The sequence below is a fragment of the Brevundimonas sp. Marseille-Q4549 genome, assembly GCF_976940555.1.
The window spans coordinates 2,120,506-2,560,562 of the sequence record NZ_CDRHXG010000001.1 but is presented as its reverse complement, the minus strand read 5'-3'; the positions used below and the strand labels follow the sequence as shown (position 1 = coordinate 2,560,562).

Annotated in this window: 455 protein-coding genes, 18 tRNA genes, 1 other RNA gene, 1 pseudogene and 1 riboswitch (2 of these 476 only partly in view); of the genes and pseudogenes, 269 read left to right on the top strand and 206 right to left on the bottom strand. The window is 66.8% G+C overall.

Translation table 11 applies throughout. The features are described from left to right. Both ACWPV3_RS12755 and ACWPV3_RS12750 read right to left on the bottom strand, forming a co-directional pair. Positions 1–2,534, bottom strand: partial view of a tipN gene (locus ACWPV3_RS12755; RefSeq protein WP_453978092.1) — the 5' portion only. Its footprint begins 25 nt before the window's first position; 2,534 of the gene's 2,559 nt are visible here — the first part of the coding sequence; its start codon is at positions 2,532–2,534; the stop codon falls past the left edge of the window. Between the two features lie 160 nt (positions 2,535–2,694). Beyond that, a complete protein-coding gene (locus ACWPV3_RS12750) occupies positions 2,695–2,871 on the bottom strand; it encodes a hypothetical protein (protein ID WP_313453437.1) in 177 nt (58 codons plus the stop codon). A 167-nt stretch (positions 2,872–3,038) separates the two neighbouring features. On the opposite strand from ACWPV3_RS12750, the gene ACWPV3_RS12745 reads away from it, so the two are divergent. Further along, positions 3,039–4,514: a phospholipase D-like domain-containing protein gene (locus tag ACWPV3_RS12745; protein WP_313453434.1), complete on the top strand. Its 1,476-nt coding sequence runs from the start codon at positions 3,039–3,041 to the stop codon at positions 4,512–4,514. 22 nt (positions 4,515–4,536) lie between these two features. Here the strand turns inward: ACWPV3_RS12745 and ACWPV3_RS12740 are convergent, their stop codons facing one another. The 5 genes from ACWPV3_RS12740 to ACWPV3_RS12720 form a co-directional block, all read right to left on the bottom strand. Then, positions 4,537–5,268, bottom strand: coding sequence for an endonuclease/exonuclease/phosphatase family protein (locus ACWPV3_RS12740; RefSeq protein WP_313453432.1), 732 nt, complete (start codon positions 5,266–5,268; stop codon positions 4,537–4,539). 61 nt (positions 5,269–5,329) lie between these two features. Further along, on the bottom strand, positions 5,330–6,010 hold the full coding sequence (locus ACWPV3_RS12735) for a TPM domain-containing protein (RefSeq protein ID WP_313453430.1): 681 nt from the start codon (positions 6,008–6,010) through the stop codon (positions 5,330–5,332). After that, positions 6,010–6,861: a TPM domain-containing protein gene (locus tag ACWPV3_RS12730; protein WP_313453428.1), complete on the bottom strand. Its 852-nt coding sequence runs from the start codon at positions 6,859–6,861 to the stop codon at positions 6,010–6,012. The genes ACWPV3_RS12735 and ACWPV3_RS12730 overlap by 1 nt, the downstream gene beginning before the upstream one ends. Before the next feature lie 9 nt (positions 6,862–6,870). Beyond that, on the bottom strand, positions 6,871–7,548 hold the full coding sequence (locus ACWPV3_RS12725; protein WP_292088227.1) for a LemA family protein: 678 nt from the start codon (positions 7,546–7,548) through the stop codon (positions 6,871–6,873). 60 nt (positions 7,549–7,608) lie between these two features. Next, the gene (locus tag ACWPV3_RS12720; protein WP_313453425.1) at positions 7,609–8,544 is read right to left on the bottom strand and encodes a bifunctional methylenetetrahydrofolate dehydrogenase/methenyltetrahydrofolate cyclohydrolase; all 936 of its coding nucleotides are present in this window, start codon (positions 8,542–8,544) and stop codon (positions 7,609–7,611) included. Between the two features lie 93 nt (positions 8,545–8,637). Here ACWPV3_RS12720 and ACWPV3_RS12715 point away from each other — a divergent pair, with 93 nt between their 5' ends. Then, a complete protein-coding gene (locus ACWPV3_RS12715) occupies positions 8,638–10,515 on the top strand; it encodes a PPC domain-containing protein (protein WP_453978091.1) in 1,878 nt (625 codons plus the stop codon). A 92-nt stretch (positions 10,516–10,607) separates the two neighbouring features. On the opposite strand, the gene ACWPV3_RS12710 is transcribed toward ACWPV3_RS12715, so the two are convergent. Continuing rightward, a complete protein-coding gene (locus tag ACWPV3_RS12710) occupies positions 10,608–11,957 on the bottom strand; it encodes an MFS transporter (protein ID WP_453978090.1) in 1,350 nt (449 codons plus the stop codon). Positions 11,958–12,164: 207 nt separating this feature from the next. Between ACWPV3_RS12710 and cyoA the strand changes: the two genes are divergently transcribed. From cyoA to ACWPV3_RS12675, 7 genes are all read left to right on the top strand, one after another. Next, positions 12,165–13,379 carry a ubiquinol oxidase subunit II gene (gene cyoA, locus ACWPV3_RS12705; RefSeq protein WP_453978089.1) on the top strand — a complete coding sequence of 405 codons (1,215 nt, stop codon included), beginning with the start codon at positions 12,165–12,167 and terminating at the stop codon, positions 13,377–13,379. A 15-nt stretch (positions 13,380–13,394) separates the two neighbouring features. After that, complete coding sequence (cyoB, locus tag ACWPV3_RS12700) at positions 13,395–15,395, top strand: cytochrome o ubiquinol oxidase subunit I (RefSeq protein ID WP_453978088.1); 2,001 nt, start codon at positions 13,395–13,397, stop codon at positions 15,393–15,395. A gap of 3 nt (positions 15,396–15,398) precedes the next feature. Continuing rightward, positions 15,399–16,025, top strand: coding sequence for a cytochrome o ubiquinol oxidase subunit III (cyoC, locus tag ACWPV3_RS12695; protein ID WP_453978087.1), 627 nt, complete (start codon positions 15,399–15,401; stop codon positions 16,023–16,025). Next, a complete protein-coding gene (gene cyoD, locus ACWPV3_RS12690) occupies positions 16,022–16,411 on the top strand; it encodes a cytochrome o ubiquinol oxidase subunit IV (RefSeq protein ID WP_292088215.1) in 390 nt (129 codons plus the stop codon). Before cyoC ends, cyoD begins: the two co-directional genes overlap by 4 nt. An 82-nt stretch (positions 16,412–16,493) precedes the next feature. Further along, positions 16,494–17,168 (top strand): SURF1 family protein, encoded by a 675-nt coding sequence (locus ACWPV3_RS12685; protein WP_453978086.1) that lies wholly within the window; start codon positions 16,494–16,496, stop codon positions 17,166–17,168. After that, positions 17,165–18,490 (top strand): ATP-binding protein, encoded by a 1,326-nt coding sequence (locus ACWPV3_RS12680; protein ID WP_312733563.1) that lies wholly within the window; start codon positions 17,165–17,167, stop codon positions 18,488–18,490. Before ACWPV3_RS12685 ends, ACWPV3_RS12680 begins: the two co-directional genes overlap by 4 nt. Continuing rightward, entirely contained in the window at positions 18,487–19,023 is a 537-nt protein-coding gene (locus ACWPV3_RS12675) for a response regulator transcription factor (protein WP_292088209.1), read from the top strand. The genes ACWPV3_RS12680 and ACWPV3_RS12675 overlap by 4 nt, the downstream gene beginning before the upstream one ends. A gap of 3 nt (positions 19,024–19,026) precedes the next feature. On the opposite strand, the gene ACWPV3_RS12670 is transcribed toward ACWPV3_RS12675, so the two are convergent. Next, positions 19,027–19,464, bottom strand: a complete 438-nt coding sequence (locus tag ACWPV3_RS12670; RefSeq protein WP_312733564.1) for an HIT family protein — start codon at positions 19,462–19,464, stop codon at positions 19,027–19,029. A 109-nt stretch (positions 19,465–19,573) separates the two neighbouring features. On the opposite strand from ACWPV3_RS12670, the gene ACWPV3_RS12665 reads away from it, so the two are divergent. Next, a complete protein-coding gene (locus ACWPV3_RS12665; protein ID WP_453978085.1) occupies positions 19,574–19,936 on the top strand; it encodes a phage holin family protein in 363 nt (120 codons plus the stop codon). Between the two features lie 6 nt (positions 19,937–19,942). Here ACWPV3_RS12665 and ACWPV3_RS12660 read toward each other — a convergent pair whose 3' ends face one another. After that, positions 19,943–21,448 carry a serine hydrolase gene (locus ACWPV3_RS12660; protein WP_453978084.1) on the bottom strand — a complete coding sequence of 502 codons (1,506 nt, stop codon included), beginning with the start codon at positions 21,446–21,448 and terminating at the stop codon, positions 19,943–19,945. A gap of 266 nt (positions 21,449–21,714) precedes the next feature. On the opposite strand from ACWPV3_RS12660, the gene ACWPV3_RS12655 reads away from it, so the two are divergent. Then, the gene (locus ACWPV3_RS12655; protein ID WP_453978083.1) at positions 21,715–22,185 is read left to right on the top strand and encodes a phasin family protein; all 471 of its coding nucleotides are present in this window, start codon (positions 21,715–21,717) and stop codon (positions 22,183–22,185) included. Positions 22,186–22,245: 60 nt separating this feature from the next. On the opposite strand, the gene ACWPV3_RS12650 is transcribed toward ACWPV3_RS12655, so the two are convergent. Beyond that, on the bottom strand, positions 22,246–22,719 hold the full coding sequence (locus tag ACWPV3_RS12650) for a nuclear transport factor 2 family protein (protein ID WP_453978082.1): 474 nt from the start codon (positions 22,717–22,719) through the stop codon (positions 22,246–22,248). 171 nt (positions 22,720–22,890) lie between these two features. Between ACWPV3_RS12650 and clpS the strand changes: the two genes are divergently transcribed. Continuing rightward, positions 22,891–23,220: an ATP-dependent Clp protease adapter ClpS gene (gene clpS, locus ACWPV3_RS12645; protein WP_307365064.1), complete on the top strand. Its 330-nt coding sequence runs from the start codon at positions 22,891–22,893 to the stop codon at positions 23,218–23,220. Positions 23,221–23,233: 13 nt separating this feature from the next. Next, complete coding sequence (gene clpA, locus ACWPV3_RS12640; RefSeq protein ID WP_453978081.1) at positions 23,234–25,537, top strand: ATP-dependent Clp protease ATP-binding subunit ClpA; 2,304 nt, start codon at positions 23,234–23,236, stop codon at positions 25,535–25,537. A 134-nt stretch (positions 25,538–25,671) separates the two neighbouring features. On the opposite strand, the gene ACWPV3_RS12635 is transcribed toward clpA, so the two are convergent. After that, positions 25,672–26,835, bottom strand: coding sequence for a GNAT family N-acetyltransferase (locus tag ACWPV3_RS12635; RefSeq protein WP_453978534.1), 1,164 nt, complete (start codon positions 26,833–26,835; stop codon positions 25,672–25,674). After that, complete coding sequence (locus ACWPV3_RS12630; protein WP_313452744.1) at positions 26,832–27,290, bottom strand: RidA family protein; 459 nt, start codon at positions 27,288–27,290, stop codon at positions 26,832–26,834. The genes ACWPV3_RS12635 and ACWPV3_RS12630 overlap by 4 nt, the downstream gene beginning before the upstream one ends. 105 nt (positions 27,291–27,395) lie before the next feature. Between ACWPV3_RS12630 and ACWPV3_RS12625 the strand changes: the two genes are divergently transcribed. Continuing rightward, positions 27,396–28,295 carry a hypothetical protein gene (locus ACWPV3_RS12625; protein ID WP_453978080.1) on the top strand — a complete coding sequence of 300 codons (900 nt, stop codon included), beginning with the start codon at positions 27,396–27,398 and terminating at the stop codon, positions 28,293–28,295. Positions 28,296–28,338: 43 nt separating this feature from the next. Here the strand turns inward: ACWPV3_RS12625 and ACWPV3_RS12620 are convergent, their stop codons facing one another. The 3 genes from ACWPV3_RS12620 to ACWPV3_RS12610 are packed head-to-tail and all read right to left on the bottom strand — an operon-like array spanning position 28,339 to position 31,688. Then, positions 28,339–29,079, bottom strand: a complete 741-nt coding sequence (locus tag ACWPV3_RS12620) for a polysaccharide deacetylase family protein (RefSeq protein ID WP_453978079.1) — start codon at positions 29,077–29,079, stop codon at positions 28,339–28,341. Between the two features lie 36 nt (positions 29,080–29,115). Next, entirely contained in the window at positions 29,116–30,411 is a 1,296-nt protein-coding gene (pncB, locus tag ACWPV3_RS12615) for a nicotinate phosphoribosyltransferase (RefSeq protein WP_453978078.1), read from the bottom strand. Positions 30,412–30,419: 8 nt separating this feature from the next. Next, positions 30,420–31,688, bottom strand: a complete 1,269-nt coding sequence (locus ACWPV3_RS12610; protein WP_453978077.1) for a DNA polymerase IV — start codon at positions 31,686–31,688, stop codon at positions 30,420–30,422. A 106-nt stretch (positions 31,689–31,794) separates the two neighbouring features. Here ACWPV3_RS12610 and ACWPV3_RS12605 point away from each other — a divergent pair, with 106 nt between their 5' ends. After that, a complete protein-coding gene (locus ACWPV3_RS12605; RefSeq protein ID WP_166622562.1) occupies positions 31,795–32,160 on the top strand; it encodes a response regulator in 366 nt (121 codons plus the stop codon). Further along, positions 32,157–33,518: a PleD family two-component system response regulator gene (locus ACWPV3_RS12600; protein ID WP_453978076.1), complete on the top strand. Its 1,362-nt coding sequence runs from the start codon at positions 32,157–32,159 to the stop codon at positions 33,516–33,518. Before ACWPV3_RS12605 ends, ACWPV3_RS12600 begins: the two co-directional genes overlap by 4 nt. Positions 33,519–33,602: 84 nt before the next feature. Here ACWPV3_RS12600 and rpmG read toward each other — a convergent pair whose 3' ends face one another. Further along, a complete protein-coding gene (gene rpmG, locus ACWPV3_RS12595) occupies positions 33,603–33,770 on the bottom strand; it encodes a 50S ribosomal protein L33 (RefSeq protein ID WP_003164451.1) in 168 nt (55 codons plus the stop codon). A 126-nt stretch (positions 33,771–33,896) separates the two neighbouring features. Between rpmG and ACWPV3_RS12590 the strand changes: the two genes are divergently transcribed. Continuing rightward, positions 33,897–34,463 carry a hypothetical protein gene (locus tag ACWPV3_RS12590; protein WP_453978075.1) on the top strand — a complete coding sequence of 189 codons (567 nt, stop codon included), beginning with the start codon at positions 33,897–33,899 and terminating at the stop codon, positions 34,461–34,463. Between the two features lie 341 nt (positions 34,464–34,804). Here the strand turns inward: ACWPV3_RS12590 and ACWPV3_RS12585 are convergent, their stop codons facing one another. Then, a complete protein-coding gene (locus ACWPV3_RS12585) occupies positions 34,805–35,497 on the bottom strand; it encodes a TetR/AcrR family transcriptional regulator (protein WP_453978074.1) in 693 nt (230 codons plus the stop codon). 158 nt (positions 35,498–35,655) lie between these two features. Here ACWPV3_RS12585 and ACWPV3_RS12580 point away from each other — a divergent pair, with 158 nt between their 5' ends. Further along, positions 35,656–37,947: a TonB-dependent receptor gene (locus ACWPV3_RS12580; protein ID WP_453978073.1), complete on the top strand. Its 2,292-nt coding sequence runs from the start codon at positions 35,656–35,658 to the stop codon at positions 37,945–37,947. A gap of 10 nt (positions 37,948–37,957) precedes the next feature. After that, positions 37,958–38,866, top strand: coding sequence for an alpha/beta fold hydrolase (locus ACWPV3_RS12575; protein WP_453978072.1), 909 nt, complete (start codon positions 37,958–37,960; stop codon positions 38,864–38,866). A 200-nt stretch (positions 38,867–39,066) separates the two neighbouring features. Here ACWPV3_RS12575 and ACWPV3_RS12570 read toward each other — a convergent pair whose 3' ends face one another. The 9 genes from ACWPV3_RS12570 to ACWPV3_RS12530 form a co-directional block, all read right to left on the bottom strand. After that, a complete protein-coding gene (locus tag ACWPV3_RS12570) occupies positions 39,067–39,219 on the bottom strand; it encodes a hypothetical protein (RefSeq protein ID WP_453978071.1) in 153 nt (50 codons plus the stop codon). A 517-nt stretch (positions 39,220–39,736) separates the two neighbouring features. Further along, complete coding sequence (locus ACWPV3_RS12565) at positions 39,737–40,576, bottom strand: aldo/keto reductase (RefSeq protein WP_453978070.1); 840 nt, start codon at positions 40,574–40,576, stop codon at positions 39,737–39,739. Positions 40,577–40,634: 58 nt separating this feature from the next. Beyond that, positions 40,635–40,979 carry a UBP-type zinc finger domain-containing protein gene (locus ACWPV3_RS12560; RefSeq protein WP_312733581.1) on the bottom strand — a complete coding sequence of 115 codons (345 nt, stop codon included), beginning with the start codon at positions 40,977–40,979 and terminating at the stop codon, positions 40,635–40,637. A gap of 40 nt (positions 40,980–41,019) precedes the next feature. Beyond that, positions 41,020–42,846, bottom strand: a complete 1,827-nt coding sequence (locus ACWPV3_RS12555) for a GMC family oxidoreductase (RefSeq protein WP_453978069.1) — start codon at positions 42,844–42,846, stop codon at positions 41,020–41,022. Next, positions 42,846–43,580 (bottom strand): SDR family oxidoreductase, encoded by a 735-nt coding sequence (locus ACWPV3_RS12550; protein WP_453978533.1) that lies wholly within the window; start codon positions 43,578–43,580, stop codon positions 42,846–42,848. Before ACWPV3_RS12550 ends, ACWPV3_RS12555 begins: the two co-directional genes overlap by 1 nt. Before the next feature lie 53 nt (positions 43,581–43,633). Further along, the gene (locus ACWPV3_RS12545) at positions 43,634–44,350 is read right to left on the bottom strand and encodes a PA1136 family autoinducer-binding transcriptional regulator (RefSeq protein ID WP_453978068.1); all 717 of its coding nucleotides are present in this window, start codon (positions 44,348–44,350) and stop codon (positions 43,634–43,636) included. Between the two features lie 11 nt (positions 44,351–44,361). Next, positions 44,362–45,231, bottom strand: coding sequence for a glyoxalase III HchA (gene hchA / locus ACWPV3_RS12540; protein WP_453978067.1), 870 nt, complete (start codon positions 45,229–45,231; stop codon positions 44,362–44,364). 171 nt (positions 45,232–45,402) lie between these two features. Continuing rightward, positions 45,403–45,531, bottom strand: coding sequence for a hypothetical protein (locus tag ACWPV3_RS12535; RefSeq protein ID WP_292088154.1), 129 nt, complete (start codon positions 45,529–45,531; stop codon positions 45,403–45,405). Between the two features lie 68 nt (positions 45,532–45,599). After that, positions 45,600–47,072: a phospholipase D-like domain-containing protein gene (locus ACWPV3_RS12530; protein ID WP_453978066.1), complete on the bottom strand. Its 1,473-nt coding sequence runs from the start codon at positions 47,070–47,072 to the stop codon at positions 45,600–45,602. Between the two features lie 279 nt (positions 47,073–47,351). Here ACWPV3_RS12530 and ACWPV3_RS12525 point away from each other — a divergent pair, with 279 nt between their 5' ends. Beyond that, on the top strand, positions 47,352–48,710 hold the full coding sequence (locus ACWPV3_RS12525) for a dicarboxylate/amino acid:cation symporter (protein WP_453977479.1): 1,359 nt from the start codon (positions 47,352–47,354) through the stop codon (positions 48,708–48,710). A gap of 31 nt (positions 48,711–48,741) precedes the next feature. On the opposite strand, the gene ACWPV3_RS12520 is transcribed toward ACWPV3_RS12525, so the two are convergent. The 9 genes from ACWPV3_RS12520 to ACWPV3_RS12480 all read right to left on the bottom strand — a co-directional run bounded on the left by ACWPV3_RS12520 (position 48,742) and on the right by ACWPV3_RS12480 (position 54,453). Then, positions 48,742–48,817 (bottom strand) — tRNA-Thr (locus ACWPV3_RS12520). 80 nt (positions 48,818–48,897) lie between these two features. Continuing rightward, positions 48,898–49,470 (bottom strand): manganese efflux pump MntP, encoded by a 573-nt coding sequence (locus ACWPV3_RS12515; protein WP_312733249.1) that lies wholly within the window; start codon positions 49,468–49,470, stop codon positions 48,898–48,900. A gap of 3 nt (positions 49,471–49,473) precedes the next feature. Then, a riboswitch (yybP-ykoY riboswitch) is annotated at positions 49,474–49,639 on the bottom strand. Positions 49,640–49,860: 221 nt separating this feature from the next. Continuing rightward, positions 49,861–49,950 (bottom strand) — tRNA-Ser (locus ACWPV3_RS12510). A gap of 87 nt (positions 49,951–50,037) precedes the next feature. Continuing rightward, a complete protein-coding gene (locus tag ACWPV3_RS12505; RefSeq protein WP_453978065.1) occupies positions 50,038–50,982 on the bottom strand; it encodes an NUDIX hydrolase in 945 nt (314 codons plus the stop codon). A 2-nt stretch (positions 50,983–50,984) separates the two neighbouring features. Next, positions 50,985–51,578 (bottom strand): HD family hydrolase, encoded by a 594-nt coding sequence (locus ACWPV3_RS12500; RefSeq protein WP_292088682.1) that lies wholly within the window; start codon positions 51,576–51,578, stop codon positions 50,985–50,987. A gap of 413 nt (positions 51,579–51,991) precedes the next feature. Further along, positions 51,992–52,792: a methyltransferase type 11 gene (locus tag ACWPV3_RS12495; protein WP_453978064.1), complete on the bottom strand. Its 801-nt coding sequence runs from the start codon at positions 52,790–52,792 to the stop codon at positions 51,992–51,994. Between the two features lie 79 nt (positions 52,793–52,871). Continuing rightward, complete coding sequence (locus ACWPV3_RS12490; protein WP_292182552.1) at positions 52,872–53,732, bottom strand: AAA family ATPase; 861 nt, start codon at positions 53,730–53,732, stop codon at positions 52,872–52,874. Between the two features lie 67 nt (positions 53,733–53,799). Then, positions 53,800–53,991: a hypothetical protein gene (locus ACWPV3_RS12485; RefSeq protein ID WP_312733241.1), complete on the bottom strand. Its 192-nt coding sequence runs from the start codon at positions 53,989–53,991 to the stop codon at positions 53,800–53,802. A 21-nt stretch (positions 53,992–54,012) separates the two neighbouring features. Continuing rightward, entirely contained in the window at positions 54,013–54,453 is a 441-nt protein-coding gene (locus tag ACWPV3_RS12480; protein ID WP_292088669.1) for a hypothetical protein, read from the bottom strand. 156 nt (positions 54,454–54,609) lie between these two features. Between ACWPV3_RS12480 and flbT the strand changes: the two genes are divergently transcribed. Both flbT and flaF read left to right on the top strand, forming a co-directional pair. Continuing rightward, a complete protein-coding gene (flbT, locus tag ACWPV3_RS12475; RefSeq protein WP_313454726.1) occupies positions 54,610–55,032 on the top strand; it encodes a flagellar biosynthesis repressor FlbT in 423 nt (140 codons plus the stop codon). After that, entirely contained in the window at positions 54,992–55,357 is a 366-nt protein-coding gene (gene flaF, locus ACWPV3_RS12470; protein ID WP_292182541.1) for a flagellar biosynthesis regulator FlaF, read from the top strand. Before flbT ends, flaF begins: the two co-directional genes overlap by 41 nt. On the opposite strand, the gene ACWPV3_RS12465 is transcribed toward flaF, so the two are convergent. From ACWPV3_RS12465 to ACWPV3_RS12435, 7 genes are all read right to left on the bottom strand, one after another. Further along, a complete protein-coding gene (locus tag ACWPV3_RS12465; RefSeq protein WP_453978063.1) occupies positions 55,354–56,118 on the bottom strand; it encodes an exopolysaccharide biosynthesis protein in 765 nt (254 codons plus the stop codon). The two genes, flaF and ACWPV3_RS12465, sit on opposite strands and share 4 nt — an antisense overlap. Before the next feature lie 98 nt (positions 56,119–56,216). Beyond that, entirely contained in the window at positions 56,217–56,402 is a 186-nt protein-coding gene (locus ACWPV3_RS12460) for a DUF3008 family protein (RefSeq protein ID WP_292088663.1), read from the bottom strand. A gap of 33 nt (positions 56,403–56,435) precedes the next feature. Continuing rightward, positions 56,436–57,599, bottom strand: coding sequence for an isovaleryl-CoA dehydrogenase (locus ACWPV3_RS12455; RefSeq protein ID WP_453978062.1), 1,164 nt, complete (start codon positions 57,597–57,599; stop codon positions 56,436–56,438). Between the two features lie 43 nt (positions 57,600–57,642). Continuing rightward, entirely contained in the window at positions 57,643–58,596 is a 954-nt protein-coding gene (locus ACWPV3_RS12450) for a lysozyme (RefSeq protein ID WP_453978061.1), read from the bottom strand. 79 nt (positions 58,597–58,675) lie between these two features. Further along, positions 58,676–60,094: a magnesium transporter gene (mgtE, locus tag ACWPV3_RS12445; protein ID WP_453978060.1), complete on the bottom strand. Its 1,419-nt coding sequence runs from the start codon at positions 60,092–60,094 to the stop codon at positions 58,676–58,678. 65 nt (positions 60,095–60,159) lie between these two features. Beyond that, positions 60,160–60,244: transfer RNA gene (locus ACWPV3_RS12440), tRNA-Leu, on the bottom strand. A 97-nt stretch (positions 60,245–60,341) separates the two neighbouring features. Further along, positions 60,342–60,647 (bottom strand): FliM/FliN family flagellar motor switch protein, encoded by a 306-nt coding sequence (locus ACWPV3_RS12435; protein ID WP_292088659.1) that lies wholly within the window; start codon positions 60,645–60,647, stop codon positions 60,342–60,344. Between the two features lie 9 nt (positions 60,648–60,656). Between ACWPV3_RS12435 and lipB the strand changes: the two genes are divergently transcribed. From lipB to ACWPV3_RS12410, 5 genes are all read left to right on the top strand, one after another. Beyond that, the gene (gene lipB / locus ACWPV3_RS12430; RefSeq protein WP_453978059.1) at positions 60,657–61,391 is read left to right on the top strand and encodes a lipoyl(octanoyl) transferase LipB; all 735 of its coding nucleotides are present in this window, start codon (positions 60,657–60,659) and stop codon (positions 61,389–61,391) included. Between the two features lie 88 nt (positions 61,392–61,479). Beyond that, entirely contained in the window at positions 61,480–62,964 is a 1,485-nt protein-coding gene (locus ACWPV3_RS12425; RefSeq protein ID WP_453978058.1) for a hypothetical protein, read from the top strand. Between the two features lie 77 nt (positions 62,965–63,041). After that, positions 63,042–63,530 (top strand): peptide-methionine (R)-S-oxide reductase MsrB, encoded by a 489-nt coding sequence (msrB, locus tag ACWPV3_RS12420; RefSeq protein ID WP_453978057.1) that lies wholly within the window; start codon positions 63,042–63,044, stop codon positions 63,528–63,530. A gap of 48 nt (positions 63,531–63,578) precedes the next feature. After that, positions 63,579–64,085, top strand: coding sequence for a hypothetical protein (locus ACWPV3_RS12415; protein WP_453978056.1), 507 nt, complete (start codon positions 63,579–63,581; stop codon positions 64,083–64,085). Positions 64,086–64,161: 76 nt separating this feature from the next. After that, on the top strand, positions 64,162–64,320 hold the full coding sequence (locus tag ACWPV3_RS12410; RefSeq protein ID WP_453978055.1) for a hypothetical protein: 159 nt from the start codon (positions 64,162–64,164) through the stop codon (positions 64,318–64,320). A 90-nt stretch (positions 64,321–64,410) separates the two neighbouring features. Here the strand turns inward: ACWPV3_RS12410 and ACWPV3_RS12405 are convergent. Beyond that, positions 64,411–64,485, bottom strand: a tRNA-Thr gene (locus ACWPV3_RS12405). A gap of 110 nt (positions 64,486–64,595) precedes the next feature. On the opposite strand from ACWPV3_RS12405, the gene ACWPV3_RS12400 reads away from it, so the two are divergent. From ACWPV3_RS12400 to ACWPV3_RS12335, 14 genes are all read left to right on the top strand, one after another. Next, complete coding sequence (locus tag ACWPV3_RS12400) at positions 64,596–64,787, top strand: hypothetical protein (RefSeq protein ID WP_292182510.1); 192 nt, start codon at positions 64,596–64,598, stop codon at positions 64,785–64,787. Positions 64,788–64,890: 103 nt separating this feature from the next. Then, complete coding sequence (murA, locus tag ACWPV3_RS12395) at positions 64,891–66,180, top strand: UDP-N-acetylglucosamine 1-carboxyvinyltransferase (protein ID WP_312733216.1); 1,290 nt, start codon at positions 64,891–64,893, stop codon at positions 66,178–66,180. Beyond that, positions 66,170–66,655, top strand: coding sequence for a DUF2948 family protein (locus tag ACWPV3_RS12390; RefSeq protein WP_292088645.1), 486 nt, complete (start codon positions 66,170–66,172; stop codon positions 66,653–66,655). The genes murA and ACWPV3_RS12390 overlap by 11 nt, the downstream gene beginning before the upstream one ends. Next, positions 66,652–67,119: a UPF0262 family protein gene (locus tag ACWPV3_RS12385; protein ID WP_312733214.1), complete on the top strand. Its 468-nt coding sequence runs from the start codon at positions 66,652–66,654 to the stop codon at positions 67,117–67,119. The genes ACWPV3_RS12390 and ACWPV3_RS12385 overlap by 4 nt, the downstream gene beginning before the upstream one ends. 103 nt (positions 67,120–67,222) lie before the next feature. Beyond that, complete coding sequence (gene infA, locus ACWPV3_RS12380) at positions 67,223–67,441, top strand: translation initiation factor IF-1 (protein WP_008261544.1); 219 nt, start codon at positions 67,223–67,225, stop codon at positions 67,439–67,441. A gap of 12 nt (positions 67,442–67,453) precedes the next feature. Beyond that, the gene (locus tag ACWPV3_RS12375; RefSeq protein WP_453978054.1) at positions 67,454–68,029 is read left to right on the top strand and encodes a Maf family protein; all 576 of its coding nucleotides are present in this window, start codon (positions 67,454–67,456) and stop codon (positions 68,027–68,029) included. Further along, entirely contained in the window at positions 68,026–69,057 is a 1,032-nt protein-coding gene (locus ACWPV3_RS12370) for a ribonuclease E/G (RefSeq protein WP_453978053.1), read from the top strand. Before ACWPV3_RS12375 ends, ACWPV3_RS12370 begins: the two co-directional genes overlap by 4 nt. Positions 69,058–69,060: 3 nt before the next feature. Further along, positions 69,061–69,225, top strand: coding sequence for a DNA gyrase inhibitor YacG (locus ACWPV3_RS12365; protein ID WP_292182494.1), 165 nt, complete (start codon positions 69,061–69,063; stop codon positions 69,223–69,225). Positions 69,226–69,288: 63 nt separating this feature from the next. Continuing rightward, positions 69,289–69,364 (top strand) — tRNA-Phe (locus ACWPV3_RS12360). A gap of 510 nt (positions 69,365–69,874) precedes the next feature. After that, positions 69,875–70,750: a tonB-system energizer ExbB gene (gene exbB, locus ACWPV3_RS12355; protein WP_292088638.1), complete on the top strand. Its 876-nt coding sequence runs from the start codon at positions 69,875–69,877 to the stop codon at positions 70,748–70,750. A gap of 5 nt (positions 70,751–70,755) precedes the next feature. Beyond that, positions 70,756–71,190 (top strand): biopolymer transporter ExbD, encoded by a 435-nt coding sequence (locus ACWPV3_RS12350; protein ID WP_292088636.1) that lies wholly within the window; start codon positions 70,756–70,758, stop codon positions 71,188–71,190. A gap of 14 nt (positions 71,191–71,204) precedes the next feature. Next, complete coding sequence (locus ACWPV3_RS12345; protein WP_292088634.1) at positions 71,205–71,924, top strand: energy transducer TonB; 720 nt, start codon at positions 71,205–71,207, stop codon at positions 71,922–71,924. A 135-nt stretch (positions 71,925–72,059) separates the two neighbouring features. Beyond that, a tRNA-His gene (locus tag ACWPV3_RS12340) sits at positions 72,060–72,136 on the top strand. 98 nt (positions 72,137–72,234) lie between these two features. Further along, a complete protein-coding gene (locus tag ACWPV3_RS12335) occupies positions 72,235–73,218 on the top strand; it encodes an aldo/keto reductase (protein WP_453978052.1) in 984 nt (327 codons plus the stop codon). Positions 73,219–73,293: 75 nt separating this feature from the next. On the opposite strand, the gene ACWPV3_RS12330 is transcribed toward ACWPV3_RS12335, so the two are convergent. Both ACWPV3_RS12330 and ligA read right to left on the bottom strand, forming a co-directional pair. After that, entirely contained in the window at positions 73,294–73,716 is a 423-nt protein-coding gene (locus tag ACWPV3_RS12330; RefSeq protein ID WP_292182484.1) for a DUF2147 domain-containing protein, read from the bottom strand. Positions 73,717–73,863: 147 nt separating this feature from the next. Then, positions 73,864–76,197, bottom strand: coding sequence for an NAD-dependent DNA ligase LigA (ligA, locus tag ACWPV3_RS12325; protein ID WP_453978051.1), 2,334 nt, complete (start codon positions 76,195–76,197; stop codon positions 73,864–73,866). A gap of 89 nt (positions 76,198–76,286) precedes the next feature. Here ligA and ACWPV3_RS12320 point away from each other — a divergent pair, with 89 nt between their 5' ends. Continuing rightward, on the top strand, positions 76,287–77,249 hold the full coding sequence (locus ACWPV3_RS12320) for a M28 family peptidase (RefSeq protein ID WP_312733202.1): 963 nt from the start codon (positions 76,287–76,289) through the stop codon (positions 77,247–77,249). Beyond that, complete coding sequence (locus tag ACWPV3_RS12315) at positions 77,246–77,737, top strand: hypothetical protein (protein WP_453978050.1); 492 nt, start codon at positions 77,246–77,248, stop codon at positions 77,735–77,737. Before ACWPV3_RS12320 ends, ACWPV3_RS12315 begins: the two co-directional genes overlap by 4 nt. Here ACWPV3_RS12315 and ACWPV3_RS12310 read toward each other — a convergent pair whose 3' ends face one another. The 3 genes from ACWPV3_RS12310 to glmU form a co-directional block, all read right to left on the bottom strand. Further along, positions 77,738–77,881 (bottom strand): hypothetical protein, encoded by a 144-nt coding sequence (locus ACWPV3_RS12310; protein ID WP_292088626.1) that lies wholly within the window; start codon positions 77,879–77,881, stop codon positions 77,738–77,740. It abuts the gene before it with no gap. Positions 77,882–77,945: 64 nt separating this feature from the next. Next, positions 77,946–78,629, bottom strand: a complete 684-nt coding sequence (rpiA, locus tag ACWPV3_RS12305; RefSeq protein WP_453978049.1) for a ribose-5-phosphate isomerase RpiA — start codon at positions 78,627–78,629, stop codon at positions 77,946–77,948. Beyond that, entirely contained in the window at positions 78,626–79,990 is a 1,365-nt protein-coding gene (glmU, locus tag ACWPV3_RS12300) for a bifunctional UDP-N-acetylglucosamine diphosphorylase/glucosamine-1-phosphate N-acetyltransferase GlmU (RefSeq protein ID WP_453978048.1), read from the bottom strand. The genes rpiA and glmU overlap by 4 nt, the downstream gene beginning before the upstream one ends. 58 nt (positions 79,991–80,048) lie before the next feature. On the opposite strand from glmU, the gene ACWPV3_RS12295 reads away from it, so the two are divergent. The 3 genes from ACWPV3_RS12295 (at position 80,049) to ACWPV3_RS12285 (ending at position 82,288) form a co-directional block, all read left to right on the top strand. Next, positions 80,049–80,768, top strand: coding sequence for an HAD-IA family hydrolase (locus ACWPV3_RS12295; RefSeq protein WP_453978047.1), 720 nt, complete (start codon positions 80,049–80,051; stop codon positions 80,766–80,768). Positions 80,769–80,867: 99 nt separating this feature from the next. Further along, the gene (locus ACWPV3_RS12290) at positions 80,868–82,157 is read left to right on the top strand and encodes a dicarboxylate/amino acid:cation symporter (RefSeq protein WP_453978046.1); all 1,290 of its coding nucleotides are present in this window, start codon (positions 80,868–80,870) and stop codon (positions 82,155–82,157) included. A gap of 56 nt (positions 82,158–82,213) precedes the next feature. Further along, positions 82,214–82,288: transfer RNA gene (locus tag ACWPV3_RS12285), tRNA-Val, on the top strand. A gap of 448 nt (positions 82,289–82,736) precedes the next feature. Here ACWPV3_RS12285 and ACWPV3_RS12280 read toward each other — a convergent pair. Continuing rightward, on the bottom strand, positions 82,737–83,954 hold the full coding sequence (locus ACWPV3_RS12280) for an LL-diaminopimelate aminotransferase (RefSeq protein WP_453978045.1): 1,218 nt from the start codon (positions 83,952–83,954) through the stop codon (positions 82,737–82,739). Positions 83,955–84,140: 186 nt separating this feature from the next. Here ACWPV3_RS12280 and ACWPV3_RS12275 point away from each other — a divergent pair, with 186 nt between their 5' ends. The 8 genes from ACWPV3_RS12275 to ACWPV3_RS12240 all read left to right on the top strand — a co-directional run bounded on the left by ACWPV3_RS12275 (position 84,141) and on the right by ACWPV3_RS12240 (position 90,296). Then, positions 84,141–84,263 carry a hypothetical protein gene (locus ACWPV3_RS12275; RefSeq protein WP_453978044.1) on the top strand — a complete coding sequence of 41 codons (123 nt, stop codon included), beginning with the start codon at positions 84,141–84,143 and terminating at the stop codon, positions 84,261–84,263. 107 nt (positions 84,264–84,370) lie between these two features. After that, positions 84,371–85,741 (top strand): class II 3-deoxy-7-phosphoheptulonate synthase, encoded by a 1,371-nt coding sequence (locus tag ACWPV3_RS12270; RefSeq protein WP_453978043.1) that lies wholly within the window; start codon positions 84,371–84,373, stop codon positions 85,739–85,741. Positions 85,742–85,859: 118 nt separating this feature from the next. Further along, positions 85,860–86,435: a prephenate dehydratase domain-containing protein gene (locus tag ACWPV3_RS12265; RefSeq protein ID WP_453978042.1), complete on the top strand. Its 576-nt coding sequence runs from the start codon at positions 85,860–85,862 to the stop codon at positions 86,433–86,435. Between the two features lie 280 nt (positions 86,436–86,715). Next, positions 86,716–87,474 carry a chorismate mutase gene (locus ACWPV3_RS12260; protein WP_453978041.1) on the top strand — a complete coding sequence of 253 codons (759 nt, stop codon included), beginning with the start codon at positions 86,716–86,718 and terminating at the stop codon, positions 87,472–87,474. A 145-nt stretch (positions 87,475–87,619) separates the two neighbouring features. Then, positions 87,620–88,276 (top strand): SPOR domain-containing protein, encoded by a 657-nt coding sequence (locus tag ACWPV3_RS12255; protein ID WP_453978040.1) that lies wholly within the window; start codon positions 87,620–87,622, stop codon positions 88,274–88,276. Positions 88,277–88,393: 117 nt separating this feature from the next. After that, positions 88,394–89,230: a division plane positioning ATPase MipZ gene (locus tag ACWPV3_RS12250; protein WP_292088613.1), complete on the top strand. Its 837-nt coding sequence runs from the start codon at positions 88,394–88,396 to the stop codon at positions 89,228–89,230. Between the two features lie 26 nt (positions 89,231–89,256). Beyond that, the gene (locus ACWPV3_RS12245) at positions 89,257–89,676 is read left to right on the top strand and encodes a molecular chaperone DnaJ (protein ID WP_453978039.1); all 420 of its coding nucleotides are present in this window, start codon (positions 89,257–89,259) and stop codon (positions 89,674–89,676) included. A 59-nt stretch (positions 89,677–89,735) separates the two neighbouring features. Beyond that, positions 89,736–90,296 carry a DUF2239 family protein gene (locus ACWPV3_RS12240; protein WP_453978038.1) on the top strand — a complete coding sequence of 187 codons (561 nt, stop codon included), beginning with the start codon at positions 89,736–89,738 and terminating at the stop codon, positions 90,294–90,296. 21 nt (positions 90,297–90,317) lie between these two features. Here the strand turns inward: ACWPV3_RS12240 and ACWPV3_RS12235 are convergent, their stop codons facing one another. The 3 genes from ACWPV3_RS12235 to ACWPV3_RS12225 are packed head-to-tail and all read right to left on the bottom strand — an operon-like array spanning position 90,318 to position 92,442. Continuing rightward, entirely contained in the window at positions 90,318–90,944 is a 627-nt protein-coding gene (locus ACWPV3_RS12235; RefSeq protein ID WP_453978037.1) for a hypothetical protein, read from the bottom strand. 6 nt (positions 90,945–90,950) lie between these two features. Beyond that, positions 90,951–91,955 carry a cobaltochelatase subunit CobS gene (gene cobS, locus ACWPV3_RS12230; protein WP_453978036.1) on the bottom strand — a complete coding sequence of 335 codons (1,005 nt, stop codon included), beginning with the start codon at positions 91,953–91,955 and terminating at the stop codon, positions 90,951–90,953. Between the two features lie 58 nt (positions 91,956–92,013). Further along, on the bottom strand, positions 92,014–92,442 hold the full coding sequence (locus ACWPV3_RS12225) for an organic hydroperoxide resistance protein (RefSeq protein ID WP_453978035.1): 429 nt from the start codon (positions 92,440–92,442) through the stop codon (positions 92,014–92,016). 135 nt (positions 92,443–92,577) lie between these two features. Between ACWPV3_RS12225 and ACWPV3_RS12220 the strand changes: the two genes are divergently transcribed. Both ACWPV3_RS12220 and prfB read left to right on the top strand, forming a co-directional pair. Continuing rightward, positions 92,578–94,989: a penicillin-binding protein 1A gene (locus ACWPV3_RS12220; protein ID WP_453978034.1), complete on the top strand. Its 2,412-nt coding sequence runs from the start codon at positions 92,578–92,580 to the stop codon at positions 94,987–94,989. Positions 94,990–95,110: 121 nt separating this feature from the next. Beyond that, a protein-coding gene (prfB, locus tag ACWPV3_RS12215; protein ID WP_292088605.1) for a peptide chain release factor 2 occupies positions 95,111–96,233 on the top strand; the annotation gives its coding sequence in 2 pieces (ribosomal slippage) (positions 95,111–95,179 and positions 95,181–96,233; 1,122 coding nt in all). Positions 96,234–96,366: 133 nt separating this feature from the next. Here prfB and ACWPV3_RS12210 read toward each other — a convergent pair. The 4 genes from ACWPV3_RS12210 to tyrS all read right to left on the bottom strand — a co-directional run bounded on the left by ACWPV3_RS12210 (position 96,367) and on the right by tyrS (position 99,119). Next, positions 96,367–96,891, bottom strand: a complete 525-nt coding sequence (locus tag ACWPV3_RS12210) for a bactofilin family protein (protein ID WP_453978033.1) — start codon at positions 96,889–96,891, stop codon at positions 96,367–96,369. Between the two features lie 113 nt (positions 96,892–97,004). Further along, positions 97,005–97,466 (bottom strand): peroxiredoxin, encoded by a 462-nt coding sequence (locus ACWPV3_RS12205; protein ID WP_292088602.1) that lies wholly within the window; start codon positions 97,464–97,466, stop codon positions 97,005–97,007. After that, positions 97,456–97,821, bottom strand: coding sequence for a GIY-YIG nuclease family protein (locus tag ACWPV3_RS12200; protein ID WP_292088601.1), 366 nt, complete (start codon positions 97,819–97,821; stop codon positions 97,456–97,458). The genes ACWPV3_RS12205 and ACWPV3_RS12200 overlap by 11 nt, the downstream gene beginning before the upstream one ends. A gap of 44 nt (positions 97,822–97,865) precedes the next feature. Continuing rightward, positions 97,866–99,119, bottom strand: coding sequence for a tyrosine--tRNA ligase (gene tyrS, locus ACWPV3_RS12195; RefSeq protein ID WP_453978032.1), 1,254 nt, complete (start codon positions 99,117–99,119; stop codon positions 97,866–97,868). 200 nt (positions 99,120–99,319) lie between these two features. On the opposite strand from tyrS, the gene ACWPV3_RS12190 reads away from it, so the two are divergent. The 5 genes from ACWPV3_RS12190 to ahpF all read left to right on the top strand — a co-directional run bounded on the left by ACWPV3_RS12190 (position 99,320) and on the right by ahpF (position 103,813). Continuing rightward, a complete protein-coding gene (locus ACWPV3_RS12190; protein WP_453978031.1) occupies positions 99,320–99,826 on the top strand; it encodes a DOMON-like domain-containing protein in 507 nt (168 codons plus the stop codon). After that, on the top strand, positions 99,823–101,025 hold the full coding sequence (locus tag ACWPV3_RS12185) for an exo-beta-N-acetylmuramidase NamZ family protein (RefSeq protein ID WP_453978030.1): 1,203 nt from the start codon (positions 99,823–99,825) through the stop codon (positions 101,023–101,025). Before ACWPV3_RS12190 ends, ACWPV3_RS12185 begins: the two co-directional genes overlap by 4 nt. A gap of 39 nt (positions 101,026–101,064) precedes the next feature. Continuing rightward, positions 101,065–101,409 carry a hypothetical protein gene (locus ACWPV3_RS12180; RefSeq protein WP_292088597.1) on the top strand — a complete coding sequence of 115 codons (345 nt, stop codon included), beginning with the start codon at positions 101,065–101,067 and terminating at the stop codon, positions 101,407–101,409. Between the two features lie 119 nt (positions 101,410–101,528). Beyond that, positions 101,529–102,092, top strand: coding sequence for an alkyl hydroperoxide reductase subunit C (gene ahpC, locus ACWPV3_RS12175; RefSeq protein ID WP_313454162.1), 564 nt, complete (start codon positions 101,529–101,531; stop codon positions 102,090–102,092). Positions 102,093–102,226: 134 nt separating this feature from the next. After that, complete coding sequence (gene ahpF / locus ACWPV3_RS12170; protein ID WP_453978029.1) at positions 102,227–103,813, top strand: alkyl hydroperoxide reductase subunit F; 1,587 nt, start codon at positions 102,227–102,229, stop codon at positions 103,811–103,813. On the opposite strand, the gene ACWPV3_RS12165 is transcribed toward ahpF, so the two are convergent. After that, positions 103,810–104,616, bottom strand: a complete 807-nt coding sequence (locus tag ACWPV3_RS12165) for a transporter (protein WP_453978028.1) — start codon at positions 104,614–104,616, stop codon at positions 103,810–103,812. The genes ahpF and ACWPV3_RS12165 overlap by 4 nt on opposite strands. A 113-nt stretch (positions 104,617–104,729) precedes the next feature. Here ACWPV3_RS12165 and ACWPV3_RS12160 point away from each other — a divergent pair, with 113 nt between their 5' ends. Beyond that, positions 104,730–105,686, top strand: coding sequence for a DMT family transporter (locus ACWPV3_RS12160; RefSeq protein WP_453978027.1), 957 nt, complete (start codon positions 104,730–104,732; stop codon positions 105,684–105,686). A gap of 63 nt (positions 105,687–105,749) precedes the next feature. On the opposite strand, the gene ACWPV3_RS12155 is transcribed toward ACWPV3_RS12160, so the two are convergent. Continuing rightward, positions 105,750–106,400, bottom strand: a complete 651-nt coding sequence (locus ACWPV3_RS12155) for an alpha/beta hydrolase (protein WP_248116858.1) — start codon at positions 106,398–106,400, stop codon at positions 105,750–105,752. Between the two features lie 158 nt (positions 106,401–106,558). On the opposite strand from ACWPV3_RS12155, the gene ACWPV3_RS12150 reads away from it, so the two are divergent. Genes ACWPV3_RS12150 through ACWPV3_RS12105 form a run of 10 tightly spaced genes read left to right on the top strand, consistent with a single transcriptional unit; the run spans position 106,559 to position 114,011 of the window. Then, positions 106,559–107,038, top strand: a complete 480-nt coding sequence (locus tag ACWPV3_RS12150) for an Rrf2 family transcriptional regulator (RefSeq protein ID WP_453978026.1) — start codon at positions 106,559–106,561, stop codon at positions 107,036–107,038. Beyond that, complete coding sequence (locus ACWPV3_RS12145; RefSeq protein ID WP_453978025.1) at positions 107,035–108,174, top strand: cysteine desulfurase family protein; 1,140 nt, start codon at positions 107,035–107,037, stop codon at positions 108,172–108,174. Before ACWPV3_RS12150 ends, ACWPV3_RS12145 begins: the two co-directional genes overlap by 4 nt. Beyond that, the gene (sufB, locus tag ACWPV3_RS12140) at positions 108,174–109,640 is read left to right on the top strand and encodes a Fe-S cluster assembly protein SufB (RefSeq protein WP_453978024.1); all 1,467 of its coding nucleotides are present in this window, start codon (positions 108,174–108,176) and stop codon (positions 109,638–109,640) included. Before ACWPV3_RS12145 ends, sufB begins: the two co-directional genes overlap by 1 nt. Then, a complete protein-coding gene (locus tag ACWPV3_RS12135; RefSeq protein ID WP_453978023.1) occupies positions 109,637–109,870 on the top strand; it encodes a hypothetical protein in 234 nt (77 codons plus the stop codon). Before sufB ends, ACWPV3_RS12135 begins: the two co-directional genes overlap by 4 nt. A 5-nt stretch (positions 109,871–109,875) precedes the next feature. After that, positions 109,876–110,625, top strand: coding sequence for a Fe-S cluster assembly ATPase SufC (gene sufC, locus ACWPV3_RS12130; RefSeq protein WP_292088582.1), 750 nt, complete (start codon positions 109,876–109,878; stop codon positions 110,623–110,625). Continuing rightward, on the top strand, positions 110,622–111,644 hold the full coding sequence (gene sufD / locus ACWPV3_RS12125; RefSeq protein ID WP_453978022.1) for a Fe-S cluster assembly protein SufD: 1,023 nt from the start codon (positions 110,622–110,624) through the stop codon (positions 111,642–111,644). The genes sufC and sufD overlap by 4 nt, the downstream gene beginning before the upstream one ends. Next, the gene (locus tag ACWPV3_RS12120) at positions 111,623–112,861 is read left to right on the top strand and encodes an aminotransferase class V-fold PLP-dependent enzyme (RefSeq protein WP_453978021.1); all 1,239 of its coding nucleotides are present in this window, start codon (positions 111,623–111,625) and stop codon (positions 112,859–112,861) included. Before sufD ends, ACWPV3_RS12120 begins: the two co-directional genes overlap by 22 nt. 4 nt (positions 112,862–112,865) lie before the next feature. Further along, positions 112,866–113,255 carry an SUF system Fe-S cluster assembly protein gene (locus ACWPV3_RS12115; protein ID WP_087120127.1) on the top strand — a complete coding sequence of 130 codons (390 nt, stop codon included), beginning with the start codon at positions 112,866–112,868 and terminating at the stop codon, positions 113,253–113,255. Beyond that, the gene (locus ACWPV3_RS12110; protein ID WP_313453088.1) at positions 113,255–113,644 is read left to right on the top strand and encodes a HesB/IscA family protein; all 390 of its coding nucleotides are present in this window, start codon (positions 113,255–113,257) and stop codon (positions 113,642–113,644) included. Before ACWPV3_RS12115 ends, ACWPV3_RS12110 begins: the two co-directional genes overlap by 1 nt. Position 113,645: 1 nt before the next feature. Beyond that, entirely contained in the window at positions 113,646–114,011 is a 366-nt protein-coding gene (locus ACWPV3_RS12105) for a TfoX/Sxy family protein (RefSeq protein ID WP_453978020.1), read from the top strand. On the opposite strand, the gene ACWPV3_RS12100 is transcribed toward ACWPV3_RS12105, so the two are convergent. Next, complete coding sequence (locus ACWPV3_RS12100; protein ID WP_313453086.1) at positions 114,008–115,096, bottom strand: ABC transporter ATP-binding protein; 1,089 nt, start codon at positions 115,094–115,096, stop codon at positions 114,008–114,010. The genes ACWPV3_RS12105 and ACWPV3_RS12100 overlap by 4 nt on opposite strands. A gap of 193 nt (positions 115,097–115,289) precedes the next feature. Between ACWPV3_RS12100 and ACWPV3_RS12095 the strand changes: the two genes are divergently transcribed. Beyond that, complete coding sequence (locus tag ACWPV3_RS12095; protein WP_453978019.1) at positions 115,290–117,929, top strand: TonB-dependent receptor plug domain-containing protein; 2,640 nt, start codon at positions 115,290–115,292, stop codon at positions 117,927–117,929. A 17-nt stretch (positions 117,930–117,946) separates the two neighbouring features. Continuing rightward, positions 117,947–118,291, top strand: a complete 345-nt coding sequence (locus ACWPV3_RS12090; RefSeq protein ID WP_292088570.1) for an ArsC family reductase — start codon at positions 117,947–117,949, stop codon at positions 118,289–118,291. On the opposite strand, the gene ACWPV3_RS12085 is transcribed toward ACWPV3_RS12090, so the two are convergent. Beyond that, positions 118,284–119,093, bottom strand: a complete 810-nt coding sequence (locus tag ACWPV3_RS12085) for an endonuclease/exonuclease/phosphatase family protein (RefSeq protein ID WP_313453083.1) — start codon at positions 119,091–119,093, stop codon at positions 118,284–118,286. The genes ACWPV3_RS12090 and ACWPV3_RS12085 overlap by 8 nt on opposite strands. A gap of 10 nt (positions 119,094–119,103) precedes the next feature. Further along, entirely contained in the window at positions 119,104–119,343 is a 240-nt protein-coding gene (locus ACWPV3_RS12080) for a hypothetical protein (protein ID WP_292088567.1), read from the bottom strand. A gap of 192 nt (positions 119,344–119,535) precedes the next feature. Between ACWPV3_RS12080 and ACWPV3_RS12075 the strand changes: the two genes are divergently transcribed. The 11 genes from ACWPV3_RS12075 to ACWPV3_RS12025 all read left to right on the top strand — a co-directional run bounded on the left by ACWPV3_RS12075 (position 119,536) and on the right by ACWPV3_RS12025 (position 127,529). Continuing rightward, the gene (locus tag ACWPV3_RS12075) at positions 119,536–119,943 is read left to right on the top strand and encodes a hypothetical protein (RefSeq protein WP_313453081.1); all 408 of its coding nucleotides are present in this window, start codon (positions 119,536–119,538) and stop codon (positions 119,941–119,943) included. 16 nt (positions 119,944–119,959) lie between these two features. Next, the gene (locus ACWPV3_RS12070) at positions 119,960–120,487 is read left to right on the top strand and encodes an RNA polymerase sigma factor (RefSeq protein WP_313453080.1); all 528 of its coding nucleotides are present in this window, start codon (positions 119,960–119,962) and stop codon (positions 120,485–120,487) included. Then, positions 120,477–120,767, top strand: a complete 291-nt coding sequence (locus ACWPV3_RS12065) for a hypothetical protein (protein WP_292088564.1) — start codon at positions 120,477–120,479, stop codon at positions 120,765–120,767. The genes ACWPV3_RS12070 and ACWPV3_RS12065 overlap by 11 nt, the downstream gene beginning before the upstream one ends. A 117-nt stretch (positions 120,768–120,884) precedes the next feature. Next, positions 120,885–121,283, top strand: a complete 399-nt coding sequence (locus ACWPV3_RS12060) for a DUF6249 domain-containing protein (protein WP_313453079.1) — start codon at positions 120,885–120,887, stop codon at positions 121,281–121,283. Between the two features lie 22 nt (positions 121,284–121,305). Then, complete coding sequence (locus tag ACWPV3_RS12055; RefSeq protein ID WP_313453078.1) at positions 121,306–121,863, top strand: RNA polymerase sigma factor; 558 nt, start codon at positions 121,306–121,308, stop codon at positions 121,861–121,863. Continuing rightward, complete coding sequence (locus tag ACWPV3_RS12050) at positions 121,853–122,254, top strand: hypothetical protein (protein WP_313453077.1); 402 nt, start codon at positions 121,853–121,855, stop codon at positions 122,252–122,254. Before ACWPV3_RS12055 ends, ACWPV3_RS12050 begins: the two co-directional genes overlap by 11 nt. 226 nt (positions 122,255–122,480) lie before the next feature. Continuing rightward, positions 122,481–123,257 carry a tetratricopeptide repeat protein gene (locus ACWPV3_RS12045; RefSeq protein ID WP_453978018.1) on the top strand — a complete coding sequence of 259 codons (777 nt, stop codon included), beginning with the start codon at positions 122,481–122,483 and terminating at the stop codon, positions 123,255–123,257. A gap of 23 nt (positions 123,258–123,280) precedes the next feature. Continuing rightward, positions 123,281–124,657, top strand: a complete 1,377-nt coding sequence (locus tag ACWPV3_RS12040) for an outer membrane protein assembly factor BamB family protein (RefSeq protein ID WP_453978017.1) — start codon at positions 123,281–123,283, stop codon at positions 124,655–124,657. Positions 124,658–124,688: 31 nt separating this feature from the next. Then, complete coding sequence (gene der / locus ACWPV3_RS12035; protein ID WP_292088555.1) at positions 124,689–126,317, top strand: ribosome biogenesis GTPase Der; 1,629 nt, start codon at positions 124,689–124,691, stop codon at positions 126,315–126,317. Positions 126,318–126,335: 18 nt separating this feature from the next. After that, positions 126,336–126,800: an NUDIX hydrolase gene (locus ACWPV3_RS12030; protein ID WP_453978016.1), complete on the top strand. Its 465-nt coding sequence runs from the start codon at positions 126,336–126,338 to the stop codon at positions 126,798–126,800. A gap of 102 nt (positions 126,801–126,902) precedes the next feature. Then, the gene (locus ACWPV3_RS12025; protein ID WP_312733117.1) at positions 126,903–127,529 is read left to right on the top strand and encodes a methyltransferase family protein; all 627 of its coding nucleotides are present in this window, start codon (positions 126,903–126,905) and stop codon (positions 127,527–127,529) included. Here ACWPV3_RS12025 and ACWPV3_RS12020 read toward each other — a convergent pair. From ACWPV3_RS12020 to ACWPV3_RS12000, 5 genes are all read right to left on the bottom strand, one after another. Then, a complete protein-coding gene (locus ACWPV3_RS12020) occupies positions 127,517–127,942 on the bottom strand; it encodes a LytR/AlgR family response regulator transcription factor (protein WP_453978015.1) in 426 nt (141 codons plus the stop codon). The two genes, ACWPV3_RS12025 and ACWPV3_RS12020, sit on opposite strands and share 13 nt — an antisense overlap. Beyond that, positions 127,900–128,235, bottom strand: coding sequence for a hypothetical protein (locus ACWPV3_RS12015; protein ID WP_453978014.1), 336 nt, complete (start codon positions 128,233–128,235; stop codon positions 127,900–127,902). Before ACWPV3_RS12015 ends, ACWPV3_RS12020 begins: the two co-directional genes overlap by 43 nt. Positions 128,236–128,343: 108 nt before the next feature. Continuing rightward, positions 128,344–128,775, bottom strand: a complete 432-nt coding sequence (locus ACWPV3_RS12010) for a hypothetical protein (protein WP_453978013.1) — start codon at positions 128,773–128,775, stop codon at positions 128,344–128,346. Then, positions 128,741–129,019, bottom strand: a complete 279-nt coding sequence (locus ACWPV3_RS12005; RefSeq protein ID WP_453978012.1) for a hypothetical protein — start codon at positions 129,017–129,019, stop codon at positions 128,741–128,743. The genes ACWPV3_RS12010 and ACWPV3_RS12005 overlap by 35 nt, the downstream gene beginning before the upstream one ends. 75 nt (positions 129,020–129,094) lie before the next feature. Beyond that, the gene (locus tag ACWPV3_RS12000) at positions 129,095–129,853 is read right to left on the bottom strand and encodes an SDR family NAD(P)-dependent oxidoreductase (protein ID WP_453978011.1); all 759 of its coding nucleotides are present in this window, start codon (positions 129,851–129,853) and stop codon (positions 129,095–129,097) included. Positions 129,854–129,957: 104 nt separating this feature from the next. Between ACWPV3_RS12000 and ACWPV3_RS11995 the strand changes: the two genes are divergently transcribed. Further along, on the top strand, positions 129,958–130,728 hold the full coding sequence (locus ACWPV3_RS11995) for an MFS transporter (protein ID WP_453978010.1): 771 nt from the start codon (positions 129,958–129,960) through the stop codon (positions 130,726–130,728). A gap of 138 nt (positions 130,729–130,866) precedes the next feature. Beyond that, the gene (locus ACWPV3_RS11990) at positions 130,867–131,106 is read left to right on the top strand and encodes a hypothetical protein (protein ID WP_453978009.1); all 240 of its coding nucleotides are present in this window, start codon (positions 130,867–130,869) and stop codon (positions 131,104–131,106) included. A gap of 12 nt (positions 131,107–131,118) precedes the next feature. Here ACWPV3_RS11990 and purF read toward each other — a convergent pair whose 3' ends face one another. From purF to radA, 3 genes are read right to left on the bottom strand one after another with little or no spacing between them, the layout of a single operon-like run. Then, positions 131,119–132,624 carry an amidophosphoribosyltransferase gene (gene purF, locus ACWPV3_RS11985; RefSeq protein ID WP_453978008.1) on the bottom strand — a complete coding sequence of 502 codons (1,506 nt, stop codon included), beginning with the start codon at positions 132,622–132,624 and terminating at the stop codon, positions 131,119–131,121. A 26-nt stretch (positions 132,625–132,650) separates the two neighbouring features. Beyond that, on the bottom strand, positions 132,651–133,244 hold the full coding sequence (locus ACWPV3_RS11980; protein WP_453978007.1) for a CvpA family protein: 594 nt from the start codon (positions 133,242–133,244) through the stop codon (positions 132,651–132,653). A gap of 28 nt (positions 133,245–133,272) precedes the next feature. Then, positions 133,273–134,655 carry a DNA repair protein RadA gene (gene radA, locus ACWPV3_RS11975; protein WP_453978006.1) on the bottom strand — a complete coding sequence of 461 codons (1,383 nt, stop codon included), beginning with the start codon at positions 134,653–134,655 and terminating at the stop codon, positions 133,273–133,275. A 209-nt stretch (positions 134,656–134,864) separates the two neighbouring features. On the opposite strand from radA, the gene ACWPV3_RS11970 reads away from it, so the two are divergent. Then, a complete protein-coding gene (locus ACWPV3_RS11970) occupies positions 134,865–135,497 on the top strand; it encodes a Yip1 family protein (protein WP_292088538.1) in 633 nt (210 codons plus the stop codon). Here ACWPV3_RS11970 and alr read toward each other — a convergent pair. From alr to rpsF, 7 genes are all read right to left on the bottom strand, one after another. Next, the gene (alr, locus tag ACWPV3_RS11965) at positions 135,491–136,528 is read right to left on the bottom strand and encodes an alanine racemase (RefSeq protein ID WP_453978005.1); all 1,038 of its coding nucleotides are present in this window, start codon (positions 136,526–136,528) and stop codon (positions 135,491–135,493) included. The genes ACWPV3_RS11970 and alr overlap by 7 nt on opposite strands. A 454-nt stretch (positions 136,529–136,982) precedes the next feature. Beyond that, positions 136,983–138,473: a replicative DNA helicase gene (locus tag ACWPV3_RS11960; protein WP_292088536.1), complete on the bottom strand. Its 1,491-nt coding sequence runs from the start codon at positions 138,471–138,473 to the stop codon at positions 136,983–136,985. Between the two features lie 107 nt (positions 138,474–138,580). Then, entirely contained in the window at positions 138,581–138,952 is a 372-nt protein-coding gene (locus ACWPV3_RS11955; protein ID WP_453978004.1) for a hypothetical protein, read from the bottom strand. Positions 138,953–139,109: 157 nt separating this feature from the next. Continuing rightward, complete coding sequence (locus ACWPV3_RS11950) at positions 139,110–141,545, bottom strand: TonB-dependent receptor plug domain-containing protein (RefSeq protein WP_453978003.1); 2,436 nt, start codon at positions 141,543–141,545, stop codon at positions 139,110–139,112. A gap of 637 nt (positions 141,546–142,182) precedes the next feature. Then, complete coding sequence (rplI, locus tag ACWPV3_RS11945; protein WP_453978002.1) at positions 142,183–142,767, bottom strand: 50S ribosomal protein L9; 585 nt, start codon at positions 142,765–142,767, stop codon at positions 142,183–142,185. Between the two features lies 1 nt (position 142,768). Next, positions 142,769–143,047: a 30S ribosomal protein S18 gene (rpsR, locus tag ACWPV3_RS11940; RefSeq protein ID WP_054766014.1), complete on the bottom strand. Its 279-nt coding sequence runs from the start codon at positions 143,045–143,047 to the stop codon at positions 142,769–142,771. A gap of 12 nt (positions 143,048–143,059) precedes the next feature. Further along, entirely contained in the window at positions 143,060–143,446 is a 387-nt protein-coding gene (gene rpsF, locus ACWPV3_RS11935) for a 30S ribosomal protein S6 (protein WP_292088679.1), read from the bottom strand. A 239-nt stretch (positions 143,447–143,685) separates the two neighbouring features. Between rpsF and ACWPV3_RS11930 the strand changes: the two genes are divergently transcribed. Together ACWPV3_RS11930 and ACWPV3_RS11925 are read left to right on the top strand one after the other, a co-directional pair. Beyond that, positions 143,686–145,278, top strand: a complete 1,593-nt coding sequence (locus ACWPV3_RS11930) for a carboxyl transferase domain-containing protein (protein ID WP_453978001.1) — start codon at positions 143,686–143,688, stop codon at positions 145,276–145,278. Positions 145,279–145,335: 57 nt separating this feature from the next. Continuing rightward, positions 145,336–146,235, top strand: coding sequence for an enoyl-CoA hydratase-related protein (locus ACWPV3_RS11925; protein ID WP_312733092.1), 900 nt, complete (start codon positions 145,336–145,338; stop codon positions 146,233–146,235). A 9-nt stretch (positions 146,236–146,244) separates the two neighbouring features. Here the strand turns inward: ACWPV3_RS11925 and topA are convergent, their stop codons facing one another. After that, a complete protein-coding gene (gene topA / locus ACWPV3_RS11920; protein ID WP_453978000.1) occupies positions 146,245–148,875 on the bottom strand; it encodes a type I DNA topoisomerase in 2,631 nt (876 codons plus the stop codon). Positions 148,876–149,028: 153 nt separating this feature from the next. On the opposite strand from topA, the gene ACWPV3_RS11915 reads away from it, so the two are divergent. Beyond that, the gene (locus ACWPV3_RS11915) at positions 149,029–149,205 is read left to right on the top strand and encodes a hypothetical protein (RefSeq protein ID WP_292088530.1); all 177 of its coding nucleotides are present in this window, start codon (positions 149,029–149,031) and stop codon (positions 149,203–149,205) included. On the opposite strand, the gene dprA is transcribed toward ACWPV3_RS11915, so the two are convergent. Together dprA and plsY are read right to left on the bottom strand one after the other, a co-directional pair. Next, positions 149,202–150,278: a DNA-processing protein DprA gene (gene dprA / locus ACWPV3_RS11910; RefSeq protein WP_453977998.1), complete on the bottom strand. Its 1,077-nt coding sequence runs from the start codon at positions 150,276–150,278 to the stop codon at positions 149,202–149,204. The two genes, ACWPV3_RS11915 and dprA, sit on opposite strands and share 4 nt — an antisense overlap. Beyond that, a complete protein-coding gene (gene plsY, locus ACWPV3_RS11905) occupies positions 150,275–150,913 on the bottom strand; it encodes a glycerol-3-phosphate 1-O-acyltransferase PlsY (RefSeq protein WP_312733086.1) in 639 nt (212 codons plus the stop codon). The genes dprA and plsY overlap by 4 nt, the downstream gene beginning before the upstream one ends. A gap of 128 nt (positions 150,914–151,041) precedes the next feature. Between plsY and ACWPV3_RS11900 the strand changes: the two genes are divergently transcribed. Further along, positions 151,042–151,986, top strand: coding sequence for a glycerophosphodiester phosphodiesterase family protein (locus ACWPV3_RS11900; RefSeq protein ID WP_453977997.1), 945 nt, complete (start codon positions 151,042–151,044; stop codon positions 151,984–151,986). 149 nt (positions 151,987–152,135) lie between these two features. Here ACWPV3_RS11900 and pyrC read toward each other — a convergent pair whose 3' ends face one another. From pyrC to ruvX, 4 genes are read right to left on the bottom strand one after another with little or no spacing between them, the layout of a single operon-like run. Further along, entirely contained in the window at positions 152,136–153,425 is a 1,290-nt protein-coding gene (gene pyrC, locus ACWPV3_RS11895; protein WP_453977996.1) for a dihydroorotase, read from the bottom strand. Beyond that, positions 153,422–154,405, bottom strand: coding sequence for an aspartate carbamoyltransferase catalytic subunit (locus tag ACWPV3_RS11890; RefSeq protein ID WP_453977995.1), 984 nt, complete (start codon positions 154,403–154,405; stop codon positions 153,422–153,424). The genes pyrC and ACWPV3_RS11890 overlap by 4 nt, the downstream gene beginning before the upstream one ends. A 52-nt stretch (positions 154,406–154,457) precedes the next feature. Next, entirely contained in the window at positions 154,458–155,381 is a 924-nt protein-coding gene (locus ACWPV3_RS11885; protein WP_453977994.1) for an AEC family transporter, read from the bottom strand. After that, positions 155,378–155,857 (bottom strand): Holliday junction resolvase RuvX, encoded by a 480-nt coding sequence (ruvX, locus tag ACWPV3_RS11880; RefSeq protein ID WP_292182299.1) that lies wholly within the window; start codon positions 155,855–155,857, stop codon positions 155,378–155,380. Before ruvX ends, ACWPV3_RS11885 begins: the two co-directional genes overlap by 4 nt. A gap of 51 nt (positions 155,858–155,908) precedes the next feature. On the opposite strand from ruvX, the gene ACWPV3_RS11875 reads away from it, so the two are divergent. The 6 genes from ACWPV3_RS11875 to adhP all read left to right on the top strand — a co-directional run bounded on the left by ACWPV3_RS11875 (position 155,909) and on the right by adhP (position 162,152). Then, positions 155,909–156,418, top strand: coding sequence for a hypothetical protein (locus ACWPV3_RS11875; RefSeq protein ID WP_312733076.1), 510 nt, complete (start codon positions 155,909–155,911; stop codon positions 156,416–156,418). A 69-nt stretch (positions 156,419–156,487) separates the two neighbouring features. After that, positions 156,488–156,775: an Asp-tRNA(Asn)/Glu-tRNA(Gln) amidotransferase subunit GatC gene (gene gatC, locus ACWPV3_RS11870; RefSeq protein ID WP_292088519.1), complete on the top strand. Its 288-nt coding sequence runs from the start codon at positions 156,488–156,490 to the stop codon at positions 156,773–156,775. Position 156,776: 1 nt separating this feature from the next. Next, positions 156,777–158,255, top strand: a complete 1,479-nt coding sequence (gene gatA / locus ACWPV3_RS11865; protein ID WP_453977993.1) for an Asp-tRNA(Asn)/Glu-tRNA(Gln) amidotransferase subunit GatA — start codon at positions 156,777–156,779, stop codon at positions 158,253–158,255. 86 nt (positions 158,256–158,341) lie between these two features. Then, positions 158,342–159,316, top strand: a complete 975-nt coding sequence (locus ACWPV3_RS11860) for a GAF domain-containing protein (protein WP_313454462.1) — start codon at positions 158,342–158,344, stop codon at positions 159,314–159,316. 137 nt (positions 159,317–159,453) lie between these two features. Next, on the top strand, positions 159,454–160,971 hold the full coding sequence (gene exaC, locus ACWPV3_RS11855; RefSeq protein WP_453977991.1) for an acetaldehyde dehydrogenase ExaC: 1,518 nt from the start codon (positions 159,454–159,456) through the stop codon (positions 160,969–160,971). Between the two features lie 149 nt (positions 160,972–161,120). Then, positions 161,121–162,152, top strand: coding sequence for an alcohol dehydrogenase AdhP (gene adhP / locus ACWPV3_RS11850; RefSeq protein ID WP_453977989.1), 1,032 nt, complete (start codon positions 161,121–161,123; stop codon positions 162,150–162,152). A 75-nt stretch (positions 162,153–162,227) separates the two neighbouring features. Here the strand turns inward: adhP and ACWPV3_RS11845 are convergent, their stop codons facing one another. Then, the gene (locus tag ACWPV3_RS11845) at positions 162,228–162,563 is read right to left on the bottom strand and encodes a hypothetical protein (RefSeq protein ID WP_453977988.1); all 336 of its coding nucleotides are present in this window, start codon (positions 162,561–162,563) and stop codon (positions 162,228–162,230) included. A gap of 96 nt (positions 162,564–162,659) precedes the next feature. Here ACWPV3_RS11845 and gatB point away from each other — a divergent pair, with 96 nt between their 5' ends. After that, a complete protein-coding gene (gatB, locus tag ACWPV3_RS11840; protein ID WP_453977987.1) occupies positions 162,660–164,162 on the top strand; it encodes an Asp-tRNA(Asn)/Glu-tRNA(Gln) amidotransferase subunit GatB in 1,503 nt (500 codons plus the stop codon). A 75-nt stretch (positions 164,163–164,237) separates the two neighbouring features. On the opposite strand, the gene ACWPV3_RS11835 is transcribed toward gatB, so the two are convergent. Together ACWPV3_RS11835 and ACWPV3_RS11830 are read right to left on the bottom strand one after the other, a co-directional pair. Then, positions 164,238–165,215, bottom strand: a complete 978-nt coding sequence (locus tag ACWPV3_RS11835) for an RcnB family protein (protein WP_453977986.1) — start codon at positions 165,213–165,215, stop codon at positions 164,238–164,240. 155 nt (positions 165,216–165,370) lie between these two features. After that, on the bottom strand, positions 165,371–165,895 hold the full coding sequence (locus ACWPV3_RS11830) for an RcnB family protein (RefSeq protein ID WP_453977985.1): 525 nt from the start codon (positions 165,893–165,895) through the stop codon (positions 165,371–165,373). A gap of 318 nt (positions 165,896–166,213) precedes the next feature. Here ACWPV3_RS11830 and ACWPV3_RS11825 point away from each other — a divergent pair, with 318 nt between their 5' ends. Continuing rightward, positions 166,214–166,513, top strand: coding sequence for a sel1 repeat family protein (locus tag ACWPV3_RS11825; protein WP_292088510.1), 300 nt, complete (start codon positions 166,214–166,216; stop codon positions 166,511–166,513). Positions 166,514–166,519: 6 nt separating this feature from the next. Here the strand turns inward: ACWPV3_RS11825 and ACWPV3_RS11820 are convergent, their stop codons facing one another. Then, a complete protein-coding gene (locus tag ACWPV3_RS11820; protein ID WP_453977983.1) occupies positions 166,520–167,287 on the bottom strand; it encodes a polysaccharide biosynthesis/export family protein in 768 nt (255 codons plus the stop codon). 123 nt (positions 167,288–167,410) lie between these two features. On the opposite strand from ACWPV3_RS11820, the gene ACWPV3_RS11815 reads away from it, so the two are divergent. Both ACWPV3_RS11815 and ACWPV3_RS11810 read left to right on the top strand, forming a co-directional pair. Then, on the top strand, positions 167,411–168,850 hold the full coding sequence (locus ACWPV3_RS11815) for a GumC family protein (protein WP_453977982.1): 1,440 nt from the start codon (positions 167,411–167,413) through the stop codon (positions 168,848–168,850). Between the two features lie 40 nt (positions 168,851–168,890). Next, positions 168,891–169,592, top strand: coding sequence for a P-loop NTPase family protein (locus ACWPV3_RS11810; RefSeq protein ID WP_313454231.1), 702 nt, complete (start codon positions 168,891–168,893; stop codon positions 169,590–169,592). Here the strand turns inward: ACWPV3_RS11810 and ACWPV3_RS11805 are convergent. The 4 genes from ACWPV3_RS11805 to ACWPV3_RS11790 are packed head-to-tail and all read right to left on the bottom strand — an operon-like array spanning position 169,589 to position 174,427. Continuing rightward, entirely contained in the window at positions 169,589–170,527 is a 939-nt protein-coding gene (locus ACWPV3_RS11805; RefSeq protein WP_453977980.1) for a glycosyltransferase family 2 protein, read from the bottom strand. The genes ACWPV3_RS11810 and ACWPV3_RS11805 overlap by 4 nt on opposite strands. Before the next feature lie 2 nt (positions 170,528–170,529). Further along, positions 170,530–171,462, bottom strand: a complete 933-nt coding sequence (locus tag ACWPV3_RS11800; protein ID WP_453977979.1) for a glycosyltransferase family 2 protein — start codon at positions 171,460–171,462, stop codon at positions 170,530–170,532. Beyond that, complete coding sequence (locus ACWPV3_RS11795) at positions 171,459–172,904, bottom strand: lipopolysaccharide biosynthesis protein (RefSeq protein ID WP_453978532.1); 1,446 nt, start codon at positions 172,902–172,904, stop codon at positions 171,459–171,461. The genes ACWPV3_RS11800 and ACWPV3_RS11795 overlap by 4 nt, the downstream gene beginning before the upstream one ends. Before the next feature lie 11 nt (positions 172,905–172,915). Continuing rightward, the gene (locus ACWPV3_RS11790; RefSeq protein ID WP_453977978.1) at positions 172,916–174,427 is read right to left on the bottom strand and encodes an exopolysaccharide biosynthesis polyprenyl glycosylphosphotransferase; all 1,512 of its coding nucleotides are present in this window, start codon (positions 174,425–174,427) and stop codon (positions 172,916–172,918) included. Positions 174,428–174,544: 117 nt separating this feature from the next. Here ACWPV3_RS11790 and ACWPV3_RS11785 point away from each other — a divergent pair. Both ACWPV3_RS11785 and ACWPV3_RS11780 read left to right on the top strand, forming a co-directional pair. Continuing rightward, a tRNA-Ser gene (locus ACWPV3_RS11785) sits at positions 174,545–174,636 on the top strand. A 164-nt stretch (positions 174,637–174,800) separates the two neighbouring features. Continuing rightward, positions 174,801–175,583, top strand: a complete 783-nt coding sequence (locus tag ACWPV3_RS11780) for a hypothetical protein (RefSeq protein WP_453977977.1) — start codon at positions 174,801–174,803, stop codon at positions 175,581–175,583. A gap of 289 nt (positions 175,584–175,872) precedes the next feature. Here the strand turns inward: ACWPV3_RS11780 and ACWPV3_RS11775 are convergent. Both ACWPV3_RS11775 and ACWPV3_RS11770 read right to left on the bottom strand, forming a co-directional pair. After that, positions 175,873–176,013: pseudogene (locus ACWPV3_RS11775) on the bottom strand (IS6 family transposase); the annotation flags it as partial. An 82-nt stretch (positions 176,014–176,095) separates the two neighbouring features. Beyond that, a tRNA-Ser gene (locus tag ACWPV3_RS11770) sits at positions 176,096–176,182 on the bottom strand. A 282-nt stretch (positions 176,183–176,464) separates the two neighbouring features. Between ACWPV3_RS11770 and ACWPV3_RS11765 the strand changes: the two genes are divergently transcribed. From ACWPV3_RS11765 to ACWPV3_RS11745, 5 genes are read left to right on the top strand one after another with little or no spacing between them, the layout of a single operon-like run. Next, positions 176,465–177,286: a septal ring lytic transglycosylase RlpA family protein gene (locus tag ACWPV3_RS11765; RefSeq protein ID WP_453977976.1), complete on the top strand. Its 822-nt coding sequence runs from the start codon at positions 176,465–176,467 to the stop codon at positions 177,284–177,286. Positions 177,287–177,335: 49 nt separating this feature from the next. Then, a complete protein-coding gene (tmk, locus tag ACWPV3_RS11760) occupies positions 177,336–177,968 on the top strand; it encodes a dTMP kinase (RefSeq protein WP_453977975.1) in 633 nt (210 codons plus the stop codon). Next, a complete protein-coding gene (locus tag ACWPV3_RS11755; RefSeq protein WP_453977974.1) occupies positions 177,965–178,957 on the top strand; it encodes a DNA polymerase III subunit delta' in 993 nt (330 codons plus the stop codon). Before tmk ends, ACWPV3_RS11755 begins: the two co-directional genes overlap by 4 nt. Further along, entirely contained in the window at positions 178,957–179,739 is a 783-nt protein-coding gene (locus tag ACWPV3_RS11750) for a TatD family hydrolase (RefSeq protein ID WP_453977973.1), read from the top strand. Before ACWPV3_RS11755 ends, ACWPV3_RS11750 begins: the two co-directional genes overlap by 1 nt. After that, entirely contained in the window at positions 179,736–180,530 is a 795-nt protein-coding gene (locus tag ACWPV3_RS11745) for an MBL fold metallo-hydrolase (RefSeq protein WP_453977971.1), read from the top strand. Before ACWPV3_RS11750 ends, ACWPV3_RS11745 begins: the two co-directional genes overlap by 4 nt. Before the next feature lie 144 nt (positions 180,531–180,674). Here ACWPV3_RS11745 and recG read toward each other — a convergent pair whose 3' ends face one another. Next, positions 180,675–182,762: an ATP-dependent DNA helicase RecG gene (gene recG, locus ACWPV3_RS11740; RefSeq protein ID WP_453977970.1), complete on the bottom strand. Its 2,088-nt coding sequence runs from the start codon at positions 182,760–182,762 to the stop codon at positions 180,675–180,677. 130 nt (positions 182,763–182,892) lie between these two features. On the opposite strand from recG, the gene ACWPV3_RS11735 reads away from it, so the two are divergent. After that, positions 182,893–183,186, top strand: coding sequence for an FAD assembly factor SdhE (locus ACWPV3_RS11735; protein ID WP_453977969.1), 294 nt, complete (start codon positions 182,893–182,895; stop codon positions 183,184–183,186). Then, positions 183,186–186,632, top strand: a complete 3,447-nt coding sequence (gene mfd, locus ACWPV3_RS11730; RefSeq protein WP_453977968.1) for a transcription-repair coupling factor — start codon at positions 183,186–183,188, stop codon at positions 186,630–186,632. The genes ACWPV3_RS11735 and mfd overlap by 1 nt, the downstream gene beginning before the upstream one ends. Before the next feature lie 154 nt (positions 186,633–186,786). Here mfd and ACWPV3_RS11725 read toward each other — a convergent pair whose 3' ends face one another. Beyond that, complete coding sequence (locus tag ACWPV3_RS11725) at positions 186,787–188,094, bottom strand: diguanylate cyclase domain-containing protein (protein WP_453977966.1); 1,308 nt, start codon at positions 188,092–188,094, stop codon at positions 186,787–186,789. Between the two features lie 284 nt (positions 188,095–188,378). On the opposite strand from ACWPV3_RS11725, the gene ACWPV3_RS11720 reads away from it, so the two are divergent. After that, the gene (locus tag ACWPV3_RS11720) at positions 188,379–189,218 is read left to right on the top strand and encodes a YihY/virulence factor BrkB family protein (RefSeq protein ID WP_409516205.1); all 840 of its coding nucleotides are present in this window, start codon (positions 188,379–188,381) and stop codon (positions 189,216–189,218) included. Here ACWPV3_RS11720 and ACWPV3_RS11715 read toward each other — a convergent pair. Both ACWPV3_RS11715 and ACWPV3_RS11710 read right to left on the bottom strand, forming a co-directional pair. Further along, complete coding sequence (locus ACWPV3_RS11715; protein WP_313452939.1) at positions 189,178–189,426, bottom strand: sulfurtransferase TusA family protein; 249 nt, start codon at positions 189,424–189,426, stop codon at positions 189,178–189,180. The genes ACWPV3_RS11720 and ACWPV3_RS11715 overlap by 41 nt on opposite strands. Then, a complete protein-coding gene (locus ACWPV3_RS11710) occupies positions 189,423–189,911 on the bottom strand; it encodes a CinA family protein (RefSeq protein WP_312733255.1) in 489 nt (162 codons plus the stop codon). Before ACWPV3_RS11710 ends, ACWPV3_RS11715 begins: the two co-directional genes overlap by 4 nt. 40 nt (positions 189,912–189,951) lie before the next feature. Here ACWPV3_RS11710 and ACWPV3_RS11705 point away from each other — a divergent pair, with 40 nt between their 5' ends. Continuing rightward, positions 189,952–192,237 carry a spermidine synthase gene (locus ACWPV3_RS11705; RefSeq protein ID WP_313452938.1) on the top strand — a complete coding sequence of 762 codons (2,286 nt, stop codon included), beginning with the start codon at positions 189,952–189,954 and terminating at the stop codon, positions 192,235–192,237. Between the two features lie 9 nt (positions 192,238–192,246). Here the strand turns inward: ACWPV3_RS11705 and ACWPV3_RS11700 are convergent, their stop codons facing one another. Next, positions 192,247–193,389 carry a bifunctional 2-C-methyl-D-erythritol 4-phosphate cytidylyltransferase/2-C-methyl-D-erythritol 2,4-cyclodiphosphate synthase gene (locus tag ACWPV3_RS11700; protein ID WP_453977965.1) on the bottom strand — a complete coding sequence of 381 codons (1,143 nt, stop codon included), beginning with the start codon at positions 193,387–193,389 and terminating at the stop codon, positions 192,247–192,249. Between the two features lie 64 nt (positions 193,390–193,453). Here ACWPV3_RS11700 and dusB point away from each other — a divergent pair, with 64 nt between their 5' ends. The 7 genes from dusB to ACWPV3_RS11665 all read left to right on the top strand — a co-directional run bounded on the left by dusB (position 193,454) and on the right by ACWPV3_RS11665 (position 202,522). Continuing rightward, a complete protein-coding gene (dusB, locus tag ACWPV3_RS11695) occupies positions 193,454–194,509 on the top strand; it encodes a tRNA dihydrouridine synthase DusB (protein ID WP_313452936.1) in 1,056 nt (351 codons plus the stop codon). Next, a complete protein-coding gene (locus ACWPV3_RS11690) occupies positions 194,506–196,770 on the top strand; it encodes an ATP-binding protein (protein WP_453977964.1) in 2,265 nt (754 codons plus the stop codon). The genes dusB and ACWPV3_RS11690 overlap by 4 nt, the downstream gene beginning before the upstream one ends. Positions 196,771–196,780: 10 nt before the next feature. After that, on the top strand, positions 196,781–198,187 hold the full coding sequence (gene ntrX / locus ACWPV3_RS11685) for a nitrogen assimilation response regulator NtrX (RefSeq protein ID WP_292087050.1): 1,407 nt from the start codon (positions 196,781–196,783) through the stop codon (positions 198,185–198,187). Beyond that, entirely contained in the window at positions 198,187–199,047 is an 861-nt protein-coding gene (locus ACWPV3_RS11680) for a D-amino-acid transaminase (protein ID WP_453977963.1), read from the top strand. The genes ntrX and ACWPV3_RS11680 overlap by 1 nt, the downstream gene beginning before the upstream one ends. A 103-nt stretch (positions 199,048–199,150) precedes the next feature. Then, positions 199,151–199,396, top strand: coding sequence for an RNA chaperone Hfq (gene hfq, locus ACWPV3_RS11675; RefSeq protein ID WP_003164861.1), 246 nt, complete (start codon positions 199,151–199,153; stop codon positions 199,394–199,396). A 171-nt stretch (positions 199,397–199,567) separates the two neighbouring features. Beyond that, complete coding sequence (hflX, locus tag ACWPV3_RS11670; protein ID WP_453977960.1) at positions 199,568–200,878, top strand: GTPase HflX; 1,311 nt, start codon at positions 199,568–199,570, stop codon at positions 200,876–200,878. Positions 200,879–200,881: 3 nt separating this feature from the next. Next, a complete protein-coding gene (locus tag ACWPV3_RS11665) occupies positions 200,882–202,522 on the top strand; it encodes a Na+/H+ antiporter (protein WP_453977959.1) in 1,641 nt (546 codons plus the stop codon). Positions 202,523–202,526: 4 nt separating this feature from the next. Here ACWPV3_RS11665 and ACWPV3_RS11660 read toward each other — a convergent pair whose 3' ends face one another. From ACWPV3_RS11660 to ACWPV3_RS11650, 3 genes are read right to left on the bottom strand one after another with little or no spacing between them, the layout of a single operon-like run. Then, positions 202,527–203,183, bottom strand: a complete 657-nt coding sequence (locus ACWPV3_RS11660; protein WP_453977958.1) for an HAD family hydrolase — start codon at positions 203,181–203,183, stop codon at positions 202,527–202,529. Next, the gene (mazG, locus tag ACWPV3_RS11655) at positions 203,180–203,968 is read right to left on the bottom strand and encodes a nucleoside triphosphate pyrophosphohydrolase (protein ID WP_453977957.1); all 789 of its coding nucleotides are present in this window, start codon (positions 203,966–203,968) and stop codon (positions 203,180–203,182) included. The genes ACWPV3_RS11660 and mazG overlap by 4 nt, the downstream gene beginning before the upstream one ends. Next, positions 203,965–205,332, bottom strand: coding sequence for an MFS transporter (locus ACWPV3_RS11650; protein WP_453977956.1), 1,368 nt, complete (start codon positions 205,330–205,332; stop codon positions 203,965–203,967). Before ACWPV3_RS11650 ends, mazG begins: the two co-directional genes overlap by 4 nt. 126 nt (positions 205,333–205,458) lie before the next feature. On the opposite strand from ACWPV3_RS11650, the gene ACWPV3_RS11645 reads away from it, so the two are divergent. From ACWPV3_RS11645 to ygiD, 4 genes are all read left to right on the top strand, one after another. Next, positions 205,459–206,316, top strand: coding sequence for a M15 family metallopeptidase (locus ACWPV3_RS11645; protein ID WP_453977955.1), 858 nt, complete (start codon positions 205,459–205,461; stop codon positions 206,314–206,316). Beyond that, entirely contained in the window at positions 206,292–206,771 is a 480-nt protein-coding gene (locus ACWPV3_RS11640; RefSeq protein WP_453977954.1) for a hypothetical protein, read from the top strand. The genes ACWPV3_RS11645 and ACWPV3_RS11640 overlap by 25 nt, the downstream gene beginning before the upstream one ends. Positions 206,772–206,848: 77 nt before the next feature. Further along, the gene (wrbA, locus tag ACWPV3_RS11635; RefSeq protein ID WP_312732993.1) at positions 206,849–207,451 is read left to right on the top strand and encodes an NAD(P)H:quinone oxidoreductase; all 603 of its coding nucleotides are present in this window, start codon (positions 206,849–206,851) and stop codon (positions 207,449–207,451) included. 4 nt (positions 207,452–207,455) lie between these two features. Then, a complete protein-coding gene (gene ygiD, locus ACWPV3_RS11630) occupies positions 207,456–208,214 on the top strand; it encodes a 4,5-DOPA-extradiol-dioxygenase (RefSeq protein ID WP_453977953.1) in 759 nt (252 codons plus the stop codon). Here ygiD and ACWPV3_RS11625 read toward each other — a convergent pair whose 3' ends face one another. Next, positions 208,215–209,759 (bottom strand): AMP-binding protein, encoded by a 1,545-nt coding sequence (locus ACWPV3_RS11625; protein WP_453977952.1) that lies wholly within the window; start codon positions 209,757–209,759, stop codon positions 208,215–208,217. A gap of 182 nt (positions 209,760–209,941) precedes the next feature. Between ACWPV3_RS11625 and lipA the strand changes: the two genes are divergently transcribed. The 15 genes from lipA (at position 209,942) to ACWPV3_RS11550 (ending at position 223,114) form a co-directional block, all read left to right on the top strand. Further along, on the top strand, positions 209,942–210,904 hold the full coding sequence (gene lipA / locus ACWPV3_RS11620) for a lipoyl synthase (RefSeq protein WP_292176699.1): 963 nt from the start codon (positions 209,942–209,944) through the stop codon (positions 210,902–210,904). Positions 210,905–210,911: 7 nt separating this feature from the next. Beyond that, positions 210,912–211,364, top strand: a complete 453-nt coding sequence (locus tag ACWPV3_RS11615; protein WP_453977951.1) for a type II toxin-antitoxin system RatA family toxin — start codon at positions 210,912–210,914, stop codon at positions 211,362–211,364. Then, the gene (locus ACWPV3_RS11610; RefSeq protein WP_453978530.1) at positions 211,358–212,476 is read left to right on the top strand and encodes an NAD(P)/FAD-dependent oxidoreductase; all 1,119 of its coding nucleotides are present in this window, start codon (positions 211,358–211,360) and stop codon (positions 212,474–212,476) included. Before ACWPV3_RS11615 ends, ACWPV3_RS11610 begins: the two co-directional genes overlap by 7 nt. Next, on the top strand, positions 212,473–213,024 hold the full coding sequence (locus ACWPV3_RS11605; protein WP_453977950.1) for a sugar O-acetyltransferase: 552 nt from the start codon (positions 212,473–212,475) through the stop codon (positions 213,022–213,024). The genes ACWPV3_RS11610 and ACWPV3_RS11605 overlap by 4 nt, the downstream gene beginning before the upstream one ends. Positions 213,025–213,158: 134 nt before the next feature. Then, the gene (gene rpmF / locus ACWPV3_RS11600; protein ID WP_054765894.1) at positions 213,159–213,341 is read left to right on the top strand and encodes a 50S ribosomal protein L32; all 183 of its coding nucleotides are present in this window, start codon (positions 213,159–213,161) and stop codon (positions 213,339–213,341) included. Between the two features lie 111 nt (positions 213,342–213,452). Continuing rightward, entirely contained in the window at positions 213,453–214,061 is a 609-nt protein-coding gene (locus ACWPV3_RS11595) for a hypothetical protein (RefSeq protein WP_453977949.1), read from the top strand. An 88-nt stretch (positions 214,062–214,149) separates the two neighbouring features. Beyond that, complete coding sequence (gene eno / locus ACWPV3_RS11590) at positions 214,150–215,427, top strand: phosphopyruvate hydratase (protein WP_292087069.1); 1,278 nt, start codon at positions 214,150–214,152, stop codon at positions 215,425–215,427. 136 nt (positions 215,428–215,563) lie between these two features. Continuing rightward, a complete protein-coding gene (locus tag ACWPV3_RS11585) occupies positions 215,564–215,863 on the top strand; it encodes an FtsB family cell division protein (RefSeq protein WP_453978528.1) in 300 nt (99 codons plus the stop codon). A gap of 133 nt (positions 215,864–215,996) precedes the next feature. After that, positions 215,997–217,025, top strand: a complete 1,029-nt coding sequence (gene pdhA, locus ACWPV3_RS11580; RefSeq protein ID WP_312732975.1) for a pyruvate dehydrogenase (acetyl-transferring) E1 component subunit alpha — start codon at positions 215,997–215,999, stop codon at positions 217,023–217,025. Positions 217,026–217,305: 280 nt separating this feature from the next. Beyond that, positions 217,306–218,685: a pyruvate dehydrogenase complex E1 component subunit beta gene (locus ACWPV3_RS11575; RefSeq protein ID WP_453977948.1), complete on the top strand. Its 1,380-nt coding sequence runs from the start codon at positions 217,306–217,308 to the stop codon at positions 218,683–218,685. Continuing rightward, positions 218,682–219,974 (top strand): pyruvate dehydrogenase complex dihydrolipoamide acetyltransferase, encoded by a 1,293-nt coding sequence (locus tag ACWPV3_RS11570; RefSeq protein WP_453977947.1) that lies wholly within the window; start codon positions 218,682–218,684, stop codon positions 219,972–219,974. The genes ACWPV3_RS11575 and ACWPV3_RS11570 overlap by 4 nt, the downstream gene beginning before the upstream one ends. 15 nt (positions 219,975–219,989) lie before the next feature. Then, positions 219,990–220,469, top strand: coding sequence for a glutathione peroxidase (locus ACWPV3_RS11565; protein WP_312732969.1), 480 nt, complete (start codon positions 219,990–219,992; stop codon positions 220,467–220,469). Positions 220,470–220,471: 2 nt separating this feature from the next. Further along, positions 220,472–221,878 (top strand): dihydrolipoyl dehydrogenase, encoded by a 1,407-nt coding sequence (lpdA, locus tag ACWPV3_RS11560; protein WP_453977946.1) that lies wholly within the window; start codon positions 220,472–220,474, stop codon positions 221,876–221,878. 76 nt (positions 221,879–221,954) lie between these two features. After that, positions 221,955–222,800 (top strand): low temperature requirement protein A, encoded by an 846-nt coding sequence (locus tag ACWPV3_RS11555; RefSeq protein WP_453977945.1) that lies wholly within the window; start codon positions 221,955–221,957, stop codon positions 222,798–222,800. Further along, on the top strand, positions 222,737–223,114 hold the full coding sequence (locus ACWPV3_RS11550) for a low temperature requirement protein A (protein ID WP_453977944.1): 378 nt from the start codon (positions 222,737–222,739) through the stop codon (positions 223,112–223,114). The genes ACWPV3_RS11555 and ACWPV3_RS11550 overlap by 64 nt, the downstream gene beginning before the upstream one ends. A gap of 7 nt (positions 223,115–223,121) precedes the next feature. Here ACWPV3_RS11550 and ACWPV3_RS11545 read toward each other — a convergent pair whose 3' ends face one another. Beyond that, on the bottom strand, positions 223,122–225,476 hold the full coding sequence (locus tag ACWPV3_RS11545; RefSeq protein ID WP_453977943.1) for an ATP-dependent helicase: 2,355 nt from the start codon (positions 225,474–225,476) through the stop codon (positions 223,122–223,124). Positions 225,477–225,646: 170 nt separating this feature from the next. On the opposite strand from ACWPV3_RS11545, the gene ACWPV3_RS11540 reads away from it, so the two are divergent. Continuing rightward, positions 225,647–226,006, top strand: a complete 360-nt coding sequence (locus tag ACWPV3_RS11540; protein ID WP_453977942.1) for a DUF488 domain-containing protein — start codon at positions 225,647–225,649, stop codon at positions 226,004–226,006. Here the strand turns inward: ACWPV3_RS11540 and ACWPV3_RS11535 are convergent. Genes ACWPV3_RS11535 through ACWPV3_RS11525 form a run of 3 tightly spaced genes read right to left on the bottom strand, consistent with a single transcriptional unit; the run spans position 225,987 to position 227,373 of the window. Further along, on the bottom strand, positions 225,987–226,703 hold the full coding sequence (locus tag ACWPV3_RS11535) for an SIMPL domain-containing protein (protein ID WP_292087080.1): 717 nt from the start codon (positions 226,701–226,703) through the stop codon (positions 225,987–225,989). The genes ACWPV3_RS11540 and ACWPV3_RS11535 overlap by 20 nt on opposite strands. A 23-nt stretch (positions 226,704–226,726) precedes the next feature. Further along, positions 226,727–226,951, bottom strand: a complete 225-nt coding sequence (locus tag ACWPV3_RS11530) for a ribbon-helix-helix domain-containing protein (protein WP_292087082.1) — start codon at positions 226,949–226,951, stop codon at positions 226,727–226,729. Next, the gene (locus ACWPV3_RS11525; protein ID WP_453977941.1) at positions 226,948–227,373 is read right to left on the bottom strand and encodes a YbaY family lipoprotein; all 426 of its coding nucleotides are present in this window, start codon (positions 227,371–227,373) and stop codon (positions 226,948–226,950) included. The genes ACWPV3_RS11530 and ACWPV3_RS11525 overlap by 4 nt, the downstream gene beginning before the upstream one ends. A 105-nt stretch (positions 227,374–227,478) precedes the next feature. On the opposite strand from ACWPV3_RS11525, the gene ACWPV3_RS11520 reads away from it, so the two are divergent. Continuing rightward, on the top strand, positions 227,479–228,363 hold the full coding sequence (locus tag ACWPV3_RS11520; RefSeq protein ID WP_453977940.1) for a DMT family transporter: 885 nt from the start codon (positions 227,479–227,481) through the stop codon (positions 228,361–228,363). Between the two features lie 9 nt (positions 228,364–228,372). Here the strand turns inward: ACWPV3_RS11520 and ACWPV3_RS11515 are convergent, their stop codons facing one another. Together ACWPV3_RS11515 and ACWPV3_RS11510 are read right to left on the bottom strand one after the other, a co-directional pair. Continuing rightward, positions 228,373–228,549: a DUF4169 family protein gene (locus ACWPV3_RS11515; RefSeq protein WP_453977939.1), complete on the bottom strand. Its 177-nt coding sequence runs from the start codon at positions 228,547–228,549 to the stop codon at positions 228,373–228,375. Positions 228,550–228,551: 2 nt separating this feature from the next. Further along, on the bottom strand, positions 228,552–229,772 hold the full coding sequence (locus ACWPV3_RS11510; RefSeq protein ID WP_453977938.1) for a patatin-like phospholipase family protein: 1,221 nt from the start codon (positions 229,770–229,772) through the stop codon (positions 228,552–228,554). Positions 229,773–230,064: 292 nt separating this feature from the next. Between ACWPV3_RS11510 and ACWPV3_RS11505 the strand changes: the two genes are divergently transcribed. The 3 genes from ACWPV3_RS11505 to ACWPV3_RS11495 all read left to right on the top strand — a co-directional run bounded on the left by ACWPV3_RS11505 (position 230,065) and on the right by ACWPV3_RS11495 (position 231,374). Then, positions 230,065–230,361 carry a hypothetical protein gene (locus ACWPV3_RS11505; RefSeq protein ID WP_453977937.1) on the top strand — a complete coding sequence of 99 codons (297 nt, stop codon included), beginning with the start codon at positions 230,065–230,067 and terminating at the stop codon, positions 230,359–230,361. A gap of 15 nt (positions 230,362–230,376) precedes the next feature. Further along, positions 230,377–230,747: a transfer-messenger RNA gene (ssrA, locus tag ACWPV3_RS11500) on the top strand. A gap of 153 nt (positions 230,748–230,900) precedes the next feature. Next, positions 230,901–231,374: an SspB family protein gene (locus ACWPV3_RS11495; protein ID WP_453977936.1), complete on the top strand. Its 474-nt coding sequence runs from the start codon at positions 230,901–230,903 to the stop codon at positions 231,372–231,374. A 3-nt stretch (positions 231,375–231,377) separates the two neighbouring features. Here the strand turns inward: ACWPV3_RS11495 and ACWPV3_RS11490 are convergent, their stop codons facing one another. After that, entirely contained in the window at positions 231,378–231,749 is a 372-nt protein-coding gene (locus tag ACWPV3_RS11490) for a RusA family crossover junction endodeoxyribonuclease (RefSeq protein ID WP_292087173.1), read from the bottom strand. 60 nt (positions 231,750–231,809) lie between these two features. Between ACWPV3_RS11490 and fumC the strand changes: the two genes are divergently transcribed. Next, positions 231,810–233,201, top strand: a complete 1,392-nt coding sequence (gene fumC / locus ACWPV3_RS11485) for a class II fumarate hydratase (RefSeq protein ID WP_453977935.1) — start codon at positions 231,810–231,812, stop codon at positions 233,199–233,201. 63 nt (positions 233,202–233,264) lie between these two features. On the opposite strand, the gene ACWPV3_RS11480 is transcribed toward fumC, so the two are convergent. The 3 genes from ACWPV3_RS11480 to miaA form a co-directional block, all read right to left on the bottom strand. Continuing rightward, a complete protein-coding gene (locus ACWPV3_RS11480; RefSeq protein ID WP_313454040.1) occupies positions 233,265–233,651 on the bottom strand; it encodes a YccF domain-containing protein in 387 nt (128 codons plus the stop codon). Positions 233,652–233,746: 95 nt separating this feature from the next. Next, the gene (locus ACWPV3_RS11475) at positions 233,747–233,986 is read right to left on the bottom strand and encodes a DUF2171 domain-containing protein (protein WP_453977934.1); all 240 of its coding nucleotides are present in this window, start codon (positions 233,984–233,986) and stop codon (positions 233,747–233,749) included. Between the two features lie 152 nt (positions 233,987–234,138). Continuing rightward, a complete protein-coding gene (miaA, locus tag ACWPV3_RS11470; RefSeq protein WP_453977933.1) occupies positions 234,139–235,014 on the bottom strand; it encodes a tRNA (adenosine(37)-N6)-dimethylallyltransferase MiaA in 876 nt (291 codons plus the stop codon). A 74-nt stretch (positions 235,015–235,088) separates the two neighbouring features. Here miaA and ACWPV3_RS11465 point away from each other — a divergent pair, with 74 nt between their 5' ends. Next, positions 235,089–236,150 (top strand): Mrp/NBP35 family ATP-binding protein, encoded by a 1,062-nt coding sequence (locus ACWPV3_RS11465; RefSeq protein WP_453977932.1) that lies wholly within the window; start codon positions 235,089–235,091, stop codon positions 236,148–236,150. On the opposite strand, the gene ACWPV3_RS11460 is transcribed toward ACWPV3_RS11465, so the two are convergent. Continuing rightward, positions 236,147–236,467, bottom strand: a complete 321-nt coding sequence (locus ACWPV3_RS11460; protein WP_312732937.1) for a YbjQ family protein — start codon at positions 236,465–236,467, stop codon at positions 236,147–236,149. The two genes, ACWPV3_RS11465 and ACWPV3_RS11460, sit on opposite strands and share 4 nt — an antisense overlap. Positions 236,468–236,491: 24 nt before the next feature. Continuing rightward, entirely contained in the window at positions 236,492–237,019 is a 528-nt protein-coding gene (locus tag ACWPV3_RS11455) for a dihydrofolate reductase (RefSeq protein WP_453977931.1), read from the bottom strand. 57 nt (positions 237,020–237,076) lie between these two features. Here ACWPV3_RS11455 and ACWPV3_RS11450 point away from each other — a divergent pair, with 57 nt between their 5' ends. Continuing rightward, positions 237,077–237,661 (top strand): hypothetical protein, encoded by a 585-nt coding sequence (locus ACWPV3_RS11450; protein ID WP_453977930.1) that lies wholly within the window; start codon positions 237,077–237,079, stop codon positions 237,659–237,661. Here ACWPV3_RS11450 and ACWPV3_RS11445 read toward each other — a convergent pair. From ACWPV3_RS11445 to ACWPV3_RS11430, 4 genes are all read right to left on the bottom strand, one after another. After that, complete coding sequence (locus tag ACWPV3_RS11445; RefSeq protein WP_292087101.1) at positions 237,658–237,957, bottom strand: nucleoside triphosphate pyrophosphohydrolase family protein; 300 nt, start codon at positions 237,955–237,957, stop codon at positions 237,658–237,660. The genes ACWPV3_RS11450 and ACWPV3_RS11445 overlap by 4 nt on opposite strands. A 4-nt stretch (positions 237,958–237,961) precedes the next feature. Beyond that, a complete protein-coding gene (locus ACWPV3_RS11440) occupies positions 237,962–238,822 on the bottom strand; it encodes an alpha/beta hydrolase family protein (protein ID WP_453977929.1) in 861 nt (286 codons plus the stop codon). Positions 238,823–238,850: 28 nt separating this feature from the next. Continuing rightward, positions 238,851–239,696 carry a thymidylate synthase gene (locus ACWPV3_RS11435; RefSeq protein ID WP_453977928.1) on the bottom strand — a complete coding sequence of 282 codons (846 nt, stop codon included), beginning with the start codon at positions 239,694–239,696 and terminating at the stop codon, positions 238,851–238,853. Positions 239,697–239,785: 89 nt separating this feature from the next. Beyond that, the gene (locus ACWPV3_RS11430; protein ID WP_313454048.1) at positions 239,786–240,328 is read right to left on the bottom strand and encodes a DUF924 family protein; all 543 of its coding nucleotides are present in this window, start codon (positions 240,326–240,328) and stop codon (positions 239,786–239,788) included. Positions 240,329–240,658: 330 nt separating this feature from the next. Here ACWPV3_RS11430 and ACWPV3_RS11425 point away from each other — a divergent pair, with 330 nt between their 5' ends. The 4 genes from ACWPV3_RS11425 (at position 240,659) to ACWPV3_RS11410 (ending at position 242,494) form a co-directional block, all read left to right on the top strand. Beyond that, the gene (locus tag ACWPV3_RS11425) at positions 240,659–241,405 is read left to right on the top strand and encodes a 3'-5' exonuclease (RefSeq protein ID WP_453977927.1); all 747 of its coding nucleotides are present in this window, start codon (positions 240,659–240,661) and stop codon (positions 241,403–241,405) included. A gap of 146 nt (positions 241,406–241,551) precedes the next feature. Next, on the top strand, positions 241,552–241,908 hold the full coding sequence (locus ACWPV3_RS11420; RefSeq protein ID WP_453977926.1) for a hypothetical protein: 357 nt from the start codon (positions 241,552–241,554) through the stop codon (positions 241,906–241,908). A gap of 32 nt (positions 241,909–241,940) precedes the next feature. Beyond that, a complete protein-coding gene (locus ACWPV3_RS11415; protein ID WP_453977925.1) occupies positions 241,941–242,279 on the top strand; it encodes a helix-turn-helix domain-containing protein in 339 nt (112 codons plus the stop codon). Then, complete coding sequence (locus tag ACWPV3_RS11410) at positions 242,276–242,494, top strand: hypothetical protein (RefSeq protein WP_453977924.1); 219 nt, start codon at positions 242,276–242,278, stop codon at positions 242,492–242,494. Before ACWPV3_RS11415 ends, ACWPV3_RS11410 begins: the two co-directional genes overlap by 4 nt. A gap of 20 nt (positions 242,495–242,514) precedes the next feature. Here ACWPV3_RS11410 and ACWPV3_RS11405 read toward each other — a convergent pair whose 3' ends face one another. After that, positions 242,515–243,099, bottom strand: coding sequence for a hypothetical protein (locus ACWPV3_RS11405; protein WP_453977923.1), 585 nt, complete (start codon positions 243,097–243,099; stop codon positions 242,515–242,517). 101 nt (positions 243,100–243,200) lie between these two features. After that, on the bottom strand, positions 243,201–243,560 hold the full coding sequence (locus ACWPV3_RS11400; protein WP_453977922.1) for a hypothetical protein: 360 nt from the start codon (positions 243,558–243,560) through the stop codon (positions 243,201–243,203). Between the two features lie 147 nt (positions 243,561–243,707). Between ACWPV3_RS11400 and ACWPV3_RS11395 the strand changes: the two genes are divergently transcribed. Further along, positions 243,708–244,667: an AAA family ATPase gene (locus tag ACWPV3_RS11395; protein ID WP_453977921.1), complete on the top strand. Its 960-nt coding sequence runs from the start codon at positions 243,708–243,710 to the stop codon at positions 244,665–244,667. A gap of 55 nt (positions 244,668–244,722) precedes the next feature. On the opposite strand, the gene istB is transcribed toward ACWPV3_RS11395, so the two are convergent. From istB to ACWPV3_RS11375, 4 genes are all read right to left on the bottom strand, one after another. Further along, entirely contained in the window at positions 244,723–245,451 is a 729-nt protein-coding gene (gene istB, locus ACWPV3_RS11390) for an IS21-like element helper ATPase IstB (RefSeq protein ID WP_003170613.1), read from the bottom strand. After that, the gene (gene istA / locus ACWPV3_RS11385; RefSeq protein WP_164952576.1) at positions 245,438–246,949 is read right to left on the bottom strand and encodes an IS21 family transposase; all 1,512 of its coding nucleotides are present in this window, start codon (positions 246,947–246,949) and stop codon (positions 245,438–245,440) included. The genes istB and istA overlap by 14 nt, the downstream gene beginning before the upstream one ends. 76 nt (positions 246,950–247,025) lie before the next feature. Beyond that, the gene (locus tag ACWPV3_RS11380) at positions 247,026–247,466 is read right to left on the bottom strand and encodes a DUF6538 domain-containing protein (RefSeq protein WP_453977920.1); all 441 of its coding nucleotides are present in this window, start codon (positions 247,464–247,466) and stop codon (positions 247,026–247,028) included. 82 nt (positions 247,467–247,548) lie between these two features. Continuing rightward, positions 247,549–247,622: transfer RNA gene (locus tag ACWPV3_RS11375), tRNA-Gln, on the bottom strand. 202 nt (positions 247,623–247,824) lie between these two features. Between ACWPV3_RS11375 and ACWPV3_RS11370 the strand changes: the two genes are divergently transcribed. The 4 genes from ACWPV3_RS11370 to ACWPV3_RS11355 all read left to right on the top strand — a co-directional run bounded on the left by ACWPV3_RS11370 (position 247,825) and on the right by ACWPV3_RS11355 (position 249,149). Beyond that, positions 247,825–247,901 (top strand) — tRNA-Pro (locus ACWPV3_RS11370). A 150-nt stretch (positions 247,902–248,051) separates the two neighbouring features. Next, complete coding sequence (locus ACWPV3_RS11365; protein WP_292087106.1) at positions 248,052–248,567, top strand: Dps family protein; 516 nt, start codon at positions 248,052–248,054, stop codon at positions 248,565–248,567. Positions 248,568–248,635: 68 nt separating this feature from the next. Continuing rightward, positions 248,636–249,004, top strand: coding sequence for a hypothetical protein (locus ACWPV3_RS11360; protein WP_453977919.1), 369 nt, complete (start codon positions 248,636–248,638; stop codon positions 249,002–249,004). A gap of 60 nt (positions 249,005–249,064) precedes the next feature. Beyond that, a tRNA-Leu gene (locus ACWPV3_RS11355) sits at positions 249,065–249,149 on the top strand. A gap of 113 nt (positions 249,150–249,262) precedes the next feature. Here the strand turns inward: ACWPV3_RS11355 and ACWPV3_RS11350 are convergent. After that, complete coding sequence (locus ACWPV3_RS11350) at positions 249,263–250,837, bottom strand: amino acid permease (protein ID WP_453977918.1); 1,575 nt, start codon at positions 250,835–250,837, stop codon at positions 249,263–249,265. Positions 250,838–250,981: 144 nt separating this feature from the next. On the opposite strand from ACWPV3_RS11350, the gene hrpB reads away from it, so the two are divergent. Together hrpB and ACWPV3_RS11340 are read left to right on the top strand one after the other, a co-directional pair. Further along, positions 250,982–253,432, top strand: coding sequence for an ATP-dependent helicase HrpB (hrpB, locus tag ACWPV3_RS11345; protein WP_453977917.1), 2,451 nt, complete (start codon positions 250,982–250,984; stop codon positions 253,430–253,432). 60 nt (positions 253,433–253,492) lie between these two features. Then, positions 253,493–254,791 (top strand): MFS transporter, encoded by a 1,299-nt coding sequence (locus ACWPV3_RS11340; protein ID WP_453977916.1) that lies wholly within the window; start codon positions 253,493–253,495, stop codon positions 254,789–254,791. On the opposite strand, the gene ACWPV3_RS11335 is transcribed toward ACWPV3_RS11340, so the two are convergent. From ACWPV3_RS11335 to ACWPV3_RS11325, 3 genes are read right to left on the bottom strand one after another with little or no spacing between them, the layout of a single operon-like run. Further along, complete coding sequence (locus tag ACWPV3_RS11335; RefSeq protein WP_453977915.1) at positions 254,788–255,597, bottom strand: TrmH family RNA methyltransferase; 810 nt, start codon at positions 255,595–255,597, stop codon at positions 254,788–254,790. The genes ACWPV3_RS11340 and ACWPV3_RS11335 overlap by 4 nt on opposite strands. Continuing rightward, positions 255,594–256,505, bottom strand: a complete 912-nt coding sequence (locus ACWPV3_RS11330; protein ID WP_453977914.1) for a class I SAM-dependent methyltransferase — start codon at positions 256,503–256,505, stop codon at positions 255,594–255,596. Before ACWPV3_RS11330 ends, ACWPV3_RS11335 begins: the two co-directional genes overlap by 4 nt. An 18-nt stretch (positions 256,506–256,523) precedes the next feature. Beyond that, entirely contained in the window at positions 256,524–257,924 is a 1,401-nt protein-coding gene (locus ACWPV3_RS11325; protein ID WP_453977913.1) for a glycosyltransferase family 2 protein, read from the bottom strand. A gap of 121 nt (positions 257,925–258,045) precedes the next feature. On the opposite strand from ACWPV3_RS11325, the gene ACWPV3_RS11320 reads away from it, so the two are divergent. The 4 genes from ACWPV3_RS11320 to ACWPV3_RS11305 are packed head-to-tail and all read left to right on the top strand — an operon-like array spanning position 258,046 to position 261,219. After that, entirely contained in the window at positions 258,046–258,675 is a 630-nt protein-coding gene (locus ACWPV3_RS11320) for a TetR/AcrR family transcriptional regulator (protein WP_453977912.1), read from the top strand. Continuing rightward, positions 258,675–259,481: an ABC transporter substrate-binding protein gene (locus ACWPV3_RS11315; protein ID WP_453978527.1), complete on the top strand. Its 807-nt coding sequence runs from the start codon at positions 258,675–258,677 to the stop codon at positions 259,479–259,481. The genes ACWPV3_RS11320 and ACWPV3_RS11315 overlap by 1 nt, the downstream gene beginning before the upstream one ends. Then, positions 259,478–260,467, top strand: a complete 990-nt coding sequence (locus ACWPV3_RS11310; protein ID WP_453977911.1) for a FecCD family ABC transporter permease — start codon at positions 259,478–259,480, stop codon at positions 260,465–260,467. Before ACWPV3_RS11315 ends, ACWPV3_RS11310 begins: the two co-directional genes overlap by 4 nt. Then, entirely contained in the window at positions 260,464–261,219 is a 756-nt protein-coding gene (locus ACWPV3_RS11305; RefSeq protein WP_453977910.1) for an ABC transporter ATP-binding protein, read from the top strand. Before ACWPV3_RS11310 ends, ACWPV3_RS11305 begins: the two co-directional genes overlap by 4 nt. Here ACWPV3_RS11305 and ACWPV3_RS11300 read toward each other — a convergent pair. Further along, on the bottom strand, positions 261,213–263,270 hold the full coding sequence (locus ACWPV3_RS11300; RefSeq protein ID WP_453977909.1) for a lytic transglycosylase domain-containing protein: 2,058 nt from the start codon (positions 263,268–263,270) through the stop codon (positions 261,213–261,215). The genes ACWPV3_RS11305 and ACWPV3_RS11300 overlap by 7 nt on opposite strands. A 123-nt stretch (positions 263,271–263,393) precedes the next feature. Here ACWPV3_RS11300 and dapA point away from each other — a divergent pair, with 123 nt between their 5' ends. Next, entirely contained in the window at positions 263,394–264,278 is an 885-nt protein-coding gene (dapA, locus tag ACWPV3_RS11295) for a 4-hydroxy-tetrahydrodipicolinate synthase (RefSeq protein WP_453977908.1), read from the top strand. Continuing rightward, positions 264,278–264,748 (top strand): SsrA-binding protein SmpB, encoded by a 471-nt coding sequence (smpB, locus tag ACWPV3_RS11290; protein WP_292087121.1) that lies wholly within the window; start codon positions 264,278–264,280, stop codon positions 264,746–264,748. Before dapA ends, smpB begins: the two co-directional genes overlap by 1 nt. 15 nt (positions 264,749–264,763) lie before the next feature. On the opposite strand, the gene ACWPV3_RS11285 is transcribed toward smpB, so the two are convergent. Together ACWPV3_RS11285 and ACWPV3_RS11280 are read right to left on the bottom strand one after the other, a co-directional pair. After that, positions 264,764–265,402 carry a uracil-DNA glycosylase gene (locus ACWPV3_RS11285; protein ID WP_313453025.1) on the bottom strand — a complete coding sequence of 213 codons (639 nt, stop codon included), beginning with the start codon at positions 265,400–265,402 and terminating at the stop codon, positions 264,764–264,766. Continuing rightward, entirely contained in the window at positions 265,399–265,935 is a 537-nt protein-coding gene (locus ACWPV3_RS11280) for a LabA-like NYN domain-containing protein (protein WP_292176654.1), read from the bottom strand. Before ACWPV3_RS11280 ends, ACWPV3_RS11285 begins: the two co-directional genes overlap by 4 nt. On the opposite strand from ACWPV3_RS11280, the gene folK reads away from it, so the two are divergent. From folK to ACWPV3_RS11225, 11 genes are all read left to right on the top strand, one after another. Beyond that, positions 265,934–266,512, top strand: coding sequence for a 2-amino-4-hydroxy-6-hydroxymethyldihydropteridine diphosphokinase (gene folK, locus ACWPV3_RS11275; RefSeq protein ID WP_453977907.1), 579 nt, complete (start codon positions 265,934–265,936; stop codon positions 266,510–266,512). The genes ACWPV3_RS11280 and folK overlap by 2 nt on opposite strands. A gap of 361 nt (positions 266,513–266,873) precedes the next feature. Continuing rightward, positions 266,874–267,233 (top strand): DNA-directed RNA polymerase subunit omega, encoded by a 360-nt coding sequence (gene rpoZ / locus ACWPV3_RS11270; RefSeq protein WP_292087126.1) that lies wholly within the window; start codon positions 266,874–266,876, stop codon positions 267,231–267,233. A 92-nt stretch (positions 267,234–267,325) separates the two neighbouring features. Then, positions 267,326–269,527 (top strand): RelA/SpoT family protein, encoded by a 2,202-nt coding sequence (locus ACWPV3_RS11265; RefSeq protein WP_453977906.1) that lies wholly within the window; start codon positions 267,326–267,328, stop codon positions 269,525–269,527. Continuing rightward, entirely contained in the window at positions 269,524–270,282 is a 759-nt protein-coding gene (locus ACWPV3_RS11260; protein ID WP_313453029.1) for an LOG family protein, read from the top strand. Before ACWPV3_RS11265 ends, ACWPV3_RS11260 begins: the two co-directional genes overlap by 4 nt. Positions 270,283–270,333: 51 nt before the next feature. After that, positions 270,334–270,918, top strand: coding sequence for an orotate phosphoribosyltransferase (gene pyrE, locus ACWPV3_RS11255; protein ID WP_313453031.1), 585 nt, complete (start codon positions 270,334–270,336; stop codon positions 270,916–270,918). Positions 270,919–270,932: 14 nt separating this feature from the next. Then, a complete protein-coding gene (locus ACWPV3_RS11250; protein ID WP_292087130.1) occupies positions 270,933–271,676 on the top strand; it encodes a pyridoxine 5'-phosphate synthase in 744 nt (247 codons plus the stop codon). Further along, complete coding sequence (gene acpS, locus ACWPV3_RS11245) at positions 271,673–272,074, top strand: holo-ACP synthase (RefSeq protein ID WP_292087131.1); 402 nt, start codon at positions 271,673–271,675, stop codon at positions 272,072–272,074. The genes ACWPV3_RS11250 and acpS overlap by 4 nt, the downstream gene beginning before the upstream one ends. A 56-nt stretch (positions 272,075–272,130) precedes the next feature. Next, the gene (gene lepB, locus ACWPV3_RS11240; RefSeq protein ID WP_292087132.1) at positions 272,131–273,030 is read left to right on the top strand and encodes a signal peptidase I; all 900 of its coding nucleotides are present in this window, start codon (positions 272,131–272,133) and stop codon (positions 273,028–273,030) included. Then, on the top strand, positions 273,030–273,740 hold the full coding sequence (rnc, locus tag ACWPV3_RS11235) for a ribonuclease III (protein ID WP_292087133.1): 711 nt from the start codon (positions 273,030–273,032) through the stop codon (positions 273,738–273,740). Before lepB ends, rnc begins: the two co-directional genes overlap by 1 nt. Next, positions 273,737–274,684 carry a GTPase Era gene (gene era / locus ACWPV3_RS11230; protein WP_453977905.1) on the top strand — a complete coding sequence of 316 codons (948 nt, stop codon included), beginning with the start codon at positions 273,737–273,739 and terminating at the stop codon, positions 274,682–274,684. Before rnc ends, era begins: the two co-directional genes overlap by 4 nt. A gap of 6 nt (positions 274,685–274,690) precedes the next feature. Continuing rightward, positions 274,691–275,935, top strand: a complete 1,245-nt coding sequence (locus tag ACWPV3_RS11225) for a serine hydrolase domain-containing protein (protein ID WP_453977904.1) — start codon at positions 274,691–274,693, stop codon at positions 275,933–275,935. Between the two features lie 4 nt (positions 275,936–275,939). Here ACWPV3_RS11225 and ACWPV3_RS11220 read toward each other — a convergent pair whose 3' ends face one another. After that, the gene (locus tag ACWPV3_RS11220) at positions 275,940–277,451 is read right to left on the bottom strand and encodes an acetyl-CoA hydrolase/transferase family protein (protein ID WP_453977903.1); all 1,512 of its coding nucleotides are present in this window, start codon (positions 277,449–277,451) and stop codon (positions 275,940–275,942) included. A 124-nt stretch (positions 277,452–277,575) separates the two neighbouring features. On the opposite strand from ACWPV3_RS11220, the gene ACWPV3_RS11215 reads away from it, so the two are divergent. The 4 genes from ACWPV3_RS11215 (at position 277,576) to parC (ending at position 281,482) form a co-directional block, all read left to right on the top strand. Next, positions 277,576–278,073: a nuclear transport factor 2 family protein gene (locus tag ACWPV3_RS11215; protein WP_292087138.1), complete on the top strand. Its 498-nt coding sequence runs from the start codon at positions 277,576–277,578 to the stop codon at positions 278,071–278,073. A 12-nt stretch (positions 278,074–278,085) separates the two neighbouring features. Then, the gene (recO, locus tag ACWPV3_RS11210; protein ID WP_453977902.1) at positions 278,086–278,817 is read left to right on the top strand and encodes a DNA repair protein RecO; all 732 of its coding nucleotides are present in this window, start codon (positions 278,086–278,088) and stop codon (positions 278,815–278,817) included. A gap of 77 nt (positions 278,818–278,894) precedes the next feature. Further along, positions 278,895–279,230, top strand: coding sequence for a hypothetical protein (locus ACWPV3_RS11205; RefSeq protein WP_453977901.1), 336 nt, complete (start codon positions 278,895–278,897; stop codon positions 279,228–279,230). Positions 279,231–279,280: 50 nt separating this feature from the next. Next, complete coding sequence (gene parC, locus ACWPV3_RS11200; RefSeq protein ID WP_453977900.1) at positions 279,281–281,482, top strand: DNA topoisomerase IV subunit A; 2,202 nt, start codon at positions 279,281–279,283, stop codon at positions 281,480–281,482. Positions 281,483–281,498: 16 nt separating this feature from the next. Here parC and ACWPV3_RS11195 read toward each other — a convergent pair whose 3' ends face one another. Together ACWPV3_RS11195 and ACWPV3_RS11190 are read right to left on the bottom strand one after the other, a co-directional pair. Next, entirely contained in the window at positions 281,499–282,236 is a 738-nt protein-coding gene (locus ACWPV3_RS11195; RefSeq protein ID WP_292087141.1) for an arginyltransferase, read from the bottom strand. 105 nt (positions 282,237–282,341) lie between these two features. Beyond that, a complete protein-coding gene (locus tag ACWPV3_RS11190) occupies positions 282,342–283,241 on the bottom strand; it encodes a flagellar motor protein MotB (RefSeq protein WP_292087142.1) in 900 nt (299 codons plus the stop codon). A gap of 116 nt (positions 283,242–283,357) precedes the next feature. Between ACWPV3_RS11190 and ACWPV3_RS11185 the strand changes: the two genes are divergently transcribed. Further along, positions 283,358–284,212 (top strand): NAD(P)-dependent oxidoreductase, encoded by an 855-nt coding sequence (locus tag ACWPV3_RS11185; protein WP_453977899.1) that lies wholly within the window; start codon positions 283,358–283,360, stop codon positions 284,210–284,212. A 19-nt stretch (positions 284,213–284,231) separates the two neighbouring features. On the opposite strand, the gene ACWPV3_RS11180 is transcribed toward ACWPV3_RS11185, so the two are convergent. The 3 genes from ACWPV3_RS11180 to hemB form a co-directional block, all read right to left on the bottom strand. Then, the gene (locus ACWPV3_RS11180; protein WP_366925726.1) at positions 284,232–284,504 is read right to left on the bottom strand and encodes a DUF2442 domain-containing protein; all 273 of its coding nucleotides are present in this window, start codon (positions 284,502–284,504) and stop codon (positions 284,232–284,234) included. Beyond that, positions 284,485–284,643, bottom strand: a complete 159-nt coding sequence (locus ACWPV3_RS11175; RefSeq protein ID WP_453977898.1) for a DUF4160 domain-containing protein — start codon at positions 284,641–284,643, stop codon at positions 284,485–284,487. Before ACWPV3_RS11175 ends, ACWPV3_RS11180 begins: the two co-directional genes overlap by 20 nt. 78 nt (positions 284,644–284,721) lie before the next feature. After that, the gene (gene hemB / locus ACWPV3_RS11170) at positions 284,722–285,723 is read right to left on the bottom strand and encodes a porphobilinogen synthase (protein WP_453977897.1); all 1,002 of its coding nucleotides are present in this window, start codon (positions 285,721–285,723) and stop codon (positions 284,722–284,724) included. A 151-nt stretch (positions 285,724–285,874) separates the two neighbouring features. Here hemB and ACWPV3_RS11165 point away from each other — a divergent pair, with 151 nt between their 5' ends. The 14 genes from ACWPV3_RS11165 (at position 285,875) to ACWPV3_RS11100 (ending at position 298,130) form a co-directional block, all read left to right on the top strand. Next, positions 285,875–286,684, top strand: coding sequence for a class I SAM-dependent methyltransferase (locus tag ACWPV3_RS11165; RefSeq protein ID WP_453977896.1), 810 nt, complete (start codon positions 285,875–285,877; stop codon positions 286,682–286,684). Positions 286,685–286,817: 133 nt separating this feature from the next. Continuing rightward, a complete protein-coding gene (hemA, locus tag ACWPV3_RS11160) occupies positions 286,818–288,053 on the top strand; it encodes a 5-aminolevulinate synthase (RefSeq protein WP_453977895.1) in 1,236 nt (411 codons plus the stop codon). Then, on the top strand, positions 288,050–288,250 hold the full coding sequence (locus tag ACWPV3_RS11155) for a DUF6898 family protein (protein WP_453977894.1): 201 nt from the start codon (positions 288,050–288,052) through the stop codon (positions 288,248–288,250). The genes hemA and ACWPV3_RS11155 overlap by 4 nt, the downstream gene beginning before the upstream one ends. A 48-nt stretch (positions 288,251–288,298) precedes the next feature. After that, the gene (locus tag ACWPV3_RS11150) at positions 288,299–288,679 is read left to right on the top strand and encodes a hypothetical protein (protein WP_453977893.1); all 381 of its coding nucleotides are present in this window, start codon (positions 288,299–288,301) and stop codon (positions 288,677–288,679) included. Positions 288,680–288,763: 84 nt separating this feature from the next. Next, entirely contained in the window at positions 288,764–290,047 is a 1,284-nt protein-coding gene (gene glyA, locus ACWPV3_RS11145; protein ID WP_312732853.1) for a serine hydroxymethyltransferase, read from the top strand. 7 nt (positions 290,048–290,054) lie between these two features. Continuing rightward, entirely contained in the window at positions 290,055–290,525 is a 471-nt protein-coding gene (gene nrdR, locus ACWPV3_RS11140) for a transcriptional regulator NrdR (RefSeq protein WP_039245113.1), read from the top strand. Beyond that, on the top strand, positions 290,525–291,148 hold the full coding sequence (locus ACWPV3_RS11135) for a RibD family protein (protein ID WP_453977892.1): 624 nt from the start codon (positions 290,525–290,527) through the stop codon (positions 291,146–291,148). Before nrdR ends, ACWPV3_RS11135 begins: the two co-directional genes overlap by 1 nt. Positions 291,149–291,266: 118 nt before the next feature. After that, positions 291,267–291,857 (top strand): riboflavin synthase, encoded by a 591-nt coding sequence (locus ACWPV3_RS11130; protein ID WP_453977891.1) that lies wholly within the window; start codon positions 291,267–291,269, stop codon positions 291,855–291,857. Further along, positions 291,857–292,993, top strand: a complete 1,137-nt coding sequence (gene ribB / locus ACWPV3_RS11125) for a 3,4-dihydroxy-2-butanone-4-phosphate synthase (RefSeq protein WP_453978526.1) — start codon at positions 291,857–291,859, stop codon at positions 292,991–292,993. Before ACWPV3_RS11130 ends, ribB begins: the two co-directional genes overlap by 1 nt. Continuing rightward, positions 292,990–293,451 carry a 6,7-dimethyl-8-ribityllumazine synthase gene (gene ribH, locus ACWPV3_RS11120; protein ID WP_453977890.1) on the top strand — a complete coding sequence of 154 codons (462 nt, stop codon included), beginning with the start codon at positions 292,990–292,992 and terminating at the stop codon, positions 293,449–293,451. Before ribB ends, ribH begins: the two co-directional genes overlap by 4 nt. After that, entirely contained in the window at positions 293,448–293,972 is a 525-nt protein-coding gene (gene nusB, locus ACWPV3_RS11115) for a transcription antitermination factor NusB (protein ID WP_292176628.1), read from the top strand. The genes ribH and nusB overlap by 4 nt, the downstream gene beginning before the upstream one ends. Next, a complete protein-coding gene (thiL, locus tag ACWPV3_RS11110) occupies positions 293,972–294,961 on the top strand; it encodes a thiamine-phosphate kinase (protein WP_292087155.1) in 990 nt (329 codons plus the stop codon). The genes nusB and thiL overlap by 1 nt, the downstream gene beginning before the upstream one ends. Positions 294,962–295,004: 43 nt before the next feature. Then, positions 295,005–295,433: a hypothetical protein gene (locus ACWPV3_RS11105; RefSeq protein ID WP_292087157.1), complete on the top strand. Its 429-nt coding sequence runs from the start codon at positions 295,005–295,007 to the stop codon at positions 295,431–295,433. Positions 295,434–295,982: 549 nt separating this feature from the next. After that, positions 295,983–298,130: a sodium-translocating pyrophosphatase gene (locus ACWPV3_RS11100; RefSeq protein ID WP_453977889.1), complete on the top strand. Its 2,148-nt coding sequence runs from the start codon at positions 295,983–295,985 to the stop codon at positions 298,128–298,130. Positions 298,131–298,206: 76 nt separating this feature from the next. Here the strand turns inward: ACWPV3_RS11100 and ACWPV3_RS11095 are convergent, their stop codons facing one another. Further along, the gene (locus ACWPV3_RS11095; RefSeq protein WP_292087159.1) at positions 298,207–298,686 is read right to left on the bottom strand and encodes an outer membrane protein assembly factor BamE; all 480 of its coding nucleotides are present in this window, start codon (positions 298,684–298,686) and stop codon (positions 298,207–298,209) included. A gap of 90 nt (positions 298,687–298,776) precedes the next feature. Between ACWPV3_RS11095 and ACWPV3_RS11090 the strand changes: the two genes are divergently transcribed. The 7 genes from ACWPV3_RS11090 to ACWPV3_RS11060 all read left to right on the top strand — a co-directional run bounded on the left by ACWPV3_RS11090 (position 298,777) and on the right by ACWPV3_RS11060 (position 302,929). Further along, entirely contained in the window at positions 298,777–299,313 is a 537-nt protein-coding gene (locus ACWPV3_RS11090; RefSeq protein WP_453977888.1) for a ubiquinol-cytochrome C chaperone family protein, read from the top strand. A 5-nt stretch (positions 299,314–299,318) separates the two neighbouring features. Continuing rightward, entirely contained in the window at positions 299,319–299,846 is a 528-nt protein-coding gene (locus ACWPV3_RS11085; protein WP_453977887.1) for a YceD family protein, read from the top strand. 99 nt (positions 299,847–299,945) lie between these two features. Next, on the top strand, positions 299,946–301,019 hold the full coding sequence (gene plsX, locus ACWPV3_RS11080; RefSeq protein ID WP_453977886.1) for a phosphate acyltransferase PlsX: 1,074 nt from the start codon (positions 299,946–299,948) through the stop codon (positions 301,017–301,019). Then, positions 301,016–301,993, top strand: a complete 978-nt coding sequence (locus ACWPV3_RS11075) for a beta-ketoacyl-ACP synthase III (RefSeq protein WP_453977885.1) — start codon at positions 301,016–301,018, stop codon at positions 301,991–301,993. Before plsX ends, ACWPV3_RS11075 begins: the two co-directional genes overlap by 4 nt. 77 nt (positions 301,994–302,070) lie before the next feature. Next, on the top strand, positions 302,071–302,379 hold the full coding sequence (locus ACWPV3_RS11070) for an integration host factor subunit alpha (RefSeq protein WP_292176619.1): 309 nt from the start codon (positions 302,071–302,073) through the stop codon (positions 302,377–302,379). Between the two features lie 5 nt (positions 302,380–302,384). Then, positions 302,385–302,792 carry a MerR family transcriptional regulator gene (locus ACWPV3_RS11065; RefSeq protein ID WP_453977884.1) on the top strand — a complete coding sequence of 136 codons (408 nt, stop codon included), beginning with the start codon at positions 302,385–302,387 and terminating at the stop codon, positions 302,790–302,792. A 60-nt stretch (positions 302,793–302,852) separates the two neighbouring features. After that, a tRNA-Pro gene (locus ACWPV3_RS11060) sits at positions 302,853–302,929 on the top strand. 373 nt (positions 302,930–303,302) lie between these two features. Here the strand turns inward: ACWPV3_RS11060 and ACWPV3_RS11055 are convergent. Then, positions 303,303–303,377: transfer RNA gene (locus tag ACWPV3_RS11055), tRNA-Asn, on the bottom strand. A gap of 62 nt (positions 303,378–303,439) precedes the next feature. Between ACWPV3_RS11055 and ACWPV3_RS11050 the strand changes: the two genes are divergently transcribed. Further along, positions 303,440–304,255, top strand: coding sequence for a TrmH family RNA methyltransferase (locus tag ACWPV3_RS11050; RefSeq protein ID WP_453977883.1), 816 nt, complete (start codon positions 303,440–303,442; stop codon positions 304,253–304,255). A 51-nt stretch (positions 304,256–304,306) separates the two neighbouring features. Here ACWPV3_RS11050 and ACWPV3_RS11045 read toward each other — a convergent pair. After that, positions 304,307–304,380: transfer RNA gene (locus ACWPV3_RS11045), tRNA-Cys, on the bottom strand. 134 nt (positions 304,381–304,514) lie between these two features. Here ACWPV3_RS11045 and ACWPV3_RS11040 point away from each other — a divergent pair. The 5 genes from ACWPV3_RS11040 to ACWPV3_RS11020 all read left to right on the top strand — a co-directional run bounded on the left by ACWPV3_RS11040 (position 304,515) and on the right by ACWPV3_RS11020 (position 311,172). Next, complete coding sequence (locus ACWPV3_RS11040) at positions 304,515–305,144, top strand: protein-L-isoaspartate O-methyltransferase family protein (protein WP_453977882.1); 630 nt, start codon at positions 304,515–304,517, stop codon at positions 305,142–305,144. Positions 305,145–305,280: 136 nt separating this feature from the next. After that, entirely contained in the window at positions 305,281–306,816 is a 1,536-nt protein-coding gene (locus ACWPV3_RS11035; protein WP_453977881.1) for a TolC family outer membrane protein, read from the top strand. Positions 306,817–306,950: 134 nt separating this feature from the next. Further along, entirely contained in the window at positions 306,951–307,568 is a 618-nt protein-coding gene (locus ACWPV3_RS11030; protein WP_453977880.1) for a DUF2497 domain-containing protein, read from the top strand. Between the two features lie 122 nt (positions 307,569–307,690). Further along, entirely contained in the window at positions 307,691–310,423 is a 2,733-nt protein-coding gene (locus ACWPV3_RS11025) for a valine--tRNA ligase (protein ID WP_453977879.1), read from the top strand. After that, on the top strand, positions 310,420–311,172 hold the full coding sequence (locus ACWPV3_RS11020; protein ID WP_453977878.1) for a TlyA family RNA methyltransferase: 753 nt from the start codon (positions 310,420–310,422) through the stop codon (positions 311,170–311,172). Before ACWPV3_RS11025 ends, ACWPV3_RS11020 begins: the two co-directional genes overlap by 4 nt. Before the next feature lie 122 nt (positions 311,173–311,294). Here the strand turns inward: ACWPV3_RS11020 and ACWPV3_RS11015 are convergent, their stop codons facing one another. Further along, positions 311,295–311,969, bottom strand: a complete 675-nt coding sequence (locus ACWPV3_RS11015; RefSeq protein ID WP_453977877.1) for a glycine zipper 2TM domain-containing protein — start codon at positions 311,967–311,969, stop codon at positions 311,295–311,297. A 238-nt stretch (positions 311,970–312,207) separates the two neighbouring features. Here ACWPV3_RS11015 and ACWPV3_RS11010 point away from each other — a divergent pair, with 238 nt between their 5' ends. Further along, positions 312,208–313,452, top strand: coding sequence for a class I SAM-dependent RNA methyltransferase (locus tag ACWPV3_RS11010; protein WP_453977876.1), 1,245 nt, complete (start codon positions 312,208–312,210; stop codon positions 313,450–313,452). 9 nt (positions 313,453–313,461) lie between these two features. Then, on the top strand, positions 313,462–313,854 hold the full coding sequence (locus ACWPV3_RS11005) for a hypothetical protein (protein ID WP_453977875.1): 393 nt from the start codon (positions 313,462–313,464) through the stop codon (positions 313,852–313,854). On the opposite strand, the gene ACWPV3_RS11000 is transcribed toward ACWPV3_RS11005, so the two are convergent. From ACWPV3_RS11000 to metC, 5 genes are all read right to left on the bottom strand, one after another. Next, on the bottom strand, positions 313,851–314,915 hold the full coding sequence (locus ACWPV3_RS11000) for a PA0069 family radical SAM protein (protein ID WP_453977874.1): 1,065 nt from the start codon (positions 314,913–314,915) through the stop codon (positions 313,851–313,853). The genes ACWPV3_RS11005 and ACWPV3_RS11000 overlap by 4 nt on opposite strands. Before the next feature lie 943 nt (positions 314,916–315,858). Continuing rightward, positions 315,859–317,271, bottom strand: a complete 1,413-nt coding sequence (locus ACWPV3_RS10995; protein ID WP_453977873.1) for an FAD-binding oxidoreductase — start codon at positions 317,269–317,271, stop codon at positions 315,859–315,861. A gap of 49 nt (positions 317,272–317,320) precedes the next feature. Next, positions 317,321–319,405: a DNA topoisomerase IV subunit B gene (parE, locus tag ACWPV3_RS10990; RefSeq protein WP_453977872.1), complete on the bottom strand. Its 2,085-nt coding sequence runs from the start codon at positions 319,403–319,405 to the stop codon at positions 317,321–317,323. Continuing rightward, positions 319,380–320,729, bottom strand: a complete 1,350-nt coding sequence (locus ACWPV3_RS10985; RefSeq protein WP_453977871.1) for an O-antigen ligase family protein — start codon at positions 320,727–320,729, stop codon at positions 319,380–319,382. Before ACWPV3_RS10985 ends, parE begins: the two co-directional genes overlap by 26 nt. 23 nt (positions 320,730–320,752) lie before the next feature. Continuing rightward, positions 320,753–321,931: a cystathionine beta-lyase gene (metC, locus tag ACWPV3_RS10980; RefSeq protein ID WP_453977870.1), complete on the bottom strand. Its 1,179-nt coding sequence runs from the start codon at positions 321,929–321,931 to the stop codon at positions 320,753–320,755. A gap of 83 nt (positions 321,932–322,014) precedes the next feature. Between metC and ACWPV3_RS10975 the strand changes: the two genes are divergently transcribed. Beyond that, a complete protein-coding gene (locus ACWPV3_RS10975) occupies positions 322,015–323,106 on the top strand; it encodes an amino acid ABC transporter substrate-binding protein (RefSeq protein ID WP_453977869.1) in 1,092 nt (363 codons plus the stop codon). Positions 323,107–323,111: 5 nt separating this feature from the next. Here ACWPV3_RS10975 and sseA read toward each other — a convergent pair whose 3' ends face one another. Continuing rightward, positions 323,112–323,951: a 3-mercaptopyruvate sulfurtransferase gene (gene sseA, locus ACWPV3_RS10970; protein WP_453977868.1), complete on the bottom strand. Its 840-nt coding sequence runs from the start codon at positions 323,949–323,951 to the stop codon at positions 323,112–323,114. A gap of 10 nt (positions 323,952–323,961) precedes the next feature. Next, on the bottom strand, positions 323,962–325,182 hold the full coding sequence (locus tag ACWPV3_RS10965; RefSeq protein WP_453977867.1) for a class I SAM-dependent methyltransferase: 1,221 nt from the start codon (positions 325,180–325,182) through the stop codon (positions 323,962–323,964). Between the two features lie 123 nt (positions 325,183–325,305). On the opposite strand from ACWPV3_RS10965, the gene kdsA reads away from it, so the two are divergent. The 7 genes from kdsA (at position 325,306) to ACWPV3_RS10930 (ending at position 332,704) form a co-directional block, all read left to right on the top strand. Then, positions 325,306–326,184 (top strand): 3-deoxy-8-phosphooctulonate synthase, encoded by an 879-nt coding sequence (kdsA, locus tag ACWPV3_RS10960; protein WP_453977866.1) that lies wholly within the window; start codon positions 325,306–325,308, stop codon positions 326,182–326,184. A gap of 18 nt (positions 326,185–326,202) precedes the next feature. Beyond that, the gene (rfaE2, locus tag ACWPV3_RS10955; RefSeq protein ID WP_453977865.1) at positions 326,203–327,657 is read left to right on the top strand and encodes a D-glycero-beta-D-manno-heptose 1-phosphate adenylyltransferase; all 1,455 of its coding nucleotides are present in this window, start codon (positions 326,203–326,205) and stop codon (positions 327,655–327,657) included. Beyond that, positions 327,654–328,655, top strand: a complete 1,002-nt coding sequence (rfaD, locus tag ACWPV3_RS10950) for an ADP-glyceromanno-heptose 6-epimerase (protein WP_313453299.1) — start codon at positions 327,654–327,656, stop codon at positions 328,653–328,655. The genes rfaE2 and rfaD overlap by 4 nt, the downstream gene beginning before the upstream one ends. Beyond that, positions 328,652–329,752 (top strand): DUF3089 domain-containing protein, encoded by a 1,101-nt coding sequence (locus tag ACWPV3_RS10945; RefSeq protein ID WP_313453301.1) that lies wholly within the window; start codon positions 328,652–328,654, stop codon positions 329,750–329,752. Before rfaD ends, ACWPV3_RS10945 begins: the two co-directional genes overlap by 4 nt. 76 nt (positions 329,753–329,828) lie before the next feature. After that, positions 329,829–330,803 carry an SPFH domain-containing protein gene (locus tag ACWPV3_RS10940; protein WP_453977864.1) on the top strand — a complete coding sequence of 325 codons (975 nt, stop codon included), beginning with the start codon at positions 329,829–329,831 and terminating at the stop codon, positions 330,801–330,803. 13 nt (positions 330,804–330,816) lie between these two features. Further along, positions 330,817–331,275 carry an NfeD family protein gene (locus ACWPV3_RS10935; protein WP_313453807.1) on the top strand — a complete coding sequence of 153 codons (459 nt, stop codon included), beginning with the start codon at positions 330,817–330,819 and terminating at the stop codon, positions 331,273–331,275. A gap of 31 nt (positions 331,276–331,306) precedes the next feature. Further along, positions 331,307–332,704, top strand: coding sequence for an MFS transporter (locus ACWPV3_RS10930; RefSeq protein WP_453977863.1), 1,398 nt, complete (start codon positions 331,307–331,309; stop codon positions 332,702–332,704). Here the strand turns inward: ACWPV3_RS10930 and rnhA are convergent. Continuing rightward, positions 332,701–333,153, bottom strand: a complete 453-nt coding sequence (gene rnhA / locus ACWPV3_RS10925; RefSeq protein WP_312732774.1) for a ribonuclease HI — start codon at positions 333,151–333,153, stop codon at positions 332,701–332,703. The genes ACWPV3_RS10930 and rnhA overlap by 4 nt on opposite strands. Before the next feature lie 111 nt (positions 333,154–333,264). Between rnhA and ACWPV3_RS10920 the strand changes: the two genes are divergently transcribed. Genes ACWPV3_RS10920 through tatC form a run of 3 tightly spaced genes read left to right on the top strand, consistent with a single transcriptional unit; the run spans position 333,265 to position 334,951 of the window. Then, complete coding sequence (locus ACWPV3_RS10920; RefSeq protein WP_292087877.1) at positions 333,265–333,483, top strand: twin-arginine translocase TatA/TatE family subunit; 219 nt, start codon at positions 333,265–333,267, stop codon at positions 333,481–333,483. 23 nt (positions 333,484–333,506) lie between these two features. After that, positions 333,507–334,067 (top strand): Sec-independent protein translocase protein TatB, encoded by a 561-nt coding sequence (gene tatB / locus ACWPV3_RS10915; protein WP_453977862.1) that lies wholly within the window; start codon positions 333,507–333,509, stop codon positions 334,065–334,067. Next, the gene (gene tatC / locus ACWPV3_RS10910; protein WP_292087875.1) at positions 334,064–334,951 is read left to right on the top strand and encodes a twin-arginine translocase subunit TatC; all 888 of its coding nucleotides are present in this window, start codon (positions 334,064–334,066) and stop codon (positions 334,949–334,951) included. Before tatB ends, tatC begins: the two co-directional genes overlap by 4 nt. A gap of 106 nt (positions 334,952–335,057) precedes the next feature. Here tatC and glnA read toward each other — a convergent pair whose 3' ends face one another. Then, on the bottom strand, positions 335,058–336,464 hold the full coding sequence (gene glnA / locus ACWPV3_RS10905) for a type I glutamate--ammonia ligase (RefSeq protein WP_292087874.1): 1,407 nt from the start codon (positions 336,462–336,464) through the stop codon (positions 335,058–335,060). Between the two features lie 85 nt (positions 336,465–336,549). After that, entirely contained in the window at positions 336,550–336,888 is a 339-nt protein-coding gene (locus ACWPV3_RS10900; RefSeq protein ID WP_292087873.1) for a P-II family nitrogen regulator, read from the bottom strand. Between the two features lie 114 nt (positions 336,889–337,002). Here ACWPV3_RS10900 and ACWPV3_RS10895 point away from each other — a divergent pair, with 114 nt between their 5' ends. Then, the gene (locus ACWPV3_RS10895) at positions 337,003–337,836 is read left to right on the top strand and encodes an NAD(P)H-hydrate dehydratase (RefSeq protein ID WP_453977861.1); all 834 of its coding nucleotides are present in this window, start codon (positions 337,003–337,005) and stop codon (positions 337,834–337,836) included. Positions 337,837–338,047: 211 nt separating this feature from the next. Here ACWPV3_RS10895 and ACWPV3_RS10890 read toward each other — a convergent pair whose 3' ends face one another. From ACWPV3_RS10890 to ACWPV3_RS10870, 5 genes are all read right to left on the bottom strand, one after another. Then, positions 338,048–338,350 (bottom strand): hypothetical protein, encoded by a 303-nt coding sequence (locus ACWPV3_RS10890; protein ID WP_201097265.1) that lies wholly within the window; start codon positions 338,348–338,350, stop codon positions 338,048–338,050. 344 nt (positions 338,351–338,694) lie between these two features. Further along, positions 338,695–339,726, bottom strand: coding sequence for a TniQ family protein (locus tag ACWPV3_RS10885; protein WP_201097273.1), 1,032 nt, complete (start codon positions 339,724–339,726; stop codon positions 338,695–338,697). Further along, positions 339,716–340,606, bottom strand: coding sequence for a TniB family NTP-binding protein (locus ACWPV3_RS10880; protein ID WP_201097276.1), 891 nt, complete (start codon positions 340,604–340,606; stop codon positions 339,716–339,718). Before ACWPV3_RS10880 ends, ACWPV3_RS10885 begins: the two co-directional genes overlap by 11 nt. Beyond that, positions 340,603–342,219 carry a DNA-binding domain-containing protein gene (locus ACWPV3_RS10875; RefSeq protein ID WP_201097278.1) on the bottom strand — a complete coding sequence of 539 codons (1,617 nt, stop codon included), beginning with the start codon at positions 342,217–342,219 and terminating at the stop codon, positions 340,603–340,605. The genes ACWPV3_RS10880 and ACWPV3_RS10875 overlap by 4 nt, the downstream gene beginning before the upstream one ends. After that, positions 342,216–342,509, bottom strand: coding sequence for a hypothetical protein (locus ACWPV3_RS10870; protein ID WP_201097280.1), 294 nt, complete (start codon positions 342,507–342,509; stop codon positions 342,216–342,218). Before ACWPV3_RS10870 ends, ACWPV3_RS10875 begins: the two co-directional genes overlap by 4 nt. 365 nt (positions 342,510–342,874) lie before the next feature. On the opposite strand from ACWPV3_RS10870, the gene ACWPV3_RS10865 reads away from it, so the two are divergent. Continuing rightward, positions 342,875–343,444 carry a recombinase family protein gene (locus tag ACWPV3_RS10865; protein WP_201097282.1) on the top strand — a complete coding sequence of 190 codons (570 nt, stop codon included), beginning with the start codon at positions 342,875–342,877 and terminating at the stop codon, positions 343,442–343,444. Here ACWPV3_RS10865 and ACWPV3_RS10860 read toward each other — a convergent pair. Beyond that, positions 343,441–344,697, bottom strand: coding sequence for a hypothetical protein (locus ACWPV3_RS10860; RefSeq protein WP_201097284.1), 1,257 nt, complete (start codon positions 344,695–344,697; stop codon positions 343,441–343,443). The genes ACWPV3_RS10865 and ACWPV3_RS10860 overlap by 4 nt on opposite strands. A gap of 131 nt (positions 344,698–344,828) precedes the next feature. Here ACWPV3_RS10860 and ACWPV3_RS10855 point away from each other — a divergent pair, with 131 nt between their 5' ends. Both ACWPV3_RS10855 and ACWPV3_RS10850 read left to right on the top strand, forming a co-directional pair. Continuing rightward, on the top strand, positions 344,829–345,107 hold the full coding sequence (locus ACWPV3_RS10855; protein WP_201097286.1) for a hypothetical protein: 279 nt from the start codon (positions 344,829–344,831) through the stop codon (positions 345,105–345,107). Positions 345,108–345,136: 29 nt separating this feature from the next. Then, positions 345,137–345,565, top strand: coding sequence for an EamA family transporter (locus ACWPV3_RS10850; protein WP_453977860.1), 429 nt, complete (start codon positions 345,137–345,139; stop codon positions 345,563–345,565). A 14-nt stretch (positions 345,566–345,579) separates the two neighbouring features. Here the strand turns inward: ACWPV3_RS10850 and ACWPV3_RS10845 are convergent, their stop codons facing one another. Beyond that, positions 345,580–346,008 carry a Fur family transcriptional regulator gene (locus ACWPV3_RS10845; protein WP_275945222.1) on the bottom strand — a complete coding sequence of 143 codons (429 nt, stop codon included), beginning with the start codon at positions 346,006–346,008 and terminating at the stop codon, positions 345,580–345,582. 156 nt (positions 346,009–346,164) lie between these two features. Between ACWPV3_RS10845 and ACWPV3_RS10840 the strand changes: the two genes are divergently transcribed. Beyond that, on the top strand, positions 346,165–348,327 hold the full coding sequence (locus tag ACWPV3_RS10840) for a TonB-dependent receptor (protein WP_453977859.1): 2,163 nt from the start codon (positions 346,165–346,167) through the stop codon (positions 348,325–348,327). A gap of 88 nt (positions 348,328–348,415) precedes the next feature. On the opposite strand, the gene ACWPV3_RS10835 is transcribed toward ACWPV3_RS10840, so the two are convergent. After that, complete coding sequence (locus ACWPV3_RS10835) at positions 348,416–348,553, bottom strand: hypothetical protein (protein ID WP_201097294.1); 138 nt, start codon at positions 348,551–348,553, stop codon at positions 348,416–348,418. 279 nt (positions 348,554–348,832) lie between these two features. Between ACWPV3_RS10835 and ACWPV3_RS10830 the strand changes: the two genes are divergently transcribed. After that, positions 348,833–349,090 (top strand): TonB family protein, encoded by a 258-nt coding sequence (locus ACWPV3_RS10830; RefSeq protein WP_201097296.1) that lies wholly within the window; start codon positions 348,833–348,835, stop codon positions 349,088–349,090. A 10-nt stretch (positions 349,091–349,100) separates the two neighbouring features. Here the strand turns inward: ACWPV3_RS10830 and ACWPV3_RS10825 are convergent, their stop codons facing one another. After that, positions 349,101–350,381: a HAMP domain-containing sensor histidine kinase gene (locus ACWPV3_RS10825; protein WP_453977858.1), complete on the bottom strand. Its 1,281-nt coding sequence runs from the start codon at positions 350,379–350,381 to the stop codon at positions 349,101–349,103. A gap of 82 nt (positions 350,382–350,463) precedes the next feature. Next, positions 350,464–351,141, bottom strand: coding sequence for a winged helix-turn-helix domain-containing protein (locus ACWPV3_RS10820; protein ID WP_201097300.1), 678 nt, complete (start codon positions 351,139–351,141; stop codon positions 350,464–350,466). Between the two features lie 156 nt (positions 351,142–351,297). On the opposite strand from ACWPV3_RS10820, the gene ACWPV3_RS10815 reads away from it, so the two are divergent. Genes ACWPV3_RS10815 through ACWPV3_RS10800 form a run of 4 tightly spaced genes read left to right on the top strand, consistent with a single transcriptional unit; the run spans position 351,298 to position 357,334 of the window. Then, positions 351,298–352,683: a TolC family protein gene (locus tag ACWPV3_RS10815; RefSeq protein ID WP_201097302.1), complete on the top strand. Its 1,386-nt coding sequence runs from the start codon at positions 351,298–351,300 to the stop codon at positions 352,681–352,683. Then, complete coding sequence (locus ACWPV3_RS10810) at positions 352,680–353,603, top strand: efflux RND transporter periplasmic adaptor subunit (protein ID WP_201097304.1); 924 nt, start codon at positions 352,680–352,682, stop codon at positions 353,601–353,603. The genes ACWPV3_RS10815 and ACWPV3_RS10810 overlap by 4 nt, the downstream gene beginning before the upstream one ends. Positions 353,604–353,606: 3 nt before the next feature. After that, positions 353,607–356,720 (top strand): efflux RND transporter permease subunit, encoded by a 3,114-nt coding sequence (locus ACWPV3_RS10805; RefSeq protein ID WP_201097306.1) that lies wholly within the window; start codon positions 353,607–353,609, stop codon positions 356,718–356,720. Beyond that, positions 356,720–357,334 carry a DedA family protein gene (locus ACWPV3_RS10800; RefSeq protein ID WP_201097308.1) on the top strand — a complete coding sequence of 205 codons (615 nt, stop codon included), beginning with the start codon at positions 356,720–356,722 and terminating at the stop codon, positions 357,332–357,334. Before ACWPV3_RS10805 ends, ACWPV3_RS10800 begins: the two co-directional genes overlap by 1 nt. 75 nt (positions 357,335–357,409) lie before the next feature. Here ACWPV3_RS10800 and ACWPV3_RS10795 read toward each other — a convergent pair whose 3' ends face one another. Then, positions 357,410–357,778: a PepSY domain-containing protein gene (locus ACWPV3_RS10795; RefSeq protein ID WP_453977857.1), complete on the bottom strand. Its 369-nt coding sequence runs from the start codon at positions 357,776–357,778 to the stop codon at positions 357,410–357,412. Between the two features lie 134 nt (positions 357,779–357,912). Here ACWPV3_RS10795 and ACWPV3_RS10790 point away from each other — a divergent pair, with 134 nt between their 5' ends. From ACWPV3_RS10790 to ACWPV3_RS10780, 3 genes are all read left to right on the top strand, one after another. Further along, entirely contained in the window at positions 357,913–358,539 is a 627-nt protein-coding gene (locus ACWPV3_RS10790) for a methyltransferase family protein (protein WP_201097312.1), read from the top strand. Further along, the gene (locus ACWPV3_RS10785; RefSeq protein ID WP_453977856.1) at positions 358,536–359,273 is read left to right on the top strand and encodes a phosphatase PAP2 family protein; all 738 of its coding nucleotides are present in this window, start codon (positions 358,536–358,538) and stop codon (positions 359,271–359,273) included. The genes ACWPV3_RS10790 and ACWPV3_RS10785 overlap by 4 nt, the downstream gene beginning before the upstream one ends. 75 nt (positions 359,274–359,348) lie before the next feature. After that, positions 359,349–359,555: a hypothetical protein gene (locus tag ACWPV3_RS10780; protein ID WP_201097316.1), complete on the top strand. Its 207-nt coding sequence runs from the start codon at positions 359,349–359,351 to the stop codon at positions 359,553–359,555. Between the two features lie 3 nt (positions 359,556–359,558). Here the strand turns inward: ACWPV3_RS10780 and ACWPV3_RS10775 are convergent, their stop codons facing one another. Genes ACWPV3_RS10775 through ACWPV3_RS10765 form a run of 3 tightly spaced genes read right to left on the bottom strand, consistent with a single transcriptional unit; the run spans position 359,559 to position 361,539 of the window. Beyond that, the gene (locus ACWPV3_RS10775) at positions 359,559–360,473 is read right to left on the bottom strand and encodes a DUF4238 domain-containing protein (protein WP_453977855.1); all 915 of its coding nucleotides are present in this window, start codon (positions 360,471–360,473) and stop codon (positions 359,559–359,561) included. After that, positions 360,470–361,354 (bottom strand): hypothetical protein, encoded by an 885-nt coding sequence (locus ACWPV3_RS10770; protein ID WP_453977854.1) that lies wholly within the window; start codon positions 361,352–361,354, stop codon positions 360,470–360,472. Before ACWPV3_RS10770 ends, ACWPV3_RS10775 begins: the two co-directional genes overlap by 4 nt. Beyond that, positions 361,351–361,539 carry a hypothetical protein gene (locus ACWPV3_RS10765; protein ID WP_201097322.1) on the bottom strand — a complete coding sequence of 63 codons (189 nt, stop codon included), beginning with the start codon at positions 361,537–361,539 and terminating at the stop codon, positions 361,351–361,353. Before ACWPV3_RS10765 ends, ACWPV3_RS10770 begins: the two co-directional genes overlap by 4 nt. 346 nt (positions 361,540–361,885) lie before the next feature. Between ACWPV3_RS10765 and ACWPV3_RS10760 the strand changes: the two genes are divergently transcribed. The 6 genes from ACWPV3_RS10760 to ACWPV3_RS10735 all read left to right on the top strand — a co-directional run bounded on the left by ACWPV3_RS10760 (position 361,886) and on the right by ACWPV3_RS10735 (position 369,110). Continuing rightward, positions 361,886–362,611 carry a hypothetical protein gene (locus tag ACWPV3_RS10760; protein WP_201097324.1) on the top strand — a complete coding sequence of 242 codons (726 nt, stop codon included), beginning with the start codon at positions 361,886–361,888 and terminating at the stop codon, positions 362,609–362,611. Continuing rightward, a complete protein-coding gene (locus ACWPV3_RS10755; RefSeq protein WP_201097326.1) occupies positions 362,608–363,180 on the top strand; it encodes a hypothetical protein in 573 nt (190 codons plus the stop codon). The genes ACWPV3_RS10760 and ACWPV3_RS10755 overlap by 4 nt, the downstream gene beginning before the upstream one ends. Next, positions 363,181–366,570: a UvrD-helicase domain-containing protein gene (locus ACWPV3_RS10750; RefSeq protein WP_453977853.1), complete on the top strand. Its 3,390-nt coding sequence runs from the start codon at positions 363,181–363,183 to the stop codon at positions 366,568–366,570. 86 nt (positions 366,571–366,656) lie between these two features. Next, on the top strand, positions 366,657–367,373 hold the full coding sequence (locus ACWPV3_RS10745) for a multiubiquitin domain-containing protein (RefSeq protein ID WP_201097330.1): 717 nt from the start codon (positions 366,657–366,659) through the stop codon (positions 367,371–367,373). 1 nt (position 367,374) lies between these two features. Further along, positions 367,375–367,815, top strand: coding sequence for a Mov34/MPN/PAD-1 family protein (locus ACWPV3_RS10740; protein ID WP_201097332.1), 441 nt, complete (start codon positions 367,375–367,377; stop codon positions 367,813–367,815). Then, positions 367,815–369,110: a ThiF family adenylyltransferase gene (locus ACWPV3_RS10735; protein ID WP_201097334.1), complete on the top strand. Its 1,296-nt coding sequence runs from the start codon at positions 367,815–367,817 to the stop codon at positions 369,108–369,110. Before ACWPV3_RS10740 ends, ACWPV3_RS10735 begins: the two co-directional genes overlap by 1 nt. A gap of 142 nt (positions 369,111–369,252) precedes the next feature. On the opposite strand, the gene ACWPV3_RS10730 is transcribed toward ACWPV3_RS10735, so the two are convergent. The 7 genes from ACWPV3_RS10730 to ACWPV3_RS10700 all read right to left on the bottom strand — a co-directional run bounded on the left by ACWPV3_RS10730 (position 369,253) and on the right by ACWPV3_RS10700 (position 381,162). Then, positions 369,253–370,266 carry a hypothetical protein gene (locus ACWPV3_RS10730; protein ID WP_236261098.1) on the bottom strand — a complete coding sequence of 338 codons (1,014 nt, stop codon included), beginning with the start codon at positions 370,264–370,266 and terminating at the stop codon, positions 369,253–369,255. Between the two features lie 19 nt (positions 370,267–370,285). Beyond that, entirely contained in the window at positions 370,286–373,441 is a 3,156-nt protein-coding gene (locus ACWPV3_RS10725; RefSeq protein ID WP_453977852.1) for a UvrD-helicase domain-containing protein, read from the bottom strand. Continuing rightward, entirely contained in the window at positions 373,441–376,107 is a 2,667-nt protein-coding gene (locus ACWPV3_RS10720; protein ID WP_453977851.1) for a PD-(D/E)XK nuclease family protein, read from the bottom strand. Before ACWPV3_RS10720 ends, ACWPV3_RS10725 begins: the two co-directional genes overlap by 1 nt. A gap of 333 nt (positions 376,108–376,440) precedes the next feature. Next, positions 376,441–377,370, bottom strand: coding sequence for a hypothetical protein (locus ACWPV3_RS10715; RefSeq protein WP_201097341.1), 930 nt, complete (start codon positions 377,368–377,370; stop codon positions 376,441–376,443). A gap of 363 nt (positions 377,371–377,733) precedes the next feature. Next, positions 377,734–379,107 carry a transposase gene (locus tag ACWPV3_RS10710; protein ID WP_207823814.1) on the bottom strand — a complete coding sequence of 458 codons (1,374 nt, stop codon included), beginning with the start codon at positions 379,105–379,107 and terminating at the stop codon, positions 377,734–377,736. 256 nt (positions 379,108–379,363) lie between these two features. Further along, positions 379,364–379,951 carry a response regulator FixJ gene (fixJ, locus tag ACWPV3_RS10705; RefSeq protein WP_312063163.1) on the bottom strand — a complete coding sequence of 196 codons (588 nt, stop codon included), beginning with the start codon at positions 379,949–379,951 and terminating at the stop codon, positions 379,364–379,366. Positions 379,952–379,965: 14 nt separating this feature from the next. Continuing rightward, positions 379,966–381,162, bottom strand: coding sequence for a PAS domain-containing sensor histidine kinase (locus ACWPV3_RS10700; RefSeq protein ID WP_453977850.1), 1,197 nt, complete (start codon positions 381,160–381,162; stop codon positions 379,966–379,968). A 418-nt stretch (positions 381,163–381,580) separates the two neighbouring features. Between ACWPV3_RS10700 and ACWPV3_RS10695 the strand changes: the two genes are divergently transcribed. The 3 genes from ACWPV3_RS10695 to ACWPV3_RS10685 all read left to right on the top strand — a co-directional run bounded on the left by ACWPV3_RS10695 (position 381,581) and on the right by ACWPV3_RS10685 (position 385,377). Then, positions 381,581–382,270: an alternative oxidase gene (locus ACWPV3_RS10695; RefSeq protein WP_178827013.1), complete on the top strand. Its 690-nt coding sequence runs from the start codon at positions 381,581–381,583 to the stop codon at positions 382,268–382,270. Between the two features lie 165 nt (positions 382,271–382,435). Next, positions 382,436–383,644 (top strand): NO-inducible flavohemoprotein, encoded by a 1,209-nt coding sequence (gene hmpA, locus ACWPV3_RS10690; protein WP_184273611.1) that lies wholly within the window; start codon positions 382,436–382,438, stop codon positions 383,642–383,644. A gap of 359 nt (positions 383,645–384,003) precedes the next feature. Then, positions 384,004–385,377 (top strand): transposase, encoded by a 1,374-nt coding sequence (locus tag ACWPV3_RS10685; RefSeq protein ID WP_207823814.1) that lies wholly within the window; start codon positions 384,004–384,006, stop codon positions 385,375–385,377. A gap of 484 nt (positions 385,378–385,861) precedes the next feature. Here ACWPV3_RS10685 and trhO read toward each other — a convergent pair whose 3' ends face one another. The 9 genes from trhO to ACWPV3_RS10640 form a co-directional block, all read right to left on the bottom strand. After that, entirely contained in the window at positions 385,862–386,809 is a 948-nt protein-coding gene (trhO, locus tag ACWPV3_RS10680; RefSeq protein WP_453977849.1) for an oxygen-dependent tRNA uridine(34) hydroxylase TrhO, read from the bottom strand. Positions 386,810–386,839: 30 nt separating this feature from the next. After that, positions 386,840–386,916, bottom strand: a tRNA-Arg gene (locus tag ACWPV3_RS10675). 12 nt (positions 386,917–386,928) lie between these two features. Continuing rightward, positions 386,929–387,234, bottom strand: a complete 306-nt coding sequence (locus ACWPV3_RS10670) for an ETC complex I subunit (RefSeq protein WP_292087870.1) — start codon at positions 387,232–387,234, stop codon at positions 386,929–386,931. Positions 387,235–387,311: 77 nt separating this feature from the next. Then, positions 387,312–387,388 (bottom strand) — tRNA-Pro (locus ACWPV3_RS10665). A gap of 45 nt (positions 387,389–387,433) precedes the next feature. Continuing rightward, positions 387,434–387,913, bottom strand: coding sequence for a DUF192 domain-containing protein (locus ACWPV3_RS10660; RefSeq protein ID WP_453977848.1), 480 nt, complete (start codon positions 387,911–387,913; stop codon positions 387,434–387,436). Positions 387,914–387,937: 24 nt separating this feature from the next. Further along, a complete protein-coding gene (locus ACWPV3_RS10655; protein WP_313453810.1) occupies positions 387,938–388,471 on the bottom strand; it encodes a cold-shock protein in 534 nt (177 codons plus the stop codon). Between the two features lie 197 nt (positions 388,472–388,668). Beyond that, a tRNA-Glu gene (locus ACWPV3_RS10650) sits at positions 388,669–388,743 on the bottom strand. Between the two features lie 97 nt (positions 388,744–388,840). After that, the gene (gene recJ / locus ACWPV3_RS10645) at positions 388,841–390,652 is read right to left on the bottom strand and encodes a single-stranded-DNA-specific exonuclease RecJ (protein ID WP_453977847.1); all 1,812 of its coding nucleotides are present in this window, start codon (positions 390,650–390,652) and stop codon (positions 388,841–388,843) included. A gap of 38 nt (positions 390,653–390,690) precedes the next feature. Continuing rightward, positions 390,691–391,140 (bottom strand): hypothetical protein, encoded by a 450-nt coding sequence (locus tag ACWPV3_RS10640; protein WP_453977846.1) that lies wholly within the window; start codon positions 391,138–391,140, stop codon positions 390,691–390,693. 79 nt (positions 391,141–391,219) lie between these two features. Between ACWPV3_RS10640 and phaC the strand changes: the two genes are divergently transcribed. Both phaC and ACWPV3_RS10630 read left to right on the top strand, forming a co-directional pair. Then, a complete protein-coding gene (phaC, locus tag ACWPV3_RS10635; protein WP_453977845.1) occupies positions 391,220–393,157 on the top strand; it encodes a class I poly(R)-hydroxyalkanoic acid synthase in 1,938 nt (645 codons plus the stop codon). Then, a complete protein-coding gene (locus tag ACWPV3_RS10630) occupies positions 393,154–393,531 on the top strand; it encodes a hypothetical protein (protein WP_292087865.1) in 378 nt (125 codons plus the stop codon). The genes phaC and ACWPV3_RS10630 overlap by 4 nt, the downstream gene beginning before the upstream one ends. A gap of 22 nt (positions 393,532–393,553) precedes the next feature. On the opposite strand, the gene argC is transcribed toward ACWPV3_RS10630, so the two are convergent. The 4 genes from argC to ACWPV3_RS10610 form a co-directional block, all read right to left on the bottom strand. Next, a complete protein-coding gene (gene argC / locus ACWPV3_RS10625; protein WP_453977844.1) occupies positions 393,554–394,489 on the bottom strand; it encodes an N-acetyl-gamma-glutamyl-phosphate reductase in 936 nt (311 codons plus the stop codon). Between the two features lie 86 nt (positions 394,490–394,575). Next, positions 394,576–395,067 carry a 30S ribosomal protein S9 gene (gene rpsI / locus ACWPV3_RS10620; protein ID WP_292176579.1) on the bottom strand — a complete coding sequence of 164 codons (492 nt, stop codon included), beginning with the start codon at positions 395,065–395,067 and terminating at the stop codon, positions 394,576–394,578. Positions 395,068–395,069: 2 nt separating this feature from the next. Further along, positions 395,070–395,543, bottom strand: coding sequence for a 50S ribosomal protein L13 (gene rplM / locus ACWPV3_RS10615; protein WP_453978525.1), 474 nt, complete (start codon positions 395,541–395,543; stop codon positions 395,070–395,072). Between the two features lie 202 nt (positions 395,544–395,745). After that, a complete protein-coding gene (locus tag ACWPV3_RS10610; RefSeq protein ID WP_453977843.1) occupies positions 395,746–396,846 on the bottom strand; it encodes a COX15/CtaA family protein in 1,101 nt (366 codons plus the stop codon). 148 nt (positions 396,847–396,994) lie between these two features. Between ACWPV3_RS10610 and ACWPV3_RS10605 the strand changes: the two genes are divergently transcribed. Both ACWPV3_RS10605 and ACWPV3_RS10600 read left to right on the top strand, forming a co-directional pair. Continuing rightward, positions 396,995–397,246, top strand: a complete 252-nt coding sequence (locus ACWPV3_RS10605) for a transglycosylase (RefSeq protein ID WP_292176577.1) — start codon at positions 396,995–396,997, stop codon at positions 397,244–397,246. Next, positions 397,246–397,440: a DUF2842 domain-containing protein gene (locus tag ACWPV3_RS10600; protein WP_453977842.1), complete on the top strand. Its 195-nt coding sequence runs from the start codon at positions 397,246–397,248 to the stop codon at positions 397,438–397,440. Before ACWPV3_RS10605 ends, ACWPV3_RS10600 begins: the two co-directional genes overlap by 1 nt. Before the next feature lie 31 nt (positions 397,441–397,471). On the opposite strand, the gene ACWPV3_RS10595 is transcribed toward ACWPV3_RS10600, so the two are convergent. Continuing rightward, positions 397,472–398,203, bottom strand: a complete 732-nt coding sequence (locus tag ACWPV3_RS10595) for a hypothetical protein (RefSeq protein ID WP_453977841.1) — start codon at positions 398,201–398,203, stop codon at positions 397,472–397,474. Positions 398,204–398,313: 110 nt separating this feature from the next. On the opposite strand from ACWPV3_RS10595, the gene ACWPV3_RS10590 reads away from it, so the two are divergent. Together ACWPV3_RS10590 and ACWPV3_RS10585 are read left to right on the top strand one after the other, a co-directional pair. Continuing rightward, positions 398,314–398,919, top strand: coding sequence for an LOG family protein (locus ACWPV3_RS10590; protein ID WP_453977840.1), 606 nt, complete (start codon positions 398,314–398,316; stop codon positions 398,917–398,919). A gap of 104 nt (positions 398,920–399,023) precedes the next feature. After that, positions 399,024–399,317 (top strand): CC_3452 family protein, encoded by a 294-nt coding sequence (locus ACWPV3_RS10585; RefSeq protein WP_312735484.1) that lies wholly within the window; start codon positions 399,024–399,026, stop codon positions 399,315–399,317. 28 nt (positions 399,318–399,345) lie between these two features. Here ACWPV3_RS10585 and gltX read toward each other — a convergent pair whose 3' ends face one another. From gltX to ACWPV3_RS10570, 3 genes are all read right to left on the bottom strand, one after another. Beyond that, positions 399,346–400,680: a glutamate--tRNA ligase gene (gene gltX, locus ACWPV3_RS10580; protein ID WP_453977839.1), complete on the bottom strand. Its 1,335-nt coding sequence runs from the start codon at positions 400,678–400,680 to the stop codon at positions 399,346–399,348. A 77-nt stretch (positions 400,681–400,757) separates the two neighbouring features. After that, positions 400,758–401,192, bottom strand: coding sequence for an RNA polymerase-binding protein DksA (gene dksA, locus ACWPV3_RS10575; protein ID WP_292087855.1), 435 nt, complete (start codon positions 401,190–401,192; stop codon positions 400,758–400,760). Positions 401,193–401,370: 178 nt separating this feature from the next. Next, positions 401,371–401,796, bottom strand: coding sequence for a flagellar assembly protein FliX (locus ACWPV3_RS10570; RefSeq protein WP_453977838.1), 426 nt, complete (start codon positions 401,794–401,796; stop codon positions 401,371–401,373). Positions 401,797–402,019: 223 nt separating this feature from the next. Between ACWPV3_RS10570 and ACWPV3_RS10565 the strand changes: the two genes are divergently transcribed. The 4 genes from ACWPV3_RS10565 to ACWPV3_RS10550 are packed head-to-tail and all read left to right on the top strand — an operon-like array spanning position 402,020 to position 405,464. Further along, positions 402,020–403,096 carry a flagellar basal body P-ring protein FlgI gene (locus ACWPV3_RS10565; protein WP_453978524.1) on the top strand — a complete coding sequence of 359 codons (1,077 nt, stop codon included), beginning with the start codon at positions 402,020–402,022 and terminating at the stop codon, positions 403,094–403,096. A 2-nt stretch (positions 403,097–403,098) separates the two neighbouring features. Continuing rightward, positions 403,099–403,410 carry a rod-binding protein gene (locus tag ACWPV3_RS10560; RefSeq protein WP_453977837.1) on the top strand — a complete coding sequence of 104 codons (312 nt, stop codon included), beginning with the start codon at positions 403,099–403,101 and terminating at the stop codon, positions 403,408–403,410. Further along, entirely contained in the window at positions 403,407–403,844 is a 438-nt protein-coding gene (locus ACWPV3_RS10555; RefSeq protein WP_292087850.1) for a flagellar basal-body protein FlbY, read from the top strand. Before ACWPV3_RS10560 ends, ACWPV3_RS10555 begins: the two co-directional genes overlap by 4 nt. A 42-nt stretch (positions 403,845–403,886) precedes the next feature. Then, positions 403,887–405,464, top strand: a complete 1,578-nt coding sequence (locus tag ACWPV3_RS10550) for an EAL domain-containing protein (protein ID WP_453977836.1) — start codon at positions 403,887–403,889, stop codon at positions 405,462–405,464. Positions 405,465–405,469: 5 nt separating this feature from the next. Here the strand turns inward: ACWPV3_RS10550 and ACWPV3_RS10545 are convergent, their stop codons facing one another. Next, complete coding sequence (locus tag ACWPV3_RS10545; protein ID WP_453977835.1) at positions 405,470–407,080, bottom strand: ABC-F family ATP-binding cassette domain-containing protein; 1,611 nt, start codon at positions 407,078–407,080, stop codon at positions 405,470–405,472. Positions 407,081–407,296: 216 nt separating this feature from the next. On the opposite strand from ACWPV3_RS10545, the gene ACWPV3_RS10540 reads away from it, so the two are divergent. Beyond that, positions 407,297–407,812: a group III truncated hemoglobin gene (locus ACWPV3_RS10540; protein ID WP_453977834.1), complete on the top strand. Its 516-nt coding sequence runs from the start codon at positions 407,297–407,299 to the stop codon at positions 407,810–407,812. Here ACWPV3_RS10540 and ACWPV3_RS10535 read toward each other — a convergent pair. After that, a complete protein-coding gene (locus ACWPV3_RS10535) occupies positions 407,755–408,219 on the bottom strand; it encodes a hypothetical protein (protein ID WP_292087842.1) in 465 nt (154 codons plus the stop codon). The genes ACWPV3_RS10540 and ACWPV3_RS10535 overlap by 58 nt on opposite strands. 189 nt (positions 408,220–408,408) lie before the next feature. Here ACWPV3_RS10535 and uvrA point away from each other — a divergent pair, with 189 nt between their 5' ends. Continuing rightward, complete coding sequence (uvrA, locus tag ACWPV3_RS10530) at positions 408,409–411,354, top strand: excinuclease ABC subunit UvrA (protein WP_453977833.1); 2,946 nt, start codon at positions 408,409–408,411, stop codon at positions 411,352–411,354. Here the strand turns inward: uvrA and ACWPV3_RS10525 are convergent. The 4 genes from ACWPV3_RS10525 to ACWPV3_RS10510 are packed head-to-tail and all read right to left on the bottom strand — an operon-like array spanning position 411,351 to position 414,871. Beyond that, a complete protein-coding gene (locus ACWPV3_RS10525) occupies positions 411,351–412,298 on the bottom strand; it encodes a CPBP family intramembrane glutamic endopeptidase (protein ID WP_453977832.1) in 948 nt (315 codons plus the stop codon). The two genes, uvrA and ACWPV3_RS10525, sit on opposite strands and share 4 nt — an antisense overlap. Positions 412,299–412,320: 22 nt before the next feature. Then, positions 412,321–413,133 (bottom strand): hypothetical protein, encoded by an 813-nt coding sequence (locus ACWPV3_RS10520; RefSeq protein WP_453977831.1) that lies wholly within the window; start codon positions 413,131–413,133, stop codon positions 412,321–412,323. Positions 413,134–413,163: 30 nt separating this feature from the next. Continuing rightward, complete coding sequence (locus ACWPV3_RS10515) at positions 413,164–414,078, bottom strand: hypothetical protein (RefSeq protein WP_453977830.1); 915 nt, start codon at positions 414,076–414,078, stop codon at positions 413,164–413,166. Next, the gene (locus ACWPV3_RS10510) at positions 414,071–414,871 is read right to left on the bottom strand and encodes a hypothetical protein (RefSeq protein ID WP_453977829.1); all 801 of its coding nucleotides are present in this window, start codon (positions 414,869–414,871) and stop codon (positions 414,071–414,073) included. The genes ACWPV3_RS10515 and ACWPV3_RS10510 overlap by 8 nt, the downstream gene beginning before the upstream one ends. A 77-nt stretch (positions 414,872–414,948) precedes the next feature. On the opposite strand from ACWPV3_RS10510, the gene trmFO reads away from it, so the two are divergent. Further along, on the top strand, positions 414,949–416,367 hold the full coding sequence (gene trmFO / locus ACWPV3_RS10505; protein WP_453977828.1) for a methylenetetrahydrofolate--tRNA-(uracil(54)-C(5))-methyltransferase (FADH(2)-oxidizing) TrmFO: 1,419 nt from the start codon (positions 414,949–414,951) through the stop codon (positions 416,365–416,367). Here trmFO and ACWPV3_RS10500 read toward each other — a convergent pair. From ACWPV3_RS10500 to ACWPV3_RS10490, 3 genes are all read right to left on the bottom strand, one after another. After that, the gene (locus ACWPV3_RS10500) at positions 416,364–417,059 is read right to left on the bottom strand and encodes a VIT1/CCC1 transporter family protein (protein WP_453977827.1); all 696 of its coding nucleotides are present in this window, start codon (positions 417,057–417,059) and stop codon (positions 416,364–416,366) included. The genes trmFO and ACWPV3_RS10500 overlap by 4 nt on opposite strands. An 82-nt stretch (positions 417,060–417,141) precedes the next feature. After that, on the bottom strand, positions 417,142–417,774 hold the full coding sequence (locus ACWPV3_RS10495; RefSeq protein WP_453977826.1) for a squalene/phytoene synthase family protein: 633 nt from the start codon (positions 417,772–417,774) through the stop codon (positions 417,142–417,144). Beyond that, the gene (locus tag ACWPV3_RS10490; protein ID WP_453977825.1) at positions 417,774–418,790 is read right to left on the bottom strand and encodes a polyprenyl synthetase family protein; all 1,017 of its coding nucleotides are present in this window, start codon (positions 418,788–418,790) and stop codon (positions 417,774–417,776) included. The genes ACWPV3_RS10495 and ACWPV3_RS10490 overlap by 1 nt, the downstream gene beginning before the upstream one ends. Positions 418,791–418,922: 132 nt before the next feature. Here ACWPV3_RS10490 and ACWPV3_RS10485 point away from each other — a divergent pair, with 132 nt between their 5' ends. From ACWPV3_RS10485 to ACWPV3_RS10470, 4 genes are all read left to right on the top strand, one after another. After that, positions 418,923–419,681 (top strand): tRNA1(Val) (adenine(37)-N6)-methyltransferase, encoded by a 759-nt coding sequence (locus ACWPV3_RS10485; RefSeq protein WP_453977824.1) that lies wholly within the window; start codon positions 418,923–418,925, stop codon positions 419,679–419,681. A gap of 65 nt (positions 419,682–419,746) precedes the next feature. Further along, positions 419,747–420,517, top strand: a complete 771-nt coding sequence (yaaA, locus tag ACWPV3_RS10480) for a peroxide stress protein YaaA (protein WP_312735514.1) — start codon at positions 419,747–419,749, stop codon at positions 420,515–420,517. A 58-nt stretch (positions 420,518–420,575) separates the two neighbouring features. Then, positions 420,576–421,409, top strand: a complete 834-nt coding sequence (locus ACWPV3_RS10475) for a 3-hydroxybutyrate dehydrogenase (RefSeq protein ID WP_292176553.1) — start codon at positions 420,576–420,578, stop codon at positions 421,407–421,409. A gap of 22 nt (positions 421,410–421,431) precedes the next feature. Beyond that, a complete protein-coding gene (locus ACWPV3_RS10470) occupies positions 421,432–422,502 on the top strand; it encodes a patatin-like phospholipase family protein (protein ID WP_453977823.1) in 1,071 nt (356 codons plus the stop codon). Here ACWPV3_RS10470 and ACWPV3_RS10465 read toward each other — a convergent pair. Both ACWPV3_RS10465 and ACWPV3_RS10460 read right to left on the bottom strand, forming a co-directional pair. Next, complete coding sequence (locus ACWPV3_RS10465; RefSeq protein WP_453977822.1) at positions 422,490–423,407, bottom strand: L-threonylcarbamoyladenylate synthase; 918 nt, start codon at positions 423,405–423,407, stop codon at positions 422,490–422,492. The genes ACWPV3_RS10470 and ACWPV3_RS10465 overlap by 13 nt on opposite strands. Then, positions 423,404–423,955, bottom strand: a complete 552-nt coding sequence (locus ACWPV3_RS10460; RefSeq protein WP_453977821.1) for a cytochrome b — start codon at positions 423,953–423,955, stop codon at positions 423,404–423,406. The genes ACWPV3_RS10465 and ACWPV3_RS10460 overlap by 4 nt, the downstream gene beginning before the upstream one ends. Before the next feature lie 120 nt (positions 423,956–424,075). On the opposite strand from ACWPV3_RS10460, the gene ACWPV3_RS10455 reads away from it, so the two are divergent. From ACWPV3_RS10455 to ACWPV3_RS10435, 5 genes are all read left to right on the top strand, one after another. After that, complete coding sequence (locus ACWPV3_RS10455) at positions 424,076–425,860, top strand: acyl-CoA dehydrogenase (RefSeq protein ID WP_453977820.1); 1,785 nt, start codon at positions 424,076–424,078, stop codon at positions 425,858–425,860. 80 nt (positions 425,861–425,940) lie between these two features. After that, positions 425,941–428,160, top strand: coding sequence for a S9 family peptidase (locus ACWPV3_RS10450; RefSeq protein WP_453977819.1), 2,220 nt, complete (start codon positions 425,941–425,943; stop codon positions 428,158–428,160). Then, positions 428,157–428,723 (top strand): N-acetyltransferase family protein, encoded by a 567-nt coding sequence (locus ACWPV3_RS10445; RefSeq protein ID WP_453977818.1) that lies wholly within the window; start codon positions 428,157–428,159, stop codon positions 428,721–428,723. The genes ACWPV3_RS10450 and ACWPV3_RS10445 overlap by 4 nt, the downstream gene beginning before the upstream one ends. Positions 428,724–428,762: 39 nt before the next feature. Then, complete coding sequence (locus ACWPV3_RS10440) at positions 428,763–429,104, top strand: hypothetical protein (protein ID WP_453977817.1); 342 nt, start codon at positions 428,763–428,765, stop codon at positions 429,102–429,104. Between the two features lie 54 nt (positions 429,105–429,158). Continuing rightward, complete coding sequence (locus ACWPV3_RS10435; RefSeq protein WP_453977816.1) at positions 429,159–430,502, top strand: hypothetical protein; 1,344 nt, start codon at positions 429,159–429,161, stop codon at positions 430,500–430,502. Positions 430,503–430,506: 4 nt separating this feature from the next. Here ACWPV3_RS10435 and ACWPV3_RS10430 read toward each other — a convergent pair whose 3' ends face one another. The 4 genes from ACWPV3_RS10430 to tpiA form a co-directional block, all read right to left on the bottom strand. Beyond that, positions 430,507–430,665: a hypothetical protein gene (locus ACWPV3_RS10430; RefSeq protein ID WP_292087815.1), complete on the bottom strand. Its 159-nt coding sequence runs from the start codon at positions 430,663–430,665 to the stop codon at positions 430,507–430,509. A gap of 103 nt (positions 430,666–430,768) precedes the next feature. Next, positions 430,769–432,421 (bottom strand): CTP synthase, encoded by a 1,653-nt coding sequence (locus tag ACWPV3_RS10425; protein ID WP_292087814.1) that lies wholly within the window; start codon positions 432,419–432,421, stop codon positions 430,769–430,771. A gap of 123 nt (positions 432,422–432,544) precedes the next feature. Further along, a complete protein-coding gene (secG, locus tag ACWPV3_RS10420; RefSeq protein WP_453977815.1) occupies positions 432,545–432,976 on the bottom strand; it encodes a preprotein translocase subunit SecG in 432 nt (143 codons plus the stop codon). Positions 432,977–433,040: 64 nt separating this feature from the next. Further along, entirely contained in the window at positions 433,041–433,790 is a 750-nt protein-coding gene (gene tpiA, locus ACWPV3_RS10415) for a triose-phosphate isomerase (protein ID WP_453977814.1), read from the bottom strand. Between the two features lie 140 nt (positions 433,791–433,930). Between tpiA and ACWPV3_RS10410 the strand changes: the two genes are divergently transcribed. Further along, positions 433,931–435,832, top strand: a complete 1,902-nt coding sequence (locus tag ACWPV3_RS10410) for a peptidyl-prolyl cis-trans isomerase (protein ID WP_453977813.1) — start codon at positions 433,931–433,933, stop codon at positions 435,830–435,832. Next, complete coding sequence (gene trpE / locus ACWPV3_RS10405; protein WP_453977812.1) at positions 435,829–437,346, top strand: anthranilate synthase component I; 1,518 nt, start codon at positions 435,829–435,831, stop codon at positions 437,344–437,346. Before ACWPV3_RS10410 ends, trpE begins: the two co-directional genes overlap by 4 nt. 18 nt (positions 437,347–437,364) lie before the next feature. Here the strand turns inward: trpE and ACWPV3_RS10400 are convergent, their stop codons facing one another. Next, positions 437,365–437,568, bottom strand: coding sequence for a peptidoglycan-binding protein (locus ACWPV3_RS10400; protein WP_453977811.1), 204 nt, complete (start codon positions 437,566–437,568; stop codon positions 437,365–437,367). Positions 437,569–437,656: 88 nt separating this feature from the next. Between ACWPV3_RS10400 and ACWPV3_RS10395 the strand changes: the two genes are divergently transcribed. The 3 genes in view from ACWPV3_RS10395 to trpC are tightly spaced (at most 2 nt apart) and all read left to right on the top strand, a layout consistent with a single transcriptional unit that may run on beyond the window. Beyond that, positions 437,657–438,247 carry an anthranilate synthase component II gene (locus ACWPV3_RS10395; protein ID WP_292087808.1) on the top strand — a complete coding sequence of 197 codons (591 nt, stop codon included), beginning with the start codon at positions 437,657–437,659 and terminating at the stop codon, positions 438,245–438,247. Positions 438,248–438,249: 2 nt separating this feature from the next. After that, entirely contained in the window at positions 438,250–439,287 is a 1,038-nt protein-coding gene (gene trpD / locus ACWPV3_RS10390) for an anthranilate phosphoribosyltransferase (protein WP_453977810.1), read from the top strand. Then, positions 439,284–440,057, top strand: partial view of an indole-3-glycerol phosphate synthase TrpC gene (trpC, locus tag ACWPV3_RS10385; RefSeq protein ID WP_453977809.1) — the 5' portion only. Its footprint extends 21 nt past the window's final position; 774 of the gene's 795 nt are visible here — the first part of the coding sequence; the start codon lies at positions 439,284–439,286; its stop codon lies off the right edge, out of view. Before trpD ends, trpC begins: the two co-directional genes overlap by 4 nt.

The window sequence follows — 440,057 nt, the reverse complement described above, 5'->3', positions numbered from 1 at the left end:
TCCAGCAGCATGAAGGCGCGGCCGGCGTCTGACGCCAGACGTCCCTGAACGCCCGCCGCATCGCCCGCCCGCGCCGAGGCGGCCAGCTCCTGGGCGAAGAGGCGGACATAGCGCTCGGCGTCCTTGCGCAGTTCCGCGTCGCCCAGCACACGGCGCGAGACGCTGCGGACCGCGGCCGGAGCCACGCGGCGCACGATGGCGCGCGCGCCGTCGGTGTCGCCGCTGCCGATCGCCCGGGCGGCCTCCTCGACGCGGGAACGAGGCAGAAGGGCGTTGGGATCGACGCCCATCCGACGGATGGCGGCCGTCACCCGGTCGGACAAGGCCTCTGCCTCTGCCGCCGGAACAGACGGGGTGTTCAGTTCCAGCGGCGCTTCGGCAGGATCGTCGCCGATTACCAGGTCGCTCCAGTCCAGCCCTTTCTCGGGCTCGGCGGCGGGCGCGTCCGTCGGCTCCAGGCGCAGGCGGCCGCGCAGGCCGAAACGGCGATCCTCCACGGGCGCGGGGGCGCGCATGGAACGCGGCTCGGGGTCGGGCGCGATCTCGCGGCGGCGGGCGGGCTGGGCGTCGCCCGATACAACGCCCATCAGCCGGACCGCTTCGGTCAGCATGTCGTAGTTGCGGCGCACCCGTTCCTGGAAGCCGACGTCCAGAGCCTCGGTGTCCTCCGCCGCCTTGCGCGAGGCGGCGGCGAGAGAGGCCAGGCCTTCCTCGACGGTGGCGCGCACCGCATCGGCGCGGGCCTGGGCTTCCTGAGGCAGGCGCGCGGCGCGCTCGTCGACATCGGCTACGGCGGCGTCGATCTCGGACAGGGCGGCGTTCAGCCGGTCGATCATCGTCTCCAACCGGTTGACCATGCGCTCGCCCGTCTGATCGACCAGATGGGAGGTTTCGGCGACGATGCGACGGGCGTCCTCGATGCGGGCGTCGGCGGCCTGGTCGGCCTTCTGGGCGGCCTCGAACAGGGTTTCGCCCAAGCGGTCGGCGCGCAGGCGGGCCTGCTCGGCCGCATCGGCGGCGGCGGCGCGGGAATCCTCGGCCGTGGCGCGCATCTGCTCCAGGGCGCGGCGCGTCTCCTCCATCAATACGTCGCGGGATTCGGCGGCCAGGGCCTCGAACCGATCCAGGGCCAGCTTGGTGGCGGCGTCGAAACCGTCGGCCTCGCGCTGGGACATGTCGACCAGGGCGCGGAACTGGTCCGCCGCCGCCTCGACCAGATCGCGCATCGATTCCACCGAGGTCTGGGAGGCCTGGCCCAGGTCGGCGGCGGCGGCGCGGCTGGCCGACAGTTGTTCTATCAACTGGGCGCGCTGGCTTTCGACCTGGGCGGAGAAGTCCTCCTGGTCTGTGCGCAGGGCGTAGGCGGCGGTGACGAGGGCCGCGCGCTGCTGGCTGAGGCCTTCCTCGACCGACTGAATCTGTTCGGAGACGCCGGAGCCGGCGTTCTCCAGTCGAATGGTCTGGCGGGCCAGGTCTTCGGCGGCGACGCGGGCGGCGTCCTGGGCTTCGCCGGCGGCGGCGGCCAGGTCGGCGGCGCGGGCGGCCAGCGCCGCCTCGGCCTCGCGCAACTGGGCCTGAGCCAGGTCGGAGGCGTCGGCCACCATGCGGGATTGGCGTTCCACCGCATCCACGACGCCGGTCGCCTGTGAATCCAGGTGGACGCCCAGGGTCTGCATCTGGTCGCGCTCGCGGCCCAGACTTTCGGTCAGGCGGCGGGCGGTGCGACTGGCGGTCTCGGCCGCCTCGTTCAGGCGCGCCGTCTCCTGGGCCAGGGCTTCGCGCAACAGGGCCATGTCGTTGCGGGCGCGCTCGGCGGCCAGGGCCGCGTGGTCAATGTCGGAGCGCAGCGATTGCAGCACCTCGCCGGTTTGTTGGGCGGCGAGGGCGGTGGGGGCGACCAGAGCCTCGGCCAACTGGCGCGCGCGCGTGGTCTCGGCGGCCAGGCCCGCGCCCTGGCGCACGGCGTGGGCCAGGAGAATGGCCAGGCCTGCGGGCGCCAGGGCGATCAGAGCGTAGATGGCCAGCCGCAGCGCGTCCAGATCGGCCCCGCCGGCCCCGACCTCATAGGCGGCCCAGGAGGCGACGCCGCCGATCCACAGGGCCGAGGCGACGCCGGCGATCAGATAGGCGTGACGGCCGGACGGTTGGGCGCGCGTGGCGGCGATGGTCTTGACGGCGGGCGGGGACGACCGTTCGAACGGGGCGAGGGGCTTGCCAGCGGCGACGCCCAGTTCGACGGCGGCGGTCGATTCAGGCGCGGGTTCGCTGGGCAGGTCGAAGGCTTCAGCCAGGACGCGCTGCTGACGCGCCGCCTCGACCTCCCGTTCTTCGGCCAGGCGCTGTTCTTCCAGCAGGCGGCGACGACGACGTTCGGACATGGGGCGTTCGGGGACGACTTCAGGCGTCGGCTCGATCTCGGGCAGGGCGGCCTCTTCGTCGGCCGCGTCCAGACCGTCGACGACGGGCGGTGCGTCCTCGACGGCGCCCGCTTCCTCATTGGTCAACTTCAGCGGCGGTCGCTTGGGAGATTTCATCGCCGACAACTCGATCCCTACACTCGCGTGCCGCGCGACACGCCCGGTCGAACCCTAGAGGCTGAACCGCGCGAGTTGAAGCGCGCGACGACAGGAATCCGCCAGTCGGCTCATTTCCGTAACGATTCGGCGCGAGACAGGCGGTTCGAACCGAGCGAGATCAGCAGCTGCGCGAGGATGGTCGGTCCGAGGGCGACGATGCGGCGGAACAGTCCGCCACGCGGTGCACTTCACGGTCAGCCTGCGACGGTGCGTGGGTGTCGACGCCGAACTGCGACAGGACGGCGGCGGCCAGAAGCGCGATGAAGCCGGCGATGAATTCGACCAGCACCTGCATCGAGCCCTCCCTGTCGCGCCGTCCAGGTGCGGCGGCGGATGACGAAACTATGCCTGAGATGAGCGAACGTCACAATCCCGCCCTATGACGATTGACCGGAGGGGGCGCGCGTGGAACGGGTGATCGACTTCCAAGCCATTGATCGAGAAGCGAACAGAACGACGCGAATGACTGACGGCGCTTCCTACGAAGGCAGCTTGCTGGCGCCGGGGCCGGGCCTGTGGCGCACCGCCGTGGCGGATCGGTTCGCGATATTGATGGAGAACGAAGCCTATTTCGACGCCCTGGCCTCGGCGATCCATAAGGCTGAACGGTCGATCGTCGTTCTGGGCTGGCAGTTCGATCCCCGCACCCATCTGGACCCCGAGGCGCGGCCCGGCGACCGGCACGCCGAGATCGGTCGGCAACTGCGGATGCTGGTCAAGCGCAAGCCGGATCTGGACGTGCGGCTGCTGATCTGGAAGTCGCCGCTGCTGATCGCGGCGTCCCAGGGCTTTTATCCGCACAAGGCGCAGCGGTGGTTCCGGAAACGGATGGTGGAATTCCGACTGGATTCGCCCGGCCCCATCGGCGCCTGCCATCATCAGAAGGTCGTGGTCATCGACGATCGGATCGCCTTCTGCGGCGGCGGGGACATTTCGACCGACCGCTGGGATTCGGCCGAGCATCTGGATCACGATCCCCGTCGCGCCCTGCCCAGCGGCCTGATCTGCAAGGCGCGGCACGAGGTCATGTGCGTCATGGACGGGGAGGCGGCGCGCGCCCTGGGCGATCTGGCGCGCGAACGCTGGTTCCGCGCGACCTGGGAGCGCACCGTGCCCGATCAAGCCGACACTGACCCCTGGCCTGACGGCGTGCCGGTTCAGATCACCGACGTGCCGGTGGGTATCGCCCGCACCGAGCCGAAATGGGGCGGGCGGCATGAGGTGCGCGAGAACGAAACCTTGCACCTGGAAGCCATCAGGCGCGCCAGAAAGCTGATTTATCTGGAGAACCAGTATTTCACCTCGCCCATCATCGCCGCCGCCCTGGCCGAGCGGCTGGCCGAGGCGGACGGACCTGAGGTCATACTGGTCTCCACCGGCAAGAGCCCCAGCTGGTTCGACAGCCTGACCATGGATACGGCGCGGGCCGAGGTTCTGTATCGGCTGGAGCAGGCGGACAAATACAACCGCTTCTTCGCCTTCGCCCCGCGCACGGCCGAGGGCGACCGGATCATCGTGCACGCCAAGCTGTCGATCATCGACGACCGTCTGCTGCGGATCGGATCGACCAATCTGAACAACCGTTCCATGGGATTGGACACCGAATGCGACGTGGCCATGGAGCCCACGGACGCCGCCGGGCGCCAGGTCATCGTCGATCACCGCCACCGCACCATCGCTCACTGGATCGGGGTTAAGACGGAAGAGTTCGCCGCCGTCGAGGCCGTCATGGGCGCGACGGGCAAGACGATCTGCAGCTTCGAGACCGACCGGCTGGTTCCTCTGGGCTCCGAGCCGCCCACGCGCATCCAGCGGATGTTCGCCGAATGGCAGCTGGGCGATCCCATGTCGTCGTCCGACGCCTGGCGGCCGTGGAAGCGGCTGAACAGATCGCACCGCACCCGTCCACGCTCCGAGGGCGGCCAGGCCCCAGGCTGACCGCCGCCGGCTTATGGCGCGGTCAGGCCGCGACCATGTCGAAGTCGATGATCAGCGGCAGGTGGTCGGAGGCGACGCGGGCCAGGGGCGAATAGTCCGATCGCACCGCGCGGATGCGGATTTCTGGGCTGACGAAACAATGGTCGATGCGGATGGCGGGGAAGGCCGAGGGGAAGGTCTTGACGCTGGGTTTCAGGGCCAACTGACGCTGGCAGTCCTGAAGGCGGCGGCACAGGGTCTGATAGGGGCGGGTGATTGAGGTGGCGTTGAAATCGCCCGCCAGCAGGGTAGGGCCGGTGCAGCCGCCCAGCCAGCCCGCGCCGGCCAGGGCTGCTGCCTGGAGCCGTTGTTCGCGCGGAACGAGACCCAGGTGGGTGTTAAGGACATTGATGCGGACGCCGGCGATCTCGATCTCAGACCAGATGGCGCCGCGCGGCTCCAGCCCCGGCACGCCGCGCACGGACGGCAGGGAATCGGCGCGGATCAACCGTTCAGGGTGCGGGGTCAGGATGGCGTCGCCGTACAGTTCGGCCTCGACCCGCATGGCGGGGTGAAAGCGCGAGGTCATGGCCAGACCCGCGGCGATGGCCTGGGCCTGATCGACCCCGCCGGTGCGGGCGCGGCCGACATCCAGTTCCTGCAGGCAGACGATGTCCGGCTCATGCTCGCCGATCACGGCGACGATGCGGTCCACATCCAGGCGGCGGTCGGTCCCGACGCAGCGGTGGACATTGTAGGTGAGAAGGCGGGGCATGGCAGGGCGTGAGGTGGGCGGGCCGGCCTTATGAACGGTCAATAAGACCCTGGTGCGACGCTTACAGCAGGATCAGGTGATCGGGCAGTTCGTTGGGATTGTCGGCGCGCGGCGGGAAATGCTCGGCCAGGACCTGGCCGCTCAGGGCAATGGCCTTTTCGAAGCCATCGACAGGCCGGTTCGCGCGCAGACCCGCCGTCAAGGCCGCGACGGCCTCGGCCCAGACGCCTTCGTCGACCAGGGTGTGGATGCCTTCGTCGGCGATCAGTTCGACCTGATGTTCGTCCAAGGCGGCGAACAGAAGAACGCCGGTCCGTTCGCGCGTGACATGGACGCCGTGGGCGAAGAACTGCTGAAGCGCCGCCTTGCGCACCCTGGCGCGACGCAGGCCGCGCGGCGTGGCCCAGCGCAGGACGGTCGGGATGCGGGTCAGAAGAAACACGCCCACGAAAACCGCCGCCTGAACCAAGGCGTAGACGCCTAGGGCCTGAACCACGGTGGCGGACCGGGCCGCCTCGTGCGCCGCCTGCCAGCCGCCTTGGCCGGGCCAGTCGACATCGAGACCCAGGGGCAGGAGCAGCAGGGGTAGAATCAGGGCCGCGCCCGCCGCCCAGGCCAGGCTGACGTCGGCGTAGGTCGAGGCGTTGCGCGCCACCACGCAGAAGATTTCGCCCGAGGTCCGCTGTTCGGCGCTGGCGATGGCCGTGGCGATGCGTGCGCGGTCGTCGTCGGTCAGTCGCATCACCATCCTCCCGAAGCCCCGCCGCCGCCGAAGCTGCCCCCGCCGCCGCCGAATCCGCCCCCGCCGAAACCGCCGCCGCCCCAGCCGCCCCGGTCGTCGTCGTCGCGATTCTTCATCATCTCGGACGCAGCCCAGACCAGGATCGGCCCCAGCCCGCCGCCGCCGCCATGACGACGTCCGCGCCCGGCCGCCCCGACCGCCCGGACGAACAGGAACAGGAAGATCACGGCGATGAAGACGATCGTGCCGATCGGAATCTTGGCGCCGGACGCCTGGTGCTCGGTTTCGGCGGCCGCCGCGCGGGCCTGGGCCTCGGCAGGGTCCAGCTCCAGCTGGGCGATCAGGGCGTCCACGCCTTTGACCACCCCGGCTTGATAGTCGCCCTGGCGGAAGGACGGCAGGATGTCGTTCTGGATCACGAGCGACGAGAAGGCGTCCGTCAGAATGGGCTCCAGACCATAGCCGACCTCGATCCGCACCTTCTTCTCGTTGGGCGCGACGATCAGCAGGGCGCCGTTGTCGCCCTCTTTCTGGCCGATGCCCCAGGCGCGGCCCAGCTGATAGCCGTAATCCTCGATCGGCTGATCGTGCAGACTGTCGACCGTGACTACGACCAGCTGATCGCTGGATTTCGCCTCCAGCGCGGCCAGCTTTTCAGTCAGCGCCTGCTCGGTCGCCGCATCCAGCAGGTTCGCCTGGTCCACGACCCGGCCGGTCAGGGGCGGGAAGGTCGGCTTGTTCTGGGCGGCGACCGGCAGCGCGAAAAGCAGCGCCGCCAGCAGGCCCAACAGCAGAACCGTGGACAGGCCGCCGCCGGCGGATCGGCGGACGGCGGCGAGGGGCGCGTTCAAGGCCGGAACTTACTGGGCCGGCGGGGTGGCGCCGGGCGTCACGGGCGCGGCGTTTCCGCCCGGGGCGGCGGAGGGCGAATTGCCGAGGTTGAAGTTCACCTGAGGCGCGGACTGGGCCTCAGCCGTGGCGGTGAACAGCTGCATCGGCTTGGATCCCGACTGGATCGTCTTGGCCCAGATCACGCTGGGGAAGGTGCGCAGGGTGGTGTTGTAGTCGCGGACCGCCTCGTTGTAGTCGCGCCGTGCGATCTGGATGCGGTTTTCGGTGCCTTCCAACTGCGACTGCAGGGTCAGGAAATTCTGATTGGCCTGAAGCTGGGGATAGGCCTCGACCGTCACCAGCAGGCGCGACAGGGCGCCGGACAGCTGGCCCTGAGCCTGCTGGTATTGCTGGAAGGCCTGCGGATCGCTGAGGCTGTCGGCCGACACGTTGACCGACGTGGCGCGCGCGCGGGCGTTGATCACGTCCGTCAGGGTTGTGCGTTCCTGAATGGCGGCGCCCTGAACCGTGGCGACCAAGTTCGGCACCAGGTCGGCGCGGCGCTGATACTGACTTTGCACGTCGGCCCAGGCGGCTTCGGCCCGCTCCTGCTTGGTCGGAATGGTGTTGTAGCCGCAGCCGGCGACGGCCGGCGTGACCAGGAGCGCCGTGGTGAGCGCGATAGAGCGAGCGTTGAGGCGGACCATGACATCTCCCTGTCGGCGCTATCGCCGTTGGACCGACTATCGGCCCGCCGCCTCAATGCATCAAGCGTCCAATGGCTCCGGTTGCAGATTGTTGGCGCGGCAGGCGGCCGAATAGGTGTTGGCCAGAAGGCAGGCGATCGTCATCGGCCCGACGCCGCCGGGGACGGGGGTGATGCGGCCCGCGACCTGAACGGCCTCGGCGAAGGCCACGTCGCCGACCACGCGGGTCTTGCCCTCGGCCGCCTTGACCGGATCGGAGGACGGCACGCGGTTGATGCCGACGTCGATCACCGTCGCGCCCGGCTTGATCCAGTCGCCGCGGATCATCTCGGGCCGGCCGACGGCGGCGACCAGGATGTCGGCGGTGCGGCACAGGGCGGGCAGGTCGCGCGTCCTGGAGTGGGCGATGGTTACGGTGCAGCTCTCGCCCAGCAGCAACTGGGCCATCGGCTTGCCGACGATGTTGGAGCGGCCGACGATCACGGCGTTCAGCCCCGTCAGATCGCCCAGTTGATCCTTCAGCAGCATCAGCGACCCCAGGGGGGTGCAGGGGACCAGGCCCGGCAGGCCGACGGCCAGGCGTCCGGCGTTGACGACGTGGAAGCCGTCCACGTCCTTGTCCGGGTCGATGGCGTCCAGCACGGCCGAGGAGTCGATGGCCTTGGGCAGGGGCAGTTGAACGAGGACGCCATGGATGCCCGGATCGGCGTTCAGATCGGCGATCAAGGCCAGAAGCTCGGCCTGGGTGGTCGTGTCCGGCAGGCGGTGAGTGTCGGAGCGCATCCCGGCTTTCAGCGTCGTCTCGCCCTTGTTGCGGACATAGAGTTGGCTGGCCGGATCCTCGCCGACGATGACCACGGCGAGGCCCGGCTTGACGCCATGTCGCGCTTCCAGACGGGCCGAGGCGGCGGCGACGCGCTCCACCAGGCCGGCGGCGAAGGCCTTGCCGTCGATCAGGACGGCGGACGTGGGCGGGCTGGGAGGCTGAGCCGACATGGACGGATTCCGGAGGGGAGAAATCGGGATGGCGGCGATTTACAGTCGGGCGGGTTCGGCGTCTATGATCGCGGCGAATCTGCGGAGGATTTCATGAAGCGTCCCACCCTCGTCGCCGCCGCCAGCGTGGCGGTCCTGTTGTGGGCCGCCGGGCCGGCGATCGCCCAGGACGCGGCCTCGATCCGTATCGGCGGCTCGGTGCGCGGAGCCCTGACGGCGGACGACGCCAAGGTGACGGGCGAGGACGGCGACTATGTCTATGACGACTATCGCTTCCAGGCCCGCAACGGTCAGCGGTTGGAGGCCACCCTGCGGTCCGACGCCTTCGACGCCTATCTGGCGCTCTACGCCGAGGGCGACGACACGCCTGTGGCCGAGGACGACGACGGTTTGAATGACGGGACCAACGCGCGCCTGCGCTATACGGTCGGCACGGGCGGCGTCTATGTGTTGCGCGCCCGCACGCTGAGCGGGACGGACGGCGGCGCCTACGATCTGTCGCTGACCGAACGGCCGCCGGCGCCGCGCGGGCCGCGCCCGACGGGCATCCGCCTGGGACAGACCCTGCAGGGCGATCTCAACGCGCGCGATCCCGAGGACGACGACGGCCACCGCTATGACGCCTATGTCTTTCGGGCGACCCAGGGGCAGCGGTTCGTCATCACCCAGAATTCCGACGACTTCGATTCCGTGGTTCAAGTGGGGCGAATGACCGGCGGCGACTTCTTCAAACTGGCCGAAAACGACGATGGCGCCGATACGGGCCTGAATTCTCGCCTGATCTTCGCCGCGCCGGCGACTGGCGACTATATCATCCGCGCCACGGGCTTTTCGGACGGGCAGGGGCGTTATTCGTTGGGGCTGGCCGAGGCGCCGCCCGCGCCGGCGGCCAAGCCGATCACCTTGGGCGAAAAGGTCGAGGGCGCGCTGAGCACGACCAGCCCGACCGACGACGACGGACACCGGGCCGAATTCTATCGCTTCCGCGGCACGGACGGTCAGCGGATATCCATCGAGCTGAAGGCCAGCGGCTTCGACACCTATCTGACCCTGCGGCGCGCCTCGGACAATTCGGTGGTGGCGGAGAACGATGACGGGGGCGACGGCACAAACTCGCGCCTGACCCACACCCTGCCGGCCGACGACGACTATGTAATCGAGGCGCGGGCCTTCAGCGGCGACGGCGAAGGCCGCTTCACCCTGGTCGTGACCGAGACCGCGCCGCCCCCACCGCCCACGCCGGTCGCCCTGGGCCAGACGATCGAGGGCGAGATCACCGAGGATGCGCCGCGCGAAGACGATGGCAAGCGTTATGTCGACTATGTCGTCTCGGGCAAGGAAGGGCAGCGCATCCAGGTCATCCTGCGGTCGGGCGACTTCGATTCCTTCCTGCAGATCGGATCGGCCTCGGGCGACTTCAGCGCCGACGTCAGCGACGACGACGGCCTGGGCGAAGGCACCGACGCCCGCATCACCTACACCCTGCCGGCCGACGGCGACTATATCGTTCGGGTGACGCCCTACGCCGCCGACGGCAAGGGCCTGTATTCGCTGGAACTGAGCGACCGGGGCCCCGAGCCCAAGCCCGGCAGTCTGCTGGTCGGCGCCACCGTGCGCGGCGAACTGTCCGACAAGGACGCCATGACCGACGAGGGCGCCTATTTCGACGCCTACCGCTTTCAGGCGAAGAAGGACGAGAAGCTGCGGATCACCATGGTCTCCAACGCCTTCGACGCCTTCATCGACCTGGGGTCGGACGGGGACACGTTCGAAAGCCTGGCCACCGACGACGACGGCCTGTCGGACAAGCACGCCCGGCTGGACTGGACCGCGCCGGACGACGGCTGGTACGTCATTCGCGCCAGGGCCTATGCGCCGAACCAGACCGGGCCCTACGCCCTGACGGTGGAGCGCCAGCCGGCGGGGGCAGCCCGTGACGCCCAGGCCGCGTCGCCCGCGCGGCAGCCCTGAGGCGCGATAGGGCGCCGCTTTTCCTGTTCGTGGCTGAAAAGGCGACGCTCAGGCGCGCGGCCCTTCGGCCGTCCGCCTGAGGTCTTTGCGGCTCAGCGCGCGGGGCGCGCCTTGTCGGACGAACTGCGCGCCAGTTCGCGGTTCAGCCACAGGGCCAGAAGGGTGCAGATGGCGCCCGACAGCAGATAGGCGCCGGCGGCGATCAGGCCGAACTGGCTGGAAATCCAAAGGGCCGCCAGGGGCGCGAAACCCGCGCCGAACAGCCACGCCAGGTCCGACGTCAGGGCCGAGGAGGTGTAGCGGTTCGTCAGGCTGAAGCTGGACGCCACGGGGCCCGAGGCCTGGCCGAACGACAGGCCCAGAAGGATGAAGCCCGAGATCATGAAGATCAACTCGCCCACGGGGCCGCCGTTCAGAAGCTGGGGCGCGAAGCCCGAGAAGGCGGCGATGCCGGCGGCGGTGATCGCCAGCAGGGTGCGGCGGCCGTAGCGGTCGGCCAGCAGGCCCGAGGCGAGGATGGCGACCAGGCCGAAGGCGGCCCCCACCATCTCGATCAGCAGGAAGCGGACCGGCGTCTCCTTGGTGAACAGGAAGACCCACGACAGGGGGAAGACCGTGACCATGTGGAACATGGCGAAGCTGGCCAGGGGGGCGAAGGCGCCGATGGCGATCTTGGGGCCCTCTTCACGCAGGGCCTGGGACACCGGCGTGGGCTGAAGCTCGCGCGTTTCGAACAGTTTCTGGAACGCCGGCGTCACAACGATGCGCAGACGCGCGAACAGGGCGACGACATTGATGGCGAAGGCCACGAAGAAGGGATAGCGCCAGCCCCAGTCCAGGAAGTCGGGCGCCGACAGAGTGTTCAGGAAGAAGGCGAACAGGGCCGAGGCGACCAGCAGGCCGATGGGCGCGCCGAGCTGGGGGATCATGGCGTACCAGCCGCGCTTCTTCTCAGGCGCATTCAACGCCAGCAGCGAGGCCATTCCGTCCCAGGCGCCGCCCAGAGCCACGCCCTGGCCGATACGCGTCAGGGCCAGCAGCACCGGCGCCCACATCCCAACGGTTTCGTAGCCGGGGATGAAGGCCACTGACACGGTGGAGGTGCCCAGCAGCAGCAGGGCGGTGGTCAGCTTCGCCCCGCGACCGAACTTGCGGTCGATGGCGATGAACAGAACCGTGCCCAACGGGCGGAACAGGAAGGCCAGGGCGAAGACGGCGAAGGAGAGCAGGGTGCCGCCCACCGCGCCCGCATAGGGGAAGATCAACTGCGGGAAAACGACCACCGAGGCGATGGCGTAAACAAAGAAGTCGAAAAACTCGGACGTTCGGCCGATAATGACGCCGATGGCGATCTCGCCGGCGTCAACCTTGCCATGGCCCGTATGAAGGGCGGCGGCGTCGCGTTCCAGCGACTCTGACGAAGGGGTCGTCGAGGCGGACATGGGCTTGATCGCTCCGTAGGACTTGATTTGGGCGGCACGGCGGATCGCCGCATTATGACCGGGCGCCCTTTGCGATGAAAGCGGCTACAAGAGGATAGGACAGATTGTCCAATGTCGTTCCAGATCGAAGCTGACTATCCGGCGCGGTTCAAACGCCAACCGTCGCGGCGCCCCCCCCTTGCCCGACGCTTTCCGATTGGAGCCGCCTTGCGCCGTCTGCGCCTTCTTTTGCTCGCGCCTGTCGTGGCTATGCTGTCGGCCTGCGACCTGGTCGTCCTGAAGCCGGCGGGCGATGTGGCCGCCCAGCAGGGCGACCTCCTGATGATCTCCACCCTGCTGATGCTGCTGATCATCGTGCCGGTGATGGCGCTGATCGTTTTCTTCGCCTGGAAGTACCGGTCGTCGAACAAGGACGCCGACTATCGCCCGGACTGGGATCACTCGACCTCGCTGGAACTGGTGATCTGGGCCGCGCCGCTTCTGATCATCATCTGTCTGGGCGCCCTGACCTGGGCCGGCACCCACCTGCTGGATCCCTATCGGCCCATCGACCGGATCAAGCCGGGGCACGCCGTCGCCGAGAATGTCGAGCCGCTGCAGGTCAATGTCGTGGCCTTGGACTGGAAGTGGATGTTCATCTATCCGCAGTACGGCGTTGCGACGGTCAACGAACTGGCCGCGCCGGTGGATCGTCCGATCCGTTTCCACATCACCTCGTCCTCGGTGATGAACAGCTTCTACATTCCCGCCCTGGCCGGCCAGATCTACGCCATGCCGGGCATGGAGACGAAGCTGCACGCCGTCATCAATCGCCCCGGCGAATATCAGGGCTTTTCGGCCAACTATTCCGGCGACGGCTTCTCGCACATGCGGTTCGCCTTCCACGGTCTGGACCAGGCCGGGTTCGACCAATGGATCGCCGGCGTGCGTCAGGGAGGCCAGACGTTGGACCGCGACCGCTATCTGGAGCTGGAGAAGCCCAGCGAGAAGGTCCCGGTGATGCATTTCGGCCAGGTGGACGGCGCACTGTGGGACGCGATCCTCAACATGTGCGTCGAGCCGGGCAAGATGTGCATGGGCGAGATGATGCAGATCGACCGCAAGGGCGGCCTCAGCCTGGCCTCGGTGCGCAACACCATGCCGCTGATCTACGACAAATACGCCGGGCGCGGGAAATCGCCGGCCTATTTCGGATCGAACGAAAGCTACGTCATGACCATCTGCACCCCGCTGCAGGCCGAGGCGGCCGCCGCCGACCGCATGCGCCGAGCCGAGGTTCAGGCCGTCGCCACGCCTGTTAGCCTGGATCGGCTGACGGGACAGGGACTGTCGCCCAAGGGCACGCCCATGGCGGCGCTGACATCCAATCCCTTCGCCGCGGGGCCGGTCTCGACCGACATCCGTTCCGCCCCCAACGCCTGAGCGAATGCCTAGCCGATGAACGCCGACACTCTCATTCCAATGCTGTTCGGGCGCCTCACGCTCGAGGCCCTGCCGCACGAACCGATCGTGCTGGCCACCATGGTGGTGGTCGTATTGGGCGGCGTCGCCCTGCTGGGCGCCGTGACCTATTTCAAACTGTGGGGCTATCTCTGGAAGGAGTGGTTCACCACCGTGGACCACAAGAAGATCGGGATCATGTACATGATCCTGGGGCTGATCATGTTCGTGCGCGGCTTCGCCGACGCCATCATGATGCGCCTGCAGCAGGCCATGGCCTTCGGCGGGTCCGAAGGCTATCTGAACGCGCACCACTATGACCAGATCTTCACCGCCCACGGCGTGATCATGATCTTCTTCGTGGCCATGCCGCTGGTGACGGGCATCATGAACTATGTCGTGCCGCTGCAGATCGGCGCGCGCGACGTGTCCTTTCCGTTCCTGAACAACTTCAGCTTCTGGATGACGACGGCCGGGGCCATCATTGTCATGGCCTCTCTGTTCGTGGGCGAGTTCGCCCGCACCGGCTGGCTGGCCTATCCGCCGCTGTCGGGCATCGGCTACAGTCCGGGCGTCGGGGTCGACTACTACATTTGGGCGCTTCAGATCGCGGGGGTAGGGACCACCCTGTCCGGCATCAACCTGATCGCGACCATCGTGAAGATGCGCGCGCCGGGCATGGGCATGATGAAGATGCCCGTCTTCACCTGGACCTCGCTGTGCACCAACGTGCTGATCGTGGCGTCCTTCCCCGTCCTGACCGCCGTTCTGGCCCTGCTGACGCTGGACCGTTACGTCGGCACCAACTTCTTCACGAACGACTTCGGGGGCAACCCGATGATGTATGTGAACCTGATCTGGATCTGGGGGCACCCCGAGGTCTACATCCTGATCCTGCCGCTGTTCGGCGTCTTTTCGGAGATCGCCTCGACCTTCTCGGGCAAGAAGTTGTTCGGCTATACCTCCATGGTCTACGCCACGGTCGTCATCACCATCCTGTCCTATCTGGTGTGGCTGCACCACTTCTTCACCATGGGCTCGGGCGCCTCGGTGAACAGCTTCTTCGGCATCACGACGATGATCATCTCGATCCCCACGGGCGCGAAGATCTTCAACTGGCTATTCACGATGTATCGCGGGCGCATTCGGTTCGAACTGCCGATGATGTGGCTGATCGCCTTCATGCTGACCTTCGTTATCGGCGGCATGACGGGGGTTCTGCTGGCAGTGCCCCCGGCCGACTTCGTGCTGCACAACTCGCTGTTCCTGATCGCCCACTTCCACAACGTCATCATCGGCGGCGTGCTGTTCGGTCTGTTCGCGGCCATCAACTTCTGGTGGCCCAAGGCCTTCGGCTTCAAGCTGGACAGGAAGTGGGGACTGATCAGCTTCTGGTGCTGGATCCCCGGCTTCTGGCTGGCCTTCGCGCCGCTGTACGTCCTGGGCCTGATGGGGGTGACGCGCCGGATGCGGGTGTTCGACGATCCGTCGCTGCACATCTGGTTCATCATCGCCGCCATCGGGGCGGGCGTGATCGCCCTGGGCATCGCGGCCATGTTCATCCAGTTCGCCGTGTCGATCATCAACCGCGACAAGCTGCGCGATGTCACCGGCGACCCGTGGGGCGGCCGCACGCTGGAGTGGGCGACGTCCTCGCCGCCGCCGGCCTACAACTTCGCCTTCACGCCGGTCGTGCATGACGCCGACGCCTGGTGGGACATGAAGAAGAAGAAGTATCAGCGCCCGCTGAGCTGCTACAAGGCCATCCACATGCCGTCCAACACGGGGGCGGGGGTCATCATCTCGGGCCTGTGCCTGGTGATGGGTCTGGCGCTGGTCTGGTACATCTGGTGGCTGGCCGCCCTGTGCTTCGTCGGCGTGCTGGCGGTCTCGATCGGCCATACCTTCAACTACAAGCGCGACTACTACATCCCGGCGGATGAGGTGCGCGAAACCGAGGAGGCGCGGACCCGCCTCCTGGCCGGAACGGAGGCCTGATCCATGAGCGCGACCGCGATCAAGCTGGACGACCCGACCGTCTTCCACCTGGAAGAGGAGCCGCACCACGAGGAAGGCTCCAGCACCATGCTGGGCTTCTGGCTCTATCTGATGAGCGACTGTCTCATCTTTGCGATGCTGTTCGCCGCGTTCGGCGTGCTGGGCGGCAACTACGCCGCCGGGCCGGGGCCGAAAGAGCTGTTCGACCTGGAGCTGGTGGCGGTCAACACCGCCATGCTGCTGTTCTCGTCGATCACCTACGGCTTCGCCATGCTGGCCATGGACAAGAACAACACCCGGCTGACGCTGATCTGGCTGGCCATCACCGGCCTGTTCGGCCTGGCCTTCCTGGGGATCGAACTCTACGAGTTCGGCCACCTGATCCATGAGGGCGCCACGCCGCAGCGCAGCGCCTTCCTGTCGGCCTTCTTCACCCTGGTGGGCACCCACGGCCTGCACGTCACCTTCGGCATCATCTGGCTGGTGACGCTGATGGTGCAGGTGGGCATGAAGGGTCTTATCCCCGCCAACAAGCGCCGGCTGATGTGCCTGTCGATGTTCTGGCACTTCCTGGACGTCATCTGGATCGGCGTCTTCACCTTCGTCTATCTGCTGGGCATGCTGCGATGAGCGCCGAAAACCACTCGCCCGAGTCCCACGAGACCGATCATCTGGGCCACGAGGCCCACAATCACGGCTCCTTCAAGAGCTACATGATCGGGTTCGTCCTGTCGGTGATCCTGACGGCGATCCCCTTCGCCCTGGTCATGACCGGCGTCCTGCCGAAACAGGCGACCGCGCTTCTGGTGATGGGCTTCGCCGTGGTGCAGATCGTGGTCCACATGGTCTATTTCCTGCACATGAACTCCAAGTCGGAGGGCGGCTGGACCATGCTGGCGCTGATCTTCACCGTCATCGTGGTGGTCATCGCCCTGTCCGGTTCGCTGTGGGTCATGTACCACCTGAACACCAACATGATGCCGGCGACGCACGACATGTCGCAGATGATGGGCTGACGAGGGCGCGATCACCGACCATTCACCCGTCCCCGCGCCGCGATCACGGTCGACGCGCATCGTCGCCTCGGTCGCGGCGCTGGTGTTGTTCATCGGCTTCCTGGCGCTGGGCGGGTGGCAGGTGCAGCGTCTGGCCTGGAAGACGGCCCTGATCGCCCAGGTGGACGCCCGCGTCCACGCCGCGCCCGTTCCCGCGCCGGGTCCAGACCGCTGGTCCGCCATCACGCGCGAAGGGGATCAGTATCGGCGCGTCGTCCTTCATGGCGTCTTTCGCCACGATCAGGAGACCATGGTTCAGGCGGTGACGGATCTGGGCGCGGGTTTCTGGGTCATGACGCCTTTGGCGGAGGATCGCGGCTTCACCGTTCTGGTCAATCGCGGCTTCGTCACGCCTGACCGGCGCGATCCGGCGATGCGCGCAGACGGCCAGGTCGAGGGACCGCGCACCGTGGTCGGTCTGTTGCGCATCAGCGAGCCCAAGGGCGGCTTCCTGCGGGCCAACGATCCGGCCGGCGACCGCTGGCGGTCACGCGACGTCGCCGCCATCGCCGCGCGGCGGGGCCTGACGCACACGGCGCCCTATTTCGTCGATGCGGACGGGCAGGCCAATCCAGGCGGCTGGCCGCGCGGCGGACTGACGGTCATCCGCTTTCCCAACAGCCATCTGATCTACGCCCTGACCTGGTTCGGCATGGCCATGCTGACCCTGGTAGGATACGGGCTGTTCTGGCGCGAGGAACGGCGGCGACGGCCATGAACGCGTCGCTGCGTCATCTTCTGGGGCTGGGCGGCTGGAACGAGGGCGTTCTGTCGCACGACGGGGCCAACCGTCGGAACATGCTGCTGCTGATCCAGCTGCGTTGGCTGGCGGTGGCGGGGCAGGTGGCGACGATCCTGCTGGTCCACTACGCCATGCGCATTCCGCTGCCGGTCGGACTGCTGTTGATGGCGCCGGCGGGCCTGGTGGCGGTCAATCTGCTGTCGGCGGCCATTTCGGCGCGGGCCGGCGGGGTGACGGATCAGGGGCTGATGTTCGCCCTTCTGGCGGATGTGACGGCCCTGACTTGGCTGCTGTATCTGACCGGAGGCGCGGCCAATCCGTTCGTTGCGCTTTATCTGCTTCAGGTGGTGCTGGGCGCGGTGCTGCTGGCGCCGGTCTACGCCTGGGCGCTGATTGCCCTGACCAGCCTGTGTTTCGCGGGCCTGGGCCTTCGCAACCGACCCCTGGCCCTGCCGCCGACGCGCGAAGACGCGCTTTTGAGCCTCTATCTTCAGGGCAGTTTGATCTGTTTCGTGCTGATGGCGGTTCTGCTGGTGCTGTTCGTGACGCGGATCAGCCAGAACCTCAGGGAGCGGGACGCCTCCATGGCCGACATGCGCCAGCGGGCGGTGGAACACGATCATATCGTGCGGATGGGGCTTCTGGCCTCGGGCGCCGCGCACGAACTGGGCACGCCCCTGGCGTCTCTGTCGGTGATCCTGAGCGACTGGAAGCGGATGCCGCGCCTGGCCGACGATCCTGATCTGGCCCAGGACATGACCACGATGCGGGCCGAGGTCGAGCGGTGCAAGGCCATCGTCACCGGCATCCTGATGTCGGCGGGCGAGGCGAGGGGACAGGCGCCCGAGCGCACCACGGTGCGCGCCTTCATCCGGGCCGTTGTCGAGGCCAGCAGCGCCGAGGGCGTGGCGGTGGAGATCCGCGACCAACTGAGCCAGGACCCGGCCATCATCGCCGATCCGGCCCTGCGCCAGGTGCTGGGTGTCCTGTTCGACAACGCCGCCGAGGCGGGGGCGCGTCGTATCGTCGTCACCCTGGGCCAGGCGGGCGAACTGCTGGAGATCACGGTCCGTGACGACGGCCCCGGCTTCGCGCCCGAAATCCTGGATCGACTGGGCAAGCCCTATACTTCCACCAAGACGCGGCCGGGGGCGGGACTGGGCCTGTTCCTGTTGATGAACGTGATACGTTCCCTGGGCGGAACGGTCGAAGCGGCCAATCCGCCGGCGGGTGGCGGCGAGGTGCGGCTGCGACTGCCGTTGTCGGCCCTGGCGCCGGAGGAAGGAGACCGGCGATGACCGAAGACGCGCGACTGCTGCTGATCGTGGAGGACGACGCCTCCTTTTCGGCGACGCTGAAACGCTCTTTCGAGCGACGCGGCTACAGGGTCGTGACCGCCGCCGGGCCCGAGGCCATGGCCGAGGTGTTGAAGACGCATCGGCCGGGATACGCCGTGGTCGATCTGAAGCTGGGCGGCGCGTCGGGCCTGAGCTGCGTGGAGACGCTGCACGCCTTCGATCCGCAGATGGACATCGTCGTCCTGACCGGTTTCGCCAGCATCGCCACGGCGGTCGAGGCGATCAAGCTGGGCGCGCGGCACTATCTGGCCAAGCCGGCCAGCACCGACGACATCGAGGCCGCCTTCGGCCGGGCGGGCGGCGACGCGGACACGCCGCTGGGCACGCGCCCGACCTCGATCAAGACCTTGGAGTGGGAGCGGATCCACGAGACCCTGGTCGAGACGGACTTCAACATCTCCGAGGCGGCGCGGCGTCTGGGCATGCACCGGCGCACCCTGGCCCGAAAGTTGGAAAAACGGCGCGTGACCTGAGGGTCAGTCCAGTTCGGCGGCGATCCGGTCGGCCAGGCCCTTCAGGGTGGCGGCGTCGGCCATGGGGGCATGGCCGTGACCCTTCAGGTCGCGGTCGCGCCAGCGCGGAATGATGTGGAAATGCAGGTGGAAGACGGTCTGCCCGCCTGCGTCGCCGTTGAACTGCATGATCGCCAGACCTTCGGGCTTCAGCGCCTTTTCGACCGCCCTGGCCGTGCGTTGCAGGGCCGCGGTCAGGCGTTGCAGCACCTCGGGCTCCACCTCCAGCAGATTGCGCGCCTGGGACTGTTTGGCGATGATCAGCACATGGCCTTCGGACTGTGGAAAGACGTCCATGAAGGCCAGGACGTTGTCGTCCTCCCACACCTTCACCGACGGAATCTCGCCGCGCAGAATCTTGGCGAAGATGTTGTCGGGGTCATAGGCGCCGTGCAGGCTCATGGGCGGTCTCCGTATCGATCCGGCCTCCTGGATAGCAGTCGTGCGCGGACGAGGGGAGCCTTCGTCGCCATGGTGCGTTATGGTGAAGCTTTAATCCTAGGAGGACGCCATGATCCGTTTCATCGTTCAGGCGCTCGTCACCATGGCGGGCCTTTGGCTGTCGGCCCAGGTGGTGCCGGGCGTCGATTTCACCAATACCGGCTCTCTGATCGCGGCGGCGATCATTCTGGGCGTCGTCAATGCGATCGTGCGGCCGATCATGGTCGTGCTGACCTTCCCGATCACGGTCGTGACCCTGGGCCTGTTCCTGCTGGTGGTGAACGCCGCCATGATCGGCCTGACCGCCATGTTCCTGGGCGGATTCGTCGTCGACGGTCTTTGGGCCGGGATCGGTGCGGCCATCGTGACAGGCGTGGTCAGCTGGCTGGCCGGCGCCTTCATCGGCGGCGGCGACGATCGGCGCGCGGCCTGAGACGGATCAGCCGGGACGGATGACCATGCAGGTGACGCGACGCTCGGCCAGGGCGTCGCAGGCCGCCTTGGCCCCGTCTTCCGTCAGGCCGGTGAAGCGTGAGCGATACCAGTCGCCGGCGGTCTGCACATCGCGCTGTGCGCTGGCGAACTGGGCGCGGAATCGACGGCTGACCTCTCCAAGCCAGTCGTTGGCGACCTTTTCGTCGCGGAAGGCGCCGACCTGCACGGCCCAGCGGCCGGCCGGCGTGCGCGCCGTTTCGCGTGGAGGCTGAGGCGTCGTGCGACGCGGCGTGGTCGAGGGCGCGGCGGCCGCGCCGCGCGGGGCGCCGTTCAGAGAAGCGGTGACGTTGTGAGGCGCGCGGGAGGATGCGGTGGTCGCAGGGGCGCCGGCCGACTGACTGGCGGCCACTTGACCAGCAGTCTGGGCCGTGGCGGCCGCGCGCTGGCTGGCGGCGCGTTCGGACGGCGCGGGCGTGATGCGCGTCGGCAGGGCCGCAGGCGCCGGGGCGGCCGTATAGGCCACGGCGGTGGAGGATTCGGCGCCGGTCTCCTCGTCGTCGCTGGCGTTCAGGGAGGCGTAGGCGATGGGCGCGCCGACCGACTGGCTTTCGCCGCCCAGGCCGAAGCCGCGCTGCTCGAAGAAGGTCTGGGCGATCTGGATGTTCTCGCCCTGGGCGCGGCGGCGTTCGACCTCGAAGCCGGTGTCCATCAATTCCGCGACATGGGCGTTGCGGCTGGCGCTGGAGCGGCCGCCCAGAACCACGGTGATCAGGCGCCGGCCGTCGCGCACGGCAGAGGCCGCCAGATTGTAGCCCGAGGCGTTGGTGTAGCCCGTCTTCATGCCGTCATAGCCGCGACCCGTCGGCAACAGGCCGTTGGTGTTGCGATAGCTGCGGCCGTTGTAGGCCCAGTCGTGCAGGCCGAAGTAGCTGTAGTACTGCGGGAAATCGCGCATGATGGCGCGCGCCAGCGTCGCCTGATCGCGGGCCGTCGTGACCTGGCGGGCGTCGGGCAGACCGTTGGCCGTGTAGTAGCGGGTGTGGGTCATGCCCAGTTGATGCGCCTTGCGCGTCATCATGGCGGTGAAATTGGCTTCGGACCCCCCGATGTGTTCGCCGATGGCCAGGGCCATGTCGTTGGCCGAGCGAACGGCGGTGGCGCGCATGGCGTCGTCCAGGGTGATGGTCTGACCCGCCGGCAGGCCCAGTTTCGAGGGCGGTTGGGACGCGGCGCGGGGCGAGACGGTCAATACGTCGTCCAGATGCGCCTTGCCCTGAGAAAGGGCTTCGAACGTCAGATAGAGCGTCATCATCTTGGTCAGCGACGCCGGGAATCGGCTGCTGTCGGCATGACGCGAAAACAGGACTTCGCCGGTGGCGGCGTCCACCACGACGGCGGCGTAGCGGCTGTTTTCCTGCGACTGGGCCTCGATCGGCCTGACGTTCGTCCCCAGGGTGATCAGGGAGAAGGCGAGGAGGGCGAAAAGGCCGCGGCGGAGCAGGGACATCATGGGCGGTTACGAACCCTCGGTGAGCAGGGTGCGACAGGCCCCCCGGCCGCCGCGACTGAGCCCTACCATAGGAAGCGGGGGTTTCATGGTGGTTAACCGCTCGTCAACGCGAATTTGAAGCGTCGAGCGCGGTTATGCGATCGTCATGTTGCGTTGCACAAAATGTCTTGAAGTCTTTTCGCACATGCAATATATGACGTCTAAGAGCAGAGTGCTTCCCCCAACCCCGCGTCCCGCCAAGCCGGGGCGTCTTTGGAGACAAGATCATGGCCGACGCCGCCGAAACCGTGAAGAAGACCGTCGAACAGACCGCCGCCAAGGCCAAGGAGCAGATCGAGACCGCCCAGGCCGCCGGCGCCAAGGCTTTCCGCGAAGGCATGGACAAGTCCGTCGCCTCGCTGGCCGAGCTGAACGCCCATGGCAAGAAGAACCTGGAAGCCCTGGTCGAGTCGGCCAGCGTCGCCCAGAAGGGCGCCGAGGCTCTGTCGCAACAAGCCCTGGGCTTCGCCAAATCCTCGTGGGAAGAAGGCGTCGCCGCTTCCAAGGAACTGACGACCGCCCGTTCGGTGCAGGAGTTCTTCGAACTGCAGACCTCCTGGGCCAAGAAGTCGATGGAGCGCTATGTCGCCGAACTGACCAAGACCAACGAGATCGTCACCGCGACGGTCAAGGACAGCCTGAAGCCGATCAACGAGCGCGTCACCGCCTCGGTCGAGACCTTCCAGGCCGCTCGCTAACCCAGCGAACTCCTGAAGAATCGAGAAGGCCCCGGAGTACGCTTCGGGGCCTTTTTGCCGTCAGGGCAGGGGGGAATGGTCGTAGCTGAAGACACGCGCCAGCTTCCACTCGGTCCCTTCCTGTTTCCACATCTGCGTGAAGCGGGCGCGTCCGACGCGCTGTTCGGGTCCATTGCCCTGGCGTTCGTAGAAGATGTGCTCGCCCGTTTCGACGGCGCCGTAGTTGTTGATGGGGTAGACAGCCAAGCCGTCCGACAGGGCCTCGCGCCGGGTCCGCCAGGCGTCGGGCGCGCTGCGGTCGTGACAACGCGCGGCGTATTGCGCCACGAAGCTATCAGCGTCGGTCGCCACACGTCCGCCTCGGTCGTCGAAAAACTCGAAATCGTCAGTCAGCATGGCCCGAAGTCCGGCCGGATCGCAGCCTTCGAAGAAGACAGAGAAGAGTTTCGCGTCAGCCGCCATGACGGCGGTTTCGAGCGGGGTAGGCTGGGCGAAGGCGGCGAGCGAAAGGGCGGCGACGAGGGCGGCGGGCATGGCGATCGGGAGCTGTTCAACTGAGGCGTTCAACCTGAGCCGTTGACCGCCTTGGATCACGTGAAATCTTTGTCAGACGCTCTTCACGAAAGCCGTGACTGGACGCCGCTTCAATTCAGGCCATCATTCCCTATCTGAGAGCCAAGACGACTCCCCGACTACGGAACACGAATGCCCATTCAAAGGCCCGGTGAAAAAGGCGGCGGACAAGGAACCGCCGTCGTCACCGAAACCAAGCCGAAGCTTCAGAAGCCCTCGCTCTATCGGGTGCTGATCCTGAACGACGACTACACGCCGATGGAATTCGTCGTCTATGTGCTGGAGCGGTTCTTCCAGAAGAGCCGCGAGGAGGCCACCCGCGTCATGCTGCATGTGCATCAGCATGGCGTCGGCGTCTGCGGCGTCTTCACCTACGAGGTCGCCGAGACCAAGGTCGCGCAGGTCATCGAGACGGCGCGCCGCCACCAGCACCCTTTGCAATGCACGATGGAAAAGGACTGAGAGGAGCCTCCCGATGCCTTCGTTTTCCCGTCCTCTCGAAGAAACCCTGCACCGCGCCGTGGCCTACGCCAATGCGCGCAGGCACGAGTACGCCACGCTGGAGCATCTGCTCCTGGCCCTGATCGACGATCCGGATGCGTCCGGCGTCATGCAGGCCTGCAACGTGGATCTGAACGCGCTGAAGACGGCGTTGACGCTTTATGTCGACAACGACCTGGCCGCCCTGGCCACCGCCGACGGCGAGGACGCCAAGCCGACCGCCGGCTTCCAGCGCGTGATCCAGCGCGCGGTGATCCATGTCCAGTCGTCCGGCCGCGAGGAAGTGTCCGGCGCCAACGTGCTGGTCGCCATCTTCTCCGAGCGCGAAAGCCACGCCGCCTATTTCCTGCAGGAGCAGGACATGACGCGCTACGACGCGGTCAACTTCATCGCTCACGGCATCGCCAAGAAGGCGGGCGCCAACGAGGCGCGTCCGGCCAGGGGCGCGTCGCCTGAGGAAGCCGAGGATGCTTCCGCCGTCAAACAGGGCGGCGAGGCGCTGGAGGCCTATTGCGTCGACCTCAACGAGAAGTCGCGCCAGGGCAAGGTCGATCCGCTGATCGGTCGTCAGGCCGAGGTGGATCGCTCGATCCAGATCCTGTGCCGTCGGACCAAGAACAACCCGCTGCTGGTCGGCGATCCGGGCGTCGGCAAGACCGCCATCGCCGAGGGGCTGGCCCGCAAGATCGTCAATGGCGAGGTGCCCGACGTCCTGAAAGACGCCACCATCTATTCGCTGGACATGGGCGCATTGCTGGCCGGCACCCGCTATCGCGGCGACTTCGAGGAACGCCTGAAGCAGGTGGTCAAGGAGTTGGAGAACCACGACAACGCCGTGCTCTTCATCGACGAGATTCACACGGTGATCGGCGCGGGCGCGACCTCGGGCGGGGCGATGGATGCGTCGAACCTGCTGAAGCCCGCTTTGGCTTCCGGCACCCTGCGCTGCATGGGATCGACGACCTACAAGGAGTATCGCCAGCACTTCGAGAAGGACCGCGCCCTGGTGCGTCGCTTCCAGAAGATCGACGTCAACGAGCCGACGGTCGAGGATACGGTCAAGATCCTGAAGGGGCTCAAGACCTACTACGAGCAGCACCACAAGGTCCGCTACACCGACAGCGCCATCCGCACCGCGGTCGAACTGTCGGCCCGCTACATGACCGACCGCAAACTGCCGGACAAGGCGATCGACGTGATCGACGAGGCCGGGGCGTCGCAGATGCTGCTGACCGAGTCCAAGCGCAAGAAGGTCATCGGCCAGAAGGAGGTCGAGGCCGTCATCGCCAAGATGGCCCGCATCCCGGCCAAGTCGGTGTCCAAGTCCGACACCGAAAGCCTTCGCGAACTGGAAACCGATCTGAAGCGCGTCGTCTTCGGTCAGGAACAGGCCATCGAACAGGTATCGGCGGCCATGAAGCTGGCGCGTGCGGGTCTGCGCGATCCGAACAAGCCCATCGGCAGTTTCCTGTTCAGCGGCCCGACCGGCGTGGGCAAGACCGAGGTGGCCAAGCAACTCGCCGCCACCCTGGGCATCGAGATGCAGCGCTTCGACATGTCCGAATATATGGAGCGGCACACGGTCAGCCGTCTGATTGGCGCGCCTCCGGGCTATGTCGGCCATGACCAGGGCGGCCTGCTGACCGACGCCGTGGACCAGCATCCGCACGCCGTCATCCTGCTGGACGAGATCGAGAAGGCGCACCCGGACGTCTACAACATCCTGCTGCAGGTGATGGACAACGGCATGCTGACCGATGCGGTCGGCAAGAAGGTCGACTTCAGGAACGTCATCCTGATCATGACCACCAACGCCGGTGCCGCCGACAACGCCCGCGCCTCCATCGGCTTCGGCCGGGGCAAGGTCGAGGGCGAGGACGACAAGGCCATCCAGCGTCTGTTCGCGCCGGAGTTCCGCAATCGCCTGGACGCCATCGTGGCCTTCAAGCCGCTGGGCGCCGAGACGATCCGTTCGGTCGTGACCAAGTTCGTGCTGCAGCTGGAAGCCCAGCTGGCGGACCGCAACATCACCATCGAACTGACCGACGAAGCCGCCGACTGGCTGGCCAAGAACGGCTTCGACGAACTGTATGGCGCGCGTCCCCTGGCGCGGGTCATTCAGGACTCGATCAAGAAGCCGCTGGCCGACGACATCCTGTTCGGTCGCCTGACGCGCGGCGGACACGTCAAGGTCCAGCTCAAGGACGGCAAGATCGACTTCGACATCGCCGGCCCCTCGGGCGCCCCGGCGAAGGCCGAGGAAGAAGAGACGGCCTGATCGTCGGTAGGCCAGACATCAGAAGGCCCGGCTGGAAACAGCCGGGCCTTTTCTTTTGTCGTAATCGTCGAACGCTTGGTTCATCACAACGAACACGACGCTGTGCGCGTTGTGATGAACCCATCCGTCCCCCGCTATCGCGGGATCAGGCCGTCACCCTGTTTGAACGGCGACAGTTCGGCGGTCATTGCGGCCCGCTGTTCCTCCACCGCCGGGCCTTCGTCCTCCAGATAGCGGGCGACGGGATCACGCAGAGCCGGGTCGGCGATGAAGTGGGCGGAATAGACGGGGGAGGGCAGGTAGCCGCGCGCGATCTTGTGTTCGCCCTGCGCCCCGGCCTCGACGCGGGACAGGCCGCGCGCGATGGCGAAGTCGATGGCCTGATAATAGCACAGTTCGAAATGCAGGAATGGCACATCGTCCAGCGTGCCCCACTGGCGGCCATACAGGGCGTCACGGCCGATGAAGTTCAGGGCGCCGGCGATGGGTGTCTGATCGCGAAACGCCATGACCAGGGCGATGCGGTCGGCCATGGTCGCCCCGACGCGGGTGAAGAAGTCGCGCGTCAGATAGGGCCGGCCCCATTTGCGCGAGCCGGTGTCCATGTAGAAGGCGAAGAAGGCGTTCCAATGCGCCTCGGTGATGTCGGCGCCGGTCAGGATGCGGATGTCCAGGCCCGCCTGGGCGTCGCGCCGCTCGCGCCGGATCGACTTGCGGCGGTTGGCCGACAGGGCGGCAAGGAAGTCGTCGAAGGTCTTATAACCGTCGTTGCGCCAGATGAACTGGATATCCTGACGCGGCAGCAGACCCGCCTCGGTCATGGCTGCCCATTCCGCCTGCGTCGGGAAGTTGACGTGCAGGGACGAGACGCCCAGCCGCTCCACCAGGGTCAGGGCGCCCTGCAACAGGGCCTGACGCACCGTCGCGGTGTCCGCATCGGGATGGCTCAGGAAGCGCGGCCCGGTCGCGGGCGTGAAGGGCACGGCGCCCAGCAGCTTGGGATAATAGCGCCCGCCGGCCCGCTCATAGGCGTCGGCCCAGCTGTGGTCGAAGACATATTCGCCCTGGCTGTTTCCCTTCAGATACAAGGGCATGACGCCGAGGACGGCATTGTCCTCGTCGCGCAGTGCCAGATGACGCGGCGCCCATCCCTGACGCGGGGCGGCGCTCTCGGACGCCTCGCAGGCGTACAGGAAGTCGTAGCAGACGAAGGGATCGCCGGTGCAACGCGCGCAGGCGTCCCAGGCCTCACGGCCGATGTCGGCGATCCCGTCGTGAACCGAGATCTGAAAGATCAGCGGATCTCCACGATCGCGTCGATCTCGACGGCGAAGCCCAGCGGCAGCTTATAGACGCCGACGGCCGAACGAGCGTGCTTGCCCGCGTCGCCGAAGACCTGGACCATCAGGTCAGAGCAGCCGTTGATGACGGCGGGAATGGCCTCGAAGTCCGGTCCGGCCTGGACGAAGCCGCCCAGCTTGACGATGCGGACCACCCGGTCCAGGTCGCCGTCGCAGGCGGCCTTGATCTGGGCGATCAGGTTCAGGCCGCACAGGCGGGCGGCGTCGGCGGCCTGCTCCGGCGTCACATCGACGCCAACCGTGCCCTTGACCCCGCCGTTGGCGTCGTTCGACAGCTGGCCTGAGATCGTCAGCTGGTCGCCCGAACGGACGTAGGACACATAGCTGGCCACCGGCTTGGCGGGTTCCGGCAGGGTGAGGCCGAGTTCGGCGATGCGGGCTTCGATGCTCATGGCGGCTCCTGTTGATCTGGGCGGGGTTTAGCGCGGGGCGGGGGCGGCGTCACCCGTCTGACCGGCTTTAAAGGTTCGCCAACCGCATCGTGTCAGGGTGCGACCATGGATATGCACCTGACCCCCGACGTCGCCGCCTTCCATGCCGCCCTGGCGCGCTTGTCGCCTGACGACCGGGCGCGGGTCGACGCCGCCGCCGGCCCGGCCGCGCAGAAGGCCGCCGAGGCCGCGCCCCACTGGGATTTCGAAATGCCGGCCAAGGCGGTCGACGCCCTGCTGGGGCCGGACGCCTCGGACGACGTGCGACGCGGCCTGATCGCCGCTTGGGCGCTGCAACTGCCCGACCGCGCGGCGGCGATGCGCCTTCCGCCGCAGGTCATGGACCTCTATCCCTACTGGATCGACCAACTGGCGGCGTTTCTGGACAAGGCCGAGGGCGACTATGTCTTCGACCACTGGTCCAAGGATGTGCGCTTCACCCTGGCGCTCAGCGTGCCGGGGGCAAAGAGCCAGGTCATCGACCTGTCCTCGCCGGTCGGGCCGGGGCAGATCGTCAAACACGTCCGCGACGGCTGGGGCCTCAAGCCGCTGTTCCGCTATCTGGCGGCGGGCGCGAAACGCGAGCCGTGGCTGGAGGTGCATACCGAAAGCCGCTGGCTGCGCGGCTTCAACGAGGACGGCTGGAACGAGGCCTGGGCGACGGCGGCCGAGCTGTGCCGGGCGCGGCCGGAACTGGCGGGCATGATCGGCTCCAGTTGGTTCTACGACCCGCCCCTGACCGAGATCAGCCCGCGCCTGGCCCACCTGCGCCTGAACCCTCTGAACGGCGGCGCCTTCATGGTGCATCAGGGCCCTGCCCCGATCCACACCGAACGGGCCGGCACAGCCTCGCCGTCGCGGAAGGCGTTGATCGACAGCGGCGAATACACCGCCCGCTCATGGCTGATGATCTGGCCTCGCAAGGAGCTGATCGCGTGGGCGGACCGGCGAAAGGCGACCGCTTGACCTGCCTCCGCCATCCTCGGGGCAAGCCCGAGGGTGACGACTTCTATTGGGTCGCCAACCGCCACGCCGCCGCGACCGGCCGGATGTCCAGATCGGCCGCCTTGGCCAGACGGATCAGCCGGTCGATGTCCTCGGGACGGCAGCCGTAGGGCGTCGGCGCGTCGCTGACGTCGTGGCCATAGGCGATCAGCCAGCCTTTCGACGCCGCCGTGTCCTCGACCAGCGCCTCCAGATCGTAGCCTGGCAGGCGGCGGCTCTCCAGACCCACGGCCTGCAGCAGGTTGCGGTCGGCCCTGGCGCGGTTCACGCCGTCACGCACGCCGCGCCCGCACAGGAACCGTCCGTCGATGATCGGCTTGGCCCCCAGGGCGCAGTCGCCGAACGGATAGGCGAAGGTCTGCATCTGATAGCCGTCCAGCCGCTCGGCGACCCAGGCGGCGTTGCGCGCCAGGCTGGCGTCCAGTTCGGCGGGCGTCAGCGTCAGGGTCGAGACGTGTTCATAGGTATGGCAGCCGACCTCGTGCCCAGCCTCGTGCAGTGTCTGCAGATGTTCGACCTCGAACTGCGGCAGGTCCATGTTGCGCCCGCCCGACAGGCCGCCGCAGACATAATAGGTCGCCTTGACGTCGTGCTGGGCCAGGATCGGCCCCGCCTCGGTCCAGGCCGAGACGGGGATGTCGTCGAACGACAGGCTCAGGATGCCGCGCGTCGGGCGTACGGCGACGGGGCGGACGTCCAGATAGCGGCCGGCGCGGCGGCGCATCTTGTCGATGAAGGCGTTCATACCCTCCTTATGACACGCCGGGCTTAAGGCCGGGTTTCACACCGTGACGGGCTGGGCCGTCAGGCCGCGCACGCCGAACACGCGGCGATAGCGTTCGATCTCGGCGGGATCGCCCACGGCCTTGGCGGGGTTGTCCGACAGTTTGACGGCGGGGCGTCCGCCGGCCTCGACCACCTTGCAGACCAGGGAGATCGGCTCCAGCTCGGGCGCGAAGGCGGGCGAGCAGTCGCGGAAGTCGTTGGTCAGATTGGTGCCCCAGCCGAAGCTGAGACGGGCGCGGCCGTGGAAATGGGCGTGGGTCGCCTCGATGCCGTCGATGTCCATGCCGTCCGAGAAGATCAGCAGTTTCTCCCTCGGATCGCGGCCCTTGGCCTTCCACCAGTCGATCAGACGCTCGCCCGCCGGGATGGGCGGGGCGGAATCGGGACGGAAGCCGGTCCAGTCGGCGACCCAGTCCGGCGCCTGTTCCAGAAACGCCTCGGTGCCGAAGGCGTCGGGCAGGACGATCAGCAGATTGCCCGCATAATGCCTGCGCCATTCGTCCAGCACGGCATAGGGCGTCTGAGCCAGCGCCGCGTCGTCAGGCGCCAGGGCCGCCAGAACCATCGGCAGTTCGTGGCCGTTGGTGCCGATGGCCTCCAGATCGTTCTCCATCGCGTGCAGCACGTTGGAGGTGCCGATGAAGGCCGATCCCAGCCCCTCCTTCAGCGCCTGGATGCACCAGCGTTGCCACAGGAAACCGTGGCGACGCCGCGTGCCGAAGTCCGACAGGGCCAGGTCGGGCAGGGCGCGCAACCGCTCCACCTTGGACCACAGACGGGTCTTGGCGCGCGAATACAGGATGTCCAGTTCGAACCGGCCCAGCCGCCGCATCCCGACCCTGCAACGCAACTCGTTCAGTATGGCCAGCGCCGGGATTTCCCACAGGGTCACATCGGCCCAACCGCCGGAAAAGGTCAGGACGTACTGACCATCCTCGACCGACAGGTCATAGTCCGGCAGCCGATAATCGGTCAGCCAGGCGATGAAGTCGGGCGAGAAGATCTGCTTCACCCCATAGAAGCTGTTGCCCGCCAGCCAGACCAGTTCCTTGTTGGTGAAGCGCAGGGTCCGGGCGTGATCCAGCTGTTCGCGCAGGGCGTCGATGTCGACCTCTTCGGCCAGACGGACCCGTTTCGTCCGGTTGATGACCTGGAACACGACCGGCACGTCGCGATGCTCGCGCCAGATCATCTGCAGCATCAGCAGTTTGTAGAAGTCCGTGTCCAGCAGGCTGCGGACGATCGGGTCCAGGCGGAAACCGTGGTCATAGGCGCGTTTGGCGAGGTCCATGCCTTGTCCTACGGCTTCAACGCCCGCCCCGCCACCACCGCGTCCTTGCCGAACTTCTCGCGCAGGGCGTCGATGGCCCGTTCGGTCTTCAGGGCGCGGGTCTCGGTGGTCTGGAACAGGCCGGCGGGGGCGTCCTCGGCGTCCTGGACGTCGGCCATGCCGATGCCGATCAGGCGATAGGGGCGGCCCAGTTCGGGTTTCAGCAGGTCGCGTCCGGCCGCGAACAGGGCGCGCGCCGTCTGCACCGGATCGGGCAGGGTGATGCGGCGGGTCACGATCTTGAAGTCCGCGCGCCGCAGCTTCAGCACCAGGACGCGGCTGGCCACCCCGTCGCGACGCGCCTTGGACGCCAGCTTCTCGCACAGGGGCCACAGCTCGGCCTCCAGCGCCTCGGCCGCGGTCAGGTGCTCGTTGAAGGTGGTCTCGGCGCTCATCCCCTTGCGGTCCCGCTCGGGGTTTACGGCGCGGGCGTCGCGGGCGTGGGCCAGATCGTGCAGGCGCAGACCGGATTCGCCGTAACGTCTGACCAGGTCGCGCACGTCGGCCTGCGCCAGATCGCCGATGGTCGAATAGCCGTCGCTGCGCAACGCCTTGCCGAACACCGGCCCGACGCCGGGCAGGGCGGTGACGGGGCGCGGCGCCAAGAGGCTTTGCGCGTTCGCCGCCCCCACGACGGAAAAGCCGCGCGGCTTGTCCATCTCGGACGCCATCTTGGCCAGGAAGCGGTTGGGGGCTAGGCCGATGGAGACGGTCAGGCCGGTTTCCTCCTCGATCCGCTTCTGGAACCGGATCAGCTGCAGCGCCGGCGGCCCGCCGTTCAGCCGCTCGGTCCCTGACAGATCGACCCAGGCCTCGTCCAGCGACAGCGGCTGGATCAGCGGCGTCAGCCGGCCCAGGGCGCCCAGGATGCGTTGGGATTCGAAGACGTATTTGGCGAAGTCGGGCTTGATGACCACGGCCTTGGGACAGGCTTTCAGCGCCTTGAACATCGGCATGGCCGAGCCGACGCCATACTGCCGCGCGATATAGCAGGCGGTGGAGACCACGCCGCGCTTGCCGCCGCCGACAATGACCGGCCTGTCGCGAAGTTCGGGCCGGTCGCGCTTCTCCACCGAGGCGTAGAAGGCGTCGCAATCCATATGGGCGATCGACAACTGGTCCAGTTCGGCGTCTGCGACCACCCGCCGCGATCCGCACGCCGGACAGCGGTTCTCGCGCGGCCCGGCGGGGTCATCGCCGGTCCACAGACAGTCGCGACAGACGGCCTTGATGGCCACGTTTAAGGTCTCCGTAAGATTGGCTTCACCCCAACTTAAGACTGCGCCGCCACTATCGCCCCCCATGAGGCGTCCCGCGTTCCTGGGCCGCACAGGTCAGGTGACGATGTCCAAGAAAGTCCTCATCGTCGAGGATAACGAGCTGAACATGAAGCTTTTTCATGATCTGCTCGATTCCCAGGGCTATGAGACGCTGCAAACCCGCGAGGGATTGCAGGCGTTGGCCCTAGCGCGTGCGCATCATCCCGACCTGATCCTGATGGACATCCAACTGCCCGAGATCTCGGGCCTGGAAGTCACCAAATGGCTGAAGGACGACGAGGAGTTGAACCACATCCCCGTCATCGCCGTGACCGCCTTCGCCATGAAGGGCGACGAGGAACGAATCCGTCAGGGCGGCTGCGAGGCCTATATCTCCAAGCCCATCTCGGTCATGCATTTCCTCGACACCATCCGGCAGCATCTGGGATGAGCGCGCGCATCCTCGTGGTCGACGACGTGGACGTGAACGTCCGCCTGCTCGAGGCCAAGCTGACGCTCGAATATTACGACGTCCTGACCTGCAACGACGGTTCGACAGCCCTGGCCATGGCGGCGGAGGCGCAGCCCGACCTGGTGCTGCTGGACGTCATGATGCCGGGCATGGACGGGTTCGAGACCTGCCGCAGGCTGAAGGCTCAGGTCGAGACGCGCCACATCCCGGTGGTGCTGGTGACGGCGCTGGACGGGCGCGAGGATCGGATTCGCGGTCTGGAGGCCGGCGCCGACGACTTCCTGACCAAGCCGATCGACGACGTGGTCCTTTTCGCGCGCGTGCGGTCTCTGACGCGGTTGAAGCAGATCATGGACGAGCTGCGCGAGCGGGAGGAGAGCAGCCGCCGCCTGGGCGTGGACGCCGACGGCGTAGCCCGGATGCGCAGCGAAGGCGGACGCATCCTGATCGTCGACGACGACGCCCTGCAGGCCGACAAGATCGCCTCGGAACTGAGCGGCGAGCACCGCATCACCATCGAATCCAACCCCGAGGCGGCCCTGGCTGTGGCCAAGGGGCCGCTGGACCTGATCATCGTCAATGTGGCGGCCCAGTCGTTCGACGGCCTGCGGATCGTGGCCCAGGCGAAGTCGGGCGACGCAAGGCGGGCGCCGGTGCTGGCTGTGGTCGATCCCAGCGAGCGGTCGCGCATGATCAAGGCGCTGGAACTGGGCGCAGCCGACGTCTTGGCTCGCCCGGTCGATTCGGAAGAACTGGCCGCCCGCGCCCGCACCCAGATTCGCCGCAAACGCTATACCGACTTCCTGCGGCACAAGCTGGACAGCAGCCTGGAGATGGCCGTCACCGACGCCCTGACCGGCCTTCACAATCGCCGCTACATGACCAGCCAGCTCCAGGCCCTGGTCGGTCGCGCCAGCCATGGCGGCGCCTCGGTGGCCGTGCTGGTCATGGACATCGACCACTTCAAGGCGGTCAATGACGGCTTCGGCCATGACGCCGGGGACGAGGTGTTGGTGGAGTTCGCCGTGCGTCTGGCGACCAACGTCCGCGCCGTGGACCTGCCGTGCCGCATGGGCGGGGAGGAGTTCGTGGTGGTGATGCCGGGCGCCAGCCTGGAGGCGGCCGAGAGCGTGGCCGAACGGATTCGCCGCGATGTCGCCGCCGCCCCCTTCCGCGTGCTGGGCGGCAGGGAGCAACTGACCGTCACCATCTCCATAGGAGTTGCGGCCACGACCGGTGAGGGCGACACGCCCGAAAGCCTGCTGAAGCGGGCCGACGAGGGCGTCTACGAGGCCAAGGCCAAGGGCCGCAACCTGGTCATCGCCAAGGCGGCCTGACCGCGACCGTTGCAGTCACGACAAAAGAAAACGCCCGGCTGGGAGGTCCAGCCGGGCGTTTTCGATTTTCAACGGATCAAGTGCTTACTTGATCTTGCCTTCCTTGAACTCGACATGCTTGCGCACGACCGGGTCGTACTTCTTGACGACCATTTTCTCGGTCATGGTGCGGGCGTTCTTCTTGGTGACGTAGAAGAAGCCGGTGTCGGCCGTGGAGTTCAGGCGGATCTTGATGGAAGCCGGTTTGGCCATCGGAATTACCTCTGCGACGGCGAAAGCCGCTTAAAATAAGAGGCGCGGAACATACTCAGGATCGCCCCAAAGTCAACGGGCGCGATGCCGCGTTGATGCAGGCGTCCGCACAGTTAGGGTGACGCCATGAAAATCGCACCCCTGCTGGCCGCTGCGGCCCTGGCTTCCCTATCGTTCACCGGCGCTGCGGCCGCGTCTCCCGCTCCGGCGCAGGACGATTTCATGGCGCGCTTGAACGCCCTGTGCGGCCAGCGATTCGAGGGTCGGGTCGTCACCACCGACGCCGCCGACGCCCGGTTCGCCAGCGAACGTCTGATCATGCATGTGCGCGACTGTTCGGCGGATGAGGTGCGCATTCCCTTCGCCGTAGGGGCGGATCGGTCGCGCACCTGGGTCGTCACCCGCACCGATGCGGGCCTGCGGCTGAAACACGATCACAGGCACGAAGATGGAACGACCGACGTGCTGCATTGGTATGGCGGCGACACGGTCAACGCCGGCACGGCCGAGCGGCAGGCGTTCCCGGTCGACGCCGAATCTATCGCCCTGTTCAACGCCAATGACGCGGCGGTCTCGACAACCAACGTCTGGGCGATGGAGGTCCATCCCGCAGGGATGTTCGCCTATGAATTGCGCCGTCCCAACCGGCATTTCCGCGTCGAGTTCGACCTGACCCGGCCACTTGCGGATTAAGGGTCAGGACTCGGACAGGCGGGCGAACCAGATCCCCTCATGCTCGACCCCTGCCGCACGCCCGCGTCCTCATCGGCGACAGGGGATACGACAGCCTTGCCTGCCACGACGCCCAGGCCGCTTGTGGGAACCGACGCCTGTACTCCTTCAAGCCGCAGCCGCAAGATCCCCATACCCCACGATCAGACCTTTTATCGCCGTCGTCACCGCACCGAGAACCTCTTCGCCAGGCTCAAGGACTGGCGGCGTATCGCAACCCGAGATGATCGATGCGCCCAAACCGTCAGGGCCGCTATCACCATCGCAGCCATCATGATCTTTTGGATCAATGAGTTCTGGGCCTAGGCGAGGCTAGCTGCGTCGGAGGCTTCGGGGGCTTCCCTGACATCGAGGCCCCTGGCGAAGACGGCGATCATTTCCCGACAGGCGGTGTCGAAATCATCCGATCTGCAAAGCCCGTCGGACAAGGTGTCCAGCCTGCCGGTCCTTGCCCAGGTCAGCGAGATCGCCCCGGACAGCATATGGTAGAACCAGTGAACCTCCGCCGCCGTGCGGTGGGGCGCGGCGCGTTGGAGGAGGGCGATGAATTCACGCACCGCCGGGTCGAAGGGCGACCCGTTCAACCCCGGTACGGCATTGGCCTGGGTGCTGTTCAACTGAGCGATGATCGCCAAATAGTGCCGCAGACTCTCTCCGCCTCGGCGAACATAGGCGAAGGTCGGTTCCAGATAGGCCCTAAGGAGGCCTTCAACTGTTATCCGGTCGCCGGCCTCGTCGGCGTAGCGCTTGAGTGCCGTCAAGCGCACCTCGTTGACTGCATCCGCGCGCCGCGCTGCGACGGCGCCGAAAAGGCCCTCCTTGGTGCTGAAGTAGTAGTGCATGAGGCTGGTATCGACCTTCGCGGCATCGGCGATCTGCTTCATGCTGACGCCGTTATATCCGCCCGTCGCGAACAACTCCTCCGCGGCTGTCAGAATCCGGTCGCGCGAGGCTTGACGACGCTCCGTGTTCGTTCGTTTGCGCGATGCGGTCACTGAATTCTCCACCCTGGTCATAAGGCACTAGCCGCACCGCCGCGCCAACCCAACCGAAAGATTGAATTTTATTGATCGATCAGTAAAATTGTTGACGACTTTCGGACTCGATGTCAGCCTTGTCTCAAAGCGGGGATACGCCCGCGAGGGAGGTTGAAATGCAGGGGATGAAGGTCTGGCTGGGGGCTGGCGCGTCGTCGTTGGCGATCGGTCTGGGAATGCCGGCGTGGGCTCAGACGCCGCCGGCGCAAGAACAGCAGGTGTCGCAGATCGACGACATCGTGGTGACGGCGAGACGGCGCGAGGAGACGCTCGTCGACGTGCCGATTTCGATCACGGTGCAAACCGGCGAACAACTCGAGAACCGCGGCGCGACGGACATCACCGCCCTGCAACGGGTGACGCCCAACCTCACCCTCCAGGTCTCGCGCGGGACCAATTCGACCTTGACCGCCTTCATCCGCGGCGTCGGTCAGCAGGATCCCCTGTGGGGATTCGAACCCGGCGTGGGGCTTTACGTCGACGACGTCTATGTGGCGCGCCCGCAGGGCGCCGTGCTGGACATCTTCGACATCGAGCGCATCGAGGTGCTGCGCGGTCCGCAGGGCACGCTCTATGGGCGGAACACGATCGGCGGCGCCATCAAATATGTGACGCGCGACCTCGACATGAAAGAACCCGTTTTTCGGGTGCGAGCTGCGATCGGGACGAAGAACCAGCGTGACCTGGTCCTTTCCGGTTCGACGCCGCTGGGCGACCGGGTGGCGGTCGGAGGCGCGTTCGCCACCTATAACCGCGACGGTTTCGGCACCAACCATTTCACCGGCGCGGACACCTACAACAAGGATGTGATCGCCGGCCGAGCGACGATCGAGTTCCATCCGTCCGACAACCTGTTCTTCCGGCTGAGCGGCGACTACACGGAAGACAATTCAAACGCCAATCACGGACATCGCGAGCGTCCCGTCCCTGCGCCGTTGCTGGCGCTTGTCCCGCAGACCGAGTGCCGCTCCGTATTCGCCAATGTCTACGACACCTGCGCAGGGCTTGGCGACGGCAATCAGGTCATCAACAAGGGCGTGTCGCTTCTGGGGGAATGGCGGGCCAGCGACAGCCTGACGTTCAAGTCGATCACGGCCTATCGCGAAGGGGTCACGCACAGCAACGGCATCGACTTCGACAATCTGCCCGGGCCGATCCTCGACATCGCCGCAGGGGGTACGGTCTATGAGGACAATCAGTTCTCGCAGGAATTCCAGCTTCAGTATTCCTCCGACCGTCTCCAGGGCGTCGCCGGCGTCTACTATCTCGACGCCACGGCGGGAGGCCAATACGACACGATCCTGCAGGCGGCGAACCTCACGCTGGGAACCTCGGGAAGCGTCGATACGCGCAGCTTCGCGATCTTCGGCGACTTCTCGTATGATCTGACCGACCGCCTTGCGATCTCCGTGGGCGGGCGCTGGACCCGGGACACCAAGGACGCCGTGGTGTTCAAGGCCAACTATGCCGGCCTCGGCAGCCCGATCGTCGGCCGCAATGTCGCGCCGGCCCAGATCCTGAGCGACTACACGGCTTCGGACACCTATGAGGAGTTCACGCCGCGTGTGAGCGCCAGCTACGAGTTGACCCCCGAGTTCAATTTTTACGCCGCCTATGGCCGAGGCTTCAAATCGGGCGGCTTCGACATGCGCGGCGATGCGACGGCGACGCCCGCGACCAAGAACGGCTATGCGCCAGAGATCGTCGATTCCTACGAAATCGGGCTGAAGGGCGCGGCCTTCGATCGGCGTCTGCGTCTGTCGACGGCGCTCTTCTACAGCGACTATCAAGGTCAGCAGATCACGACCCAGCAGGTCAATCCGGCCGGCACCGGGGTGGTGAGTTTCGTCGACAATGTGGGCTCGTCCACGATCTGGGGCTGGGGATTCGAGGGTCAGGCGCGCCTGACCAATCGTCTGACGGCGAACCTGGCCCTGGGCTACACCAACGCCAGTTTCGACCAGTATCTCGCCTATGTGCCGAATCCTGCGGCGCCGCCGGCCTATATCCAGACGGACGTGTCGGCTTCGCGGCAGTTCCAGAACACCCCCGAGTGGACGGGTAACTTCAGCCTCGCCTATGCCGTTCCGCTCAGCAACGGCGGCGACGTCTCTATCCTGGGGTCGATGTCGTTCCGGTCGGACACCTCGATGTTCGAGACGCCGTTCCCCGAGGTCGATCAGCCCGCCTATCAACTGTACGATCTGAACATCACCTACACCTCGCCGGATTCGCGCTGGAAGGTCGGCCTTCATGGCCGCAACCTGACCGACGAACGCTATCGCACCGGCGCCTATACCTTCGCCTACACGCCGGCCGCCCCTGCGACCGTGATCTATGGCGACTCCGTCATCGGTTTCTACGGACCTCCTCGGACCGTGTCTCTGACCGTCGGTTATACCTTCTGAGGGCGTAAGAATGACGGTAGCTCGGATCAGCGAAATCGGTGGAGAGGCTTTCGTCTTTCCAGCCATCGACAACCTGATGCTCTCGGCCCGGATCTATCCGGGTCGAGAATCCGGTGCGGCGACGGTGCTGTGCCTTCATGGCCTGACCCGCAATGGAAAGGACTTCGATACGCTCGCCAGGCGCCTGTCGGACCGTTTCCAGGTCGTGGCGCCCGATCAGCGTGGGCGAGGGCGTTCGGCCTACGATTCCGATCCGGCCAACTACAATCTCTTCACGCAAAGTCGCGATATGTGGACCTTGCTGGATATGCTCGAGATCCAGCGGGCCGCCATTGTCGGAACCTCGATGGGCGCCCTGATGGGCGTGGTCATGGCCAATCAGCAACCTGACCGCATCGCAGGACTGGTGCTGAACGATGCGGGTCCGGAGGTTGATCCGGAGGGACTGGCGCGAATTCGGGGATACGTTGGAAAGACGTCCGCGGTCGGCGATTGGGACGCGGCCGCCGACGCCGTATCCAGCCTTCACTCGACCTCCTATCCCACCTATGGCCCTGAGGATTGGGCGAGAATGGCGCGGGCGACCTTTGTCGAGACCGGTGACGAACTGCGTCTGGACTATGATCCCAACCTGACAGCGGCGCTCGACCCGAACGCCGTCCCGCCCGACATGTGGCCGGCGTTCGCGGTTCTGAAGACAATCCCGACCTTGGTGATCCGCGGCGCCCTATCGGACATTCTGTCGGCTGCGACGGTCGATCGGTTGGTGGAGCAGACAGGCGCCAGGACCGTGACCGTGCCTGATCGCGGCCATGCGCCGGACCTCAGCGAAGCCGAATCCATCGCGGTGATCGACGCGTTCCTCGCTTCATCCGAGGTCCGAGCTCGTTTCGGCCAGGCCGTCGTCGCTTCGGATTGATCGATCCGAGCCTGGTTCGTGGTCCGTCATCAAGCCTAAAGCGAACTGGAATACTCTTCGTCATCGCAAATCAGACAGGCATGTGCCGGGATGGACTGTGCTTGCGCGACGAAACCGGGACGCGATAGTTTGGTGTTTTCCGGGGTATTGCGCCCTACGACGACACCGCCTTGATCATCGACCACGGCGCTGGATCGCCATCAACGATGGCTGAACTTTTTGAGGGGCTGGACGCCAGCCGCATCGGGGCGATGCCCGACGGTTTCCGTTACATTCCCGATCTTATCGGCGTGGAGGAAGAGGCGCGGCTGATCGAAGCCTTCGCTGACTACGACCTCCAGTCGTTCGTTCACATGGGCAATCCGTCGCGGCGGCAGGTCCGTAATTTCGGGGTCGATTTCGACTATGAGCGCAAGGTCGCGGTCGCCGCGCCGCCGATCCCCGGAATCTTCGATCCTGTGCTGGACGCCGTGGCGGCGCGCACGGGCACGCCTCGATCAGAACTGGTCGAACTGCTGGTGACCTATTATCCGGCGGGTGCCGAGATCACCTGGCACCGCGATTCACGGGCCTTCGAGTCGGTGTTCGGCGTGTCCCTGCTCGCCGATGCGGAACTGAGATTGCGCCCGGTGTCGCGCAAGGGGCGACATCGTGGCGACGTTCTGAAATTCGTCGCGGCGCGCCGCTCGCTCTATGCGTTGAGCGGTCCCCCCGCACCGACTGGATGCACCATGTTCCCCCGGTCAAGACGCCCCGATACTCTGATCTCTCCAGGGTTCAGCGCGCGAAGCGCAACATCGCGAAGGGCGAAATTGCTCAGGTCAGGAAGCCCATCAGGGCGCGAGACCAGTGTCCAAGCCTTTGACATGATCAAATCCGAACCTCCGCCGGATCCGGCCCGACCCGATTGTCGGGATCGTCCAGGATGTCGATCCGCGCGAGGTCTTCTTCGTCCAGCGCAAAATCGAAGATCTCGCTGTTCTCGCGGATGCGGGCGGCATGGACCGATTTCGGGATCACGATATGGCCGGCCTGGATGTGCCAGCGCAGGATGGCCTGGGCCGGCGATTTGCCGTGCTTGCGAGCGATGGCGCCGATGATCGGGTTTTCCAGCAGCGACTTGTCCGACCGACTGCTGCCGCCCAACGGGCTCCAGGCTTCGACCGCGATGCCCTTCCGGTTGCAGTACGCCACCAGCTCACGCTGCTGCATGTCGGGGTGAATCTCGACCTGATTGACAGCTGGAAGCACGTCAAAGTTATCGGCCAGAAGCTCCAGATGCGGGATCGCGAAATTGCTCACGCCGATCGACTTGACCCGGCCCGTGCCCAGAAGCTCGATATAGGCCCGCCAGGTCTCCAGGAACGCTTCGCGTGGTTCCGGCGGCCAGTGGATCAGGAACAGGTCGACATAGTCAATGTCCAGCAGCGCAAGGCTCTGCTCGAAAAACTGGATCGCCTGCGCATAGCCGCCCTGGGGCCAGTATTTGGTGGTCACGAAGATGTCTTCCCGAGGAAGACCGCTCTCGCGCACGCCGCGACCGACGCCGCGCTCGTTCCGATAGACCTCGGCGGTGTCGATCATGCGATAGCCGTCCTGCAAGGCGGCCAAGACCGCAGCGGTGGCTTCCTGGTCGCTGGTCTGCCAGACGCCCAGGCCGAATTGCGGCATCTGATGTCCGCTGTTGAGCTTGATATTCGGCACGTTCATGTCGTGGCCTTCCGGCCGTCTGTCGGCCGCTGACGTCAAAGAGATGTGGGCGGACGCCCTACTGGTTGATCAGGTCCATCCAGTCGTCCGGCACGGCGCCTTCCGGGCCAGGCACGGGCTGATCGATCGGATGGGAGAGGGGCGGGGCGAGGGCAGGGCCGACGAATGCGGCCCCGGAGCGGTAATCGAAAAACCAGTCCTCGCCAGGCTCGAAGCTGCGGATCACCGGATGTCCACTGGCGTGATAATGATGCGTGGCGTGCTGTGAAGGCGAGGTGTCGCAGCAGCCGATGTGGCCGCACTGGGCGCAGCGGCGCAGATGCACCCACCAGCCCCCGGTTTCCAGACATTCCTTGCACCCGGTCCCGCTGGGGCGCGCCTGTGGATCTATCGCTTCATGCATCGGGTCTCTCCTGGTTTGGGGCGGTGCGCGACGACAGCGGTCATGCGGATCGCTGGGTCTGCGCTATGATCACGTCGCTGGCGCGCTCGCTGATCATGTAGACGGCGCTGGCGATGAAGAGACCGGGAATTCTGGGAAAGACGCCGGCGTCCACCACTCGCAACCCTTCCACGCCTCGCACCCGGAAATCGCCGTCGAGCACCGCCATTTCGTCATCCTGCGCCCCGATAGGGCAGGTGCACGAGGCGTGATGGCCCCAGGCATTGTCGCGGATCCACTGTTTGACTTGTTCCGGTTTGGTGATCTCCGTCCCCGGAAGCACCTCCTCGGCGACGATGCCGTCCAGCCGGGCCGCGACCCGGCGCGCGATGGCGACGCCGTCGGCGACGCCCTGAAGATCGCGTCCCTCGGCGTCGCTGCCCTCCTCGAAATAGGCGAAGTTGATCGCCGGGGGATCGCGCGGGTCTGTCGTCGTCAACCGCACGGTTCCGGCGCGATTGCGGGTATGGCCCTTCAGCACGACCATGGTGAACTGATCGTGCTTGGCGGCGCTCTCGGCGGCATAGCCGGGGTAGTAGCCATGGAAATCCACCGGCAAGGCGAACACGAACAGGTCGGGTTCTTCCTCCGCGACGGAAGACTTGGCGATGAAGGCCGCCAGCGAACCGTTGGTGCTGTACGGGCCGTTCTTGTCCTTTTCCCATTCCTGGAAATGCCGGTCGCCTTTTCCGTCGCGTCCCGGAACGTCCAGATCGGCATTTTCGAACACCGGATAGTCGTGGATCAGCCGATGAACGACGCCGACCTCGTAGCGGTCCTGAAGGTTGGACCCGACGCCGGGGCGATCCAGCTTCACCTCGACGCCGAGGCGCTCCAGATGTTCGCGCGGGCCGATGCCCGACAGCATCAGGATCTGCGGCGTGTTGAAGGCCCCGGCGGCCAGGATGACTTCGCGGCGAGCGCGGAATTCCACCGGCTGACCGGGGCCGTGCGCATGCGCCATGTCCGGGTCCGCGCCATACAGGTGCGCGCCGTCCAGGCAGGCCACGCCGACCGCCCGGTCGCCTTCAAAGATCACGCGACTGACCAGGGTGTCGTAGCGGATGGTCAGTCTGTCCGAATGCGCTGCCTGGGCCGCCAGGACACGTTCACGGGCGCCGTTGCGCCGGCCATGGTCGATGGCCACCGGAATGAAGCTCATGCCCTCGCGGCGTTTGGAAACGAACCGCCAGTCGTTCGGGTCGTTCGGCAGCAACACGTTTTCGGGCGTGCCATAGGTGGCCCGGCTTTCCGCCTCCACAGCCCCGATGATGTCCAGGAACCACGGCTCGCGTCCAGCCAGCTTGGGGTCCGCGCGCGTGGTCTTCAGCCAGCCGTCGAATCCGTGACGGCGGGCGTCGCCAGGCTTTGCGGGGTCTTCCGGATCAGGGTCCTTTCCGCGCCAGGCTTCGAGGCGTTGAAACCTGTTGCGCATAGCGTCCGCCGACCAGTCGGGATCGCCCGTCAGTTCGGCCAAGTGATCCCAGTCCGAATTGTGCGGATAGACGGTGACGAGCGCGCTGATCGCCGTCGATCCGCCCAGTGTCGCGCCACGTGGGTACAGAACCCCGTTACGAGCCGACACGAACTTGTCGTCGCGCTTCTGTTGCGTGTCGTCGGCGTAGTGGCGGACGAAGTAGTCCCAGCGCATCTCGGCGTCTTCGCTGGCCCGCGCCTGCATGATCGGCACGTCGTAGTAAGGACACCGATGGTCGCCGCCCGCTTCGATCATCAGGACCGAAAAACCTGCTTCGACCAGGCTGGCCGCCAGCGGGCCGCCGCCGGCGCCCGAGCCCACGACGATGAAGTCGTGCAGGGCTTCGACCATTACAGACCTCTCTTCCAGACTTCGTCCTGTTCGCGCTTGACCATGGCCTCCGCGCTCTCTGGTCGAACAGTGCGGTAAGGCGGGTGTTCCGCCTCGATCACCCCGATGATGGCCTCGATCATCTCGGCGGGGTCGTGCTGCTTGTCCAGTTCGCGCACGGGCCAGTGTTCGACGACCCGTTCGCCGTGCCCCCACCACTGATCCATGCTCTCCATGCCGGTGTCGTTGAAGCCCGTGCGATAGGCGCCCGGATTGACGGTGACGACCTCGACCCCATAGGGCTTCAGTTCCTCGTGCATGGCCGAACAGATGCCTTCAACCGCATGTTTCGACGCCGCATAGGCCCCGTCGAACGGAACCTTCACCAGTCCCGCGACCGACGACGTCCACACGATCCGCCCCGAGCCGCGCCGCACCATTTTCCGGGCGAAACCCTGCGCCAGTTCCAGGGCTGCGAAGACATTGGTCTCGAACACCGAGCGGAACACCGGCATGGGGATCTCGACCATCGGCCCGGATTCCATGATGCCCGCGTTGTTGAACAGGGTGTCGATCTCCAGCGTCAGGGCGTTGGCGCGATCGAGTTCGTTCAAGACATCCAGCTTGATGACCCGCAAGGACAGGTCTTCGGCTTTGGCCGCCTGCCGTAGCTCCCAGACTTGGGGCCAAATCTGGCAACCGGCGATGACGTCATGTCCCTTTCGGGCCAGCCCAAGGGCAACGCCCCGGCCGATCCCGAGGCCGCTCCGGTGACAAGCACGCGTTTGGACATCTGACCCTCTATCCTTCAGTTTTCCAGTTGGCCCGACCGAACCAGAACCTGCACGGCCTGGGCGGTGTTGCTGACGCCCAGGCGACGTCGAATGCGCCTGAGGTGGTTTTCGACGGTCCGTTCCGACAGCCCCAGCCGCAGGGCGATGTCGCTGTGCTGGCGGCCGGACGCGATCCATCGCATCACCTCCAGCTCGCGTGCAGACAGGGTGCGGGTCTGGGCGGAGCGATCACTCGCCGCCGTCAGACGTCGGCCGGTCCCGACCGCCGCTATCGCGACGGACTCCAGATCGAGCCGGGCGTCGAGGGAGCTGTCGATGTCGGCGCCGCCGAAGCTCATGGCTCCGACCAGCCCCACCTGCCCGAAGACGGGCACCTGAAGACCGTGCACGCCGTCCCCCGTCGGGCGGGCGACGACCCGGTAGGCTTCCTGCCCCTCTGCGCCGCTTTTGGTCCAGAAGAAGGGGCGTTCCGTTTCCAGAACGTGGCGGTTCATCGGACATCGCGCGAGGTAGGTTTCGGCGTCGACATCGGCGCCGACGCCAAACCAGTCGCCTTCCACCCACAGAAGTCGGTCGATGACGCCTTCTCCCGCGGGGGGCGCGGTGTAGAGCACGAACCTGTCGTAACCCAGCGGTCGAGCGAATGTTCGAACCACCGTGCAAAGCGCGTCGATATCGGCGCTTCGCTCGATGGAGGCGACGGTCGATGCCAGGGGGGAAGGCGCCGACATGGGCATTGGTTTCAGCCTGCGCCGACCTCGGCCAGCAGCGCTTCGGCCGCCAGCTTGCCCAGCGCATTGCCGGCGAAAGGGCTGTCCCCGGTCAGAAGCTTGCGGTCGGCATGGACCGCGCCGGTAGGCTCGGTGTTCAGGATCGTCACGCCCAGCGCCTTGAGCTTTTCACCGAAATGCCAGCTCAGGTGGCCGGGCATATAGCCGATGTCGGGGGTCATGCGGTCGGTGGCGTCTGGGAAGGCCATGATCGAATAGCCCTTGAACGGAAAGTCCTTGTCGCTCCCGTCCTGGGCGCAGGCGAGGAAGGCGCCCGGGCCGTGGCAGATCGAGATGATGTGCCGGTCGTTGGCGAACGCCCAGCGAAGGACGGCGTCGACCTCGTCGCTGAACGGCAGGCCCGCCAGGGGGCCGTGTCCGCCCGGGATGAAGACAGCCAGATAATCCGAATCAGGCCCGAGGGTATCGACGACCTCTCGAAGGTTCAGCGGGTTCCGGAACTGCTGGAGATAGGCCAGATGAAGCCCCGTGATCTCCTTGTCTTCCTTGGGCATGGCCCAGAACTCGAACTTCACCGGATTGCCCGACACCGTGGCGATGTCGAACTCAAATCCCGCCTTGTGCAGGTGATACATCGGCAGCAGCGTCTCGACCGGATGGTTGCCGGTGGAGAACAGCTTGCCGTTCGCCATCTCCAGATAGCGCTCGTCCGTCCCGATCACGAGAATCCGGCGGTTGCCGGTGTAGGGGACGGGATAGTCGGCGCCCGACAGATCGCTCTTGGCGCTGGTGAACTGGCTCAGTGAGTAGGGCGACGGAAACCACGCATTGAACTCGGCCTCGTCGAGTTGCGGTTCCTTGCTGGCGGAGGTGGTGTCCATGGGGCTTTCCTGTCTGATGTTCAGAAACATTAAAGCTGGCTGGGCCTCATGAAAATGAGGGTTATCCCTCAATGAATCGTGCCGCCTTACGTCAGTTAATGACTTTGCTTCGCGCACCGTTCCCAGACGTGGATCAGCCGCTGGCGGGACAGCGCGCCCTCTGATCGAGGGTCAGTTGGGCGCTTCGGTCTTGGCGGCTGTGTGCGATGCCGATGTCGCAAGGGGCATCCGGATCAAGGTCTGCTGGGTCATTGTGCCGTTGGCGATAATCAGCGAACGGCCGTCGTCGGTGCGCAGCATGGTGAAGCCCGGAGAAATGTCCTCCGCCGCGCCGTTTCGATGATGATGAAAAGGCGTGTCTCCTGGATCTAGAGCGACGAGAGCGCGCGGCGGCGTTCGGCCAGCGCGCGGCGACGTCGCCACGGCCACCAGGCGTCGTATTGGCCGATCGGATCGCCCAGATGGTTGTCGGCGACGAAGCGTTCCAGCGGATTGAGTCGCTCGATCGGGATCGGCCTTAGCCGGCAATAGCCGGACAGACGCAGAGCCTCCAGCGCGCGCCCGACCCCGCCGAATTCCGCAACCGCCTGCTGGACCGACGGTTTCGGGCATCCCAGCCAATGGGTGAGCAGCGTGTCGCGCAGGCGGGTGATCTCTGCGCGGTTCGCCTCGGCGGCTGGACCAAACGCCTCGAAGGACATGTCGCATTCCGTGTCGTAGCCCATGGAGCGATTGTTGATGTTGCAAGATCCGATGCGCATCAGGGTGTCGTCGATGATCGTCAGCTTGGCGTGGACGATGATGGTGCGCCCCAGCGTCGTCACCGGGCTGTAGGCGACGAACCGGTTATGAAGATCGGCGTCCTTCAGCATCTTCAGGAAGACCAGACGCGTCCGGTCCATCGTCATCTGGTCGAAATAGCTGGGCGAATGCTGGGTGGTGATCAGCACCACCTCCGGACCGTCGGGCTCACGCAACCGCGCCGCCAACTCCTCGGCGATCAGAGGAGCGGTGAAATATTGGTTCTCCATATAGATGCAGGTCGTCGCCGCGCGGATGGCGGCGACGTGCAGGGCCTCGTTCTCGCGCAGTTCGTTCCGGCTGGCCCAAGGCGAGCGTGTGCGCGACAGGCCCACGGTGATGTCGTGAAAGGCGGGCGGAATGTCGCTGGGCCAGGCGGGTACCGGCACAGGCGGGGCGGGGTGCAGCGTCTCGCCCGTCGCGGCTTGCCAGCGGTCGCGGAAGACGGCGCCCAGGGCGCGCGCAGCGTCGCCGTCGACCAGACCCATCACCTCGTGACGGCTGTCGAAATCCTTGTTGTCGCGGCGAGTCTTCACGCGACGGGGATCGTCGTCCAGGTGCTGGGGCGTGTCCCAGCGGTCGGGCCCGATATCGCCGCCGCCGCAGAAGCCGATGGCGTCGTCGATCACGATCATCTTCTGATGATGGCAGGCGCCCAGCGGCAGATGGCCGTCCAGGACGAACTTCACCTTGGAGCCGTGAAAGGCCAGCCGATCCATGAAGGGAAAGAATCGCTGTGTGGCGGCGACCGGCATCACCGAATACCAGCACAGCACGCGCACCTCGAGGCCGGGCCGTTCGGCCAGCGCCTTCAGAAAATCGCCGATGCGGTCGCTGCGTGGACCGTCGCCGCCAGGCTGGGGATGAAAATGGGTGTCGGCCTCGAACGCCCAGTTCAGCAGGTGAACGGTGTGCCGGGCGGCTTTCATCGCCTCCATGGCGGCGTCGAAATAGGCCTCCATGTCGACCAAGAGGGCAGCGCGCGGCGCCCGCGCGATATAGCCGGTCGTCGCCGTATCCAGCACCGGGGCTTTAGTCATCGCGGTCTCCCAAAGGCGCCTCGCCAGACGGCCAAGCTTGTCAGCAAGAACGACGATCAGGCTTCGCCGTTCCGCGCGGACGGCCTCGGCGTCGGCGCCCGGCAATTGCGGGGGCGCAGGTCATGCGCCGCCGATCACGACCTGAGCTCCGTGGTTTTGCAAGTGCTGACAAGGTTCTGGTGGAAGCAGCGATCCTGATTGTATGGATTGCTCCATGGCTGTGCGACGCAGATTGCGCGGAGGAAGTGGCGAGCGTGGCTTGCTGTCTGGAGTATCGAAATGATCCCTGCCGCGTCCGCAGCGCCGGCGACGACCGTGCGTCGTCCCTTCTATCGGCATCTGTATTTCCAGGTGCTGATCGCCATCGCCCTGGGGGCCTTCATCGGTCATTTCTGGCCCACGTTCGGCGAGAGCCTGAAACCGCTGGGCGACGCCTTCATCAAGCTGGTGAAGATGGTCATCGCCCCGGTGATCTTCCTGACCATAGTGACGGGCATAGCGGGCATGCGCGACATCGGCCGGGTCGGGCGGGTGGCGGCCAAGGCCTTCGCCTATTTTCTGGTCTTCTCGACCCTGGCGCTGATCGTCGGCCTGATCATCGCCAATCTGGTCCGGCCCGGTCACGGGCTGAACATCGACCCGGCCAGCCTGGATACGGGCGCGGTCGCCCAGTACGCCCAGGCGGCGCATGAGAGCACCATCGTCGGCTTCCTGACCGGCATCATCCCGGACACGGTCGTCAGCGCCTTTTCGACCGGCAACATCCTGCAGGTGCTGTTCGTCTCGATCCTGTTCGGCATCGCCCTGGCCCTGGTCGGCGACCTGGGCAAGCCGGTTCTGACCTTCCTGGACTCCGCCAGCGCAGCCTTCTTCAAGCTGGTCGCCATCCTGATGAAGGCCGCCCCCATCGGCGCCTTCGGGGCCTTCGCCTTCACCATCGGCGCCTATGGCATCGCCTCGGTGGCCAATCTGTTCGCCCTGATCGCCACCTTCTATCTGACCGCGATCATCTTCGTGGTCGGGGTGCTGGGCCTGGTCGCCCTCGCCAACGGCTTCAACATCCTGAAGCTGATCCGCTATCTGAAGGAAGAACTGCTGCTGGTGCTGGGCACCTCCAGCTCCGAGGCGGCCCTGCCCAGCCTGATCTCCAAGATGGAGCGGGCGGGGGCGGCCAAGTCGGTCGTCGGCCTGGTCGTGCCGACCGGCTATTCGTTCAATCTGGACGGCACCAACATCTATATGACGATGGCGGCCCTGTTCATCGCCCAGGCGCTGAACATCGATCTGAGCCTGCAGGACCAGATCCTGCTGCTGCTGGTGGCCATGCTGTCGTCCAAGGGGGCGGCGGGCATCACGGGCGCGGGCTTCATCACCCTGGCGGCGACGCTGTCGGTGGTGCCCAGCGTGCCGGTGGCGGGCATGGCCCTGATCCTGGGCATCGACCGCTTCATGAGCGAGTGCCGCGCCCTGACCAACTTCATCGGCAACGCCGTGGCCACCATCGTGGTGGCCCGCTGGGAGGGCGAACTGGATCGCGACGCCCTGAAGGCCGCCCTGGACGGCGCGCCCGAACCCCTGGCCGCCGCACCCGATCCGGCCGCTGGACCCGGCGACGACCTCGTCATCGCAGACGACTGAACGGTTGCGGAGTTTGCAAGGGCAGGGGCGGTGGTGCCGGCTGCAGGGATCGAACCCGCGACATCCAGTTTACAAAACTGGCGCTCTACCAACTGAGCTAAGCCGGCCCGCGCATGCGGAAGGCGGTCCTTATGACCAGCGGCCGTCGACGATGCAAGATGTGGCGACGGATGGAGGGGGCTTCGCGTCAGGCGGCGAAGACGCCCAGGTGTTCCAGCAGGATGCCCACGCCCAGGCAGATCAGCGCGATCCCGCCCAGCAGTTCCGCAGTCTTGCCGAAGCGGGCGCCCACCGACTTGCCGATCAACATGCCGACGGTGGTCAGGACGAAGGTGGTGCAGCCGATGGAGGCGGCGATCACCCAGATATCGGCGCCGATGAAGGCCAGGCCCACGCCCACGGCGGCGGCGTCGATGCTGGTGCCGATCGCGGTGGCGATCAAGGCCCAAGGGCCGGAGCGGCGCGGGCCGGCGTCTTCGTCCGCGTCGCGGGGCTTGGAGGCTTCCCAGATCATCTTGCCGCCGACGACGGCGAGCAGGCCGAAGGCGATCCAATGGTCTATCTGCTCCACCAGTCCGGCTGCAACTATGCCGAGGCCCCAGCCGATCAAGGGTGTGATGGCCTCGATAACGCCAAATACGAGACCCGCCTTGATTGCGCCGACCAGACTGGGACGATGCGAGGCGCCCCGCCCCACGGCGGCCGCGAAGGCGTCGGTCGACATGCTGAGGGAAAGAACGGCGATGGCCCCTGGGGTCATGACGAAATCCACCGGTCGAGCACGCAACGCATTCCATGCCTGCCGGTGCGACAGTGGAACGCGCTGGTCTCGCTAGGCGGTCATCCGCTGGCCGGGCCACGCGCCTGAGCGCGAGTGTGTTGACCCGGCCCCGGCTGATACGCGCCGGAAGCTACTCCCCAACAGGAAGCGGCGACTTACACGGCGTCGCCGAGCTATGGCAAGGCCGATGCTGAAAAATGGGCGCGCGCTGTCACGGCGCCTGGACGGGATCGAATCTTTCAGCGGGCCGCGCTTCCTGCGGGGGCGGGCGATCTTTCCGGCGCGCGCGGCAGGCAAGGCGATTCAGTGAATGATGACGCCGAGCCGAAGGCAGGATCAAAGATCATCCTGATCCGGTTCAAAAACCGGTGGCGGAGAGGGTGGGATTCGAACCCACGGTACCCTTCCAGGCACGCCGCATTTCGAGTGCGGTACATTCGACCACTCTGCCACCTCTCCGCGGCGCCGATATCGCTTGGTCGAGCGAGCGGCTTCTCTAATGGGAGCCGTCACGGTTCGCAAGCGGTCTGTGAAAGAAATCCGACCCTAGCGTTGCGCGGGCAGGGACAGGCCGGGGGCGGCCCCGGTCTGAGGATCCACGCCCTTGAAACGAAACAGCTCTGCGGGGCGGCCGCCGGTGGCCGAGGAGGTCTGGCCGGTGGGTTCGACAAGGCCAGTGCGCTCCACCCCCCGGCGGAAGTTCTGCTTGTGCAGGGTCAGGCCCGAGACGGCCTCGGCGGCGGCCTGGAGGGTGGACAGGGTGAAGAGGCCGGGCATGAGGTCGAACAAGACGGGACGGTACTTCAGCTTGCTGCGCAGGCGGCCCAGGCCCGTGGCCAGGATGCGGCGGTGATCCGAGCCCATGACCAGGCCGGGCGCCAGGACGGCGGGCGGGGGCAGGCCGGCGTCGCGCCAGGCCTCGGCCACCAGGCGAGCCTCGTAGAGCAGTTCGTAGCGTTCCAGCACCCGCTCCTCGTTCCAGCGATGCTCGGGCGTCAGGGCGAACAGGGCGCGGATGCGGGCCAGGCGGCGGTCGTCGTCCCCGGCCCAGGCGGTCAGCCCGTCGGTCACGAGGGCGGTCAGGTGAGCGTTCTCGCGGCGGCGATCTTCCCATGGGAAGACGTCGAAGACGGCGCGCCAGCGGGCGTCGTGGGTCTGACCCTCGGCCGAATCAGGGGTCAGGGCCAGATAGCCGATGGAGACGTCGCGGGGGCGGTCGCCCTCGGGCGCGGCGCGCGGCACGGCGCGGCCGGCGTCGCCAAAGGTGTAGAGTTGTTCGACGAAGCCCAGACGAAAGCCGGTCTGGGCCGTGACGAAGTCGCGCAGGGCGCGTTCGAATGTGCGGTCGCGCACCGGGTCGAACGGGCCGAAGGGCAGAAGGGTGTCGCCGTTCTCGGCCTGGGTGGTGAGGACCACCGCCTGTCGGTCCTTCAGCGTCATGACGACGACCGACAGGCCGATAAGGACACCCTGACCGCCCGACTGCGCCATGGCTATTCGGTGTGCCAGGCGTCGTCGGACGGCAGCAGGCCCACCGCCTTGGCCAGGACCTGATAGCGTTCCAGATAACGGGCCTGGGCGATGGAGGCGGGCTGAGGCTCGATCGTCAGGCTGTAGCCCTCGGGCGGGGAGCCGAAGAAGCCGAGCGATTCCTTCTCGGTGAAGCCGGCCAACTGGGTGGCTTCGAAGAAGGCGCAGGCCTTGTCGGCCTTCTTGATCAGGGTCTTGATCGTTTGCGGCGTCTTGGGCGGCAGGCCGTAGCGGACGTGGATCGCCGCCTCCAGCCGGGCCTCGAAATCCTTGTAGCCCGAGCCGAGCGCGGCCTTGAACGGGGAGATCATGTCGCCGATGACATATTCCGAGGCGTCGTGCAGCAGGGCCGCCAGGCGCCATTTGGGATCCAGGCCCGGCTTGATGTGGGCGGCGATCTCCTCGACCACCACGCTGTGCTGGGCGACCGAAAAGGCGTGTTCGCCGATGGTCTGGCCGTTCCAGCGCGCCACGCGGGCCAGGCCGTGGGCGATGTCCTCGATCTCGATGTCGAAGGGAGAGGGATCGAGCAGGTCCAGGCGGCGGCCGGACAGCATGCGCTGCCAGGCGCGGACTTCGGTCTTCTTCTTGGGGCGCTCGGCCAAGGCGTTCGCATCCTGATCGCTTACGGGCTGGTCAGGTGACGCAAAGACGCGCCGGGATCAAGCGGCGCGGGTCGGAGGAGAAACGGAAAAACGGAGTCCGAATGGTCCGACTAGTCCGAAATCTCTCTGGATCGTCATCCCAGGGGCAAGCCCGATGATGGCCAGCGGGACGGAAAGACGGAAAACAGAGTCCGAACAGTCCGATCCGTCCGAAATCGGAAGGCGCCGGCCTGGGGCGGACCGGGGTGGCGTGGCGATGGCAAAGACCAGGCGGCCATTGTACGCCAGTTTCGTGAAGCGGGCGCAGAAAGGCGAAAATTCGAGCCAAGTCCTTGGAAAGTCCAGGGACGACCCGCGCCCTGGCGTCAGTCGCCGACGTTCAGGGAGACCAGATCCTTGGCCGAGTCGAAGACGCGGTCGCCATTCCGGTCCTTGGAGCGGATGGTGGCGACGACCAGGGGGCCGCCTTCCGGACCGCGCGCTTCGAAACCGACGCGACGCCAGCCGGCGGGGGAGGGCTGATCGTCGGCGACGACATAGGTCATGCGGGTGGCCGCACCCGGCGCGCGGGCGCGCACACGGGTCGAGGGGCCGCTGCTGTCCACGCTGACGGTGCTGGTTTCGGTGCGCACGCCCTGGCCGTCCTTGGCCTGGATGTTGATGCCGCCGATGCGGACATTGGCGTTGTCGCCGCGCGTGTCGATGCTGAGGCCCGGCAGGCGGACGGAGGCGTCGTCGCCCTTGGTGCGGATGTCCACGCCCGGGGCCTGAACCGTAGCCTCGTCGCCGCCGTTCGTTGCGGCGGGCAGCGGGGCAGGGGGCTGATCGGCCTTCAGGCGTGCGTCGGCCTGGGGCAGGCTGGCGGCCATCTGGGCCTCGAAATCCTTAAGCACGGCGTCGGGGCTGCGGCCGTCCAGCTTGACCAGGTGCAGGATCACCTCGGCGCCCTTCGGCCCGCCATAGACGCAGCTGGCGCCGCCGTTGGCGGCCAGGCCCTTGCGGGTCAGAACGCCGACGGCGTCGGGGCATTGCAGGGCGTCGATGACCCGCAGCACCCCCTTGCCCGCCCCGTCGTCCGAGGTGGAGGCGGTGATACGGAACGAGTTTTCGCCGTCGCAGGCGCCAAGACCCGCGATCAGCAGCAGCGGCAGCAGAAACGGACGCATGATCTGACCTCTCATTGTCGCCATGATGCGCCCTGGCCGGAGAGATTCCAGTGAAATCGCGGTAAGGGACTGCCGCAATTCAACCGCCGGGCCGCGCTCCCTCGCGCCGGTTCAGGAAGGCCAGACGTTCGAACAGATGCACGTCCTGCTCGTTCTTGAGCAGGGCGCCGTGCAGCGGCGGGATCAGCTTGTTCGGCGTCTTTTCACGCAGGGTCTCGGCGTCGATGTCCTCGACCAGCAGCAGTTTCAGCCAGTCCAGCAGTTCGGAGGTGGAGGGCTTCTTCTTCAGGCCCGGCGTGTCGCGGATCTCATAGAAGGTCTTCAGCGCCTCGGACACGAGGCGCGGCTTGATGCCGGGGAAGTGGACCTCGACGATGGCCGACAGGGTGTCGGCGTCCGGGAAGCGGATGTAGTGGAAGAAGCAGCGCCGCAGGAAGGCGTCCGGCAGCTCCTTTTCATTGTTGGAAGTGATGATGACGATGGGCCGCACCTCGGCGCGGATCGTCTCGTCCGTCTCCTGGACGTAGAACTCCATCCGATCCAGTTCCTGAAGCAGGTCGTTCGGAAACTCGATATCGGCCTTGTCGATCTCGTCGATCAGAAGGACAGGGCGCACGGGGGCGGTGAAGGCCTCCCACAGCTTGCCCTTCTTCAGGTAGTTGCGGACGTCGTGGACGCGTTCCTCGCCCAGCTGGCTGTCGCGCAGGCGGCTGACGGCGTCGTATTCATAGAGGCCGTTATGGGCCTTGGTGGTCGATTTGACGTGCCAGGTGATCAGGGGGGCGTCGAAGGCCTTGGCGATCTCATAGGCGAGGACGGTCTTGCCGGTGCCGGGTTCGCCCTTGATCAGCAGGGGCCGTTCAAGGGCGACCGCGGCGTTGACCGCCACCTTCAGGTCGGCGGTGGCGATATAGTTGTCGGTGCCCTCGAACCGGCTCATGGCGTACCCGCTCCCGCGTGACTGTGTCGATCAGCGCGTAGCGGATTGAAACGGTCCTGAACAGCGATCAGGTGATGCGCTTGACCGAGACGGGGTCGCTGGCGGGGAAGGTTTCCTCGAGGCCTTCGTCCACGAGCGCCTGTTGTCGGTCTTCAGCCTCTTCCAGCTTGTGAAGCTGATCCGGCTTGCCCTCTTCGGGCGGGCAGCGGACGGCGTGGGGATCGTCGGGCGTCTGGTCGCGGCGGCGGTCGTCGGTCATGGCGTTCGCTCCTTCAAGAGTTCAGTGAGAGGGGTGGTCAGCGTCGTCGTCGGGGCCATAGCCCAGGTCGGCGATATCGTCGTCCGACAGGCGCTTGGCCTCCCAGTGGGCGGCGCTGGCCTGGGCGCCGCGGACGTTGCGCATCAGGCCGGTGTAGACCAGTTCGACCTCGTCGGGCGCTTCCTGGGGCGCGCCGTCGACGTCCGACTGGCTGACGCGAGCGGCGTCGGCGCCCAGGAGGGCGTCGGCCTCGCGCTCTATGCCGTCCAGGGCCATCTGGTCGTCTAGGTCGATGTCGTCCTCATCGAAGTCGTCCTCGTCGGCGTCGCCGTCCGCCTGGGTCACGTCCAGGACCTGATCCGCCTCGTCCAGCAGCAGGTCGCCGTCGCCATCGTCGTCGATGTGGGTTTCGTCGAAGGTTTCGGACTGGGCCTGGTCGTCCTGATAGTCGTTGTCCGGCATGGGGCGTCTCCTCCTGGGAGAAGGAACGCCGCCTATCCGGGGGTGTTCCGTCGGCCGGTCGGGACAAGGTATGATTAACCCCTGACGCGTAGGTTGGTCTCTAATCGGCGACGGATCGGCAACGACCCGCGCGCCCCCCTTGGAGTGCGGTCGTCCATGGCCCTGAAGCTGTCCCTCAAACCCGGCGAGAAGTTCGTCCTGAACGGGGCGGTGGTCCAGAACGGCGATCGGCGCGGCGTGCTGATCCTGCAGAACCGCGCCAGCGTCCTGCGCGAAAAGGACATCATGCAGGCCGAGGACGTCACCACGCCCGCTCGACGCATCTATTTCCCGATCATGATGATGTATCTGGACGAGAGCGCCGCCTCGAAATTCTACGACGAACTGGCCCTGCGCCTGTCCGAGTTCATGGGCGCGACGAAAAATCCGGAAATCCTGGCCGAGTGCGTGGCGGCGTCGCGCCATGTGCTGGCGCGCGAATATTACAAGGCGCTGATGTCTGCGCGTAAGATTGTCGAATACGAAGAGAGAGTTCTGAATGTCGCTTCAGGCGTACAAGGCGGCGACGGCGCGGGCTGAAACCCCGCGCGACCTGGAGTACCGACTGTTCGGTCAGGTCACGCGCGCGCTGGTTCAGGCCTCCGAAGTCCCCGAAACCGACCTGACCACGCGCATCGACGCGCTGGACTGGAACCGTCGGCTGTGGTCGACGCTGGCCGGCGCGTGCGCCGACCCGGCCAACGCCCTGGGCGGGCCGATGCGCGCGCAGATCATCTCGCTGAGCCTGTTCGTCAATCGCCATTCCTCGGCGGTGATGCGCGGCGAGGAGAGCTTTCAGGATCTGATCGACATCAACCGGATGATCATGCAGGGGCTGTCGAGCGGCGCGCAGCAGGCGGCCTAGCCGAACAGCCGGGCGAACCAGGCCGCGACGTGGTGGGCGACATCGACCACCGTCGCCCAGATCAGAAACAGATACAGCGCGCAGGCGGCGGTCGCGACCACGCCCAGCAGGATGGCCACGCCGTCCCGCTGCATCATGCCCAGCGAAAACAGCAGGAGCGCAATCCCCGGCAGGGCGTCGCCGAAGGGGATGGGCAGGGCCATGGTCAGGGCCAGAAAGACGCAGACCAGGCCGGTGAAGGTGTCGGCCACGTCGCCGGTCAAATAGGGCAGGCGCGGACGGCTGAGCCGTTCGATGGCGCGCACCAGGCTGAGGACGCTGGTTCCCCTCCGACGGCGCCGCACGGCGCGCCGAACCGCATTGGTGAAGCCATAGGTGCGGCCGGCTATCCGGAACTTCGTGCCCTGCACCCACTGCCGCAGCCAGTTGGGGGCGGCGATGGGCGACAGGATCAGAGCCGTGTAGGCGTCGCGCGACACGGCGGTGTTCAGCATCCAACGGGGCAGCCAGACGCTGGTGCGCTGAAACGCCAGTTCCAGCGCCATCAGTATGATGGGAACGGCGAAGACCGCCTTGCCGCCCGGCGGCCAGGGCAGCAGCGCCAGGAGCGACAGGATCAGGATCATGGCCCCGAAGCCGCGCTCTCCGAAGGCGGCGACCAGTTCTTCCAGGCTCAGCTTCTCGCCGGGGGCGTCGCCCAGGTCTTCCAGGACGTCGGAAAACCGCCTCAGGTCGTCGTTCGGGGAGGAAAGGGCGGTCATCAGGCGGGGCGCTCGGCAGGACGTGGGGTCCATCTAGTCGGTCGCCGCCCGCGCCGCCACTTACAGATCGGCAACAGATTCAGATAATTCGCGGCGTCTCAGTCCGACACATGCTCGGGCTTGCCCTTGCGGCTGGTGTGGGCGAATTCCTCGAGCTGTTTCTCCGTCATGGACTCGGCCATCGATCTGGCGGCGCCCTTGAGCCTGGACTTGGGGGTGTCGCCGCGCTTGGCCGACAGGGCGGCGCCGGCGGCCTTCTGCTGGGCTGCGGATTTGGCGGGCATCGGAGATCTCCTTTCCTGTGGGAAAGGAAGCCGTCAGCTTCCCAGCAGTTCCCGCCCGATCAGGAAGCGGCGGATTTCGTTGGTGCCGGCGCCGATGTCGTAGAGTTTGGCGTCGCGGACCAGGCGTTCGACGGGCCATTCCCTGGTGTAGCCGGCGCCGCCCAGGGCCTGGACGGCCTCCAGCGTGACCTTCACCGCGTTCTCGGAGGCCAGCAGGATGGCGCCGGCCGCGTCGTAACGGGTGGTCAGGCCGGCGTCGCAGGCGCGGGCGACCGAATAGACATAGGCCCGGGCCGAGTTCAGGGCGACGTACATGTCCGCCACCTTGCCTTGCATCAGCTGGAAGGAGCCGATGGCCTTGCCGAACTGCTTGCGGTCGCGGACGTAGGGCAGGACCACGTCCAGGGCCGCCTGCATGATGCCCAGCGGACCGGCCGACAGGACCGCGCGTTCATAGTCCAGGCCGCTCATCAGTACGGCGGCGCCGCGCCCTTCGCCGCCCATGATGTTCTCCTCGGGGACTTCGCAGTCCTCGAACACCAGTTCGGCGGTGTCGGAGCCGCGCATGCCCATCTTGTCCAGCTTCTTCGAAACGCTGAAGCCCTTCATGCCTTTTTCGATCAGGAAGGCGGTGACGCCGCCGGTGCCGTCGCCGGTGCGGGCGTAGACCACCAGGGTCTCGGCGTGGGGAGCGTTGGTGATCCAGAACTTGGTTCCGTTCAGGACGTAGCGGTCGCCCTTCTTCTCGGCGCGGGTGCGCATGGACATCACGTCCGAACCCGAACCGGCCTCCGACATGGCCAGGGAGCCGACATGTTCGCCCGAGATCAGCCTGGGAAGATATTTCGCCTTCTGCTCGGGCGTGCCCCAGCGGCGGATCTGATTGACGCACAGGTTGGAGTGGGCGCCGTAGCTGAGGCCGATGGAGGCGGAGGCTCTGGAGACCTCTTCCATCGCCACGACGTGTTCCAGATAGCCGAGGCCCAGGCCGCCGAACTCTTCCTCCACCGTGATTCCATGCAGGCCCAGCTCGCCCATCTCGGGCCAAAGATCGCGGGCGAAGGTATTGGTCGCGTCGATCCCGGCGGCGCGAGGGGCCAGGCGCTCGGCGGCCCAGCGGGCGGTCGTGTCGCGAATGGCGTCGGCGGTCTCGCCGAGGCCGAATTCCATGGATTGGGGCGCGAAGGGAATGCTCATGCACGATGGCGTAGCATCGCGCACGGCGTTTCGCAAAGCGTGGCTAGGGGCGGTCGGCCCGTCCCCAGCGTTGATACAGATTGTAGCCCGAGACGCCGATGCAGGCGATCGCCAGGACGATCAGCACCCAGGCGATCATGGCCGCGTCGCCGCCGCGTGCGGTGGAGGCCCGCACGAACGCGGCCATGGCCGTTCCGAAGGCCAGCATCCCCAGGGCGCCCAACGCCAGGATGACGATCAGGTCGACCCCGGCGCCCTTCTTCTTGCGACGCCTCGGCAGGACCGGGCGGGGTTCGTCGGTCGGTTGGGCGTCCGTCGTGGGGGCGATACCGTTGGCCGCCAAGGTCTGAACCGGCTCGGCGGTCGCCTCTGTGGCGGGGGTCGGAGCGACGGCGGCGGGGGCGTCGTCGGAGGCTTCGGGGAAGGGGGCGACGTCCTGACCCAGCAGGGCGGCGACGACGGTTTCGTCGGCCGCCGGTTCGGGCGCGGCTTCGACGAAGGGCGAGGGCAGGGGGGCGGCCAGAAGATCGGCCAGGGCGACGGGCGCGCCGGGCGCGGCGTTGAACAGGGCGTATTCGGCCGAGCGGCGACGGGTCGGCTTGCGGGCCGCGCCTTCGTCGTCCCAGTCGGCCATGGCGGCGACGGCCCGGGCCGGGGCGCCGGCGTTCAGATGCTCAACCACGTCGGAGGTGCGGAACCGCGCGACCCCGATGGAGTAGGCGAAGCTGGCCAGGGCGTCGAACTGATGCTGATTCAGCGAGACGCGCGTGGCCTCGGCCACGGCCTTCACGACCGGGATCAGGTCGTATTGCAGCAGAAGCTCTGCCTCGGCTTCCGAAACGGTCGCGCCCTCGCGCGCGGACAGGGTGTGGCCGTAGCCGATGACCCAGCCGCCGTCTTCGCGCTGAACGGCCCGCGGGCGAAAACCCTCGAAGCTCTTGATCAGCACGACCCCCTCGCGGGAGACCTTCGCAGGCTTATGCACGTCGTCGGACACGTTTGACCCAATTCGAAACAGGCGAGGCGCCCTTACGCGAGTCCGAGCAAGGGCCGAGCCGTATCGTTGGCCGGTGTGGCTAGAGCAAGACCAGGGTGGCCAGGCCGAGGAAAATCAGGAAGCCGAAGAAGTCGGTGGTGGCCGTGACGAAGACGGCGGACGACACGGCAGGGTCGAACTTCAGCTTCGACAGGGTCAGAGGCGTCAGAACCCCGATGCTGGCGGCGACCAGCAGGTTCAGGATCATGGCCGCGCCGATGACCAGGCCGATGCGCCAGTCCTCGTCGCGGAACCAGACGGCGGCGGCGATGCCGATCAGGGGCGCCAGGATCAGACCGTTGGCCAGGCCCACGACCAGTTCGCGCAGGAAGGTGCGCGTGGCGTTGGCCGAGTTCAGCTCACGCGTCGCCAGCGCCCGCACGGTGACGGTCAGGGCCTGGGTGCCGGCGTTGCCGCCGATGGCCGAGACGATGGGCATCAGGACGGCCAGGGCCACGATCTGCTGGATGGTGGTCTCGAACAGGCCGATGACGCTGGCTCCCAGCGCCGCCGTGGCCAGGTTGATGGCCAGCCAGGGCACGCGACCGCGCACGATCTCGGTCACGGACGAACCCCGGTCCTCGTCGGCGACGCCGGCCAGGCGCAGGATGTCCTCGCGGTTCTCTTCCTGAATGATGTTGACGATGTCGTCGACGGTGATCTGGCCGACCAGCCGGCCGGCCGCGTCCACGACGGGCGCCGAGATCAGGTGGTATTTCTCGAAGATGTAGGCGACCTCTTCCTGGTCCTGATCGACGGCGATCTCGTTGATCGGCTCCATCAGGTCCGAGAGGGCGGCGGTGCGCGGCGCGCGCAGCAGGCCGCTGACCGACAGACCGCCGACAGGCCTGTTCAGGGGATCGACCACATAGATGTCGAAGAACAGTTCGGGCAGGTCGTCGCCCTGTTTGCGGATGTGGTCGATGGTGTCGCCCACGCTCCAGAACTGGGGCGCGGCCATCACCTCGCGCTGCATCAGGCGGCCGGCGGATTCTTCTTCGTAACCCAGACTGCTTTCGATGGCCGCACGGTCCACCTCGGGCATGGCGGCCAGGACGCGCTCGCGCTGATCGTCCTCCAGGTCCTCGACCACGGCGGCGGCGTCGTCGGAATCCAGCTCCTGCAGCGCTTCGGCCAGGGTGCCGTGCGGCACGCGCTCCAGCACCTCCTCGCGGATGTTGTCGTCCAGCTCGGGCAGGGTTTCCGCCAGAAGCTCCGGCGGCAGCCACAGCACCACGACCGCGCGATGCTCGGCCGTCAGGAAGCCCATCAGGTCGGCGACGTCGGCGGGGTGCAGGTCTTCCAGCAGGGAGCGCAGCCGCATGCCGTCGCCGTCGTCGGCGGCGTCCACGACTTTCTCGACGAAGGCGGGGGTGAGGACATAGTCCTCGTCCAGGGCGGCGTGGTCTTCGTTATCGGGCGCTTCGGCCGGGACGAAGGCGTGGTCCGTGGTGCTCACGTTGTCGCCTCCCTTGGTAGAATGTCCAGCCGCAGTTAGCCGATGAATCGCCCTGTTTAACCAGATGGTGCGGTCGAGAAGACTCGAACTTCCACGGGTTGCCCCACAGCGACCTCAACGCTGCGCGTCTACCAATTCCGCCACGACCGCTCGCATCGGAGCGGCGGCGAATAGCGGAGTGCGTCGGAAAAGGAAAGCGGGAATTGAGCGGGTTGCGACGGGCGCGCGAGGATGGCCGTCCTCAACCTCAGGCCGAACCCGCCATGAAGTCGTAGACGTCGGCGGGACGGGTCACGGTGATGGCGATGCGGTCGTCGCGAATCTCGATCTCGCCGCGCGCGACCGGGTGGTTGTTGGCCAGAATCCAGACTTCCTCGCCCTCGGCGGCGTCCAGCGGAATCACGGCGCCGCGGCCCATGCGCAGCAGCTGCGACATCGGCAGCACCGACCGGCCCAGAACCACGGAAATTTCGACGTCGACTGCGTTGATCTGCGTCACGGAGACTCTCTTCACCTCAGGCCGTCTCTTGCGGAAACGCCTCGGGCTGCACATTGAAGCCTCATGCTTGCTGAGCCGTTAAGCCCCGCCCTTCAGAAACTGCGTCTCGACGACGGGCGGCCGGTCGAATGGGCCGTGTCGTCCGGATATGTCGATTACGCCGCCGCCGAAGCCTTCATGGAGGCGCGCGTGGCCGCCATCGCGGCGGGCGAGGCGGCCGAGATGGTGTGGCTGCTGGAACACCCGCCCCTTTACACCGCCGGAGTGTCGGCCAAGGACGAAGACCTGCTGGACGCCGGTCGGTTCCCGGTTCACCGCACCGGACGGGGCGGGCAGTTCACCTATCATGGGCCAGGACAGCGGGTGGCCTATGTGATGCTGGACCTGAACCGGCGGGGGCGGGACGTGCGCTGCTTCGTGCGCGGGTTGGAGCTGTGGCTGATCGGGGCGCTGGATCGGTTCGGCGTCCAGGCCGACGTGCGGCCGGGAAGGGTCGGCGTCTGGGTCGAACGCAAGGGCCCCGGCTGGTCGCGCGAGGACAAGATCGCCGCCATCGGCGTGAAGGTGCGCAAATGGGTCAGCTTCCATGGAATCAGCCTGAACGTGGAGCCGGACCTGGACCATTTCGGCGGCATCGTGCCGTGCGGCATTCAGGACCACGGCGTCACCAGCCTGGTCGATCTGGGCGTGCTGGCGACGATGGATGAGGCCGACGCCGCCCTGCACGCCAGCTTCGGGCGCATCTTCGGGGCCGCCGTCGCGGTCGATCCGCCCTTCGCCAGTGCGACAAAGGGGTGAAATCGCCGTCGCGGGCTTGGCAAGACGAGGACGCATAAGGTTTAACGGCCTCGACCAAGCTTGAAAGCAGGCCCAGGAGACTTCGCCCATGAACCGCACGATCGCCGCCGCCTCGGCCGCCGTCCTGTCGCTGACGCTCGCGGCCGGCGCCGCCGTCGCCCAGGATTTCCGCGCCCTGGCGCAACAGGACCTCCAGGCCGCGCATGACGCCCTGGCCGCCAACCATCCGGCCGCCGTCGTCCCCGGCGCGGCGGGCGACGGCTTCCGCGCCTGGATCGACGCGGGCCTGCAGGACGCGCAAGGCCGCGCCGGGCGCGTCAACAGCGGCGACAGCCACGCCTATCTGATGCGCTACTACGCCAACGGCTTTCGCGATTCGAACATCGCGATCCGCCCGACCTACGAAGGACTGGGACCGTATTTCGCCATCGGCTGGCCGGGTCTGACGACCGCCTGGCGCAACGGCGAATATGTGGTGTCCTATGTGAAGCCGGGTGTGCGCAACCTGCCGCCGGTGGGGGCGACCCTGGTCAGATGCGGCGACAAGAGCGCCGCCGACCTGGCGTCGGACCGGCTGGACCGCTGGGAAGGCGACCTGACGACCGAGGCGGGCAAGGTGCGGACAGCGCCCTATCTGCTGTGGAACCGCAACAATCCCTTCGCCGGCGGCGTGCCGTCGATGTGCACCTTCAAGGTCGGCCGTCGCGACCGCGAATTCCAGATGCAGCCCCAGCCGGTGGACGCCGCCAGCCTGGAGGCCGCCTATCGCGCCACGGTCTATATGCCGCCGGCCAATCCGCTGTCGGTCGAGACCGTCGATGGTCGTCCGTGGATTCACGTCCACAGCTTCGCCGACAGCGCCGGCTGGGACGCCTTCAACGCCGCCATCGAAGCGCAGGCCCCCGCCATCCGCGCGGCGCAAGGGGTGGTGATCGACCTGCGCGGCGCCAACGGCGCTGCGACGAACGCGACGGCGCGCGGCTATGGCCTGGCCAACCGCATCTGGACGCCTGAGTTCACGGTCAGCCGTCAGCCCGAGGCCGGCTCCATCACCTATCGCGCCACGCCGGGCAATCGTCAGTGGTACGCCGAGGCCCTGGGCCGGATGCAGGCCGATCCGCGCTTCGTGCAGGAATCGGGTGCGGTGATCGAACAGACGCAGGCCCTGATCGCCGCCTTCGATTCGGCCATCGCGGCCGGTCAGCAGACCTTCACCATGCCGGGCCGTCCGTCCGTCCCGGACACCGGGGCGGCCAATCCAGTCGCGGGCAAGGTCGTGGTGCTGGTGGATGGCGGCTGCAGCGGCGGCTGCCTGGATACGCTGGACCTGCTGACGCGCCTGCCGAACGTGCGTCTGGCCGGCTCGACCACGGCCGAGGATTCGATCTTCATCGAGCCCACCGTGATGCGCCTGCCGTCCAACTACGCCGAACTGAGCTATGGCCATAAGGCCTGGACCACGCGGACGCGCGGCAACGACGCCCCCTATGTCCCCGCGCAGGGCCTGGCCTATACGGGCAATCCGACGGACGAGACGGCCGTGCGCGCCTGGGTCGGAACCCTGTTCCAGTAAGACGCGGTTTTCGCCTGAAACAGGAGGGCCGGGCAGGGGGGCTGGAACCCCGGCCCGGCCCTTCCCATTTGCAGGTCATGACAGACTCTGCTTCCGACGCCCTGCGCTCTCCCTCCGGTTTCGACCTGACGCCGCCGGACCCGGAGGCGCGCGCCCGACTGGAGGCCGCCCTGGACCCGGAAGAGAAGCGCGTCCTGCTGTCGCACGGGACCGAGGCGCCGTTCTGCGGGACCTTGCTGGGCGAAAAGCGCGAGGGCGTCTTCTGCTGCCGCGAATGCGGCCTGCCGCTGTTCAGGAGCGCGACCAAGTTCGAGAGCGGTACGGGTTGGCCCAGCTTCACCCAGCCGGTGGACGCGGCCCATGTGCGCCAGGTGCGCGACACCAGCTATGGCATGGTGCGGGTCGAGACGCTGTGCGCGCGCTGCGGCAGCCACCAGGGACACGTCTTTCCCGACGGGCCGCCGCCGACCGGCGATCGCTACTGCATCAACTCCATCGCCCTGAGTTTCGTCCCGAAGGGCGAGCCGCTGCCCGACCCTCTGGGTCGGGGCGACGGTTTGGCCTGACCTTGGCCGCATTCGCCGTGCTAGGGTGCGGCTGAAGGGAGATCGTCAATGTCTATCGCCGTTCTGCTCAGCCTGATGGCGCTGGCCGATCCCGAAGGCGTGGTGACGACGGCGCCGGCCAATTCGTCGGGCGTCGCGGCCGCCATGGCCGCGCCCCAGCCAGCAGTCGAAGCCCCCGCGCCTACGGCACAGGACGCCGCTCCGCACGGCATGACCACCGAACAGCAGATCCAGAACTGGATCGCCTCGCGCGCGCCTGGCGAATCGTTCGAGCAGGCGGTGGCGTCCGCGCCGGCCGACGATCGACAGATGCACGGCATGGTCGAGGCGGGGATCGGCACTGGCGGCTATCGCAGCTATGGCGCGGCGGTGTCCTTGCCGATCGGCGAGAACGGGCGGCTGGACCTGTCCTATCGCGAAGGCAAGAACGACTACTGGCTGACGCCCGGCTATTTCTACCCGCGCTATGGCTCCGGCGGCTATCGCGGCGTCGATTCGCTGAGCCGTTCGATGTCCGTGGGTTTGAACTGGAGCAAGGACGCCGCGCGCGACTGACCTCTTGCGTTCCGCCTTGAGGCGGCCCTACGTCGTTAACGTCATAAAGATGTAATGATCGTCGGGGGACGAGAAGATGTTGATGGCCGTCGCCATCGGAGAAGCCGTCTATTGGGCCCACAGGTTCCGTCGGGCTTTAATTCTATCGCCGTTGGCCACGATGGGGTTGGGCGCAGTGATCATGCTGGTCCGCAACTGGCCGCATCTGTTCGCCATGGCGGCGCACCACGCTTGACGCCAGACGGGCGGAGACGATCAGATCGGCGCGCGGTCATGCGCGGTCCCCGGTTGGGGAATAAATCATTGCGATTTCGGGGATCTCAGATGGTGCCGCCGGGGGGAATCGAACCCACGACCTCAGCCTTACCAAGGATGCGCTCTACCACTGAGCTACGGCGGCCCCGACTGAGGAAGCGGCCGTATAGCCAAACCCTTCCGGCGTGGGAAGCCCGATTTTGATTGCGGGAAAGAAAGTTTGGACATGGCCGCCGATCACGCCATGATCCCGGCATGACTCGCGCTCCGCACGACGCCGATACGCCGCCCGCCGCAGCGGCCCCCACGCCCCAGGCGGCTGCTCCGACAGAGGCTGCGCGCGCCAAGGCCGAGAAGGCGATGCGGCTGGCCTCGGCCCTCAGGGCGAATCTGCGACGACGCAAGGCGCCCGCGCGCACGCCGGCCGCGCCGAAAGACAGCAACTGAAGTTCATCGCCGCCATGCCGTTCCGCCCTTTGGCAAGCGGCGGACGGCTTGCTAGAGAACGATCCCCCCGAGGCGTTTCCTTCGGGCGCGCTTAAGGACGTCTATGGACAGTATCGTCATTCAGGGCGGCGCTCAGCTGCACGGGGACATTCCCGTCAGCGGCGCCAAGAATTCCGCCATCAAGCTGATGGCCGCTTCGATTCTGACGGATCAGCCGTTGCGGCTGACCAATATGCCGCGCCTGGCCGACACGCGCTTCCTGGGGCAACTGCTGCGTCAGTTCGGAATCGAGGTGACGGAAAGCGACGGGCCGGACGGGCAGGAGAGTCTGTTCGACGCCAAGACCCTGACCTCGACGTTCGCGCCCTATGATCTGGTGCGTCAGATGCGGGCCTCGTTCAACGTGCTGGGGCCGCTGCTGGCCCGCACCGGCGAGGCCAAGGTCTCTCTGCCCGGCGGCTGCACCATCGGGGCTCGACCGGTCGATCTTCACCTGCAGGCGCTGACGGCGCTGGGCGCGGAGATCGAACTGGACGAGGGCTATGTCACCGCGCGCGCGCCCAAGGGGCTGCGCGGGGCCGAGATCGAGTTTCCCTTCGTCTCGGTCGGCGCCACCGAACACGCCTTGTTGGCGGCCGTTCTGGCCCAGGGGACGACGGTGCTGCGCCGCGCCGCGCGCGAGCCGGAAATCGGCGATCTGGCGCATTGCCTGACCGCAATGGGGGCGAAGATCGAAGGCATCGACACCGACGTCCTGACCATTACGGGGGTGTCCTCGCTGAACGGGACGACCTGGTCGGTGATTCCCGATCGGATCGAGATGGGCTCCTACGCCGTCGCGGCCGCCATGGCGGGCGGCGACGTGCGGCTGACCAGGGCGCGGGCCGAACTGATCGATTCTCTGACCGAAAAGATGATCGAGGCCGGCGTCGAGGTGACGCCAACGGCGGACGGCGTCCGGATCCGGCGCGATCCCAAGCAGCGGCTGAAGGCCGTGGACGTGGAGACGGCCATCTATCCCGGCTTCGCCACCGATCTGCAGGCGCAGTTCATGGCTCTGATGACGACCGCCGAGGGCGTCAGCACGGTGCGCGAGACGATCTTCGAAAACCGCTTCATGCATGTGCCCGAACTGGCGCGACTGGGAGCCGAGATTTCCGTCCATGCGGGCGAGGCCCATGTAACGGGCGTGCCGATGCTGCACGGCGCTCAGGTGATGGCGACCGATCTGCGCGCCTCCATGTGCCTGGTCATCGCCGGCCTGGTCGCGGAGGGCGAAACGACGGTCGGCCGCGTCTATCATCTGGATCGCGGGTTCGAGCGTTTGGAAGAGAAGCTGGGCGCGTGCGGAGCGTCCATCCGACGCATAAGGGGAACAGGCGATGAGCACTGAGATCGAAGGCGTCGGTTCCGAAGCCAGGTCGCCGGTCGAACCGCTGCGCCTGCTGGCCGAGGACGCCGACGATCTTCAGATCATCTCGGCCGCGCTGCAGGACGCCATCCTGCGGCCGGTCGACATCGTCTGGGCCAAACAGGCCCGGACCCTGACCATCGCCTTCAGCCGCTTCTGCTGGGAATGCGGCGGGACGCGGGTGATGTGCGCCATGCAGTTCGGCGACGTGCTGGCGGTCAAGAGCCGCCGCCTGCCGCGCAATCCGGACGCCTCGCTGGAACTGCTGGCTCTGGATTTCATGCCGACCGAGGCGCCGAGCGGGCGCGTCATCCTGATGTTCGCCGGCGGCGGGGACCTGCGGGTCGATGTCGAATGCCTGGACGCCGTGGTGACGGACATCTCCGAGCGGTGGCCCGCGCGGGTCGCCCCGACCCATCTGGACGAAGTGGCGGCGGACGCCGGAGACGCGGCATGAGCGGGCCCCACAGGCTGGCCTCGGTCGAGCTGGACGCCGCGACCCTGCCGGCGGCGACCGCCGAGATCGAGCACGAGCGCCGGGTCGCCATCTTCGACCTGATCGAGAAGAACAGCTTCCAGCCCGCGGGCGCCGACGGCGGACCGTATCAGCTGAAGCTGTCGTTGCAGGACAATCGCCTGGTGTTCGACCTGACGGGGACGGACTTCGCGCGCACCTACGCCATCAGCCTGACGCCGCTGAAGCGGGTGGTGAAGGACTATCTGCTGATCTGCGACAGCTATTACGAGGCGCTGCGCGGCTCTTCGGCCAGTCAGATCGAGTCGGTCGATATGGGGCGGCGCGGTCTGCACAACGAAGGCGCCGAACAGCTGGCGGCCCGACTGGACGGCAAGATCGTGGTCGATCACGAGACGGCGCGGAGGCTGTTCACCCTGCTGTGCGCCCTCTACCGTCGCGGCTGACCTCGACTATCTCTGCGTTTTCGGGCATTAGGCCCGTCCATTCCGCTCTACGCAGCCGCCCGGCGTGGAGCCGAACGCATTTCAGACGGGCGCGAGAGGCCGCATGGCTAAGGAAGAACTGCTCGAGTTTCCCGGCACCGTCAGCGAACTGCTGCCGAACGCCACCTTCCGCGTGACGCTCGAGAACGACCACGAGATCATCGCCCATACCGCCGGCAAGATGCGCAAGAACCGCATCCGCGTGCTGGCCGGTGACAAGGTGCTGGTCGAGATGACGCCCTATGATCTGACCAAGGGCCGCATCACTTATCGCTTTAAGTAAGGAGCGGCCGGCTTGGCCTCTCCGGACCTGGTGCTGGCTTCGGCCAGTCCGCGCCGCATCGAATTGCTGGCGCAGGTCGGGATCGTTCCCGACCATATCGATCCCGCCGATATCGACGAGACGCCGCTGAAGGGCGAGACGCCGCCGCGCCTGGCCGCCCGGCTGGCGACGTCAAAGGCCCAGGTCGTGGCCGCGCGCCGGCCCGAAGCGGTGGTCATCGCCGCCGACACGGTGGTGGCCATGGGCCGACGCTTTCTGGAAAAGGCGGGGGACGAGGCCGAGGCGAGGCGGTTCCTGAAACTGCTGTCCGGGCGCAATCATCGCGTCTTCACCGGCGTGGCCGTGGTGAGGGACGGCCAGGTGTCGTCGCGCGTCAACGAGACCCGCGTGACCTTCAAGCCGCTGTCCCAGGCCGAGATCGCCGCCTATGTCGCCGGGGGCGACTGGCGCGGCAAGGCAGGGGGGTACGGCATCCAGGGACCGGCGGCCGCCTTTATCCAGAGGATCGTCGGCAGCCATTCCTCGGTGATGGGCCTGCCGCTCTATGAAGCCGTCCAACTGTTGCACGGCGTCGGCTGGCGCGCATGAGCGCGGTCGAGGTCTTCCTCGACGAGACGCCGGGCGAGACGCGGGGGGTCGTCCTGCGCGACGGGCGCTTCACGCATCTTTTGATCCAACGCGAGGACGATCCGGCCGAGACGCGGCTAGGCGCTCGGTCGATTGGGCGGGTGGTCGAGATCAATCCGGGCCTGCGCGGCGCCTTCGTCGATCTGGGCGGGGCGGCGCCCGGCTTTTTGCCTCTGAGGCGGCAAGACCGTCCGACCCAGGGCGAACGGCTGGAGGTGACGGTCGTCGCCGAGCCGCGCCGGGGCAAGGGCGCGACCCTGCGCCGTCTTGGACCAGGGGAGGGGGCGCCGCGCCTGCTGGAGGCGGCCCCCAGCGTCGCGGAGCAGTTGCAGCGTCTCGCGCCTGGCGTGGAATCAGTGACGGGGCTGCCGGCTATCGACGCCGCGATCGAGGCCGAGGAGGAGGCTCTGAGCGCCACGCACGTCTTTATGTCGCACGGAATCGATCTGGAACTGGAGCGGACGCGCGCCCTGACCGCCGTGGACATCGACTACGCCGCCTCGGCCGGGCGCGATCCGAAACAGGGCCGGGCGGCGGCGAATCGCGAGGGGCTGCGTCAGACGGCGCGGCTGATCGGTCTGAAGAACTCGGGCGGGCTGGTGGTCATCGACCTGGTCGGCGACGGTCAGGAGGCCGAGGCGCAGATGAAGGCCGCCCGGGCGGCCTTTGCGCATGAGCCCCAGGCGGTGTTCGCCCCGGTCAGCCGGTTCGGCTTGATTCAGGTGGCGCTGCCCTGGCGACGCACGCCGATAGAAGAGGTGTTGGCGGGGGCCGACGGTCAGGCGACAGTGCGGACGCGCGCCCTGGCCCTGGTGCGGGCGTTGCGGCGTCAGATTCTGGCCGACACCGTGACCCCTCGGTTCGTCGCGCGTTGCCATCCCGAAGAAGCTCGTATCGCCGCGCCGCTGGCGGCCCGCCTCGGCCCGCGCGCTGTCGTCCAGGCCGATCCCGACGCGTCCGCCGGGCACGGCCGTATCCAGGAGATCTGAGCCGTGAGCCTTTGCCCCATCTGCCGCAAGGCCGAGCCCGATCCGCGCTACAAACCCTTCTGCTCGCGCCGCTGCTCGGACGTCGACCTGCAACGGTGGTTCGCCGGCGCCTACGCCATTCCCGCAGCCCTGGACGAGACGGCCGACGAAGACGACGAAAAGGACTGAAACGACGCTGGACAGGCGGAAACGGCTCGCCTATAGACCCGCCTCTCGCGACGCCGCGTCGGCGCCTGGATAGCTCAGCTGGTAGAGCAGCGGATTGAAAATCCGCGTGTCGGTGGTTCGAATCCGCCTCCAGGCACCATTCCCCGACAATCTTTCCGGCGACCTTCTTTCCAGCGACATTTCGACCCCGATACGGACGCCGCCCGCAACGCGTTTGCACGTATCCGAGGCTGGGCGAAGGAATTCGCCCCTCAGCGCCGCTTTCGAACAAGCTTGCGCTAATCGCTGGATAAGCATCATGAAAATGTCGCGTTTGGCGGCCCAAATGCCCTTGTCAGGCAAGACTTCCCTTTAACCGGTCTTGGTTGGGTGAAATCGGGCCTTACGCCCTTGACGCTCCGGTAAGGGTTCGTCAAAGGGTTTGGGACGCCCTCTCCCGAGGGAGTTAACGCGAGCGGCGGAGGACCTTCCTTCGACCGTTCCACCATCGGAGGCGGTTCGGGCGACCGGGCTCGTCTCCAGAATTCGACGGGGCGTGATCCTGAACGGACGCGGCGTGTCGAAGGAAACATTTCAGGTTGGGGGGCGGCCCTTTGACACGGTCGCACCTTTGGTTCCACGAGTCAGACCAAGCAGGAACTGGCGAACTATGCTGAACAGCAAAAAGACGAACATCCTTCTCGCCATGGCCGGCGCCGCCGTCCTGATGGCGAGCTCGCCGGTTCTGGCGCAGGCGCCGGCCGAGCCTACCCCGGCTTCGGCTCCGGCTGCTGCTGCTCCGGCCACGCCGGACGCCAAGCCCGAAAGCGTCAACGAAGCCGTTGGCGGCCACCACAGCAACGGCATCACGCCGATCTCCATGTTCATGGAAGCGACCGTGGTCGTTAAGGTCGTCATGGCCGGCCTGCTGCTCGCCTCAATCTTCTCCTGGACCCTGCTGCTCATCAAGCTGTTCGAGTTCGGCTCGCTGAACCGCAAGACCGACAACTTCCTGGAAAACTTCCGCGGCGCCCGCACCATCGCCGACATGCGCGCCGTGGCGACGCAGGAAGAGTTCGACGGCAACCCGCTGGCCGACATGGCCGCCGCCGCCACCGAAGAAATCGAACTGTCGCGTCAATCGGGCCTGTCGGTCACGGGCGACCACCTGGACTCGGCCATGGGCCGCGCCACCGCCGCCGTCGCCGCCGTTCAATCCGGCCTGGCCAAGCGCCTGTCGGGCGGCCAGCAGTTCCTCGCCTCGGTCGGTTCGATCGGCCCGTTCGTCGGTCTGTTCGGCACCGTGTACGGCATCATGAACTCCTTCATCGGCATCGCGGAATCGAACACGACCAACCTGGCCGTCGTCGCCCCGGGTATCGCCGAAGCCCTGCTGGCCACCGGTATCGGCCTGTTCGCCGCTATCCCTGCCGTTGTCTTCTATAACTACTTCAACACCCGCATCGCCGGTTACGGCACCCGCGCCGACGGCTTCGCCGCCGAACTGCTGAACGGCATCTCGCGTCAGCTCGACAAGGGGGCGTAAGACGGATGGCCGCCAAGATCAAAACAGGCGGCGCTGGCAACGTGGTCGAAGCGAACAGTGACATCAACGTCACCCCGTTCGTGGATATCATGCTCGTCCTCCTCATCATCTTCATGGTGGCGGCGCCGCTCGCCTCCGTGTCGGTGCCGGTGGAGTTGCCAATCGCCGTCGCCAAGGCGGCCCCGAACCCGCCCAAGCCGGTCTATATCTCGATCCAGAACGACGGTTCCGTCTATGTGGGCGATTTCCAGACCAGCGTCGGAGGACTGGGCGAAGATCTGACCAAACAGATCGGAACCCGGAACCCGGCCGATGAGCGGATTTTCATTCGGGCCGACCAAAACACCCGCTACGGTGACTTCATGCAGGTCATGAACGCCCTGCAGGATAGCGGCTTCTACAGCGTTGCACTGGTCGGCGAAGACCAGGCTACGCAATAGAACGCGGAGATAGTATGACAGACGTCGCATATCATCGCAGTCGTTACGACGTACCTAAGGCCAAGGGCTTCATGGGGGTTTCGTACCCCGTGCTGATCGTGTGTCTTCTGGTTGTTTCGATCCTGTTCGCCCTGCTGCTGTTCTTCCTCCAGCAATCGAAGTTCAAGCTGAAGGAATTCAACTACGTCGACGACAAGGTCGATGTGGAGTTGGTCGAGCCGGTTCCGCCGCCTCCGCCGCCTCCGCCTCCGCCTCCGCCGCCGACGGACCAGCCTCCGCCGCCGAAGCTCCAGGTGCGGGTACCGGCTCCGGTTCCGAACATCGTTCCGCCTCCGCCGGTGAACATCACGCCGACGAAGAAGGAAGATCGGGTCGAGTATACGGGTCCGCCCGTCGTCGTCCCCGGACCGCCGCCGCCGCCAGCGCCTCCGGCGCCGCCTCGGCCTTCGGTGATCACCAACGTGCAATGGGCGCGCCAGCCGCGTCCGACCGCCGACGACTTCCCCGCCCGCGCTCTGGAACGGGAAATCAGCGGCTCCGCCACAGTGGAGTGTACGGCTCAGGCCAGCGGTCGTCCGACGCGTTGCCGGGTGATCGAAGAGTCGCCTTCGGGCATGGGCTTCGGTAACGCCGCCATTCGCGTGGTTCAGCGTGGACAACTGTCTCCGCGGACCGTCGATGGCGCAGCAGAGGACGCCACTTTCCGCGTCCGGGTGCCCTTCACCCTCGGGTAAGGACCGCCTGATCGAGACCAACACCCCGGAGAGCGATCTCCGGGGTGTTTTTCTTTGGGCGGCGGTCGCAAAGTCGACAATCCCGCTTGATCGGACTCGTCAGGCTGGGTAGAGAACGCGCCTCGCGATGCGCGGGCCGCCTTAGCTCAGTTGGTTAGAGCGCCGGTTTGTGGAACCGGAGGTCCTCAGTTCAAGCCTGAGAGGCGGTACCATCGCAAAGCGTGGCGGCACTTGCAGTCCCCCGCGTCAGCGACCATCTCCTGACTGTCGGCATGAACGCCGATCCCCCACATCGACAGGAGAGCGCCTCATGAAGACGCGCAAGCTGGGCCGCGACGGTCCCGAGGTTTCGGCCATTGGCCTGGGCTGCATGGGCATGAGCGCCTTTTACGGCGGGGCCGACGAGGCCCAGTCCATCGCCGTCATCCACCGCGCCCTGGACCTGGGCGTCACCCTGTTCGACACGGCCGAGATGTACGGCCCCCACACAAACGAGATTCTGGTCGGCAAGGCGCTGAAGGATCGGCGCGATCAGGCCTTCATCGCCACCAAGTTCGGCATCAATCGCCAACCGGACGGTTCGGCTGTCACCGACGGTTCGCCGGCCAATGTGCGTCGTGCGGTGGAGGGCAGCCTGAGCCGCCTGGGGGTCGATCACATCGATCTCTATTACCAGCACCGTATCGACCCCAATACGCCGATCGAAGAGACGGTCGGGGCCATGGCCGAACTGGTGAAGGAGGGCAAGGTTCGCTTCCTGGGCCTTTCCGAGGCGGCGCCCGAAACGCTGCGCCGGGCCCAGGCGACCCACCCGATCACCGCGTTGCAGACGGAATATTCGCTGTGGAGCCGCGATCCCGAGGACGGACTGCTGGACGTGGTGCGTGAACTGGGGATCGGCTTCGTGCCTTACAGTCCGCTGGGCCGGGGCTTCCTGTCCGGCGAGATCAAGTCGATCGACGACCTGGCGCCCGACGATTTCCGGCGCACCAATCCGCGCTTCGCCGGCGACAATTTCCAGAAGAACCTGGACCTGGTCGGCGCGGTCGGCGCCATCGCGGCGGACAAGGGCGTGACAGGGGCGCAACTGGCCCTGGCCTGGGTGCTGGCCCAGGGCGATGATCTGGTCCCCATCCCCGGCACGCGCCGCATCTCCACCCTGGAGCAGAACGTGGCGGCGGCCGACATCGTTCTGACGCCAGAGGACCTGGCGCGGATCGAGGCGGTCTTCCCGCGCGGCGCGGCGGCGGGCGAACGCTATGCGCCCGGCGGCATGAGTTCGCTGAACCGTTGATCATCCCGCCTGAACGACAAAAGGCCCGGTCGGAGCGATCCGACCGGGCCTTTCTGTTTCGACGCCGAAGACAACCTACTGGATGCGGGTCCAGGTCTGGGTCTTGCACAGGGGCGCGACGATGCAGCCACGCAGACGCAGGCTGTTGTCGTTGGTCATGGTGATGGTGCCGCGATAGGTGCCGCCGTCCGCCGGATTATAGACCGAGCCATTGCGCCATTCGGTCGGGCCGCCGGTGAAGCCGGTCAGCATGGGCAGGTTGCGAAGGGTCCGGCCGCGCAGTTCGGCGTTGCGGTTGTGCTCGTCGCGGGCGTTGGCGTCGGCGCGGATATGATCCGACGTCACCAGCACGCCGCAGAGGGCCTGGCCGCAGCGGCTGATGCGCACCTGGCCGCCGTTGGTCGGGGTCTGCCACAGGCCGGTCGGGTCGCCCGCCAGGGCGGGGGAGGCCAGTCCGGCCGCCAGGGCCGCCGCCGCCAGCATGATCTTGATCTTCATGGTCGCTTCCTTTGTTCGAACGCGTCCGGGCGTTCGTTGATCGGCAAGTTGATCCGGCTTTCGGTTGAAAACAAGGCCGACACGATCACCTTATCGCAAGGAAAACCGGACCTTAGGGAAGCTTTGGCCTCTGCGTCGGGGCGCCGTTCAGCCTTCGATCAAGGCCAGCCATTCGTCTTCGGTCAGCACCTGGACGCCGTGCTTTTCGGCCTCCTTCAGCTTGGACCCCGCGCCGGGCCCGGCGACGACATAGTCGGTCTTTTTCGAGACGGAGCCCGAGACCTTGGCCCCCAGACCCTCGGCGCGGGCCTTGGCCTCGTCGCGGGTGAAGCGTTCCAAGGCGCCGGTGAAGACGACGGTCTTTCCGGCCACGGGGGTGTCGGACTTGGGTCGTTCGGCGTCTAGGATTTCGGTCAGTTCGGCCTCCAGGGCGGCGACGACCTGAAGGTTGTGCGGCTCGTGGAAGAAGTGGGCCAGGGCTTCGGCGGCGACGGGGCCGACGCCGGTGACGCCCGCGATCTGGTTCAGCATCTCGGACGGACCTTCCTCGCGCGCCACCCGGGCCAGTTCGACCAGGCCGGACCAGTCGTCCGCCATCGTCGCCAGGGAGCGGCGGGCCGGCGCGGCCATGCCGGGGAAGGCCTGGCCGATCTTCATGTCCATCGTCGCCTCGGGCCAGGGATCGACGGCGGGGGGCGTCGCCTCGGCCATCAGGGCCAGGACGCGGGGCGAAATGGCGTGGGCGCCGGCCAGCTGGGTCCAGGCGTCGGACGGAATTCCTGCGGCGGCCTGGAGACAGGCGGCCTTCAGCGCGGCCCAGCTTTCGAAGGCGCGGGCCAGGACGATCGAGGTCTGTTCGCCGATGTCGCGTATGCCCAGGCCGAACAGGAAGCGGTCCAGGGCGATGGTCCGCCGCGCATCGATGCCGGCGACCAGGTTGCGGATGCTGGTTTCGCCATAGCCGTCCTCCGCCGCCAGTTCGGCCAGGCGCGCCTCGTCTCGCGCCAGGCGGAAGATGTCCGCCGGCTCCTTGATCCAGCCGCGCGCGTGGAAGGCGATCAGCTGTTTCTCGCCCAGACCCTCGATATCGAAAGCGCGGCGGCCGACGAAGTGTTTGAGCCGTTCGACGATCTGGGCGTCGCAGATCAGGCCGCCGGTGCAGCGGCGCTTGACCTCGTCGCCCTCGCGCACAGCTTCGGAGCCGCAGACGGGACAGTGGTCGGGGAAGACGTAGCGTTTCGAATCGGCGGGGCGCAGGTCGGGGACGATCCCGAGAATCTGGGGGATGACGTCGCCGGCGCGTTGCAGGCGTACGGTGTCGCCGATGCGGACATCCAGACGCTCGATCTCGTCTTCATTGTGCAGGGTGGCGTTGCGGACGACCACGCCGCCGACGGTGACGGGATGCAGGCGGGCGACGGGGGTCAGGGAGCCCGTGCGACCGACCTGGATGTCGATGCCTTCCAGGAGGGTGGTCGCCTGTTGCGCGGGGAATTTGTGGGCGATGGCCCAGCGCGGGCTGCGGGCGACGAAGCCCAGGCGGCGCTGCCAGTCGATGCGGTCGACCTTATAGACCACCCCGTCGATGTCGTAGCCCAGGGTGGCGCGGTCGCGTTCCAGTTCGCGATAGACAGTGATCAGGCCGTCCGCCCCTTCGACCCGGCGGGAACGGTCGTTGACGGGGAAGCCCCAGGTTTTCAGCTTCTGCAGGGCCTCCCACTGGGTCTCGGCGAAGTCGCTGGAATGTTCGCCCCAGGCATAGGCGAAGAAGTTCAGCGGACGCTGGGCGGTGATCTTGGCGTCCTTCTGGCGCAGGGAGCCGGCGGCGAAATTCCTGGGATTGGCGTAGGTGCGCCGCCCCTCCGCCTCGGCCGCCGCGTTGAAGGCGGCGAAGGCGGCGTTGGGGGCATAGACTTCGCCCCGGATCTCGATCCGGTCGGGCCAGCCGTCGCCGGCCAGGGTCTGTCGCACATCGGCGATGGTGTTCAGATTGGCGGTCACGTCCTCGCCCGCCCGGCCGTCGCCGCGCGTGGCGCCGATGGCCAGGACGCCGTCCACATACAGGAGGTTGGCGGACAGGCCGTCGATCTTGGGTTCGGCGACGAAGACGATGGGCTCGTAGGCCGGCAGCTTCAGGAAACGGGCGATGCGGGCGACGAAGTCGCGCACCTCCCCCTCGTCGAAGGCGTTGTCCAGCGACAGCATGGGCACGCCGTGACGCACCTCGGCGAACTGGCTAGAGGCGGCGGCGCCGACCTTGTTGGATGGGGAGTCGGGGCGGATCAGGTCGGGGAAGGCGGTTTCGACCGCCAGGTTCCGGGCGCGCAGGGCGTCGTAGTCGGCATCGGAAATCTCGGGCGCCGCCTCGTTGTAGAGGGCGTCGTGACGGGCCATTTCGGCGGCCAGCCAGGCCAGTTCCTGGGCCGCCGCCTCGGCGGTCAGGGCTTCGACGGGCGGGAAGGGGGGAATCGCGCTGGACATGACGGCTCCTGTTTATCACCGCCGAAGACGTAGCGCAGGCTGACGTGGGCGCGGCGGGACGATAGGCTGGGGAGATAACAGGAGCGCCCATGATCCGATCCGCCTTTCGCCTGACGTTGAGCAGTTGCGCCGTCGCCCTGGCCCTTTCGGCCTGTTCGACGCCCGCGCCCAGGCAGGAGACCCCGGCCGCGCCGGCACCGGCGGCCGATCCGCAGCTGCTGGAGGATGTTCGCATCCTGTCGGCGGACGACATGGAAGGGCGCGACACCGGCTCGGCCGGCGGACAGAAGGCGCGGGATTATATCGTCGCGCGCCTGGAGGCGATGGGCGTGGCGCCGGCGCCGTTCGGGCGGCTGCAACGGTTCGAGAGCCGGGGGAGGACGCGCGAAGGCGTCAAGACGTTCGAGGGCTACAACATCGTGGGTCTGATCCCCGGCCGGCGGGTGGCGGACCGCTATATCGTCGTGACGGCCCATTACGACCATGTCGGGGTCAATGACGGCCAGGTCTACAATGGGGCGGACGACAACGCCTCGGGCGTGGCGACGCTGCTGGCGCTGGCGGCGAAGCTGAAGGCCGAACCACCCGAACACAGCGTGCTGCTGGTGGCCCTGGACGGGGAGGAGCGGGGTCTTCTGGGGGCGCGCGAGTTCGTTCGGGCGCCGCCCGTCCCGCTGAGCGCCATCGCGCTGAACCTGAACTTCGACATGATCGCGCGGGCCGAGACGGACAACCGTTTGTGGGTGACGGGGACCTATCAGCACCCGACCCTGAGACCGATTCTGGAGACGGTGACGGCGCCGGGGCCGGTCAGTTTCGCCTTCGGCAAGGACACGCCGCAGGATACGGGAGACGACAACTGGGTCGATTCCTCCGATCACGCGGCCTTCCACGAGGCGGGCGTGCCGTTCCTGTATTTCGGCGTGGACTACCATCCCGACTATCACCGGCCGACCGACGATTTCGAGCGGATCAAGCCCGGTGTGTTCGCCAGCGCGGCGGACTTGGCGCTGGCGGGCTTTCGCGCGCTGGACAAGGCGCTGGATCGATGAGGCGGGCGATTGTGGCTGTCGTAGCCGGCCTTCTGGTTCTGACCGGCTGCGACCGGAGCGAGGGGCCGGGGAAGACGCCGGCCTCGGCCTTCCATCATCAGCTAAGCGCCGACGTGTCGGGCGAATATCGGCCGGTCGGCGAAGGCGCGGGCGTCTGGCGTGTGGACTCGCTGTTCATCGGCCAGACGGAGGCGTTTCAAGCCTGGGAGGCGGGCGGCCGGTCGGCCCCCCCCCTGATCCTGATGCTGACAGGACCCAGCGGGACGTCGCGGGTCACGCCTGACGCCTATGATGTGGCAGCCGACAGCCTGAGGTTCAGCGGGCGCGCCGCGAACGGGGACAAGGTCACGGTGCAGGCGCGGCTGGATCAGGGCGCGCTGGCTACGGCCCGGCGCAATCTGGGTGATCAGACGCCGGTGATCACGGGGTCGGCGTCGGTGGCGGGACAGCGGATTCCGCTCAGCCTGGGCCGCTGGGGCGGTGATTGATCAGACGACGGCGCGGGCCAGGAAGTAGGCGGCCAGGGCGACGGCGACCCACAGCGCAAGACCCAGGCCGATCAGCAGGGCGGTCGAAGGCCGTCGGCCGCGCCCGTGGGCGTCATCGGATCGGGGATCTTCGGGACTGGCCATGTTGCAACTTTAGATAGTAATCCGATCTCAAGGCAAGACCGGCTCTGGATCAGGGGCGTTCAAATCAGGGCCGGCGTTCCTGGACCCCTTCGTCCGTGCCGATCAGGGCCAGGTCGGCCAGATCCAGGAACAGGCCATGCTCGACCACGCCGGTGATCAGTTTCAGGTCGTCGGCCAGGCGCGACGGGTCGTGGATGGCCTTGCAGGCTGCGTCGTAGATCAGATTGCCGCCATCGGTGCGGATCAGCCCGCGATCCGCATGACGCACGCGGGCGGGGTTGGCGATGTCGTGATCGACCAGGACGTCGGCGATGCGGTTGGCGGTGGTCTTGTGCCCGAAGGCGACGACCTCGATCGGCAGGGGAAAGGTCCCCAGCACCGGCACCACCTTGGCCGCGTCGGCGATGACGACGCAGCGGGACGAGGCCTCCCACACCAGTTTCTCGCGCAGCAGGGCCGCGCCGCCGCCCTTGATCAGGGCGAGGCCCGGTCCGACCTCGTCGGCGCCGTCCACGGTCAGGTCGATGCGCGGCGTGTCTTCCAGGGTCGACAGGACCAGGCCCAGGTCGCGGGCCAGATCGGCCGTCTTCTCCGAGGTGGGGACGCAACGCAGGTCGGGCAGGCCGCGCGCCGCCAGGGCTTTGACGAACCAGGCGGCGGTGGAGCCGGTGCCCAGCCCCACGGCCATTCCGGCCTCGACCAGGGCGGCGGCGGCTTCGCCGGCGATCTTCTTCAGATGGTCGCTCATTGCGATTTGGCGACTTTCGCCGCCTCCTTCCTGGCCTTGGCTTCCGTGCGGAAGGCGGCGGCGGCTTCGGGTTTGACGGTCTGGCGGGCGCGGCCGAAGGCCAGGGCGTCGGCCGGCACGTCCTCGGTGACGACCGAGCCCGAGGCGATCAGGGCGCCGTCGCCGATGCGAACCGGCGCCACCAGGCTGGAGTTCGAACCGACGAAGGCACCGGCGCCGATCTCCGTCCGGGCCTTGTTGAAGCCGTCGTAGTTGCAGAAGATGGTCCCGGCGCCGATGTTGGCGCCCGCGCCGACATCCCCGTCGCCCAGATAGGCCAGGTGGTTGGCCTTGGCGCCCTTGGCCATGGCGACATTCTTCACCTCGACGAAGTTGCCGATCTTGACCCCTTCGGCCAGGTCCGCGCCGGGGCGCAGGCGGGCGTAGGGGCCGACCTCGGCGCCCGAGGCGACGCGCGCGCCCTCGATATGGCTGAAACTGCGGATGCGGGCGCCGCCCTCGATCACGGCGCCAGGGCCGAAGACGACGAAGGGTTCGATGACGGTTCCGCCGCCGACCTGGGTGTCCCAGGCGAAGTGGACGGTGTCGGGCGCGGTCATGGTCACGCCGTCGGTCAGGAAGGTTTCGCGCTGGACCTTCTGGAACAGGGCCTCGGCCTGGGCCAGCTCGTCCTGGGCGTTGACGCCCATGACCGAATCCTCGGGCGCGAAGACGGCGCGGGTCGGATGGCCGGCCTGGCGGGCCAGAGCGACCACGTCGGTCAGATAGTATTCGCCCTTGGCGTTGTCGTTGCGAACCTGGCTCAACAGGGAGAACAGCAGGGCGGCAGGCGCGGCCATGACGCCGGAGTTGCAGGCGGTGATCGACAGAACCTCGGGAGAAGCCTCCTTGGCCTCGGTGATGGCCACAAGAGAGTCGCCCTCCAGAATCAGCCGGCCGTAGGCGCCGGGGTCGCGGGCCTCGAACCCGATCACGGTGACGCCGTCGGCGTTGAAGACGGGTTCGATATCGGCGGCCTTTAGCAACGGGACGTCGCCATAGGTGACGACCACCTCGCCGTCGAAGCCGGCCAGGGCCTGTTCGGCGGCGCGAACGGCGTGGCCGGTGCCCAGCGGCGGATCCTGAACCGCGACAGCCTCTTCGCCCAGGCGCGCCACGACATGGGCGCGGACCTGGGGCGAATGGACGCCCACGACGACCACGATACGCTGGCAGCCCAGGGCCTGGGCCGCGTCGATGGCGTGGTCCAGCATGGTCCGGCCGCCGACGAGGTGAAGCACCTTGGGCAGGGGGGATTTCATCCGCGTGCCCTGACCGGCGGCGAGAATGATGGCGGCGCGGGCGCGTGTCTGGCTGGTCATGAATCGTCCCGGAGGCTAGTCGTCTCGCGATCTAGCCCATTCGGCGGGCCAACGGGAGATGGGGATGACGGATCGCGACCTGGAAGGCTGGACCATCGCCTTCGATCTGGACGGCACGCTGGTGGACTCCGCGCCCGACCTGGTCGGCACGCTGAACCGTCTGCTGGTCGAGGAGGGATTGCCGATGGTGGCGCCCGCCTCGGCCTCGACCCTGATCGGGTCGGGCGCGCGGGCGCTGCTGGTCCATGGCTTCGAGGCGGCGGGGGCCGACGTGGAACGGGCGCGTTCCGATGCGTTGTTCGAGCGGTTCCTGGCCGACTACGCCGCCCATATCGCCGACGGCAGCCGGCCTTTCGAAGGCGTGGCCGAGACGCTGGATCGGCTGAAGGCGCGGGGCGCCCGTCTGGTGGTGGCGACCAACAAGCGCTCGGACCTGTCGGAACTGCTGCTGCGAAGGCTGGATCTGATCGACCGGTTCGAGGCCGTGGTCGGTCCCGACCGGGTCAGCGCGCGCAAACCCTCGGGCGCGCATCTGAAGGAGGCGGTGATCAAGGCCGGGGGCGATCCCGAACAGGCGATCATGGTCGGCGACGCCGCACCGGACGCAGAGGCGGCGCGCGACGCGGGCATGGCCTGCATCCTGACCACCTTCGGCTACACCCCGACGCCGGTGGAAAGCCTGGGCGGCGACGTGCTGATCGACCATTTCGAGGATGTGGAAGAGGCGATCGACGGTCTGCTGTCGGACTTCTACGTGCTCAGGGCGCTGAAATTCTAACAGGCGTCGACAGAAAAACTCGCGCCTGAACGGTCGCTGCGGCGATTGCGGATCATGACGGCGGGAGACACATAGACCCGCCTAGCCGGAGGTCCGCCCATGTTCGCCCTATTCTTCAAGATTCCTCTCTGGCAACGCACCGCCGCAGGCTTCGCCCTGGGCATTCTGGCGGGCCTGATCCTGCGGGAGAAGGCGGCTGTCTGGCTGCAACCGATCGGCGACGTCTATCTGAACCTGATCCGCATGGTGGTCGCGCCGCTGGTGCTGTTCACCATCGCCAGCTCCATCGCCAAACTTGGCGAGGGGGCCGGGGCGGTGCGGCTGGGCGTCCGCACCATCGTCTGGTTCGCGATCACCTCCCTGCTGGCCGTGCTGGTCGGCTTCGCCTTCGGTCACATCATCAACCCGGGCGTCGGCCTGTCGAACCTGCCGCTGGGCGAGGTGAAGGAGCGGGTCATACCGACGCCGCTGGAGGTGCTAATCGGCATCGTCCCGGTCAATCCCTTCGCCTCCCTGGCCGAAGGCAAGGTGCTGCAGATCATCTTCTTCTCGGCCCTGGTCGGAGTGGCGCTGGTGGCGCTGGGCGACCGGGCGCAGGGCGTGCGGCGGATGGTGGACGAGGGGGCGGCCGTCGTCTTCCGCATCACCCGCTGGGTGATCCAGCTGACGCCCATCGGGGTGTTTGGCCTGATCGGCTCGGTCGTCGGCGGCTATGGGTGGGAGGCGCTGCTGCCGCTGCTGAAGTTCATCCTGGCCATCTATGCGGCCTGCCTGTTCCACATCCTGATCGTCTATTCGGGCCTGCTGAAGCTGCACGGACTGAAGGTGGTCAGCTTCTTCCGCGGCGCCTTCGCGGCCCAGCAGACGGCCTTCGCGACCTCTTCGTCTTTAGGGACCTTGCCGATCACCCTGCGCCAGACGGTCGAGCGGCTGGGCGTGCCCCAGGCCTACGCCGCCTTCGCCGTGCCGCTGGGGGCCAATGTGAAGATGGACGGCTGCGGCGCCATCTATCCGGCCATCGCCTCGATCTTCATCGCCCAGTATTTCAAGATCGACCTGACGCTGACCCAATACATCCTGATCGGCCTGACGGCGGTGCTGGGCTCGTTGGGAACGGCGGGCGTGCCGGGAACCAGCATCGTCATGCTGACCCTGACCCTGTCCACGGCGGGCCTGCCGCTGGAGGGCATCGGCTATATCGTCGCCATCGACCGGATCATCGACATGATGCGCACGGCGACCAATGTCACGGGCCAGATGGTGGTGCCGGTCCTGGTGGCCAAGGAGGAGGGCATCCTGAACCAGGACGTCTATGACGGCCACGTCGCCTGGCTGCCGGGCGATCCGGAGGCGGAAACGCCCGACGCGGTCCGCGCCGCCGGAATCTGAAACGGACGCTTGCGCGACGCGGACGGTCGGGCTATGTCGCCGCCTCCGCAAGGCATGGATGCGTAGCTCAGCGGGAGAGCACCTCGTTCACACCGAGGGGGTCACAGGTTCAATCCCTGTCGCATCCACCATCTTCCTTTGACAGACTGCGAAAAAGCCCGCCCCTAAAAGAGTGGGCTCTCAGAAATCAATCCGGCTTTGTCGCGACCGGCCGCCAGTCTATCGTGTTGCAGTACTCACCTTCTTGCTGTGCGATTGCGTACTGGAGGCAGCGGCCGTGGGCCCCGGGCCCTGTCCCGAAGAGCATCGCGCCGTACATTGAGCAAAAATCATCGGGCGGCATGATGCAGACGGGATCGGTCGGATCCGCAGATGCGCCGTCTACCGTTAACAATGACATTGTGGCAGCCAAAACTGTCGCTGCCGCCAAGCGTACGCCATTTGAGCGCAGAGTTTTCATTTGAAGCCTCCAGAGGACCAATCTCCTCGCAAAAGATTGGGCATCGAACGGGCGCGCTTGCAACTATCTGTATTTATCAATGATCCGTGATGCGAGAATTTTCGTGACCGGTCTCGATTTCAAATCCCCGCGTCTTCCCGGCCCGGCGGCACGTTGACGCCCATGGATTTCAGATAGGTCTTGATGTTGCGGGCGGCCTGGCGAATGCGCTGTTCGTTCTCGACCAGGGCGATGCGGACGAAGCCTTCGCCGTTCTCGCCATAGCCGACGCCCGCCGCGACCGCGACCTTGGCGTGGGTCAGGAGCTGTTTGGAGAACTCCAGGCTGCCCAGATGCGCCAGCGCCGGGGGCAGGGGCGCCCAGGCGAACATCGAGGCGGCGGGTTTGGGCACCTCCCACCCCGCGCGGGCGAAACTGTCCACCAGCACGTCGCGACGGCGGTGATAGAGTTCGCGGTTCTGGTCCACGATCTCCTGCGGCCCGTTCAGCGCCGCGCAGGCCGCCGCCTGAATGGGGGTGAAGGCGCCGTAGTCGAGATAGGACTTCACCCGCGCCATGGCCGCGATCAGCGTCTTGTTGCCGACGGCGAAGCCGATGCGCCAGCCGGCCATGCTGTAGGTCTTGCTGAGGGAGGTGAACTCCACCGCCACGTCCTTGGCGCCCGGCACCTGCAGGATCGAGACGGTCGGCTTGCCGTCGTAATAGAGTTCCGAATAGGCCAGGTCGCTGATGATCCACAGGTCGTTGGCCTTGGCGAAGGCGACGACGCGTTCGTAGAAGGCCAGGTCCACCGTCTCCGCCGTTGGATTGGACGGATAGTTCATGACCAGGATCTTCGGGCGCGGCACGGTGTAGGCCATGGCCCGCTCCAGCGCCTCGAAATAGCGTTCGTCCGGCGTGGTGGGCACGCTGCGGATGGCCGCGCCCGCGATGATGAAGCCGAAGGTGTGGATCGGATAGGACGGATTGGGCGCCAAGACCACGTCGCCCGGCTCGGTGATGGCGGTGGCCAGGCTGGCCAGACCTTCCTTGGAGCCCATGGTGACGATCACCTCGGTCTCGGGATCCAGATCGACGCCGAAACGGCGGCCGTAATAGTTGGCCTGGGCGCGACGCAGGCCGGGAATGCCCTTGGACTGCGAATAGCCGTGGGCGTCCGGCTTCTGCGCCACCTCGACCAGTTTGGCGATGACGTGCGGCGGCGGCGGCAGGTCGGGATTGCCCATGCCCAGGTCGATGACGTCCTCGCCGGCCGCACGGGCTGCGGCGCGCATGGCGTTGACCTCCGCGATCACATACGGGGGCAGGCGCTTCATGCGGTAGAATTCTTCGGACATCGGCTTTGCAAACGGCGGGGGAGGGAGAGGGCGGCGCCAGCGAGGGTGGACGAACCCACCTTACGATACAAAAACCTGGCGCGGATCAAGCGCGATGCGGCCGAAACGTGTGGGCGGGGCGCAGAATGGCGTCCAGCTTGCAAGAATATGGCGTCGAAGGCCGCGATGCGAATGGACTGCGACGCGTTGTCCCCGATACGAACGGTCGGGCCGCCGGGGCGTTATGCGTCCATGTCTCTGTTCGCCAACATCCTGATCGGCCTCCATCGCCTGACCAAATATCTGACCCGCAAGGAGCGGTTGCTCTGATCCGCCTGCGGCAGGAAAGGCGCCGTTTATCGAAGAAGCGTGGCGTCGTGGCGAAATCTGTCCGTCCTTGCGTTGTTTGAAGGGGCTGGACGCTCTATTCTTGCCGGATGACACGCTGGACCCCCGAAAGCTGGAGAACCAAGACCGCCCTGCATATGCCGGCGGACTATCCCGACGCGCAGGCCCTGACCGCCGTCGAGGACGAACTGCGCGCCCTGCCGCCGCTCGTCTTCGCAGGCGAGGCGCGGCGCCTGACGTCGAAACTGGCGCAGGTTGAGCGGGGCGAGGCCTTCCTGCTCCAGGGCGGCGACTGCGCCGAGAGCTTCAAGGAGTTCTCGACCGACAACATCCGCGACACCTTCCGTCTGATCCTGCAGATGGCGGTGGTCCTGACCTTCGCCGGCCGCAAGCCGGTGGTGAAGGTGGGCCGCATCGCCGGACAGTTCGCCAAGCCGCGCTCCTCGCCGCTGGAAGAGATCGACGGCGTGGAACTGCCCAGCTATCGCGGCGACATCATCAACGGCATGGGCTTCACGCCCGAGGAACGCGCGCCCGATCCGCAGCGTCTGATCCGGGCCTATAATCAGTCGGCCTCGACGCTGAACCTGCTGCGGGCCTTCGCTGGCGGCGGCTATGCCGATCTGTACAACATCCATCGCTGGACCCTGGGCTTCGCCGGAGACAACGCCGCCGGCGCCCAGTACCGCGAACTGGCCGACAAGATCACCGAGGCCCTGGCCTTCATGGAGGCGGTCGGCGTCACGCCCGAGACCCACCCGGACCTGAGCCGGGTCGAGGTCTTCACCAGCCACGAAGCCCTGCTGCTCAACGTCGAAAGCGCCCTGACGCGGCTGGACGGCTCCACTGGAGAATGGTTCGACACCTCGGCCCATATGCTGTGGATCGGCGAGCGCACGCGCCAGCTGGACGGCGCCCACGTCGAGTTCATGAAGGGGATCAAGAACCCCATCGGCGTCAAGTGCGGCCCGACCATGACGGCCGACGATCTGCTGCCGCTGATCGACGCGCTGAACCCGGACAATGTGTCGGGCCGTCTGACGCTGATCGGCCGCTTCGGTCACGACAAGGTGGGCGAGCGCCTGCCCAAGCTGATGCGCGAGGTGAAGGCGTCGGGTCGCAAGGTGATCTGGTCCATCGACCCGATGCACGGCAATACGCTGAAGGCCGGCAACGGCTACAAGACCCGGCCGTTCGACCGGATCCTGGGCGAGGTTCGCACCTTCATCGACGTGGCGGAGGCGGAAGGGGTGCACCCCGGCGGCGTCCACCTGGAGATGACCGGCCAGAACGTCACCGAATGCATCGGCGGCGCCCAGGCCGTGACCGAGGACGACCTGTCCAACCGCTATCACACCCACTGCGACCCGCGCCTGAACGCCGACCAGGCGCTGGAGCTGGCCTTCCTGGTGGCCGAGCGGCTGAAGGCGGGGCGGATCAGCCGGTCGGAAGCGGCCTAGTTCAGGTCTGGAAAGACGGGCGGGCGCGATCCCGCCCGGACGCCTAAAATGGGACCAATCCCGCCACGGTGACGCCATGGACGCATCGCCATCTGGGCTGAGGTCTCGAGAGAGCATTATGACGGCAACGGCCCCCATCGACGAACAGCCCGGCCGGGTGGCCTATCAGGGCGCGCCCGGTTCGTTCAGCCATGAGGCCTGTGTGGCCTTGCGGCCCTGGGACATTCCGGTCGCCTTCGAGACCTTCGCCCAGGCGCTGGAATCGATCCGGAGCGGCGACTGCGGCTGCGCCTTGATCCCGGTCGAGAACTCCACCATCGGCGTGGTCGAACCCGCCGCAAGCCTGGTGCGTGAAATGGGTTTGACGCCGGCCGCAGAGGTGTGGCGTCCGATCCGCCACGCTCTGATGGCCGTCGACGGCGCCCGTCTTTCGGATATCCGCACGGTCGAGAGCCACCCCATCGCCCTGGCTCAGTGTCGGGCCAATCTGGCGAGCCTGCCCGTCGAGGTGGTTGAACATTACGACACCGCCGGCGCGGCGCGCGACGTGGCCGAGGCCGGCGACCCGACGCGGGCCGCCATCGCCCCTACCGGCGCGGCCGAGGTGTATGGTCTGTCGATCCTGCGCAACGATTTGCAGGATTCCAGCGATAATCAGACGCGTTTCGTTCTTTTGACGGCTGTCGAGGGTTGACGGCGCAAGGTCTTTGCGTCCTTAACAACCTCACGGATCGCCGACGATCCGCATAACCGGACCAGGACCCATGTCCCGCCAGCGCGTTCTTTCTGTTTCCATCGACCGTTCGCGCGCGGTTTCCGGCTATTATTTCGGCTACGGCTTTTACGGCTTTCGATACGCCGGCTGAGGCGTCGGGCGCACTCTGTCCCTGACCGTCTCGCCGGCGACCGCCCTGGACCAGGGCGGCTGTCCGCATTCGCACATCGAAATTCCCCCATGCCGAAAGACCGAACCCATGTCCAAATCCAACCTGCAGCAAGTATGGCCCGACGTGGCTGAGCCGACCCCGGAACAGCAAGCCCTGGCGGCGCTGCGCGCCGAGATCGACAGCCTGGATGACCAGATCCTGGAGCTGTTCGAGCAGCGCTTGGCCGTCGCCGCCACGGTCGGCCGCGCCAAGGATGCGCCCAGCGGCCCCCACACCAAGCTGCGCCCCGACCGCGAACAGACCGTGCTGTCGCGGATGCTGTCCAAATGCCAACCCGAGAACGCAGAAGCGGTCGAGCATCTGTGGCGCGAGATCGTCGGCTGGGGCCTGGCGCGCCAGGGCCGGCTTCAGGTCCAGGTGTGGGCCCCGATCGAGCCGACCCGCGCCTATGACGGCGCCCGCCTGCGGTTCGGCGCCGCCGCCGACATCAAGATGGTGCGCGATCCGCAAAAGGCGCTGGCCTTCGCCGCCGAGGGTCATGGCGTCGCCGTCCTGGCCGTCAATACCGAGGACGCCTGGTGGATGGGCCTTCGTCGCGAATGGTCGATGCTGAGCGTCTTCGACGGTTACGGCGGCGAGACGCCGACGTCTCTGGCCGTGGGCAAGATCGATCCGCCGGCTCTGCCCAAGGGCCGCCGCGTGGTCGTCACCGCCGGCGGCGACGCGGGCGACGGCGGCGGCCCGCGGCGCTGGGGTCTGAACACCCACCACGGCTGGACCATCGCCTTGACCGACGCGGAACTGGCGCCGGGCGACGCCGAGGGCTGCGTCGGCGCCATCGGCTGATCCCTTCGTTTGACACGATCAGGGGCCGCATCCGGGAACGGGTGCGGCCCTTCGACTGTTCAGGGCGCAGGGTGAAGCAATTAACCCTGCGGCTTAAGCCTGTTGGTGAACCAGACTTCAAAGTCTGACCCTTAAGGACAAGGACATGACGCCCGCAGAAGCGACCCGTCCTTTCCTGATCCTCGTCGCCCTCAGCCTGGTTGGTTGCGGGGCGGTGGACGCCGATCCGCATCGATTCCGCGCCCTGGGCGATCAGGTCGCGGCCCTTGACGTGCCCCTGGAGGCGCCTGGGCGTGGCGACGCCGTGCCCGACAGACCGGCCAGGGCGCATGACGCTGGGCTGCGGCCGGCGACGTTCTCGCCCGTGAAGGTCTCGGTCATGAGCCCTGTGGAGATGTGGGACGCGCGGGACGCCCAGGCCCAGGGGCTGCGCGACGCGCTGAAGCCCATGGCGACGGCGATGCGGTCGCATAACACGTCGGCGCCTGAGCCTGAGCCCACGCCCGCCGCCGAGACCACGACTGTCGAACGCCCCAAGCCCGCCCTGCGTCCCGCCGTCATCCACGCCGAGGGTCGCACGGTGCAACTGGGCGCCTATTCCAGCGAGGCGGGCGCCCGCGAGGCGTGGCGCCGCCTCAAGGTCCGCGCCGACCTGGGCCAGTTGTCCCCCGTCTATGAAACCGTGCAGGTCGAGGGTCGGGTGCTGACGCGGCTGAAGGTCGGGCCGATCGCGGCGGAACAGGCCGCCGACCTGTGCCGCGCCGCCCAGGTGTCCGATCCCTGGTGCCGACGCGCGGGATGAAGTCCACAGGCATCCGTTAACGCCGCGTTGACGTTTGGCGCGATCCGCCCGACTCTGGGGATCGAAGGCCGCGCATGAGTTCCTGAGTCGCGTCGGCCGCCTTTAGAGGTCGCCTCAATGACGCAGCCGCATGTGATCGTCCTCGGCAACGAAAAGGGCGGGGCGGGCAAGTCCACCCTGGCCATCCACATAGTCACGGGCCTGCTGCACGCAGGCCGCAGCGTGGCGATCATCGACCTGGACCTGCGCCAGCGGTCGATGCAGCGCTTCTTCCTGAACCGGCAGGCTTGGCTGGCGGCGAACGCCGCCGACCTGCCGCAGCCGATGATCCCGGACATGGGCGACGGCAAGGCCCTGGCCAAGCTGGCGGCCGCAGATCAGATCGCCGCCTTCGAGCGTGCCTTCGACGAGGCCGTGACGGCCGGGGTGGATTGCATCCTGATCGACACCCCCGGCGGGGACACGGCGGTGTCCAACGCGGCCCACGCCCGCGCCGACCAGATCGTGACGCCGATGAACGACAGTTTCGTCGATTTCGACCTGCTGGGCGAGGTGGATCCGGTGTCGCTGGAGCTGTTGAAGCCCTCCATCTATTCCGAGAGCGTCTGGGAGGCGCGCAAGCAGCGCGCCATCAGCCAGGGCCGCCACGCCACGATCGATTGGCTGGTCGTGACCAACCGTCTGGCCGTCGCCGAGGCCCGCAACCGCAAGCGGCTGGAAGAGCGGATGAGCAAGCTGGCCAAGCGGGTTGGTTTCCGCGTCGGGCCGGGCCTGCGCGACCGGGTCATCTATCGCGAGCTGTTTCCGTTCGGCCTGACCGTCGCGGACCTGTCCAACGAGGTGCGGCCGGTGGCGGTGTCCCTGGCCCACGTCGCCGCGCGCCAGGAAATGCGCAATCTGATGATGGCCATGGGGCTGGAGCAGGTGCTGAACCCTTTGGACGTGGCGGCCTGACGGCCGACTGACGACAGGCTGACCCCGTGGGATTGATCGGCCTGGCCCTGGCGGCGATCGCCGTCTGGGCCCTGGTTCGGCTCGGTCGCCAGACTGAGAGGCGCGGGCGCGGCCATTGGCGGGTGACGGCGACGCTGTTGGGGTCGGTCATGCTGGCCGGCGGCGCCCTGGCGGCTTTTCGCGGGGCGTGGCTGCTGGCTGCGGGACTGGCGGGAGCGGGGCTCTATGTCGCCTGGGCCTCGCGCACGCGCATCCTGCCCCGAACCGAGCCGATCAGCGAGGCCGAGGCGCGCGCCGTCCTGGGCGTCGGCCCCAGGGCCACGGAGGCCGAAATCCGCGCCGCCTGGAAACGCGCCATGGCCCGCGCCCATCCCGATCAGGGCGGCACCGAAGGTCTGGCGACCCGCGTCAACGCTGCGCGCGACCGATTGCTAGGCCGTCGCTGAGGCTTCTATAAAATCCGGGTAATATTGACGGGCGGAGCAGGCGGCGTTAGTTCGGCGACATGATCCCGAACCCCGACCTGGACTGCGCCATCTTCGCCGGCGACCGACTGATCGCCCGAGGCGCGCCGCGCGCCGTTCTGCCGGCCATGAAGGCGGCCAGCGAGGCGGGAGAGACCGTCCTGGCCTTCGATCTGGCGACCGGCCGCACGGTTGAGTTCGACCTGCGCGGCGACCTGGAGACGGCGCTGGGGCGGCTGCCCGAAGCGGAGATCGAACCGAAGAAGGGGCCGGGCCGTCCGAAGCTGGGGGTGACGGCGCGCGAGGTGACGCTGCTGCCCCGGCACTGGGATTGGCTATCCGGCCAGTCGGGCGGCGCCTCGGCCACGCTGCGCAAGATGGTCGAAACGGCCATGCGCGAAGCCGAAGGCCCCGACCGCCGCCGCCGCGCGCGCGAGGCGACCTATCGGTTCATGACAGCCATGGCCGGCGATCTGCCGAACTATGAGGAGGCGACGCGCATGCTGTTCGCCGGCGACCGGACGGCGTTCGAGGCGGCGGTGGAAGGCTGGCCCGAGGGGGGAAGGGACACCGCCCTGGCGATGGCCGCGCCTAGCTGGTGAAAAGGCACAGGGATTCTCTGATCAACTGGCCGGCGGACTGAACTTGTCTGTCGTTTCAAGGATCAGGATCAGCGCCAGCATATCCTTCGCGGTCAGGCGAGCGCCACGATAACCTGCACAGCAGGGCGGTGGGATAGGAGTGTTCACCGCTCGAACTGTCCAGGCGTCGTATTCGATGGCCGCCACAGAATAGACGATGATCGCCGGTGTGAATGGCGGTCGGCCCAGCAAGCATGTGACCGGAGCAAGCGGTTCGCCGAGGACGGTCGGAGACGGCAGGCCTTGAGGCCAGGCTTGCACATCTTCGTATTTGGCGATGCCGGGCAGTCGCGGACCCATTTGAAGATGCAGCTTGGAAGGCAGACTCCGGCACCATCCATTCGTCAGCGGTGCGTCCTGCTTCGGCGAAAAGGACAGATAGGCCACGGGCTGACCGTCTTCCTGGTACTCGCAAAACGTCCCGGCAGCGGTGGAATCCTCAGGCGAGCCATTGCGTGAACCGACCAAGACCGCGTCGGGAAGAGACTTTGGGCAAAGAAAGCCGGACTGATGCCGCAGCCCCTCGGCCTCGACTGTGAAAGCCTGGGTCGCCTGGTTGTCGAGGGCGGGCTGTAGCGCGAGGAACGCCGCCGCAATCCATGCCGCCATTGGCCCTTACCCCACCTTCACCCGCGTCGCCGCTTCGGGCAGGTCTTCACCGAAGGCGCGCTGGTAGAACTCGGCGATGGTGGGGCGTTCCAGTTCGTCGCACTTGTTCAGGAAGGTCAGGCGGAAGCTGAGGGCCACATCGCCGCCGAAGATGATGGCGTTCTGGGCCCAGGTGATGACCGTGCGCGGCGACATGACGGTGGAGATGTCGCCGTTCATGAAGGCGTTACGGGTCATGTCGGCGACGCGGACCATGGCGGCGATGCGGCGACGGCCCTCGGCGTCGGCCCATTCCGGCACCTTGGCGGCGACGATCTCGGCTTCCACGTCGTGATCAAGGTAGTTCAGCGTGGTGACGATGTTCCAGCGGTCCAACTGGGCCTGATTGATCTGTTGCGCGCCGTGATAGAGGCCCGTGGTGTCGCCCAGGCCGATGGTGTTGGTCGTGGCGAACAGGCGGAAATAGCGGTTGGGCCGGATGACGCGGTTCTGGTCCAGCAGGGTCAGGCGGCCTTGCGCCTCCAGCACGCGCTGGATCACGAACATCACGTCCGGGCGGCCTGCGTCATATTCGTCGAAGACCAGGGCCACGGGGCGTTGCAGCGACCAGGGCAGGATACCCTCGCGGAACTCGGTGATCTGTTTGCCGTCCTTCAGGACGATGGCGTCCTTGCCGATCAGATCGATGCGGCTGACGTGGCTGTCCAGGTTCACGCGCACCAGCGGCCAGTTCAGGCGTGCGGCGACCTGTTCGATATGGGTCGACTTGCCGGTGCCGTGATAGCCCTGGACCATGACGCGGCGGTCGAAGGCGAAGCCCGCGCAGATGGCGATCGTCGTCTGGGGATCGAAGCGATAGGCCTCGTCGATCTCGGGCACATGGCTGTCGCGCTCGGCGAAGGCGGGCACGGTCATGTCGCTGTCGATCCCGAACGCCTCGCGCAGCGTCACGCGACGGGCGGGTTCCAGGGTGATCAGCGGATCGGGGGAGGCGTCGAGCGGGGAGGTCATGGCCTTCCTCTAGAGGCGCCGCGCGCGCGGCTCAACACGCGCGCGGGCCTTGATCGCCTTATTTCGCGCTGAGGCGCACGTCCACATTGCCCCGCGTGGCGTTGGAGTAGGGGCAGACCTGGTGAGCCTTTTCGATCAGGTCGTCGATCACCGCCTGGTCCAGGCCATGGTCGGTGACGGTCAGGTCGACGTCCAGGTTGAAGCCTTCGCCCCGGGTGTTCTTGCCGAAGCCGACGCCGGCCGTGACCTTGGTGTCGGGGCTGACGGGCGTGCCGGCCTTGCCGCTGACCAGACGCAGGGCGCCCAGATAGCAGGCCGCATAACCGGTGGCGAAAAGCTGTTCGGGGTTGGTGCCGTCGCCGCCCTTGCCGCCCATCTCCCTGGGCGTGGACAGTCTTACGTCGATTTTTCCGTCGTCGGTGGTGGAACGGCCGTCTTCGCGGCCTCCGCCGGAGGCGGTGGCCTGGGCGCGATACAGAACTTCCATGGTGACTCCTTGGGCTGGAAGACCAGAGATGGGCGTTCAACGGCGAAGGCCAAGGGGGCGTTGCATCGTCGCTCTAGCCATCGACGGGCGACGCGGGCTAAAGCACCCTTTCGGGGCGCGTCGTCGGAGAACGCAGTGAAGATTGCCGAACGCTGGTTCGTGTGGGCGGGCATGGTTCTGCTGGGCGCCATCGCCCTGGCGGGGCTTGTGGTCGCCGTCTATGCGGCGTGGCTGTTCCACGACCTGCCGGACGCTTCGGAGCTGGCCGACTATCGCCCGCCGACCGCGACGCGCGTCTATGCCGGGGACGGCACCCTGATAGGCGAGTTTTCGGACGAACGCCGCATCTATGTCTCCTACGACCAGATTCCGACGACGGTGATCCACGCCTTCCTGGCGGCCGAGGATCGCAACTTCTTCCAGCACGGCGGCATCGACGTGGGTGGACTGGGGCGGGCTTCGTTGAAGAACGTCTTCAACTTCGCCGCCGGCCGGCGGCTGGAGGGCGGATCGACCATCACCCAGCAGGTGGCCAAGAACGTCCTGCTGACCAATGAATCCAGCCTGAACCGCAAGCTGAAGGAAGCCATCCTGGCCAACCGGCTGGAGGCGACCCTGTCCAAGCGGCAGATCCTGGAACTGTATCTGAACGAAATCTTCCTGGGCTATCGGTCGTTCGGCATCGCCTCGGCGGCCTACAACTATTTCGGCAAGTCGCTGGCCCAGCTGACGCCGGACGAGGCGGCCTTCCTGGCGTCCCTGCCCAAGGGGCCGAACAACTATCATCCCAAACGCCACCCCGGCGCGGCCAAGGGCCGGCGCGACTGGGTGCTGGGCGAAATGGAACAGAGCGGCTGGCTGACGCCGGAGCAACTGGTCGAGGCCCGCGCGAAGCCTCTGGTCACGCGTAATGCGCCGCAACGCGCCGACTACAAGGACGCCGACTTCTTCGTGGAGGAGGCGCGTCGTCAGGCCGCCGCCAATCCGCAGTTCGGCGAACAGTTGCGCGCTGGCGGCTTCTATATGCGCACCACCCTTGATCCGACGCTGCAGACGGCGGCCCGCGAGGCGTTGATGCAGGGGCTGGAAAACTATGACCGCCGTCACGGCTGGCGCGGCGGATGGGGCACGACCGATTTCGCCGAGGGCTGGCAGGCCCAGGCCCTGAAGGAACAGGCGCCGCCGGAACGCCGCACCTGGGAAGCCGCCGCCATCGAGAGCGTCAGCGGAAACACCGTGCGCATCCGCACGGCCAAGAGCGACAAGAGCGGCACCCTGCTGGCCGCCGACGCCGCCTGGGCCAACGCCAACCGTCAACTGCGACGCGGCGAGCTGATCTTCGTGGAGCCGCGCGGAGGGCAATACGCGCTGAAGCAGGTGCCGCGCGTCAACGGCGCCCTGGTGGCGGTGGAGCCGCAGTCGGGCCGGGTGCTGGCGATGGTCGGGGGCTATTCCTACGCCCTGTCCAGCTTCAACCGCGCGACCCAGGCCAGGCGTCAGCCGGGTTCGGCGTTCAAGCCCTTCGTCTATGCGACGGCGCTGGAGGGCGACTTCACTCCGGCCTCCATCGTGCTGGATGCGCCGATCAGCTTCGCCGGCGGACCGAACGGCCAACGCTGGACGCCCGAGAACTATAGTCGGCAATATTATGGTCCGCAGACCCTGCGGCGCGGGCTGGAGCTGTCGCGCAACGTCATGACGGTGCGGCTGGCCTCATCGGTCGGCATGCCCAAGATCGTCGATCTGTCGGCCAAGATGGGTATTCCGGGCCTATCGCCGAACCTGTCGGTGTCTCTGGGCGCCGGTGAGGTGACGCCGCTGGAGATCACGGCCGCCTACGCCGCCTTCGCCAACGGCGGCCGCCGGATAAACCCCTACCTGATCGACTACGTCCAGGACCGGGATGGAGAGACCATCTTCCGCGCCGACAACCGCAGCTGCCGCGAATGCGGGCGGGGGTTCTCGGGCCAGGAATCGCCTCGGCTGCAGCCACGCGGCACGCAGGTCATCGACCCGATCACCGCCTATCAGATCAGCTCCATGCTGGAAGGCGTGGTCCAGCGCGGCACCGCCGCCAGCGCGCGCGGCCTGGGGCCGTGGGTCGCGGGCAAGACGGGCACGACCAACGAATACCGCTCGGCCTGGTTCGTGGGCTTCACCACCGACATCGTGGTCGGCGTCTTCATCGGCTTCGACGACAACCGCTCCTTGGGATCGGGGGAGGCGGGGGCTTCGGCGGCCGTGCCGGTCTTCACCCAGTTCATGCAGTCGGCCCTGAAGGAACGGCCCGCGCGGCCCTTCGTGCGGCCAAAGAACGCCGTGTTCCGCATGGTCAACGGCATCGAGGAAGCCTTCCGCCCCGGCACCGAACGTCAGGCACCGCCGCCGGTCCAGGCCCCGGCCGCGCCGGTCGGACCGCAGAACTATTATGACGTGATCCGCCGCGAGCAGGAGGCCGCGTCCAGTGCGCCGGCCGCCGGCCCGGCCCCGACCGCGCCGCCGCCGCCGAAGAAGGCGCCGGCCGAGGACTTGAGCGGGCTCTACTGACGCTCTAGTTAGGGCTATCGAACGGCGTGTCCTCGTGACGCGCCGTTCTTTCATTATCCTTGCCCTATCGCGCGGCCTGCGGGCCTTGCTACTTGAGGGCTAACTGTCGCTGGAGATTGCGATGAGACCGGATGTCGAGGCCATGAAGGCCGACATCGAGCAGAGCGTCGCTCTGCTCAGGAGGCGTCTTTGACTGGGACGCCGCTGTCAGAAAGCTCGATGAGCTGAACGCCCGGGTCGAGGACCCGACTTTATGGGACAGGCCTGACGAGGCCCAGGCCGTCAGCCGCGACCGATCACGGCTGGAAGGCCAGATCAACACCGTCAAACAGATGGAGCAGGATCTCGAGGACGGGGTCATGCTGGCTGAAATGGCCGACGAGGAAGGCGACGAGGGCGCGCTGGAAGACGCCCGCGAGTCGCTGCGCGGCATCAAGGACCGCGCCGCCCGTGCCGAGCTGGAGGCCCTGCTGTCAGGCGAGGCCGACGGCAACGACGCCTATCTGGAAGTGAACTCGGGCGCCGGAGGCACGGAGTCGAACGACTGGGCCGGCATGCTGCTGCGGATGTACACCCGCTGGGCCAAGGCCCACGGCTACGAGGTGACGATCGAGGCCGAGGAAGAGGGCGAGCAGGCGGGGGTCAAGTCGGCCACGGTCCTGATCAGCGGCCCCAACGCCTATGGATGGCTGAAGTCGGAATCGGGCGTGCACCGCCTGGTCCGCATCAGCCCTTATGATGCGGCGGCCAAGCGCCACACCAGCTTCGCCTCCATCGGGGTTTCGCCGGTGGTGGATGACACGATCGAGATCGACATCAACCCCTCGGACGTGCGGACCGACACCTATCGCGCGTCCGGCGCGGGCGGTCAGCACATCAACAAGACGGACTCGGCGGTTCGCCTGACGCACATTCCGACCAATACGGTCGTGTCGTGCCAGACGGGCCGTTCGCAGCACCAGAACCGCGACCAGGCATGGAAGATGTTGCGCGCGCGCCTCTATGAGCTGGAACTGCAGAAGCGCGAGGCGGCGGCTCAGGCCCTGAACGACGCCAAGACCGACATCGGCTGGGGCCACCAGATCCGATCCTACGTCCTGCAGCCCTATCAGATGGTCAAGGACCTGCGGACCGAGGTGGAGACATCGGACACCCAAGGCGTGCTGGACGGCGACCTGGACCCGTTCATGGGCGCAGCCCTGGCGGCTCGCGTCGGCCAGACCCGCGGTTCGACGGTCGAATAGGCGAAAGGGGCGGTCCCATGGACCGCCCCTTTCTTTTTGGGCTATCGGCCTTCGGCCTGCTTGAGCCCGTGTTGGCCGTCGTTCCGAGGCTGAGCGCAGCGAAGAAGCCGGAATGACGATTGTCCTGAATGTTTCAGACCGGAGACTTGGCTTCGGTCTTTTCGGGTTTGGGGACGGGGGTTTCCAGCATGGCGGCGCCGGGGGTGTCGCGCTTGGCCTGATTGCAGCGGCCCTGGAACCAGGCGCCCTGGTCGATGGCTAGCTGCTCCTGGGTGATGTCGCCCTCGACGCGGGCGGTGGCGTAGAGCTTGACCTGTTTGGCCACGATGGCGCCGGTGACACGGCCGCGCACCTCCAGGACGTCGGCATGAACCGTGCCCTCGACCGCGCCGCCTTCGCCAATGGTGACGCGGGCCACGCGGACGTCGCCCTTCAACGAGCCGTCGATCTGGAGCTCGCCCGCGCCGGAGATGTTGCCTTCGTACTTCACCCCGGCGGCGAGGGTGGACAGGTTGCTGGAGCGGACGGCGGGACGGGCCGGTTCCGGCGGCCGCGGCGCGGGCGCAGCGGCGAGGGGTTGAGCCGGCGTCGGCTCGGGCGCTGGCGGAATGCCGAGGCCCTGAGAGCCGGTGTCGTGGGATTTGCTCTTGGTGAACATGGTGCGCTCCGCATCTGCCAGCCAAGGCCGGCCAAGCCCCTAATAGCCCGAGGCGACACTAGGCTTGGGCTGGAGGCGCAGGTCAAGCACGGCTTGCGAACCGCGCTCGCCGATCACAGGCTCCTGACCGCCTCCAGCACGGCGGCGGCGTGGTCGGCGACCTTGACGTTGCGCCAGATGCGGGCGATCCGGCCCTCGGCGTCGATCAGGAAGGTGGCGCGCTCGATGCCCATATATTCGCGGCCATACAGCTTCTTCTGGACCCAGACGCCCCAGGCCTCGCAGGCGGCGCCGTCCTCGTCCGAGGCCAGGATGACGGCGAGATCGTATTTGGCCTTGAAGCGGTCGTGCTTCTTCACCGTGTCCCTGGATACGCCGATGACGGTCGCGTCCAGGGCGGCGAAGTCGGGGGCCAGGGCGGTGAAGTCCTGAGCCTCGCGCGTGCAGCCGGTCGTGTCGTCCTTGGGGTAGAAATAGACCACGGCAGGCTTGCCGCGCAGGGCGGCGAGCGAGACGCGGCCGCCGTTGTCGGCGGGCAGGTCCAGGGCGGGGGCGGGTTGGCCTTCATTGGTCATCGTGCGTCTCCTGTCCTCCGCTCATCCCCGCGAAGGCGGGGACCCAGTCCTTTGCATCCTTCAGTCCGCCAAGGCGAACAGGGTCGAAAAGGTCGCGCCAGTCCGGGTTCTGTTCCTCGATCAGTCGGAGCTTCCAACTCCGGTTCCACTTCTTGATCTGACGCTCGCGACGGAAGGCGCCTTCGCGCGTGTCATGCCGCTCGAACCAGACCAGCATATGAACGTCGTACCTGGCCGTGAATCCGGCGAAGGTCTTGTTCCTGTGCTGGGCCACGCGCTGAAGCAGATCGTCGGTGGAGCCCGTGTAGAGGGTTCCGTTTCGACGACTGGCCACGATGTAGGTGAAGAAGGCCACGCTTTGACACCTTCTGGGTCCCCGCCTTCGCGGGGATGAGCGGATTAGAGGGGTTTGACGAGCACGATCTTCTTCTTGCCGGCGGCCAGTTTGATCACGCCGTCCCTGGCGTCGGCCTCGGTCAGAAGCTGGGCGCCGTCGGAGATTGCGGCGTCGTTCAGGCGCAGGCCGCCGCCCTGAGCCAGGCGACGGGCCTCGCCGTTGGAGGCGGTCAACCCGGCCTTTGTCACGACGGCGGCGATCATGGCGCCGTAAACCTCGGCCGCCGGCAGTTCGACGGTCGGCAGGTCGGCCGAGACCTGTCCCTTTTCAAAGGCGGTTTCGGCGGCGGCGCGGGCGGTGGCGGCGGCCTCGGCGCCATGCAGGAGCGTGGTCGCGGCGTCGGCCAGGGCCTTCTTGGCGTCGTTGATGGCGGCGCCTTCCAGAGCCTCGTATTCCGCGATCTGCTCCAGCGACAGGTCGGTGAACAGACGCATGAAGCGGCCGACGTCGGCGTCCTCCGCGTTGCGCCAGAACTGCCAGTAGTCATAGGGACTGAGCTGTTCGGCGTTCAGCCAGACGGCGCCCTGGGCGGTCTTGCCCATCTTGCCGCCCGAGGCGGTGGTCAGCAGCGGGGTGGTCAGGCCGAAGGCGGCCTTCTGATCCACGCGCCGCACCAGATCGACGCCGGAAGTGATGTTGCCCCACTGGTCCGAGCCGCCCATTTGCAACGTGACCTTCAGGCTGCGGTTCAGTTCCAGGAAGTCCACAGACTGCATCAGCATGTAGTTGAATTCGAGGAAGGTCATCGGCTGCTCGCGCTCAAGCCGCAGCTTGACCGAGTCGAAGCTCAGCATCCGGTTGACGGTGAAATGGGTGCCGAAATCGCGCAGGAACTGGATGTAGCCATAGCCCGACAGCCAATCGTCGTTATTGACCATGACCGCATCGGTCGGGCCGTCGCCGAAGGTCAGGAATTTGGCGAAGACCGTCTGGATCGAGTCGATGTTGGCCTGGATCGTGTCCTGCGTCAGTTGCGGGCGCGAGGCGTCCTTGCCGGTCGGGTCGCCGACCTTGGTGGTGCCGCCGCCCATCAGGACGATGGGCTTTCCGCCCGCCTGCTGAAGGCGGCGCAGCATCATGATCTGGATCAGGCTGCCGACGTGCAGAGACGGCGCCGTAGCGTCGAACCCGATATAGGCGGAAACAACGCCCGCCGCCGCCGCCTCGTCCAGTTCGACGGGGTGGGTGATCTGGTGGATGTAGCCGCGCGCCTGAAGGGTGCGGAGGAAGTCGGACTTGAAGGCTGGTTCGGTCATGGCGGAGGCTCCGTTAGCAGGGATGCCGGCGGTCGTCTTCCATTTCCGAAGAGCGCGTCGCCAGCGAAGGCGGCGCGTGTTCGCGGGCCGCTCGCTTACAGCGGGCGGTAATACAGGCCGGCGATGGCGCGGGCGGCGAACATGGGGTCTCGGATAGAGCCCGACGTTGACCGGCGTCAAGCCTTCGCTACGAAGGCGGGATGCGGCTGCCCCTTATCCCCCATCCGACATCGCGCCACGACGGCCTGACTCTGGAGGCGGAGGCGCGGCGGCAGGGCGGTCGGCTCAGTCTGGACTATGCGTTGTCGGGGCCGGTGGAGGCGGTGCTGTGGCCGCAACAGGCGGCGCGGGTGCGGGCCGACGATCTGTGGCGTGCGACCTGTTTTGAGGCGTTCGCGGCGACGCCGGACGGCTATGTCGAATACAATCTGTCGCCGTCGGGGGCGTGGGCGGCCTATCGGTTCGCGGGGTATCGGCAGGGGATGCGGGTCTTCGACATGGCGGCGCCCTTCATCGTGACGCGCCGGGCGCCGGGACAGTTCGCGCTGACGGCCGACGTGACCCTGCCGGACCAGGCGACGGGGGCGCTGGGCCTGACCGCCGTGATCCAGGGAATGAACGGTTCGGTCGGATACTGGGCGCTGAGGCATTCCTCGGATAAGCCGGACTTTCATCACCCCGACTCCTTCGCGCTGGAACTGCCATGAACTTCGGTCTCGACCGCCTGCTGTCCGATGCTGCGCTTAGGGCGCCGTTGAAGGGGCGGCGCGTGGCGTTGCTGGCGCATCCGGCCTCGGTGACGCGCGACCTGACCCATGCGGTGGATGCGCTGGCCGCCTGTCCCGAGATCACCCTCAGCGCCGCCTTCGGGCCGCAGCACGGGATGAAGGGCGACCTGCAGGACAATATGATGGAGAGCCCGGATTATCGCGATCCGGTGTATGGCATCCCGGTCTTCAGCCTGTACGGCGAGGTGCGGCGGCCCAGGGACGAATGGATGGAGACGTTCGACGTCATCCTGATCGACCTGCAGGACCTGGGGTGCCGCATCTACACCTATGTCACGACCCTGCTCTATGTGCTGGAGGCGGCGGCGAAACACGGCAAGGCGGTCTGGGTGCTGGACCGGCCCAATCCGGCCGGGCGGCCGATCGAGGGGATGACGCTGAAGCCCGGATACGAGAGCTTCGTCGGGGCCGGGCCGATGCCGATGCGCCACGGCATGACGATGGGCGAACTGGGCCTGTGGTTCATCGACCACTTCAGGCTGGACGTCGAATACCGGGTGGTGGAGATGCAGGGCTGGGCGCCCGAGGCGGGGCCGGGCTTCGGCTGGCCGCTGGGCGAACGGTCGTGGGTCAACCCCAGCCCCAATGCGCCGAACCTGTCGATGGCGCGGGCCTATGCGGGCACGGTGATGCTGGAGGGGGCGACCCTGTCGGAAGGGCGGGGCACGACCCGGCCGCTGGAACTGTTCGGAGCGCCCGACATCGACGCGAGGGCGGTGATAGCGGAGATGCAGGCGCTGGCCCCGGAATGGCTGGGCGGCTGCGTCTTGCGCGACATGTGGTTCGAGCCGACCTTCCACAAGCACGTCGGAAAGCTGTGCAGCGGGGTGCAGATCCATGTCGATCCCCCCGCCTACGACCATGCCGCCTTCAAGCCGTGGCGGGTTCAGGCCCTGGGTTTCAAGGCGATCCGGCGGCTGTATCCCGATTACGACCTGTGGCGGGATTTTCCGTATGAGTATGCGTTCGGCAAACTGCCCATCGACGTGATCAACGGCGGGCCGGGCCTGCGAGAATGGGTGGACGACGCGGCGGCGACGCCAGGCGATCTGGATGCGGCGACGCAGCCCGACGAGGCGGCGTGGGACGAGACGCGCAGGCCGTTCTTGGTGTATTGATCGCGTGGGGCCGGGGGAGAGGCCGAGGGGGAGAATGAGATGACGATCGTTTCGATGCTGGCGGCGACGGCGCTTCAGGTCGCGGGAGCGCAGGCGGCGACGCCCTATCCGACGGATATGCAGCGGGCCGAGATTTGCTATGCCCACGTCACGATCCTGATCGAGGACGCCGCGCGCGAGACCGGTCGGGTGGCGGGGCCGAGCTGGTTCATTAGCGAGTGGTGGGACGCCAGGCTGAATGACGCGCAATCCACGGACGATCGGGAAGCGACGGTCAAAACGGCGGTGGAGCAGCGCAGGGTGCGGGACGCCGATGGGTTCGAGGCGGAACGCAGCGGCTGTATGCAGGAAGCGATCAAGGCCGGGGCCGTGCCGGGGATGTAACCCCTGATTACCGTCCTATAACTAAAATCTATTGTGCGTCTGCAAATAAGTGATTGGGCTTATGTGTTGCGGTGCGGTAGGAGTGAGTCCTCCTAACCACCCCAGCCGATGGATTTCACATGGCCCTCATCAACACGACGATCAAACCCTTCTCGGCGACCGCCTACAAGGAAGGCAAGTTCGTCGACATCACCGACGCCGACGTAAAGGGCAAATGGGCCATCTTCTTCTTCTATCCGGCCGACTTCACCTTCGTCTGCCCGACCGAGCTGGAAGACCTGGCTGACTCCTATTCGACGCTGCAGGGCCTGGGCGTCGAGGTGTTCTCGGTCTCGACCGACACCCACTTCAGCCACAAGGCCTGGCACGACACCTCGCCCGCCATCGGCAAGATCAACTACTATATGGTCGGCGACCAGTCGGGCGTGATCACCAACAACTTCGACGTCATGCGTCCGGGCGTCGGCCTGGCCGACCGCGCGACCTTCCTGGTCGACCCGGAAGGCGTGATCCAGTTCATGGAGATCACGTCGGAAGGCGTGGGCCGCAACGCCGCCGAACTGCTGCGCAAGGTCAAGGCCGCGCAATATGTCGCCGCCCACCCCGGCGAAGTCTGCCCGGCCAAGTGGGAAGAAGGCGAGGCCACCCTGGCGCCGTCGCTCGACCTCGTCGGCAAGATCTAAGCACTACGCCTATCTGGGTCCGGCCTTGCGTCGGACCCAACCGGCCCGCGATCCGGGCCGTATGATCCCGTGACCGCCTCGCCGTAATGGCTCGAAGGCGTCGCATCCTTCCCAGTCGAATTTGAGGAGCCGCCATGCTGGACGCCAATCTGAAAACTCAGCTCGAGGGCTATCTCAAGAACATCGTCCATCCGGTCGAACTGGTCGCCTCGCTGGGCGCCGGACCCAAGTCGCAGGAGTTGAAGGCCCTGCTGGAGGACATCGTTTCGGTCTCGCACGGCAAGGTCGAGATGGGCGGGGACTATGACGACGAACGTCAACCCAGCTTCCTGATCCGCAGGAAGGGCACGGACATCGGCGTGCGGTTCGCGGGCATTCCGCTGGGGCACGAGTTCACGTCCCTGGTGCTGGCCCTGCTGCACGTCGGCGGCCATCCGTCCAAGGCGGCTCAGGATGTGATCCAGCAGGTCAAGGATCTGGACGGCGACTATCTGTTCGAGACCTATTTCTCGCTGTCCTGCCAGAACTGCCCCGACGTGGTGCAGGCGCTGAACCTGATGAGCGTGATCAATCCGCGCATCAAACACGTCGCCATCGAAGGCGGCCTGTTCAAGGACGAGGTGGACGCGCGCAAGATCATGGCCGTGCCGACCGTCTTCCTGAACGGCGAACTGTTCGGTCAGGGCCGGATGGAGCTGGAACAGATCGTCGCCAAGATCGACACCGGCGCCGAGGCCAAGGCCGCCGAGAAGATCAAGGCCAAGGCGCCGTTCGACGTGCTGGTCGTCGGCGGCGGCCCGGCCGGCGCGGCGGCGGCCATCTACACCGCCCGCAAGGGCATCCGCACCGGCGTCGTCGCCGAACGCTTCGGCGGTCAGGTGCTGGACACCATGGCCATCGAGAACTTCATCTCGGTGCCCCATACCGAAGGGCCGAAACTGGCTGCTCATCTGGAGCAGCACGTCCGCGAATACGAAGTGGACATCATGAATCTGAACAAGGCGGCGAAACTGATCCCGGCCAAGGTTCCGGGCGGCCTGCATGAGGTGGTGCTGGAGAACGGCGCCTCGCTGAAGTCGCGCACGGTGATCCTGTCGACCGGCGCCCGCTGGCGTCAGATGAACGTGCCGGGCGAGGACCAGTATCGCAACAAGGGCGTGGCCTATTGCCCGCACTGCGACGGGCCGCTGTTCAAGGGCAAGCGGGTGGCGGTGATCGGCGGCGGCAACTCGGGCGTCGAGGCGGCCATCGATCTGGCGGGCATCGTCGCCCATGTGACCCTGATCGAATACGACAGCGAACTGCGGGCCGATGCGGTGCTGCAGAGGAAGTTGGCGACCCTGCCGAACGTTCGGATCGTCACCTCGGCCCTGACGACCCAGGTTCACGGCGACGGCGAGAAGGTGACGGGCCTGTCCTACAAGGACCGCAACTCTGATGCCCAGCACGATGTCGATCTGGAAGGTATCTTCGTGCAGATCGGCCTGGTGCCCAACACCGAATGGCTGCACGGGGCGGTCGCCCTGACCCCGCGCGGGGAGATCGAGGTCGATCATCGCGGCGAGACCAGCCAGCCGGGCGTGTTCGCGGCGGGCGACGTGACGACCGTGCCCTACAAGCAGATCGTCATCGCCATGGGCGAAGGCTCCAAGGCGGGGCTGTCGGCTTTCGACTACATGATCCGCACGGTTCCGGCTGAAGAGGCGGTCCAGGCGGCCTAGAACCGACGCGCGAGGCCGATGCCGAAGGCCACGTCGGGGCTGTCGTCGTTCAGGCCCAGGTTCACGCCGAAGTCCAGCTGGGCGTCGGGCAGGGACGGGGGCGACCAGACGGCGGTCAGGTCGAGGGTGGACTGGGTCGTCGCCTGATCGGGATCGTCGTCGCGGCTGATCCAGATTTCGGCGCCCAGGTTCCACTGGCCGATGTCGCGCCCGAGACCGGCGACCATCGAATAGGCGGCGTGGCGGCCTTCGCCGTCGGCGTCGGACACCCATTCGACGCGGGGCGTCAGGCTGAGGCTCCAGTCCGGGTTCAGGGGAACCGAGACGGGCAGGAGGACGCCGCCCTCGAACCCGTCGGCACGGATGCCACGCGCGCCGGTCGGGGCGGCGACGAAGCCCGCGAGGGCGACCGACAGGCCCGAGCCGTCGGGATTGGCCAGGGAGCGACGCAGGCCGAGCGTCAGGTCGCCGACACCCTGAGCCGTGTCGCGGGCGCCGGTCGTGCGATCCGTGACCTGCTGCCGGTTCCAGACGGGCAGGCCCAGCTGCACTTCCGTCAGCCCGTCCAGACCATAGCGGACCAGAAGATCGCCGGCGTCCCAGGTTTGGGTGCGCGTGTCGCCTTGGGTCTGGCGCGAGACGTCGAACAGACCCAACTCCATCTGCAACCGGCCCTGGTCGAGGACGCAGGGCGGCGTACCCTTGCCCGGACGGTCGGCGCAGAAGTCGCGGCCGTCCCGGGCCACGGCGGGGACGGCGACGGCCGAGAGCAAGAGGGCGAGGGTGCAGGCGGCGATACGCATGGAATATCCTGACGCAGGTTCGGCGCCATGATGGGCGCGTCGGCTTAACCGGCGGTGTTCGCCGGGTGACGAACGGTGTAAGCGCCGATCGGGTTTCGAACGATGGAGCGAGCATGGCGGCGGCATCCCGCGAACGTCTGTGGGGCGTGGCGGCCGGACTGGGCGCGGGCGCGCTGTGGGGGCTGGTCTTCTTGGCGCCCAAGCTGTCGCCCGAGGCGTCGCCCTTGTTGCTGACCGCCGGGCGGTATCTGGCATACGGGATGATCGCGGCGGTTCTGATCGCGCCGCGCTGGCGACGGTTGGCGCCCTTGATTGACGCGCGGGCGTGGAGGGCCTTGGTCTGGCTGAGCCTGGCGGGGAATCTGGTCTATTTCGCCTTTCTGGTCGTGGCGGTGCATCTTGCGGGCGTGGCCGCCTCGGCGCTGATCGTCGGCATGGTGCCCGTGGCCGTGGCCCTGTGGGGGTTGAGGGATCGGAACGGGCCGCCGTTATCGCGGACGGCGCCGCCCATCGCTCTGGCGGCGCTGGCGGTCGGGCTGATCGGCTGGCGCGCGCTTGGGCAGGGGACGGCGGGCGGTTCGACGGGGACGCAGGCCCTGGTCGGCCTGGCCTGCGCCTTCGGCGCCCTGGCGTCCTGGACGGCCTATGCGGTGGGCAACAGCCGGTGGATGGCGCGGCTGACGCAGGTGTCGCCGCACGACTGGTCGCTGCTGACCGGGGTGGTCACGGGCGGTCTGGCCCTGGTGCTGGCGGTTCCGGCCGTCATGACGTCGCCCGCGCTGGACGCAGAGGCGTGGGCAAGGCTGGCGGGCGTGTGCCTGGGCGTGGCCCTGCTGGCTTCCATCATCGGCAACGCCCTGTGGAATCAGGCCAGCCGGCGTCTGCCGCTGACCATGCTGGGCCAGATGATCGTGTTCGAGACGGTGTTCGCCTTCCTCTACGGCTATGTTCTGGAACGGCGCGCGCCGGCGGCGGTGGAGATCGTCGCCATCGTCCTGATGATCGTCAGCGTCGTCTGGTGCGTGCGCGCGCACCGCGTGGCCCACGCCGTCGAGGAAACGCCTCACTGAAACGACGAACGCCGCCTCGGCGGGGCTGAAGCGGCGTCGGGAAACGGGGCGGAAGAGGCGGCGTCAGGCCGGCTTTTCTTCCAGCCGCTTGTCCAGATAGGCGCCGACGCGGGTTTCGACCGCGCTCATATGGTCCTGCCAGAAGTGGCTGGCGCCTTCTTCCAGTTCGTAGTCGATGACGATGCCCTTCTGGGTCCGCAGCTTGTTGACCACGCGCTCGACCTCGACCGGCGGGACGATGGTGTCGGCCGTGCCGTGCAGGAACAGGCCGGACGCCGGGCAGGGGGCCAGGAAGCTGAAGTCATACATGTTCGACGGCGGGGACACCGAGATGAAGCCGTCCGTCTCGGGCCGGCGCATCAGAAGTTGCATGCCGATATAGGCGCCGAACTGATAGCCGGCGACCCAGGTCTGGCTGGCGCCGGGATTGTTGGACTGAAGCCAGTCCAGGGCGGTGGCGGCGTCCGCCAGCTCGCCGATGCCCGAATCGAACTCGCCCTGCGACTTGCCCACGCCGCGCGAATTGTAGCGCAGGGTCGCAAAGCCCCGCTGCTGGAACAGCTGGTGCAGGGTGACGGCGACCGGGTTGTTCATATGCCCGCCCGCCTTGGGGTGCGGGTGCAGGATCAGGGCGATCGGGGCGTTCGGGCGCTTGCCCGGGGAATAGCGGCCTTCGATGCGACCGGAGGCGCCGGGCAGGATGACTTCAGGCATAGGGGCTCTGGAATCCGTTCAACTGTCATTTCGCGAGTGCGTAATACTTGACCGCAGAGGTGGGACTTTATAAGTCCCTCCGCAAGCGCGCCGCCTTTGCGAAGGCGCGGGTTCTAGCACAGGAGCCCCGAAAAGCGCGCAATTTTTGAAGGTGCGAAATGCGTCTGTCGACCAAGGGACGATACGCCGTGATGGCGATGGCCGATCTGGCCAAGAACGGGCTCGGCGAGGGCGGCGAGATCCGGGCCGTGTCGCTGGCCGAAATCGCCGCGCGACAGGAGATTTCGCTGAGCTATCTGGAGCAGCTGTTCGCCCGTCTGAGAAAGAGCGAACTGGTCAGGAGCGTGCGCGGCCCCGGCGGCGGATACCGTCTGGCCAAGGGCGCGCACGAGACGGTGGTGGCGGAGATCGTGCTGGCGGTGGACGAGCCGATCCGGGCGACGCGCTGCGTGGCGCATGGCTCGCCCAAGGGCTGCATGCTGGCCGGGGAACGCTGTATCACCCATAATCTGTGGGAAGACCTGGGCGACGAGATCCATCGCTATCTGGCGGGCGTGTCGCTGGAGGACGTGGTGATGAACCGCACGGCCCAGCGTCGTCGCAATGTCGATGGCGCAGCCGTGGGGGTGGCGGCATGAGCGGCGTCTATCTGGATTACAACGCCTCGGGTCTGGTGCGGCCGGAAGTGCTGGACGTCGTGGCGCGGGCGCTGGCCGACAACGGCAATCCGTCGGCGGTCCATGCGGCCGGCCGTCGGGCGCGGGCGCGGGTCGAGACGGCGCGGGCCCAGGTCGGCGAACTGGTCGGGGCGGACCCGACGGCGGTGGTGTTCAACTCGGGCGGCACGGAGGCGAACGCCCAGGGGATCGCCAGCGCCCTGGCGGCCGGTTGCGAACGGTTGATCGTGTCGGCGACCGAACATCCTTGCGTGGCCGAGGCGGCGGCGAACGCGGGTGCGCCGGTCGAGGTTTTGCCGGTCGATGCGAACGGGGTGGTCGATCTGGATTGGCTGGCCGGGGCGCTGAGCGGTCCGGGTCGGGCGGTCGTGGCCATCCATCACGCCAACAACGAAAGCGGCGTCATCCAGCCGATCGCCGAGGCGGCGACGCTGGTGCGGGCGGCGGGCGGCTGGCTGCACGTCGACGCCATCCAGTCGGCGGGCAAGATCGCCGTCGATATGCGGGCGCTGGACGCCGACAGCCTGACGCTCTCGGCGCACAAGCTGGGCGGATCGCAGGGCGTCGGCGCCCTGATCCTGAAGGAAGGGGTGTCGGGCGTCCGCATCCTGCATGGGGCGGGGCAGGAGCGGGGCCTGCGCGCCGGGACCGAGAATGTGCCGGGCATCGCGGGCTTCGGCGTCGCCGCCGACTGCGCCGCGCGCGATCTGGAGACGATGGGATCGCACGTCGCCTGGCGCGATGCGGCCGAGGCCAGGGTCAAGGCGGCGGGCGCCGTCATCATCGGCGGGTCGGTCGCCCGTCTGCCCAACACCCTGTTCATGGCGGTCGAGGGCTGGGACAGCCCGCAGCAGCTGATCACCCTGGACCTCACGGGTGTCATGGTGTCGGCGGGTTCGGCCTGTTCGTCCGGCAAGGTCAAGCCGTCCAAGACCATCAGCGCCATGGGCCTGACCGCCCTGGCGACCGGGGGCGTGCGCGTGTCCGGCGGTTGGGGGACCACTGAGAACGACTGGGTCCGGTTCGCCGACGCCTGGGTCGCCGCCTATGACAAGCACAAGACGCGCGCCGCCGAGCGCGTGAGAGAGGTCGCCTGATGGCCGCCGTCAAGGAAACCATCGACGCCGTCGCCGCGCTGGAGAAATACGCGCACGGCTTCACCTCGGACATCGAACAGGAGTTCGCGCCCAAGGGGCTGAACGCCGACATCGTGCGCTTCATCTCCGAGAAGAAGGGCGAGCCGGACTGGATGCTGGAATGGCGTCTCGCCGCCTATGAGCGTTGGCTGGCTATGGAGGAGCCGACCTGGGCGGCGGTGAAATACGAGCCGGTCGATTACCAGGACCTGTTCTACTATGCGGCCCCCAAGCAGAAGGAGGGGCCCAGGTCTCTGGACGAGGTCGATCCCGAGATCCTGGAGGTCTACAAGAAGCTGGGCATCCCGCTGAAGGAGCAGGAGGTGCTGGCGGGGGTGCAGGGCGCGCCGCGCGTGGCCGTGGACGCCGTGTTCGACAGCGTCTCGGTTGTGACGACCTTCAAGGAGGAACTGGCCAAGGTCGGCGTGATCTTCATGCCGATTTCTGAGGCTTTACGCGAATATCCTGATTTGGTGCGGCAATATCTAGGGTCGGTGGTGCCGGTCTCTGACAACTATTTCGCGGCCCTGAACAGCGCGGTGTTTTCGGACGGGTCGTTCGTCTACATCCCGCCGGGCGTGCGCTGCCCGATGGAGCTGTCGACCTATTTCCGCATCAATGCGTCGCAGACGGGCCAGTTCGAACGGACCCTGATCATCGCCGACAAGGGCAGCTATGTTTCCTATCTGGAAGGCTGCACGGCGCCGATGCGCGACGAGAACCAGCTTCACGCGGCGGTGGTCGAGATCGTGGCGCTGGACGACGCCGAGGTGAAATATTCGACGGTCCAGAACTGGTATCCGGGCGACGCCGAGGGCAAGGGCGGCATCTACAACTTCGTCACCAAGCGCGCTGACTGCCGGGGCGACCGGTCGAAGGTGTCGTGGACCCAGGTGGAGACGGGTTCGGCCGTGACCTGGAAATATCCATCCTGCATCCTGAAGGGCGAGGAGTCGTCGGGCGAATTCTATTCCATCGCCATCACCAACGGACATCAGCAGGCCGACACCGGCACCAAGATGATCCACCTGGGCAAGAACTCGAAGTCGCGGATCATCGCCAAGGCGGTGTCGGCGGGGCGGTCGGACTCGACCTATCGCGGCCTGGTCTCGGTACATCCGAAGGCGACGGGCGTGCGCAACTTCACCCAGTGCGACAGCCTGCTCATCGGCAAGGACTGCGGCTCGCACACCATCCCCTATATCGAGGCCCGCAACGGCTCGGCCCAGCTTGAGCATGAGGCGACGACGACGCGCCTGTCCGACGACCAGCTGTTCTACGCCCAGCAGCGCGGGTTGTCGGAAGAGGAGGCGGTGGCCCTTCTGGTCAACGGCTTCGTCCGCGACGTGCTGCAGGAACTGCCGATGGAGTTCGCCGTCGAGGCGCAGAAGCTGGTGGCGATCAGTCTCGAGGGGAGCGTGGGGTGACGAGCTTTCACCAGCGTTTCTTCAATCGTCGTCTGACCGGCTTTTACTCCAAGGGACCAAAAGCCCGTCGTTTTGGTCTGATCGGTTTGGCCGTCTCTCTTGCTGTTGGCGCAACCGGCCTCGCTTTGCTTTTCAATGGGCAGAAGACCTTCGGCCAGATCGTCCTCGGCGCATTGATCATTTTGATCATCGCTTACAACGGCTTTGTGTCCACTCGTTCGGACCTGTGAGAACTATGCTTTCTATCAACAACCTCCACGTCTCCGTCGGCGACAAGCCGATCCTCAAGGGGCTGACGCTCGATGTGCCGTCGGGCGAGGTGCACGCCGTCATGGGGCCGAACGGGGCCGGCAAGTCGACGCTGGGCTACAGCCTGTCGGGGCGGCCCGGCTATGAGGTGACGGAAGGCTCGGCGTCGTGGAATGGCGTCGATCTGCTGGACCTCGATCCGGCCGAGCGGGCTGCGGCGGGGGTCTTCCTGTCCTTCCAGTATCCGATCGAGATTCCGGGCGTGCCCGCCTTGACCTTCGTGCGGACGGCGTTGAACGCGCAGCGGCGCGCGCGGGGCGAGGAAGAGGTGTCCGCGCCGGCCTTCCTGAAGCTGGTCCGGGAGGCGTCCAAGGCGCTGAAGATGGACTTCGACATGCTGAAGCGGCCGCTGAACGTCGGCTTCTCCGGCGGTGAGAAGAAGCGGATGGAAATCCTGCAGATGGCGCTGCTGGAGCCGTCGCTGCTGATCCTGGACGAGACGGATTCCGGCCTGGACATCGATGCCCTGCGCATCGTGTCGGAGGGGGTGAACGCCCTGCGCAGCCCCGAGCGGTCGATGCTGGTGATCACCCACTATCAGCGCCTGCTGGACTACATCAAACCCGACCGGGTGCATGTGCTGGCGGGCGGCCGGATCGTGGCCTCGGGCGGGCCGGAACTGGCGTTGCAGTTGGAGGCGGAAGGGTACGACAAATACCTGCCGACAGCGGCTTGAGCACGGCCTTCGCCATCGATCTGACGGACGCCGAGACCTTTCCGTCTCGGCGAGACGAGGCGTGGAAATACAGCGATCTGAAGCGGTATCTTCGTGCCGCGCCCGAGCCGTCTCCGACAGCCGAGGTCGGGGCGCCCGGGCCGTTCGACGCCCTGGGCGGCGAGGCCGTGGTCTTCGCCAACGGGCGGGCGCTGGGCGTGACCGACTTCATCGCCTCGGGCGAGCGGACCCTGAGGCTGCGCTATGTGTCGGATGCGGTCGGCACGGGCCATACCGCCAGCGCGCGGGTGTCGGCGCGAGCGGGGGCGCGGCTGCTGCTGCTGGAGACGCATGAGGGCGCGGGCTCGGCCTATGTGGCGCACAACCGGCTGGAGCTGGATGTGGCGGCGGGCGCGGACGTGACGCGCGTGGTCCTGGTCGAGGAGCCCGAGGACGCCATTTCCATCGCCGAGGCCCATGTGAAGGTCGAGGCGGGCGGGGTCTATCGCCAGACGATCATCGCCACCGGCGCCAGGCTGCAACGGATCGAGACGCGGATCACCCACTATGCCCAGGGCGCGTACGTTCAGGCGGATGGGCTCTATCTGCTGAACGGATCGCGTCATGCCGACCTGACCAGCGTGGTGCGCCACGTCGAGCATGACGGAACGACCAGCCAACTGATCAAGGGCGTGGCGCGCGACACTGCGCGCGGCGTCTTCCAGGGCAAGATCGTGGTCGAGCGCGGGGCCGACGGCACGGATGCGCGCATGGGCCACCATGCCCTGATCGCTTCGGAACGGGCCGAGATCGACGCCAAGCCGGAACTGATCATCTATGCGGACGACGTGCAGTGCGCGCACGGCAATACGGTGGGGGCGCTGGACGAAAGCGCCCTGTTCTACATGCAGCAGCGGGGCATTCCGGCCGAAGAGGCGCGGGCATTGCTGACACAGGCCTTTCTGATCGAGGTCGTCGACCGGATCGAACACGAAGGCGCGAGAGAGGTGGCGCGGGAATGGCTGACGGCGCGGTTGTGAACACCTTCGACCCCCATGCCGTGCGGGCGCAGGTTCCGATCCTGTCGCGGACGGTGAACGGCAGGCCGCTGGTCTATCTGGACAATGCGGCCTCGGCACAAAAGCCGCGCACGGTGATCGACGCCCTGGTCGCGACGATGGAGGGCGGCTATGCCAACGTCCATCGCGGCCTGCATACCCTGTCGAACGAGGCGACCGAGGCGTTCGAAAAGGCGCGCGAGATCGTGGCCCGGTTCCTGAACGCCGAGACGCCGGAACAGGTCGTCTGGACCAAGGGCGGGACCGAGGCGATCAATCTGGTGGCCCATGGCCTTGGCCTGTCGATCCAGCCCGGCGACGAGATCATCGTCACCGAGATGGAGCATCACTCCAACATCGTGCCGTGGCATTTCCTGCGCGAGCGGCATGGGGCGGTGCTGAAATGGGCGCCGATCCGGGACGACGGGTCGCTGGACATGGCGGCCTATGCCGAGCTGCTTGGGCCGCGCACACGGATGGTCGCCGCCACCCACATGTCGAACGTGCTGGGGACGGTGAACCCGGTCGCGGAGATCACGCGGCTGGCGCATGCGGCGGGGGCGCAGGTGCTGATCGACGGGTGTCAGGGGGCGGTTCACGCCACGCCGGATGTCCAAGCTATCGGCTGCGACTTCTATATGCTCACGGGCCACAAGCTTTTCGGCCCCACCGGCATCGGCGCCCTGTACGGCAAGGCCGAGGCGCTGGAGGCTCTGCCGCCCTATCAGGGCGGGGGCGAGATGATCGAGACTGTCACGCTGGACCGTGTCACCTACGCCCGGCCGCCGCATCGGTTCGAAGCGGGGACGCCGCCGATCCTGGAGGCCATCGGCCTGGGCGCGGCGCTGGACTGGCTGGCGCAATACGACCGCGCGGCGGTGCAGGCGCACGAACACGCCCTGTATCGCCACGCCGTGGAGCGCTTGCAGGGGCAGGACTGGCTGCGGATCCTGGGGCAAGCCGAGGGCAAGGGCGCCATCCTGACCTTTGCCGTCGAGGGGGCGCACGCCCATGACGTAGCCCAGATCATGGACCGTTACGGCGTCGCCGTTCGGGCCGGGACGCATTGCGCCGAACCGCTGGCGAAAAGATTGGGCGTGACGTCGAGCACACGCGCCTCCTTCGCCCTATATAACACCCTGGAGGATGCAGACGCCTTCGTGGACGCGCTGATCAAGGCGCGAAACTTCTTCGTGTAAGCCGATGACAGAGAACACCATTCAGGACAGCGACGCCTTCCAGGCCGCCTGGGACGAGCCGCAGAAAAGCGCCTTGTCGCAAGGGGAGCTGGACAAGCTGACCGAGGACCTGATCGAGGCGCTGAAGACCGTCTATGACCCGGAAATCCCGGTCGACATCTATGAGCTGGGCCTGATCTATCGCGTGGACGTCAACGACGACCGCGACGTGGTGGTGGACATGACCCTGACGGCGCCCGGCTGTCCGGTGGCGGGCGAGATGCCCGGCTGGGTCGAGACGGCGGTGGAGAAGGTCGAGGGGGTCCGCAGCGCCAAGGCCAATCTGGTGTTCGACCCGCCGTGGGATTCCTCGAAGATGAGCGACGAGGCCAAGCTGGCCTTGAATATGTTCTGATGACCGAGCTTCAAGCCACATCCCGGCCGCGCCGCCCACGACCCAAGGCCGTCACCCTGACCGACGCGGCGGCGGAGCGGGTCCGCGAGATTCTGGACAATGCCGAGAACGCCCATATCGGCCTGCGCATCGGGGTCAAGAACGGCGGCTGCGCGGGGCAGGAATACACCTTCGCCTATGCCGACGAGATCGGGCCGCTGGACGAGGTGGTCGAAGACAAGGGCGTGACCATCCTGATCGAGCCCAAGGCCGTACTGTTCCTGATCGGCACCGAGATCGATTACGAGACGACGCGGCTGGCCTCCAAGTTCGTGTTCAACAATCCCAACCAGACCGACGCCTGCGGCTGCGGCGAGAGCGTGACCATCGTTCCGGCCGCCAGCGCCTGAGATGGCTTACGACGCCGAGTTCGGCGAATGGGTGCGCGAGCATTTCCATGCGCTGGGCCGACTGGAGATCAAGCGGATGTTCGGCGGGGCCGGGGTCTATGCCGCGGGCGTCATGTTCGCCGTGCTGGATGACGGCGTGATCTGGCTGAAGGCCGATGAGGTTCTTGCGGCCGCTCTGGAAGCGGAGGGTGCGCATCCCTTCACCTATTCGACCAAGGCGGGCGCGTCGGTCAGCCTGGGTTTCTGGTCCCTGCCGGGGGCGGCGCTGGACGACGCGGAGACGGCGACGGCCTGGGCGCGGCGGTCGCTGGACGTGGCGCTGAAAAAGGCCGCCGAGAAGAAACTGCGCAAGCCCAGGAGCCGCTAGAGCCGGCGGAAAGCCTGGCCGGCTGCATCGAACAGATGGGCCTGGGCGGCGGGCACATGCAGCGTCAGCGGCTGGCCTGGCCGGGCCTTCAGGTCGGCCGGGGCCTGGACCGTCAGGGTGTCCGAGGCGGCAGGGTGGGTCAGGTGGGCCAGGGCGGCGGCGCCCAGGGTCTCCACGAACATGACCTGCGCCTGCAGCGTATCGCCGTCGCCCGACAGGGCCAGGTGTTCAGGCCGCACGCCCAGTGTCGCCTTGTCGCCAGGGCGGGCCGAGGCGGCGTCCACGGCGACCCGCAAGGTTTGGCCCCCGTCGATCTGCACCACCGCGCCGGTCGCCGACGCTTCCACGATGGTGACGTCCAGCAGGTTCATCTTGGGGCTGCCGATGAAGCCGGCGACGAACAGGTTGGCCGGGTGTTCGTACAGGTCCATCGGCGCCCCGACCTGTTCGATCCGCCCGCCGTTCAGCACCACGATCCGGTCGGCCAGGGTCATGGCCTCGACCTGGTCGTGGGTGACGTAGATCATGGTGGTCTTCAGTTCGGCGTGCAGCCGTGCGAATTCGTAGCGCATCCGCACCCGCAGGGCGGCGTCCAGATTGGACAGGGGCTCGTCGAACAGGAAGACATCGGGCTCGCGCACGATGGCGCGGCCGATGGCGACGCGCTGGCGCTGACCGCCCGACATGGCCTTGGGCTTGCGGTCCAGATAGTCGGTGATGCTGAGCGCCTCGGCGGCGGCCCGGACGCGGCGGTCGATCTCGGCCTTGTCGGTCTTGGCCAGGCTCAGGCCGAACGCCATGTTTTGATAGGCCGTCATGTGCGGATAGAGCGCATAGGACTGGAACACCATGGCGATGCCCCGATCCGCCGGGGACAGGTCGTTGACCATGCGGTCGCCGATCCAGACCTGACCCGTCGTGGCCTCTTCCAGACCGGCGATGGTGCGCAGCAGGGTGGACTTGCCGCAGCCCGAAGGGCCGACGAAGACGATGAACTCGCCGTCGGCGATCTCCAGATCGACGCCCTTCAGCACCGGGACGGCGCCGAACGCCTTCTTCACGTCGACCAGACGAACGTTCGCCATGCTTCCTGTTTCCTGAACCCGTTTTGTATTTTGGGCCACCGTAACCGGTTACATCGTTGGATCAAGGACGCGCGACGATCCTCTGCCGCTCTCGGACGCCCGTTCGGTTGAATTTTGCGAAGTTGTAAAATTGATCTTTCGCAAAATGGCGACGCTGGCTAGAAGCCGCGCTCTACCGGCGGGGAGCAGTTCGATGGCGCAGCGAAATATCCTGATGAGCACGGCGGCCGTGGCGTGGTTGACGGGCGCCGTCGCCGCTCAGGCGCAGGATGGCGGCGCGGCTAAGCCGATGGAGCGGTTGGACGATGTCGTGGTGACGGGGTCGCGAATCGCGGGCGGCGACCGTATCGCGCCGGTGGAAATCATCGGCGCAGACGTCCTGACGGCGGCCGGCGTGTCCGACCTGTCGCAAGCTCCGCGCCTGGTGACGGCCAATTCGGGCTCGGAGACTCAGGTCGATCAACTGAATCAGCCGCAAAGCTCGGGCACGGCCCAGTTCAATCTGCGCAACCTCGGCCTGGGATCGACCCTGGTGCTGGTGGACGGACAACGCTGGACCAGCAGCGCCGTGGTGGCGACCGACGGCTCCGCCTTCGTGGACGTCAATTCACTGGTTCCGACCATCGCCATCCAGCGGATCGAAGTGGTCAAGGACGGCGCCTCGGCGGTCTATGGGTCGGACGCGGTGGCCGGCGTCGTGAACTTCATCACGCGGCGCGGCGTGACGGCGCCGGAGGCGCGCGCCAAATACGCCCTGGCGGACGGGTCCGAGGAGACGGTGGTCGAGGCTCTGGGCGGCTTCGGCCTGCTGGGCGGCGACCTGACGCTGGCGGCGTCGCATTTCCACCGTTCGGCCCTGGGGTCGGACGAGCGCGACTTCACCCAGGCCCGGCGTTACGGCCGTGCGGCCTGGACGGCCGTGACCAGCTATGGGCAGCCGGGATCCTATTTCCGGCCCAGTCGTGGGGCCTATTCGCCCGATCCGGCGTGCGGCGATCCGGCCTTCGCCGACGCCTATCTCAATTCGCCGACCGACAGTTTCTGTCGGCTGGACTATTCCGACTTCTTCGATCTGGTCCCGCAGGAGACGCGGACCCAGCTGTTCGCCGACTATCGACGGCCGATGGGCGGAGAGACGACCTTTTCGATTCAAGGCGCCTGGTCCTCGACCTGGAGCGAGGCGCGGCTGACGCCGTCCCTGCCGATCCTGGCGCGGGCGCTGACCGTGCCGGCGTCGCACCCCGACAATCCGTTCGGCGAGGACGTGCTGTTTCGCGGGCGCCTGCTGGGGGCGGAGGCGGGAGCCATGCGGTCCCAGTTCGACTATCGCACCTGGCGTCTGGCCGCGGGTCTGGACGGGCGATTCGACGGGGGCTGGACCTGGACCCTGGCGGCGACCGCCAGCCGCCAGCACGTCGCCTATGACAAGCCGGACGTGATCGGCGGCGCGCTTCAGAACGCCCTGCGGGGTCTGGGCGGGGCCGGCTGCGACGCCGCGACGGGCGCGCCCGGCGTGGGGCCGTGCCGTTACTTCAATCCGTTCGGCAGCGCCTATCTGGGCACGGGCACGGCGAACGGCGCCGCCCTGATCGACAGCCTGACCGGTAATGTGGGACTGAGGGGCGCCGCCAGCCTGATCGCCGCCGAAGCCTCGACAGGCGGCCAGGCCCTGGCCTGGAGCGGCGGATCGGTCGATGTCGCCCTGGGCGCCCAGTATCGCCGCAGCGCCTTCCGTCATGACTGGAGCGATCTGGTCAATGCGGGGGAAATGCTGACCGCCGGCTATTCGCCCGATTTCGACGGCGACCAGCAGGCGCTGGCGGCCTTCGCCGAGGCGCGACTGCATCTGGGCGAACGGATCGAGGCGCAACTGGCCGGACGCTATGAAACCTATGACGGCGATCAGGGCCGATTCAGCCCCAAGGCCGCCGTGCGTTGGGATGTCACTGACGCCCTGGCCCTGCGCGCGTCCTGGGGGCAGGGGTTCCGTGCGCCGTCCGTCTATGCCCTGTCTGGCGCCCAGGCGTCGCAGCCGTCGGTGTTCGACCGGGGCGCCTTCGTCTTCGTCAACACCCTCACCTCGGGCGATCCGGGGCTGAAGCCCGAGAAGTCCGAAAGCCTGACCTTCGGCGCCCAGTGGCGACCGACCGAGGGGCTGGAACTGGGCTTGGACGCCTGGCGGTTCGACTACGCCGACCTGGTGGTCAAGGAAGCGGCACAGGCGGGCATCGACCGGGCCAGCGCCGATACGACGGCGGGCCTGACCGGAACGGAGGCCCAGCGCAAGGTGACACGCGCGCAGAACGGCGCCCTGACCTTCGTGCAACTGGCCTTCGTCAACGCCTCGTCGATCCAGACGCAGGGGATCGACCTGTCGGCCCGGTATGGACGCGATCTGTGGGGCGGGCGGGCTACGGCGTCGGCGACCTGGACCTATGTGGACCGCTACGACATCCGGTTGGACGCCGGATCGGCTGCGGTGTCGGGCGTCGGCTCGACCAATCTGAACAACATCGGCCGGTCGCTGCCGCGCGACCGTGGGGAGTTCGCCGTGGGCTGGAGCGGCGGGGCGCAGGCCGTGACCGCCCTGGTTCACTACACCAGCGGTTATCGCAACGACCGCAGCGGCATCACCGACCCGCACATCGCCAGCCAGACGACGCTGGACCTGCTCTACACCCGCCAGATCGGAACGGAGGTGGACCTGTCGCTGGGCGTGGTCAATCTTATGGACAAGGCGCCGCCCCTGGCCCAGTTCGCCCTGGGCTATGATCCCGTCGTCGCCGATCCGCGTGGGCGGGTGATCAGCGTGGGGCTGACGAAGCGGTTCTGAGCGGCTAGGAGGCGTTCATGATCACGATGTACGGTATCCCCAACTGCGACACGGTGAAGAAGGCGCGCGTCTGGCTGGACCAGCATGGCGTGGCCTATGATTTCCACGACTACAAGAAGGCCGGGATCGACGCGACGCGGCTGGGCCTGTGGGTCGATGAACACGGTTGGGAGACGGTGCTGAACCGCGCCGGCACGACGTTCAGGAAACTGCCCGAGACTGACAAGGCGAACCTGGACCGGGATAAGGCCATCGCCCTGATGATCGCCCAGCCGTCGATGATCAAGCGGCCGGTGCTGGACCTGGGCGACCGGCGCCTGGTCGGCTTCAGACCGGACGCCTACGCCGCCGCCTTCACCTGAGTTCGACCGTCGCCGCCACGCCGAAGTGGTCGGACGGGTATTCGCCGCCGGTCGCAACGTCCCCGAAGACGTGCGCCTCAACCGGGTCGAAGAATTCCCTCTCGGCGAAGATATGGTCGATGACGCGGTTCGGATGACCCTTGGCCGGGTTCAGGGTGGTGGCGACCGAGTTGCGGGGCAGGGTGCTGAAAAAGCGAGCGCCGGTCAGGGTCGCCAGGCCGGAATCGTCCTGGGTGGCGTTGAAGTCCCCCATGACGATCAGGGGCGCGCCGTCCTGCGGCAGCCAGCGCAACAGATGCTCGATCTGACGCGCCCGCACCGGGCCGGCGTCCTCCTGCCAGGCCAGATGGGTGACGACCACATCGACGGGCCGGCCTGCGACCGACACCCGGACACGCAGGGCGGTGCGGAAGTCGTCCAGCGGCTCCAGCTTGACCGTGTCCTCGGCCAAGACCGGCAGACGGGTCAGGATGGCGTTGCCGTAACGGCGCGGCGCCCCTGCCGGATCGGTCGAGACGAAGGCGACGGAATAGCCGCCCAGTTCACGGGCCAGCATCCGCGCCTGATTCTCCAGACCGACATTGGCGTCTTCCAGCACCTCTTCCAGGGCGATGACGTCTGCGTCTTGGGCCTTCAGCGCCGCGACCAGCAGCGGACGCCGCGCGGCCCAGTCGCCCTGATTGTGCCAGATGTTGAACGTGACCAGCTTCAGCCGCGCGGGCCGTGGGGCCGCAGATGTCGTCGCGCAGGCGGCCAGCGGCAGGGCGGCCGCCGCGCATAGCAGGGCGCGTCTGGCGATCATGCGCCGGACCTCAACCCTCGACCTCGGTTTCCGGGCGGTCATGACCGTCGGCGCTTTCGGTGATCCAGCGTCCGTCGGCGGTTTCGTATTCGATGGCGGCCGTCTGGTCCGGCACCCGCTGCTCGCGCGCGGCGCGCACCGCCGCCGCCTTGGCCGCGTCGTGACTGGAGAAGGTTTCTGAGAAGGTCTCGCCCGCCTTGTAGGCCCAGCCTCCGTCATGTTCGACGATACGATAGACGACGTGGGCCATGGGGTGTTCCTTGCAATGTTCGAGGCACACTAGACCGCCGACGCGCGGTTGGAAACGGCGTCCGACCTCGATGTCATGCGGGGCCCGTCCTCTCCACGAAATAAATGTTCGGCTTCCGCATCCATTGGATCGGGTCGCGACGACTGAACCATGAGAGGCGGAGCGACGGTCGCGCCGCAGGGGAAAAGAACGATGGCTGACCTCTTTCGTGAATTCTGGTGGATTCTCTTCCCGATGGCGGCCTTCGCCTACACGGGGTGGGTGCAGTGGCTTCAGTATCGCCGTCAGAAGGCGCTGCTCGACGTGCTCAAGGTCTATGCCGAAAAAGGACAAGAGCCGCCGCCAGGCGTGACCGACGCCTTGAGCCGCACGGAGAACAACGGCGAGTGGAGCCATAGCGCTTCCGGCGTGGCTGGGCGCTATTGGTTGTTGGCGGGCCTGTTCGGAACCTTGTGCGCCGGTTTCATATGGGGGGGGCTGGACGGGCGTATGGATGGCGGATCAGGTGCGTTCATGATCGTCGGCTTCGTGATGGGGGCGGTCGCCTTGTGGTCGTTGATTTGCGCCATTGTGATTCAGTGGCGCAAACCGACGCCTTGACGACGGGGCGCAGGACATGACCGACGCCGAACTGGCGCGCGCCGCGCGGGACGGTTCGGATGCGGCCTTCGCCAGAATCGTTGCGCGACATCAGGGCGCGGTGCGGTCTTTCCTCAGGCGAATGTGGGCCGGGGGCTGGGAGGATGCGGACGATCTGGCGCAGGAGGTTTTCCTGGCGGCGTGGGCTAACCTGGGCCGGCTGAGAGAGCTTTCCGGCTTGCGCGCCTGGCTGTTGGGCATCGCCTGGCGCAAGACCCAGGACCGCATTCGCCGTGGCGTGAGGACGGCGGCGCGCGAGACCGCATGGTCGCAACAGGTTGTTTCGCCGCTCGGAATAAGCGCGGAAGATCGCATCGCGCTGGCGCAGGCGATGGCGGGTCTGTCGCCGGTTGTTCGCGCCTGTGTCGCCCTATGCGTTGCAGACGGCTGGTCTCATGCCGAGGCGGCCCAGGCGTTGAACCTGCCGATCGGAACGGTAAAGTCGCACGTCGCCAGGGGACGTGCGCGTCTGCTGGCGACGTTGGGAGGTCCGGATGACACCTGAAGAAAAGCTGCAGCATCTGTTCGCCGCCGCCGCCGCTCCCGCGCGCGATCCTGTTTTCGAGGCCGAGACAGCATTGCGCGTCGCGCGGCGTCGAGCGGTTGCTTCTGCGGCGGCGTCCATTCCGCTGGTCGTGGCGGGCGCGGCCCTTCTCTGGTTGTTGCGCCCGATGATCGCGGATCTGGATCTGTCGGTTTTGAACGGTGCGGAGGTTACGGCGGCGGCGGGAGTCCTGGCGACAGGCGCTGCTCTCGTCGTCGCCAGGCAGGTTCTGCGCGGATGAATTCGGACCTTACGAAGATTTCACGTCCGGGCGCGCATCCATAGGGGCGGGCCGCAGCCTCTTGTGGTCATAAGGGCGCTGCAACGGCGGCCCGATACGGATCACAAGGCATACGCCATGGAAGACTTCATTCCGCTTTTCGCCATCTTCGCCGTCTTCGGCACCATCACGGCCATCGTCTTCGGGCCCACCTTCCTGAAGTATCGCGAGAAGCGGGACATCCAGGAGACGGTGCGGCATGCGGTGGACAAGGGCCAGGCCCTGCCGCCCGAACTGATCGACGCCCTGACCAAGGATGTGCAGAAGTCGCTGCCGTCGCGCACCAAGGACATCCGGCGCGGAATCATCTGGCTGGCGACCGGCATCGGCCTGGCGGCCTTTGGTCTGGTCAGCCAGTTCAGCGGCCGTCACTGGGAGGGCGATATCGGCAACGGACTGCTGGGCGTGGCCTGCATCCCGGCCACCATCGGCCTGGCCTATATCGTTCTGAGCTTCTTCAATCCGCACAAGGACTGACGGCGTCCCGGGGGAAACCGTCATGACCAAGTCACTTCGAGAGCTTCACGATGTCGAACTGGCCGTCCAGGCGGCGGCCGGGGGGCGGCGCGAGTATGGCGAACTGGTGCGGCGACACGGCTCTGCGGTGCGGGGTCTGCTGCGCCGGATGGGCGCCGCGCCCTCTTTGGCCGACGACGTGGCGCAGGACGCCTTCCTGCAGGGCTTCCAGCGCTGCGCCGAGTTCAGGGGGCAGGGGACCTTCGCCGGCTGGATCAAGAAGATCGCCGCGCGCCTGTATCTCAAGCGCGTGGCGCACGAGGCCCGCTATGTCGCCGAAAGCGAGGTCGATGAGGCGGCGACGCCCGTCGATCACGCCAGGGCCCTGGACCTGGACGAGGCGATGAAGGCGTTGAACGAAACCGAGCGGGTGTGCGTGTCCCTGTGCCACGGCGCGGGCATGTCCCACCCCGAGATCGCGGCGGCCATGAATTTGCCGCTCGGAACGGTGAAATCCCATGTCAAACGTGGTCTGGATAAACTCCGCGCCCGGCTTCAGCCGGCGACGGACGCAGGCGGGAGGTCGAGCCATGTCGGCTGACGAATTCGATCCGATGATCGAGCGGCTGTTCGCCCGCACGACCCCATTGGCCGACGAGGCCCTGTTCCTGGCGGTGTTTCAGGCCAGGCTGGAAAAACGCTCGCGCTGGCGCAGTCTGATCCTGACGGCAGCCGCTGTGATCGGCGGCGGTCTGGCTCTGCGCGAGGGGGTCAAGGTGAACTTTTCCGACGAGGGCGGGGCGCCTGTGGTCCAGGGCCTGAGATCGGCGAGCGCCGCCGCCCAGGGCGTGGTCCAGACGGGGCTGGATGGCCTGGGCCTGGGGGCGCTGGACCTGATGAGCGGGTCGGGGATGGTGATGTTCTGGGCTGTGGCCGGCGCTCTGGTCGCCATGCTGGCGGCGGGCGCGGTGAAGCTGTCGCAGGACGTCTGAAGACAGGATTTGTCGAATCGTGGATGCGCGATCGACCGTGCACGGAAAAGCGGCGCCGCCGGCCTGGCTTTCGGTCTTCGGAAGACAGGCCGCCGTTTTCCTGCCGAAGTCGGGACCTACTGCTCGAAAAAGCCGGCTAGGCCGTAACGGATCACGTTGCGGGCGAAGCGCCGACCTTCTAGGGTCCGCGCCGGTTTGCTTTTAGCGATTTTGGGGCGACGTTTCCGTGGTTGATGTCTTCGAGCAGGTCGAGGAGGAGCTTCGCTCCGAGCGCTACAAGCGTCTGGCCCGCACCTGGTTGCCTGTCGTGGGCGTCGTTCTGGTGGTCGCGTTGATCGGCGCCCTGGGCTGGTGGGGTTGGGATTCCTACAACTCCAACCAGGCGGCCAAGGGGGCGGCGGCCTATGATCGCGGCATGGAGGCCCTGCGCGCCGAAAAGCCGATGGACGCCCGCGCCGCCTTCGAAGAAGCCGTGAAGGCCGGCGGCGCCTACAAGGTCCTGGCCCTGCAGCAACAGGCCGGCCTGGCCGTGACCGCCAACAAGATTCCCGACGCCGTGCGCCTGTTCGACGAGGCGTCCAAGGCCGCGAATGATCCCATCCTCGGTGATCCGGCCGCCCTGAAGGCCGCCTTCCTGATCATGGACACCGCCCCGCTGGATGAGATCGAAAAGCGGCTGCAGCCGCTGGCTGACGACAAGCGGCCGCTGCATGCCTTCGCCCAGGAGGCCCTGGCCCTGGCGCGGCTGCAACACGGCAAGACCAAGGAAGCGCGCGAGGCCTTCGTGCTGCTGCAACTGGGGCAGGACGTGCCGGATTCGGTGCGTCAACGCGCCCAGATCGCCATCGAATCGATCGACGCCGGGACGTCGGCGGCCCTGCCGGCCATCGTCAAGGCCGCCGCCGACGCTCCGCCGCCCGCCGCCCGGGCCGGCAACGCGCCGACGCCTTCGACACCGGCTCCGGCTTCGGCTTCGGCCGCCGCTGCGACCGCCCAACAGTGACGCCTCCCAACAGGACGCCCCCGATGACTCGAGTTCTGAAAGTCGCGCTGATCTGCGGCGTCGCGGCCACCATGGCCTCCTGCGGCACCCTGACGCGCAACCTGCCGTTCATCGGCAAGAAGGATCAACCGGGGGCCACCGCCTCGGCCGGCCAGCGGATTTCGGTGCTGGAGTTCGAACAGCAGCTGGCGCCGTCCGCCGCCCTGTCGGGCCGCGACTTCTTCCTGCCGGGGCCTCAGGCCGCGACGGCCTGGGCCCAGCCGGGCGGCACGACCGAGAATCTGGTCGAACACGTCATCGCCGCCCCGAACTTCCAGATCGCCTGGAAGCGCAACATCGGCGCTGGTTCGGCCCGTGTCGGCAACGTCATGGCGCCGGTGGTGGCCGACAACGGCAAGATCTTCGTGCTGGACGGCGATTCGACGGTGTCCGCCGTCTCGGCCGACACGGGCGAGATTCTGTGGAAGACCAGCGTCAAGAACCCCGAGCGCGACCGTAGCGGCGGGTTTGGCGGCGGCGTGGCCGTCGGCGGCGGCAAGGTCTTCGTCTCGTCGGGCTATCGCTCCATGTCCGCGCTGGACGCCAACACGGGCGCCGTGGTCTGGACCCAGGCGGTCGATTCGCCGATCCACGGCGCGCCGACCGTGGCGGGCAACCACGTCTTCGTCGTGGACGTGGACAGCCAGCTGTTCGCCTTCGACACCACGACCGGGGCCCAGGACTGGACCTATCGCGGCATCGCGGAACCGGCGCGCGTGATGCGGGCCTCCAGTCCGGCGGTGTCGGGCAATACGGTGGTCGCGCCCTTCGCCTCGGGCCAGTTGGTCGCCTTGTCGGCCGTCAACGGCCAGGCGGTGTGGGAAGAGACCCTGTCGCGCACCAGCCGCACCAGCGCCCTGTCGGAAGTTCGCGACGTCGCCGGCCGCCCCGTCATCAGCCGCGGCATGGTCTATGGCGTCAGCCATTCGGGCGTGTTGGGGGCGCTGGACCTGCGGTCGGGCCAGCCCAAGTGGCAACTGCCGGTCACGGGCGTCAACGCGCCGCTGCCGGTGGGCGACGTGGTCTATGCCGTGTCCAAGTCCGGCCAGCTGATCACCGTCAACCGGGATACGGGCCAGGTCTATTGGACGCGCGAACTGAATGAGGGTCGCGCGCGCAAGGAAGGGGGCTTCCTGACCTTCGGTCGTCGCACCATCACGCCGCAATGGTCGGGGCCGCTTCTGGCGTCGAACCGTCTGGTGATGGTCAACTCCTTCGGCGAAGCGGTGGCGTTCGATCCGAAGACCGGCGCGCAGCAAACCACGCTGAAGCTGGGCGCGCCCGCCTATATCGCCCCGGCGGCCTATAACGGCGCGCTTTACGTGCTGACCGACAATGGTCAGCTGATCTGCATCCGCTGACGTTTCAGCCAAATTGCGTTAGAAGGCCGATATGGCTCTGAAGGTCGCCATCGTCGGCCGCCCCAATGTGGGCAAATCGACACTGTTCAACCGCCTTGTCGGCAAGCGTCTGGCGCTGGTCGACGACCGCCCCGGCGTGACCCGTGACCGTCGCTACGCCGACGGCAATATCGGCGATCTGGACCTGACGCTGATCGACACGGCGGGTTATGAGGACGTCACCGACGAAAGCCTGGAAGCCCGGATGCGCGAGCAGACCGAGGCGGCCATCGAGGACGCCGAGCTGATCCTGTTCATGATGGACGCCCGCGAAGGCGTGACGTCGCTGGACCGCATCTTCGCCGACCGCCTGCGCAAGGTGCACAAGCCGGTCATCCTGCTGGCCAACAAGTCCGAAAGCCGCGAGAGCGGCGGCGGGGTGGGCGAGGCGCACGCCTTGGGGTTCGGAGAGCCCGTCGCCATTTCGGCCGAACACGGCGAGGGAATGGCCGATCTGTACGCCGCCCTGGTCGCCGGCTCTCAGGATATCTTTGTCGAGGAGATCGACGAGCCGGACAAGCCGATCCGCATCGCCGTCATCGGCCGGCCGAACGCGGGCAAGTCGACCCTGATCAACCGGTTGATCGGCGACGATCGGCTACTGACCGGGCCGGAGGCGGGGATCACGCGCGATTCCATCTCGGTCGATTGGGTCTGGGAAGGCAAGAATATCCGCCTGGTGGACACCGCCGGCATGCGCCGCAAGGCCCGTGTGCAGGAGAAGCTGGAGAAGCTGTCGGTCGCCGACACAATCCGCGCCATCACCTTCGCCGAGGTGGTGATCCTGGTGATGGACAAAGACGACGCCTTCGACACCCAGGACCTGCAACTGGCCGATCTGGTCGAGCGCGAAGGCCGGGCCCTGGTCTATGTGGCGTCCAAGTGGGACCTGGAGGAAGAGCCCCAGTCGCGCCTGGCCAAGCTGAAGGCCATGGCCGAGGACAAGCTGCCCCAGCTGAAGGGCACGCCCTTCGTCGCCCTGTCGGCGCATTCGGGCCGGGGCGTGGACCGGTTGATGCCCGCCGTGCTTCAGGCCTATGACAACTGGTCGGTCAAGGTGAAGACCAAGGACCTGAACACCTGGCTGTCGATGGCGACCCAGCGGCACCCGCCGCCCGCCGTGGACGGCAAGCGCATCAAGCCGAAATACATGGCCCAGACCAAGGCCCGCCCGCCCACCTTCGTGCTGATGGCCAGCCGCGCCGAGGCGATGCCGGACCACTACAAGCGCTATCTGATCAACTCCCTGCGCGAGAGCTTCGATCTGCCGGGCACGCCGATCCGTCTGATCGTCAAGACCAGCGGAACCAACCCCTATGTCGATGGCGGCGCCAAGTCCGGCCCCGAACGGTTCAAGGGCGCGGCCAAGACCGCCCCGCGCCGGGTGCAGAAGGCCGAAAAGGCCGAGGAACGGTTGTCGAACCTGCCCGGCAAGGCGCTGGAGCAGAAGGCCAAGGCGGGGATCAAGCCCAAGGTCAAACCCCTGGGCGGGTTGAAAGCCAGCGCGTCCAAGAAGTCCGGCACCAACGCCTTCGTCGGCAAGGGCGCGCGGGGCGGGGCCCGCCAGGTCTCGCGCTCTGGCCGCGTCCGCACCGGCCAGAAGGGCGGCGCAAAGCGTTGAGGTCGAGGCGTTGATCGCATGAGCGACGCCGATCCCTCCATCCTGCCTGATCGGCCCACGTCACGATGGCTGATTGTTGACGGGCAGGGGCGGGTTCTGCTGTTCCGCTTCGACTATGCGGACGGACCGTTGGCTGGGACCGCCTTCTGGGCGACGCCTGGCGGCGGCTGCGATCCTGGCGAGACCTATGCTGACGCCGCGCGTCGCGAACTGTTTGAGGAAACCGGCCTGGTCGTCGAGGATCCCGGGCTGGAGGTCGCGCAGGTCATCGAATGTTTCCGCCTGCCCGACGGGCGAATGGCGAGGGTCGATCAGCGGTTCTTCCTGCTGCGAACCGAGGATTTCGATCTGTCGAACGTGGCCTGGACGGAAGAGGAGCAGCGGGTGCTGACGGCGCATCGCTGGTGGAGCGCCGACGACATCCGCGCCTCGACCGAGACGATCTGGCCGGCGGAACTGGCGGACCTGCTGGCGACCCTCTGAACCGTCGCAGGCGGCTTTCGAGACCGATTTTCGCTCGCAAACATACCACTTGCGCGTCGTCGTAAAGCGGCGCTTGGATTCAGGCCTAATACGGAGCGAATAATGACCCCGATCCAAGCGTTCGACCTTCAGGCCGTTCAGAAGATCCGCAAGGGCGCCGTGCTTGTCGCCCTGCTGGCGCTGGTCGGGCTGACCATGGTGTCGCAATCCGCCAGCGGCCTGGACAGTCCGCTGCACGAAGGCGTCGAAGCTGTGGGCCTGGCCGCCATCGTCTTCGCCATCGTGGGGCGCGCCTGGTGTTCGCTCTATATCGGCGGGCGCAAGAAGGCCGAGATCGTGTCGCGCGGTCCCTATTCGATCAGCCGCAACCCGCTCTATATCTTCAGCTTCTTCGGCGCGTTCGGCGTCGGTGCCCAGAGCGGCAGCCTGACCCTGGCGGTGCTGTTCACCTTGGCGTCGGTGGCGGTCTTCTATCTGACGGTTCGCCGCGAGGAGGCCTGGCTGGGCGCGACCTTCGGCGCCGACTATGCGGCGTACAAGGCCCGGACGCCGCGCTTCTGGCCCAACTTCGCCCTCTGGCGGGACGAGGAGGACCTGTCGGTGCGGCCGTCCTTCTTCCTGACCACGATCCGCGACGGCCTGGTCTTCCTGCTGGCCATCCCCCTGTTCGAAGCCATCGACCTGGCCCAAGCCGAGGGTTGGCTGAAGGTGTTTGCCTATCTGCCCTGAGGTGACCGCCCCAGCTTTTCCAGCACAGCGTCGCGATAGGTGCGGCTGACCACCAATTCGGCGCCGCTGGCCATCGTCAGCCGCCAGGCCCCGTCCGACAGCGGCTGGACCTGACCGACGCGGGCCAGGTTGATCAGGCTGGAGCGGTGGCTGCGGGTGAAGAGGCGCGGATCCAGACGCGCTTCCAGCGCCTGTAGCGTGTCGCGGATCAGGCCCTCCTTGCCGTCCCAGTTGACCACCACATAGTTGCCGGCCGAGGCGAACCATTCGATGTCGCCGACAGGGATCGAGGCGCGCGTCCGGCCCGTGGAGACGAGAATGCGCTGGTTCTGGTCCGGCTCCAGCGTGCGGGCCTGGGACAGGGCGGCGGTCAGGACAGCGATCGGTCGCGGGCGTCGCGGGCGCTGCGCCAATAGGCGGCGGCTAAACCCACGGCGACGACGGCGGTGTAGAGCGGAAGGACGACCGGCAGCCGGTCGATGGTCCGCGCCGCCCATTCGCTTCCGTCGCCGGCATGATTGAGGAAACCCATGTCGGTGTGGGCGTTCAGGGTGGCGATCACGGGAACGACGTCCGGCATGACAGCGACCAGAACACCTGTCGCCCGCCACCCGGCGCCGAACCGGCGGATCACGGCCCATGTCAGCCCCGCGACCCCCAGCCACGGTGTGTACGACAGGGCCGCCCAAAGCAGGGACGCGCCCACGGACAACTCTGCCAACCCGCGCCGCAGATACCAGGCGACGGGCCAGCACGGTGGCGACATAGCTGTAGGCCGTAAACAGGCCGACGGCCGCTACGACGGGCGCGCGCTTCAACCGGCGCACAAGGGAAGACGGCGTTTGCGGACCAGGAGGGTCGCGATCCAGGCGACCATCAGACATTGGAACAGGACGGTCGGCCAGAGCTGGCTCCAGGGCGCGGGCAGGGCAGTCAGGAAGTTGCCCGAGAAGGCGCTCAATACCGCAGAATAGGCTCTGAGCATCTTCGCCAGATGCTCGTAGGTCCAGAGGTTTGGCGAAAGGGGCCAGGATGTCGGGGCGACGAACCGCCACAGATCCCAGACGCCCATCGTCAGGGCGCTGGCGGCCAGGGCGGCGGAGACGGTTGCGGGACCGTCTGAACGGCCGCTCGCCAGCAGGACGAGAACCCACAGGCCGACGCCGATCACGCCCAGCGTCGCGGCCCAGTCCAGAGGGCGAGCGCGGTCCTCAGCGTTCAGATCGGGCCGTTTGCGCCCCAACACCCGCGCGCCCGAAAACAGGTTGAGCGTCGCGGTCGCCGACAGGGCCAAGGAAATAGGTGTTGAACCTAAGCGCCGTCATTGCCCAGGCGCAGACCAGAAGGACGGCCATCAGGCCGGCGAACAGCCGTCTCCAGAGCCGATGGGCGCGGCTGCCCTTTCGCGTGACGACGGGAAGGACGCCGACCAGAACGGCGCAAAGCCCGGTCGAGACGTGGATGATCAGAAAGGACGAGAACAGGGTCATGGACCCCGCCTTGCCGCCGCCCGCCACACATCGCCATCGTCCTGGGACGAACGGCGGCCGGCAGGGACGAAAGCCTCAGATCAGGGCTTCGGTTGACGGGCCGGACTTCCAATCCCGAAACCGGATAGTCAGGGGCGGGATCGCGTCCGGGCGGGCCAGGTCCACGACCAGGGGGCCGATCTCGGACGGATGGGGCAGGACCGACGGGTCTTCGCCCGGATAGGCCTGGGCGCGCATGGCGGTGCGCATCCGGCCCGGATCGACGATGCTGACGCGGACGGGCGTGCTTTCGATCTCGTCGGCCCAGGCCTTCACCAGGGCCTCGGCGCCCGCCTTGGTGGCGGCGTACATGCCCCAGAAGGCGCGCGGGTTGGTGGCGACGCTGGTGGTGAAATGGATAGCCCGACCGGCGTCGGATGCACGCAGCAGCGGCTCCAGCGACCGGATCAGGCGATAGACGGCGGTGAAGTTGGTCTTCTCGACCTTGGCGAACTCGCGCGGGTCGGCGTGGGACACCGGCGTCAGGCCGGAGGGCCCCATGGTCGCCGCCGCATGGACCCAGACGTCCAGCTTCTTGAAGCGTTCGAAGATGGCGCCGCCCAGACGGTCGATGGCCCCGCCGTCCACCAGATCGAACGGCACCAGGGTCGCGTGCTTGCCGGTGGCGGCGAAGACGGCGTCGTCCAGCTCTTCCAGACCGCCCTGGGTGCGGGCCGTGGCGACGACGTGCGCTCCCGCCTTGGCCAGCGCCAGGGCGCTTTCATAGCCGATGCCGCGCGAGGCGCCGACGACAAGGGCGATGCGGTCGGCGAGAGGGGCGGGGGCGGTCGACATCCCTGTCTGATAGGCTGCATCGCCCGGAACGCCAAGGGAGGCTCGACGCTGAAAGTGGATGCATGATATGCGAACGACTCTCATTATTATGTTGAGCCGATGCCATGACCCGTATCGCGATCTTCCTGTCCGTCTTCGCCTCGACCCTGGCAGTCATGATCATCATGCCGATGCTCGCGCCCCTGATCCGGGCGATGGGATTGAGCGAAAGCCAGGGCGGCTGGATGATTTCCATCGGTTCGATCGTCATGGCGGTCACAGGAGCCTGGTGGGGCGCCAAGAGCGATCATTGGGGGCGCAAGGCCGTGATCCTGGCGGGGTTCGCCGGCTTGTGCGTCAGCTATGCCGTCTATGCCGTGGTGATCGACTTGGGCCTGAAGGGCGTCCTCGTCGGCGTCCCGCTTCTGGCGGCCTTGTTCGCTGGCAGGGCGTTTGTCGGAGCCTTTTTGCCCGCCGCCCCGGCCGCCGCCCAGGCCTATATGGCCGACACCACCACGGCCGAGACCCGCAGCGCGGGGATGGCCTTGATCGGCGCGGCCAGCGGCCTGGGCATGATCGCGGGACCGGCCCAGGGCGGCGCCTTGGCGTTGCGGGGGTTGATCTGGCCGATGGTCCTGGCGTCGGTCCTGCCGGTTCTGGCCTTCGTCATGGTCGCCCTGGTGGTGCAGCGATCGACCACTCATCGGCTTAGCCCGTTCGCTCCCGCCGTGCGCGGCTGGCTCTTGATCGGCCTGCTGTTGATGCTGACCATCGTGACGCTTCAGGTCAGCGCGGGCTTCTATTTTCAGGACCGCCTGAATCTGAGCGGGTCGGAGACGGCGCGGTTCCTGGCCCTGTCGCTGAGCGTGGTCTGGCGACCCAGACGATGCAGATGAAGCTGTTGAAATGGGCGCCGCGCCGGCTGGTGCGAGCGGGCGCTCCGTTCCTGCTGATTTCTCTGCTGGTACTGTTGTTCACGGCCTCGCGCGCGACCTATGCGGGGGCCTACGCCCTGTTCGGCGTGGGGGCGGGACTTGGTCATTCCGGGGTATATGTCGGGCGTCTCACTGGCCGTGGATCAGGACCGTCAGGGTGCGGCGGCCGGTCTGGTCACACTGATGCAGGGTGTGGCCGCCATCATCGCGCCCCTGGGCAGCGCCCTGTTGTACGAACGCGCGCCGGGCCTGCCGTTCGCGGTGGCGGCTGTGCTGTGCGCCGGTGTTATCTTGGTCGGGTTGCTGGTCGCGCCCGCCGGTCGAGTGGGCGAAACCTGAACCGAACGCGCTTCAGGCGCTGACCAGCAACGAAAGTTGTCGGGCGCCGAACTCGCGGCCGCCTTCCTCGATCTCACGGTCTAAAAGGCGCGTGGGATAGTCGCCGGTGAAATAGTGGTCGGTGAACTGGGGGTTCGTATTGTCGCGGCCGGTCTCGCCCATGGCGCGATACAGGCCGTCGATGGACAGGAAGCCGAGGGAATCGACCTCCAGCATTTCGCGCATCTCTTCCAGCGTCTTGTTGGCGGCCAGCAGTTGGGCGCGTTCGGGCATGTCGATGCCGTAGAAGTCGGGGAAGAGGATCTGCGGGCTGGCCGAGCGCAGGTGGACCTCCTTGGCGCCCGCCGCGCGGACGGCGCGGACCAGTTTGACGGAGGTGGTGCCGCGCACGATGGAATCGTCGATCAGCACGACGCGCTTTCCTTCCAGCGCCGCCTTGTTGGGGCTGTGCTTCATGCGCACGCCCTTCTGACGGGCGCCCTGGCTGGGCTGGATGAAGGTGCGCCCCAGATAGTGGCTGCGGATGATGCCCATTTCGTAGGGGATGCCGCTTTCCTGGGCGTAGCCCAGGGCGGCGGGAACGCCGGAATCGGGCACAGGCACGACGATGTCGGCTTCGACGCCGTGTTCCTGGGCCAGGCCGCGACCCATCTCCTTGCGCACCTCGTAGACCGAGCGGCCGTTCACGACCGAGTCCGGGCGCGAGAAATAGACGTATTCGAACAGGCACGGGCGGGCGGCGCGGGCGGGGAAGGGCTTCATCGACCGCAGGCCGTTCTTGTCGATGACCACGACCTCGCCATGCTCGACGTCGCGCACGAAGGTCGCGCCCATCATGTCCAGGGCGCAGGTCTCGGACGCCAGCACCCAGGCCTCGCCGATCTGACCCAGCACCAGCGGGCGTATGCCCAGCGGGTCGCGGGCGCCGATCATCTTGAACCGGGTCTGGGCGACCAGCGCATAGCCGCCTTCGATGCGGGCCAGGGCGTCGATGAAGCGGTCGACGATCTTGGCTTTGCGGCTGCGGGCGATCAGGTGAAGGATGACTTCCGAATCCGAAGTCGACTGGAAGATGGCCCCTTCGCTGACCAGCTGGCTGTGCAGGAACTTGAAGTTCGTCAGGTTGCCGTTGTGGGCGATGGCGATGCCGCCCTGGTCCAGATCGGCGAACATCGGCTGGATGTTGCGCAGGAAGGAACCGCCGGCGGTGGAATAGCGGGTGTGCCCCACGGCTGCCCGGCCGGGCATCCGCTGCGACAGGTCGGCGGCGCCGAAGGCCTCGCCCACCAGGCCCTGATGGCGTTCGGTGTAGAAGCGTTCGTCCTTGACGCTGGCGATGCCGCAGGCTTCCTGACCGCGATGCTGCAGGGCGTGCAGGCCCAGGGCCACGACCGCCGAACCCTCGTCCTCGTCGGCGCCCCATACGCCGCAGACGCCGCATTCCAGACGCAACTGATCGTCCTCGGGCTCTCGCCAGTGGGGGCGGTGAACGACGGGATCGGCGATATGATGGCGCATCGTCGGGCTCCGATGACCGGGGGATTTCAAGGGGCGGCGTCGCGCGGCGAGTTAGGCCCGGATTGCGTCCGGGGCAAGGCTTCGTCGTTCGAAAACCCGCTGCGCACGGAGGAATCGATCACCGGCGTGAGGGCGTCGGCCCCCCTGGCCACGCCGGGCAGGATGATCTGGATGGCGCGGGCGCCCACGGCGCTGACGGTGTAGAGGCGCGCTTCGGCCAGCCAGCGCGGCATACGCTGCCCCGGCAGGGCGGCGACGATGACCAGATGGATCGCCCCGATCAGGATCAGCGCCCGGCCGAGCCCGACCAGAAGGCCCAGGACACGGTCCACGACCCCCAAGGGGCTTGCGTGGGCCGACTTGGAGATCAGCGACCCGACCAGGCGCAGGCCGAAATAGACCACGAAGAAGGTAAGGACGGCGGCCAGGATCGTTCCGGCCCAGTCGGGATCGACCACGGCGCGCGCCGGAACCGCCGTCCACGGCAGGGCGATCAGGGCGACCAGGGCCGCCAGCACGGCGCTGAGCAGGGCGACGATCTCGCGCACGCCCCCGCGCAGCCAGCCGGCGGCGACCGAGAAGAGCAGGACGATGATGATGAAGACGTCGTAGCCGGTCACGAAGGGCCCAGGCGGTTGCTGCGCGACCCTAATACCGGTTCTGGGAGATTCGTTCGACAACATCCGTCAGACGCGCGGCCGATGTGACCTTCACGCCCTTGGTCCGGCCTTCTTTCTGGGCGAGCAGGGCGGGGGACAGGACCTGGTCGAAGCCCAGCTTCTGCGCCTCGCGCATCCGGGCCTCGGCGCGGCCGACGCTGCGAACCTCGCCCGATAGGCCGATCTCACCGAAAACGACGCAGCCCTGGGGCAGGGGCATGTCCAGGGCCGAACTGATCAGGGCAGCCGCCGCCGCCAGGTCCGCCGCCGGCTCGTTGATGCGCAGGCCGCCCGCCACGTTGAGATAGACGTCCTTGTCACCGAACCCCAGGCCGCAGCGCGCCTCCAAGACCGCCAGCAGCATGGCCAGACGCCCGGAATCCCAGCCGACCACGGCCCGGCGCGGCGTGCCATAGGCGGATGGGGCGACCAGGGCCTGCATCTCGACCAGAACGGGCCGGGAGCCCTCGATCCCGGCGAAGACGGCGGCGCCGGGCGCGCGCTCCTTGCCCTCGCCCAAGAAGAGCGCGGACGGATTGGCGACCTCACGCAGGCCGCTGTCGCCCATTTCGAACACGCCGATCTCGTCGGTGGCGCCGAAACGGTTCTTGCCGGCGCGCAGGATTCGGAACGGATAGCCGCGCTCGCCCTCGAAGGTCATGACAGCGTCGACCAGGTGTTCGACCACACGAGGTCCGGCGACCTGGCCGTCCTTGGTGACATGGCCGACCAGGACGATGGCGGGGCCGTCGTTCTTGGCCAGGCGCACCAGTTCGCCGGCGCAGGCGCGGACCTGTGTGATGGAGCCGGGTCCGCTGTCGTGCACGTCGGACCACAGGGTCTGGACCGAGTCGACGATGACGATGTCGAACTTCTCCCGTTTCAACGTGCCCAGTATGTCGCGCAGCGCCGTCGCGGCGGCCAGATTGACCGGTGCATCGGCCAGACCCATCCGTTTGGCCCGGGCGCGGATCTGTTCAACCGCCTCTTCGCCCGAGATATAGGCCACCCGCGCACCACGCAGCGCCGCCTTTGCCGCCACCTCCAGCAACAGGGTGGATTTGCCCACGCCGGGATCGCCGCTGAGCAGAATGGCCGAGCCGGGCACCACGCCGCCGCCGCAGACCCGGTCGAACTCCGCCACGCCCGTCGTGATGCGAGGCGGCTCCGGTGTGTCGGACTGAAGCGTCTCGAACTGGACGCCGCGCCCGCGCGCCGAGGCGGCGGTCGCTGGCTTGATGGCGCCGGGCGGGGCCGAGCGGCTTTCCTCGCTGAGCGTGTTCCACTGGCCGCACGCGCTGCACTGGCCGGACCACTTGCCGTGCACCGTGCCGCAGGACTGACAGACATAGAGGGCGGTTTCGCGGGCCATGAGCTTCCTTAGCAGGCCCGGCGATTCGGCTGGGCGTTCGTAGGCGGTTACTTACGATCTACGACAGTCCCGGTCGTGGAGCCGCCGGGACGCAACCTTCGCCATTGTGAAGGATTTGAGATCGTGTCGCATCAGGCTTGCCTACAGACGCGACGTACCGTCAGTATCCGTTCATGATGCAGCCCGCATCGCACAGACAAGGCCTCTCGATGACCGATCCCGCTCCCCCCTCGCAGCCCGCCGTCGATCCGGCCCTGATCGCCCGCGTGCGCGGAATCTTGATGCAGCCCAAGGCCGAGTGGCAGGTCATCGACCGCGAGTTCGCCACCACGAACAGCCTTTATACGCGTTACGCCCTTATCCTAGCCGCCATCGGCCCGATCGCGACCCTGATCGCAAGCGTCGCCTTCGGTCATGCGTCGATCGTCAGCGCTCTGATCCTGGCGGTGTTGTCCTATGTGCTGGGCCTGGTGGGCGTGTTCATTCTGGGCCTGATCATCAACGCCCTAGCGTCGAGCTTCGGCGGCCAGCCGAATCCGGTGCAGGCGCAGAAGCTGGCTGTCTATTCCTACACCGCCGCCTGGGTGGCGGGGATCGCCAATCTGATTCCGGTTCTGGGCGGCCTGATCGCCCTGGTCGGCGCGATCTACAGCCTGGTCCTGCTGTTCCTCGGCCTGCCGATCCTGATGAAGGTCCCGGAAGACAAGAAGGTCGTCTATTATATCGTGATCCTGGTGGCCGGCCTGGTGCTGGGCATCATCGCATCGGCCATCGTCGGTGCGGTGGCCGTCGCCTTTGTGGCCTCGACCGCCGGTATGGCTGCGCTTACGGGCGGCTACTGACGATAGACGCGCGGTACGCGTGCGGTGATCGAGGTCAGAAGCTCGTAGCTGATGGTCCCGGCCGCCGCCGCCGCCGCGTCGAGGGGGCGGTTCGGGCCGAACAGTTCGACCTTGTCGCCGACCGCGACATCCAGTCCCGTCACATCCACGGCGCAGACGTCCATGGAGACCCGTCCCAGCAGGGGACGGGTCTGGCCCGCCACCCAGACTTCGCCGCGCGGGCTGTAGGACCGCAGCAGACCATCGGCGTACCCTGTCGCCACGGTAGCGACCCGCACCGGTCGTTCGGCGATGAAACCCCGAGAATAGCCGACGCTTTCGCCCGCCGGGACCTCGCGAACCTGAAGCACATCGGCCAGCAGGGTGGCGACAGGCGCGATGCGGTCGTCGGGCCGGCCTTCGGGTCCCCCGCCGAACAGGGCCACGCCCGGCCGCGCCGCGTCGAAGGCGAAATCGGCCCCGAGGAAACAGCCGCTGGAGTTGGCGAAGGACCGGATCGCGCCCGGATACCGATGGGTCACGGCGTCGAAAAGGTCGCGCTGGCGCCGGTTCATCGGATTGGCGGGCTCGTCCGCGCAGGCCAGGTGGGTCAGGACCAGAGCCAGGCCCTCGAACGCCTCGGGCGCGTCTTCGGGGCGGAAACCGATGCGGTTCATGCCGGTGTCGATTTGAAGCCCGCAGGCGCCGCCGCCCGCCGCCGCCCAGGCCGCCATCTGCGCGGGCTGGTTCAGCACCGGTCGCACGGCTGCGGCCCTGAAGTCGTTCACGACCGCACCGTGGCAGCCGTCCAGAACATAGATGATCGGCTCCGGCCCTAGGGCCGTCCGCAAGGCCACGCCCTCGGCCGCGCGCGCAACGAAGAAGGTTCGCGCGCCTTCATCCATCAGACGTTGGGCGCAGGGGCCCGCGCCCAGACCATAGCCATCGGCCTTCACCACCGGATGCACCGGCGCGCCGATCTGGGCGCCAAGGGTGTGATAGTTGCGCGCCAGGGCGTTCAGATCGACGGAGAGGACGGCGGGAGTCTGCATGGGGCCCGTTATGACCCAAGTCGGTCGCGATGGAAGAGGCCGAAGGCTAATTGGGTCTGTCGGTCGACGCGTGTCGGTGCGCCGTCGTCGATCCGCCTTGTCTGTCAGATGTTCTGGCGCGGGCGGCGTTCGGGACGTGGGTTGCGCGGGGCGGCGGTGGCGCGACGACGCGGCGAGGACCGCCGCGCGGCGTGCCAGGTTCATCGCCCTGGCTCATCGGGATTTGCCCGCCCCCGCTGGTCGCCGGGCTGGACGGAAGCGAGGGGTTGGGGCCTTGGCCGGTCGTGGGACCGACGACGGGCGTCGGTATCGGCACGGTCCGGCTGGCGGGATTGTCCTGAAAGAACAGGGTGAGGGCGAGCAGTAAGGGCGCGATCATGGCGGTCATCTCGCATCGGCGGATCGATGGCTGATGCTGCGCCGAAGATCGATGTTCGGCAAGCCGGGCGTCGCCCTATTCGTAGCTGACCTCTTCGTAGCCGTGCGCCAGGTTGCCGAAGCGGACGGTGTCGGCGTCGAAGGCCAGTTTGACGATGCCGATGGGGCCGTGACGCTGCTTGCCGATGACGACCTCGGCCTGGCCTTGCAGGCGGTCCATGTCCTGCTGCCATTGCAGGTGTTCCTCGGTGCCCTCGCGCGGTTCGGCGCGGCCCAGGTAGTAGCTTTCACGGTAGACGAACATGACGCAGTCGGCGTCCTGCTCGATGGAGCCGGATTCCCGCAGGTCAGACAGCTGGGGCCGCTTGTCGTCGCGTTGTTCGACCTGACGCGACAGCTGCGACAGGGCGATGATGGGGACGTTCAGTTCCTTGGCCAGGGCTTTCAGGCCGCCGGTGATCTCGGACACTTCCTGGACCCTGTTCTTCTGGCTGGCGCCTTCACCGGTGGTCACGAGTTGGAGATAGTCGACGATGATCAGGTCCAGCCCATGTTCCATCCGTTTCAGGCGGCGGGCGCGCGCTGCCAGTTTGGAGATGGACAGGCCGCCGGTGGCGTCGATGTAGAGGGGGCTTTCGCCGATCTCGACCGCCGCGTCGCGCAGCTTGCCGAAGTCCGAGGCGTCAATCTCGCCCTTGCGCAGCTTGTCCGACGACACGCCCGAGGCGTCGGCCAGAATACGCATGGCCAGTTGTTCGGCGCTCATTTCCAGCGAATAGAAGGCGACGACCCCGCCGTTGACGGTCTTGCGCCCCTCGGGCGTCGGCTCCCACTGATAGGCGCGGGCCACGTTGAAGGCCATGTTGGTCGCCAGCGCCGTCTTGCCCATCGAGGGACGACCCGCCAGGATCAGAAGGTCAGACGGGTGCAGGCCGCCCAGCTTGCGGTCCAGGTCGTTCAGGCCGGTGGCCAGACCGGCCAGCTTGCCCTCGCGCTGATAGGCCTCTGCCGCCATCTGCACGGCGCCGGACAGGGCGTGCGAGAAGCTGACGAAGCCCGACGACGGCTTGCCCGTCTCGGCCAGCGAATACAGGGTCTGTTCGGCCTGTTCGATCTGTTCGTCGGCGGGCGTCTCGGGGTTGGGCGCCTCCTTGATGATCTCGCCGCCGATGCGGATCAGGTCGCGGCGCAGGGCGAGGTCATAGACGACGCGGGCATAGTCGGGTGCGTTGGCCGCCGGCGGCGCACGGTCAACCAGATCGGCGAGATAGCGCAGGCCGCCGAACTCCTGAAAGGCCGGGTCCTGCTTGAACCGCTCCATCAATATGGTCGGCTCGGCCAGCATGCCCTGACGGATGTGGTCTTCGATGGCGTCGAACAGGCGCTGGTGAAACGGTTCGTAGAAATGGCTGCCGCGCAGGCGGTCGCTCAGCCGCTCGAACACGCCGTTGTCGAACATCAGCGAGCCCAGGAGCGCCTGTTCGGCCTCCAGATTGTGCGGCATGGCGCTGACGCTGACCGGATCCATCGGGGATGACGAGAAGGGCATGGGGGCGAAGGCGTTCATCGATTAACGCTTTACCCCTGACAGTCTCCTGCGTCAGACGGGGACGCCGCATGGGCCGTGGACAGTTCGCCCCACCTGTGGGCGAACCGAAATTCCTCAATCAATCGCTATGACGCGCAGGGATAGCGTTCCGCCATCCATTCCCGCACAGCTTGGGTCACGCTGATGTTGCGCCGCGACTGAGGGATTGTGTTGAAGCGGGCCAGGACGTTTTCGGGGGACAGACTGATGCGTGTTCCTTCGGGCACGCAGGTCGCGGGATGGCGGCCCGCCGCCTGAGCGGCCTTCTGTTCGTCCCCGACGGTCTTGAAGGCTGTCTTCATCTCATTCATCAGGCGCCGTGTGTCCGATCGCAGCAAGGCGGTCGGATTGCGTGGAATATGGTCGGCCGTGGTCAGAAATTCCTGCACTGTCATGGCGTTGGCCGCCGATGCGGAAAGGCTCACGACGAGAGCCAAGATGCCTGTGACGGTTCTCATGTGCATCTCCAGGGAAGAATGGCCCAGCTTGTAGTCGGGACCATGAATGCTGGATAAACGCTGTCATGCAGGAGCTTCGCGCCCGTTGCGTCCTTCGAACGAGAAAGGGCGCTCCGAAGAGCGCCCTTTGCCGTCTGATCCGTACGGTGTCGCGCGCTTACCACTTCAGCGCGATGCGACCGTAAACGAAGCGGCCGTTGAAGCCGTAAGGCGAGAAGTTGGAGAAGGGGAAGGCCCCCGAGGTGTTGTTGGCGCGCAGGCTCTGGCGGGGATATTCGTCCAACACATTGTCCGCGCCGACCGCGAAGGTCAGACGGTCGCTGAGCTGATAGCGCGCCTCAACATCCACCACCACGCCGACGCCCAACTTCAGGTCGGTGGCTTCTGTCGCGCCGGGCGCGAGCACGTCGCCATAACCGGTGACGCGGAAGGTGCCGCCCAACTTGTCGCGCGTGAAGTCCGTCTGGAACACCGTCTTCCAGGGCGGCGTGCCTTCTTCGAAGCGCAGGGTGGCCTGGCGCGCGAACAAGGAGACCGGCGTGGGCAGGATGCCAGAGCGGGTTTCCGGCGTCTTGGTTACGTCGAAATCGTTGACGTTGGCGGCTAAGGTGAAGTCCAGCGAACCGACATCCGACAGCACCCGATAGCGCGCCACCACGTCCAGGCCGGTCGTCTCCGTGTTCACGCCGTTGATGAAGAACCTGGCGGCGGTCGCGCCATAGGGTTGCAGAAGATCGAAGATGGTGCGGGCGTTGGTGCCCACAGCGGCCGTGGCGCTGCCGGTCAGGGTTTCGGACAGGATGATCCGATCCTTGATGTCGATGCGGTAGGCGTCGGCGGTCAGCTCGAAGGCGCCCTTCCGATAGACCAGGCCCAGCGAATAGTTGGTCGAGGTTTCGGCTTCCAGCGGCGTGCCGCCCAAGGCGACGCCGACCGGGCTGACCGACGGGAAGGTGCCGGTCTCATACGGCACGTTGTTGATGTAGAGAATGGCCGTCTGGGTGAAATACTGCTGTTGCAGGCTGGGCGCGCGGAAGCCAGTCGAGATCGCGCCACGCACGGCGAACGATGGGGTGAAGTCGTAGCGGGCGGCCAGCTTGCCGGACAGGTTGTCGCCGAAGTCGGAATAGTTTTCGTAGCGCAGGGCGGCCGATGCGGTGAAGTTCTCGACCAGTTCGCCTTCCAGGTCGACATAGACGCCGACGTTGTTGCGATCCTTGTCCACCTCGTTCGCCGGGGTGAAGCCGGTGAAGCCGCGCGAGCCCCAGTTCAGGTCCGTGCCGCCGATGTTGAGGAAGGTCCCGCGCTGGTAAGAGCCAGGTTCGCCGGCGCCGATCTGATAGGACTCGCGGCGCGCCTCCAGGCCGAAGGCGACGTTCAATGGCCCATAGAAGCCGACCTCGTAGCCGCGGCTGGCGTCGATGCCGAACACCAGCTGATCATAGGCCAGAGAGCCGGCGTAGAATTTCGTCGGAGAGGTCGGACCCAAGGATGGGTTCAAGGTGTTCTCGACGCTGAAATCGATCTTGTTCTTGCCGTAGCCCAGGTTGATGTCGATGTCGAAGCCAGCGGCCTGGCCCTTCAGACCGCCCGTCGCGGTCCAGTCGGTGGTGTCGGTCAGGATGTAGGGCAGATAGCCGTTTGGATAGACGCGGCCCGACGTATAGGCGGGGTTCTGGGCGTTGTCGGTCGGCGTGCGATAGAAGGCGGCGGCCGAGGCGTCGCGCGTCTGATAGCCGACCCAACCATAGGCCTCCCAGCCGGCGCCCAGCGGCTTGCCGGCGTTCAGATAGATGGCGAGATCCTCAGATTTCGGGTCGCCCTGGGCGCCGCGCACCTCGGCGGGGCTAAAGCGTGGATCGATGTCGCTGCGATTGGTGCGGGCGCGGTCGCGGTATTCGACCGACGCCGTCAGGAAGCCGTCTGAACCCAGGCCGAAGCCCTGCCAACCCGCGACGGTCAGGGCCTCTCCATCCTTCAGGTCCTTTCCGCCGCCGTAGAAGCCGGTGTAGTCGGTGCGATAGCCGCCATAGGTGACGCTGGCGCCGCCGCCGCTGGCGGCCTTGCGCAGGCGCAGGTTCAATACGCCGGCGATCGCATCCGAACCGTACTGCGCCGCCGCCCCGTCGCGCAGGACCTCGATCCGTTCGATGGCGGTGGAGGGGATGGCGTTCAGATCGACGGCGGCCGAACCGCGCCCGACCGAGCCGTTGGTGTTCACCAGGGCGGTAGCGTGACGGCGCACGCCGTTGACCAGGACCAGCGTCTGGTCCGGCCCTTGACCGCGCAGGGTGGCGGGGCGGATCGAATCCGTGCCGTCGGTCGCCGACGGGCGGGGGAAGTTCAGGGCGGGGACGGTCGCGGCCAACTGGGTGGCGAGCTCGGTCGAACCCCGTTGTTGCAGGGTTTCGGCGGTCACGACATCGACAGGCGCGACGGAGTCGAGGCGCGAGCGGTTCTGAACGCGGGTGCCGGTGACGACGATGTCATCGACGCTGTCGGCCTGAGTCTGGTCTTGGGCGAGGGCGGGGGTGGCGGCGATCAGCGCGAAGGCGGAAGCCGTGATCAGCAGGGCGGAGGTGGATTGGCGCATGGAGAGAGAGTCCTGTTCTTGGTCTTGGCGCGTGTGCGGCGTGGTCGCCGTCTTGAGTCTTGATGAAGTCGTTCAAAGGACGTGAGCTATCGCGGACATCGCCGGAGCAGATGAAGAAATACTGCAGAGTTCATCGGTTCGGTCATCGAGGGCTCCCACTGTCGGGGGACGACAGCGTCAAGGTTCATGGCCATATCAGGGCCTGAAAGCGGCGGGTCAATCGGTAGGCTTGGCCATGTTTGTTCGCCGTCATCCTTAGAAAAACTACACGCTCGGTCATCTAGGCCGCGCGTTCGGCATCATCAGCCTCCAAGGTTCGGCCGGCGAGAGCGCGGCGTTGGGACCTGCAGTGCATCGCCAGAAGCCTGCCTGCGGCTAGCGCAAAAGTTTTGCAGGATGTGCAGCCTCCGTCGATTTATGTGATCGTGTTCTTCGTTGCTGCGCGCCGTCAAGGTTAGATCGTGCGTGGGTTCCGCCTGGGGCGTGGTTCCCGGCGGGTGTGTTGTAAACTTGTCATGAACGAGGCTCGTCAAGCCGATCTCTTGGCTGTCAGGCGACGCGGCAGCAAAAAGGGCGCGTCCCTTGCGGAACGCGCCCTTGATGTCTTCACCGATCCGGTCCGAAGACCGGACAGGAATCAAGCTTCGTCGCCGAAGCCTTCCTGTTGACCGGCGCCGCCTTCGATCAACTCCTGGGCCGATTGCTCGGCGGCCTGGCGCTCATTGTCGAACTGACTGCGGATCACGTCTTCGCCCTTGGCTTGACGCTCGGCCTCATCCATCGAACGGGCGATGTTGATCTTGACCGTGGCGCGGACCTCGGCGTGCAGGCGAACCGGCACTTCGTGGACGCCCAGGGTCTTGATCGCCGTGTTCAGGACGACCTGCGAACGCTCGACCTTGCCGCCTTCAGCCTGGATGGCTTCGGCGACGTCGCGGCCGGCGACCGATCCGTACAGCTGGCCGGTTTCGCCAGCCTGACGGATCATGACGTAGGTCTGGCCGTCGATCTTGTCGGCGACCTTCTGAGCATCGGACTTGTTCTTCTCGTTGCGCTGCTCGATGGCGGCGCGGTCGAGTTCGAACGCCTTCAGGTTGGCGGCGGTAGCCCGGCGGGCCTTGTCGCGCGGCAGAAGGAAGTTGCGGGCGAAGCCGTCCTTGACAGTGACGACGTCGCCGATGGCGCCGAGATTATCGACGCGTTCCAGCAGAACGACCTTCATCTTACTTCACCACGTACGGCAGGAGGGCCAGATAGCGGGCGCGCTTGATGGCCTTGGCCAGTTCGCGCTGCTTCTTCTGGGAGACGGCGGTGATGCGCGAAGGCACGATCTTGCCGCGTTCGGAGACGTAACGCTGCAGCAGCTTGACGTCCTTGTAGTCGATCTTCGGCGCATTGGCGCCCGAGAACGGGCAGACCTTGCGGCGGCGATAGAAGGGGCGGCGGCCGGCAGAGCCGGAGCCGGCCGGGGCGCCCGGGGTCGGGGCGGTTGTATCGGTCATGATCCGGGTTCCTTATTCGGCGTCGGCGGGGGCGTCTTCGCGCGGGGCGCGCTCACGCTCACGCTCGCGTTCACGCTCGCGGCGGGCCAGCAGAGGCGACAGCTCCAGGTCGAGTTCCTCGACGCGGACGGTCAGCCAGCGCAGCACGTCTTCGTTGATGCCCAGCTGACGCTCGACTTCGGCCATGGCGGCCGGAGGTGCGTCGACGGCCAGCAGCGAATAGTGAGCCTTGCGGTTCTTCTTCACGCGGTACGTCAGGTTGCGCAGACCCCAGTATTCGATCTTGGCGACCGAGCCGCCGCCGGCGACGATCAGATCCTTGATGGTGTCATTCAGCGCTTCGGCCTGTTGCGCCGAGATGTCCTGGCGCGTCATGACCGTGTGCTCGTAAAGAGCCATGCGGTAGTCTCCCTTGTGGGCGTCGGCGCGGAAACGACCGGGTAAGTCGGTCTCCACGATGGCTCCTGGCGCGGCGGCCGGACCGAACGTCCAACCCTTTGGTGCTCCGCGACAGGACCGAAGCCCTGGAAAGGCGGGGCCTATAGGCGAAAAGGGCGCGCGGCGCAACGCTTCTCCCTTTCCGCGCCGGGTAGGGCGAGGTGCTTGTGAGGTTGGACCAGCCCGCCTAAACCAATCCCATGCCGAAGCTGACATCAGCGGTCGATCCGCAAAGCCCGCAATTCAAGTCCCTGCACGCGCACAACAGCGCCCTGGTCGCGGAGTTGCGCGACCATGTGGCCAAGGCGGCGCGCGGCGGGTCCGACAAGTCGCGTGAGCGGCATGTGGCGCGGGGCAAGCTGCTGCCGCGCGACAGGGTCGAACGGCTGCTGGACCCCGGTTCGCCCTTCCTTGAGGTCGGGCAACTGGCGGCGGGCCGGATGTATGGCGGCGAAGCGCCGGGCGCGGGCGTCATCGCGGGCGTGGGCCGGGTCTCTGGCCGCGAGGTGATGATCGTCGCCAATGACCCGACGGTGAAGGGCGGCGCCTATTTCCCGATGACGGTGAAGAAGCACCTGCGCGCCCAGGAGATCGCCGAGCAGAACCATTTGCCCTGTGTGTATCTGGTGGATTCCGGCGGCGCGAACCTGCCGCACCAGGCCGAGGTGTTTCCCGACCGCGACCATTTCGGCCGCATCTTCTTCAATCAGGCGCGGATGAGCGCACGCGGCATCGCCCAGATCGCCTGTGTGATGGGAAGCTGCACGGCGGGCGGCGCCTATGTGCCGGCCATGTCGGACGAGACGGTTATCGTGCGCAATCAGGGCACTATCTTCCTGGCCGGGCCGCCGCTGGTGAAGGCGGCGACGGGCGAGGTCATTTCGGCCGAGGAGCTGGGCGGGGCCGAGACCCACGGCCGCAAGTCGGGCGTCGTCGATCACGTGGCCGAGAACGACGAGCACGCGCTGGAGATCGTGCGCGCCATCGTCGCCAATCTGAACACCACCAAGCCGATGCCGCTGGACGTGCGCGAGCCAAAGGCGCCCGCCTTCGACGCCGATGAACTGTACGGCCTGATCCCCGACGACGTGCGCGCCCCCTATGATGTGCGCGAGGTCATCGCCCGCGTGGTGGACGGGTCCGAGTTCGATGAGTTCAAGGCCCTGTACGGCACGACCCTGGTGTGCGGTTTCGCCCGCATCTGGGGCTACCCGGTCGCCATTCTGGCCAACAACGGCGTACTGTTCTCAGAAAGCGCCCAGAAGGGCGCGCACTTCATCGAACTGGCCTGCAAGCGCAAGATTCCGCTGGTCTTCCTGCAGAACATCTCGGGCTTCATGGTCGGCGGCAAATATGAGGCGGGCGGCATCGCCAAGGACGGCGCCAAGCTGGTGACGGCGGTGGCCTCGGCCGAGGTTCCCAAGTTCACCGTCCTGATCGGCGGCAGCTTCGGCGCCGGGAACTATGGCATGTGCGGACGGGCCTATTCGCCGCGCTTCCTGTTCACCTGGCCGAACAGCCGGATCAGCGTGATGGGCGGCGAACAGGCGGCAAGCGTCCTGGCCACCGTCCACCGCGATGCGGATACCTGGAGCCCGGAAGAGGCCGAGGCCTTCAAGGCGCCGATCCGCCAGAAGTATGAGGACGAGGGCAATCCCTATTACGCCACCGCCCGCCTGTGGGACGACGGCGTCATCGATCCGGCCCAGACCCGCGACGTGCTGGGCCTGGCCATCAGCGCCAGCCTGAACGCCCCGATCCCGGACACCACCTTCGGCGTGTTCCGGATGTAGCGGAACGGCTGAAGCTTTCTTTTCCTCCAGACGTTGAGCCCTCGAAAGGACCCGCCGATGACCGACACCCCGACCGAGGCCGAATTGAACGCCCTGGACATCACCGACGCCGAGGCGGCGGAGATCAACCGCATCGCCCATCCGCTGGTCGCCGATCCGGCACCGGATGCGAACGACGATCTGGTGCGGATCGATTCGACCGTGGACGGGGTGGTCTTCGTCACCATCAACCGGCCCCAGAAGAAGAACGCCTTCGACGCGGCGACCATCGGCGCCCTGCATGAGGCGTTCGAGACCCTGCACGGCGCCGACAAGGTGCGAGCAGTCTTCGTGCGGGGCGCGGGCGGCATGTTCAGCGCCGGCGCCGACCTGGGCTGGATGCGCGACGCCGCCGACTGGTCGGAGGCCGACAATCGCGATGACGCCCTGGGCCTGGCGCGGATGCTGAAGGCCTTGCACGACGTGCCGGCCCTGACGGTCGCCTTGGTCGAGGGCGCGGCCATGGGGGGAGGGGTCGGCATCGTCGCCGCCTGTGACATGGCCGTGGCGGTCGAGGGCGCGCGCTTCGCCTTCTCCGAGGTCAAGCTGGGTCTGATTCCGGCGACCATCGCCCCCTATGTGATCGAGGCGATCGGCGCGCGGCGCGCGCGGCAGCTGTTCCTGACCGGCAACGCCTTCGACGCCGACTATGCGGCGCGCATCGGGCTGATCGACCTGATCCTGCCGGAAGGATCGGTTGACGACTTTATCGGCATGCTGACCGACAGTCTGGTGGCCAATGCGCCGGGCGCCATGGGCGACGCCAAACGCCTGGTCAACGACATAGCCCAGCACAAGATCGACAGCGGTCTGCTGGACGACACCGCCCGCCGCATCGCCCGCGCCCGGGTCTCGCCCGAGGGCCAGGAAGGCGTGCGGGCCTTCCTGGACAAGCGCAAACCGAACTGGGCCGGCTGAGCCTACGGACTATTCGGCGGCCGTCTTCTTGGCGGTCGCCTTCTTCGCAGCGGGCTTCTTGGTCGTCGATTTGGCGGCGGCCTTCTTGGGCGCAGCCGCTTTTTTGGCCGGGGCCTTCTTCTTGGGCGCGGCGCCAGCCTTGGCGGCCAGCAGCGGCAGGGCGACTTCCAGCGTCAGGTCTTCCGGCGTCGTTCCCTTGGGCAGGGTGGCGTTGATCTTGCCCGACTTCACATAGGGGCCGAAGCGGCCGGCCATGACGTGGATCGGTTCGCCCGTCTCCGGATGGGCGCCCAGGTCCTTCAGCGGAGTCGTCGCCGCGCCGCGTCCACGACCGCCGCCGGCGCGCTTTTCAGCCAGCAGGGCGACGGCGCGGTTCAGGCCGATGTCGAACACCTCTTCGATATCCGACACATTGGCGTAGGTTCCGTCGTGCAGGATGAAGGGACCGTAGCGTCCGAGACCCGCGCTGATCGTTTTGCCGTCCTCGGGGTGGACGCCCACCTGGCGCGGCAGGGACAGCAGCTTCAGCGCACGGTCCAGGTCCAGGGACGCTGGCGACCAGCCCTTGGGCAGGGAAGAGCGTTTCGGCTTCTCTCCGTCCGGCGGCGCGATTTCGACATAGGGGCCAAAACGGCCGATCTTCAACTGCACCGGCTGGCCGGTCGCCGGGTCGCTTCCCAGTTCGCGGTCGCCGCTTTCCGCCGATCCGTCCTCGGCCGAGGGGCTGGCGACGGGGCGCGTGTATTTGCAGTCGGGATAGCGCGAGCAGCCGATGAAGGCGCCGAAACGGCTGGTCTTCAGGCTAAGCTGGCCCTGATGGCACAGGGGGCATTCGCGCGGGTCGGAGCCGTCGCCCTTGTCCGGGAAGATGTGGGCGCCCAGGCTTTCGTTCAGGGCGTCCAGAATGGCGGTGGTGCGAAGCTCGCCGGCGGCCTGGGTCGCGGCGTGGAAGTCCTGCCAGAACTGGCGCAGCAGCACCTTCCAGTTCAGTTCGCCGGCCGAGACCTCGTCCAACTGGGTCTCAAGGGCCGCGGTGAAATCATACTCGACCCACTTCCGGAAGAACTGCTCCAGGAAGGCCGTGACCAGCCGTCCCTTGTCCTCGGGATAGAAGCGGTTTTTGTCGACGCGGACGTATTCGCGGTCGCGCAGGGTCGACAGGGTCGAGGCGTAGGTCGACGGGCGGCCGATGCCCAGTTCTTCCAGCTTCTTGACCAGGGTGGCTTCCGAATAGCGCGGGGGCGGTTCGGTGAAATGCTGGTCGGTGCGGATGGCGTCGACCTTGGCCTTGGCGCCTTCCTTCAGGGCGGGCAGGCGGCTGGTGTCGTCCTCGCCCTCGTCGCCTTCCGCGCCCTTCTGCTTCTCGTCGCGGCCTTCCTCATAGACGGCCAAAAAGCCGTCGAAGGTGACGACCTGGCCGGTGGCGCGCAGGCCGGTTAAGCCGTCGGAGGTTTCGATCTCGACCGTGGTGCGGTCCAGACGCGCGGCCTCCATCTGCGAGGCGACCATCCGCTTCCAGATCAGTTCGTACAGACGCTGAAGATCCGAATCGAGGCGCACGGAATCGGGATGGCGCGCGATGTTGGTCGGGCGGATCGCTTCGTGCGCTTCCTGGGCGTTCTTGGCCTTGACCTTGTAGAAGCGCGGCTCGGAGGGGACATAGGCGGGGCCGTATTCCTTGCCGATCACCTCGCGCGCCTGGGCCAGGCCCTCGGGGCTGACCGAAACGCCGTCGGTCCGCATATAGGTGATCAGGCCGCCGGTCTCGTCGACGCCTTCATACAGTTTCTGCGCCGCCTGCATGGTGCGCTGGGCGGTGAAGCCCAGCTTGCGCGAGGCTTCCTGCTGCAGGGTCGAGGTGGTGAAGGGCGGCGCCGGATTGCGCCGAACCGGCTTCTTCTCGACCGAGTTGATGGTGAAATCGCCGGCCTTGATCGCGGCGCGGGCGGCGTCGGCGGTCGCCTCGTCCTTGATGTCCAGACGCTGCACGCGCTTTCCGGCATGCTTGACCAGACGGGCGGTGAAGGGCGGGCTGTCGGCGTTCAGGTCGGCCTCGATGGACCAGTATTCCTGAGGCTTGAACTTCTCGATCTCCATTTCGCGATCGACGACGATGCGAAGGGCGACCGACTGCACACGCCCGGCCGAACGCGCGCCCGGCAGCTTGCGCCACAGCACCGGCGACAGGGTGAAGCCCACCAGATAGTCCAGCGCGCGACGGGCCAGATAGGCGTCGACCAGCTCCATATCCAACTGGCGCGGATTGGCCATGGCCTCCAGCACGGCGGATTTGGTGATGGCGTTGAAGGTGACGCGTTCGACGGGCGTGTCCTTCAGCGCACGCTTCTTCTTGAGCACCTCGAGGACGTGCCAGCTGATCGCTTCCCCTTCGCGGTCGGGGTCGGTGGCCAGGATGACGCGGTCGGCGCGCTTGGCGGCCTCGGCGATTTCCGACAGACGTTTGGCGCCCTTGGCGTCGGCCTCCCAGTGCATGGCGAAGTCGTCGTCGGGCAGGACCGAACCATCCTTGGACGGCAGGTCGCGGACGTGGCCGTACGAGGCCAGGACCTCATAGTCCGAGCCCAGGTACTTGTTGATGGTCTTGGCCTTTGCGGGGCTCTCGACGATGACGAGGTTCATGTCAGTCCGGTCTCGGGAAGGGGCGCGAACGTGGTTGGAGCAGGGGCGCGTGTCAATCGTCGGCTGCAAAGGACCCGGAAAGGTAGTTGAATTTCCCTGCTATGCCCGCATAGATTGTGGTGTGTAGGGAGAGTCTCAGCGATGCGATCGGCCATGCCAGGGTCCAAACAACCGCCCCCGTCGGACCGGGGCGCGTTTCTGACACGCGAATATATCGGCGCCATGGCGCTGGAGCTGGCGCGAATGGCGCGAGGCGACGGCGACGAGGACCTGGCGGGCAAGCTGGACCAGGCCGCCGAAATCGCCGCAAGGCCGCAGGAGCGGAGCTAGGACGACGCCAGACCGCCAGGCAGCAGTTCGGCGCGTCCGGTGAGACTGAGCTCGAGCAGGGCGGCGGCGACGCGTCCCACCGGGGCGTCCAGGGCGCGCGCGATCTCGTCGCGCGGCGTCGGCGTGGGCGACAACAGGGCGGCCACGCGGTCCAGGAAGGCGGGGTCGGCGGCGCCCTCGTCGAAGATCAATGGCGGCGGTGCAGGCGCGCGGAGCGTGCGCAAGGTGTCGAAGGCCCGTTCGATGTCCTCGATCCCCTCGCACAGGACGGCGCCTTGTCGCAGCAGTTCGTTCGGCCCGCGCGCACGGGGATCCAGCGGCGAGCCCGGCACGGCGAAGACGTCGCGTCCCTGTTCGGCCGCCAGCCGGGCGGTGATCAGCGATCCGGACCGGATTTCGGCCTCCACCACCACCACGCCGCGCGACAGGCCTGAGATGATGCGGTTCCGGCGAGGAAAGTCGCGCGCCTGGGCGCGGGCGCCGACGGGGCTTTCGGACACCACGCAGCCCAGGTCGGCGATGCGGGCGTAGAGATCGGCGTGGTCAGCCGGATAGATGTCGTCCACCCCGCCGCCCAGGACCGCGACCGTCCCCGTCGCCAGGGCGCCCTCGTGGGCGGCGGCGTCGATGCCGCGCGCCAGGCCCGAGACCACCACGTGGCCCGCCTGTCCCAACTGCTGGGCCAGACCGCGGGCGATGCGCTGACCGCCGGCCGAGGCGATGCGGGCGCCGACGACGGCGACGGACGGCCGGTTCAGCAGTTCGGTCCGTCCCCGCGTCCACAGGATCGGGGGCGGCGGGTCCAGCGCTTCCAGCATCGCGGGGTAATCGGGGTCGCCCAGAACAACCAGGCGCGCGCCGATCTGCTGGCCGGTCGCCAGTTCGCGTTCGACGGCCTCGGGCGGGGGAGGAACCGAGGCGGCGCCGGACTTGCGGACCAGATCGGGCAGGGCGGCCAGGGCGCGTTCGGCCGATCCATAGCGGGTCAGAAGCTGAGTGAAGGCGACGGGGCCTATTCGGTCGGTGCGGGCCAGCCGCAGACGGGCGAACCGCTCGGCCGGGGGCAGGGTCACGCCTTCTTGGCCCCGATGCGCGGCTCCTCGCCCTTCAACAGACGGGCGATGTTCTGATGGTGCCGCACCCAGATCAGAACGGCCGCGAAGACCGTCAGGAACAGGATCGGCCGCCCCACTGGCAGACCGGCGGCGGCCACGGGCGCAAGGGCCAGCAGCGGCGCGGCGGCCGCCGAGATCAGGGCCGCCAGCGACGAATAGCGGAAGACGAAGGCGCAGATCAGCCAGACTGCTCCGGCCATCAGGCCCAGCGGCCAAGCCGCCGCCAGCAGAAGGCCGTAGAAGGTGGCCACGCCCTTGCCACCCTTGAAGCCCAGCCAGATCGGAAACAGATGTCCCAGGAAGGCGGCGCCGCCCGCGATGGCCCCGGCCAGTTCGCTGTGGAACAGATGCCGCGCGATCAGCAGGGCGACAGCGCCCTTGCCGGCGTCCAGCAGCAGAGTGGCCAGGGCCAGGTCCTTGCGTCCGGTCCTCAGCACATTGGTCGCGCCGATGTTGCCCGAACCGATGTTGCGCACGTCGCCGGCGCCCGCTGCGCGGGTGATGACGACGCCGAAAGGAATGGAGCCGAGCAGGTAGCCGCCAAGCGCGACCAGCGCCAAGGTCCCGATCGCGGGGCCGACAAGATCCTGCACTTTGATTCGCTCCCCGCGTAGTGTCGGGGCAAAATGCGTCGGTGCGCGCCCGCGAGCAAGGGCGATCCGACCTCTTGACCCGCTGCGGCCGCTCGCCGCATGTCCCCCTTCGAACCCGGAGACCGTCCATGCGCGCCCCTTCCCGTCCTGTCGCTCTCCTGTCCGTCGTGACGGCCCTGGTCGCCACCGCAGGCTGTGTTGCGGCGCCCGCAAATCTGCCGACGCCCGCTGTGCCACCGGCGCTGGCGGCCTATTTCGACTGCGTGCGCGAGGGCGGCGTGGCTATTTCGGCGCACCGGGCGGTATCGGCCCCGGATCAGCCCGAGAACTCCATCGCCGCCATCGAGGCCACGGGGCGCGCCATTCCGGGCGCGATTCTGGAACTGGATGCCGTTCTGACGCGCGACGGTCGCTTGGTCCTGATGCACGACGAGACGATGGACCGGACCACCACCGGCCATGGCCGCGTGGGCGATCTGACGCTGGCGCAGATCAAACGGACGCGCCTGAAGGCCTCGAACGGCGCCGTGACGCAGGCCGCGCCGCCCACCCTGGCCGAGGCGCTCGACGCCGCCGGCCGGGTCGGCGCCATCGCCGCCATCGACCTGAAGCCCGCGGAGGGTGGCAGCACGATCGATCTGGCGCGGGCGGTGATCGATGAGGTTCGGCGCTCTGGAGCCGGCGGACGGGTCATCCTGATCACCTATAACGACGCCGACGCCCAGGCGGTGGCGGCCTTGGCGCCGGAGATGATGATCTCGGCCGGAGTCAATCGAATGGACGACCTGACCGGCCTGAACCCCGCACAGATTCTGGCCTGGACCGGCACGCGCGAGGAACGGCCGAGGCTGTGGCGCGCCCTGCGGGATCGGGGCGTCGAGGTTCAGTTCGGAACGTTGGGGCCGGATGGAACGCGGCGCGACGACCGTTATGCGGCCGACGGCGACGTATCGGAATATCGCGATCTGGTGCGCCAGGGGGTGACGGTGATCGCCACGGACACGCCCCTGGCGGTCAAGTCGGTGCTGGGCGCCGAGGTGGCCAGGGCGGCGACGTGCGCGCGGTCGGGCTAGGTTGCGCTGAGCCGCCCAGGTGAAGCCGACAGAGGCGGTGGTCAGGCAGGCTTCGTCGGCCACGACGATGGGGCGGACCGCCAAGCCCGGTAGCGGCGCGATTTCAATGCGTGCTCCATCGCTCGGACATCGGCGAAAAGTCGGAGCGTTCAGTGAACCTTTCGGCCCGCGACCCATGTCCCGACGACCTTGCCCTGAAGCCTGCGGCCGTCGAACGGGGAGTTCTTGGATTTGGAGTGAAGGGCGTCGGCATCGACGATGATCGGGGCGCCAGGATCGAACAGGACGAGGTCGGCGGGCGCGCCTTCGGCCAGGACGCCGGCGTCCAGGCCCAAGAGGGCGGCCGGGCCCTGGGTCAGGGGACGCAGCACGTCCAGCAGGTCCAGACCATCTTCATGGTGCAGGGTCAGGGCGGCGGGCAGCAGGGTTTCCAGACCGATGGCGCCGGGCGCGGCCTCGGCGAACGGGCGGCGCTTGTCTTCGGCGGGGGCGGGGGCGTGGGCCGAGGTGATGACGTCGATCAGGCCGTCGCGCACGGCCTCGATCAGGGCCTGACGGTCGGCCTCTGAACGCAGCGGCGGGTCCAGCCTGTAGAAGGTGCGATAGTCGCCGATGTCCACCTCGTTAAAACACAGGTGGTTGATCGAGACGCTGACGGCGACCTCCAGCCCCTTGGCGCGGGCACGGGCCAGGGTCTCCAGCGCGCCTTCGGTCGAGATCTGGTCGACCAGGAAACGGGCGCCGGTCTGTTCGACCAGGGCCAGGTCGCGCTCCAGCCCGATCCGCTCGGCGATGGCGGGGCTGCCGGAAAGGCCCAGGCGCGTGGCCAGTTCGCCGGAGGCGGCGACCGCGCCTTCCGTCAGCCAGGGGTCGGCCGGGCGGCAGGCGATCAGGGCGTTGAAGGCGGCGGCGTAGCTCATCACCCGTTGCAGGGTGCGGCTGTTGACGATGACCTTGTCGCCGTCGGTGAAATACAGGGCACCCGCCTCGTCCATCAAGCCGATCTCAGCCATGCGCTGGCCGTCCAGGGCCTTGGTCGCCGCGCCGGCGGCGCGGACATTGACGAGGTTTAGGGCCGCGCCGCGTCGCTGTATGAAGTCGATCATGGCCGGGTCGTCGACGGCGGGGTCGGTGTCGGGCTGGACCACGATGGTGGTCACGCCCCCGGCGGCGGCGGCCAGGCTGGCGGACTTCAACGTCTCCTTGGGCTCGGCGCCGGGTTCGCCGGTCTTGACCCGGATGTCGATCAGGCCCGGCGCGAGGCAGTGGCCGTCGCAGTCGATGATCTCGAAGTCTGTGCCGAGCTCAGTATGAAACTGCCGCTCGAACGCGACTTCTATGATCTTGCCGTGCTGGACGATGAGTGTCGCGGGCCCGTCCCTGCCTGTCGCGGGATCGAGAAGGCGGGCATCCGAAAAAACGATGATGGTGTCGCTCATGCGGCGTCTCCCCAACGGGCGGAGAGGGAGGCCAGGACGGCCATGCGGGCGGCGACGCCCATCTCGACCTGATCCTGGATCAGGGAGACATCCAGGTCGTCGGCGACGTCGGAATCGATTTCGACGCCCCGGTTCATCGGACCGGGGTGCATGACCTTGGCGCCGGGTTTGGCCCAGGCCAGTTTCTCGCGGTCCAGACCCCAGAAACGGAAGTATTCGCGCGTGGAGGGGACCAGGGCGCCGGCCATTCGCTCAAGCTGAAGCCGCAGCATCATGACCACGTCGCAGCCTTGCAGCCCCTCGCGCATGTCGTGAAACACCTCGCAGCCCCAGCGGTCGGCGTCGCCCGGCACCAGGGTCGGCGGGCCGATCAGGCGCACCCGCGCGCCCATCATCTGAAGCAGGGCGACGTTGGAGCGGGCCACGCGGCTGTGGGTGATGTCGCCGCAGATGGCGACGGTCAAACTGGTCACATCGCCGAAGGCGCGGTGCAGGGACAAAAGGTCCAGCAGGGCCTGGGTCGGGTGTTCGTGGCGGCCGTCGCCCGCATTGACCACGGCGCAACCGACCTTCTGACTCAGCAGTTCCGCCGCGCCCGACGCCGAATGGCGGATGACAAGAATGTCCGGCTTCATGGCGTTCAGCGTGACCGCCGTGTCGATCAGGGTCTCGCCCTTCTTCACCGAGGACGAGGCGACCGGCATGGTGACGACGTCGGCCCCCAGACGCTTGGCCGCGATCTCGAACGAGGAACTGGTGCGGGTGGAGTTCTCGAAGAACAGGTTCACGACAGTGCGGCCGTGGAGCAGATCCAGCGCCTTGGACGACTGGCGATTGAAATCCACGAAAGCGTCGCCCAGGTCCAGCAGTTGCGGCGTGACGAAAGGGTTCAGGTCCGAGGCGGCCAGGAAATGGGCCTTGGGAAACGGAACCAGCCGCTCGCGGATGGTCTGATCGGTGACGGGGGCGGCCTGGGTCATCGAGACGCGGCTATAGGCGGGAGTCGTCCGAAACGCCAGTCGTCGCGGTTCTTCAGGCGAAGTGGAACAGGGCCAGAAGCAGCGGGATGACAAAGGCGCTGGCGACTGTGGTCAGGGCGATGACGCCCGCGATCAAGGGCGCATCGCCCCCCATCTGGCGCGCCAGGACATAGGAGGCCGCCGACCCCGGCGCCGCCCCGCAGATCAGCGCGATGCCCTGCGCCAGGCTGTCGCCGCCCAGCGCCCAGGCGATGAACCACATCAGGGGCGGCATGACGCCCAGCTTGACCACCGTGACTGCGGCGATGGCGACGCGGCGGCGCTTGACCTCCGCGAAGGACAGACCCGCGCCGGCGACGATCAGACCCAGGGGCAGGGCGGCGGCGCCCAGCAGGCTCATGGTGTCGGACAGGCCCGGGATCGAAGGTGCGTGCAGGAAATTCAGCGCCAGACCCATCAGGCAGGCCAACAGGATCGGATTGGCCAGCATCGACTTGATCAGGCCGACGACGGACGGCTCGCGGTGCAGCGCCCCCCATTTGGCCAGGACGGCGACGCAGGCGATGTTGGTCACGGGAATGATGAAGGCGATGGCGACCGCCGCCAGGGCCGTGCCTTCCGAACCGTAGATCGACTGGATCACCGGCACGAAGACGAAGCTGTTCCAGCGGATCACGCCTTGAAACACGCTGGTGTAGGCCGGGCCGTCCAGGGTGATCAGAGGCTTGGCCGCCAGGGTCGCCGCCGCCACCATCAGGGTGGCGCCCACCGCCGCCGCGCCCGCGACCGTCGCGCCGCCGCCCGCCAGATCGGCGTGCCAGATCGCGGGGATCAGGAAGCTGGGATAGAAGATGTTGATCGACAGCTTCTCGATCGGTCGCCAGGCCTCGTCGGGCAGGAAGCCGGACTTTCTGAGGCCGTAGCCCAGGGCGATCATCAGAAAGACCGGCACGACGCCGGCGAGAAGCCCGCTCAAATCCAGCTCGCCTGATCCCGAACCCGATCCAGCGCGCCCTGCAGAATCCAGGCGGCGGCGGTGCGGTCCACGACCTGGGCGCGGCGCTTGCGGTTCAGGTCCAGGTCCTCGATCAGGAAGCGTTCGACCGCACTCGTCGACAGCCGCTCGTCCCAGAAGGCGACGTTGACGGGCCGCAGCCGTTCCAGATTGCGGGCGAAGGCGCGACAGGATTGGGCGCGCGGGCCTTCGGTCCCGTCCATATTGACCGGCAGGCCGATGACCAGGGCCGAGACCTTGCGATGGGCCATCAGCTTGAACAGCTGTTCGGCCTCTTGCGTGAACTTGGACTTGCGGATCAGTTCCAGCGGCGAGGCGATCAGACGCGTGGCGTCCGACACCGCCACCCCGATGGTTTTTTCACCTAGGTCCAGACCCATCCACGGCGTGTCGGGCGGGCAGGCGGCGGGCATGTCTAGGAGGTCGAGAACGGGCACGGCCTGCGGTTAGGACTGGCGCGCCGGGAAGTCAAAGGCGATGGTGGCGTCATGACGCGCGGCATCCTGATCCTGACCGCCCTCCTGGGGGTTTCGGCCTGTAGCGAACACAAGGCGCCGGCGAGCCGACCGAAGGCGAGCGCACCCACGCCGATGACCGTGACCCGCGCGCCCACGCGACCCACCGCGCCGGGCCTTCCCGTGTCCGCCGTCGCGCCCGATGATTTGCAGGAGGCGGCCAGCGTCTCGCAGTTCCACGCCATGCCGCGTTTGAACGCCAAGGTGTTCAGCGTTTCCGGCGGCGATCCGGCGGTGAACGGCCTTGTCACCTACCTGGGTCTGTTCGCCGGTCCGGCGGACGGCTGGCGCGTCTATCCGCTGGGTGATTTCGCCGCCTGGAAGGTCGTCGAAGCCAGACAGGGCCGGATCGTGATCGAGACGCGCGAGGAGGTTGCGGGCGCGGGCGACGAGATCGTCAGACGCACGGGTCATGTCCATGTCGACTACGGCTGGAGCGGCGGGGCGCCGCCGAATACGGTCTCCGTGGCGCGGACCGACTGAGCAAACCTTGTGAATCCGGACACGGACCGCTAGTCACCGCCTCCTGATCTCGCATGACTGGAGGGCCGCATGGCCATCGACGCCGCGACGGTGCGCAAGGTTGCGTATCTCGCCCGCATCAAGACCCCCGAGGACCGGCTGGAGCCGCTGGCGCAGGAGCTGAACGGCATCCTGAACTGGATCGAACAACTGGATCAGGTGGACGTCGAAGGCGTGGAGCCGATGACCTCGAACGTGGCGCAACCTCTGCGCCTGCGCGACGATGTCGTCACCGACGGCGACAAGCGCGACGCCGTCCTGTCCAACGCTCCGAAGTCGGCCGACGGCTTCTTCGTCGTGCCCAAGGTGGTCGAATAAGATGAGCGACCTGACCAAACTGACCCTGAAGGGCGCCGTCGACGGGCTGAAGGCCAAGGAATTCACCTCGGCCGAAATCACCCAGGCCTTCCTGACCAATATCGAGGCCGCCAATCCGACGCTGAACGCCTATGTCGCCGTGGCGGCGGACAAGGCGCTGGAGATGGCCAAGGCCTCCGACGCCCGTCTGGCGGCGGGCGAGGGCGGCGTGCTGGAAGGCGCGCCCCTGGGGATCAAGGACCTGTTCTGCACCGAGGGCGTGCAGACGACGGCAGGGTCCAACATGCTGCGTGGCTTCGTGCCGCCCTATGAATCGACCGTGACCGCCAATCTGTGGCGCGACGGGGCCGTCATGCTGGGCAAGCTGAACATGGACGAGTTCGCCATGGGCTCGTCCAACGAGACCTCGGCCTTCGGTCCGGTGAAGAACCCGTGGAAGTCGAACGGCTCCAACGCCGATCTGACGCCGGGCGGTTCGTCGGGCGGTTCGGCCTGCGCCGTCGCAGCGGACCTATGCTTGGCCGCAACCGCGTCGGACACCGGCGGCTCGATCCGCCAGCCCGCCGCCTTCACCGGCACCGTCGGGATCAAGCCCACCTATGGCCGCGCCAGCCGCTTCGGCATGGTGGCCTTCGCCTCGTCTCTGGATCAGGCGGGGCCGATCACCAAGACGGTCGAGGACGCGGCCCTGCTGCTGCAATCCATGTGCTCGTTCGACGCCAGGGATTCGACCAGCCTGGACATCGCCACGCCCGACTGGACGAAGTCGGTCGGCCAGTCGGTCAAGGGCCTGCGCATCGGCGTGCCGCGCGAATATGTCGTGGATGGGATGCCGGCCGAGATTCAAGCCCTTTGGGATCAGGGCGTGGCCTGGCTGAAGGACGCCGGTTGCGAGATCGTCGAGATCAGCCTGCCGCACACCAAATACGCCCTGCCGACCTATTATATCGTGGCGCCGGCCGAGGCTTCGTCGAACCTGGCCCGTTATGACGGCATGCGGTTCGGACACCGCGCGGACGACTTCAAGTCGCTGGACGACCTGTACGCCACTTCGCGCGCGGAAGGCTTCGGCAAGGAGGTTCAACGCCGCCTGACCATCGGCGCCTATGTGCTGTCGGCCGGGTTCTACGACGCCTATTACGTCAAGGCGCTGAAGGTGCGTCGCCGCATCGCCGAGGACTTCGACAACGTCTGGGGGCAGGTGGATGCGATCCTGACGCCGTCGACGCCGTCGGCCGCCTTTGCGCTGGGCGACAAACAGATCGACCCGCTGACCATGTATCTGAACGACGTCTTTACGGTGACGACCAATCTGGCCGGTCTGCCGGGCATTTCGGTACCGGCGGGGGTTGATTCCGGCGGTCTGCCGCTGGGGCTTCAGGTCATCGGCAAGGCGTTGGACGAGGCCACGGTCTTCCAGGTCGGGGCGGCGCTGGAACGCGCGGCGGGCTTCACGGCCAAGCCGGGCCGCTGGTGGTAGGCCGCCCAGCGTAGGAAGGTCGCATTGACGCCCGCATCCAGCGGGCGTCTGATGGCTCCCAACGACGAGGCCTTTGGGAGCCGAGCATGGGCGAGCGCGCAGGAAACGACCACCGCAGCCTGATCAAACAGGTGCTGGACGACGGGGCCGGGCCGGCCCGGTCGGCGCTGGCGGCGTCGTGGCGACGGTCGATGACCCTGTACGGCCTGGACCCTGAAAGCCAGGGGCAGGTCGCCACCCTGACGGAGGGCCAGCTTCGCGCCGCCCGCGAGGCGATGGAGCCGGTGACGCAGGCGGCGCAGGGCGTGCTGGACCGGTTGTTCCTGGCCGTGGGCGACGCCGGATGCTGCGTCCTGCTATGCGACGCCTCGGGCGTGCCGGTCGAGCGCCGGGGCATGGCCAGCGACGACGACACCTTCCATCGCTGGGGGCTGTGGCCCGGGGCCGTCTGGTCCGAGGCGGTCGAGGGCACCAACGGCATCGGCACGGCCCTGGCCGAAAAGCGGCCTGTGACCATCCACCGCGACCAGCATTTCCATGCGCGCAACATCGGCCTGAGTTGTTCCAGCCATCCGATCTACGACCATCTGGGACGGCTGGCCGGGGCGTTGGACGTGTCGTCGTGCCGGGCGGACCAGACCGAGGCCATGCTGGGCCTGATCACCGCCGCCGTAGCCGATGCGGCGCGCGCCATCGAGGCCCAGGCCTTCCGCAAGGCCTTTTCCGAAGCCCGGATCGTGCTGGCCGGGGATGCGGCCGAGCGCAACACGGCGGCCCTGCTGGCGGTGGACCGCGACGACCTAGTGGTCGGGGCGACGCGAGCGGCGCGCCTCGCGCTGTCGATCACGGACGAACGGATCGCGGGCCAGTTGGCGGCGTCGGAGGTTCTGGGCGGCGGCTCCATCGAGGCGGACCTGCTGGAGGCCGAGCGCGGGGCGGTCCGGCGGGCGCTTGCGCTGAACAACGGCAATGTGTCGGCGGCGGCGCGGGGCCTGGGCGTCAGCCGCGCGACCCTGCATCGCAAACTGCACCGGCTGGGCTTGGTGGGCGCCGCTCACTGAACCGACCTGTCGCAAACCTGCGACAGGTTTGCAGCGCACCATGAAGCGCCGGTCTGGCGCGCGCGCCCTGCGAGGCCGAGCTTCCGGTCCCAACGACGTCGACAAGCGACGCCCGAGGAACACGTCAGGAAGCCATCATGACCAAGCCCGAATTCACCCGCGCCGCCACCCCCAAATACAAGGCGCGCTATGACAACTTCATCGGCGGCCAATGGGTCGCCCCAGTCAACGGTCGCTATTTCGAGAACACCTCCCCGGTGAACGGCCGCGTCCTGTGCGAAGTCGCACGTTCGGACGCGGCCGACGTCGAGTTGGCGTTGGACGCCGCCCACGCTGCAAAGGACGCCTGGGGCAAGACCAGCCCCGCCCAGCGCGCCCTGATCCTGAACAAGATCGCCGACCGGATCGAAGCCAATCTTCAGGCGGTCGCCGAGGCCGAGACCTGGGACAACGGCAAGCCCGTGCGTGAGACCCTGGCCGCCGACATCCCCTTGGCCATCGACCACTTCCGCTATTTCGCCGGATGCATCCGTGCGCAGGAAGGCGGGATTTCCGAGCTGGATAACGACACCGTCGCCTATCACTTCCACGAGCCGCTGGGCGTGGTGGGTCAGATCATTCCCTGGAACTTCCCGATCCTGATGGCGGCGTGGAAGATCGCCCCGGCCCTGGCGGCGGGCAACTGCATCGTGCTGAAGCCGGCCGAACAGACCCCGGCCTCCATCCTTATGGTGGTCGAGCTGATCCAGGACCTGCTGCCGCCCGGCGTGCTGAACATCGTGTCGGGCACCGGCGTCGAGGTTGGCGAGCCGCTGGCCACCAACCCGCGCATCGCCAAGATCGCCTTCACCGGCTCGACCGCCGTCGGTCAGAAGATCATGGAATACGCCACTCAGAACATCATTCCGGTCACGCTGGAACTGGGCGGCAAGTCGCCGAACATCTTCTTCAAGGATGTGATGGATCACGACGACGCCTTCCTGGACAAGGCGCTGGAAGGCTTCGCCATGTTCGCCCTGAACCAGGGCGAGGTCTGCACCTGCCCCAGCCGGGCCCTGGTGCATGAGGACATCTATGAAGCCTTCATCGAGAAGGCGATCGCGCGGGTTAAGGCGATCAAGCAGGGCGACCCGCTAGACCCCGAAACCCAGGTCGGCGCCCAGGCGTCGGACCAGCAACTCAAGAAAATCCTGGGCTATCTGGACATCGGCAAGGCCGAGGGCGCCGAAGTCCTGACCGGCGGCGAACAGGCGGTGCTGAAGGACGATCTGTCCGGCGGCTTCTATGTGGAGCCGACGGTGTTCAAGGGCACGAACAACATGCGGATTTTCCAGGAGGAGATTTTCGGCCCGGTCCTGGCCGTGACCACCTTCAAGACGCTGGAAGAAGCCATCGAAATCGCCAACGACACCGAATACGGCCTGGGCGCCGGGGTGTGGTCGCGCGACATGAACACCGCCTATCGCGCGGGCCGCGCCATTCAGGCCGGACGGGTCTGGACCAACTGCTATCACCAGTATCCGGCCCACGCGGCCTTCGGCGGCTACAAGAAGTCGGGCATCGGGCGTGAGAACCACCGGATGATGCTGGACCACTATCAGCAGACCAAGAACCTGCTGGTCAGCTACAGCCCCGACAAACTGGGCTTCTTCTGATCTGAATCAAGGATGGCCGGTTTCGGATCGTTCATCTTTCGCCCTGCGCGCTGAACCACTCCCACGGCGTGCGAAACTCCCCGGCGGACGGGCCGATCTCCTGCTTTCGGCCCGTCCGTCGCCTTCCCATGAAATCGAGGAGACGTTCCATGACCAAGACCATGAAGGCCGCAGTCGTGCGCGAGTTCGGCAAGCCGTTGACCATAGAGGAAGTCGCCGTGCCCCAGCCGGGCCCAGGCCAGATCCAGGTCAAGATCGAAGCCTCCGGCGTCTGCCACACCGACCTGCACGCCGCCGAGGGCGACTGGCCCGTCAAGCCGAACCCGCCCTTCATTCCCGGCCATGAAGGCGTCGGCTACGTCTCGGCCGTGGGCGCGGGGGTCAAGCTGGTCAAGGAAGGCGACCGGGTGGGCGTGCCGTGGCTTTATTCGGCCTGCGGCCACTGCAAACATTGTCTCGGCGGCTGGGAGACCCTGTGCCACGAGCAGGAAAACACCGGCTATTCCGTCAATGGCGGGTTCGCCGAATACGCCATCGCCGATCCGAACTACGTCGGACACCTGCCGGCCAACGTCAGCTTCACCGACATCGCCCCGATCCTGTGCGCGGGGGTAACGGTCTATAAGGGGCTGAAGATGACGGACACCAAGCCGGGCGACTGGGTGGTCATTTCGGGCATCGGCGGTCTGGGCCACGTCGCGGTGCAGTACGCCAAGGCCATGGGCATGAATGTCGCGGCCGTGGACGTGGACGACGCCAAGCTGGACCTGGCGCGACGCCTGGGCGCGACCGTGACGGTCAACGCCAAGACCTCCAACGATCCCGCCGCCGACATCAAGGCCCAGACGGACGGCGGCGCGCAGGGTGTGCTGGTCACGGCCGTCTCGCCCAAGGCGTTCGAACAGGCGGTCAACATGACCTCGCGCGGGGCGACCATCGCCCTGAACGGCCTGCCGCCCGGCGACTTCCCGCTGTCGATCTTCGACATGGTGCTGAACGGAACGACGGTGCGCGGCTCCATCGTGGGCACGCGGCTGGACCTGCAGGAGGCGCTTCAGTTCGCCGCCGACGAAAAGGTCAAGGCGACGGTTGCGGTCGAGCCGCTGGAGACCATCAACGACATCTTCCAGCGGATGCACAAGGGTCAGATCGAGGGCCGAGTAGTGATGACCATCAACTGATCCGACATCGATCAGGCATGAAAAGGGGGCGGCCGGACGATCCGGCCGCCCCTTAACTTTGCGCCGGAACCGCGATCAGGCGACCGGGATGGCCTTCAGGTCGGCGTCGATGGCCGCGATCTTGGCGTCGGTGATGTTGCCCTGAGAGAAGGGCGCGACCTGACGCAGGGTCATGCCCTTGAACTGGGCGTAGGCGGGGTGGCGGTCGATGCCGGGAAGGTGCTTGTCCAGCACGGCCTTGGTCGCCGGGTCGGCCACCAGCGCCTCGATGGTGCTGTCGATGGTGGGACGGGCGGCATGTTGATCGGCGTGATGCTCGTGCCCGGTCGCGGGGGCGGGCGTCGTCTGGGCCGAGGCGGCGCCGACGGCCAGAAGAGAGGCCGCGGCGGCTGCGAACAGGGTCTTGGTCATGGAAATCTCCGTTGAGAGACGGAAGTTGAGCGCCTTTCGCGACATCATCAAGACAGCCCCCTTTCTCGTCGCCGACGAGGGCGCTAGGACGGGCGCATGACCGACACTGTTTCGAACGCGAAAACCATCAAGGGCCGCACCGGCGATTGGGAAATCGTCATGGGGCTGGAAATCCACGCTCAGGTGGCGTCCAAGGCCAAGCTGTTCTCCGGGGCCGCCGTCGGCTTTGGCGCAGGGCCGAACGAGCAGGTGTCGCTGGTGGACGCGGGTTTCCCCGGCATGTTGCCGACGTTGAACAAACACTGTGTCGAGCAGGCGGTGAAAACGGGCCTGGGCCTGCGCGCGCAGATCAACAGGCGCAGCCAGTTCGACCGCAAGAACTACTTCTATCCCGACCTGCCGACCGGCTATCAGATCAGCCAGCTCTACTACCCCATCGTGGGCGAGGGCGTGGTGGAGGTTGAGGCCGAGGACGGCAGCTTCTTCAACGTCGGCATCGAACGGCTGCACCTGGAGCAGGACGCGGGCAAGCTGATCCACGACCTGTCCCCGACCGAGAGCTATGTCGACCTGAACCGGGCGGGTACGGCGCTGATGGAGATCGTGTCTCGTCCCGACCTGCGCACGCCGGAAGAGGCGGTGGCCTACGTCAAGAAGATCAGGACCATCCTGATCTATCTGGGCACCTGCGACGGCGACATGGAGAAGGGCAATCTGCGCGCCGATGTGAACGTGTCCGTCTGCCGTGCCGGAAACTACGACAAGTTCAAGCAGACGGGCGACTTCAGCTATCTGGGCACGCGCTGCGAGATCAAGAACGTCAACAGCTTCCGCTTTATTTCTCAAGCCATTCAGTATGAGGCGCGCCGCCAGATCGAGATCTTGGAGGACGGCGGTTCGATCACGCAAGAGACGCGTCTGTACGATCCGACGGCCGGCGAAACGCGCTCCATGCGGTCCAAGGAAGAGGCGCAGGATTATCGCTACTTCCCCGATCCCGACCTGCTGCCCTTGGACCTGGAAGAGGCCTGGATCGCCGAGATCAAGGCGTCGCTGCCCGAACTGCCGGACGACAAGCGCAAGCGGTTGATGGCCGATTACGGCCTGTCGCAGTACGACGCCATCGTGCTGATCTCGGAGCAGGCCAAGGCGGACTATTTCGAGGCGGCGGCGAAGGGCCGGGACGCCAAGCTGGTGTCGAACTGGGTCACGAACGAGGTGTCGGCGCGCTTGGCCGCCGAGGGCAAGGACTTCAGCGAGAATCCGCTGCCGGCGGCGCATGTCGCGCAGCTGGTGGAGTTGATCGAGACGAACGTCATCTCGTCCAAGATCGCCAAGGAAGTCTTCGACCACGTCTGGAACGGCGAAGGTTCGCCAGCCGAGGTGGTCGAGAAGCACGGCCTGAAACAGGTCACGGACACCGGGGCCATCGAAAAGGCCGTGGACGAGATCATCGCCGCCAACCCGGACAAGGCGGCGGCGGTGGCCGAAAAGCCCCAGGCCATCGGCTGGTTCGTCGGTCAGGTGATGAAGGCGACCGGCGGCAAGGCCAATCCGGCCGCCGTCAACGACATTCTGAAGACCAAGCTGGGGCTTTAGGACCCGCTCCCGCGACGCTGGAATTCCATCGGAAAAAAGGCCCGGAGAGCGATCTCCGGGCCTCTGTCGTCTAGGCTACCAGCTCCAGGCGTTGCGCACGACCTCGATGATATAGCCGTCGAAATCGTCGATCAGATAGATCGAGTTGTCGACCAGAACCCATCGCGTGCCGGGGGGCGGATAACCCAGGCCATAGGTGCGCCAGTCGTTCAGCTGATAGCGCCAGAAGACATCCGGCAGATACTGGCCGACCGACCACGACCGTCCCCAATACGAGCGCGGGACGCTGTAGTAGCCCCACCCCGGCGCGAAGTAGAAGCCCACCCGAACGCCGGTGTAGCCGCGGAACCGGCGATCGTTGCGCCACCAGTCGGAGCGATGGTTGCGATAAAAGTCACGCCGCCACTGATCGCTGTCGAAGCGACGGCGAAACTCCTCATGACGGCGATCACGATCCGGACCGCGGTCCCAGCCGGGACGGCCGGGCTGGCCGGGGCGGGTCGAAGGTCGGTCGGGCCGATCCGGCCGGTTCCAGCCGCTGCCGGGCCGACCAGGGCGGTCTGGTCGGTTCCACTCCTGATCCGGCCGGTCGGGGCGCGAGGCGCCTGGTCTATCCGGCCTGTTGGGACCGGGCTGTTCGGGGCGTGGCCGATCAGGTCTGTTCCAGCCGCCTGGGCGGTCGGGTCGATCAGGCCGGTTCCATCCCTCCGGCCGCTCGGGACGGGGCTGTTCGGGACGGTTCCAGCCTTCGGGTCGCTCAGGCCGTTCAGGGCGTGGTTGGTCAGGGCGGTTCCAGCCGCCCTGCGGCCGCTCGGGTCGATTACGGCGAGGGGTTTCGGCGTCCGTTCGTTCTGGACGAGGGCGGGCGCGTTCGATCATCGTCGGCGCATCGGCGTCGCGGGTGATTTCGGGGCGTGGACCGCGCTCACGCTCGCGCATCGGGCGTTCGCGCGAGGGCGGGGTCGGCTCTTCTTGCGCGAGGGCGGGCAGCGCCGCAGCCAAGGGGGCGGCGACGGCGGCGATAGCGGTGAAGGCCATCAGTAGGCGTTTCATGGTCGTTCGTTCCTGCACGCCGGAAACCGGCGGCTTGAGGCAAGGATCGCGCCGTCTCGATGAACCCTGGCTGAACACCGTTTCGGATCGAAATGCGCAAGAAAAAGCCCCCGCGAGGGGATCGCGGGGGCCGGGATTCCAGGCGCCGACGCGCCTTAGTAGACGTTCGACAGGACGCTGGCGATCAGGCCCGTGGCCACGGCGATCAGCAGGATGTCGTTGCCTGCGTGCACGTAGCGATAGCCGCGCGGGGCCTCTCTCAGCCCATAGAAATACGGGTCGCGCACATAGTAGGTGCGGTACTGGGCCGGCAGGTAGCCGCCGGTGCGCCAGCGATAGTTGGAGTAGCGTGGCTCGACCCGATAGTAGCCGTAGCTGGGCGCGTACCAGTAGCCCGAGCGCGGGCCGTTGTAGCTGCGGAAGTCCGAGCGTCCGCGCCACCAGTTGGGATCATTGCGATCCCAGCGATCGCGAGGCGGCGCAGGGCGATAGTCGGGCCGCGGGCCGCGATGACGATCCCAGCCGGGGCCGCGATGGTCGGGACCGGGGCCGGGGCCCCAGCGCGGATCGTGCCGTTCGTGGCGGGGTTCGGGCGGTCGCGGCTGCGCCTGGGCGAGTAACGGGACCGCCGAGGTCGAAAGGGCGAGGGCGACGACAGCGGCCTTGGTCAGGCGGTTCATCTTCGATCTCCGTTCTGGACCGGACGTCGGAGGACGCCTTGGGTCGGGTGATGATCGAGGATCGATTTCCGCGGCTGAACGCCTCCTGAACGGTCATGTCAGGTTGAAGGAAGGCGATCTCAGGTGCCTGAACGAAGCGTTCGTGAACGAAAGATTTCCAAGAGATTTCAGACTTCTGAACGCTTCTGGAAGGGTTCACCTTCTGCTTACGGAAAAGTCCCGCAACAGGCTTGCGTCGTTAACATTAACTTCAAACCGCCGGTATTTGATGCGTGTCAGAGGCGGGACCAGAACGGCCCCGATCGGGAGATAACGGTGATGAACGCGCAAGAACTGGCGCAAGAGCCGCAGGCCGAGAGCCTGCCCCTGCCCACGCCGGACATGTCCGGCGACGATCTGTTCAAACTGGGCATGATGTATTCGGCCGGTTCGGGCGGTTGCCCGATGGACCGGGTCTCGGCCCACATGATCTTCAATCTGGCGGCCATGAAGGGCTCGATCGAGGCGCGCGTCTATCGCCGCGAGATGAGCCTGGAGATGGAGCGCGAAGAGATCGCCGAGGCCCAGAAGGCCGCGCGCCGCTACATCGACCAGGGCGTCGTCAAGCTGGTCGCCTGATCGCCCCTAGAACTGGGCGTAGCCGTTGCCGCGCGTGCCGTTGATCGAATAGCTGAAGCCGATCGGCAGAGCCGCGCGCACCTGGGTGAAGAAAGCCGCCAGTTCGCCCAGGGTCGAGCGCGGCACGAAGAGGATGTCGCCTCGCCGTAGGGCGACGACCTCGCCGCGACGAGGCCGAAGGTCCACCACCCGCATCATCCGGGTTCCGCCCGGACCCCGCCGGATCAACGCCACGCGATCCGGCCGCGAGGTCGGCGAGAAGCCGCCCGCCTGGATCACCGCCTGATAGGCGTCCAGATCGCCAGTCATTTCAAACACCCCCGGGGTGCGCACCTCGCCGTCGACCCAGACGCGGATCGGTCCGGCCTGGCGCAGCGTCACCTCGACCACGGGCCGCACCAGTTGCGGGGCGTAGGCGGCCGACACGGCCTGCTGCAGTTCCAGCAAGGTCCGATCGGCGGCCATCACCTGGCCGATCAGGGGCAGGGCGATGCGGCCGTCCGGGCCGATCTTCATCGTGCGGGTCAGTTCGGCCGCCGTCGGCGTCGCCACCTCGATCTCGTCGCCGGGATAGAGCAGATATTCGGGTTCTTCGTCGGTCCATGCGGCGAAGGGAATGGTCGGAAAATCGGCCTGAGCAGTCTGTTCGACGCGCCGCACCGCGCCGGCCGGGCGAGGCATTCGCGCGGCGTTTCCGGCGCCGCACGCCGAAAGCGAGGCGGCGAGGGACGCCGAACCCAGGGCCAGCAGGAACAGGCGTCGTTCTGAATGCATGAGAATCGGTCGGCCCGCACAAGGATCGCTGAAACCGACCCTCGCTATTTATAGGTAACGACTGGTTAACGTGGCTGAGCGAAGGGTTGGTCAGGACAGCCTTCAGCGGATTCGGCCCACCTCATGCGTTCAGCGGCCTATGTATCGACCCGACCCCGCTACGGCGTGCTGGACGTCGTCGGTTTGTTGCTGCGCGAACTGCTGCTGATGATCGTCGTCTTCGTGGTGATCCTGGCGCTGGGCGTGGCCGCCGCCATGACGTTGAAGAAGAGTTATACGGCCACAGGGGCGGTGTTCGCCGGCGTGGGGCAGGAATATGTCTATCAGCCGCGCGTCGGCACCGCCGAACGGGGCCAGGCCCCCCAGGGTGACGAGGTCGCCAACTCCGAAGCCGCCATATTGGGCTCGGCCGCAGTGGCGCAACGCGTCGTGGAGTCTCTGGGGTCGGCCGCCATTTTGGGCGAACAGCCCAAGGGATCGCCCGACGCCGCCAAGCTGGCGGCGCGCAAGGTGATCGGCTCCAGCCTGGGGATCGGGACCGCGCCGGGCAGCGCGGTGATTCATCTGACCTACAAGGCCAACGATCCGGAACGGGCGGCGCGGGTGCTGAACGCCGTGATCGAGCAGTATCTGGCCTATCGCCGCGAGGTCTTTCAGGACAAGACGCCCGCCATCGCCAGCCAGCGCGTGGCCTTCGAGGACGAGCTGGGCGCGGCGGACCGCGCCTATGAAAACTTTCTGACCTCGAACAACATCGGCGATTTCACCGCCGCCAAGACCACGCTGGCGGCCACCTATCAGACCGTCTTCGCCGACCGCATGTCGACCCAGAGCCAGTTGAACCAGACCAGCCAGCGCCTGCGGACGCTGGAGGCGCAGCAGGCCGCCACCCCGCCGGAAGTGGCCTTGCAGCAGGATCTGAACATCTCAGCCCAGGACCAGGTGCTGCAACTGCGCACCGAGCGTGAGCAACTGCTGTCGCGCTACCAGCCCGACTCCCAGCCGGTGAGGGATATCGAAGCCCGTATCGCCCAGCTTCAGACCTATGTCTCGACCGGAACCGCCGTTGGACCCAAGGAGGTCCGTACCGGCCCCAATCCTGTCTGGACCGAGTTGGAGACCACGCGCATCAACACCCGGGCCGAGCGAGATTCGCTGGCCGCGCGCCTGGCCGTCCTGGATCGTCAACTCGCCGACATCCGCGCACGGCAGGGACGCCTGACCGCTCTGGAGTCGGAAAACAGCACCCTGGCCGGCAATCGCGAGGTGCTGAGCGCCTCGATCCGCGAGTTCCAGCAGCGCGAGACCCAGAGCCGCGCCGACAATGCCTTGGTCGCGGCCGGCGCAGACAACGTGACGGTGATCGAGCGGGCTCAGCCGCCCGTGGCGGGCAAGAGCCTGAAGATTCCTTTGATGGCGGCGGTCTTCCTGTTCGCAGCCTTCACGGCCCTGTGCGTCGGCCTTCTGCGGGTCTTCACCCGCAAGGGCTTCACCACCCCGGCATCGGTCAGTCGGACCCTGGACATGCCGGTTCTGGCGGTTGCGCCCGTCAAGGCGCGATAGGTGATAAGCTGAGGCGTTAGGGAGCGCGCTTAGCGATTCGATGGTCGATCTGACGTCTGAAATGGCCGGCCTGTGGGCGGCGCTGGGACCGGCGCCGGCCCATCGCGCGCGCGTGATCCAGTTCGCCTCGGCCGCGACGGGTGAAGGCGTCTCGACCGTGGCGCGGGAGTTTGCGCGTCTGGCCGCCGTGCGGGCGCGCAAACCCGTCTGGCTGATCGACGGCGATCTGGCCCAGCAGGGCCAGCTGGAGGCCATTTCGTCGGAACCGGATCGGTTCGGCCAGTTGGGCAAGCCGGCCCAGGCCTCGCCCGACGGTTCGGCCTTCTACGCCGTCACGCCACGTGTGACGGGCCGGGACGGCAAGCCCGTGCCCTCGGCCCGGCTGACGACGGCGCGGTCGTGTCTGGGCGGGCGGCTGTGGGTCACGCATTTTCACATGGAGGCCCTGCGCTCCGGCCACAGGGTCGAGGCGGTCGGGGACCCGCGCTATTGGGATGCGCTGAGGCCGCACGCGGACACCATCGTGGTGGATTGCCCGGCTGCGGATCGCAACGACATGGCGATCATCCTGGCGCCCTTCGTCGACATGACTGTTCTGGTCGTGGCGGCGGGCAGCACCGCGGCGAACGAGCCTGTCATCCTGCGCGACGAGATCGAGGCCGTGGGCGGGCGGATCGCCGGGGTGGTGATGAATCGTTCCACCTACAGGACGCCGGCACTGCTGAAACGATTGGCGGGCTAGGGATCAGCGCGGGGCGCGTGAGAGCATCGCCGTCCCATAGAGTTTCGGCTCGAACCCCCGGGTCCAAGAACCTTGCCTAGCCCCCGAGCCGCACGATCCAGGGCCTCGGCCCGCGATGGACGGCGCAGGATCGTCAGACCCAGGGCGATCACCCCCCAGACGGCTGTCTGGACCAGGCCGACCAGCATCCATTTGACGACGCCAAAGACGTCGCCGCGATCCGCCGCCATCTGGCTGGGGCTCTGGCCATAGGCGAAGGCGCGCGTCAGGGCGTATCGCAAGGTCGCCCGGTCAGCAGGCGCGAATTCGTCCACCCAGGCGTCTGCCGCCCAGCCGAAGCGGCCGCCGCGAAGCTGCAGGGCGGTGAACAGCTTGTCGTCCTCGCCGCCCGTCTCGTTCATCGCAGTGTCGAAGGGCGCGTCGCCCGGCAAGGCCGTCGCGCGGACCATCAGGCTGTTGCCGCAGCCGTGGGTGACGTGGGTCAGGCCCGTTTCAGCCGGACCGGCACGGCCGAAGAACCGTTCCAGATAGTCGGTCGTCCAACCCGTGTCGGGCGGCACGCGTCCGCGAATGGGGCCGAAGACGACGTCGGCGCCGGTGGATTCCTGGGCGTTCAGAAGGCCGGACAGCCATTGGGGCGAGGCGGCCTCGTCGTCGTCCAGAAAGGCGACAAGGGCGGCGTCGGTGTGGGTCAGGCCAATGTTGCGGGCCGTGGCCACGCCCGGCGTGGGGGCAGGGGCGTAGATCAGGGGCAGGGCGGTCTCGGCGCGTAGTTGCGCGACCAAGTCGGCGGCGGACCCTTGCGGGTCGTTGTCGGCGACAACGACAGCCGCGACCCGGTCCAGCGCGCCGGTCTGGGCGAAAACTGACCGCAACGCGCGCGCCAGACTGCCGGGGCGACGCAGGGTGGGGATGACGACGGCGACGTTGCGCATTGTCAGACGGCCTGGGCGTAGACGGCGGCGCGATAGAGGCGCAGGGCGAAGGCGCGTACCCGCACCGGCAGGATGTCCGCCTGGGCCGCCTGACGTATCAACGGGCGAACCAGCGGCAGGCCGGGCAGGCGTTTCAACGCGCGGGCGGCCCGATAGCTGGGATAGGTGCGGACGATGTCGGGGTGCAGGGCGACGACACGGGCGAAGTTGCCGGCGCCCTGGTCGAACTTGCGCGCCAGGTCCTTCACCGTGTCCAGGCCCATGTGGGTCGCGGGATTGTCGATGTGCCGCACGGGAAATCGGCGCGAGACCCGCATGGCCCACTCCACATCCTCCCAGCCCCAGCCGGCGAAGGCGGGATCGAAAGCCTCGGCCTCGAAGACGTCGCGCCGGATCAGAAGGTTGGACGTATAGACGTATTTCTCGGGCGTCAGGGCGCGGGTCGTCGCCGGCACGCATTCGGATGCGCCGGACAGGGCCCGGTGCACGGCGAACCGCGCGTCGATCGGCGCCTGGTCCAGGGAGAAGCCGCCGAAGACCACGGGCGGGTCGTCGGTCATGACCAGATCGGCCCAGGTCCGCAGGAAATGCGGCGTGTCGGGTTTCATGTCGCTGTCGAGAAACAGATAGGCCCGCCCGCGCGCGGCCTGGGTCAGACGATTGCGACCCCTGGCGCGACCCTCGTTGGCGGCCAGGGTGATCAGTCGGGCGGGCAGGGCCAGGCCGTCCAGCACGGCCCGAAGCCGGTCGGTCAGGGCGGCGTCGCTCGTGCCGTCGTCCAGCAGGATCAGCTCCACGCGTCCGGCCAGGGCTGTCTGCTCCTGGTCCAACTGACGGATCAGCGCCTCCGGATCGTCCCGAAGGAAGGGGATCAGCACCGACAGGACGGGTTCGGCCGTCACCCAGGCCGGATTGTCGTGAAGATGCGCGCTCACGCCGGCGCTCCTCGGCGCGTTCGGATCAGGCGCATCAGCACATCGCGGACCCCGGCGGCGTTCAACGTCAAGGCCGCGGCGGCATAGACCAGGCCGCCGACGGAGGCGTCCATTATCAGTTCGACCAGCCCGCCCAGAGGCGGCAGCACCGTCACCACCCCGGCCATGATCGCCGAGGCCAGGCCGCAGCGGATCAGGCTGTCCCACGGCACGGGCAGGGGGATGGCCCGGCGGCTGAGCATCAGGCAGGCGATCAGGCCGATCGCAAAGCTCAGCGCCGTGGCCATGGCCGCGCCCATGACGCCTAGCCGGGGGATCAGGACCAGGTTCAGCACGACGTTGGTCGCGGCGGGGATGGCCATCGTCACCAGAAGAAGCCCCGTCTTCTTGCCCAGGGTGAAACCGAAGCCGAAATAGTAGGCGATCATGCCGGACAGGAAGGCTGAGGCGGCGATCCAGGGCGTGACCAGGGTTGCGGCGACGCGCAAAGGTTCGCCGATCATCAGTTCCGCCATGGGCCGCGCCACCAGGGCCAGGCCGACCGCCGCCGGCAGGCCAATCAGGATCAGGGTCGATCCTTGCTCCAAGGCCGTCTGGCGCAGCGCTTCGCGTCCGCCGCGCTCGAGCGCCATCACCATGGCCGGCGCGCCCGCCGCGCCCAGCCAGATGAACATCACGTCCAGGGTCCGGTTCGCCAGGCTGTAGCTGGCGTGATAGGCCCCGACCGCCGCCGCATCCATGAAGGCCGCCAGCAGGAACCGGTCGGTGGAGGCCAGCACCAGCGCCAGGGTCAACGAGGCGGCGATGGGATAGCCATAGGCCGCATAGGCCTTCAACCGGGCCCGATCCACGGCGCCGCCGACCGACCGGCGCAATTCTCCGGGCAGGATGAAGGGCAGGGCGAACAGGGGCGCGATCATCAGGCCCAGCATGGGCGAAGACGCGCCGGCGCCGGCGAGGGCGAAGCCGGCCCCGACCAGAAAGCCGAGAACCGCAACGGTCATGTCCACGGCGGCGGCCTTGGACACCTCGCCCGCCGCGCGATAGCGCTCCTGCGCCAGCTTGGCCAGGTTGCGGATCGGCGCCCCCGCAAGCCCGAAGCCGACCGCCAGCTTGAACGACGGCGTCAGCGGCAGCAGCCACACCGTCAGCGCCGCGACCGGCACGAAGACCGCGATGATGGCGAAGGACGTCCGGTAGAGGCTGGCGAAATGGGCCGCTAAACCTTCCGGCGTGCGCTCGGCGGCCCAGAAGCGCGCCATCGACGCCTCCAGCCAGCTGAAGGTCGCAGTGTGGGCCAGTGTCGTGACCGAAAAGGCCAGGGCGTAGTGGCCGAAGTCCGCCGGGCTGAGCAGGCGGGTGAAGACGACGATGGTCAGGAAACCGACGACGCCCTGGACGATCTGAGCCGGCAGATAGCCCCACACGCCGCGCCAGAACATGTGTTTCTCGCTCACCTGACGGCCGCCCGGTCGCCCAGAAGCACGGGGATGGTGATCAACATGATCCACAGGTCCAACCACAGGGACTGGCGCTCGATATAGTCGATGTCCCACTGGACCCGTTCGCGCACCTGGGCCTCTGTGTCGACCGGTCCGCGCGAGCCCTTGATCGCCGCCCAGCCGGTCATGCCCGGCTTGATGCGGTGGCGGTGGGCGTATTCGGCGACCAGGCGCGCCGATTCCGTCTCGCCGGTCTTCATGCCGATGGCATGGGGACGCGGGCCGACCAGGGACATCTCGCCCGACAGGACGTTGAAGATCTGCGGCAACTCGTCCAGGCTGGTGGCGCGGATGAAGCGGCCGACGCGGGTGATCCGGTCGTCGTCGGCCGAGACCTGCCGACTGGCGGTGGCGTCGGCGGCTTCGTGACGCATCGAGCGGAACTTCCACACCACGATGACTTCCTGATTGAAGCCGTGACGGCGCTGGCGGAAGAAGACCGGCCCGGGGCTGTCCAATCGCACCGCCAGCGCGACCAGGGCCATGATCGGGGCGGCGGCGATCAGGGCGATTCCACCGACCAACAGATCCTGCAGCCGCTTGTTGAACGCGCGCCGGTCCTTGTTCACCCCGTTCGACAGGGGCGCCAGCGGCATATCGGCCAGGCGGTCCAGCATCCGCTCGCCGCCCGCCTCGGTGTCGACCAGAACCGCCAGCGGATTGGGCAGAGCCTCCAGCCGCTGGGTCAGTTCACGGATGCGCGGCGTCGGGGCGGCGTCGATAGCCAGGACGATCCGGTCGATGAAGGGCGTCATCCGATGCGTCAACAGGGCCTCGGCGTCGCCCAGGACCGGCACTCCCGTCACGGCCTTGGGCGATCGGGCCAGGCGGTCGTCGAACACGCCCAGCACGTTCAGGTCGCGGCGCTCCAGCGCGCGCGCGATGAGGACTTCGGCGTTCCGGGTGGCCCCGACGACGACGACGTTGGGCGTCAACACGCCCTTGCGCCGCCAATGGCCGACGACAGCCGTCCAGATCAGGTGCATGGCCGCCAGTGCGGCGGTCACGCCGGCGCCCCAGGCCACGATGCGTTCCAGCCCGCCGCCGGCGCCGCCGCACAGCCAGTCCAGGGCCGCTGCCGCGCCTGTCGCCGCCAGCCCGGCCCACAGGACCAGAGCCAGCTGCCGCGCCGTCGTCGTATCCCGGCCAAAACGATAGAGGTCCAGCGCGCGGGTCAGGGCCAGAAGCAGCACGGCCCCGAACATAACCGGCAGGACCGTCGCCATCGTCAGATTCAGCAGCGTCGCCGCTCCGTCGGCCGACAGGGCCAGAAGGGAGGCGCCCAGGACGCACAGCACGTCGATGGTGCGGAAATAGTGCGGCGCCAGTCGGACGGCCGAGCGCTCTCGCGTATTCAACCAGACCTCGGGCCGAAACGGTCCACGCGCCACGTCGCCAGGCGCGGTGCGACCTGGGCCGGCGGCGGTCGCAGCCAGGGGTGAGGCGTAATCGAGCATCGGCATCCGTAGTGTCGGTCGCCGCTCATGGAGCACGGTTCGCCTCTATGGCGCGTTAACGTCGCCACTTTCTCTCGAACCGGATTGCACGCGCCGCCGACCTCCGCTATCGACGCCTTCGCTGGAGACGTGGCCGAGTGGCTGAAGGCAACGGTTTGCTAAATCGTCGTACCCTGTAAGGGGTACCGAGGGTTCGAATCCCTCCGTCTCCGCCATTCCCCTAAAAATCCATATAAAACAACTTGTTACAGGCCTACTTGGCCGACGTGTGTGACGGATTGTGTGACGCGGGGGCGGAACACCGGTCGGCTTGATTGTGGACGTTTAACAGCTATCAAACCCGCCCTTTCGTCGAACAATGACGTGATAGATTTCCGTCATGACCGACTCGCCATGCCATCCTTCGTTTCCACAACCCGAATCGCCGAGCGTTTCGCTCTGGCGCTACATGGATTTTCCGCGCTTCGAATGGATGGCTGAAAACGAGCGGCTGTTCATTCCCACCGCCGATAACCTTGGCGATCCGCTGGAAGGCACTACGCCGCAGGCAGAAATAGATTGGTGGGATCGAGAACTTGCCAATGCAGATACCGAGGAACGCCGGAAGACCATTCTTCACAACCGCAGCTTCTTTGCTCATTTCGCTGAGGCGTTCAGAAAGAACTACTACGTCACGTGCTGGCACATGAACGAGTTCGAGAACAACGTCATGTGGGGGGCTTACACACGGACGAAAGAGGCCGTTGCAATCCGGACGACCTATGGCGACCTCCAACGCAATCTTCCGGCATTCGCCCTTCTGGGGGTGGTCCGCTATCTCGATTATAGCTCTCAACCCCTGCCTGATCGGACGAATATGTTCGAGTGGATCATGCACAAGGAAGCACTATACGCGGGCGAGTGTGAGGTTCGTGCAGTCATCTTCCCGCCCCACGATGAGGCGTACGGATTGGCCGATTTCAATGCTCATCATTTCACGAAGATAGACGACCCTAACTTTAGGCTCTTTGCCCCACCGATTAATCTGTCGGAGATCGTTCAACAGGTCATCATACATCCGGAGGCAGCGCCGGAGTTTCGGGAAAAAGTAGAAGCGTTGTGTAGGAGCAAGGGCCTCCCTAGCCCTACCCAAAGTCGCCGCCATCGGACGCCAGTCTTCTAGTTTCTAGTAGGGATGATATTCGGCGTCGGTCACGTGATAGACGAGCGTGGCTTCTATAGCGAAGCCGTTGGCCCGGCGAAGATTGGATGGGTGAACAAGGTGGGAATGCCCGTCCAAGCTCAAATAGGTTGAGTTGCGTTTGCGATAGACGCTGATAACGACGGGAGTGCCGTCGTGGCGCTTCGCCCGGACTTCGCCACGCGGGCCGCTGGTGGATGGCAATGGATGCTCCTGCTTTCTATGGCGTCAGGCCGGTGTTGAAGATGACATACCGGATCAGGCTGTAGCAGCGCACCGTTTCGCGGCTGGCCTCGATCCCGCGCTCCGCCATCAACTCCTCGACGTCGCGGATGCTCAGCGTGAACCGGAAATACCAGCGTACCGCCAGCAGGATCACCGCTGGAGGGAACCGGTGACGCTTGAAATCGATTGGGGATTCACCCTGCCTCCAGCCTTAACCACCTGACTGGAGAGAAGTTAGCGTTAGACTGCCAGCACCAACTCGTAATCGGCGGAAGCGGTGGGATTCGAACCCACGGACGGCTTGCACCGTCGCCGGTTTTCAAGACCGGTTCCTTAAACCACTCGGACACACTTCCTTACCGGCTCGGCGCTGTCGCTTACGGTGGGCTTATGGGTGACTTTTCGTCGTCCTGGGCCTTGCCGAAGACCGCCAGCTAAGCGGCTGTAACCACACTCCTATTCAGCCGCGCTCCTCGGTTCAAGGTCCAAGCCCGCATAAGCTTTCAAGACCGCTGCCTTAAACCGCTCGGCCACCTGTCCTCCGTGCGGACGAACGCCATAGCAGGGGAAGGGAGCGTTAACCAAAGCGGAAATGTCTTGGGCCATCCTGTTTTCGACTTTTCAGCCGAGGCGGACGGATGACGGCGAGACGGTGGATCGGCAGGGCGGCTATTCTGGGCCTGTTCGCCTTTCTGGCGGCCTGTTCGACGGTGGGCGGCGGGCGAGGCGGTTCTTCGGCCTATCCCGTGGTGAAGAATCCGGCGCCGGTCGTCACCGGGACCATGCGGCCGTATCAGGTGCGCGGGCGCTGGTACACGCCCAAGGATCAGCCGGATTACGAGGAGGTCGGCCTGGCGTCCTGGTACGGCGACGCCTTCAACGGGCGGCCCACCTCCAGCGGCGAGCGGTTCGACATGAACGCCCTGACGGCCGCGCACAAGACGCTGCCGCTGCCGGGGTTGGTCGAGGTCACGAACCTCGAGAACGGCCGTCGGCTGGTGGTGCGGATCAATGATCGCGGGCCGTTCGTGGACAGCCGCATCATCGATCTGTCGCGCGAGGCGGCCAAGGAATTGGACCTGCTGTCACAGGGCGTGGGCCGGGTGAGGGTGCGCTATCTGGGGCCGGCGCCGCAGCAGGGCGGCGGCGCCCTCTTGAGAGCTTCAGCCCCAGCGCCCGCGCCGCGAACGCCACCCCCTGTCGCGCCGCCTGCGCCGGTCGCAACATCCGTGGCGGCGGCCGAGACATCGAGCTTCTGGGTTCAGGCGGGCCTCTTCGCCGATGCGGGCGAGGCCGGGCGAATCGCCGACAGCCTGAGCGGCTGGGTCCGCGCCGATGGCGAGGGCGGACGCTATCGCGTCGTCGTCGGGCCATGGGACAGCGCCAACGCCGCCGAGGCCGCGCGATTATCGGTCATGGCGCGCGGTTATTCGGGCGCCCTGTTGATATCCGGCCGCTGAAAGGTCCGGCGGGGTTGCGTCAGGCGCGGTGGGCGCGCCATGAAGGCGCGTGACGCGCGGCAACTTCATTACATTCGAGGGCGGCGAGGGCGCCGGCAAGTCGACCCAGGTCGGGCGGCTGGTCGAGCGGCTGAAACCTGTGCTGGGCGACCGGCAGGTGGTGCGCACGCGCGAGCCGGGTGGGTCGAAGGGCGCCGAGGTGATCCGCAATCTGGTGGTGGCCAACGAGGCCGAGCCCTGGTCGGCCATGACCGAGACCCTGCTGATGTATGCGGCGCGCTCGGACCATCTGGAACATACGGTGCGGCCGGCCCTGGCGGCGGGCGACTGGGTGGTGTGCGATCGGTTCGCCGATTCCAGCCGCGCCTATCAGGGGGCGGGCGGCGGCGTGGCCCAGAGCTTCATCGAACAGATCGATGCGGGCGTGGTCGGGACCGATCAGCCGGACCTGACCCTGGTGTTCGACCTGCCCGTCGAGGTGGGTCTGGAGCGGGCCTTCGGGCGCGGGCTGTTCGAGACGCGGTTCGAATCCAAGGGGCTGGCGTTTCACCAGCGGCTTCGCGAGGGGTTTCTGAGGATCGTCGAGGCCCATCCCGAACGGTGCGTGCTGATCGACGCGGTCGGATCGCTGGATGAGGTCGAGGCGCGGGTCTGGCGGGCGGTTCAGGATCGGCTGCTGTGAGCGACGATCATCCCCGCGACCGTTTCGACCTGGTCCCCGATGCGGCGGCCGAGGCCGCGTTTCTGGATGCGTGGGAGCGGGGGCGGCTGCACCACGCCTGGCTGCTGTGCGGGGTGGAAGGCGTGGGCAAGGCGACCTTCGCCTATCGCGCAGCGCGGCGGTTGTTGGGGGCGGCGGCCGATCCGGGGCGCGGACCGTTGGGCGCGCGTCGTGACGATCCGGTCAGCCGGCTGATCTCAGCCCAGGCCCATCCCGATCTGCTGGTGCTGGAACGGCTGGTCGAGGGCGGCAAGACCAAGAAGTCGATCTCGGTCGATCAATCGCGCGAACTGCCCGAGTTCTTCTCCAAAAGTCCGTCTCAGGCGCAGCATCGGGTCGCGATCATCGACGCCGCCGACGACCTGAATGTCAACGCCGCCAATGCCTTGCTGAAGGTTCTTGAGGAGCCGCCCGAGCGTGGCGTGTTGTTCCTCGTGACCCATGCGCCGGGGCGGTTGCTGGCCACCATCCGCTCGCGCTGTCGACGGTTGAGCTTTCCGATCTGGACGCCCGACCGACTGGAGACGCTGGTGCGCAACCGGACGGGCGTGGAGCGCGAGGATGCCGAACATGCGGCCGTCATGGCGGGGGGATCGCCGGGGGCGGCCCTGGCGCTGGCGTCGGGGGCGACCTTCGAAATGGATCAGCTGGCGCGGCGCTGGGTCGACGGCGACATCGACCGGGCCGAGGCCCTGGCGGTCGCCGACAAGTTCCGGGGCGCGGAAGGGCAGGAGCGGTTCGAGGTGTTGATGGATCGACTGATTTCGGCGGTGAAGATGCGCGCGTTGGACGGGGCGCCGGCCGGCGGTCATCGCTGGGCCGATCTGTGGGAACGGCTGCAGCCCCTGCCGGAACGGACGGCGGGCCTGAACCTGGATCGCGGCGACGTGCTGGCGGGCGCCCTGGCCGATATCCGGCGGGTCCAGGCGCAGCAGGGACGGATGGGCTGATGCTGATCGACAGCCATGTGAACCTGCACGCGCCGCAGTTCGACGAAGACCGGGACGCGGTGATCGCGCGGGCGCGCGCGGCGGGCGTCGCCCTGATGGTCGAAATCTCCGACAGGCTGACGACCTTCGAGGCGACGCACGGGATCGCCATGGTCCACGACGACATCTGGTGCACGGTCGGGGTCCATCCACACGAGGCGAAGGATGCGGCGGACCTGACGGCGGCGACGCTTGTCGAACTGGCGCAGCGGCCGAAGGTGGTCGGGATCGGCGAATGCGGGCTGGATTTCCACTATGATCTCAGCCCGCGCGAGGTTCAGGCGGCGGTGTTTCGCCAGCATGTCGCGGCGGCGCGGGAAACCAGCCTGCCGCTGGTGATCCACACGCGCGAGGCGGACGATGTGATGGGGGATATCCTGCGCGAGGAATACGCCGCCGGGCCGTTCAAGATGTTGATGCACTGCTACACAAGCGGGGCGGAACTGGCGAAGATCGCTGCGGAAATGGGGGCGTGGTTCTCGGTGTCCGGCATCGCCACCTTCAAGGCGGCCGAGGATGTGCGGGCCGTGATCCGCGATATGCCGGGCGACCGGATCATCGTGGAGACCGACTGCCCCTATCTGGCGCCCATCCCGCACCGCGGACGGCGCAACGAGCCGGCCTATGTCGGCCATGTGCTGGACAAGCTGGCTGAAATCCGGGGCTGGAGCGCCGAGGAGGCGGACAGGCGGACGACCGAGGCCTTCTTCGGCCTGTTCGACCGGATACCGAGGCCGGCTTGAGTTTCGAGGCCGTCATCCTGGGCAGCGGGTCGTCGGGCGGGGTGCCGCGCGGCGACGGCGACTGGGGCGCCTGCGATCCGTCGGAGCCTAAGAACCGACGCACCCGCTGTTCGATGCTGGCGCGAAAAACGGGGGCTGAGGGCATCACCAATGTCCTGATCGACACCTCGCCGGACCTGCGCGAGCAGATGCTGGCCAGCGGGACCAGACACGTCGACGCCGTGCTCTATACCCATGACCACGCCGACCAAACCCACGGGATCGACGATCTGCGGACCTTCGCCGCGCGCGCGCGAAAGCGGATTCCGGCCTGGATGGACGAGGCGACGCGGGCGTCGCTGACGCATCGGTTCGACTACATCTTCGAGACCAAGCTGGGCTATCCGCCGCTGCTGGAGGCGCGGACCATTCCGCCGCATGGCGTGGATTGGTCGGTCGAGGGCGCGGGCGGGGCGATCCCGGTCACGACCTTCGATCAGGCGCACGGGCCGATCCGTTCGGTTGGATACCGGCTGGGCGACATGGCCTATTCCAGCGACGTATCCGATCTGGACGAGGCGGCCCTGAAGGCTGTGGCGGGTTGCCAGGTGTGGATCGTGGACGCCCTGCGTTATGCGCCGCATCCCACCCATGCCCATCTGGACCGCGCGCTGGAATGGATCGCCGCCGCCGATGTGGAGCGAGCGGTACTGACGAACCTGCATATCGACATGGATTACAAGGCGTTGTCGGCGCTTGTTCCGGCGAATGTCGAGGTCGGGTTCGATGGCTGGAGCGCGGTGATCGGCTGACGGTTTGTCTCTACAGCCGTCATCCTCGGGCTTGACCCGAGGATCGGGTGTCGCTGGTGCTGTGCCTCTCCGGATACGCAAGGGTGCGGATCATTCGATCCTCGGGTCAAGCCCGAGGATGACGGAGGATGGGGTGGGGCGGGTTCAGTCGCTTCCCGCCTTGTGGCCCTTCCAGTCGAACAGCTCTTCCAAAACCTGAACCGCCTGGCCGCGTTCGGAGGTCAAGTCGGGGTCGCGGTTCAGGATCAGGCGGGCGTCGTCGGCGGCGGCCAGCATCAGGCTGCGGTGGCGAATGGGGTCGGCGAAGCGGTAGGCGGGAAAGCCGCTCTGTTTCAGGCCCAGCGGGTCGCCGCCGCCGCGCAGGCGGAAATCCTCTTCCGCGATGACGAAGCCATCCTCCGTGCGGCGCAGGGTTTCCAGCCGCTCCTTGGCGGTTTCTCCAAGAGCGCCGTCCTGACCGCCGTACAGCAGGATGCAGGAACTGGCCTTCGATCCGCGACCGACGCGGCCCCGGAGTTGGTGCAACTGGGCCAGGCCGAAACGGTCGGCGTGTTCGATGACCATGATCGAGGCGTTGGGCACATCGACCCCGACCTCGACGACCGTGGTGGCGACCAGGACCGGCAGGCAGCCGTCGGCGAAATCGGCCATGACGGCCTCACGCTCGGCGGCGGGCATCTGGCCGTGGGCCAGGCCGACCTCGACGCCCAGCAGACGGCGCAGGTCGTCGGCGCGGTCGACGGCGGCGGCCAGGTCGATGGCCTCGGATTCCTCGACCAGGGGGCAGATCCAATAGGCCTGGGCGCCGCCTTCGATGGCGGTCTTCAGTCGAGCGGCGACCTCGCCTATGCGGGCCAAGGGCAGGACGGCGGTGGTGACAGGGGTGCGGCCGGGCGGTTTTTGCATCAGGCGGCTGACCTCCAGCTCCCCGTACTGGGTCAGCTCCAGCGTGCGGGGGATGGGGGTGGCCGACATGGTCAGCAGGTGGACGGCGCCAAGACGCGGATCGCCCTTGGCCTGAAGCCGCTGGCGTTCGTTGACGCCGAAACGGTGCTGCTCGTCGATGACGGCCAGGGCCAGCTTGTCGAAGCGGACGGCGTCCTGGAACAGGGCGTGGGTGCCGATGGCGACCTGGGCCTGGCCCGCAGCGAGGGCGGCCAGTTTCTCGCGCCGCTGGCCGTTGGTGTCGCGGCCGGTCAGAAGCACCGAGGTGACGCCTGCGGCCTCCAGAAGCGGGCCGAGTTTCTCATAATGCTGGCGGGCCAGGATTTCAGTCGGGGCCATCAGGGCGGACTGGAAGCCGCTGGAGGCCGCGTCGGCCAGGGCCAGGGCGGCGACGGCGGTCTTGCCCGAGCCCACATCGCCCTGCAGCAGGCGGCCCATCTGTTTGCCGCCCGCCAGATCGCGACGGATTTCGGCAACGGCCTGGGCCTGGGCGTTGGTCAGTTCGAAGGGCAGGGCCTGAAGCAGACGGTCGGACGCCGCGCCGGGGGCGATGACGGGCGCGGGCTTGATCTCGCGCGCGCGACGACGGCGGGCGAGGGCCAGTTGATGGGCCAGGAATTCGTCATAGGCCAGACGCTGTCGGGCGGGCGCATCGGGCGACAGATCGGGCTCGCCGGCGGGGGCGTGCAGCGCATCCAGCGCGGCGCGCCAGGATAGCCAGCCCTGTTTCTTCAGCCAGGCGGCGTCCTGCCATTCCGCCAGGTCGGGGGCGGCGGGCAGGGCGGCCTGAACCAGCTTTCGCAACTGGCGCGAGGTCAGCCCCTGCGTCGCCGGATAGACGGGCTCGGAGGCGGGGATGTCGGCCGCCTTGTCCAGCGTGACGATGTCCGGGTGGACGATCTGGACCTCGCCGTTGAACCGCTCGACCTTGCCGGACACCAGCCGCGTCTCGCCGCGGGGCAGGAGGCGATCGATGTGCTGAGGCGAGCCGCCGAACCAGACCAGATGGACGAAGCCGGTCGGGTCGCTGGCGCGGACCTTCAGGGGCGCGCCCGGGCGGCTGGGTGCGAAGAGGCGGTCGATGATCACCTCGAAGATCCCGACCTCGCCGTCGACGGCGGTCGCTGCCTGCATCGGGCGCCGGACGACGACGCCGGATGGCGGGAGGAACACTAGGTCGCGCACCAGCCGGCCTGCGACCTTCTGCACCAGCGGCAGGACGCGTGGGCCCACCCCCTTCAGGGTCGAGACCTCGGCGAACAGGGGAAAGAGACTCGGCGGACGCATCGCCGTGAACATAGCGTGACCATGACGGGTGGCGAAACGGTCTCAGGAACGCTATTTCCCCCGTCCTGTTTTAAGTCTGGACCGGGCAAGGATTCTTGTGGCCGAAATCGACGCGCGTCTTGAGAGTGAAATGACCCCGGAGCGCAAGCTGCGCCTAGGCCGAATCCAGTTCCGGGCCTGGCGGCGGGGTTTCCGCGAAGCCGACATGGTTCTGGGACCGTTCGCGGACCAGGTGGCGCCGGGGTTGGATGACAGCGAACTGGACCAGTTCGAGGCCCTGCTGAACGAGGAAGATCAGTGGCTCTACGGCTGGATCATCGAACGTGATCCGACCCCGTCCGAGTTCGAGACGCCGGTGATGGCCAAGGTGCGGGCCTTCATGCGCGCCCATGTCGCCGCCGAAGTCGGCAAGGGGATCGGCTGATGGACGCGCGCGTGCAGCGGACGGACGCCGAACTGGGCGGGGCGCCGGAGGGTCTGGACGCCCTGATCGTCGCCGAGCGGATCATGGAGCAGGGCGGAGTCGGCCTGTTCGTCGCGCGCGACTATCAGCGTGCGGGATCCTTTACGCAGGCGTTTCAGTTTTTCGCGCAGGACATTGAAGTTCTGGATTATCCGGCCTGGGATTGTCTGCCCTATGACCGGCTGAGCCCGACGGCGGCGATCGCGGCGCAGCGGATGGCGACCCTGACGCGGCTGGCCCAGCGCAAGCCGGACGACGCCCCCGTGCTGGTCGTCACCACCATTTCGGCGGCCATGCAGCGGACGCCGCCCCGGTCGGTGACCTTGCAGGCCGGGTTCGAAACCAAGGTCGGGCGCGACCTCGATATTCAGGCGCTGGAACGGTATTTCGCCGCCAACGGCTATGTTCGCGCCTCGACGGTTTCGGAACGCGGAGAGTTTGCGGTGCGCGGCGGGGTGGTGGACGTCTATCCCCCGGGATTCGCCGAGCCGGTGCGGCTGGACATGTTCGGCTCGGAACTGGAATCGATCCGCACCTTCGATCCCGAAACGCAGCGTTCGACGGGGCAGATGAAGGCGGTGTCGCTGGCGCCGGTGTCGGAGGCCCTGCTGGACGCCGAGGCTATTTCGCGGTTTCGCACAGGCTATCTGAACCTGTTCGGGGCGCCGGGCGACGATCCGCTGTATGCGACGATCAGCGAGGGCGCGCGGCGTCAGGGCATGGAGCAGTGGTTGCCGCTGTTTTACGAGACGCTGGACACCCTGTTCGACTATCTGCCGGATCAGGCGCAGGTCTTCCTGGACAATCAGGTCGAGACGGCGCGCGGAGAGCGGTGGGACCTGATCGCCGACGCCTATGAGGCGCGGGCCGAGGCGGCGCGGGCGAAGGGCGGGGCGGTGGCCAATCGGGCCTTGCCGCCAAAACAGCTCTATATGGATGCGGGCGACTGGAACCAAGCGCTGGCATGCCGCGCGGTGCGACGGTTCACGCCCTTTTCGAACGGCGGCGAGGACGCGGGCGGACGGCTGGGGCGGACGTTCGCCGCCGAGCGGGCGCATGACAGCGTCAATCTGTTCCAGGCCGTCGCCGATCACGCCCAGGCGTTGAAGGCGGATGGCCGTCGCGTGCTGTTCGCCAGCTGGACCGAAGGCTCGTCCGAGCGGCTGGCGACCATGCTGGCCGACCACGGGCTGGATCATATCGTCGCCGTGCGAGACTGGGCCGACGTTCAGACCGCGCCCAAGGACCTTTATCTACGCGGCGTGCTGCCAGTCGAGCATGGCTTCGTCACCGACGACGTGGCGGTGATCTGCGAGACCGACATTCTGGGCGACCGGCTGGCGCGGCCGCGCAAGAAGCGTCGCGCCTCGAACTTCCTGGCCGAGGCCTCGGCCCTGACGACCGGCGACCTGGTGGTCCACCTGGATCATGGCATCGGCCGTTACGAAGGGCTGAAGACCCTGGATATCCAGCAGGCGCCCCACGACTGTCTGGAGCTGATGTACGCCGGGGAGAGCAAACTCTATCTGCCGGTCGAGAACATCGATCTTCTGACCCGCTACGGCTCCGATTCCGAAGGGGCGCAGCTGGACCGGCTGGGCGGCGCGGGCTGGCAGGCGCGCAAGGCCAAGGCCAAGGAGCGGCTGCGCGCCATGGCCGAGGGGCTGATCGCCCTGGCCGCCAAACGGGCGCTGCGCGAGACGGAGGCCGTGACCCCGCCCCCGGGCCTGTTCGCCGAATTCTGCGCGCGCTTCCCCTATGAAGAGACCGACGACCAGCTGAACGCCATCGGCGACGTGCTGGAGGACCTGGGCAAGGGCGTGCCGATGGATCGCCTGATCTGCGGCGACGTCGGCTTCGGCAAGACCGAGGTGGCGCTGCGGGCCGCCTTCGTCGTAGCGATGACCGGTCAGCAGGTGGCGGTGGTCGCGCCCACGACGCTATTGGCGCGCCAGCACTACAAGACCTTCACCGAACGGTTCGCCGGTTGGCCGGTCAAGGTGCGGCAACTGTCGCGGATGGTGACGGGCAAGGAGGCGACGGAGACGCGCGCGGGCCTGAAGGACGGCTCGGTCGAGATCGTGGTCGGCACCCATGCGGTGCTGGCCGAACAGGTGGGCTTCCGCGATCTGGGCCTGGTGATCGTGGACGAGGAGCAGCATTTCGGCGTCAAGCACAAGGAGAAGCTGAAGACGCTGCGGGCTGACGTGCATCTGCTGACCCTGACGGCCACGCCGATCCCGCGCACGCTGCAGATGGCCCTGACCGGCATCCGCGAAATGTCGATCATCGCCACCCCGCCGGTCGACCGTCTGGCGGTGCGGACCTATGTGACGCCGTGGGACCCGGTGCTGGTGCGCGAGGCCCTGCTGCGCGAGAAATACCGCGGGGGTCAGGCCTATTATATCGCGCCGCGCCTGAAGGATTTGCCGGACATCGAGAAGTTCCTGCGCGAGCAGGTCCCCGAGGTGAAGTTCGTCGTCGGTCACGGCCAGATGAGCGCGACCCAGCTGGAGGAGGTGATGAGCGCCTTCTACGACGGGGAATATGACGTGCTGGTCTCGACCACGATCGTCGAGAGCGGGCTGGATATTCCGACAGCCAATACGCTGATCGTGCACCGCGCCGACATGTTCGGGCTGGCGCAGCTTTATCAGATCCGGGGACGGGTCGGCCGGTCCAAGGCGCGGGCCTTCGCCTATCTGACCACCGATCCGATCAAGCCGATGACCTTGTCGGCCGAGCGACGCCTGCAGGTCTTGCAGTCGCTGGACAATCTGGGCGCCGGTTTCCAGCTGGCCAGCCACGACCTGGACCAGCGCGGCGGCGGCAATCTGCTGGGCGACGAACAGTCGGGCCATATCCGCGAGGTGGGCGTCGAACTGTATCAGCAGATGCTGGAGGACGCGGTCGCCGAACTGAAGGAGAAGGGCGAGGGCGTGGGCGTGGATCGCGGCTGGTCGCCGTCGATCAATGTCGGCGCTTCGGTCCTGATTCCAGAGGATTACGTGCCAGACCTGAACGTGCGTCTGAGCCTCTATCGCCGTCTGTCCGACGCCGAGCAGAGCGAGGATCGCGAAGCCCTGGCCGCCGAACTGATCGACCGTTTCGGGCCGTTGCCGGACGAGGCGCAGCAACTGCTGAAGATCGTCGGCATCAAGTCGAACTGTCGTCGCGCCTGTATCGAGAAGATCGACATCGGGCCGCGCGGGGCGGTGCTGACGCTGCGGGACAACAGCTTCCCCAATCCGGTCGGTCTGGTGGGACTGATCCAGAAGAACCACGCCTTCTGGAAGATCAGGCCGGATCAGAAGATCGTGGTGTCGGGCGACTGGCCCACGGCCGAGGACCGGCTGAAGGTGGCCGAGCGGATCACCGCCGATCTGGCGCGGGTGGCGGGGGCGTAGGTTTTTCGTCCCAACTTTTCGCGTCATCCTCGGGCTTGACCCGAGGATCGGGCGTGGTTCGGGCTGTGCGTCACCCGTGGCGCAATGCGGTGGATAACCCGGCCCTCGGGTCAAGCCCGAGGGTGACGGAGACGGATGATGGCGGGCTGATCCGTCAGCGCGTCTTTTCGTAGAGGTCGGTCGAGGCGCGTTCCAGAAGGACGGCCGCGCTCTCGCCCGGCCGGATCTCGGCCGAACCCACGTCGAACTCGGCCACGAAAGGCGAACGGTCGGCCCCCGCGTCGAAGGCGGTGCAGCCGATCACGGCGGCGATGCGCTCTGCGGCCAGGCGCGCCTCTTCGCCGTGGGTGGCCGGCAGAGCCAGGGCGAAGACCTCCTTGGCCAGACGCACGGGGGTGTCTTCGACCCGCACCAGACGCGACACCATGGCTCCGATCTGGGGCATGGCGCGGTCCAGCCAACCGCCCTGGCGCGCCCAGGTCACGGCCTCGGTCTCTCGCACTCGCAGGACGCAGACCGACAGGGGGCGTTTTCTGGCGCGCGAGGCCTCGGCGACGCGACCCAGGTGGGCGGCGAAGAGTTCAGGCGTGAACAGGCCCGTCGCCGGGTCCATGATCTCCAGGCTGCGCACCGAATCCAGCGCCTTGCGGATGGTCAGGTGGCGGCGGTGGGCGCGGGCTAGGCTGAGGATGCGCTCGGCCGTCTCCATCTCGGGCGTGTCGGCCGAAGCCACGTCGGCGAACCCGCGATTGAACAACTCCGACAGGCTGATCTCGTTCTTGCCGCGCAGATAGAGCATCAGCGGGATGTGATAGAGGCGCGTGTTGCGCTTCATGCCCGAGGCGATCGACAGGGCCGGGGCATGGTCGTCGGCGCCCCACAGAACCGCGGCGTCGAAGGTACTTTCGTGCAGGTAGTCGAAGGCGGTGTAGGGCGTCGGGGCGGCGATCACCTCCACGCCAGCGGCGGTCAGGGCGTTGGACAGGGCCAGGAAGCGCCGATCCGCGACGCCGGCGGCGAGAACGCGCAAGGGCGTGTCGTCGTCCTTCTCGGTGGAAAGGCCGATGCCGCGCGCGGCGAAGGTGGCCACCCGAAGGCGGAACTCTTCCTCCGCAATGGCGGCGCGGACCAACTGTTCCAGGCGCAAGGCGGCCTGGGCCGGATGCGGCGGCGTCGACATGACCAGGTCGGCCCCGCCTGCCTGATCGGGACGGCCCCCGATGACCAGCAGGGGCAGACGGCGCGGTTCCGCAGCGGCGCGCAGACGGGACAGGGTCTCCGGCGAGGCCGAATCGACAGCGACGACCGCCGCTTGCAGCGGGAAATCGTTGAGGGTCGCTTCCGCCGCAGCGATGTCGCGCGCCGTAACCGTCCGCCAGCCCAGGGCGTCGAGACCGGAGGCGAGGAGACCGATTCGATCGTCCGAGGCCGCCAGAACCAATACACGCGCGTCGAAAGCCAAGCCGGTCGTCTCCGTGGGCGTCCAGCCCGCAGCCCCTGAAGGGAGTCGACGGACCATACCGACCTGGGTGTTAAGGAAACAGCCCCCGATGCGACTTGCGCAGAGAAATCCACGCGTGAGGAAAGGACTTACACCTGTCGTGGAATCCGCTAGTTTCCGCTGCTTGTGCAACGGTTGTGGGGACCGGCTTGAGCGATCATTTGACCCGGTCCGTCCTGCGGGCGCCGCGTTTCTGGGCTGGTCTGGCGGTGCGCGCCTTTGCGCGTAGCTGGGGACGGGACGTCATGCTCTACACCGGCGGGGTGTCGTTCTTCGCCCTGCTGGCGGTGTTTCCGGCCATCGCCATCCTGATCGGCTTCTACAAACTGGGTCTGTCGATCACCGAGGTCAGCGCCCAGGCTGCGGCCTTGTCGGACCTGCTGCCCAATGCGGCCCAGGCCATATTCCAGGGCGAAATCACCCGACTGAGCAACGCCTCCGCCCGTACCGTTTCCGCCCAGAGCGCCTTCGCCCTGTTCGTTGGCGCCTATGCCGCGCACAGGGGATTCAAGGCCTTGCTGGCAGGTCTGAACCTGATCCACGACGAGACCGAGCCGCACGGCTTCTTCAAATTCAATCTCCTGGCCTTCTTCGTCGCGGTTTTTGCCTTCGCTCTGTTCACCGTGGTTTCGGGCGCGGTCGTGACCGTGCGGATTCTGGCGCACACCTCGTCCTTGGCCGGGAATGAGGCGGTCGGATGGGCGCCGCTGGACGCCCTGCTGCCAGCCGTCGGTCTGGCGGTCGGTCTGACGCTGCTCTACCGCTACGCCATGAGCCATACGTCGCCGGTGGCCTGGCTGCCCTCGGCGACAGGCGGACTGGTCGCCACCCTGATGTCGGTGGTGTCGTCCTGGCTGTGCGCCATCTATGTCGAGCAGATCGCGCCTCTGGGGGCCACCTATGGCTCGGTCGGCGCCGTGGTTGTGCTGCTGATCTGGCTGTCGTGGAACGTCAACGCCATCTTCTATGGCGGCGCCTTTGCGACCGAGATGGAACTGGCGGCAAAAGCTCAGGCTCAGGCGGCCGCTCCGCCCGCCGGCGTGGTCAATCTGTCGGAGCGACGGGCGCGCCGGTCTCGACCGTAAGGCGGATCACGCCATTGGTTTCTTCCACATCGATCAGGCGACCGCCCGTCTGCGTCATGAGGAAGGGCACGTCGATTCGGGCCATGGGATCCGTGGCCAAAAGGACCAAGCGATCGCACGGCGCGGCGGTGCGCAGGGCCTTCATCAGCCTGAGGCTGGGGATCGGACATTGATGGCCGCGCGCATCGATGACGACCGCGTCCGTCACGCCAGGCGATCCAGCAGCATTTCCAGCGCCACGCGCAGGGCGGCCAGGCGCACCGCCTCGCGGCCCAGGTCGCCGAACCGTTCTTCACGGTGCACCAGACCTGTGGGTCCGGTCGCCGCGAAATGGACCAGGCCCACGGGCTTTTCGGCCGATCCGCCGCCGGGGCCGGCGACGCCCGTTACGGCGACCGAGACGACGGCGCGCGAATGGCCCACGGCGCCGGTCGCCATGGCGCGCGCCACCGGTTCGGACACCGCGCCGTGCGTCTTCAGCAGCCCTTCATCGACCCCCAGCATCTGGGTCTTGGCCGCGTTGCTGTAGGTGACGAAGCCCCGATCCAGAGCGGCGGACGACCCGGCTATCGCCGTCAGGGCGCCGGCGACCAGGCCGCCCGTGCAGCTTTCGGCCGTGGCCAGCATCAGGCCGCGCCGGCTGGCGGCCGCGACGATCTGTTGCGCCAGGCGCTGTATGTCATCGGGGAACATGGCCTTTTCATAGGCCCCCAGACCCGCTCTAACCAGAGGCATGACCGACGCCCTGGATCGTCCACTGCCTGCCGAATCGGGGCGTGACCGCCTGACGCCGATCCTGTTCCCCGTCGCCGTCTTCACCTCGGCCTGTCTGGTCTTCGTGGTGCAGCCGATGGTGACGAAGCTGGTGCTGCCGAGCCTGGGCGGATCGCCTTCGGTGTGGAACGCGGCCATGGTCTTCTTCCAGACCGCGCTGCTAGCCGGCTACGCCTATGCCCATCTGCTGCAGAGGCTGGGTTCGATGCGGGTGCAGATGGGCGTTCATCTGGGCGCGCTGTTGCTCGCCGCGCTGTTTCTGCCGTTGAGCATCAGCGGCGTTCTGGGCGATCCAGACCCGACGCAACCGGCGCTCTGGCTTTTGGCGACGCTGGCGCTGTCGGTCGGCGCGCCGTTCGCTGTGTTGTCCGCCACCGCGCCCCTGCTTCAGGCCTGGTGGGCGCGGGCGCGCGTGGGCCAGGATGGGGGCAGGAACCCCTATGTCCTCTATGCAGCCTCCAACCTTGGCAGCTTTCTGGCGCTATTGGCCTATCCGGTGGTAATCGAACCCCTGGCCAGCCTGTCGGGGCAACGCTGGGGGTGGAGCTTCGGCTACGGGCTGTTCGTGGTCATGGTTGCAGGTCTGGCCCTGGCGGCGTGGCGACGCGGTTCGGGCCATGCGCCCCCGCCGCGCCTGGCCGTCAGTCCGCCGATCACCTGGCGCGAGAAGGGGATGCTGGTGCTGCTGGCCGCCGCGCCGTCCAGCCTGATGCTGGGGGTGACGGCGCATCTGTCGACGGACGTGGCCTCGGCGCCCTTCCTGTGGGTGATCCCGCTGGCGCTATATCTGCTCACCTTCGTCATCGCCTTCCAGGACCGACCCGCCATTGCGCCGCGCACCACGCTGGTGCTGCAGGCCGGGATGGGCGCGGCCTGCGCGGCCATGGTGGCGTTTCGCAGCGGGGAGTGGCTGGTTGTCTTCGCTGTCAATCTTCTGGCCTTCTTCTTTGCGGCCCTGATGTGCCACCAGCGGCTGGCCGCGCGACGGCCCGCGCCGGATCGACTGACCGAATTCTATCTGCTGCTGTCCCTGGGCGGCGTGGTCGGCGGTGTGTTCAACGCCCTGATCGCCCCGGCCGTTTTCGAGATGGTGTGGGAATATCCGTTGGTCCTGGTGGCGGTGGCGCTGCTTCGGCCCTGGAGCCGGCAGGACATGCGAGCCTGGCAGATCGTCTGCGCCGTCGCGGGGGTGGTGGTCGCGCTGTCGGCCCCCCTGGCGATGGAAATGGTGCGCTATGCGCCCCAGGTGCGCGCCGCCATTCCCGACGCCCAGTGGTTGCGGATCGCCCAGGCGATGCTGGGCGTGGCGGCCGTCCTGGCCTTCCTGGTGCGGGAGCGGGCCGTGCTGTTCGCCTGCATCCTGGCGGCCGTGACCTGGTCCGGATACACGCTGGCGCGTGGTTATGACTGGGACCTGACCGAACGCAGCTTCTTCGGCGTGATGCGGGTCGCGACGATCAACGAGCCGCCGCTGGGCGGACCGGTCCATGTGCTGATGCACGGCACGACCCTGCATGGAGCGCAAGGCCAGGCCCCGGCCTATCGCTGTCGTCCCACCCTCTATTACGCCACGACGACGCCGCTGGGGCAGGCGGCGCTGAAGACCCAGGAGCGACGGCCGGAGGGCGCACGCATCGGGGTGGTGGGGCAGGGCGCCGGGGCCATGGCGGCCTACAAGCGCCAGCAGGATCAACTGACCTTCTTCGAGATCGACCCGATGGTGGATCGGCTGTCGCGCGACCGGCGCTGGTTCAGCTTCATCAGCGACTGCGCCGAAGGGCCGGTACGGACGGTGATCGGCGACGCGCGCCTGACCTTGGCGAAGGAGCCGGCAGGGGGGTACGACCTTCTGATCATCGACGCCTTCAGCTCCGACGCCGTGCCGACCCATCTGCTGACGGTCGAGGCGATCCAGGGCTATCTTCGGGCGCTGGCGCCGGACGGGGTGGTGGTGCTGCACCTGTCGAACCGGAACCTGGAGATCACCCAGCCGGCCGAGGCGGCGGCCCGAACGCTGGGCGCGCCGCATCTGCATCAAGTCTATATCGAGGCCTCGAACCAGGGGGAGATGGCCGAGGCGTCGACCGAAGCCCTGGTCATCGGCAAGAACGAAGCGGCCCTGGCGCCTTTCCGGGCCGATCCGCGTTGGCGGACGCTGCGACCCAGCGCGGTGCGGCCATGGACGGACGACTATGTGAACCTGTTCGGCTCATTGCTGCGGCAATGGACCTATTCGCACCGCTGAACGCCTGATCTAGAGACTGGCGGGCAGATCGACCGTCACGACCGCCTGGGCGGCCAGGCCCTCGCCCCGTCCGGTGAAGCCCAGCCCCTCGCTGGTCGTCGCCTTGACGCTGACGGCGTCCAGCGGCAGCCCCAACAGGCCCGCGATACGTTCGCGCATGACCATACGGTGCGGCTTTACCTTGGGCTGCTCGCAGATCAGGGTGACGTCGATATTGACGATCCGGCCCCCGCGCGCCTTCACCAGATCGGCGGCGTGGATCAGGAAACGATCGGACGAGGCGCCCTTCCATTTCGGGTCCGAAGGCGGGAAATGATCGCCTATGTCGCCCTCGGCGATAGCGCCAAGGATGGCGTCCGTCAGGGCGTGCAGGCCGGCGTCGGCGTCCGAATGGCCGATCAGCGTCTGGTCGTGGGGCACCTCTATACCGCACAGCCAGACCGAGCCGCCCGGTCCCCAGCGATGGACGTCGTAGCCGGAGCCGATGCGGGTCCGTCGTGGCAGCAAGGCCTCGGCCATGGGGAAATCCTCGGGGTAGGTCAGCTTCATAAGGCGCGGGTCGCCCTCGACCAGGACGACGCGACCGCCGTGGCGATCCACGACCACGGCTTCGTCGGTCGGCGTCTCGTCCGCGGGCCAGGCGGCGTAGGCGGCCTCGATCACGCCGCGACGAAAGGCTTGGGGCGTCTGGGCGCGCCAAAGACCGTCACGCTCGACCACGCCAGCCATGCGGCCGTCCTGACCTTGGCGAAGGCTGTCGGCGACGGGCAGGGCGGGCAGGGCGCCGTCGGCGTCTTTCAGGGTCGCGACCAGCCGGTCGATGACGGCGCGGTCCAGTAGGGGGCGGGCGGCGTCGTGGATCAGGACGGGCTGATCCGCCGAACAGGTCAGGGCGGCCAGGCCGGCCTGAACGGATCGAGCGCGAGTGTCCCCGCCTGTTACGGCGCGCCAGGAGGACAGGCCGGCCAGCGCCTGGGCGGCGCGATCCTGGGCGTCCGGCGCGATCACGACGATCAATTCCTGGGCGCCGGCGTTCAACAGCGCCTCGGCGGACCAGCGCAGGACCGGCTTGCCCCCCAGGCTGCGCCACTGTTTGTCGCCGCCTGCGCGAGAGCCCGATCCGGCGGCGACGATAAGGGCGGAGAAGGTCATGGCGGCCTTCTAAACGCCATGGCCAGGCTTGACGAGAGGCTGACGGATAGGGCGAAAGGCCCCGATGACGAAGACGCTTCAGATCGGCGACGTGACCGTGCCGGGACGGGTTTTGATGGCGCCCATGACCGGCGTCACCGATCTGCCGTTCCGGATGCTGGCCTCGAAACTGGGCGCCGCCTATGTGGCGACCGAGATGGTGGCCGCAAAAGAGCTGGCCCGGGCGCGGCCCGACGTGGTGCGTCGCGCGGCCGTGGGCCAGGGGCTGCCCCTGACGGTGATCCAACTGGTCGGGCGTGATCCGGAGCAGATGGCCGAGGGCGCGCGCATGGCCGAAAAGGCGGGCGCCGACATCATCGATCTGAACTTCGGCTGTCCGGCCAAGGAGGTGACGGGCGCCGCCGCTGGTTCCGCCCTGATGCGGACGCCGGACCTGGCCTGCCGCATCATGGAGGCGGCGGTGCAGGCCGTGTCGCGTCCGGTCACGATCAAGATGCGCTTGGGTTGGGACGACGACAGCAGGAACGCCGCCGAACTGGCGGAACGCGCCGAGGCGACCGGGGTCAAGGCCGTCACCGTGCATGGCCGCACGCGAAAGCAGTTCTACACCGGCCAGGCCGATTGGGACGCCGTGGGCGCCGTCAAGGCGGCGGTCGGGATTCCCGTCATCGTCAACGGCGACATCGTCACGGCTGAAGAGGCGCGCCAGGCGCTTGCGGCGTCCGGCGCAGACGGCCTGATGCTGGGGCGGGGCGTCTATGGTCGTCCATGGCTGGCGGCGCATCTGGATCGGGCGCTGATCGACGGGGTGGCGATGGACGAGCCGGAGCCTGAGGCGCGTCTGGCCATCGTGATCGAACATCTGCGCGCCTCGGCCGCCTTCTACGGCCTGCCGCTGGGGTTGAAAATGTTTCGAAAACACCTGGGCTGGTACATCGAACAGGCGCCCTGGCCGGCGGGCGCGCAACACCGAAGAGAGGCCAAGGCAAGAATTTGCCGGTTGGACGATGTTGAGGCCGTCGAGGCGGCCATGATGGAGCTATGGAGACCGAAAACACCGCAATCGGACAACTTCGGTGTTGAAAACGCGCCACAGCTGTCGGAGAGTGCTGTGGCATGACGGATACGCCCTCAGCCGTGACTCGCCAGGCCGACCTCGCGTCGGACGAAGAGTCGTTCTGGGGGCGGATTGACGGAGAGCGGGCGCGGGCCTGGTTCGGCGTGGCCTATTTCGTCGCAGTGGCCGTCACGGCGGCCTCGATCTGGCTGGTGGCGGTGGCGCCCGATGCGGCGTCCGACGGGCTCGGCGGCTCGGCCAATCAGCTGGTTCTCTATGTCCTGCTGGCCAATCTGGTTCTTATACTGGGGCTGGCCGCCATTGTCGGGCGGCGTGTCCTGGCCCTGGCGCGTCGGACCAGCGAAGCCGGGTCCAGACTGCATCTGCGTTTTGTCACTCTGTTTTCAGCGGTGGCCCTGATCCCGTCCGTGGTCATCGCCCTGGTGTTCGGCGTTCTGGTCACGCGTGGGGTCGATCAGTGGTTCAGCCAGAACGTCCAAGCGTCCGTGGAAAACGGGGCCGTGGTGGGGCGGGCCTATATCAAGGACGTCGCGAAGACCATGGACACGGACCTGGTCACGATTTCCGAGCAACTGAACAGTGCGCGCGGCCTGTTCGGCAACAGGATTCAGTTCAACGACGCCCTGGCCCAGGTGGGGGACATTTTCGGCTATCCCGCCCTCTACATCGTTGATGGCCAGGGCGAGGTGCTGGCGCGGGCCGAGGCGCCGAACGCGCCCCCCTATCTCGCGCCGCCGCGCGCCTATCTGGAGGACGCCGCCCAAGGCGGTCAGCCGCCCACCGACGTGACCGAACATCCCGACGCCGTGCGTTCGGTCATCGCCCTGCCGGCCTATGGCGACGCCTATCTCTATTTGGTTCGTCCCCTGCAGGACGGGCTGATCGCGCGGATGAACGCCTCGGTACAGTCGATCCAGTCCTACAACGAGGCCAAGGAATCCCGAGCCCGCATCCAGTCGGCCTTCATCCTCAGCTATCTGGAGACGGCCCTGCTGGTGCTGGTGGGGGCGGTGTGGCTGGGCATGTCGGCGGCCAGCAGCATTTCCGCCCCTATCGGCCGGCTGGTGAAGGCGGCGGGGCAGGTGGCGGGCGGGGACTTCAGCGCGCGGGTGGACAGCTACGGGGCGCCGGCCGAAATCGCCACCCTGTCCGACGCCTTCAACCGCATGACCCACGATCTGCAGGCACAGCAGACCGCGTTGAAGGCCGCCAGCGACGAGGCGCATGACCGCAGCACATTCATCGAGACGGTCTTGTCGGGCGTCAGCGCCGGGGTCATCGGTCTGGATCGGCGCGGCCGCATCTCGGCGATCAACGACAGCGCCCTGCAACTGCTGCACATCAAGGAGAGCGAGGTCCTGGGTCAGGCCCTGGCCGCGCTTTCGCCCGAGTTGAGCAACCTGGTGCGCCGGGTCGAGGCCCATATCGAAGAAGACATCGACGTGAGCCGCGACGGCGAGACGCGGCGTCTGCGCGTCCGCATCGAGGGGGGGCAGGGCGGCGAAATGGTCCTGACCTTCGACGACATCACCCGCCTGGTGACGGCCCAGCGGAACGCCGCCTGGCGCGACGTGGCCCGGCGCATCGCCCACGAGATCAAGAATCCGCTGACGCCCATCCAGTTGTCGGCCGAGCGGCTGAAGCGGAAGTATCGCAACAAGGTGGACGAGGTCGAAATCTTCGACCGCTGCACCGACACCATCATCCGCCAGGTCGGCGACATCGGCCGGATGGTGGACGAATTTTCGGCCTTCGCACGCATGCCGGCGCCTCGATTCGGCGCGGCCGATCCGGCGGAGATGCTGCGCGAGGCGGTGTTCGCCCAGCGGGTGGCGGCGGCCGACATCGCGGTGGAGATCGGCGAACCCCTGGCCAAGACCACCCTGCGGTGCGACGCGCGGATGGTGGGGCAGGCCTTGCTGAATATTCTGAAGAACGCCGGCGAATCCGTCTCTGCGCGTCGTGCGGCCGAAGGCGCGACGGACGTCGCCGGCACGGGCATCATCGCCACCCTGAGCGTCGAAAACGGCGCGGCGGTCTTCATCATCGAGGACGACGGCGTGGGCCTGCCCGACAAGGACCGCGACCGTCTGACCGAACCCTATGTCACCACGCGCGAAAAGGGCACGGGCCTGGGCCTGGCGATCGTCAAACGCATCTGCGAGGACCACGGCGGCGAGCTGAGGCTGGCGGATGCCGAAACCCTGCGCGGCGCGCGCGTGTGCCTGATTTTCCCCCTGACTCCCCCCGACAAGGCCGGCGAGACTGCGGAGCGCCCGCTCCGTAGCGTTCCCGCCGAATAAGCGAGGCAAGATGCGACCCACCGGTTCCGACATTCTGGTCGTCGACGACGAAGCCGACATCCGCGACCTGGTTTCCGGCCTTCTGGAGGATGAAGGTCACGCCGTGCGCGTGGCCGCAAACTCCGACGAGGCCTTGGCGGCGATCCGGGCGCGCAAGCCCAGCCTGGCCATTCTGGACATCTGGATGCAGGGCGGCGGTCTGGATGGGCTGGAGCTGTTGGAAGTGGTCAAGGAGATCGACCCCGACCTGCCGGTGGTGATGATCTCTGGTCACGGGAATATCGAGACGGCGGTGACGGCGCTGAAACGCGGCGCCTATGACTTCATCGAAAAGCCGTTCAAGTCGGACCGGTTGGTGGTGGTGGTGGAGCGCGCCATCGAGGCGGCGACCCTGAGGCGCGAGAACCGGCGTCTGCGGGCGGCGACCATGACGCCGTCAGGCCTGATCGGCCGGTCACAGGCGGCGCAGGCGCTGCGCAGCACCATCGCCAAGGTGGCCCAGGCCAACAGCCGGGTGCTGATTTCCGGTCCGGCCGGATCCGGCAAGGAGCTGGTGGCGCGTCAGATTCACGATGGCAGTCCGCGCGCGCGGGCCGAGTTCGTCGCCATCTCGGCCGCCGGCATGACGCCCGAGCGTCTGGATCTGGAACTGTTCGGCGAGGAGGGGCAGGACGGCCGGCCCAGCAAGATCGGCGTGTTCGAACGCGCCCATAACGGCACCCTGTATCTGGACGAGATCAGCGACATGCCGCGCGAGAGCCAGAGCCGCATCCTGCGGGTTCTGGTCGATCAGCGGTTCCGCCGCGTCGCGGGCGAACAGGACGTGCAGGTGGATGTTCGCGTCGTGACCTCGACGTCCCGCGACCTGAAGACGGAGATCGCCGAGGGACGGTTCCGCGAGGACCTGTTCCACCGCCTGAACGTCGTGCCGATCCGGGTGCCGGCCCTGTCGGAACGCCGCGAGGACATCGCCGAACTGGTCGAGTATTTCGTGGAGACCATCAGCGCCGCCCAGGGCCTGCCGCGACGCGCGATCGGCGAGGACGCCGTGGCCGTGCTGCAGGTTCACCCCTGGCCGGGCAACATCCGTCAATTGCGCAACAATATCGAGCGGCTGCTGATCCTGGCCACGGGTGATCCGAACGAGCCGATCACCGCGGACATGCTGCCGCAGGAGGTGGCGACGTCCAATGGGGCGACGCCGTCCCTGGGCGCCGAGCGCACGATCGCCCTGCCGCTGCGCGAAGCGCGCGAGGTGTTCGAGCGGGAGTATCTGGCCGCCCAGATCATGCGCTTCGGCGGCAATATCTCGCGCACCGCCGCCTTCATCGGCATGGAACGGTCGGCCCTGCACCGGAAGCTGAAGTCGCTGGGCGTGTCGCCCGCGCGCGGCGGCGATGACGAAGAGTCGGCCTGATGTCCCGCGTCGCCTATGTGAACGGCGTCTATCGTCCGCACGGCGAGGCCGTGGTCCATATCGAGGATCGCGGCTTCCAGTTCGCCGACGGGGTCTATGAGGTCTGGTCCGTAATGGACGGCCGCCTGGCAGACTTCGACGGCCATATGGCGCGCCTGCACCGCAGCCTTACCGAACTGGGCATCGAGATTCCGATGAGCGCCGCCGCCCTGGCCGTAGTGCTGAAGGAGACGGTGCGGCGCAACCGCGTCCGCGACGGCTTGGTCTATCTGCAGGTCACACGCGGGACGGCGTCACGCGATCATGCCTTTCCGATCGATGTGGCGCCCACCGTGGTGATCACGGCCAAACGGCTGGACCCGGCAAAGGGACGTCGAGCGGCGGGGAATGGCGCGGCGGCCATAACCCGGCCCGACATCCGCTGGGGGCGCTGCGACATCAAGACGGTCGGCCTGCTGCCCAATGTCCTGGCCAAACAGGCGGCGCGCGAGAGCGGGGCCTATGAGTGCCTGCTGGTCGACGAGTTGGGCCTGATCACCGAAGGATCGTCGACCAACGCCTGGATCGTGGACGAGCATGGCAAGCTCCGGACCCGCGACACCCAGGCCAACATCCTGCGCGGCGTCACCCGCGCCGCCGTGCTGAAACTGATCGAGGCGGAAGGGCTGGAACTGGAGGAGCGCGCCTTCTCCGTCGAAGAGGCCAAACGGGCACGAGAGCTGTTCGTCACGGCCGCCAGCGCCTTCGTCATGCCGCTGATTTCGCTGGATGGCGCGCGGATCGGCGATGGAACGCCAGGCCCCGTCGCCACGCGTTTGCGCGAAGTCTATCTTGAACAGGCGCGTCGAGAGGCCATTTAGGGCGTTGCCCCGGCAGGGAGGCCGCGTTTAAGGTCGTTCCCGGCCGTATCGGCCCCGCGCCGATCACCCGGCGACGAACAACCAAGAACAGGAAAAACCTGCCATGTCGCAAGACAAACGTCAGAACCTTCAGGACACCTTCCTCAACTCGGTCCGCAAGACCAAGACCCCGCTGACCATCTTCCTGGTCAATGGGGTCAAGTTGCAGGGCATCGTGACCTGGTTCGACAACTTCTGTGTGCTGCTGCGCCGCGATGGCCAGTCCCAGCTGGTGTACAAGCACGCCATCTCCACCATCATGCCGTCCGCGCCCGTGCAACTGTACGAGCCCGACGCCGAAGAAGATTGACGCATCGCGTCAACCCTCGGGCTTGACCCGAGGGCCGGGTGTGGTTCGGAAAGACTGTCGAGCGCCTATATAAGGCGTAGAAACAACGATCGCCGCACCGACGACGGAAACTCCGACCCTCGGGTCAAGCCCGAGGGTGACGGCAGTGGTGATCCCAAAAGTAGAGACCATTTGAGCAAACTGATCGACCACGCCGTCCCTCTGATCCGGGCGGTCGTCATCCATCCCGACCGGCGCTCCGACAGTCCTCGGCTGGCGAGCGAACGGCTTGAGGAGGCCGTGGGTCTTGCCCGCGCGCTGGACCTCGACGTGCGCGCCGAAGAGATCGTGCGGCTGCGTGGGACCACCCCCGCCACCCTGTTCGGAAGCGGCAAGGTCGAGGAACTGGCCGCCCTGGTCCGCGCGGCGGATGCGGAGGCGGTCATCATCGACGACGCCCTGAGCCCCGTGCAGCAGCGCAATCTCGAAAAGGCGTGGGAGGTGAAGGTCATCGACCGCACCGGCCTGATCCTGGAAATCTTCGGCCGCCGCGCGCGGACCAAGGAAGGGCGTCTGCAGGTCGAACTGGCGCGGCTGGATTACGAGCGGTCCCGTCTGGTGCGGACCTGGACCCACCTTGAGCGGCAACGCGGCGGCACCGGCTCGACCGGTGGGCCGGGCGAAACCCAGATCGAGCTGGACCGGCGTTTGATCGCCGACAGGATCGTCAAGCTGAAGGCCGAGCTGGAAGAGGTGCGCCGCACGCGCGGCCTGCACCGCAAGCAGCGTCAGAAGGTGCCGTTCCCCACCATCGCCCTGGTCGGATACACCAATGCGGGCAAGTCGACGCTGTTCAACCGGCTGACGGGGTCGGAGGTCTTCGCCAAGGACCTGCTGTTCGCGACGCTGGACACGACCCAGCGCACCATCCGCCTGCCGCAGGGCCGCCCGGCCATTGTGGCGGACACAGTCGGCTTCATCTCAGACCTGCCGCACGAACTGGTCGAAAGCTTCCGGGCGACGCTGGAGGAGGTCGGAGAGGCCGATCTGATCCTGCACGTTCGCGATATCGCCTCGCCCGACAGCGACGCCCAGGCCAAGGACGTGGAGGCTGTGCTGAAGCAGATCGAGACGCCCGAGGGCAAGACGCGCCGGGTGCTGGAGGTCTGGAACAAGATCGACCTGCTGCAGGACGAGACCCGCGAGGCGGTGCTGGGTCAGGCCGAGCGTCTGGCCAAGGCCGGAGAGGCGGTGGCGGTGTCGGCCTGGACGGGCGAGGGGATCGAGCCCCTGCGCCAAACCATCGCCGACCTCATCGACGACGACCCGGAGAGCCGTCTGGTGCTGTCGCCTGATCAGGGCGAGGCTCTGGCCTGGCTTTATGAACACGGGCGGGTCACATCGCGTGAAACGGACGAGCTTGGCCGTACTGAGGTCACGGTGCGGCTGCATCCTGCGGCTCTTGGGCGATTCGAGCGCCTTTACCCCCACCTCGCCGGCTGATTCATGCATCTGATCGAAACCGTCCTGCTTCTGCTTCTGGCCGTCGTGGTGTCGGGTTCGATCGCGCGGATCACGCGGATCGCCCTGCCTCTGGTGCAGATTGCGCTGGGGGCCGCCATCGTCATGGTGACGGGCACGACGGTGGATCTGAAGCCCGACATCTTCTTCCTGCTGTTCCTGCCGCCGCTGTTGTTCCTGGACGGCTGGCGGATTCCCAAGGAAGACCTGTTTCGCGACCGGGCGGTGATCCTGGAACTGGCGCTGGGCCTGGTGCTGTTCACCGTGGTCGGCCTGGGCTTCATGATCTGGTGGATGATCCCGGAGATGCCGCTGGCGGTCGCCTTCGCCCTGGCCGCCATCCTGTCGCCGACCGATCCCATCGCGGTTCAGGCCATCGCCGCCCGCGTCCCGATCCCCAAGCGGCTGATGCACATTCTGGAAGGCGAGTCGCTGTTGAACGATGCGACAGGCCTGACCTGCATGCGGATCGCCGTCATCGCGGCGACGACGGGCGCCTTTTCCATCGGTCATGCGGTCGGCACCTTCGCCTGGCTTGCCGTGGCCGGAGTGGCGGTCGGCGTCGCGGTGACTTTGGCCATCAGCTACGCCAAGGGGTTCGTCAGCCGCCGCTGGGGCGAGGATGTCGGGGCCCAGATCTTGGTCAGCCTGTTGATCCCCTTCGCGGCCTATCTGGTAGCGGAAGAGCTTCACGCCTCGGGCATTCTGGCGGCGGTGGCCGCCGGCGTGACCATGAGTTTCACCGAGCGCGGCGGCGGTTCGAAAGGTCAGTCGCTGGCCATGACGCGTATCCGTCGCGCGGTCGTCTGGGACACGGTGCAGTTCGTCGCCAACGGCTTCATCTTCGTGATCCTGGGCGAACAGATGCCCTCTATCATGGCGCGGGCGGCCGAGGTCGTGTCGGGCACCAGCCGGCCCGAGGTCTGGTGGCTGGCGATCTATGTATTCGCCATCGTCGCGGCCCTGGCGGCGCTGCGATTCGTCTGGGTGTGGACCTCGCTGAAGCTGACACTGTTCCGCCGTCGCCATCGCGGACCGCCGCCCAAGGTGGGACTGCGTCTGACCATGGTGATGTCGCTGGCCGGGGTGCGCGGAGCCATCACCCTGGCGGGCATTCTGACGCTGCCGTTCGTTCTGGGCGACGGTTCGCCGATGCCGTCGCGTAACCTGGCGATCTTCCTGGCGGCGGGGGTGATCATCGTGTCTCTGGTGCTGGCGACTTTCGCCCTGCCGCGCCTGATGAAGCACATCGAACTGCCGCCCGAGCCGTCGCATCAGCAGGAAGAGGACCGCAGCCGGATCGCCGCAGCAAGCGCCGCCCTGCGCGCCATCGAGGACGTTTCCCACGCCATGGCGGAGGGCAAACCCAACCCCGACCTCTATTCCGAGATCGCCACGCGGCTGATGGAGATCTATCGTCACCGGATCGAGAGTCGGACGCGGCACGACGAAGACGACTTGGAGACGGCGCGCCAGATGGATCAGATCGAGCGGCACCTGCGCCTGGCGGGCCTGTCTGCGGAAAGAGCTGAGTTCACCCGCCTGGGGCGGGCGCGCCTGCTGGACGAGGAGACGGCGAAACGGCTGATCCGCGAGGTCGACCTGCAGGAACTGCGCTACCTCTGAGGGATCAGCGCGCCATGAAGGCGTCGACGGCGGCGTAGCTGTCGGCGACGTGGTGGGCGCCGCGCGCGATTAGGCGCTCCGCCTGGCCGTCGCGGACATGGCCGCCGGCGGTCAAACCCACGACCGTCATGCCTGCCGCCACGCCGGCTGTCACGCCGGCCTCGCTGTCCTCGATCACCAGGGTCCGAGCCGGATCAGCCTCCAGGCTGTGGGCGGCATGCAGGAACAGGTCGGGGTAGGGTTTGCCGCGTTCGACCGCCAGGCCGGTGAAGACCGAGCCGTCGAAATGGTCGGTCAGGCCGAACAGGTCCAGGCCGATGCCGATCCAGTCGGGGCCGCTGGATGAGGCGATGCAACGCCGCTCGCTACGGGTGTTCAGGAAGCTCAACACGCCCGGCACGGGTTTCAATTGATGAGGGGCGCGGGCGCGGCAGGTGGCGAACCAGTTGGTATGGAAGTCGTCGGGGCAGGGACCGCCCAGCGCCGCCTCGACTACAGGCCGGTTGTCGCGCCAGCGCTTGCCCGTATAGGCGGCCAGCACATCGTCCAGGCTCGTCGGCAGGCCGATGGCGGTCAACTGTTCGGCCATGACGGTGCTGTTTAGCACCTCGCTGTCGGCGACGACGCCGTCATAGTCGAAGATGATCAGATCGTAGGTCACGAAGCGCGCTTTTCGGCGGCCTTTGCGGCGTCCCAGAGTCGGTCCATCTCCTCCAGCGTCGATTGGTCGGGCGTACGGCCGTCCCTGGCCAGTTCGGCCTCGATGAAGCCGAAGCGGCGCACGAACTTGGCATTGGCGGCGCGGAGCGCATCCTCGGGCTCGACGTCCAGTTTGCGCGCCAGATTGGCGACGACGAACAGCAGGTCGCCCAGTTCCTCGCGCGCCTTGGCTTGATCGCCGGCGGCGATCTCGACGCGCAGTTCCTCGACCTCTTCGGCCAGCTTGTCGAACACCTCGTCGGTCGCGGGCCAGTCGAAGCCGACGCGGCCGGCGCGTTTGGTCAGTTTGGCGGCGCGGGTCAGGGCGGGCAGGCCCACCGGCACGTCGTCCAGAACGCCGGGCTTTTTGCGGTCCTTGCGTTCGGCGGCCTTGATGACCTCCCAGGCGACGGTCTGTTCCTTCGACGACCGCTGGGCTTCGTCGCCGAAGACGTGGGGGTGGCGGCGTTCCAGCTTGTCGGCGATGGCCGCGACGACATCGTCGAAGGCGAACAACCCCTGTTCCTCGGCCATGCGCGCGTGGAAGACGACTTGGAACAGCAGGTCGCCCAGTTCGCCCTTCAGTTCGATCAGGTCGTTGCGCTCGATGGCGTCGGCGACCTCGTAGGCTTCTTCGATGGTATAGGGGGCGATGGTGGCGAAGGTCTGTTCCACGTCCCAGGGGCAGCCGCCATCGGGGTCGCGCAGTCGCTCCATGATGGCAAGCAGGCGGTCGATGGGTCTCATGCACGAACCTCGGCGTCACGCTGGTCCAGGGCTTTGCGGATGGCGTCGTGGCGCTCGGCGGTCAGTGGATAGTTCTTCAGGGTCACGGCGGCCAAGGCCAGCAGAACGCCCGGCACGGCGATGAACAGGACCTGCAGGGTGATCAGGGCCGTCTCACTGTTGCCCGTCGCGCCCGGAACGGCGCGAAAGCCCACCCACTGCAGGATCAGATAAGGGACCAGGGCGACGACATGGCCGATCTTGGTCGTGGCCGACAGGATCGACAGCATCAGGCCGGTGCGGTCCACGCCGGTCTCGAACCTTTCCTCGTCGCCCGCGTCGGCCATCATGGCGCGGGTCAGGAACAGGCCGGCGGCGTAGGGCAGGCCGGCGATGAACATGACGACCGCCGTCAGGGCGAAGTTGCCGCCGGGAACCAGGGTCGCCCCGACATAGAGGACGGCCGAGACGATGCTGGCGACGGCCAGGCCCCTGTCCTTGCCGACCCGTGTGGCGAACCAGGCCCAGAAGGGCGCGCCGCACAGACCGGCGACGAAATAGACCAGCATGAACAGCCCCGCCTGGGTGTGGTCGTAGCCCCTGATCTGGCCGAAGAAGAAGAACAGAAGCGAGCCGGTGATGCCCGGCGCCACGCCCAGCAGCAGGTCGGCGATCAGAAGTTTGCGCACCGTCTTCTGGCCCAGCAGCGACAGATAGGCCTTCAGGCTGCCGTGCGGCTGGTCGCCCTTGGTCACGGGTTCGGGCACGGCGACCATGGCCAGGCCGATGGTGACGGGCAGGGCGATCACGATGGCCCAGCCCATGATGCGGACGCCCGCGGCATAGTCCCCGACGCCGGTCTTCACCACGATGGTCGGCAGCACCAGGATCAGCACCACCCCGATGATGTTGAACACCTGCCACCAGCCATAGACGCGGCTGCGCTGATCGTATTGCGGCGCCAGCACGGCGGCCCAGCCCAACTGGCCCAGGGTGCCGATGGAGAAGCCCAGGTAGAGGAACAGCAGCCAGCCGAACAGATACACGGCCGGGGCGCCAGGCTGGACGACCACGAACATCATGAAGGCCGCCAGCATCAGCATGGGCGTCGACAGGGCCATCCACGGCCGATATCGCCCGAACCGCGTCTTGGTCCGATCCATGCCCCAGCCGATGAAGGGGTCGAAGACGATGTCGATCAGCCGCACGGCCATGAAGACGGCCGCCACCACTCCCAGTTCCAGCCCCACGAAGGTGGCGTAGAATTCGGGCAGGGTGACGGGCAGGGCGACGCCGAAAGCCGCCAGAGGCAGGCAGGGGCCGGAAAAGGCGGCCAATACGGCGTTGGAGCGGCGAGGCGCGGTCGAGGCGGCCACGGTGGACATCGTTGGTCCTGCGAAAGACGGCGCGAGTCGGCCGCGCATGCACCATGCCAGCGATCGGCCGTGCTTGCACCGCCAAGCCGTCGATTGGCGCTTGTCGGAATCCGCGGCTTGGGGCTTGCTGTCTCCATGTTGCGGCGTCTTCTCGCGTTTCTCACCTTCTGGCTGGTGGCGGCCAGCGCCGTCGGGGCGCGCGCGGCGGGGCCGTGCCATACCAACGCCGACCTGTGGCGCGATCAGGGATTGAGCAACGCCATCTCCTACTATTCGCTGGAATGGGCGCCGTTCGGGGCGGTCGAATGGGGATGGGAAACCTATCTGCCGCTGATCCAGCAGGAAATTCACACCCGATGCGGGCCGGGCACGCCGGTCTTCGCCTCTCAGTTGGCCGGGTTTCAGCAGACGCACGGCCTGGCGCCGACAGGGTTGTTCGACAGCGCGACATTTCAGGTCTTCAAGGGCGTGTGGCAGGAACGGCGGCCGTTCGTGATGGCGCGTCTGCGCCAGGAATGCCCCGATCCGCCGCAGATCAATCAACTGGGCTATCTGGTGGTCTCGGAGGAACACGCCGACCGGCTGACCCGGCTGCTGCGCCGTGACGTGCTGGACGCCTATCGCCGGATGGCCGCCGCCGCACGCGCCGAGGTTCCGGAGATCGCATCCGATCCCGAACTGCTGCAGATATTCTCCGGCTTCCGCGACCCCGAAGCGGATGCGGCGCGATGCGCCCAGCAAGGCAATTGCGACGGCCTGCGCCGCGCGGTCTGTTCAGCGCACCGGACCGGCACGGCGGTCGATCTCTATGTCGGACGCCTGCCTGGCCTGGGCGTCGATTCGACGGTTCCAGCCAGCCGTCAGGCCATGTCGCGCGGGGCGACCTACAGGTGGTTGGCGGCCAACGCCGGGCGGTTCGGCTTCGTGCCCTACGTCTACGAACCCTGGCATTGGGAGTATGTGCGACCGTGGGATCCATCGTTCGCGCCCTGACGCCGGGCGAAGCGGCCCTGGCGCAAGAAGCGTTCGGCGACGCGCTTCGGCTGGATCACATCCGGCTGATCGGCTGGCCGTTCGCGCGGGCGTTCGTCGCCGGGCGCTGGTTCGGGCGTGATTGGATCGTCTGGCCCCGCCGAAGCCTGCGCGCCGACTTCGCCGACGCCGCACCCGGACTTCAGGGCCTGCTGGTGCATGAGTTGACCCACGTGTGGCAGGCGCAGCAGGGCGTCAACCTGCTGATCGCCAAGCTCAAGGCCGGCGACCGAGCCGCGTCCTACGCCTATGTCGCCGACGACGGCTGCCAGTGGTCCAGCCTGAATATCGAGCAGCAGGCCATGGTGATGGAACATCGCTTCCACGCGTGCAGAGGAAGCCAGACACCCGGCGACCGGGCCTTCTATGACCGCGTCTGTCCATTCAGCACGCCGGAACCGCCGGCGGGGGCTTGAAACCGATCCGATGACGCGCCAAGTTCGCAACGGTCGTTGTTGCGAATAACGATTCACATCATTTTCGGAGCCTCCCCATGCCCAAGATTCTCGTCCTCTATCATTCGACCTACGGCCATATCGAAGCCATGGCGGAAGCTGTCGCCGAGGGCGCGCGCGAGGTCGAGGGGGCCATCGTCGACATCAAGCGCGTGCCGGAAACCGTACCGGAAGAGCTGGCCAAGGCTTCGGGCTACAAGCTGGACCAGAAGGCCCCGATCGCCAAGATCGACGACCTGAAGGACTATGACGCCATCATCATCGGCGCCGGCACCCGTTTCGGCTCGGCCGCCTCGCAGATGCGGGCCTTCCTGGATCAAGCCGGCGGCCTGTGGTTCTCGGGCGCGCTGATCGGCAAGATCGGCGGGGCCTTCACCGCCACGGCGACCCAACATGGCGGTCAGGAAACGACCTTCCAGGGCCTGCACAACTTCTTCATGCACCATGGCATGCCGGTGGTTGGTCTGCCCTATGCCTATCAGCCGCAGATGACGCTGGACGCGGTTCATGGCGGCTCGCCCTATGGCGCCACGACCATCACGGGCGGCGACGGGTCGCGCATGCCCAGCGACATCGACCTGGGCGGCGCGCGCTTCCAGGGCAAGCACATCGCCGAACTGGCCAAGAAGCTGCACGGCTGATCCGATGCGCCAGCCCGCCGTCTTCTTCGGTCACGGTTCGCCCATGAACGCCCTGGGCGGTCCCTTCGCGGCCGCCTGGCGCGACCTGGGGCAGGCCATAGGCAGGCCGAAGGGCGTGCTGATGATCTCCGCCCACTGGGAGACGCGCGGGCTGGGCGTCACGGCGCAGGAACACCCCGAAACCATCCACGACTTCGGGGGCTTTCCGCCAGCGCTTCATGCGATGCAATATCCCGCGCCCGGCTCTCCAGCCCTGGCGGCGCGGGTGTCGGACCTGACCGGCGCCGTCCAGACGCAGCAATGGGGCCTGGATCATGGAACCTGGTCGGTGCTTCACCACGTCTGGCCGGAGGCCGACGTGCCGGCGGTGCAATTGTCGCTGAACCGCGAGCTGACAGCGCGCCAGCACTACGACCTAGCCAGGGCGCTGAGGCCCTTGCGGGACGAGGGGATCGTCATCGCCGGCTCGGGCGACTTCGTCCATAATCTGCGGACCTGGAAACGAGAGGACGGGGCCGAACCCTACGCCTGGGCCTCCAGCTTCAACACGGCCGTCAAGGCGGCGCTGGAGCGGGGCGATCACGACGCCCTGATCGACTGGGTCGGCCTGGCCGAGGACGCCCAACTGAGCGTGCCGACCGACGAACACTATCTGCCGCTGCTGTATGTCGCCGCCCAGCAAGCCCCGGGCGAGCCCGTATCCTTCTTCAACGACGTGATCGACGGCGGCTCGATCTCGATGACCGGGGTGCGGATCGGCTGATCAGGCCGCTTCGACCATCTTCTGGATGGCGACATAGTCGGTCTTGCCCGTGCCGAGGACCGGCACTTCGGCGACCTTGACGATCTTCTTGGGCACCACCAGTTCGGGCGCGCCGTTGGTTCGCGCCCATTCGGCCAGGGGCGCGACCTCGGCCCCGGCGTGATCCGTGACGAGCACCAGCTTCTCGCCTTTGCGGCTGTCGGGGATGGAGACGACGGCGTGGTGTTGTTCCGGCCAGACGGCGCCGGCGATGCCCTCGACGGCCGTCAGGGACACCATCTCTCCGCCGATCTTGGCGAAGCGTTTGGCGCGGCCCTTGATGGTGACATAGCCGTCGGCGTCCACGTCGACGATGTCGCCGGTGTCCAGCCAGCCGTCCTGAACGGGCTCCCACGCCAGAGGTTCGGCGGTTGTGACATAGCCGCTCATGACATTGGGGCCGCGCAAGAACAGACGGCCGCCGCCCTCGATGCCTTCGACCGGCTCCAGCTTCCAGTCCATGCCGGGCAGGATCTGGCCGACGGTGCCAGGCGCGTTGCGGTCGGGATGATTGACGGCGACGACGGGAGAGGCCTCGGTCGCGCCGTAGCCTTCCAGCAACTCGACGCCGCCGAACTTGCTGTTGAACAGGGCGCGGGTCTCCTCGCGCACCTTCTCGGCGCCGGCGACGGCGAACTCAAGCGTGGCGAAGTCGCCGGGTTCCGCCACGCGGGCGTACTGGCTCAGGAAGGTGTCGGTCGCGAACAGGATCGAGGCCTTCACCTGGGGCAACAGGTCGGTGATCTGTTTGGCGTGCAGCGGCGACGGATATTCGAACGCCTTCATCCCCTGCAACAAGGGCAGGATGACCCCGCCGGTCAGGCCGAAACAGTGGAAGGTCGGCAGCGGATTGAACATCACCCATTCCGGCCTCAGGTCGATGTGGGCGGCGACCTGACGCGCATTGGCGACCAGGTTCCTCTGGCTGAGCACCACGCCCTTGGGCGTGCCGAAACTGCCCGAGGTGAACAGGACCACGCCCGGCGCATCCGGATCGGTCTTGACGCGGAACCGCTTGGGCGCTGCGCCGGCGGCCAGACCATATAGCTTGTCGGCCAGGCCGATGGTCTTTCGCACGTCATCCAGCCAGACGACCTCGGCGACGGTCTTCAACTCGACGATCAACTCGTCCAGCTTGGCCTGGTCGATGAAGCGTTTGGCGGTCAGCACCTTCTTGACGCCCGCCGCCTTGATCGCCGCCTTCAGATTGGCCTCGCCGGCGGTGAAGTTCAGCATGACCGGCACCCGGCCGTGGGCGTGCAGACCGAAGAAGGTCACGACCACGCCCATGGAGGACGGCAGCAGGATGGCGACGCGTTCGCCCTTGTCCGTCATCTGCGCGATCTTGCGGCCCAGCACGAAGGCCGCGCGGATCAGGCCGGTGTAGGTCAGGGGATGACGGTCCTGATCCTCCAGGATTTCCTTGTCGCCGAACTTCGCCCGAGCCTCGATCAGGGCGTCGATCAGCGATACGTCGTAGAGCGAGGGGTCCAGGGCCTGGCGCAAGCGCGTCTCCTACGGAGGGCGTCTGCGGCCCTCTCTGTCATTGGGGCGTCAGTCATTAATGACGCCAGGTCATCTTGAAAAGATGTGTTACGTGCCGTGAGGTGCGGGCGCGATCACGCCTGCGGGAGGTCTGTTACCGGGTTTGCCTTGCCTAAACGGCCGCAAAGTCCGAAATACCGGCCATGGTCACACTGATCGACACCCTGCAACGCAAGCCGTCGGAGCTGCGTCACCCCGAAAAGCAGAACCGGCCGGAATCGGCGGTGCTGAAAAAGCCCGACTGGTTGCGGGTCAAGGCGCCCGGCTCGGGCCAGTACAACGCCACCAAGGACATCGTCCGCTCCAAGGGGCTGGTGACGGTCTGCGAGGAGGCGGCCTGCCCGAACATCGGCGAGTGCTGGAGCCAGAAGCACGCCACCCTGATGATCATGGGCGACACCTGCACGCGGGCCTGCGCCTTCTGCAACGTCAAGACGGGCCTGCCCCAGCCGCTGGACCCGGAAGAGCCGGGCAAGGTCGGTCTGGCGGTTCAGCAGATGGGCCTGAACCACGTCGTCATCACCTCGGTCGACCGTGACGACGTGTCGGACGGCGGCGCGGCCCACTTCGCCGAGGTGGTGCGCCAAATCCGCCTCCAGGCGCCCAACACCACCATCGAAATCCTGACGCCCGACTTCCTGCGTAAGGACGGTGCGGCCGCCGTGATGATCGACGCCAAGCCCGACGTTTTCAATCACAACCTGGAAACCGTGCCGCGCCTGTATCTGAAGATCCGGCCCGGCGCCCGCTACTTCCATTCCCTGCGTCTGCTGCAGATGGTCAAGGAGCGCGACCCCGAGCAGTTCACCAAGTCCGGCATCATGGTCGGTCTGGGCGAGACCAAGGAAGAGGTCATGCAGGTGATGGACGACATGCGCTCCGCCGGCGTCGACTTCATCACCATCGGCCAATATCTGCAGCCGACGCGCAAACACGCCGCCATCGACCGTTTCGTCACGCCGGAAGAGTTCAAGGCCTATGAGGCCATCGCGCGGGCCAAGGGCTTCCTGATGGTGTCCTCGTCGCCGCTGACGCGCTCGTCGCACCACGCCGGCGACGACTTCGCCCGGCTGAAGGCGGCGCGCGAGGCGCAGCTGAAGCGCTAAGCCTGGAATGGCGGTCCATCGCGTCACGCGCATATTGCCCTATGCGCCCGAGCAACTGGCCGATCTGGTCGCCGATGTGCGGACCTATCCCGACTTCGTGCCGTGGGTGACGTCGATGCGCGTCTGGAACGACCGCGGCGAGGCCGAGGGCGTGACCGTCGTGGACGCCGAGGCGGGCGTGGGCTTCGCGGTGCTGAAAGAGCGGTTCTCGACCTGGGTTCGACATGACCGCAATGCGCCCAAGGTCGAGGTCGGCCTGCTGCGCGGGCCGTTCAACCATCTGAAGAACCGCTGGGAGTTCTTTCCCCATCCCGAAGGGACGCGGCTGGAGTTCATGATCGACTTCGCCTTCAAGTCCCGGATGCTGGACCTGATGCTGCAGGCCAACTTCGACCGCGCGGTGGAAAAGCTGATCGGCTGTTTCGAGGCCGAGGCGAAGCGCAGGTACGGCGGATCATGAGCTTCGATTTCGACGCGGTCGTGGTGGGCGCGGGGGCCGTCGGTCTGGCCTGCGGCCGGGCGCTGTCGAAGCGGGGCCTGACGGTGCTGGTGCTGGAGAAGGAAGGCCACATCGGTCAGGGCGTCTCCTCGCGCAATTCCGAGGTCGTCCACGGCGGACTCTATTATCCGACCGGCTCGCTGAAGGCGAAGTTCTGTGTCGAGGGGCGCCGCGCCCTCTATGACTTCCTGACCAGCCACAAGATCGACCACTGGAAGTGCGGCAAGCTGGTCGTGGCGACCGAAGAGGCCGAGGTCGGGCGGATCGAAGCCATCTTTCAGCAGGCGACGGCGAACGGCGTCGAGGGGCTGGAGCATCTGACTGGCGCTCAGGCGCGCGCGCTTGAGCCGGAGTTGAACGCCCACGCCGCCATCCTGTCGCCCCAGAGCGGCCTGTTCGACAGCCACGGCTACATGCTGGCCTTGCAAGGCGAGATCGAGGACGCGGGCGGATCGGTGGTGACGTCCGCGCCGTTCGAGGGCGCGGAGCCGCTGCCGGGCGGCGGCTTTTCCGTCCGGGTCGGCGGGGAGGGGGCGATGAGCGTCACCAGCCGTCTCTTGGTCACAGCGCCCGGCCTGTCGGCCCAGGCTGTGGCGGGCGCCGTCGTCGGCTATCCGCCCAACGACATTCCGTCCGGCCATTTCGGCAAGGGGGTCTATTTCCGCCTGATCGGCAAGGCGCCGTTCGATCGGCTGATCTATCCGCCGCCCATTCCCGGCGCCCTGGGCACCCACTACCGCAAGGACTTGGGCGGTCAGGCCGTGTTCGGGCCGGACCTGGCCTATGTCGAGAGCGAGGACTATTCGGTCGATCCGGCCAAGGCCGAGGAGTTCGCGCGCTACATCCGCCGCTTCTGGCCGGGCGTTAAGGCGGATCGGCTGACGCCCGACTACGCCGGCATCCGGCCCAAGCTGCATGGACCGGGCGAACCCCAACCCGACTTCCAGCTGCATGGGCGCGAACATCACGGGATCGACGGTCTGATGGCCCTGTTCGGGATCGAAAGCCCCGGCCTGACCAGTTCCCTGGCCATCGGCGAGGCCGTGGCCGAAGCCTTGACGGAGGCGTCATGACCGAACGCGAGAAGATGCTGTCGGGCCTGCCTTACGATCCTGGCGATCCGGACCTGCGCGATGGGCGGGCGCGGGCTGTCGGCCTGACCGTCGCCATCAACGCCGAACCGGACCGCGACCGCCGCAGCGGTCTGGTCAACGAACTGGTCCACACCGCCGATGGTCGGGCGGTCGTCATGCCGGGATTCTTTTGCGATTATGGCGCCAACATCCACCTGGGGGCCCGCGCCTTCGTCAACGCCAACTGCGTCTTTCTGGACTGCGCCGAAATCCGTATCGGCGACAATTTCCAGGCCGGTCCGGGCGTCCAGCTTCTGACGCCTGAGCATCCGCTGGACGCCGTGGCGCGCCGTGGGACCGAAACGGCCCGACCGATCGTCATCGGCGACGATGTCTGGATCGGTGGGGGCGCCATCGTCTTGGCCGGCGTGACCATTGGTCATCGCTCGGTGATCGGCGCCGGCAGCGTGGTGACGAAGGACGTGCCGCCCGATGTGGTGGTGGTCGGCAATCCGGCCAGGATCGTGCGCCGTCTGACGTCTGCTTAAACGCCTTGAAATCGTCGCGCGGTTCATGCATAAGCCGCGCCTCGCGTGGCGGCTCTATCGGGCCGCCGCTATTGTTTTCGCGCCAGACAGGCTTCGGCTCTGGGCGGCGCCCGACTTAGAAGATTGAGACGGACATGGCCGTTCCGAAGCGCAAAGTATCCCCCTCGCGTCGCAACATGCGCCGCGCCCACGACGCCCTGACCTCGAACGTGTACGTCGAGGACAAGGACACCGGCGAGCTGAAGCGCCCGCACCACATCGATCTGAAGACCGGCACCTATCGCGGCCGCCAGGTCCTGACGCCCAAGGAAGACTAGGTCTTTCCCGGCCTCCGGTTTCGACCGGACGATGATTTTTACGGCGCGCGGTGCCACCGCGCGCCGTTTTCGTGCGTTCTGGACGGTGAAGCTTCCGCCTGGAGATCCTCGATGATGATTCGTTTCGCCGCTGTCGTCGCCGTCAGCCTACTGACACTGGCGGCCTGCGATCAACGCAAGGAGACGGCCCCTGCGGCCGCTGCTCCGTCGCCGGAGGCGCCGGCGCCCCAGCCGGTCGCCGCCGACGTCCTGACCGCGGACGGCCTTGGACCGGCCCGGATCGGCATGAGGCGGACCGATCTGGTTAAGGCGTGGGGCGACGACGCCCAGCCCGCAGCCGTCGGCGGACCCGACCCTGAAACCTGCGACATCTTCCATCCCGCAAAGGCGCCGCAGGGGGTGCTGGTGATGATCCAGGACGGCGTCCTGACGCGAATCACCTTGGCGCGCGGGGCGACGATCAAGACGGATCGCGGCTTCGGGCTGGGCGACACGGCCCTGGCGATAAAACAGGCCTATGGCGGCGCCGTCTTCGCTCAGCCGCACAAATATCAGGCCGCGCCGGCCGAGGATCTGTTCGCCTGGTCTATGGGCGGCTCCACCGCCTATGTCACCGATCCCGCGGCGCGCGGCGTCCGCTATGAGATCGGCGAGGACGGCAAGGTCGCCATGATCCACGCGGGTGATCCGTCGATCCAGTTGGTAGAAGGCTGTTCCTGACCCGCAAGGCCACGGCGCCATTGGCGTTTGGCGGGGAGGCGGCTAAACGATCAGACCTTCTTCCCGCCTTGAGCCAAAGAGCCGAGCCATGACCGACATCGCCGACATCGTCGCCCGCCAGATCCTCGACAGCCGGGGCAATCCGACGGTGGAAGTCGACGTGACCCTGGATGACGGTTCGTTCGGCCGCGCGGCCGTGCCGTCCGGCGCCTCGACAGGCGCGCACGAGGCGGTCGAACTGCGCGATGGCGACAAGGACGTCTGGGGCGGCAAGGGCGTTCAAAAGGCGGTCGACGCCGTCAACGGCGAAATCTTCGACGCCCTGTCCGGCATGGACGCCGAGGATCAGCGTCGCATCGACGAGGCGATGATCGCTCTGGACGGCACGCCCAACAAGGGGCGTCTGGGCGCCAACGCCATCCTGGGGGTGTCCCTGGCGGTCGCCAAGGCCAGCGCCGTTTCGGCCAACCTGCCGCTTTATCGCTACATCGGCGGCGTCTCGGCCCGCGTTCTGCCCACCCCGATGATGAACATCATCAATGGCGGCGCGCACGCCGACAATCCGATCGACATTCAGGAATTCATGATCCTGCCGACCGGAGCGGCCGACTTCTCGGAAGGTCTGCGCATGGGCACGGAAATCTTCCACGCCCTGAAGACGCAACTGAAGGACGCCGGCCATAACACCAACGTCGGCGACGAGGGCGGCTTCGCCCCGAACCTGGCCTCGGCGGAGGAGGCGCTGAGCTTCATCACCAAGGCGGGCCAGGCGGCCGGTTATCTGGCCGGTGAAGACTTCCACCTGGGCCTGGACGTCGCCTCGACCGAATTCTTCAAGGACGGCAAGTACGTCATGGCGGGCGAAGGCAAGACCGTCGACGCCGAGGGCATGGTCGCCTATCTGGCGGATCTGTGCGAACGCTTCCCGATCGTCTCGATCGAAGACGGCATGGCCGAGGACGATTTCGAGGGCTGGCGTCTGCTGACCGAACGTCTGGGTGATCGTATCCAACTGGTCGGTGACGACCTGTTCGTCACCAATCCGGCGCGCCTCGCCGCCGGCATCGGCGAAGGCCTAGCCAACTCCATCCTGATCAAGGTCAACCAGATCGGCACCCTGTCCGAAACCCTGGACGCCGTCGATATGGCCCAGCGCGCGGGCTACACCGCCGTGATGAGCCACCGTTCGGGCGAGACCGAGGATGCAACCATCGCCGACTTGGCCGTCGCCACAAACTGCGGACAGATCAAGACCGGCTCGCTGGCCCGTTCGGACCGGGTGGCCAAATACAATCAACTGCTGCGCATCGAAGAGATGCTGGGCGACCAGGGCGTCTATTTCGGCGACGGCATGCTGCTGCGCTAGGACGCTGAATTTTCGGCGGAGAATCTGGGTTCTCCGCCGATCTTCTTACGGTCAAGCTACATTTTGTTAGGCATTCTGAGGCACGGTTTCTGAACCGTGTTTTTACGCTCAGAAGGAGCGTTCAGTGCTTGAACGAATGAAGCCTTATCGTCTGTCCCTCGCCCTGTTGTTGCTGGTCGCCTATCTCGGCGTTCAAGCGCTCACGGGTGAGAGGGGGCTGCTCAGCTGCGCCTCGCGCGACAGCCTGTTGGCTCAGCGCGCGGACCAGCTGGCTCATTTGACCGAACAACGCCGCGACCTTGAAACTCGAGTCCGATACCTGCGGTCCGACAGTCTGTCGCGCGATCTGCTGGAGGAGCGCGCGCGCGCCGTCCTCGGCTTTTCCGACCCGCGCGACTATGTGATCCGCGTTCCGGCCCAGACGGCCCAGAGCTGAGCCGCTCTCAGCGGTGAACTATTGTTACAGGCGGCGACGCACCCCTTTGCGTTACCGGAAGGAAGGCTGCTAAAGCCCCCTTCCGTAACGATAAGAAGGCGTCGCTCACCGGCGCCTAGCCGGGAGATGCCGGATGGCGAAAGCCCCAGCCAAGACTGCTCAGACGACCACGCCTGACAAACTGCCCAATGCGCCGACTGCGTCCAAGGAAGACCTGCTGCGCTTCTACCGCGAGATGGTCCTCATCCGCCGCTTCGAGGAGCGCGCGGGCCAGCTGTATGGCATGGGCCTGATCGGCGGCTTCTGCCACCTGTACATCGGCCAGGAAGCCGTGGCGGTCGGCGTTCAGGAGAGCGTCAAACAGGGCCACGACAAGATCATCACCGGCTACCGCGATCACGGCCACATGCTGGCCGCCGGCATGGACCCGAAGGAAGTGATGGCCGAGCTGACCGGCCGCATCGGCGGCTCGTCAAAGGGCAAGGGCGGTTCGATGCACATGTTCGACGTGCCGACCGGCTTCTATGGCGGTCACGGCATCGTCGGCGCCCAGGTGGCGCTGGGCACCGGCCTGGCCTTCGCCGGCAAGTATCGCGGCGACGATTCGGTGGCCTTTGTCTATTTCGGCGACGGGGCCTCGAACCAGGGGCAAGTGTACGAGAGCTTCAACATGGCCCAGCTGTGGAAGCTGCCGGTCATCTACATCATTGAGAACAACCAGTACGCCATGGGTACGAGCATCGAACGCTCGTCCTCCACGACCGAACTCTACATGCGCGGCTCTAGCTTCGGCATTCCGGGCGAGCAGGTGGACGGCATGGACGTGCTGGCCGTGCGCGACGCCACGGCCAAGGCCGTCGAACGCGCCCGCGCGGGCGAAGGCCCCTATATCCTTGAAGTGAAGACCTACCGCTATCGTGGTCACTCTATGTCCGATCCGGCGAAATATCGCTCCAAGGAAGAGGTGGACGAGGTCAAGAAGACCCGCGACCCGATCGACCATCTGAAGATGCTGCTTTCGGCCGCCAAGGCGACCGACGAGGAGCTGAAGGCCATCGACGCCGAGATCAAGGCGATCGTCGCCGAAGCCGTACAATTCGCTCAAGAGAGCCCGGAGCCGGATCCGTCCGAGCTCTACACCGACGTCTACGTGGGGGCTTGAGGTTGACTTTCTTACCCGCGTTGGCCTCGGTAGCGGTTGCTGTCATGGCCTGCAGCCCTACTGTTGAACCGCCAGCCTCGACACTCGTCACCATCGAAAAGGACGGTTCATTGTCCATAGATGGAGAAGTCGTGAAACCGAGTGAGGTTAAGCGCAGAGCCGGAGACAAAACTGTCCTTTTGACAGCCTCGCCGGACATTCAATTCACGCAATTCGAGCAAGCCATGCGTGATCTCCAAGGACTGAATATCCCGATTGCGATCGTCGGGGAGGATTCTCAATGACCGACATTCTGATGCCGGCGCTCTCCCCCACGATGGAAGAGGGCACGCTGACCAAATGGCACATCAAGGCGGGCGACACCGTGTCGGCCGGCCAGGTGATCGCCGAGATAGAAACCGACAAGGCCACGATGGAAGTCGAGGCCGTGGACGAGGGCGAAGTGCTGGAAATCCTGGTTCCCGAAGGTTCGGAGAACGTGAAGGTCAATACGCCGATCGCGCGCTTGGCGGGCGAAGACGGCGCCGCTGCGCCCGCGCCGAAGTCTGAGGCCGCCAAGGCCGAGGCCGATGCGCCCAAGGCGACGGCCGAAGGCAAGACCGGCGATCCCGAAAAGGCCCCGGCTCAGACGGCGTCGCCCAAGGTCGAACTGCGCGATCCGGAAATCCCGGCTGACGCCAAGCTGGTGAAGACCACCATCCGCGACGCCCTGCGCGACGCCATGGCCGAGGAAATGCGCCGCGACGAAAACGTCTTCCTGATGGGCGAGGAAGTCGCCCAGTATCAGGGCGCCTACAAGGTCAGCCGCGAACTGCTGCAAGAATTCGGCGAGCGTCGCGTCATCGACACCCCGATCACCGAGTACGGTTTCGCCGGCGTCGGCGTCGGCGCGGCCATGGCGGGGTTGAGGCCCATCGTGGAGTTCATGACCTTCAACTTCGCCATGCAGGCGATCGATCACATCATCAACTCGGCGGCCAAGACCCTGTATATGTCGGGCGGTCAGATCCGCTGTCCGATGGTGTTCCGCGGCCCGAACGGCGCCGCCAGCCGCGTGGCCGCCCAGCATAGCCAGGACTATTCGGCCTGGTACGCCCAGGTGCCGGGCCTGAAGGTCATCGCCCCTTACGATGCGGCCGACGCCAAGGGCCTGCTGAAGGCGGCGATCCGCGACCCGAACCCCGTCGTCTTCCTCGAGCACGAGATGATGTACGGCCTGGAGTTCGACGTGCCGGAGGTCGAGGACTGGATCGTGCCGATCGGCAAGGCCAAGGTCCGCCGCGAAGGCAAGGACGTCACCATCACCGCCCACAGCCGCATGGTCGGCTTCGCCCTGCAGGCCGCCGAGAAGCTGGCCGAAGAAGGGATCGACTGCGAGGTCGTGGACCTGCGGACCCTGCGGCCGCTGGACACCGACACCATCGTTGACAGCGTCAAGAAGACCAGCCGCCTGGTCTCGGCCGAAGAGGGCTGGGGCCGGATGGGCGTCGGCGCCGAGGTGGTGGCCTGCGTCATCGCCGAAGCCTTCGACTATCTGGACGCCCCGCCGCTGCGGGTTCACCAGGAAGACGTGCCGCTGCCCTACGCCGCCAACCTGGAAGTCCTGTCGCTGCCAGGCGTGGACAAGATCATCGCAGCCGTGAAGCAGGTGATGGCATGACCGATATCCTGATGCCGGCCCTGTCTCCTACTATGGAAGAGGGCGTTCTGGCCAAGTGGCACGTCAAGGTCGGGGACGTCGTTTCCGCCGGAGACGTGATCGCCGAGATCGAGACCGACAAGGCCACGATGGAAGTCGAGGCTGTGGACGAGGGCGAAGTCACCGACATTCTGGTCGCTGAGGGCACGGAAGGCGTGCAGGTCAACACGCCCATCGCCCGCCTGAAGGACGAAGGCGGCGCCGCCGCTGCGCCCAAGGCTGCCGAGGCGCCCGCCGCCAAGCCGCAGGAGGCCGCCAAGGTCGAGGCTGCGCCTGCCGCCGAAGCTCCGAAAGCTGCTCCGGCGCCCGCCGCGCCGAAAGCCGACAGCGGCGAACGCATCTTCTCTTCGCCCCTGGCCCGTCGCATCGCCGCCCAGAACGGCGTCGATCTGAAGTCGATCAAGGGCACCGGCCCGCACGGCCGCATCGTCAAGCGCGACGTCGAGGCCGCCGGCAAGGGTTCGACCCAGCCTGCCGCGGTCGCTTCCGCGACGACGGCCTCCAGCGCCGCAGCCGAACCGCGCAAGGCCCAGTCGCTGGCGCAGATGGGCATTCCGGACGGCAGCTACGACCTGATCCCGCTGGACGGCATGAGAAAGGCCGTCGCGCGTCGCATGGTCGACAGCATCCAGAACGTGCCGCACTTCCCGCTGTTCATCGACTGCGAGATCGACCAGTTGATGGCCGTGCGCGCCAAGGTCAACAAGATGCTGGAGCCGCAGGGGATCAAGGTCTCCGTCAACGACTTCGTCATCAAGGCGGCGGCCCTGGCCCTGAAGGCCGTGCCGGAAGCGAACGCCTCTTACACCCCCGAAGGCATCGCCATGCACCACAACGCTGATGTCTCCATGGCGGTGGCCATCGACGGCGGCCTGATCACCCCGATCATCAGGAAGGCCGAGACCAAGGGCCTGGCGCAGATTGCGACTGAGTCCAAGGACCTGGCCAAACGCGCCCGCGACCGCAAGCTGAAGCCGGAAGAGTTCCAGGGCGGCACCTTCTCGGTCTCCAACCTGGGCATGTTCGGGATCAAACAGTTCACCTCGATCATCAATGAGCCGCAGGGCTGCATCATGAGCGTGGGCGCGGGCGAGCAGCGCGCGGTCGTCAAGGATGGCCAGATCGTTGCGGCCACCGTCATGACCGTGACCCTGACCTGCGATCACCGCGTGGTGGACGGCGCGACCGGCGCCCGCTTCCTGCAGGCGTTCAAGCCGCTGATCGAAGATCCCGTGGCGATGCTGGCGTAAGGGGCGGGACGGGTCATGACCTCGGTCTATGACTTCTCCGCCCGCGCCATCGACGGTGCGGACGTATCGCTGGACCGCTTTCGCGGTCAGGCGCTGCTTATCGTCAATACGGCGTCCAAATGCGGCTTCACCGGCCAATATGAGGGCCTGGAGAGGCTGCATCGGGATTTCGCGGATGCGCCGTTCGAGGTGCTGGGCTTCCCCTGCAACCAGTTCGGCAATCAGGAGCCGGGCAGGGCGGCGGAAATCGCCGCCTTCTGCGCCACCAGCTTCGACGTGACTTTCCCTCTTTTCGACAAGGTGGAGGTCAACGGGCCGAACCGGCATCCGCTCTACGCTTGGCTGACCCGTCAGAAGCGCGGCTTTCTGGGCTCCCAAGCCATCAAGTGGAACTTCACCAAGTTCCTGACCGACCGCGAAGGCCGCGTCGTTGCGCGCTATTCGCCTCAGACTGAACCCTCGGCCATCAAGGCCGACATCGAGAAGTTGATCTGATCATGGCTGCTGAATTCGATCTCGTCGTCATCGGCTCGGGCCCCGGCGGTTACGTCGCGGCCATTCGCGCCAGCCAGTTGGGCCAGAAGGTCGCCATCGTCGAGCGCGAGAATCTGGGCGGCATCTGCCTGAACTGGGGCTGCATCCCGACCAAGGCCCTGCTGAAGTCGGGCGAAAAGTTCGAGAGCTTGTCGCATCTGAAGGAATACGGCCTGTCGGCATCCGGCGCGTCGTTCGACTTGGACGCCATCATCCAGCGCTCGCGCGGCGTCGCGGCGACGATGAACAAGGGCGTCGCCTTCCTGATGAAGAAGAACAAGATCGAGGTGATCGAAGGCTCGGCCAAGCTGGAGAAGGGGGCGGCCGCGCCCAAGGTCGTCATCGCCCTGAAGGCTGGCGGCTCGCGCACGGTCGAGGCCAAGTCGGTCATGCTGGCCGTTGGCGCCCGCGCCCGCGCCCTGCCGCAGATCGGACTGGAAGCGGATGGGGACAAGATCTGGGCCTATCGCGACGCCCTGGCCCCGAAAAAACTGCCCAAGTCGTTCGTCGTCATCGGTTCGGGCGCCATCGGCATCGAGTTCGCCAGCTTCTATCGCGCCCTGGGCGCCGAGGTGACGGTTGTCGAGGCGGTCGAACGCATCATGCCGGTCGAGGATGAAGAGGTCTCCAAGGCGGCGCAGAAATCGTTCGAGAAGCGCGGCATCAAGTTCAAGGTGGGCGCCAAGGTGACGAAGGTCTCCAAGAGCGCGTCGGGCGTGAAGGTCGACGTCGAGATCGGCGGCAAGGCCGAGACGCTGGAAGCCGAGGTCTGCATCTCGGCCGTCGGCATCACCGCCAACACCGACGGCATCGGTCTGGAGGCGCTGGGCGTCGAGCTGGATCGCGGCCACATCAAGACCGACAGCCACTGCCAGACCAATGTGAAGGGTCTGTACGCCATCGGCGACTGCGCCGGGGCGCCGTGGCTTGCGCACAAGGCGTCGCACGAAGGCATCCACGCCGCCGAACACATCGCCGGCTACAAGACGCCGAACGTCCATTCGCCCATCGCCGGCTGCACCTACGCCCAGCCGCAGGTCGCCTCGGTCGGCGTGACCGAACAGGCGGCCCGCGCCGAGAAGCGCGAGGTCAAGATCGGCCGGTTCCCGTTCCGCGTGAACGGCAAGGCCGTGGCGGCGGGCGAGACCGACGGCTTCGTCAAGGTGATCTTTGACGCGGCAACCGGCGCCCTGATCGGCGCCCACATGATGGGTCACGAAGTCACCGAGATGATCCAGGGCTTCGTCACCGCCATCACGATGGAGGCGACGGAAGAGGACATTCAGGGCATCGTCTATCCGCACCCGACCATGTCAGAGGCCATGCATGAGGCGGCGCTGGACGCCTATGGCCGCGTTCTGCACCTCTAGCCTGGCTGCACGCTGATCGGACAGGACAGCGGCGGATTGTCGCGCTAGCGTCGCAGTCGAGCGAGGAGGGGCGTCGATGCGGTCGTTGTTGAGAAATCGGGTAGAGGGCGAACATGCCCGTGTCGGCTTCGTCGAACTGTTCTTCGACCTGGTTTTCGTCTTCGCCATCACCCAGGTCAGCCACGGTCTGCTGGCGCATCTGACGCCGCTGGGCGCGCTTCAGGCGGCGATGCTTCTGGCGGCGGTCTGGTGGGCGTGGATATTCACCTCATGGGCGACCAACTGGTTGGACCCCGAACGCGAGCCGGTGCAGATCGCGCTGTTCGTTCTGATGGGGATCGGCCTGGTGATGTCGGCAGCCTTGCCGCACGCCTTTCAGGAAAAGGGCCTGGTGTTCGCCCTGGCCTTCGCCGGGATTCAGGTCGGACGCACGGCCTTCATGGCCTGGGCGATGCGCGACGATCCCAGCCTGCGGCGGAACGCCCTTCGCATCCTGATCTGGCTGTCCGCCGCGGCCGTGCTGTGGATCGCGGGCGGTTTGGCGGAGCCGGACCAGCGGCTGTGGTTCTGGCTGGCGGCCCTGGCGGTGGAATATGCGTCGCCGGCGCTCTATTTCTACGTTCCGGGGCTTGGGCGGTCGCGGACCGACGACTGGAACATCGAAGGCGGGCATATGGCCGAGCGGGTGGGTCTGTTCGTCATCATCTGCCTGGGGGAGACGCTTCTGATCTCGGGCGCCACCTTCGGCGGTCTGGACTGGTCGTCGGGCGCAGTGTGGGCGGCTTGCGTCTCGGCGGTCCTGTCCACGGTCGCCATGTGTTCTTCAGCCAGGCGCACGAATCCGCGTCGCACGCCATCATGCATTCCGACGATCCGGGGCGGATGGCGCGGCGAGCCTATACCTATTCGCCGATCCTGGTGATCGCGGGGATCATCGTCGTGGCGGTCAGCGACGAGCTCGTGCTGGCGCATCCGGGCGGACACGTTGCGACGGCGACAGCCCTGACCTTGCTGGGCGGGCCGATCCTGTTCCTCCTAGGGACGGCGGTGGCCAGTTGGGCGATCTGGCGAACGGTGGCCTGGACGCGACTGGTCGGTTGCGTCGTCCTGGCCACGGGCTGGCTGGTTCTGCCGTGGATGACGCCGCTGATCCTCAGCATCGTGACGACCATGGTGCTGATGGCGGTAGGCCTGTGGGAGACCGTGCGGCTGGGCGACGCCAGAACGCCCGTCTGACCCGTCGTCAGTCCGCCTTTTCCACGAAACTGTCGATCACGCGCTTTTCACCCGCCTTTTCGAAGTCGACCAACAGCTTGTTGCCCTCGACGACCCGAACGGAGCCATAGCCGAACTTCAGGTGGAAGACCCTCTGTCCCTTCTTCCAGCCCGAGCTGGACTTGGGGTCTGCGGTGGCGATCAGGCGGCCGTCGCCCTCGATGACCGCCTTGCGGGCGGGGATGCGCGCGGGCGTCTGGGCGGCGGTGAAGCTCTGGGCGCGTTTCCAGCCGGGCGAGGAATAGCCGCTGCCGAAGGAGGGGGCGTCGTCCCAGCGGCTCTTGGCCTCCTTCATGCCGGTCGAGGCGCCGTAGTAGCCGGTGTCGGACTGCGGATCGACGTGGGCGATGGGCAGTTCATCGACGAAGCGGCTGGGCAGTTGCGAGGTCCAGCGGCCATAGACCAGACGGTTGGCCGCGAACGAAATCCGCGCGTCCTGCTTGGCCCGGGTCACGCCGACGTAGGCCAGACGGCGTTCCTCCTCCAGACCCTTTTCGCCCTTTTCGTCGATGCTGCGCTGAGAGGGAAAGACGCCTTCCTCCCAGCCGGGCAGGAAGACCAGAGGAAACTCCAGCCCCTTGGCGCCATGCAGGGTCATGATCTGCACCGCCCCGTCGCCGTTCGGGTCGTCGCCCGCGCCGCGATCCAGATCCATGACCAGAGAGACGTGTTCCAGATAGGCCTGCAGCGTCTCGAATTGCTGCATCGACTGAACCAGTTCCTTCAGGTTCTCCAGCCGGGTCTGGCCGCTGGTCCGGTCGGCCTTCTGCATGTCGGCATAACCGCTCTCTTCCAGCACCGTCTCCATGACCTGCCAGTGCGGCGTGGTCTCCGACAACTGACGCCAGCGGTCGATGTCGCGCACGAAGTTGGACAGGGCGGTACGGGTGCGGGCCTGAAGCTCGTCGGTGTTGATCAGGCCGCGCACGGCCGTCAGGGCCGACAGATCGCGCTGGCGGGCCAGTTGCAGGATCTTCTGGACGCTGGTGTCGCCGATGCCGCGCTTTGGAACATTGACGATCCGCTCGAACGCCAGATCGTCGTCTTCGGACAGGATCAGACGCAGATAGGCGTGGGCGTCGCGGATTTCAGCCCGTTCGAAGAAGCGCGGGCCGCCGATGACCGTATAGGGGATGGCCAGCATGACCAGCCGTTCCTCGAAGGCCCGCATCTGGAACGAGGCGCGGACCAGGATGGCCATGTCCTTGTATTTCAGGCCCGGTTCGCCGGCATGGGGACGACGCGCGGTCTCGATCTCGTCGGCGATCAGCCGCGCCTCGGCCTCGCCGTCCCAGACGCCGCGCACCCGCACCTTGTCGCCGCCGTCGTCCTCGGTCCACAGGGTCTTGCCCAGCCGGTCGCGATTGGCGGCGATCAGGCCGGACGCGGCCCCCAGGATATGACGGGTCGAGCGATAGTTCCGCTCCAGCTTGACGATCCTGGCGCCGGGGAAGTCCCGCTCGAAGCGCAGGATGTTGTCCACCTCGGCGCCGCGCCAGCCGTAGATCGATTGATCATCGTCGCCGACGCAGCAGACGTTGCCGGTCGAGGCCGTCAGCAGCCGCAGCCACAGATACTGGGCGACGTTGGTGTCCTGATATTCGTCCACCAGGATGTAACGGAAGCGACGGCGATATTCCTCAGCCAGGTCCGCGTGCTGCGACAGGATGGTGATGTTGTGCAGCAGCAGATCGCCGAAGTCGCAGGCGTTCAGCGACCGCAGCCGCGCCTGATAGGCGGCGTAGAGACCCTGGCCCTTGCCGTTGGCGAAGTCCTCGCCGGGCGGCAGCTTGTCCGGCGTCCAGCCCCGGTTCTTCCAGTGGTCGATCAGGCCGGACAGCGATTTCGGCGTCCAGCGTTTGGTGTCGATATTGGCCGCTTCCAGCAGCTGTTTCAGCACCCGTTCCTGATCGTCGGTGTCCAGGATGGTGAAGCTGGACTTCAATCCGACCAGTTCGGCATGGCGACGCAGAATCTGGGCGGCGATGGAGTGGAAGGTGCCCAGCCAGCGCAACCCTTCGGCCGACGGGCCGATCAGATGGGTGATCCGCTCGCGCATCTCGCGCGCGGCCTTGTTGGTGAAGGTGACGGCCAGCAGTTCCCAGGGCCTGGCGCGTCCCGTGGCCAGAATGTGGGCCAGACGGGTAGTCAGGACGCGGGTCTTGCCCGTGCCGGCCCCCGCCAGCACCAGAACCGGCCCCTCGGTCGTTTCGACAGCCAAACGCTGTTCGGGGTTCAGCCCGGCCAGATAGTCGGGTGTCGCGTCGCCGGGCGGGCGGACGCGCGCGAGGTCGGAAATACGGGGAGAGGGCAGGTCGGTCACGGGCGGAACATACTCGGGCGGACGGCCGAGGCCGTCGGAATCGGGGCCGTCGGAATCTGAAAGGAGAACATAAGCAGCACAGCGGCCAAAGTCAGGCCCTTGTGCAAATGGATGCGGAAACCCAGGCGCGGTATCATGCTGTCCTGATGTCGAACATCCGGAGAGGGACGATGCGCAAACCCGGACTGAAGCGGGTCTATGAAACGCCCTCGGCCGAGGATGGAACGCGAATCCTGGTCGATCGCCTGTGGCCGCGCGGTCTGACCAAGGCGAAGGCGCGGGTCGATCTGTGGCTCAAGGCCATCGCGCCCAGCACCGAACTGCGCCAATGGTTCGGGCATGACCCGGATCGCTGGGCCGAATTCCAGAGCCGCTATCGCGCCGAGTTGGAGGCCAATCCGGACGCCGTCGCCGAACTGATCGCGGCCCTGCGACGCGGCCCCGCCACCCTGGTGTACGGGGCAAGGGACGAAACCCGCAACGACGCCGTGGTCCTGGCCGACTGGCTGGCTACTTCAGGCGATAGCTGATCGTGGTGACGACCCGGACCTTCTTGTTGGGAGAAGAGGCTTCATCGCCGGCGCCGTCACGCGCCAGGATTTCGAAGGACCCCTGACCCGCCGACTTGATCGGCCCCAGCGGTGCGCCCGAGTCCTTGGCGAACTGTTCTGCCCCGCTGCGGGCTGCGGCCGTGGCCTCTGCGATCATGGCGGGGCGCACATCGTTCAACCGGGTGAAGATGTAGGAGGGCCCCTGAAAGTCCTGCAGCACCACGCCCTGACGCACCAGGTCGTTCAAATTGCGGGTCGTGGTCTGGACCCGATCCACGTCGTTGGTCCGAACATTGACCGTCTGGGTCAGGATGAAGCGCGGGCCGCCGGTCTGGCTGGCGTATTCGCGCGAGCGGGTGTCGGCGACGCCCAGCTGCCCCAGATCGACGGCCTCGTCCGGATAGCCCTGAGCCTTCAGGAACTGGCGCACGATGGCCAGGTCGCCGTCGATATGCGCCTGGACTTCCGACAGGACGTCGCCCGAGGCGGTGAAGCGGATCGGCAGAACGGCCAGATCCGCCTTCACGTCCTTTTCCGCCAGGCCGCGCACGGTGACGGAGCGATCGCCGGCGCGGGCGTTGACGACGCCCTGACCGATCAAGGCCCCGCCGACGATCAGGCCGATGGCCAGAAGCCCGCCAGCCGCCGCAGCCGGTATCAGTCGAGACGTGTCCATACGCATGCTCCTCTTTAGACAGACTAGCTTACGCGTCCGTGTTCCGCGACCCAGTCCAGCGCCATCAGGCGACAGGCCGAGGCCAGCGGACGTCGGCCGCGCTGAGCATCCACGTTCGCCAGAAGCTGCGCCTTGCTCAGGCTGCGAACTTCGGCGATCCGGTCCAGAACGGCCCAGAACTCGGGCTCCAGCGCAACCGACGTGGCGTGGCCCGCCAGCAGAACGGACCGTTTGCGCAGTCCGCTCAACGCACCGCCTTGAGCACGATGTCGGCGGAGGACGGCGCGCCTTGGGTCAGGACGGCGTGGCGCGTGTCGGTTACGAACACCAGGGCGCCGGACGGATCGCGGATATCGGCTCGAACCGCATAGGTGTGGCGCGGATCGACTTCGGCGCCGGAGAAGGCCAGAACGACCCGATAGGGCGGAGCGCCAGCGATGGGCTCTTGCGCCTCGACCATGACGCGCGCGGGCGCATCGGCCAGGCTGACGTCCTCGACCCGCACCGTCAGCACATGACCCGGCGGCAGCATGATCCGCTCGCGATACAGCGCCGTGACCGTGACGACCGCCGAGTCCGTATTCTCCGCCGGTTCGCTGGGCGCGGGCGCCGTCGAAGCGCAGGCGGCCAGGGTCAAGGCGATGGGTAGGGCGAACGGGGCGTAGCGCATGGCGGGTCTCCTTCATCTCCACTGTGCCACAACTCGCGCCGCGACGTGAGCGGCATGGCCCGTCGCGACGTGTTATGCGCTGCGGACCGTTCGTCGGAGTTCATCTTGAGCCGTTCCTTCGCCTTCGCCGCCATCGCCGTCTGCGCCCTGATATGGGGAACGACCTGGTTCGCCATCACCCTGCAACTGGGCCCGGTCGACCCGATCGTATCCATCGTCTGGCGTTTCGGGCTGGCTGCGCTGGTGTTGTTCGGCTTCTGCGCGGTCACGAAGCGGCCGTTGCGTCTGAATCGCGCCCAGCATCTGGCGGCTCTGGGGCAGGGGGTTTGCGCCTTCGCCGTCAGCTACGGCTTCGTCTATGCGGCCGAGGAACAGGTGACGTCGGCGGTCGTGGCGGTGATCTTCGCCGCCCTGGCCTTCGTCAATCTGATCCTTTTTCGGGTGCTGGGCGGGGTGAGGGCGTCGTTGGCCGCCTGGCTGGGTGCGGCGCTTGGCGTCGTCGGGGTCGGGGTGCTGTCGACGGGACGGCTTTTGGCGGCGGACGCGGGTCTCGATCCGGAACGAGGCGTCCTGTTCGCCGTGATCGCGGTGCTGGCGTCGGCGTTTGGCAACTGGTTCGCCTGGCGGGGACAGAGGGCAGGAGCGCCGGTCATGGGCGCGACCGCCTGGGCCATGGCCTACGGCGCGGCCATCCTGGCGGCCTATGGCGTCGCGACCGGCGTAACCTGGCGGATCGAGCCGACGCCCGCCTATGTGTTGTCGCTGATCTATCTCTCGCTGTTCGGGTCGGTGATCGCGTTTGGCCTGTATTTCAGCCTGGCGCGCAGCAGGGGCTACGCCTTGGCCAGCTATATCTCCGCACTGACGCCGCCGATCGCCATGCTGGTGTCGGTGCTGTTCGAGAACGCCCGTTTCGGCTGGAGCGCATTGGCGGGTCTGGGTCTGGTGTTGGCGGGTCAGGTTCTGCTGATCCGCGCGCCCAAGGCCTGAAGCGGGCGCTCAGTCCTCCAGCTTCTGGCCGTCCAAATGCTTTGCCGCGCGTTCCCGCGCCTTGGCCGAGGCCTGTTTTTCCGCCTTGGTGCGGCCATGCGCGACCCGGTTGGTTGCGGCGCGCGCCCTTGCCTCGGCCTTGGCGCGATCCTTCCGGGCGCGGTTGAAGTTGACGATGTCGCCCATGACTAATCCTTCGGCGTTTCCGGTTTCGGGGTCGCCGTGGCGGGCAGGGCGAGCGCGGCGGGAACCTGGGAGTCCGAGATGGTCGTCGCCGGTATCAAGGGACTGTCCGGGGCCTGCCGATCCAGCCGGGTCCACGCATCGGGGCCGCGGCCGCGCTGTCGTCCCAGATCGAACAGGGCGGTCATGGTCGCCTGGTCGAACTTGAGGCTGGACGCCGATACATTGTCCGGGATGGCCGACAACGACATGTCCAGCCCGTTGCGTCTGGCGAATGCGGCCGTTACGGCCAGGTGAATCCGCAGCGAAGCCTTGCTCATGCTATCGTAGGTTCGGCTGAGGATGCCGGACAGGCGACCCGGCGTGACCCCCTCGTTGCGGCCCGTCTGACCATTGACGATGACATAGAGCGCGCCGACGCGCCCTTCATCGTGGGGTCGCGTCCACAGCATCAGCTCTTCGGGAATGGCCAGGAACGGCGTGTTCACGCCGCCGTCCACGTGCATCTCCAGCGCGACCTGATTGTCCGTCTGCAGGCCCGCGATCAGGGCAGGGGGGAAGACGCCGGGAATGCTGGCCGAGGCGACCAGGACTTCCTTGAACAGCTCTCGGGCGTTGTCGTCGCCCTGGGTCGCCAGAAGGCCCATGTCCCAGATGACGGTTTCCTCGTCGTCCAGATTTGTTGTCGCGACCAGCAGGCGTCGTCCCTTGGCGTGTTCGCGCGCCACAGCCTGGATCAGTTCGGGCGTGACGTTCTGGTCGACCAGATCGCGCAGGACGCGCGAGGAGAACAGGCTGGGATTCAGAAAGCCGGCGAAGCTGCGCCAGCTCAGGATGCCGCTGGCGGCGCCGCTGGTGTAGGCCTCGCGCAGTTCGTCGTCCCAGTCCGGGCCGAGGAAGGCGAACGGCGCGGCCAGCGCCCCCGTGCTGACCCCGGTGACCACGTCGAATTGAGGGCGGTCCCCATGCTCGGTCCAGCCGACGAGCAACCCGGCCCCATAGGCGCCGTTCGCACCGCCGCCCGAAAGAGCCAGGATGGAGGTCGGGTGGTCGGCGCGCAGGCGCCCGCCGATCTCCTGGGTAAAGGCTTTCAGCCGCGCGCCGTCGCTGGCGCGGATACGCGGATCGGCGGCCCTGATCAGGGCGCCGTCGGCGATACGAAGAGGGCCGGTTGGACGATCCAGCGTCCCGCAGGCGGCCAGCGTGAACGCCAGGGCGACGCTCAAAAGGCTCGATCCGATCCGCCGCATCCCGTTCAGCCTCGTGTGATTGCGCGCGCTTCCTCTACCGTGCGCTGGTCGCCGCCGCCATCCTGTGTAAGCGAACGACGCCAAGATTCGTTGGATCGAGAGGCCGCACTGACTTGGCAGATGTGTTAGAAGTCTTTCTCTGGATCATGCTCGTTCCGGAGACCTCGATCGTTAATATTGATGGACGGTAGAATTCGCTTCGGATGTCAGGATTGATTGCAACCCGCCGTCAAAATTCTATGTTGCCCCCTTATTCTGGAGTTTGAAGATGATCGCACTGACTTTGGCTCTCATGTTACAGCAGGCCGCCGCCGCTCCTCGCCCGGTGGAAATCGCCCCGGGCGCGCCATCGACCGCCGCCGCCCCTGGGACGTTGCCGGAACCGGCCCGGCCTGGTGATCGCCTTATTTGCCGTAGTGAAACCGTTGTCGGATCCAATCGCCGTCAACGAGTTTGCATGACGGCTGTGCAGCGCGACACCCGCCGTCAAAATGGACTGGCTCTTCGTGACAGCATGGACCGGCCTTATAATCCGGATCTTGCGGTCAGCAGCAGCGGAAGCTGATCGCCTTCGGGACTAGAGCTTGGAAAGCGGCGAGCGTGAACCTATATTCGCTTCGTCCGGCTTTGGCCGGACTATGGCGATAAAGGCGCCTGTAATAAGCGGACCGGACCCGGGTGCGATTCCCGGCGGCTCCACCAACTTTCTCCCCGCGTTATCGGCGGAGGCAGCCATGGGGCCGACTAGCATCGACGGACGTGTAAAGAGGATTGCTTTCGCTCGTCCTGGCCCACCGTATCGGGCCATTTTCTAACTGCGAACGATAACTTCGCTGGAGAAGTCGCTCTCGCCGCGTAATGCGGTTCGAGTGATTTCGAATCTTAAGTCCTAGGGGTTCAGATCCCTGGGCGGGGCTCGTCGGGGGGCCTGGCAACAGAACCCCCGGCACTTTCGCCAAAATGATCGGTAGCCTGGCGCCGGAATCCTGGCGCTTTCCTCACGGTTGATCGACGCCCCAGCGGGGAATCCATCGCTTTCGCCTGATCATGGCTTTCGCCCGGACGGCGGCGCCGCTATCAGTCACGCTCTGTTGCGAGGTGACGATGACCGATCAGGCCCCTCCGGTCGATGAGATGCAGTATGAGCGTTTGGCTCACGAGGCCCTGCGCGGCGTCATGCGCGCGGCGCTGCAACGTGTGTTGGCCGACGGCCTGCCCGGCGCCCACCATTTCTACATCACCTTCGCCACCCGCGCCGCCGGGGTGGTGGTGCCGCCCGACATCCTGGCGAAATATCCGCAAGAGATGACGGTCGTGCTGCAGCATCAGTACGAGGATCTTCGGGTCGAGGATGAGCGTTTCTCGGTCAAGCTGCGTTTCGGCGGTCTGCCCAAGAATCTGGTCATCCCCTATGCCGCGATCACGCGGTTCTTCGACCCCAGCGTCCAGTTCATGCTGCAATTCGAGGAGCCGGCCGTGGTCGAGGCTGCCGAGGACACGCCGGTTCAACCGACGGAGCTTCCCCCGGCGTCGGACGGCCCGAAGGTCGTGTCCCTGGATCAGTTCCGCAAGAAATAGCGGCTAGTCGACGCGCGGATAGGTGCGGATGGTGATCCGCTCCTTCTCGCCTTCGTGACGCTCGACCAACAGGCGCGCGACCTGGCTGTCGTCGTGGAACAGATAGCCCTTGATGGCGTCCAGCAGGGCCTTGGCCAGATTGTCCAGGTCCATCCACGGGGGATCGCCGACATGCTCCATGCGGATTTCGACCACATGGTCGCCCCACGACGGTCGGCCGGCGCGCCACTCCTTGCGCATGAACTCATAGACCAACGGCTTGTAGTATTTGGCCTGGGTCGTCAGGCCGTCGATGACGATCTCGACAGCCGCGCCCTGCTCGCGCGCGCGGACCTTGCCCGTGCCGATCCAGCCTGCGCCGTTCTTGTCCTGCATGGCGACCGTGCTACACCGCCGCGCAATCCATCGCCACGCTGACAGACGAGATTTCCGCGCATGAGCAACGTCCGCATCGAAACCGACACCTTCGGCCCCATCGAAGTCGCCGCCGATCGCTACTGGGGCGCCCAGGCGCAGCGTTCGCTGGGAAACTTCAAGATCGGCTGGGAGAAGCAGCCCCTGCCGGTCGTGCGGGCCCTGGGCATCGTCAAGCGCGCCGCCGCCGAGACCAATCGTGAGCTGGGCAAGCTGGATCCGGCCCTGGCCGACGTCATCATCAAGGCGGCCAATGAAGTCATCGAAGGCAAGCTGAACGACCACTTCCCGCTGGTCGTGTGGCAGACGGGTTCGGGCACCCAGTCGAACATGAACGCCAACGAGGTGATATCGAACCGCGCCATCGAGATGCTGGGCGGCGAGATGGGCTCCAAGAAGCCGGTCCACCCGAACGACCACGTCAACATGAGCCAGTCGTCCAACGACACCTATCCCACGGCCATGCACGTCGCCTGCGCCGAACAGGTGGTCAATGACCTGATCCCTGCGCTGAAGCACCTGCACGGAGCCCTGGAAACCAAATCCAAGGCCTGGGCCCACATCATCAAGATCGGGCGCACCCACACCCAGGACGCCACGCCTCTGACGCTGGGCCAGGAGTTCGGCGGCTATGCGCAGCAGGTCGCCAACGGCATCGAGCGGATCGAGCAGACCCTGCCCAAGCTGATGGAGCTGGCTCAGGGCGGCACCGCCGTCGGCACCGGCCTGAACGCCCCCATCGGTTTCGCAGAGAAGGTGGCCACCCACATCGCCGAAATCACCGGCCTGCCCTTCACCACGGCGCCCAACAAGTTCGAGGCTCTGGCCGCCCACGACGCCATGGTCTTCAGCCACGGGGCCATCAACACGGTCGCGGCCTCGCTGTTCAAGATCGCCAACGACATCCGCTTCCTGGGTTCCGGTCCGCGTTCGGGCCTGGGCGAACTGGCCCTGCCGGAGAACGAGCCGGGCTCGTCCATCATGCCGGGCAAGGTCAACCCGACCCAGTGCGAGGCCCTGACCCAGGTGTGCGTCCAGGTGTTCGGCAACAACGCCGCGATCACCTTCGCCGGTTCGCAAGGCCATTTCGAGCTGAACGTCTACAACCCCGTCATGGCCTACAACTTCCTGCAGTCGGTGCGCCTGATGGCCGATGCGGCGATCAGCTTCACCGACAACTGCGTCGTGGGGATCGAGGCGCGCGAGGACAATATCGCGCGCGGCCTGAACAACTCGCTGATGCTGGTCACGGCGTTGAACGGCAAGCTGGGCTATGACATCTGCGCCAAGATCGCCAAGACCGCGCACAAGAACGGCACCACCCTGCGCGAAGAAGCGGTCGGCGGCGGCTATCTGACCGACGCCGAGTTCGACGAGGCCGTCCGTCCCGAGAAGATGATCTCGCCGGGTTGAGGCGGTGAAGCCATTCTAGACCAAGAACGCCGGCGGCCGACGACGCCGGCGTTTTTCGTCGGCTCAGGCCTTGGTGCGAATGGTGCGGCCGACGGGCGCCAAGGCGAGCTTGGCCAGTTCCAGATCCTTGAGCGCGAACGGTATGCCGATGATCGACACGAACTCGACCACCGCGATGACCAAATGCGACAAGGCGATGTACCAGCCCGCCACCACGAACCAGACGACGTTCAGCACCAGACCCAGACAGCCCGCGACAGGGTGGGCGTCCTGCCATACGATCTCACGTCCGAACGGCCAGAAGGAATAGCTGGCGATGCGCCAGGCCGCGAAGGTCCAGGGCAGGCCCACCACAGTCAGGGCCAGGAGCGCCCCGCCCAGCAACCACAGCAGGCCGGACAGCCATCCCCCGAGAACGAACCACAGGATATTGAGGATCAGTCGGATCACAGCAGTCTCCAAATCGCCTCGCTTGGCGAACCTCCAAATAGCAAAAGGCCCCGGCTGTTGCAGCGGGGCCTTCCACAATCGGCTTTGGTGAGATGTCAGTGGGTCTTTTCGGTCCAGCGAGCCTTGGCGTCGTCCTTTGTCAGGTTCAGACAAACATGGTTTTCGTTCACGCTTTCGACCCAGCTGACCGGGATCATGTGGTGTTTGAAGCCGCCGGCGAAATCGAGCTTGGCCAGTTCGATCTGGTCGCCCTTGACGTGATCGACCCGTCCGACGTGACCGCCGTCGGAACCGACGACTTCCAGATGTTCCTTGATCAGCGAAACGTCCACCATCTTGATCTCCTTGGGTTTGATTGGCTGCCTGACCCAACGGCTTCGGGTGGATGCGGTTTCAAACGGCGCCGCTTCGAGCGCGTGGTTCGATCCCACGCTCCAGTCTCAAGGCGAAGCTGGGGCATCGAAAAGGCGTCGGATCAATGCGCCCCTCAAGCCGTACGCGCCCAGTCCGGCGTCTGGTTGCGGAACCAGGTCAGTTGGCGTTTGGCGTAGTTGCGGGTGGCCTGTTTCAGCGCCGAGACGGCGTCGGCTTCGGTCATGCCGCCGTTCAGCCAGGCGGCGATCTCGCGCACGCCGACGGCCTTCATCGCCGGTAGTGACGGCGGCAGGTCGCGGGCCAGCAGGGTGCCGACCTCGTCCACCACGCCGCCCTGGATCATCAGATCGACGCGACGGTCGCAGTTGGCGTAGAGCGACGCGCGGTCCGGCTCGATGACCAGGCCGGTCCAACGGTCGGGCGATAGCAAAGGCTGGGTGTCGTTGCGCCAGGCGGACAGGGGGCGGCCGCTGGCGACCAGGACGCTCATCGCCCGAACCAGTCGTTGACGGTCGCTCTGCTCGATGGCGGCGGCGGCCTGGGGGTCATGCAACGCCAGGCTTGCCCGAAACACGGTCTCGCCCTGTTGCAGATAGTCCGCCTCGACGCGCTCCCGCACCTGCGGCGGCACGGCGGGGATGTCGGCCAGTCCCTTGGTCAAGGCCATGAAATAAAGACCCGTGCCGCCCACGAGGATCGCAGGCCGGCCTTCGCTCCGCAGATCGTCCAGAATCCTTAAGGCTTCGCGGCTCCAGCGGCCGACCGACCAGGCCTCGGCGGCGTCGGCGACGCCGTAGAGACGATGCTCGGCCAGGGCTTCATCGGTTTCGGAGGGGCGCGCGGTCAGGATGCGCAGGTCGGCATAGAGCTGCTGGCTGTCGGCGTTGATGATCGCCGCACCGTTTTCGCGCGCCATCTTCAGGGCCAGGGCCGACTTTCCAGAGGCGGTCGGGCCGGCGATCAAGGTGATGAGGGGCGGTCGGGGCAAATGCAGGCTCGCGGCGGGACTGGAACGGCGATAGAACGCGCGCCTTGTCGCCCGCAAGCCTTGTGGAGTTTCTCTTGGTCGATCGCGCCGCCGTTCTCGCCGCCCTGGAAGCTGTCATCGACCCGATTTCGGGCCAGGGTCTGGTCTCGGCCGGCCTGGTCCAAGGGCTTGTGGTGGCGGAGGATCGGGCGGGCTTTGCTCTGGAGGTCGCGCGCGACCGCGTGGCGACCTACGCCCCCGTCCGGGATGCGGCGGAGGCGGCGTTGAAGGCCTTGCCCGGCGTTACGCGCGTTTCCGTGGTGCTGACGACCGAAGCGGCCCCCCAGCCGCGCACGGCAAGCCTGTCGAGGGCCGCCGTCGATCAGGGGCGACCCAAGGCGCCGGTTGCGACCGATAGGCCGGCCCATGTGCGGCGCGTCCTGGCGGTCGCCAGCGGCAAGGGCGGGGTCGGCAAATCGACCGTCGCCGTCAATCTGGCGGCGGCCCTGGCGGCGCGGGGTCTGTCGGTGGGCGTGCTGGACGCCGATGTCTATGGTCCGTCTCTGCCGACCATGCTGGGGATCGGCGGTCAGCCGGCCTATGAGGATGGCGCCATCGTTCCCCATCTCGCTCATGGGCTGAAGGCCATGTCGGTCGGCCTTTTGACCAAGGCGGACGACGCCATGATCTGGCGTGGCCCCATGGCGTCCCAGGCGATCACCCAGATGTTGACTCAGACACGCTGGGGCACGGCCGAGGCGCCGCTGGACATTCTGGTGGTCGATCTGCCGCCTGGCACCGGCGACGTGCAACTGACCCTGATCCAGAAGACGCCGCTGGACGGGGCGGTGATCGTCTCGACGCCGCAGGAAGTCGCTCTGGCCGATGCGCGACGGGCCCATACCCTGTTCCAGCGGGTCGGCGTGCCGACCCTGGGTCTGATCGAGAATATGAGCGGTCCCATCTTCGGCCGGGGCGGCGCACAGGCCGAGGCGCAACGATTGGCTATCCCGTTCCTGGGCGATCTGCCCCTGGACGCCGCGCTGCGGGAAGGCGGGGATGCGGGCCGGCCACCGGTCGCAGTCGATCCGGCCGGCGTGATCGCCGACCGGTTCGCCGCCATCGCAGCCCTGGTCGTAGAGGGGCTGAAGCCCTAGACCGCCTCGACGATCACGGCCGTGCCATAGGCCAGGACTTCGGTCACGCCGGGCATGATCTCGGTGGCGTCGTAGCGGACGGCCAGAATGGCGTTGGCGCCGTGGTCCTGGGCGTGTTTGACCAGTTCGTCATAGGCTTCCTGACGCCCGGCCTCGGCCAGTTTGACATAGGCGCCGACACGCCCGCCCAGCATCGACTGCACCCCGCCGATGGCGTCCGAGACGACATTGCGCGAGCGCACGGTCACGCCGCGCACCAGACCGATGTGACGTGTGACGCGAAAGCCGGGCAGGTCGTTGGTGGTGGTGACGTACATCTCGGTCTCCTTGCCTGATCGAATCTAGCGGCGTTCCAACACGCGGAAGGTGAAGGCGTGATCATCCTTCTCGCCGGCTTCATGCGGTTCGCTCGACACCTCGGTCCAGTCCGCCGGGTCGAAGTCGGGAAAGCGCGCATCGCCTTCGGGGGCGGCGTCGACCTCGGTGACGTACAGGCGGCGCGCGCGGGGCAGGGCGGCTTCGAACAGGGTTGTGCCGCCGATGACGCAGATTTCGTCCACGTTATCTTCTTCGGCCGTCTCGCGGGCGATTTCGATGGCTTCGTCCAGGGTGGCGCAGACCAGGGCGCCCTTGGCCATGCCTTCGGCCTCATAGGACTGGTCACGGGTCAGCACCAGGTTCAAACGGCCGGGCAGGGGGCGCAACGGCAGGCTTTCCCAGGTCTTGCGCCCCATCAGGCACGGCTTGCCGATGGTGATGGCCTTGAAACGTTGCAGGTCGCTGCGCAGACGCCAGGGCAGATCGCCGTCGCGGCCGATCACGCCGTTACGCCCGCGCGCGACGACCAGGGAAATCACGGGCTGGGGCACGAACCTTGACCATTCCGATGCGTTGTCGAGGTCTCATCAATGAACGCGCGTGACCCCATGAGCAAGTATCTGCCCGCCATCGTCACCGGCCTCGTGGCCGCCCTCCTGTCGGGAGGCCTCATGGCCTTCATGCTCAGTTCGGCGGGCGCCGAGACGGGCCTGTTTCCGGCCTGGGTCGGCGGTTTCGTCGGCATGTTCACCGCCTATATCATGGCGAATCTGGCAGGCACGCGCCTGGGCAAGGCGGCGACGCCCGAACAGAAGCAGGCGGCGCTCGATTTCCGTCCGGAGCCGGGACAGGCCCTGTTGATCGTCTTTCGGGAAGGCTTCGTCGGCAAGGCTGCGGGTATGGAGGTCAAGCTGGACGACCGCCTCGTCGCCCAGCTGAAAAGCCCGCGCTTCACCGCGATCTCTGTCGCACCCGGCGGCCATCAACTGTCGATGGGATTTGTCGGCCTGGCGGCCAAGCAGAACAAGCCGACGGTGGAAGGCTTCATCGCCGCGCCGGGGGAGGTCGTCGCCTTTCGCGCCACCATGGCCATGGGCGCGTTGAAGAACCGCATCGAGGTGGAGCGGATCGACAGCCACGAGACCCTGTCCCTGCGGCTGAAGCCGATGGTCATGATCGCACCGGAAATCTAGCCGTCGGTCTCCAACCATTTCAGCCATTTGCGCCGCATGGCCTGGTCCAGATCGACGCCCGCCCGCGCGCAATAGATCAGCAACATGCCCAGGACATCCGCCGCTTCGTCGCCCAGCGCGCGGGCGTCCGGTTCGCCGCGCGCGCGCCCGGACAGGCGCAGATGCTCGGCCGTCAGCTCGCCCAACTCCTCCTGGAGTTTCAGCAGGGCCCAATCCCCGTCCCGGTCGATGTCGTGTTCGGCCGCATAGATGTCGGAGATGCGCAGGACCGAGGCGGTCAGGTCGTTCAGGTCCATGACGTCAGCGCCGTTCGACCGTCACGCCGTCGGCGGCGAAGGCCTGAAGCCGCGCCCGGGCGGAGGCGTCGTTCAGGGCGTAGGCGTCGAGGAAATCCTCGGTCGCCTGAACGATCTGGTCGAAGCGCGCGCCGTCCGCCGTTCCCGGCAACTGATGATCTGCACCGGCGAAGATCAGCAAGGTCTTGTCGCCAGCCGGGCTGACGTCGAACGGGATGCGGTGATCGCGCCAGTCGTCGGCGAAACCGGGAACCAGGTCCCGGTCGCCCGTGATCACCAGAAGGGGCCCGGCAAGGGTGCTATAGGTCTCGGGCGTTACGACGTTGGGAATGTTCCCGGCCGAGGAAAAGGCGATCACCCCCTTCACCGCCGGATCGCCCATGGAGCCGGCGACGGTTACGGCGCCGCCCTCGATCAACGACATCAGGGAGCCGAAGGAATGGCCCGCGACGATCAGGGGCTTGCCCGGATGTGTTCGCGCCGCCTCGGCGCGGGCGACGCTCAGGTCCTCCAGCCGGGTCAGGAAGGCGACCTGGCCTGTCGCGTCGCGATTCGGGTGTTTCTGCGAATCGACATGCAGCGGGGCGATGACGGTGAAGCCGTGCCGCGCCCAGGCCGTCAGCAACCGCCCATAGGCCTCGGGCGCGCCGCCGAAACCATGACTGAAGACGACGACGCCGCGTTCGTCGGGCGCGGCCCATACGTCCAGCAGGACGGCGCGGCCGTCGGGTGCAGGAATGGAAAGGTGCGTCGGGGCGATCGCGGCTTGTGCGACGGACGCGGCTTCAAGCGCCGCAGCCGGCGCCACGGGCGCGATCAGAAAGAACAGACCGGTCAGGGCGGCCACGGCAGGGCGAATGGACATCGGCGCCTCCAAAATCAGAATGGGAGCGTCAGACCGCGACCTGGGCCTTGATGTGCGGCCAGGCCTCGTAGCCTTCCAGCGTGAAATCCGACAGTTCGAAGCCGAACAGGTCGGTCCTCGGCGCGATTTGCATGGTCGGCAGGGGCAGGGGCTCGCGGCTCAGCTGCAGTTCGGCCTGGTCCAGATGGTTCAGATACAGGTGGGCGTCGCCGAAGCTGTGCACGAAATCGCCCGGCTCCAGACCGACCACCTGGGCCAGCATCATCGTCAGCAGGGCGTAGGAGGCGATGTTGAACGGCACCCCCAGGAAGACGTCGGCGCTGCGCTGGTAAAGCTGGCAGCTCAACTTTCCATCCGCGACGAAGAACTGGAACAGACAGTGGCAGGGCGGCAGGGCCATGTCGTCCACGTCGGCCGGGTTCCAGGCGGTGACGATGTGGCGTCGGCTGTTGGGATTGGTCTTCAGACCATGGACCAGTTTTTCGATCTGGTCGATGACGCGGCCGTCAGGCGCGGTCCACGACCGCCACTGCTTGCCATATACAGGACCCAGTTCGCCGTCGGCGTCGGCCCATTCGTCCCAGATGCGGACGCCGTTGTTCTTCAGCCAGCCGATATTGGTTTCACCGCGCAGAAACCACAGCAGTTCGACGATAATGGACCGCAGATGCAGCTTCTTGGTCGTCAGGACCGGGAAGCCCTTGGACAGGTCGAATCGCATCTGCCGGCCGAAGACCCCCAGCGTCCCGGTGCCGGTCCGGTCCTCGCGTCGTGCGCCATTGTCCAGGATGTCGCGCAGCAGGTTCAGATACTGCCATTCCGGATGGTCCGCCGGGGCGGCGCCTGCGCGCGACTGAACATCAGCGAGGATCATCTGGACGGTCATGAACCGAAGGTGCCCCAGAAAGTGATTCGTGACCCCGGAAATCGCCGTCGCAGGGCGGGCGTCCACAGAAAATCGAATCAGCCGCCGAAACCGCCCTCGTCGAGGAATAGCTGTTCCTCTGGCGTCGTCTCGCGCCCCAGGACGGCGTTGCGATGGGGGAAGCGACCAAACCGCACGATGATGTCGCGGTGGATTCGGCCCCACTTCTCCAGTTCCGCCTCGCCTTCGACCAAGGCCATGTAGCGGTCCTGGTCCTCGATCCTTTCCGAGTGCTCGAACGGCAGCAGAAGGAAGTTCTTCAGTTCCGGCGCTACGGCCTGGTGATAGTGCGCATCCACCGCCTGATTGGCGAACATCAGGGCCAGGGGGTCGGTGGCGAACTGGTGCGCCGTGCCGCGAAAGCTGTTGCGGGGGTACTGGTCCAACAGGATCACCAAGGCCAGAGCGCCCTCGGCTGTCGCCATCCAGTCGTCCAACTCCCGTCGCGCCGCCGCCCAATGAAGCGCGCGCCCGCTGTCGCGAAACAGGGTGTCAAAGGCCGCATCCTTGGCGAACCACTTCTCGGGACCGGCGTCCTTCCAGAAGGCGACGACGGAGGCGGGGGTGATAAGGACGGCCATGCGCCGAAGCCTAACCAACATCGCGCGCCATTTCCATCGGGGGCGCGTGGTCCGACTGTCGCGACCTGCGCCACTAGAGGGCGGCGAATGTGGAGTTGGGAGATCGCCTCGATCAGGCGGTGGCTGGGGAACTAGGATTGTCCCCATGAAGCCGATTTAGTTAGCAAATCCAAGTGCATACCGGCAATGCCAATACAGGCAAATCGAGCGGTTATTAGCACCACGCATTAGCGGTGATTCGGCTTCGCTGAGAAAGAGCTTAGGCTCCCTCATAATGGGTGACATGGACGCGATCTGCGAGACAATGCTGCTCCACAGCCCGGAGGCCATTTGAGCCAGCACACCATCGTCTTCGATCTCGAAACTGTGCCTTGCACTGAGACGCTCGCGCGCCTTCACAACCGCGACACCCTCACCGACGAAGAGGCTGTCGAAATCCTCGGCGAGAAGTTTCCGAAGCTTCCGCTCCACAAGGTCGCTGTTCTCGCTGCGCTGATCGCAGAGCGGATTGACGGCGTTTGGCGCGTCCAGTCGCTGGGTGCCCCCCACATTGGCGAGCGGAGTGAGGTCGATCTGATCTCGGCATTCGCAGCCCGCGTGGACAGCCTCCGACCGACGCTGGTGACCTTCAACGGCAATGGGTTTGACATGCCGGTCCTAAGATACCGGGCCATGGTCAATGGCATCGCCGCGCCGGGCCTGACCTCTCGGCCCTACTTCAAGCGATACGACCAAGCGCACATCGATCTGTGCGACGAACTGGCCAGCTTCCAGTCCAATGCGAAAGCGTCTCTCGACGACCTGTGCAAGATGATGGGTTTGCCGGGTAAGCCGGAGGGGATCGACGGCTCGAAGGTCTGGGATCACGTTCGGGGCGGTCGCATCCAAGAGTGCGCTGACTATGGCGAGACGGATGTCGTGAACACCTATCGAGTGTGGCTGCGCTACGAACTATTTCGTGGGGCGATCACCCCGGAGCAGATGGAGGCGAGCGAGGCCGATCTAACTGGCTTCATTACGGCGCGACTTCAGGAGCGCCCTCACCTAGCTTTCCTGATCTCCGAGCCTTCCACATAGCAGGGCCAGAAACCGGCACCCCCACGATGCGCCCATTCGCTGCGAGATTGTGCTGATCTTAAGCATGACCAGTGTTATATGAGCTGAAGGCAAGCCGGGGGGCTTCGATGACAATGCTATGGATTGTTCCGATCACGATAGCCGTCGTGCTGGTGATCGTCTTCTATGCCAAGCACGCGGGCGAAATAGCCGATCCTGACGACCAACGGGTGGTCTATCTCGATGAACTACCCGCCGTTACGGCGCTGTCGGCCCAAGGCGCGTTCGTCGTGAACCTGTATCGCGAGAGCGGCAAACCTTTCGATGAGGGGGCGACGTATCAGACGCGAGATGCGGCACTAGCCGCAGCCTTGGCGAGCTTCCGCCGAGCACAGATTGAAGCCGTCGCCGTCCGATTGAACACACCAAATCGGCTTGATGTGTCCAGCGCGTTCCTCGATCATCACGGGCGTGCCGGAGGCAAAAATCTCGGAGCCTTCGAGATCGTCCGCACAGCAGCATAGAACCCCATCATCACCGAACGTCGCGCGAGAACATGGCCCTCATTGCAGTCTCCGAAGACGATCAAAAGATCGGCGCCACCGTCCGCACGCGACGCGAGTCCCTCCACATCACGCAAGGCCAGCTTGCTCACGCTCTCGGCATCAGCTTCCAGCAGGTGCAGAAGTATGAGCGGGGCACGAACCGCATTTCGGCGGCCACCGCGCTAAACATGGCCGATGCGCTGGAGTGCCATGTGACCGATCTCTATGGCTTCCCAGACCCAAAGGCCAAGACGGTCTCGGAGCGAGCTATTCTCGCTCTGTGGAAGGACCTTCGTCCCGCCGAGCAGAACGCGGTCGTCGCGATGGTCCGCGAGTTCTTGAAGCCGTGAAGCTCACCTTCGACGATCTCGCCGCCGGTAGTGACATCCATATCGTTGTTTCGATGTCAGGTGCCATCCTGATCCAGCCTCGCCCGGACTGCGAGGAAGAGTTCGATACGCTGGTCACCCACCTTTATGAGGTCGGAGATCGCAAGTTCGCGATCCTCCCCAAGATGGGCCCGCACGGCTTCTATACGTCCGCCGAGGTGATGCGGCTGAACTGACTAGAAGAGCCTGTGGGGCACTACTTGCCCGTGGCGTCTCCGGCAGAGAACAGACCTTTGCGTCGTCTCGGCTGGAGCTTCCTCGGTCGGCTCACACTGATATGGTCAAGCATCATGTAAGGCTCGACCATATCAGCGATCTCGTGCCTCAACCGGGAAGCATTCTTCCAAGCACTGGAAATGTCTCGCGTAAGCGCGTCGAAGACGGAGTCGTCGAGAACCACATCGTTCACTTCGGCAAGTTTCGAGTTCGCGCGGACGAGATTGTCCAGCTTCTCGGTGGCCTCGACCATTTTTTGAAACACCGGCTCGCCAAAGAGATAGCGTGCCTCGATAATTTCGCGATCCAACTCGTCGCTCAACGGAGTGCTATAAGCGCCAAGCATCCGCGTTACGTTATCCACCCTCTCTTTAGCTCTATGCGCCATCAGATCGTTGATCCGCTTGTTGGCAACGAATCGCTTGTCGAAAAGGTCCAAGGCTAGCTTGTTCTTCGCAGTGACCCACTGCTGATAGGCGATCCAAGCGACGATGCCCGCCACAGCCAGCGGCGGCACCACCTTTAATGCTTCAACGACTAACGGCCAGTTGACCTCACACATCATCGGTCAACTATGTCGAGATTCTGGATGGTGGGCGACCATCCAGCCGACGTTCTTGCTCCATGTCTGGATGATCGGACGATACAGACTCGTCCGGTTGAAGCTCATCGCCCGCCCTTGGCCTTCCAAGCCGCCTCGGCGCGAGCCTTCGCATTGCGTTGCTTGGTCTCATGTTCGCCGTCCCAGCACGCCGGGTTGAGCGAGATCGTCAGGATGGTTTCGCCTTTGCCGCTAGTGCGGCGGCCGATCCGAAGCGAACTTGGATAGAGGCCGCACATCGAACACCTGAACCGCATTCGCTGGATCGGCGTATCAGCCAGCCGAGCACCGAGCTTCCAGATGCTGAACTCGACTATCCGCCGACAGCCCTCGCACGAGAAGTCCGCAGTGATGCTGCCATCGGCTACGAGGTCACGCGCCGTGACGTTGTAATCCTTCCATGCTGAAACCGGCCGGGAACGCATGGGGGATAGATGTTCCGGTTACGTTCCCGCTTCAAGGCGGGTGGCTGCGTCATCCACAGCCGTGACGAGTTGGCCCTTCAAGGATTGGCGTTATCGGCTATCCTTGGTTCGATGGCTCACGCTCGGAGTCGCACCGAGGGTGGCTAAATGATCCATGGTTTAGACGAGGCAGCATTCAGAGAGAAGTTGAAGGGGTTGCTGACCCCGGCTCAACCGATCTCCAAACCTGAACATCTGCATGGTCGAGAGCAAAAGCTAACGCTGATTGGACGCGCTCTCCACTCACCCGGGAAACACATTTTCATCTTCGGTGATCGAGGCGTCGGGAAGACCTCCCTCGGACGCACAGCGGCGGCAATCCACAGCGGCGACGAAGAAGGTTTCGCGTTTATCGCGTGCGATCAGGGCACCACCTTTTTTGACATGGTGGAAGATATCTATCGCCAGCTTCATCGGCTCTATTCGACGGGGAAGCTGAAGTTTGAAGGCGTAGAACTCAACGCGGGATTTCTGAAGGTCAAAGCGACCGAGGCGCTGGGACTTCCGGCGCTAAAGACGATCAACGACGCTGTTGAGATGTTGACCTCCATCGCGCCGAAGGCTGGCCCGACCCCGATCGTTGTGATCGACGAGTTTGATCAGCTAAGCAGCGACGTGGAGAAGAAGTATGTTGCCGATCTCATTAAGCAGCTTTCGGACCAGCGCATCAATCTACGGCTGATTATCTGCGGCATCGGGACTTCCCTCGACGAGCTTATCGGCGTGCACCTCTCAACAGACCGCTATCTGGCGACGATCCCCCTAGAGCCGCTCCCCCACGATGCGCGCTGGCAAATCTTGACCATAGCGGCGAATGCGCTCGGTGTTGCGATTGACCGAGACAGCCAGATTAGGATTGGCCAGCTAAGCGACGGCTTTCCCTACTACGTCCACCTTATGGGGGAGCAGATTTTCTATCAGGTTTTGGATGACGATGAGGTGGTATCGGCTGTCCGCATGTGTCAATCGGCGTCTAAAAGGGACCCCCTATCGGCGTGCAATAGGGACCCCCTTTTGAGGTTCGGGATGGACGTCACGAGCGCACCGCTTGCGAGGGTTGGGGCGTAGGGAGGGCGTAGCCCGACCGGAGGCTCAACCCTCGCCTGGCGTTCTTCGTGGAGGGTTAGCTGCGGTGTTTGAAGCGCCAGCTGTCGTTGCCGGTCTCGACGATGTCGCAGTGGTGGGTGATGCGGTCGAGCAGGGCCGTGGTCATCTTGGGATCGCCGAACACGGTCGGCCATTCGCCGAAGGCGAGGTTGGTCGTGACGATCACCGAGGTCCGCTCGTAGAGCTTGCTGATCAGGTGGAACAGCAGCTGGCCGCCCGAGCGGGCGAACGGCAGGTAGCCAAGCTCGTCGAGGACCACGACGTCGAGGCGGCAGAGGTGAGCAGCCAGCGCACCGGCCTTGCCCAGGCGGGTCTCCTCCTCGAGGCGGTTCACCAGGTCGACGGTGTTGAAGTACCGGCCACGCGCCCCGGCCCGCACGACGTTGGCGATGATGGCGGTGGCCAGGTGGGTCTTGCCCGTGCCGGTCCCGCCGACCAGCACGATGTTGCGCCGGTTCGCCAGGAAGGCGCCGCTGTGAAGCGAGCGCACCAGCCCCTCGTTGATCGGCGTGTCGTCGAACACGAAGGCGTCGAGGTCCTTCACGGCGGGCAGCCTGGCCGCCGCCATCCGGTAACGGATGGAAGCCGCATGCCGGTGGGTCGTCTCGGCGCGCAGCAGGTCGGCGAGGATCTCCATGGTCGTGCGCTTGCGCTGCAGGCCCGTGGTGACCGCCTCGTCGAAGGCTCCGGCCATGCCCTTGAGGCCCAGGCCGGTCAGGGCCGCCATCATCTCATGCCGCTGCATGCATGCCTCGCAAGCTGTCGTAGCGGTCGCAGTCCGCCAGAGGCGGATGCCGCAGCGCCAGGTCATCGGGCGTGACGATGCTCAGCGGCCGGGGCGGTTCGCGCCGGCGCGCCAGGATGTTGAGGATGACGTCGTCGCTGACGGTCCCGGCGGCGAGCGCCTCGCGCGCCGCGGCCTCGACCGGCTCCAGGCCGTCTTCCAGCACCGCCGCCAGAACCCGCACGAACCGGCGATCGGCTTCGTCGCCCGCACCCAGCTTGCGCCTCAGGCGGGCCAGCCCCGGCGGCAACTCCCAGTCCTGGAACGGCGCGCCATTGCGCAGGGCTCCGGGCTTGGTCGCCAGCACCGGGAGGTAGTGCCAGGGATCGTAGAGGGTCCGGTCACGACCGAAGAACCGGCGATGGTCGGCGACGACCTCACCCTCGCAGCGCACGACGATCCGGTCGGCATAGGCGCGGACCTGCACCGTACGGCGCCCGGCCTTCGCCATCACCGAGTAGCGGTTACGGTCGAAGCTGATCAGGCAGGTCCCCGTCACCGCGTGCTCGCTCTCGTGGAAGCCGTCGAACGGGCCCAGCATCGGCTGCAGCGCCGGCCGCTCGGCGGCCAGGGCCTGAGCAACCGTCAGCTCTTTCTGCTCGGGGTGCTGACGCAGCTCGCCCCAGCGCCGGCACTCCGCCTCCAGCCAGCCGTTCAGCTCCTCCAGGCTGGTGAAGCGCAGGCGCGGCTGGAAGAAACGTCCCCGGGCCGTCTGGACCTGGTGTTCGACCTGGCCCTTCTCCCAGCCCGCCGCCGGGGAGCAGGCCGTCGGCTCCACCATGTAGTGGCTCGCCATGACCAGGAAGCGCCGGTTGAACACCCGGTCCTTGCCCGTGAACACCGTCGTCACCGCCGTCTTCATGTTGTCGTAGATCCCGCGCGTCGGCACGCCGCCGAAGAAGGCGAACGCCCGCGCATGCGCGTCGAACAGCATCTCCTGGGTCTCGCGCGGATAGGCCCGAACATAGATCGCCCGCGAGGCGCACAGCCGCATGTGCGCCACCTTCACCCGCATCGGCTTGCCCGCGATCTCCACGTCCTCGTGGCTCCAGTCGAACTGGTAGGCCTCGCCCGGCCGGAACATCAGCGGGATGAACGATGGCGCGTCCGCCACGCCCCGGCGTCGCTTCAGCCGCCACCCCGCCGCGTAGCGCCGGACCGCGTCGTACGACCCGTCGAACCCCTCGCGCACCAGCAGGTCATGAACCCGCGTCATCCGCAGCTTCTCGCGCCGCGGCCGCGCCTCGTCCTCTTCCAGCAGCTCATCGAGCCTGGCCTGGAACGGCGCCAGCCTCGGCAACGGCTGCACCGCCCGCCGATAGGCGAACTCCGCATCCGGCTCCCGGATCGCCTTGCGCACCACCTTGCGCGACAATCGAAGGTCACGCGCGATCGCCTTGATCGCCTTCCCGGACGCAAACTCGCGCCGAATCCTCAACACCGTCTCCAACACCAACATCCCGAACTCGCCGCCTGACATCCGCCAAGCCGCCACCGTTAGACCTCAGGAATGAGGGGTCCTTATTCGACGCCGATCACACCGCTAACGGGGTCCCTTTTCCACGCCGATCCACAACCGACAGCCTGTAGCGGATGTCGGAGAGGCGTCGCCCCTCGTCAGAGAGGTTCGAGAATGGCGGTGCCGCATCGTTCCAGTGTTCATCGTAGGCCCGCTGAATGCTCGCCAAGCGCCAGCGTTCAATCGCAGCTAGGCCATGATCGCGGGGGATGATGATGCGCTGTTGAACGGCGGAGGCGGGCGCGGTTGGAGCGGCACGAGCGGATGCGGCTTTGACCTGTGCCTCAAGCGCAGCAAGAACGGGTGCCGCACGGTTCCGGGCCTCCGTCTTGTCCTTCGTGCGAAGCGATTTCCACACCTGAGCCTTGCCCGCGAACGCTGGGCGCGCGGCCAAGGGAATGTTGAGGACGACGTAAAACGTCGTGCCTCGAAGCATCACGTTTTCCATGAAGGCCATTATTAGCAGTTTTCCTTAGCACGATGCCCGGAAAGCCTTGAAGATTGGGCTAACCGGCATCGCTGCTCGGACTGCTAATGGATGGCTGGGGAACTAGGACTCGAACCTAGAATGACGGTACCAAAAACCGTAGTGTTACCATTACACCATTCCCCAGCAGGTCCGGCGTTTCCGCAGCGACGCTGTGCGGCGGAGGCGGTCAGATAGGCCAAACCGTTTTCGGATGCAACACCCTCTTACAGGACATTTTCCTCGGCTTTCCCCTACGGGCGAAATGGGTGCTTGCGGGTTCCGAAACCCGTGTTTATAAGCCGCGTCCTCACTTCGGAGCGACGCCTTTCCGGCCCGCTCCCACGGTCGGAGTGTGGCTCAGCCTGGTAGAGCACTGCGTTCGGGACGCAGGGGTCGGAGGTTCGAATCCTCTCACTCCGACCATCTTCTCCTTCAAGCGAAGATACTCTTGATCGTCCGCCACGGCGCGGCGAACAAAACGCCGCTCGACACATTCTTGGCTCCGGCCGGGCTTTCATCGGAGCGTCCGGTTTCCTAGCTAGACGGTTAGGATCGCAGCCGAGGAGAATCCCCATGGTCACCGCTCGTGAAAAGCGTCTGGCGCCGCTCAGAACCCCCACCAGCCTGTCGGAAGACGCCACGCGCGACATTTCGGCGGCCCTGACCGGCCTGCTGGCGGATGTGTTCGCCCTCTATATCAAGACCAAGAATTTCCACTGGCACGTCTCTGGACCGCATTTCCGCGACTACCATCTGATGCTGGACGAACAGTCGGCGGAGATCCTGGCCATGACCGATCCGATGGCCGAACGCGCCCGCAAGATCGGCGGGACGACCCTGCGCTCCATCGGTCAGATCGCCAAGGAAAGCCGCATCGCCGACAATGACGCCGACTTCGTCGACGCCCTGGACATGCTGGCCGAGCTTCGGGACGACAACCACGACCTGATCAATCGAATGCGCGAGGTTCACGACCTCTGCGACGAGCATAACGACATCGCCACCGCCAGCCTGCTGGAGAACTGGGTGGACGAAACCGAAAAGCGCGTCTGGTTCCTGTTCGAGGCCGGTCGTCGCGGAAACGGCTGAGCCGGAACCCGCCTCTTGTCTGCGCTTTCCTATCGGCGATATTCGATAGGAGAGCGCGGGAGCGGGGCATGAGGATTTCAACAGCGGGCGGCGTGATCGCCTTGGCCTTGGCGGCGTTTGGCGTCGTGGGGTCGGCCCAGGCCGACATGTCCCGCGCTTTCGGAAACACCATCATCTCCCACTATCCCAACGGCGAGTGGGTCAAACACTATTTCGAGCCCGGCGGTCGCTATTCGTCCCAGTTTTCCGATGGCCGGCGGCTGGAGGCGCGTTGGTCCGTCGAGAACGACAAACTGTGCCTGTCCGGCTTCCGCCCGCGTCAGTTCCTGCCCCGTTTCTGCAGCCCGATGGTGGAGGCCGATGTCGGCGATAGCTGGCGCGCCCGCGATCCCCTGGGCCGCACCATTCGCAACGAACTCGTCGCCGGCCGGCGCTGAGGCGGTCGCGCCGTCTTGCCGAGGGCCGAAAACGCCCGTAGAAGCCGCGACCTGCCCGATGCGGATGTGGCGGAACTGGTAGACGCACTGGATTTAGGTTCCAGCGCCGCAGGGCGTGGAGGTTCGAGTCCTCTCATCCGCACCAAAGCAAAAAGGCCCCGGATCGCTCCGGGGCCTTTTCTTCTTTTCTTGGCCTACCGCCCTTCGGGCTGCTCGAGGCCAGAGGTGGGCCTGGCGCACAGGCCCGGCGCTGTCGTCCTACTGAATCGGCGGGACCGGCGGCGGCGGCGCGTCACTGTCGGTCTCGTGCACCTCGACCAGGCCGCGGGCCACGTGGCTCTTGCGATAGCCGTAGGCGAAATAGATCAACAGGCCCAGACCGCCCCAGATCGGCAGCACCATCTTGGCGTCGTGCGGCAGGTTCCAGAACAGGAAGGCGCAGCCCAGCGCCGACAGGGGCGCAAAGACCCAGATCAGCGGCGTCCGGAACGGACGCTTGCGGTTCGGATCCTTCACCCGCAGCACCAGCACCGCGATCGACACCATGAAGAAGGCGAACAGGGTGCCAGAGTTGGAGATGTCGGCCAGTTTGCCGACCGGGAACAAGGCGCCGGCGATGGCGACCGCGATGCCGGTGGCCAGGGTGACGATATAGGGAGTCTTCCACTTGGAGTGGATCTTGGTCAGGCCTTCCGGCAGCAGGCCGTCGCGCGCCATGACGAAGAAGATGCGGGTCTGGCCGTAGATCATCATCAGGATGACCGAAGGCAGGGCCAGCAAGGCGGCGGTGCCCAGGGCGTTGCCGATCTGCGGATGGCCGACGACGCGCAGGACATGGGCCAGCGCCTCGTTGGAGCAGACCAGACGGTCGGCGTTGGCGGGCAGGGCGCAGGCCGCGACGAAGGCGGGCGAACCGGGCTCCACGGCCTGACCGGCGGCGCCGAGCACGGGCTGGGCGCCGATGGCGCCGGCCGCGCCCAGGGCGACCAGCAGATAGAAGATGGTGCAGATGGCCAGCGAGCCGATCAGGCCGATCGGCACGTTGCGTTGAGGGTTCTTGGTTTCTTCGGCGGCGGTCGATACGGCGTCGAAGCCGACATAGGCGAAGAAGATCGAGGCGGCGGCCCCGACAATGCCCATGCCCGAATACTGACCGAACAGACCGTTCGGCGCGAAGGGCGTCAGGTTGGCGGCTTGCACCACCGGCAGGGTGATGACGATGAAGACGGTCAGGGCGGCGACCTTGATGGCGACCAAGGCGGCGTTCACGCGCGCCGACTCCGTCGTGCCGATCATCAGCAGGGCCGTTACCAGAAGGGCCACGACGATGGCGGGGATGTTGACGATGCCGGCCGAGAAGTCGGGCACGGGAATGAGGCCGTGCATCGCCCAGGTCGGTCCGGCGGACAACAGATCAGGGAAGTCGAACCCTAGCCCCTTCTCGATCAGCCCGAGCACATAGCCGGACCAGCCCACCGACACGGCCGAGGCCGCCACGGCGTATTCCAGGATCAGGGCCCAGCCGACCGTCCAGGCCAGCAGTTCGCCCATGACGGCATAGGTGTAGGTGTAGGCCGAGCCGGACACAGGGGCCATGGCCGCCAGTTCCGAATAGCACAGCGCCGCCACGGCGCAGACCGCGCCCGCGATGACGAAGCTGATCATCATGCCGGGGCCGGCCTTCTGCGCGGCTGCGGCCGTCAGAACGAAGATGCCGGTGCCGATGATGGCCCCGATCCCCAGAAGCGTCAGCTGGATAGGACCGAGCGACCGATGAAGCGATTTCTTCTCGGCCGTGGCCAGAATCGCGTCGAGCGACTTAACGCGCCACATTGAATATCCCCACGTTTACCACAGCCCCTCGGCTGGTTTGGGCGGACGCTAGCGGGGGAAATCCCGCTGCGCAACGCGGATGACGGGCCGGTAAAGGCATGACGACGCTTTCGTGATCGCCCCTGGACAGGCTAGAGGCCGCAAATGCTGCCGATCCACGCCGTCCTGGAGCCGTTGAAGACCGTCTTGTCGCGGGGCAATACGGCGGTCCTGGCCGCGCCGCCGGGGGCCGGCAAGACGACGGTCGTGCCCCTGGCTCTGCTGGATCAGCCCTGGCTGGGGGAGGGGCGCATTCTGGTGCTGGAGCCGCGACGCCTGGCCGCGCGCGCCGCCGCCGACCGAATGGCCAGGACCCTGAACCAGGAGACGGGCGAGACCGTCGGCTATCGCACCCGTCTTCAAAGCCGTCTCGGCCCCCGCACGCGGATCGAGGTGATCACCGAAGGCGTCTTCACCCGCATGATCCTGGACGATCCGGCGCTGGAGGGCGCGGGCGCGGTCCTGTTCGACGAATTCCACGAACGCAGTCTGGACGCCGACCTGGGGCTGGCCCTGGCGCGCGAGAGCCAGTCATTGCTGCGCGAGGACCTGCGGCTGCTGGTCATGTCGGCGACCCTGGACGTGGCGGGCGTCTCGCGCCTGCTGGCCACGGACGCGGGCGAACTGGCCCCGGTCATAGAAGCCGAAGGCCGGGTCTTTCCGGTCGAGACCCGCTATCTGGGCCGCAATCCGGCCGAACGGTTCGAGGAGGCGATGGCCCGCGCCTGTCTGCTGGCGCTGGGCGAAGAGGCGGGTTCGGTCCTGGCCTTTCTGCCGGGGCAGGGCGAGATCCACCGAGTGGCGCGCCTGGTCGGTGAGCGGTTGCGTCTGCCGAACGTCGATGTCGTGCCCCTGTACGGCGGCCTGGACCGCGCCGAGCAGGATCGCGCCGTGGAGCCCGCCCAGCCGGGGCGGCGCAAGCTGGTGCTGGCGACTTCGGTGGCCGAGACCAGTCTGACCATCGAGGGGGTGCGGGTCGTGATCGACGGCGGCCTGTCGCGCGTGCCGCGGTTCGAGCCGTCCAGCGGCCTGACCCGGCTGGCGACCGTGCGGGTCAGCCGCTCCTCCGCCGAACAGCGGCGCGGACGGGCCGGGCGCACCGAGCCGGGCGTCTGCTATCGCCTGTGGGACGAGGAACAGACGCGCGGCCTGGTCCCGCATCAACGGCCGGAAATTCAGGAGGCCGATCTGACCGGTCTGGCGCTGGACCTGGCGCGTTGGGGCGCGCGCTCGACGGAAGGGCTGGCCTTCTTGGACCCGCCGCCGGCCGGGGCCATGGCCGAGGCGCGCAAGGTGCTGGGCCAACTGGGAGCGCTAGAGGCGGACGGCGCCCTGTCCCCGCACGGCCGGCGATTGACGCGCATCCCGCTGTCGCCGCGCCTGGCCCACATGGTCGCTGTCGCCTCGGACGGCGGAGACGCCCTGACCGGCGCGCGGATCGCGGCGATCCTGAGCGAGCCTGGCCTGGGCGGAAACAGCGTGGATTTGGCCGACCGCCTGACCGGTCTGGCGCGCGATCGGTCGCAGCGGGCACGCGATGCGATGAAGCTGGCCGACCGCTGGGCGCGCGCGGCAGGCGGCGGGGCGGGGCAGGCGGCCGATCCGGGCCTTCTGCTGGCCGAAGCCTTTCCCGAGCGCATCGCTCGGGCGCGCGGCAAGCCGGGAGAATTGCTGCTGGCCAGCGGACGGGGCGCGGCGCTGGAACCGTCCGATCACCTGGCGCGCGAACCTTGGCTGGCGGTGGCGGAACTAGGCGGAGGCGATGCGCGCGATCGGGTGCGTCTGGCCGCGGCCCTGGACGCGGCGAGGATCGAAACCGATTTGGCGCGGCTGATTTCGGAGGAGGACCGGCTGGCCAAGGAACCGTCTGGCAGGATGGTGATCCGGCGTGCCCGAAGGCTGGGCGCCGTGGTGCTGGACGAACGGATCACCGGCGCGCCGGACGCCGGCGCACTGTCGGCCGCCCTGCGCGCCGAGGTCCAGGCGGAGGGGCTGGGCGTGTTGAACTGGGGCGAGCAGGCGACGGCGCTGCGGGCGCGACTGGCCTTCCTGCACGCCCTCGATCCGGCCTGGCCCGACATGTCGGACGTCGCCCTGATCCAGGCCGCGGACGCTTGGCTGTGGCCCTTGCTGGAGGGCGCGCGGTCGCTGGAGGCGGTCGGCGACGGCAAATTGGCGGACGGCCTGCGCGGCCTGATTCCGTGGGACCTGCAGCGCCGCCTGGACGAACTGGCCCCCGCACGGCTGACGACTCCGCTGGGTTCGTCCGGCATCGACTACGCCGCCGAGGGCGGGCCGCGCGTGGACATCCGGGTGCAGGAGCTGTTCGGCGTGACCACCCATCCCACGGTGGGCGGCGGTCGCGTTCCCCTGACCCTGGCCCTGCTGTCGCCGGCGCGGCGTCCAGTGCAGGTGACGAAGGATCTGCCGGGCTTCTGGGCCGGCTCCTGGGCGGCGGTGCGCGCCGAGATGCGCGGCCGCTATCCCCGCCACCCCTGGCCTGAAAACCCGGCCGAGGCTCAGGCCACCAACCGCGCCAAACCCCGTGGAACCTGAGCGCCCTTGACCGGGGCGGGCGATCGCCGCATTGCCCTTGCTTAAAAACAGGATTTCGCCGTGACCGACGCTCGCAATATTTCGTCCAAAGCCAGAAACGGGCGCGTTCTGTTCGCCAGCCTGATCGGCACCACCATCGAGTTCTACGACTTCTACATCTACGCCACGGCGGCGGTCCTGGTGTTTCCGAAGCTGTTCTTTCCGGGCGGGGATCCGACCACGGCCCTGCTGTCGTCCTTCGCCACCTTCTCCATCGCCTTCTTCGCACGGCCCATCGGCGCCCTGGCGTTCGGCCATTTCGGTGATCGGGTAGGGCGCAAGGCGACTCTGGTCGCGGCCCTGGTGACCATGGGACTGTCCACCGTCGCCATCGGTCTTCTGCCGACGCATGATCAGGTCGGGCTGCTGGCGCCCCTGCTGCTGGCCCTGTGTCGGTTCGGTCAGGGACTGGGCCTGGGCGGCGAGTGGGGCGGGGCGGTGTTGCTGGCGACCGAGAACGCGCCTGCGGGCAAGAAGGCCTGGTTCGGCATGTTCCCGCAACTGGGCGCGCCCATCGGCTTCATCCTGTCCACCGCCTCCTTTATCGTCCTGACGGCGGCCATGCCCGAGACCAGCTTCGAGGCCTGGGGCTGGCGCATTCCCTTTATCGCCAGCGCGCTGCTGGTTTTCGTCGGCCTGTGGGTTCGGCTCAAGATCACCGAGACGCCCGAGTTTCAGAAAGTCGCCGACCGCCACGAACAGGAAAAGGCGCCGGCCGCCGCCCTGTTCGCCCACCACAAGGCCGCTCTGGTCCTGGGCGCGCTCAGCGGCGTGACCACCTTCACGCTGTTCTATCTGATGACCGTCTTCGCACTGGGCTGGGCCACCACCGGCATGGGGCTGGACCGCGCCGATGTCCTGCCCGTCCAACTGATCGGCGTGCTGTTCTTCGCCGCCTTCATTCCGGTGACGGCCCTTTTGGCGGATCGCTTCGGACAGATTAGGGTGATGATCTGGTCCACCGTGGGCATCGGCCTGTTCGGCGCCCTGTTCCAGCCGCTGTTCGGCCTGGGGCTGACCGGCCTGTTGATCTTCTTCGCCCTGGGGTTCGGTCTGATGGGGTGTACCTATGGCCCCATCGGCACGGCCATGGCGCGACCCTTCCCGACCACGGTGCGTTACACGGGCGCGTCGATGGCCTTCAACGTGGCGGGCATTCTGGGCGCGTCCCTGGCGCCCTTCGTGGCGATGAAGCTGGCCAAGACCTATGGCCCGGCGGCGGTGGGCGGCTATCTGGCAACTGCGGCCTTGATCAGCGTGCTGGCCTTGTGGGGCCTGGGTCGGGTCGCGCCAGAAAAGCGTCCCCAAAAACCGTCCTAGAGGTCGTCCGTCGCCGCATAGACCATAATTCCCGTGGCGATGGCCAGGTTCAGGCTGTCGGCCCGCCCGCGCATCGGAATCTTCACATTGACGTCGCAGGCGGCGGCCAGGGCGTCGGTCAGGCCGGCCTGCTCGTTGCCCATCAAGATCAGGGCGGGCTTGTGCATTTCGGCCGAGCGGTGGCTGACCTTGGCGTCCAAGCGGGTGCCGACGACGCTGCCGGGCCAGGTCTTGCGCCAGGTCAGAAAGGCCTCGGGGCTGGTCCGGCTGATGGAAACGGCGAAGACCGACCCCATTGTGGCCCGCACCGCCTCGACGGAATAGGGATCGACGCAGTCGCCGATCAGGATCACCCCGCCACAACCCGCCGCGTCGGCCGTGCGGATGATGGTGCCCAGATTGCCTGGATCACGCACCTGCTCCAGCGCGACCCAGCAGGGCGCCGAGGTCGGGTCCAGGCTGTCCAGCGGGGTATAGGCCTGGTCGAACACGCCCAGCACCGTCTGCGGATTGTCCCGGCGGCTGATCTTTTCCAGAATGGGATGGGTGACGACCACGATCTCGCCGCCCGCCCGGATCGTTTCGGCCTTGGCGCGATCCAGCAGCGGGTGGGGGCGGGCGTCTTGCCCCACCAGCAGCATGCGCGGCGCGCGGCCCTGATCCAGGGCCTCGCCGATGAATTTCAGCCCCTCGGCCAGGAAGGTCCCGGTCGCCTCGCGCTCCTTGCGCATGTGCAGGGCGCGCACCGCCTTGACCGTGTCATTGGTCAGGGAGGTGATGACGCGATGTGTATCGTGGACGCTCATCGGCTCCACCGCGCGAAAAAGGACAGGCCGATGGCCCGCGCGTCCGGCCCGTCCTCAGACAACGCCAGTTCGCCCCAGTCGATGCGCCCGCCGCGATCCTTCGTCGCCTCCGCCATCAGATGCGCCAGAGACAGGCCGGAGATCCGCGCCGCATACGCGTTCAGCAGCAGGAAGTCGGCGTCGTCCGCCAGCAAGGCGGCGCAGTCCTTCAACAGGCCGGGCATGTCCTCGAACAGCCGCCAGACCTCTCCGGTCGGGCCGCGCCCGTATTTCGGCGGGTCCAGGATGATCCCCTGATATTTCGAGCCGCGTCGCACCTCGCGCGCGACATATTTGCGGGCGTCCTCGACGATCCAGCGGATGGGGTGCTCGCCCAGGCCGGACTGTTCGGCGTTCTCTCGGGCGTAGGCGACGGACTTCTTGGAGGCGTCGACGTGGGTCACTTCGGCGCCCGCCGCCGCCGCCGCCAGGCTGGCCACGCCGGTATAGCCGAACAGGTTCAGGACACGCGGCGCGGCGCCGGTTTCCGCCACTGTCTTGCGGATGCGCGCGTCCAGCCAGTCCCAGTTGGCCGCCTGTTCGGGGAAGAAGGCCAGATGCCGGAACGGGGTGAAACGTCCCGTGAACTTCACGTCTCGCCACTTCAGTGGAAAGGCGTCGATGGGGCCGTGCTTGTCGAACCGCCAGCGGCCGGAATCCTCTTCTTCCTGCTGCGGGTCGAACAGGGCGTTGGCGGCCTCGAAGGCGGCGGGATCGCGCGGCGACCAGAAACACTGGGGCTCTGGCCGCACCACCGTGTAACGGCCATAGCGTTCCAGCTTCTTGCCGTCGCCGGAGTCCAGCAGGGCGTAGTCGGACCAGCCGCGGGTCACGAGCGTTTCGGGAGTGGGAGAGAGGACGGGCGCCATTGGCCCGCTGATAGGCGCTCAGGCGGCCTCGCGTCCAGACTTGGCCTTCGTCATGACGAGGGATGCGGTCAGGTCGGGCAAGTCCTCGTCGCGGTCATGGGGCGTCTTGTCCCAGACGTGCGGCTCCATCACCAGCCGCCACAGCGCATGGACGAAGGCCAGGCTGAGCAGAGCCCAGTAGGCCGGGGCGGCCAGCATGTCTGTCCACCGATAGCGGAGGCCCGCGCGCCGCGCGCCGATGGCGCAGGTGGTCCAGGACGCCACGATCCCCATCGTCAGAACGGCGATGGCGCCGATCGGCGCCTCGGGCCGCACCCCGGCGCTGAGACCGATCAGGATCGCCGAGGACAGCCAGGCCAGGGTCGGCGCATGGGCGGCCGCCGAAATGATCGAGGCGCCCAGCGTCATGACCAGGGCCAGCAGGCCGCGTCTGCCCAGGCCGGTCGGTCGGCGCGTGTGGACGCCCCAGGTCTGCATATAGCCCTTGATCCAGCGGGTCCGTTGCGGAAGCCAGCGGTCGATGCCGCCGGGCGGCGTCTCCGCGGTCGGCGGGGCGACGACGCCCAGGGTCCAGCCCCTGGACCACAGCCGAAAGCCCAGATCCGCGTCCTCGGTCACATTGTAGGCGTCCCATCCGCCGACGGCGCGAAGCGCCTCCATCCGCACATGGTTGCTGGTGCCGCCCAGCGGAAAGGGAAGGCCCAGCCGCGCCATGCCCGGCAGAACCACTTCGAACAGGGCGGCATATTCGAAGGCGAATTGGCGATCCAGGAAACCGACGCGACGTCTAGACGGCTTGATCCGCAGCGGCGCCTGCAGACAGCCCAGCCGGGGCTCTGCAGCGAACCGGGCTGCGGCGGCTCTCAACTGTTCCGGATCGGGTCGATCCTCGGCGTCGTAGATCGTGACCAGATCGCCGGTCGCCCGTGTCAAGGCGTGGTTCAGGGCGCGGGGCTTGGTAAGGGGATGACCCGGCGGTGCGATCAGCACCTTCAACCACGCAGGTTTCTGCGTCGCCTCGGCGGCGGCCAGGGTGGCGTGGTCGTGCGCCTCCAGGACAAGAAAACCTTCCAGACGGTGCTGCGGATAGTTCAGGCGGGTCAGGTTGGCGATCAGTTGCGGAGTTACGGCCGCTTCGTCATGCAGGGCCGCCAGCACAGTATAGCGCGGCCACTCCAAGGGGGGCGGGGCCGTTTCTGCGCGTTTCAGGCTGGCGATGGCGACGATCGCTCGCCACAGGGCGGCGATGACGAAGGCGACCTGCAACGCCAGGATCAGGACAAACACGGTGCGCGCCGCCGACAGAACGAACCCAGCGACAAGGACAGCCAGGACCAGGCACCAGCACAGAACCTGGCCGAGCGTCGGCGAACGTCGCGCCGCCCCGCGCGGGCGTTCGATCTTCGCCGTCTTGACCATTCACTCGCCCCCGCCCAACCGCACAACCAGTGATCATTATTTCCAACAACCGTGTTCTGCAAGACGATTGGCGTCTGCGCGCCGGAGCCGCTATCAGGAAGAACCAGATCCGGAGTCGCTGTTGTCCGCCGTTCCCCCATCGTCGCGTTCAGGTCGCAAGGCCAAGGGCGAAGGCCATTCCCGGCGCGGGGAAATCCTGTCCGCCGCCGAACGCATCTTTGTGGAGCGCGGCTACGAGGGCGCGACCATCCGCAAGATCGCCGACGAGGTCGGCCTGTCGTCCACGGCGCTCTACATGCATTTCGCCGACAAGGGCGAGATTCTGCAGGAAATCTGCCGCGACGCCTTCGCCCGGCTGATCGAGGCGACCAAAAGACTGGCGACCCTGGATTCCCCACCCGAACAGCGCGCACGGCGCATGGTGGAGGCCTATATCGCCTTTGGTTTCGACAACCCGAACGCTTACCGGCTGATCTACCTGACCCGACCGACCGAGGCGCGCGAGGGTGCTCAAGGCATGGCGCAGGAGTTGGGCCAAGACCTGTTCGTCGGCCTCCAGGCCACGGTGGCCGAGGCGGTGGCGGCCGGCCGGATGCGTGGCGACCCGGCGACGGTCGCCCAACTGATCTGGGCCAGTGCGCATGGCCTCGTCTCGCTGATGATCACCAAACCCTATTTCCCGTGGGCCGAGCGGCAGGCGTTGGTCGACGCCTCGCTGGACGCCCTGTTCCGAGGGTTGCGGACCTCGTGATCCGCGCGACCGTTCTTGGCCTCGTCGTCGCGGTCCTGGCGGGAGAGGCTTCGCAGGCCGCGCCGCTGCGCGTGATGAGCCTGGACCAGTGCGCGGATCAATATGTGCTGGCCCTGGCGCCCGACGCCGACCTGGCTTTGTCTCCGCGCGCCGACGATTCGGATTCCTGGATGCGGCATGAGGCTGCGGGTCGGCGTCGCGTCCGCCCGACGCTGGAGGCGGCGGTCGGCGCCAGGCCTCAGGTCGTGGTGCGATACTGGGGCGGCGATCCGCGCTTGCTGGAGGCGCTGAAGCAGCGCGGCGCGCGGGTCGTGACGATCGAGGACGCCGTCGATCTGGACGGGGTGCGCGCCAATATCCGCACCGTGGCGCAGGGCCTGGGCCAGATCGAGCGCGGGCGGCGCCTGATCGCGCAGATGGACGCGCGCCTGGACGCGGTGAAGCCGCCTTCGCGTCCTGCCCCTCAAGCGGTCTATCTGACGGCGGGCGGCTTCACGGCCGGGCCGGGGACATTGGTGGACGCCATGCTGAGGGCGGCCGGGTTCCGGAACCAGACCACGGCGCCGGGCTTCGGCGCCGTCAGCGTGGAGCGGATCGCCCTTCAGTCGCCGATGCGGTTCGTGCTGGGCTTCTTCGACCAGATCCGGTCCGATTGGCGCGGGCCAGGTCGTCATCCGGTGGTGCGCCGCGCCGCGCAGGGTCGGACGGCCGCTCGACTGCCGGCGGCGGTCCTGACCTGTCCGGCCTGGTTCGCCGCCGACGGCGTGGCGCTGATCGCGGACGGTCGCAAAGAAGGTGGGCGATGAGCCGTGAACTCCAGCTTTGGCTGATCCTGACCCTGGCCATCGTTGTGGCCCTGACGGCGGCGGTGCTGATCGGCGAGACGGCTTTCGATCCCGGCCAGTACGCCGCCGCCTTCCACGATCCGACCTCCGGTCCCGCCGAGGTGCTGTGGCAGGTGCGGGCTCCGCGCGCCGTCTGCGCCCTGGTCGTCGGGGCGGCGCTGGGCCTGGTCGGGGCGGTGATGCAGGGTCTGTTGCGCAATCCCTTGGCCGATCCCGGCGTTCTGGGCGTATCGGCGACGGCGGCTTTGGGGGCGGCCCTCGCCATCATCCTGGGCGGGGCGGGAACGCCGGGCGTGGTCGAGGTTTCGGCCCTGATCGGCGCAGGGCTGGCCGGCGCGTTGCTGATTGTCGCCTCCAGCCTGGTGCGGGCGCCCGAGGCGCTGGTACTGTTCGGCGTGGCCCTGTCCAGCTTTGCGGGCGCGGCGACGGCCCTGATCTTCAACCTGTCGCCATCCCCCATCGCCCAGGCCGAGGTGATGGCCTGGCTGTTGGGATCGGTGCAGAACCGCAGCTGGATCGATGTGGCCTGGGTGGCGCCGGCCGTGGGGATCGCCGCCGGATTCGCCGCCCTGTCGGCCCGGGGTCTGCGCATGCTGACTCTGGGCGAGGAGAGCGCGGCGACCTCGGGCCTGTCCATGGGGCGGCTGCGCGCCCTGGCCCTGATCGCCGCCGCCGTGGCCACCGGAGCGGCCGTGGCGGTCGCGGGCGTGATCGGCTTCGTCGGTCTGGCCGCACCGCATCTTGTTCGTGCGGCGGTGCGCGGCGATCCGGGGCGCATCCTGGCGCCCTCGGCCCTGGCCGGCGGACTGATGCTGGTCGTGGCCGATCTGCTGGCGCGGGTCATGGCCACGGATCAGGAGTTGAAGTTGGGCGTTGTCACCGCCCTGATCGGCGCGCCCCTGTTCGCCCTGATCGCCTGGCGCGCGGCGCGGGAGTGGCGGATATGAGCCTGCTGTCGCTGGAAGCTGTCCATGCTCGGCTCGGGGCGAACTCCGTACTGGAATCCGCCGATCTGTCGGTGGCCTCGGGTCAGGTTGTGGTCCTTTGCGGGCCGAACGGCGCGGGCAAGAGCAGCGCCATCCGTGTGGCGGCGGGTCTCCTGCCCATTCACGCCGGCGAGGTGCGTCTAGGCGACGAACGGCTGGATCGGCTGTCGCATCGTGAACGGGCCATGCGGTTCGCCTATCTGCCCCAGGAACGCCGCATCGCCTGGAACCTGCCGGCGGTGGAGGTGGCGGCCTTGGGTGCGCCCTTCCTGTCGGGATCGGCGGCGCTGATCAAGGCGCGGGCTGCCTTGGAGGAGGTCGGCGTCGGTCATCTGGCGGATCGGGGCGTGGCGGAGATGTCCGGCGGCGAGCGGGCGCGCGTGCTGCTGGCGCGGGCGCTGACCGCGGATGCGCCTCTGTTGCTGGCGGACGAACCCATCGCGGGCCTGGATCCCGACGCGCAGCGGCTGGTGCTGGAGCGGCTGCGCGCGCGCGCCGACGCGGGGGCGGGGGTGCTGGTCAGCCTGCACGACCTGACGCTGGCGGCCTCGGTCGCCGACCGGGTCGTGGTCCTGCACCAAGGACGGGTGATCGCGGACGCCCCGCCCATGCAGGCCCTGGCGCCCGAAGTGCTGCATCAGGTCTTCGGCCTGGACGGCGTCTGGATCAAGGGACGCGACGGGCCGTTGCTGGCGGCCCGTCGCGCTCAGTAGGCCGCGTAGGGCCGCGCGCCCGTCGGTGTTCCGCGCGCGATGTCGGCCGAGGGCGTCAGGGGCGCCGACCCACCGTTCAGCCGCGCCTTGTAGACCGCCATGTTCTCCATCACCCGCATCATATAGTTGCGCGTCTCGGTGAAGGGCGCGCATTCGATGAAGTCGATAGCGGCGTTGGCGTCGCCGCGCGGGTCGCCGCAGCGGGCGATCCACTGGGACGGCCGCGCCGGGCCGGCGTTATAGCCCACCGTCGTCAGCAGCATTGATCCGTTGTTGGCCGCCATCAGCTCGCCCAGGTGATAGCTGCCCAGGGTCATGTTGTAGTCGGGATCCCACAGTTGCTCGGCGGAGAAACTCATGCCCAAGCGGCGCGCGACGCCCGAGGCGGTGGACGGCAGGAACTGCATCATGCCGCGTGCGTCGGCGCCGGAGCGGGCGCGCGGATCGAAGCTGGATTCCTGGCGCGTGATCGCCTGGGTGAACTCCAGCGGCGCGGCGCCGGCCACCTGGGGCGGCACGCGAACAGGATACATGCGCTCGGGCATGACGAAGCCGCGTTGGCTGGCGGCGCGACCGACCATCATGGCGGTGAAGCCTTCGCCATAGCCGCGCGACAGATCCATCAACAGAGCCAGATCCTCGATGCCCGGCAAGTCGTTGTCCAACTGATAGGCGAAGACGCGCAGCAGGGTCATCTCGCCGGTCTCGCCCAGGATGCGGGTGGCGCGGACCATCTCATTGGCCTCGAACCGGGCCACGTCCTGCGGTGTCGGGGCCGGATCGCCGGGCAGCTGCAGGGTCGTCATGCCCGCCTTCTCGGCCGCCAGCTGACCATAGAAGGTCTGCCAGTGACGTGCCCCGCTGCGGTAGTAGTTCAACGCCGCCTCGCGCTCGCCCCGCGCCTCCGCCGCGCGGCCCAGCCAGTAAAAGGCGCGACCCTGGGTGATCGGGGTGGAGGAGGCGGTGCGCAACGCCTCGAAATGGCGGGCCGCGACCTCGGGCTGGTTCAGCTTGGTCAGGGCGACCCAGCCGGCGAAGAATTCGGCGTCCACCATCCGGTCGCCCGAGGCGAAGCCGTGGCCGTTCATGGCGTCATAGGCCGCGCGCCAGTTGCCCTGCTGAAGCGCGTCCAGATAGTAGTTGCGACGCTCGCTCCACAGGGTGTTGTCGCCGACAGTATGCGCCGGGGCGGCGGGCAGGGCGGCCAGCAGGGGGAAGGCCTCCGATTGGCGATTCTGCGAGCGCAGGATGCGGACGCGTTCCAGCACCACGGCCGGATCGTTGGCCTGGGCCGGGGTCAGGCCGGCGACCACGGCGTCGGGGCTGTAGGCCGTTCGCAGAGCCATCACGGCGTTGGCGACGGCTGCGCGCTCGGGCGAGACCAGGCCGATCATGGCGCGGGTCGCCGGGCCGTGCTGGCCCAGCAGCAGCATGTTCAGCCGCGCCTCGTGGTCGGCCGGGCTCAACCAGCCGCCCCAGCGGGCCAGTATGCGCGATTGCGGCGCTTCGTCGAACGAGCGGGTGCGCCACCAGTCGCGGACGAGGGCGCGGGCCTCGTCACGCCGTCCGCGCTGCTCCAGCGCCGAGGCGTAGGCGATCGCTCCCTCGACCGTGGCGGGTTTGGCGTCGGCGAACAGGACCAGAACGGCGTCCGGCGCGGCGCCCGAACGATCCAGCACCTTCTCGGTCGCCGCCTGACGCGAATCGGCGCGAGGCCATCCGGCCAGATCGCGATGGGCGCGGGCCAGGTCGGCATAGGACAACTGCTCGCCCGAGGTGTCGATCAGGGCCCATTCCACCAGCTTGCGCGCCGCCGGATCGCCGATCTGGGCCATGGCCGACTGGGCCGCGCCGACGTTGCGTGCGCGGGCGGCGGCCAGTCCCTGACGAAACAGCGCCGTGTCCTGATCGTTCAGCACGCGCGGCTGCGGCGTCGCGCCATAGCCGGGAACAGACGCGACCGAAGTGTAGGGAACAGGTTGGCCGGGAACCACGTCCTGCGGATTGGGCGCAAGGACGGCGAGGGCCGCCGCCAAACTGGTCGCTATCATGATCTGTCCTGTTCCCATTCAATCCAGTTGCGGCGGAGCCGTCGGCGACCTAACGTCCCGCGCTCATTGCAAAGGCGATGGACATTCGTCCTTCGTCCCTCCCACGCAGGCCAAGTTAGTCTCATGACCGCCCCCTTGTTCAAGGGCGTGATCACCGCCCTGATCACACCACTTCGTGACGGAAACGTGGACGAAGCCGCATTCGCCAAATTGCTCGAGCGTCAGATCGCCGCAGGGATTCACGGCGTCGTGCCGATGGGCACGACGGGCGAAGGCGCCAGCATGGATCTGGACGAGCACAAGCATGTGATCGAGCTGTGCGTTCGCCTGACGGCCGGCCGCACCCGCGTCATCGCCGGCACGGGTTCGCCCTACACCAAGGAAGCCATCGACCTGACGCGCCACGCCAAGGCGGTGGGGGCGGACGGGGCGCTGATCGTGACGCCCTATTACATCCGTCCGTCGCAGGCGGGCATGGCCGCGCATTTCGAGGCCGTGGCCGACGCCGTCCAGCTGCCGATCGTGCTCTACAACGTGCCGGGCCGCACCGGCGCCGACCTGGCGAACGAGACTGTGGCCCGCCTGGCCGCCCATCCCAACATCGTCGGGATCAAGGACGCGACCGGCGACATGAGCCGGGTCGCCTGGATGCGGGCCAATATCGGCGGCCAGTTCGACCTGATCTCGGGCGATGATTCCAGCTATCTGGGCTATCATGCCTGTGGCGGCGTGGGCCTGATCTCTGTGGCGTCGAACGTGGCGCCTGAGGCGATGGTGGCCCTGCACAATGCGGCCCAGGCCGGCGACTACGCCGCCGCCCGCGACTGGCAGGATCGGCTGATCGGCCTGTGCAAGGCGCTGTTCCTGGATAATTCGCCGGCGCCGACCAAATACGCCCTGGCCCGCCTGGGTCTGTGCGAGGAAGAGGCCCGCCTGCCTCTGTCGCCGACGTCGGACGCGGTCAAGCCGCTGATCGACCGCGCCATGGCGGACGCGGGCGTCGGCTGATGGCGTCCGAACAGCCCAAGACCAAGGTGATCGCGGAAAACCGGCGGGCCCGATTCGACTATTTCCTGGAAGACTTCGTCGAGGCCGGCATCCAGTTGCTGGGCACCGAGATCAAGGCCCTGCGCGACGGCCGGGCCAATATCGCCGAAAGCTATGTCTCGCCCGAGGGGCGCGATCTGGTCCTGATCAACGCCGACATCCCGCCCTACAAACAGGCCAACCGCTTCAACCACGAACCGCGCCGCCCGCGCCGCCTGCTGCTGCACCGCAAACAGATCGACCGCATGATCGGGGCGGTCCAGCGCGACGGCCAGACCATCATTCCCGTGCGCCTCTATCTGAACGAGGCAGGCAAGGCGAAGATCGAGATCGCCATGGCCAAGGGCAAGAAGCTTCACGACAAGCGCGAAGCCTCGGCCGAGCGCGACTGGCAGCGCGACAAGGCCCGCCTGCTGCGCGACAAGGGCTGACGCCGGTCTGGCGCCTCAGGCGTCGATCAGCGTCCGCACCCGCGCGAACACCGCCTCGAACATCTCGGGCGTCAACCGCCCGGTGTTCGTGTTCAGCCGCGAGCAGTGATAGCTGTTCAGGATGACATAGCCCCCGGCTTCGCCTTCCGCCCCATGACCCGCCGGCATGGCGGACGCCGGCCTTCCGAACGCCTTCAGGATGTTGCGGCGGGACACGTCGCCCAGGGTCACGATCACCTTCAGATTCGGCAACAGTTTCAGCCGGTCGATCAGAAAGGGGCGGCAGGTCGTCTCCTCGACCGGCAGGGGTTTGTTGCCGGGCGGGGCGCACCGCACGGCGTTGGTGATCATGCAGTCCTTCAGCGTCAGGTCGTCGTCGCCGTTAGGATCATAGGTCCCATGGGCGAATCCGGCCTTCTTCAGCGTGTAATAGAGCAGCCAGCCCGCATGGTCGCCGGTGAAGGGGCGGCCGGTGCGATTGGCCCCGGTGCGTCCCGGCGCCAGGCCGGCGATCAGCAGCCGGGCGTTCGGATCGCCGAAGGAGGGGGCGGGGCCGTTCCACCAGTCGGGGTTCTGGCGCGCGTTCTCCTGGCGATAGGCGACCAGACGCGGGCACAGCGGGCAGTCGCGGGGCGGTTCGGGCGTCAGGCTCATTGCGCGGCCTTCGGGCGGCCAAACTCGGCCATCAGGTCGTTCAGATCCAGGAAGGCGTCGGCCTGGCGGCGCAGTTCGTCGGCGATGTGCGGCGGCTGGGTTTTTTGCGTCGAGATCACCGTGACCCGCACCCCCTTGGCCTGAACCGCCTGGACCACGCGGCGGAAATCGCCGTCGCCGGAAAACAGGACGGCGTGGTCGATGTGCGGGGCCAGTTCCAGCATGTCCACCGCGATCTCGATGTCCATATTGCCCTTGATCCGGCTGTGGCCGGCCCCGTCAGTGAACCGCTTGACCGGCTTGGTCACGACCGAAAAGCCGTTGTAGTCCAGCCAATCCACCAGCGGCTTCACCGGCGAGAATTCTTCGCCCTCGACGATGGCCGTGTAATAATAGGCCCGCGTCAGAACGGATCGGCTGCGGAACCAGTCCAGCATGCGCCGGAAGTCCATGTCGTGCTGCAAGGCGCGGGCGGCGGAATAGAGGTTGGAGCCGTCGATAAAGATCGCCAGCCGGTCGGTGGGATGAAACATGGTCGAGACCGCAAAAAGGGATGATCGAAATGGCGTCCGGACGGCCGACGCCCCCGAACCGGGAATCGATGCGCCTGTCGATCTGGACCAGGCTGTCATCGTGGCCCTGGGCTGCAATGACAAGGGGGTCTGGTCATCCTGTCGCGAGGCGCTGGAGGCGGCGGCCGCACGTTTCCGCAGCGAAGGGATCGACATCCTGGCCAGGTCGTCCTGGTGGTCGTCCCTGGCCTGGCCGGACCCGCAGGATCCGCCCTTTCTTAACGGCGTCGCCCTGGTCCGCACCGATCACAATCCTCACGCCCTGATGGCGGCCCTGGGCCGGATCGAGGACGCCTTCGGCCGTCAGCGGTCAGTTCGCAACGCCCCGCGCACCCTGGACCTGGACTTGGTCGCCTTTGGTCGGCTGAGCGGCGATCTGGACGGGCTGATCCTGCCGCACCCGCGCGCGGCCGAGCGGAAGTTCGTGATGGGGCCGATCGCCGAAATCGCGCCCGACTGGGTGCATCCGAAGAATGGACGAACGGCCTTGGATTTGGCGGCGTCGACCTCCGTTGGGAGAGACGCTCATGCGATCTAAACAACGGCGGCTGGAGATTGCGCTTTTTCAGGCCGGGTTGGTGGGGCCTTTGGGGCTCGCGGTCGCGGTCGGCGCAATATCCATCCTGATCGGCGTTTTCATAATCGTAGCGAGGCCCGATCCTGCACGCTTCGATCCCTGGCGCAGCGCCCATGCGGCTGATCAAGGAGTCTATTGTAGGACATATGGAAAGGGCGGGACGGTCTGTTCGGAGGTTCCGGAACGAGTGCGTGAGTTCAGGGAACGGCGGGAGGCGATACCACGAAAGGCGAACTGACGCCCAACTTCCGCCCCTGTGGCGTTGCAAAAAGCCGTCCTCATCTGTATTTGACGCGGTTCTCCCCCGCGTTCGAGGATTTCCATGGCCCGCGTCACCGTCGAAGATTGCATCGAGAAGGTTCCGAACCGCTTCGGCCTGGTTCTGCTGGCCGGGCACCGCGCCCGCAGCATCGCCAACGGCGCCGCCCTGACGCTCGACCGCGACAACGACAAGAACCCGGTCGTCGCCCTGCGCGAAATCGCCGAGGACACGGTCGTTCCGGACGAACTGCGCGAGACCATCATCACCACCCTGCAGCGCGTCGACGAGCGCACCGAGGCCGAGGACGAAGCCGAGGTCGTGGCCCTGCTGGCCGAACCGCAGCATATGAACATGGCCGAGGCCGAGCTGATCCGCGCGCTGCAAAGCGACCGCGACGGCGGGCAGGAGGAGCGCTACTGACTCCCGAGGGAGCCACAGGCGTCACTATCCTGCCGGCGCGGACCGACGCGGTTCCGCCGGCCCCCCGAACTGCACCAAAGTCAGATCTGACGGTGACGGCGGCCGATGACGCGGCCGCCCCCAAACGCGCGCCTATCCTGCGTCAGTTCGAACTGATCGAGGCGGTCAAGGCCTACGATCCCACCGCGGACGAGGCGATGCTGAACCGCGCCTATGTCTATGCGATGAAGATGCACGGCTCGCAGTTGCGGGCCTCGGGCGATCCCTATTTCGCCCACCCGATCCAGGTCGCGGGCATACTGACCGACTACAAGCTCGACACCGCCACCATCGTCACGGCTCTGTTGCACGACGTGGTCGAGGACACCTCGGCCACCAGGGACGACATCGCCGGGATGTTCGGCGAGGAGATCGCCGTCCTGGTCGAGGGCGTCACCAAGCTGTCGCGGCTGGAACTTCAGGCCGAACATACGCGCCAGGCCGAGAACCTGCGCAAATTCATCCTGGCCATCAGCCGGGACGTCCGGGTGCTTCTGGTCAAGCTGGCCGACCGTCTGCACAACATGCGCACGCTGCAGTTCGTGAAGCCGGAGAAGCGCGAGCGGATCAGCCGCGAGACGCTGGAGGTCTATGCGCCGCTGGGGCGTTCCATCGGCATCCATTCCATCGCGTCCGAGCTGGAAGAACTGGCCTTCACCCACCTGAATCCCACGGCCAAGACCGCCATAGAGCGGCGGTTGGAGGCGCTGAAGCTGGAGCATGGTCAGGCCATCGAAGGCGTGGCCGCCGAGATCGAACGGGTTCTCTCGGAAGCCGGCGTGCGCGCCCGCGTCTTCGGCCGGCAGAAGACCCCGTACTCCATCTGGCGCAAGCTGCAGCGGAAGTCGGTCGGTTTCTCCTCGCTGTCGGACATCTATGGGTTCCGCGTGATTGTCGAGGCCGAGGACGACTGCTATCGCGCCCTGGGCGTGATCCACCGCGAATGGCCGATGGTGCCGGAGCGGTTCAAGGACTTCATCTCGACGCCCAAATCGAACAACTACCGCTCGCTGCACACCACGGTCGTCGGCCCCCGCGGCCTGCGCATCGAGATGCAGATCCGCACCGAGGCGATGGACCGGGTGGCCGAGGACGGCGTGGCCGCCCACTGGCGCTACAAGAACAAGTCCTATGGTTTCGACCGCGAGGCGATGGAGAAGGGCGGGGGACGCGACCCGCTGCAGAACCTGCGGCACCTGGTGCAGGTCATCGAGCACGGCGAGGGCGGCGAGGACTGGGTCGAACACGCCAAGCTGGAGATGTACCTGGATCAGGTCTTCGTCTTCACGCCCAAGGGCAAGCTCGTGACCCTGCCGCGCGGGGGAATGCCGCTGGACTTCGCCTACGCCGTCCATACCGAGGTCGGGGACACGGCTGTCGGCGTCAAGATCAATGGTGAACTGAAGCCGATGCGCACGCCCTTGCAGAACGGGGACGTGGTCGAGGTCATCCGCGGCGCCAAGCGCGAGGTGCCCGCCGACTGGCGCAGTCTGACCGTCACGGGTCGCGCCCGCTCGGCCATCCGCCGCCACATCCGCACGTCCGAGCGGGAGGAGTTCGTCAAACTGGGCCGCGCCGCCCTGCAGCAGACCCTGACGCGGGTGGAAAAGACCCTGTCGGAGGTGTCGCTGAAGCCTGTTCTGGAAACCCTGGCCGTCGCCAGCGACGATGATGTGTTCGAAGAACTGGGGCGGGGGCGTCTGTCGCCGACAACCGTCGCCGAAACCCTGTTTCCCGCGCTGAAAGGACGCCTGAAGGCCGGGCCGGAGAAACAGCGCATCGAAGGGGGCACCGCGCGTCTGTTCGTGCGCGGCGGCGGCCTGACGCCCGGCGTTTCGGTCCACTTTGGCCAGTGCTGCACGCCCGTGCCGGGTGATCGCATCGTCGGCATCCTGGAGCCGGAAACGGGACTGACCGTCCACACCATCGACTGCCAGACCCTGGCCGACTTCGCCGACGACGACTCGGTCTGGCACGATCTGCAATGGACGCCCCAGGCAGAGACGGACGCCGTAGCCGCCGCGCGCATCCGCGCCACCATCCGCAATGCGCCGGGCGTCCTGGGTCAGGTCACGACGCTGATCGGCGAGGCCGGGGGCAACATCATCAACATGACCATGGCCCATCGCCAGCAGGACTTCTTCGACGTGGACGTGGACGTGGAGGTCGAGGACGCCAAACACGCGACCAGCATCATCGCCGCCCTCAGGGCCAATCCGTCGGTCGATTCGGTGGAGCGCGCGCGCGGCGGATGAGGGACGAGACGAAGCGAAACGCGGCCCAGATGGCCTCGCCCTCCTATCGCATGGCGGCGATGGATCAGGACTTCCTCCTGGGCGATTCCATGCGCGGCGTCCGGTTTCTGATGGAGTACGCCAAGCCGGAGGAGGCTCTGCGGGCCTGGGGCGTCCGGTCCACGATCGTGGTGTTCGGCAGCGCCCGCATCCGGGAAGGCCAGCCCTGGTACGATCAGGCCCGTGCCTTCGGTCGTCTTGCGTCCGAACGGGGCGGGGCGCTGCGGGGGCGCGTCGGCGAACCGCGCGACAATGTCATCGCCACAGGCGGCGGCCCCGGAATCATGGAGGCTGCGAATCGTGGCGCCACCGACATCGGCGCTCCCTCGATCGGTTTCAACATCACCCTGCCGCACGAGCAGGAGCCCAACGCCTATTCGACGCCTGAGCTGACCTTCCGTTTCCACTACTTCGCCATGCGCAAGATGCATCTGGCGATGCGGGCCAACGCCCTGGTGGTCTTTCCGGGCGGCTTCGGCACCTTCGACGAGATGTTCGAAATGCTGACCCTGCGCCAGACGGGCAAGGCGCCGCCGGTGCCCATCGTCCTGGTGGACAAGGCCTATTGGACCTCGGTCATCGGCTTCGACGCCCTGGTCGAACACGGCATGATCGCGCGTTCGGACCTGGACCTGATCGGCTTCGCCGAAGACGCCGAGGGCGTCTGGGCTGAATTGCTGGCCCGTGGTCTGCGTCCCCACGAAAACATCGAATAAGGCCGCGCCCAGGGTTCATTCCCGCGCAGCCAGGGTCTAAGGACGGCCTTCATGAACACCGAAGACGTCCTCAACGAGTTCCGTGACGCCGGCGCCCTGCGCGAAGGTCACTTCGTCCTGTCCTCGGGCCTGCACAGTCCGATCTTCCTGCAGAAGAACCTTGTCTTCATGGACGGCGCGCGATGCGAACGTCTTTGCAAGGCGCTGGCCGAGAAGATCGTGGCCACGGTCGGTCCGGTCGATGTCGCCATCTCGCCGGCCGTGGGCGGCATCATTCCCGGCTATGAGACCGCCAAACACCTGAAGGTCCGTTCGATGTACGTCGAACGCGAAGGCGGTCAGTTCAAGCTGCGTCGCGGCTTCTCGGTCGAGCCGGGCGAGAAGGTCGTGATGGTCGAGGATATCGTCACCACCGGCCTGTCCTCGCGCGAATGCATTGCGGCCATTCAGGCGGCGGGCGGAGAGGTGGTCGCGGCGGCCTGTATCGTGGATCGGTCGGGCGGCAAGGCGGACGTCGGCGTCCCGCTGATCGCCCTGGCGTCCCTGTCGGTGCCGGCCTATCCGGCCGACGCCCTGCCGCCCGAACTGGCGGCCCTGCCGGTCGAGGACCCCGGCAGCCGGCGGTTGGCGAAGTAGCGAAGGGGGCAGGGATGAAGCGTCAGCGCGTCCGTCTGGGGGTCAATATCGACCACGTCGCCACGGTTCGGAACGCGCGCGGCGGAACCCATCCCGACCCGGCCCGCGCGGCCGAGGCGGCGCTGGCTGCGGGGGCGGACGGCATCACCGCCCACCTGCGCGAGGATCGCCGCCACATCACCGACGCCGATATCGACGTGCTGACGGCCCTGTGCCGCCGCGCCGGCAAGCCGCTGAACCTGGAGATGGCCGTCACCGACGAGATGCTGGCCATCGCCCTGCGCCATCGTCCTCACGCCGCCTGCCTGGTTCCGGAACGCCGCGAGGAGGTGACGACCGAAGGCGGTCTGGCCGTCGCCGGGCATGAGGTCCGCGTCGCTCCGGTCGTCAGAGCTCTGTCGGACGCAGGCGTCCGGGTCAGCCTGTTCATCGAACCCTCCGAAGCCCAGGTGGAGGCCGCCGCCGCTGTCGGCGCCCAGGTGGTGGAGCTCCATACCGGCCGCTACTGCCACCTGACCGATCCGGCCGAACGGGAGGTCGAGTTCGAACGTCTGGCCGCAGCCGCAGCCCAGGCCGACATCCTGGGGCTGGAGGTCCATGCCGGCCACGGTCTGGACTACGACACCGCGCCGAGGATGCTGACCATTCCGGAAATCCGCGAACTGAACATCGGTCATTTCCTGATCGGCGAATCGATCTTCATCGGCCTGGACGCCGCCATCCGTCGGATGCGCGCGGCGATGGATCAGGCGAAATGATCGTCGGGGTCGGCGCGGACCTGTCCGACATCCGGCGCATCCAGATGTCGCTGGATCGGTTCGGCGAACGGTTCAAGCAGCGTTGCTTCACCGATCTGGAACGCGCGCGATCGGATCGCAAACCGGATCCGGCCTGGAGCTACGCCAAACGGTTCGCGGCCAAGGAGGCCTGCGCCAAGGCCTTGGGCACGGGGATGCGGGCCGATGTCTATTGGCGCGACATGGGGGTGGTGAACCTGCCGTCCGGTCAACCCACCCTGAAGCTGACGGGCCATGCGGCCGAACATCTGGCGCGTCTGACGCCGCCCGGCCATGAGGCCAGAATTCACCTGACGCTGAGCGACGAACATCCTTATGCGCTCGCCTTCGTGGTGATCGAAGCCTTGCCGGTGTCGTAATCAGGTTATAGGCGTGCGCGTTGGCCGCGCACATGCGGCAAGGGATTCCTGATCGCATGAGCGAAGACCACAAGTCCGACGACGCCCAGCCCGCCGGCCGGCGCGACGCCACCCCCGAGGAAGTTTTCGCGGCGTCCGAAGCCGACGCGCCGGTCTCGGCGGTGCGTGAGCCGACCACGGCCGATCAGACAGTCTACGCCAAGACGCCCAAGAGCGCCGCCAAGTCGGCCGCCAGCGAGACGGGCGAAATCTTCAAGACCATCGTCTTCGCCCTGCTGATCGCCATGGTGCTGCGGATCTTCCTGTTCCAGCCCTTCACCATTCCGTCGGCTTCGATGGAGCCCAACCTCTATGAGGGCGACTATATCGTCGTGACCAAATGGTCCTACGGCTTCTCGAAACACTCCATCCCGTTCAGCCCGCCCCTGTTCGACGGCCGCATCCTGGGATCGGCGCCCAAGCGGGGCGACATCGTCGTGTTCAAACTGCCGCGCGACAACAAGACCGACTTCATCAAGCGCGTGATCGGCCTGCCCGGCGACCGTATCCAGATGATCGCCAACAAGCTGTATATCAACGACAAGCCCGTTCAGGACGTGCTGGTCACTCGCCGCGAGATCGAGGACATCTTCGGCCCGCGCATGGTGTCCGAGGTCCGCGAGACCCTGCCCGAGGGCAAGAGCTTCATGACCCAGGACTTCGGCCCCGGAAACGATCTGGACGACACGCCCGTCTATGAGGTGCCGGCCGGCCATTACTTCATGATGGGCGACAACCGCGACAACTCCATCGACAGCCGCGTCGAACAGTCCAGCGGCGTGGGCATGGTCCCGGCCGAGAACCTGGTCGGCAAGGCGCAGATCATCCTGTTCTCGTGGAAGCCCGGCTCGTCGCTGTGGAACCCGGCCAGCTGGTTCAACGTGCGTCTGGACCGGTTCTTCAACGTCCTGCACTGATGGCCAATCTGCGCGCCGAAGCGGTCGCTGCGCTTGAGGCGCGCCTGGGCCATGCCTTCCGCGACAAGGCGCTGCTGGAACGGGCCCTGACCCACGCCAGCGTGGGGGAGGGGGCGCCCGTCGGCGTCCACGGCCCGCGCGACAACGAGCGGCTGGAATTCCTGGGCGACCGGGTGCTGGGCCTGCTGGTGGCCGAACGCCTGTCGCGCCAATATCCGACCGCCGACGAGGGCGAGCTGTCGTCCAGCCTGCATGCTCTGGTCGACAAGGGCGCCTGCGCTCGCGTGGGCGACGCCCTGGGCGTCGGGGCTGCCCTGAGGCTGTCGCCCGGAGAGACCAAGACCGGCGGGCGACGCAAGGCAGGCGTCATCGCCGATGCGGTCGAGGCGATCCTGGCGGCCGTCTATCTGGACGGCGGGCTGGAGGCGGCGCGCGCTGTCTTCGACCGCGCATGGGCCGACGAACTGAAGGCGCCGCCGTCGCGGGCCGTGACCAATCCCAAATCCGCCCTGCAGGAATGGGCGCAAGGGCAGGGGCGTCCCCTGCCGACCTATCGCGTGTCGGATCGGACGGGTTCGGATCATGCGCCCACCTTCACCGTCGAGGTCAGCGTCCAGGGCGTCGAACCCTTGACCGCACAGGGCCGTTCGCGTCAGGAGGCTGAGAAATCCGCCGCCACGGCGCTGCTGAAAAGAGAAGGCGTCATTTGACCGATATCGAAAACCAGCGCGCGGGATTCGCCGCCATCATCGGCGCGCCGAACGCCGGCAAGTCCACGCTGGTCAACCGGCTGACCGGGTCCAAGGTCTCCATCGTCACCCAGAAGGTGCAGACGACGCGCTTTCCGGTGCGCGGCATCGCCATGGAGGGCGACGCCCAGATCGTTTTGGTGGACACGCCCGGCATCTTCACCCCGCGTCGCCGTCTGGACCGCGCCATGGTCGCCTCGGCCTGGGGCGGGGCCGAGGACGCCGACGTGGTGGTCCACCTGATCGACGCCCAGTCGCACATCGATTCCGAAGGGCGGGACGGCACGGCCGCCGACCGCCGCTCGGCCGAGGACACCGAGACCATCATCGCCAATCTTCAGGCGACCGGAACCAAGGTCATCCTGGCGCTGAACAAGATCGACGGCATGCGCCGCGACACCCTGTTGGCCCTGTCGCAGAAGCTGTTCGAAACCGGCGTCTATGACGAGGTCTATATGATCTCGGCCGCCAACGGCGACGGGGTGGAGGATCTGAAACAGCGACTGGCGCGCTCGATGCCCAAGGGGCCGTGGCTTTACCCAGAGGATCAGGCCGCCGACGTGCCGGTGCGGGTTCTGGCCGCCGAGATCACGCGAGAAAAGGTCTATCTGCGCGTCCACGAGGAACTGCCCTATTCGGCGGCGGTCGAGACCACCAGCTTCGAGGATCGCCCCGACGGTTCCGCCCGTATCGAACAGACCATCTATGTCGAACGCGAAAGCCAGCGCCCCATCGTTCTGGGCAAGGGCGGTCAGACGCTGAAATGGATCGGCCAGAAGGCGCGCGAGGAGTTGAATGAGATTCTGGGCCGCCCGGTCCATCTGTTCCTGACCGTCAAGGTCGATCCGAAATGGCAGGACAGCCGCGCCCTCTATGCCCAGTTCGGCCTCGACTACGACGTCTGAGTTTCCGTGTTCGAAGTACCGCGTACCGCCGGGGGTGTTCCCCGGCTTCTTCTGACCCTTCTGGGCGGTCTGATCCTGGCGATCATCGTCGGCGTCGGCGTCGCGCGCTGGAAGTCGCCGGCTCACGGTTTGACGGCCGCACTTCATGCGCCGACCGCGCCGCGCCCGCCCGTACAGGTGGTTCAGGACCTGCCCCTTCTGGCCGCACGCCTGGATCGGGAGGCCGCCGCTGGGCGATTCATGGGCGCCGTCCTTGTGGCCAAGGGCGACAAGGTCCTGTTCCGCCAGGTCTATGGCAAGGCCGACTATGAGCAGAACCAGCCGCTGACGCTGAAGTCTCGGTTCCGCCTGGCCTCCATCTCCAAACAGTTCACGGCCGCCGCCATCCTTCACCTGCAGGACGAGGGCAGGCTCAGCGTCGGTGATCCGGTGTGCAAATGGATCCAGCCGTGCCCGCCCGCTTGGGCGCAGATCCGCATCCATCACCTGTTGTCGCACACCTCGGGCATCCCCGACCTGATGGCGCGCCCCGGCTGGGGGACGCGGCGCACGACGCCGGCGACCCTGGCCGAACTGACGGAGGATACGAAGCGTTTCGGCCTGCAATTCGCGCCGGGAACCAAGGTCAGCTACGACAACGCCGCCTTCAACCTGGCCGCCGCCATCGTCGAAAAAGCCAGCGGCCAGCCGTTCCAGACCTATATGCGGCAGACCTTCTTCACGCCCCTGGGCATGACGAACAGCGGTCTGGACCTGGACGGCGCCGATCACGGCGTCGTCATGGGCTACGCCAACTATCCGGGCGGGCTGGCGGCCCAGCCGAACGCCAACACCTCCATCGTGGCCGGCGCGGGCGCCGTCTATTCCACCCTGGACGACCTCCTGGTCTGGCAGCGGGCGTTGCACCACGGGGGGCTGCTGAAACCCGACACCTATCGCCAGATGTTGGCCGATCACGCCCCCGCCGACACGAAGCCGAACGAGCGCGGGCACAGGCGGCGCGACTGGGGTTACGGCGTCTTCGTCAACAGCCTGGGCGAACAGGTCGAACCGGCCTTCGACGACCGCCAGATCTATCACACTGGCAGTTGGGGCGGGTTCCGCAACCTGATGCTCTATCAGCCCGACGCCGACGTGACGGTGATCGTCCTGTCCAACAACTATCACCTGCGCGACCAGGTCTTCCTGATCAGCCAGCAGGCGATGGCCGAGGCTCTGGGCCGCCCCTTCCCGACGACCCTGAACCGCTAAGGGTTCAGTTAGGCGCCATCGATCCCGTTTCGATGAACCGCTGGTGCCACGACAGCGCCTCGTTCAGCAGATGCGGCGTCTGTAGCCCATAGGTGCCGGCCAGCGCCCTTTGGTGATAGTCGGACAGGGCGTCGCGGTATGTCGGGTGGGCGCAGTTGGCGATGATGACCTTGGCCCGCTGCTTGGGCGACAGGCCGCGCAGATCCGCCAGCCCCTGTTCGGTGACGATGACCTGAACGTCCTGGGTGATGTGGTCCACATGACTGGCCATGGGCACGATGGCCGATATGGCTCCGCCCTTGGCCGTCGACGGCGTCACGAAGCACGAGATGTAGGCGTTGCGCGCAAAGTCGCCCGAGCCGCCTATGCCGTTCTGGATGCGCGATCCCATGACGTGGGTCGAGTTGACGTTGCCGTAGATATCGGCCTCGATCAGGCCGTTCATGGCGATGCAGCCCAGGCGGCGGATGATCTCGGGGTGGTTCGAGATTTCCTGCGGGCGCAGGATGATCTTGCCTCGGAACTGGTCCATGCGACGGTTCAGGTCGGCCGCCGCCTCGGGGCTCAGCGAAAAGGCGGTGGCGGAAGCGACGGTCAGCTTGCCGGAATCCAGCAGGTCCAGCATCCCGTCCTGCAATACCTCCGTATAGGCGGCCATCCGTTCGAACGGACTGTCCTGCAGCCCGGCCAGCACGGCGTTGGCCACATTGCCGACCCCCGACTGCAACGGCAGCAGACCGGCCGGCAGCCGACCCTGTTTCACCTCGTGCTTCAGGAACTCGATCAGATGGCCGGCGATGGCCTGGGCGTTCTGGTCCGGCGCGGCGAAGGGCAGGTTGCGGTCCGGCGCGTCGGTTTCGACGATGGCGACGATCTTGGCCGGATCGCAGCGGAACACGGGCTGGCCGATCAGCTGATCGGGCCGCGTCAGGGGAATCGGCACGCGCGAGGGCGGCAGGGCCGTGCCGTAATAGACGTCGTGCATCCCCTCCAGCGCCGGATTCTGCCAGCGGTTGACCTCCAGGATGATCCGCTCCGCCCGATCCAGCCAGGTCTTGTTGTTGCCGATGGACGAGGACGGGACCAACGAGCCGTCGGCGTTGACGGCCGACACTTCGATCAGGGCGGTGTCCAGCGGCCCCAGGAAACCCTGCCACGCCATCGGCGCGACCTGGCTCAGGTGCATGTCCAGATATTCCATCTGGCCCTTGTTGATCTTGTCGCGGGCGATCGGGTCGGAGTTGTAGGGCAGGCGGAACTCGATCCCGTCGGCCTTGGCCAGGGCTCCGTCCAGTTCCGGCCCCGTAGAGGCGCCGGTCCAGACCTTCAGACGGAAGGGATCGCCCGCCTGGTGCGCCGCCTCGATTCGCGCCGCCAGCGCCTGCGGCGCCGCCTTGGGATAGCCCGAGCCGGTGAAACCGCTCATGCCCACGGTCGATCCGGCGGGAATCAGCGCGGCCGCATCCTCGGCAGACATGATCTTGGAGCGCAGGGCTTCGCTTTTCACGCGGGACATTGGAACGCCGGGTCAGCGGCCGGGGAGGGCCAAAATGATGCCGCAGGCTTAGCCTTCGGGGCTGCGATGATCCACCCTGCCGACACCCGTTCCCCCGAACGCGGAACAGGATTAGAACATCGCCATGATCCTCGCTCTTCTGGCCACCCTGGCCCTTCAGTCCTCCTCGCCGCCCGGCGCACCGCCCGACCCGGCTTCCATCCAGGCCGACCTGGCGGCGCAGGATGCGGCGACGACGCTGGATCGGATGCACGCCGCGGCTTCGCGCGCGGACGGGGTCGTCTATTTCGACCAGTTCGCGCCCGACGCCCGTTTCATCGGCACCGACAACACCGAGCGGTGGAGCCTGGCGCAGTTCCGCGCCTATGCCGAGCCCTTCTTCGCCCAAGGCAAGGGCTGGACCTATCGCCCGCGTGAGCGGTCATTGACCGTTTCGGGCGACATGGCCTGGTTCGACGAGGTGCTGGACAACGACGCCTACGGCGCGCTGCGCGGTTCGGGCGTCCTGTCGCGACGGGGGGCGGGCGGCGCCTGGAAGATCGAACAATATGTCCTCAGCTTCGCCGTGCCGAACGACAAGGCGCGCGCCGTCGTAGGCCTGATCGCCGCCCCGGCCCCCTGACGGTTCGGCCCGATGGATTTCCAGGAAGAGGCGTTCGTCCTGTCGGCGCGGGCGCATGGCGACACGGGCGCCGTGGTCGATCTGCTGACCGAAGGCCACGGCCGTCGCGCGGCCTATGTGGCGGGCGGCGCCTCACGCAAGATGCGGCCTTTCCTCCAGCCCGGCGCGCGTGTCGTGGCCGACTATCGCGCCCGCACGTCCGATCATCTGGGCGCCGCGCGGCTGGAGCCGATGGGCGAGGGCCCTAGCGCCCTGTTCGACGACGCCGTGGCCCTGACCGGTCTCGCCGCCGCCGCCGCCGTGGCCCAGGGCGCATTGCCGGAGCGGGAGCCGCATCCGGGCGTCTTCCTGGCGTTCGAGGCGCTGATGGCCGCCTTCGCCCTGCCGTCGGTCTGGCCCGCCATCTTCGTGCGGTTCGAGGCGGGCCTGCTGGACGATCTGGGCTTTGGCCTCGACCTGACCAGATGCGCCGCGACGGGCGGGGTCGATGATTTGATCTATGTCAGCCCCCGCACCGGCCGCGCCGTCAGCCGCCAGGCCGGCGCCCCCTATGCCGACAAGATGCTGACCCTTCCGCCCTTCATGCTGGGCGCACAGGCGGGACTGGTGGAGGGGGACGTGAAGGCCGGTTTCGACCTGACCGGTCATTTCCTCGAACAGTTCGTCTTCCATCCCCTGAACAAGCCTCTGCCGCCCGCCAGGGTCTGGATGCTGGACAAGTTGGGCGAGACGGGGCGGCTCTAACGCCCCTACGCCGGCGTCGCCTGTCCGTGAGGTCCAGGCCGCTTGCTTCAAAAGAAGGCGGCCGATACCGTTGGGCCATGATCCTGGCTGATATCCTCTCCGGCCTTGCCTGGTGCGCCATCCTGACCCTCGCATTGACGTATCGTCGTCGCAGCGACGGGCGGGCGCTCTGGCCCATGCAGTGGGGGCTGGATGGCAAGCCGACCTGGCGCGCCCGGCGCGACGTGGCGGTGTTTTTCCACCCGGTCTTTTTCGGACTTCTGCTCGGCGTGTTCGCCTTCCGATGGGGCGCGCCGGCCAATATGGCGTGGCCGCAGGAATGGGTTTCCATCCGCATCGCGTTCGCCGGCGCGGCGGTTCTGGCCTGCTGGTTGCATCTTCGCTACGCCGTGCGCCAACTATCCCCGACTTAGACGGCGCTTCGGGCTAGACTTCCGGCCTTCGATCCTCGATTCGCTGGCCCATGACGATCCACGCCCCGCCGCCGGAAGGCGGCCGCATCATCGACGAGCCGATGGAGACGGCGCTCAGCCGCCGCTATCTGGCCTACGCCCTGTCGACCATCACCAACCGCGCCCTGCCGGACGTGCGCGACGGCTTTAAGCCGGTGCACCGCCGCATCCTGTACGCCATGCACCAGATGCGGCTGAACCCGCAGGCGGCGGCGCGCAAATGCGCCAAGGTCGTCGGCGAGGTCATGGGCGGATACCACCCGCACGGCGACGCCTCGATCTATGAGGCGCTGGTGCGTCTGGCCCAGGATTTCGCCCAGCGCTATCCGCTGGTCGACGGCCAGGGCAACTTCGGCAATATCGACGGCGATAGCGCGGCGGCCATGCGCTATACCGAGTGCAAGCTGACGCCCGCCGCCGTCCTGCTGCTGGACGGCATCGACCAGGACGCCGTCGATTTTCGGCCTACCTACGACGATCAGGACGAGGAGCCGGTCGTCCTGCCGGCCGGTTTCCCGAACCTGTTGGCCAATGGCTCGTCCGGCATCGCGGTCGGCATGGCCACCTCGATCCCGCCGCACAATGTCGGCGAACTGATCGACGCCTGCCAGCTGTTGCTGGAGCGGCCCGAGGCGACGACGACCGAACTGGTTCAACTGGTTCCCGGCCCGGACTTCCCCACTGGCGGCGTGTCGGTGGAAGGCCAAGCCTCGATCCTGGACGCCTATGAGACGGGTCGGGGCGGGGTGCGTCTGCGGGCGCGCTGGGAGACCGAGGACCTGGGGCGCGGCGTGTGGCGGATCATCGTCACCGAGATGCCGTATCAGGTGCAGAAGTCGCGTCTGATCGAGGCCCTGGCCGATCTGATCGAACACAAGAAGGCGCCGCTGCTGGGCGATGTGCGCGACGAGTCGGCCGAAGACATCCGTCTGATCCTGGAGCCCAAGAACCGCACCATCGAGCCTGAAATGCTGATGGAAAGCCTGTTCAAGCTTTCCGATCTGGAGGTGCGCTTCCCGATCAACATGAACGTGTTGGACGCCAGCGGCACGCCGCGCGTCATGGGGCTGAAGGACTGTCTGCGCGCCTTCCTGGATCACCGCCGCGAGGTGTTGAACCGCCGGTCGGAATGGCGGATCGCGCGGGTCGAGAAGCGGCTGCACCTGTTGGAAGGCCTGCGGATCGTCTTCCTGAACCTGGACGAGGTCATCCGCATCGTCCGCGAGGAGGAGCAGCCCAAGGCGGTCCTGATCGCCCGGTTCGGCCTGACCGAGGTTCAGGCCGACTTCATCCTCGACACCCGGCTGCGTCAGTTGGCGCGTCTGGAAGAGATGACGATCGAGAAGGAGTTCAACGAACTTTCGGAAGAACTGGCCCAGCTGAAGGCGCTGACCTCGTCGGAAGCCAAGCAGTGGAAGGCGATTTCGAAGGAACTGGAGGCCGTTCGCAAGGCCCTGATCTCGCCGCGCCGGACCACGATCGCCGACGCCGTGGACACCTCGGCCTTCGTCGCGCCCGAGGCCTTCATCCCGCGCGAAGCGATCACCGTCATCCTGTCGGAACGCGGCTGGATTCGCGCCGCCAAGGGCAAGGTCGAGGATCCGTCGGAGCTGAAGTTCAAGGAAGGCGACCAGCTGGCCTATCTGGTCCCGGCCTATACGACCGACAAACTGCTGGTGGGGGCGTCGGACGGCCGCATCTTCACCATCGGGGCCGACAAGCTGGCGTCCGGGCGCGGGCACGGCGAGCCGCTGCGTCTGATGATCGATCTGGACGAAAAGGCCGAGATCATCGCGGTTCTGGCGCACCAGCCGGGCGGAAAACTGCTTATCGCGTCCAAGGCTGGCTACGGCTTCATCGCGCCGGAAGACGACACCCTGGCCCAGAAGCGCGGTGGCAAACAGGTGTTGAACGGCGAGATGCTGGCCATGCTGCGGGTCAACGGCGACCACATCGCCACCATCGGGGAGAACATCAAGACCCTGATCTTCCCCCTGGCCGAACTGCCCGAAATGGGACGCGGCAAGGGCGTCAAACTGCAGAACTACAAGCAGGGCGGTCTGGCCGATGTGACCGTGTTCAACGCCGAACAGGGACCGGAATGGGCCGACGGCGGCGGACGTCGCCGCAACTGGCCCGACTGGAAGGACTGGCTGGGCAAACGCGCCGGCGCCGGCCGCCAGGGTCCGCGCGGTATGAGAAAGTTCCGGTAAGGGAGAAGGCTGGAGGTCAGTCCTCCAGCCGCATCCATCCCAGGGGCCTCAGCGCCTCCATGGGCCTGAACTCGGCCTTGTAGTCCATCTTGGCCGATCCCTGGATCCAGTAGCCCAGATAGACATAGGGCAGGCCCACCTGCGCGGCCTGGCGCACATGGTCCAGAATGGCGAAACGGCCCAGGCTGCGGCGCTCCATCGTCGGCTCATAGAAGCTGTAGACCATGGACAGCCCGTCCCTGAGCAGGTCCGTCAGGGTCACGGCGACCAGATCGCCCGGCCCGCCGTCGGTCGAGGGCAGCCGGTATTCGATCAGATGGGTGCGGACGGCCGTGTCCTCGACCATCGCCACATAGTCCAGCCAGCCCATGTCGCTCATGCCGCCGGTCGGGTGGCGCGTCGTCAGATAGCGGCGCAGCAGCTGAAACTGCTCGGTCGTCGCCTCGGCCTCGACCAGGCTGCGCGACAGGTCGGCGTTACGGTTCAACAGCTTGCGCTGCGACCGGCTGAAGTCGAATTCGGGGACGGGCAGGCGCACGGAAACACAGGCGTCGCACGCCTCGCAGGCGGGGCGATAGGCGATGTTCTGGCTGCGGCGGAAGCCGGCGTTGGTCAGTTCGTCATTGACATGCGCCCCGTCCGAGAAGGGCAGGTTGGCGAACACCTTCCGCTCGGTCTTGCCGGGCAGATAGGGACAGGGCGCCACCGACGTCATGTAGAATCGCAACTGGCGGGTAGGGACGTGCTGTGTCACCGCCTCAGCTCCGCGTCCGATCTGAACGATTTTGCGATGATCCGCTCATCGCATGATTTGGCGTCATTCGCGCCCGGGCTGCAAGCGTCGTCGCAGCCCGGCGCGTCACAGCGAGGTGTCCATCGGCAGCACCGGCGCCTCGCGCAACAGGACGATGGCGATGCGGCGGTTGCCGGCCAGGCTCGGGTCGTCGGGATACAGCGGATCGGACCCCGCCTTGCCGGCAACCGAATAGACCCGGTCCGGATCGACGCCTGCGCCCTGCAGGACCAGGCGCGAGGCGTTGGCGCGTTCGGACGAAAGGCTCCAGTCCGCCGGCAGGCTGGCGCGGCTGGAACCGGCCTGGGCACTGGTGTGGCCGGTGATGGAGATGCGGTTGGGCAGCCGGTTGATCACCTTGGCGACGGCGCGCAGCAACACCTGGGCGCGGGCGTTGGGTCGGGCCGAGTTGCTCTCGAACATCGAGCGGCCTTCCTGATCGACCAGTTGGATGCGCAGCCCCTCGGGCGTCTGATCCACGATCAACTGTTTCGACAGCTCGGCCAGTTCCGGCATCGACTGCATGGCCTGACGCAGCGATTCGGCCGCGCTGGCGAACTCGGCCGCCTCGCGCCGCTGCATTTCCGCCTGGAGGGCGGCGTCGCTGGCCGACGACAGGTTGGAACTGGGGCCGGGGTTGGTGGCGTCGGGCGGCGCCTCGGGGGCCAACTGTTCTATCACCGACTGCGAGCCCGAACTTTTGGGACCGTCGTCGCCCAGGGCCGTGCCGCCCAGAATGCCGCCGGAGCCGGAGGTCGTTTCGGACACGCTGGCCGGGGCGAAATACTCGGCGATGCCTTTCTTCTGCTCGGGATCGGTCGTGTTGATCAGCCACATCAGCAGGAAGAAGGCCATCATGGCGGTCACGAAGTCCGCATAGGCCACCTTCCACGCGCCGCCGTGATGCCCCCCGCCGGAGACCTTCTTGACCTTCTTGATGAGGATCGGACGATCGCTCACGGACATGGATACGTATCCCGAGGAGTGGTGTCCCATTCTGGTCCGACCAAGGTTAACCGCGCGTTGACCTTGAACGGGGCGCTGCGGGGGCCTAGTCCGGCGGCCGAACCAAGGAGCCTGTCATGAAGATCGCTTTCGCCGGCCTGGGCGTCATGGGCGCCCCGATGGCGCGTCACCTGGTCCAGGCGGGCCACGACGTGATCGGCTTCAACCGCACGACGGCTAAGGCCGAGGCCTGGGCCGCCGCGAACGGCGGTCGGGCGGCGGCGACCGTCGCCGAGGCCGCTCAAGGCGTTGAACTGTTCATCCTGTGCGTCGGCAACGACGACGACGTGCGCGCGGTCGTAACCGAGGCCCTGCCGCATCTCGCCGCCGGCGCCGTCGTGGTCGATCACACGACGACCTCGGCCAGGCTGGCGCGCGAGATGGCCGAACTGGCGACGGGACGGGGGCGCCATTTCATCGACGCCCCCGTGTCGGGCGGACAGGCCGGCGCCGAGAATGGGCAACTCAGCGTCATGGCGGGCGGCGATGTGGAGGCTCTGGCCCGGGCGAAGCCCGCGCTGAACGCCTATTCCAAGGCGATCCAGCACATGGGACCGGCGGGCTCGGGCCAACTGACCAAGATGGTCAATCAGATCGCCATCGCCGGCGTGGTTCAGGGCCTGGCCGAGGCTGTCCATTTCGCCCAGGTCGCGGGCCTGGACACCGACGCCGTCTATGAGGCCGTGTCGAAGGGCGCGGCGCAAAGCTGGCAGATGGACAATCGCTGGAAGACGGCGGCGAAGGGCGAGTTCAACTTCGGCTTCGCCGTCGACTGGATGCGCAAGGATCTGGGGCTGGTGCTGGACGAGGCGCGCTCGAACGGCGCCAAACTGGCCCTGACCGCCCTGGTCGATCAGTTCTACGCCGAGGTCCAGGCCATGGGCGGAAACCGCTGGGACACCTCCAGCCTGACGGCGCGGCTGCAGCGCTGAAAGACTCGGCGCTGCCTGGTCAGGCGGCCGTTCGCCGCGGCGCCGGAGCGCCTCTGAGCAAACCCTCGGTGCTCAGGTCTTCGTCGATGTCCGGCCAGTGGATTCCCAGCCCCGCGCCAGCCAGAAGCCAATTGGCGCGCTGTTCGGGCGTCGCGTTCGCCAATCGGGGATACCAGGCGACCGGCGCGGCGATCGCACGACCGTCCATCAGTTCGACAACTATGCGTTCATCGTCGACCTGCACCGACTTCACGCGAATATCGGCCGTGTCCCTATGCGCCAAAGAAGTCATGCCAAGCCTGCGACAATGCGGCCGCGTGGGTCGCGACGTGAGATTGTAGCACGCGAAGCTCGCGTGCGGAAAAGCCGATATTCTGTGCGACTGCGGTATAGGCCAACCAAAACTTTGCGGTGCAGTCGTCCCGGTCCACATGGACATGCGGCGGCTCGTTCGGCTCATGACTTTAAAAGTAGAAGCGATACGGGCCGATCCGCAAAACCGTGGGCATTCAGGCCCCCAGCAACCGTGCGGCCTGAGGCGCAAAATAGGTCAGGACGCCTGCGCATCCGGCGCGCTTGAACCCGTGCAGGGTCTCCAGGATGGCGCGGTCCTGGTCCAGCCAGCCATTGGCGATGGAGGCTTGCATCATCGCGTATTCGCCCGACACCTGATAGGCGAAGGTCGGCACGCGGAAGGTTTCCGAAACCCGCTGCACGATGTCCAGATAGGGCATGCCCGGCTTGACCATGACGGCGTCCGCGCCTTCCGACAGGTCCATGGCCACCTCTTTCAGCGCTTCGTCGGAGTTGGCGTAGTCCATCTGATAGGTCTTCTTGTCGCCCCGCAGCATGGTCGAGGAGCCGACGGCGTCGCGATAGGGGCCGTAGAAGGCCGAGGCGAACTTGGCCGCATAGGACAGGATCAGCGTGTCCTGAAATCCGTTGGCCTCCAGCGCCTCGCGCACCGCCTGGATGCGGCCGTCCATCATGTCAGAGGGCGCCACGACGTCGGCCCCGGCATGGGCATGGATGAAGGCCTGTTCGGCCAGCCGCTCCAGCGAGGCGTCGTTGACGACCCGGTCGCCCTCCATCACCCCGTCGTGGCCGTGGTCGGTGTAGCAGTCCAGCGCCACGTCGGTCATGACGCCGATCTCGGGCGCGGCGTCCTTGATGGCCCGGATCGCCTCGGGGATCAGGCCGTCCGGGTCGGTCGCGCCCGTGCCGACCGCATCCTTGATCGCGCCGTCGACATTGGGGAACAGGGCGATCATCGGAATACCCAGTTCGCGGGCCTCGACGGCCGCCGCCGCTGCGGCCTTGGGCGACAGGCGGAACACGCCAGGCATGGAGGCGACGGGGACGCGATCCTCGGCCCCGTCATGCACGATCAGCGGCCAGATCAGATCGGCGGGCGTCAGGGTCGTTTCGGCGACCAGGCGGCGCACCCACGGGCTGGCGCGCAGGCGGCGCGGCCGGGCGAGCGGGAAGGGGGCGGGCTGATACGGAAGCATGGCGTGACCTTGGGAAATCTGGCGTGGGACTAGCGCCGCAGGCCGGACGGCGCAAATCGCGAGATGCGTCGGATCGTTTCGGTCGTGATCAACGCTTGCGCGACGCCATGAAATGCGGACCTATCACCGCCGAATTCAAGGGAGAGGCGAAATGATCGGACGTTTGGCGGCGGGCGCGGCGGTTCTGGCCCTGATGGCGGGGCTGTCGGGCTGTATCATAATCTCGTCGGAGGGCGGTTCGCGCACCGTGGTCGCCTCAGCCGGGGCCGACGGCGCCATGGGCGTTCCGTCCTACGCCGGCCTCTACGCCGACGCCGTGGCCGATCCGAAACGTCCGGCCGAGGAGGTCGCGCGCGACCCCTTGCGTCATCCTGCCGAGATTCTGGCCTTCGCCCAGGTCGCGCCGGGCGACAAGGTCGCCGACATCCGGCCGGGCGCAGGGTATTTCACCCGCCTGTTCTCCGATGTGGTCGGACCGAACGGCCGCGTCTACGCCTTCGTGCCGAACCGGACCATGGCGCGTGAGAACCCGACCGCTGATCTCCTGGTCGCCGCCTATCCCAACGTCACGCGGGTCAACGGCCTTCTGGACGCCATGACCTATCCCGAGCCGCTGGACATGGTCTTCATGAGCCAGGAATACCACGACTTCCACATTCCCGGCTTCGACACCGACGTCGCCAGGATGAATGCGGCGGTCTTCGCGGCCCTGAAGCCGGGCGGCCGCTATGTCGTCATCGACCACCAGGCCGCGCCGGGGACGGGGATTTCCGCCGTCCAGACCCTGCACCGGATCGAGGGCGACTATCTGAAGCGCGAGGTGGAGGCCGCTGGATTCGTCTTCGAGGGTGAAAGCGCCGTTGTCGCCAACCCGGCTGACGACCACAGCCTGAATGTCTTCGACGAGAAGATCCGCGGCCGTACGGACCAGTTCGTCTATCGCTTCCGCAAGCCGGGCTGACGACGACGTCGCTGCAAGTCGTTCTGAGAACTGTTATCAATTAAGGGTTTGGGCGTTTTGTCCACGTCGCGGACATGGACAAGGCGTTCCGTCCGGCGCAAACAATCCCGCATAAATCGCCATAAGCGAAAGAATGCGTCTCTTGTTCGACTATAAGGCCGCCTTTCAAAACTCGGTGGAACAGGTCCGCAGCGAAGGGCGATATCGCGTCTTCGCCGACCTGAAACGCGTGCGCGGCCAGTTTCCGCAGGCGCTGCGCCGCCGCGCGGACGGCTCCGAGCAGGACGTCGTGATCTGGTGTTCCAACGACTATCTCGGCATGGGCCAGCACCCGGTCGTGGTCTCGGCCATGCAGGAAGAGATCGAGCGCACGGGCGCCGGCGCCGGCGGCACGCGCAATATCTCGGGCACCACCCGCTCGGCCGTGGACCTGGAGGCCGAACTGGCCGCCTGGCACGGCAAGGAAGCCGCCCTTCTGTTCACCTCGGGCTATGTCGGCAACGAGGCGACCCTGTCGACCCTGCAGAAGATCCTGCCGGGCCTGATCATCTTCTCGGACGCCCTGAACCACGCCTCGATGATCGAGGGCATCCGTCACGGCGGCGGCGAACGCCACATCTTCCGTCACAACGATCTGGCGCATCTTGAGGCCCTGCTGGCCGCGGCGCCCGCCGACGCGCCCAAGCTGATCGCCTTCGAGAGCGTCTATTCGATGGACGGCGACATCGCCGATCTGGCCGGCACCATCGCCCTGGCCAAGAAGTACGGCGCGATGACCTATCTGGACGAGGTTCATGCCGTAGGCCTTTACGGCGAAACCGGCGCCGGTGTCGCCGAACGCGACGGCGTCCTGGATCAGATCGACATCGTCGAATGCACCCTGGGCAAGGCCATCGGCGTCATGGGCGGCTATATCGCCGCCGACGCCGTGATCGTGGATGCGGTGCGCAGCTGGGCCTCGGGCTTCATCTTCACCACCAGCCTGCCGCCCGCCTTGACCGCCGGCGCCCTGGCCTCGGTGCGTCACCTGAAGACCCACCCCGAACTGCGCGACCAGCATCAGGAGCGCGCGGCATCTCTGAAGTCCCGGTTCGAGGCCGCCGGCCTGCCGGTCATGCCGTCCGAAAGCCATATCGTCCCGGTCCTGGTCGGCGATCCGATCCACTGCAAGATGATCTCGGACATGCTGCTGGAAGACTTCGGCGTCTATGTGCAGCCGATCAACTATCCGACCGTGCCCAAGGGGACCGAGCGCCTGCGCTTCACCCCTTCGCCGAACCACACGGATGCGATGATGGACCATCTGGTCGCGGCGATGGATCAGCTCTTCTCCCACTGCAACGTGGCGCGCCGGCCCGTCGCCGCATGACGACCGGCGACGACCTCGGCGAAGTCATCGTCGAGTTCGTCCGCAACGGCCCCTACGTCAAATGCTCGGCCATCCACGTCGCCACCGGCCGTGAAGTCAGCGCGATGGGGCCGGCGAACGAACCTAAGTCCGTCGAGCGGATCGCGATCGCCAAGCTACGGCGGGTTTTAGAGTCCACTTCATCGCGCGGGTGGTGATCGACATATCTGTGAAACGATGATCTCCTCTGCATAGGGGAGGCGGACATGTTGCAACCCGGCGGGCCAGCGATGCTGGGATTTGGAGCGTTCTCGATTTTCGCGGTTCTGGGCGGCCTTGTCCTGTTGGCTGGTGCGGACCATTCGGCTCCCGGCTGCACAGGTCCCCAGGTTCAGCGTTGCGACTTTGTCGAAGTCGCCACTCGCGCCTTGGCCAGCGATCCGGGTGGTCGCCGTTTCGAAACGGCTCTGGGCTTCGAGTTCATCGACAAAGGCTCGTCCGTTCAGGTGCAGCAGTATTTGAAGGATCACCCCTCGAGCCTGTTTGAAGGCCCCGCAGTCCTGATCGACAAGAGAAGTTGTCGGCCCTGCTCAATCGGCGTGCGGGAAGCGTTGGACGAAAAACCGATGTTCAACGCATCACCCTGACCGTGCCTTGCCAGACCACAAGATGTTGTGGTCGGTCGCTACGGAGGATAGATAGGCCAGCTTCTGATTTGCGGGGATTTCAGCGTGACGGCCTTCACCCACGACGCCTATTTCACCAAGACGCTCGCCGACGCCGATCCGGACGTCTTCAAGGGCATCCAGGGCGAACTGGGCCGTCAGCGCGAACAGATCGAACTGATCGCTTCCGAGAATATCGTCTCCCAGGCGGTGCTGGACGCGCAGGGCTCGGTCCTGACCAACAAATACGCCGAAGGCTATCCCGGCCGTCGCTATTATGGCGGCTGCGAGTTCGTCGACATCACCGAGGATCTGGCGCGCGAGCGGGCCAAGACGCTGTTCGGGGCGGCCTTCGCCAACGTCCAGCCCCACTCGGGCGCCCAGGCCAACCAAGCGGTCTTCTTCACGCTGCTTCAGCCCGGCGACACCTTCCTGGGCATGGACCTGGCCTGCGGCGGGCACCTGACGCACGGCTCGCCGGCGAACCAGTCGGGCAAGTGGTTCCGTCCCGTGACCTACAAGGTGCGCGAAGACACCCATCTGATCGACTACGACCACGTCGCCGAAATGGCCGAGCGCGAGAAGCCCAAGCTGATCCTGGCTGGCGCCTCGGCCTACAGCCGCCACATCGACTTCAAACGCTTCCGCGAGATCGCCGACAGCGTGGGCGCCTATCTGATGGTGGACATGGCCCACTATGCCGGCCTGATCGCCGGCGGCGTCTATCCCGACCCGATCCCGCACGCCCACGTCGTCACGACCACGACGCACAAGACGCTGCGCGGCCCGCGTGGCGGCATGATCCTGTCCAACGACGTGGACCTGGGCAAGAAGATCAACTCGGCGGTCTTCCCAGGCCTGCAGGGCGGCCCGCTGGAACACGTCATCGCCGGCAAGGCCGTGGCCTTCGGCGAGGCGCTGAAGCCCGAGTTCAAACTGTACGCCCAACAGGTCGTCAAGAACGCCCAGGCCCTGGCCGCCGTTCTGGTCGAGCGCGGTCTTGCCATCGTCTCGGGCGGCACCGACAGCCACCTGATGCTGGTCGATCTGCGACCCAAGGGCGTGACCGGCAAGGCGACCGAGCATGAGCTCGAAAAGGCGCTGATGACCTGCAACAAGAACGGCGTGCCGTTCGACACCGCGCCCTTCACCGTCACCTCGGGCGTCCGCCTGGGCACCCCGGCCGGCACCACGCGCGGCTTCGGCGAGGACGAGTTCAAACAGATCGGTCACTGGATCGCCGACGTCGTCTCGTCGATGAACGGCGGCGACGAAGCCGATCCGGCTGTGGTGGCAGGCGTGGCGGCCCAGGTGCGAGAGTTGACGCACCGCTTCCCGATCTACGGATAACCGCCTGATGAAGTGCCCTTTTTGCGGTCATCAGGATACGCAGGTCAAGGATAGCCGGCCGTCGGACGACGGCTCGGCCATTCGCCGCCGCCGGTCCTGCCCCAACTGCAACGGGCGCTTCACCACCTTCGAGCGCGTCCAACTGCGCGAACTGGTCATCCTGAAGCGCAACGGCCGTCGCACCCCGTTCGACCGCGACAAGCTGGAACGGTCGCTGGGCGTGGCCCTGCGCAAACGCCCGGTCCAGGCCGATCAGGTGGAGCAGATGGTCAACCGCATCGTGCGTCAGCTGGAGAGCCTGGGCGAGACGGAAATCCCGTCCAGCACGGTCGGCGACTTCATCATGAAGGCGCTGAAGGGCGTGGATGAGGTCGCCTATGTGCGCTACGCCTCGGTCTACAAAGACTTCCGCCACACCGGCGACTTCGCCAAATTCCTGGGCGACGAAGGGTTCGACGAACCGTCCGGCAAGGCCTGATGCGGGTCACGCTGAAACTGGCGACCTCCCTGGACGGGCGCATCGCCACCGCCTCGGGCGAGAGCCGGTGGATCACCGGCGAGGCGGCCCGACTTGAGGGGCACCGCCTGCGCGCCGCCCACGACGCCATCCTGGTCGGCGTCGAAACCGTGCTGCACGACGACCCGGAACTGACCGCCCGCCTGCCGGGCCGCCAGGTCGATCAGCCATTGCGCGTCGTGCTGGACAGCCGCCTGCGCACACCGCCGTCGGCCAGGGTGGCGACCGGCGCCTCGGCCCTGATCCTGACGACGTCCGAGCCCCGACCGCTGGGCGCCGCCCGTATCGTCCGGGTCGAATCCGAGAACGGCCGCCCCGCCGTCTCCGCCGTATTGAAGGGGCTGACGGCTGCCGGGGTCGGATCCCTGCTGATCGAGGGCGGGGGGCAGGTCGCGGCCGCCTTCCTGCGCGCTGGGGCGGTGGACCGGCTGGAGTGGTTCCGCGCGCCCATCCTGCTGGGCGGGGAGGGGCGGCCCTGCGTGGCGGCTCTGGCCCTTGCAAACCTGGCCGACGCCCCCACTTTCCGTCGCCTGGAGGTCCGGCCTGTCGGGGACGATCTGTGGGAACGCTACGCCCGCGCCTGACGGATTTCGGACTATTCGGACAGTCTGGACTCCGTTTTTTGAGTCCAGGTCGGACATTTCGGACAGTCTGGACTCTTCGGACTGTATTTTTCGGGTCCGAAGGGGGACCAGTCTTTCCATGTTCACCGGCATCGTCACAGACATCGGCCGCGTCCGCGACGTTCGGGCTACCGAACGCGACCGCCGCTATGAGATCGAGACGGCCTGGGACACCGCCGGCATCGACCTGGGCGCCTCCATCAGCCACGCGGGCTGCTGCCTGACGGTCACGGAGAAGGGCGACGGCTGGTTCGCGGTCGAGGTGTCGAACGAGACCCTGTCCAAAACGACCCTGGGCGCCTGGAGCGCCGGCGACGGCGTCAATCTGGAACGCGCGGCCCGGCTGGGCGATGAGATGGGCGGCCATGTCGTTTCGGGCCATGTCGACGGGCTGGGGCGCATCGTCTCCATCACACCCGAAGGCGGATCGCACCGGATCGCGGTCGAGGCGCCGGCCCCGCTGCATCGCTATATCGCCGCCAAGGGTTCGATCGCCGTCGATGGCGTATCCCTGACCGTGAATGCAGTCGAGGGGCAGGTCTTCTGGCTGAACATCATCCCCCACACCTGGCAGGTGACGACGCTGGGCGGGCTGAAAGTCGGCGATCCGGTCAATCTGGAGATCGACATGCTGGCGCGTTACCTCGCGCGGTGGCAGGAGACAGCATGATGCAAGCCTTGGCCGCCAATATGAACGATAGCCCGATCAGTCCCATCGAGGACATTCTGGAAGACGCCCGCAACGGTCGTCCCTACATCCTGGTGGACGCCGAGGATCGCGAGAACGAGGGGGACCTCATCATCCCCGCCCAGTTCGCCACCCCGGACCAGATCAACTTCATGATCCGCCAGGCGCGCGGCCTGGTCTGTCTGGCCCTGACGGCCGAGCGGGCGCAGCAGCTGCGTCTGCCGCCGATGGCCGCCGACAATCGCGAGAGCATGAAGACCGCCTTCACCGTCTCCATCGAGGCGAAGGACGGCGTCACCACCGGCATCTCCGCCGCCGACCGTTCGCGCACCATCCAGGTCGCCACCGATGCGTCCAAGGGCATGGACGACATCGTCACGCCGGGTCACGTCTTCCCCCTGGTGGCCCGCGACGGCGGCGTTCTGGTCCGCGCCGGCCACACTGAGGCTGCCGTGGACATCAGCCGCATGGCCGGCCTGACGCCGGCCGGGGTGATCTGCGAGATCATCAAGGACGACGGCGAGATGGCGCGGATGCCCGATCTGGTCGCCTTCGCCCAACTTCATGGTCTCAAAATCGGCACCATCGCCGACCTGATCGCCTATCGCCGCCGCACCGAACGCTTCGTCGAGCGGATCCTGGACACCCCGTTCGAGAGCGTCCACGGCGGCCCGTTCCGCCTGATGCTGTACAAGAACACCATCGAGGGCGCGGAACACGTCGCCCTGGTCAAGGGCCGCATCGATCCGGCCAAACCGACCCTGGTGCGGATGCATCAGGTGGACTTCGCTTGCGATCTGCTTGGCCACGTCGAGGCGCGCCAGGACTATGTGCCCAGCGCCCTGAAGCAGATCACCGACCATGACGGGCCGGGCGTCGTCGTCTTCCTGCGCGATCCGTCCCTGACGTCGCTGGCCGAGCGGCTGTCGGGCGCGGATCGGCCGGCGGCGGTGGATCGATCGCTGCGCGCCTATGGCGTCGGGGCGCAGATCCTGCTGGACCTGGGCGTCAGGGACATGATCGTGATGAGTTCGACGCGGCCCGAGCCGACGGCGCTGGAAGGCTACGGCCTGCGCATCGTCGGCTGGCGCGACATGGATGGAGAAACCAAGGCGTGAGCGAAGCCCCCCATATTCTGATCGTCGAGGCGCGCTTCTACGACGCCCTGGCCGACGCCCTGCTGGAAGGGGCCAAGGAAACGCTGAAGGCGCGCGGCGCCGACTTCGACGTCGTCACCGTGCCCGGCGCGCTGGAAATCCCGCCCGCCATCGCCATGGCCGAGGAGGCCGGCCGCTTCCCGACCGCCCCCCGGTATGACGGCTATGTCGCCTTGGGCACGGTCATCCGGGGCGAGACCTATCATTTCGAGATCGTGTCGGACCAGTCGGCGGCGGGCATCATGGCGCTGGGCGTCAAGGGTCTGGCCATCGGCAACGGCGTCCTGACGACCGAGGACGAGGACCAGGCCTGGTATCGGGCCCGGCTTTCACAAGGGGATAAGGGGGGCGGGGCGGCGAAAGCCTGTCTGGACCTCATTGCCTTGAAGAAGCGATTGCGCGTAGGCGTCGGCGCATGACTGAACCGAACAGCGTAAAAGCCGTCCTCGAACAACTCGCCGAAGTCGAAAGGCAGCGCGCCGAGCCCAATCTGACGTCCAAACAACGTCGCGCCCGCACCGTGTCGCGCCTCGCCGCCGTTCAGGCTCTGTATCAGATGGAGCTGGCGGGCGAGGGCGTGGAGACGGTGATCACCGAATTCTCCAACTTCCGTTTCGACGGCGACATCGAAGGCGAGGCCCTGGCTGAGGCCGACGAAGCCTATTTCGCCGACATCGTGCGCGGCGTGATCGAAAGCCAGCGCGACATCGACGCGGCCATCAAGGCCCGGCTGGCGTCGAACTGGAAGCTGGAGCGGATCGACGCCACCCTGCGCGCCCTGCTGCGTTCGGGCGCCTGGGAGCTGATCAAACACCCCGAGACGCCGCGCGAAGTGGTGATCGACGAATATGTCGAACTGGCCAAGGCCTTCTTCGACGACGCCGAGGCGCGCTTCGTCAACGCCGCGCTGGACGGCGTGGCCAAAGACACGCGCAAATAATGCCGGCGCTCGACGTCGCGGGCGAGTTCGAGACGATCGAGAGGCTGCTGAGGCCCCTGGCCCATCCCGAGTGGGCGAGGGGGCTCATGGACGATGTGGCGGTGCTGCCGTCGCGACCCGGCCACGACCTGATCCTGACCAAGGACGCCATGGTCGAGGGGGTGCATTTCCTGCCCGACGACCCGCTGGATACGGTCGCCAAAAAGCTGTTGCGGGTGAACCTATCGGACCTGGCTGCCAAGGGCGCCGAGCCGTTCGGCTATCTGCTGTCCTGCTTCTGGTCCGAACGGTGCGGCTGGCCCGAACGCGAGGCCTTCGCGGCAGGGTTGGCCGAGGATCAGGCGCGGTTCGTCGTCCATCTGCTGGGCGGCGATACGGTCAAGACGCCGGGGCCGGCGTCCTTCTCCCTCACCGCCCTGGGCTGGACGCCGGCGGGTCGGGCCGTGTCCCGCGCGGGCGCCCAGCCCGGCGATCTGGTGTTCGTCACCGGTGCGATCGGCGATGGTCTGCTGGGTCTCAGAGCCGCGCGGGGGGAACTGACGTTGGAGCCCGAGCGTCTCGACGCCCTGACCGCTCATTACCGCACGCCCACGCCGCGTCTGGATTTCGCCGAGGTCGTGCGCGATTTCGCGAGCGCGTCGGTCGATGTGTCGGACGGCCTCTTCGCCGATCTTACGCACGTCGCCCGCACCAGCGGCGTCGGCGTGGTGCTGAATCTGAATGTCTTGCCTCTGTCGACCGCAGCCCAGGCCTGGTTCGCGGATCGAGTCGATCCTCAGCTGTCGCTGGAGGATCTGGCGAGCGGCGGCGACGACTATGAGATCGCCTTCACCGCCCATCCCCGTCACGAGGAAACCCTGCGGCACGAGGCGGAACGACGCCTGCTCCGTTTGACCAGGATCGGCGAAGTGGTTGTCGGCGACGGTTTGACCGTGACCTACGACGGGCGCTCAGTCGCCCCGGTGCGCCAAGGCTGGACACACGACTGACGGCGGCAAGGGAATCCTAACCGGCGTGGGGCACCATGGCGGCATGGATCGCAGAACTCTGATCTCGGCGGGCGCTGTCGCCCTGGCGAGCACCGCAACCTCGGCCGCCGCGTCGTCCAGCGAATCGTCCGCTGCGCCGCCGGCCCTGAGCATCGCCGGTCTGGGCCTGCCGGTGATCGAGGACGGCCGCCTGCGGAACTATGTCTTCGTGTCGCTGCGCTTGGTGCTGGGCGGCGGCAAGACCGTCGAGCAGATGCGGCCCAAGGAGGCTTTCTTCCGTGACGCCCTGGTCAAGGCGGCCCACCGCACCCCCTTCACCGTGCCGGGCGACTGGACCCGCCTGGACGAACGCGCCCTGTCTGCCGCCGTCATGTCGGCGGCGAACGCCATTTCCGGCCGGGGCTCTGTCGCTCGCGTCGAAGTCGTCGCCCAGAACCCCCGCCGTCGTACCGGAATGCCGACGCGACGCTAACGGGGTATGCCGCCTTCGGCCCGTCGGTCATCCTGGATGATGCCGCGAGAGACGATTTCTTCGGCTTGTTTCCGATGTATCGCGACCATCTCGGCATACTGTTCAGGCGTATAACAAACGCGCTGCTCTATCCTTCTTCCCGTTAAAGCGCGTTGCTCGCAAATGCGCCGGGGGCGAGCGGCAGGAGCTTGGGGAGCGCTGGCCGCAGCAGGGGCTTGGATGGTTGCCGGAGTCGGCGCCGAACCCACAGGTGCGGCATCTTGGAACCCGAGCAGTCCTGAAAACATCATTATCGCAGCCAGCATGATCGTCCTCCGCAAAGTACTAATGCTCTCATGAGGGGGATGGATAAGCAATCGCTACGTGTGCGTCACCTAAACCTTTCCAAGCGTTGCATAACGCGCGAGGCCGTGACACCGTCCATCCTGCAAATCCCAAGGGACGTAATGACGCGTCCGCCGCGTGCGGGGGGACCGGAAGGCGGATAGAGGCGACAATGCCCGCCGCGCCAAGGCCTGTGCGCCTGTTTGCAAGGGCATGGAAACGCCAATGACGAATTCACTGACGCTGGTCTTCGCGGCCGGTGTTCTGGCGGTGCTTTACGGCGCCGTTCAGACCGCCGCGCTGATGAAGGCGAGCACCGGCAACGACAAGATGCGAGAGATCGCATCCGCCATCCAGGAAGGTGCCTCCGCCTATCTGAAGCGGCAATACATGACCATCGGCATGGTCGGGATCGTGATCCTGATCGCCGCCTATTTCCTGATCGGTCCCTATGCGGCCATCGGCTTCCTGATCGGCGCCGTCCTGTCCGGCGCGGCGGGCTATGCGGGAATGCTGATCTCTGTGCGGGCCAACGTTCGCACGGCCCAGGCGGCCTCCGAAGGTCTGGCCAAGGGGCTGAACCTGGCGTTCCGCTCGGGCGCCATCACCGGCATGTTCGTGGCGGGCGGGGCCCTGATCGGGGTGTCGGGCTACTATATCGTGCTGACGCACCATCTGGGACTGGCCTCAACCAGCCGAGAAGTGATCGACGGGCTGGTCGCCCTGGGCTTCGGCGCCTCGCTGATCTCCATCTTCGCGCGCCTGGGCGGCGGCATCTTCACCAAGGGCGCCGACGTGGGCGGCGACATGGTGGGCAAGGTCGAGGCAGGCATTCCGGAGGATGATCCCAGAAACGCCGCGACCATCGCGGATAATGTGGGCGACAACGTCGGCGATTGCGCCGGGATGGCCGCCGATCTGTTCGAGACCTATGCGGTGACGACGGTGGCGACCATGGTTCTGGCGGCCATCTTCTTCCGTGGTCAGCCTTACGTCGATCTGATGATGGTCCTGCCGCTGGCGATCTGCGCGGTCTGCATCGTCACCTCCATTATCGGCAGCTTCTTCGTCCGGCTGGGCAAATCCAACAACATCATGGGGGCGTTGTATCAGGGGCTGATCGTCACCGGCGTCCTGTCGATCGGCGCAGTCTGGTGGGTGATCAACACCATGATCACCGGGCCGGTCGTGACCGTCGGCGGGCTGGAGATCCAGCCCATGGCCCTGTTCTGGTCCGGCATGGTCGGTCTGGCGGTGACGGCGGCCATCGTGGTCGTGACCGAATACTACACCGGCTCGGGCTTCCGTCCGGTGCGATCGGTGGCCAATGCATCCGTTTCTGGCCACGGCACGAATGTGATCCAGGGTCTGGCGGTTTCCCTTGAGGCCACGGCCTTGCCGGCCCTGACCATCATCGTCGGCATCGTGGTCAGCTTCCAACTGGCTGGTCTGTTCGGCATCGCCATCGCCACCACCACCATGCTGGGCGTGGCGGGGATGATCGTGGCGCTGGACGCCTTCGGACCCGTGACGGACAACGCCGGCGGCATCGCCGAAATGGCGGGTCTGCCCAGCGAGGTGCGTCATTCGACCGACGCCCTGGATGCGGTCGGCAACACCACCAAGGCTGTGACCAAGGGCTACGCCATCGGCTCGGCCGGTCTGGGCGCGCTGGTGCTGTTCGCCGCCTATACGTCGGATCTGCAGTACTTCTCGGCCAATCCGGCGGACTATCCCTTCTTCGCCGGGATGGGGCCGATCACCTTCGATCTGACCAACCCCTACGTCGTCGTCGGCCTGCTGTTCGGAGGGCTGCTGCCCTTCCTGTTCGGTGGCATGTCCATGATGGCGGTTGGACGTGCGGCCGAATCGGTCGTGGCGGAAGTGCGTCGCCAGTTCCGCGAGAATCCCGGCATCATGACCTACCAAGCCAAGCCGGAATACGGTCGGGCGGTCGATATTCTGACCCAAGCGGCGATTCGCGAGATGATCGTGCCGTCGCTGCTGCCCGTGCTGTCGCCCATCGTCCTGTTCGTCGCCGTCATGGCGATCTCGGACAAGGCCAACGCCTTTGCGGCCCTGGGCGCCATGCTGATGGGCGTGATCGTGACCGGCCTGTTCGTCGCCATCTCGATGACCTCGGGCGGCGGCGCATGGGACAACGCCAAGAAGGTGATCGAGGAAGGATTCACCGACAAGAACGGCGTGGTCCACGGCAAGGGATCGGAGGCCCACAAGGCCGCCGTCACCGGCGACACGGTGGGAGACCCCTACAAGGATACGTCCGGCCCGGCGGTGAACCCGATGATCAAGATCACCAACATCGTGGCCCTGTTGTTGCTGGCGGTGCTGGCCAGCGGAAGCGTCGGCTAGATCGACACGGCATCCTGGAATGAAGACGCCCCGGAGAGCGATCTCCGGGGCGTTTTTCTTTGCGCGGGTTGGATGTTCAGTCCGGGCGGCGCTGGCCCGGCGCATCCTCGTCGGTGCGCGGCAGCTGACCGCGGCCGACGTTGCCCAGCAACTGCTCGAGCACCGTCAGGGCGCGGCCGCGCGTCGGGGTCTCGTTTCGATTCATCGCGATCTGCTCGCCGTCGGCGAGGCCCAGGGTGCGGACGCCCGCCACCTTGTCGCCTGTGGGTTCGAAGGTGATTTCCGTCACCGTTCGGCTGGAGACCTTGGGCAGGTTGTAGGTGTATTTCTCGGTCGTCTGGCTGATGTAGTACCAGACCTGATTGGGCTCGAAGGTCGAGGTCGTGGACGGCGTGCCCAGCTTGGCCAGGACCGTTTCCTTGGTGTCGGTTCCAGCCACAACGTCCTGCGGCTTGGCGTCGATGGCCTGGAAGCCGTTGGAACCAATCACTGGCGCGCAAGCGGCGCTCAGTCCGGCCAGGGAGACGGCGGCGAAGATCGGTGCGAAACGGGACATGTCGGGCGCCTGCGAGAGAACAAGGTCTTTGACCTAGACGGACCTGCGTCCTAGTTCAACGGCGCGGCGGAAAAGGGGCCGCTGAAATCCATGTTGAAAAACCTGTTCAAACCTCGGTTGCGCGCCCGTATCGGCGACGACCTGTACGCCAAGGCCGTAGCCCAGGCGCGCAATGTCGCCTTCTACACCCGTCTGGGCGTGGCGGATCGGATCGATGCACGGTTCGAACTCTACACCCTGCACGTCCTGCTGCTGGTGCTGCGCCTGCGCGACGAAAACACGGCCCAGGGGCAGGAGGCGGCGCAGGATCTGTTCGACATCTATGTCTCCGCCCTGGACCATGTCCTGCGCGAGGAAGGCGTCGGCGACGTCGCGGTCGGCAAGAAGATGCGCAAGCTGGGCGAGGCGCTGTACGGCCGCATGGCCGCCTATGAGCCGCCGCTGCGCGCCGATGATCCAGCCGCCTTGACCCAAGCCCTGGCGCGCAACGTCTATGCGCAGGATGGGGCGCAAGACGGTGCAGAACACGCGGCGGCCCTGGCGGCCTATGCATTGACGGCGCGCGCCGCTCTGGCGGTGCAGACATTCAAGGCGCTGCAGGCCGCGCCGGCCTGGCCCGAGGTTTGAGATACATGAGCACGCCCCCCCTTCCTTTCAGCGATCCGGTGCGAATCAACCAGATCGGCGCCGGTCTGGAACGCACCCTGACGCCTGACCCAGAGGCGATCCGCCGAATCGCCCGCGCGCTGGATTTGCAGGCGCTGGACGGTTTCACTGCGGAACTGAGCCTGGCGCCGACGCCCTCGACCCGCGAATGGACGCTGAAGGGGCGGGTGCGCGCCCATGCGGTCCAGACCTGCGGAATCACCCTGGAGCCGCTGCCGGTCGATGTGGATCGACGCTTCTCGATCCAGCTGGCCGAGGCCGCGCCCGAACAGACCGATGAAATCGAGGTCTCGCTGGACGAGGACGACGCCGACCTGATCGAAGACGGCAAGATCGACCTTGGCCAATATGCGGTCGAGCAACTGGCGCTGGCGCTGGACCCGTTCCCGCGCAAGCCCGGCGCGACCTTTGTCCAGCCGGAGGAGCCTGCGGAAATCTCACCCTTTGCAGCCCTGAAGGCGCTGAAGCCACGCGACGGCGAAGGCCGAGGTTGACGTAAGGTCCGGGTGGTTGCATCCCCCGCCGTCGGCGCTATCGTGCCGCGCCCCTATCGAGCGTCGCGCGACAAGACGACGCGGCCAAACGAGGTCCATTTGCCCACCCCAGTTACGATCTCGCTTGACGCCATGGGCGGCGATCACGGGCCGTCCGTCGTCGTTCCCGGCGTGAAGAGCTACGTTCAGACCCATGGCGGCGAGGGTGTCCGCTTCCTGCTGCATGGTGACGAAGTTCGGATCGCGACCGAACTGGCGCGCTGCGGCCTGTCGCGGGACGGGATCGAAATCCGCCACACCGACAAGATGGTGGCCATGGACGAAAAGCCGGCCCAGGCCATGCGGCGGGGCAAGGGCTCCAGCCTTTGGAACGCCATCGAGGCGGTGAAGACAGGGGAGGCGGGCGGCGTCGTCTCGGCCGGCAACACCGGCGCCCTGATGGCGATCGCCAAGCTGATCCTGCGGATGTCGGCGCCGGGGTTGGAGCGTCCGGCCATCGTCGCCAGCTGGCCGACCTTCAAGGGCCACACGGCGGTTCTGGACGTCGGCGCCAATATTGGCAGCGACGCCGAACAGCTGGTCGAATTCGCCATCATGGGCGAGGCCTTCCAGACGGCGGTGCACGGCGTAAAGCGACCTGCCATCGGCCTGCTCAATGTCGGATCCGAGGACATGAAGGGCAACGAACAGGTCAAGGAGGCCCACGCCATTCTGCGCGACGGCCCGTTCGATCTGAACTATCACGGCTTCGTCGAAGGCGACGACATCGCAAAGGGCACGGTGGATGTGGTCGTCACCGACGGTTTCACCGGCAACATCGCCCTGAAGACCGCCGAGGGCACGGCCCGCTATATCTCGGGCCTGCTGAAGGAGGCCCTGAGCTCCAACCTCCAGGCCAAGCTGGGCGCGGTCATCGCCATGCCCGCCCTGAAGAAGATGCGCCAGAAGATCGACCCCAGCGCGATCAACGGCGGCCCTCTGCTCGGCTTGAACGGCATCGTGGTGAAAAGCCACGGCGGCGCCGACGCCAAGGGTTTCGGCAACGCCATCCGCATCGCGGTCGATCTGGCGCGCAGCGACTACATGATCAAGGTGGGCGCCAACCTGGGCAAGCTGGACGCCCTGTTCGACCATTCCACGCCGTCCGCCACCGCCGGAGAATCCCCTCAGTGAGCGTCACCCGCAGCGTCGTCACCGGCGTCGGCTCCTATCTTCCGGAGTTGATCGTCACCAACGCCGACCTGGCCAAGGTCGTCGATACCTCCGACGAATGGATCCAGGAGCGCACCGGCATCAAGCAGCGCCACAAGGCGCGCGACGACCAGCCGACCAGCGACCTGGCCGTCGAGGCCGCCAGGAAGGCTCTGGCCGACGCGGGCAAGGCCGCGGCGGACGTCGATCTGATCATCGTCGCCACGACGACGCCGGACATGACCTTTCCGGCGGTCGCCGCCATCGTCCAGGCCAAGCTGGGGGCGCCCGTGGGGGTGGCCTTCGATGTGCAAGCCGTCTGCTCGGGCTTTGTCTATGCGCTGAGCGTCGCCGACGGCTTCGTCGCGCGCGGTCTGTCGAAGTGCGCCCTGGTGATCGGGGCCGAGGAAATGACCCGCTTGATGGACTGGACCGATCGGACGACGTGCGTCCTGTTCGGCGACGGGGCCGGCGCCGTGGTCCTGGAGCCGCGCGAAGGGCAGGGGACCGCCGAGGATCAGGGCATGCTGGGCTTCGCTCTGCGCGCCGACGGGTCAAAGACCGATCTGCTCTACGTCGATGGCGGCCCGGCGACGACCGGCACGGTCGGCCACCTGCGAATGGCGGGCAATCAGGTTTTCCGTCATGCCGTGGTCAACATCGCCGAAGGCATCACCGCCGCCTGCGCCGCAGCCGGCATCCAGATCGCCGATGTCGACTGGTTCGTACCGCACCAGGCCAATCAACGCATCATCAAGGGCGTCGGCGACCGGTTGGGCCTGGACGAGAACAAGGTGATCTCGACCGTGGCCGTGCACGCCAACACCTCGGCCGCCTCCATCCCGTTGGCGCTGGATGCGGCGATCAAGGACGGCCGGATCAGGAAGGGCGACATGGTCCTTCTGGAGGCCATGGGCGGCGGCCTGACCTGGGGCGCCTGCGCCCTGCGGCTTTAAGACCCCTTGGGGCATTGATTTTCCGGGCTCTTTGCGGCCCTATGATTTCGAGCAGGTCTCACCACAGCGGGGATAGGATGGCAGGCCAACAGACGGTGACGCGCGCGGACCTCTGCGAGGCCGTGCATGAAGAGGTCGGTCTGTCGCGTCAGGAGTGTTCGGCCCTGGTCGAGCGCACGCTGGAGTTGATCGTGGAATCCCTGGAACGCGGGGATACGGTCAAGCTGTCGGGCTTCGGCGTCTTTCAGGTGCGAGAGAAGCGCGCCCGTATGGGCCGCAACCCCAAGACCGGCGAACCGGCGGCGATCAATCCACGTCGGGTCATCAGCTTCCGGGCCTCCCAGATCATGAAGAGCCGGGTTCACGACGCCGTCGTCGAGGGCTGAGGTCGGTGGCCAAGAGCGCCGGGGCCTTTCGCACGATTTCGGAAGCGGCCGACGAGGTCGGCGTCCCTCAGCACGTCCTGCGGTTCTGGGAAACCAAGTTCACCTTCATTTCACCGGTGAAGCGAGCCGGCGGCCGACGATTCTATCGCCCGCAGGACATCGCCGTTCTCCAGTCGATCAAACGGTTGCTGCACGACGACGGCCTGACGATTCGCGGTGTGCAGCGCCTGCACAAGGATCAGGGTCTGAAGAAGCTGATCGGCGCAGAGGCCGTCGCCCTGATCGAGGACGGCGAAGTGACGCCACCGGCTGCGATTCATGAAAATTCCGCCGTCCATCCGGCGCGTCTTGGGCTGATCCTGACCGATCTGGAGGCCGCGAAGGCCCGATTGGACGCCGTTCTCGATCGGTAGGTGGAAAACCTGCTTTTAGCGTTTGCGGCGCGCGAAACCCCCGTCTATAGGGAGCGCCTTCGGAGCGTGGCGCAGCCTGGTAGCGCACTTGACTGGGGGTCAAGGGGTCGCAGGTTCGAATCCTGTCGCTCCGACCATCTGGATCCTTGATTTGGAATGGTCTCAAGGGGTCGCCTGTTGGCGACCCCTTTGCAATTGGGGCCGTGTGTAGGCCCTTCCTGGAGCAGGCGCTCTCTCGGGCGCTCGTTGCGTCCGGCCCATCTGAGGCCGCTCCGTGTTTCTCTTCAGGTCCAAACGGAGCGAGAGAGACGTTTCACGCTCAATCGAAAGCCGGCGAACTGGATGACCAGCCTGGGAATCAAGCTTCATCGACCGCGTGGCGCACGCCTTTCAGACGGTCGACGCCTGAGAGCCGTGCGGCTGATGCCGATCTCATGTCACGAGGGGAAGTCGGGGTGATTTTCATGGGCTGCCGAGTGTTTGAAACTTCAGCGCCAGAAATACCCCGAGTGGCTCCGCGGGTAGGATTCGAACCTACGACCAGCCGATTAACAGTCGGCTGCTCTACCACTGAGCTACCGCGGAACTGCTCGGGAGGCGGGCCTATAGCAGCGGCTCTTGGATTCGTGCAACGGGAAAAACGCGTCATGAATCAGATAATCGTCTCCGACCCCGCCGACCCCCGTATCGCCGCCTTTCGCGATATCCGAGAGCGCGACCTGACGGGCCGCGAAGGTCTGTTCATCGCCGAGGGCGAGGTGGTGGTGCGGGTGCTGACCTCGCATGCGTCACGCTGCAGGGTGCGCGCCCTGTTGCTGGCCGAGAAGCGGGCGCAGGGCCTTGCGGATGTGATCGCCGGCCTCTCGGATCAGACGCCGGTCTATATCGCGAGCCAAGCCGTGCTGGACCGGATTGCGGGCTTCCCCCTCCATCGCGGCATCCTGGCGCTGGGTGAAAAGCCGGAGGTTTTGACGTTGGACGCCAGTATCCGTGATCCACAGCGGAAGGATGTCTTCGTCGTCGCGGCCGGCATCGGCAATCACGACAACATGGGCGGCCTGTTCCGCAACGCCGCCGCATTCGGGGCGCGGGCAGTGCTGCTGGATCAGACCTGCTGCGACCCGTTCTACCGCAAGGCCATTCGCGTCTCGGCTGGCGCAGTGTTGCGCACGCCTTTCGCCATGGGCGATTCAGCGCTGACCCTGGTCGAGACGTTGAAAGCGGCCGGCGTCGAGGTTCTGGCCCTGACGCCGTCGGCGACGACCCGCCTGGCCGACTATCGCCGAAATGGACCCGTCGCCGTGGTGTTGGGCTCCGAAGGGCCCGGGTTGCCGCCTGAGGTCATAGGGCGCTGCACCGCCGTCGGCATTCCGATGGCGGGTGGATTCGATTCGCTGAACGTGGCTGCGACCAGCGCTGTGGCCCTGCATCACCTGACCACGCCCGTCCTGTCCGGCGGCTGAAGCGAAAAGGGCGCGAACCCTGCGGTCCGCGCCCTTTGCCGTAGTCTGCGATGGAGGCCTGACCGGGAATCGAACCCGGGTGCAAGGATTTGCAGTCCTCTGCGTCACCACTCCGCCATCAGGCCGCTTTCGACCCGGAAATCTCCGGGGGCGGTCATCGCGAGGGGCGTTCGCTATCAGATCGGATTGTCCGCTGCAACGCACGGACCTATAAGCGCGCCAGAATTCCTCCCGGATCATCGTCAAAGGCTGTTTACAGATGGATTTCACCGCCGAGCGCAAGGCCATGGTCGACTCGCAGGTGCGGGTGAACGACGTCACCAACCACGAAATCCATCTGGCCATGATGGAGGTTGCGCGTGAAACGTTCTGCGCACCGGACCGCGCCTTCGCCGCCTATTCCGAAGAGGCGGTGAAGATCGCCGGCGATCGTCGGCTCATGCCCGCGCGCGATGTCGCCAAGCTGTTGCAGGCCGCCGCGCCGCGGGCAGGGGAGACCGCCCTGGCCATCGCCGCCCCCTACGCGGCCGCCGTCTTGGCCCGCATCGGCTTGAAGGTCACGGCCCAGGAATCGGACGCGGCCGTGTTCGAGGTGATCGGAGCGGCGCTGGAGGCGGAAGGCGTCCAGACGGTCGTCGCCCCCCTGGCTCAGCCCAGCGGTCAAGGCCTGGACCTGATCGTCAGCGAAGGCGGGATCGCCGATCTGCCCAAGACCTGGGGCGAGGCCCTGCGGACCGGCGGCCGGATGGTTCTGGTCGAACGTCGCGGCCCGATCGGCAAGGCGGCGCTGTTCATCAAGGGCGAGCAAGGCCTGTCGCGTCGTGAATTGTTCGATTCCTCGCCTGCGGTCCTTGCCGAGTTGACGCCGGCGCCCACTTTCTCGCTCTAGTGCGACGCCGAATCGCGCGACGGGCTTCTTGGCCCGCTGCGTGAAAAAAACTTAACTGGCGTGTGGTGAGATCAAGCCGCAGTTACGCTGGTGAACATTCAGGCGTCCCGTCGGGGGCGTCGGTCAAGGACGAACGATGTTGAAACGCTCGCGTGTGCTGGCTTCGGCCGCAGTGGTCGCTCTTGTGACGGGGCTGGGCGCGCCCGCCTGGGCCGAAACGTTGAAGGACGCCATCGCCCTGGCCTATCAGACCAATCCCAACCTGTTGGCTCAGCGCGCCAGCCAGCGGGCGTTGGACGAAACGGTCGTCCAGGCGCGTTCGGGCCTGCGCCCCACGCTCGGCGCCTCGGCCGGCGTCAGTTATACGCGCAGCGATTTTCCGCCGGTGACGCAGTTCGTCGACACCAACAACGACGGCATACCGGACACCCAGATCACCACCCGTTCGTCCGACAGCAATTCAGGCAACGTGGGCGTCAGCCTGTCGCAGAACATCTGGACCGCCGGGCGCGTCGCCCGCGCCATCGACCAGGCCCAGGCCGGCGTCCTGGCCGGACGTGAGAACCTGCGCAGCGTCGAACAATCGGTGATGTTGTCGGTCATCCAGGCCTATGTGAGCGTCAACCGCGACATGCAGATTCTGGCCATCCGCCAGGAGAACCTGCGCGTCCTTCAGCGTCAGTTGGAAGAGACCAGCGCCCGATTCGAGGTCGGCGAGATCACCCGTACCGACGTGGCCCAGGCGGAAGCGTCCCTGGCCCAGTCGCAGTCGGATCTGGCCAACGCCCAGGCCCAGCTTTCGACCTCGCGCGCGACCTACGCCGCCGTGGTGGGGCAGTCGCCAACCGAACTGGAGGCGGCCCCAGTCTTGCCAGCCGTTCCGACCGACTTCGACGCCGCGATGGAGACCGCCCTTCAACGCAACCCGGGCGTCCTGGCCGCCACCTACCGTCAGCAGGGCGCCGAGGCCGCCGTGGCGGCGGCGCGGGCTGAATATCTGCCCTCCATCCGGGCCACGGCCTCTTACGGCGGGGCGACGAACGACCTGCGCGACCTGGGCGAATTGGCCGATCGTCGCAGCTTCACGGCCGGCGCGACGCTTTCGGTGCCGCTGTTCACCGGCGGGCTGAACCGTTCGCGCGTCGCCCAGGCGCTGGAACAGGCCAACGCCGCCCAGATCAATGTCGAAGCTCAACGCCGCGAAGTCCTGCAAAGCGTCAGCGCCGCCTACGCCCAGGTCCTGTCGGCCCGCGCCGGCGTCGCGGCGGGCGAAGAGGCGGTGCGCGCCGCTTCGGTCGCGGCCGAGGGCGTCCGCCAGGAAGCCCAGGTGGGCCTGCGCACCACCCTGGACGTGCTGAACCAGGAAGTGACGCTGCGCGCCTCGCAGACGGGTTTGGCCACCGCACGCGCCGCCGAATATGTGGCGCGCGCCTCGTTGCTGGCCGCCATGGGGCAGTTGGAAGGGCCGGCGCTGAATCCTGCGGTCGAGACTTACGATCCGAAGGCGAATTACGACCGTGTTCAGGGACGCGGCGGCTTGCCGTGGGACGGGGTGGTCGAGACGCTGGACCGCGTGGCGTCGCCGCCGATCGTCGGCGCCGTGGACGCGCCGGACGCACCGATCGACGCCCAGCTCAAGAGCGAGGTCGTGCGCACCGCGCCCCGGAACTGACCGACGTCCGTCGGCGGCGGCGGAAATCGCCGTTGATTCCGGCGAGCGTTGATGCGACGACAAGAATCCGGCATCGGTCGCGCGTGCGTGTTCCGACGTCGATCTTTCCCGAAGGTCTCGCCCAAGGCTAACCCATGACCGACCAATCCGCTCAGGAACCGACCATGGAAGAGATCCTGGCGTCGATTCGCCGGATCATCTCCGAAGACGAGGCCCCTGCGGAAACGGCGGCTGCGCCCGCAGCGCCGTCGGAACCAGAGGCCACGCCTGTCGTGGAGACGTCTTCGGCGGAAGCCGTGGTCAAAGCGCCGGTCGAGGTCGCCGCGCCCGCCGAAGCGGCGGTTGAAGAAGACGTCCTGGAACTGACGGACCGTTACGAGACGACCGCGCCCGCCAGCATAGGCGATCTGGATGTGCTCGAGACGGCGGACGAGCCCTTTCCGGAGGACCCGTATCAACCTCAAGTCGAGCAACCCGCCGCGCCCGCTCCTGCCTATGATTCCCTGGTCGGCGACAGCGCCGCCGCCAGCGCCGCCTCGGCCTTCGCCGGCCTGGCCGCCAGCTTCAAAAAGCCAGAGCCGATGGCTGCCGCCCCAACCAACGAAATGCCCTTCGTCAGCGGCAACACCGTCGAGGCCATGGTCGCCGAGATGCTGCGCCCCATGTTGAAGGACTGGCTGGACGCCAATCTGCCCGGCATCGTTCAGGCGGCGGTACAGAAGGAAGTCGAACGCATCGCGCGCAGCGCCTAGCCCTTCGCCTCAGCCCAGACTAGTCCGAGGGGCGGCTCCTGAAGGGGCCGCCTTTCTGCATTTTCGATATGCTCAAGGAGCGACGCGCCGCGCGCGGAGCGTTAGCAACAAAGAAGTCCCCGATGCTTGAGAAGACTTTCGAACCCCAGGCCGCCGAGCCTCGTCTCTACGCCCAGTGGGAGGAGAGCGGCCTGTTCGCGCCCCGCACCGACGGCGCGGCCGAGGCCTATTCGATCGTCATTCCGCCGCCGAACGTGACCGGCAGCCTGCATATCGGCCATGCGCTGAACAACACCCTGCAGGACATCCTGGCCCGCTATCACCGGATGAAGGGCAAGGCGGTGCTCTGGCTGCCGGGCACGGACCACGCCGGCATCGCCACACAGATGGTGGTCGAGCGTCAGCTGGCCGCCGCCGGCAACGTCGGCCGCCGCGACATGGGCCGCGACGCCTTCATCGAGAAAATCTGGGAATGGAAGGCCGAAAGCGGCGGGACCATCGTGCGCCAGCTGCGCCGTCTGGGCGCGTCATGCGACTGGTCGCGTGAGCGGTTCACTCTGGACGAGGGGCTGAACGCCGCCGTCCGCAAGGTCTTCGTGCAACTGCACAAGGAAGGTCTGATCTACCGCGACAAGCGGCTGGTGAACTGGGACCCGCATTTCCAGACCGCGATTTCCGATCTGGAGGTCGAGCAGCGCGAGGTGGACGGCGCCTATTGGCACTTCGCCTATCCGCTGGCGGACGGCGTGACCTATGAACACCCCGTCGCTTTCGACGAGGACGGCAAGGCGACGGAGTGGGAAACACGCGACTTCATCGTCGTCGCCACGACCCGGCCCGAGACCATGCTGGGCGACACCGGCGTGGCCGTTCATCCGGAGGACGAGCGGTATGCGGGTCTGGTCGGCAAGTTCGTGACCCTGCCGATCACCGGCCGTCGCATCCCCATCGTCGCCGACGACTATGCCGATCCGACCAAGGGGTCTGGCGCGGTCAAAATCACCCCTGCGCACGACTTCAACGACTTCGGCGTCGGCAAGCGGGCAGGGCTGGCGGCCTTGAACATTCTGGACGCCTTTGCGCGCATCGTCGCCGACGAGGCGCCTGAAATCCCGGCTGAAGTGATCGGCCTCGACCGCTTCGCCGCGCGCAAGGCCATCGTCGCCCGCGCCGAGGAAGAAGGCTGGCTGCGCGAGATCGAGAAGACCAAACACGTCGCCCCGCACGGCGACCGTTCGGGCGTGGTCATCGAGCCGTGGCTGACGGACCAGTGGTACGTCGACGCCAAGGTTCTGGCCCAGCCCGCGCTGAGGGCGGTGGAGCAGGGCGAGACGGTGTTCGAGCCCAAGTCGTACGAGAAAATCTACTTCGAATGGCTGCGCAATATCGAGCCGTGGTGCATTTCGCGCCAGCTGTGGTGGGGCCACCGCATCCCGGCCTGGTACGGCCCGAACGGCGAAATCTATGTCGCCGAAACGGAAGCCGACGCGCGCGAACAGGCGATGGCGGACTATGATTCCGAGGTCGCCCTGACCCAGGACGAGGACGTTCTGGACACCTGGTTCTCCTCGGCCCTGTGGCCGTTCTCGACCATGGGTTGGCCCGAGAAGACCGAGGATCTGGAGCGGTTCTATCCGACCAGCGACCTGGTCACGGCGGCGGACATCATCTTCTTCTGGGTCGCCCGGATGATGATGATGGGCCTGCACTTCATGGACGGCGAGGTCCCGTTCAAGCGGGTCATCATCAACGGTCTGGTCCGCGACGAGAAGGGCCAGAAGATGAGTAAATCCAAGGGGAACGTCATCGACCCCCTGGGCATCATCGACGAACTGGGCGCCGATCCGTTGCGCTTCACCATGGCCATCCTGTCGGGCACGCGCGACATCAAACTGTCGAAACAGCGGATCGAGGGTTATCGCAACTTCGGCACCAAGCTGTGGAACGCCGCCCGCTTCAGCCAGATGAACGAGGCGCGCCGCGTCGAGGGCTTCGATCCGGCGACCGTCGAACAGACGATCAACCGCTGGATCAGAGGCGAACTGACCAAGGCCGAACGCGCCGTGTCCGACGCCATCGAGGGCGGGCGGTTCGACGATGCGGCGGGCGCCCTGTACCGCTTTGTCTGGAACGTCTTCTGCGACTGGTATCTGGAACTGGCCAAGCCCGTCTTCCAGGGATCGGACGAGGCCGCCAAGGCCGAAACGCGCGCCATGACCGCCTGGACGCTGGACCAGACGCTGAAGCTGCTGCACCCGGTCATGCCCTTCATCACCGAGGAGCTGTGGGCCGAACTGGGCAAGGAAGGCCCGGCCCGTGAAGGTCTGCTGATCGGCGCCGAGTGGCCCGTGCTGCCGGATGCCTTCATCGACGCCTCGGCCGAGGCCGAGATCGGCTGGCTGGTCGATCTGGTCAGTGAAATCCGGGGCCTGCGCGCCGAGATGAACGTGCCGCCGTCGGCCAAGCCGCCGCTGGCCTTCGTCGCGCCCGACACCGTGACCGCCGAACGCATCGCCCGTCACCGCGACCTGATCCTGACCCTGGGCCGGGTGTCCGAGGTCGGCTCGGCGGACGCGCCCCCGACGGGCGCCGTGACCTTCGTCTCCGGCGGTTCGACCGTCGCCCTGTCGCTGGCGGGCATCATCGACCTGACCGCCGAACGGGCGCGTCTGGAAAAGGAGATCGCCGCCTTCGACAGCGACATCGGCCATGTGAACAAGAAGCTGGGCAACCCCAACTTCGTCGCCCGCGCCGCGGCGGAAGTGGTGGACGAACAGCGCGCCAAACTGGCCGAGGCCGAGGCCGGCAAGGTCAAGCTGCAGGCGGCGCTGGCCCGGCTCAGCGAGATCGGGTGAAGTCCCGCATCGATCAGCTTCTGGTCGCGCGCGGTCTGTTCGACAGCCGCGCGCGGGCCAGGGCGGCGATCGAGGCCGGTCTGGTCCTCGCCGACGGCGTGGCGGTGCAGAAGCCGTCCGAGCAGGTGGACGAGGACGCCGTGCTGGAGGCCCAGCCCGCGCACCGCTGGGTCGGACGCGGCGCGCTGAAACTGGATCATGCGCTGGACCTGTGGCCGATTGCGGTCGAGGGACGGGTGGCGCTGGACGTCGGCGCCTCGACCGGCGGCTTCACCGAAGTCTGTCTGGATCGCGGCGCGGCGCGGGTCTTCGCCGTGGATGTCGGTTTCGGCCAGATGCACGACCGGGTCGCGGACGATCCGCGCGTGGTCAATCTGGAGCGGACGGACGCCCGCGACCTGAACCCTGACCTGATCCCGCAGGCGCCCTCCCTGATCGTCTGCGACGCCAGCTTCATCAGCCTGTCGAAGGTGCTGCCCGCCGCTTTGGCGCTGGCGGCGGGCGACGCCGATCTGGTGACGCTGGTGAAGCCCCAGTTCGAGGCGGACGGCCCCGGCGGCGGCGGCAAGAAGGGGGTGGTCAAGGACCCCCAGGCCCATGTGGCGGCGGTTCAGCGGGTTTCCGACTGGCTGGAAAGCGTCGGCTGGACCGTGCAGGCCACGACCGAAAGCCCGATCACGGGCGGCGACGGCAATGTCGAATTCCTGCTCTGGGCCAAGAGGGCCTCAAGCAGCGCGACCGCGCGATAGGCCCCCAACAACGGCCTCAAGTAGCGCGACTGCGCGATAGGCCCCTCAACAAAGAGAAACCACCGGAGGATTGATCCTCCGGCGGCTCCCGTCACATCGTCGATCGACAGGGGGGCTGAAAATTAATCGACGACGCGATAGCGGCCGTACTGGTCGGGGCAGGTGCGGACATAGCGGGTGTCCGTGCGACCATCGGGCAGACGGATGCGGCTTTCAGCCAGGCGGCATCCGTCGGTATTCTGATAGTTTCCGACCGGGCGATCATTGTAATAGCCGCCACGGTCGTAGGCGTAGTCTTCACGGCGGTCGTAATCGCTGTAGCCGTAGCCATAGCCTTGATCGCCGGTATAGCGGTTGTCGTAGTAGCTGTAGGTCGGCTCGCTGTAACCGTAGCCTTGAGAATAGCCGTTGTAGCCGTTGTAGCCGTTGCTCTGATAGCTGCGGCAGGCGTCGGAGCTGGAGCGGCCGACCTGGGATCCCACCACGGCGCCGAGCACGCCGCCCAGGATGCTGCCTTCGGTGCGACGACCGCGCGCGGCCAGCTGCGAACCGATGACGGCGCCCGCGCCGCCGCCGATCACCGCGCCGGCGCCGGTCCGGCCCTGACGCTCACGCGCGCACGGATCGTAGCCATAGCCGCGGTTTGAATAGTCGTAGGAGGGGCCATAGGCGCCGGTGCCGTAATTTCGCGCCTGACCGTAGCTGTAGTAGGTCTGGGCAGAGGCGGCGAGCGGCGCGACAGTAACGCCCAGCGCCAGGGCGGCGACAGCGGCCAGCGATGTTTTCGAGATACGCATATTCCAACCCCTTCGAGGACCGGACCAATTCCGTAACCGCATAACGGCGAAGCCTCGCGTCTGTTGCAAGAATGATTAATCGCCCGAAGCTGAACGGTGTTTGAGCGACCCGTTCATCTTCGTTCATCTTTTTGCCTGCCGCGCTTGGCGCTACTTGAGGCCATGGCTGGCCCCGTCGTGTTTGCGTCGCTGAGGTCGTGGCTTGGCGCACCGGGGAGGCGGGGCTAGAAGCGCGGCGATGGAGACCTTCAGGATCGACCGCATCGGCGGACAGGGCGACGGGATCGCCGAGACGCCGAACGGGCCGGTCTTCGCCAGCCTGACGCTGCCGGGTGAAACCGTGCGGGGCGAGGTGCGCGATGGGCGGATGGAAACAGTCGAGATCGTCACGCCCAGCGCCGACCGGATCGCGCCGGTTTCGCCGCAATATGGCGACTGCGGCGGCTGCGCGCTGCAGCACTGGGCCCACACGCCTTATCTGGACTGGAAGCGAGAGCAGGTGCGGCTGGCCCTGGCGCGCGAACGGATCGAAACCGAGATCGAGCCGACGGTGGCCGTGCCGGCCGGCACTAGGCGGCGGGTGGCGCTGCATGCGCGGCGCGCCGAGGACGGGCAGGCGATCCTGGGGTTCAAGGCGCGTCGGTCGTGGCGGCTGGTCGAGGTCGTCGCCTGTCCCGTCGCCGATCCCCGCATCGTTCAGGCGATACCGGCCCTGCGCCGTTTGGCCGAGGCTTTTCTGGAACACCCCAAGTCGGCCCCGACCCTGCATGTGACCTGGACCCTGACGGGGCTGGACGTCGATGTGACGGGGGTGGAGCGGCGATCTGGCGGCGGCCTGTCGGGCGATGCGCGCAGCCGGGCGATCGCGGCGGCCCAGGCGGCCGATCTGGCGCGGCTGAGCCTGGCCGGCGAGACCCTGGTCATGGCGCGCCAGCCGAAGGTGGCCTTTGGTCCGGCGACCGTGGCCTTGCCCGCCGGCGGCTTCCTTCAGGCCGTGCCGCAGGCGGAGGACGCCATGGTTTCACGGGCCGTCGCTGCGGTGAAGGGCGCCAGAAGGGTCGCCGACCTGTTCTGCGGAGCCGGGACCTTCACCTTTCCGCTGGCGACGGTCGCGCCCGTGATCGCCGCCGACGCTTCGAAGGCCGGGATCGACGCCCTGAAGGCCGGGATCAACACGGCCAAGGGGATGAAGGCCATCGTTGCCGAGGCGCGCGACCTGTTTCGCCGACCTCTGACGCCTTTCGATCTGAAGGGTTGCGAGGCCATTGTCTTCGATCCGCCGCGCGCCGGCGCCGTCGAACAGACGGCCCAGATCGCCGGGACCAAGGCCGGCGTCGTGGTCGGGGTGTCGTGCAATCCCCAGACCTTTGCGCGGGATGCGCGGGTTCTGATCGACGCCGGGTTCCGGCTGGAGCGGGTGACGCCCGTGGATCAATTTCTCTGGTCGGCTCATGTGGAGCTGGTCGGCGTGTTCAGGCGATAGGCGAGGACGATGGCGGACGAGGATGAGGACGGCGGCGGCTTCGACGCCGAGGACTGGACCCGGCTGAAGCCGTTCGTCGGGGCCGTGGCGACGCTGGACGACGTGCAGGCGCGGCGCGCGGTCTTCGCCCTGGGCGATACGGACGATCCGCGCGCCATCGCCATGGACCTGCCGCAGCCGGTCATTTGGTGGGATGACGCTGGGGAACAGGCGGCGGTCGTGGTCCAGGCCGAGAGCCATCTGAACGCCGAGGGCGAGGCGATGGAGATTCTGGGCCTGATCCTGCCTGACGGCGACGCCGTTGTGGCCCTGATGGACGATGTCGACCTGGTCGACGACACCGATCCGACGTGGCGCGAGCTGGTGACGAACGCCATCGATCCGTCGGCGGCCGACGACTAGCCGAACAGATCCAGCTGGGGGCGGGCGTCGGCCGGGACACGGAAACGGCTTTCGTCCAGCAGGGGCCGGGGCGCGTCCAGCCCATAACGTTTCAGCGCGGCCTTGAAGCGGACGGCGATCAGGTCGGCGACCGGGCCGCGCCCCTTCATCCGCTGGGAAAAGTCGGGATCGTAGTCGCGACCGCCGCGCGTCTGGCGGATCAGGGACATGACGCGGGCGGCGCGGTCGGGCCGGGCGTCGGCCAGCCATTCGCGGAACAGATCCTTGATCTCCAGCGGCAGACGCAGGGCGACGTACATGGCCGTGGTCGCCCCGGCCTTGGCGGCGGCCTCCAGCACCGATTCCAGTTCGTGATCGTTGAGGCCGGGAATGACGGGGGCGAAGCCGACCCCGACCGGACAGCCCGCATCCGCCAGGCGGCTGACCGCCTCAAGCCGTTTGGCGGGGGTGGAGGCGCGCGGCTCCATCGCGCGGGCCAGCTTGCGGTCCAGGGTGGTGATGGAGACGAAGGCCGAGGCCAGGCCCGCCTGTCCCATGGGCCCCAGGATATCGGCGTCGCGGGCGATCAGGACCGACTTGGTGATGATGCTGAACGGGTGGTTGAACCGCTGCATCACCTGAAGGATCGCGCGGGTGGACTGCATATCCCGCTCCACTGGCTGATAGGGGTCGGTGTTGCCGCCTATGTGGATGCGCTTGCACCGATATCGGGGGGCGAGGAAGGCCTGTTCCAGCAGACGTGCGCCCTCGGGCTTGAAGAAGAGCCGGCTCTCGAAATCCAGGCCCGGGGATAGGCCCATCCAGGCATGGGCCGGACGGGCGTAGCAGTAGATGCAGCCATGTTCGCAACCTTTGTAGGGATTGATGGAGCGGTCGAAGCCGACGTCCGGACTGTCGTTCCGGGCGATGATGGTGCGGGCGTGTTCGGGCGTGAGGGTGGTGCGCAGCGGCGCGACCTGGGCGTCATCGTGCGTCCAGCCGTCGTCGAACGCTTCATGCTGCTGGGGCTCGTAGCGGCCGGTGACATTCGAACGCGCGCCTCTTCCCTTGGCGGTTTCCATAGAGAGAGGATGGAACGAAAAACAGAACAAATCAAGAACATTGTCGACCTGATTCAATCGATATTCCGCCTGATGACGTCATTCCGGGGCGTCCGAAGGGCGAACCCGGAACCCAGGAGAGGCGCATCGAACGTTGAATGAGCCAGCAGAGCGCATGTGGCCCTGGGTTCCGGGGTCTTCGCTCCGCTCAGACCCGGAATGACGAACTGAGAGACCTAGCTTCTCGACTGTCGATTGAACCTGGGCAGCTCACCGGGCAGGCCGAGGCGCCCGTCGCCGTCGCGCGGGGAATAAGGGAGGGCAGGCGGAGCGCCGGGCCGTCGCCCGGAGTTCTGAGATGAAATACCGTTTCGACGAAGGCCGACGCTCCGCGCGCATGGTTTTCGACGAGCCTCGGACCGACGCAATGTTTTCACGCCGACCCGAACGCCCCCCGCGGCTGGGCGTGACGCCTGCACGTCCGCCCCGTTGGCTCTCCTCCGAGCCGCCACGTAAGGCGGCCGGACCCTGCCGGCCGCCGCTCGCCCGCGCGAGGTCTTTGGAACCCCGACATCGGGCGGACACCGCTCCATACGCTCCCGCCGCCGCAAGGTCGCAGGCCTTACGAGCCCTCCGGTGCGACGGGACGGATCAAGGATGGGCGCGATCCGATCTAAGGCGCGCAGATCGGCGCGAGAATTCGACAAGTCCATGAAAAGACGGGAGTCCGACCAGCGGCATTGCGCGCGCAAGCCGCCGGTTGGGCGCGTAACGCTAGGTTCAGTCGCCAGTCATCGACACTCGACAAGCGACGTCATTCCGGGGCGTCCGAAGGACGAACCCGGAACCCAGGAGGCGTGCATCGGACGTTTAGTGGGTTCAACAGAGCGTCTGCGGCCCTAGGTTCCGGGTTCTTCGCTGCGCTCAGCCCCGGAATGACGTTATCGGGCGTTGTCGATCAAACCTAGAACAGGACGGCGGGGTTCATGATCCGTCGGGGATCCAGCGCCTGGCGGATGGCGGCCATGGTCTCGATCTCCAGCGGCGACTTGTAGCGCCGGGCCTCGTCGGTCTTCAGCCGGCCCAGGCCGTGTTCGGCCGAGATCGAGCCGTCGTAGCGGGCGACCACGTCGTGAACGACCTGCGACCCTTCCTTCCAGCGGCCGATGAAGGCGGGCACGTCCTGACCGACGCCGGGCAGGATGTCGTAGTGCAGATTGCCGTCGCCGACGTGGCCGAAGACCGAGATGCGGGCGCCCGGATGGAAGCGTTCGACGGCGGCGGAGGCCTCGTCGATGAAATGGGCGATCCGGCTGATCGGCACGGAGACGTCGTGCTTCCAGCCCCCCCCCTCGGGCTTGAGGGCCGCCGAATGCTCCTCGCGCAGACGCCAGAAGGCGGCGCGCTGGGCGTCGTTCTGGGCGATGGCGGCGTCGGTGATCAGGCCCTCTTCGAAGGCGACCTCCAGCAGGGCCTGCATCTGGGCCTCGGCGCCGCCGGGCGTGCCCGAGGCGATCTCGATCAGGACGTACCAGTCGGGCGTCGTGTCCAGCGGTTCGCGGGTGTCGGGGATGTTCTTGAGCACCAGTTCCATGCCGAGGCGTTTCATCAGCTCGAAGGCCTCGACGCCGCCGCCGGTTTCAGCCTTGGCGCGGGCCAGAAGCTCGATCGAGGCGGCGGCCGTCTCCAGCCCGACGATGGCCACGGCGCGCGAGCGCATGATGGGGAACAGCTTCAGGGTGGCGGCGGTGACGACGCCCAGGGTGCCCTCGGCGCCGATCAGCAACTGCTTCAGGTCATAGCCGGTGTTGTCCTTGCGCAGCCGCTTCAGGCCGTTGAACACTTGGCCATTCGGCATGACAGCCTCTATGCCCAGCACCAGATCGCGCATCATGCCGTAGCGCAGAACCTGGGTGCCGCCGGCGTTGGTCGAGATGACGCCGCCGATGGTCGCGGAGCCTTCGGCCGCCAGGCTGAGCGGGAAATAGCGGCCCGCCGCCGTCGCCGCCTGTTGCGCTTCCAGCAGGGTCAGGCCGGCCTCGACCGTCATGGCGTCGTCCAGGGGGGTGACGTCGCGCACGGCGCGCATCTTCTTCATCGACAGCAGGACTTCGCCGAAGGGAATCTGGCCGCCGACCAGGCCGGTGCCGCCGCCCTGGGGGGTGACGGCCACGCCGTCGCGCGCGCACAGGATCACGATGCGGGCGACCGCCTCGGTCGAGCGCGGGGTCAGCAGGATGGGCGTATCCCCCGTCCAGCGGTTGCGCCACTCGGTCAGGAAGGGGGCGACGACCTCCGGGTCCTGCGTCCAGCCGCCAGGGCCGAGGGCGGCTTTCAGTTCATCCAGAAAGGCGGGCGAGGGGGCGGTCGTGCTCATGGGCCCCTTGTGTCAGGCGTCGCCGTTCGTTGGAAGGGCCGCGATGGCGTCAGACGTCCAGTTCCTCCTTCACGAACTGGGCGTTTTCCTGAATGAACTGGAAACGGGCCTCGGCGCGTTTGCCCATCAGGCGCTCGACCAAGTCCTCGATGCTGGCCTCGGCGTCGGGCACCGTGATGCGGGCCAGGGTGCGCTTCTTGGGATCCATGGTGGTCTCCTTCAACTGGGAGGCCATCATTTCGCCCAGGCCCTTGAACCGCCCGATCTCGGTCTTCTTGCCCTTGAAGACGGTGGCCAGAAGCTCGTCGCGGTGGGCGTCGTCGCGGGCGTATTCGCTCAAGGGGCCGGCGCTGATGCGATACAGCGGCGGAAGGGCCATGAAGACCCGACCCTGACGGATCGTCTCGGGCATGACGCGATAGAAGAAGGTGATCAGCAGCGCCGCGATGTGGGCGCCGTCCACGTCGGCGTCGGTCATGATGATGATCCGCTCGTAGCGCAGGTCGTCGATGTTGAAGCGATTGCCGGGCTGGACGCCCAGGGCCAGGGCCAGGTCGGACAGTTCGACGTTGGCGCGCAGCTTGTCCGCCGTGGCGGAGGCGACGTTCAGAATCTTGCCGCGCAGGGGCAGGATGGCCTGGGTCGTGCGGTCGCGCGCCTGTTTGGCAGAGCCACCGGCCGAATCGCCCTCGACGATGAACAGTTCGGTGCCCTCGGCGGCCTGACGGCTGCAGTCCGACAGCTTGCCGGGCAGACGCAGCTTGCGGGTGGCGGCGGCGCGCTGGACCTCCTTGTCCTTGCGACGGCGCAGCCGCTCCTCCGCCCGGTCGATGACGAAGCCGAGCAGGGCGTTGGCCTGTTTGGGGCTCTCGGTCAGCCAGTGGTCCAGAGGGTCGCGCAGCAGTTGCTCGACCAGGCGCGCGCCCTCGGGCGAGGACAGGCGGTCCTTGGTCTGGCCCTGGAACTCGGGATTGCGGATGAAGACGCTGATCAGGGCGCCGGCGTTGGCGATGACGTCCTCGGCCGTGATGACGCTCGCGCGCTTCTCATTGGTCAGTTCGCCGTAGGCCTTCAGCCCCTTGACCAGGGCCGCGCGGAAGCCGGCTTCGTGCGTGCCGCCGTCAGGGGTCGAGACAGTGTTGCAGTAGGACTGGATGAAGCCGTCCGCCTCGCCGAAACCGGCGGGCGACCAGGTCACGGCCCATTCGAAGGCGCCCGCCTCGCCCTGACGCTCGGCGCGACCGGCGAAGGTGGGGGTGACGGTGTCCAGCTGGCCGATGCGGTCGGCCAGGGCGTCGGCCAGGCCGCCAGGGAAGTGCAGGGTGGCCTGGGCCGGGGTCGTGTCGGTGATCCGTTCCGGCGCGCAGGTCCATTTGATCTCGACGCCGCGGAACAGATAGGCCTTGGACCGCGCCATGCGGAACAGGCGGGCGGGCTTGAAGGCCGCGCCCATGCCGAAGATTTCGTCGTCCGGCTTGAACCGGATCAGGGTGCCGCGCTTCTTGGACGGCTGGACCTGCTGGATGGGGCCGAGGACATGGCCGCGCGAGAAGGACTGTTTCCACTCGAACCCGTCGCGCCAGACCGTGACATCCAGATGCTCGGACAGGGCATTGACGACCGAGACGCCCACGCCGTGCAGACCGCCAGAGGTTTCATAGGCTTTTCCCGAAAACTTTCCGCCCGAGTGGAGGACGGTCATGACCACCTCCAGCGCCGACTTGCCGGGGTGTTTCGGGTGCGGATCGACCGGAATGCCGCGCCCGTCGTCGCGAACGGACAGATAGCCCTCGGCGTCCAGATCGACGGTGATCAGCTTGGCATGGCGGGCCACGGCCTCGTCCATCGCATTGTCGAGGACTTCGGCGAACAGATGGTGCAGGGCGCGCTCGTCGGTGCCGCCGATATACATGCCGGGGCGTTTGCGGACGGGCTCCAGCCCCTCCAGCACCTCGATGGACGAGGCGGAATAGCCGGTGGCGGCGGCCGTGGTCGCGGCGGCCTGGGCGGGTTTGGGCGCAGCCGGTTGCGCGACAGGAGGCACGACCTGGGGCGGGATCACCGCGGCGGGTTTGGGCGACTCGGGTTTGCGAGCTTCGGGTTCGTCGTCAAAAGCGAAGAGGTCGGCGGCCATTCACATAGTCTGAGGCGATTCGGGGCCGGTTCTGGTAGGCCCGTGCGGCCGGTCGGGCAAGCGGCGCGCGCACGGGAGCCGGATCGAAGGTCACGGCGCGCGTCAGAATGGCCAGCATCAGCGACCAGGGCAGGCTGGCGTGGTTCAGCAGCACGCTCTCGGACAGGCTGAGCGCGACGAAGACCGACAGATAGCCGATGCTCCAATAGCCTTCGCGCGCGCCCAGGCCGTTGGTGCGGGCCAGGATCATGATGGCGGCGATGGCGATCAGGGCGCCGACCGCGACCGCGCCGGGCCAGCCCAGCTGGACCAGAAGGTCGATCCAGCCGTTGTGGGCCGAGGGCACCGGCCATTGGGTCTGGATGCGGATCTCGCGCGCCGGGATCGAGTCCACGCCCCAGAAGGCGCTGAAGCCGTAGCCGGTCCACGGACGCTCGGCCACCTTTCGCATCAGGGCTTCCCAGATCAGGGTGCGGCCGGTCAGCGACGGGTCCTTGCCCAAGGCCTGGAGGATGGAGGCCGAGGCGATGTGCCAGGTCCAGGCGCCCCCGACAATCCCGACCACGGCCGCCCAGATGGCCACGATGGTCACGGCCGCGCCGCCCTGTTTCAACGTCCACCAGCCGCCCACCATGCCGACGCCGATCATCAGACACAGCAGAGAGGTCTTGGACTGGGTGGCCAGGATCAGCACGGTCGTCAGGATCAGGGTCAAGAGGGCGGCCCAGGGTTTCCTGCTGGCGCCGGCGATCTGATCCGCCGCCAGACAGGCCGCCGCCGAGACGGCGCCCACCACCATGACCAGACCCATCTGGTTCTTCTCGTACCACAGACCGCGCCACAGGCCGGCGTTGTCGAACTGATGCACCCCGACCTTGGGATAGGCGAACACCATGATCAGACTGCCCACCGCCATGACCAGGCAGGTGTGCATCAGCACGCGCGGCAGGGCGGCGCCGCGAAACACCGCGCCCAGATAGACGGCGAAGGCGCTGTTGATCGCCATGGCGATGACACGACGGTCCGTCACCTCGGGGTCGATAGACCAGTATTGGGACACATAGGCCAGGGCGATCAGGGCACCGACCATCAGCCAGGCGGGCCAGGCGCGGATCACCTTGTCGAAACGGAAGACCAGAAGACCGGCAGTCACGGCGTAGACCGGCAGCCAGATCAGCCGCAGGATCGGAGTCTCGACCTGGGTCGGGGCGATGACGGGCGCGATCAGGGCGCCCGTCAGCATGAAGACGACAAAACCGGCCGCCCACTGCTCCCACAGCGGCGGGCTCTCCGAATCAAGGATTTGTCCGGGCGAGACGTGCACGACGGAACAGTCGCCGTCGCCGCTTAAGGAAGGGTGAGCGCGGCGGAGAAGGCGGCAAGGCCCCGCTCCAGGTCCGCAATCAGGTCGGCGGGGTCTTCCAGGCCGACATGCAGGCGGATCAGTTCGCCTTCCAGCGACGGCGGATGGCTGCGATAGGCCATCTGGTGCGTCTCATGGGTGATCAGGCTTTCGAAGCCGCCCCAGGAATAGCCCATGCCAAACAGACTCAGAGCGTCCAAGAAGGCGCGCCCGGCGGCGGTGTCGCCTCCCTTCATGACGACACCCATCAGCGACGCGGCGCCGTTGAAGTCGCGGGCCCAGAGGTCATGCCCGACCGCGCCGGGCAGGGGCGGATAGAGCACGCGGGAAACCTCGGGCCGACCTTGCAGCCATTCGGCCACGCGCAGGCCCGAACGCCCCTGTTCGGCGTAACGCAACGGCAGGGTGCGAAGGCCGCGCAGGGCCAGCCAGGCGTCGTCCGGCGAAACGTGCCAGCCCAGATCCTCGATCACGTCGTGGACAGCGCGCAGGCAGGCGGGATCATTGGCGGCGATGCCGCCCATCAGCACGTCGGAATGACCGCCGACATATTTGGTCAGGGCCTGGACGCTGACGTCCACGCCCTGCGTAAGGGGCTTGAAGGCCAGGCCGGCGGCCCAGGTGTTGTCCATGACGGTGCGCACGCCCCGCGCCCGGCAGGCGGCGGCGACGGCGGCGACGTCGATCATCTGGAATGTCAGAGAGGCCGGGGATTCCAGCAGCACGACGCGCGTCCGCTCGCCTATGGCCGCGATCAGGCTCTCGGCGTCCGTTTCGGCCGGCAGAAAACGGGTCGCGACGCCGCGCGACGCCTGATAGCGGCTGAGGAAGCGCCGGGTCGGGCCGTATACCCCGTCAAGCGTCAGCACCTCGTCGCCGGGTCGTGTCAAGGCCAGCAGAGGAACCGTCACAGCCGCGAGGCCAGAGGGAACCAGCACGGCGTCGGTCGCCTTTTCCAGACCGGCCAGAGCGGCGCGCAACTGTCGCGCGGCGCTGCCTCCTTCCAGCCCGTAGGTAGGCCCATCCGCGTCGTCGTGCATCGCCTCGGCGCGGTCGCTGAGCATGGTGGAGGCGCGCTCGACAGGCGGATTGACCGGTCGGCGGCCATGTCCGCGCCGTGTGGCCGAAGCGATCAGTCGGGTGCGGTCGGAGTAGGCGGTCATGACGGCTCCGATGGGTTGCAGATCATGGCCTAAAGGCCTCTAAAGTCCCACGGGGCGCAAGCGGCGGAGAGGATACGAACGCGATGCGGGTCTTGACTATCGGAGCGATGACGGCGGCCCTATGGGTCGCAGCCTGCGGCGACCGACCCGCCGCGCCGCCGCCCGAGAAGGCCGAGACCCCGACCGGACCCGTGGCGACGACCAATCGACCGGACAGCCCGACCCTGGCCGCCGTCAAACGGCGCGGACGCCTGAATTGCGGCGTGCATCAGGGCCTGGTCGGCTTCGCCTATACGGACAATCGCGGTCAGTGGCGGGGATTCGACGCCGACTTCTGCCGCGCCATGGCGGCGGCGATCCTGGGCGACGGCGACGCGGTGCGCTTCGTACCTCTGTCGGCGGCGGACAGGTTCACCGCGCTGAACGACGGTCGGATCGACGTGCTGTGGCGTAACTCGTCCTGGACGATGACGCGCGATGCGGGCGAGGGTCTGGTCTTCGCCGGGGTCAACTACTACGACGGCCAGGGTTTTCTGGTGCGGCGGTCGCTGAACCTGAGCAGCGCGGCCGAACTGAACGGCGCACGGGTCTGCGTCCAGGCCGGATCGACGGCCCAGGTCAACGCCGACGACTTCTTCCGCTCGCGCGGCGTAGCCTATCGGCCCGTCGTCCTGCCGACCGAAGAAGCGGCCCGCGACGCCTATGGCCGCGAGGACTGCGACGCCTTCAGCGCCGACATCTCGGCCCTGGCGGCGGCGCGGACGGTTCTGGCCGACCCCAACGCCCACACCATCCTGTCCGACGTGGTGTCCAAGGAGCCGCTGGGCCCCATCGTCCGCTCCGGCGACGACCGATGGGCCGATCTGACGCGCTGGATCCTGAATGCGCTGATCCTGGCCGAGGAACTGGGCGTGACGAAGGAGAACGTCGGCGACCTGTCCAAGACCGCGACGGAGCCGCGCGTCCGGCGGTTGGTCGGGCTGGAGGGCGACTACGGCGCCATGCTGGGCCTGTCCAAGACCTGGGCGGCGGACGCCGTCGGGGCGGTCGGCAACTATGGCCAGATTTTCGACCGCAACCTGGGCGGCAAGTCGGCCCTGAACCTGGAGCGCGGGCTGAACGCCCAATGGAACGCGCGGCCGGCAGGGCTGATGTACGGCTTGCCGATTCGCTAAAGTTGTCAGGGGCCGACGACGACGGGCGTGTCGCTGCGGCCGCCCCATTCGGCCCAAGAACCGTCATAGAGCCGCGACGAACGCCCCAGCACGGCAAGGCCCAGGCCGAGGATGGCCGCCGTCACGCCGGAGCCGCAGGTGGTGACGATCGGCCTGTCCAGATCGATTCCGGCGTCAAGGAAGGCGGATTCCAGCCTTTCGTCCCGTTTCATCGTTCCGTCCGGATTGAGCAGGGCGGAATAGGGCAGGTTGATCGCCCCCGGCATATGGCCGGGCCGCACGCCGGGACGGGGCTCCGCCGCCTCGCCGCGAAAGCGGGCCGGGCCGCGTGCATCGACGACCTGGACGCCTTCGGCCAAGGCCCGACGCACGGCCTCCATATCGGCCACCGCCGCCGCATCGAAGCGGGAGGCGAAATCGGCCAGGGCCGGCGACGGACGGAGACCGTGCTCCAGCGGGCGACCTTCGGCGCGCCATTTCGGCAAACCGCCGTCCAGCACCTGAACCGAGGTCGCGCCCATGGTCTTCAACATCCACCAGGCCCGGGCGGCCGAGAACAGACCGGCGGCGTCATAGACCACGATCCGATCCCGATCGGACAGGCCCAATGCGCTCATTTTCGACGAAAATACCTGTGAAGTCGGCAACATATGCGGCAATTCGGAAGTGGTATCCGAAGTCGCATCGAGATCCATAAAGACCGCGCCGGGCAGGTGGCCCGCCTCGAATTCAGTCCGCCCGTCGCGACCATGCAGATGCCAGCTGGCGTCGACCAGTCGCAACGGCCGACCCTGGGCCATCAGCCCGCTCAGCTCATCGGTCGAGATCAGGGGCGGCAAGGTCATGAAGAGGGTCTCAGGCACGGCTCAGCGCCAGTTGCACGACATCGGTGCGACGCGACCGGAACCCCGCCTCGCAATAGGCCAGATAGAAGCGCCACAGGCGAAAGAACCTCTCATCGAAGCCGGCGATCCGCTGAATGTCGGACCAGGCGCCGCAAAACCGTTCGTCCCATCGTTTCAGGGTCTCGGCGTAGTCCAGGCCGAAGCGTTCGATGGCCGACCATTGCAGGCCCGAGGCGGCGATCACCGGCTTCAGCCGCTCTTCCGACGGCAGCATGCCGCCGGGGAAGACGTACTTCTGGATGAAGTCGGTGCGCGCGTCGTATTCCTCGAACAGCGCGTCCTGGATGGTGATGATCTGCAGCCCCGCCTTGCCGCCGGGCTTCAGCACCGCGTGGATCTTGTCGAAATAGGCGGGCCAGTATTCCTTGCCCACCGCCTCGAACATCTCGATGGAGGCGACGCGGTCGAATCGACCCGCCACGTCACGGTAGTCGATCAGTTCGATGCGCGCGCGGTCGGCCAGGCCGGCCTGGAACAGGCGCTGACGGGCGAAGTCGTACTGTTCGCGCGAAATGGTCACGCCGGTGACGTCGGCGCCGATCTCCTTGGCCGCAAACTCGGCGAAGCCGCCCCAGCCGCAGCCGATCTCCAGCGCCGTATGTCCGGGCCGCAGGTCCATGAGCCGCGCCAGGGCGGCGTATTTCTCCCGTTGGGCCGTTTCCAGAGCCTCGTCCTGACGCGAGAACCGGGCCGAGGAATAGGTCATCGAACCGTCCAGCCAGGCGGCGTAGAAGGCGTTGCCCAGGTCGTAGTGGGCATGGATGTTCTTTTTCGACCCAGTCTTGCTGTTGCGGTTGCGGCGGTGGGTCAGCCAGTTGACCGCCATCATCAGCCAGTTGCCGTCGAACAGGCGGCGGATGTGGTCGTAGTTGTCGACCAGGGTCTCCAGCAGCGTCGCCAGATGAGGGGTGTCCCATTCGCCGGCCATATAGCCTTCGGCGAAACCGATATCGCCTGCGGCCAGCACGCGCCGAGCGAAGCCATAGTCCTTGACGATCAAGGTCGCTTGAGGGCCTGGCTCGCCCCCCGACAGCAGATGTTCCTCGCCATTCGGCAGGCGCAAGAGCAGGCGGCCCACCGTCCAGTTGGCGGCTAGCAGTCGGATCAACATGGCGAAGACGCGCGGCGTCTGGCGGGCGACAGCTTCGATCTCTGTGGCGACGACGCTCATCGAATTCTACTTTTCACGCTAAGCTCCAGGGCGTCAATCATGGTGGCGGGGCCGCCCGACAGGTTGCAATCATTGCGGCCGGGCGCCACTTGAACGCCGAAATCAACCGGAAAGACGCCTGCCGTGAGCCGACCCAACGCCGTCATTACGTTGTCTGAAGGTCTTCGGACGCCTGTCGTCATCGGCGGCGGCGCGCGAATCGCCTTCATCGCCGGTCCCTGCCAGATGGAAAGCCGCCAGCACGCGCTGGAAACGGCGCATCAGCTGAAGGAAATCGGCGAGCGGCTGAATGCGGGCATCATCTACAAGACCAGTTTCGACAAGGCCAACCGCACCAGCGCCAGCGCCGCGCGCGGCATCGGCCTGAAGGACGCCCTGCCCATCTTCGCGGAAATCCGCGAAGTCACGGGCCTGCCGACCTTGACCGACGTTCACTCCGAGTCCCAGTGCGGGCCGGTGGGCGAGGTGGTGGACGTGCTGCAGATTCCCGCCTTCCTCAGCCGCCAGACCGACCTGCTGCTGGCCGCCGCCGCCACGGGCAAGGCGATCAACATCAAGAAGGGCCAGTTCCTGGCCCCCTGGGACATGAAGAACGTCATCGCCAAGGTCGTCGGCGCCGGCAATCCCAACGTCATGGCCTGCGAGCGAGGCGCCAGCTTCGGCTACAACACCCTGGTCAGCGACATGCGGGCGCTTCCGATCTTGCGCGAGATCGGTTGCCCGGTCGTGTTCGATGCGACGCACAGCGTGCAGCAGCCGGGCGGGCAGGGTACGTCGTCGGGCGGCCAGCGCGAGTTCGTGCCGGTCCTGGCGCGCGCCGCCGTTTCGGTAGGCGTGGACGCCGTCTTCATCGAGACCCACCCCGATCCCGATCACGCGCCGTCGGACGGGCCGAACATGGTGCCGCTGGGTCAGTTCGAGGCCCTGGCCGCGCAGTTGATCGCCTTCGACGATCTGGCCATCAAGCTGGGCGCCAAGGCCCCGGTGGCGCAGGCCGCCTGAATCCTCTAGGTCGGACCCATGTCTGACACTCTGGATCTGGGCGCCCTGCAGAAGCTGCTGGAGCGTGTGCGCAACCTGAAGATCGCCTGCGTCGGCGACCTGATGCTGGACCGCTATGTCTATGGCGAGGTCAGCCGCATCTCGCCCGAGGCGCCGATCCCGGTGCTGCGCACACGGCGCAACATCGCCATGCCGGGCGGCGTCGGCAATGTGGCGCGCAATGTCGCGGCGCTTGGCGGTCTGGCCCAACTCGGCGCCGTGGCGGGGCAGGATGCGGCGGGGGCGGAACTGACCGAACTGATCGCGGCCGAGAATCGGATCATCGACTGCATCGACCGGCCGGATGGCGCGACCACGATCGTGAAGACCCGCTTCGTCGCGGGCGGGCAGCAACTGTTACGCCTGGACGAAGAGGCGATGGCGCCCGCGTTGGTGAAATCCGACGCCTTTTCTGATGCCTCGGCCATTCTCCTGTCTGACTACGCCAAGGGCGTGGTTGGCGACGCCTTGATCGATGCAGCGCTGACGGCGGCGCGGGAAATGGGCGCGCCGGTGATTGTGGACCCCAAGGGACGGGACTTCGCCCGCTATGGCGCGGTCGACGTCATCAAGCCCAACGCTTCGGAACTGGCGGGTGCGACGGGCCTGCCGGCCGAGACGGACGCCGAGGTCGAGGCGGCGTTGGCGGCCCTGTTGGCGGCGACGACGGCCAGAGCCATCATCGTCACCCGTGCCGGAAAGGGCATGAGTCTGGCGCGACGTGGCGAACCGGTGCGTCATTTCCCCGGTCGCGCGCGCGAGGTGTTCGACGTGTCGGGCGCGGGCGATACCGGTCTTGCGGCCCTGGGGCTGGCCCTGGGGGCCGGGGCTTCGCTGGAGACGGCGGTGCAGTTCGCCATCCTGGCCTCGGGCGTGGTGGTCGGAAAGGCCGGCACGGCGGTCGTGACGCCTGGCGAACTGATCGAGGCGGAATTGAGCCAGCACGCCGTCGCCGCCCAGGCCAAGGTGACGCCGCTGGACGAACTGGCCGCCGAGGTCGAGGCCTGGCGACGTCAGGGGCTGAAGGTCGGCTTCACCAACGGCTGTTTCGATATTCTGCACCGAGGGCATGTCGCCTATCTGGCTCAGGCGCGCGGCTGGTGCGACCGGCTGGTGGTGGCGCTGAACACCGACGCCTCGGTGCGCCGGCTGAAGGGGGAGGGACGGCCGGTCAATGATCTGGATAGCCGGGCCGTCGTGATCGGGGCCTTGAGCAGCGTGGACCGCGTGACCAGTTTCGACGACCCCACGCCCATCGCCCTGATCGAGCGGCTGCGGCCCGATGTGCTGATCAAGGGCTCCGACTATACGCGCGAGGGCGTGGTCGGCGGCGACCTGGTCGAAAGCTGGGGCGGCGTGGTGCGGCTGGCCGATTTCAAGGACGGATTTTCGACAACGCAGACCATCGCGAAAATGACGGGAGAGGCGCAATGACGCCCAGAATGATCGTCGTGACCGGCGGCGCCGGCTTCATCGGCTCCAACATCGTGGCGCGGCTGACGGCCGAGACGGCGTATGACGTGGTGGTGTGCGACCGGCTGGAGACCGCCGATCTGGCCAAGTGGAAGAATCTGGCCAAACACCCTGTCGCCGACTTCTGGTCGCCAGAGGAACTGTTTGACCAATTGGAGCGTCACGCCGACCGGATCGAGACGGTGATCCATATGGGCGCCATCTCCTCGACGACCGAGCCGGACGCCGATCTGATCCTCCGCACCAACTTCACCCTGTCGCGCGACCTGTGGGACTGGTGCACGATCCGCGACGCACGGCTGATCTACGCCTCTTCGGCGGCGACCTACGGCGACGGCGAGACGGGTTTCAACGACGATGACGACGCCGAATCTCTGTCTCAGCTTCGCCCGCTAAACGCTTATGGCTATTCGAAAATGCTGTTCGATCAGTATGCGGCGCGCCAGGCGGAACGCGGCCAGGCGCCGCGTCAGTGGGCGGGGCTGAAATTCTTCAACGTCTATGGCCCCAACGAGGGGCACAAGGGCGGCATGAAGTCGGTCGTAGCCCAGATCTGGCCCAAGGTGGCGGCGGGCGAAACGGTCAGCCTGTTCAAGTCCCATAACCCGCACTACGCCGACGGCGGGCAATTGCGCGACTTCGTCTATGTGGACGATGTGGTCGATATCATCGAGTTCCTCCTGCAGTCGCCGGAAGTTTCGGGCGTATTCAACGTCGGTTCCGGCCAGGCGCGGTCCTTCGCTGATCTGGCCCAGGCCACCTTCGCCGCCGCCGGCAAGCCCTCGTCGATCCAGTATGTCGACATGCCCGAGGCGATCCGCGACCGGTATCAGTATTTCACTGAGGCGCGCATGGACCGTATCCGCGCCGCCGGCTTCGAGGGTCAATCGACGCCGCTGGAGGAGGGCGTGCGACGCTACGTCCAGGATTTCCTGGCCACGGACGATCCCTATCGATGAGACGGCTGACGACCAGGCAATGGATCGGCTGGATCGGGCTGGCCCTGGTCCTGCTTCTGACCGCCGCGGTCGCGGTGTGGCGGGGCGACATTCTGCGCGCCGCCCTGGACCCGCAGGTTCCGTTCCAAACCTATCGCCCGCCGGCGGCGCCGAACTATGCCGATCCCAGGGCCTGGGCCCTTCTGGACGCCCGCGCGCCGGGCGCCGGAACGGCCGAGGTCTTCTTCGTCCATTCCACGACCTTCGACGGCGGGTCGGAATGGAACGGCCCCATCGGCGACGCCAAGTCCGACGCCTATTTGCGCCGGGTGATCCTGCCCAACTACGCCGGACCCTTCGCCCGGGCAGGCGCGGTCAGCGCGCCGCGCTATCGCCAGGCCAGCCTCTACACGCGCCTGACCCTGAGGGACGACGCGCGCGAGGCGCGGGCCTTCGCCTATGATGACATCCTGGCGGCGTTCGACGCCTGGCTGGCGCGCCATCCGCAGGGGCCCATCGTACTGGCGGGAGTGGAGCAGGGAGCCGAGTTGCTGGACCGACTGATCCGAGAACGGATCGCGCCTGACAAGGCCGTGCGCGACCGGCTGGTGGCGGCCTATCTGATGGATACCATCGTGGCGGTCGAGAACCTGCCGGCGCGCATCCCGGCCTGCGCCAACCGCGAGCAGACCCAATGCGTCGTGGCCTGGGCGCAGGTTGGAGACAATGACGAGGCGCCGGCGCACCGACGTTTCCGACGCGCCGTGGTCTGGGACGCGCGAGGGGATCTGGTGGATCTGGGCGGACGCCGCCCGGTCTGCGTCAATCCCGTCCTGGGCGGAACCAGCGAGGCGGTGACGCCGGCCCGCCAGAGCCGCGGCGCCACAAACGCCACGGGCCTGGAATGGGGCGCCCGTCCAGCCCTGATCGCGCGGGAGGTCCAGACCCAATGCCGCGAGGGCCTGCTGCGGCACAGTTGGCCGAACCTGGACTCGATTCGGGCGGGCGGAAGCTGGGCCGATCAGAGAAAGGTTCGGCCTTACAACCTGTTCTATGGCGATCTTGAAGCCGACGTGGCGGAGCGCCTCGCCGTTTACGCCGCCAAGGCGGGCGCATAATTCGGCCGAACGGCGTCCGGTTTCGGTGGCGCTTCAGGGTTGTGACGGCTAACCTGGCTCCAGACGGAGGGTTCCCATGGATGTCGCCACCATTTTCGCCGGCGTCGTGCTACTGCTGGCGATCGCGCTGCTGTTCAGCGTCATCAAGATCGTGCCGCAGGGCCGAGAGTTCACCGTCGAGCGGTTCGGCAAGTACACAAAGACGCTGAGCCCGGGCATCGGCTTCCTGACCCCGTTCGTGGAACGGGTCGGCAAGCGCATGAACATGATGGAGCAGGTGCTGGACGTCCCGACCCAGGAGGTCATCACCAAGGACAACGCCATGGTCCGGGTCGACGGCATCGTCTTCATCCAGGTGATGGACGCCGCCAGGGCCGCCTATCGCGTCGACGACCTGACCTACGCCATCTCCCAGCTGTGCATGACCAATCTGCGGACAGTCGTCGGCTCGATGGAACTGGACGAGGTGCTGAGCCAGCGTGACAGCATCAACACCCGCCTGCTGCACGTCATCGACGCGGCGACCGAGCCGTGGGGCGTCAAGGTCAACCGGATCGAGATCAAGGATCTGACTCCGCCCGCCGACGTGACCAACGCCATGGCTCGCCAGATGAAGGCCGAGCGGGAACGCCGCGCCGTCGTCACCGAGGCGGACGGTGAGAAACAGGCCGCCATCGCCCGCGCCGAGGGCGCCAAACAGGCCGCCATTCTCCAGGCCGAGGGGCGCAAGGAAGCCGCCTTCCGCGACGCCGAAGCCCGCGAGCGCGAGGCCGAGGCGGAGGCGCGCGCCACCGCCATGGTGTCCGAAGCCATCGCGCGCGGCGACGTGAACGCCATCAACTATTTCGTCGCACAGAAATATGTCGAGGCCTTCGCCGAACTGGCGCGCAGCCCGCAACAGCGCACGGTGATCGTGCCCTCTGAAATGGGCGCCCTGGTCGGTTCCATCGCCGGCATCGGCGAACTGGTCGGTCTGGCCCAGGGGCAGCAGCGCGAGGCCCCGGCGCGTCCGTCGGCGCCACGTCGTCCGGCTGTCCCGCCTTCGGCCTGAGGAGACAAGCGCGATGTCCGTGATCGCCGATCTCTATGCGGCCCAGCCCTTTTGGATCTGGCTGGCCGTGGGCGTGCTTCTGCTGGCGGTGGAGGCGATGTTTTCCACCGAATGGCTGCTGTGGCCGGCGGTTTCGGCGGGCGTCGTCGCCGTCATGACGGCCGCAGGGCTGCGGTTGGGATTGCCGGGCGAGGTGGCGGTCTTCGCCGTGTTGACGGTGATCGCCACTCTTTTGTCGCGCCGGCTTATCCAGAAGGCCAATCCGTCCGGCCCGGACATCAATGATCGGGACAGCCGGTTGATCGGCCAGAAGGCGCGAGTGGTGCAGGCCTTTGAGGGCGGGCGCGGGCGTGTCTTCGTCTCGGGCGCAGAGTGGCCCGCGCAAATGGAGGACGCCGCCCCGGACCTGGGGCAGGACGTCGTGGTGACGGCTGTGGACGGGTCTCTGCTGACGGTACGGGGCGCCGGTTGAACATAGGCGCCGTCGCGCGCGTTCGACGCGCATGATCTCCAGTCCTGCGCTGACCGAAGACGGCCTTCCCGCTCCCCGTCGCTACTGGGCCATCGTGTCCATCGGTCTGGGGATCACCCTGTCGGTGCTGGACGGGGCCATCGCCAATGTCGCCCTGCCGTCGATCGCCAAGGACCTGCAAGCGTCGTCCGCCGCCTCGATCTGGGTGGTCAACGCCTATCAGATCGCCATCGCCGTGGCCCTTTTGCCGCTGGCGTCGCTGGGCGAAATCGTCGGCTATAGGCGCGTCTCCCAGGCTGGCCTGGTGGTCTTCACCCTTGCATCCCTGGCCTGCACCTCCGCCGATTCGATTCAGACGCTCAGTCTGGCGCGGGTGCTGCAGGGGTTCGGTGCGGCCGGGATCATGAGCGTGAACGGCGCCCTGGTGCGTTTCACCTATCCGCAGCGCCTGCTGGGCCGGGCGGTCGGAATCAATGCGGTGATCGTGTCCCTGGCGGCCGCGGCCGGACCGACCATCGCCAGCGCAATCCTGGCGGTCGGCCACTGGCGTTGGCTCTTCGCGCTGAACGTGCCGCTGGGCCTGTTGGCCGTAGCCCTGGCCGGCTTCACCCTGCCGCGCAATCCGCTGCAAGGCCGCAAGCTGAACTGGAGCGGGGCGGCGTTGAACGCCGCCGCCTTCGGCCTGGTGATCACCGGTCTGCAATCGCTGGCGCACGGCGAGGCGGCGGTCCTGGGCTTTGGCCTGACAGGCGCGGGCCTGGTCGCCGGCGTCCTTATGGTTCGGCACGAGCGCGCGCGCGTCGCCCCCCTGTTTCCGCTGGATCTGATGCAGCGCCCGATGTTCAGCCTGTCGGTGGCGACCTCGGTGATCTCCTTCACCGCCCAGATGATGGCCTTTGTCAGCCTGCCGTTCTTCCTGCAGAACAGCCTGGGCCTGACGGCGGTGGAGACCGGCCTCTTGATGACGCCCTGGCCGCTGGCGACCATGATCGCCGCGCCATTGGCGGGGTATCTGTCGGATCGTTATTCGGCCGGGGTTCTGGGGGCGATGGGGCTGACGGTCTTCGCCTGTGGTCTGATGGCGCTGAGTTTCCTGGACGTCGGTGCCAGCCACTTCGACATCGCCTGGCGCATGGCCGTCTGCGGCGCCGGATTCGGTTTCTTCCAGTCGCCCAACAATCGCGCCATGCTGTCCGAAGCGCCACGCGAACGGGCCGGGGCGGCCGGAGGAGCGCTGGGTATGGCGCGGGTCGTGGGCCAGGCGCTGGGCGCCGTGGTCGTGGCCTTTCTGCTGTCGGCCGCGCCGGCGAACGGCGTGGCGCACGGCTTCCAGATCGCCGCCGTCGTCGCCCTGTTCGGCGCGGTGATGAGCGGCGCCAGGGTTCGTCGCCCGCCTGCCGAACCTGAAAAGCAGGTCGAGGCGGTCTAGCGCGCCTTCAGCTCCGCCACCCCGCGATTGGCCAATTGGTCCGCGCGTTCATTCAGTTCATGGCCGGCGTGACCCTTCACCCAGCGCCATCTGACCTCGTGGCGGGCGCGAGCGGCGTCCAGCCTTTGCCACAGGTCGGCGTTCTTCACCGGCTTCTTGTCGGCGGTCAGCCAGCCGCGCGCCTTCCAGCCGCGCATCCATTCCGTGATTCCCTGCATGACGTATTTGCTGTCGGTGTGCAGTTCGACCTTGCAGGGCCGCTTCAGGGCCTCAAGCGCCATGATGGCGGCCATCAGCTCCATGCGGTTGTTGGTGGTGTTGGCCTCGCCGCCCCACAGTTCCTTTTCATGACCGCCGCCCGCCTGAAGCACGGCGCCCCAGCCGCCGGGGCCGGGATTGCCCTTGCAGGCGCCGTCGGTGTGGATGATGACGTGATTGGAAGGACTCATGGTCGCGCAGGCCTACAGCCTCCCTTGGCGGGACGCCATGACTGCGCCTATATGCGGGTCGAATAAGAGTGGATGGGATCGGACGACCGATCCCCATGAGGAGAATACGCCATGGGCTCCATGAGCATCTGGCACTGGGCCATCGTCATTGTCGTGGTCGCCGTCCTGTTCGGCGGACGTGGCAAGCTGTCCAGCATCATGGGCGATGCGGCCAAGGGCATTCGCGCCTTCAAGGACGGCCTGTCGGACGACGGCAAGAAGGACGGCCCGCAGGACGGCGTCAGCTCCCTGCCGCGCACGGACACGGAAAAAGAAGAACTGAAGCGCTGACCGCCGTCTGAAAGGGCTGCCGCATGGGCGGGCTCGGCCCCGGAGTCGGGGGATTCGAAATTCTGGTGATCGGCCTGGTGGCCCTGCTTGTCGTGGGGCCAAAGGATTTGCCGATCCTGATGCGTCGTGTCGGCCAGATGGTCGGCAAGGCGCGCGCGATGGCCAATGAGTTCCGCGCCAGTTTCGACGAAATGGCGCGTCAGTCCGAACTGGACGAATTGCGCAAGGAGGTCGAGGCGCTGCGGACGGGGCAGGGGATGTACCCTCTCGGGCCCCAGGCCGACGCGGCCTTCAAGGAGATCAACGCCGGCCTGACCGGGCCCGCGACCCCACCGGTCGATCCAGTCGCCTTGCCCGAGCCGGTCATGACGCCAGCGGCGCCGGAATGGCCCGATACCGCCACGCCTGAGCCGGCGGCGGTCGCCAAGCCCAAAGCGAAACGGGCGTCGCCCAAGACCACAGACGCCAAGCCCGCGGCCCGCAAGACGCCCGCAAAGGCCAAGACCTCGGCGGCTAAACCCGCCGTCAAGACGACCCCGGCCGCCAAGCCCAAGGTCACGCGCAAGAAGGCCGCCGAGCTTTGACCTCCTTTGATCGTGACGAGGCCGAGATCGAGGCGTCGCGCGCGCCCTTGATGGATCATCTGATCGAGCTGCGGTCGCGGCTGCTGATCTGCGTCATCGCCTTCATCATCGCCTTCATCGGCTGTTTCGCCTTTTCCGAGACGCTGTATCTGTTTCTGGTGAAGCCCTATGTGGTGTCCGCCGCCTTCCACCAGACGGTGGGGCCGCACGGCCATGTGTCGCCGTTCAACCTGATCCTGGGGACGGCGGGGCTGATCCCCGTGCCGGACGTCGACCACAATACGGTCAAGCTCATCTATACTGCGCCGCTGGAAATCCTGTTCACCAAGATGAAGCTGGCGGGGCTGGGCGCCGTGATCGTGGCCTTTCCGGTCCTGGCCTGGCAGCTGTACCGCTTCGTCGCGCCCGGCCTGTATCGCAACGAGCGCGGCGCCTTCCTGCCGTTTCTGATCGCGGCGCCGGTGCTGTTCGTTCTAGGCGCGGCCCTGGTCTATTACGTCATGCTGCCCTTCGTGATGTGGTTCTCACTGAGCCAGCAGATCATCGGGGAGGGGGTTGCGGCCGAACTGCTGCCCAAGGTGTCGGACTATCTGAACCTGGTGACGGCGCTGATCCTAGCCTTCGGCCTGTGTTTCCAACTGCCGGTCGTTATGACGCTCCTGGGTCTGGCCGGCCTGATCAACTCCAAACTGATGGCTCAGAGCCGGCGCTACGCCATCGTCGCCGTGGTCGTGGTCGCCGCCGTCGTCACCCCGCCCGATCCCATCAGCCAGTTGATGCTGGCCCTGCCCATGGTGCTGCTCTACGAGGTCTCGATCTGGTGCGTCCGCATCATCGAACTGCGCCGCAAGAAGACCGACGCCCTGGAAGCCGAAGTCGCCTGAAACGACTGCCGAAGCCTGCGCCTGACGGGTTTCGATATTCCATGAAGCAGCAAAAAGGCCGGACGATCGCTCGTCCGGCCTTTCGCTTTTCAACCTGATCCGAGGATCAGCAGCTATAGTACATGTCGAACTCGACCGGGTGCGGGTGCAGTTGCAGGCGGGCGACTTCTTCTTCCTTCAGCGCGATGTAGGCGTCGATGAAGTCGTCGTCCATGACGCCGCCCTTCTTGAGGAAGGCGCGGTCCTTGTCGAGGCTCTCCAGCGCTTCCTTCAGCGAGCCGCAGACCTCGGGGATGGAACCGCGCTCTTCCGGCGGCAGGTCGTAGAGGTTCTTGTCGGCGGGCGCGCCCGGATCGATGCGGTTCTCGATGCCGTCCAGACCCGCCATCAGCAGGGCCACGAACGTCAGATAGGGGTTGCCCATCGGATCGGGGAATCGGGCTTCCAGACGCTTGGCCTTGGGCGACGAAACGTGCGGGATGCGGATCGAGGCCGAACGGTTGCGGGCCGAATAGGCCAGTTTCACCGGCGCCTCATAGCCTGGCACCAGACGCTTGTAGCTGTTGGTGGTCGAGTTGGAGAAGGCGTTGATGGCCTTGGCGTGCTTGATGATGCCGCCGATGTACCACAGACACTCCTGCGACAGGCCGGCGTATTTGTCGCCGGCGAAAAGGGGCTTGCCGTCGCGCCAGATCGACTGGTGCACGTGCATGCCCGAGCCGTTGTCGCCGAACATGGGCTTGGCCATGAAGGTCGCGGTCTTGCCATAGGCGGCGGCGACGTTGTGGATGACGTATTTGTAGAGCTGAAGCCGGTCGGCCATGGTCAGCAGGTCCGAGAACTTCAGACCCAGTTCGTGCTGGGCCGGCGCCACCTCGTGGTGGTGCTTTTCGGGCTGCAGGCCCAGGTCGCGCATGACCGCCAGCATCTCGCCGCGCAGGTCCTGGCCGCTGTCGACCGGATTGACCGGGAAATAGCCGCCCTTCGGTCCAGGGCGGTGGCCCATGTTGCCCTCGGAGTATTCCGAGCCCGTGTTGGCGGGCAGTTCCGTCGAATCGAAGGCGTAGCCGGTGTCATGCGGTTGGGTCGACCAGCGCACATCGTCGAAGATGAAGAACTCGGCTTCAGGGCCGAAATAGACCTGATCGCCCACGCCCGACGACTGGACATAGGCCAGGGCCTTCTTGGCCATCGAGCGGCTGTCGCGGTTATAGGGTTCGTTGGTGTCGGGGTTCAGCACGTCGCAGAACAGGAACATCGTCTTCTGCTGATAGAAGGGGTCGATGTAGGCCGTGGTCAGGTCCGGCTTCAGCAGCATGTCGGACTCGTTGATGGCCTTCCAGCCGGCGATCGACGAACCGTCGAACATCGTGCCTTCGTTCAGGAAGTCTTCGTCGACCAGGTCGATGTCGAAGGTGACATGCTGCAGCTTGCCGCGCGTGTCGGTGAAGCGGATGTCGACGTATTCGACATCGTTCTCCTTGATCTCTTTAAGGATCTTGCTGGCGCTCATTCTCGTGGGTCCTGTTCTTGGTCGTTTTGGGGAGGAACCCGACCGACGACCCGGGGGCCGAGGGCCAGGGGAGGGGTAGTCGCGATCAGACGGCCTGGGCTCCGGTCTCGCCGGTGCGGATGCGGATCACATCGGCCACGTCGGAGACGAAGATCTTGCCGTCGCCGATCTTGCCGGTGCGCGCCGAGGTCTGGATGGCCTCGACGACGGCGGGCGCGAGGTCGTTGGCGACGACGACCTCGATCTTGATCTTGGGCAGGAAGTCGATGACGTATTCGGCCCCGCGATACAGTTCCGAATGACCTTTCTGGCGGCCATATCCCTTGGCCTCCAGCACCGTCATGCCTTGCACGCCCACGTCCTGGAGCGCTTCCTTGACGTCATCCAGCTTGAAAGGCTTGATGATGGCTTCGATTTTCTTCATGGCGACCCCTGAGCGGCGCACGGAAAATAGCGGCGCTCGGGCGGGAATGGGACACGGCAAGGCCGCTGAAAGCAAGCAGTTTTCGCAGAAGAAACACGGATTGTCGGGGCTCTGATGATTGAAACCAACGATCCGGCGCTGTGGCGCAATTTTCTGCCCTGGCCGGGGCCTGACACGCACAAGCATGCGCGCGGTCGGTTGGTGGTGGTGTCGGGCAAGGCGCACCAGACGGGTGCGGCGCGGCTGGCGGCGCGCGCGGGCCTGCGCATCGGCGCGGGCGTGGTGCGTATTCTGTGTCCGCCGGACGCGGTCTCGGTCATCGCGCCGGCGATCGAGGCGGTGATGCTGACGCCGTTCGGCTCGGCCGACGCTCTGGGCCGCGAGGTCGAGATGGCGGACGCCGTCGTCATCGGACCGGCGGCGGGCCTGGACGACGCCACGGTCGCCAATCTTCAGGCCGTGGCTATGAGCGGCGCGGTGCTGGTGATCGACGCCGACGCCCTGACGATGTTCAAGGGTCGCGCCCCTGAGCTGTTCGCCCTTGTGGACCGCGACGACGTCCTGACGCCTCATGAAGGCGAGTTCGAGCGGCTGTTTCCCGGACTGCTGCACCAGGGCCGCGAGAAGGCCGCCTTGGAGGCTGCTCGACGCGCTCAGGCCGTGGTCGTGCTGAAAGGCGCCCAGACCATCGTCGCATCGCCGGACGGTCGCGCCCGCCGCAACATCAACGGTTCGCCATGGCTGGCCACCGCCGGAACCGGCGACGTCCTGGCCGGCATGATCGGCGGGCTGATCGCCCAACGCATGTCCAGCTTCGACGCCGCCAGCGCCGCCGTATGGCTGCACAGCGCCGCCGCATTGGGGTTCGGCCCAGGTCTGATCTCGGAAGACCTGTCAGAAATCCTGCCGAAGGCATTGAGAGAGCTATGGATTCAAGATCCGCCTTAATGAGGGCGGCATATTATTTCGCATAATATATCTTAGACGATAGATATTGGAGCCGCTGTAGCCCTAGCTATTGTCACTTTTCTCATTCCTTGAGAATCTCACCGGCCACGACCATTCGCAGCGGGTTTGAGTTCAGATCAGTCGAGTTTGATCGAATTGCTGCGACTCCGTGATCATGAGCGCAGCTTGAGTGGCCAGCCCGGCTCGTAGCTCAGGCGGCGGCGGCGCTCGGCGGCGCTTCGCCCAGGTGCAGCAGAACTGCGGTGTAGATGATGTCGCTGATGATCACGTCGCGATCTTCGGCGATCCCACGGACGCGGTTCGCCAGAGGCCGCGGCACGGCGAGAGATGTCGAGGGCGACGACGTGGGTCCCGCGATCAGCCCGTTCTTCCAGCGATCGATCTGGTTATCCAGGAATTCCTGCACGACGTCGGAATAGAGGTCGGCGACCGTCCTGCCCTCGTCACGGGCAACGGCTTTCATCCGTTTGTGGGCCCATCGCGGAATACGCATGGACAGGTTGGCCCGGGGTATACCCCAGTCAACTTCATCGCGGATGTGTGTGGGTTCTGGCTCTGTCATCGGCAAACTCCCTGCTGCGGCGGGAGAATCGCTGATCGTGGACTCCACGTCTAGTCGCCGGCGTCAACACAGCGTGCTCCGATTTCTCGGTCAGGCTATATAGCTATCTGGCAACGTTCGACGGAGGGCTAGGTCGTGCTCGACGAGTTTTCATTGTTGGTCGTGCTGGTCTTCTTCGCGGTGCTCGCTCTCGGAGCGCTTCTCTCGCGAGCAGCTCGAGCATGGCGGGGTATTAACGTCCGCCGTGAGCACCATCGAGAATGACTTCGCACGCCTCAGTTGAGGCCGGCCAAGGCGGCCAGTTGCTCAGCCGCAGCCCATCGAGTTTGGAGCTCGTCGGACCAGCCGTGCACCCGCGCGCGTAGCTGATGAAACGCTTGGACTGGCAGGGCCACGGCCAGCAGCCCCAGCGGGTCCATGCCGACGTCGCCGATCACTCGCCGCCGGCCCTTGGGCACGACGAGCGCCACCACGCGGGAAAACCAATCGCCTAGCACTTCCCGCTCATGACAATAGCCGGGCGACGGCCAGCGCAGAGCGATGGCGGCGCGCGCGAACAGAAGCCGATCGGCCGGGTCCAGCACCATTAGGAGACCTTCTGGCAGAGTGAGCGCAAGCGGCGCGATGTGACGGCCCCGACGAGGCTCTTCAAAAAGGGTCAGCGCGGCGCCCCTTCCCAAGGCCAGGTTGATCTGGACGGAAAGCGCGTCGACGAGGTCCCTCACCTCGCGGACTGAAGTTGTGACGTGCGAGGCGGCTGATCGGACCGGGTCGACCATCTGGGCGGCGAATAGAAGGCTGTCTAAGGGCTCCTGCTCGACGTTCGACAACCCATGATCCTGACGGGGCAGGCTGACATCGAACGGAAGCATGACCGAGGCCTGCGCCTCTGTCGGTATCAGGAGCGGCGCGCCATGCTTGAGACACACCGTCGAAAGCGGGTGGGTCCACGCTGTCCTCACATGGAGCGGCCTCCCCGCCTCGGCGTCTCCGGCAAGACAGCAGGCGCATACCCGCCAATCCAACTCTGCGCGCGAAGGTCGCTCAGTAATCGTGAGAATAGGATGCACCGCCGCTCTGACCTGGTCGAGGTCGACGGCGGTGCGCCGGGCGATCTGAACGAGGACCTCTTCGCCAGGCGCGTGGTCGACCAACTGCAGGGGACAGCCGATCTCAACGGCGACATGATCCATATCCAGCAGATGCGTCCTCGCGATGCGGGCCAGCCAGGAGGACAGCGCCTCCCCCTCCTCCCGCTTGACGACGGGAAATGAGAGCGTCGCCCCATGCGGCCGATCAAACCCCATTTTCGAGCCGCTCGCCTTTGAGCGCCACGGCTTCCAGCAGCTCGACCGACAGACGCTCGCTGCCGTCGCGAATAGCCGACCGTGCACAGCGTTCCAGCATGGCCAGCATTCGCCCGCCCGTGGGGCCGCACAGCTGAAGTAGCAGGTTCATGAAGCGTCGATCGACCACGGTCGGCCGACGCAGCGGAAACAACGCGATGCGCTGGCGGACCACGTCGACGACCCAGCTGTGCTTCTTGTCCCAGGCCGGGAGGGCGATAACCTCAAACCTCTGGGCAAGGTGCTCGTCGGAATAAACGAGGGCCTTCGACTCCCGCGAACCGAAACCGGCGATGGAAAGGCCCAGTTCATTGGACAGGTACTTCAGGGTGTTCAGGACGACCTGCTGAGCGCTGGCCCGCTGCAGCAAGGCGTGCTGCAACTCGTCGATGATCAGCAGGCGGGTGCGGCGTAGGCGCAGCTGATTGACGACCATCGCCCGAAGCCGCGCCGTCGTCGTCTCGGGAGCGCTCGCGCCAATCGCAGAGAGGATCTCGAGATAGAGGCGCTTCTCGTCGACCGTGGGCGGTGCCTGAATGACGACGACGCCGTCCTTGTCAGCCTCGTCACGCGATACCCGGCCGGCGTAGAGCGCCTTGAACCGGTCGATGATCGCCGATTTCCCATAGTTCGGCGGCGCGTGGACAACGACGGATGGCGGCCTTTGCCTGAGCGGCAGATCGATCAATTCAAACAGCCTGGTTATGACCTCGTCTCCGGGCGGATAGGATATCCACCAGTCGCTGGAGATGAGCGCCAGCCGGGATGCGTCAGTCGCCAGCGCGCTGTCCTTCACCCGGTCGTCCAGATGGGCGAACGGATCGCTGGTGTCATCGATCACAGCGCGCCTCCCCAGCTATCGTCTTCATGCTGCGCCGGCGGGGCTTCCGTGGTCGCGCGAGCGTGGCGGAGGCGTTCGACTGCCAGCCGGGCGATTTTGGATCCATGGGCTTCGCCGTGTAACAACTCCTCTGACCGCTGGCGGGCCGCGCGCGCGAGGATGCCCTCGAGGGGCGCGCCGAGCACCAGCGCGAGCCGACGGGCGTAGTTGTAGAACCAGAGGGTTGGATGGCGCCCTGAGTAGTTCGGCAGCCGGTACGGCACGCGGATCCATCGCTTGGCTATCTGGAGGTAGACGCAGCCGAGGTTGCGGGGATCAAACTTCAGACGCACCTTGGTTCGTCCTTCAGCGTAGGCGAGCGTGGTGTCTTCTGACGCGTACTCTTCGCCGAAGGCCTTCAGGCCTGTGCGGGTCAGAGTGCGGGTGATTTCCGGGAAGAGATCGATCCGAAAGCCCTCGGGATCGTCCGGTCGCCGCGGATGCAGGCCAGCCACCTTACGGTCCCAAGCTTCGAGCGGCGTGCAGCCAAGCGCGCTGTGAACGGTGTTGTGGTACTCCCCAAGGATCTGGTGGGCGAACCAGAGCTCGAGCTGGTCGATGTCCAGGGCCGCTCCCTTGCTGGCGTCGTAGTCGCCACGCTCTTTAGGGCTTCGCTGGGTGGCGCCCGGCAGCATCTTGCACCGGCCCATCATCGTGCCGATCATTCGCTCGATGTGGCCGCCCCAGTGAGCCTTGCCGGGCGGGCGCAGGAAAGTGTCTACGCCCTGGTTGGCCAACGCCCGCTCGAAGGCGCGAGACTGGAATTCGCCGGCACGATCAGAATGGACAAGCTTGGGCAGTCCCTCGACCGGCCAGCGATAGTCGAGCCCCATCTGTTTCAACCAGGCGCCCTTGGGCTGCACGGCCAGATCCAGAGCGGTTCCGGCCCGCAGAATCGAGGGCGGTTCGAGCGAAACATAGAAGCCCGCCACCATGCGGGTGGCGACATCGATGATGACCGTCAGCCACGGGCGCCCGACTGGTTTCCGGCTCTCCTTGTCGACGAGAATGACGTCGGCCTTGGTGTGATCGATCTGCCAGCAGTCCCAAGGGTGCTCGATCTCATAGCTGCCCGGCCGAGCGGTCGCAGCTTCACGAGCCTTCCTTCCGTCGCGACGTCCGAGCACCGCTGCGCGTTTCATCCTTTGGAGGCGGCGTCGGACCGTAGTGTATCTCGGACCGGGCAGCCCCAGCCGCTCACACGCGTCTTCAATGACCTTCACCGTTTCCGTCAAAGGCGGCTTGTTGGGCGACAGGTAGTGCGTCCTCAGGGCTTCAGCCACAACGGCCTCCACATGCGGATGAAGGCGGCTCCGGCCCTTGGGGAAGCCGCCCTTGCGGCCCGTCAGGTCCCGGATGGTCGTCCTCCCCTCCCCTCGGGCTCGTTGTAGATCACGGTAAACGGTCGCCCGGCTGACGCCGGCGCGTTCGGCCGCCGTCTCCACGTCCCAGACAGTTCTCCGCTCCCGCGTCGCGAGGTCGGCGATCCCACGAGCCCGGGCGGCCAGTTGCGCGAACCGCTCCTCGGACATGCTTTCGAGATCGCCGCCCGTGATCGGCTCGACCGCGCTCATGCCGCAACCGCCTCAGTCGAGACCGGCTCGAACACCGTGGTCGAACCCAAGATCGACCGCGTGGTGAGGTCCGTGACGGTGACCAACCAAGCGGCCTGAGATCCCTTCACCGCGACGTCGAGTTCGGCCGCCTGGACATCCCAGTTGTCCAGGTCGACCTCGGCGGTCGCCGCCTCAAGCAGATCGCAGAGAAGCTGTTCCGTGGCGACGATCACGCACTCCGGCAATCCGGCGAGCGGATCGTCACGATGTGACGAGTCGGGTCCTTGAGAAGACGACGGGGCAGTCATGAGCAAGTCCTCCAGCTGGATGGGAGGGCAACTCACGACTCCGAAAATGTATGATCGCAACTCTGGCGGCTACAGGCTTCGCCAGCTATTGGCGCGCGCGAATTACATGTAACGCGTCGCAAAGACTTAACTGAATTAGCACGGATTTCGCGGCTTATCAAATTGGTGTGAGAGTCCTCGGCACCGCTCTACTTGCAGGTTTGCAGTTTGCCAGATCGGGCAGGACCGGCGTCTCACAAACGTTCGTTTCTGACACGCTGCCGGTCGACGGAGCGTGACCCGCGTCGCTGCTCGGCCCTTCTTGTGTCGAAACCCTGTCGCTGATTCTATGTGTCAGGATCGAAGACGCTGACGGGTTTTGCGACATGCTGATCGGATATGCGCGGGTATCGACCGCCGACCAGAACCTCGCCCTCCAAACCGACGCGCTGGAGAAGGCGGGATGCGAGCGCACATTCTGCGAGGTGGCGTCCGGCGTGCGGACGGAGCGGGCCGCGCTGACCGAAGCCTTGTCCCACGCCCGGGCGGGAGATGTGTTCGTCGTCTGGAAGCTGGACCGTCTGGGTCGGACAGTCGGTCAACTCGTCGAGTTCGTCGCCAGTCTGCGGGGTCGGGGTGTGGAGTTCAGGAGCCTGACCGACGGCATCGACACGACCACGCCGGCCGGCCGGTTCTTCTTCCACATGATGGCGGCGCTCGCCGAGATGGAACGGGACCTGATCCGTGAACGCACAATGGCCGGACTGTCCGCTGCCCGCGCGAGGGGCCGAAATGGCGGACGGCGCCAGTCGCTTACCAAGCGTCAGGTCGCGCAGGCCCGGCTCCTTCTGGAGCACCCGGACCAGACGATGGCAGGCGTGGCGTCCTCGCTCGGCGTCTCCCGGAGCACCCTCTACCGCTCGCTTGCGCGATATCCGGAGAGCGTCGGGTCTTAGGGCAGGTCCAGCGGCGGAGCGTTGTCCTCGAACGCGTCGAAGATGGAGCGCAGCAAGAGGTCCATTTCAGGAAATCGCTTACGCAGCGCCGAAGGGTGATGCGTGCCCTGGATGGCGGTCTCGAACGCCTTGGCGACCGCGTCCTTGTCCTGAACCACCCCCTGATAGCGCTCCACGCCGCCCTTCCATTCCTTCCATCGAATGGGTCTCAGAGCGCCGGCTGCGTCCGTGAGCGAGGAACGGCCCAGGTAGAGCTCCAGGGGCGCCCCGGAGCCGTTGACATCCATTCGGGTCAGACCTCCCGGGCCCAAGGTGGGATAGTCGGCGGCGAGTTCGGTGCGGGGCAGCGACCGCAGTCTTACGGTGCGGGGAAACTTCACAGCCTTCAGCGAGGCCATGGCCTCCAGGCCGGCGGCGTCATTGTCGAACAGCGCCAGAAGACGGTTCTGGACGCGGGCGCCGGACAGCGCCTTCACCATCCCTGCGAGCAGAGATGCGCCGCCCTCGATGCGGAATTCATCGAAGTCGATAAACTGATAGAGGTCCGCGTACTCCGGATAGAAGGCCCGCAGCGCCGCCGTGATGATGCGCGTATCGGATTTGCCTTCGGTCAGGACGATGATCTTGCCGTTCGGGTAAAGCGCCTCCTCCGCCTGTTCTTCACGTGCCAGCTCCTGGGGAGGCACGACGGTGTCTTCATCCTCGTAGAGGTGCGAACAATCCATCCAGACCGTCGAGCGGGCTTCTATCTCGGTGAGCATGGCGAGTTGAACAAACGGATCGCTCGGGCCATCCAGCAGGCTCAGTAGATCCCAAGGCTGATGGCGCCCGGCGATCAGTTGCTTTGAGCGGGCAGCCTCGGCCACCGCCTTCTTCCACGCCTCATAGGTAATACTTTCCATGACGGCGAGCGCGGCCGCGCTGTCCCCATCAGGGCTGGCCCAACGACGGTTCAATTCGACCGCATGGCGTCGCGCGATGTCCCAGGCTTGGGCGCAGAACTCCGTCGTGTAGCCCTGGATCAGGAGGCGTTTGCGAACGGTGCGGGCGGGCGCACGCAGATAATGGTAGCTGGCCAGCGGTTCGTCGCGATATCGATCCGCATGTTCGCGTAACTGCCGATGCGCAGTTGCCCGCGGCCGCGACACAAAATCGGCCTCCGTGAAGACCGTATCGACGAGCGCGCGCCAGCCGAGGATCTCGGCGGAGGGGAGCGCTATGCACCCTACATAGACTTCGACGTCATCGGACATCCGCCCAAGCTATCGGAGGGGTGCGCCTGCGCAATGGCGCGAAGGTCCGCTCAGATGCGCTCCGGACGACAGGGTTGGAAAAGTCATCGACTTCGTAGTGAAATGGGACGTGAACCACCCAAGGGACCGTGATGGCGCTGTCTCCTCATCAGAAAACGACCTCGTTGATCCTGTGGGCACGCTGGCTCGGATACGTCGCGCTGGGCTTCTTCGCTTTGGCCATGACCGCCATCCTCGGCTGGGAACGCCTGCTTCCCCATCAGATCGCCGTGGGCCTGGCGGGCTTTGTCATCGTGTTTGCGGTCAGTCTCTGGATCCTCAGGTTTTTGCCGCGGGAGGCCGACGATACGGGCACGCCCACTATCTCTCCCCTGCCCCCGACCCGGCCGCCAAGCGGAGTTGAGGACTGATGGGTCGATGGCTCGAAGCCGGGGCGTCCATGACCCATTGGCTCCCCTGGGCCCTGCTCTCGGCCGCCTTCGCAGCGCTGACCGCGATCTTTGCGAAGGCCGGGGTTCAGACGATCGATCCGAACTACGCGACCTTCATCAGAACACTGGTGATCCTGGTCTTCGCCGGCGCCATCGTCGCCTTGACCAGTGGATTTCAGACGGACCAGCCATTACCGGCCCGCGCCTGGGTTTTTCTGATCCTCTCCGGCCTCGCGACCGGCGCGTCCTGGCTTTGCTATTTCCGCGCGCTCAGTCTCGGGCAGGCGGCGCAGGTCGCTCCCGTCGAAAAGATCAGCGTCGTGCTGGTGGCGATCTTCGGGGTCGCGTTCCTCAGGGAACATCTCTCGCCGCGCGCCTGGCTGGGCGTGGCGCTGATCACCTCCGGCGTCATTCTGATCGCGCTCAAATCCGCCTGACACCCGCGCGGAACTCAGCGACGACGTGTGACACGAACCTCCATCCCGCCCGCCAGGTCATAGCCCGCGTTCTTAACGGCGCTGCCGATCCTGGCGGCGAGATCCGGCGCGTTCAGCGCAATGATGTCACCCTGATCGATGTCGACGAGGCTGATGGGCGGCAGCTCGGTGTGCTTCTGGAAATAGGTCCTGCCGCTGCCCGCAACCGCGTGAACGCGGATGGCGCCCGCGTTGCTCAGATCCTTCACCGCCCGATAGATCGCCGTGCGGGACAAACTCGCGCCCTCCACGTTCAGACGTCGCCAGATCGTCTCCACGTCGAGCAGATCCTCGGTCTCCGCAAAGACCCTGGCCACGGCCAAGCGCGGCCCCGTCGGCCGCACACCCCGCCGCCGACAAGCTTCCCAAATTTCCAAGAGCGCTCCTTCGATGGCGGGGACCATGGGAGGGCGAACATTCGCGTAACATGACGGGAAGAGTACGGTTACGCCGAAGGCCCTGCTTGCTTGTTGAAAGGCATTCTCAATCGCAGTAGCTGGCGGTCCCGCGAATGAATCGCAAAAACGAACGGCGCTATCCCGCCGCGTGAGGACCTTCAGGTGAATCCGATCCAGACCCCGCTCATCCGCAAACTCGCCCCCGTTCTGCTGGCGTCCACGGCTCTGTGCGTGGCGGCTCCCGCCTTCGCGCAGCAACAGCCCGCCGTTCCTCTGGGCACCCTTCGTGTCGACGACCAGGCCGGAGATTTCGGCATCCAGCCGCGTCGCGACCAAGGCTACGTCGCCCCGACCAGCACCTCCGCCACCAAGACCGAAACGGCTCTGATCGACACTCCGCAGGCGATCACTGTCGTCACCCGCGACCAGATCAATGACCAGGGCCTGGTTGGGCTGAACGATCTTGTCCGCTATGTGCCCGGCGTGACCTACGCCCAAGGCGAAGGCAACCGCGATGCGATCATCTTCCGCGGCATCGCCTCGACGGCGGACTACTTCACCGACGGCCTTCGCGACGACACCCAGTACTACCGCGACCTCTACAATGTGGAGCGCGTCGAGGTCCTGAAGGGCCCCAACGCCATGATCTTCGGCCGCGGCGGCTCGGGCGGTCTGATCAATCGTGTGACCCGCCAGGCCGGATGGGATGTCGAGAACGAGCTGCGCCTCGAGGCCGGTTCACACGACTTCTATCGCGGGACGGTCGACTACAATTTCGAGGTCAGCGACACGACCGCGCTGCGCGTCACGGGCCTCTATGAGGACAGCGGCAGCTACCGGGATGGCGTGACCTACGAGAAGTTCGGCATCAATCCGACCGCCAGCTTCCGCCTGGGCGACAACACCCTGCTGCAGCTGGGCTACGAGCATTTTGAAGACCGCCGCATCGCCGACCGCGGGGTCTCGGCCAATCCGGGCGGGACACGGGCAAACCCGGCCCGTCCGGTGGACGGCTATCGCGACACCTTCTTCGGCGACCCGGCTCGCAGCCCGACCGATACCGACGTCGATGCTCTCAGCATCGCCTTCGAGCACCGGTTCGACAACGGACTGACCCTGCGCAACCGCACTCGCCTGGCCGACTACGACAAGTTCTACCAGAACGTCTTCCCGGGCGCGGTGAACGCCGCCACCCAGACCGTGCCGATCTCGGCATACAACAACGCCACCACGCGTCAGAACCTGATCAACCAGACTGACCTCGTCTTCTACGCGGACACCGGCTCGGTTCGGCACACCTTCCTGGCCGGCGCCGAGTTCGGCCGCCAGGAAACCGACAACCTGCGCCTGACCGGGTACTTCCCGGGCGGCGGCACGACCTTCAACGCGCCGCTGACCAACCCGACGATCAATCAACCGCTGACCTGGGCGCCGAGTGCGACGGATGCCAGCAACGAGGGCGTGACGAAGCTGGCGGCTGGCTACCTGCAGGACCAGATCGAGCTGACCTCGCAGCTGCAGTTGATCCTGGGCGTACGCTACGAGCACATCGAAAGCGAGGTTCTGAACCGCCGCAACAACGTCCGCACGGAGGCAACCGACAATCTGTGGTCGCCGCGCGCCGGCCTGGTGTTCAAGCCCATGGACAATCTCTCGCTCTATGGCAGCTACACCAAGACCTACCTGCCGCGTTCGGGCGAGCAACTGACCGGCCTGACGCCGACGAACCGCGCGCTCGATCCGGAGGAGTTCGACAACTACGAACTCGGCGCCAAATGGGACGTGACGCCGGGCCTGAGCCTGACCGCCGCCGTCTTCCAGCTCGATCGCAGCAATGTCGTCGTGCCTGACCCCGCCAACCCGGCGCAGTCCATCCTCGTCGATGGCCAGCGCAGCAAGGGGGTGGAACTGAGCGCCACGGGACAGATCACCGAACAGTGGAGCGTGGTCGCGGCCTACACCCGTCTCGACGCCGAAATCACGGCGGCGCAATCGACGACGGTCCTAGCCGGCAACAAGCTGGCCAACGTGGCGGAAAACAGCGCCTCGATCTGGAGCCGCTATGACTTCACGCCGCGGTTCGGCGCTGGCCTCGGCGTCATCTACCAGGGCGACCGTTTCACGGCGTCCGACAACACCCAGGTGATGCCGAGCTTCACCCGCGTTGACGGCGCCCTGTTCTATGCGCTGACCGACCGGATCGATGTTCAGCTCAATGTCGAGAACCTGCTGGACGAGGACTACTTCGCCACGGCGCACAGCAACAACAACATCACCCCGGGCGGCCCGCGCGCTTTCCGGGTCGGCCTGACCACGCGGTTCTAGGCCTGATGAAATGGACGGCGCCTCCTACCCGTCCAGATCGGCGACTGGCGAGCCCATCCCCGTGCTGACGCCAGTCGCCGTTCAAGGGTCACGACGTCGGGGCCGCGAGCGTATGCTCGCGGTCCTGATCGTTGTTGTCGGCCACGCGGCTGTGATTGCCGGGCTTTCGATCGTCCGCCCCGATCTGCGGCGCGAGCCCGCGGCGGAGCCGGTCATCCTCGTGCAACTGGAGCCCCGGGTTCGTCCATCGCCCCCCAGGGCGCTGACCCCGCCTGAGGATCCGCGTCCGCGTCAGAACGTGATCCGGTCGACCACGCCGCCGCCCCCGGCGTCGGCGCCGCCCGCGCCACGACCTGCGCCCCTCCCGCTTGCGGCGGCGGTAGAACCTCTTCCTGTCGCAGTTGCGCCCCCCACACCGCCGACGCCAGCTCCGGCCTCGCCGCGTGTTGATCCGCCGCCGGCTTCCCCGACGCCGGTCTCCCGGGACAGTTTCGAAGGACGCGTGATGGCGCGGCTGGTGCAGGTGAAGCGTTATCCGGCATCTGCCCGGGCTCGCCGTGAAACCGGGACGGCCTATGTCAGATTCACGTTGAGCCGCTCCGGTCGGCCGAGCGCGATCAGTCTTGACCGGTCCTCGGGCGTCGCAGCGCTCGACCGCGAGGCGCTCGACACTGTCCGGCGTGCCACGCCATTGCCGACCGTCCCGGAAAACCTGTCGGCGCCTTTGACGCTGACGGTCGCCATTGAGTTCACCCTGAACTGATCCTGCAGGCTCAGCCGCCGGGGAAGATCATCCGCACCCTCATGCCAGGATGACTGTTCTCCAGGATCAGCTCGCCCCGGTGCAGATCCACGATGGCTGCCACCATGGAGAGGCCGAGGCCGGATCCCACGGTGTTGCGGCTGCGATCGAGGCGGTAGAACCGGCGGGTCAGTTTCGACATCTCTTCCGCAGGCGCGCCCGGCCCGTTGTCGGTCACGCTGAGTTCGACCTGTTCGTCCAGCGCATGCACGGCGATGACGATCGCTCCACCGGGTCCGCCGTGGGTGATGGCGTTGTCGATGAGGCTCGCCACGACCTGCGCCAGCATCGTCGGGTCGCCGGACATGATGGCCGGGCCGTCAGCCTGCACCGTCAGAGCCCCTCCCCCCTCTTCGGCAGCCGGCCGGTAGGCTTCCACGACGTCGCCGACGATCTCGGTCAGGTTCATCACGATGAACCGCCGCTCGGCTCCACCCTCGATCTGCGCCAGGCGAAGCAGCGCGCTGAAGATCTCCAGCAGACGGTCCGTATCCCCGATCGCTTCCGCCAGCAGCCCGTCTCTCTGGCTGGCATCGGCCTGCTGCGCTTCCTCGAGCGTATTGCGCAGCCGGGTCAGCGGGGTTCGCAAGTCGTGGGCGACATCGGAGGAGACCTGCCGCAAGGCGACCATGGCGTCTTCCACCCGCTCCAGCATGACGTTCAGTATGTCGGCCAGATCGTCGAATTCCCGTCCGAGGCCCAGCGAAGGCAGCCGCTCGCTCAGATCGCCCCGCATGACCTTCTCGGCGGCCGCGCCGACCGCCTTCAGGCGATTGAGAAGGATCAGCCCCGCGGCGACGCCGCCGAGCAGGGCCAGCAACACCATGGCCGATCCACCCCAGACGGCCAGCTTGTGAAGCCATTCCCGAAGCTCCGACAGGGCGTAGTCGTCCCTGCCGACCGCAATGAAGGTGCCATCGGAGGCGCGATCGGTCAGGACGATGAGGTTGATATTGTAGGGATCCGGACCCGGCTGTTCCTCACGGGTCGGAATACGCAGCTCACCCCATCCGGAGATCGTCTCCACCGCGCGCGGCAGGCCCGCGTCCAGCCGCTCGCCGGTCGGTGCGATCACCACATAGCTGAAGCGCTCCGGAAGCCCCCCCTCCACATGCTCTCGAAGCGCCGAAATCAGGGCGAGGCCGCCCTCGGCGTTAGCGTCCGCCTTCAGGACCGCCATCTGATCGCGCAGCGCATCGCGGGCGGTCTCCTCGGCGAAATCGGCGACCGCGAGATCCAGTACGACCAGCAACGCCGCCGAACCGATGCCGAAGATCGTCGCAAACAGAACCGCCAGCCGGAAGGTGGTGGTCTGCCAAAGTCGCGCCCGCGGCCTATTCCGGTTCATCGATGAGATATCCCACGCCGCGAAGCGTCCGGATCAACTCGGAATCGAAGCCCTTGTCGACCTTCGATCTCAGTCGGCTCACGTGGGCATCGACGATGTTGGTCCTCGGGTCGAAGTGGAAGCCCCACAGGTTCTCCAGCAGCATGGTCCGGGTAACCGTCTCACCCACCCTCCGGGCCAGGAACTCCAGCAGCTTGTATTCTTGAGGCGTCAGATCGATGCGTCTGCCGGCGCGGATCACCCGCCGACGTCGGGTGTCGATCTCGAGGTCCGCGATCCGGATCTGCGTCTCGATATCGGCCAGAGGCGGTCGCCGCACCAGGGCGTTCAGGCGCGCCAACAGTTCGCTGAACGCGAACGGCTTGACCAGGTAGTCATCGGCGCCGCCCTCCAGACCCGCGACCCGATCATCGACCGAGCCAAGGGCCGTCAGCAAGAGAACCGGCGCGCGGACGCCTTCGGCGCGAAGCGCTCGCAGAGCCTCCAGACCGGACAATCCGGGCAGCATCCGGTCGATGACCAGCACGTCATAGCCCCCGGCCAAGCCGAGATGCAGGCCGTCGTCTCCATTATGGGCCAGATCCGCGGTGTGGCCGGCCTCTGTCAGCCCCCGCCCGATAAAGGAGGCCGTGCGGGCGTCATCCTCGATAACCAGAACCTTCACGTCGCGCCTCAGCCGCCTGCTTCGACAGTTATCCAATCATGCGGATGCGCGGGGCGAAAGGACCACACGGCCTCTCTGCGACGGTTTTAACGGGGCCGTCACACTACGCGTAAACGCACCGCGCTAGGGCTGGCGGATCGTCCCGAAAGACTGTCCGTGACCGCTTTTCGCCGCGTCTTCCTGCCTCTGTCGCACACGGTCGTGCTGATCGCCGCCGTGGGCGCAACTCTGTCCGCCTGTACGACGTATCGACCCGCTCCCATTGATCCGGCCGTCACGGCTCAGGCCTTCCAGGATCGCCGGGCAGACTGGCCTGCCGGGCGCATCATGAGCGAAGCCGAGGCGCTGGAACTCGCGCTGGTCAATGCGCCCTCCGTCCATCAAGCCAAGGCCGCCTACGCTTCTGCGGTGGCCGCCTCGCGTACAGCGCGGGTGGGGTCCGCCTGGACCCTGACGCTGACCGCCGAGTACTCGAGTCAGGCCGACCCCCAGCATCCCTGGCTGTTCGGCGGCGCTGTCGACGTCCCGGTCGATGCCGGCACACGCCGCGAAGCGCGACTGGATAGCGCGGATCTCGCCGTCCTGAAGGCCCGCTACGACGTGGCCGAAGCGGTGTGGGCCGTCCGCACCGCGCTCCGCCGGGCGCTTCTGGACCGCACGGTCGCCCGGCAGGAAATCGCATTGGCCTCAGCCCAGGTAGCGTTGCGAGAACAGCGCGGCGCGGCCATGGAACGCCGGGTCGCGATCGGTGAGGATGGACGATCCGTGGCGTTGGCGGCGCAGAGCGACCACGCTTTGGCCCGCCAGCGACTGACGACCGCTCGGGGCGCCGAGGCCCAGTCGACAGCGGCCCTCGCCGCCGCTCTCGGACTGCCAGTTGAGGCTGTCGCCGATCTAGAGGTGACGGTCGATCCGGCCATTGCGCCCCCCACTCCTGCCGAGCTTCGCGGCGCCCGGCTGGACGCCGCCACGGCTCGCGCGGACGTCCTGAAGGCGGTCATCGACTATGATCTGGCCGAACAGGCCTTGCGTCAGGCGGTAGCGGGCCAGTACCCCTCGGTGACCCTGAGCCCCGGTTACACCTGGGAGCGCGGCGTCGCCAAACTGCCCTTCAATCTCGGGCTGTCGTTGCCCCCGCCCGATCTGAACCAGGCCACAATCCGCGAAGCGGAGGCTCGCCGGGCCGAAGCGGGCAAGGCGCTGGAGAGCGTCCAGGCCGCCGTGTACGCCCAGACGGATGCAGCGGTCGAAGCCCTGCGGGCGGCGGACGACAGCCTGATCCAGTTGCGGGGCCGGGACCTGCCGCTGGCCCAGCGGTCCGAGCGGCTGACGCAGCGCGCAGTTCAACTGGGCGAGCTTGATCGGACGGACTTGATCGCGGCCCAGGCCGGCGTCCTCGACGTCCGACTCGCGGAAATCGACGCCATGCGTCTGCGCGCGGCGGCGATCGCCGACCTCGAGGCCGCCATTCGTCGGCCCGCCGATCCTGCCGAACTCATCGTCATCGCGAACGCCATGGCCAGTCTGGACGCCAGCTCATGATGCTTCAACGTCTGGGGCACGCAGCCCCGATCGCCGCCCTCGCCGTCGTTTTGTTGCTGGGCGCCGCGCCGGCCGCTCCGGCGCCGGCCGCCGCGCCGAAAGCGGCCCTGACCTCCGTACAGCAGGCGAGACTGGCCGTCCGGACGGCGCCTCTGGAAGCCATGAGCTGGGCGCCGGGCGCCACCGGCTATGCCCGGGTGATCGACCCCGTTCCGCTGGCGACGCTGGAAGCCGACCTCACAGCCGCGCTCGCCGCGGCAGGCGCCTCTCGCGCCGAGGCGTCGCGCGCCCGCATCCTCGCTTCGGAAGATCAGTTGGTGGCGGCCAAAGTCGCCGAGGCCGCAGCCGCCCAGGCCACGGCCGATCAGTCCCGGGTCTCGCTCCTGCGGACGAGACTGGGTCTGGAGTGGGGACCAGCGCTTGGGGCGCTCAGCGACGGCCAGCGTCGCGCCCTGGTGGCCTCTATCGCGCGCGGTGAGGCGGCCCTCCTTCGCATCGATGGTCCCAACACGCCGTTGAGCGGTACGGTCACGCTCGATCTCGGGCCGAACGGTCTGGTCCCGGCGCGGGTGCTCGGCGCGGCGCGCACCGCCGATGTCCGCCTGCAATCTTCGGGCAGCCTCGCCTTGGCCTCCGGCAACCAGGCGCGGCGCCTCGCCACCGGGCTTGTCGTGCCCGTCCGGTTGCCCGCCGGCGCCGGATCAGCCGGCGTCTTTGTGCCGGACTCGGCGGTGCTGCGGGCCGAGGGCGAGAGTTGGGTCTATGTCCGGACAGCCCCGGACGCCTTTGAACGCCGCGCGCTCGGCTCTGTCGCGGCCGTCGATCGGGGACTGTTCGCCGGATCGGGCGTGCGCCCTGGAGAAATCGTCGCGATCCGCGGCGCGTCGGCCCTGTATGCGGCGGAACTGGCGGGGTCCTGATCCATGCTCAACGCCGTCGTCGCCTGGTCCCTGGACCGGGCCCGCATCGTCCTCGCAGCCGCCGCCCTTGTGCTGCTCTTCGGCGGCCTGACCCTGACCCGGGCGTCCTACGATGTCTTTCCCGAGTTCGTGCCCGCCCAAGCCGAGGTGCAGACCGAGGCCCCGGGCCTGACCGCCGAGCAGGTCGAACAGTTGGTGACACGCCCGATCGAACAGGCGGTCGCGGGCGCCGCCGGGGTCGAAGTCGTGCGGTCGGAATCGACCCAAGGCATTTCCATCGTATCCATTACCTTCAAGGACGGTGCCGACCCCTATCGGTCCCGCCAGATCGTCGCCGAGGCGCTGGGCGAAGCGTCGAGCGGCCTGCCCGCCGCCGCCGGCGCGCCCAAGGTGGCGCCCCTGACGTCGTCGACCATGGACCTGCTCAAGGTCGGCTTCACCAGCGATCGGCTGACGCCAGCCGAGCTGCGGGATCTCGTCCAGTGGACCGTCCGCCCCCGATTGCTCTCCGCGCCGGGTGTCGCACGGGCCACGGTCTATGGCGGGGAGGCGCGCCGCATCGAGGTTCGCGTCCGCCCTTCTGACCTCGCCCTGCGGGAGCTGGGCTTTTCCGACATCATCACGGCCGCCCAGGGTGCGACGGGCGTGACCGGCGGCGGTTTCATCGACACCGCAGAACAGCGGATCCTGATCGAGACGCAAGGACAGGCCGCGACCGCGGCCGAGGTCGGGGCAGCGCAGATCACGACGGTGGACGGAGTGGTCCTGCGCCTGTCCGATGTGGCCGACGTGGTCGACGGCATGGCTCCGCTGAATGGCGATGCCCTGATGATGGGCCGCCCCGGCGTCCTGGTCAGCCTGTCGAGCCAGTACGGCGCCAACACCCTGACGGCCACCCGAGAACTCGAGAAAGCGCTGGCCGAGCTAAAGCCTACGCTCGACGCCGCCGGGGTCACGGTCAACGCGGACCTGCATCGCCCGGCCAACTTCATCGAGGCTGCTCTGCGCGGCATCGTCGACGATCTGGTCATCGGCGCCCTGCTGATCGCGGCCGTGTTGTTCGTCTTTCTACGCAATGGCCGTGCGGTGTTGATCTCATTCCTCAGCATCCCCCTGTCCCTGCTGATCGCCGTCGTGGTGCTCGACCGCATGGGCCTGACGGTGAACACCATGACCCTGGGCGGCCTGGCCGTGGCGCTCGGTGTCGTCGTCGACGACGCCGTCATCGATGTGGAGAATATCGTCCGGCGTCTCAGAACCCGCGACGGCGGCGAACCGGCGGCGGCGACCATCCTCAAGGCCTCGCTCGAGGTGCGGGCTCCGGTGATCTACGCGACCCTGGTCGTGGCTCTTGTCCTGTCGCCGGTCCTGTTCCTTCACGGCCTGCAGGGCGCGTTCTTCAGCCCTCTGGCCGCCGCCTTCATCCTCGCCACCCTCGCCTCCCTCGCGGTTGCCGTGGTGGTGACCCCGGCGCTCAGCCTGCTGCTGCTTCGATCGGCGCGTCTTCCCGAGGAACCCCGCGTGCTGGCGCGGCTCAAGGATCGCCACGCCGGTCTGCTGGGACGCATCTCCGCCCGTCCCCGCAGCGCTGTGATCGTTTCCGTAGCGGCCCTTCTGATGTCGGCGACCGGCTTCGCCCTGTTCAACAGCGAGCTTCTGCCGGCCTTCCGCGAAGGCCATTTCGTGCTCGGCATCGCCGCCCGGCCGGGCGCTTCTCTCGCGGTGATGCGCACCTATGGCAAGGCCATCACCCGTGATCTTCTGGCGGTGCGCGGCATCCAGTCCGTCGAACAACAGATCGGCCGTGCCCAAGGCGGCGAGGACACCTGGGGCACGGAACGCAGCGAGTTCCATGTCGAGCTCGAGCCCGGCCTCTCCGGCGCCCGGCAGGATCAGATCCAGGCGCGCATCCAGGAGATTCTCGCCAGCTATCCCGGACTTGAGACCGAAGTGCTCACCTTCCTGGGCGATCGGATCGGCGAGTCCCTGAGCGGCGAGACCGCCAGTCTGGTGGTCAACGTCTATGGCGGGGACCTCGACAAGATCGATCAGGCCGCCAGCGACATCAGCACGGTGCTGGGCAAGATTCCGGGCGCGACGGACGTCCAGCTGGGAACGCCGCCGTCCACCCCCGCTGTGCGCGTCGAGCTCGACCTGCCCGCGCTGGCGCGTTACGGCCTGTCCCCGGCCGAGGCCCTGAACACCGTCCAGACCGCCTATCAGGGCGCGATCCCGGCCCAGATCTATGGCCTGGATCGCGCCATCGACATCGCGGTCACCACCCCGCCCTCACTGCGCAATCAGCCGGAAGCCGTCGGGGACCTGCTCCTTCGCTCGTCCTCGGGGGCCGTCGTCCCGCTGCGCCAGGTCGCGGACGTGCGACTGGCGGAAAGCCGCACCGTCATCGCTCACAATGGAGGCCGCCCGGTCCAGACCGTGACCGCCAATCCTGCGCCCGGCGATGTGGCGCGCGTGACAAGGGCCGCACAGACCGCGATCTCCTCGCAGGTCAGGCTTCCGCAGGGCGTCTACGTCGAATACGCCGGGGCGGCGGCCGGGGCGGCCTCCGCGCGCAATGACCTGCTGCTCAACACGGCGATCGCCGTAGTCGGCGTCGTGGTCTTGCTGCTGCTGGCCTTCCGCAGCGGACGCGCCGTCGGCCTGATCCTCGGAACCGCGCCGGGCGCTCTGGTCGGAGGCGTGATCGCCGTCGCCCTGACCGGCGCAAGCCTCTCGCTGGGCGCCCTGGTCGGCTTCGTGGCTCTCTTCGGCATCGCGTCCCGAAACGCCATCCTGCTCATTTCCCATGCCGAGCACCTGGTGTCGCACGAGGGTGAGGCCTGGTCACTGGAGACGGTGATCCTGGCGGCGCGGGAGCGGCTGACGCCGATCGTGATGACAGCGCTCGTCACCGGCCTCGGCATCCTGCCGCTGGCTCTGCAGACCGGTCAGGCCGGACGCGAGATCCAGGGCCCGATGGCCATCGTCATCCTCGGCGGCCTGATCTCCTCGACCCTGATGACCCTGCTCGTCCTGCCGGCGCTGATCTGGCGCTTCTGGCGCCCCCTGCCCGCGAAGGCGGCTCCCGCAACTCGCCTCCAGGAGGCTATCGCCTGATGTTCGACCTCATCATCCAGATCATCACCGTGACCGGCGTGCTCGGCGTGCTCATCCTGATGTTCGCCGAGAACATCTTTCCGCCAATCCCGTCCGAGCTGATCATGCCTCTGGCGGGCTTCGCCGCCGCGCGCGGGGACATGAACTTCTTCCTCGCGGTGACGGCCGGCACGCTCGGCGCCGCCGCGGGCGCGGCCATCTGGTACGAACTCGGCCGTCGCATCGGCGCGGATCGGCTCAGCGCCTGGTCGTCGCGACACGGTCGCTGGCTCACCCTCACACCGAAGGATATCGACCGCTCGACCCGGTTCTTTCAACGGTTCGGCGCACCGGCGGTCTTTTTCGGCCGGCTCCTGCCCATCGTCCGGACCTGGATTTCGATTCCGGCCGGGGTCGCGGACATGCGGCCCGCCCCGTTCCTCGGTTGGACTCTGCTCGGCACAGCCATCTTCACCTTCGCCCTGACCGCCGCCGGCTATGCGCTGGAAAGCCAGTACGAACGGGTCGCCAGCTGGCTCGATCCGATCACGACCTTCCTGCTCGTCGCCGGCGTCGTCACCTGGATCTGGCGGGTCATCGTCTTCCCGCGACAACAGGCGAACCGCAATGACTAGATCGGCGACCGCACAGGCGAAGAGCCGCAACGCCGGGGGAAACGTTGCGGCTCAACCTACATCGACAGCGCGCCCTCAGCGAGCGCCGTCGTCGTCTTCCTCGCCGTCCTCGGCTTCCGCCTGGTCACGATCTTCGGTCTCAGCCGCGACCGCGAGAATGGAGCCCGAGGTCGCGTCGATCCGGGCTTTCTGTTCGCCGGCCGATCCGACCGTCGTTACATCCCAGACCGGACCGCTCGCGGCACCCTCGAGAGCGACCTCGACGGCCCGCCCTTGGGTGCGGGCCTCGGCGATCGACACGGCCTGCGACAGCGCGACCGACGCCCGCGCCAGAAGGGCGGCGTCCTCATTCTGCGGCGCGGCGTGGGTTGTCAGGGCGAGCACGCCTCCGGCGGAACCCGCCAGCGCGACGGCGGCGAGCCCCATCATCTGCAACTTCTTCATGCGGTTCTCCTCGCGGACCCGATGTCCGCAAGGAGAACCTGCCCTAAGGCCCCTCCGCCCATCGTTGAGCCAACATTACGAAACCCCGACGCCACCCTTCGCGTCGCCCACCTCCTGCATCGCCACCTGATCGGATGAAGACCTTGAATACCGCGCGTGACATCCAAAGAACCCAGCTCATCCGAAAGGCCGTGCTGTTCGTGGCGATCATCGCCGTGATCGCGGTGGCCGCTCTCAGCCAGACGCTGGCCGGCGAAACCGTTTTTCACGAAGCCCTCGAGGCGGTCGGCCTGTGGCTGATCGTCATCTGCATCGTGGGGAGAGCTTGGTGCTCGCTCTATATCGGTGGACGCAAGAAGGCGGAGATCGTCGATCGCGGTCCTTATTCGCTGAGCCGCAATCCCCTCTATGTGTTCAGCTTCATGGGCGCTTTCGGCATGGGCGCCCAGACGGGCAGCATCGTTCTCGCCACGGTGTTTCTGCTCATCGCGGTGATCGTCTTCTACGCCACGGTCAAACGCGAGGAAGTCTGGCTGCTGGCCAACTTCGGCGACGTCTACGCCGCCTATTACGAGCGCACGCCGCGGTTCTGGCCCAACTTCCGCCTCTGGCGCGACGAGGATCGCCTGGAAGTTCGCCCTGCCTTCTTCCTGCTCACCCTGCGCGACGGTCTGGCGTTCCTGATCGCCATTCCCCTGTTTGAGATGGTCGAAACGGCCCAGCAGGCGGGCTGGCTTCACGCTCCGATCGTCCTGCCGTGACGTCCCGAAAAGCACAGAGTGCTCGCAGCCCTCAGTCCGCCGGAAAGCTGAAGCGCCTGCTGGGCCGACCGGTCGGACGGGTGCTCCTCGCCTTCTGCCTCACAAGCTTCACCCTTTGGGGCTGCCTGACCCTGGGCGGCGAAGCGCTTGAAGGAGAAACCCAGGCCTTCGACGAATGGGCTCTGCTCCGGATGCGCAATCCCGCAGATCTCAGCGATCCGATTGGATCACGGGTGTTCGAGGAAGCGATGCGGGACGTCACCGCGCTGGGCGGGTTCACCGTCCTGACCCTCATTACCGTGGTGGCCGTCATCAGCCTGTGGCGACTGGCTCGCCGACGTGAGGCGATGATCCTGGCCGTGACGGTCCTCGGCGCCCAGCTGTCGAGCGACCTTCTCAAGGCGCTCTACGCCCGGCCCCGGCCGGCGCTGGTCCCTCACGAGAGCTACGTCTATTCCAACAGCTTCCCAAGCGGCCATTCGGCAGTGTCCGCGGCCGTCTACATGATGCTGGCCATCATCCTGATCCCCGCGCTTCGCTCCGCGGGATCCAGAGCGGCGGTCTGTACTCTGGCCGCCGTTCTGGTCGTGGTGATCGGCATCAGCCGGACCTATCTGGGCGTGCACTGGCCGACTGACGTCATCGCCGGCTGGGCGCTGGGAAGCGCCTGGACGATCATCGGCTGGCTCGCTCTCAATCTGACCGTCAGCAAATCGGCTGAACCGATATCATAACCGCCACGCTCGTCTTTTCTCGCAACCAGAGTGCGTTATTCTGGCATCTGCAAAGCTCATCCTGAGTGATTGATTATGGGACCACTTCTCACCGCGCTGAAGGGCGACGCACGGGCGTCGAACGTTCAGGATACCGATCACGGCTTCATCCTGACGGGGTCGGGCGAGGCGTTCAGCGCCCTCGCTCGCGAGGCCATGGAGAAATCGGGCGTGGAGTACGTCGCCCTTCCTACAAGCGACGGCGCCGTGGGCTACACCCAGGTTGTAATCATCCCGCTCTGAGCGTCAGGCGCCGGTCGCGCCGAGATCCGCCAGTCTCTCCCCGAGGGTCGGCCTCGTGACCGAGCCGAAGTTGGCGTGAATGAACGCTTCCTGCCGCCGATCAGCCGCCCAGACATATCTGCGGGCCAAGGCGACGGTTGTATGATTGCGGCGTTTCACCAACTCTCGCGGAGGAGCCCGTCGCAGAGCGTCGATGGTGCCTTGATCATTCGCCGCGACGAACAGGCGTTTGGGTCCGATCGGAAGATGGATGAAGGCCTCCGGATCCCGCAAACCCGACACCTGCTCCACACACCAGTCGGAGACCTGCAGCGACAGGCTGGACGCCGCCAAATCGACCACGGCCCAGCGCATATTGTTGATGAACTCGCCCATCGTGGGATTATCGATGAGCACCGTCGCGATCTGCATGGCGACCCGTTCGACGATTTCCGGGTCCCGCGCGGTCATGAAGTCTTCAAAGGTCGCCGGATCGCCGTCCTGGCGAACCATCTCCTCATACGCGGCCTGAATCTCTGGCTGATTGACTATCCAGTCCGCTCGGGTGCGCGCCTTGATCCCGGCGATATCCGCGGGCGTGCGCAACTGCAGGGACTGGATGAAGCGTGACCATGCGCTTCTCGTACCGGACGTCTGGGGAAACTGCCCCCTTTCCAGAAGCGCGAGCACGCCGGCGGCCTGATGGTCGACCTGCTGCATGAACCGCTCTTCCACCTGCTGCATGAGGTCGGGCGACAGACCGGGCATGCTGTACAGGCCGTCCTCGTATCCCGTACCGGCTGGAAATACGCGCCGCCGCTTCACGGCGTCGCCGAACGGCCGGTCATACTGCTCAAGGCGTCCATCGGGTCCGGTCCACCGGTTGAGATAGAAGACCGGCGCGAAGTGGTGCTTGCGAGGCGGATTGGACGACGTCATGCGCCGGCTGCAGGTCCAGCCAGGGTGGCGTCGCCATCGTCGGGCAACGACAACGGCGTCCGCCCATCCATCCGCTCCGCATACCCTTTCGCGTCGTCATACATGGCGTCGTGCAGGCCCAGGACCGTCATCGCTGATCGACGGCTCATGGGACCCTCCTCAGGCTGCCGCGCCGGTCTCGCAATGGCGAGAAGGTTCGACGCCCTGGCGTAGATCTCCGCCGCGTCGACGATCTCGACCTCGATGTCCCGCGGCACGCGGCCTTTGCGGCGAGCCGTCAGGTCCGCTTTGAAACTGCGCCATCGCGCGAGGTGAACTTGCAGTTCCGCCAACAGGTCGATGTAAGCATCCGCTTCGGCTCCATCGGCCGCCTCGATCATCGCGGTGATTTCCTTGACCGCGTCGGACGCCAGCCTCGGGGCCCGCACGGTGAACCGGTTCCCCGTCACGCTGCCATACTGCCGCGCGACCGGAAGCGCCCGCTTCAGCCGCTCGACGCTCTGCTCCGCGAACTCGCACACGTCGCTCATCACCAACGGCATGGCGGCGCGCTGGGCCCGGAGACGCCGGGCCTTGCGGTCCTGCTCCTGCTGATCGTTCTGCTGGATCTGACGCAGGACGAACCAGGCGCCGTAGACCGCCGCCAGCAGGGTGAAGATGGCGCCCAGAAGCGACTGCCACGACCATGCGATGGTGGTTACGGGCACGATGACCGACCGGCACCCCTCGCTCGGGGAGAGTTTGCATCCGCCGTCCAAGGCGATCAGGGCGAGCGAAATCGCGGTGACGACGGCCACGCCGGCCGCCGGCCAGCGCAGGTTCACTCCACCGTTCGGCGAAGGCTTCGCTGGCGCGAACAGGCGAGCGAACCGCTTCTTCATTGCGGGCGACGCACCCGGCGAATCTCCATCCCGCCCTTCATCACGACGATGCTGATCACGCCGGGAAGAACAGTCAGTCGGAGCTGCGCCAGATCGCACGCTTCTGCGTCGTGGACCGCCTCAACCCGCTCTTCCATAGGGTCGCCGCCCCGGTCATCGTCGAGGAGTAAGGTGTATTGATTCATTCGTGTGATCGCTTCTCGGCGAGGTCAGTGTAGGCGGCGCCAGTTTACCGCGAGGGAGGGACGTTGCACGATCCCGCTGCGGGCGGCGGACAGCTCTTTCTGACTCTGAGGCGACCTTGGGGGAGGCCGTTATTGGTGAGGGATGCACGCGCGAACACGGGCGGAAGATGTCGGAAATGGCCCGCCAATTGTACCGGGCATGTCGAACAGATATGCAACCGGTGGTGAGCAATCAATGGTGCTGCTAAGGTCGCCGTGTCTAGGGGAGGCGATTCTGATCCGACCGCTTACACGCACCACGGCGGGGAAGCTGTACTATCGGCCAGAGGCGGTGGAGGCCGAGATTATGGCGCTGCTTTCGCTCGACGTCGATGAGCGCATGGCGCGGCTGTGTCCGGCCGCAGCCTCGGACGCGACTCCCGTGAGTCCCGAAGCGCTTGTCTACTTCATGCGCGAGGAGCGGCGCGCCAACCATGAGGGTCGCTTCAACCGTCTCTACACGGCGGTGATGAAGCACTACCTGTCGTTCTTCCGATGCCCTGACCGCCAACGCGAAGGCGTGATCCGCACGGACGGGGCTCTGGAAGACCTCCGGCGGCACGCCGTCGATCGTTTTGTCGAAAAAATCCGCAAGGATCGCGCCGAGGGCGATGACCGGCTCGACATTTACGAAATCCGGTTCGGGCTCGCGGCCGCCAAGGACAGGTCTTCGGCCCGCAAGGCAGTTTACCGTCTGGTGGACCGCGAGGAGGCTCTCAACCCTCTCGAGGATGGCCGAGAGGCGTCTGCTGAGGTCGAGGCGGCCGCCGCGCGGCTGTCTGAACTGAGTGATGCGACCAAAAATGACGTATCGGATGACCTGAAACGGGTACTGGCGACGATTGACACTCTGCCTGAAAAACATCGCAGGGTAGCGACCATGACGTTGAACAACATTCCGATCGAGGCGAAGGACGCCAATACGCCGTCGATCAGCGGCCTTTTAGGCTGCACGCCGAAGACCGCGCGGGCGCGGCGAGACCGAGCCGTCGAACTCATTCAGCGCGCGCTGGGTCTCGGAGCCTTGACATGACCCGATCCGCACTGAGCGAAGACCAGGTCATCGAGGCCTTCCTGCTCGAAGACGCCGCGGACAGCCGGACACTGTCCCTCTATCTGGAACGCTATCCGGACCACGCCGAGGCCTTGCTCGATCTCGCCCACGACATTGCGTTCACCGAAGTCAGCCGGCACGCGCCGCCGTCGTCGGACGAAGACGACCTCATCGCCATGGGCTGGGCCACGATCCAGTCGGCCGAGCGCACGGCGGTGACGGCGGCCGACTGGACGGGCGCCATGATGGGCAAGGTCCAGGCGGCAGTGGGCGCGCCCATGCCCGTCGTCATGAATCTGCGTGACCGACGGTTCAAAACGGAATCCCTGCCGTCCCATCTGTTCGACGTCCTGTCGCAATGTCTGGAGCGAACGAAGGAGGCGGTGGCCGATTACCTCGACCAGCCGGCCGGCCTGGCCAAGGCGGCCGCGTACAAGGCCAGTCAGGCGCCGCAGGTCGCCGCCGAAAAACTCGATTACGCCGACTTCCTGCGCGACTTGGGCCTGCCGGAGGAAGAACGGCGTCGCCTGCTCGACGGGCCAGCCTAGATGGATGCGATCGAACTCGCCCGCCAGAAGGCGGCGAGCGTTCACCAACAGGGCGTGGAGAAGGGGGACGATCCGACTGCGCCCTACGCCTTCGTCGTGGCGCAGGCGGAAAGGCACGGCCTCACCGTGTGTCCCGTGCCGGACTCGATGCTGGACGGCGCCCTCGCCCGTCTGGATGCGGACGCCGGCTGCATCATTCACACCCGTTCAGGGTCCGGGTTCGAGCAGGCCATCTACGTGGCGCACGAACTCGGCCACGCCCTTCTCGGCGACGCCGCGCCGGCCGGCGCCTGCGAGATCGACCCCTTCCGTCCGGCCGAAGCCGCGCCGGTCGGCGAGGAGCGCGTCATTGACTACGGCCGGCGTCAGCGACGCGAGGTCCAGATGGACCTGTTTGCGCGGGAGCTCATCCTGCCCCGTCCGGTCGTCCGCAGGCTGCACGTCGACGAGGGCAGGACCGCCACCGAGATCGCCGGGATGTTCGCGGCGCCATTCGCGGTGGCGGCTCAGCAGCTCTTCGACGCCCTCCTGTTGCCGCCGATCCAACCCGAGCCCGAAGGGCCGGCCCGCCCGCCGGCGAAACCCGATGCATCCCAGATCGCCGCGGCCGGGCATCGGGGCGGCCCGGCCTTGGTGGAGGCCGGACCCGGGACCGGCAAGACGCAGACCCTCGTGAAGCGGATCGTGGACCTGTTGAACGAGGGGGCGGATCCCAGAGGGTTTCTGGTCCTGACCTTCTCGAACAAGGCCGCGGGCGAACTCGCGGACCGGATCGCCGCCCGGAACCCCGAGGCTGCGGCGGCCATGTGGATCGGAACCTTCCACGCCTTCGGACGAGATCTGGTCCAACGGCATTTCGCGAGGCTGGGCTTCGACCAGGAGCCCCGGTTGATGGATCGCGTCGAGGCCATCGAACTGCTTGAGCCGGAATCCGCCCGACTGGGCCTGCGGCACTACAAGGACATCCGCAATCCCGCGTCCAAGCTCTCCGACATCCTGGCCGCGATCTCGCGGGCGCAGGACGAACTCGTCGATCCGGCCGAGTATCTCGCCCTCGCCCAGGCGATGGAAGGTGCCGCCGGCGACGACGCGACGGCGCGGATCGCCGCCGAGAAGGCCGTCGAGGTCGCCCGGGTCTACGCGCGCTATCAGCAGATCAAGCGCGACAGACGGGCGATCGATTTCGGCGACCTCATCACCCTGCCCGTGGCGCTGTTGCGCGAAAACCCCGAGGCCGAGGCCGGCCTGCGGGCGCTCTATCGCCACATCCTCGTGGACGAATATCAGGACGTGAACCACGCGAGCGTCGAACTGCTGAAGCGGCTCAGTCCGACGGGGCGCAATCTGTGGGTCGTCGGCGACGTGCGCCAGTCGATCTACCGTTTCCGCGGGGCCTCGCCGTTCAATGTCGATCGCTTCGGGTCAGCCGACTTCGGCGCGGGGACGCGCCTGCCCTTGGCGGTGAACTACCGGTCGAGCGAGGAGATCGTTCAGGCCTTCTCTGCCTTCGCGACGGGCATGTCGGCCGGCGCCGGACGACCGGCGGCTCTGAAGGCCGAGCGCGGTCCTTCGGGTCATCCGGTGGAGCATCGCCGGTTTCTGGACAATGACGGTGAGGCCGCGGCCCTAGCGGATGCGATCGGCGAACTGAAGGCGGCGGGCTTCGCGTTGCGGGATCAGGCCATCCTGTGCTCGGGAAACGACCGTCTCGCCCGCCTCGGATCCGAGCTGGAACGGCGCGGGGTTCCGGTCCTCCACCTCGGAAGCCTGTTCGAACGACCCGAGGTCCAGGATCTGCTGTCCTGGTTGACCCTGCTCACCGATCCGCGGGCCATGGGTCTGGTCCGAGAGACGCCGCTGTCCGCCGGTTTGTCGCTGGCGGACGTCCAGGCCGCCATGACGGCCCTGCGAACCCGGAACCGGGATCCATTGGATTGGACGGACGCCCTGGCGGTGGTGTCGCCCGAGGGGCGCGCCGCGCTGGAGCGTCTTCGCGCGGCTCTGGACGGGTTCAGCGCCGAGGACCATCCCTGGACGGTCCTAGCGTCTGTGCTGCTTGACCGCACCCGTGTGGTCGCCGACATCGCGTCATCGGTCGCGCCCGAAGCGAAGGCGCGGGGCATGGCGATCTGGCAGTTCCTGAACTTCGTCCGCGTCCAGCCGGGCGGCGGGGCTCGGGGACCGGTGCGGCGTCTGCTGGACCGCATTCGGCGGCTCGTGGCGTTGGCGGACGATCGGGATCTGCGGCAGCTGCCTGCGGCCGCCCAGGTCATCGACGCTGTGCGGCTGATGACGATGCACGGCAGCAAGGGGCTGGAGTTTCCCGTCGTCCACCTGCCGGGCCTCAATCACGAGGCGCTGCCCCGATCGTTCCGCACCAAGCCCTGCCCGCCGCCTGACGGCCTGATCGGACGCCTCGACACGCCGGCCGGTCCCTTGCTCCGGTCCGCCCACGACGACGAACAGGAATGTCTCTTCTATGTGGCCTTGTCCCGGGCACGTGACCGCCTCTTCATCTACTCGGCCCGCCAGAACAAGGCGTCGGCGGGTCGGAAGGCGGCCGAGCGCGCGGTGTCGGCCTTCGTGGGCCGGGCGACACAGAGTCCTGAGCGCTGGCTCACGGATCCGGCCGCGCCGGATCCGCGGCCGGAGGACCTGCCCGTCGCCGTCGCCTCCGGCGAGCGGCCCGCCTTCGCTTTGCACGAACTTGCGCTCTACGAAAAATGCCCTCGCCAGTTCCTCTACAGCGTCCTTCTGGCGATCGGTGGAAACAGTGGGACGCGACCGGCCTTCCTGACCATGCACGATGTGGTCCGGGACGTGCTCGCCGACGTGATCCGGGATGGCGGTCCCGGCCGGGCCGACAGGCTTCTGGACGCCGCGCTGGAGGCCAGCGGTCTCGCCGGGGACGACTACGGGTCTGACTTCCGGCAGATCGCGGTCGAACTGGTCGAGGGCTTCGTCGAGAGCCGCCAGGGTCGCTCCGGTCGGTCTGGTGAACGTCTGGTCGCGGCGCTCGACCGGGCCGACATTCATGTCCAGCCCGACGAGGTCCTGGACGGCGCCGGGGGGCCGGTATTCCGCCGGGTGCGGACGGGGCATTATTCCAAAACCAGCGCGACCGCGAAGGCGGAAGCCGTCTTCCCCCTGGTGATCGACGCCGTGTCGCCGGGCGCGGCGATGGAAGTCGTCTATCTGGGCGACGGCCGCGTCGAGACGGTGAGCGGCCTTGCGCCCAAGGACGTCGGCAAGCGCCGCGACGCGATCAACGCTTTCGTGGCGGATATCCTGGACGGTCGTTTTCCGACCAGGGAATCCGCCTTCACCTGCCCGAACTGCCCCGCCTTCTTCGTTTGCGGCCCGATCGCCGCGGGGTCGCTGAAAATCTGACGACGGAATTACCCGTTCCCCCAATTGGCGGCGGTTTGACCTTCAGAGCCCGGCACTTTCGCCCTCGGCCATGGAGTACAAGACCAGTGACCTCCCCCAACGACAGCCGGCCCGCCGGCGCCCATGTGATCCAGTTCGCCGACGGCGACCTGAACTTCCGCCCGATCAGCCTGTCGGACCCCGTCCCGACCGGCCGCCAGATCCTCAACACCGCCGTCGGGCGCACGGCGGAATCCTACAGCCTGTTCGTGATCCTGTCGGACGGTGAGTTCGAGGATATCCGGCTGGACGAGACCATCGATGTCCGCCCGCGCGGCGAGGAGCGGTTCATCGGCTTCGAAACCGACCGCGACTACAAGTTCGTCATCGAGTCCAGCGAGATGCGCTGGGGCAAGCCGCTCATCAGCGGCCGCATCCTGTACGGCCTCGCCGAAGCCGATCCCGAGACGACCGACCTGTATCTGCAGGCCCGCGGCGCCGAGAACCGCCGCATTCGGCCCAACGACGTCGTCAAGCTGGACGAACCCGGCATTGAGCGCTTCTTCCTGGCACCCCGCGAGACGCCCGGTTTCGGCATCGTGGTCCTGTACAATGGCGCGCCCGCTCCGCAGCGGGTGCGTCCCGAGGTGACGCTGCAGGCGGTGCTGGAGCGCGCCCTGGCCGATTTCGGCCACCCGGCCGGCGGCCCGGTTCTGTTCAGCGAGGGCGGGGCCGAGCTGGCGCTCGGTCAGACGGTGGCCCAGGCCGGTCTGTCCGACGGCGCGCGTCTGATCCTGCGTCCCCGCGTCGTCCAGGGGGGCTGAGATGAAGCTGCAGATTCCGTCGGCGGTCCTCGCGCAGACGTTCGACCACCTCAGGTCCTGCGGCGGCGGCCGCCGGGAATGCCAGGCTTTGTGGGTGGGCCCCTGGGCCCACCCCTCCCTCGTCAGCGAGGTCCGACATCCCCGCCACACCGCCAGCGCCGTCGGCTTCCAGGTCGATCATGACTGGCTGACCGACTTCTGGCTTGACCTGTCTGACAGCGGCTCCGGCGTGCGCGTGCAGGTCCACACCCATCCGGGCGCCGCCTACCATTCGGCCACGGACGACGCCTTCCCGCTGATCCACACGCCCGGCTTCCTGAGCCTGGTCATCCCGCGCTTCGCCCAAGGGCCGGCGGATTTCACCGACGCCTTTCTCGCCCGGATCGAGCCCGACGGCCGTTTCCACGAGGTGAGGATCGCCGACATTCTGGAGATCGTCTGATGCTGGCCCAGGCTCTCAGCCGCACCACCCTGTTGATGCGCGCCGAACTTCGGGACGATGTCCCCGAGTCCGCCTTGGTCGACGCCTTGGCGGATTTGTCGGTGGTCATCTCGGCCGACGCCCGTGTGGTCGGGACGGCGCCGGGACGCACGGCGGTGGTCACGGCCGCCCTGCTGATGGCCCGGTCCGGCCACCGGGTCTGGATCGACTGCCCGGATGCGGCGATGCCGGAGCCCCAGCCGCCCTTGGCGGGGGATCGACTCCACGACGCCCTTCGCGAGGGGGGAGCGGACCTCCTGCCGGACCGCACGATCGAGATCGGCGTCCCTCCGACGACGGCCGATCTCGTCGTCGTCTTCGGCGACCGGAGCCCCGCGGCGGCGGGGCGTGTTCTTTACGTCGGCGCGTCCGACTGGTCCGCCAGCCTGTCGACGGCTGCGCCGCAGGCGTGGACGGCCGCCGATCAGCCGTTCGGCGCGATGGCGGCGGGGGCCCTGGCCGCCAGCGAGGCCTTCAAGGTCTCGATGCGCCGCCTGTCGACATTCGCGCGCAGCCCACAGGCCTACGACCGGATGTTCGGCCCGGCGACGGACGCCGTTCTCGACCTCGCGCCCGGCGGGGCGAGACCCGAACCGTCGCTCGGCGCGTTCGACCTGGTGAGCGGCGGGGCGATCGCCAACGCGGCCCTGTTCGCCTTGCTGAGGACGCCGGACATTCGCGGACGTTGCCGCGTGATCGACGATGACGAGTCCGCCCTCAGCAACCTGAACCGCAACGCCCTGCTGCTGCGGTCAAGCTTGGGCATGGCCAAGGTGGCGGACCTGGCCCGTCACGGCTGCGACCTGCAGATCGAGCCGCTTGTCGAGCGCTATCGCGACGGCCAGCCCCTGGCCGCCGTTGTCCTGCTGGGCGTCGATGACATTCCCTCGCGCTGGTCGGCGCAGCGGCGGCGGCCCGACTGGCTGGGCGTCGGTGCCACTGTCGGTTTCGCGGTCCAGGTGTCTTCGCACGACGCGACGACCCCTTGCGTCGGCTGCCTTCATCCGCAGGCCGGCATGACCGACGGTCCGATCCCGACGGTGGCGTTCGTCTCCTTCTGGGCCGGGCTGCTCCTCGCCTTGCGGCTTCTGTTCCGTGAAGACGATCGCCACCTGTCCGGGGACCAAACCTGGTTCAGCCCGCTGCGTCCCGAGGGCTGGGAATACGCCCGGCTCGGCCTGTCGGCCCATCCCGGCTGCCCGGTCGGCTGCGAGGCGTCGGGTCGAACGGAACTGCAGGCCCGGCCCGCGGCCTGATGCCCCGGCCTGGAGGCTCGGCCTCTGCGAATGGCGACCGTCCAGCGCGCATGGGACATCCAGCGCGCGGCGCGCGAGCTGCGGGCCGGTCCCCATCGCCAGCGCCCCGGTCGGCTCCAGGTCCGTCGCGAACTCCCGAGCCTCAGCGCGCGTTGCGGTAGGTGCGGCCTGCGACAACGTCTCGCACCTGCCGAGGGCTGGCGGCCGCGACCCGTTTTGCGATCTCGGAGACTGTCGCGAGCGCTTCCAGTCCCCGGATGGCGTTGAGTTGGTCCAGGGTGAGGCGCGGGGCGCGGCGGCGGCGGTGCGGCGGGGCACAGTTGGCGTCGGCGCTCGATAAGGAGGCGCCCGGCGTCCGGCGGCGGCCGGCCCGGCCTCCAGCGCTCATATTGAGAAGGCGCGCGTCCTGCCGGTGGCCTTCCAGCAGCCATGCCTCGGAATTGTAGAGGCGCTCGATGTCTTCGGTTACGGCCATGACCTTATGATGGACGTAGGAGACGCGGTCGGCGGCCGTCTCGTCGCGATACCGCTGATGGAACCGGAGTCGGCTCCCGCTGCCGATGGCGCGGCGATGCTCCGCCCACCGGGTCTGCCAACGCCGGGTCGTGACGCCGACATAGAACCAGCCGTCGTCGGGGTAGGACGCGGCGTGGCCGAAGATGTGCTGATATAGGACGAAGGCCCCTTCCGGCCTGGACGCGGGCCTAAGGAGATGGTGCGCCGGCGTTGAAAAGATCTGGGCTGGCCGGGTCACGCCGACGAAGGGCTGATCGAACGCGCCGACCCGCAAGGCGTCGAGCATGACCGGATCGATCACGAGCTCGAACCGGATCTCGGGACAGAGCGCCAGCTCGCCCGGGGCCAGGGAGCGGCCGGACCGCATGGCGGTCGGGCCCAGCGCGCGATGCTCGGGTTCGACGATCCGGGGCGGGATCAGGATCGGAAGCGCGCCGCCCAGAAGGGCGACGTGCAAGACCGGAATCGGCTGGCCCGGACGGACTCGGATGAGGCCGTCAGGCGTCAGGGCCGACCGTAGCCAGCTCACGCCGCGCGCCGTGCCGAGGAACCGGTGCATCATGGCGTCGAAGGTCGCCCGATGCGGATGCATGTCGGGCGGCGTGAGATGCTCCCACCACTCGGGATCGACCGTGATCATGCGCGTCGCCCCCGCGCTCTCACGTCGCTTCGCTGTCCCTTTCCAGCCTCAGGATCGCGCCGACCACGGGCATATGGATGAACAGGGCGTCGCAGGCGTCCGACGAGGCCGCGGTCACCGCGTCGGCGTAGAGTCCCAACTGGGGGGCGTGTCCCAGCGCGTGTTCATCCCACCGGTCGAACGCCCCTGGGAAGCTCTTGTGGTCCACGAGAGCGACGCCCGAAGCGTGCCGGACCAGCAGATCGATCCGCCCTTGGACGATCTGATCGCCGACGCGGGCGCGGATCGGGCTTTCGCTGAGGATCGCGCCGTCGGGCCACCGCTCTGCCAGCCAGGCGCGAAGACGGGTGGACGCCTCCACGGCGTCTGTCGCGGACAGCCCGGCCACCGACCAGCGCCGCAGGATGGCGTCCGCATCGGCGAGACGCCGGGCACCGTCCCGCGTCGGATCGTCGTAAGCCAGGATGGCGTGCAGGGCTTCGCCCAGGGCCGCCATGTCGGTCACCCCATCGATCCCGAGCCTTGGTCCGAGATCCACCCGTTCGGCCACGCGCCAGCCGCCGCCGCTCGCGCCGCTGGGCTTGACGAACAGGGGAGACGCAGGCGGCGCCGCAGCGACGCGCGCGGTCACGTGAGGCGCCTGCGGATACCGTGGCGCTGCGCTCTCGTCCGCCGCCAGCACACGCACATCGGCCAGGAAGGTCGCGTCGCCGACGCCGATCAGATTGTCTTCCACGGCCGGCGGTGTGACGTGGGGCGGCGCGTCGGCTGCGTCCAGCACCGCCAGCCACGCAGGGCGTTTCGGCGGCGCGGCGAAGATCAGATAGTCCCTGGCTCGCGTGACGCCGACGTAGAGCAGGCGCGTGTCTTCCTGCACGGCGCGTCGCCAGGCGGCCTGGCCGAACGCGGACCCGGCCGCCGCCGCCTCCAGGGCGCTGCCCCCGCCCGCGGAATCGTAAGGCCATGGCCAGAACCGGATCCAGCGATTGGCCAGCGGGTCCCGCCAATCCATCTCACCATCCACTTCCGCCGCGGGCTCGAACAGGCGGGCCTTGGGCTCCCAGCCGAGTCCGACGAGAACCGTCATCGGCCATTCGAGGCCCTTGGCGCCGTGATAGGTCATCACCTGGACGGCGTCGGCCGCGAGGCTGGGCGGGCGCTTGGGATCGGCGCCGTCGAGCGCGAGGATCAGGCCGGGAAGCGTCGCGGGCGCGCCGGACGAGACGCACTCTGTCTCATAGGTTCGCGCGAACCCCCGCAGGGCTTCAAGGTCGTCGAACCGGATCGAGGTGTCGCCCCAGCGCTCAATGCGCGCCATCACCTCCGGAAGGGCGGTCACCGCGTCGACCAGTTCCGCAGGCGTGAGGGCGAGTGTGTCCGTACGCAGCACGGCGAGCGCCTCGGCGACCGGCACGAGGTCGGACAGGGCGGATTCGGCGTCGGCCTCGGTCGCGGCACCGAGCCAGGCGTCCGATTCCGGATCGTCCGAGAAGAACCGGGCCAGCTCGGCCAGGGCGAGGCGATCAGAAGCGTCGGCGACCCAGCGGCAGGCCGCGAGAACCAGTTCGACATGGGGCGTTCGCGCGAGCCCCCCACGCTCCACCGCCACCGGCAGGCCGGCCTGGCTGAGCGCCCGGGCGTAGCGGGCCACGTCGGTGTTGGTGCGGCAGAGCACGGCGATGTCACCGATCGAGAGCGGGTGGTGCTCGCCCGACCGGTCCTCCACCAACCATTCACCGCCGTCATCGAGGCAGGCGACGACCTGCGCGGCGAGCGCCTGAGCCTGCTCATCGACCTTGCCGGTCAGGGTCCACCAGCCCAAAGCGGCCCGGTCAAAACCGGTCTCGGAGCGGTTGGTCCCGGCGAAGGCGTGATTGGCCGCCGGCAATCCCATGCGGTCGAAGGCCGGCGTGAACAGGGCGTTCGACAGGTCAATGATGCCCTGACGGCTGCGCCAGGAGGTGGCCAGCACGTCCGCCGCCTCTCCCTGCGAGGCGGCGCCGGCGAACGCGGCCTGCGTCAGATCCGTGTCGGCGCCTCGGAAGCCGTAGATGGCCTGTTTGGGATCGCCGACCCAGGTGCTTTCCTCGACCAGACCCGCGAGCGCCGTGAACACCGCCAGCTGAAGCGGGCTGGAATCCTGGAACTCGTCGACGAACACCCGGCTGATCCGCTCTCTCAGCCGGGCGGCCATCGCCGGATCACGCAGAACCTCGAGCGCCAGCGCCTCCTGATCGGTGAAGTCCAGCAGGCCCCGCTGGGCCTTCCAGTCCTGGTAGGCGGTGAGCGCTTCGGCCGCGCAGTCGAAGGTGGCGCGGATGAAAGTTTCGATGTCCCCGCGAAGACGGGGATGATCCGCATGCCGTCCAGCCGCGGCGGCCAGAGCCGTCATGGCCGAAGCGAAGGCGGGTCCGTCCTTGGTTGGCGCGCATTCCGCCTTGGCCAGCCTGGCCCAGGTCGGCCACGACAGGCTCTCGCCGCGGGCGAGACGCTGATGCGCCGCCCGGACGACTTCCATCGGCCTTTGCGCCTTCGCGCTCAGCCCGGAGGGTCGCGCCGCCATGACGGCCGAGAGGGCGTCGCTCAGGGCTGTGTCGAGCGCGTCGCCGTCCGACGCCGCGGCCGGCGGCAGCGAGCGACAGGAAGCGATCGAGCGGTCGGCGGAGACGCGGACGCCGTCCGCGTCCAGACCGTTGGCGCGCGCCAGGTCGACGATCCGGCGAACCGTCCGGCGCCAGTCCGGTCCTTCTGCGCCCGTCGGCGGTCGCGGGTCATTGTAGCCGAAGCGATCGGCCAGGTCGTTGAGGACCGCCGCATGGGCGGCGATGGCGCGATCCGCCGCCATCGAGAAGATCAGGGACTCGTTCTCGGCGCCGATGACGGCGGTGGAGGGAGACCGTCCAAGATCGAGCGCAAACTCCGAAACGATCTGGCCGCAGACGGCGTTGACCGTCCCGAACCGGGCGCCGAGCAGCCGGGCGGCCGCGTCCGTCCGCCCGTCGCCGAACAGGCGCGCCCGCGCGCGCTCGACGAGTTCATCCGCCGCCTTGATGGTGAAGGTCGTGGCGACGATCTCCTCGGGTGGCCGGATGGCCACCTCGGCGGCGATGTCGCCGACGATGCGCGTGGTCTTTCCCGCGCCGGCGGAGGCCGTGACGGCGGTAAGTCGGGCCATCACAGCGCCTCCACATTGATGCGGCACAGGCCGGTGAGGTCGCAGTAGCGGCAAGGCTCCGCCGGCGCCGCGAAACCGAGGTCGTCGGGCCGGTCCGTCGCGGAACCCTGCAGGCCGGCGGCGACCAGAACACCATTGCGGGCGAGCGCCGTCCAAGCCGCCCAATCCTGCGATACGATCCGCAGGGTGTCGTCGTCGGGACGAACAGCCTCGACCGGGTCGCCGGTCAGGAAGGATCCCGCGCTGGCGACGACACGCCGCTGCCGCAGCAGGAAATAGCCGCCGGGCGCCACAACGCCGTCGGTCCGGGCGAGAGCGTGATAGACGGCGAGCTGCACCGCGACGCCGTCTGCGACCATCGAGACGTAGCGGCGGTCGGACCGTGTCCACTTCAGGTCGAGCACGGCGACCTCGGCGCCGCGGCGGACCATCAGATCGATGCGTCCGGTGAGCGGCAGATCGCCGAAACGGCCCTCGCGCGACAACTCCGCGCCCACCACCTCGAGCCCTCGCTCGTGCAACAGTCGCACCAGCGCCTCCATCGCCGCGGGCACCTGTTCCCGCGCGGCGGCGAGCTCGCCGGCGTGTTCGGGCCGCGCCAATGGTGCGGCCATAGCGGGCAGGAGTTCATCGAACAGGGCCAGGGCGCTGGCGCGAACCTCGGCCCAGGGCGGCGGCGGACCGGCAGGCAGCAGCCGACGCGCGATCTCGTGGGCCAGAGCCCCGAATAGTTGGCTCGTCTCCGGCAATTGAGCATGGCGACCGCGGCGCAGACCGAGGACGTCCTGGGCGAACCATCCCATCTGGCAGTTGAACAGCCGGTCCAGGGAGGTTGCGCTTTCCACGCGGCTGTCGAGCACGGCCGACAGGTCGGCGGCGACCGTCCATCGCGGCGCGCCTGCGGGCGGATCGACCGTAGCGACAGGGGTGCGGGAGATGGAGCGCCGCGCCAGATCCGCCACGGGCTCCGCCAACAGACGTTCGGCCCGGAAGAACACGCCGTCCGCCGCGCCCTGGAGGAGAGGGCGAAGCTGGTGGGCGAGCGGGTGCGCGGTCGTGGGCTCGCCGCCCGCGAGGGCCGGCCGCACCAGCAGCATCTGCTCAGCCGCGTTCATCACCACGCGGGCGTAGCCGGCGCCGACACGCGCCGAGGCGGCCGCAGACGTTTCCACGGTCACGCCGGCCGTCGCGAGCGCGACCCGCTCCGCCCGGTCCCATCGCTCGGGCGCGACCCTCTCGCCCGGTCCGGCGAAACCCCACCAGATCACCCGGGGCGCGGATCTCCACAGCGCTCCGGGCACCCGAACGGCGCGCAGGGCACCGGCCTCAGCGATGTGGGCGGGATTGGAAACGCCGTCCGCCAAGACCTGACCGATCATTCGCTCCAGAAGCAGGGCGGGGATGACCGGAGACTCCAGGCGCGTGGCGGCGTCGACGAGGGCTCCCGCCGCCGAGGCGACGCCGAGCAGCAGGGGATCTTGTCCGGCGGCGTCGATCCGGATGGCCCAGGCGGCCACGCGCCCTGCGATCTCGCGCACGGCGTCAAGCGGCATGCCGACGGCCCGATCGTGAAGGCCGACCTGTGTCCAGGCGCGCCACTGCGCTAGTGTCTGGTCGGTCTTCCCCTCGGGGTCTTCCTCCGCCGCATTCAGCTCGAGAAGCCGCGCTTCGAGACCCGCCCAGGTCTCGAGCCAGGCGGCGCCGCCCGTGCCGGGGTGTTCCGCCAGGGTCCTCGCGAGGCGGCGGGCGGCCCACCGGGAGATGGGCGGACGCGGAAGCGTCATCAGGTCGAGGAGGGCGCGGGCGTCGAAGGGCCGCCATGCCGTCGCGAACGCCAAGGGCAGGACCTGCAAGGCGCCCCGCCAAGGCGAGGCTCCGGACAGACCGAGCGCCGGAAGACCCCGGGCCTTGAGCGCTCGGTCCAGCAGAGCGGTGTCGCCGTCGGGCGCAAGGATCACGGCGTCGGCGGGCCCCGACGCCAGCCAGTCCGCCACGGTCTCGGCGGCCATGACGGCGGTGTCTGACTGGATCACCACAAGCGAGCCGTCGCCGGTGAGCGCGTCCCGCCCACCCCCGGCCAAGGCGTCCTGAACGCGGCGCAGGTCCGATCCCGCGGCGGCGAGCGTCGGGGCGGAGGGCGGATTGATCTCCACCCCGGCCGCCTCCAACGCATCGAGCAGACGCGCGATGGCCGGAGGCGCCAGATCGCGAGGCTCGATCAGAGCGAGCGAGGCGATGCGCAGGCCGGGCCGGTCGGCGACGCTGAGGGCGGCGAGCGCGAGCCGGTCCGCCAGGCTGGGCGGCAACGGCGCGCCGGCATGACCGGCATCGGCCAGATCGTCGATCCGGGCCGCGCCGACGCGCTGACCCGTCCAGCCCCCGTCCACGAGGGCGTCGCGCCAGTCCAACAGAGTCTCGGCGGTGGACCAAGGGTCCTTGTCGAAGGACTGGGCCCAGAAGCGACCGGAGCCGGCGGCCCGCATCTTGCTGAGCCAGGCGGCGACGCGCGAGGGGTGGGAGATGGTCGGTCCCCCGAGGCCGAGCTGGGATTCGATCAGGCCGACAAGGCCGTGCGGCCCGACGACGGCGTCATCCAGATCGCCTGCGGCTTCCGCCGTTTCCGGCCAGATGCGACCGTCAGCCCCGAGTCCGAACACCAGTTTCATGTTTCGCTCCCCTCAGACCACTTTAGTGAGGCGCGCGTCTTTTCGCCACCATCGCGTGTGTCCGCTCACGTCGGTGAAGTCAGCACCGCATCAAAAGGCGGCCCGCCTGCTGCGCAACAAATATCGCGTTTATCGGAGGGTCCCTACGACCGCTATTGGCGCTTTTAATACCTTCGCATTGCGTGATCTGACGCTAGCTCGGTGGGCAGTAGGCGCATGGCCCGAGCGTAGGCAGGTTCACGCCTTCGGGCCAAGAGGGTCGGCCGCCATTGGCTGCCAGTCCGCCCGCGGCCGAGCCCTGGCGGAGCCGCGATCGGCGAGGTAGGCCCTGATTCAGGTGAAGAACATTCGCCGGGCCTTGTCGTCATGCAGGTCGAATTTGGCGATGTGGTTCAGACGGTGGGGCGCGGCGTCGCTGAATAGCGTCCAAGGCAGCTCGTCGATTGAAATCTCTGCGATCACCGCGGCGAAGTCCTTGTCATAACAGTCCGCCAGAACCTTCAGGTTGGTCGACGGAAAACTGTTCTTGAAGACGGTGTTGAAATGAGGCTGGAAATAGCGGATCAGCGCCGCTTCGTAGAGCGTCGTCCGCTCCGCCTCGTCTGTGCCGAACAGCTTGTCCAGACCGTTCCGAATCCGCTCCTGTCCCTGGGTACGGTCGGCGGCGCGGGGATTGAAGACAGTGATGGTGCTGTTACCCGGCTGGATCGCCAGCATCAGCAGCGTCAGGCGATAGCCCTCGGGGACACCCTTCAGGGCAATCTTCTGGAGTGTCTCGTGCTTGCGAAGGCGGTCCAAGGCATTGCGGGATCCATCCTCACCGAACGCCTGCCCAATGTAGAGGACCTTGAAGTCGACTCCCGCTGCCTGTCGGATCCGCAGAGCGATCGTCGTGTCATCCGGGAAGCACCGTCGTCCTCCCGCATCTTCACCCCACCAACCTTGGTCGGCATCGCCCTTGAGCTCGATGCCGGGAGGGATGGGCCACCTCAGGTCATGGATGGCGCCGTTGACGGAGTGACTGGTGACCATGTCGCCGCCTTCCACAACCACGGCCTCGGTGCGCACGACGGGCGTCAGGCCGACCAAATAGATGTGACAATCCTTGATCTGCGGAAGGAGTGGCTCGAGGGCTTCCGCCTCATAGATTCCTTCCGCAGGCATGGTCGCGTAGCTCACGGCGTACATCAACAGTGCGTTTTCGACGTCGAACGCCTGACCGTCGAACGGTGAGGCCGGCCTCGGGCTGGTTGTTTCGCTCATCCTAAGAACCTCCTGACAATGGCTCATCTCGGTCTTTGATTTGGGACTTCTGCCCCGGTTGGTCAAAGGGCGAACTTGACGGGATCTCGGGGGCGTTGATCCCAGAATTTTCATGAGACCCATGCACGGCGCTCAGACCATCCCGATGTGACGCTTACCCCCGCAAGCAGGCCATCCAAGGTAAGAGGGGCCATGTCCGAGCGTCTGGCTAAGGTAACTTGAACGTCCGCCATTGGTCTCGAGCAGCGAGCGCGACGTGTCCAGTTTGCGGACGCCACCCAATGTCTGCTGATGGCGGATTTCGTTGAAAAAGGCGGCTGCTGAGATCGCCGCCAGTAACGGACGCTGCGGCTTGCTCCCGCCTCACGCGGTCGCCGGCGTCGGCGGCGGGATCAGTTTGGCGAGTTTGCGCAGGTTCTGGGCGGTGGCGGCGAGGAGGAACTCGTCTTTGGCGCCGTTGGGGCCTCTCAGGCGCAGTCGATCCAGCTTGAGAATGCGCTTGAGGTGGGCGAACAGCATCTCGACCTTCTTCCGTTCGCGCCGGGAGACGACGTAGGCGTCGGTCCTGGCGATGTCGCGGGCGAAGTCCCGGGCGCCTTCGTGGATGGAGCGCGTGACCTTGCGCATCGGCGTGTTGGGGCAGCACCGGGGCTTGAGGGCGCAGGCCCGGCAGTCGGCCGTACTGGCGCGATAGCGCAGGGTGTCATCAGGCGGCGCTTGGGTCCGGGGCGTCGAGAAGACGCGCCGACCGTGGACCAGCGTCTTGCCCGCCGGGCAGCGGTAGAGGTCCTGAGCGTGGTCATAGGCGAAGTCGCTGCGCGAGAAGGTCCCGTCGATCCGCTGGGCCTTATCGATGACGGGGATGTGCGGCTCGATGCCCTGGTCGTGGACCAGCCAGTCCAGCATCTCGGCCGAGCCATAGGCGGTGTCCGCCGCCAGCCGGGCGGGCCACAGATCATGATGCTCGCGCGCACGCTCGATCATGGTGCGGGCCGCCGTCACCTCGGCCTGGCGCACCGCCGTGGACGGCTCGACATCGACGATGATCGCGTGATCCAGATCGATCAGATAGTTGGTCGCGTAGGCGAAGAAGGCCAGGCCCTTGTTGGCGCCGGTCCAGCGCGAGGCCGGATCGGCCGGTGAGATGAACTTGGGCGTCACCGGGGTCGCGCCGCCGAAGGCCGCGTCGTCCAGCACGGCCAGATACTCGTCGATGGCGCGGCTGGCGGCCTCGGGCGGCAAGCCTTGGTCGCCGGGCACGCAGCGCTGTCGGTTGGCGTCGGCCTTGATCAGGCTGGCGTCGACCGCGAAGCCTTCGCCGCCGACCAGACCCTCGGCCATGCAGCGCCGTAGCACCGTCTCGAAAAGCTCCCGCAACAGATCGCTGTCGCGGAAACGCCCATGGCGGTTCTTCGAAAAGGTCGAGTGGTCCGGCACGTCGCCGTCCAGGCCCAGCCGGCAGAACCAGCGATAGGCCAGGTTCAGGTGGACCTCCTCACACAGCCGCCGCTCCGAGCGGATGCCGAAGCAGTAGCCGACCAGCAGCATGCGGATCAGCAGTTCTGGATCGACCGAAGGCCGACCGATGGCGCTATAGAAGGGCGCCAGATGCGCCCGCAGCCCGTCCAGTTCCACGAAACGATCAATCGCCCGCAGCATGTGATCCGCCGGCACATGCCGCTCCAGCGAGAACGCGTAGAACAGGGCCGACTGATCGACCCGCCGCTCGCCCATCATCGCTGCACCTCCCGTCTCAACGACCAGAGTGAATCAGCGCGGCGCCCTCATGCCAATTGCCGAAGGCCGCCTTTTTCAACGAAATCCGCCATGAACGGACATTGCCTGGCGGCCCGAAAGCGGACGTCCGGCCGTCGGCAACCTCAGGACCGCTTTCGCCCCAGAGGACACGTTCAGCCTTGGCCCAGTACTGCCTGCGCTAGAGATATCCAAAAACCCATCAACAGCGCTGAAACCGCTTTAGTTAGGCGTCCGATTAGGGATGAACCGTGAGGTACATCCGCAAGAGTTCGGACAAGCTTCCAGCCTGCATCTTGGCCATGAGGTTGGCGCGATAGACTTCCACGGTCCGCGCGCTGATCTCGAGATCATAGGCGATGACCTTGTTGGCGTGGCCCTGAACCAATCCTGCGAGCACGTCGCGTTCCCGTCCTGACAGGGCGTCGAGACGCGCCACCAGCATCCGCTTCTCGGCTTCTGCCGACGCCGTTTCGCCCGCTCGATCCGCCGCACGCTGGATCGAAGCCAACAGCAATTCGTCGTCGAACGGCTTTTCGATGAAATCCACCACGCCTGCGCGCAACGCCTCCACAGCCAGCGGCATGTCGGCATGGCCAGTGATGACGATCACAGGTTCCCCCGAACCGTCCGCCTGTAATCGGCGTGCCAGCTCTATCCCGGTCATGTCAGGCATGCGCACATCGGTGATGATGCATCCGGGATGTCGGTCTTTCACGGCGAGAAAGGCGACGGCGGACTCGTGGGTTTGCACGCATAATCCGGCTGTACTCAGGAGGAAGGCGATCGAATCTCTCACAGCGGCGTCGTCGTCGATGACGTGCATGATCGGAGCGTTTGTCATGCGAGCTCTTCCTCAAGTCGGGCGCGATGTAGCGTGAAGTGAAAATCCGCGCCTCCAGCGGCGTTGGCCTCGAACCACAGGCGCCCGCCATGGGCTTCCATTATGGTCCGCGATATCGAAAGCCCAACCCCCATGCCGGCCCGCTTCGTCGTGATGAAGGGCTGGAACAACTGGACCGCCACATCGGGATCAATCCCCGCCCCCGTATCGGAAACCGTGACCTGGACATGATCCTCATCCAGCGTCGAGGCGGATATGGCCAGGTCCCGTGTCCCGCCGTCCTGCATGGCGTCCATGGCGTTTCGGATCAGGTTGAGCAGGACCTGCTGGATTTGAACCCTGTCAACGATGACGAGGTCAGCGGACGGATCGAGGGCGAACCGCACCTGAACGCCGTGCTCCCGCGCCCCGACCAGCGCCAGGGCGCTGGCCTCCTCGATGAGCGAGTGCAGGTTCTCGATCCGCCTTTCAGTCTCGCCCCGGGCGACGAACTCTCGCAGGCGCCGGATGATCACGCCGGCGCGCAGCGCCTGGTCAGCCGCCCGGTCCACGGCGTCGGAGACGCGATCGACCGACGCATTCTCCAAGCGAAGCAGTCGCCCCGCGCCCTTCAGGTAGTTGGTGATCGCGGTCAACGGCTGGTTCAGCTCATGGGCGAGCGCTGACGCCATTTCGCCGAGGGCCGTCAGACGCGACACCCGGATCAGGTCTGCCTGAAGCTCCTGCATCCTGGCCTCAGCCTGTTGGCGTTCCGTCAGATCCCGCACAAACCCGGTGAAGAAACGCCCCTCCTTGGTCCGCATCTCCCCGACTGCGAGTTCCAGAGGGAAGTCGGACCCATCCTTGCGACGACCGACCACGACGCGCCCTACGCCGACAATCCGGCGTTCTCCGGTTCGATAATAGCGTTCAAGATAGCTGTCGTGCGCTTCGCGATGAGGTGCGGGCATCAACAGGCTGACATTCTGCCCGATGGCTTCGGCCGCAGTCCAGCCGAATAGCCGTTCTGCAGTGGGGCTGAAGGCTCGCATGGCCCCCTTCTCGTCGATGAGAATCATGGCGTCGGGCACGGTGTCCAGGATCAACCGTAGATGGGTCTCACGGGAGGAAAGCTCCTTCAGAACCCGTTGGAACCACTCGCCGCCCCAGGTCACGGCGCCCGCGACGACAAGGAATAGCGCGGCCTCCGCCACCTGCGGCTGAGCGTCGCCCAGAAGCAGTCCCGTCGCGACGCCCAGGCCGGCGGCCAGGGCGCCGGGCCAGACGCCGCCCAGGGCTGAGCCCGCCACCACGGCCGGCACAAAGACCAGAAAGGACAGCCGGGCGTCGAAGAGGGACGGCAGGCCTGCTCGCGCCCAAGCGCCCATGAGGATCAGTACCAGAACCGTGGCGACTGCTAGCCAAGGCGAAGAGGGCCTCACAAGAGGAGAAGACGAATGAAAGACGCGCATCGTCCGCTTTCTAGCCTTGTTCACCAATGGGCCGCGCCTCCGGAATTCCCCCTAGGGTCAAGACCCGGATACCGCGTTCAGCCCGCCTCTTCTACATCGGCCTCATCCTCTTTCGCCGGACGAACCGGCCCGGGACTCCCCGGTTTCAAGGACCAAGGCCATGAGCGCCCCACTCGTCGATCTCTCCGTCCACCATCAACCCAAAGGGTTGTCGGACCGCGTCGCCTTCGGCTTCACCAAGCTGCTCCGCTTCTGTGCGGATACCTTCTTCGCCAAGCGATACGGACATCGCGCTGTCGTGCTGGAAACGGTCGCGGCTGTGCCGGGCATGGTGGGCGCCACCATCAACCATCTGAGCTGCCTGCGTCGGATGTGCGACGATCGGGGCTGGATCAAGACCCTGATGGACGAGGCCGAAAACGAACGCATGCACCTGATGACTTTCATCGAGATCTCGAAACCGACGCTGTTCGAGCGGTTCGTCATCGTCTCGGTCCAGTGGGTCTTCTACCTCTTCTTCTTTGGTCTCTATCTCGTGTCCAACAAGACGGCCCACCGGGTGGTCGGCTATTTCGAGGAAGAAGCCGTGATCAGCTACACCCACTACCTCGCCGAAATCGACGAAGGGCGCTCGCCCAATGTCCTGGCCCCAGAGATCGCCAAACGCTACTGGAACCTTCCTGACACTGCGACCCTGCGCGACGTTGTCCTCGTCGTTCGTGCCGACGAGGCCCACCACCGGGACGTCAACCACGGCTACGCCAACGAACTCGGGGGATTGCCGGTCCAGGCCGTGGCGCCCTGCCCGCCTCACGCTGCGCTGGAGCCGACCTGGAAGACTGCGGCCTGAAGCCTCGCCGTCTCCACCGAACCGTCTGCCCCCTCACGCGCGTCGACATCTAAGAAGCGCCGCGCGCGTCCGACCGATCTGACCCGGCTTGGCCACGCCGCCAAACAATCCCGCGGCCTGAACGACCGCGTTTTCCAGTTTCCAGTTTACCGAGGACACCTACTGATGTCGCAAGCCCTCAGCGAGCGGACGGTCACGATCGTCAAAGCCACAGTTCCAGCCCTTCAGGCCCATGGCTTGGACATTGTCCGGGAGATGTACGCCCGGATGTTCCAAAATCCGGAAATTCGCGATCTCTTCAATCAGTCGCATCATGGGGATTCTGGCTCTCAGCCCCGCGCGCTCACAGGCGCAATCCTCGCCTATGCCGCCAATATCGACAATCTCGGCGCCCTGACGGCCGCAGTTGAACGCATTGCGCAGAAGCATGTCGGACTGCAGATCATGCCAGACCATTACCCCCATGTCGCCAGCGCCTTGCTGGGCGCCATCGGCCACGTCCTGGGCGAGGCTGCGACCGAGGACGTTCTCACCGCCTGGGGCGAGGCCTACTGGTTCCTCGCGAACATCCTCATCACACGCGAGGCGGCCCTGTACGAGAATCTCGCCGCCGCCGAAGGCGGATGGAACGGCTGGCGCGCCTTCGAGGTGGCGGAAGTTCAACCCGAGAGTACGGTCATCACCTCCATCATCCTGCGGCCGGTCGATGGTGGCCCGGTGCTGGCTCACAAGCCTGGACAATACCTCACGTTCTGGCTTGACCTACCCGGGCATTCGCCGATCAAGCGTAACTATTCGATCTCCTCCGCACCAAACGGGGAGACCTATCGGATCTCGGTGAAGCGGGAGCCACATGGTCTCGCCTCGACCTGGCTCCACGAAAACGCCCGCCCCGGCCGAATCCTCAAGGTCGGCGCGCCGGCGGGCGACTTCTTCCTGCCGGATGATCCGCAACGTCCCATCGTGCTCCTGTCCGGCGGCGTCGGCCTGACCCCCATGGTTTCCATGCTGGAGGCGCTGGCGGCCCGACAACCACAAGCCCGGGTTCACTATGTTCACGGCGCGCGCGATGTCGCCTCCCACGCCATGGGCGATCATGTTCGCCGACTCGCCGCGGCCATTCCTGCCAGCCGCAACACTGTCTTCTACGAAAGCGTGCCGGAGGCCGCGAACCTGGCCGACCACGAACGAACTGGACGGATCTCAGGCGCCTGGCTGGCCTCGGAAACACCGGTGAAAGAAGCCGACTACTACTTGTGCGGCCCCCGCCCCTTCTTGCGAGCCCTGGTCTCCGACCTGGTCGCCATCGGGGTGTCCGCCGATCGCATCCACTATGAGTTCTTCGGCCCTGCCGACGAAGCCCTGGCGGCCTGAGGGCCGCCCCCTCGTGGTCTGCCGATGTCAGACGTCCTCGACCCGGCGCTTTTCCGATTCATGCGCCGGTAATCGGACGACTGACAGGCCGTCGAGCCCCATGCCGACAACTGCGTCAAGTCGATGCTCGGTTACAGGGCGTCGGCGCCTGCTGTTACTCTCGCCTCAATCATAACGATACTCTTCGAGTTAGCGTTGAGGGCGAGCGAACATGACCGCTTGCCATACGTCGAAGGAACGATTGGAAAGCGGGAGTTGGGTCGCCTACGCGCCGATTTCGTTGAAAAAGGCGGCCTTCGGCAATTGGCATGAGGGCGCCGCGCTGATTCACTCTGGTCGTTGAGACGGGAGGTGCAGCGATGATGGGCGAGCGGCGGGTCGATCAGTCGGCCCTGTTCTACGCGTTCTCGCTGGAGCGGCATGTGCCGGCGGATCACATGCTGCGGGCGATTGATCGTTTCGTGGAACTGGACGGGCTGCGGGCGCATCTGGCGCCCTTCTATAGCGCCATCGGTCGGCCTTCGGTCGATCCAGAACTGCTGATCCGCATGCTGCTGGTCGGCTACTGCTTCGGCATCCGCTCGGAGCGGCGGCTGTGTGAGGAGGTCCACCTGAACCTGGCCTATCGCTGGTTCTGCCGGCTGGGCCTGGACGGCGACGTGCCGGACCACTCGACCTTTTCGAAGAACCGCCATGGGCGTTTCCGCGACAGCGATCTGTTGCGGGAGCTTTTCGAGACGGTGCTACGGCGCTGCATGGCCGAGGGTCTGGTCGGCGGCGAAGGCTTCGCGGTCGACGCCAGCCTGATCAAGGCCGACGCCAACCGACAGCGCTGCGTGCCCGGCGACCAAGGCTTGCCGCCCGAGGCCGCCAGCCGCGCCATCGACGAGTATCTGGCCGTGCTGGACGACGCGGCCTTCGGCGGCGCGACCCCGGTGACGCCCAAGTTCATCTCACCGGCCGATCCGGCCTCGCGCTGGACCGGCGCCAACAAGGGCCTGGCCTTCTTCGCCTACGCGACCAACTATCTGATCGATCTGGATCACGCGATCATCGTCGATGTCGAGCCGTCCACGGCGGTGCGCCAGGCCGAGGTGACGGCGGCCCGCACCATGATCGAGCGTGCGCGCGAGCATCATGATCTGTGGCCCGCCCGGCTGGCGGCGGACACCGCCTATGGCTCGGCCGAGATGCTGGACTGGCTGGTCCACGACCAGGGCATCGAGCCGCACATCCCCGTCATCGATAAGGCCCAGCGGATCGACGGGACCTTCTCGCGCAGCGACTTCGCCTATGACCACGCTCAGGACCTCTACCGCTGCCCGGCGGGCAAGACGCTGGTCCACGGTCGGCGCGTCTTCTCGACGCCCCGGACCCAAGCGCCGCCTGATGACACCCTGCGCTATCGCGCCAGTACGGCCGACTGCCGGGCCTGCGCCCTCAAGCCCCGGTGCTGCCCCAACACGCCGATGCGCAAGGTCACGCGCTCCATCCACGAAGGCGCCCGGGACTTCGCCCGCGACATCGCCAGGACCGACGCCTACGTCGTCTCCCGGCGCGAACGGAAGAAGGTCGAGATGCTGTTCGCCCACCTCAAGCGCATTCTCAAGCTGGATCGACTGCGCCTGAGAGGCCCCAACGGCGCCAAAGACGAGTTCCTCCTCGCCGCCACCGCCCAGAACCTGCGCAAACTCGCCAAACTGATCCCGCCGCCGACGCCGGCGACCGCGTGAGGCGGGAGCAAGCCGCAGCGTCCGTTACTGGCGGCGATCTCAGCAGCCGCCTTTTTCAACGAAATCGGCGCTGATCGTACCTTCGGCATCTTACCTCGCGACAGGGTCCCAACTCTGGTGTGCCAGTCCTCCGGACCGCCAAACAGTCCGCGCTAGACCATCTTTCGCATCGCCACCCGCTTCGCTAAGCTGTGTATAGCCCGGCTGGCATCCCTCTAATCCGGCCACTCACCAATCCTGCAGCGCGCCACTAGCTGTGCTGCAGGGGCTTGAGGGATACTGCATGCATGACGACCGACCATCGCCATCGACCGCTCTGGCTAGTCGGCAGGATCCGCGCGCTTTGTTCGCAAACCCCGCGCGATTCCGGTTCGCGAAGTATTCGCCCACCAAGGGTCGGATTGGCGCATTACGCGTCAATCTCTCCAGCCGTCTTTCTTGGAAGTCACTGCGGGCGGGTCGCAAGCATTCAGATCAGCGACAGCTATCGTCGCCCTGCCGTACCCCCCATGTGAGTGAGACCGCGTTGGTGCGCGATTTCGACCTGGCGCTGACGTTCGGCGTAGCGTTCGCGTTGTTCTGCGTCGCGCGCCGACCAGCAGTGATCGCAGCTGACGCCTTCGACGTAATGCGCAGACGCTCGACCTGCGGCGTCGGTCGGCATGCGACAGGCCCGGCACAGGCTATGATCGCCTTGTTTCAGGCCATGGCCGACCGACACGCGTTCATCGAAAACGAAACATTCGCCGCGCCATAGGCTGTCGGCTTCATCCACTGTCTCAAGATAGTTCAAGATGCCGCCCTGAAGATGGTAAACGGCCTCGATTCCTTCGGCTTTCAGAAAGGCCGTCGATTTTTCGCAGCGGATGCCGCCCGTGCAGTACATGGCGACGCGTTTCGGTCGGCGAGCATCCAACAGAGCCTGGCCTTCGGTGCGGAACCAGTCGGGAAAGTCGCGGAACCTGTCGGTGTCGGGCTGCACCGCCCCTTCGAAAGCGCCGATCCGGCCCTCGTAGGTGTTGCGCGTATCGATCACCAGGGTTTCGGGATCGGCGATCAGGGCGTTCCAATCGGCCGGCGAGACATAGGCGCCGGCGTTGGTCGCCGGGTCCAGATTCGGCTGGCCCATGGTGACGATCTCCGCCTTGACGCGGACCTTGAGCCTCAGGAACGGCGGCGCGTCCGCCCAGGCGTATTTGACCTCAAGCGCATCGAAGCCCGGCATGGCGCGGATGGCGGCTACGACCGCGTCGACGCCGGCCTGCGGCCCCGCGATGGTCCCGTTCAGGCCCTCGCGCGCCACCAGCAGGGTGCCCCTCACCTCTCCCGCCTCGCAAAGCGCCTGAAGCCGCGCCCTGACCGCCTCGCAATCCGCCACGGCGGCGAACCGATAGAGGGCGGCGATCATGTAGGGGCCGTGGGGGGATGACATCGAACCTCCGGGGCCGAGCGTCATGAAATCTGGCGCGCCCTGCAGGACTCGAACCTGCAACATCCCGCTTAGAAGGCGGGTGCTCTATCCGGTTGAGCTAAGGGCGCCGTGATCGCCGGTCAGTGCGTCCAGGGTTGCTTGCGGTTGGTGGCGAAGTTGTCGGCGTAGGCCTTGATGATGAGCGGCGGTTCGTTCGGCTCATGCAGGCGGAAAGGAATGCCGTGGCGTTCGGCGTAGGCGACCGCCTCTTCCTTGGTTTCGAAGGACAGGCGGACCTGGCCGTTCATGTCCGTGGAACTGGTCCAGCCCATCAGGGGATCGAGGGTCCGGGCCGAGGCCGGTTCGAACTCCAGGCGCCAGTCGCGGCTCTTGGCCTTGCCTGACTGCATCGCGGTCTTGGCCGGGCGGTAGATGCGAGCGAGCATGGCGAAATCCTTAGCAATCCTCAGGTCTGCGGACCTGCCATAACGCGCGCGGGACACGGAATCCAGCGGCCGTCCATTGGTCGGGGCGAGAGGATTCGAACCTCCGACCCTCTGGTCCCAAACCAGATGCGCTACCAGGCTGCGCTACACCCCGGACCGAACGGAGCGCTCTCTTGCCACTTCGAGCCGCGATCCGCAATCAAGGCTTGAAATAATGATGCAGAACCCGATCGCCCGGCTTGGCGCCGATCTGATCGGCTACGCCGGCGCGCAGCTCCAACACGCCGTTCACCGCGCCGTTCGAGGGAATAGGCGCTTCGGAAAAGGGTGTCGTGTGGGTGGCGATAGAGACGATCCGGCCCTGCGGATTGATGTAGAGGATGTCCAGAGAACTGGGCGTGTTGCGCATCCAGAAACTCTTCTCACCGGCGGGATCGCCGGGCCACTGGAACAGCATGCCCCGGTCGTCGGCCAGGGGCGGTCTGAACATCAGGCCGCGCTGACGCTCGGGCTCCTCGTCCGCGATCTCGACCCAGAAGGCGTGCTCGCCAGAGGCGGTGACGATGGCCAGACGTTCCAGCGGTTGGCCGTCGGAGCCCACGGGCGCCTTGGCCGCACAGCCCGCCAAGGTCAACGCGGCCATACAGGCCAGAATAAAACGTCGTGTCGCGCGGGTCATGCGCCCCTCCCTGGGGCGCGCCCTTCAGCCGCCCGTTCTGATATCCGCCACCACCAGCCCCTTGGGACCGCTGGCGAACCGAACCCGGACCGGGTCGCCGGGCAGGAGATCGTCCAGACCGCAGCGCCGCAGGGTTTCGATATGGACGAAGATATCCCCGGCCTGGCCGTCACGCACGACGAATCCGTAGCCCTTGGCGCGATTGAACCATTTGACCATGGCCGGTTCCAACAGGACGTCGTCGTCGAACACCGGTCGGGCGGACACGGCCTCCGACCGACTGGAGGGACCGGCGCCCTCCCCCTGCCCCAGATCCAGAATCTCGATGGCCTGCCATCCCTTCGGGCGCTTGACGCAGCGGCAGGTGATGGGCGCGCCCTCGTCCGCCGTCTCGCGGCCGGTGTCGCGCAGGCTGGAAATGTGCAGAAGCACGTCGCGCAATTCGGTCAAGGTCGGATCGTCCGGGACGATGAAGCCATAGCCCTTTGTCGGATCGAACCACTTCACTCGTCCGACGACGTGGACGGTTTCGACCGCCTCTATCGAATAGTCTGACAACACAAGCACCCCCGCCCGCTCCTCCACGGACTCGCAGGTATGTTTAACACTGTTCCGCGAAATTATGGAAAGGAGAATTGCGCCAAATCGGGACAGATCGCGCAAAACGCGACGCCGGGACAACCAGGCTGGCGGTATGGCAGGAATGGGAGGAAAACGGTCAGGGGCCGGTCGGCGCGACCTGAAACCTCCGGCGCTGGCAGTCCCTAGGGGAATCGAACCCCTCTTTTCAGGTTGAAAACCTGACGTCCTAACCGATAGACGAAGGGACCGCTGCGCGGGAGAGCCGGCGATATAGCCGTGCCCTTTCGGGGGCGCAAGCTGCGATTTGGAGTTTTTTCGACCGGGAACGGATCGCGGCGCGGGCGCTCAGACCATGCGCGGATCGGCGACGTCCTCAATCTCGAACTGGACGCCGCGACGCCCGTTCCAGTCGTCGGCCTTCAGTCGGCCGGCGACGTTCAGCCCGCCCTGCCCCGACAGCAGGGCCTGACCGCCAAGCAGGTCCGCGCAGCGCCAGGCGATGGCCCGCACCGAAGCGCCGTCCGGCCCGACCAGACGACAACGGACATGGCCGCCGTTCATCTGCACAGGCTCTCGCGCCTGGACGCCGGACAGGGCGAAGATCGGTTCGGGATTGGCCGGGCCGAAGGGGGCCAACTGTTCGAACGCGTCGAAAAGGGCGCGGGTCGCCGCTGCGGGGTCGATCAAGGCGTCGATCTCCAACGCGTCCAGGGCCACGGCCTGCGCGCGCTCGTCGGCCAGGCGGGCGTTCAGGAAGGCGGTCAGTTCGGGAATCCGCTTCGCCTCCACCGCCAGGCCCGCCGCCATGGCGTGTCCGCCGCCGGCCAGCAGCACCTCGGCCTCCCAGGCGGCCTGGACCGCACGGCCCAGGTTCATGCCGGGTTGAGACCGCCCCGAACCCTTGCCCAGACCCGTCACGGGATCGAGGCCGATGACGACGACAGGCTTGCGCCAGCGTTCGCGCAGGCGCCCGGCCACGATGCCGACGACGCCCGGATGCCAGTCCTCGCCGGCGACCACCACGACGGCAGAATCGTCGGCATGAGCGCCCGTCGCCTCGACCTTGCGGACGGCGGATTCGGCGACGGCGCGTTCGACCTCGCGGCGCGACAGGTTCAGCCCGTCCAGTTCAAGCGCCAGAGCCTCGGCTTCTGCCGGGTCGTCGGTCGATAGAAGGCGGGCGCCCAGGTCCGAGCGGCCGATGCGTCCGCCCGCGTTGATGCGGGGGCCCAGGATGAAGCCGGCGTGATGGCTCTTGGCCGGACCGACCTCGCCCCCGGCTGCGGCCAGAAGGGCTCGCAGGCCGGGGTTGTTCCAGTCGCTCATGACCTTCAGGCCCAGGCCGGTCAGGGCGCGGTTGAAGCCGGTCAGCCCCGTCACGTCGCAGATGGCGCCCAGGGCCGCCAGATCCAGCCATTGGCGAATGTCAGGCTCCGGCCGATCCGCGAACAGGCCGCGCCGACGCCCCTCGCGGTTAAGGGCCGCCAGAAGCACGAACACCACGCCCGCCGCCGCCAGATTGCCCTGACCGGAATTGCAGCCGGGTCTGTTCGGATTGACGACGGCAAGGGCCTTGGGCGGCTCGGCGCGCATCAGGTGGTGGTCGATCACGACCACGTTCAGATCGATGGCGGCGGCGTGGGCCAGAGCTTCGTTGGCCGCCGCGCCGCAATCCACCGTCACGACCAGATCGGCGCCGCTTGCTTTCAGCGTATCGAAAGCCCTTGCGCTGGGGCCATAGCCTTCGGTCAGCCGGTCGGGCACATAGATGGGCAGTTCTGTCCCCATGGCGCGGAACCAGCGCACCAGCAGCGCCGCGCTGGAAGCCCCGTCCACGTCATAGTCGGCGAAGACATGGATCGACGCCCCTGCCTGAAGCGCGTCCAGAATGGCCTCGGCGGCGCGGTCCATGTCCATGAAGCTGGACGGGTCGGGGAACAGGCCGCGCAGGGTCGGCCTCAGGAAATCCGCCCCCTGGTCCGCCCCAACCCCGCGTGCGGCCAGCGCCCGCGCCAGCGGTTCTTCCAGACCCAGCGTCTGCATATGGGCGCGAATCGTCGCGGCGTCGGCCGGACGCTGCGCCCAGGCACGACCGGACAGCGAGCGGGCCACGCCCAGGAATGCGTTCAGGGTCTTTGCGCCGCCGTCGTCCGCCATCAGAGCATTGTCCCGGGATTCTCGCTTCCCGGCGAGTTTCATTGCGGGGGGCGGCGGTCGATCGGCGGCGGCGCCTTGGCCCGGTCGCGCAGGGATTGGGCGAAGGCGTCGATATCGGCCTGGCTCTGGATGGCGTCCGGCGAGACAGGAACGGCGCCGACCCGGGCGCGGGTTTCCGCCGCCAGGGCTTCGGGATCGCCCAAAGTCCAGTCGATTCCGGCGACCTGTCCTGACAGGGCCGTCCCCTGCCCTTCCAGGCCGGCGACATTGGCGGCGATCCGGCTGGCCGGCGGCAAGGCGTCGGGCGCGGCCGGGAAGTCGCTCCAGCTGGGATAATGGCGGTTCGCCGCGATCAGGGCTTCGATGCGCGGGGCCAGGGGCGAAGTCTGGTCGACCTTGGGCGCGAAGGCCGCCGCGCAGGCCGTCAAGGACGGCAGCAGGGCGACTGCGGCGACCAGACCCATCTTTTTGCAAAACTGCGCGTTCATTTCACGGCTGGTCTTATGCCATCATCACCTTCGGCGGAAGGGCGGATGAACCGGCCGACCGGATACGGAGGCGAACACCATGGCCAAGTCCAAGACGGATGCTCCCCAGCCCGAAAAGACGCCGCGCAAGGCCGGCCGCCCGACCTCGGCCAAATCCGCCAGCGCAAAGGCGAAGAAGAACAAGGGGGGCAAGGTGGAGGCGCCGCCCGTCGATCCTGTCGTCGAACCGTCGGCTGAAGAGTCCGTCGATCATGGTGTCCTGGGCGCCGAACAGGCGCAGATGATCGAAACCCTGTCGATGAACCTGGCCAAGGCCGCCATGCTGGCCCAGAGCGCCATCGCCGAGGCGGCGCTGAACCAGGCCGACCGCCCAGCCGCGCTTTCGGCCGACCCATTCAATGTCGCGCCGGCCATGACCTCGGTCATGACCAGCCTCGCCGCGCGCCCTGAAAAGCTGTTCCAGGCCCAGGCCGATCTGTTCAATCGCTATATGGGCCTGTGGTCCTCGGTCGCGACCCAGGCGGACGCACCGCCCGCCCCCGCCGACAAGCGGTTCAAGGACCCCGCCTGGTCCGAAAATCCGATGTTCGACATGATGCGGCGATCCTATCTGCTGACCTCGGACTGGATGAACGGTCTGGTCGCGGGTGTTGAAGGCGTCGATCCGGCGGTCAAGCGCCGCGCCCAGTTCTTCACCCGCCTGCTGACCGACGCCTTTTCCCCCGCCAACTTCCTGGCCTCCAATCCCGTGGCGCTGAAGGCGTTGGCCGAGACCAGCGGGGAGTCTCTGGTCAAGGGCATGCAGAACTTCGCCGCCGACATGGAGCGCGGAGGCGGCGCCCTGAGGATCAGCCAGGCCGACTACGGCAAGTTCACGGTCGGCGAAAACGTGGCGACGGCGCCGGGCCAGGTGGTGTGGCGCGACGAACTGTTCGAACTGATCCAGTACGCCCCCGCGACCGAGACCCAACATCAGATTCCACTGCTGATCTTCCCGCCGTGGATCAACAAATTCTACATCATGGACCTGCAACCGGCGAACTCGCTGATCCGCTGGCTGTCGGCGCAGGGGTTCACCGTTTTCGTCTGTTCCTGGGTGAACCCGGACCGCGACAAGGCCGATTTCGGCTTCGACGACTATCTGGAAAAGGGCATCTATCGCGCCGTCGACAAGACGCTGGAACAGGCCGGGACGAAGCAACTGAACGCCGTCGGCTACTGCATCGGCGGCACGCTTTTAGGCGCCGCCCTGGCCCATATGGCGGCCAAGGGCGACACGCGCATCGCCGCAGCCACCTTCTTCGCCGCCCAGCATGACTTCGCAGAGGCCGGCGATCTTCTGCTGTTCACCGACGAACACTGGATCGCCGAGATCGAACGTCAGATGGATGCGGCCGGCGGCGTCCTGCCTGGCGCGGCGATGGCCGAGACCTTCAACGCCCTGCGGTCCAACGACCTTATCTGGTCCTTCTTCGTCAGCAACTATCTTCTGGGCAAGGATCCGCCGGCCTTCGACCTGCTGTTCTGGAACGCCGACCAGACGCGGATGCCCAAGGCCCTGCACCTGGCCTATCTGCGCCAGATGTATGGGGCGAACGCCCTGGCCGAGGGCGAGTTCGAGATCGGCGGCGTGACCGCCGATCTGTCGAAGGTGACGATCCCGCTGTACTTCCAGGCCAGCCGCGAAGACCATATCGCCCCGATGAACTCGGTCTATCGATCGGCCCGGCTGTTCGGGGGCGACGTGACCTACACCCTGGCGGGGTCGGGCCATATCGCGGGCGTGATCAACGCCCCGGCGGCCAACAAGTACCAGCACTGGACCAACGCCGCCCTGCCCGAGACCTTGGCCGAATGGCAGGCCGGGGCGGTCGAACACAAGGGCAGCTGGTGGCCGCATTGGGCGGCGTGGCTGAGCGAGCGTTCCGGCAAGGCTGTTCCCGCTCGCGATCCCGCCAAGGGCCCGCTAAAGCCCATCGAGCCGGCGCCCGGCAGCTATGTGAAAGTGAAGTCTTGAGTCGTCTGGAACCGAACGCCCTTCTTGCCCTCAGCACCGGCGTCGCCCTGGCGCTGCTGCTGATGACCGCCAGCCTGTTCGGCGAGCCGGGCAATACGGCGAAATATCTGATTTCGGCCGTGATCTGCGCCGGCGGTTTCATCCTGTTGAACGGCCGTGTGGCGCAGATGATGAAACGGCCGGCTGTCGAGCCGATGGTCCGGCGCGACGCGCCGGGCACCGCCGTCTGGGCCGGACTGTTCCCGCTGATCGTGATCGGCATGGGCTGCGCGCCGGTCTTCTTTCCCGGCCACGACTATGGGCTGCTGGTGATCATTGCGGCCGTGATCTTCGGCCTGACCGTCGATTCGGCGATCCGGGCGCGCCGGGCCTGAGCCGGACGACAAGCGCGGCGGCTCAGGTCAGGCCGGTCGCTTCGTCCAGACCCAGCATGATGTTGAGGTTCTGCACGGCCGCGCCCGAGGCGCCCTTGCCCAGATTGTCCAGCAGGGCGACCAGACGCGCCTGATCCCCGCCTCGGTCGCCGAAAACGTGCAGGCGCAGGCGGTTGGTGCCGTTCAGGGCTTCGGGTTCGATGCCCGTCATCGCCTCGGTCGCTTCCAGGTCCGCGACCTCGACGAACCGCTGGCCCTCATAGGCCTCGACCAGGGCGCCGTGCAGCCGCTCGACCGAGGGCGTTTCCGGCAATGCGGACAGATGCAGCGGAACTTCGACCAGCATGCCCTGGCGATAGTTTCCGACGGCCGGCGCGAACAGAACGGGGCGCGCCAAGCCTGCGTGTTTCGTCATCTCCGGCACATGTTTGTGCTTCAGCGACAGGCCATAGGCGCGATAGGCGGTGGATGCGCCGGGCGTTTCGAACTCGGCGATCATCGTCTTTCCGCCGCCGGAATAGCCCGACACCGCGTTGACCGTGACGGGCCAGTCGGCCGGCACCAGCCCGGCCTTCACCAGCGGCCGCATCAGGGCGATGAAGCCGGTCGGGTAGCAGCCGGGATTCGACACCCGCGTCGATGCGGTGATCGCCGCGCGCTGGTCAGCGTCCATCTCGGCGAACCCATAGGTCCAGTCCGCATCGACCCGATAGGCCGTCGAGGCGTCGATCACCCGCACCGACGGATTGTCGATCATCGCCACCGCCTCGCGAGAGGCGTCGTCGGGCAGGCACAGGATCACGGCGTCGGCCGCGTTCAGCGCCTGTCGCCTGGCTTCCACGTCGCGCCGCCGGTCTCCCAGCAGCATCAGTTCCAGATCGCCGCGCGCCTCCAGCCGCTCGCGAATCTCCAGACCCGTGGTCCCGGCCTCGCCGTCGATGAAGATGGTGTGGGTCATGCGATCGATCCGTCAGGATGTCAGCCAAAGAAAAAGGCGCTCCGGGTTTCCCCGAAGCGCCCTTGTATCCCACTCGCGGTTGCGAGTTAGCGCTTCGAGAACTGGAAGCTGCGGCGAGCCTTGGCGCGGCCGTACTTCTTGCGTTCGACGACGCGGCTGTCACGGGTCAGGAAGCCGTGCGGCTTCAGGACCTTGCGCAGTTCCGGCTCATAGTGCGTCAGGGCGTGCGACAGGCCGTGGCGGATGGCCCCGGCCTGGCCCGACAGGCCCGAGCCTTCGACGGTGCAGACGACGTCATACTGGGTGGCGCGGTCGGCGACGTTCAGCGGCTGGGCCACCATCATCTGCAGCACCGGACGGGCGAAATAGGCGGCCACGTCCTTGCCATTCACGGTGATCTTGCCCGAGCCGGCCTTCACCCACACGCGGGCGATGGCGTTCTTGCGCTTGCCGGTCGAATAGGCGCGGCCCTGGGCGTCCAGCTTCTGGACATAGACGGGGGCGTCGTTCTCGGCCGAGGCGGTCAGGCCCTTCAGGGCGTCGAAGCCGGTGGCGGTTTCGTTGGTCACGTCGGTCATGCTCAGACGCTCCGGGTGTTCTTGGGCGACGCCGACTTGAAGTCGATCGTTTCCGGTTGCTGGGCTTCGTGATCGTGCTGGCTGCCGGCGAACAGGCGCAGATGCGTCATCTGCTTGCGGGCCAGGGGGCTTTCCTTGGGCAGCATGCGTTCGACGGCCTTTTCGAGCACGCGCTCGGGGAAGCGACCGCCCAAGACCTTCTCGGGGGTGGTTTCCTTGATGCCGCCCGGGTGGCCCGTGTGGCGATAGTAGATCTTGTCGGTGTTCTTCTTGCCGGTGAACACCACCTTGTCCACGTTGGTGACGACGACATAGTCGCCGCAATCGACGTGCGGGGTGTAGTCGCCGCGGTGCTTGCCGCGCAGACGGTTGGCGATGAAGGTCGCGAGCCGGCCCACCACGACGCCTTCGGCGTCGATGTGGATCCACTTCTTCTCGACCTCGGCCGGCTTCAACGAAGCCGTAGTGCTCTTCAGCATGAGGGGGTTCCTGGAGACGAAAATCGGTTCCGGCTCCCGAGGGAACCGAAGGAAGGCGCGCTGATACAGGACGCCCGCCGTGTCGTCAATGCGAGAAAGATGCTCCAATTTCCCATACTGTATTGAATATAATAGCTTTTATAATAACGGTATTAAAATACCCGATCATCGGTCGTGGATCCGGGCGCGACCTTCGCCGTCAGCGGCCCATGGAACGCGGTCCGGACATGAAGATGCGGGGCTGAGCCCGCAGCACCAGCCACAGATTGATCGTCGCGACCGCCAGGACCACGGCGGCGCCCGCCTGATGCAAGACGCCCAGCCACACCGGCACGGCGTTGATCAAGGTGACGACGCCCAGCAGGGCCTGAATCCAAACCACGCCCGCCAGGGTGAAAGCGCCCAGGCCCATGCCCTCGGCCACGCGCCAGCGCCAGGCCTGGAAGGCGTAGATGCTGACGGCGATCAGAAGCCCATAGGCGACCAGCCGATGATTGAACTGGGTCAGGGCCTGATCATGCAGCAAGGCGCCGGCGCCCAGGCTCCAATCCGCCGGAGGCAGGACGTCGCCGTTCATCAGCGGCCAGTCAGTATAGACCAGCCCGGCATGGCCGCCGGCGACTAGGGCGCCCAGCAGGCATTGCACGAAGACCAGGCCGACCAGGAGCGCCGCGCCCCGCGCCCAACCGGACGGCGGCCGGCCGTGATCCTCGCCGTTCCAGGCCTCCAGCCCGGTCCAGATCAGGGCGGCGAAAAGCACGAAGGCCAGGCCCAGGTGCGTGGCCAGCCGTTCGGGCGCGACGCTGACCCGCTCGGACAGGCCGCTGGACACCATCCACCAGCCGATCAGACCCTGCAGACCGCCCAGCGCCAGCAGAAGGACGCAGCGCCAGATCAGACGGTCCGGCATGGCCCACTGACGAAAGATCGATCTGGGCGGGGCGGCCCGACACAGCAGAAAGACGACCAGCGGCAGGCCGAAGACCAGGCCGACCAGGCGACCGATCAGGCGGTGCAGCCATTCCCACCAGAAGATTCCCTGGAACTCGCCCAGAGTCATGCCGACGTTGACCTGGGCGTACTGGGGAATCTGTTTGTACTTGTCGAAAGCCTCGGCCCACTGGGCGTCGTTCAGCGGCGGGATCGCCCCCATGATGGGCTTCCATTCGGTGATCGACAGGCCCGAGCCTGTCAGGCGCGTCACGCCGCCCACCACCACCATCAAAAAGACCAGCGCCGCCGTGGCGAACAGCCACGCGGCGACGGCGCGGTTGCGATCAGGATTTCCGAAACGGTTCATTCGACGCCCGACGTTGACCCGGATATGCTGTCGCGCTCGACCATGACCAAATCGCGACCCCGGCGGTATGCCCGCCTCTGCGGTCGAGATCGAGTCGGATTGAGCGAACAACGTCACGCCGTCGTTGACGCAGGACAGGGAGATCAGGGTGCAATACGCCGAAATCGTCGTCGCCGTCGCAGGCGGCGTCCTGCTGGCCTGGATCGCGGATCTGGCGACCGGACGGCGCGGATTCGGGGGTACGGCCCTGGTGTCCGGCGTCGGCCTGGTCTGCGGCTGGTTCCTGGCGGTGCGCGTGTTTGCAGTCAGCGCCATGACCGACTGGTTGTGGACCGTGTGGGCCCTGGCCGGCTCGGCGATCTGTCTGGTCGCCTTCTTCCTGTTCCGGAGCAAGCGTTGATGCCGCCCCGCGCACGGCGGTTCGTGGCCGCCATCGGGGTCTTGGCTTTTCTGGTACTTTGGGTCTGGGGGCTGATCGCCTTACGCGGCGCCCTGCCCGCCTCGGCCTGGATCGACTTTCTATTTTTCGGAATCGGCGGCACGGCCTGGGGCCTGCCGCTCATCCCACTGCTGAAATGGGCCGAGCGCGGCTGAATGACGGGCGTGAAGGCGACAAGGCTGCCGTCTAGGGCTGAATGTCCGGCAGCCACGTCGTTTGGCGACCTTGGGGAGCGATCGGCAAGGTTAGTTTCCAACCCGCGCCAGCCCGCTCCACTGAAAAGCTTGCGCCGCCGCCCATGTCCGGGAGGGTGAAGACACGACCTCCGACGTCGACACTCTGCGCCCCCGAATCGGCGGACAGGGCGCGCCACTGCTCGCCGCCGACCGACGACACGCGGGCCTTCGCGCCGTCGATAGACACCGTCGGAGGTCCGTTGGGGGCATGCCCCGACGCCGCCAAGGTCTTGCCGTCGAAATCGACGGCGTCCAACACGCCATGCGCGTCGAGCCGAACCGTCGGCTGCCCAGCCGCGACCAGGGCGACCGGCCCCGCGCCGCCCCGGATCACCACAAGAGTTTCGGGTGAGACCGCGGCGTCCTCGCCGACCTGCACTTCCGGCCGCAACAGCACGTCGCCGTCCAGCGGAGGCAGGCGCAATTCGAATCGTCCCGCAGCATCCGCCGTCGCGGCGACCGCCGCGCCGTCTGCACCGCGCAGCACCACGCGCGCGCCAGGACCCGCCGCGCCCCGCACCAGGATGGCGCCGCCGTCGCGCCTCAGCCCGTCGATGTGCGGCGGCTGGACCCAGGCGGAAGGTTTGGGAGCGTCGTCGTTGCTCGTCGCGCGCCGTCGATCATCCGAGCAGGCGGCGATGGTCAGGCCTACGGCCATCACGACGATGATCTGGCGTTTCATCCTGCGCCTCGACGATATAGGACTGGCGACCCAGCGTTCGGGAATCTGTTAGCCCGACCGCCGCCGGTTTGACCATGTCGGATCGTGCGATTGCTTAGGTTCGAGGCCCCATGTCCCTGTCCCCCCTTGCCATTCAGCCGTTCGACGGCAAGTCCGTCTGCCTGTTCTGCGGCTCGTCCGACCGGTCCGATCCGGCCTATACAACAGCAGCCCAGGCGTTCGGCGCACAGACGGCGGCGGCGGGGTGGCGGCTGGTCTATGGCGGCGGCGGCGTGGGACTGATGGGCGCTTCGGCGCGAGCCGCCCACGCGGCCGGCGGCCGGGTGCTGGGCGTCATGCCCGGCTTTCTGCGCAGCCGCGAACGCCTGTTCGACGATGTAGAGACTTTGGTGGTCACGTCCATGCATGAACGAAAGACCATCATGTATGACGAATCGGACGCCTTCGTGGTCGCGCCCGGCGGCGTCGGCACCTTGGAAGAGGTCATCGAGGTGCTATCCTGGAAACGGCTGGATTTGCACCACAAGCCGGTGATCTTCCTCAATATCAATGGGTTCTGGGATACTCTTCTGGCTGCGATCGAAACCGGCATCGAACAGAAGATGACCCCCGAGACCTTCCGCGAAGCCTATAGTGTCGTGAACACGGTCGAAGAGGCCATCGCCTTGATGCAAGAGGCGGACGATATGCCTCAGTTGCAACATGATCTGCGGTAAGTGATCACTGCTAACAAATAGCACGTCGGCGTATTGACAGTTTTTATACGAAACTGACATTGGAGCGACGGCGTGACGCCGTTCTTCAATTTCGGAGACTTTCAATGCGCGCCCTGCTCCTCGCCGCGGCCCTGTTCGCCGCCGCTCCCGCCGTCGCCCAGGCCCCTGCCGCCACCAGCCTGACGCTGGCGGACGCCGCCAAGGCGCCGAGCCGCCCCACCATTATCGACGGCGCGCGCTGGTCGTGCGAGGGCGCGACCTGCACCGCCTCGGGCGGCACGGAACAACCAGCGACGCGCGCCTGCCGTCGGGTCGTGGCCAAGTTCGGCGCCGTGACCGCCTTTTCCTACAAGGGCGTGCAGCTGAGCGCCGAAGACCTGGCGGTCTGCAACGCCTGATAGGTCGAGGCGGCCGGCCTGCGGTCCGTCAGGCCGCCTCCCCTCGCAACCGTCGCTGGATCGCGTCGCGTCCGATCAGCGGCGCCAGGGCCGCCATGTCCGGCCCATGCGGCTGTCCGGTCAAGGCCAGGCGCAACGGCATGAACAGCGCCTTGCCCTTTGCGCCGGTCTCAGCCTTCACGGCGTTGGTCCAGGCCGACCAGGCGTTCTCGTCGATCACGTCCGGCAACAGGCGCAGCGCCGCCTCGGCGAAGGTCGCGTCCTCGATCACCGGCTGGATCGGCCCCTTCACGATGCGGGCCATGTCAGCCACGTCGGCGAAGGTGTTCAGATTGCCCCGCACCGCCGTCCAGAAGCCCGCTCCCAGATCAGCGTCCAACGCCTGTAGGCGCGGCTGGGCCGTCGCATAGTCCATCTCATGTAGCGCCTGGGCGTTCAGACGATCCAGATCGGCGGTATCATAACGCGCCGGCGAACGGCCCATCTTGGAAAAGGCGAAGCTGTCCCCCAGAGCCTGGATCGACGGTGCGACTTCCAGATTGTCCGAGGTGCCGATCTTGCCCAGGTGGCTGGTGATGGCGATGGGCTCATACCCCTGATCGCGCATGTCGCTGATCGACAGAGACCCCAGACGCTTGGACAGGGCGGCGCCGTCGGCGCCGACCAGCAGCGGCATGTGGGCGAAGCCGGGAACCGCCGCGCCCAGCGCCTCGAAAATCTCGATCTGGGCGCCGGTGTTGGTGACGTGGTCCTCGCCCCGGATGATGTGGGTGATGGCCATGTCGATGTCGTCCACGACCGACGGCAAGGTGTAGAGGAACAGGCCGTCCTCGCGGATCAGGACCGGGTCGGACATGGAGGCGGTGTCGACCTCGGCATGGCCGCGCGCCAGGTCTTCCCAGGCGACGCGCTTGCCCTCCAGCTTGAAACGCCAATGCGGGCGACGGCCTTCGGCCTCATAGGCGGCCTTCTGTTCGTCGGTCAGGTCCAGCGCGGCGCGGTCGTAGATCGGCGGCAGGCCGCGCGACAGCTGCACCTTGCGACGACGATCCAGTTCCTCGGCGGTCTCATAGGCGGGATAGAGCCGGCCCGACGCCTTCAGCCGCTCGGCGGCCTCTTCATACCTGTCGAAGCGTTTGGACTGATTGTAGCGTTCGTCCCAGGTCAGACCCAACCAGGTCAGGTCGTCCTCGATCCCCTGTTCGAACTCGGGGGTGGAGCGCGCCACGTCGGTGTCGTCGATGCGCAGCACGAAAGATCCGCCCTGCCCTTTCGCGAACAGCCAGTTCACCAGCGCGGTGCGGACATTGCCGACGTGCAGCCTACCCGTCGGCGACGGGGCGAAACGAACCTTGACGGACATGGGGATCAGGACCTTGAAAGCGAGGCGGCTAGGTCGCGCCGCAACCCCACGAAGTCAAGACGTCCGGCCGCCAAACCTCAGTCGTCGCGGTGGACGCGCTCACGCCGCTCGTGGCGTTCCTGCGCCTCGACCGACAAGGTCGCGGTGGGACGAGCCTCAAGACGACCCAGGCTGATGGGTTCGCCAGTGTCTTCGCAGTAGCCGTAGGAGCCGTCCTCGATTCGTCGCAGGGCGTCGTCGATCTTGGAGATCAGCTTGCGCTGTCGGTCGCGGGTGCGCAGTTCCAGCGCCCGATCCGATTCCGACGTGGCGCGATCGACCAGGTCGGGATGGTTTTCGGTTTCGGCCTTCAGATTGACGACCGTCCCCTTGGACTCGCGAAGGATATCGTCCTTCCAGTCCAGCAGCTTCTTCTTGAAATAGGCAAGCTGCCGTTCATTCATGAACGGCTCATCGTCGGACGGCCGATAAGGACCGGTTTCGTCGGACACAACGGACGCCAAAGCGTTCATCGCACTCACGCTCTCTAAGCACGCCCCCTCTGGCGTAGAGGCCGTATAGTCACCGGGACGAGTCGCGGCAACGTGGTTCTCGATTCCGTGATCGCGCGCCGCAAAAGCCGCGACAAGGCGTGACATTTCGCCCTCAGTCGAACGGCCTAGCTCTACTGATTCATATGGATTTTTTGTGTCAGCGTTCGCTGCGGCGCAACTCGGCCTTGGCCATTTCGACCGCCGCTCGGAGATCGATCTGGTCCAGCAAGGCGCTCAACCCGGGATCATCATTCTGCGGACGTTCCTCGCGCATGACGCGTCCGAGCCGATCCATCACGCCCTCGTCCGGTTCACCGGACAACAGGGCCAGTTTCAATTCGTCCAGTCGATCCAAAAGTCCGCCGCCACGCTTGATCGCCCGTCGACGGCGCTCCAACGGGCCCTCCACGCCCTGCAGCGCCATCAGGGCCGAAACGTCGGCCAAGCCCGCGCTAGCCGATGTCGCCGCTGCGGCAGTCGATCCGGGCGTCGCCGCCGTCTGGTTCAACGAGAAGCCGGACGCGCTGCGGGCCGATTTGCCGGCCGAAGGCGCGCTGGGGGCGCCTGTCCCTGTGACCTTCATTGCCGAATGCTCCAGCTCATGGGTCGATGAATGGGCGACGGCGGTGACGTTTTGGTTAACGGCTGGGCAGAAAGTGCCGGTCAGCAATCGGCAGCGAAGCGTCGGAATGCACGAATTCAATCGGTTAGCCCACGGCACGATCCTCGCACCGCGTATGGCGCAACGCCGCGAGGACGACCGACCGATGCAGAATTTGCTTGCCCGCCTGATAGCTCCGATCGCCATGATCGGCGCCTTGAGCGTCGCCGCCACCCCCGCATTGGCGCAATCGCGCATCAAGGACATCGCTTCGGTCGAGGGCGTACGTGGCAACCAGTTGGTCGGCTACGGCATGGTCATGGGCTTGAACGGCACCGGCGACAGTCTGCGCAACTGCCCCTTCACCCGCCAGTCTTTGGAAGGCATGACCGAGCGACTGGGGGTCAATATTCGCGGCGCCAACGCCAATACTAAGAACATGGCCGCCGTCATGGTGACAGCCGAACTTCCCGCCTTCGCCACCTCGGGGTCCAAGATCGACGTCAACGTCTCGTCCATGTGCGACGCCAAGAGCCTGCTGGGCGGTTCACTGGTCGTCACCAGCCTGCAGGGCGCCGACGGACAGGTCTACGCCGTGGCGCAAGGCTCCATCCAGACCGGCGCGGTCTCGGCTTCGGGCGGGTCCGGGTCTTCCGTCACGCGCGGCGTGCCGACCGCGGGCCGTATCGCCTCGGGCGCTCTGGTCGAGCGTGAAACCGGGTTCGAGATGGCGAACATGAACGAAGTGCGCCTGAACCTGCGCAATCCGGATTTCACCACGGCCCAGCGCGTCGCTGCCGCCGTCAACTCGGCCTATCCCGGCTCGGCCCTGGCCGAGAACGGCACGGTGGTTGCGCTGCGCGCGCCCGCCCACCTGGGCATGGCCGGCTTCATCAGTCGCGTCGAGAACCTGCCCGTCACCGTCGATACCCCCGCCAAGGTCATCATCGACGAGGTCAACGGCGTGATCGTCATGGGCGACGCCGTCCGCGTCTCTCGGGTCGCCATCGCCCAGGGCAATCTGACCATATCGGTCGATGAACAGCCGCTGGTCAGTCAACCCGCCCCGTTCAGCCGTGGTCAGACGGCGGTTGTTCCCAGCAGTCAGGTCAACGTCGAGGAAGACCTGGGCACCCAGATGCGGATCGTGGGCGGGGGCAACAGTCTGTCGACCCTGGTCAACGGTCTGAACACCCTGGGGGTCAGCCCCCGCGACATGATCAGCATCCTGCAAGCCATCAAGGCCGCCGGCGCCCTGCAGGCCGACATCGAGGTGATGTGAGCATGACCGACCTGACGACTTCCCCCGACCTGCTTCGTCCGACGCCGGGGCTCGCGGTCGCCGCGCCCGGCGCCTCGTCTCGGAAGATCAAGGAAATCGCCGACGCCTTCGAGGCCTCCTTCCTGTCGCAGATGCTGAAGCCGATGTTCGAGGGGCTGTCGACCGACGGTCTGTTCGGCGGCGGCCAGGGCGAGGCGACCTGGCGCAGCTTTCTTCTGGACGAAATCGCCAAGAAGACGGTGGCCGCCGGCGGCGTCGGCCTGTCCAGCACCGTCATGGGCGAAATGTTGAAGATGCAGGAGCACGGGCAATGAGCGACGCCGATCTGGCCCAGGCGCGCGTCCGTCAACTGACCGCTCTGACCAGGACGCTGACCCAGCGCCTGTCATCGGAGATGACCGCCTTTCAGGAAGGCCGTCCGCAGGACGTCGCCCACGGCCTGGCGGCGACGCAGGAGATGGCCAATCTCTATCGCCGCGACACTGCGCATGTGAAGGCCAATCCGACGCTGCTCGCGGCCGCGCCCACCGAGGATCGCAGGGATCTGATGGAGGCGACGGAGATATTCGACGGTGTTCTAGCGCGTCATGCGCTGGCCGTCGAAGCCGCCCGGACGATTTCCGAAGGACTGGTCCGCACCATCGCCCAGGAAGTCACAGCGACCCGGACGCCCGCCTCGGCCTACGCTTCCGATGGCCGGGCCGCGCAAGGCGACGGACGCGCCGTGGCCCTGAATCGCATGGCCTAGGACGTTGCCTGTTTTTTAAGCGCTGTGGTGCAAGGTGACGGGATGTCGCTAACCGTCCGCCTCCTGGGTCTGGCTTTTGCTTCGGCCGACGCCCTCATCGAGATCGACGCCCAGGGCGTGGTGGCGTTCGCCATGGGCGCCGGCGCGGTCGGCGGTCAGGACGCTGGCGCGCTTTGGACCGGAAAGCCCTTCGCCGATATTTTCCACGAAGGGGCGTCAGCCCTCGCGACGATCCGGAAGACCGGATCGGGCGTCCGCACAGAGGCCATCGCGGTGCTGGTGAAGGCCGGACCGGACCGGGTTCGGCGCGCTTCCATCAGGGCCTTCGCCCTTCCGCAGTTGGCGCCCGCCCTGTCCTGCGCCCTGTCTTATGAAGGTCCGGCCTTCCAGGCGGCCGATCTGGAGGCGGCTCCTCTGGTCGACGCCGACACCTTCATGGCCGACGCGGCGCGCGTACTGGAGACCGACCCGGCGATCTCGCTCGCCTTCGTGGACGTGCGCGGCCTTGGCGATCTGTCCGGAGACGTTTCGGCGCGCATGAACCGTCGTATCGAGGCGACGCTGCAGTCGACTTCCGTATCCGGCTCGGCCGCCGCCCAACTGACGCAGGAGCGTTTCGCAATCCTGCGCGCCGCCTACGACGGTCGTGACATCGCCGCCGAAATCATCGAGGCCGCCCGCGCCGAAGGCCTGACCCTGGCGGCCCAATCGTTCGAGTCGCCGGTGCCGCAAGGCTCCGACAAACTCTGCATCCTGCGCGCCATGCGTTTCGCCATCGAAGGCTGCCTGAAGGACGATGGACTGGCCAATCCGCAGATCGCCTTCTCGGATTCGCTGAACCGCACGCTCCGGGACGCCGAGACTTTCCGAAACGTGGTGAAGACCCGCGAATTCCAGGTTCACTACCAGCCGATCGTGCAGCTCTCGTCGCGCGCCGTGCACCATTTCGAGGCCCTGGCCCGGTTCGGGTCCAACGGCGGTCCCGCAGGCGCCATCCGCATGGCCGAAGAATTGGACCTGATCGAATCCTTCGACCTCGCCGTGGCGGAGAAGGTGCTGAAACGCATGCGCCAGCCGGGCGCCGGTCTTCTCAAGATGGCGATCAACGTCTCCGGGTCCTCGCTAGGCGACGACGCCTATGTGGAGAACCTGCTGCGGATGACGGCAGGCGCCCCGGAAGAGCGGCGACGGTTGATTGTCGAAGTGACCGAAACCTCGGCGCTGGCCGACATCGAGGCCGCCGACCGCCGCCTGGCCGGCCTGCGCGAGACCGGCATCAAGGTCTGTATCGACGACTTCGGCGCGGGGGCGGCCTCTTTCGATTATCTGCGCAAGCTGTCGGTCGATGCGGTCAAGATCGACGGCGCCATCGTCAAGGACGTCGAAACCGACGAGCGCGCCACAGCAATGCTTCGCAGCATCGTCGAACTGTGCCGCTCGATGAAGTTGGAGACGATCGCCGAGATGATCGAGACCGACGGCGTCGCCAACACGCTGAAGGGCCTCGGCGTGGACTATGGCCAGGGCTGGCTGTTCGGCAAGGCCGAGGCCGAGCCGCGAACGCAACTCGCCACCTTCTCCCCCACTCGCAGGCGCGGGACGGTCGAGGCCTGGGGCTGAAGCGGCTAAAGCGCGATCGTGCGTGTCACGCCGATGGCCCGCAAAAAGTCCGGGTCATGGCTGACGAGGACCAACGCCCCGTCGTAGTCCCGCAGCGCCGTCTCCAGCGCCGCAACCGCATCGAGATCCAGATGGTTGGTGGGTTCGTCCAGGAGCATGAGCATCGGCGGGGTCGCTCCGGTCATCACGCAGGCCAGGGCCGCACGCAACCGTTCTCCGCCGGATAAGGCGCCGACCCGTCGATGCGCCGCACTATTGCGGAACAGGAAACGCGCCAAGGCCGCCTGGGCGTCATGCTCGGCGCCAGCCGGGTTGAGCCGTAACCAGGCCTCCAACACCGTCTCGTTGGCTCTCAGCAACGTCGTTTCCTGGTCCAGATAGGCGGCCGGAACCGGTCGTTCTATCCGTCCCGAAGTGGGTTCCAGTTCGCCGGCGATCAGACGCAGCAGGGTGGTTTTTCCCGTCCCATTGGCCCCCGTGACGGCCAGCCGTTCCGGGCCGACGATACGGAGCGTCAGCGGGCCGACGAGGGTGCGCCCTTGCGACGTGCGCCAGGACACGGCGTCCAGCGCCAGAACCGTGCGCCCCGAAACGAGCCTGCTGGACGGCGTCTGAAAGGACAGGGATCGTGTACGCTCCACCCGTTCCCGCGCGACGGATAGGGCGGCCGCGGCGGCCTGCGTCTTGCGCCCGGCCAACAGGCTGTTGGCGGCTCCGGTGTTTTCGGCGCGCTCGGCTCGAGCGCCCAGGAGGATTTTCGGCAGGCCGCCTTTCGCCGCCTTGCGCCGCCCCGCCGCATCGCGTCGCGCCTTGCTCTCCAGCCGCCGCTGGGCGTCGGCGCCGGCGCGCGCAGCGTCCTTTTCCGCCACGATCAGCCCTCGCTCGGCCGCTTCGCGCTGAACTGCCTTCCTTTCGGCGTAGAGATCGTAGTTTCCGCCGTAGACCTCGACGCCGAGGCTCGAGATTTCGACGATCCGGTCCATGCGGCGCAGCAGTTCGCGGTCATGGCTGACGACCACGGCCCCACCGCGCCATCGACCCAGGATCTCGGCGACCAATGTGCGCGCCTCACGGTCCAGATGATTGGTGGGCTCGTCCAGAAGGATCATGTCCGGCCCGTCGAGCAACAGCCGCCCCAGCCGCACCCGCGTCTGCTCGCCCCCGCTGAGGCCGATCATCGGTCGTTTCAGGTCGACGCCGGCAAGCTTGACCGCCTCCAGAACGTCGGCGACACGGGCTTCCAGGGTCCAATCGACGACATCCATGTCCTCGATGGCGCCCTGACCGGAAACCACACGATCGACGAGCTCCAGGGCCCGCTCGACCCCAAGCGCGCCGGCCACGGTCTCTTCGGGCGCAGGATCGTACCGCTGTTCCAACACGCCGATGCGCCCGACGCGCGCCACCGTCCCTTCGGACGGCAGCGATGCGCCTGAGATGAGGCGCAGCAGGGTGCTTTTGCCCACGCCGTTTCGGCCGACGACGCCGGTTCTTTCGGCGCCGAAGGCGAGAGTCAGATTGTCGAAAAGCGCGGAGCCGTCAGGCGTCCGGGCGGCGACGTCGGTCAGCGTCACGAACGCGGATACGGACGCGCTTGGGCTTGGGTTGATTGGCATGGAGGATCGCAAGCAGCATGGCGGAAAGGGCGAAACCAGTTCCCAGCGCGCTGATCATGATCGTCTAGCCTCCAAGTTGAAGCGTGGTCCTAGAGTGAATGATGGGTCTTAACCCTGATCCGCGCAACCCCGAACCCACGCATTGACGAACACGGCCGCGTGACATGGGCGATCCGTCCAATGGCGTTTGTCGGTTTCAGAGACTACGGAAGAAGCATGGAAAGTCGGTTTCATCTTGCCCGATCGACCGACGCAACGGCGCGGCGTCAGGCCGCCGTGGAACAGGTACGGCGGGAAACGGGCATCGACGAAGCGATGATCGACGCCCTGGTCGAAGGCTTCTACGCCCGAGTGCGCGAAGACGGTCTGATCGGTCCCATCTTCGCCGACCGCATCACGGACTGGGGACCGCATCTGGCCCAGATGAAGCTGTTCTGGTCTTCCGTCGCTCTATCGACCGGCGTCTATCAGGGCCGACCCATGCCCAAACACCTGCCCCTGCCCATCGACGCGCGCCATTTCGACCGCTGGCTCGAAATCTTTGAGGCGACGACGCGCGATCTGTGCCCGCCTCTGGCGGCCGACCACTTCATGGAACGCGCGCGTCGCATCGCCGAAAGCCTGGAACTGGGCGTCGCCAACGCCAACGGCGTGTTGCTGGGCAAGGGCGAACGTTATTGCGGCGTGTTCGAGGGTTGGGCGCCCGATGCGGAAGAGCCCGCCGGGGCCTGAGCGGCGGGCGCAGCGCCAGTAATCGTCACGTTGACATTGAAGCCGAAGACCTTCCAGCCGTCGCCTTCCTTGACGAAATTGGTCTGCACATGCGCCACGCGATCAGGATAGGCGTAGTCCTGCTGCACGACGTAGAAGCGTCCTTCAGTGCTGGCCACGCTCTGAAAGCCCACGACCTTGGGTTCAGGAACCGGCGCATTTCCAATCAGGTTCCGCAGCATGGGAAGCTGAGCCCGGACCGTATCGGGCGGGTTCTTGGCCGACATACGCCCGATCACGGCAGAGTCGTTCGATGTGGCCAAATCCCGATACAAGGCCTGCGCCTCCGCGTTCAGCGCCGGGTCAGACTTGGGAAGGTTCGCATTGAAGGTGCACGCCGCCAAAGCCCAAACGACCGCCAGCGCCAACAAGCCTCTAAGGTTCATCCAGTTGTCTCCTCCCCCAGTCGCCGACAGGGTACCAGCCGCATAGCTTTGCGCAACCGCGGCCCTTGGTTACAATGTTCGCACATTGTTCTTGCTGAATCGCGCAAATTGATCCCCATATAGCGTCGTCGCGCCGGAGCCGTCCGGCCCCTCCCCGCGTTGCCGGAAAGCATGACCGAAAAGCACAACTTCATCCGCGTTCGCGGCGCCCGCGAGCATAATCTCAAGGGCGTGGACCTGGATATCCCGCGCGAGCAACTGGTGGTGATGACCGGCCTGTCGGGGTCGGGCAAATCCTCGCTGGCGTTCGACACCATCTATGCCGAGGGCCAGCGTCGCTATGTCGAGAGTCTGTCGGCCTATGCGCGCCAGTTCCTGGAGCTGATGGGCAAGCCGGACGTGGACCTGATCGAGGGTCTGTCCCCGGCCATCTCCATCGAACAGAAGACCACGTCCAAGAACCCGCGTTCGACCGTCGGCACGGTGACGGAGATTCACGACTATATGCGCCTGTTGTGGGCGCGGGTGGGCGTGCCCTATTCACCCGCGACCGGCCTGCCCATCGAGAGCCAGACCATCAGCCAGATGGTCGACAAGCTGACCGCCCTGCCCGACGGCGAGCGCATCCTGCTGCTGGCCCCCGTCGTGCGCGGCCGCAAGGGCGAATACCGGAAAGAGATCGCCGAGTGGCAGCGTCAGGGCTTCCAGCGCCTGAAGATCGACGGGCAGTTCTATCCCATCGACGAAGCCCCGACGCTGGACAAGAAGTTCAAGCACGACATCGACATCGTGGTGGACCGGATCGTCACCAAGCCGGATCAGGAAGGCCGCTACGCCGACAGTCTTCAGACCGCGCTGGGCCTGGCCGACGGTCTGGCGACGGCGGAATGGGCGTCCACGAACGAGGGCGAGACCGCGCCCCGCACCCTGGTCTTTTCCGAACGTTTCGCCTGTCCGGTGTCCGGCTTCACCATCGCCGAGATCGAGCCGCGTCTGTTCTCGTTCAACAATCCGTTCGGCGCCTGTCCTGTGTGCGACGGTCTGGGGGTCAAACTGGCCTTCGACGCCGATCTGGTGATCCCGGACCGGGACAAGACCCTGCACGGCGGGGCGGTCGCGCCCTGGGCGCGCGGGCCCTCGCCGCTCTACACCCAGACGCTGCAGTCGCTGAGCCTCCACTACGGCTTCTCGATGGACAAGCCGTGGCGCGACCTGCCCGCCCAGGCGCACAAGGCCATCCTGCACGGCACGGGGTCCGAGAAGATCAAATTCGTCTATGACGACAACGCCCGCAAATACGAGGTGTCCAAGCCGTTCGAGGGCGTGCTGCCGAACCTGGAACGCCGCTGGCGCGAGACCGACAGCGCCTGGGTGCGCGAGGAATTGGCTCGCTATCAATCCGAGACGCCGTGCGACGCCTGCCACGGCAAGCGGCTGAAGCCCGAGGCCCTGGCGGTCAAGGTCGGGGGCGAGGACATCGCCGACATCTCCACCCTGTCGATCTCCAGGGCCTATCTGTGGTTCTCGACGCTGGAAGAGAGCCTGTCCGAGAAACAGATGGAGATCGCCCGGCGCATTCTGAAGGAAATCTGCGACCGGCTGCGCTTCCTGAACAATGTCGGCCTGGACTATCTGAACCTGTCGCGGTCGTCCGGCACCCTGTCGGGCGGCGAGAGCCAGCGCATCCGTCTGGCGTCGCAGATCGGTTCGGGCCTGACCGGCGTTCTCTATGTGCTGGACGAACCCTCCATCGGCCTGCACCAGCGCGACAACACCCGTCTGCTGGAAAGCCTGAAAGGGCTTCGCGACCTGGGCAACTCCGTTCTGGTAGTCGAGCATGACGAAGAAGCCATACTGACCGCCGACTATGTCATCGACATGGGACCGGCGGCGGGCGTTCACGGCGGCACGGTCTGCGCCGAGGGCACCCCGGCCGAGGTCATGGCCAATCCCAACTCCCTGACCGGCAAATATCTGACCGGCGCGCGCGAGATTGAGATTCCGCCCGAGGGCCGCCGTCCGATCAACCGCAAGCGGATGCTGAAGATTTCGGGCGCCAGCGGCAATAATCTGAAGAGCGTGACGGGCGAAATCCCGGTCGGCGTCTTCACCTGCATCACCGGCGTGTCGGGCGGCGGCAAGTCGACCTTCACCATCGAGACCCTGTACAAGGCCGCCGCGCGCCGCCTGAACAATGCGTCCGAGGCCCCCGCCCCCTTCGACCGGATCGAGGGGCTGGAGCATTTCGACAAGGTCATCGACATCGACCAGTCGCCCATCGGCCGCACCCCGCGTTCGAACCCCGCCACCTACACCGGCGCCTTCGGCCCCATCCGCGACTGGTATGCGGGCCTGCCGGAATCCAAGGCGCGCGGCTATGGCCCCGGCCGGTTCAGCTTCAACGTCAAGGGCGGGCGCTGCGAGGCGTGCCAGGGCGACGGCGTCATCAAGATCGAGATGCACTTCCTACCCGACGTCTATGTCACCTGCGACGTCTGCAAGGGCAAACGCTACAATCGCGAGACGCTGGAGATCGTGTTCAAGGGCAAGTCCATCAGTGACGTGCTGGACATGACGGTCGAAGAGGCGGCGACCTTCTTCAAGGCCGTGCCGCCGATCCGCGACAAGATGCTGACGCTGGAGCGGGTGGGTCTGGGCTACGTCAAGGTGGGCCAACCCGCCACCACCCTGTCGGGCGGCGAGGCCCAGCGGGTCAAACTGTCCAAGGAGCTGTCGAAACGCGCCACGGGCCGCACGCTCTACATCCTCGACGAGCCGACCACCGGCCTGCATTTCGAGGATACGAGGAAGCTGCTTGAGGTGCTTCAGGAACTGGTCGAGACGGGCAACACCATCGTGGTGATCGAGCACAATCTCGACGTCATCAAGGTCGCCGACTATCTGCTGGACTTCGGCCCCGAAGGCGGCGACGGCGGCGGCGAGATCGTCGCGGTCGGCACGCCCGAACAGGTCGCCGCCAACACCGCAAGTTGGACCGGCAAATACCTGAAAGAAGTGCTGGACCGGCACGAGGAACGCCGCAGGGCCCGCGTCGCAGCCTTGGGTGAAGGCGTTGCGACCAACCCGCCTCGGAAAAAGGCGAAGGCCCCGGCTTAGGCTGGGGCCGTTTCCAAAGCGGCGGGCTTCGTCACGCCGTAGTCCTTGCTCCGCCAACGCAAGGCCAGAACAGCCGAGGCGACCAGCAGGACGACGGTCGTCACCACGCTGCCCTCGGGACCGAAGGCGGCGCCGGTGATCCACCAGGGGACTTCGGTTCGCGTGGCCAAGTCGACGATCAGGGGCTTGGTCTCGACCACCTGGCCAGACACCTCCAGGCCGAAACCCAGGCCCAGCAGCCAGTTCCAGGCGGCGTGCCAGCCGCAAACACCCCAGAGCGAGCCCTCGCGCGCGGCGTAGAGGCCGATCATGACGCCGAACAGCGCCACATTGGCGACGCCCACCGCCAGTTCCGGCGACGGCTTGATGTTCGCGGCGTGCAGCAGGCCGAACAGGGCCGAGCTAAGCCCAATTCCCCAGGCCAGGCCGTGTCGTGACGCGATGACCTGCATCAGCCACCCACGCGTCAGGATTTCCTCCGTCGAACCCTGGATGACGAAGCCCAGCAGGAGAACCAGGATCGGCCACAAGGCGACCAGAGGGGCTGGCGTCGAAAACGCCCCGCCCGCCTCGATCCTGTAGCCGCCGAGAGCGGCGATCCCTCCCACCACGACCAGGAGGAACGCCAGACCGACGCCATAACCCCGCGCAAAGCGTTTGAGCGCGTGGCCATTGAAACCGATGGTCCGAAGGTTGCGACGCTCGAACAGCGTCACCCAGCCGACGACGATCAAGGCGGTCGCCGCGAAGCCGAACAGGCTGAAGGCCGTGCCCGCCCAACCGAAAGACTGGCCGTTCATTGCCAGGAAGCCCAGCATCAGCCCGGGCACGGCGGTAAGCGTCTGCCCCAGGATGATGAAGACCACGGCCAGAACCAGGGCTGCGGCTGTCCAGGTCCGCCGATGCCGTGGCGTCCGCGGCGCGTAGAGTTCGATTCCGGCCAATGTCCTGTCCTTTGCGGCGCGCCTAGGCGCGTGTGTCCAACTGCTGCACGATCGAGGCGAACGGCGCCCACATCAGCACCGAGACCAGGGCCGTGCCCAATCCCATCAGGAGCAGCAGCAACACGCCCGGAATCGCCGCCATGGCCCCGCCCATCGTCAGGGCGGCGTAGAGCGGCCATCCGACCAGGACCAGAAGCAACAGAACCAGCAGGGTCATTGCGAGGCTGAGAAAGAAGACGCCCAGCACGGGCCAAAAAACCTTGGCCGTCATTCGCCAGCTATCGCGGAACGGCAGGCCCTTGCGTCGTAAGACCAGCGGCGCGGTCAGCATCAGCCGAACCGAAATCCAGGTCGTGAACACGAACACCGCCGCATTGACCACGAAGGCCGCAGGGACGCCGCCGACCTGTTTCGACAAGGTGACAGCCGCCTCGCCGCCAAGATTCAGCACGATCGAAAGAACGCCCAGGACAGCGACGACGGCCAGCGTCCTCAGTTCAACCTTGCCGAGCTGAAGATAGCCGATCCGCTTCGCCTGAGGCGCATAGACCGCACGATAGACGGCCGGGGCCAGAATGGCCTGAAGCGCCAGCAAGACCGGCAGAACCGCGAGCATGCCCAAGGACAGGGCGCTTACCGCGCTGGGCGACAGAGCCGCGACATCGCCCTGAGCGGCCTCGATCTCCGACGCATAGGGCATGGTCATCGGCCCCAGGATCATCACCGCGACGATCAGGCCGACCAGCCAAAGCCCCGCCCAGACGAGAACCGACAGCGGGTTCTGACGCGTGACGCGAAACCCCTCGAACGCCGCTTCGGTGGCGGAAAAACTCATGACGGGCTCCCGTTCAGATTTGCGCTCATCCTAGAGGATCGCCGGGGCCGCGTCGTGCGGCGCGCCGTCCAGCAGTTCCCGGCAGGCCGCCGCGAAGGGCGCGCTGAGCAAGGTGATAACGGCGCCGTAGACGAAGGAACCAGGAAGCAGGACAAAGGCCGCCACGCCCCAAAGAACCGCGGGCGAAGGAAACAACTCGCCCAGGGTCGTGGCGTCCTGAGCGTCCGCCAGCACCGCGAAGGCGCCGCCGAAGAACAGGGCGGCGATCACCACGAAGGCCAGGACGAAATAGACCAGCATATAGATCAGCCAGGTGCAGGCCAGCAGACCGAACAGCCGCATCAAGCGCCCCTTGCCCAAGTCCCAGCCCTCACGGAAGGCGAAACGTTGCAGCAGGACAGTCGCCGGCGCGATCATCGACACACGCGCCATGGCCAGGGCGACGCCCGCGATCATGACCACGAACAACACGCCCCCGACGGCCAGGGCCGCCGTCGGGCTGGCCTGCCAGATCAGGGCGGAGACGATGGCCGCGACGATGACGAAGGCCATGACGGCGACATAGGCACCGGCGAACAGGGCCAGTCCCACGACCGCCAGGCGGACCTCGTCCATCCCGGCGCGCAGAAAGAAATAACGCTCCGGCCGGCCGATGCGGAAGGTGGCGCGCATGGTGGCGGCCCAGACCATCACGCCCAATACGACCTGACCGACGTTCAGCAGCATGGAGACGCCCTGCATCGCCACCACCCGTCCCATGACCTGGGGCGAAGGCTCGGCGTCCGGCGACAGCGGAATGTCTGCCAAGGCGCCGAAGACCAGCATCATCATCGCCATCACGAATCCGACGATCAGAATCCCCCAGACGAAGACCGCCAGCGGATGGCGCCGGATCACACGCAAGGGCGCTCGCAAAGCCTCGGCGATCGAAAAGGTCTCAACCATGCGGGAATCCTTGAAGCGTTCCAGGTTCGATACGCCGATAGACGGCGCCGAGGTAGGCCATCGTCAGCGGCCCCTGCAGACCGATCAACACCACGACCCAGACCATCCACCCCGCCGCTCCGGGCAAAAGGCCCGCACCCGTCAGGATCAGCAGCCCGACCTTGGGCGCGGCGGTCACGATCAGGCCAGCCAGAAAGGGCAGAAAGATCCCGCGCGTCAGCGCCATGCTGTTCAGCGAAATCATATGACCGCGCGCCACGGTGGCCGGCGCGAACAGCAAAAGCCGTGCGGTCAGGGCGACGATGGCGAAGATGCAAAAGGCCGTCATGACGGCCAGAAGACCAAGTTTCCAGGCTGGGCCGACCCGGCTCCAGTCCCCCAGTCGAATGGCCTCGGCGTCCAGCCCCGCGCCGCCGAAAAGCGCCAGCAGCAGAAGAGCCGCGACCGACAGGACCATGGCCAGGAACACCGAACACAGCAGGCCGGCTCCGAACAGGCGGGCCTCGACCTTGGTCAGTTGCAGGCCCGTCCGCCCCAGGCCCAGGCGTCTCGCATGGGCGGCGTCGGCGCTGGTCGCCACGCGCGCCAGGGCGCCGATCAGGACCAGCGTGGCGACGATGGCGGCGCCGGTCCAAATCCAGGCGGAAACGCCGTGCACGGCGAACGGCTGCGCGCCCCAAACCAGGACGCCCAGCAGAATCGCGCCCCAGGCCTCGTTCCAGCTCCGTCGAAGTCCGACCGCCGTCATCCGCAAGGCCTCGCCCAGGCCCAACCGTTTTCGCCGCTCCGTCAAACCGTCCGCTCCCAAGACCGGCGGCGGATATAGCAGTGGACCATGACACCGCGCCAGACGCCCGCTAGAAGGCCGCGATGACCGTTTCCCCTGCCCCCTCCTCGACCCTCCCAGGCCCCGTCCACGTCATCGGTGGCGGTCTCGCCGGTTCCGAAGCCGCCTGGCAGATCGCCCAGGCGGGCGTGCCCGTCATCCTGCACGAAATGCGCGGCGTGCCGGGCGTGAAGACCGACGCCCACCAGACGGACGGCCTGGCCGAGCTGGTCTGCTCCAATTCCTTCCGGTCGGACGACTGGGAATACAATGCGGTGGGTCTGCTGCACGCCGAGATGCGGGCGCTGGATTCGGTCATCATGGCCTGCGGCGACGCCCATCAGGTTCCGGCGGGTGGCGCGCTGGCGGTGGACCGCGACGGCTTCTCCGCCGCCGTCACCGCCAAGCTGTCAGCCCACCCCCTGATCACCATCGTGCGTGAAGAGATCGCCGGTCTGCCGCATGAGGAGTGGGACAATGTCGTCGTCGCCACCGGCCCGCTGACCTCCCCCGCCCTGGCCGACGCCATACTGAAGGCGACCGGCGAGGAAAGCCTCAGCTTCTTCGACGCCATCGCCCCCATCGTCCACGCCGATTCGATCGACTTCGACATCGCCTGGCGTCAGTCGCGCTATGACAAGGAAGGACCTGGCGGAGACGCCGCCGCCTACGTCAACTGCCCGATGGACAAGGCGCAGTACGACGCCTTCATCGACGCCCTGCTGGACGGGCCCAAGGCCGAGTTCAAGGAGTGGGAGAACGTCCCCTATTTCGACGGCTGCCTGCCCATCGAGGTCATGGCCGAACGCGGTCGCGAAACCCTGCGCCACGGCCCGATGAAGCCCGTCGGTCTGACCAATCCGCGCGACCCGACGGTCAAGCCCCACGCCATAGTTCAACTGCGTCAGGACAATGCGTTGGGCACGCTGTTCAACATGGTGGGCTTCCAGACCAAGCTGAAGCACGGCGCTCAGGCCGAGACCTTCCGCATGATTCCCGGGCTTCAGAACGCTCAGTTCGCGCGCCTCGGCGGCCTGCATCGCAACACCTATCTGAACAGTCCCCAGCTGCTGGACAAGCAACTGCGCATGAAGGCCATGCCGCGCCTACGCTTCGCCGGCCAAGTCACGGGCGTCGAGGGCTATGTCGAAAGCGCCGCCATGGGCCTGCTGACCGGCCGCCTAGCCGCCGCACAGGCTCTGGGTCGCGATCTGTCGGCGCCGCCGCCCGAGACGGCCATGGGCGCCTTGGTCGAACACATCACGGGCGGCCATCTGGAAGGCGCGAAGTTCCAGCCGATGAACATCAACTACGGCCTCCTGCCCCCGCTTGAGGCGCCCAAGGTCGACGAGGACGGCAAGCGCATCCATCCCAAGGAACGTGGTCGCGCCAAGAAACGCCTGCAGAGCCTCCGCGCCATGGCGAGCCTGAAGGCCTGGCGGGACGCCGCTGCTCGCCCCTAGACGACGGTCCCGAACAGACGGCCGATCCCTGCCGTGACCGCCATGGCGAGAACGCCCCAGAACACTACGCGAATCATCGAACGGGGCACGTTCGCCCCTCCTGCCCTGGCGCCCATCGCCCCCAGGACGCCCAATCCGACGAAGGCGCTTGCGGCGACGGCGGCCAACAGGACGCTGTCCGGCGCGATCGCCACCGTCGCCAAAGGCAAGGCCGCGCCCGTCGCAAACGTCGCAGCGGAAGTCAGGGCCGCCTGAACGGGGCGAGCAGTCGTGAAGCTGGTGATGCCCAACTCGTCTCGGGCATGAGCGCCCAAGGAGTCGTGCGCCATCAGTTGCTCGGCTACCGTCCGCGCCGTGTCGGGCTGAACGCCCCGTGCAATATAGATGCCGGCAAGTTCATCCAACTCTGCGGCCGGCGCAGCAGCCAGCTCCGCCGCCTCTCGGGCCAGATCGGCCTTCTCGGTGTCGGACTGGGAACTGACGGAGACATATTCACCCGCCGCCATGGACATGGCGCCGGCCACCAGGCCTGCGACACCCGAAACAAGTACGGCTCCCTTCGAAGCTTCGGCCGCCGCCACGCCGACGATCAGGCTAGCCGTCGACAACAGGCCGTCGTTTGCGCCCAGCACGGCGGCTCTCAACCAGCCGACGCGCGCCATCAAATGGCGTTCGGAATGGCTGCGCGGCATGTCGGACCTCCTGGGTGGCTAACAAATACAGCAGACCTTGGGAGCCGTCAGCGCAAGCCGAATCTGGACCGGACCCGAGGGATCAGATCCGTCCCATGAAGGCGGCCCGGATCAACTGCAGCCGCCGATAGGCTTCAGGCCGGTCTCGCCCCGAAAGGGCGGCATGGGCCACAGCGGGAAAACCGGAGATGGGCAAATGCTTCAGCCCCGCGTTTGCGCCTTTGCGTGCCGCCCTGGCTTCATCCATTCGTCCGACCTGCGCCAGACCCCAGACCCGGCCGGTTTCGACCACCGCGTCTGCGTGGCCCGGCCCTGCCAGAACCTGGACCGCCGCCTGCATGGGGCCGACGTAGAAGGCCTCCAGATCGTGAGGCTGGCCGTGGACACGGCCGATATGAGCCTCGATCAGCGCATCGAACGGGGCGCGATCAAGGCTGTGGCGGGCGACGACGTCGGTCAGGGCTTCCAGCACCGGATGACCTTTGCGCGCCACGCCGGCGAACACCCCGTCCATCTGTTCGGCCCACCAAGTGTAGCGCATCTCGGCCAGCAGGGGCTGGGTGACGCGCGTCGGAATGGCCATCAGCTCGGCCTCAAAGGCGTAGAGCGCGATCAGATCGGCGCGCGCCTGTGGGTCCGACACCAGTCGGCTGGACAGCCAGCGGTCCAGATCGGCGGCGCGGACCTGCGTATCCAGGGGGTCCGAACCGGCCATCAGGCGGCGCGCGACACCGCGAAATCGGCCAGATTCTCGAGCGCAATGCGCCAGTCGGTGGCAGGCAGAACCGCCAGCGCAGCCTTGGCCTGGTCGGCGTAGTCGCCTGCCAGATCCAGGGTCGCGCCGATGGCGCCGGAGCCGACCACCAGTTCGCGGGCGCGGGCGAAATCCTCGGGCGTGCGTTCGCCCTTGGTCACGGTCCGCTCCCAGAAGGCGTCCTCACGGCCTTTGGTCCGAGCAACCGCCAGCAGAAGCGGAAGGGTGGCCTTGCCCTCGTTGAAGTCGTCGCCCGCGTTCTTGCCCAGGGCCTCGGCCGTCGCGCCGTAATCCAGGGCGTCGTCGGCCAGTTGGAAGGCTATGCCCAACGCCATGCCATAATCACGCAGCGCCTTGACCGCCTCGGCCGACGCCGCCGCCCCGACCGCACCCGCCTCGGCGGCGGCGGCGAACAGTTCGGCGGTCTTGGCCGAGATGATCTGCAGATAGGTGGCCTGATCCAGGTTCAGATCGTGGGCGCGGGTCAGTTGCAGCACCTCGCCCTCCGAGATCACCCGCGACGCCTCGGCCAGAATGCCCAGGGCGCGCATCGAATCCGTCTCGACCATCAGTTCGAAGGCGCGGGCGAACAAGAAGTCGCCGACCAGGACGCTGGTGGGCGCGCCCCAGATCAGATGTGCCGCGACCTTGCCCCGACGCAGTTCTGACGCATCGACGATGTCGTCGTGCAGCAGGGTGGCGGTGTGAATGAACTCCACCGCCGCAGCCAGTTTCTTGGGCGACAGAATATCATCCGTCGCGCCCGTGGCGCGGGCGGCGGCTACGGTCAACAGGGGGCGCAGACGCTTTCCGCCCGCCGACACCAGATGTTCGGCCAGTTTGGGGATGATCGGCACGTCGGACTGCATCCGATCAAGGATCAGGGCGTCGACGGCGGCCATGTCGGCCTCGGCCAGCCGAACGAGGGCGTTGACGTCCCCCTTCGGGCGGGGAGCGGCTGCAATGGCAAGATCCAAGAGATACTCTTTCACAAGGGCTTCGCGACGCACGGACGGTCGCGTGGGTGTTTCTGTGGTCGGGCTGGCTTGCCCCGGCGCTTCGCGGCGCACAATGATGTTCGCCCCTTTTAGGGTCAAGGAGATTGAGGCGTGAGCGCGGTCGAAACGGCGACGCCGGACATTGTCGAGAACGGCCTGTTGAACGGCCGCGTGCGGTTGCGGCAACCGGCCAAGGGCTATCGCGCCGGGATGGACGCCGCCCTCCTGGCGGCGGCGACGCCGGTTCGTCCGGGCGAACGACTGATCGAGGCGGGCTGCGGCGTCGGGGGCGTGCTGATGCAGGTTGCGGCGCGATGTCCACAGGCGCGGCTGACGGGTCTGGAACGCGATCCCGCCGTGGCCGATTTGGCGAGTTCGAACGCGGCGTTGAACGGGTTTCAGGACCGTCTCTCGGTGCGAACCGGCGATGTGGCTGAAGGATTTCGCGCGCTGGACCTCGCACCGTTCGACTGGGCGGTGTCCAATCCGCCCTTCTTCGATGACGCCACGGCCCTGCGCGCCCCGGCCGAAGGCAAGCGCGGGGCCTGGATGGCGGACGACGGGCTGGAGGCCTGGACGCGGTTCTTGCTGAAGGCCGTGCGCGAAGGCGGGCGGATCGTGATGATCCATCGAGCGGATCGTCTGGCCGACATTCTGCGGCTGTTGGGCGAAAAGGCGGGGTCTTTCGCCGTCCGCCCTGTCCATCCCTTTCACGACGAACCGGCCAAACGCGTGCTGGTTCACGCCGTCAAAACAGGGCGCGCGCCGCTGCGTCTTCTGCCGCCGTTGATCCTTCATGACCGAAGCGGCGGCAAGCATACCCAGGAGGCCGAGGCCCTTTTGAGAGGCGAAGCGTCGCTGGAATGGTGAGGCCGCACCGGTTCAAATCGTCATCGAAGCGGCCTATCTGAACGGCTTCGTCATGGAGCCGCGCCTTGCTGATCGTTCTTTCGCCCGCCAAACGGCTGGATTTCACCGAGGCCGATGTCGCCCTGCCCGCCTCGGAACGTCGTTTCCTCGAAGACACGACCAGCCTGGCCAAGACCGCCAAGCGTCAGAGCAAGGCCGACCTGCGTCGGCTGATGGGTATATCCGACGATCTGGCGACCCTGAACGTCGCGCGGTTCAAGGCTTTCGATCCCGAATCGCTGGACGGCGTCCAGGCCGCCTTCGCCTTCGCCGGAGACGTCTATGAAGGCCTGAAGGCGCGCGAACTGAACGCGGAGGCCCTGGCCTGGGCCCAGGATCACCTGCGGATTCTCTCGGGCTTGTACGGCCTGCTGCGACCGCTGGACCGAATCCAGCCCTATCGGTTGGAGATGGGCACGCGGTTGAAGACGCGGCGTGGCGCCAGTCTTTACGACTTCTGGGGCGACCGTCTGTCGAAACAGTTGAACGCGGACGCCGAGGGACAGGCCGACCCGACCCTGGTGAACCTGGCCAGCCAGGAATATTTCGGGGCCGTCGACGCCAAGGCGCTGAAACTGCCCGTCGTCACGCCGCAGTTCCGCGAAGAAAAGAACGGCGAGAGCCGCATCATCTCCTTCTTCGCCAAGAAGGCGCGCGGCGCCATGGCGCGGTTCGCCATCGATGAGCGCGTCGAAAAAGCCGATGATTTGAAGGCCTTCGACCGAGACGGCTATCGGTTCGATAAGGCCGCCTCCACCGAGGGCGAATGGATATTCATCAGATCGGGAAATTCTTGATCCCTACCCGCGCCTGCCGCTAATCTAGCGCCGCATAAAGAATAAGAGGGGCGAAACAATGGACCAGTCATCGAAGCCGGACGAAGCATCGTCGTTCCGCGACATCGGCGACCTGAAGGGCCAGACTGCGGTCATAACCGGCTCCACGTCCGGCATCGGTCTGGCGCTGGCCCGTGCGGTCGCATCCCACGGCGGCGATGTGGTCCTGAACGGCCTGGGCGACGCCGCCGAGATCGAACGGACCCGCGCCGAGCTGGAATCCTCGTCCGGCGCCCGCGTTCTGTATCACCCGGCTGACATGACCAAGGGTGAAGAGATCGCCGACATGGTCGCCTTCGCCGAACGCGAACTGGGCCGGCTGGACATCCTGGTCAACAACGCCGGCATTCAATATGTCGAAGCCGTCGAGAACTTTCCCACCGACAAGTGGGAGCAGATCATCGCCATCAATCTGTCGTCGGCCTTCTACGCCACGCGTGCGGCGATCCCGCTGATGAAGGCGCAAGGACGCGGGCGGATCGTCAACATGGCCTCGGCCCACGGCCTGGTCGCCAGCCCGTTCAAATCCGCCTATGTCGCGGCCAAACACGGGATCATCGGCTTCACCAAGACCGTTGCGCTGGAAGTCGCGCAGGACAACATCACCTGCAACGCCATCTGCCCCGGCTTCGTCGAGACGCCCATCGTGGCGAAACAGATCGCCGACCAGGCCCGCACCCGCAACATGAGCGAGGAGGACGTACTGAAGACCGTCATCCTGGGCTCCCAACCGACGAAGCGGTTCGTCACGACGCAGGAATTGACGGGCATCTTCCTTTATCTGGTGTCGGATCTCGGCGCTTCCGCCAACGGGGCCAGCTTCTCCATCGACGGCGGCTGGACCGCGCAATAGACCAAGGTTTCAGGGGGGCGGCATGGCGATCTTCAAACGCAAGGCCGCTGTTCCGGCGTCTTCGCAACAGCCTCCCTCGGGTCGAATCCCCGTGTCCCTGGCGCTTCAGGGCGGCGGCGCCCACGGCGCCTTTCAGTGGGGCGTTCTGGATCGCCTGCTGGAAGACGACCGGCTGGAGGTGAGGGCCGTCTCGGGCGTTTCGGCCGGGGCGATGAACGGCGCCGCCCTGATCTCCGGCCTGGCCAAGGCGGATCCTCGCGTGGCGCTGGACAGGTTGTGGCGTGAGGTGAACCAGTCCGGCGGGCGCAATGTGTTCGGCGACAGCAGCCTGTGGAACACCGCCCAACCGCCCGATTGGATCAAGGACACGCCGTTCTGGCGTGCGGGGGAAACCCTGGCCCTGTCCATGAGCCCCTATGAGTTTAATCCCCTGAACCACAATCCGCTGAAGCGCGTCCTGAACGCCGCCGTGGACTTTCAGGCCGTCAGGGATTCGCCCATCCGCTTCTTCGTGGCGGCGACCGCCGTGCGTCAGGCGCGAGCGCGCATATTCGGCTCGTCCGAAATGTCGGCCGACATCCTTCTGGCGTCGGCTTGCTTGCCGCACCTGTTCCACGCTGTAGAGATCGACGGCGAGCCCTATTGGGACGGCGGCTATCTGACCAATCCGGCGCTGTGGCCCCTGACCGGCGAGGACACCCCAGACGACGTGCTGCTGATCACCCTGAACCCCCTGGTGCGTGACGAGACGCCCAGGACGGCCGCCGACATCATGGATCGGTTGAACGAGATCGTGTTCAACGCGCCCCTGCTGGCCGAACTGCGCGCCATCGCCATCGCCGACGATCTGATCGACAAGGGGCAGTTGGGCGGCAAGGGGGCGTTCCGTCCCGTCCGCCTGCACGCCATCGAGGCCGACGGCTGGCTGTCGGACCTGTCGCTGCGGTCCAAATTCAATACCGAATGGGGCTTCCTGAACGATCTCAAGGCGCGGGGCCGCGCCGCCGCCGAGGATTGGCTGAACACCTGCCTCGCCAGCGTAGGGCGACAATCCAGCGTGGATCTTCAGGCCCGCTTCGGTCAGCCGACGTAGCCGGCCGCCCGCCTCAACCGATCATTGATCGCCTCGCCCAAACCCTCTGAAGGAACAGGGGAAACGGCGATTCCAGCCGGTTTCTCACGATCCGCCGCCCGCAACAGCCGAAACAGATTGGCCGCTGCCTCCTGCGGATCGCCGCTGGGGCTGAGGCTCCACCTCGGATCGCCCACGCCGGGTCCGAAGCCCAGGAGGATTTCGCCCGGCCGCGCCTCGGTCGCCGCGATGCGGACCGGCGCGTCGGGCGCATAATGAAGGGTCAGACGGCCGGGCGAACGATGCCCCTCCCCGCTCTCGTGGAGCGGTCCCACGACCGCCTCGATCTGCTCGCGTGTCACGGCGCCCGGTCGCAGCAGAGCGACCCGATCGCCCAGAACGGACACGACCGTGCTTTCCAGGCCCACGTCGCAAGGGCCGCCATCGACCGCGGCGCCCACGGCGGCGCCCGTCTCTTCCACCGCATCCGCAAAGGTCGTCGGGCTGGGCCGGCCGGATCGATTCGCCGACGGCGCCACCACGGGACCGCCGAACGCCGCCAGAACCTGCTGCGCCAGAGGATGCGCCGGCACGCGTACTGCCACGCTGTCCAGGCCGGCGCGCGCCAGATCACAGACGCGGCTTCGATCCGCGACCGGCAGGACCAGGGTCAGCGGGCCGGGCCAGAAGGCCTTCGCCAACGCCTCCGCCGCCTCATTGAACTGGCCGATTACCCGCGCCGCCTCCAGGCTGGCGACATGGGCGATCAAGGGGTTGAACTGCGGCCGACCCTTGGCGGCGAAGACGGACGCCACGGCCTTGGGATCGCCAGCATCCGCCCCCAAACCGTAGACCGTCTCGGTCGGCAGAAGGATCAGTTCTCCCCTGCGCAGAACCTCGGCCGCCTGTTCAGGCGTCGCACTCACGGTCGTCGCGGGATGATCGGGATCATCCGATGCAACACATTGTCCCGGTCGACGAACTGGTGTTTCAGCGCCGCCAGAACGTGGAGGGCGATCAGAACATAGAGCCCTTTGAGCGCCAGCTCATGAAGCCCCATCAGGCTGCGGGCCGTGGCCCTACCGCCGCCCACCGGCAGCAGAGGCCAGGAGAACAGGTTGAACCAGACGATCTCACGACCCGCCGCCGAAGAAGCCAGCCAGCCGGTCATTGGAATGGCGATCAGGGCCAAATAGAACAGCACATGGGTCGCGCGCGCCGCGATCCTCTGCCAGCCCGGCAGGTCCGGAGACAGCGGAATGGCCGGATGCGCCATGCGCCAGCCGATCCTCGCCAGCGTCAGCACCAGGATGGTCAGACCCAGCGACTTGTGCAGCATGACGAACTGGCCAGAAATCGGCCCCTCGGTGTTCTCATGCGCGGTGATCAGCAGAATCTGGATCAGCACCGCCAGGGCGATGCCCCAATGCATCAGCAGCGACACGGTCGAATATCGGTTGCGGGGCTCGCCCATGTCTTCCTTTCCGTCACGGCATGGCGTCACTCTGCGCTCAGAAGGGGCGCGTCGCCAAGACGCTTGCAGCGCCGGGCCCCATCGCGGCACTTAGTCCGCACAGACGATTGAGGAAAGCCCATGACCTATCGCGCCCCCGTTCGGGACTTGGCCTTCACCCTGGAAGCCGTGTCCGGCATAGCCGACCTCGCCGCGGCCGGCGTCTTCGCCGACTACGACGCCGAGGTGGCCCAGGCTGTTCTGGAAGCCGCCGGCCAGTTCTCCGAAGAGGTGCTGGCGCCGCTGAATCGCATCGGCGACCAGAAGGGCTCGACCTACGCCAATGGGGCGGTGACGGCCGCGCCCGGTTTCGCCGACGCCTATCGGCAGTTCGCGGCGGGCGGCTGGACCGGCCTGACGGCCTCGGCCGAAGCCGGCGGGCAGGCCCTGCCCAAGGCGCTTGAGCTAGCGGCCTATGAGACCGTCCACGCCGCCAACATGGCCTTCGGTCTGTGTCCCATGCTGTCGTTGGCCGCCATCGAGGCGCTAGAGCAGGTCGGAACGGAACAGCAGAAGGCGAAATATCTGACCAAACTGGTCAGCGGAGAATGGACGGGCGCCATGGTCCTGACCGAGCCGGGCGCCGGCTCGGACCTGGGCGCCCTGACCGCGACGGCCACGCCGAACGGCGACGGGACCTACGCCCTGAATGGCCAGAAGATCTTCATCACCTGGGGCGATCACGACGTCACGGACAACATTGTCCATCTGGTGCTGGCCCGTCTGCCCGATGCGCCCAAGGGACCCAAAGGCATCAGCCTGTTTCTGGCGTCCAAGTTCGCGGTGAACGACGACGGAAGCCTCGGCGACCGCAACGCCTTCCGCCCCGTCGGCGTCGAGCACAAGCTGGGCATCCACGCCTCGCCTACTTGCGTCATGAGCTACGAGGGTGCGACCGCCGAATTGGTCGGACAACCCAATCAGGGCCTGGCCCATATGTTCGTGATGATGAACGCCGCTCGCCTGGCGGTCGGGGTCGAGGGCGTGGGCGTCGCCGAACGCGCCTATCAACACGCCCTGGCCTATGCGCTGGAACGTCGACAAGGCCGCTCTGTCTGGACGGGCGAAGCCTCCGCCCCGATCTTCGACCATCCGGACGTGCGCCGGATGCTGGGGGTGATGAAGGCCAAGATTTCGGCCGCCCGAGGCATCTGCCTGTCCACCGGGGTCGCCGCCGACCTGGCCAAACACGCCGCGACCGAAGAAGAGCGTCTCCGCTGGAAAGGGCGCGAAGATCTGTTCACCCCCATCGCCAAGGCCTGGTCCACCGATGTCGGCTGCGAGGTCGCCTCGATGGGCGTCCAGGTCCACGGCGGCATGGGGTTCATCGAGGAGACGGGCGCGGCTCAGTACTATCGCGATGCGCGCATCGCCCCGATCTATGAAGGCACCAACGGCATTCAGGCGATGGATCTGGTCGGGCGGAAACTGTCGATGGACAGGGGCGCCTCGGCCAGGGCGCTGATCGCCGACATGAAGGCGACCCTGGCCGATCTGGGGCGTCTCTACAGCGGCAAGCCTGTCGAACGCTTCGCCACGGCTATCGAGGCGGTCGAGGACGCTACCCTGTGGCTGCTTGACCAGAAGGCCGATCCCGAAGCGGCCGCCGATGTCCTGGCCGCCGCCGACGCCTATCTGAAACTGCTGGGCGATGTCGTCGGCGGATGGATGCTGGCCAAGGGGGCGCTGGCGGCCAAGGCGCGGCTGGACGCGGCCGATGGCGATCCAGCCTGGCTTCGGGGCAAGCTGGACCTCTATGAACTCTACGCCGCCAATGTGTTGGGCCATGTCTCCAGCCGGCTGGCGGCCGTGGGTCAGGGCGGCGATGTGTTGAAGCGCATGACAGTCGAAGCCCTGGCAGGCTGAAGGCGCGGCGCGATCTTCTCATTTGACCTCGGGCGGCCCGAACGCCCAAGGTCGCGTTCGCACGCCATGGGGAACCGATCATGAACCGACGCCAAATTCTTCTGTCCACCGCCGCGTCGGCCCTGGCTGCGTCGGCCTCCCCCACCTTCGCCCGCCAGCCTTCCGGACCCTCGATGCCCCAGCCCCCCGTCGCCAAGAAGATTCCCGTCGTCATCGAACAACTGGGCCGTACCCGCACCGACGACTACCAGTGGATGAAGGACGACAATTGGCAAGCGGTTCTGCGCGATCCGACCCTGATCAAGGCTGAGGTGAAGGACCATCTGACGGCCGAGAACGCCTATCGCGAGGCCGTGATGGCCTCGACCCTGCCCCTGCAGGAGGCGATGTTCCAGGAGATGCGCGGCCGCATCAAGGAGGACGACTCCTCGGTTCCCGCGCCCGACGGCGCGTGGACTTATTATGTCGAGTACCAGACGGGCGACCAGCATCCCCGCTACATGCGCGTCGAACGCCAGGGCTCATGGAGCGTCGATGGTCAGCCGGTGACGAAGACCTTCGTCATGGCCCCCACGCCCCAACTGTTGCTGGACGCCAATGAACTGGCCAAGGGCAAGGCCTATTCGGAAGTCTCGGCCGCCTCTCACAGCCCCGACCATAGCCTGTTCGCCTATGCCGAGGACGCCCAGGGCTCGGAAGTCCACAAGATCTACGTCAAGGATCTGGCGACCGGCGCTGTCCTCCCGGAGGTGATCCAGAGCGCCACCGGCGACTTCGCCTTCTCGCCCGACAGCCAGTGGATCTTCTGGACCAACCGCGACGACAACGGACGGCCGGACAAGATCTTCCGCCGGCCGGCGCGCGGCGGCGAAACCTCCCTGGTCTATGACGAGCCAGACGACGGCATGTTCATTGGCGTGGGACGCACCGCCGACGACAAGTTCATCGTTATCGGCATCCAGAACCAGGAGACCTCCGAGGCGCGCTATATCCCCGCCGCCGCGCCGACGGCGGAACCCGTGATCCTGGAGCCACGACAGGTCTCCGTCCGCTACGACGTCGATCACTGGGGCGACCGCTGGGTGATCCGCACCAACGCCGACGATGCCATAGACTTCAAGATCGTCCAGGCCCCGACCGAGACGCCAGGCAAGATACATTGGAAGGACCTGGTACCCCATACGCCGGGTCGCTTCATCGAAGGCATGGATCTGACGAGGGATCATCTGGCCCGGCAGGAGCGGGCCGACGCCAACACCCGCATCATCATCCGCGACCGACAGGGCACCGAGCACCAGATCGCGGTGGACGAACCCGCTTTCGCCCTGTCCTTGGCGGGCGCCTCGGAGTTCGACACCACCACGACCCGCTACACCTACAACTCGCCCTCCACCCCGACGCAGACGTTTGACTACGACATGGCGACGCGGGAACGGACGCTGCGCAAGACCCAGCAGATTCCCTCGGGACACGACATCGCGAACTATGTGGTCGAGCGGCTGAACGCCCCGGCTGCTGACGGTAAGTTGGTGCCGGTGACGGTTCTGCGTCGACGGACCACGCCCATAGACGGTTCCGCGCCGCTGCTTCTGTATGGCTACGGTTCCTATGGCATTCCCATGCCGGCCAGCTTCTCGACCAATCGTCTGTCGTTGGTCGACCGCGGCTGGATCTACGCCATCGCCCATATCAGGGGCGGATCGGACAAGGGCTGGGGCTGGTTCCTCGATGCGAGGAAGATGACGAAGAAGAACACCTTCACCGACTTCATCGCCGCCGCCGAGCACCTGATCGACCGCAACTACGCCAGGGCCGGAAACATCGTGGCCCAGGGCGGATCGGCGGGCGGCATGCTGATGGGTGCGGTCAACAACATGCGGCCCGACCTGTGGGCCGGGATCATCGGCCAGGTGCCGTTCGTCGACGTCGTCAACACCATGAGCGACACCTCGTTGCCGCTGACGCCGCCGGAATGGCCCGAGTGGGGCAATCCGATCGAAGACCCCGCCGCCTACGACTATATGATGAGCTACAGCCCCTACGACCAGGTGAAGCCCCAGGCCTATCCGGCCGTGCTGGCGACCGGCGGCCTGTCCGATCCGCGCGTCACCTATTGGGAGCCGGAGAAGTGGGTCGCCAAGCTGCGGCCCGCCACCACCTCGGGCAAGCCGGTGCTGTTGAAGATCAATATGGAGGCCGGGCACGGCGGGGCGGCCGGCCGGTTCGACTATCTGAAGGAGGTCGCCCACGACTACGCCTTCGCCGTCTGGGCCGTCGACAAGGGCTGGCAGACGGCGTGACCTCGCCCGTCGTTCGCGATGTCCGCCCCGGCGACATGGCTGCGATCACGGCCATCTACGCCGAAAGCGTGGTGAACGGACGCGGCACCTTCGAGTTGGAAGCGCCGGATGAGACGGAGATGACGGCTCGTTTCGCCGCCGTGGCGGATCTGGGCCTGCCGCGTCTGGTCGCCGAGATCGACGGGCGCGTGGTCGGCTACGCCTACGCCGGGCCGTTCCGCACCAGGCAGGCCTATCGCTACATGGTCGAGGATTCGATCTACGTCGCACCGGTGGCGCGTGGAAGCGGCGTCGCCGGCGCGCTTCTAGACGCCCTGATCCGGCGCTGCGAGGCGATGGGCCTGAGGCAGATGGTCGCCGTCATCGGCGATTCCGACAACCTGGCCTCCATCGCCCTCCACCACGCGCGCGGCTTTTCGCATGCGGGCGTGTTCAAGGCGGCGGGCTGGAAACACGGGGATTGGCGCGATGTCGTCTTCATGCAGCGCGCCCTGAGCCAGGGCGGGGACACGCCACCCGACGCCCCCGGTCTTTCTCTGATCGACAAGAAAACCCCAGCCTGAGGCGTTGCGGCGGATAGACGCGCGCCCTATCCTGAGCAGGTGCGGATCGTCTCCTCAATCCTGTTGCTGATCGGCGCCCTGGCGGTGCTGTCGCTGGGCGTCAGCGGCGCCTTCGCCGCGCCCGCCGCCCATGCAGCGCCCTGTCATGAGACGACGCAGACGGTCGGCCGGACGGACACCGGCCGTCCATCCGATCACGCGCCCAGGACGCTGAAGGCCATGGCCTGCTGCGTAGCCTGCGTGGCGACGCCCGCTTCCGCGCCGGCCGCCCTGCCCCCATCGTCGCTGACGATCATCCGGATCGCGTCGGTTTCAGCCAGCCTGCCCATGGGCCGCCGACTGTCGCCCGAACCCGGACCGCCGCGCCTCCTGATCGCCTGAAGTCCGCGCGTCGTTTCGGCGCCCTCAGTCACGATCACATCAAAGGAGGCCCTGATGGCCATCCGAACCCTCGTCGGCGTCTGCGCCGGCGCGTCCCTCCTGGTCCTCGGCCAGGCGGCGACAGCTCAAGACCACACGCATCACATGCCCGCCCCCGCTGCGGCGAGCCCCGCGCCCCACGACATGAGCAGCCATGACGCCATGACGTCCGATGCGGCCCATGCCATGCCCATGACCAGCCCCTATGGCGACTGGCCCATGAGCCGCGACGCCTCGGGCACAAGCTGGCAACCCGACGCCGGCGACCACGGCGGCGTCCACGCCATGCGTGGCGACTGGATGCTGATGACCCACGCCCTGTTGAATGTCGTCTACGACCGTCAATCCGGACCGCGCGGCGGCGACAAGACCTTCGTCGCCGGCATGCTGATGACCTCGGCGCGGCGCGACTTCAGCGACGGCTCCACCCTGAACCTGCGCGCCATGCTCAGCCCCGACCCGCTGATGGGCAAATCCGGTTATCCGCTGCTTCTGGCGGCGGGAGAAACGGCGGACGGGGTCACGCCCCTGGTCGATCGCCAGCACCCCCATGACGCCTTCATGGAGTTGTCGGCCAGCTATTCGAAACGCCTGTCCGACAAGGACAGCCTCTATGGCTACATTGGTCTACCGGGCGAGCCTGCCTTCGGTCCCCCTGCCTTCATGCATCGCATGAGCGCAATGGACAGCCCCGAGGCGCCGATCACCCACCACTGGCTTGATTCGACCCATATCGTTTTCGGCGTAGCCACCCTGGGCTGGGCGCACGACCGGTTCAAGCTGGAGACATCCGCCTTCAAGGGACGTGAGCCCGACCAGCACCGGTGGGACATCGACGCCCCCCGGCTGGACAGTTGGTCGGTGCGCGGCAGCTGGAATCCGACCGATGAATGGTCGCTCCAGGCGTCCTACGCCAAGGTTTCCGCGCCCGAGCAGCTGGAGCCGGACGAGGACGAGACCAAATGGTCCGCCAGCGCCATCCATACCCGGCGCCTGGGCGAGGCCGGCTGGTGGTCTTCAACCCTGGCCTGGGGACGCAAGACCAACGATCATGGCGAGTCCAGGGACGGCTGGCTGCTGGAATCGGCCGTCCATCCCAACGAGCGCTGGACCGTCTTCGGGCGCGCCGAGCGGATCGAAACGGATGAACTGGTCCCTGGCGTCGGCGGCGGCCATGGCCCGCTCTATGCCGTCGGCAAGGCTTCGGTCGGCGCCGTTCGCGACTGGCGGATCGCGCCGAACATCCGGTTCGGCCTAGGCGCCCTCTATGCGGTCAATCGCGTGCCCCAGGCGCTTGAACCCCTCTATGGCGGCGATCCGGACGGGGGCATGGTCTTCGTCCGGCTGAAGATCGATTGACGGGTCAGGCCCGTTCGGCGGTCGCCGGGCGGGCCGACGCCTCTGGCGCGTGGCGTGTCAGGCCATATCCTGCCGCGGCTAGGCCAAGAGCCAGCATCAGCCCGCCGGCGATCAGAGCCACGCGGACATGTTTGTGCAGATGATAGAGCAACTCGCCGATCATCGACCGCTCCCGCGATCCTGGACTGTGCCAATACGGTCCATTCAGTCGGGATTACAGCAAAAGCCGCGCCCGACAGAATCGCAGATGCGTGAACGGCGTTCTTTCAGACCAGGCGGCTTTGCTCCAGCGCCGCGCCGATGAAGCTGGCGAACAGCGGATGCGGCGCGAACGGACGGCTCTTGAGCTCGGGGTGATACTGGACGCCGATGAACCAGGGATGGTCCGGCCGCTCCACGGTCTCGGGCAGGACGCCGTCCGGCGACAGGCCGGCGAAGACTAGGCCGGCCTTCTCCTCGATCGCCTCGCGATAGTTGATGTTGACCTCGTAGCGGTGGCGGTGACGCTCGCTGATGTCGGTCGTCCCATAAATGTCGGCGATCCGCGATCCGGCCTTCAACGTAGATTCATAGGCGCCCAAGCGCATGGTGCCGCCCAGGTCCCCGCCCTGCTGACGCAGGACGCGCTGGTTGCCTTGCGTCCATTCGGTCATCAGGCCGACGACCGGCTCGGACGTCGGGCCGAACTCGGTCGAGGACGCCTTGGGATAGCCCGCCAGGTTTCGCGCCGCCTCGATCACCGCCATCTGCATGCCGAAGCAGATGCCGAAATACGGAATGTTGCGCTCACGGGCGAAACGCGCCGCCTCGATCTTGCCTTCCGCCCCGCGCTCGCCGAAGCCGCCGGGCACCAGGATGGCGTGGGCGCCCTCCAGCCGTTCAGCGCAGGCCTCCGGGTCGCCTTCGAAGGTGTCGGCCTCGACCCAATCGATGTTGACCTTGACGTTGTTGGCGACGCCCCCGTGGTGCAGAGCCTCGATCAGAGACTTATAGGCGTCCTTCAGCACGGTGTATTTGCCCACCACGGCGATGGTGACTTCGCCATCCGGATGCAGACGGCGGCGCACGATCTCTTCCCAACCCGTCAGGTCAGGTTCCGGCGCATCGGCGATACCGAAATGGGCCAGGACTTCGCGGTCCAGACCCTCGCGGTGATAGTCCAGCGGCACGGCGTAGATGTCGGCCGAATCCATCGCCTGGATCACGCCGCTCTCACGCACATTGCAGAACAGGCCGATCTTACGCTTTTCGTCGGCGGGTATCGGCTGTTCGCAGCGGCACAGCAGGATGTCGGGCTGGATGCCGATCGAGCGCAGTTCCTTGACCGAATGCTGCGTCGGCTTGGTCTTCATCTCGCCGGCGGTCTTGATGAAGGGCAGCAGCGTCAGGTGCACGAAACACGACTGACCGCGGGGCAGGTCCTGGCCCAGTTGGCGAATGGCCTCGAAGAAGGGCAAGCCCTCGATGTCGCCGACCGTGCCGCCGATCTCGACCAGCACGAAATCGACGTCTTCGCCCGCATCGGTCAGGGCCGGCGTCAGGCAGAAGGATTTGATCTGGTCGGTGACGTGCGGGATCACCTGCACGGTCGCGCCCAGATAGTCGCCGCGCCGCTCCTTCTCCAGGATGGTCGAATAGATGCGACCGGTGGTGACGTTGTCGGACTTGGCCGCCGAGACGCCGGTGAACCGCTCGTAGTGGCCAAGGTCCAGGTCAGTCTCGGCGCCGTCGTCGGTCACGAAGACCTCGCCGTGCTGATAGGGGCTCATCGTGCCCGGATCGACGTTGAGATACGGGTCCAGCTTGCGCAGGCGGACCTTGTAGCCGCGGGCCTGAAGAAGAGCGCCGAGGGCGGCGGAGGCGAGGCCTTTTCCAAGCGAGGAAACCACGCCGCCGGTGATGAACACATAGCGAGCCATGGGCGAACACCTTACTCCATGATTCGCAAAGGCGGCATGGCCCGAAGCGAATCGAACTGTTGATCAAAAGAAGAAAGCGCGCCCTGCGGCGCGCTTTCGAAGAGGTCGTCGAGGGTCCGTCCGTTACCGGGCGGGCTGTTGCGTCGGCGCCTGGGCGGGGGCCGAGACGCTGGCTTCCAGATCGTCCAGCGACGGCGCCGCCGGCTTGGCCGGCTGGGCGGGCTGCGGCTGGGCCGGTTGTTGTTGAGGCTGGCTGGACGCCGGCTTGGTGGCCAGCGATCCGACGGCGTCGGCGTCGATCCCGGACACGGCGGCGCGGTCCATGTTGCCGACGACGGTCAGCACAATGGTCAGGCCGAACAGCAGGGCCGCCAGGACCCACGTCACCTTCGTCAGCAGATTGCCGGCGCCCCGCGCCGTCATGAATCCCGAAGGTCCGCCGCCCATGCCCAAGGCGCCGCCCTCGGAACGCTGCAGCAGCACCACGCCCGTCAGGGAAATGGCGACGATGATGATGGCGACGAGCAGGATGGTCTGGAGCATGGCGTCATTCATGTGGGCGCGAAGGTGCGCCGATCAAGCGGCGGCCTCTATCATCGAAGCCCGCCGGGGGCAAACGTCACGCGGCGCGGATGATCTTCAGAAAATCCTCGGCCTTCAGGGATGCGCCGCCGACCAGGGCCCCGCCGACCTCTGCGGTCGCCAGAATCTCGGCGGCGTTCTCGGGCTTCACCGAACCGCCGTAGAGGATCGGGGTCCGCGTCGCCGCCTGGCCCAGCCGCCGCACCAGGGCCGTGCGGATGGCGGCGTGCACCTCGGCGATTTGCTCCAGCGTCGGCGTCAGACCCGTGCCGATGGCCCAGACCGGCTCATAGGCGACGGCGAACGGACGTTCGGCCAGGCTGTCCGGCAGCGACTTCTCCACCTGGGCGCTGACCACGGCGACAGCCTCGCCAGCTTCGCGCTGCACCAGGGTTTCGCCGACGCAGACGATCGGCTCCAGCCCCGCGGCGACGGCCGCCTCGACCTTGGCCGCCACGTCGGCGTCGCTCTCATTGAATGCGGCGCGCCGTTCGGAATGCCCCAGGATCACCAGGGTCGCGCCCGCATCCGCCAGCATTTCGGCGGACACCGAACCGGTGAAGGCGCCCGCCGGCTTCTCGTGGCAATCCTGGCCACCCAGTTCGACGCCGCCGCCAGTCAAGACGGCGTTCATGCGATCCAGCAGGGTCGCGGGCGGGCACAGGGCGACCCGGCAGCGGGCGTCCTGCCCCTCAAGCGCTTCACGCAGCGCGGCGGCTTGGGCCAGATCGGCGGACAGGCCGTGCATCTTCCAATTGCCGGCGATCAACTTCACGGATTGTTTCATGGGCGCTTCTCTAGGCGCCGTAAAACGCGAAGCCAAGGCCTTTCGCCGCATTCCGGACATGAAGCCGTCCTTGCAGGGGCGCGTCCGGCCCGACTATACGCCACCATGACGCCAATCTCGGCACGTCCTCGAGCTTTCGAATGATCACCGCTTTCCGCGCCTTTTCCCGCTCCAAGTGGGCCGCCGCCCTGCTGGTCCTGATAGCCGTCAGTTTCGTGATCGTCGGCGCGCGCATGGACGTGTTTGCCAACCTGGGTTCGAAACATGTGATCGACGCCGGATCGCGCACGATGAACGAGGCCGAGTTCCGCACCGCCTTCGATCAGGTCCGCACCCGGCTGCAGGAACAGGCGGGTCGCCCACTGACCAATCAGGACCTGGTGGCGGAGAACATCCACATCCGCTTCCTGGACAGCCAGACGGAACAGCTAGGCTTCCTGAACTGGGCCTGGAAGGCCGGCATCCGGCCGGGCCAGGAACTGATCGTCAAGCAGATCCGTCAGATCCCGGCCTTCTTCAACTCCGTCACCGGCCAGTTCGACCAGCAGGCCTATCAGACCGCCCTGGCCCAGCAGAACCTGACCCCGGCCATGTTGGAGCAGGATCTGCGCGACCAATACGCCATGGAGCATTTCGGTTCGGCCGTCTTCGCCGGCGCCCGTGTGCCGCGTATCTACGGCGCCCTTCTGGCGGGTTCGGCCTATGAGGCCCGCGACGGTCGCTGGTTCGAGGTGACGCGCGCCATGGCCGGTCAGGTCGCCGCTCCCACCGACGCCCAGCTGAACGCCTTCATTCAGGAAAACGCCGAGCGCCTGCGCGCGCCGGAGTTCCGCATGGTCTCGGTCGTCCTGTTCACCCCTGAACGCAACGCCGCGCCTGCGATTTCCGAGGACCGCATCCGCGAGCGCTTCCAGTTCAAGAAGGACAGCCTGGGCAAGCCCGAGACCCGCAGCTTCGTCACCCTGACGGCGCCGAATCGCGAAACGGCCCAGAAGGTCGCCGCCGCCTTGCGCGCCGGTCAGTCGCCGGCCGAGGCGGGGCGCGCCAACAACATCACCCCGGCCGTCTTCGATGCGACGCCGCGCACCGCCATCGGCGACGCCGCCACGGCCGGAGCCGTCTTCGGCCTTCAGCCCAATCAGGTGTCCGATCCGGTTCAGGCCGGCGTCGGCTTCGCGGTCGCCAAGGTCACGGCGATCCAGCCCGGACAGCCTGCGACGCTGGAGAACAGCCGTGAGCAGATCGTGCAGGAGCTGCGCGAAGAGGACGTGAAAACCCAGACCTACGCCAAGGTCGAGAAGTACGAAGCCGCCCGTCAGGCCGGCAAGAATCTCGCCGACGCCGCTCAGTCGGTCGGCGCCCGCCTGGTCGAACTGCCGCCCTTCACCAAGGACGGCAAACTGCCGAACGGCCAGGCCCTGAACGCCCCGCCCCAGATATTCGAAACGGCCTGGAGCCTGACAAAGGGCGGCGAAAGCGACGTCATCGACGCCGGCCAGGGTCAGTATTTCGCCGTCCGCGTGAACGACATCCGCCCGTCCGCCCTGCCGACCCTGGCCGAGGTGCGCGAACCCCTCGCGCAGCAGTGGGTCCAGCGCGAGACCCTGCGCAAGGTGTCGGCCAAGGCCGAGGAACTGGCCGGCCGCGTCCGTAACGGCGAGGACATCGCCGCCGTGGCCCGCTCGGTCAACGCGCCCCTGACGGTCCGCACCGGCGTGATGCGCGACCAGGCCACCCAGCAGGCGCTGGGCCAGGCCGTGCTCCAGGGCCTGTTCGGCCAGGGCAAGGGCCAAGTCTTCTCGCAACCGGGCGAACAGGGCTTCGTTATCGGGCGCGTGGACAATGTCCACGCCGCCAATCCGGCCGTCGCGGGCCCCCTGGCCGAACAGGTCCGTCCGCGCCTGACGCAGGAACTGGTGCAGGCCCTGGTTCAGGCCGAGATGACCGCCGGCGCGAAGACGTCCAAGGCCAAGAACGACCCGGCGATGGCGCGTCAGGCGCTGGGTCTGTCGGGCGACGCCCCGGCCGCCCCGCCGCAATGAGCCAGGCTGCGTTCGGCGAAGGCGATTTCGACGCCTTCGCCTCCGGCCTTTCCGCCGGTCGCCCCCAGGTCGTCGTTCGACGCGTGATCGACGATCTGGAAACGCCGGTTTCGGCCTTCCTGAAACTGGGTCGCGATCGCCCCTACGCCTGTCTGCTGGAATCGGTGGAAGGCGGGGCGGTAAAGGGGCGCTACTCCATCCTGACGCTGGACCCCGACGTCGTCTGGCGCTGTCGATCCGACAAGGCCGAAATCGCGCGCGGCGCGCAGATCGCTGACGGCCAGTTCATCGCCGAGCCCCTGCCGACCCTTCAGTCGCTGCGCGCCCTGATCGCGGCCTCCCGCTTCGATCTGCCCGACGACCTGCCGCCGATGGCGGCGGGCCTGTTTGGGGTTTTCGGCTACGACATGGTGCGATTGCTGGAACCCTTGGGTGCGCCCAATCCCGATCCGCTGAACCTGCCCGACGCCGTCCTGACCCGACCATCCCTGGTCGCCATCTTCGATTCGGTCCGGCATGAGATCGTCCTGGTCGCCGCCGCCTATCCCGACGCGGAGATCGCCCCCCAGGCGGCCTTCGACGCCGCCGTGGAGCGGTTGAACGCTTTCGAAGCCGCCCTACGTCAGCCCCTGCCCCTTCGGGCCGCCCCGCAGGAAACGCCGGCGCCGGTCTTCACCTCGCCGGTCGATCAGGCCGGTTTCGGTCGGATGGTGGCCCACGCCAAGGACTACATCATCGCGGGCGACATCTTCCAGGTCGTGCTCAGCCACCGCTTCTCGGCCCCGTGGTCAGACGACCCCTTCGCCTTCTATCGGTCCCTGCGCCGCCAGAATCCGTCGCCTTATCTGTTCTATCTGAACTTCGACGGTTTCCAGCTGGCGGGATCCAGCCCCGAAATCCTGGTCCGGCTGAAGGACGGCACGGTCACGATCCGGCCCCTGGCCGGCACCCGCGCACGGGGCGCCACGCCCGAGGCCGACAAGGCCCTGGAAGCCGAACTCCTGGCCGACCCCAAGGAACTGGCCGAACACCTGATGCTGCTGGACCTGGGGCGCAACGATGTGGGCCGCGTCGCCGCGCCCGGCACGGTCGAGGTGACGGAAAGCTTCGTCGTCGAACGCTACAGCCAGGTCATGCACATCGTCTCCAATGTGCGCGGCAAGGCCGATCCGAAGTTGGACGCGGTGGACACCCTGCTGGCCGCCCTGCCCGCCGGCACCCTGTCGGGCGCGCCCAAGGTGCGGGCGATGGAGATCATCGACGAGCTGGAATCCGAAAAACGCGGCGTCGGCTATGGCGGCGGGGTCGGCTACATCTCTGCGGGGGGCGAGGCGGATATCTGCATCACCCTGCGCACGGCCCTGTTCGCGAATGGCCGCATCTTCGTCCAGGCCGGAGCCGGCGTCGTGGCCGACAGCGATCCTGTCGCGGAGTACGCCGAGACCCAACACAAGGCGCGCGCCCCGATGCGGGCGGCCGAAGACGCCTGGCGCTTTCGCTCGGGCAACCGCTAGGGCTCAGCCCCCTGGGTTTCAGGGCTGATAGGTCGACGTGGCGTCTTCGAAGTGGACGCCCGGCCCGATCACCATGACGCACGCCATCAGAACCGCCGCCGTCGCCGCCAAGGCGGCCGCGCCAAGGGCCGACAGGCTGCTGGCCTGGGGTTCGACCACGACCAGCCGCGCCTTGGCGGCGGCGATCTTGTCGGCGATGTCTTGTTCGGCGGTCAGTTTCACGCGCTCATTTGACGCCGGCAACGGTTAAGATGCGCTTTAGCGCGTCCCGATGCTTGGCGTCGGCGACGCTCGCGCCTAGAACCGCGCCATGATCCTCGTCGTCGATAACTACGACAGCTTCACCTACAACCTCGTCCACTACCTCGCGGAGTTGGGCGCGCCGACCCATGTGGTGCGCAACGACGACCTGACGACGGACCAGGCCTGGGCGCTGAACCCCGCCGCCGTGCTGCTGTCGCCCGGCCCCTGCGCGCCGGATCAGGCCGGCATCTGCCTGCCCCTGATCGCCAGTGCGCCCGCGTCCATGCCGATCCTGGGCGTCTGCCTGGGGCACCAGGCCATCGGTCAGGCCTTCGGCGGGGACGTCATTCGCGCCAAGACCCTGATGCACGGCAAGACCTCGCCCATCCTACATGAGGGCAGAAGCGTCTTCGCCGGCCTGCCTTCGCCCTTCACGGCGACGCGCTATCACTCGCTGGCGGTCAAGCGAGAGACCCTGCCGGATTGTCTGGAAGTCACCGCCTGGACCGCCGACGACGAGATCATGGGCCTGCAGCACCGCACGCGGCCCATTCATGGCGTTCAGTTCCACCCCGAGTCCATCGCCACGGAACACGGTCATGACATGCTAGCCAACTTCCTGACCCTGGCCGGCGTGAAGCGCCTCGCGGCCGCCTGATCGTGGCGGACGGGTTCAAGCCGATCCTCGCCCGTCTGGTCGAGGGCCAACCCCTGACCTCGCAGCAGGCGCACGACTTCTTCGCTGCCTGCCTGCGTGGCGAACCGACCCCGGCCCAGGTCGCCGCCGCCGTGACCGCCCTGCGCCTGCGCGGCGAAACGGTGGACGAGATCACCGCCTTCGCCGGCGCCATGCGCGAGGCCGCCCTGACGCTGGATCATCCCTATGAGGTGATCGACACCTGCGGCACGGGCGGCGACGGCCAACACACCTACAACATCTCCACCGCTGCGGCCCTGGTCCTGGCGGGCGCCGGACTGAAGGTCGCCAAACACGGCAACCGCGCCATGTCGTCCAAGTCGGGATCGTCGGATGTGCTGTCGATTCTGGGCGTCAATCTGATGGCGTCACCGGCCCAGCAGCGGTTGGCGCTGGACGAGGCGGGCATCTGTTTCCTGTTCGCCCCGGCCTATCACGGCGCCATGCGACACGTCGGCCCGGTGCGCGCCGAAATCGGTTTTCGGACGGTTTTCAATCTATTGGGGCCGCTTTCGAACCCCGCGTCTGCACGGCGTCAGGTGATGGGCGTCTATGATCCCCGGCTGCTGGAGCCCCTGGCCGAGGTTCTGGGCCGCCTGGGCGCCGTGCGCGCCTGGACCGTCCATGGCCAGGGGCTGGACGAATTGGCGATTTCGGGCCCGACCGAGGTGGCCGAGTGGAAGGACGGCGCGGTGCGGCGGTTCGCTGTGACGGCCGAGGACGCCGGCCTGCCCCGCGCGCCGGTCGAGGCCATTCGCGGCGGCGACGCCGAGGAGAACGCCGCCGCCCTGCGCGCGCTGTTGCAGGGTCAGGCCGGCCCCTACCGCGACATTGTGTTGCTGAACGCCGCCGCGGCCTTCGTGGTATCCGATCGCGCGGCCGACCTGGCCGAAGGGGCCGCCCTGGCCGCCGCCGCCATCGACGACGGCCGCGCCGCCCAGGCCCTGGAACGCCTGGCGCGGATCACCTCCACGCCCTTGGAAACGGAAGGGGACGCATGACCGACGTGTTGGAACGGATCGCCGCCTACAAGCGCGAGGACGTCGCCGCCCGCAAGGCCGCCGCCTCTCAGGATGCGATCGAAGCCCTGGCGCGCGCCGCCTCCGCCCCTCGCGGCTTTCGCGACGCCCTGGATCGGACCGTCGAGGAAACCGGCCGCCCCGCCCTGATCGCCGAGATCAAGAAGGCCAGTCCGTCCAAGGGCCTGATCCGAGCCGATTTCGACCCGACCGCCCTGGCGCTTTCGTATGAAGCCGGCGGCGCGGCCTGCCTGTCGGTTCTGACCGACGGCCCCAGCTTCCAGGGCGACGACGCCTATCTGGGCCAGGCGCGCTCCGCCGTCGCCCTGCCCTGCCTGCGCAAGGACTTTCTGGTCGATCCCTGGCAGGTCGCCGAGAGCCGGGCCCTGGGCGCCGACTGCATCCTGATCATCCTGGCCATGGTCGATGACGCCCTGGCGGCTGAACTGCTGTCCGAGGCCGAAAGGTTCGGTATGGACGCCCTGATCGAGACGCACGACGAAGGCGAAATGGCTCGCGCCTGCGTCTTGGGGGGGGATCTGGTCGGGGTGAACAACCGTTCGCTGCGCACCTTCGAAGTGGATCTGGAAGTCACCGAACGCCTGTCGATGCTTAGCCCCGTGCGCGCCCTGCTGGTGGCCGAAAGCGGCATCTTCACGTCTGAGGACGTGGAACGCGTCTCGGCCGCCCATGCCCAGGCCATCCTGGTCGGCGAAAGCCTGATGCGCCAGGACGACGTGGAGGCGGCGACC

Bases quoted from the DNA above. Each gene is read 5' to 3' on its own strand.
- ACWPV3_RS12750 (WP_313453437.1), bottom strand. From the start codon at position 2,871: ATGCAGGTGCTGGTCGAATTCATCGCCGGCTTCATCGCGCTTCTGGCC.
- ACWPV3_RS12745 (WP_313453434.1), top strand. From the start codon at position 3,039: ATGACTGACGGCGCTTCCTACGAAGGCAGCTTGCTGGCGCCGGGGCCG.
- ACWPV3_RS12740 (WP_313453432.1), bottom strand. From the start codon at position 5,268: ATGCCCCGCCTTCTCACCTACAATGTCCACCGCTGCGTCGGGACCGAC.
- ACWPV3_RS12735 (WP_313453430.1), bottom strand. From the start codon at position 6,010: ATGCGACTGACCGACGACGACCGCGCACGCATCGCCACGGCCATCGCC.
- ACWPV3_RS12725 (WP_292088227.1), bottom strand. From the start codon at position 7,548: ATGGTCCGCCTCAACGCTCGCTCTATCGCGCTCACCACGGCGCTCCTG.
- ACWPV3_RS12720 (WP_313453425.1), bottom strand. From the start codon at position 8,544: ATGTCGGCTCAGCCTCCCAGCCCGCCCACGTCCGCCGTCCTGATCGAC.
- ACWPV3_RS12715 (WP_453978091.1), top strand. From the start codon at position 8,638: ATGAAGCGTCCCACCCTCGTCGCCGCCGCCAGCGTGGCGGTCCTGTTG.
- ACWPV3_RS12710 (WP_453978090.1), bottom strand. From the start codon at position 11,957: ATGTCCGCCTCGACGACCCCTTCGTCAGAGTCGCTGGAACGCGACGCC.
- cyoB (WP_453978088.1), top strand. From the start codon at position 13,395: ATGAACGCCGACACTCTCATTCCAATGCTGTTCGGGCGCCTCACGCTC.
- cyoC (WP_453978087.1), top strand. From the start codon at position 15,399: ATGAGCGCGACCGCGATCAAGCTGGACGACCCGACCGTCTTCCACCTG.
- cyoD (WP_292088215.1), top strand. From the start codon at position 16,022: ATGAGCGCCGAAAACCACTCGCCCGAGTCCCACGAGACCGATCATCTG.
- ACWPV3_RS12680 (WP_312733563.1), top strand. From the start codon at position 17,165: ATGAACGCGTCGCTGCGTCATCTTCTGGGGCTGGGCGGCTGGAACGAG.
- ACWPV3_RS12675 (WP_292088209.1), top strand. From the start codon at position 18,487: ATGACCGAAGACGCGCGACTGCTGCTGATCGTGGAGGACGACGCCTCC.
- ACWPV3_RS12670 (WP_312733564.1), bottom strand. From the start codon at position 19,464: ATGAGCCTGCACGGCGCCTATGACCCCGACAACATCTTCGCCAAGATT.
- ACWPV3_RS12665 (WP_453978085.1), top strand. From the start codon at position 19,574: ATGATCCGTTTCATCGTTCAGGCGCTCGTCACCATGGCGGGCCTTTGG.
- ACWPV3_RS12660 (WP_453978084.1), bottom strand. From the start codon at position 21,448: ATGATGTCCCTGCTCCGCCGCGGCCTTTTCGCCCTCCTCGCCTTCTCC.
- ACWPV3_RS12655 (WP_453978083.1), top strand. From the start codon at position 21,715: ATGGCCGACGCCGCCGAAACCGTGAAGAAGACCGTCGAACAGACCGCC.
- ACWPV3_RS12650 (WP_453978082.1), bottom strand. From the start codon at position 22,719: ATGCCCGCCGCCCTCGTCGCCGCCCTTTCGCTCGCCGCCTTCGCCCAG.
- clpS (WP_307365064.1), top strand. From the start codon at position 22,891: ATGCCCATTCAAAGGCCCGGTGAAAAAGGCGGCGGACAAGGAACCGCC.
- clpA (WP_453978081.1), top strand. From the start codon at position 23,234: ATGCCTTCGTTTTCCCGTCCTCTCGAAGAAACCCTGCACCGCGCCGTG.
- ACWPV3_RS12630 (WP_313452744.1), bottom strand. From the start codon at position 27,290: ATGAGCATCGAAGCCCGCATCGCCGAACTCGGCCTCACCCTGCCGGAA.
- ACWPV3_RS12625 (WP_453978080.1), top strand. From the start codon at position 27,396: ATGGATATGCACCTGACCCCCGACGTCGCCGCCTTCCATGCCGCCCTG.
- ACWPV3_RS12620 (WP_453978079.1), bottom strand. From the start codon at position 29,079: ATGAACGCCTTCATCGACAAGATGCGCCGCCGCGCCGGCCGCTATCTG.
- pncB (WP_453978078.1), bottom strand. From the start codon at position 30,411: ATGGACCTCGCCAAACGCGCCTATGACCACGGTTTCCGCCTGGACCCG.
- ACWPV3_RS12605 (WP_166622562.1), top strand. From the start codon at position 31,795: ATGTCCAAGAAAGTCCTCATCGTCGAGGATAACGAGCTGAACATGAAG.
- ACWPV3_RS12600 (WP_453978076.1), top strand. From the start codon at position 32,157: ATGAGCGCGCGCATCCTCGTGGTCGACGACGTGGACGTGAACGTCCGC.
- rpmG (WP_003164451.1), bottom strand. From the start codon at position 33,770: ATGGCCAAACCGGCTTCCATCAAGATCCGCCTGAACTCCACGGCCGAC.
- ACWPV3_RS12590 (WP_453978075.1), top strand. From the start codon at position 33,897: ATGAAAATCGCACCCCTGCTGGCCGCTGCGGCCCTGGCTTCCCTATCG.
- ACWPV3_RS12580 (WP_453978073.1), top strand. From the start codon at position 35,656: ATGCAGGGGATGAAGGTCTGGCTGGGGGCTGGCGCGTCGTCGTTGGCG.
- ACWPV3_RS12575 (WP_453978072.1), top strand. From the start codon at position 37,958: ATGACGGTAGCTCGGATCAGCGAAATCGGTGGAGAGGCTTTCGTCTTT.
- ACWPV3_RS12565 (WP_453978070.1), bottom strand. From the start codon at position 40,576: ATGAACGTGCCGAATATCAAGCTCAACAGCGGACATCAGATGCCGCAA.
- ACWPV3_RS12560 (WP_312733581.1), bottom strand. From the start codon at position 40,979: ATGCATGAAGCGATAGATCCACAGGCGCGCCCCAGCGGGACCGGGTGC.
- ACWPV3_RS12555 (WP_453978069.1), bottom strand. From the start codon at position 42,846: ATGGTCGAAGCCCTGCACGACTTCATCGTCGTGGGCTCGGGCGCCGGC.
- ACWPV3_RS12545 (WP_453978068.1), bottom strand. From the start codon at position 44,350: ATGTCGGCGCCTTCCCCCCTGGCATCGACCGTCGCCTCCATCGAGCGA.
- hchA (WP_453978067.1), bottom strand. From the start codon at position 45,231: ATGGACACCACCTCCGCCAGCAAGGAACCGCAACTCGACGAGGCCGAG.
- ACWPV3_RS12535 (WP_292088154.1), bottom strand. From the start codon at position 45,531: ATGCTGCGCACCGACGACGGCCGTTCGCTGATTATCGCCAACGGCACA.
- ACWPV3_RS12530 (WP_453978066.1), bottom strand. From the start codon at position 47,072: ATGACTAAAGCCCCGGTGCTGGATACGGCGACGACCGGCTATATCGCG.
- ACWPV3_RS12525 (WP_453977479.1), top strand. From the start codon at position 47,352: ATGATCCCTGCCGCGTCCGCAGCGCCGGCGACGACCGTGCGTCGTCCC.
- ACWPV3_RS12515 (WP_312733249.1), bottom strand. From the start codon at position 49,470: ATGACCCCAGGGGCCATCGCCGTTCTTTCCCTCAGCATGTCGACCGAC.
- ACWPV3_RS12505 (WP_453978065.1), bottom strand. From the start codon at position 50,982: ATGGCGCAGTCGGGCGGTCAGGGTGTCCTTATCGGCCTGTCGGTCGTC.
- ACWPV3_RS12500 (WP_292088682.1), bottom strand. From the start codon at position 51,578: ATGCTGTCCGGCCGCCGCCTGGACCTGCTCGATCCCTCTCCCTTCGAC.
- ACWPV3_RS12495 (WP_453978064.1), bottom strand. From the start codon at position 52,792: ATGCGTCCGTTTCTGCTGCCGCTGCTGCTGATCGCGGGTCTTGGCGCC.
- ACWPV3_RS12490 (WP_292182552.1), bottom strand. From the start codon at position 53,732: ATGAGCCGGTTCGAGGGCACCGACAACTATATCGCCACCGCCGACCTG.
- ACWPV3_RS12485 (WP_312733241.1), bottom strand. From the start codon at position 53,991: ATGACCGACGACCGCCGCCGCGACCAGACGCCCGACGATCCCCACGCC.
- ACWPV3_RS12480 (WP_292088669.1), bottom strand. From the start codon at position 54,453: ATGCCGGACAACGACTATCAGGACGACCAGGCCCAGTCCGAAACCTTC.
- flbT (WP_313454726.1), top strand. From the start codon at position 54,610: ATGGCCCTGAAGCTGTCCCTCAAACCCGGCGAGAAGTTCGTCCTGAAC.
- flaF (WP_292182541.1), top strand. From the start codon at position 54,992: ATGTCGCTTCAGGCGTACAAGGCGGCGACGGCGCGGGCTGAAACCCCG.
- ACWPV3_RS12465 (WP_453978063.1), bottom strand. From the start codon at position 56,118: ATGACCGCCCTTTCCTCCCCGAACGACGACCTGAGGCGGTTTTCCGAC.
- ACWPV3_RS12460 (WP_292088663.1), bottom strand. From the start codon at position 56,402: ATGCCCGCCAAATCCGCAGCCCAGCAGAAGGCCGCCGGCGCCGCCCTG.
- ACWPV3_RS12455 (WP_453978062.1), bottom strand. From the start codon at position 57,599: ATGAGCATTCCCTTCGCGCCCCAATCCATGGAATTCGGCCTCGGCGAG.
- ACWPV3_RS12435 (WP_292088659.1), bottom strand. From the start codon at position 60,647: ATGTGCAGCCCGAGGCGTTTCCGCAAGAGACGGCCTGAGGTGAAGAGA.
- lipB (WP_453978059.1), top strand. From the start codon at position 60,657: ATGCTTGCTGAGCCGTTAAGCCCCGCCCTTCAGAAACTGCGTCTCGAC.
- ACWPV3_RS12425 (WP_453978058.1), top strand. From the start codon at position 61,480: ATGAACCGCACGATCGCCGCCGCCTCGGCCGCCGTCCTGTCGCTGACG.
- msrB (WP_453978057.1), top strand. From the start codon at position 63,042: ATGACAGACTCTGCTTCCGACGCCCTGCGCTCTCCCTCCGGTTTCGAC.
- ACWPV3_RS12415 (WP_453978056.1), top strand. From the start codon at position 63,579: ATGTCTATCGCCGTTCTGCTCAGCCTGATGGCGCTGGCCGATCCCGAA.
- ACWPV3_RS12410 (WP_453978055.1), top strand. From the start codon at position 64,162: ATGTTGATGGCCGTCGCCATCGGAGAAGCCGTCTATTGGGCCCACAGG.
- ACWPV3_RS12400 (WP_292182510.1), top strand. From the start codon at position 64,596: ATGACTCGCGCTCCGCACGACGCCGATACGCCGCCCGCCGCAGCGGCC.
- murA (WP_312733216.1), top strand. From the start codon at position 64,891: ATGGACAGTATCGTCATTCAGGGCGGCGCTCAGCTGCACGGGGACATT.
- ACWPV3_RS12390 (WP_292088645.1), top strand. From the start codon at position 66,170: ATGAGCACTGAGATCGAAGGCGTCGGTTCCGAAGCCAGGTCGCCGGTC.
- ACWPV3_RS12385 (WP_312733214.1), top strand. From the start codon at position 66,652: ATGAGCGGGCCCCACAGGCTGGCCTCGGTCGAGCTGGACGCCGCGACC.
- infA (WP_008261544.1), top strand. From the start codon at position 67,223: ATGGCTAAGGAAGAACTGCTCGAGTTTCCCGGCACCGTCAGCGAACTG.
- ACWPV3_RS12370 (WP_453978053.1), top strand. From the start codon at position 68,026: ATGAGCGCGGTCGAGGTCTTCCTCGACGAGACGCCGGGCGAGACGCGG.
- exbB (WP_292088638.1), top strand. From the start codon at position 69,875: ATGCTGAACAGCAAAAAGACGAACATCCTTCTCGCCATGGCCGGCGCC.
- ACWPV3_RS12350 (WP_292088636.1), top strand. From the start codon at position 70,756: ATGGCCGCCAAGATCAAAACAGGCGGCGCTGGCAACGTGGTCGAAGCG.
- ACWPV3_RS12345 (WP_292088634.1), top strand. From the start codon at position 71,205: ATGACAGACGTCGCATATCATCGCAGTCGTTACGACGTACCTAAGGCC.
- ACWPV3_RS12335 (WP_453978052.1), top strand. From the start codon at position 72,235: ATGAAGACGCGCAAGCTGGGCCGCGACGGTCCCGAGGTTTCGGCCATT.
- ACWPV3_RS12330 (WP_292182484.1), bottom strand. From the start codon at position 73,716: ATGAAGATCAAGATCATGCTGGCGGCGGCGGCCCTGGCGGCCGGACTG.
- ligA (WP_453978051.1), bottom strand. From the start codon at position 76,197: ATGTCCAGCGCGATTCCCCCCTTCCCGCCCGTCGAAGCCCTGACCGCC.
- ACWPV3_RS12320 (WP_312733202.1), top strand. From the start codon at position 76,287: ATGATCCGATCCGCCTTTCGCCTGACGTTGAGCAGTTGCGCCGTCGCC.
- ACWPV3_RS12315 (WP_453978050.1), top strand. From the start codon at position 77,246: ATGAGGCGGGCGATTGTGGCTGTCGTAGCCGGCCTTCTGGTTCTGACC.
- ACWPV3_RS12310 (WP_292088626.1), bottom strand. From the start codon at position 77,881: ATGGCCAGTCCCGAAGATCCCCGATCCGATGACGCCCACGGGCGCGGC.
- rpiA (WP_453978049.1), bottom strand. From the start codon at position 78,629: ATGAGCGACCATCTGAAGAAGATCGCCGGCGAAGCCGCCGCCGCCCTG.
- glmU (WP_453978048.1), bottom strand. From the start codon at position 79,990: ATGACCAGCCAGACACGCGCCCGCGCCGCCATCATTCTCGCCGCCGGT.
- ACWPV3_RS12295 (WP_453978047.1), top strand. From the start codon at position 80,049: ATGGGGATGACGGATCGCGACCTGGAAGGCTGGACCATCGCCTTCGAT.
- ACWPV3_RS12290 (WP_453978046.1), top strand. From the start codon at position 80,868: ATGTTCGCCCTATTCTTCAAGATTCCTCTCTGGCAACGCACCGCCGCA.
- ACWPV3_RS12280 (WP_453978045.1), bottom strand. From the start codon at position 83,954: ATGTCCGAAGAATTCTACCGCATGAAGCGCCTGCCCCCGTATGTGATC.
- ACWPV3_RS12270 (WP_453978043.1), top strand. From the start codon at position 84,371: ATGACACGCTGGACCCCCGAAAGCTGGAGAACCAAGACCGCCCTGCAT.
- ACWPV3_RS12265 (WP_453978042.1), top strand. From the start codon at position 85,860: ATGACGGCAACGGCCCCCATCGACGAACAGCCCGGCCGGGTGGCCTAT.
- ACWPV3_RS12260 (WP_453978041.1), top strand. From the start codon at position 86,716: ATGTCCAAATCCAACCTGCAGCAAGTATGGCCCGACGTGGCTGAGCCG.
- ACWPV3_RS12255 (WP_453978040.1), top strand. From the start codon at position 87,620: ATGACGCCCGCAGAAGCGACCCGTCCTTTCCTGATCCTCGTCGCCCTC.
- ACWPV3_RS12250 (WP_292088613.1), top strand. From the start codon at position 88,394: ATGACGCAGCCGCATGTGATCGTCCTCGGCAACGAAAAGGGCGGGGCG.
- ACWPV3_RS12240 (WP_453978038.1), top strand. From the start codon at position 89,736: ATGATCCCGAACCCCGACCTGGACTGCGCCATCTTCGCCGGCGACCGA.
- ACWPV3_RS12235 (WP_453978037.1), bottom strand. From the start codon at position 90,944: ATGGCGGCATGGATTGCGGCGGCGTTCCTCGCGCTACAGCCCGCCCTC.
- cobS (WP_453978036.1), bottom strand. From the start codon at position 91,955: ATGACCTCCCCGCTCGACGCCTCCCCCGATCCGCTGATCACCCTGGAA.
- ACWPV3_RS12225 (WP_453978035.1), bottom strand. From the start codon at position 92,442: ATGGAAGTTCTGTATCGCGCCCAGGCCACCGCCTCCGGCGGAGGCCGC.
- ACWPV3_RS12210 (WP_453978033.1), bottom strand. From the start codon at position 96,891: ATGTTCACCAAGAGCAAATCCCACGACACCGGCTCTCAGGGCCTCGGC.
- ACWPV3_RS12205 (WP_292088602.1), bottom strand. From the start codon at position 97,466: ATGACCAATGAAGGCCAACCCGCCCCCGCCCTGGACCTGCCCGCCGAC.
- tyrS (WP_453978032.1), bottom strand. From the start codon at position 99,119: ATGACCGAACCAGCCTTCAAGTCCGACTTCCTCCGCACCCTTCAGGCG.
- ACWPV3_RS12190 (WP_453978031.1), top strand. From the start codon at position 99,320: ATGCGGCTGCCCCTTATCCCCCATCCGACATCGCGCCACGACGGCCTG.
- ACWPV3_RS12185 (WP_453978030.1), top strand. From the start codon at position 99,823: ATGAACTTCGGTCTCGACCGCCTGCTGTCCGATGCTGCGCTTAGGGCG.
- ACWPV3_RS12180 (WP_292088597.1), top strand. From the start codon at position 101,065: ATGACGATCGTTTCGATGCTGGCGGCGACGGCGCTTCAGGTCGCGGGA.
- ahpC (WP_313454162.1), top strand. From the start codon at position 101,529: ATGGCCCTCATCAACACGACGATCAAACCCTTCTCGGCGACCGCCTAC.
- ahpF (WP_453978029.1), top strand. From the start codon at position 102,227: ATGCTGGACGCCAATCTGAAAACTCAGCTCGAGGGCTATCTCAAGAAC.
- ACWPV3_RS12165 (WP_453978028.1), bottom strand. From the start codon at position 104,616: ATGCGTATCGCCGCCTGCACCCTCGCCCTCTTGCTCTCGGCCGTCGCC.
- ACWPV3_RS12160 (WP_453978027.1), top strand. From the start codon at position 104,730: ATGGCGGCGGCATCCCGCGAACGTCTGTGGGGCGTGGCGGCCGGACTG.
- ACWPV3_RS12155 (WP_248116858.1), bottom strand. From the start codon at position 106,400: ATGCCTGAAGTCATCCTGCCCGGCGCCTCCGGTCGCATCGAAGGCCGC.
- ACWPV3_RS12150 (WP_453978026.1), top strand. From the start codon at position 106,559: ATGCGTCTGTCGACCAAGGGACGATACGCCGTGATGGCGATGGCCGAT.
- ACWPV3_RS12145 (WP_453978025.1), top strand. From the start codon at position 107,035: ATGAGCGGCGTCTATCTGGATTACAACGCCTCGGGTCTGGTGCGGCCG.
- sufB (WP_453978024.1), top strand. From the start codon at position 108,174: ATGGCCGCCGTCAAGGAAACCATCGACGCCGTCGCCGCGCTGGAGAAA.
- sufC (WP_292088582.1), top strand. From the start codon at position 109,876: ATGCTTTCTATCAACAACCTCCACGTCTCCGTCGGCGACAAGCCGATC.
- ACWPV3_RS12120 (WP_453978021.1), top strand. From the start codon at position 111,623: ATGGCTGACGGCGCGGTTGTGAACACCTTCGACCCCCATGCCGTGCGG.
- ACWPV3_RS12115 (WP_087120127.1), top strand. From the start codon at position 112,866: ATGACAGAGAACACCATTCAGGACAGCGACGCCTTCCAGGCCGCCTGG.
- ACWPV3_RS12110 (WP_313453088.1), top strand. From the start codon at position 113,255: ATGACCGAGCTTCAAGCCACATCCCGGCCGCGCCGCCCACGACCCAAG.
- ACWPV3_RS12105 (WP_453978020.1), top strand. From the start codon at position 113,646: ATGGCTTACGACGCCGAGTTCGGCGAATGGGTGCGCGAGCATTTCCAT.
- ACWPV3_RS12100 (WP_313453086.1), bottom strand. From the start codon at position 115,096: ATGGCGAACGTTCGTCTGGTCGACGTGAAGAAGGCGTTCGGCGCCGTC.
- ACWPV3_RS12095 (WP_453978019.1), top strand. From the start codon at position 115,290: ATGGCGCAGCGAAATATCCTGATGAGCACGGCGGCCGTGGCGTGGTTG.
- ACWPV3_RS12090 (WP_292088570.1), top strand. From the start codon at position 117,947: ATGATCACGATGTACGGTATCCCCAACTGCGACACGGTGAAGAAGGCG.
- ACWPV3_RS12085 (WP_313453083.1), bottom strand. From the start codon at position 119,093: ATGATCGCCAGACGCGCCCTGCTATGCGCGGCGGCCGCCCTGCCGCTG.
- ACWPV3_RS12080 (WP_292088567.1), bottom strand. From the start codon at position 119,343: ATGGCCCACGTCGTCTATCGTATCGTCGAACATGACGGAGGCTGGGCC.
- ACWPV3_RS12075 (WP_313453081.1), top strand. From the start codon at position 119,536: ATGGCTGACCTCTTTCGTGAATTCTGGTGGATTCTCTTCCCGATGGCG.
- ACWPV3_RS12070 (WP_313453080.1), top strand. From the start codon at position 119,960: ATGACCGACGCCGAACTGGCGCGCGCCGCGCGGGACGGTTCGGATGCG.
- ACWPV3_RS12065 (WP_292088564.1), top strand. From the start codon at position 120,477: ATGACACCTGAAGAAAAGCTGCAGCATCTGTTCGCCGCCGCCGCCGCT.
- ACWPV3_RS12060 (WP_313453079.1), top strand. From the start codon at position 120,885: ATGGAAGACTTCATTCCGCTTTTCGCCATCTTCGCCGTCTTCGGCACC.
- ACWPV3_RS12055 (WP_313453078.1), top strand. From the start codon at position 121,306: ATGACCAAGTCACTTCGAGAGCTTCACGATGTCGAACTGGCCGTCCAG.
- ACWPV3_RS12050 (WP_313453077.1), top strand. From the start codon at position 121,853: ATGTCGGCTGACGAATTCGATCCGATGATCGAGCGGCTGTTCGCCCGC.
- ACWPV3_RS12040 (WP_453978017.1), top strand. From the start codon at position 123,281: ATGACTCGAGTTCTGAAAGTCGCGCTGATCTGCGGCGTCGCGGCCACC.
- der (WP_292088555.1), top strand. From the start codon at position 124,689: ATGGCTCTGAAGGTCGCCATCGTCGGCCGCCCCAATGTGGGCAAATCG.
- ACWPV3_RS12030 (WP_453978016.1), top strand. From the start codon at position 126,336: ATGAGCGACGCCGATCCCTCCATCCTGCCTGATCGGCCCACGTCACGA.
- ACWPV3_RS12025 (WP_312733117.1), top strand. From the start codon at position 126,903: ATGACCCCGATCCAAGCGTTCGACCTTCAGGCCGTTCAGAAGATCCGC.
- ACWPV3_RS12005 (WP_453978012.1), bottom strand. From the start codon at position 129,019: ATGACCCTGTTCTCGTCCTTTCTGATCATCCACGTCTCGACCGGGCTT.
- ACWPV3_RS12000 (WP_453978011.1), bottom strand. From the start codon at position 129,853: ATGTCGACCGCCCCCGCCCCTCTCGCCGACCGCATCGCCCTTGTCGTC.
- ACWPV3_RS11995 (WP_453978010.1), top strand. From the start codon at position 129,958: ATGACCCGTATCGCGATCTTCCTGTCCGTCTTCGCCTCGACCCTGGCA.
- purF (WP_453978008.1), bottom strand. From the start codon at position 132,624: ATGCGCCATCATATCGCCGATCCCGTCGTTCACCGCCCCCACTGGCGA.
- radA (WP_453978006.1), bottom strand. From the start codon at position 134,655: ATGGCCCGCGAAACCGCCCTCTATGTCTGTCAGTCCTGCGGCACGGTG.
- ACWPV3_RS11970 (WP_292088538.1), top strand. From the start codon at position 134,865: ATGACCGATCCCGCTCCCCCCTCGCAGCCCGCCGTCGATCCGGCCCTG.
- alr (WP_453978005.1), bottom strand. From the start codon at position 136,528: ATGCAGACTCCCGCCGTCCTCTCCGTCGATCTGAACGCCCTGGCGCGC.
- ACWPV3_RS11960 (WP_292088536.1), bottom strand. From the start codon at position 138,473: ATGAACGCCTTCGCCCCCATGCCCTTCTCGTCATCCCCGATGGATCCG.
- ACWPV3_RS11955 (WP_453978004.1), bottom strand. From the start codon at position 138,952: ATGAGAACCGTCACAGGCATCTTGGCTCTCGTCGTGAGCCTTTCCGCA.
- ACWPV3_RS11950 (WP_453978003.1), bottom strand. From the start codon at position 141,545: ATGCGCCAATCCACCTCCGCCCTGCTGATCACGGCTTCCGCCTTCGCG.
- rplI (WP_453978002.1), bottom strand. From the start codon at position 142,767: ATGAAGGTCGTTCTGCTGGAACGCGTCGATAATCTCGGCGCCATCGGC.
- rpsR (WP_054766014.1), bottom strand. From the start codon at position 143,047: ATGACCGATACAACCGCCCCGACCCCGGGCGCCCCGGCCGGCTCCGGC.
- rpsF (WP_292088679.1), bottom strand. From the start codon at position 143,446: ATGGCTCTTTACGAGCACACGGTCATGACGCGCCAGGACATCTCGGCG.
- ACWPV3_RS11930 (WP_453978001.1), top strand. From the start codon at position 143,686: ATGCCGAAGCTGACATCAGCGGTCGATCCGCAAAGCCCGCAATTCAAG.
- ACWPV3_RS11925 (WP_312733092.1), top strand. From the start codon at position 145,336: ATGACCGACACCCCGACCGAGGCCGAATTGAACGCCCTGGACATCACC.
- topA (WP_453978000.1), bottom strand. From the start codon at position 148,875: ATGAACCTCGTCATCGTCGAGAGCCCCGCAAAGGCCAAGACCATCAAC.
- ACWPV3_RS11915 (WP_292088530.1), top strand. From the start codon at position 149,029: ATGCCAGGGTCCAAACAACCGCCCCCGTCGGACCGGGGCGCGTTTCTG.
- ACWPV3_RS11900 (WP_453977997.1), top strand. From the start codon at position 151,042: ATGCGCGCCCCTTCCCGTCCTGTCGCTCTCCTGTCCGTCGTGACGGCC.
- pyrC (WP_453977996.1), bottom strand. From the start codon at position 153,425: ATGAGCGACACCATCATCGTTTTTTCGGATGCCCGCCTTCTCGATCCC.
- ACWPV3_RS11890 (WP_453977995.1), bottom strand. From the start codon at position 154,405: ATGACCCAGGCCGCCCCCGTCACCGATCAGACCATCCGCGAGCGGCTG.
- ACWPV3_RS11875 (WP_312733076.1), top strand. From the start codon at position 155,909: ATGACGCGCGGCATCCTGATCCTGACCGCCCTCCTGGGGGTTTCGGCC.
- gatC (WP_292088519.1), top strand. From the start codon at position 156,488: ATGGCCATCGACGCCGCGACGGTGCGCAAGGTTGCGTATCTCGCCCGC.
- gatA (WP_453977993.1), top strand. From the start codon at position 156,777: ATGAGCGACCTGACCAAACTGACCCTGAAGGGCGCCGTCGACGGGCTG.
- ACWPV3_RS11860 (WP_313454462.1), top strand. From the start codon at position 158,342: ATGGGCGAGCGCGCAGGAAACGACCACCGCAGCCTGATCAAACAGGTG.
- exaC (WP_453977991.1), top strand. From the start codon at position 159,454: ATGACCAAGCCCGAATTCACCCGCGCCGCCACCCCCAAATACAAGGCG.
- adhP (WP_453977989.1), top strand. From the start codon at position 161,121: ATGACCAAGACCATGAAGGCCGCAGTCGTGCGCGAGTTCGGCAAGCCG.
- ACWPV3_RS11845 (WP_453977988.1), bottom strand. From the start codon at position 162,563: ATGACCAAGACCCTGTTCGCAGCCGCCGCGGCCTCTCTTCTGGCCGTC.
- gatB (WP_453977987.1), top strand. From the start codon at position 162,660: ATGACCGACACTGTTTCGAACGCGAAAACCATCAAGGGCCGCACCGGC.
- ACWPV3_RS11835 (WP_453977986.1), bottom strand. From the start codon at position 165,215: ATGAAACGCCTACTGATGGCCTTCACCGCTATCGCCGCCGTCGCCGCC.
- ACWPV3_RS11830 (WP_453977985.1), bottom strand. From the start codon at position 165,895: ATGAACCGCCTGACCAAGGCCGCTGTCGTCGCCCTCGCCCTTTCGACC.
- ACWPV3_RS11825 (WP_292088510.1), top strand. From the start codon at position 166,214: ATGAACGCGCAAGAACTGGCGCAAGAGCCGCAGGCCGAGAGCCTGCCC.
- ACWPV3_RS11820 (WP_453977983.1), bottom strand. From the start codon at position 167,287: ATGCATTCAGAACGACGCCTGTTCCTGCTGGCCCTGGGTTCGGCGTCC.
- ACWPV3_RS11815 (WP_453977982.1), top strand. From the start codon at position 167,411: ATGCGTTCAGCGGCCTATGTATCGACCCGACCCCGCTACGGCGTGCTG.
- ACWPV3_RS11810 (WP_313454231.1), top strand. From the start codon at position 168,891: ATGGTCGATCTGACGTCTGAAATGGCCGGCCTGTGGGCGGCGCTGGGA.
- ACWPV3_RS11805 (WP_453977980.1), bottom strand. From the start codon at position 170,527: ATGCGCAACGTCGCCGTCGTCATCCCCACCCTGCGTCGCCCCGGCAGT.
- ACWPV3_RS11795 (WP_453978532.1), bottom strand. From the start codon at position 172,904: ATGTTCTGGCGCGGCGTGTGGGGCTATCTGCCGGCTCAGATCGTCCAG.
- ACWPV3_RS11790 (WP_453977978.1), bottom strand. From the start codon at position 174,427: ATGCCGATGCTCGATTACGCCTCACCCCTGGCTGCGACCGCCGCCGGC.
- ACWPV3_RS11780 (WP_453977977.1), top strand. From the start codon at position 174,801: ATGACCGACTCGCCATGCCATCCTTCGTTTCCACAACCCGAATCGCCG.
- ACWPV3_RS11765 (WP_453977976.1), top strand. From the start codon at position 176,465: ATGACGGCGAGACGGTGGATCGGCAGGGCGGCTATTCTGGGCCTGTTC.
- ACWPV3_RS11750 (WP_453977973.1), top strand. From the start codon at position 178,957: ATGCTGATCGACAGCCATGTGAACCTGCACGCGCCGCAGTTCGACGAA.
- recG (WP_453977970.1), bottom strand. From the start codon at position 182,762: ATGCGTCCGCCGAGTCTCTTTCCCCTGTTCGCCGAGGTCTCGACCCTG.
- ACWPV3_RS11735 (WP_453977969.1), top strand. From the start codon at position 182,893: ATGACCCCGGAGCGCAAGCTGCGCCTAGGCCGAATCCAGTTCCGGGCC.
- mfd (WP_453977968.1), top strand. From the start codon at position 183,186: ATGGACGCGCGCGTGCAGCGGACGGACGCCGAACTGGGCGGGGCGCCG.
- ACWPV3_RS11720 (WP_409516205.1), top strand. From the start codon at position 188,379: ATGCTCTACACCGGCGGGGTGTCGTTCTTCGCCCTGCTGGCGGTGTTT.
- ACWPV3_RS11710 (WP_312733255.1), bottom strand. From the start codon at position 189,911: ATGTTCCCCGATGACATACAGCGCCTGGCGCAACAGATCGTCGCGGCC.
- ACWPV3_RS11705 (WP_313452938.1), top strand. From the start codon at position 189,952: ATGACCGACGCCCTGGATCGTCCACTGCCTGCCGAATCGGGGCGTGAC.
- ACWPV3_RS11700 (WP_453977965.1), bottom strand. From the start codon at position 193,389: ATGACCTTCTCCGCCCTTATCGTCGCCGCCGGATCGGGCTCTCGCGCA.
- dusB (WP_313452936.1), top strand. From the start codon at position 193,454: ATGACGAAGACGCTTCAGATCGGCGACGTGACCGTGCCGGGACGGGTT.
- ACWPV3_RS11690 (WP_453977964.1), top strand. From the start codon at position 194,506: ATGACGGATACGCCCTCAGCCGTGACTCGCCAGGCCGACCTCGCGTCG.
- ntrX (WP_292087050.1), top strand. From the start codon at position 196,781: ATGCGACCCACCGGTTCCGACATTCTGGTCGTCGACGACGAAGCCGAC.
- ACWPV3_RS11680 (WP_453977963.1), top strand. From the start codon at position 198,187: ATGTCCCGCGTCGCCTATGTGAACGGCGTCTATCGTCCGCACGGCGAG.
- hfq (WP_003164861.1), top strand. From the start codon at position 199,151: ATGTCGCAAGACAAACGTCAGAACCTTCAGGACACCTTCCTCAACTCG.
- ACWPV3_RS11665 (WP_453977959.1), top strand. From the start codon at position 200,882: ATGCATCTGATCGAAACCGTCCTGCTTCTGCTTCTGGCCGTCGTGGTG.
- mazG (WP_453977957.1), bottom strand. From the start codon at position 203,968: ATGAGACCCATCGACCGCCTGCTTGCCATCATGGAGCGACTGCGCGAC.
- ACWPV3_RS11650 (WP_453977956.1), bottom strand. From the start codon at position 205,332: ATGTCCACCGTGGCCGCCTCGACCGCGCCTCGCCGCTCCAACGCCGTA.
- ACWPV3_RS11645 (WP_453977955.1), top strand. From the start codon at position 205,459: ATGTTGCGGCGTCTTCTCGCGTTTCTCACCTTCTGGCTGGTGGCGGCC.
- wrbA (WP_312732993.1), top strand. From the start codon at position 206,849: ATGCCCAAGATTCTCGTCCTCTATCATTCGACCTACGGCCATATCGAA.
- ygiD (WP_453977953.1), top strand. From the start codon at position 207,456: ATGCGCCAGCCCGCCGTCTTCTTCGGTCACGGTTCGCCCATGAACGCC.
- lipA (WP_292176699.1), top strand. From the start codon at position 209,942: ATGGTCACACTGATCGACACCCTGCAACGCAAGCCGTCGGAGCTGCGT.
- ACWPV3_RS11615 (WP_453977951.1), top strand. From the start codon at position 210,912: ATGGCGGTCCATCGCGTCACGCGCATATTGCCCTATGCGCCCGAGCAA.
- ACWPV3_RS11605 (WP_453977950.1), top strand. From the start codon at position 212,473: ATGACCGAACGCGAGAAGATGCTGTCGGGCCTGCCTTACGATCCTGGC.
- rpmF (WP_054765894.1), top strand. From the start codon at position 213,159: ATGGCCGTTCCGAAGCGCAAAGTATCCCCCTCGCGTCGCAACATGCGC.
- ACWPV3_RS11595 (WP_453977949.1), top strand. From the start codon at position 213,453: ATGATGATTCGTTTCGCCGCTGTCGTCGCCGTCAGCCTACTGACACTG.
- eno (WP_292087069.1), top strand. From the start codon at position 214,150: ATGACCGACATCGCCGACATCGTCGCCCGCCAGATCCTCGACAGCCGG.
- ACWPV3_RS11585 (WP_453978528.1), top strand. From the start codon at position 215,564: ATGAAGCCTTATCGTCTGTCCCTCGCCCTGTTGTTGCTGGTCGCCTAT.
- pdhA (WP_312732975.1), top strand. From the start codon at position 215,997: ATGGCGAAAGCCCCAGCCAAGACTGCTCAGACGACCACGCCTGACAAA.
- ACWPV3_RS11575 (WP_453977948.1), top strand. From the start codon at position 217,306: ATGACCGACATTCTGATGCCGGCGCTCTCCCCCACGATGGAAGAGGGC.
- ACWPV3_RS11570 (WP_453977947.1), top strand. From the start codon at position 218,682: ATGACCGATATCCTGATGCCGGCCCTGTCTCCTACTATGGAAGAGGGC.
- ACWPV3_RS11565 (WP_312732969.1), top strand. From the start codon at position 219,990: ATGACCTCGGTCTATGACTTCTCCGCCCGCGCCATCGACGGTGCGGAC.
- lpdA (WP_453977946.1), top strand. From the start codon at position 220,472: ATGGCTGCTGAATTCGATCTCGTCGTCATCGGCTCGGGCCCCGGCGGT.
- ACWPV3_RS11555 (WP_453977945.1), top strand. From the start codon at position 221,955: ATGCGGTCGTTGTTGAGAAATCGGGTAGAGGGCGAACATGCCCGTGTC.
- ACWPV3_RS11550 (WP_453977944.1), top strand. From the start codon at position 222,737: ATGCATTCCGACGATCCGGGGCGGATGGCGCGGCGAGCCTATACCTAT.
- ACWPV3_RS11540 (WP_453977942.1), top strand. From the start codon at position 225,647: ATGCGCAAACCCGGACTGAAGCGGGTCTATGAAACGCCCTCGGCCGAG.
- ACWPV3_RS11535 (WP_292087080.1), bottom strand. From the start codon at position 226,703: ATGGACACGTCTCGACTGATACCGGCTGCGGCGGCTGGCGGGCTTCTG.
- ACWPV3_RS11525 (WP_453977941.1), bottom strand. From the start codon at position 227,373: ATGCGCTACGCCCCGTTCGCCCTACCCATCGCCTTGACCCTGGCCGCC.
- ACWPV3_RS11515 (WP_453977939.1), bottom strand. From the start codon at position 228,549: ATGGGCGACATCGTCAACTTCAACCGCGCCCGGAAGGATCGCGCCAAG.
- ACWPV3_RS11505 (WP_453977937.1), top strand. From the start codon at position 230,065: ATGATCGCACTGACTTTGGCTCTCATGTTACAGCAGGCCGCCGCCGCT.
- ACWPV3_RS11495 (WP_453977936.1), top strand. From the start codon at position 230,901: ATGACCGATCAGGCCCCTCCGGTCGATGAGATGCAGTATGAGCGTTTG.
- ACWPV3_RS11490 (WP_292087173.1), bottom strand. From the start codon at position 231,749: ATGCAGGACAAGAACGGCGCAGGCTGGATCGGCACGGGCAAGGTCCGC.
- fumC (WP_453977935.1), top strand. From the start codon at position 231,810: ATGAGCAACGTCCGCATCGAAACCGACACCTTCGGCCCCATCGAAGTC.
- ACWPV3_RS11475 (WP_453977934.1), bottom strand. From the start codon at position 233,986: ATGGTGGACGTTTCGCTGATCAAGGAACATCTGGAAGTCGTCGGTTCC.
- ACWPV3_RS11460 (WP_312732937.1), bottom strand. From the start codon at position 236,467: ATGTACGTCACCACCACCAACGACCTGCCCGGCTTTCGCGTCACACGT.
- ACWPV3_RS11450 (WP_453977930.1), top strand. From the start codon at position 237,077: ATGAGCAAGTATCTGCCCGCCATCGTCACCGGCCTCGTGGCCGCCCTC.
- ACWPV3_RS11445 (WP_292087101.1), bottom strand. From the start codon at position 237,957: ATGGACCTGAACGACCTGACCGCCTCGGTCCTGCGCATCTCCGACATC.
- ACWPV3_RS11440 (WP_453977929.1), bottom strand. From the start codon at position 238,822: ATGTCCATTCGCCCTGCCGTGGCCGCCCTGACCGGTCTGTTCTTTCTG.
- ACWPV3_RS11435 (WP_453977928.1), bottom strand. From the start codon at position 239,696: ATGATCCTCGCTGATGTTCAGTCGCGCGCAGGCGCCGCCCCGGCGGAC.
- ACWPV3_RS11430 (WP_313454048.1), bottom strand. From the start codon at position 240,328: ATGGCCGTCCTTATCACCCCCGCCTCCGTCGTCGCCTTCTGGAAGGAC.
- ACWPV3_RS11415 (WP_453977925.1), top strand. From the start codon at position 241,941: ATGGCCCTCATTGCAGTCTCCGAAGACGATCAAAAGATCGGCGCCACC.
- ACWPV3_RS11405 (WP_453977923.1), bottom strand. From the start codon at position 243,099: ATGATGTGTGAGGTCAACTGGCCGTTAGTCGTTGAAGCATTAAAGGTG.
- ACWPV3_RS11400 (WP_453977922.1), bottom strand. From the start codon at position 243,560: ATGCGTTCCCGGCCGGTTTCAGCATGGAAGGATTACAACGTCACGGCG.
- ACWPV3_RS11395 (WP_453977921.1), top strand. From the start codon at position 243,708: ATGATCCATGGTTTAGACGAGGCAGCATTCAGAGAGAAGTTGAAGGGG.
- istB (WP_003170613.1), bottom strand. From the start codon at position 245,451: ATGCAGCGGCATGAGATGATGGCGGCCCTGACCGGCCTGGGCCTCAAG.
- istA (WP_164952576.1), bottom strand. From the start codon at position 246,949: ATGTTGGTGTTGGAGACGGTGTTGAGGATTCGGCGCGAGTTTGCGTCC.
- ACWPV3_RS11380 (WP_453977920.1), bottom strand. From the start codon at position 247,466: ATGGCCTTCATGGAAAACGTGATGCTTCGAGGCACGACGTTTTACGTC.
- ACWPV3_RS11365 (WP_292087106.1), top strand. From the start codon at position 248,052: ATGGTCACCGCTCGTGAAAAGCGTCTGGCGCCGCTCAGAACCCCCACC.
- ACWPV3_RS11360 (WP_453977919.1), top strand. From the start codon at position 248,636: ATGAGGATTTCAACAGCGGGCGGCGTGATCGCCTTGGCCTTGGCGGCG.
- ACWPV3_RS11350 (WP_453977918.1), bottom strand. From the start codon at position 250,837: ATGTGGCGCGTTAAGTCGCTCGACGCGATTCTGGCCACGGCCGAGAAG.
- hrpB (WP_453977917.1), top strand. From the start codon at position 250,982: ATGCTGCCGATCCACGCCGTCCTGGAGCCGTTGAAGACCGTCTTGTCG.
- ACWPV3_RS11335 (WP_453977915.1), bottom strand. From the start codon at position 255,597: ATGAGCGTCCACGATACACATCGCGTCATCACCTCCCTGACCAATGAC.
- ACWPV3_RS11330 (WP_453977914.1), bottom strand. From the start codon at position 256,505: ATGGCGCCCGTCCTCTCTCCCACTCCCGAAACGCTCGTGACCCGCGGC.
- ACWPV3_RS11325 (WP_453977913.1), bottom strand. From the start codon at position 257,924: ATGGTCAAGACGGCGAAGATCGAACGCCCGCGCGGGGCGGCGCGACGT.
- ACWPV3_RS11310 (WP_453977911.1), top strand. From the start codon at position 259,478: ATGAGCCGTGAACTCCAGCTTTGGCTGATCCTGACCCTGGCCATCGTT.
- ACWPV3_RS11305 (WP_453977910.1), top strand. From the start codon at position 260,464: ATGAGCCTGCTGTCGCTGGAAGCTGTCCATGCTCGGCTCGGGGCGAAC.
- ACWPV3_RS11300 (WP_453977909.1), bottom strand. From the start codon at position 263,270: ATGATAGCGACCAGTTTGGCGGCGGCCCTCGCCGTCCTTGCGCCCAAT.
- dapA (WP_453977908.1), top strand. From the start codon at position 263,394: ATGACCGCCCCCTTGTTCAAGGGCGTGATCACCGCCCTGATCACACCA.
- smpB (WP_292087121.1), top strand. From the start codon at position 264,278: ATGGCGTCCGAACAGCCCAAGACCAAGGTGATCGCGGAAAACCGGCGG.
- ACWPV3_RS11285 (WP_313453025.1), bottom strand. From the start codon at position 265,402: ATGAGCCTGACGCCCGAACCGCCCCGCGACTGCCCGCTGTGCCCGCGT.
- folK (WP_453977907.1), top strand. From the start codon at position 265,934: ATGGTCGAGACCGCAAAAAGGGATGATCGAAATGGCGTCCGGACGGCC.
- ACWPV3_RS11280 (WP_292176654.1), bottom strand. From the start codon at position 265,935: ATGTTTCATCCCACCGACCGGCTGGCGATCTTTATCGACGGCTCCAAC.
- rpoZ (WP_292087126.1), top strand. From the start codon at position 266,874: ATGGCCCGCGTCACCGTCGAAGATTGCATCGAGAAGGTTCCGAACCGC.
- ACWPV3_RS11260 (WP_313453029.1), top strand. From the start codon at position 269,524: ATGAGGGACGAGACGAAGCGAAACGCGGCCCAGATGGCCTCGCCCTCC.
- pyrE (WP_313453031.1), top strand. From the start codon at position 270,334: ATGAACACCGAAGACGTCCTCAACGAGTTCCGTGACGCCGGCGCCCTG.
- ACWPV3_RS11250 (WP_292087130.1), top strand. From the start codon at position 270,933: ATGAAGCGTCAGCGCGTCCGTCTGGGGGTCAATATCGACCACGTCGCC.
- acpS (WP_292087131.1), top strand. From the start codon at position 271,673: ATGATCGTCGGGGTCGGCGCGGACCTGTCCGACATCCGGCGCATCCAG.
- lepB (WP_292087132.1), top strand. From the start codon at position 272,131: ATGAGCGAAGACCACAAGTCCGACGACGCCCAGCCCGCCGGCCGGCGC.
- rnc (WP_292087133.1), top strand. From the start codon at position 273,030: ATGGCCAATCTGCGCGCCGAAGCGGTCGCTGCGCTTGAGGCGCGCCTG.
- ACWPV3_RS11220 (WP_453977903.1), bottom strand. From the start codon at position 277,451: ATGTCCCGCGTGAAAAGCGAAGCCCTGCGCTCCAAGATCATGTCTGCC.
- ACWPV3_RS11215 (WP_292087138.1), top strand. From the start codon at position 277,576: ATGATCCTCGCTCTTCTGGCCACCCTGGCCCTTCAGTCCTCCTCGCCG.
- recO (WP_453977902.1), top strand. From the start codon at position 278,086: ATGGATTTCCAGGAAGAGGCGTTCGTCCTGTCGGCGCGGGCGCATGGC.
- ACWPV3_RS11205 (WP_453977901.1), top strand. From the start codon at position 278,895: ATGATCCTGGCTGATATCCTCTCCGGCCTTGCCTGGTGCGCCATCCTG.
- parC (WP_453977900.1), top strand. From the start codon at position 279,281: ATGACGATCCACGCCCCGCCGCCGGAAGGCGGCCGCATCATCGACGAG.
- ACWPV3_RS11190 (WP_292087142.1), bottom strand. From the start codon at position 283,241: ATGTCCGTGAGCGATCGTCCGATCCTCATCAAGAAGGTCAAGAAGGTC.
- ACWPV3_RS11185 (WP_453977899.1), top strand. From the start codon at position 283,358: ATGAAGATCGCTTTCGCCGGCCTGGGCGTCATGGGCGCCCCGATGGCG.
- ACWPV3_RS11180 (WP_366925726.1), bottom strand. From the start codon at position 284,504: ATGACTTCTTTGGCGCATAGGGACACGGCCGATATTCGCGTGAAGTCG.
- hemB (WP_453977897.1), bottom strand. From the start codon at position 285,723: ATGCTTCCGTATCAGCCCGCCCCCTTCCCGCTCGCCCGGCCGCGCCGC.
- ACWPV3_RS11165 (WP_453977896.1), top strand. From the start codon at position 285,875: ATGATCGGACGTTTGGCGGCGGGCGCGGCGGTTCTGGCCCTGATGGCG.
- hemA (WP_453977895.1), top strand. From the start codon at position 286,818: ATGCGTCTCTTGTTCGACTATAAGGCCGCCTTTCAAAACTCGGTGGAA.
- ACWPV3_RS11155 (WP_453977894.1), top strand. From the start codon at position 288,050: ATGACGACCGGCGACGACCTCGGCGAAGTCATCGTCGAGTTCGTCCGC.
- ACWPV3_RS11150 (WP_453977893.1), top strand. From the start codon at position 288,299: ATGTTGCAACCCGGCGGGCCAGCGATGCTGGGATTTGGAGCGTTCTCG.
- nrdR (WP_039245113.1), top strand. From the start codon at position 290,055: ATGAAGTGCCCTTTTTGCGGTCATCAGGATACGCAGGTCAAGGATAGC.
- ACWPV3_RS11135 (WP_453977892.1), top strand. From the start codon at position 290,525: ATGCGGGTCACGCTGAAACTGGCGACCTCCCTGGACGGGCGCATCGCC.
- ACWPV3_RS11130 (WP_453977891.1), top strand. From the start codon at position 291,267: ATGTTCACCGGCATCGTCACAGACATCGGCCGCGTCCGCGACGTTCGG.
- ribB (WP_453978526.1), top strand. From the start codon at position 291,857: ATGCAAGCCTTGGCCGCCAATATGAACGATAGCCCGATCAGTCCCATC.
- nusB (WP_292176628.1), top strand. From the start codon at position 293,448: ATGACTGAACCGAACAGCGTAAAAGCCGTCCTCGAACAACTCGCCGAA.
- thiL (WP_292087155.1), top strand. From the start codon at position 293,972: ATGCCGGCGCTCGACGTCGCGGGCGAGTTCGAGACGATCGAGAGGCTG.
- ACWPV3_RS11105 (WP_292087157.1), top strand. From the start codon at position 295,005: ATGGATCGCAGAACTCTGATCTCGGCGGGCGCTGTCGCCCTGGCGAGC.
- ACWPV3_RS11100 (WP_453977889.1), top strand. From the start codon at position 295,983: ATGACGAATTCACTGACGCTGGTCTTCGCGGCCGGTGTTCTGGCGGTG.
- ACWPV3_RS11095 (WP_292087159.1), bottom strand. From the start codon at position 298,686: ATGTCCCGTTTCGCACCGATCTTCGCCGCCGTCTCCCTGGCCGGACTG.
- ACWPV3_RS11090 (WP_453977888.1), top strand. From the start codon at position 298,777: ATGTTGAAAAACCTGTTCAAACCTCGGTTGCGCGCCCGTATCGGCGAC.
- ACWPV3_RS11085 (WP_453977887.1), top strand. From the start codon at position 299,319: ATGAGCACGCCCCCCCTTCCTTTCAGCGATCCGGTGCGAATCAACCAG.
- ACWPV3_RS11070 (WP_292176619.1), top strand. From the start codon at position 302,071: ATGGCAGGCCAACAGACGGTGACGCGCGCGGACCTCTGCGAGGCCGTG.
- ACWPV3_RS11050 (WP_453977883.1), top strand. From the start codon at position 303,440: ATGAATCAGATAATCGTCTCCGACCCCGCCGACCCCCGTATCGCCGCC.
- ACWPV3_RS11040 (WP_453977882.1), top strand. From the start codon at position 304,515: ATGGATTTCACCGCCGAGCGCAAGGCCATGGTCGACTCGCAGGTGCGG.
- ACWPV3_RS11035 (WP_453977881.1), top strand. From the start codon at position 305,281: ATGTTGAAACGCTCGCGTGTGCTGGCTTCGGCCGCAGTGGTCGCTCTT.
- ACWPV3_RS11030 (WP_453977880.1), top strand. From the start codon at position 306,951: ATGACCGACCAATCCGCTCAGGAACCGACCATGGAAGAGATCCTGGCG.
- ACWPV3_RS11025 (WP_453977879.1), top strand. From the start codon at position 307,691: ATGCTTGAGAAGACTTTCGAACCCCAGGCCGCCGAGCCTCGTCTCTAC.
- ACWPV3_RS11015 (WP_453977877.1), bottom strand. From the start codon at position 311,969: ATGCGTATCTCGAAAACATCGCTGGCCGCTGTCGCCGCCCTGGCGCTG.
- ACWPV3_RS11010 (WP_453977876.1), top strand. From the start codon at position 312,208: ATGGAGACCTTCAGGATCGACCGCATCGGCGGACAGGGCGACGGGATC.
- ACWPV3_RS11005 (WP_453977875.1), top strand. From the start codon at position 313,462: ATGGCGGACGAGGATGAGGACGGCGGCGGCTTCGACGCCGAGGACTGG.
- ACWPV3_RS11000 (WP_453977874.1), bottom strand. From the start codon at position 314,915: ATGGAAACCGCCAAGGGAAGAGGCGCGCGTTCGAATGTCACCGGCCGC.
- ACWPV3_RS10995 (WP_453977873.1), bottom strand. From the start codon at position 317,271: ATGAGCACGACCGCCCCCTCGCCCGCCTTTCTGGATGAACTGAAAGCC.
- parE (WP_453977872.1), bottom strand. From the start codon at position 319,405: ATGGCCGCCGACCTCTTCGCTTTTGACGACGAACCCGAAGCTCGCAAA.
- metC (WP_453977870.1), bottom strand. From the start codon at position 321,931: ATGACCGCCTACTCCGACCGCACCCGACTGATCGCTTCGGCCACACGG.
- ACWPV3_RS10975 (WP_453977869.1), top strand. From the start codon at position 322,015: ATGCGGGTCTTGACTATCGGAGCGATGACGGCGGCCCTATGGGTCGCA.
- sseA (WP_453977868.1), bottom strand. From the start codon at position 323,951: ATGACCTTGCCGCCCCTGATCTCGACCGATGAGCTGAGCGGGCTGATG.
- ACWPV3_RS10965 (WP_453977867.1), bottom strand. From the start codon at position 325,182: ATGAGCGTCGTCGCCACAGAGATCGAAGCTGTCGCCCGCCAGACGCCG.
- rfaE2 (WP_453977865.1), top strand. From the start codon at position 326,203: ATGTCTGACACTCTGGATCTGGGCGCCCTGCAGAAGCTGCTGGAGCGT.
- rfaD (WP_313453299.1), top strand. From the start codon at position 327,654: ATGACGCCCAGAATGATCGTCGTGACCGGCGGCGCCGGCTTCATCGGC.
- ACWPV3_RS10945 (WP_313453301.1), top strand. From the start codon at position 328,652: ATGAGACGGCTGACGACCAGGCAATGGATCGGCTGGATCGGGCTGGCC.
- ACWPV3_RS10940 (WP_453977864.1), top strand. From the start codon at position 329,829: ATGGATGTCGCCACCATTTTCGCCGGCGTCGTGCTACTGCTGGCGATC.
- ACWPV3_RS10935 (WP_313453807.1), top strand. From the start codon at position 330,817: ATGTCCGTGATCGCCGATCTCTATGCGGCCCAGCCCTTTTGGATCTGG.
- ACWPV3_RS10930 (WP_453977863.1), top strand. From the start codon at position 331,307: ATGATCTCCAGTCCTGCGCTGACCGAAGACGGCCTTCCCGCTCCCCGT.
- rnhA (WP_312732774.1), bottom strand. From the start codon at position 333,153: ATGAGTCCTTCCAATCACGTCATCATCCACACCGACGGCGCCTGCAAG.
- ACWPV3_RS10920 (WP_292087877.1), top strand. From the start codon at position 333,265: ATGGGCTCCATGAGCATCTGGCACTGGGCCATCGTCATTGTCGTGGTC.
- tatB (WP_453977862.1), top strand. From the start codon at position 333,507: ATGGGCGGGCTCGGCCCCGGAGTCGGGGGATTCGAAATTCTGGTGATC.
- glnA (WP_292087874.1), bottom strand. From the start codon at position 336,464: ATGAGCGCCAGCAAGATCCTTAAAGAGATCAAGGAGAACGATGTCGAA.
- ACWPV3_RS10900 (WP_292087873.1), bottom strand. From the start codon at position 336,888: ATGAAGAAAATCGAAGCCATCATCAAGCCTTTCAAGCTGGATGACGTC.
- ACWPV3_RS10895 (WP_453977861.1), top strand. From the start codon at position 337,003: ATGATTGAAACCAACGATCCGGCGCTGTGGCGCAATTTTCTGCCCTGG.
- ACWPV3_RS10890 (WP_201097265.1), bottom strand. From the start codon at position 338,350: ATGCGTATTCCGCGATGGGCCCACAAACGGATGAAAGCCGTTGCCCGT.
- ACWPV3_RS10885 (WP_201097273.1), bottom strand. From the start codon at position 339,726: ATGGGGTTTGATCGGCCGCATGGGGCGACGCTCTCATTTCCCGTCGTC.
- ACWPV3_RS10875 (WP_201097278.1), bottom strand. From the start codon at position 342,219: ATGAGCGCGGTCGAGCCGATCACGGGCGGCGATCTCGAAAGCATGTCC.
- ACWPV3_RS10870 (WP_201097280.1), bottom strand. From the start codon at position 342,509: ATGACTGCCCCGTCGTCTTCTCAAGGACCCGACTCGTCACATCGTGAC.
- ACWPV3_RS10865 (WP_201097282.1), top strand. From the start codon at position 342,875: ATGCTGATCGGATATGCGCGGGTATCGACCGCCGACCAGAACCTCGCC.
- ACWPV3_RS10860 (WP_201097284.1), bottom strand. From the start codon at position 344,697: ATGTCCGATGACGTCGAAGTCTATGTAGGGTGCATAGCGCTCCCCTCC.
- ACWPV3_RS10855 (WP_201097286.1), top strand. From the start codon at position 344,829: ATGGCGCTGTCTCCTCATCAGAAAACGACCTCGTTGATCCTGTGGGCA.
- ACWPV3_RS10850 (WP_453977860.1), top strand. From the start codon at position 345,137: ATGACCCATTGGCTCCCCTGGGCCCTGCTCTCGGCCGCCTTCGCAGCG.
- ACWPV3_RS10845 (WP_275945222.1), bottom strand. From the start codon at position 346,008: ATGGTCCCCGCCATCGAAGGAGCGCTCTTGGAAATTTGGGAAGCTTGT.
- ACWPV3_RS10830 (WP_201097296.1), top strand. From the start codon at position 348,833: ATGGCGCGGCTGGTGCAGGTGAAGCGTTATCCGGCATCTGCCCGGGCT.
- ACWPV3_RS10810 (WP_201097304.1), top strand. From the start codon at position 352,680: ATGATGCTTCAACGTCTGGGGCACGCAGCCCCGATCGCCGCCCTCGCC.
- ACWPV3_RS10805 (WP_201097306.1), top strand. From the start codon at position 353,607: ATGCTCAACGCCGTCGTCGCCTGGTCCCTGGACCGGGCCCGCATCGTC.
- ACWPV3_RS10800 (WP_201097308.1), top strand. From the start codon at position 356,720: ATGTTCGACCTCATCATCCAGATCATCACCGTGACCGGCGTGCTCGGC.
- ACWPV3_RS10795 (WP_453977857.1), bottom strand. From the start codon at position 357,778: ATGAAGAAGTTGCAGATGATGGGGCTCGCCGCCGTCGCGCTGGCGGGT.
- ACWPV3_RS10790 (WP_201097312.1), top strand. From the start codon at position 357,913: ATGAAGACCTTGAATACCGCGCGTGACATCCAAAGAACCCAGCTCATC.
- ACWPV3_RS10780 (WP_201097316.1), top strand. From the start codon at position 359,349: ATGGGACCACTTCTCACCGCGCTGAAGGGCGACGCACGGGCGTCGAAC.
- ACWPV3_RS10775 (WP_453977855.1), bottom strand. From the start codon at position 360,473: ATGACGTCGTCCAATCCGCCTCGCAAGCACCACTTCGCGCCGGTCTTC.
- ACWPV3_RS10770 (WP_453977854.1), bottom strand. From the start codon at position 361,354: ATGAAGAAGCGGTTCGCTCGCCTGTTCGCGCCAGCGAAGCCTTCGCCG.
- ACWPV3_RS10765 (WP_201097322.1), bottom strand. From the start codon at position 361,539: ATGAATCAATACACCTTACTCCTCGACGATGACCGGGGCGGCGACCCT.
- ACWPV3_RS10760 (WP_201097324.1), top strand. From the start codon at position 361,886: ATGGCGCTGCTTTCGCTCGACGTCGATGAGCGCATGGCGCGGCTGTGT.
- ACWPV3_RS10755 (WP_201097326.1), top strand. From the start codon at position 362,608: ATGACCCGATCCGCACTGAGCGAAGACCAGGTCATCGAGGCCTTCCTG.
- ACWPV3_RS10750 (WP_453977853.1), top strand. From the start codon at position 363,181: ATGGATGCGATCGAACTCGCCCGCCAGAAGGCGGCGAGCGTTCACCAA.
- ACWPV3_RS10740 (WP_201097332.1), top strand. From the start codon at position 367,375: ATGAAGCTGCAGATTCCGTCGGCGGTCCTCGCGCAGACGTTCGACCAC.
- ACWPV3_RS10735 (WP_201097334.1), top strand. From the start codon at position 367,815: ATGCTGGCCCAGGCTCTCAGCCGCACCACCCTGTTGATGCGCGCCGAA.
- ACWPV3_RS10730 (WP_236261098.1), bottom strand. From the start codon at position 370,266: ATGATCACGGTCGATCCCGAGTGGTGGGAGCATCTCACGCCGCCCGAC.
- ACWPV3_RS10725 (WP_453977852.1), bottom strand. From the start codon at position 373,441: ATGGCCCGACTTACCGCCGTCACGGCCTCCGCCGGCGCGGGAAAGACC.
- ACWPV3_RS10720 (WP_453977851.1), bottom strand. From the start codon at position 376,107: ATGAAACTGGTGTTCGGACTCGGGGCTGACGGTCGCATCTGGCCGGAA.
- ACWPV3_RS10715 (WP_201097341.1), bottom strand. From the start codon at position 377,370: ATGAGCGAAACAACCAGCCCGAGGCCGGCCTCACCGTTCGACGGTCAG.
- ACWPV3_RS10710 (WP_207823814.1), bottom strand. From the start codon at position 379,107: ATGATGGGCGAGCGGCGGGTCGATCAGTCGGCCCTGTTCTACGCGTTC.
- fixJ (WP_312063163.1), bottom strand. From the start codon at position 379,951: ATGCACGTCATCGACGACGACGCCGCTGTGAGAGATTCGATCGCCTTC.
- ACWPV3_RS10695 (WP_178827013.1), top strand. From the start codon at position 381,581: ATGAGCGCCCCACTCGTCGATCTCTCCGTCCACCATCAACCCAAAGGG.
- hmpA (WP_184273611.1), top strand. From the start codon at position 382,436: ATGTCGCAAGCCCTCAGCGAGCGGACGGTCACGATCGTCAAAGCCACA.
- ACWPV3_RS10685 (WP_207823814.1), top strand. From the start codon at position 384,004: ATGATGGGCGAGCGGCGGGTCGATCAGTCGGCCCTGTTCTACGCGTTC.
- trhO (WP_453977849.1), bottom strand. From the start codon at position 386,809: ATGTCATCCCCCCACGGCCCCTACATGATCGCCGCCCTCTATCGGTTC.
- ACWPV3_RS10670 (WP_292087870.1), bottom strand. From the start codon at position 387,234: ATGCTCGCTCGCATCTACCGCCCGGCCAAGACCGCGATGCAGTCAGGC.
- ACWPV3_RS10660 (WP_453977848.1), bottom strand. From the start codon at position 387,913: ATGACCCGCGCGACACGACGTTTTATTCTGGCCTGTATGGCCGCGTTG.
- recJ (WP_453977847.1), bottom strand. From the start codon at position 390,652: ATGGCGGACGACGGCGGCGCAAAGACCCTGAACGCATTCCTGGGCGTG.
- ACWPV3_RS10640 (WP_453977846.1), bottom strand. From the start codon at position 391,140: ATGAACGCGCAGTTTTGCAAAAAGATGGGTCTGGTCGCCGCAGTCGCC.
- phaC (WP_453977845.1), top strand. From the start codon at position 391,220: ATGGCCAAGTCCAAGACGGATGCTCCCCAGCCCGAAAAGACGCCGCGC.
- argC (WP_453977844.1), bottom strand. From the start codon at position 394,489: ATGACCCACACCATCTTCATCGACGGCGAGGCCGGGACCACGGGTCTG.
- rpsI (WP_292176579.1), bottom strand. From the start codon at position 395,067: ATGACCGACGTGACCAACGAAACCGCCACCGGCTTCGACGCCCTGAAG.
- ACWPV3_RS10610 (WP_453977843.1), bottom strand. From the start codon at position 396,846: ATGAACCGTTTCGGAAATCCTGATCGCAACCGCGCCGTCGCCGCGTGG.
- ACWPV3_RS10600 (WP_453977842.1), top strand. From the start codon at position 397,246: ATGCCGCCCCGCGCACGGCGGTTCGTGGCCGCCATCGGGGTCTTGGCT.
- ACWPV3_RS10595 (WP_453977841.1), bottom strand. From the start codon at position 398,203: ATGAAACGCCAGATCATCGTCGTGATGGCCGTAGGCCTGACCATCGCC.
- ACWPV3_RS10590 (WP_453977840.1), top strand. From the start codon at position 398,314: ATGTCCCTGTCCCCCCTTGCCATTCAGCCGTTCGACGGCAAGTCCGTC.
- ACWPV3_RS10585 (WP_312735484.1), top strand. From the start codon at position 399,024: ATGCGCGCCCTGCTCCTCGCCGCGGCCCTGTTCGCCGCCGCTCCCGCC.
- gltX (WP_453977839.1), bottom strand. From the start codon at position 400,680: ATGTCCGTCAAGGTTCGTTTCGCCCCGTCGCCGACGGGTAGGCTGCAC.
- dksA (WP_292087855.1), bottom strand. From the start codon at position 401,192: ATGAACGCTTTGGCGTCCGTTGTGTCCGACGAAACCGGTCCTTATCGG.
- ACWPV3_RS10570 (WP_453977838.1), bottom strand. From the start codon at position 401,796: ATGAAGGTCACAGGGACAGGCGCCCCCAGCGCGCCTTCGGCCGGCAAA.
- ACWPV3_RS10565 (WP_453978524.1), top strand. From the start codon at position 402,020: ATGATCGGCGCCTTGAGCGTCGCCGCCACCCCCGCATTGGCGCAATCG.
- ACWPV3_RS10560 (WP_453977837.1), top strand. From the start codon at position 403,099: ATGACCGACCTGACGACTTCCCCCGACCTGCTTCGTCCGACGCCGGGG.
- ACWPV3_RS10555 (WP_292087850.1), top strand. From the start codon at position 403,407: ATGAGCGACGCCGATCTGGCCCAGGCGCGCGTCCGTCAACTGACCGCT.
- ACWPV3_RS10550 (WP_453977836.1), top strand. From the start codon at position 403,887: ATGTCGCTAACCGTCCGCCTCCTGGGTCTGGCTTTTGCTTCGGCCGAC.
- ACWPV3_RS10545 (WP_453977835.1), bottom strand. From the start codon at position 407,080: ATGCCAATCAACCCAAGCCCAAGCGCGTCCGTATCCGCGTTCGTGACG.
- ACWPV3_RS10540 (WP_453977834.1), top strand. From the start codon at position 407,297: ATGGAAAGTCGGTTTCATCTTGCCCGATCGACCGACGCAACGGCGCGG.
- uvrA (WP_453977833.1), top strand. From the start codon at position 408,409: ATGACCGAAAAGCACAACTTCATCCGCGTTCGCGGCGCCCGCGAGCAT.
- ACWPV3_RS10520 (WP_453977831.1), bottom strand. From the start codon at position 413,133: ATGAGTTTTTCCGCCACCGAAGCGGCGTTCGAGGGGTTTCGCGTCACG.
- ACWPV3_RS10515 (WP_453977830.1), bottom strand. From the start codon at position 414,078: ATGGTTGAGACCTTTTCGATCGCCGAGGCTTTGCGAGCGCCCTTGCGT.
- trmFO (WP_453977828.1), top strand. From the start codon at position 414,949: ATGACCGTTTCCCCTGCCCCCTCCTCGACCCTCCCAGGCCCCGTCCAC.
- ACWPV3_RS10500 (WP_453977827.1), bottom strand. From the start codon at position 417,059: ATGCCGCGCAGCCATTCCGAACGCCATTTGATGGCGCGCGTCGGCTGG.
- ACWPV3_RS10495 (WP_453977826.1), bottom strand. From the start codon at position 417,774: ATGGCCGGTTCGGACCCCCTGGATACGCAGGTCCGCGCCGCCGATCTG.
- ACWPV3_RS10475 (WP_292176553.1), top strand. From the start codon at position 420,576: ATGGACCAGTCATCGAAGCCGGACGAAGCATCGTCGTTCCGCGACATC.
- ACWPV3_RS10470 (WP_453977823.1), top strand. From the start codon at position 421,432: ATGGCGATCTTCAAACGCAAGGCCGCTGTTCCGGCGTCTTCGCAACAG.
- ACWPV3_RS10460 (WP_453977821.1), bottom strand. From the start codon at position 423,955: ATGGGCGAGCCCCGCAACCGATATTCGACCGTGTCGCTGCTGATGCAT.
- ACWPV3_RS10455 (WP_453977820.1), top strand. From the start codon at position 424,076: ATGACCTATCGCGCCCCCGTTCGGGACTTGGCCTTCACCCTGGAAGCC.
- ACWPV3_RS10450 (WP_453977819.1), top strand. From the start codon at position 425,941: ATGAACCGACGCCAAATTCTTCTGTCCACCGCCGCGTCGGCCCTGGCT.
- ACWPV3_RS10435 (WP_453977816.1), top strand. From the start codon at position 429,159: ATGGCCATCCGAACCCTCGTCGGCGTCTGCGCCGGCGCGTCCCTCCTG.
- ACWPV3_RS10430 (WP_292087815.1), bottom strand. From the start codon at position 430,665: ATGATCGGCGAGTTGCTCTATCATCTGCACAAACATGTCCGCGTGGCT.
- ACWPV3_RS10425 (WP_292087814.1), bottom strand. From the start codon at position 432,421: ATGGCTCGCTATGTGTTCATCACCGGCGGCGTGGTTTCCTCGCTTGGA.
- secG (WP_453977815.1), bottom strand. From the start codon at position 432,976: ATGAATGACGCCATGCTCCAGACCATCCTGCTCGTCGCCATCATCATC.
- tpiA (WP_453977814.1), bottom strand. From the start codon at position 433,790: ATGAAACAATCCGTGAAGTTGATCGCCGGCAATTGGAAGATGCACGGC.
- ACWPV3_RS10410 (WP_453977813.1), top strand. From the start codon at position 433,931: ATGATCACCGCTTTCCGCGCCTTTTCCCGCTCCAAGTGGGCCGCCGCC.
- trpE (WP_453977812.1), top strand. From the start codon at position 435,829: ATGAGCCAGGCTGCGTTCGGCGAAGGCGATTTCGACGCCTTCGCCTCC.
- ACWPV3_RS10395 (WP_292087808.1), top strand. From the start codon at position 437,657: ATGATCCTCGTCGTCGATAACTACGACAGCTTCACCTACAACCTCGTC.